Source organism: Cryobacterium sp. GrIS_2_6, from assembly GCF_035984545.1.
Taxonomy (GTDB): domain Bacteria; phylum Actinomycetota; class Actinomycetes; order Actinomycetales; family Microbacteriaceae; genus Cryobacterium.
This window is the reverse complement of the sequence record NZ_JAXCHP010000001.1, coordinates 1010649-1466298: the sequence shown is the minus strand read 5'-3', so window position 1 is coordinate 1466298 and position 455650 is coordinate 1010649. Positions and strand designations below refer to the sequence as shown.

General features: G+C 67.0%; 421 protein-coding genes, 10 tRNA genes, 1 other RNA gene and 6 pseudogenes (2 of these 438 only partly in view). 170 read left to right on the top strand and 268 right to left on the bottom strand.

The window, feature by feature from the left end; all coding sequences use genetic code 11:
- Both RCH22_RS07410 and RCH22_RS07405 read left to right on the top strand, forming a co-directional pair.
- Nucleotides 1–669: the 3' portion of a HAMP domain-containing sensor histidine kinase gene (locus RCH22_RS07410; RefSeq protein ID WP_327013407.1), read on the top strand. The gene continues 342 nt to the left of window position 1, outside the view; 669 of the gene's 1011 nt are visible here — the last part of the coding sequence; its start codon lies off the left edge, out of view; it ends in the stop codon at nucleotides 667–669.
- Between the two features lie 293 nt (nucleotides 670–962).
- A complete protein-coding gene (locus RCH22_RS07405; protein ID WP_327013406.1) occupies nucleotides 963–2234 on the top strand; it encodes a hypothetical protein in 1272 nt (423 codons plus the stop codon).
- Between the two features lie 1854 nt (nucleotides 2235–4088).
- Here the strand turns inward: RCH22_RS07405 and RCH22_RS07400 are convergent.
- Nucleotides 4089–4700, bottom strand: coding sequence for an alpha/beta hydrolase (locus RCH22_RS07400; protein WP_327013405.1), 612 nt, complete (start codon nucleotides 4698–4700; stop codon nucleotides 4089–4091).
- Nucleotides 4701–4962: 262 nt separating this feature from the next.
- On the opposite strand from RCH22_RS07400, the gene istA reads away from it, so the two are divergent.
- The 3 genes from istA to RCH22_RS07385 are packed head-to-tail and all read left to right on the top strand — an operon-like array spanning nucleotide 4963 to nucleotide 7450.
- The gene (gene istA / locus RCH22_RS07395; RefSeq protein ID WP_327015455.1) at nucleotides 4963–6444 is read left to right on the top strand and encodes an IS21 family transposase; all 1482 of its coding nucleotides are present in this window, start codon (nucleotides 4963–4965) and stop codon (nucleotides 6442–6444) included.
- Complete coding sequence (gene istB, locus RCH22_RS07390) at nucleotides 6441–7172, top strand: IS21-like element helper ATPase IstB (protein ID WP_327012999.1); 732 nt, start codon at nucleotides 6441–6443, stop codon at nucleotides 7170–7172. The genes istA and istB overlap by 4 nt, the downstream gene beginning before the upstream one ends.
- Nucleotides 7169–7450 (top strand): hypothetical protein, encoded by a 282-nt coding sequence (locus tag RCH22_RS07385; RefSeq protein ID WP_327013000.1) that lies wholly within the window; start codon nucleotides 7169–7171, stop codon nucleotides 7448–7450. The genes istB and RCH22_RS07385 overlap by 4 nt, the downstream gene beginning before the upstream one ends.
- Nucleotides 7451–7495: 45 nt before the next feature.
- Here the strand turns inward: RCH22_RS07385 and RCH22_RS07380 are convergent, their stop codons facing one another.
- Nucleotides 7496–7717 carry a hypothetical protein gene (locus tag RCH22_RS07380; RefSeq protein WP_327013404.1) on the bottom strand — a complete coding sequence of 74 codons (222 nt, stop codon included), beginning with the start codon at nucleotides 7715–7717 and terminating at the stop codon, nucleotides 7496–7498.
- Between the two features lie 53 nt (nucleotides 7718–7770).
- Here RCH22_RS07380 and RCH22_RS07375 point away from each other — a divergent pair, with 53 nt between their 5' ends.
- Nucleotides 7771–8175: a MarR family transcriptional regulator gene (locus RCH22_RS07375; protein ID WP_327013403.1), complete on the top strand. Its 405-nt coding sequence runs from the start codon at nucleotides 7771–7773 to the stop codon at nucleotides 8173–8175.
- Nucleotides 8176–8295: 120 nt separating this feature from the next.
- Here RCH22_RS07375 and RCH22_RS07370 read toward each other — a convergent pair whose 3' ends face one another.
- Nucleotides 8296–8781 (bottom strand): MarR family winged helix-turn-helix transcriptional regulator, encoded by a 486-nt coding sequence (locus RCH22_RS07370; protein WP_327013402.1) that lies wholly within the window; start codon nucleotides 8779–8781, stop codon nucleotides 8296–8298.
- 22 nt (nucleotides 8782–8803) lie between these two features.
- On the opposite strand from RCH22_RS07370, the gene RCH22_RS07365 reads away from it, so the two are divergent.
- Nucleotides 8804–9223 carry a hypothetical protein gene (locus tag RCH22_RS07365; protein ID WP_327013401.1) on the top strand — a complete coding sequence of 140 codons (420 nt, stop codon included), beginning with the start codon at nucleotides 8804–8806 and terminating at the stop codon, nucleotides 9221–9223.
- Between the two features lie 293 nt (nucleotides 9224–9516).
- Here RCH22_RS07365 and RCH22_RS07360 read toward each other — a convergent pair whose 3' ends face one another.
- Complete coding sequence (locus RCH22_RS07360; RefSeq protein WP_327013400.1) at nucleotides 9517–10392, bottom strand: SDR family oxidoreductase; 876 nt, start codon at nucleotides 10390–10392, stop codon at nucleotides 9517–9519.
- Nucleotides 10393–10440: 48 nt separating this feature from the next.
- Here RCH22_RS07360 and RCH22_RS07355 point away from each other — a divergent pair, with 48 nt between their 5' ends.
- A complete protein-coding gene (locus RCH22_RS07355) occupies nucleotides 10441–11019 on the top strand; it encodes a TetR/AcrR family transcriptional regulator (RefSeq protein ID WP_327013399.1) in 579 nt (192 codons plus the stop codon).
- A gap of 364 nt (nucleotides 11020–11383) precedes the next feature.
- On the opposite strand, the gene RCH22_RS07350 is transcribed toward RCH22_RS07355, so the two are convergent.
- On the bottom strand, nucleotides 11384–11698 hold the full coding sequence (locus RCH22_RS07350; RefSeq protein WP_327013398.1) for a DUF2316 family protein: 315 nt from the start codon (nucleotides 11696–11698) through the stop codon (nucleotides 11384–11386).
- Between the two features lie 97 nt (nucleotides 11699–11795).
- Nucleotides 11796–12719 carry an aldo/keto reductase gene (locus RCH22_RS07345; RefSeq protein ID WP_327013397.1) on the bottom strand — a complete coding sequence of 308 codons (924 nt, stop codon included), beginning with the start codon at nucleotides 12717–12719 and terminating at the stop codon, nucleotides 11796–11798.
- Between the two features lie 87 nt (nucleotides 12720–12806).
- Between RCH22_RS07345 and RCH22_RS07340 the strand changes: the two genes are divergently transcribed.
- Both RCH22_RS07340 and RCH22_RS07335 read left to right on the top strand, forming a co-directional pair.
- Nucleotides 12807–13406 carry a helix-turn-helix domain-containing protein gene (locus RCH22_RS07340; RefSeq protein WP_327013396.1) on the top strand — a complete coding sequence of 200 codons (600 nt, stop codon included), beginning with the start codon at nucleotides 12807–12809 and terminating at the stop codon, nucleotides 13404–13406.
- Nucleotides 13407–13513: 107 nt separating this feature from the next.
- Complete coding sequence (locus tag RCH22_RS07335) at nucleotides 13514–13792, top strand: NAD(P)H-binding protein (protein ID WP_327013395.1); 279 nt, start codon at nucleotides 13514–13516, stop codon at nucleotides 13790–13792.
- Here the strand turns inward: RCH22_RS07335 and RCH22_RS07330 are convergent.
- Nucleotides 13752–15083, bottom strand: a pseudogene (locus RCH22_RS07330) (IS30 family transposase); the annotation flags it as partial. The gene RCH22_RS07335 and the pseudogene RCH22_RS07330 sit on opposite strands and share 41 nt — an antisense overlap.
- Before the next feature lie 71 nt (nucleotides 15084–15154).
- Between RCH22_RS07330 and RCH22_RS07325 the strand changes: the two are divergent.
- Nucleotides 15155–15358 (top strand): hypothetical protein, encoded by a 204-nt coding sequence (locus RCH22_RS07325; protein WP_327015585.1) that lies wholly within the window; start codon nucleotides 15155–15157, stop codon nucleotides 15356–15358.
- A 40-nt stretch (nucleotides 15359–15398) separates the two neighbouring features.
- Here the strand turns inward: RCH22_RS07325 and RCH22_RS07320 are convergent, their stop codons facing one another.
- A complete protein-coding gene (locus RCH22_RS07320; RefSeq protein WP_327013394.1) occupies nucleotides 15399–15917 on the bottom strand; it encodes a hypothetical protein in 519 nt (172 codons plus the stop codon).
- A 546-nt stretch (nucleotides 15918–16463) separates the two neighbouring features.
- Here RCH22_RS07320 and RCH22_RS07315 point away from each other — a divergent pair.
- From RCH22_RS07315 to RCH22_RS07295, 5 genes are all read left to right on the top strand, one after another.
- Nucleotides 16464–17708 (top strand): IS256 family transposase, encoded by a 1245-nt coding sequence (locus RCH22_RS07315; protein WP_323505389.1) that lies wholly within the window; start codon nucleotides 16464–16466, stop codon nucleotides 17706–17708.
- A gap of 558 nt (nucleotides 17709–18266) precedes the next feature.
- Nucleotides 18267–18818, top strand: coding sequence for a hypothetical protein (locus tag RCH22_RS07310; RefSeq protein ID WP_327013393.1), 552 nt, complete (start codon nucleotides 18267–18269; stop codon nucleotides 18816–18818).
- Between the two features lie 119 nt (nucleotides 18819–18937).
- The gene (locus RCH22_RS07305; RefSeq protein ID WP_327013392.1) at nucleotides 18938–19711 is read left to right on the top strand and encodes a hypothetical protein; all 774 of its coding nucleotides are present in this window, start codon (nucleotides 18938–18940) and stop codon (nucleotides 19709–19711) included.
- A 168-nt stretch (nucleotides 19712–19879) separates the two neighbouring features.
- The gene (locus RCH22_RS07300) at nucleotides 19880–20722 is read left to right on the top strand and encodes a PRC and DUF2382 domain-containing protein (RefSeq protein WP_327013391.1); all 843 of its coding nucleotides are present in this window, start codon (nucleotides 19880–19882) and stop codon (nucleotides 20720–20722) included.
- A 353-nt stretch (nucleotides 20723–21075) separates the two neighbouring features.
- Nucleotides 21076–21492 (top strand): hypothetical protein, encoded by a 417-nt coding sequence (locus RCH22_RS07295; protein ID WP_327013390.1) that lies wholly within the window; start codon nucleotides 21076–21078, stop codon nucleotides 21490–21492.
- 165 nt (nucleotides 21493–21657) lie between these two features.
- Here RCH22_RS07295 and RCH22_RS07290 read toward each other — a convergent pair whose 3' ends face one another.
- On the bottom strand, nucleotides 21658–21834 hold the full coding sequence (locus RCH22_RS07290; protein WP_327013389.1) for a cell wall-binding repeat-containing protein: 177 nt from the start codon (nucleotides 21832–21834) through the stop codon (nucleotides 21658–21660).
- Entirely contained in the window at nucleotides 21786–22133 is a 348-nt protein-coding gene (locus tag RCH22_RS07285) for a hypothetical protein (protein ID WP_327013388.1), read from the bottom strand. The genes RCH22_RS07290 and RCH22_RS07285 overlap by 49 nt, the downstream gene beginning before the upstream one ends.
- A gap of 299 nt (nucleotides 22134–22432) precedes the next feature.
- Here RCH22_RS07285 and RCH22_RS07280 point away from each other — a divergent pair, with 299 nt between their 5' ends.
- The 4 genes and pseudogenes from RCH22_RS07280 to RCH22_RS07265 all read left to right on the top strand — a co-directional run bounded on the left by RCH22_RS07280 (nucleotide 22433) and on the right by RCH22_RS07265 (nucleotide 25463).
- Nucleotides 22433–22900 (top strand): DUF4383 domain-containing protein, encoded by a 468-nt coding sequence (locus RCH22_RS07280; protein WP_327013387.1) that lies wholly within the window; start codon nucleotides 22433–22435, stop codon nucleotides 22898–22900.
- A 263-nt stretch (nucleotides 22901–23163) separates the two neighbouring features.
- Entirely contained in the window at nucleotides 23164–24099 is a 936-nt protein-coding gene (locus RCH22_RS07275) for a sigma-70 family RNA polymerase sigma factor (RefSeq protein WP_327013386.1), read from the top strand.
- A 493-nt stretch (nucleotides 24100–24592) separates the two neighbouring features.
- Nucleotides 24593–24808: pseudogene (locus RCH22_RS07270) on the top strand (IS1380 family transposase); the annotation flags it as partial.
- A 514-nt stretch (nucleotides 24809–25322) separates the two neighbouring features.
- Nucleotides 25323–25463, top strand: a complete 141-nt coding sequence (locus tag RCH22_RS07265) for a hypothetical protein (protein WP_327013385.1) — start codon at nucleotides 25323–25325, stop codon at nucleotides 25461–25463.
- Nucleotides 25464–26083: 620 nt separating this feature from the next.
- Here the strand turns inward: RCH22_RS07265 and RCH22_RS07260 are convergent.
- Both RCH22_RS07260 and ppk2 read right to left on the bottom strand, forming a co-directional pair.
- Nucleotides 26084–26332: a hypothetical protein gene (locus tag RCH22_RS07260; protein WP_327013384.1), complete on the bottom strand. Its 249-nt coding sequence runs from the start codon at nucleotides 26330–26332 to the stop codon at nucleotides 26084–26086.
- A gap of 3 nt (nucleotides 26333–26335) precedes the next feature.
- Nucleotides 26336–27169 (bottom strand): polyphosphate kinase 2, encoded by an 834-nt coding sequence (ppk2, locus tag RCH22_RS07255; RefSeq protein WP_327013383.1) that lies wholly within the window; start codon nucleotides 27167–27169, stop codon nucleotides 26336–26338.
- Between the two features lie 731 nt (nucleotides 27170–27900).
- Here ppk2 and RCH22_RS07250 point away from each other — a divergent pair.
- Nucleotides 27901–28893, top strand: a complete 993-nt coding sequence (locus tag RCH22_RS07250) for a diacylglycerol kinase family protein (RefSeq protein WP_327013382.1) — start codon at nucleotides 27901–27903, stop codon at nucleotides 28891–28893.
- A 4-nt stretch (nucleotides 28894–28897) separates the two neighbouring features.
- Here the strand turns inward: RCH22_RS07250 and RCH22_RS07245 are convergent, their stop codons facing one another.
- On the bottom strand, nucleotides 28898–29131 hold the full coding sequence (locus RCH22_RS07245; RefSeq protein WP_327013381.1) for a hypothetical protein: 234 nt from the start codon (nucleotides 29129–29131) through the stop codon (nucleotides 28898–28900).
- Between the two features lie 138 nt (nucleotides 29132–29269).
- Between RCH22_RS07245 and RCH22_RS07240 the strand changes: the two are divergent.
- Nucleotides 29270–29419: pseudogene (locus RCH22_RS07240) on the top strand (NAD(P)-dependent dehydrogenase); the annotation flags it as partial.
- A 182-nt stretch (nucleotides 29420–29601) separates the two neighbouring features.
- On the opposite strand, the gene RCH22_RS07235 reads toward RCH22_RS07240, so the two are convergent.
- Nucleotides 29602–29766: a hypothetical protein gene (locus RCH22_RS07235; protein ID WP_327013380.1), complete on the bottom strand. Its 165-nt coding sequence runs from the start codon at nucleotides 29764–29766 to the stop codon at nucleotides 29602–29604.
- Between the two features lie 126 nt (nucleotides 29767–29892).
- Between RCH22_RS07235 and RCH22_RS07230 the strand changes: the two genes are divergently transcribed.
- The 5 genes from RCH22_RS07230 to RCH22_RS07210 all read left to right on the top strand — a co-directional run bounded on the left by RCH22_RS07230 (nucleotide 29893) and on the right by RCH22_RS07210 (nucleotide 32467).
- Nucleotides 29893–30063, top strand: a complete 171-nt coding sequence (locus RCH22_RS07230) for a CsbD family protein (RefSeq protein WP_327013379.1) — start codon at nucleotides 29893–29895, stop codon at nucleotides 30061–30063.
- Between the two features lie 118 nt (nucleotides 30064–30181).
- Entirely contained in the window at nucleotides 30182–30538 is a 357-nt protein-coding gene (locus RCH22_RS07225) for a hypothetical protein (protein ID WP_327013378.1), read from the top strand.
- Nucleotides 30539–30690: 152 nt separating this feature from the next.
- Nucleotides 30691–30894, top strand: coding sequence for a CDGSH iron-sulfur domain-containing protein (locus tag RCH22_RS07220; protein ID WP_327015470.1), 204 nt, complete (start codon nucleotides 30691–30693; stop codon nucleotides 30892–30894).
- Between the two features lie 188 nt (nucleotides 30895–31082).
- Nucleotides 31083–31319, top strand: a complete 237-nt coding sequence (locus tag RCH22_RS07215; RefSeq protein WP_327013377.1) for a hypothetical protein — start codon at nucleotides 31083–31085, stop codon at nucleotides 31317–31319.
- A gap of 62 nt (nucleotides 31320–31381) precedes the next feature.
- The gene (locus tag RCH22_RS07210) at nucleotides 31382–32467 is read left to right on the top strand and encodes a YbdK family carboxylate-amine ligase (protein ID WP_327013376.1); all 1086 of its coding nucleotides are present in this window, start codon (nucleotides 31382–31384) and stop codon (nucleotides 32465–32467) included.
- A gap of 5 nt (nucleotides 32468–32472) precedes the next feature.
- On the opposite strand, the gene RCH22_RS07205 is transcribed toward RCH22_RS07210, so the two are convergent.
- A complete protein-coding gene (locus RCH22_RS07205; RefSeq protein WP_327013375.1) occupies nucleotides 32473–32739 on the bottom strand; it encodes an SAP domain-containing protein in 267 nt (88 codons plus the stop codon).
- A gap of 259 nt (nucleotides 32740–32998) precedes the next feature.
- Nucleotides 32999–33229: a DUF6458 family protein gene (locus tag RCH22_RS07200; protein WP_327013374.1), complete on the bottom strand. Its 231-nt coding sequence runs from the start codon at nucleotides 33227–33229 to the stop codon at nucleotides 32999–33001.
- Between the two features lie 615 nt (nucleotides 33230–33844).
- Between RCH22_RS07200 and RCH22_RS07195 the strand changes: the two genes are divergently transcribed.
- Together RCH22_RS07195 and RCH22_RS07190 are read left to right on the top strand one after the other, a co-directional pair.
- Nucleotides 33845–34618, top strand: a complete 774-nt coding sequence (locus tag RCH22_RS07195) for a phophatidylserine decarboxylase associated domain-containing protein (RefSeq protein ID WP_327013373.1) — start codon at nucleotides 33845–33847, stop codon at nucleotides 34616–34618.
- A gap of 215 nt (nucleotides 34619–34833) precedes the next feature.
- On the top strand, nucleotides 34834–36489 hold the full coding sequence (locus RCH22_RS07190) for a DUF2127 domain-containing protein (RefSeq protein ID WP_327013372.1): 1656 nt from the start codon (nucleotides 34834–34836) through the stop codon (nucleotides 36487–36489).
- A gap of 351 nt (nucleotides 36490–36840) precedes the next feature.
- Here RCH22_RS07190 and RCH22_RS07185 read toward each other — a convergent pair whose 3' ends face one another.
- Nucleotides 36841–37056 (bottom strand): hypothetical protein, encoded by a 216-nt coding sequence (locus RCH22_RS07185; RefSeq protein WP_327013371.1) that lies wholly within the window; start codon nucleotides 37054–37056, stop codon nucleotides 36841–36843.
- Between the two features lie 80 nt (nucleotides 37057–37136).
- Here RCH22_RS07185 and RCH22_RS07180 point away from each other — a divergent pair, with 80 nt between their 5' ends.
- From RCH22_RS07180 to RCH22_RS07170, 3 genes and pseudogenes are all read left to right on the top strand, one after another.
- Nucleotides 37137–37463 carry a hypothetical protein gene (locus tag RCH22_RS07180; RefSeq protein ID WP_327013370.1) on the top strand — a complete coding sequence of 109 codons (327 nt, stop codon included), beginning with the start codon at nucleotides 37137–37139 and terminating at the stop codon, nucleotides 37461–37463.
- A 36-nt stretch (nucleotides 37464–37499) separates the two neighbouring features.
- A pseudogene (locus tag RCH22_RS07175) lies at nucleotides 37500–37907 on the top strand (hypothetical protein); the annotation flags it as partial.
- An 8-nt stretch (nucleotides 37908–37915) separates the two neighbouring features.
- Nucleotides 37916–38110: a hypothetical protein gene (locus RCH22_RS07170; protein WP_327013369.1), complete on the top strand. Its 195-nt coding sequence runs from the start codon at nucleotides 37916–37918 to the stop codon at nucleotides 38108–38110.
- Nucleotides 38111–38317: 207 nt separating this feature from the next.
- Here the strand turns inward: RCH22_RS07170 and RCH22_RS07165 are convergent, their stop codons facing one another.
- The 3 genes from RCH22_RS07165 to RCH22_RS07155 all read right to left on the bottom strand — a co-directional run bounded on the left by RCH22_RS07165 (nucleotide 38318) and on the right by RCH22_RS07155 (nucleotide 40589).
- Entirely contained in the window at nucleotides 38318–39571 is a 1254-nt protein-coding gene (locus RCH22_RS07165; RefSeq protein WP_327013368.1) for a hypothetical protein, read from the bottom strand.
- A gap of 55 nt (nucleotides 39572–39626) precedes the next feature.
- On the bottom strand, nucleotides 39627–39893 hold the full coding sequence (locus RCH22_RS07160) for a hypothetical protein (protein ID WP_327013367.1): 267 nt from the start codon (nucleotides 39891–39893) through the stop codon (nucleotides 39627–39629).
- 84 nt (nucleotides 39894–39977) lie between these two features.
- Nucleotides 39978–40589, bottom strand: coding sequence for a LysE/ArgO family amino acid transporter (locus RCH22_RS07155; RefSeq protein WP_327013366.1), 612 nt, complete (start codon nucleotides 40587–40589; stop codon nucleotides 39978–39980).
- A gap of 72 nt (nucleotides 40590–40661) precedes the next feature.
- Here RCH22_RS07155 and RCH22_RS07150 point away from each other — a divergent pair, with 72 nt between their 5' ends.
- Nucleotides 40662–41534: a LysR family transcriptional regulator ArgP gene (locus tag RCH22_RS07150; protein ID WP_327013365.1), complete on the top strand. Its 873-nt coding sequence runs from the start codon at nucleotides 40662–40664 to the stop codon at nucleotides 41532–41534.
- A gap of 55 nt (nucleotides 41535–41589) precedes the next feature.
- Here the strand turns inward: RCH22_RS07150 and RCH22_RS07145 are convergent, their stop codons facing one another.
- Entirely contained in the window at nucleotides 41590–42183 is a 594-nt protein-coding gene (locus RCH22_RS07145) for a PadR family transcriptional regulator (protein ID WP_327013364.1), read from the bottom strand.
- A gap of 154 nt (nucleotides 42184–42337) precedes the next feature.
- On the opposite strand from RCH22_RS07145, the gene RCH22_RS07140 reads away from it, so the two are divergent.
- Both RCH22_RS07140 and RCH22_RS07135 read left to right on the top strand, forming a co-directional pair.
- The gene (locus RCH22_RS07140) at nucleotides 42338–43726 is read left to right on the top strand and encodes a glutamate decarboxylase (protein ID WP_327013363.1); all 1389 of its coding nucleotides are present in this window, start codon (nucleotides 42338–42340) and stop codon (nucleotides 43724–43726) included.
- Nucleotides 43727–43820: 94 nt separating this feature from the next.
- Nucleotides 43821–44117 (top strand): antibiotic biosynthesis monooxygenase, encoded by a 297-nt coding sequence (locus RCH22_RS07135; protein WP_327013362.1) that lies wholly within the window; start codon nucleotides 43821–43823, stop codon nucleotides 44115–44117.
- Nucleotides 44118–44132: 15 nt separating this feature from the next.
- On the opposite strand, the gene RCH22_RS07130 is transcribed toward RCH22_RS07135, so the two are convergent.
- Genes RCH22_RS07130 through RCH22_RS07090 form a run of 9 tightly spaced genes read right to left on the bottom strand, consistent with a single transcriptional unit; the run spans nucleotide 44133 to nucleotide 55231 of the window.
- Nucleotides 44133–46130, bottom strand: coding sequence for an amino acid transporter (locus RCH22_RS07130; protein ID WP_327013361.1), 1998 nt, complete (start codon nucleotides 46128–46130; stop codon nucleotides 44133–44135).
- A 2-nt stretch (nucleotides 46131–46132) separates the two neighbouring features.
- Nucleotides 46133–47308, bottom strand: a complete 1176-nt coding sequence (locus RCH22_RS07125; protein WP_327013360.1) for an XdhC/CoxI family protein — start codon at nucleotides 47306–47308, stop codon at nucleotides 46133–46135.
- 9 nt (nucleotides 47309–47317) lie between these two features.
- Nucleotides 47318–48058, bottom strand: a complete 741-nt coding sequence (locus RCH22_RS07120) for an SRPBCC family protein (protein ID WP_327013359.1) — start codon at nucleotides 48056–48058, stop codon at nucleotides 47318–47320.
- Nucleotides 48048–49367 carry a VWA domain-containing protein gene (locus RCH22_RS07115; RefSeq protein ID WP_327013358.1) on the bottom strand — a complete coding sequence of 440 codons (1320 nt, stop codon included), beginning with the start codon at nucleotides 49365–49367 and terminating at the stop codon, nucleotides 48048–48050. The genes RCH22_RS07120 and RCH22_RS07115 overlap by 11 nt, the downstream gene beginning before the upstream one ends.
- 1 nt (nucleotide 49368) lies before the next feature.
- Nucleotides 49369–50307: a MoxR family ATPase gene (locus RCH22_RS07110; protein ID WP_327013357.1), complete on the bottom strand. Its 939-nt coding sequence runs from the start codon at nucleotides 50305–50307 to the stop codon at nucleotides 49369–49371.
- 2 nt (nucleotides 50308–50309) lie between these two features.
- Complete coding sequence (locus RCH22_RS07105; RefSeq protein ID WP_327013356.1) at nucleotides 50310–51311, bottom strand: XdhC family protein; 1002 nt, start codon at nucleotides 51309–51311, stop codon at nucleotides 50310–50312.
- Between the two features lie 11 nt (nucleotides 51312–51322).
- Nucleotides 51323–53716 carry an aerobic carbon-monoxide dehydrogenase large subunit gene (locus tag RCH22_RS07100; protein ID WP_327013355.1) on the bottom strand — a complete coding sequence of 798 codons (2394 nt, stop codon included), beginning with the start codon at nucleotides 53714–53716 and terminating at the stop codon, nucleotides 51323–51325.
- Nucleotides 53713–54318 (bottom strand): (2Fe-2S)-binding protein, encoded by a 606-nt coding sequence (locus RCH22_RS07095; protein ID WP_327013354.1) that lies wholly within the window; start codon nucleotides 54316–54318, stop codon nucleotides 53713–53715. Before RCH22_RS07095 ends, RCH22_RS07100 begins: the two co-directional genes overlap by 4 nt.
- A 4-nt stretch (nucleotides 54319–54322) precedes the next feature.
- A complete protein-coding gene (locus RCH22_RS07090; protein WP_327013353.1) occupies nucleotides 54323–55231 on the bottom strand; it encodes a xanthine dehydrogenase family protein subunit M in 909 nt (302 codons plus the stop codon).
- A 340-nt stretch (nucleotides 55232–55571) separates the two neighbouring features.
- On the opposite strand from RCH22_RS07090, the gene RCH22_RS07085 reads away from it, so the two are divergent.
- Nucleotides 55572–56792, top strand: a complete 1221-nt coding sequence (locus tag RCH22_RS07085) for a ScyD/ScyE family protein (protein WP_327013352.1) — start codon at nucleotides 55572–55574, stop codon at nucleotides 56790–56792.
- Between the two features lie 110 nt (nucleotides 56793–56902).
- On the opposite strand, the gene RCH22_RS07080 is transcribed toward RCH22_RS07085, so the two are convergent.
- The 6 genes from RCH22_RS07080 to RCH22_RS07055 all read right to left on the bottom strand — a co-directional run bounded on the left by RCH22_RS07080 (nucleotide 56903) and on the right by RCH22_RS07055 (nucleotide 64880).
- Entirely contained in the window at nucleotides 56903–57616 is a 714-nt protein-coding gene (locus RCH22_RS07080; protein ID WP_327013351.1) for a response regulator, read from the bottom strand.
- Entirely contained in the window at nucleotides 57617–60163 is a 2547-nt protein-coding gene (locus RCH22_RS07075; protein WP_327013350.1) for a DUF4118 domain-containing protein, read from the bottom strand.
- Nucleotides 60164–60173: 10 nt separating this feature from the next.
- Nucleotides 60174–60788 carry a potassium-transporting ATPase subunit KdpC gene (gene kdpC, locus RCH22_RS07070; RefSeq protein ID WP_327013349.1) on the bottom strand — a complete coding sequence of 205 codons (615 nt, stop codon included), beginning with the start codon at nucleotides 60786–60788 and terminating at the stop codon, nucleotides 60174–60176.
- A gap of 51 nt (nucleotides 60789–60839) precedes the next feature.
- Nucleotides 60840–63026, bottom strand: a complete 2187-nt coding sequence (kdpB, locus tag RCH22_RS07065; RefSeq protein WP_327013348.1) for a potassium-transporting ATPase subunit KdpB — start codon at nucleotides 63024–63026, stop codon at nucleotides 60840–60842.
- A gap of 91 nt (nucleotides 63027–63117) precedes the next feature.
- Nucleotides 63118–64791 carry a potassium-transporting ATPase subunit KdpA gene (kdpA, locus tag RCH22_RS07060; RefSeq protein ID WP_327013347.1) on the bottom strand — a complete coding sequence of 558 codons (1674 nt, stop codon included), beginning with the start codon at nucleotides 64789–64791 and terminating at the stop codon, nucleotides 63118–63120.
- A complete protein-coding gene (locus RCH22_RS07055) occupies nucleotides 64791–64880 on the bottom strand; it encodes a potassium-transporting ATPase subunit F (RefSeq protein WP_134446468.1) in 90 nt (29 codons plus the stop codon). The genes kdpA and RCH22_RS07055 overlap by 1 nt, the downstream gene beginning before the upstream one ends.
- 330 nt (nucleotides 64881–65210) lie before the next feature.
- Here RCH22_RS07055 and RCH22_RS07050 point away from each other — a divergent pair, with 330 nt between their 5' ends.
- Nucleotides 65211–66992 (top strand): bifunctional 3'-5' exonuclease/DNA polymerase, encoded by a 1782-nt coding sequence (locus tag RCH22_RS07050; RefSeq protein ID WP_327013346.1) that lies wholly within the window; start codon nucleotides 65211–65213, stop codon nucleotides 66990–66992.
- Nucleotides 66993–67065: 73 nt separating this feature from the next.
- On the top strand, nucleotides 67066–67935 hold the full coding sequence (locus RCH22_RS07045; protein ID WP_327013345.1) for a DUF1684 domain-containing protein: 870 nt from the start codon (nucleotides 67066–67068) through the stop codon (nucleotides 67933–67935).
- Between the two features lie 119 nt (nucleotides 67936–68054).
- On the opposite strand, the gene RCH22_RS07040 is transcribed toward RCH22_RS07045, so the two are convergent.
- From RCH22_RS07040 to RCH22_RS07030, 3 genes are all read right to left on the bottom strand, one after another.
- Nucleotides 68055–68687, bottom strand: coding sequence for an HNH endonuclease signature motif containing protein (locus RCH22_RS07040; protein WP_327013344.1), 633 nt, complete (start codon nucleotides 68685–68687; stop codon nucleotides 68055–68057).
- Between the two features lie 17 nt (nucleotides 68688–68704).
- On the bottom strand, nucleotides 68705–69517 hold the full coding sequence (locus tag RCH22_RS07035; protein ID WP_327013343.1) for a DUF222 domain-containing protein: 813 nt from the start codon (nucleotides 69515–69517) through the stop codon (nucleotides 68705–68707).
- A gap of 127 nt (nucleotides 69518–69644) precedes the next feature.
- The gene (locus RCH22_RS07030) at nucleotides 69645–70259 is read right to left on the bottom strand and encodes a PadR family transcriptional regulator (protein ID WP_327013342.1); all 615 of its coding nucleotides are present in this window, start codon (nucleotides 70257–70259) and stop codon (nucleotides 69645–69647) included.
- 251 nt (nucleotides 70260–70510) lie between these two features.
- On the opposite strand from RCH22_RS07030, the gene RCH22_RS07025 reads away from it, so the two are divergent.
- A complete protein-coding gene (locus RCH22_RS07025) occupies nucleotides 70511–71032 on the top strand; it encodes a DUF3145 domain-containing protein (RefSeq protein ID WP_327013341.1) in 522 nt (173 codons plus the stop codon).
- Nucleotides 71033–71164: 132 nt separating this feature from the next.
- Here RCH22_RS07025 and RCH22_RS07020 read toward each other — a convergent pair whose 3' ends face one another.
- The 6 genes from RCH22_RS07020 to aceE all read right to left on the bottom strand — a co-directional run bounded on the left by RCH22_RS07020 (nucleotide 71165) and on the right by aceE (nucleotide 78781).
- Nucleotides 71165–72400 carry a beta-ketoacyl-[acyl-carrier-protein] synthase family protein gene (locus RCH22_RS07020; RefSeq protein WP_327013340.1) on the bottom strand — a complete coding sequence of 412 codons (1236 nt, stop codon included), beginning with the start codon at nucleotides 72398–72400 and terminating at the stop codon, nucleotides 71165–71167.
- Nucleotides 72401–72488: 88 nt separating this feature from the next.
- Nucleotides 72489–72737: an acyl carrier protein gene (locus RCH22_RS07015; RefSeq protein WP_134446473.1), complete on the bottom strand. Its 249-nt coding sequence runs from the start codon at nucleotides 72735–72737 to the stop codon at nucleotides 72489–72491.
- Between the two features lie 60 nt (nucleotides 72738–72797).
- Nucleotides 72798–73802: a beta-ketoacyl-ACP synthase III gene (locus tag RCH22_RS07010; RefSeq protein ID WP_327013339.1), complete on the bottom strand. Its 1005-nt coding sequence runs from the start codon at nucleotides 73800–73802 to the stop codon at nucleotides 72798–72800.
- 18 nt (nucleotides 73803–73820) lie between these two features.
- Complete coding sequence (locus RCH22_RS07005; protein ID WP_327013338.1) at nucleotides 73821–74738, bottom strand: ACP S-malonyltransferase; 918 nt, start codon at nucleotides 74736–74738, stop codon at nucleotides 73821–73823.
- 103 nt (nucleotides 74739–74841) lie between these two features.
- Complete coding sequence (locus tag RCH22_RS07000; RefSeq protein WP_134446476.1) at nucleotides 74842–76047, bottom strand: CdaR family transcriptional regulator; 1206 nt, start codon at nucleotides 76045–76047, stop codon at nucleotides 74842–74844.
- Nucleotides 76048–76054: 7 nt separating this feature from the next.
- Nucleotides 76055–78781 carry a pyruvate dehydrogenase (acetyl-transferring), homodimeric type gene (aceE, locus tag RCH22_RS06995; protein ID WP_327013337.1) on the bottom strand — a complete coding sequence of 909 codons (2727 nt, stop codon included), beginning with the start codon at nucleotides 78779–78781 and terminating at the stop codon, nucleotides 76055–76057.
- Nucleotides 78782–79025: 244 nt separating this feature from the next.
- On the opposite strand from aceE, the gene RCH22_RS06990 reads away from it, so the two are divergent.
- From RCH22_RS06990 to RCH22_RS06975, 4 genes are all read left to right on the top strand, one after another.
- The gene (locus tag RCH22_RS06990; protein ID WP_327013336.1) at nucleotides 79026–79493 is read left to right on the top strand and encodes a peroxiredoxin; all 468 of its coding nucleotides are present in this window, start codon (nucleotides 79026–79028) and stop codon (nucleotides 79491–79493) included.
- 63 nt (nucleotides 79494–79556) lie between these two features.
- Nucleotides 79557–79629 (top strand) — tRNA-Val (locus tag RCH22_RS06985).
- A gap of 636 nt (nucleotides 79630–80265) precedes the next feature.
- On the top strand, nucleotides 80266–81018 hold the full coding sequence (locus tag RCH22_RS06980; RefSeq protein ID WP_327013335.1) for an ANTAR domain-containing protein: 753 nt from the start codon (nucleotides 80266–80268) through the stop codon (nucleotides 81016–81018).
- 79 nt (nucleotides 81019–81097) lie between these two features.
- Nucleotides 81098–81436 carry a hypothetical protein gene (locus RCH22_RS06975; protein WP_327013334.1) on the top strand — a complete coding sequence of 113 codons (339 nt, stop codon included), beginning with the start codon at nucleotides 81098–81100 and terminating at the stop codon, nucleotides 81434–81436.
- Here the strand turns inward: RCH22_RS06975 and RCH22_RS06970 are convergent.
- Nucleotides 81430–82335 (bottom strand): universal stress protein, encoded by a 906-nt coding sequence (locus RCH22_RS06970; protein ID WP_327013333.1) that lies wholly within the window; start codon nucleotides 82333–82335, stop codon nucleotides 81430–81432. The two genes, RCH22_RS06975 and RCH22_RS06970, sit on opposite strands and share 7 nt — an antisense overlap.
- 65 nt (nucleotides 82336–82400) lie before the next feature.
- On the opposite strand from RCH22_RS06970, the gene RCH22_RS06965 reads away from it, so the two are divergent.
- From RCH22_RS06965 to rnpB, 5 genes are all read left to right on the top strand, one after another.
- The gene (locus RCH22_RS06965) at nucleotides 82401–82904 is read left to right on the top strand and encodes a DUF427 domain-containing protein (protein WP_327013332.1); all 504 of its coding nucleotides are present in this window, start codon (nucleotides 82401–82403) and stop codon (nucleotides 82902–82904) included.
- Nucleotides 82905–82942: 38 nt separating this feature from the next.
- Nucleotides 82943–84673, top strand: a complete 1731-nt coding sequence (locus RCH22_RS06960; protein ID WP_327013331.1) for a cytosine permease — start codon at nucleotides 82943–82945, stop codon at nucleotides 84671–84673.
- Nucleotides 84674–84766: 93 nt separating this feature from the next.
- Nucleotides 84767–85588: a Nif3-like dinuclear metal center hexameric protein gene (locus RCH22_RS06955; RefSeq protein WP_327013330.1), complete on the top strand. Its 822-nt coding sequence runs from the start codon at nucleotides 84767–84769 to the stop codon at nucleotides 85586–85588.
- Between the two features lie 73 nt (nucleotides 85589–85661).
- Nucleotides 85662–86399 (top strand): C4-type zinc ribbon domain-containing protein, encoded by a 738-nt coding sequence (locus RCH22_RS06950; RefSeq protein WP_327013329.1) that lies wholly within the window; start codon nucleotides 85662–85664, stop codon nucleotides 86397–86399.
- Nucleotides 86400–86421: 22 nt separating this feature from the next.
- Nucleotides 86422–86792: RNase P RNA component class A (rnpB, locus tag RCH22_RS06945), an RNA gene on the top strand.
- A gap of 66 nt (nucleotides 86793–86858) precedes the next feature.
- On the opposite strand, the gene ppgK is transcribed toward rnpB, so the two are convergent.
- Entirely contained in the window at nucleotides 86859–87623 is a 765-nt protein-coding gene (gene ppgK, locus RCH22_RS06940; RefSeq protein WP_327013328.1) for a polyphosphate--glucose phosphotransferase, read from the bottom strand.
- 17 nt (nucleotides 87624–87640) lie between these two features.
- Nucleotides 87641–88507: a type I methionyl aminopeptidase gene (gene map, locus RCH22_RS06935; RefSeq protein ID WP_327013327.1), complete on the bottom strand. Its 867-nt coding sequence runs from the start codon at nucleotides 88505–88507 to the stop codon at nucleotides 87641–87643.
- 12 nt (nucleotides 88508–88519) lie between these two features.
- Here map and RCH22_RS06930 point away from each other — a divergent pair, with 12 nt between their 5' ends.
- Nucleotides 88520–88708 (top strand): SPOR domain-containing protein, encoded by a 189-nt coding sequence (locus RCH22_RS06930; protein ID WP_327013326.1) that lies wholly within the window; start codon nucleotides 88520–88522, stop codon nucleotides 88706–88708.
- Nucleotides 88709–88711: 3 nt separating this feature from the next.
- Here the strand turns inward: RCH22_RS06930 and panB are convergent, their stop codons facing one another.
- Nucleotides 88712–89584: a 3-methyl-2-oxobutanoate hydroxymethyltransferase gene (panB, locus tag RCH22_RS06925; RefSeq protein WP_327013325.1), complete on the bottom strand. Its 873-nt coding sequence runs from the start codon at nucleotides 89582–89584 to the stop codon at nucleotides 88712–88714.
- Nucleotides 89585–89684: 100 nt separating this feature from the next.
- Here panB and glnA (RCH22_RS06920) point away from each other — a divergent pair, with 100 nt between their 5' ends.
- Nucleotides 89685–91022 carry a type I glutamate--ammonia ligase gene (gene glnA, locus RCH22_RS06920; RefSeq protein ID WP_134446491.1) on the top strand — a complete coding sequence of 446 codons (1338 nt, stop codon included), beginning with the start codon at nucleotides 89685–89687 and terminating at the stop codon, nucleotides 91020–91022.
- Nucleotides 91023–91028: 6 nt separating this feature from the next.
- Complete coding sequence (locus RCH22_RS06915; protein ID WP_327013324.1) at nucleotides 91029–94061, top strand: bifunctional [glutamine synthetase] adenylyltransferase/[glutamine synthetase]-adenylyl-L-tyrosine phosphorylase; 3033 nt, start codon at nucleotides 91029–91031, stop codon at nucleotides 94059–94061.
- A gap of 65 nt (nucleotides 94062–94126) precedes the next feature.
- Here the strand turns inward: RCH22_RS06915 and glnA (RCH22_RS06910) are convergent, their stop codons facing one another.
- Complete coding sequence (gene glnA, locus RCH22_RS06910) at nucleotides 94127–95551, bottom strand: type I glutamate--ammonia ligase (protein WP_327013323.1); 1425 nt, start codon at nucleotides 95549–95551, stop codon at nucleotides 94127–94129.
- Between the two features lie 144 nt (nucleotides 95552–95695).
- On the opposite strand from glnA (RCH22_RS06910), the gene RCH22_RS06905 reads away from it, so the two are divergent.
- A complete protein-coding gene (locus RCH22_RS06905) occupies nucleotides 95696–96139 on the top strand; it encodes an RDD family protein (RefSeq protein WP_327013322.1) in 444 nt (147 codons plus the stop codon).
- 84 nt (nucleotides 96140–96223) lie between these two features.
- On the opposite strand, the gene RCH22_RS06900 is transcribed toward RCH22_RS06905, so the two are convergent.
- From RCH22_RS06900 to lipB, 3 genes and pseudogenes are all read right to left on the bottom strand, one after another.
- Nucleotides 96224–96934: a DUF4191 domain-containing protein gene (locus RCH22_RS06900; RefSeq protein WP_327013321.1), complete on the bottom strand. Its 711-nt coding sequence runs from the start codon at nucleotides 96932–96934 to the stop codon at nucleotides 96224–96226.
- Nucleotides 96935–97013: 79 nt separating this feature from the next.
- Nucleotides 97014–97997: pseudogene (lipA, locus tag RCH22_RS06895) on the bottom strand (lipoyl synthase); the annotation flags it as partial.
- On the bottom strand, nucleotides 97994–98629 hold the full coding sequence (gene lipB, locus RCH22_RS06890; RefSeq protein WP_327013320.1) for a lipoyl(octanoyl) transferase LipB: 636 nt from the start codon (nucleotides 98627–98629) through the stop codon (nucleotides 97994–97996). The pseudogene lipA and the gene lipB, both read right to left, overlap by 4 nt.
- 168 nt (nucleotides 98630–98797) lie before the next feature.
- Here lipB and RCH22_RS06885 point away from each other — a divergent pair, with 168 nt between their 5' ends.
- Nucleotides 98798–100441 (top strand): hypothetical protein, encoded by a 1644-nt coding sequence (locus RCH22_RS06885; protein ID WP_327013319.1) that lies wholly within the window; start codon nucleotides 98798–98800, stop codon nucleotides 100439–100441.
- A 22-nt stretch (nucleotides 100442–100463) separates the two neighbouring features.
- Here RCH22_RS06885 and RCH22_RS06880 read toward each other — a convergent pair whose 3' ends face one another.
- The 3 genes from RCH22_RS06880 to RCH22_RS06870 all read right to left on the bottom strand — a co-directional run bounded on the left by RCH22_RS06880 (nucleotide 100464) and on the right by RCH22_RS06870 (nucleotide 104952).
- Nucleotides 100464–101882: a 2-oxo acid dehydrogenase subunit E2 gene (locus RCH22_RS06880; RefSeq protein WP_327013318.1), complete on the bottom strand. Its 1419-nt coding sequence runs from the start codon at nucleotides 101880–101882 to the stop codon at nucleotides 100464–100466.
- A gap of 70 nt (nucleotides 101883–101952) precedes the next feature.
- Entirely contained in the window at nucleotides 101953–103326 is a 1374-nt protein-coding gene (gene lpdA, locus RCH22_RS06875; protein WP_327013317.1) for a dihydrolipoyl dehydrogenase, read from the bottom strand.
- Nucleotides 103327–103464: 138 nt separating this feature from the next.
- Entirely contained in the window at nucleotides 103465–104952 is a 1488-nt protein-coding gene (locus tag RCH22_RS06870) for a leucyl aminopeptidase (protein WP_327013316.1), read from the bottom strand.
- A gap of 133 nt (nucleotides 104953–105085) precedes the next feature.
- On the opposite strand from RCH22_RS06870, the gene RCH22_RS06865 reads away from it, so the two are divergent.
- The 5 genes from RCH22_RS06865 to RCH22_RS06845 all read left to right on the top strand — a co-directional run bounded on the left by RCH22_RS06865 (nucleotide 105086) and on the right by RCH22_RS06845 (nucleotide 111036).
- Complete coding sequence (locus RCH22_RS06865; protein ID WP_327013315.1) at nucleotides 105086–106009, top strand: PAC2 family protein; 924 nt, start codon at nucleotides 105086–105088, stop codon at nucleotides 106007–106009.
- 81 nt (nucleotides 106010–106090) lie between these two features.
- Nucleotides 106091–107422, top strand: coding sequence for an MFS transporter (locus RCH22_RS06860; protein ID WP_327013314.1), 1332 nt, complete (start codon nucleotides 106091–106093; stop codon nucleotides 107420–107422).
- A gap of 245 nt (nucleotides 107423–107667) precedes the next feature.
- Nucleotides 107668–109035: an RNA polymerase sigma factor gene (locus tag RCH22_RS06855; RefSeq protein ID WP_327013313.1), complete on the top strand. Its 1368-nt coding sequence runs from the start codon at nucleotides 107668–107670 to the stop codon at nucleotides 109033–109035.
- 6 nt (nucleotides 109036–109041) lie between these two features.
- On the top strand, nucleotides 109042–110304 hold the full coding sequence (locus RCH22_RS06850; RefSeq protein ID WP_327013312.1) for a MurT ligase domain-containing protein: 1263 nt from the start codon (nucleotides 109042–109044) through the stop codon (nucleotides 110302–110304).
- Between the two features lie 3 nt (nucleotides 110305–110307).
- Nucleotides 110308–111036, top strand: coding sequence for a cobyric acid synthase (locus RCH22_RS06845; protein ID WP_327013311.1), 729 nt, complete (start codon nucleotides 110308–110310; stop codon nucleotides 111034–111036).
- A 78-nt stretch (nucleotides 111037–111114) separates the two neighbouring features.
- Here RCH22_RS06845 and RCH22_RS06840 read toward each other — a convergent pair whose 3' ends face one another.
- Nucleotides 111115–111348 (bottom strand): hypothetical protein, encoded by a 234-nt coding sequence (locus RCH22_RS06840; protein ID WP_134531803.1) that lies wholly within the window; start codon nucleotides 111346–111348, stop codon nucleotides 111115–111117.
- Between the two features lie 100 nt (nucleotides 111349–111448).
- Nucleotides 111449–112225 (bottom strand): phospholipase D-like domain-containing protein, encoded by a 777-nt coding sequence (locus RCH22_RS06835; RefSeq protein ID WP_327013310.1) that lies wholly within the window; start codon nucleotides 112223–112225, stop codon nucleotides 111449–111451.
- Between the two features lie 263 nt (nucleotides 112226–112488).
- Between RCH22_RS06835 and RCH22_RS06830 the strand changes: the two genes are divergently transcribed.
- The 3 genes from RCH22_RS06830 (at nucleotide 112489) to RCH22_RS06820 (ending at nucleotide 115993) form a co-directional block, all read left to right on the top strand.
- On the top strand, nucleotides 112489–112959 hold the full coding sequence (locus tag RCH22_RS06830) for a helix-turn-helix domain-containing protein (protein ID WP_327013309.1): 471 nt from the start codon (nucleotides 112489–112491) through the stop codon (nucleotides 112957–112959).
- Between the two features lie 103 nt (nucleotides 112960–113062).
- Nucleotides 113063–115144 carry a type IIA DNA topoisomerase subunit B gene (locus RCH22_RS06825; RefSeq protein WP_134446524.1) on the top strand — a complete coding sequence of 694 codons (2082 nt, stop codon included), beginning with the start codon at nucleotides 113063–113065 and terminating at the stop codon, nucleotides 115142–115144.
- 72 nt (nucleotides 115145–115216) lie between these two features.
- Nucleotides 115217–115993 (top strand): SDR family oxidoreductase, encoded by a 777-nt coding sequence (locus RCH22_RS06820; RefSeq protein WP_327013308.1) that lies wholly within the window; start codon nucleotides 115217–115219, stop codon nucleotides 115991–115993.
- A 20-nt stretch (nucleotides 115994–116013) separates the two neighbouring features.
- Here RCH22_RS06820 and RCH22_RS06815 read toward each other — a convergent pair whose 3' ends face one another.
- Both RCH22_RS06815 and RCH22_RS06810 read right to left on the bottom strand, forming a co-directional pair.
- A complete protein-coding gene (locus RCH22_RS06815) occupies nucleotides 116014–116718 on the bottom strand; it encodes an SDR family NAD(P)-dependent oxidoreductase (protein ID WP_327013307.1) in 705 nt (234 codons plus the stop codon).
- Nucleotides 116719–116793: 75 nt separating this feature from the next.
- The gene (locus tag RCH22_RS06810; protein ID WP_327013306.1) at nucleotides 116794–119343 is read right to left on the bottom strand and encodes a DNA topoisomerase IV subunit A; all 2550 of its coding nucleotides are present in this window, start codon (nucleotides 119341–119343) and stop codon (nucleotides 116794–116796) included.
- A gap of 107 nt (nucleotides 119344–119450) precedes the next feature.
- Here RCH22_RS06810 and RCH22_RS06805 point away from each other — a divergent pair, with 107 nt between their 5' ends.
- Nucleotides 119451–120614: an alkaline phosphatase family protein gene (locus tag RCH22_RS06805; protein WP_327013305.1), complete on the top strand. Its 1164-nt coding sequence runs from the start codon at nucleotides 119451–119453 to the stop codon at nucleotides 120612–120614.
- Between the two features lie 74 nt (nucleotides 120615–120688).
- On the opposite strand, the gene RCH22_RS06800 is transcribed toward RCH22_RS06805, so the two are convergent.
- Nucleotides 120689–121297, bottom strand: coding sequence for a DUF3043 domain-containing protein (locus RCH22_RS06800; protein WP_327013304.1), 609 nt, complete (start codon nucleotides 121295–121297; stop codon nucleotides 120689–120691).
- Between the two features lie 37 nt (nucleotides 121298–121334).
- Here RCH22_RS06800 and RCH22_RS06795 point away from each other — a divergent pair, with 37 nt between their 5' ends.
- From RCH22_RS06795 to RCH22_RS06775, 5 genes are all read left to right on the top strand, one after another.
- Entirely contained in the window at nucleotides 121335–122771 is a 1437-nt protein-coding gene (locus RCH22_RS06795; RefSeq protein ID WP_327013303.1) for a dipeptidase, read from the top strand.
- Between the two features lie 112 nt (nucleotides 122772–122883).
- A complete protein-coding gene (gene erpA / locus RCH22_RS06790) occupies nucleotides 122884–123240 on the top strand; it encodes an iron-sulfur cluster insertion protein ErpA (protein WP_134446531.1) in 357 nt (118 codons plus the stop codon).
- 198 nt (nucleotides 123241–123438) lie between these two features.
- Nucleotides 123439–124326, top strand: coding sequence for a cytochrome c oxidase subunit II (gene coxB, locus RCH22_RS06785; protein ID WP_327013302.1), 888 nt, complete (start codon nucleotides 123439–123441; stop codon nucleotides 124324–124326).
- A gap of 57 nt (nucleotides 124327–124383) precedes the next feature.
- Nucleotides 124384–126063, top strand: coding sequence for a cytochrome c oxidase subunit I (gene ctaD / locus RCH22_RS06780; protein ID WP_327015469.1), 1680 nt, complete (start codon nucleotides 124384–124386; stop codon nucleotides 126061–126063).
- On the top strand, nucleotides 126064–126486 hold the full coding sequence (locus RCH22_RS06775) for a cytochrome c oxidase subunit 4 (RefSeq protein ID WP_327013301.1): 423 nt from the start codon (nucleotides 126064–126066) through the stop codon (nucleotides 126484–126486). It abuts the gene before it with no gap.
- Between the two features lie 59 nt (nucleotides 126487–126545).
- On the opposite strand, the gene RCH22_RS06770 is transcribed toward RCH22_RS06775, so the two are convergent.
- From RCH22_RS06770 to RCH22_RS06750, 5 genes are all read right to left on the bottom strand, one after another.
- Nucleotides 126546–127463: a methyltransferase gene (locus RCH22_RS06770; protein ID WP_327013300.1), complete on the bottom strand. Its 918-nt coding sequence runs from the start codon at nucleotides 127461–127463 to the stop codon at nucleotides 126546–126548.
- A gap of 49 nt (nucleotides 127464–127512) precedes the next feature.
- The gene (locus RCH22_RS06765) at nucleotides 127513–129120 is read right to left on the bottom strand and encodes a ubiquinol-cytochrome c reductase cytochrome b subunit (RefSeq protein WP_327013299.1); all 1608 of its coding nucleotides are present in this window, start codon (nucleotides 129118–129120) and stop codon (nucleotides 127513–127515) included.
- Between the two features lie 11 nt (nucleotides 129121–129131).
- A complete protein-coding gene (locus RCH22_RS06760; RefSeq protein WP_327013298.1) occupies nucleotides 129132–130202 on the bottom strand; it encodes a Rieske 2Fe-2S domain-containing protein in 1071 nt (356 codons plus the stop codon).
- 93 nt (nucleotides 130203–130295) lie between these two features.
- Nucleotides 130296–131108, bottom strand: a complete 813-nt coding sequence (locus RCH22_RS06755) for a cytochrome c (RefSeq protein WP_327013297.1) — start codon at nucleotides 131106–131108, stop codon at nucleotides 130296–130298.
- A 23-nt stretch (nucleotides 131109–131131) separates the two neighbouring features.
- Complete coding sequence (locus RCH22_RS06750) at nucleotides 131132–131821, bottom strand: heme-copper oxidase subunit III (protein ID WP_327013296.1); 690 nt, start codon at nucleotides 131819–131821, stop codon at nucleotides 131132–131134.
- A gap of 85 nt (nucleotides 131822–131906) precedes the next feature.
- Between RCH22_RS06750 and trpD the strand changes: the two genes are divergently transcribed.
- Complete coding sequence (trpD, locus tag RCH22_RS06745; RefSeq protein ID WP_327013295.1) at nucleotides 131907–132959, top strand: anthranilate phosphoribosyltransferase; 1053 nt, start codon at nucleotides 131907–131909, stop codon at nucleotides 132957–132959.
- 122 nt (nucleotides 132960–133081) lie between these two features.
- Here trpD and glpK read toward each other — a convergent pair whose 3' ends face one another.
- Together glpK and RCH22_RS06735 are read right to left on the bottom strand one after the other, a co-directional pair.
- Entirely contained in the window at nucleotides 133082–134596 is a 1515-nt protein-coding gene (glpK, locus tag RCH22_RS06740; RefSeq protein ID WP_327013294.1) for a glycerol kinase GlpK, read from the bottom strand.
- Between the two features lie 205 nt (nucleotides 134597–134801).
- Nucleotides 134802–135566: an MIP/aquaporin family protein gene (locus RCH22_RS06735; RefSeq protein WP_327013293.1), complete on the bottom strand. Its 765-nt coding sequence runs from the start codon at nucleotides 135564–135566 to the stop codon at nucleotides 134802–134804.
- Nucleotides 135567–135784: 218 nt separating this feature from the next.
- Here RCH22_RS06735 and dhaK point away from each other — a divergent pair, with 218 nt between their 5' ends.
- The 8 genes from dhaK (at nucleotide 135785) to RCH22_RS06695 (ending at nucleotide 143277) form a co-directional block, all read left to right on the top strand.
- Nucleotides 135785–136786 carry a dihydroxyacetone kinase subunit DhaK gene (gene dhaK, locus RCH22_RS06730; RefSeq protein WP_327013292.1) on the top strand — a complete coding sequence of 334 codons (1002 nt, stop codon included), beginning with the start codon at nucleotides 135785–135787 and terminating at the stop codon, nucleotides 136784–136786.
- Nucleotides 136787–136797: 11 nt separating this feature from the next.
- Nucleotides 136798–137445 carry a dihydroxyacetone kinase subunit DhaL gene (gene dhaL, locus RCH22_RS06725; protein ID WP_327013291.1) on the top strand — a complete coding sequence of 216 codons (648 nt, stop codon included), beginning with the start codon at nucleotides 136798–136800 and terminating at the stop codon, nucleotides 137443–137445.
- Entirely contained in the window at nucleotides 137438–138178 is a 741-nt protein-coding gene (dhaM, locus tag RCH22_RS06720; protein WP_327013290.1) for a dihydroxyacetone kinase phosphoryl donor subunit DhaM, read from the top strand. The genes dhaL and dhaM overlap by 8 nt, the downstream gene beginning before the upstream one ends.
- Before the next feature lie 130 nt (nucleotides 138179–138308).
- Nucleotides 138309–138467: a hypothetical protein gene (locus RCH22_RS06715; protein ID WP_327013289.1), complete on the top strand. Its 159-nt coding sequence runs from the start codon at nucleotides 138309–138311 to the stop codon at nucleotides 138465–138467.
- A gap of 132 nt (nucleotides 138468–138599) precedes the next feature.
- On the top strand, nucleotides 138600–139760 hold the full coding sequence (locus RCH22_RS06710; RefSeq protein WP_327013288.1) for a hypothetical protein: 1161 nt from the start codon (nucleotides 138600–138602) through the stop codon (nucleotides 139758–139760).
- A 46-nt stretch (nucleotides 139761–139806) separates the two neighbouring features.
- Complete coding sequence (locus RCH22_RS06705) at nucleotides 139807–141048, top strand: toxic anion resistance protein (protein ID WP_327013287.1); 1242 nt, start codon at nucleotides 139807–139809, stop codon at nucleotides 141046–141048.
- 29 nt (nucleotides 141049–141077) lie between these two features.
- Entirely contained in the window at nucleotides 141078–142652 is a 1575-nt protein-coding gene (locus tag RCH22_RS06700; RefSeq protein WP_327013286.1) for a VWA domain-containing protein, read from the top strand.
- On the top strand, nucleotides 142639–143277 hold the full coding sequence (locus RCH22_RS06695) for a hypothetical protein (protein ID WP_327013285.1): 639 nt from the start codon (nucleotides 142639–142641) through the stop codon (nucleotides 143275–143277). The genes RCH22_RS06700 and RCH22_RS06695 overlap by 14 nt, the downstream gene beginning before the upstream one ends.
- Nucleotide 143278: 1 nt before the next feature.
- Here the strand turns inward: RCH22_RS06695 and RCH22_RS06690 are convergent, their stop codons facing one another.
- Nucleotides 143279–143908, bottom strand: coding sequence for a dihydrofolate reductase family protein (locus RCH22_RS06690; RefSeq protein ID WP_327013284.1), 630 nt, complete (start codon nucleotides 143906–143908; stop codon nucleotides 143279–143281).
- Between the two features lie 135 nt (nucleotides 143909–144043).
- On the opposite strand from RCH22_RS06690, the gene RCH22_RS06685 reads away from it, so the two are divergent.
- The 5 genes from RCH22_RS06685 to RCH22_RS06665 all read left to right on the top strand — a co-directional run bounded on the left by RCH22_RS06685 (nucleotide 144044) and on the right by RCH22_RS06665 (nucleotide 146023).
- Entirely contained in the window at nucleotides 144044–144664 is a 621-nt protein-coding gene (locus tag RCH22_RS06685) for a helix-turn-helix domain-containing protein (RefSeq protein WP_327013283.1), read from the top strand.
- A gap of 1 nt (nucleotide 144665) precedes the next feature.
- Complete coding sequence (locus tag RCH22_RS06680) at nucleotides 144666–144929, top strand: hypothetical protein (RefSeq protein ID WP_327013282.1); 264 nt, start codon at nucleotides 144666–144668, stop codon at nucleotides 144927–144929.
- 42 nt (nucleotides 144930–144971) lie between these two features.
- Complete coding sequence (locus RCH22_RS06675; RefSeq protein WP_327013281.1) at nucleotides 144972–145352, top strand: hypothetical protein; 381 nt, start codon at nucleotides 144972–144974, stop codon at nucleotides 145350–145352.
- Nucleotides 145353–145425: 73 nt separating this feature from the next.
- Nucleotides 145426–145776, top strand: a complete 351-nt coding sequence (locus RCH22_RS06670; RefSeq protein WP_327013280.1) for a hypothetical protein — start codon at nucleotides 145426–145428, stop codon at nucleotides 145774–145776.
- 106 nt (nucleotides 145777–145882) lie between these two features.
- On the top strand, nucleotides 145883–146023 hold the full coding sequence (locus tag RCH22_RS06665; RefSeq protein WP_327013279.1) for a hypothetical protein: 141 nt from the start codon (nucleotides 145883–145885) through the stop codon (nucleotides 146021–146023).
- A gap of 158 nt (nucleotides 146024–146181) precedes the next feature.
- Here the strand turns inward: RCH22_RS06665 and RCH22_RS06660 are convergent, their stop codons facing one another.
- The gene (locus RCH22_RS06660) at nucleotides 146182–148548 is read right to left on the bottom strand and encodes an excinuclease ABC subunit UvrA (RefSeq protein WP_327013278.1); all 2367 of its coding nucleotides are present in this window, start codon (nucleotides 148546–148548) and stop codon (nucleotides 146182–146184) included.
- A 151-nt stretch (nucleotides 148549–148699) separates the two neighbouring features.
- On the opposite strand from RCH22_RS06660, the gene RCH22_RS06655 reads away from it, so the two are divergent.
- A complete protein-coding gene (locus RCH22_RS06655) occupies nucleotides 148700–149293 on the top strand; it encodes a DUF308 domain-containing protein (RefSeq protein ID WP_327013277.1) in 594 nt (197 codons plus the stop codon).
- A gap of 5 nt (nucleotides 149294–149298) precedes the next feature.
- Here RCH22_RS06655 and RCH22_RS06650 read toward each other — a convergent pair whose 3' ends face one another.
- Nucleotides 149299–150063: an SDR family oxidoreductase gene (locus RCH22_RS06650; RefSeq protein WP_327013276.1), complete on the bottom strand. Its 765-nt coding sequence runs from the start codon at nucleotides 150061–150063 to the stop codon at nucleotides 149299–149301.
- Nucleotides 150064–150179: 116 nt separating this feature from the next.
- Between RCH22_RS06650 and RCH22_RS06645 the strand changes: the two genes are divergently transcribed.
- The 4 genes from RCH22_RS06645 to RCH22_RS06630 all read left to right on the top strand — a co-directional run bounded on the left by RCH22_RS06645 (nucleotide 150180) and on the right by RCH22_RS06630 (nucleotide 152955).
- Nucleotides 150180–150650 (top strand): NfeD family protein, encoded by a 471-nt coding sequence (locus RCH22_RS06645; protein WP_327013275.1) that lies wholly within the window; start codon nucleotides 150180–150182, stop codon nucleotides 150648–150650.
- On the top strand, nucleotides 150647–151663 hold the full coding sequence (locus RCH22_RS06640; protein WP_327013274.1) for an SPFH domain-containing protein: 1017 nt from the start codon (nucleotides 150647–150649) through the stop codon (nucleotides 151661–151663). The genes RCH22_RS06645 and RCH22_RS06640 overlap by 4 nt, the downstream gene beginning before the upstream one ends.
- Before the next feature lie 4 nt (nucleotides 151664–151667).
- Nucleotides 151668–152450 (top strand): glycerophosphodiester phosphodiesterase family protein, encoded by a 783-nt coding sequence (locus RCH22_RS06635; protein ID WP_327013273.1) that lies wholly within the window; start codon nucleotides 151668–151670, stop codon nucleotides 152448–152450.
- A gap of 139 nt (nucleotides 152451–152589) precedes the next feature.
- Nucleotides 152590–152955, top strand: a complete 366-nt coding sequence (locus RCH22_RS06630) for an RNA polymerase-binding protein RbpA (RefSeq protein ID WP_134446560.1) — start codon at nucleotides 152590–152592, stop codon at nucleotides 152953–152955.
- Nucleotides 152956–152968: 13 nt separating this feature from the next.
- Here the strand turns inward: RCH22_RS06630 and lnt are convergent, their stop codons facing one another.
- From lnt to RCH22_RS06575, 11 genes are all read right to left on the bottom strand, one after another.
- Nucleotides 152969–154636, bottom strand: a complete 1668-nt coding sequence (gene lnt / locus RCH22_RS06625; RefSeq protein WP_327013272.1) for an apolipoprotein N-acyltransferase — start codon at nucleotides 154634–154636, stop codon at nucleotides 152969–152971.
- 9 nt (nucleotides 154637–154645) lie between these two features.
- Nucleotides 154646–157105 (bottom strand): DEAD/DEAH box helicase, encoded by a 2460-nt coding sequence (locus RCH22_RS06620; protein WP_327013271.1) that lies wholly within the window; start codon nucleotides 157103–157105, stop codon nucleotides 154646–154648.
- Between the two features lie 9 nt (nucleotides 157106–157114).
- Nucleotides 157115–157867, bottom strand: a complete 753-nt coding sequence (gene tatC, locus RCH22_RS06615) for a twin-arginine translocase subunit TatC (RefSeq protein ID WP_327013270.1) — start codon at nucleotides 157865–157867, stop codon at nucleotides 157115–157117.
- Nucleotides 157868–157914: 47 nt separating this feature from the next.
- Nucleotides 157915–158136 (bottom strand): twin-arginine translocase TatA/TatE family subunit, encoded by a 222-nt coding sequence (gene tatA, locus RCH22_RS06610; RefSeq protein WP_134446564.1) that lies wholly within the window; start codon nucleotides 158134–158136, stop codon nucleotides 157915–157917.
- Nucleotides 158129–158491 (bottom strand): hypothetical protein, encoded by a 363-nt coding sequence (locus RCH22_RS06605; RefSeq protein ID WP_327013269.1) that lies wholly within the window; start codon nucleotides 158489–158491, stop codon nucleotides 158129–158131. Before RCH22_RS06605 ends, tatA begins: the two co-directional genes overlap by 8 nt.
- Before the next feature lie 3 nt (nucleotides 158492–158494).
- A complete protein-coding gene (locus RCH22_RS06600) occupies nucleotides 158495–159505 on the bottom strand; it encodes a WYL domain-containing protein (RefSeq protein ID WP_327013268.1) in 1011 nt (336 codons plus the stop codon).
- Nucleotides 159502–160530, bottom strand: coding sequence for a WYL domain-containing protein (locus tag RCH22_RS06595; protein ID WP_327013267.1), 1029 nt, complete (start codon nucleotides 160528–160530; stop codon nucleotides 159502–159504). Before RCH22_RS06595 ends, RCH22_RS06600 begins: the two co-directional genes overlap by 4 nt.
- 81 nt (nucleotides 160531–160611) lie before the next feature.
- Nucleotides 160612–162273, bottom strand: a complete 1662-nt coding sequence (locus RCH22_RS06590) for a DUF222 domain-containing protein (protein WP_327013266.1) — start codon at nucleotides 162271–162273, stop codon at nucleotides 160612–160614.
- 372 nt (nucleotides 162274–162645) lie between these two features.
- Nucleotides 162646–163614 carry an FKBP-type peptidyl-prolyl cis-trans isomerase gene (locus RCH22_RS06585; RefSeq protein ID WP_327013265.1) on the bottom strand — a complete coding sequence of 323 codons (969 nt, stop codon included), beginning with the start codon at nucleotides 163612–163614 and terminating at the stop codon, nucleotides 162646–162648.
- Nucleotides 163615–163699: 85 nt separating this feature from the next.
- Nucleotides 163700–164860, bottom strand: a complete 1161-nt coding sequence (locus tag RCH22_RS06580; RefSeq protein ID WP_327013264.1) for a tRNA (adenine-N1)-methyltransferase — start codon at nucleotides 164858–164860, stop codon at nucleotides 163700–163702.
- Nucleotides 164857–165606, bottom strand: a complete 750-nt coding sequence (locus RCH22_RS06575; protein ID WP_327013263.1) for an HAD family phosphatase — start codon at nucleotides 165604–165606, stop codon at nucleotides 164857–164859. Before RCH22_RS06575 ends, RCH22_RS06580 begins: the two co-directional genes overlap by 4 nt.
- 81 nt (nucleotides 165607–165687) lie before the next feature.
- Between RCH22_RS06575 and RCH22_RS06570 the strand changes: the two genes are divergently transcribed.
- Nucleotides 165688–166638 (top strand): PAC2 family protein, encoded by a 951-nt coding sequence (locus RCH22_RS06570; RefSeq protein WP_327013262.1) that lies wholly within the window; start codon nucleotides 165688–165690, stop codon nucleotides 166636–166638.
- Nucleotides 166639–166650: 12 nt separating this feature from the next.
- Here RCH22_RS06570 and mshC read toward each other — a convergent pair whose 3' ends face one another.
- The 3 genes from mshC to RCH22_RS06555 are packed head-to-tail and all read right to left on the bottom strand — an operon-like array spanning nucleotide 166651 to nucleotide 170203.
- Nucleotides 166651–167997 carry a cysteine--1-D-myo-inosityl 2-amino-2-deoxy-alpha-D-glucopyranoside ligase gene (gene mshC / locus RCH22_RS06565; RefSeq protein ID WP_327013261.1) on the bottom strand — a complete coding sequence of 449 codons (1347 nt, stop codon included), beginning with the start codon at nucleotides 167995–167997 and terminating at the stop codon, nucleotides 166651–166653.
- Nucleotides 167998–168007: 10 nt separating this feature from the next.
- The gene (locus tag RCH22_RS06560) at nucleotides 168008–168862 is read right to left on the bottom strand and encodes an undecaprenyl-diphosphate phosphatase (protein WP_327013260.1); all 855 of its coding nucleotides are present in this window, start codon (nucleotides 168860–168862) and stop codon (nucleotides 168008–168010) included.
- A gap of 15 nt (nucleotides 168863–168877) precedes the next feature.
- The gene (locus RCH22_RS06555; protein WP_327013259.1) at nucleotides 168878–170203 is read right to left on the bottom strand and encodes a M20/M25/M40 family metallo-hydrolase; all 1326 of its coding nucleotides are present in this window, start codon (nucleotides 170201–170203) and stop codon (nucleotides 168878–168880) included.
- 150 nt (nucleotides 170204–170353) lie between these two features.
- Between RCH22_RS06555 and RCH22_RS06550 the strand changes: the two genes are divergently transcribed.
- The 3 genes from RCH22_RS06550 (at nucleotide 170354) to RCH22_RS06540 (ending at nucleotide 172090) form a co-directional block, all read left to right on the top strand.
- Nucleotides 170354–170436 (top strand) — tRNA-Leu (locus RCH22_RS06550).
- Nucleotides 170437–170624: 188 nt separating this feature from the next.
- Complete coding sequence (locus RCH22_RS06545) at nucleotides 170625–171296, top strand: phosphatase PAP2 family protein (RefSeq protein WP_327013258.1); 672 nt, start codon at nucleotides 170625–170627, stop codon at nucleotides 171294–171296.
- Nucleotides 171297–171319: 23 nt separating this feature from the next.
- Nucleotides 171320–172090 (top strand): phosphatase PAP2 family protein, encoded by a 771-nt coding sequence (locus RCH22_RS06540; protein WP_327013257.1) that lies wholly within the window; start codon nucleotides 171320–171322, stop codon nucleotides 172088–172090.
- A 25-nt stretch (nucleotides 172091–172115) separates the two neighbouring features.
- Here the strand turns inward: RCH22_RS06540 and RCH22_RS06535 are convergent, their stop codons facing one another.
- From RCH22_RS06535 to RCH22_RS06520, 4 genes are all read right to left on the bottom strand, one after another.
- Complete coding sequence (locus RCH22_RS06535; protein ID WP_327013256.1) at nucleotides 172116–172925, bottom strand: DUF1206 domain-containing protein; 810 nt, start codon at nucleotides 172923–172925, stop codon at nucleotides 172116–172118.
- A gap of 54 nt (nucleotides 172926–172979) precedes the next feature.
- Nucleotides 172980–174317, bottom strand: a complete 1338-nt coding sequence (locus tag RCH22_RS06530; protein WP_327013255.1) for a class I SAM-dependent methyltransferase — start codon at nucleotides 174315–174317, stop codon at nucleotides 172980–172982.
- Nucleotides 174314–175693, bottom strand: coding sequence for an FAD-binding oxidoreductase (locus tag RCH22_RS06525; protein ID WP_327013254.1), 1380 nt, complete (start codon nucleotides 175691–175693; stop codon nucleotides 174314–174316). The genes RCH22_RS06530 and RCH22_RS06525 overlap by 4 nt, the downstream gene beginning before the upstream one ends.
- Before the next feature lie 148 nt (nucleotides 175694–175841).
- The gene (locus tag RCH22_RS06520; RefSeq protein ID WP_327013253.1) at nucleotides 175842–178313 is read right to left on the bottom strand and encodes a glycosyl transferase; all 2472 of its coding nucleotides are present in this window, start codon (nucleotides 178311–178313) and stop codon (nucleotides 175842–175844) included.
- Nucleotides 178314–178498: 185 nt separating this feature from the next.
- Between RCH22_RS06520 and arfB the strand changes: the two genes are divergently transcribed.
- The 3 genes from arfB to RCH22_RS06505 all read left to right on the top strand — a co-directional run bounded on the left by arfB (nucleotide 178499) and on the right by RCH22_RS06505 (nucleotide 181067).
- On the top strand, nucleotides 178499–178921 hold the full coding sequence (gene arfB / locus RCH22_RS06515) for an alternative ribosome rescue aminoacyl-tRNA hydrolase ArfB (protein ID WP_327013252.1): 423 nt from the start codon (nucleotides 178499–178501) through the stop codon (nucleotides 178919–178921).
- A gap of 34 nt (nucleotides 178922–178955) precedes the next feature.
- Nucleotides 178956–179429, top strand: a complete 474-nt coding sequence (locus tag RCH22_RS06510; RefSeq protein WP_327013251.1) for a GNAT family N-acetyltransferase — start codon at nucleotides 178956–178958, stop codon at nucleotides 179427–179429.
- A gap of 237 nt (nucleotides 179430–179666) precedes the next feature.
- Nucleotides 179667–181067 carry an MFS transporter gene (locus RCH22_RS06505; protein WP_327013250.1) on the top strand — a complete coding sequence of 467 codons (1401 nt, stop codon included), beginning with the start codon at nucleotides 179667–179669 and terminating at the stop codon, nucleotides 181065–181067.
- Nucleotides 181068–181078: 11 nt separating this feature from the next.
- On the opposite strand, the gene RCH22_RS06500 is transcribed toward RCH22_RS06505, so the two are convergent.
- Complete coding sequence (locus RCH22_RS06500; RefSeq protein WP_327013249.1) at nucleotides 181079–181441, bottom strand: hypothetical protein; 363 nt, start codon at nucleotides 181439–181441, stop codon at nucleotides 181079–181081.
- A 352-nt stretch (nucleotides 181442–181793) separates the two neighbouring features.
- Here RCH22_RS06500 and RCH22_RS06495 point away from each other — a divergent pair, with 352 nt between their 5' ends.
- From RCH22_RS06495 to RCH22_RS06485, 3 genes are all read left to right on the top strand, one after another.
- Nucleotides 181794–183605: an amino acid transporter gene (locus RCH22_RS06495; protein WP_327015468.1), complete on the top strand. Its 1812-nt coding sequence runs from the start codon at nucleotides 181794–181796 to the stop codon at nucleotides 183603–183605.
- Nucleotides 183606–183664: 59 nt separating this feature from the next.
- Nucleotides 183665–184540, top strand: a complete 876-nt coding sequence (locus RCH22_RS06490) for a DUF4097 family beta strand repeat-containing protein (protein WP_327013248.1) — start codon at nucleotides 183665–183667, stop codon at nucleotides 184538–184540.
- Between the two features lie 83 nt (nucleotides 184541–184623).
- Complete coding sequence (locus RCH22_RS06485; protein ID WP_327013247.1) at nucleotides 184624–185499, top strand: hypothetical protein; 876 nt, start codon at nucleotides 184624–184626, stop codon at nucleotides 185497–185499.
- Between the two features lie 115 nt (nucleotides 185500–185614).
- Here the strand turns inward: RCH22_RS06485 and RCH22_RS06480 are convergent, their stop codons facing one another.
- Nucleotides 185615–186577 carry a DnaJ domain-containing protein gene (locus RCH22_RS06480; RefSeq protein WP_327013246.1) on the bottom strand — a complete coding sequence of 321 codons (963 nt, stop codon included), beginning with the start codon at nucleotides 186575–186577 and terminating at the stop codon, nucleotides 185615–185617.
- Between the two features lie 154 nt (nucleotides 186578–186731).
- On the opposite strand from RCH22_RS06480, the gene RCH22_RS06475 reads away from it, so the two are divergent.
- The gene (locus tag RCH22_RS06475) at nucleotides 186732–187382 is read left to right on the top strand and encodes a DUF1345 domain-containing protein (RefSeq protein ID WP_327013245.1); all 651 of its coding nucleotides are present in this window, start codon (nucleotides 186732–186734) and stop codon (nucleotides 187380–187382) included.
- 33 nt (nucleotides 187383–187415) lie between these two features.
- Here the strand turns inward: RCH22_RS06475 and RCH22_RS06470 are convergent, their stop codons facing one another.
- From RCH22_RS06470 to RCH22_RS06460, 3 genes are all read right to left on the bottom strand, one after another.
- The gene (locus tag RCH22_RS06470) at nucleotides 187416–188261 is read right to left on the bottom strand and encodes an SMP-30/gluconolactonase/LRE family protein (protein WP_327013244.1); all 846 of its coding nucleotides are present in this window, start codon (nucleotides 188259–188261) and stop codon (nucleotides 187416–187418) included.
- 8 nt (nucleotides 188262–188269) lie between these two features.
- Nucleotides 188270–188434, bottom strand: a complete 165-nt coding sequence (locus RCH22_RS06465) for a hypothetical protein (protein ID WP_166787273.1) — start codon at nucleotides 188432–188434, stop codon at nucleotides 188270–188272.
- 130 nt (nucleotides 188435–188564) lie between these two features.
- A complete protein-coding gene (locus RCH22_RS06460; protein WP_327013243.1) occupies nucleotides 188565–189263 on the bottom strand; it encodes an SOS response-associated peptidase in 699 nt (232 codons plus the stop codon).
- Nucleotides 189264–189373: 110 nt separating this feature from the next.
- On the opposite strand from RCH22_RS06460, the gene RCH22_RS06455 reads away from it, so the two are divergent.
- The 5 genes from RCH22_RS06455 (at nucleotide 189374) to RCH22_RS06435 (ending at nucleotide 196491) form a co-directional block, all read left to right on the top strand.
- Nucleotides 189374–190084, top strand: coding sequence for a hypothetical protein (locus tag RCH22_RS06455; RefSeq protein WP_327013242.1), 711 nt, complete (start codon nucleotides 189374–189376; stop codon nucleotides 190082–190084).
- Nucleotides 190081–191724 carry a DNA polymerase Y family protein gene (locus RCH22_RS06450; RefSeq protein ID WP_327013241.1) on the top strand — a complete coding sequence of 548 codons (1644 nt, stop codon included), beginning with the start codon at nucleotides 190081–190083 and terminating at the stop codon, nucleotides 191722–191724. Before RCH22_RS06455 ends, RCH22_RS06450 begins: the two co-directional genes overlap by 4 nt.
- A gap of 15 nt (nucleotides 191725–191739) precedes the next feature.
- Nucleotides 191740–195150, top strand: a complete 3411-nt coding sequence (locus tag RCH22_RS06445; RefSeq protein ID WP_327013240.1) for an error-prone DNA polymerase — start codon at nucleotides 191740–191742, stop codon at nucleotides 195148–195150.
- Nucleotides 195151–195194: 44 nt separating this feature from the next.
- Nucleotides 195195–196031 (top strand): DUF3097 domain-containing protein, encoded by an 837-nt coding sequence (locus tag RCH22_RS06440; protein WP_327013239.1) that lies wholly within the window; start codon nucleotides 195195–195197, stop codon nucleotides 196029–196031.
- A 256-nt stretch (nucleotides 196032–196287) separates the two neighbouring features.
- Nucleotides 196288–196491, top strand: a complete 204-nt coding sequence (locus RCH22_RS06435; RefSeq protein ID WP_035840308.1) for a cold-shock protein — start codon at nucleotides 196288–196290, stop codon at nucleotides 196489–196491.
- Between the two features lie 97 nt (nucleotides 196492–196588).
- Here the strand turns inward: RCH22_RS06435 and RCH22_RS06430 are convergent, their stop codons facing one another.
- Nucleotides 196589–197212 (bottom strand): TMEM175 family protein, encoded by a 624-nt coding sequence (locus RCH22_RS06430; RefSeq protein ID WP_327013238.1) that lies wholly within the window; start codon nucleotides 197210–197212, stop codon nucleotides 196589–196591.
- A 119-nt stretch (nucleotides 197213–197331) separates the two neighbouring features.
- On the opposite strand from RCH22_RS06430, the gene RCH22_RS06425 reads away from it, so the two are divergent.
- Nucleotides 197332–197841: a histidine phosphatase family protein gene (locus tag RCH22_RS06425; RefSeq protein WP_327013237.1), complete on the top strand. Its 510-nt coding sequence runs from the start codon at nucleotides 197332–197334 to the stop codon at nucleotides 197839–197841.
- 15 nt (nucleotides 197842–197856) lie between these two features.
- On the opposite strand, the gene RCH22_RS06420 is transcribed toward RCH22_RS06425, so the two are convergent.
- Entirely contained in the window at nucleotides 197857–198336 is a 480-nt protein-coding gene (locus RCH22_RS06420; RefSeq protein WP_134446595.1) for an Lrp/AsnC family transcriptional regulator, read from the bottom strand.
- Nucleotides 198337–198446: 110 nt separating this feature from the next.
- On the bottom strand, nucleotides 198447–200264 hold the full coding sequence (locus tag RCH22_RS06415) for a DEAD/DEAH box helicase (protein WP_327013236.1): 1818 nt from the start codon (nucleotides 200262–200264) through the stop codon (nucleotides 198447–198449).
- 58 nt (nucleotides 200265–200322) lie between these two features.
- Here RCH22_RS06415 and RCH22_RS06410 point away from each other — a divergent pair, with 58 nt between their 5' ends.
- A complete protein-coding gene (locus RCH22_RS06410; protein WP_327013235.1) occupies nucleotides 200323–201111 on the top strand; it encodes an SGNH/GDSL hydrolase family protein in 789 nt (262 codons plus the stop codon).
- Nucleotides 201112–201148: 37 nt separating this feature from the next.
- On the opposite strand, the gene RCH22_RS06405 is transcribed toward RCH22_RS06410, so the two are convergent.
- Both RCH22_RS06405 and RCH22_RS06400 read right to left on the bottom strand, forming a co-directional pair.
- On the bottom strand, nucleotides 201149–202384 hold the full coding sequence (locus RCH22_RS06405) for a D-alanyl-D-alanine carboxypeptidase (RefSeq protein WP_327013234.1): 1236 nt from the start codon (nucleotides 202382–202384) through the stop codon (nucleotides 201149–201151).
- Nucleotides 202385–202447: 63 nt separating this feature from the next.
- Nucleotides 202448–203248, bottom strand: a complete 801-nt coding sequence (locus RCH22_RS06400) for an RNA methyltransferase (protein WP_327013233.1) — start codon at nucleotides 203246–203248, stop codon at nucleotides 202448–202450.
- Nucleotides 203249–203403: 155 nt separating this feature from the next.
- On the opposite strand from RCH22_RS06400, the gene RCH22_RS06395 reads away from it, so the two are divergent.
- On the top strand, nucleotides 203404–204255 hold the full coding sequence (locus tag RCH22_RS06395; protein WP_327013232.1) for a Sir2 family NAD-dependent protein deacetylase: 852 nt from the start codon (nucleotides 203404–203406) through the stop codon (nucleotides 204253–204255).
- Between the two features lie 80 nt (nucleotides 204256–204335).
- Complete coding sequence (locus tag RCH22_RS06390; RefSeq protein WP_327013231.1) at nucleotides 204336–205001, top strand: histidine phosphatase family protein; 666 nt, start codon at nucleotides 204336–204338, stop codon at nucleotides 204999–205001.
- Here RCH22_RS06390 and RCH22_RS06385 read toward each other — a convergent pair.
- The gene (locus tag RCH22_RS06385) at nucleotides 204989–206074 is read right to left on the bottom strand and encodes a glycosyltransferase family 1 protein (RefSeq protein ID WP_327013230.1); all 1086 of its coding nucleotides are present in this window, start codon (nucleotides 206072–206074) and stop codon (nucleotides 204989–204991) included. The genes RCH22_RS06390 and RCH22_RS06385 overlap by 13 nt on opposite strands.
- A 28-nt stretch (nucleotides 206075–206102) precedes the next feature.
- Entirely contained in the window at nucleotides 206103–207002 is a 900-nt protein-coding gene (locus tag RCH22_RS06380) for an alpha/beta hydrolase (protein WP_327013229.1), read from the bottom strand.
- Nucleotides 207003–207083: 81 nt separating this feature from the next.
- Between RCH22_RS06380 and RCH22_RS06375 the strand changes: the two genes are divergently transcribed.
- Entirely contained in the window at nucleotides 207084–207770 is a 687-nt protein-coding gene (locus RCH22_RS06375; RefSeq protein WP_327013228.1) for an exonuclease domain-containing protein, read from the top strand.
- A gap of 136 nt (nucleotides 207771–207906) precedes the next feature.
- Here the strand turns inward: RCH22_RS06375 and RCH22_RS06370 are convergent, their stop codons facing one another.
- The 3 genes from RCH22_RS06370 to glgA all read right to left on the bottom strand — a co-directional run bounded on the left by RCH22_RS06370 (nucleotide 207907) and on the right by glgA (nucleotide 210284).
- On the bottom strand, nucleotides 207907–208158 hold the full coding sequence (locus RCH22_RS06370) for a type B 50S ribosomal protein L31 (RefSeq protein WP_327013227.1): 252 nt from the start codon (nucleotides 208156–208158) through the stop codon (nucleotides 207907–207909).
- Nucleotides 208159–208270: 112 nt separating this feature from the next.
- The gene (locus RCH22_RS06365) at nucleotides 208271–209053 is read right to left on the bottom strand and encodes an ABC transporter ATP-binding protein (protein WP_327013226.1); all 783 of its coding nucleotides are present in this window, start codon (nucleotides 209051–209053) and stop codon (nucleotides 208271–208273) included.
- A gap of 49 nt (nucleotides 209054–209102) precedes the next feature.
- The gene (gene glgA / locus RCH22_RS06360; RefSeq protein ID WP_327013225.1) at nucleotides 209103–210284 is read right to left on the bottom strand and encodes a glycogen synthase; all 1182 of its coding nucleotides are present in this window, start codon (nucleotides 210282–210284) and stop codon (nucleotides 209103–209105) included.
- A gap of 81 nt (nucleotides 210285–210365) precedes the next feature.
- Between glgA and RCH22_RS06355 the strand changes: the two genes are divergently transcribed.
- Together RCH22_RS06355 and serB are read left to right on the top strand one after the other, a co-directional pair.
- The gene (locus RCH22_RS06355) at nucleotides 210366–211610 is read left to right on the top strand and encodes a glucose-1-phosphate adenylyltransferase (protein ID WP_327013224.1); all 1245 of its coding nucleotides are present in this window, start codon (nucleotides 210366–210368) and stop codon (nucleotides 211608–211610) included.
- On the top strand, nucleotides 211607–212254 hold the full coding sequence (gene serB, locus RCH22_RS06350) for a phosphoserine phosphatase SerB (protein WP_327013223.1): 648 nt from the start codon (nucleotides 211607–211609) through the stop codon (nucleotides 212252–212254). Before RCH22_RS06355 ends, serB begins: the two co-directional genes overlap by 4 nt.
- A 36-nt stretch (nucleotides 212255–212290) precedes the next feature.
- Here the strand turns inward: serB and RCH22_RS06345 are convergent, their stop codons facing one another.
- The 3 genes from RCH22_RS06345 to RCH22_RS06335 all read right to left on the bottom strand — a co-directional run bounded on the left by RCH22_RS06345 (nucleotide 212291) and on the right by RCH22_RS06335 (nucleotide 215731).
- Nucleotides 212291–213967 carry a DUF222 domain-containing protein gene (locus RCH22_RS06345; protein ID WP_327013222.1) on the bottom strand — a complete coding sequence of 559 codons (1677 nt, stop codon included), beginning with the start codon at nucleotides 213965–213967 and terminating at the stop codon, nucleotides 212291–212293.
- A 286-nt stretch (nucleotides 213968–214253) separates the two neighbouring features.
- A complete protein-coding gene (locus RCH22_RS06340; RefSeq protein ID WP_327013221.1) occupies nucleotides 214254–215012 on the bottom strand; it encodes a zinc-binding dehydrogenase in 759 nt (252 codons plus the stop codon).
- 8 nt (nucleotides 215013–215020) lie between these two features.
- The gene (locus tag RCH22_RS06335) at nucleotides 215021–215731 is read right to left on the bottom strand and encodes a beta-ketoacyl-ACP reductase (protein ID WP_327013220.1); all 711 of its coding nucleotides are present in this window, start codon (nucleotides 215729–215731) and stop codon (nucleotides 215021–215023) included.
- 134 nt (nucleotides 215732–215865) lie between these two features.
- On the opposite strand from RCH22_RS06335, the gene RCH22_RS06330 reads away from it, so the two are divergent.
- From RCH22_RS06330 to RCH22_RS06320, 3 genes are read left to right on the top strand one after another with little or no spacing between them, the layout of a single operon-like run.
- A complete protein-coding gene (locus RCH22_RS06330) occupies nucleotides 215866–216237 on the top strand; it encodes a DUF3099 domain-containing protein (protein ID WP_327013219.1) in 372 nt (123 codons plus the stop codon).
- Nucleotides 216234–216494, top strand: coding sequence for a hypothetical protein (locus RCH22_RS06325; protein ID WP_327013218.1), 261 nt, complete (start codon nucleotides 216234–216236; stop codon nucleotides 216492–216494). Before RCH22_RS06330 ends, RCH22_RS06325 begins: the two co-directional genes overlap by 4 nt.
- Nucleotides 216491–217333: an SURF1 family protein gene (locus tag RCH22_RS06320; protein ID WP_327013217.1), complete on the top strand. Its 843-nt coding sequence runs from the start codon at nucleotides 216491–216493 to the stop codon at nucleotides 217331–217333. Before RCH22_RS06325 ends, RCH22_RS06320 begins: the two co-directional genes overlap by 4 nt.
- A gap of 75 nt (nucleotides 217334–217408) precedes the next feature.
- Here RCH22_RS06320 and RCH22_RS06315 read toward each other — a convergent pair whose 3' ends face one another.
- From RCH22_RS06315 to sufB, 7 genes are all read right to left on the bottom strand, one after another.
- Nucleotides 217409–219007, bottom strand: a complete 1599-nt coding sequence (locus RCH22_RS06315) for an ABC-F family ATP-binding cassette domain-containing protein (RefSeq protein ID WP_134448675.1) — start codon at nucleotides 219005–219007, stop codon at nucleotides 217409–217411.
- A 92-nt stretch (nucleotides 219008–219099) separates the two neighbouring features.
- Nucleotides 219100–219741, bottom strand: a complete 642-nt coding sequence (locus tag RCH22_RS06310; protein WP_327013216.1) for a TetR family transcriptional regulator — start codon at nucleotides 219739–219741, stop codon at nucleotides 219100–219102.
- 152 nt (nucleotides 219742–219893) lie between these two features.
- A complete protein-coding gene (locus RCH22_RS06305; protein ID WP_134448677.1) occupies nucleotides 219894–220223 on the bottom strand; it encodes a metal-sulfur cluster assembly factor in 330 nt (109 codons plus the stop codon).
- Nucleotides 220224–220227: 4 nt separating this feature from the next.
- Entirely contained in the window at nucleotides 220228–220992 is a 765-nt protein-coding gene (gene sufC / locus RCH22_RS06300; RefSeq protein ID WP_134448678.1) for a Fe-S cluster assembly ATPase SufC, read from the bottom strand.
- Nucleotides 220993–221046: 54 nt separating this feature from the next.
- Nucleotides 221047–221376 (bottom strand): non-heme iron oxygenase ferredoxin subunit, encoded by a 330-nt coding sequence (locus RCH22_RS06295; protein ID WP_134448679.1) that lies wholly within the window; start codon nucleotides 221374–221376, stop codon nucleotides 221047–221049.
- A 2-nt stretch (nucleotides 221377–221378) separates the two neighbouring features.
- Complete coding sequence (gene sufD / locus RCH22_RS06290; protein WP_327013215.1) at nucleotides 221379–222608, bottom strand: Fe-S cluster assembly protein SufD; 1230 nt, start codon at nucleotides 222606–222608, stop codon at nucleotides 221379–221381.
- Entirely contained in the window at nucleotides 222609–224027 is a 1419-nt protein-coding gene (gene sufB, locus RCH22_RS06285) for a Fe-S cluster assembly protein SufB (protein ID WP_134531893.1), read from the bottom strand.
- Nucleotides 224028–224290: 263 nt separating this feature from the next.
- Here sufB and RCH22_RS06280 point away from each other — a divergent pair, with 263 nt between their 5' ends.
- The gene (locus RCH22_RS06280; RefSeq protein WP_327013214.1) at nucleotides 224291–225232 is read left to right on the top strand and encodes a COX15/CtaA family protein; all 942 of its coding nucleotides are present in this window, start codon (nucleotides 224291–224293) and stop codon (nucleotides 225230–225232) included.
- Nucleotides 225233–225266: 34 nt separating this feature from the next.
- Here the strand turns inward: RCH22_RS06280 and RCH22_RS06275 are convergent, their stop codons facing one another.
- A complete protein-coding gene (locus RCH22_RS06275; protein ID WP_327013213.1) occupies nucleotides 225267–226208 on the bottom strand; it encodes a heme o synthase in 942 nt (313 codons plus the stop codon).
- A 256-nt stretch (nucleotides 226209–226464) separates the two neighbouring features.
- Between RCH22_RS06275 and tkt the strand changes: the two genes are divergently transcribed.
- The 6 genes from tkt (at nucleotide 226465) to pgl (ending at nucleotide 234725) form a co-directional block, all read left to right on the top strand.
- The gene (gene tkt / locus RCH22_RS06270) at nucleotides 226465–228558 is read left to right on the top strand and encodes a transketolase (protein ID WP_327013212.1); all 2094 of its coding nucleotides are present in this window, start codon (nucleotides 226465–226467) and stop codon (nucleotides 228556–228558) included.
- 94 nt (nucleotides 228559–228652) lie between these two features.
- The gene (gene tal / locus RCH22_RS06265) at nucleotides 228653–229792 is read left to right on the top strand and encodes a transaldolase (RefSeq protein WP_327013211.1); all 1140 of its coding nucleotides are present in this window, start codon (nucleotides 228653–228655) and stop codon (nucleotides 229790–229792) included.
- Nucleotides 229789–231393, top strand: coding sequence for a glucose-6-phosphate isomerase (locus RCH22_RS06260; RefSeq protein WP_327013210.1), 1605 nt, complete (start codon nucleotides 229789–229791; stop codon nucleotides 231391–231393). Before tal ends, RCH22_RS06260 begins: the two co-directional genes overlap by 4 nt.
- 61 nt (nucleotides 231394–231454) lie before the next feature.
- Entirely contained in the window at nucleotides 231455–232996 is a 1542-nt protein-coding gene (gene zwf / locus RCH22_RS06255; protein WP_327013209.1) for a glucose-6-phosphate dehydrogenase, read from the top strand.
- On the top strand, nucleotides 232993–233958 hold the full coding sequence (locus RCH22_RS06250) for a glucose-6-phosphate dehydrogenase assembly protein OpcA (protein WP_327013208.1): 966 nt from the start codon (nucleotides 232993–232995) through the stop codon (nucleotides 233956–233958). The genes zwf and RCH22_RS06250 overlap by 4 nt, the downstream gene beginning before the upstream one ends.
- Entirely contained in the window at nucleotides 233955–234725 is a 771-nt protein-coding gene (gene pgl, locus RCH22_RS06245; protein ID WP_327013207.1) for a 6-phosphogluconolactonase, read from the top strand. The genes RCH22_RS06250 and pgl overlap by 4 nt, the downstream gene beginning before the upstream one ends.
- A gap of 72 nt (nucleotides 234726–234797) precedes the next feature.
- On the opposite strand, the gene RCH22_RS06240 is transcribed toward pgl, so the two are convergent.
- The 15 genes from RCH22_RS06240 to polA all read right to left on the bottom strand — a co-directional run bounded on the left by RCH22_RS06240 (nucleotide 234798) and on the right by polA (nucleotide 255223).
- Entirely contained in the window at nucleotides 234798–235166 is a 369-nt protein-coding gene (locus tag RCH22_RS06240) for an RNA polymerase-binding protein RbpA (RefSeq protein ID WP_327013206.1), read from the bottom strand.
- A 78-nt stretch (nucleotides 235167–235244) separates the two neighbouring features.
- Nucleotides 235245–235496 carry a preprotein translocase subunit SecG gene (gene secG / locus RCH22_RS06235; protein WP_134448691.1) on the bottom strand — a complete coding sequence of 84 codons (252 nt, stop codon included), beginning with the start codon at nucleotides 235494–235496 and terminating at the stop codon, nucleotides 235245–235247.
- A 129-nt stretch (nucleotides 235497–235625) separates the two neighbouring features.
- Entirely contained in the window at nucleotides 235626–236420 is a 795-nt protein-coding gene (tpiA, locus tag RCH22_RS06230) for a triose-phosphate isomerase (RefSeq protein ID WP_134448692.1), read from the bottom strand.
- Entirely contained in the window at nucleotides 236411–237625 is a 1215-nt protein-coding gene (pgk, locus tag RCH22_RS06225; RefSeq protein WP_327013205.1) for a phosphoglycerate kinase, read from the bottom strand. The genes tpiA and pgk overlap by 10 nt, the downstream gene beginning before the upstream one ends.
- 12 nt (nucleotides 237626–237637) lie before the next feature.
- On the bottom strand, nucleotides 237638–238645 hold the full coding sequence (gene gap, locus RCH22_RS06220; protein ID WP_134448694.1) for a type I glyceraldehyde-3-phosphate dehydrogenase: 1008 nt from the start codon (nucleotides 238643–238645) through the stop codon (nucleotides 237638–237640).
- A gap of 93 nt (nucleotides 238646–238738) precedes the next feature.
- Nucleotides 238739–239365, bottom strand: coding sequence for a superoxide dismutase (locus tag RCH22_RS06215; protein ID WP_327013204.1), 627 nt, complete (start codon nucleotides 239363–239365; stop codon nucleotides 238739–238741).
- A gap of 100 nt (nucleotides 239366–239465) precedes the next feature.
- Nucleotides 239466–240446: a DNA-binding protein WhiA gene (gene whiA, locus RCH22_RS06210; RefSeq protein ID WP_134448754.1), complete on the bottom strand. Its 981-nt coding sequence runs from the start codon at nucleotides 240444–240446 to the stop codon at nucleotides 239466–239468.
- Nucleotides 240447–240541: 95 nt separating this feature from the next.
- The gene (gene rapZ, locus RCH22_RS06205) at nucleotides 240542–241414 is read right to left on the bottom strand and encodes an RNase adapter RapZ (protein WP_327013203.1); all 873 of its coding nucleotides are present in this window, start codon (nucleotides 241412–241414) and stop codon (nucleotides 240542–240544) included.
- A gap of 63 nt (nucleotides 241415–241477) precedes the next feature.
- A complete protein-coding gene (gene uvrC, locus RCH22_RS06200) occupies nucleotides 241478–243379 on the bottom strand; it encodes an excinuclease ABC subunit UvrC (protein ID WP_327013202.1) in 1902 nt (633 codons plus the stop codon).
- A 51-nt stretch (nucleotides 243380–243430) separates the two neighbouring features.
- Entirely contained in the window at nucleotides 243431–246298 is a 2868-nt protein-coding gene (uvrA, locus tag RCH22_RS06195; protein ID WP_327013201.1) for an excinuclease ABC subunit UvrA, read from the bottom strand.
- Between the two features lie 101 nt (nucleotides 246299–246399).
- Complete coding sequence (gene uvrB / locus RCH22_RS06190; protein WP_327013200.1) at nucleotides 246400–248460, bottom strand: excinuclease ABC subunit UvrB; 2061 nt, start codon at nucleotides 248458–248460, stop codon at nucleotides 246400–246402.
- A gap of 9 nt (nucleotides 248461–248469) precedes the next feature.
- Entirely contained in the window at nucleotides 248470–249108 is a 639-nt protein-coding gene (coaE, locus tag RCH22_RS06185; RefSeq protein ID WP_327013199.1) for a dephospho-CoA kinase, read from the bottom strand.
- Nucleotides 249109–249193: 85 nt separating this feature from the next.
- Nucleotides 249194–250651 (bottom strand): 30S ribosomal protein S1, encoded by a 1458-nt coding sequence (rpsA, locus tag RCH22_RS06180; RefSeq protein ID WP_327013198.1) that lies wholly within the window; start codon nucleotides 250649–250651, stop codon nucleotides 249194–249196.
- A gap of 169 nt (nucleotides 250652–250820) precedes the next feature.
- On the bottom strand, nucleotides 250821–252497 hold the full coding sequence (locus RCH22_RS06175) for a DUF885 domain-containing protein (RefSeq protein WP_327013197.1): 1677 nt from the start codon (nucleotides 252495–252497) through the stop codon (nucleotides 250821–250823).
- Between the two features lie 53 nt (nucleotides 252498–252550).
- On the bottom strand, nucleotides 252551–255223 hold the full coding sequence (gene polA, locus RCH22_RS06170) for a DNA polymerase I (protein WP_327013196.1): 2673 nt from the start codon (nucleotides 255221–255223) through the stop codon (nucleotides 252551–252553).
- A 53-nt stretch (nucleotides 255224–255276) separates the two neighbouring features.
- Here polA and RCH22_RS06165 point away from each other — a divergent pair, with 53 nt between their 5' ends.
- A complete protein-coding gene (locus RCH22_RS06165; RefSeq protein WP_327013195.1) occupies nucleotides 255277–255702 on the top strand; it encodes a hotdog fold thioesterase in 426 nt (141 codons plus the stop codon).
- A gap of 82 nt (nucleotides 255703–255784) precedes the next feature.
- Here the strand turns inward: RCH22_RS06165 and RCH22_RS06160 are convergent, their stop codons facing one another.
- Nucleotides 255785–256390: an ANTAR domain-containing response regulator gene (locus tag RCH22_RS06160; protein WP_134366651.1), complete on the bottom strand. Its 606-nt coding sequence runs from the start codon at nucleotides 256388–256390 to the stop codon at nucleotides 255785–255787.
- Nucleotides 256391–256428: 38 nt separating this feature from the next.
- On the opposite strand from RCH22_RS06160, the gene RCH22_RS06155 reads away from it, so the two are divergent.
- Nucleotides 256429–256514 (top strand) — tRNA-Leu (locus RCH22_RS06155).
- A gap of 51 nt (nucleotides 256515–256565) precedes the next feature.
- Here RCH22_RS06155 and RCH22_RS06150 read toward each other — a convergent pair.
- From RCH22_RS06150 to RCH22_RS06140, 3 genes are all read right to left on the bottom strand, one after another.
- Nucleotides 256566–256808: a hypothetical protein gene (locus RCH22_RS06150; protein WP_327013194.1), complete on the bottom strand. Its 243-nt coding sequence runs from the start codon at nucleotides 256806–256808 to the stop codon at nucleotides 256566–256568.
- Nucleotides 256809–257418: 610 nt separating this feature from the next.
- The gene (locus tag RCH22_RS06145) at nucleotides 257419–258708 is read right to left on the bottom strand and encodes a glycosyltransferase (RefSeq protein WP_327013193.1); all 1290 of its coding nucleotides are present in this window, start codon (nucleotides 258706–258708) and stop codon (nucleotides 257419–257421) included.
- Nucleotides 258705–260942, bottom strand: a complete 2238-nt coding sequence (locus RCH22_RS06140) for a glycoside hydrolase domain-containing protein (protein WP_327013192.1) — start codon at nucleotides 260940–260942, stop codon at nucleotides 258705–258707. The genes RCH22_RS06145 and RCH22_RS06140 overlap by 4 nt, the downstream gene beginning before the upstream one ends.
- Nucleotides 260943–261053: 111 nt before the next feature.
- Between RCH22_RS06140 and RCH22_RS06135 the strand changes: the two genes are divergently transcribed.
- The 4 genes from RCH22_RS06135 to RCH22_RS06120 all read left to right on the top strand — a co-directional run bounded on the left by RCH22_RS06135 (nucleotide 261054) and on the right by RCH22_RS06120 (nucleotide 265760).
- Nucleotides 261054–262082 carry a glutathione S-transferase C-terminal domain-containing protein gene (locus tag RCH22_RS06135; protein ID WP_327013191.1) on the top strand — a complete coding sequence of 343 codons (1029 nt, stop codon included), beginning with the start codon at nucleotides 261054–261056 and terminating at the stop codon, nucleotides 262080–262082.
- Between the two features lie 99 nt (nucleotides 262083–262181).
- Nucleotides 262182–262721 (top strand): hypothetical protein, encoded by a 540-nt coding sequence (locus RCH22_RS06130; protein WP_327013190.1) that lies wholly within the window; start codon nucleotides 262182–262184, stop codon nucleotides 262719–262721.
- A gap of 13 nt (nucleotides 262722–262734) precedes the next feature.
- Entirely contained in the window at nucleotides 262735–264843 is a 2109-nt protein-coding gene (locus RCH22_RS06125) for an ATP-binding cassette domain-containing protein (protein ID WP_327013189.1), read from the top strand.
- Nucleotides 264840–265760: an ECF transporter S component gene (locus RCH22_RS06120; protein ID WP_327013188.1), complete on the top strand. Its 921-nt coding sequence runs from the start codon at nucleotides 264840–264842 to the stop codon at nucleotides 265758–265760. Before RCH22_RS06125 ends, RCH22_RS06120 begins: the two co-directional genes overlap by 4 nt.
- On the opposite strand, the gene metH is transcribed toward RCH22_RS06120, so the two are convergent.
- The gene (metH, locus tag RCH22_RS06115) at nucleotides 265648–269220 is read right to left on the bottom strand and encodes a methionine synthase (RefSeq protein ID WP_327015467.1); all 3573 of its coding nucleotides are present in this window, start codon (nucleotides 269218–269220) and stop codon (nucleotides 265648–265650) included. The two genes, RCH22_RS06120 and metH, sit on opposite strands and share 113 nt — an antisense overlap.
- Before the next feature lie 142 nt (nucleotides 269221–269362).
- Here metH and RCH22_RS06110 point away from each other — a divergent pair, with 142 nt between their 5' ends.
- Complete coding sequence (locus RCH22_RS06110) at nucleotides 269363–269572, top strand: hypothetical protein (protein ID WP_327013187.1); 210 nt, start codon at nucleotides 269363–269365, stop codon at nucleotides 269570–269572.
- A gap of 78 nt (nucleotides 269573–269650) precedes the next feature.
- Here the strand turns inward: RCH22_RS06110 and pyk are convergent, their stop codons facing one another.
- The 32 genes from pyk to RCH22_RS05950 all read right to left on the bottom strand — a co-directional run bounded on the left by pyk (nucleotide 269651) and on the right by RCH22_RS05950 (nucleotide 306131).
- On the bottom strand, nucleotides 269651–271096 hold the full coding sequence (pyk, locus tag RCH22_RS06105) for a pyruvate kinase (protein WP_327013186.1): 1446 nt from the start codon (nucleotides 271094–271096) through the stop codon (nucleotides 269651–269653).
- A gap of 106 nt (nucleotides 271097–271202) precedes the next feature.
- Nucleotides 271203–272660 carry a glutamate synthase subunit beta gene (locus RCH22_RS06100; RefSeq protein ID WP_327013185.1) on the bottom strand — a complete coding sequence of 486 codons (1458 nt, stop codon included), beginning with the start codon at nucleotides 272658–272660 and terminating at the stop codon, nucleotides 271203–271205.
- Nucleotides 272653–277230, bottom strand: a complete 4578-nt coding sequence (gltB, locus tag RCH22_RS06095; RefSeq protein ID WP_327013184.1) for a glutamate synthase large subunit — start codon at nucleotides 277228–277230, stop codon at nucleotides 272653–272655. The genes RCH22_RS06100 and gltB overlap by 8 nt, the downstream gene beginning before the upstream one ends.
- A 125-nt stretch (nucleotides 277231–277355) precedes the next feature.
- A complete protein-coding gene (gene lgt / locus RCH22_RS06090; protein WP_327013183.1) occupies nucleotides 277356–278339 on the bottom strand; it encodes a prolipoprotein diacylglyceryl transferase in 984 nt (327 codons plus the stop codon).
- 56 nt (nucleotides 278340–278395) lie between these two features.
- On the bottom strand, nucleotides 278396–279208 hold the full coding sequence (gene trpA / locus RCH22_RS06085; RefSeq protein WP_327015466.1) for a tryptophan synthase subunit alpha: 813 nt from the start codon (nucleotides 279206–279208) through the stop codon (nucleotides 278396–278398).
- 26 nt (nucleotides 279209–279234) lie between these two features.
- Nucleotides 279235–280452 carry a tryptophan synthase subunit beta gene (gene trpB, locus RCH22_RS06080; RefSeq protein ID WP_327013182.1) on the bottom strand — a complete coding sequence of 406 codons (1218 nt, stop codon included), beginning with the start codon at nucleotides 280450–280452 and terminating at the stop codon, nucleotides 279235–279237.
- A 69-nt stretch (nucleotides 280453–280521) separates the two neighbouring features.
- Entirely contained in the window at nucleotides 280522–281292 is a 771-nt protein-coding gene (trpC, locus tag RCH22_RS06075; protein ID WP_327013181.1) for an indole-3-glycerol phosphate synthase TrpC, read from the bottom strand.
- Nucleotides 281293–281296: 4 nt separating this feature from the next.
- Nucleotides 281297–281524, bottom strand: a complete 228-nt coding sequence (locus RCH22_RS06070; protein ID WP_327013180.1) for a DUF6704 family protein — start codon at nucleotides 281522–281524, stop codon at nucleotides 281297–281299.
- A 98-nt stretch (nucleotides 281525–281622) separates the two neighbouring features.
- Nucleotides 281623–282270: a Trp biosynthesis-associated membrane protein gene (locus RCH22_RS06065; protein ID WP_327013179.1), complete on the bottom strand. Its 648-nt coding sequence runs from the start codon at nucleotides 282268–282270 to the stop codon at nucleotides 281623–281625.
- Nucleotides 282271–283815 carry an anthranilate synthase component I gene (locus RCH22_RS06060; protein WP_327013178.1) on the bottom strand — a complete coding sequence of 515 codons (1545 nt, stop codon included), beginning with the start codon at nucleotides 283813–283815 and terminating at the stop codon, nucleotides 282271–282273. It lies immediately after the preceding gene.
- Nucleotides 283812–284231 (bottom strand): phosphoribosyl-AMP cyclohydrolase, encoded by a 420-nt coding sequence (gene hisI, locus RCH22_RS06055; protein ID WP_327013177.1) that lies wholly within the window; start codon nucleotides 284229–284231, stop codon nucleotides 283812–283814. The genes RCH22_RS06060 and hisI overlap by 4 nt, the downstream gene beginning before the upstream one ends.
- On the bottom strand, nucleotides 284231–284992 hold the full coding sequence (hisF, locus tag RCH22_RS06050; RefSeq protein ID WP_327013176.1) for an imidazole glycerol phosphate synthase subunit HisF: 762 nt from the start codon (nucleotides 284990–284992) through the stop codon (nucleotides 284231–284233). The genes hisI and hisF overlap by 1 nt, the downstream gene beginning before the upstream one ends.
- Before the next feature lie 68 nt (nucleotides 284993–285060).
- Nucleotides 285061–285900 (bottom strand): ATP phosphoribosyltransferase, encoded by an 840-nt coding sequence (gene hisG / locus RCH22_RS06045; RefSeq protein WP_327013175.1) that lies wholly within the window; start codon nucleotides 285898–285900, stop codon nucleotides 285061–285063.
- 77 nt (nucleotides 285901–285977) lie between these two features.
- A complete protein-coding gene (locus tag RCH22_RS06040; protein ID WP_134448739.1) occupies nucleotides 285978–286241 on the bottom strand; it encodes a phosphoribosyl-ATP diphosphatase in 264 nt (87 codons plus the stop codon).
- A 12-nt stretch (nucleotides 286242–286253) separates the two neighbouring features.
- The gene (gene rpe / locus RCH22_RS06035) at nucleotides 286254–286922 is read right to left on the bottom strand and encodes a ribulose-phosphate 3-epimerase (RefSeq protein ID WP_327013174.1); all 669 of its coding nucleotides are present in this window, start codon (nucleotides 286920–286922) and stop codon (nucleotides 286254–286256) included.
- Nucleotides 286923–286969: 47 nt separating this feature from the next.
- Nucleotides 286970–288361 (bottom strand): transcription antitermination factor NusB, encoded by a 1392-nt coding sequence (locus RCH22_RS06030; RefSeq protein WP_327013173.1) that lies wholly within the window; start codon nucleotides 288359–288361, stop codon nucleotides 286970–286972.
- On the bottom strand, nucleotides 288358–289275 hold the full coding sequence (fmt, locus tag RCH22_RS06025; protein WP_327013172.1) for a methionyl-tRNA formyltransferase: 918 nt from the start codon (nucleotides 289273–289275) through the stop codon (nucleotides 288358–288360). Before fmt ends, RCH22_RS06030 begins: the two co-directional genes overlap by 4 nt.
- Nucleotides 289276–291330 carry a primosomal protein N' gene (locus RCH22_RS06020; RefSeq protein WP_327013171.1) on the bottom strand — a complete coding sequence of 685 codons (2055 nt, stop codon included), beginning with the start codon at nucleotides 291328–291330 and terminating at the stop codon, nucleotides 289276–289278.
- A 2-nt stretch (nucleotides 291331–291332) separates the two neighbouring features.
- On the bottom strand, nucleotides 291333–292526 hold the full coding sequence (gene metK, locus RCH22_RS06015) for a methionine adenosyltransferase (RefSeq protein ID WP_327013170.1): 1194 nt from the start codon (nucleotides 292524–292526) through the stop codon (nucleotides 291333–291335).
- Nucleotides 292527–292574: 48 nt separating this feature from the next.
- Nucleotides 292575–293789 (bottom strand): bifunctional phosphopantothenoylcysteine decarboxylase/phosphopantothenate--cysteine ligase CoaBC, encoded by a 1215-nt coding sequence (gene coaBC / locus RCH22_RS06010; protein ID WP_327013169.1) that lies wholly within the window; start codon nucleotides 293787–293789, stop codon nucleotides 292575–292577.
- 37 nt (nucleotides 293790–293826) lie between these two features.
- The gene (gene rpoZ, locus RCH22_RS06005; RefSeq protein WP_134448746.1) at nucleotides 293827–294084 is read right to left on the bottom strand and encodes a DNA-directed RNA polymerase subunit omega; all 258 of its coding nucleotides are present in this window, start codon (nucleotides 294082–294084) and stop codon (nucleotides 293827–293829) included.
- Between the two features lie 53 nt (nucleotides 294085–294137).
- Nucleotides 294138–295058, bottom strand: coding sequence for a guanylate kinase (gene gmk, locus RCH22_RS06000; protein WP_327013168.1), 921 nt, complete (start codon nucleotides 295056–295058; stop codon nucleotides 294138–294140).
- The gene (gene pyrF / locus RCH22_RS05995; RefSeq protein ID WP_327013167.1) at nucleotides 295051–295920 is read right to left on the bottom strand and encodes an orotidine-5'-phosphate decarboxylase; all 870 of its coding nucleotides are present in this window, start codon (nucleotides 295918–295920) and stop codon (nucleotides 295051–295053) included. Before pyrF ends, gmk begins: the two co-directional genes overlap by 8 nt.
- A complete protein-coding gene (gene carB, locus RCH22_RS05990) occupies nucleotides 295917–299204 on the bottom strand; it encodes a carbamoyl-phosphate synthase large subunit (RefSeq protein ID WP_327013166.1) in 3288 nt (1095 codons plus the stop codon). Before carB ends, pyrF begins: the two co-directional genes overlap by 4 nt.
- Nucleotides 299204–300340, bottom strand: a complete 1137-nt coding sequence (gene carA / locus RCH22_RS05985) for a glutamine-hydrolyzing carbamoyl-phosphate synthase small subunit (RefSeq protein ID WP_327015465.1) — start codon at nucleotides 300338–300340, stop codon at nucleotides 299204–299206. The genes carB and carA overlap by 1 nt, the downstream gene beginning before the upstream one ends.
- An 85-nt stretch (nucleotides 300341–300425) precedes the next feature.
- Nucleotides 300426–300974, bottom strand: a complete 549-nt coding sequence (locus RCH22_RS05980) for a hypothetical protein (protein ID WP_327013165.1) — start codon at nucleotides 300972–300974, stop codon at nucleotides 300426–300428.
- Nucleotides 300967–302307, bottom strand: a complete 1341-nt coding sequence (locus tag RCH22_RS05975; protein ID WP_327013164.1) for a dihydroorotase — start codon at nucleotides 302305–302307, stop codon at nucleotides 300967–300969. Before RCH22_RS05975 ends, RCH22_RS05980 begins: the two co-directional genes overlap by 8 nt.
- Entirely contained in the window at nucleotides 302308–303258 is a 951-nt protein-coding gene (locus RCH22_RS05970; protein ID WP_327013163.1) for an aspartate carbamoyltransferase catalytic subunit, read from the bottom strand. It abuts the gene before it with no gap.
- Complete coding sequence (gene pyrR, locus RCH22_RS05965; protein WP_327013162.1) at nucleotides 303255–303797, bottom strand: bifunctional pyr operon transcriptional regulator/uracil phosphoribosyltransferase PyrR; 543 nt, start codon at nucleotides 303795–303797, stop codon at nucleotides 303255–303257. Before pyrR ends, RCH22_RS05970 begins: the two co-directional genes overlap by 4 nt.
- Nucleotides 303798–303878: 81 nt before the next feature.
- The gene (locus RCH22_RS05960) at nucleotides 303879–305540 is read right to left on the bottom strand and encodes a DUF222 domain-containing protein (RefSeq protein WP_327013161.1); all 1662 of its coding nucleotides are present in this window, start codon (nucleotides 305538–305540) and stop codon (nucleotides 303879–303881) included.
- A gap of 95 nt (nucleotides 305541–305635) precedes the next feature.
- Nucleotides 305636–305899 carry a hypothetical protein gene (locus tag RCH22_RS05955; RefSeq protein ID WP_327013160.1) on the bottom strand — a complete coding sequence of 88 codons (264 nt, stop codon included), beginning with the start codon at nucleotides 305897–305899 and terminating at the stop codon, nucleotides 305636–305638.
- Between the two features lie 49 nt (nucleotides 305900–305948).
- A complete protein-coding gene (locus RCH22_RS05950) occupies nucleotides 305949–306131 on the bottom strand; it encodes a hypothetical protein (protein WP_327013159.1) in 183 nt (60 codons plus the stop codon).
- Between the two features lie 182 nt (nucleotides 306132–306313).
- Here RCH22_RS05950 and RCH22_RS05945 point away from each other — a divergent pair, with 182 nt between their 5' ends.
- Nucleotides 306314–306520 (top strand): hypothetical protein, encoded by a 207-nt coding sequence (locus tag RCH22_RS05945; RefSeq protein ID WP_327013158.1) that lies wholly within the window; start codon nucleotides 306314–306316, stop codon nucleotides 306518–306520.
- A 16-nt stretch (nucleotides 306521–306536) separates the two neighbouring features.
- Here RCH22_RS05945 and RCH22_RS05940 read toward each other — a convergent pair whose 3' ends face one another.
- The 16 genes from RCH22_RS05940 to RCH22_RS05865 form a co-directional block, all read right to left on the bottom strand.
- Nucleotides 306537–307601: a DUF4190 domain-containing protein gene (locus RCH22_RS05940; RefSeq protein WP_327013157.1), complete on the bottom strand. Its 1065-nt coding sequence runs from the start codon at nucleotides 307599–307601 to the stop codon at nucleotides 306537–306539.
- 42 nt (nucleotides 307602–307643) lie between these two features.
- Nucleotides 307644–308084, bottom strand: coding sequence for a transcription antitermination factor NusB (gene nusB, locus RCH22_RS05935; protein ID WP_134559877.1), 441 nt, complete (start codon nucleotides 308082–308084; stop codon nucleotides 307644–307646).
- Nucleotides 308084–308644, bottom strand: coding sequence for an elongation factor P (gene efp, locus RCH22_RS05930; RefSeq protein ID WP_134449467.1), 561 nt, complete (start codon nucleotides 308642–308644; stop codon nucleotides 308084–308086). Before efp ends, nusB begins: the two co-directional genes overlap by 1 nt.
- 182 nt (nucleotides 308645–308826) lie before the next feature.
- Complete coding sequence (locus tag RCH22_RS05925; protein ID WP_327013156.1) at nucleotides 308827–309252, bottom strand: DUF779 domain-containing protein; 426 nt, start codon at nucleotides 309250–309252, stop codon at nucleotides 308827–308829.
- Between the two features lie 132 nt (nucleotides 309253–309384).
- Nucleotides 309385–310908 carry an aldehyde dehydrogenase family protein gene (locus tag RCH22_RS05920; RefSeq protein ID WP_134449465.1) on the bottom strand — a complete coding sequence of 508 codons (1524 nt, stop codon included), beginning with the start codon at nucleotides 310906–310908 and terminating at the stop codon, nucleotides 309385–309387.
- Nucleotides 310909–310988: 80 nt separating this feature from the next.
- Nucleotides 310989–312476 (bottom strand): GAF domain-containing protein, encoded by a 1488-nt coding sequence (locus RCH22_RS05915; protein WP_327013155.1) that lies wholly within the window; start codon nucleotides 312474–312476, stop codon nucleotides 310989–310991.
- Nucleotides 312477–312562: 86 nt separating this feature from the next.
- A complete protein-coding gene (gene aroB / locus RCH22_RS05910; RefSeq protein WP_327013154.1) occupies nucleotides 312563–313675 on the bottom strand; it encodes a 3-dehydroquinate synthase in 1113 nt (370 codons plus the stop codon).
- On the bottom strand, nucleotides 313668–314228 hold the full coding sequence (locus RCH22_RS05905) for a shikimate kinase (RefSeq protein WP_327013153.1): 561 nt from the start codon (nucleotides 314226–314228) through the stop codon (nucleotides 313668–313670). The genes aroB and RCH22_RS05905 overlap by 8 nt, the downstream gene beginning before the upstream one ends.
- Before the next feature lie 13 nt (nucleotides 314229–314241).
- Nucleotides 314242–315462, bottom strand: a complete 1221-nt coding sequence (aroC, locus tag RCH22_RS05900; RefSeq protein ID WP_327013152.1) for a chorismate synthase — start codon at nucleotides 315460–315462, stop codon at nucleotides 314242–314244.
- Nucleotides 315463–315525: 63 nt separating this feature from the next.
- Nucleotides 315526–316896: an endolytic transglycosylase MltG gene (mltG, locus tag RCH22_RS05895; RefSeq protein WP_327013151.1), complete on the bottom strand. Its 1371-nt coding sequence runs from the start codon at nucleotides 316894–316896 to the stop codon at nucleotides 315526–315528.
- A 2-nt stretch (nucleotides 316897–316898) separates the two neighbouring features.
- A complete protein-coding gene (ruvX, locus tag RCH22_RS05890; protein ID WP_327013150.1) occupies nucleotides 316899–317405 on the bottom strand; it encodes a Holliday junction resolvase RuvX in 507 nt (168 codons plus the stop codon).
- A gap of 3 nt (nucleotides 317406–317408) precedes the next feature.
- On the bottom strand, nucleotides 317409–320063 hold the full coding sequence (alaS, locus tag RCH22_RS05885; RefSeq protein ID WP_327013149.1) for an alanine--tRNA ligase: 2655 nt from the start codon (nucleotides 320061–320063) through the stop codon (nucleotides 317409–317411).
- 59 nt (nucleotides 320064–320122) lie between these two features.
- Nucleotides 320123–320356 (bottom strand): hypothetical protein, encoded by a 234-nt coding sequence (locus tag RCH22_RS05880; protein ID WP_134449459.1) that lies wholly within the window; start codon nucleotides 320354–320356, stop codon nucleotides 320123–320125.
- Nucleotides 320357–320468: 112 nt separating this feature from the next.
- Nucleotides 320469–320843, bottom strand: a complete 375-nt coding sequence (locus tag RCH22_RS05875; RefSeq protein ID WP_327013148.1) for a DUF948 domain-containing protein — start codon at nucleotides 320841–320843, stop codon at nucleotides 320469–320471.
- 140 nt (nucleotides 320844–320983) lie between these two features.
- The gene (rpsD, locus tag RCH22_RS05870) at nucleotides 320984–321613 is read right to left on the bottom strand and encodes a 30S ribosomal protein S4 (RefSeq protein WP_134449457.1); all 630 of its coding nucleotides are present in this window, start codon (nucleotides 321611–321613) and stop codon (nucleotides 320984–320986) included.
- 256 nt (nucleotides 321614–321869) lie between these two features.
- A complete protein-coding gene (locus RCH22_RS05865) occupies nucleotides 321870–323228 on the bottom strand; it encodes a replication-associated recombination protein A (RefSeq protein WP_327013147.1) in 1359 nt (452 codons plus the stop codon).
- Between the two features lie 89 nt (nucleotides 323229–323317).
- On the opposite strand from RCH22_RS05865, the gene RCH22_RS05860 reads away from it, so the two are divergent.
- The 3 genes from RCH22_RS05860 to RCH22_RS05850 all read left to right on the top strand — a co-directional run bounded on the left by RCH22_RS05860 (nucleotide 323318) and on the right by RCH22_RS05850 (nucleotide 326189).
- Nucleotides 323318–324151, top strand: coding sequence for a peptidylprolyl isomerase (locus RCH22_RS05860; protein WP_327013146.1), 834 nt, complete (start codon nucleotides 323318–323320; stop codon nucleotides 324149–324151).
- Between the two features lie 85 nt (nucleotides 324152–324236).
- On the top strand, nucleotides 324237–325469 hold the full coding sequence (locus RCH22_RS05855) for a DUF349 domain-containing protein (RefSeq protein ID WP_327013145.1): 1233 nt from the start codon (nucleotides 324237–324239) through the stop codon (nucleotides 325467–325469).
- A gap of 105 nt (nucleotides 325470–325574) precedes the next feature.
- Complete coding sequence (locus RCH22_RS05850) at nucleotides 325575–326189, top strand: hypothetical protein (protein WP_327013144.1); 615 nt, start codon at nucleotides 325575–325577, stop codon at nucleotides 326187–326189.
- On the opposite strand, the gene RCH22_RS05845 is transcribed toward RCH22_RS05850, so the two are convergent.
- The 17 genes from RCH22_RS05845 to RCH22_RS05765 form a co-directional block, all read right to left on the bottom strand.
- Nucleotides 326176–328446: a bifunctional (p)ppGpp synthetase/guanosine-3',5'-bis(diphosphate) 3'-pyrophosphohydrolase gene (locus RCH22_RS05845; protein WP_134449452.1), complete on the bottom strand. Its 2271-nt coding sequence runs from the start codon at nucleotides 328444–328446 to the stop codon at nucleotides 326176–326178. The genes RCH22_RS05850 and RCH22_RS05845 overlap by 14 nt on opposite strands.
- A 129-nt stretch (nucleotides 328447–328575) precedes the next feature.
- Nucleotides 328576–329592 (bottom strand): protein translocase subunit SecF, encoded by a 1017-nt coding sequence (gene secF, locus RCH22_RS05840; RefSeq protein WP_327013143.1) that lies wholly within the window; start codon nucleotides 329590–329592, stop codon nucleotides 328576–328578.
- On the bottom strand, nucleotides 329592–331310 hold the full coding sequence (gene secD / locus RCH22_RS05835) for a protein translocase subunit SecD (RefSeq protein ID WP_327013142.1): 1719 nt from the start codon (nucleotides 331308–331310) through the stop codon (nucleotides 329592–329594). The genes secF and secD overlap by 1 nt, the downstream gene beginning before the upstream one ends.
- A gap of 63 nt (nucleotides 331311–331373) precedes the next feature.
- Nucleotides 331374–331820: a preprotein translocase subunit YajC gene (gene yajC, locus RCH22_RS05830; protein ID WP_327013141.1), complete on the bottom strand. Its 447-nt coding sequence runs from the start codon at nucleotides 331818–331820 to the stop codon at nucleotides 331374–331376.
- 78 nt (nucleotides 331821–331898) lie between these two features.
- Entirely contained in the window at nucleotides 331899–332945 is a 1047-nt protein-coding gene (gene ruvB, locus RCH22_RS05825; protein WP_327015464.1) for a Holliday junction branch migration DNA helicase RuvB, read from the bottom strand.
- A gap of 20 nt (nucleotides 332946–332965) precedes the next feature.
- On the bottom strand, nucleotides 332966–333595 hold the full coding sequence (gene ruvA, locus RCH22_RS05820; protein WP_327013140.1) for a Holliday junction branch migration protein RuvA: 630 nt from the start codon (nucleotides 333593–333595) through the stop codon (nucleotides 332966–332968).
- Entirely contained in the window at nucleotides 333592–334191 is a 600-nt protein-coding gene (gene ruvC, locus RCH22_RS05815) for a crossover junction endodeoxyribonuclease RuvC (protein WP_327015463.1), read from the bottom strand. The genes ruvA and ruvC overlap by 4 nt, the downstream gene beginning before the upstream one ends.
- A 12-nt stretch (nucleotides 334192–334203) precedes the next feature.
- On the bottom strand, nucleotides 334204–334968 hold the full coding sequence (locus tag RCH22_RS05810) for a YebC/PmpR family DNA-binding transcriptional regulator (protein ID WP_134449445.1): 765 nt from the start codon (nucleotides 334966–334968) through the stop codon (nucleotides 334204–334206).
- A 177-nt stretch (nucleotides 334969–335145) separates the two neighbouring features.
- A complete protein-coding gene (locus RCH22_RS05805; RefSeq protein ID WP_327013139.1) occupies nucleotides 335146–335685 on the bottom strand; it encodes a DUF1697 domain-containing protein in 540 nt (179 codons plus the stop codon).
- A gap of 60 nt (nucleotides 335686–335745) precedes the next feature.
- Nucleotides 335746–336339: a pyridoxal 5'-phosphate synthase glutaminase subunit PdxT gene (gene pdxT, locus RCH22_RS05800; RefSeq protein ID WP_327013138.1), complete on the bottom strand. Its 594-nt coding sequence runs from the start codon at nucleotides 336337–336339 to the stop codon at nucleotides 335746–335748.
- Nucleotides 336340–336348: 9 nt separating this feature from the next.
- Complete coding sequence (gene pdxS / locus RCH22_RS05795) at nucleotides 336349–337251, bottom strand: pyridoxal 5'-phosphate synthase lyase subunit PdxS (protein WP_327013137.1); 903 nt, start codon at nucleotides 337249–337251, stop codon at nucleotides 336349–336351.
- Nucleotides 337252–337322: 71 nt separating this feature from the next.
- A complete protein-coding gene (locus tag RCH22_RS05790) occupies nucleotides 337323–337877 on the bottom strand; it encodes an HIT domain-containing protein (RefSeq protein WP_327013136.1) in 555 nt (184 codons plus the stop codon).
- A gap of 1 nt (nucleotide 337878) precedes the next feature.
- Nucleotides 337879–339831: a threonine--tRNA ligase gene (gene thrS / locus RCH22_RS05785; RefSeq protein ID WP_327013135.1), complete on the bottom strand. Its 1953-nt coding sequence runs from the start codon at nucleotides 339829–339831 to the stop codon at nucleotides 337879–337881.
- 92 nt (nucleotides 339832–339923) lie between these two features.
- Nucleotides 339924–340595, bottom strand: a complete 672-nt coding sequence (locus RCH22_RS05780; protein ID WP_327013134.1) for an HIRAN domain-containing protein — start codon at nucleotides 340593–340595, stop codon at nucleotides 339924–339926.
- Between the two features lie 104 nt (nucleotides 340596–340699).
- A tRNA-Val gene (locus RCH22_RS05775) sits at nucleotides 340700–340771 on the bottom strand.
- Nucleotides 340772–340806: 35 nt separating this feature from the next.
- Nucleotides 340807–340880: transfer RNA gene (locus tag RCH22_RS05770), tRNA-Cys, on the bottom strand.
- Nucleotides 340881–340930: 50 nt separating this feature from the next.
- Nucleotides 340931–341002, bottom strand: a tRNA-Gly gene (locus RCH22_RS05765).
- A 158-nt stretch (nucleotides 341003–341160) separates the two neighbouring features.
- On the opposite strand from RCH22_RS05765, the gene RCH22_RS05760 reads away from it, so the two are divergent.
- A tRNA-Val gene (locus tag RCH22_RS05760) sits at nucleotides 341161–341233 on the top strand.
- 72 nt (nucleotides 341234–341305) lie between these two features.
- On the opposite strand, the gene RCH22_RS05755 is transcribed toward RCH22_RS05760, so the two are convergent.
- The gene (locus RCH22_RS05755; RefSeq protein ID WP_327013133.1) at nucleotides 341306–342457 is read right to left on the bottom strand and encodes a tyrosine-type recombinase/integrase; all 1152 of its coding nucleotides are present in this window, start codon (nucleotides 342455–342457) and stop codon (nucleotides 341306–341308) included.
- A gap of 130 nt (nucleotides 342458–342587) precedes the next feature.
- Between RCH22_RS05755 and RCH22_RS05750 the strand changes: the two genes are divergently transcribed.
- Nucleotides 342588–342788 carry a helix-turn-helix domain-containing protein gene (locus RCH22_RS05750; protein ID WP_327013132.1) on the top strand — a complete coding sequence of 67 codons (201 nt, stop codon included), beginning with the start codon at nucleotides 342588–342590 and terminating at the stop codon, nucleotides 342786–342788.
- Nucleotides 342789–343486: 698 nt separating this feature from the next.
- Nucleotides 343487–343633 (top strand): hypothetical protein, encoded by a 147-nt coding sequence (locus RCH22_RS05745; protein WP_327013131.1) that lies wholly within the window; start codon nucleotides 343487–343489, stop codon nucleotides 343631–343633.
- Nucleotides 343634–343930: 297 nt separating this feature from the next.
- On the opposite strand, the gene RCH22_RS21155 is transcribed toward RCH22_RS05745, so the two are convergent.
- Nucleotides 343931–344260: a hypothetical protein gene (locus RCH22_RS21155; protein ID WP_369125298.1), complete on the bottom strand. Its 330-nt coding sequence runs from the start codon at nucleotides 344258–344260 to the stop codon at nucleotides 343931–343933.
- Between the two features lie 227 nt (nucleotides 344261–344487).
- On the opposite strand from RCH22_RS21155, the gene RCH22_RS05735 reads away from it, so the two are divergent.
- Complete coding sequence (locus tag RCH22_RS05735; protein ID WP_327013129.1) at nucleotides 344488–345438, top strand: hypothetical protein; 951 nt, start codon at nucleotides 344488–344490, stop codon at nucleotides 345436–345438.
- Nucleotides 345439–345447: 9 nt separating this feature from the next.
- On the opposite strand, the gene RCH22_RS05730 is transcribed toward RCH22_RS05735, so the two are convergent.
- Entirely contained in the window at nucleotides 345448–345702 is a 255-nt protein-coding gene (locus tag RCH22_RS05730) for a hypothetical protein (RefSeq protein ID WP_327013128.1), read from the bottom strand.
- 1426 nt (nucleotides 345703–347128) lie between these two features.
- Here RCH22_RS05730 and RCH22_RS05725 point away from each other — a divergent pair.
- On the top strand, nucleotides 347129–347998 hold the full coding sequence (locus tag RCH22_RS05725; RefSeq protein WP_327013127.1) for a hypothetical protein: 870 nt from the start codon (nucleotides 347129–347131) through the stop codon (nucleotides 347996–347998).
- 220 nt (nucleotides 347999–348218) lie between these two features.
- Here RCH22_RS05725 and RCH22_RS05720 read toward each other — a convergent pair whose 3' ends face one another.
- Nucleotides 348219–349442, bottom strand: coding sequence for a hypothetical protein (locus tag RCH22_RS05720; protein ID WP_327013126.1), 1224 nt, complete (start codon nucleotides 349440–349442; stop codon nucleotides 348219–348221).
- Between the two features lie 52 nt (nucleotides 349443–349494).
- Nucleotides 349495–350070 carry a TetR/AcrR family transcriptional regulator gene (locus RCH22_RS05715; protein ID WP_327013125.1) on the bottom strand — a complete coding sequence of 192 codons (576 nt, stop codon included), beginning with the start codon at nucleotides 350068–350070 and terminating at the stop codon, nucleotides 349495–349497.
- Nucleotides 350071–350399: 329 nt separating this feature from the next.
- Here RCH22_RS05715 and RCH22_RS05710 point away from each other — a divergent pair, with 329 nt between their 5' ends.
- The 5 genes from RCH22_RS05710 (at nucleotide 350400) to RCH22_RS05690 (ending at nucleotide 358124) form a co-directional block, all read left to right on the top strand.
- The gene (locus RCH22_RS05710; RefSeq protein WP_327013124.1) at nucleotides 350400–351431 is read left to right on the top strand and encodes a hypothetical protein; all 1032 of its coding nucleotides are present in this window, start codon (nucleotides 350400–350402) and stop codon (nucleotides 351429–351431) included.
- A gap of 1175 nt (nucleotides 351432–352606) precedes the next feature.
- Nucleotides 352607–355450, top strand: a complete 2844-nt coding sequence (locus RCH22_RS05705; protein WP_327013123.1) for a hypothetical protein — start codon at nucleotides 352607–352609, stop codon at nucleotides 355448–355450.
- Nucleotides 355451–357274: 1824 nt separating this feature from the next.
- Nucleotides 357275–357571: a hypothetical protein gene (locus tag RCH22_RS05700; RefSeq protein WP_327013122.1), complete on the top strand. Its 297-nt coding sequence runs from the start codon at nucleotides 357275–357277 to the stop codon at nucleotides 357569–357571.
- A 96-nt stretch (nucleotides 357572–357667) separates the two neighbouring features.
- Nucleotides 357668–357964 carry a hypothetical protein gene (locus tag RCH22_RS05695; protein WP_327013121.1) on the top strand — a complete coding sequence of 99 codons (297 nt, stop codon included), beginning with the start codon at nucleotides 357668–357670 and terminating at the stop codon, nucleotides 357962–357964.
- 10 nt (nucleotides 357965–357974) lie between these two features.
- Nucleotides 357975–358124 carry a hypothetical protein gene (locus tag RCH22_RS05690; protein WP_327013120.1) on the top strand — a complete coding sequence of 50 codons (150 nt, stop codon included), beginning with the start codon at nucleotides 357975–357977 and terminating at the stop codon, nucleotides 358122–358124.
- On the opposite strand, the gene RCH22_RS05685 is transcribed toward RCH22_RS05690, so the two are convergent.
- The 5 genes from RCH22_RS05685 to RCH22_RS05665 form a co-directional block, all read right to left on the bottom strand.
- Nucleotides 358091–359056, bottom strand: coding sequence for a site-specific integrase (locus RCH22_RS05685; RefSeq protein WP_327013119.1), 966 nt, complete (start codon nucleotides 359054–359056; stop codon nucleotides 358091–358093). The two genes, RCH22_RS05690 and RCH22_RS05685, sit on opposite strands and share 34 nt — an antisense overlap.
- Nucleotides 359057–359127: 71 nt before the next feature.
- Entirely contained in the window at nucleotides 359128–359961 is an 834-nt protein-coding gene (locus tag RCH22_RS05680; RefSeq protein ID WP_327013118.1) for a XamI family restriction endonuclease, read from the bottom strand.
- Nucleotides 359962–359998: 37 nt separating this feature from the next.
- Complete coding sequence (locus tag RCH22_RS05675) at nucleotides 359999–361633, bottom strand: methyltransferase (RefSeq protein ID WP_327013117.1); 1635 nt, start codon at nucleotides 361631–361633, stop codon at nucleotides 359999–360001.
- 47 nt (nucleotides 361634–361680) lie between these two features.
- Nucleotides 361681–362307, bottom strand: coding sequence for a hypothetical protein (locus RCH22_RS05670; RefSeq protein ID WP_327013116.1), 627 nt, complete (start codon nucleotides 362305–362307; stop codon nucleotides 361681–361683).
- Nucleotides 362308–362315: 8 nt separating this feature from the next.
- A complete protein-coding gene (locus RCH22_RS05665; RefSeq protein ID WP_327013115.1) occupies nucleotides 362316–362624 on the bottom strand; it encodes a hypothetical protein in 309 nt (102 codons plus the stop codon).
- A gap of 572 nt (nucleotides 362625–363196) precedes the next feature.
- Between RCH22_RS05665 and RCH22_RS05660 the strand changes: the two genes are divergently transcribed.
- The 3 genes from RCH22_RS05660 to RCH22_RS05650 all read left to right on the top strand — a co-directional run bounded on the left by RCH22_RS05660 (nucleotide 363197) and on the right by RCH22_RS05650 (nucleotide 364980).
- Nucleotides 363197–363457 (top strand): hypothetical protein, encoded by a 261-nt coding sequence (locus RCH22_RS05660; RefSeq protein ID WP_134448022.1) that lies wholly within the window; start codon nucleotides 363197–363199, stop codon nucleotides 363455–363457.
- A gap of 125 nt (nucleotides 363458–363582) precedes the next feature.
- A complete protein-coding gene (locus tag RCH22_RS05655) occupies nucleotides 363583–364293 on the top strand; it encodes a M50 family metallopeptidase (RefSeq protein WP_327013114.1) in 711 nt (236 codons plus the stop codon).
- A 375-nt stretch (nucleotides 364294–364668) separates the two neighbouring features.
- Nucleotides 364669–364980, top strand: a complete 312-nt coding sequence (locus RCH22_RS05650) for a hypothetical protein (RefSeq protein ID WP_327013113.1) — start codon at nucleotides 364669–364671, stop codon at nucleotides 364978–364980.
- A gap of 103 nt (nucleotides 364981–365083) precedes the next feature.
- Here RCH22_RS05650 and RCH22_RS05645 read toward each other — a convergent pair whose 3' ends face one another.
- The 4 genes from RCH22_RS05645 to zapE all read right to left on the bottom strand — a co-directional run bounded on the left by RCH22_RS05645 (nucleotide 365084) and on the right by zapE (nucleotide 369109).
- A complete protein-coding gene (locus RCH22_RS05645; protein WP_327013112.1) occupies nucleotides 365084–365806 on the bottom strand; it encodes a DUF2071 domain-containing protein in 723 nt (240 codons plus the stop codon).
- A 4-nt stretch (nucleotides 365807–365810) separates the two neighbouring features.
- Nucleotides 365811–366317, bottom strand: coding sequence for a type II toxin-antitoxin system PemK/MazF family toxin (locus RCH22_RS05640; protein WP_327013111.1), 507 nt, complete (start codon nucleotides 366315–366317; stop codon nucleotides 365811–365813).
- A 177-nt stretch (nucleotides 366318–366494) separates the two neighbouring features.
- Nucleotides 366495–367760 (bottom strand): ammonium transporter, encoded by a 1266-nt coding sequence (locus RCH22_RS05635; RefSeq protein WP_327013110.1) that lies wholly within the window; start codon nucleotides 367758–367760, stop codon nucleotides 366495–366497.
- Nucleotides 367761–368050: 290 nt separating this feature from the next.
- A complete protein-coding gene (zapE, locus tag RCH22_RS05630; protein ID WP_327013109.1) occupies nucleotides 368051–369109 on the bottom strand; it encodes a cell division protein ZapE in 1059 nt (352 codons plus the stop codon).
- Between the two features lie 186 nt (nucleotides 369110–369295).
- Here zapE and RCH22_RS05625 point away from each other — a divergent pair, with 186 nt between their 5' ends.
- Complete coding sequence (locus tag RCH22_RS05625) at nucleotides 369296–370198, top strand: sulfurtransferase (RefSeq protein WP_327013108.1); 903 nt, start codon at nucleotides 369296–369298, stop codon at nucleotides 370196–370198.
- Nucleotides 370199–370218: 20 nt separating this feature from the next.
- Nucleotides 370219–370653 carry a SufE family protein gene (locus tag RCH22_RS05620; RefSeq protein WP_327013107.1) on the top strand — a complete coding sequence of 145 codons (435 nt, stop codon included), beginning with the start codon at nucleotides 370219–370221 and terminating at the stop codon, nucleotides 370651–370653.
- Nucleotides 370654–370658: 5 nt separating this feature from the next.
- On the opposite strand, the gene RCH22_RS05615 is transcribed toward RCH22_RS05620, so the two are convergent.
- Nucleotides 370659–371888: an alpha/beta fold hydrolase gene (locus RCH22_RS05615; protein ID WP_327013106.1), complete on the bottom strand. Its 1230-nt coding sequence runs from the start codon at nucleotides 371886–371888 to the stop codon at nucleotides 370659–370661.
- Nucleotides 371889–371951: 63 nt separating this feature from the next.
- Here RCH22_RS05615 and RCH22_RS05610 point away from each other — a divergent pair, with 63 nt between their 5' ends.
- The 4 genes from RCH22_RS05610 to RCH22_RS05595 all read left to right on the top strand — a co-directional run bounded on the left by RCH22_RS05610 (nucleotide 371952) and on the right by RCH22_RS05595 (nucleotide 377201).
- The gene (locus tag RCH22_RS05610; RefSeq protein WP_327013105.1) at nucleotides 371952–372542 is read left to right on the top strand and encodes a DUF3000 domain-containing protein; all 591 of its coding nucleotides are present in this window, start codon (nucleotides 371952–371954) and stop codon (nucleotides 372540–372542) included.
- Nucleotides 372535–373731, top strand: a complete 1197-nt coding sequence (locus tag RCH22_RS05605; RefSeq protein ID WP_327013104.1) for an HRDC domain-containing protein — start codon at nucleotides 372535–372537, stop codon at nucleotides 373729–373731. The genes RCH22_RS05610 and RCH22_RS05605 overlap by 8 nt, the downstream gene beginning before the upstream one ends.
- A gap of 77 nt (nucleotides 373732–373808) precedes the next feature.
- Nucleotides 373809–375008 carry a thiolase family protein gene (locus RCH22_RS05600; protein WP_327013103.1) on the top strand — a complete coding sequence of 400 codons (1200 nt, stop codon included), beginning with the start codon at nucleotides 373809–373811 and terminating at the stop codon, nucleotides 375006–375008.
- A 3-nt stretch (nucleotides 375009–375011) separates the two neighbouring features.
- Complete coding sequence (locus RCH22_RS05595) at nucleotides 375012–377201, top strand: 3-hydroxyacyl-CoA dehydrogenase NAD-binding domain-containing protein (protein ID WP_327013102.1); 2190 nt, start codon at nucleotides 375012–375014, stop codon at nucleotides 377199–377201.
- On the opposite strand, the gene RCH22_RS05590 is transcribed toward RCH22_RS05595, so the two are convergent.
- The 8 genes from RCH22_RS05590 to dut all read right to left on the bottom strand — a co-directional run bounded on the left by RCH22_RS05590 (nucleotide 377191) and on the right by dut (nucleotide 388656).
- The gene (locus RCH22_RS05590) at nucleotides 377191–378168 is read right to left on the bottom strand and encodes an aldo/keto reductase (protein WP_327013101.1); all 978 of its coding nucleotides are present in this window, start codon (nucleotides 378166–378168) and stop codon (nucleotides 377191–377193) included. The genes RCH22_RS05595 and RCH22_RS05590 overlap by 11 nt on opposite strands.
- 114 nt (nucleotides 378169–378282) lie before the next feature.
- A complete protein-coding gene (locus RCH22_RS05585) occupies nucleotides 378283–379200 on the bottom strand; it encodes an NAD-dependent epimerase/dehydratase family protein (protein ID WP_327013100.1) in 918 nt (305 codons plus the stop codon).
- Between the two features lie 55 nt (nucleotides 379201–379255).
- Nucleotides 379256–381211 (bottom strand): 1-deoxy-D-xylulose-5-phosphate synthase, encoded by a 1956-nt coding sequence (gene dxs, locus RCH22_RS05580; protein ID WP_327013099.1) that lies wholly within the window; start codon nucleotides 381209–381211, stop codon nucleotides 379256–379258.
- Between the two features lie 111 nt (nucleotides 381212–381322).
- Nucleotides 381323–384142 carry an aconitate hydratase AcnA gene (acnA, locus tag RCH22_RS05575; RefSeq protein ID WP_327013098.1) on the bottom strand — a complete coding sequence of 940 codons (2820 nt, stop codon included), beginning with the start codon at nucleotides 384140–384142 and terminating at the stop codon, nucleotides 381323–381325.
- Between the two features lie 187 nt (nucleotides 384143–384329).
- Entirely contained in the window at nucleotides 384330–386711 is a 2382-nt protein-coding gene (locus RCH22_RS05570) for an HAD-IC family P-type ATPase (protein ID WP_327013097.1), read from the bottom strand.
- A 37-nt stretch (nucleotides 386712–386748) separates the two neighbouring features.
- The gene (locus RCH22_RS05565; RefSeq protein ID WP_327013096.1) at nucleotides 386749–387507 is read right to left on the bottom strand and encodes a DUF3159 domain-containing protein; all 759 of its coding nucleotides are present in this window, start codon (nucleotides 387505–387507) and stop codon (nucleotides 386749–386751) included.
- A 34-nt stretch (nucleotides 387508–387541) separates the two neighbouring features.
- Nucleotides 387542–388171, bottom strand: a complete 630-nt coding sequence (locus RCH22_RS05560; protein WP_327013095.1) for a DUF3710 domain-containing protein — start codon at nucleotides 388169–388171, stop codon at nucleotides 387542–387544.
- On the bottom strand, nucleotides 388168–388656 hold the full coding sequence (gene dut / locus RCH22_RS05555) for a dUTP diphosphatase (protein WP_327013094.1): 489 nt from the start codon (nucleotides 388654–388656) through the stop codon (nucleotides 388168–388170). The genes RCH22_RS05560 and dut overlap by 4 nt, the downstream gene beginning before the upstream one ends.
- A gap of 38 nt (nucleotides 388657–388694) precedes the next feature.
- Between dut and RCH22_RS05550 the strand changes: the two genes are divergently transcribed.
- Nucleotides 388695–389150 (top strand): DUF3093 domain-containing protein, encoded by a 456-nt coding sequence (locus RCH22_RS05550; protein ID WP_327013093.1) that lies wholly within the window; start codon nucleotides 388695–388697, stop codon nucleotides 389148–389150.
- 9 nt (nucleotides 389151–389159) lie between these two features.
- On the opposite strand, the gene RCH22_RS05545 is transcribed toward RCH22_RS05550, so the two are convergent.
- Nucleotides 389160–389453, bottom strand: coding sequence for a DUF4193 domain-containing protein (locus tag RCH22_RS05545; RefSeq protein WP_134447980.1), 294 nt, complete (start codon nucleotides 389451–389453; stop codon nucleotides 389160–389162).
- A 198-nt stretch (nucleotides 389454–389651) separates the two neighbouring features.
- Between RCH22_RS05545 and sepH the strand changes: the two genes are divergently transcribed.
- The 4 genes from sepH to RCH22_RS05525 all read left to right on the top strand — a co-directional run bounded on the left by sepH (nucleotide 389652) and on the right by RCH22_RS05525 (nucleotide 393484).
- Nucleotides 389652–390767 (top strand): septation protein SepH, encoded by a 1116-nt coding sequence (gene sepH, locus RCH22_RS05540; protein WP_134447978.1) that lies wholly within the window; start codon nucleotides 389652–389654, stop codon nucleotides 390765–390767.
- 154 nt (nucleotides 390768–390921) lie between these two features.
- Nucleotides 390922–391224, top strand: coding sequence for a hypothetical protein (locus RCH22_RS05535; protein ID WP_327013092.1), 303 nt, complete (start codon nucleotides 390922–390924; stop codon nucleotides 391222–391224).
- Nucleotides 391225–391269: 45 nt separating this feature from the next.
- Complete coding sequence (locus RCH22_RS05530; RefSeq protein WP_327013091.1) at nucleotides 391270–392442, top strand: winged helix DNA-binding domain-containing protein; 1173 nt, start codon at nucleotides 391270–391272, stop codon at nucleotides 392440–392442.
- A 4-nt stretch (nucleotides 392443–392446) separates the two neighbouring features.
- The gene (locus RCH22_RS05525) at nucleotides 392447–393484 is read left to right on the top strand and encodes an FUSC family protein (RefSeq protein WP_327013090.1); all 1038 of its coding nucleotides are present in this window, start codon (nucleotides 392447–392449) and stop codon (nucleotides 393482–393484) included.
- A gap of 53 nt (nucleotides 393485–393537) precedes the next feature.
- On the opposite strand, the gene RCH22_RS05520 is transcribed toward RCH22_RS05525, so the two are convergent.
- The gene (locus tag RCH22_RS05520) at nucleotides 393538–394101 is read right to left on the bottom strand and encodes a YceI family protein (protein WP_327013089.1); all 564 of its coding nucleotides are present in this window, start codon (nucleotides 394099–394101) and stop codon (nucleotides 393538–393540) included.
- 144 nt (nucleotides 394102–394245) lie between these two features.
- On the opposite strand from RCH22_RS05520, the gene RCH22_RS05515 reads away from it, so the two are divergent.
- From RCH22_RS05515 to RCH22_RS05505, 3 genes are all read left to right on the top strand, one after another.
- On the top strand, nucleotides 394246–395037 hold the full coding sequence (locus tag RCH22_RS05515) for an oxygenase MpaB family protein (protein WP_327013088.1): 792 nt from the start codon (nucleotides 394246–394248) through the stop codon (nucleotides 395035–395037).
- Nucleotides 395038–395117: 80 nt separating this feature from the next.
- Nucleotides 395118–395576 (top strand): DUF2252 family protein, encoded by a 459-nt coding sequence (locus tag RCH22_RS05510; RefSeq protein WP_327013087.1) that lies wholly within the window; start codon nucleotides 395118–395120, stop codon nucleotides 395574–395576.
- On the top strand, nucleotides 395486–396037 hold the full coding sequence (locus RCH22_RS05505) for a DUF2252 family protein (RefSeq protein WP_327013086.1): 552 nt from the start codon (nucleotides 395486–395488) through the stop codon (nucleotides 396035–396037). The genes RCH22_RS05510 and RCH22_RS05505 overlap by 91 nt, the downstream gene beginning before the upstream one ends.
- Here the strand turns inward: RCH22_RS05505 and RCH22_RS05500 are convergent.
- From RCH22_RS05500 to RCH22_RS05475, 6 genes are all read right to left on the bottom strand, one after another.
- The gene (locus RCH22_RS05500; RefSeq protein WP_327013085.1) at nucleotides 396034–396570 is read right to left on the bottom strand and encodes a hypothetical protein; all 537 of its coding nucleotides are present in this window, start codon (nucleotides 396568–396570) and stop codon (nucleotides 396034–396036) included. The two genes, RCH22_RS05505 and RCH22_RS05500, sit on opposite strands and share 4 nt — an antisense overlap.
- 92 nt (nucleotides 396571–396662) lie before the next feature.
- Nucleotides 396663–397187 carry a hypothetical protein gene (locus tag RCH22_RS05495; protein WP_327013084.1) on the bottom strand — a complete coding sequence of 175 codons (525 nt, stop codon included), beginning with the start codon at nucleotides 397185–397187 and terminating at the stop codon, nucleotides 396663–396665.
- The gene (treZ, locus tag RCH22_RS05490; protein WP_327013083.1) at nucleotides 397184–398995 is read right to left on the bottom strand and encodes a malto-oligosyltrehalose trehalohydrolase; all 1812 of its coding nucleotides are present in this window, start codon (nucleotides 398993–398995) and stop codon (nucleotides 397184–397186) included. The genes RCH22_RS05495 and treZ overlap by 4 nt, the downstream gene beginning before the upstream one ends.
- The gene (gene treY, locus RCH22_RS05485; RefSeq protein ID WP_327013082.1) at nucleotides 398995–401376 is read right to left on the bottom strand and encodes a malto-oligosyltrehalose synthase; all 2382 of its coding nucleotides are present in this window, start codon (nucleotides 401374–401376) and stop codon (nucleotides 398995–398997) included. Before treY ends, treZ begins: the two co-directional genes overlap by 1 nt.
- The gene (glgX, locus tag RCH22_RS05480; RefSeq protein WP_327013081.1) at nucleotides 401373–403583 is read right to left on the bottom strand and encodes a glycogen debranching protein GlgX; all 2211 of its coding nucleotides are present in this window, start codon (nucleotides 403581–403583) and stop codon (nucleotides 401373–401375) included. Before glgX ends, treY begins: the two co-directional genes overlap by 4 nt.
- A gap of 98 nt (nucleotides 403584–403681) precedes the next feature.
- Nucleotides 403682–404716: an LLM class flavin-dependent oxidoreductase gene (locus RCH22_RS05475; protein ID WP_327013080.1), complete on the bottom strand. Its 1035-nt coding sequence runs from the start codon at nucleotides 404714–404716 to the stop codon at nucleotides 403682–403684.
- Between the two features lie 209 nt (nucleotides 404717–404925).
- Here RCH22_RS05475 and RCH22_RS05470 point away from each other — a divergent pair.
- Nucleotides 404926–405183 (top strand): annotated as a pseudogene (locus RCH22_RS05470) (glyoxalase); the annotation flags it as partial.
- A 40-nt stretch (nucleotides 405184–405223) separates the two neighbouring features.
- Here RCH22_RS05470 and RCH22_RS05465 read toward each other — a convergent pair.
- From RCH22_RS05465 to RCH22_RS05445, 5 genes are all read right to left on the bottom strand, one after another.
- Nucleotides 405224–405643, bottom strand: a complete 420-nt coding sequence (locus RCH22_RS05465) for a YchJ family protein (protein WP_327013079.1) — start codon at nucleotides 405641–405643, stop codon at nucleotides 405224–405226.
- A 67-nt stretch (nucleotides 405644–405710) separates the two neighbouring features.
- Entirely contained in the window at nucleotides 405711–407117 is a 1407-nt protein-coding gene (locus RCH22_RS05460) for a phosphoribosyltransferase family protein (protein WP_327013078.1), read from the bottom strand.
- A gap of 174 nt (nucleotides 407118–407291) precedes the next feature.
- Nucleotides 407292–407819, bottom strand: a complete 528-nt coding sequence (locus RCH22_RS05455; RefSeq protein WP_327013077.1) for a NifU family protein — start codon at nucleotides 407817–407819, stop codon at nucleotides 407292–407294.
- 1 nt (nucleotide 407820) lies between these two features.
- On the bottom strand, nucleotides 407821–409791 hold the full coding sequence (locus RCH22_RS05450; protein WP_327013076.1) for a ferrous iron transporter B: 1971 nt from the start codon (nucleotides 409789–409791) through the stop codon (nucleotides 407821–407823).
- On the bottom strand, nucleotides 409788–410084 hold the full coding sequence (locus RCH22_RS05445) for a FeoA family protein (RefSeq protein ID WP_327013075.1): 297 nt from the start codon (nucleotides 410082–410084) through the stop codon (nucleotides 409788–409790). The genes RCH22_RS05450 and RCH22_RS05445 overlap by 4 nt, the downstream gene beginning before the upstream one ends.
- 164 nt (nucleotides 410085–410248) lie before the next feature.
- Between RCH22_RS05445 and RCH22_RS05440 the strand changes: the two genes are divergently transcribed.
- The gene (locus tag RCH22_RS05440) at nucleotides 410249–410500 is read left to right on the top strand and encodes a DUF1653 domain-containing protein (RefSeq protein ID WP_327013074.1); all 252 of its coding nucleotides are present in this window, start codon (nucleotides 410249–410251) and stop codon (nucleotides 410498–410500) included.
- A 90-nt stretch (nucleotides 410501–410590) separates the two neighbouring features.
- Here the strand turns inward: RCH22_RS05440 and RCH22_RS05435 are convergent.
- The 10 genes from RCH22_RS05435 to rplU all read right to left on the bottom strand — a co-directional run bounded on the left by RCH22_RS05435 (nucleotide 410591) and on the right by rplU (nucleotide 417449).
- Nucleotides 410591–410666, bottom strand: a tRNA-Ala gene (locus RCH22_RS05435).
- Nucleotides 410667–410739: 73 nt separating this feature from the next.
- Nucleotides 410740–411117, bottom strand: a complete 378-nt coding sequence (gene rsfS / locus RCH22_RS05430) for a ribosome silencing factor (protein ID WP_134447942.1) — start codon at nucleotides 411115–411117, stop codon at nucleotides 410740–410742.
- A 40-nt stretch (nucleotides 411118–411157) separates the two neighbouring features.
- Nucleotides 411158–412246, bottom strand: a complete 1089-nt coding sequence (locus RCH22_RS05425; RefSeq protein WP_327013073.1) for a hypothetical protein — start codon at nucleotides 412244–412246, stop codon at nucleotides 411158–411160.
- 47 nt (nucleotides 412247–412293) lie between these two features.
- Nucleotides 412294–412887, bottom strand: coding sequence for a nicotinate-nucleotide adenylyltransferase (nadD, locus tag RCH22_RS05420; RefSeq protein WP_255454114.1), 594 nt, complete (start codon nucleotides 412885–412887; stop codon nucleotides 412294–412296).
- A 13-nt stretch (nucleotides 412888–412900) separates the two neighbouring features.
- On the bottom strand, nucleotides 412901–413047 hold the full coding sequence (locus tag RCH22_RS05415) for a hypothetical protein (protein ID WP_241975425.1): 147 nt from the start codon (nucleotides 413045–413047) through the stop codon (nucleotides 412901–412903).
- Nucleotides 413048–413117: 70 nt separating this feature from the next.
- Nucleotides 413118–414386 (bottom strand): glutamate-5-semialdehyde dehydrogenase, encoded by a 1269-nt coding sequence (locus RCH22_RS05410; protein ID WP_327013072.1) that lies wholly within the window; start codon nucleotides 414384–414386, stop codon nucleotides 413118–413120.
- A 52-nt stretch (nucleotides 414387–414438) separates the two neighbouring features.
- A complete protein-coding gene (gene proB / locus RCH22_RS05405) occupies nucleotides 414439–415224 on the bottom strand; it encodes a glutamate 5-kinase (protein WP_327013071.1) in 786 nt (261 codons plus the stop codon).
- A complete protein-coding gene (gene obgE, locus RCH22_RS05400; protein ID WP_134447930.1) occupies nucleotides 415221–416786 on the bottom strand; it encodes a GTPase ObgE in 1566 nt (521 codons plus the stop codon). Before obgE ends, proB begins: the two co-directional genes overlap by 4 nt.
- A gap of 78 nt (nucleotides 416787–416864) precedes the next feature.
- Nucleotides 416865–417122, bottom strand: a complete 258-nt coding sequence (gene rpmA / locus RCH22_RS05395; RefSeq protein ID WP_066595878.1) for a 50S ribosomal protein L27 — start codon at nucleotides 417120–417122, stop codon at nucleotides 416865–416867.
- Nucleotides 417123–417140: 18 nt separating this feature from the next.
- Nucleotides 417141–417449 (bottom strand): 50S ribosomal protein L21, encoded by a 309-nt coding sequence (gene rplU / locus RCH22_RS05390; RefSeq protein WP_134447928.1) that lies wholly within the window; start codon nucleotides 417447–417449, stop codon nucleotides 417141–417143.
- A gap of 242 nt (nucleotides 417450–417691) precedes the next feature.
- Between rplU and RCH22_RS05385 the strand changes: the two genes are divergently transcribed.
- On the top strand, nucleotides 417692–417964 hold the full coding sequence (locus tag RCH22_RS05385) for a DUF4031 domain-containing protein (protein WP_327013070.1): 273 nt from the start codon (nucleotides 417692–417694) through the stop codon (nucleotides 417962–417964).
- Nucleotides 417965–418071: 107 nt separating this feature from the next.
- Here RCH22_RS05385 and RCH22_RS05380 read toward each other — a convergent pair whose 3' ends face one another.
- Nucleotides 418072–420759 carry an Rne/Rng family ribonuclease gene (locus RCH22_RS05380; protein ID WP_327013069.1) on the bottom strand — a complete coding sequence of 896 codons (2688 nt, stop codon included), beginning with the start codon at nucleotides 420757–420759 and terminating at the stop codon, nucleotides 418072–418074.
- Between the two features lie 279 nt (nucleotides 420760–421038).
- Between RCH22_RS05380 and RCH22_RS05375 the strand changes: the two genes are divergently transcribed.
- The gene (locus RCH22_RS05375; protein ID WP_327013068.1) at nucleotides 421039–421638 is read left to right on the top strand and encodes a vitamin K epoxide reductase family protein; all 600 of its coding nucleotides are present in this window, start codon (nucleotides 421039–421041) and stop codon (nucleotides 421636–421638) included.
- 133 nt (nucleotides 421639–421771) lie between these two features.
- On the opposite strand, the gene ndk is transcribed toward RCH22_RS05375, so the two are convergent.
- Genes ndk through ileS form a run of 4 tightly spaced genes read right to left on the bottom strand, consistent with a single transcriptional unit; the run spans nucleotide 421772 to nucleotide 427434 of the window.
- The gene (ndk, locus tag RCH22_RS05370; RefSeq protein ID WP_134447922.1) at nucleotides 421772–422194 is read right to left on the bottom strand and encodes a nucleoside-diphosphate kinase; all 423 of its coding nucleotides are present in this window, start codon (nucleotides 422192–422194) and stop codon (nucleotides 421772–421774) included.
- Nucleotides 422191–422514: a DUF4233 domain-containing protein gene (locus RCH22_RS05365; RefSeq protein ID WP_327013067.1), complete on the bottom strand. Its 324-nt coding sequence runs from the start codon at nucleotides 422512–422514 to the stop codon at nucleotides 422191–422193. Before RCH22_RS05365 ends, ndk begins: the two co-directional genes overlap by 4 nt.
- A 32-nt stretch (nucleotides 422515–422546) precedes the next feature.
- Nucleotides 422547–423932, bottom strand: a complete 1386-nt coding sequence (locus RCH22_RS05360) for a folylpolyglutamate synthase/dihydrofolate synthase family protein (protein WP_327013066.1) — start codon at nucleotides 423930–423932, stop codon at nucleotides 422547–422549.
- A complete protein-coding gene (gene ileS, locus RCH22_RS05355; protein ID WP_327015462.1) occupies nucleotides 423925–427434 on the bottom strand; it encodes an isoleucine--tRNA ligase in 3510 nt (1169 codons plus the stop codon). Before ileS ends, RCH22_RS05360 begins: the two co-directional genes overlap by 8 nt.
- Before the next feature lie 330 nt (nucleotides 427435–427764).
- On the opposite strand from ileS, the gene RCH22_RS05350 reads away from it, so the two are divergent.
- From RCH22_RS05350 to RCH22_RS05320, 7 genes are all read left to right on the top strand, one after another.
- Nucleotides 427765–429417: an ABC transporter substrate-binding protein gene (locus RCH22_RS05350; protein WP_327013065.1), complete on the top strand. Its 1653-nt coding sequence runs from the start codon at nucleotides 427765–427767 to the stop codon at nucleotides 429415–429417.
- 38 nt (nucleotides 429418–429455) lie between these two features.
- Entirely contained in the window at nucleotides 429456–430406 is a 951-nt protein-coding gene (locus tag RCH22_RS05345) for an ABC transporter permease (RefSeq protein WP_327015461.1), read from the top strand.
- The gene (locus tag RCH22_RS05340) at nucleotides 430403–431299 is read left to right on the top strand and encodes an ABC transporter permease (protein ID WP_327013064.1); all 897 of its coding nucleotides are present in this window, start codon (nucleotides 430403–430405) and stop codon (nucleotides 431297–431299) included. Before RCH22_RS05345 ends, RCH22_RS05340 begins: the two co-directional genes overlap by 4 nt.
- Nucleotides 431296–432996: an ABC transporter ATP-binding protein gene (locus tag RCH22_RS05335; RefSeq protein ID WP_327013063.1), complete on the top strand. Its 1701-nt coding sequence runs from the start codon at nucleotides 431296–431298 to the stop codon at nucleotides 432994–432996. Before RCH22_RS05340 ends, RCH22_RS05335 begins: the two co-directional genes overlap by 4 nt.
- Nucleotides 432997–433064: 68 nt before the next feature.
- Nucleotides 433065–435647 (top strand): valine--tRNA ligase, encoded by a 2583-nt coding sequence (valS, locus tag RCH22_RS05330; RefSeq protein WP_327013062.1) that lies wholly within the window; start codon nucleotides 433065–433067, stop codon nucleotides 435645–435647.
- Between the two features lie 10 nt (nucleotides 435648–435657).
- The gene (locus RCH22_RS05325) at nucleotides 435658–436104 is read left to right on the top strand and encodes a GNAT family N-acetyltransferase (RefSeq protein WP_327013061.1); all 447 of its coding nucleotides are present in this window, start codon (nucleotides 435658–435660) and stop codon (nucleotides 436102–436104) included.
- 5 nt (nucleotides 436105–436109) lie between these two features.
- A complete protein-coding gene (locus tag RCH22_RS05320) occupies nucleotides 436110–436379 on the top strand; it encodes a hypothetical protein (protein ID WP_327013060.1) in 270 nt (89 codons plus the stop codon).
- Nucleotides 436380–436446: 67 nt separating this feature from the next.
- Here the strand turns inward: RCH22_RS05320 and RCH22_RS05315 are convergent, their stop codons facing one another.
- From RCH22_RS05315 to RCH22_RS05300, 4 genes are all read right to left on the bottom strand, one after another.
- Nucleotides 436447–437010 (bottom strand): dihydrofolate reductase family protein, encoded by a 564-nt coding sequence (locus tag RCH22_RS05315; protein WP_327013059.1) that lies wholly within the window; start codon nucleotides 437008–437010, stop codon nucleotides 436447–436449.
- An 84-nt stretch (nucleotides 437011–437094) separates the two neighbouring features.
- On the bottom strand, nucleotides 437095–438363 hold the full coding sequence (locus RCH22_RS05310; protein WP_327013058.1) for a thiolase family protein: 1269 nt from the start codon (nucleotides 438361–438363) through the stop codon (nucleotides 437095–437097).
- Entirely contained in the window at nucleotides 438344–439840 is a 1497-nt protein-coding gene (locus tag RCH22_RS05305; RefSeq protein WP_327013057.1) for an AMP-binding protein, read from the bottom strand. The genes RCH22_RS05310 and RCH22_RS05305 overlap by 20 nt, the downstream gene beginning before the upstream one ends.
- A 44-nt stretch (nucleotides 439841–439884) precedes the next feature.
- Nucleotides 439885–440775, bottom strand: a complete 891-nt coding sequence (locus tag RCH22_RS05300) for a methyltransferase domain-containing protein (protein WP_327013056.1) — start codon at nucleotides 440773–440775, stop codon at nucleotides 439885–439887.
- 63 nt (nucleotides 440776–440838) lie between these two features.
- On the opposite strand from RCH22_RS05300, the gene RCH22_RS05295 reads away from it, so the two are divergent.
- Nucleotides 440839–442905 carry a M3 family metallopeptidase gene (locus RCH22_RS05295; protein WP_327013055.1) on the top strand — a complete coding sequence of 689 codons (2067 nt, stop codon included), beginning with the start codon at nucleotides 440839–440841 and terminating at the stop codon, nucleotides 442903–442905.
- Nucleotides 442906–442918: 13 nt separating this feature from the next.
- Here the strand turns inward: RCH22_RS05295 and RCH22_RS05290 are convergent, their stop codons facing one another.
- The 6 genes from RCH22_RS05290 to RCH22_RS05265 form a co-directional block, all read right to left on the bottom strand.
- Nucleotides 442919–444085, bottom strand: coding sequence for a benzoate/H(+) symporter BenE family transporter (locus RCH22_RS05290; protein WP_327013054.1), 1167 nt, complete (start codon nucleotides 444083–444085; stop codon nucleotides 442919–442921).
- A 33-nt stretch (nucleotides 444086–444118) separates the two neighbouring features.
- Nucleotides 444119–445402, bottom strand: coding sequence for an ATP-dependent Clp protease ATP-binding subunit ClpX (gene clpX, locus RCH22_RS05285; protein ID WP_327013053.1), 1284 nt, complete (start codon nucleotides 445400–445402; stop codon nucleotides 444119–444121).
- A gap of 251 nt (nucleotides 445403–445653) precedes the next feature.
- On the bottom strand, nucleotides 445654–446325 hold the full coding sequence (locus RCH22_RS05280; protein WP_134532156.1) for an ATP-dependent Clp protease proteolytic subunit: 672 nt from the start codon (nucleotides 446323–446325) through the stop codon (nucleotides 445654–445656).
- 16 nt (nucleotides 446326–446341) lie between these two features.
- Nucleotides 446342–446941 carry an ATP-dependent Clp protease proteolytic subunit gene (locus RCH22_RS05275; protein WP_134447888.1) on the bottom strand — a complete coding sequence of 200 codons (600 nt, stop codon included), beginning with the start codon at nucleotides 446939–446941 and terminating at the stop codon, nucleotides 446342–446344.
- 193 nt (nucleotides 446942–447134) lie between these two features.
- Nucleotides 447135–448583, bottom strand: coding sequence for a trigger factor (gene tig / locus RCH22_RS05270; protein ID WP_327013052.1), 1449 nt, complete (start codon nucleotides 448581–448583; stop codon nucleotides 447135–447137).
- A 42-nt stretch (nucleotides 448584–448625) separates the two neighbouring features.
- Nucleotides 448626–448702, bottom strand: a tRNA-Pro gene (locus RCH22_RS05265).
- 166 nt (nucleotides 448703–448868) lie between these two features.
- Here RCH22_RS05265 and RCH22_RS05260 point away from each other — a divergent pair.
- Nucleotides 448869–448942 (top strand) — tRNA-Gly (locus RCH22_RS05260).
- Between the two features lie 25 nt (nucleotides 448943–448967).
- Here RCH22_RS05260 and RCH22_RS05255 read toward each other — a convergent pair.
- The 7 genes from RCH22_RS05255 to RCH22_RS05225 form a co-directional block, all read right to left on the bottom strand.
- Complete coding sequence (locus RCH22_RS05255) at nucleotides 448968–449783, bottom strand: sulfite exporter TauE/SafE family protein (RefSeq protein ID WP_327013051.1); 816 nt, start codon at nucleotides 449781–449783, stop codon at nucleotides 448968–448970.
- A gap of 27 nt (nucleotides 449784–449810) precedes the next feature.
- On the bottom strand, nucleotides 449811–450788 hold the full coding sequence (locus RCH22_RS05250; protein WP_327013050.1) for an L-lactate dehydrogenase: 978 nt from the start codon (nucleotides 450786–450788) through the stop codon (nucleotides 449811–449813).
- Nucleotides 450789–450901: 113 nt separating this feature from the next.
- A complete protein-coding gene (locus RCH22_RS05245) occupies nucleotides 450902–451579 on the bottom strand; it encodes a response regulator transcription factor (protein ID WP_327015460.1) in 678 nt (225 codons plus the stop codon).
- A 73-nt stretch (nucleotides 451580–451652) separates the two neighbouring features.
- Entirely contained in the window at nucleotides 451653–453080 is a 1428-nt protein-coding gene (locus RCH22_RS05240; RefSeq protein ID WP_327013049.1) for a sensor domain-containing protein, read from the bottom strand.
- A 107-nt stretch (nucleotides 453081–453187) separates the two neighbouring features.
- The gene (locus RCH22_RS05235; protein WP_327013048.1) at nucleotides 453188–454678 is read right to left on the bottom strand and encodes an amidohydrolase family protein; all 1491 of its coding nucleotides are present in this window, start codon (nucleotides 454676–454678) and stop codon (nucleotides 453188–453190) included.
- A complete protein-coding gene (locus RCH22_RS05230; RefSeq protein ID WP_327013047.1) occupies nucleotides 454675–455355 on the bottom strand; it encodes an FMN-binding negative transcriptional regulator in 681 nt (226 codons plus the stop codon). Before RCH22_RS05230 ends, RCH22_RS05235 begins: the two co-directional genes overlap by 4 nt.
- Nucleotides 455356–455392: 37 nt before the next feature.
- Nucleotides 455393–455650 carry the final stretch of a DNA-formamidopyrimidine glycosylase family protein gene (locus RCH22_RS05225; protein ID WP_327013046.1) on the bottom strand. Its footprint extends 741 nt past the window's final position, so only the last 258 of its 999 coding nucleotides appear in the window; its start codon lies off the right edge, out of view; it ends in the stop codon at nucleotides 455393–455395.

Sequence of the window (455650 nt, the reverse complement as noted above, 5' to 3'; positions counted from 1 at the left end):
GTCGCGGATGCGAGCCACGAGCTACGCACTCCGCTGACCATCCTCGACGCGCGACTCCAGATCCTGCAACGCGGACTACCCGTCGGGGATCCGTCGACCGAGGTCGTCGCAGAGCTGCGCCGGGATACCGAAACCCTCATTCGAGTCGTCAACGATCTGCTGGAGTCGGCGGAGGGGGCCGCCGGCCAGGAGGGGCAGGCTAGCGACGGCAGCGAACTCGGGCCGGCCATCGAGGCGGCCGTAGCGTCCATGGATCTCATCGCAGCCCGGGCGTCTGTGAAGATCCAAGTCACCCAGCCGGCGGGCATCTGGACGTCACTTTCTCAGATGAACGTCCAGCGCTGCCTGGTTATCCTCCTCGACAACGCAATCCGGTACGCACCGGAAGGCTCATCGGTGACCGTGGACGTTACCGTCGAGCGGAAGACGGTCACCGTAACCGTGCGGGATCGCGGCCCCGGCATTCGGGGCATCGAACCCAGCCGGATCTTCGACCGTTTCGCACACGCGGGCAGTGCGGCCGACGGTGGGAGCAGCGGCACAGGCTTCGGCATCGGGCTGTCGCTCGTGAGGGAGATCGTCGTCAGGAAAGGCGGAACGGTGAGCGTCGTGAGCAGCTCACCGACAGGAACGGCGATCGCCTTCACCATGCCCGTCACGCGCCCTTGACGAGCACTCGACGGCTGCGCTGAGCCTTCCCCCGAAGGAGCCCAAAACGACGCCCGGTCCGACCCGATTCCAAGGAAACTGCCCTCTCGCACCGCAATCCTGACAATCGGTCGAGACGACCTTCACCGCACAATGCTGCCCGCAAATCAAGCTTCAACTAACAGCAGGAAGTCATCACTTGAACATAGTCCCGTCAATCACGCCAGACATCCCGGCACCTGGTCTGTGAGGAAATTCAGTGAAAACAGCGTTTGCTCAGACTTGGTTTCACGCCCCCTGCGAGCATCCCTGACATGAACTCATCCACCCAAACGTCAGCGATCAGCGCGCGGCACATGCTCAGCAAAGTCCCCGCGATCACGATCTGGTTTTGGATAATCAAGATCCTATGCACAACAGTGGGAGAGAGTTTTGCCGACTGGATCAACGTCGCCCTCGGCGTGGGTCTCGTCGCAACATCGATCATCTTCACGATCGCCACAGCCGCAGTGCTCGCGGTTCAAATGACCCGCCGTCGCTACCAACCCAGCTACTACTGGCTGACCGTCGTCTTGATGAGCGTCACAGGGACCCTGTACACGGATATCCTCACTGATCAGGCTGGCGTCCCTCTGGGAATCAGCGCCGCAGTGTTCGCCGCCGCGCTCGCGGTCGTCTTCACCGTATGGTTCGTAAAAGAGCGCACGCTCTCCATCCACAGCATCGCCACGGTCCCAAGGGAAGCGTTCTATTGGCTCACCGTTCTGGTCACTTTCGCGCTTGGCACGGCACTGGGGGACTGGACCCTGGAGCTCACCGGGTGGGGTCCTGGCCTCTCGATTCTGCTGCCTCTTGCGCTCATCGCCATCACAGCCCGGCTCTGGCGTTTCGGAGCAAACCCGGTACTAGCTTTCTGGGTTGCGTACATCCTCACCCGTCCGCTCGGTGCCAACATCGGAGACTGGCTCGCGCTGACACCAGCCGAAGGCGGCCTCGGGCTCGGAACCGCAACTACGAGCATCATCTTCCTTGCAGCCATTCTCGCGACAGTCGTGTATCTCACAGTCAGCAAAGCCGACAATGACGACAACGCATCGAGCAGGACGCAACCAGTCGCGACACCTGCGAGGCGCCGAACAACGCTCATTGCCATGGGGGCCGTCGCCGCAGCCACGATCGGGTTGCTCGTGGTGACAAGCAACATGCCCCACGCCAGTGCACTCGCCGATGAAACGGCAAAACCGACGTGCACGACCGGCTCCGCAGCGTTGACCCAATCCGAGGCGCAAACGGCAGTGCAGACAAACTTTCCTGCGGATAACGTCGCGGATTTCCGGTCCATCGCCTCCGACACCCTCGAACTCGTCAGAACGGGGGATCAGGCGGGAGCGGCGACGCGCGTCACAGACCTCGAGACTGTCTGGGACGATAACCAAACCGAGTTGAACGCTGCTGACTGCAAGGCGTGGGCGTTCCTCGATCGCCAGATCGACCCCGTCCTGTCCTCGGTTCGAGCCCCGGCCCCGGACCCGGCGACCGAGCAAAACGCACTGCAAGCATTCCTGACCACACTTCCAGGCGCCTGACTTCCGGCCGAGTCACGCCACAATCGGACCCTCAGATGCCGGACGGCGCGGGGGCGCAGGGCGCTGACGCGATCGACTGGACGCGACAAACGAGACGTGGAAAGGGACCGCTTCGGACGACAGTGCACCGCTGGATCTCGTCCGCATTCGGAAAGGCCGCGACAGCAGTTTGACCAGGGTCCGTGACTACCTGCTGGTTCACCGACCGGTCCAGCATCACGACAAACCGAGATGACTTCTGGGTCATAGCAAGTGGGTGCTCTCTTCAAGCACGATGCGAATCCGGACTGAACTCTCGTCGATCGCGGTACCTGCTGACTCGGGTACAGGATAAACGAAGAAGCCATCCGCGACGCCCCTCCACGCTTCCGGACCGGCGTAGTGGTAATTAACTGTGCAGCGAGGGCAGGGGATACTTGAGTCCGTGACCACCTCACTCCTGACACTCAACATCGTCGACGGACAGATCGTGTTGGTCTTCAGCGCACTGAGTGCACGACCTCCACGGTGACGGGCGACAGTCACTCTCCGTTTGCGCGACGGCGAGGATGGTGAGCGGGTGGCATCGGCGTTTTGTATCTGGCGGACCTACACTTCAGTTTGTAAGTCTTGTGAAGGATTCCCCGAGGCGGCACAAACATCGCTGACCAGTTCTGGGCGCCTTGACCGTGAACCCTATTCTCTAGCTGTTCCTTCCCGAGACGGTCGAACTCGTAGCAGGATGGGTGATGCCTCGTCAATTCGTACTTCAGACCAGGATTTTTTCGGATCGCCGTTGCAGGGGCGTCAGCGCGGCATCGTAACTTCGCGAGATTCGCATAGCTTGATCCGCTGATGGAAACCGACCGCCGGTGAGCGTTACGGCCGTCAGTAAACTATTCGCCGCCGGGTTCAGATTCTCGCTGCCTTCATGCTCTCGTGAGCAGGACGGTCTTGCACCACGGACAAAGCCAAAATGGATGTCGCGCCGTGCCGGCGGCTTCGCACCTCGTCCTGCAGGACGGACAATTTGGCGGATTGGTGTCGGTGAGGTCGTCCATGCCGAGATATCACGCCACGGTCCGCTCCGGCACGGCATCAATCTTTCCCAAGCCACGCTGACAATGGTGGTCTTGGTGAGCGGCGGGGGATTCACCTTGACGGTCAAGATGCTGCCGTTCGTAAACTCCAGGATGAGGAGTCGGCGCGGGGCGCCAAAGAACGCCGGGGGTCAGTCAACCGCTCGCCGCCGATCGGATTGAGCATCATGTCCGTGCTGGCGCTGTTAGTGATGGCACGAAGCATCGCTGAGGAAGTCATGGGGGTCGAATGACGTGATCTGCCCCCGACGTCTCACACCGCGGCAGACAGTTACCCACCAATACGGCTGCGACGACGACGAACACACTATGTCTACTTGAGTCGGACGCGTCGACCGGACGCGTGAACGCTGTTCCCCAGCGGGTAGGACATGAATGACCGGGCCCTGTACCAAGGCCTAGACCACCGGTTTACCTATCCCGGAGCGTCTCGCGAACGGTCGTTGCGGGACGCAGTCATATACCTGGAAAAGGCTGAGCTAGCTGATATCACCGATTCCTTATCTTGGGTCACCTCTGACTGGAATCGCTCGATTCCGCCGTGGCTTCCTAGAAACGTTTTTCTCGATCCCGGTCCTGCGCCGAGGGCGCGACAGGGGTGATTTGTCCACGACGATAAACTCTCCATCGCGGAGGCCTTCCCATTTCTTATCCAGCGCGGTCGAAGCGGGTGCGGCGGTGGATCGCTCGGGTGTTGTGGCGCTAGGCATCCGAGTCATCTTTCACTACCTGCGTCGACCGGCCCGGAGCGAGGCGCCTGCGCCGGCTAGACCGTCTACGCGGTGAAGGCGTCGACCGCCGCGAAGGTGGCAACAGGCTGCTCCAGCTGCGGGAGGTGCCCGGCCTCGTGCACGAGCTCGAAGCGACCGTCGCCGAACGCGGCCGCATACGCGCGCCCGTAGTCCGGCGTGAAGACGCGGTCGCTCTCACCCCAGAGCACGAGCGCGGGCACCGTGACGCCGCCGAGCTTCTCGAGAAGCGCCGGGTCGTGCATGTAGGGATTGCCTGCGAGGACGCCCATAGTCTGCATGTTCGCGGCCTGCGCGGCCCGCTGCGCGGTCGAGAACGTCGAGGGGTCGACGAAGAACCTATCGGCGTCGTGCCAGGAGTGCTCGGCGATCTCGCGGGGCGTCAACGAGAAGAAGTCGACGAATTCCTGTCCCTCGACGGCGATGCCGGCGCCGTCGATGACGACGATGCGGCTGACGGTGTTCGCGGTGTCGCGGACGGCCATGGCACTGGCGATCCACCCGCCGAGCGACGAGCCGACGATGAGTACGTCGGCGAGGTCCAGGTCGGCGAGCAGTGCCAGGTACACGTCGGCGAGATCGGAGACGCTCGTGAGGGCCGCGGGGCGCGGCTCGCCGTTCCAGCTGTGTGTGATCAACTCTTTGTAGGCCGTTTCGGCACAGGAAACCGGCCAAGTTAGCGGCTGGTTTCCTGCCAAAAGAGCGGTAAAAATCAGGCCAGGCAATCCCCCTCCACGACGTTGGATTTGGGGAATGCGCAGAGTTTGAGATCACCCGGTGGCCGGGGCCCTCTCCAGCGTGTTGGAGACAGGGGCCCGCCACCCCCCGATAGGTTCCATTCGACGTGTCTACTGCCAAGCGGTCGCGCCGGAAGGAACTAGGAAGCAGATGACGGTACCCATGTCCGTGCAAGAAAATATCAGATCACTCGACTCCCAAGGAATTGCGGGCCGTGAAATCGCCCGCCGGCTCGGAGTCAGCCGCGACGCGGTAGTGAAATACACCCGGCAACACGACTACTCACCGAAGCCACCAGCTCTCGTTCCCCGGCCCGCCGGGTCGGTGTTGACCGGGTTCGAAGACACGATTGAGCTGTGGTTAGGCGAGGACCAGCGCCGGCCGCGCAAGCAACGCCACACCGCCCAACGGGTCTTTGACCGCCTCGTCGCCGAGGAGACCTACACCGGCAGTTATTCCCCGGTGCAACGCTTCGTCAGGAAGTGGAATGCCCAGCACCGGCACGCCGGGGAAGGTTTCACAGAACTGGTCTGGCCGGCGGGGACCGCGCAGGTCGATTTCGGCCAGGCCGAGGCCATCATCGCCGGGGTCCGGCAAATCCTGCACATCTTCGTCGTCACGTTCCCGTTCTCGAACATGCGTTTCGTGCAGGCCTACCGGGGTGAAACGGCCGAGTGCGTCTGCCATGGCCTGCGCACCGTGTTCGACCACATTGGCGCTGCGCCTCGGCATCTGGTCTTTGATAACGCCACTGGCATCGGGCGGCGGGTCGGCACCAAGGTCGTCGAGACGAAGCTGTTCGGTGCATTCAAGATGCACTACCGGTCCGAATCTCGGTACTGCAATCCGTACTCCGGTCATGAGAAGGGGAACGTGGAAAACGCGGTCGGGTTCCTCCGCCGCAACCTGATGGTCCCCGAGCCCGAAGCGGCCACACTGCAGGGCCTCAACGAGGTGTTGCTGGCCAGGTGCCTCGCGTTGGCTTCGACCGTGCACTACCGCAAGGGCCTGCCCATCGGCGAGCTCTTCGCCCAGGACGTCGCGGCGTCTCTGGTGTTGCCCGGCGTCGGGTTTGACCCGGTGCGTTATGAAAACCGCACGGCCGATAAGAAGGGGAACCTACTCATTGACGGGAACACCTACGCGGCCGGGTCTTCCTTCCACAGCCGCACCCTCACCGTTGGGTTGCGGCACGATGTCGTCGAGATCCTCGACGAGCATTCCACGCCGGTGCGGTCTTTCCCGCGGGCCTTCGGAGTGCAGGCCGAGACCATCTTCGAACCCGCGGCCCTGCTGCCGTTGCTGGTGACTAAACCCGGCGCCTGGGGCCACTCTCAGCTGCGAGCCCTCGTCCCCGAGCCGGTGCGGGACTGGCTCGACACGGCCACGGCCACCAACCGGCGCCGGCTCCTGAGCGCCGTCGATGCTGCCTCAGGATCGGCTGGTTTCAACGCCGCGATTGGCGCTGCCGACATGCTCATCCAGCGCGGAGACGCCCCCGACACCGCCGCACTAGGCATGCTCGCCCGGCGCCTCGCCGACGGCACCACACCGGCAGTCGAGAACGTGGATTTGAGCGTCTATGACATCTTCACCACCGACATCTTCTCGGCCGTCAACACCGCGACGGGAGAAATCGCATGACCCTCGTCACAGTCCAGGACATCATCGAGACCGGCCGACAGTCTTCCTTGACTGGCACGGTGCTGGCCGAATGGGCAGAGAAGGGCACCCCGAAACAACGCGAGTACCTGCACGGGATGCTTCTGGCCGAGCGCGAATCCCGACAGGAATCACGCCGCCAACGGCTGCTGAGCGCCGCCCGACTGCCGGCGCTGAAGTCCTTGACGGGGTTTGACTACACCAACGTCAAATTCCCCGAGGACTACGGCCGGGAAGCGCTGACGTCGCTGGAGTTCATCAACCAGGCCGAGGACCTCGTCCTCTATGGCGACGTCGGAACCGGCAAAACCCACCTTGCCTCTGCGTTGGTCGCGGCCGCCTGCCGCCAAGGTATTCCGGCCCGCTTCTTCACGACGTCGTCGTTGGTCATGCAGCTGCGCCGCGCCAAGGATGAAGGGCGTCTCGATCGGGAACTTGCCTCGATCGCGAGAAACCGGCTCGTCGTCATTGACGAACTGGGGTATTTGCCGATCGATACCGACGGCGCCCGGCTCTTGTTCCAGGTCATCGCCGACGGTTATGAAAAACGAAGCCTGATCATCACGACAAACCTTGAGTTCTCCCGCTGGGGAACCGTGTTCGGCGACGACAACATGGCCGCCGCCGTCATCGACCGCATCGTCCACCACGGCCGGCTCCTGCAGTTCCGCGGCGAGTCCTACCGAGTCAAACACGCCCTCATGAAATGACCCGCCACCAGGCCGGCCACCCCGGAACGCGACCCACGACGGTCCCGCCAACCACCGCACGCACCCTCAGCAGTCAGGACTTCTTCATGAAGGATCACACCCAACCAGAGCGCCCCCACGCGCCAGCCGACCACGAGACAGGCTGGTGGGACGACAACGGCCGACCAGCCCCCTGGCCAGACGACTTCGCCGATCCCGACGCCGGATGGACCACCGAAAACACCGCCGTCCCCGCCGATGACGGCGACGAAACCGACCCCACAAACCAGCCGTTCTGACCACCTGATCAAATGGCCGGAAACCGCGCCACAATGGCAGGTTAATTAGCGCTCAAATGGCCGGTTTAAAGTTGACAAAACACACCAGCCGGGCATCGTCGGGAGGAGCACGCGACGCGTCTCGGCGAGGTGTGCGCCGAGACCGGCGACGGTGAAGGGCCCGCCGCCGCCGTGCAGCACGAGGGTCGCTGGCCCGGAGCCGGAGTCGTCGAAGGCGAGGTTGATCTGGAATGCAGGGAGGGTGAGGAAGCGATGCGTCAAAGTCATGTCAACAACCTTATACCAACCTGTTTATACAAACAAGCTGCTATTCTCCGAGCATGGCAACAGACATCATGGCCCTCGGGCGAGCGGTCAAGCGAGTGCAGTGGCGCCACCATCGCGGCCTCGACCGCCGACTGGCCGCTCTAGGTACAACGATCACGCAATGGGACGCCCTCCGCGCCATCTCAGAGGTTCCCGGCGCATCGGCCCACGACCTGGCTCAGCGCACGTTCATGAGCGATCAGGCCTTCGGCACACTGGCGAACCGGCTCGGGGCGCAGGACCTCATCGCGAGAGTCCCGGGAGTCGGGCGCCGCATCGAGCACCGGCTGACGCCGGCAGGCGAGGGACTGCTCGCCGACGCGAGCGTGATCGCGCGGCAGTTCGTGACGGTGCAATTTGCCGATCTCTCCGAGTCAGAGCGCGAGACCCTGCTCGCCCTGCTTCTTCGCCTGGTCTAGATGTACTGAGTCATCAGGTCGCTTACGCTCGGGTTGCCGGTCGACTTTGGCTGGAGTCGAGCAATTCCACCGTGGCTTCCGAGAGACGTTTTTCTCGATCTCGGTCCTTGGCCGGGGCTTCTAACCCTCTGAAACGGCATCTATTTCGCCCGTGAGGGTGGCATTGATAGAGGTGAGGCCCCAGGGCGTGCCTAGAATATCGAGCGCAGCTCGAAGTCCGTCCTGGTATGGGCGGATCTGCGCGACGAGCTCGCGGTCGAGTTCCTCGAGCAGTGAGCTGCATCGATCCAGGAGCTCGTTGCCTTGTCCCGTCAGGATCAACCGCTGCCGGCGCCGGTCGGCGGGGTCTCGTTCTCGCCCGATCGCGCCTTTAGCTTCTAGGTGATCTGCGAGTGCCACCACGAGTGAGGGGCCTACGCCCATGCGGTCCGCCAGTTCCAGCTGCGATCGGGACGTGACCGAGCGAAGCGATGCAAGGAGAGCTACGTGCTTCGGTTTGACGTCCAGCCCCAGGAGAGCCTCGGCATAACGTTCCTCCCACCGCGCCCCCACCACGCCCAGACGGAGGACAACACTGCTGAATGGGTCAGGAGCTGAGGAAACCATACAACAATGCTACTCTACAGAAATGATTCAAGACACGAATGATTCAGGGATACGCGGGAATTGGCAGCGTCGGACCCTGATTGGGGTGAACATCGTCAGCGCGGCCATCGGCGGCGCCTTCGGGGTGGTCGGCATCATCGCACCCAACCTCGTTACCGGCCATCCGGTGCCCCACACTCCGGACTTGAGCTTTTTTACCGAAATGTATGGGCTGCGTTCCGTCGTCATTGACGCTGCCGTGACAGCGGTCCTTCTCCGTCGTCCCATCGACGCCCGGGCGGCCAGTTCTGTCCTTATTCTCGCGGGCGTTGTGCAGGTGGGCGATGCCGTCGTCGCGGCGGTGAATGGAACGCCCGGGGTTGCGGGTGCAGCCGGGGCGGCCGCCATCCATCTCGGAAGCGCTGCCTTCCTCTATCACTGGTATCGCTTCACCCGGCACTGACACTCGTCGATCCGGTTTCCGCCAGCAGAGAGCGACCCCCGGCCTCCCCGCAGAAAACTGTTGTTGACCGGCGTGTAGGCCGTGGGTCGGACCTTGCAGCGAATCACGCGGGCAATCCCACGGAAGCGCGGTAGAAAAAAGACTCAAGTGAGATTGCGGTGAGGAATTGCGGGCACTATCCAGGCTTTCGGTCTCGGAATTCTTCATGATTACCAGGCGTCGAAAACCATGTTTCCCGCGGTTCTCCTCGCTTACAGGCGGCCCAGTGGCCCACTCGGCAAGGCTAGCCGGGCTCACTCGGTGTCAGTGATTTTCCAGTACGGGCGTAAGTTCGCAGCTATGAGGCGGTCAAGGACCCGGTCGGGAAGGATTCGTGACAATCGGGTGAGCACGGCCGCGTCACGGCCGATCGTGTAACGGGTCCGTGGATTTCGTGTCGTCGTGGCGTTGGCAATAACGAGGGCTGCGTCGCTGGCAGGAACGCCTGTTTTCGTGAATGCGGTCGCTTGGTTAATGATCGCCTGCATCAAAGCCCCATAGCGCTTTCGCTGAATAGGGGTCATCTCTTCGACAAATATTTGTGCTCGATCGATTCCGTGGCCCGTCATCTCTGTCTTCACCCCGCCGGGTTCGATAACCACCACCTGCACGTTGTGGGGTGCGAGTTCACGACGGAGGGCGTCGCTGACCGCTTCTAGGGCAAATTTTGCCCCGGAATACGCCCCGTAGGTGCCCATCGCAACCTTTCCTCCAACGGAACTGATATTCACGATTCGGCCGCGGCTTTCGTGCAGGAACGGGAGCATGGCCTGCATGAGGGCGACGTGTCCGAACAAGTTCACGTCAAACTGTCGACGCCATTGATCAAGAGGAAGCGCTTCCACAGGAGCGTTCACGGCGATGCCCGCGTTGTTAACAAGCGCCCGGAGCCGCCTGCGCTCAGGATCGTTCGTGATGCGCTCGACGAGGGCCTCAATGTTCTCTGGGATGGTGATGTCAAGGATCACCGGTTCGAGGTTCGCTCCCCGGATGGTGTCGGCGTCTTCCTGCCGGCGGACCCCGGCAAGAACGTGATAGCCACGCTTCGCCAATTCATGGGCCGTTGCGGCGCCCATTCCAGAGGAAGCACCGGAAACAACAACCAACTCGTTTTCATGTGACAGTGTCATGGGTCCAGTGTGCTGCCGTCGTGTGACATTGTCAACTAGAATGGGGAGATGGTCAGTCGAGCCGAAAGTGCGGCCGCAACTCGAGTAGCACTGCTGCGTGCTGCGTCCCAGCTTCTGGACGGTGGCGGCCCCGATGCGGTGACGCTTCGTGCGGTGGGTGCGCGCGCCGGTGTCTCCCGTGGTGCGCCGTACGGGCACTTCCAGGACAAAGAGCACCTGCTGACACAACTCGCAATCGATGCGTGGAATGAATTTGCTGAGGAGCTCCACCGCCTACAGCGGGACCCACAACTGAATCCGGCCGCCACTCTCACGTCCGCTCTGCTGACGCTCCTTGAGATCGGCCGTGAACGGCCACACCTCTACGAGTTGATGTGGGCTGCACCCTCCGGAGAGCCGTCGGCCGCCCTGCTGGCCGCGAGCGGATCACAAGACCAGTTCCTCCAAATCGTGGCCCAGGTCGTCGGGCAGCACGATGTGCGGCGATACGGGGCCCTGCTCATGTCCAGCGCGCACGGAATCGCAGGAATGGAACTCAGCGGACACCTTTCCCAAGACAAATGGAACGTCACCGGAAACGAACTCATCAGCATGCTCGTCACATCCATCCGAACTCGGTCTCGATAACGGCCGGTAACGGACGCTGACAAATTGACATTTTGGAAGCTCAAAGACGCGGCCCGTCGATCTGCATCCTCGCAAGGCGGCGTTCGAACAATATCTTGGGGCCGTGCGACCTGGCCATGCGCTGACACGAGAAACGCTCGCCCTCCGCCGCGGTGGGTCAGGGGCTTGAGAGGCACCCGGCAGTTGAGGGCACAGGTGCTGTCCCCGGCTGTTCTCGGAACCGAGTAGAGCGCCCGCGAGGCTGGACCATTGCCAGCATAAGTTTTCGACGAGTCCCTACCGTTCGCGGGAGTGCTTTTCAGGCGCCCCTGTGCCGGCGCGCAGGGTCGTGCGGAAGGTTGTGGGAAGGGTTTGCGGGCCCGGGTTAGGCGGTGGCGAAGTTGTGCCGGGGTGCGGTGCGCAGGTTGAACCACATGCGCGCCGTGATTCGGTTGCGGGAGGTGAGGATCGTGAAGGGTGCGGGCGTGCGGCCGGCGTCGCGGACGGCGTGCTCGAGGTAGTCGCGCAGTTGCCACACGTCGACGGGGTCGGACGGTCTGGTCGAGTGCAGCCCGGTGTTTAGGCGGTCGGCGGACCAGTCGAGGTCCGTGGCGACTTGGGCGGTCGTCAGGCCGGCGAGGTCCAGGTTGGCCCGTAGCTCGGAGCGGGTACGGGCGAGTTCTTCGGTGTTCAGCGACAAAGGGGTGTCCTACATTCTTAGGGAGGTATCGGGGGTGTGGGGCGCGGCTCGGCGGCCGCTGGTACATCGCGGTGCCGCCGTCAGCCGATCGATCCCGTCAGCTGATCGATCCCGTCCGCGGGACGAGGGCGTCTAATGCGTCCATCAGGGCGCCGTCGAGGGCGATATCGCTTACGGCCATGTTCTGTTCGAGGTGGGTGATGCTGGCTGTGCCGGGGATGAGCATGGTGTTCGGGGCGTGGTGCAACAGCCAAGCGAGACCGATCTGCGCCGGGGTGACGCCGAGCGCGGTAGCCGCCTCTTGCACCGCGGGCTCGTCGGTGACCTTCGTCATGGTGGGGACGGCGCTGCCTAGCGGGAAGAACGGGATCCAGGCCATGTTCTCAGCGGTGCAGAGTTCGAGCAAGGCCTCGTCGGCGCGGGCCACGAGGCTGTAGTCGTTCTGCACGCACACCGGCCCGGCGGGCAGGGCGCGCTGGAGCACGTCGAGGGTGACGTTGCTCAGCCCGAACGCGCCGATCAGCCCGTCGCCCCGCATCGCGGTCATAACCGCAAGCTGGTCGTCGAGGTCGACCTGCTGCTCGGGCGGCATGGGGATGCGCACGTGGCCGTCCATGCGGCGCGGGTTAACCACCGGGATCTGCTCGAGACCCAGGGTGCGCAGGTTGGCCTCGACGCTGGCGCGCAGTTCCTCTGGCCGCTGCGCGACCCGCATCGGGAACGGTCCGCCCGGGTCCGGGTCGGCGCCGATCTTGCTGACGACGGTGACGCCGTCCTCGGGCCGCAATGCCTGGGCGATGATCTCGTTGGAGAAGCCGTCGCCGTAGAACTGGGCGGTGTCGATGTGGTCGACGCCGAGCTCGAGGGCGCGACGGACCAGTGCGACGGCGGCGGTCCGGTCGCCGGACAGTCGTTCGAGCTGCAATGCGCCATACCCGATGCGCGAGACCGTGCGGTCACCGAGCTGGCCTACGCCACCGGGGCGAAGTTCTCCGGTTGCGGAGAAAGTGGGAAAGGACAACGTCAAGACCTCGGTCCATGTGAGATGATGAAGAAACGGAGGATGCTCCGCTTCATTGAAGGTAACACAACCGGAGGGTCCTCCGCTATGATTCGGTCAGACTCGGGCGCCGTGACCTCGGGCATTGCGAGCCGCCCGCTACGCGCTGACGCGCGCCGCAACCGCGACAAACTCGTCACCGCCGCACGCGCGGCGCTGGCCGCCGACGGTAGCGCCGCCTCGCTCGATGGCATCGCCCGCGAAGCGGGCGTCGGGATCGGTACCCTGTACCGCCACTTTCCAACGCGCGACGCCCTCGTCGAAGCGGTGTACGGCGCGGAGCTGGATTCGCTCGCCGCCAGTGGACCCGCCCTGCTCGAGGAGCTCGCACCCGAGACGGCGCTTCGTGAGTGGGTCGCACGCTACGCACAGTTCACCGCCGTCAAGCGCGGCATGATGGACACGCTGCGAGCCGGCTTGGCCGAGGGCAAGCTCCCGACTTCCACCACGCGCGAGCGCATCACCGCGGCGATCGCGCCGATCCTCGCCGCGGGGGCGAGGGATGGTTCCCTGCGCTCCGACATCGGGCCCGACGACGTCACCACACTCCTGCTCGGGACGTTCCTCGCCACCGCCGCCAGCACCTCGACCGATACCACGCGCCGGCTGCTCGACCTGGTCGTCGACGCGCTACGCTCAAGCGCCTGATAGCACCTCTCACTCCCACAGTCAGCGACAGGCCACCTGACGCCGACTCCGTGAAAGGTGGGCGGCCGATTCACGATCAGCCCGCCCTTGAACGATCGGATCACCGCATGTCCTGCAGGTCCCGCATCACCGTCATTGGCGGAACCGGCTATGCCGGCAGCAACATTGTCCGCGAAGCGCACGCCCGCGGCCACGACATCACCTCCTTCAGCCGAAGTGAGCCCGAAACACGTCTTGACGGGGTCACTTACCGCCGAGGCTCGGCCTTCGACACCGCCGCGGTGGCAGACGCAGTGGCCGGTGCCGACGGCGGATCCAACCGTTCGTCGCAACACTGGTGCCTGCGGACAACAGTAGCTCGTCCATCGCTTCGGCTGGCGTTTTGAATCCGAGTGTCTTGCGGGGACGTTCGTTTAGGGTCTTGGCGACGCCGTCGAGATCGTCCAGGGCGTAGCGGGTGAAGTCGGTGCCTTTGGGGAAGTACTGGCGCAGCAGCCCGTTGGTGTTCTCGTTACTGGGTCGCTGCCACGGCGAGTGGGGATCGTCGAAGTAGATCGGCAGCCCTGTCTGGATGCGGAGTCTGGCGTGTTGGGCCATCTCGGCGCCCTGGTCCCAAGTCAATGACTTGCGCAGGGTCTCGGGCAGATCGGTGATGGTTCGGGCGATCGCATCACAGACGGCGTCGGCGCCGTGTCCGGCTGTCGCGGGCCCGTTCTTGATCTGTGCGCCGATCATCTTGTGCTCGTCCATCGGGGGCAGGTGCAACAGCATCGTGAACCTCGTGGTGCGTTCGACGAGAGTCCCGATCGCGACCCCGCCTAGTCTGAGGATCAGGTCCCCTTCCCAGTGTCCGGGAACGGCCCTGTCGTTGGCTTCTGCGGGCCGGGCGGCGATCATGACTTCCTTTGACAGGAAGCTCTTGCCTCGTTTTGCGCGGGCCCGCGGCACTCGCAACGCCCGACCAGTGCGTAAGGCCGTGGTCAACTCCCGACGCAGCGCTCCACGACTCTCGATGTAGAGGGCCTGGTAGATCGCCTCATGCGAGATTCTCATGCTCCTATCGTCGGGGAAATCGACCTTAAGCCGACCTGCGATCTGCTCCGGGCTCCACGCTGTGGACCAGCGGCGATCCTGTCGGGGCCCATGTCGACGCCCGTTCCAGGCCCCGATCCCGGGAGCTGCCGCGGGCGTGCCATCAGCGCGCTTCACTGTTCCATCCAACCGGGACTGAACGTAATCGCGCAACAGGGGGCTAACCGCGAGCTTGGCCATCTTGGGCCGGCGGGCACGCCGGTCGGAGTGCCACTGAGCGCTCGTGGCACGGTATTCAGCCTTGCCGCCGCGCGAGGCCGCGTTGCGTCGTAGCTCGCGGGAGATTGTCGACGGGGACCGGCCCACCGCCTGTGCAATCTGTCGAACACCAAGATTCTGTGCTCGCAGGATCGCGATCTCCTCACGCTCGACGAAGGTCAAGAACCTTCCTGACAGCGGTGCCTTGCTGAGGTCTCGCATCCCACCAGCGTGACGGAAGAAACGTGTCCCGACTGGCGCCGACACGCCGGCCCGCTCACCAGCATCCTCGCTCGAGACACCCGGCCCAACGAGGTCCCAGAAAGTCTGCCGGTGTTCCCGGCGCCACCCCGGCGGTCGGCCCGGCGGTCGGCCCGGCGACCGCATCGGCTCCCGCCCGAGTTGCGTGGCCATCCAATCCTTCGGACGTCCCATAAACCACCTCCATAATCGAGGTGTTGCGACGACCGGTTGAATCCGCCCAATACCGCGCCATCCGTTACACCGAACGCCTCGCCGACCTCGAGTTCGCCGTCGCCGAGTACATCGACAGGTTCAACCACCGCCGCCTCCACGGCGAGATCGGACTGATCCCACCCGTCGAAGCCGAAGCAGCGTTCCACACCAACCAGCCCGTCCTCAACTCACGAGAACGGGACTAACCGAGCCTCCACAAAACCCGGGGCTTGACAGAGCACACGTTCAGTCGCCCAGTCCGGCGCGGTCGATCCTCCGGTGATAGCGCATTCCCGCCGCGCCACCCAGCAGCGCACCGGCAAGTCCGGCCGCGGCAACAACGAGCGCCGTGACGATGCTCACAAGGGTGAATTCGCCCGCGGTAAGCGGAATTCGCGGGAAGCTGTTCAGGTTCTCGGAGATGTTGGAATTGGCGCCCCAAATGAGCCCCACTAGTGCGGCAACGATGGCGATGACCAAGGCCCACAGCCATACGGCGAGCCCCTGAAGTAGCCCACTGAACCTGGCCATCCGACCCGCGACATAGCCACCGCAGAAATAGGAGACGAACACGACCACGAGAAGGACGATGGCACCGAGTAAGCCTGCTGTACCCAGATCTAAAGTGCCTGCGGTGACCGCTTGATTGGGGTCGGTATTGCTACCGAAGCCCGTCGCGGTTCCTGCGGCCGCGACAACCCCGGTGAGTAGAACCGCGGTTCCGGTGGCGGTCAGCCACCCGAAGAAGGCCGAACCGACCTTCATTCCGCCGAATCGTTCCTTTTCACGTCGGGAGACTACCTGCCGCAAGGAGTCCGACTGGGCAGCATTCGCCCCGGTGGCGGGCGCGAGGCCCGTGGCCGGCCCCGCGTCCGCATCGACGTCATGACGAGAGTCACTCGCATGCGGTGCTGCCCCCGGCTCCGGTGTTTGTCGTGGGTCGCGGTCGGCGGGGTTGTTCATAGCCGATCCTTTCGTTTGTGTGCCATGTCTTCATTACAAACCGTCCCATGCCGACCTGCAATAGGCATGATTCCGAATCTCCGACACCTTTGTCTCCTGCTGTACACGCGGTCGCGTCGGGAGGATCTGCAAACATGTAGACCCGGGATCCCAGCAGCGTGATTGAATCGGCACACACGATCAGGGCGGTCACTGGGGGCGTGACACGCGGGTGGGGTCGCTGGAAACGGTTACGTCCCGGTGAGTGGTGTGGTTTCCCACTCTTGAGCGTTGCTTCGTCAACGTAAAGAGCCACCGTGGGATGGTCAGTGAGTACCGACTAAAGCAACTCACAAAGGACACCACACGATGGCTCTAAACCAGTCTGCCCTGCTCGACCTCCTCGGAGAACTCAAACTCACCGACGTCACCGACCGAATCCGCGTCGCGACCGAAACTCTCTACCAAGAACTCATCGACGCGGAAGCGACCGCGTTCATCGGCGCCGCCCCATTCGAACGCTCCGGCGACCGCACCACCCACCGCAACGGCACCCGAGCGCGCACCCTCAGCACGACCGCCGGGGACCTCGACCTGAAGATCCCGAAGCTGCGCGCCGGGTCCTTCTTCCCGGCCCTGCTCGAGCGTCGCCGGCGGGTGGACCAAGCCCTGTTCGCGGTCGTGATGGAGGCCTACGTCCACGGCGTCTCGACCCGGAAAGTCGACGACCTGGTCAAGGCCCTCGGCGCGGACACCGGGATCTCCAAGTCGGAAGTGTCCCGGATCTGCGCGGGCCTGGACGCTGAGGTGGCCGAGTTCCGCGACCGCACCCTCGCCGCGCAGGACTTCCCCTACGTGTTCCTCGACGCCACCTACTGCAAGGCCCGCGTCGGCCACCGGATCGTGTCCCAGGCCATCGTCGTCGCGGTCGGGGTGGCCGCTGACGGACGCCGGGAAGTCCTCGGCTTCGACGTCGGTGACAGCGAGAACGAGGGCTTCTGGACGTCGTTCCTGCGATCGCTCAAGACCCGCGGGCTCGACGGGGTCAAGCTAGTCATGTCTGACGCGCACACCGGCCTGAAGAAGGCCATCGGCACCGTGTTCCAGGGCGCCGGCTGGCAGAGATGCCGGGTGCACTTCATGCGCAACGTGCTCGCGGTGATCCCGAAGGGATCCCAGGACATGGTCGCCTCGATCATCCGCACCATCTTCGCCCAGCCCGACCGTGAGCACATCGAGAAGCAGTTCCTCGAGGTCACGACGATGCTCAGCCGCTCGCACCCGAAGGTCGCGGCGATGCTCGTCGACGCGCAACCCGACCTACTCGCCTTCGCCGCGTTCCCGCGGCGGCACTGGCGCCAGATCTGGTCCACGAACCCGCTCGAACGAGTGAACAAGGAGATCAAACGCCGCACCGACGTCGTCGGAGTGTTCCCCAACGCTGCCGCCCTGCTGCGCCTGGCCGGGTCGGTCTTGATCGAGCAGCATGACGAGTGGGAGGCCGGCGAACGACGCTACTTCTCCGAAGCATCCATGCTCGAGCTGGTTACCATGAACAACCCCATCGAGGTCATCGACGAGGCGGTGATCCTCCCCGAACTCGCCGCCGCCTAAGCTAGAACAACTGACCCGCATGGTGTTGAGAAACTCCACCACTCAGCGGGACGTGACCCTGGAAACGGCGAACTCCCAATCACGGTTGGATCCTCGCGCGAGGACTGAGCGGGCATCGACGTTCGCTATCTGCGCGATATGTTGCTCGCATGAGCGGCAAACATTCTCGCCCTAGTCGAGGTGCACGGAAATTCTGGTCTCGCGCCGGACAGGACCGTCGATACGTTCACCGGTCTAGAGGGTGATTTCGAAAGCGAAAGCGAACGCGGCCGCGAAACCGAATCAGTCGGAGCAGAATCTGAACCGTGCACTCGCGGGTCATTCTGCCCGCCTGTAATGCCGTCCATCAGTTCCGCACTGACACACCCGTGAAAGCTGCCCAGCTGCCCGTCCGCCCACAAGATCGACTAGTAGATCGATCTGGAAAATAATGTCGGCCAAACGTGACGTTTCCTCGTTTGTTGACGTCTTACAGATGACGCTCGTTCTAAGACCTGTGTGAGTTCGAGCCTGAGTCGTGTCCATGAACATGTTCCAACGATGGTGTAAGGAGTGCGCATGTCTGAGCGCAATACGTTCGTCCGCAGCTTGCATGATGTGGGATTGGCTGTGTGGTCCGGAGGTGCATTGATGGGCGCGATCGGGCTCAATGGCAGTGCCGCGACCGCGAAGGACCCGAGAGAACGGGTGGCCTTGGCTGCCGAGGGATGGAAGAGGTGGGCTCCTGTTCAGGTTGCCGCGCTGGTTGCGCACGCCGTGGGCGGTGCCGGCCTGATCCTGGGCAACAAGGGTCGGCTGGCGGCTCAGCCTGGAAGTCGGACCAACACAATCGTGAAGCTCGCTCTGAGTGGGGTCGCCGCTGGAACAACCCTGTACTCGGGAATTCTGGGCAGGCAGATGAGCCAGCATGCGGGCGAAGCGACCGTTGGCACCACCGAGTCCGGCGGGACCGGTTCCCCGGCGCTCGCTGCGGCGCAGCGTCAGCAGCGTGTGCTGCAGTGGGTGACGCCCGCTCTGACGATCGTTTTGATTGTGCTTGCCGCTCAGCAGGGCGAGCAGCAGCGACCTGTCGCCGGGTGGATGCAGGAACACTTCCACCGCCACCAGTAGTCCGGCTTTACCAAGCATGGTCACTATCACGGCGCCTGCTGAGGTAGTGCGAATCAGCCGTAGGCACCGCGCCTCGGCGTCGCCACGATGTGTGGCGTAATTCAACCCGGGAGGTTGACATGGAAATCGCATTGGCAAACGGTTTGGCAACGCTGGCGGACTTCGTCCCCCGTTTGTTGCTGTTCGTGGTGATCTTGATCGTGGGACTCGTCGTGGCCCGATTGTTGTCCAAAGCGGTGGGAAAACTGTTGGAGAAAGTCGGTTTCGACCGGGTCGTGGAGCGTGGTGGCGTGAAGCGGGCACTGGCGAGCACGTCGCTGGATGCCTCTGACATTCTCGCTAAAATCGTCTACTACGCGTTGGTACTTTTCGTCCTTCAATTCGCGTTCGGAGTGTTCGGGCCTAACCCCGTCAGTGACCTCCTGGCCGGAATCATCGCATTCCTGCCGAGGATCATCGTGGCCATCATCATCATCGTGATCGCAGCGGCAATCGCGGCCGGGGCTAAGACTCTCATTCAGGGCACTCTCGGGGGCCTGTCGTATGGCAAAGTCCTCGCGAACATTGCCAGCATTTTCATTTTGTTCTTGGGCATCACGGCCGCCCTCAATCAGATCGACGTGGCTACGACGGTCACCACGCCTCTTTTGATCGCAGTTTTGGCGATCATCGCGGGTGTGATCATTGTCGGAGCGGGCGGCGGACTGATCCGGCCCATGCAGGCGCGGTGGGAAGCGTACTTGAGCGCGGCAGAGACGGAGGCGCCGAAAATCGCGGAGGAAGCCCGCCGCGCCCCCAGCGCTAAAGATCGCCTCACCCAGGCCGCCGGCCGCATCCGCAACGCAGCCGACGATCCCATCGCGGCCAGGAAGATGAACGACGACAGTCTGTGACTAACGGACGGACTGACGGACGGGTGTCGCGGCCTTTCCTGGAGCGGTATCGCTGGCGGCTGAGCCCGCAGAGCACCCCACTGCGCCCCTCGAACCTCGACCGCGCTGTAGTTCCCCTAAAAGAACCGCGCTGTAGTTCCCCTGAAAAAATGGAATGGAGCAATGATCATGATCAGCACAGACCAGATCCGCGGCCTCCTCGAGAGCAACGGGAACGTCATCGGTGAGGACGACGCGAAAATCGGTTCGATTGGGCATGTATTCCTGGACGATGAGTCGGGCAACCCCGAATGGGTGACCGTCAAAACCGGGTTGTTCGGCACCGGGGAATCCTTCGTGCCTCTCGACCAGGCCATCCTCTCGGGCGAGAATCTTCGTGTTCCGTTCGATAAGGACATGGTCAATGACGCCCCCCGCGTCGACGACTCCGACGGCCACCTGACCCAGTCCCAGGAGGCCGAGCTCTACAGGTACTACGGCCGTCACTATGACGGTGCCGCGGCCCCTGCTGAATTCGACCAGCCTGTGACCGGTGTTCAGCCCATGACCGGCGAGCAACGGATGACGGGCGCCGGCCAGCCCATGAGCGACGTGGATTCCGCCGAGACACTTATGGAGGACGCGGTAATGACACGTTCCGAGGAGCAGTTGCGGGTGGGAACGGAGAAAGTTGAAACCGGGAAAGCCCGGTTGCGGGAGTATGTAGTGACCGAGAACGTCACAACCACCGTCCCGGTCTCCCATGAAGAAGTCCGCATCGAACGCGAGCCCATCACCGAAGCTAACGGAGCGGACGCGATGACGGGCGCCGACCTCACCGAGGGCGAACACGAAATTGCCCTCACCGAGAAACGTGTCGTCGTCGACAAGGAAACGGTCCCCGTAGAACGAGTCCGCGTGAACACTGACACGGTGACCGAACACGAGAACGTTTCGGAGGACGTGCGCAAAGAGCGCATCGAGGCCGACTCGCCGACCAGAGACTCGGACCGCGACCGGCTGGAAAGGTAACATTCCCGGCCGCGATACTCAACGCTCGTTTGCTGCAGGGCGCACGGGGCGTGCCGAAAATGGGCGGCACAACGCAGGGGTTCTCCACAGATATGGCGAGCTCCTGCGTGTGGAACGAGGCACAGCTACTCCTGCCCCATCAGCAGTTCACTGCCTCCGCGGCTCAAATCAATCCTTGTCGTCGGTTGTCGGCGGACGCAGACTGGAAGCGATGACGCTGTACGAGCCTGCATCCGAGTAGCCAGTCCGCCCGACCAGGCGCCCACGGGACGGGAAAAATCGACGCGCGAGACGCTACAGCGGGGCCGCACCTCAGCTTGGAGCGGCTGCGCTCCCACACCGGAAGGACAGCGATGTATACCTTTTACACATCCGAAGAGACCGACGACATCCTCGTGGTCGACCGGGACGGCGACGTGATTGGTGCTATCGCCCGCCTGTTGGTCGACCCGGCTGGAAAGCCCCGCTGGGTGACCATCCGCAGCGATATCTACGGCCCGAAAGAAACCTTTGTCCCGTATCACGGCGCACGGTGGATGGGGGGCAACTTGCACGTGTCAGTCAGTAAATACTTGACGACGGAGGCGCCGTATATTGCAGTCTCGGACGACGGTCCTCTGACCACGGGTGAGGTCATTGCGCTTTACCGGCATTATGAGTTGCCCGTGCCTGCCGATGTCACCACCGGACCAGGCTCCATAGCGCCAGCTCCGCCATCCGGCCCCGAACACGATCCGGGTGAGGACGGCGTGCATCGGCGGGATCAGTGATGCGTCTTTGGTTCGCGGCGAGACGGCACGTTGCTGCGCACGATCTAGCGTGCAAACGACTCGGCCGAGCTGAGCGCTGCACCGACGAGTCGAGGTCACGCTCGTGGCTGGCACCACCGGGAAACGGCGGTGCCGGCCAGGAACTGTTCAGGCCTGCTGCTGGTTTCAGACGCAGCCGACCAGATTGTAGACGTTGTCGCTGAGGACGGGGGTCCCGCCGAGCAGCACGAGCGAGGTTGCGCCGAGTCGCTGCATTTTGGTGGGCACCCCGGCTCCGAGGCAGGCCGTCGTGCTCAGGTACAGCGGCGCGTTCTTCCAGCCCGCGAGGGCCGCCCCGGCCATCGCGTCGCCGTTGAGCTCGTCGCGAAGGCGTCGAAGTTGATCGCGACCGCCGTGGCGTAGCGGTCGGCGCCGGAATTGCGCTTGACCGTCGTCACCCCGGGCACGACCTTGAGTGCGTTCTCAATGCCCGCACTTACGACATCCGTGCCGCCGGCGATCCGTGCCGTCGTGACCTTGAGGGTGGTCAGCACGCTTGGGTCTCGTTCCTCCAAAAAACGCTTGCTGACGCGCCACTCGGTGGCGGAAATTTGCACCCCTTTCAGGTCGGCGAATCCGCCGGATTCAACACTTTGTCCCATGGCGCGTCCTCCACGCTGAGTCCACTGATGCTCTTCATATCCTGCGCCCTAACGCCGGAAACACGAGACCACTGATTTTGGTCCGCATCCAAAGGACCGACCTAACTGCGCCCACGGGCTGCCGTCGACCTGCACGGCGACCGGAAGGCCAAGCTGACGCCGCCGCCTCTCTAGCGGTCGATGGTGCGTTCCCGGCGAGCGTCGCATTCATTGCCGGAGTAGGGCCTCCCTTTCGAACAGATCTGGGGTACTCTCGCCGCTGAGGGGCTCTCCGCCCCGCCGCTCGAGAGAGGCAGATCATGTCATCGATTCCGGGATCCACTTCGCACGACACACACCTAGCGCCCGTTCGACGCGCCGCGACCGCGGTAGGCACGGTATTCCTTCTGGTCGGAATCCTCGGGTTCATTCCCGGGGTCACCAGCAACATCGCATCGTTAACCGGTGCCGGCCGCGATTCCGGTGCACTTTTGTTGGGTGTCTTCCAAGTTTCGATTCTCCACAACGTGGTGCACCTCCTATTCGGCATCGCCGGACTCGCCTTAGCGCGCACTGTCAGGGGGGCCCGGAACTACCTGATCGGCGGCGGCGTCATCTACCTCGTCTTGTGGCTCTATGGGCTCGTTGCCGACCCTGACTCCTCCGCGAACTTCGTGCCTCTCAATAATGCGGACAACTGGCTGCACCTGGTCCTCGGCATCGGCATGATCGTCCTCGGAGTCGCGCTCGGGAGAACTCGCAGGACCGCGCCAGCCGGGACGCCCTGATTCATCGCCAAGCTCTTGGGGTTGCCTAGGAGCGGGATCATTGTCGAGTTCGTATCGGATCCCAGTGTCCACTGTCAATCCGCTCCGATCGCTTCTTTTCACTATGTGTACTATGTCCTACGAATCTCGAAAAGAGGAGCGCGCATGACCCGAAATGTCCGCATCTTCCTGACAAGGCCGCGTATCGCACACCTGCCCCCGGGCACTGTTTCGGTCGGCGATGCCGACGTCGGCTGTCGGGCTCTCTCATGAGCGTGTTCCCTGTGTCGAAGCTGTCCCGGCGACACCGCATCCGCGGCGAGGACGGTCAGGTGTCGACGGACCTCTTCGGGGCGTATCTGGAACGCATCGGCCGGTACCCGCTGCTCACCGCGCAAGAAGAAGTGAGTCTCGGGCGCCGGATAGAAGTAGGTCTCTTCGCTGGCGAACGCCTCCTTCACGGTGACCCGGACACTGCGGGGGAACTGGCCTGGCTCGCCCGGGATGGAACCCGGGCGAAGGCTCAATTCATCGAGTCCAATCTGCGGCTGGTCGTGAGTATCGCAAAACACTACGCAGGACGAGGCACCATGATCATGGACCTCGTCCAAGACGGCAACATCGGTCTGGTACACGCGGTGGAGAAGTATGACTACGCAACCGGATACAAATTTTCTACCTACGCCACCTGGTGGATCCGGCAGGCCATCCACCGGGGTATCGCCACCAAGGCCAGGCTGATCCGGCTTCCCACGCACACGCTCGAAAAGCTCAACGCCCTCAAACGCCTCCGCCAGGAACTGACTCTGACTTTGCACCGAGATCCCAATCTGGACGAACTGGCCCACCACTCAGCAGTGACCGTTGCCGAGGTTGTGCGAATTCTGGAATTGGACTACGAACCCATATCCTTGCAGACCAGCTGCGGCGACGGCACCATGGAACTTGGCGAACTCCTCGTCGATAGCGACTCCTGCCAACCCGACGAATACGCAGAGCTCGCCTTTCGAACCACGGACATCGCTGACCACTTGGACCGCCTCTCCGAAAGGGACCGGAGAATTCTTATCTCTCGATTCGGTTTGGATGGTCGAGAACCCGCCACCCTCGAACAAGTCGCACTTGCGTTGGGAGTCTCACGGGAACGCATCCGACAGCTCGAAAAACGCGCCCTGACCCAACTGCAAACCCCGCACCTCAAACACCACCTCCACGACTGAACATTTCGACCACGGTGCGGAGGCCCCGTTGAAACAGCCACCTGTCCTACTCGTCCTCGCGCTCGCGATGATGCTGATGGGGATTTTGGTCGCCGTCATCACTACTGTTCGTCGTTGACAGCGCACCCCTGAGGAGCCCGGCGTGCAGGATGGCAACTACCCGAACGGCGCGGCGCGACAGCAGGAGCGCGAAGGACCAGATCGGCTAGTTGCGCTTCGCGGAGGAGGTGAGCTGTCAGTAAGTGAGCAGGTTCTCTGAGCCACGAACATCTGGGTTACGAATCAGGTGTGTGGGAGGAAGCGCTGCCGCACCGACCCCGCCCGCCTGCTCTCGTCACCGGGCGCTGAACAGTCTGCTCCTCCGACGCTCTAAGTCTCGATCCACCGGTGAGACTCGGGTGTTGACGGCGCGTTAAACCGAGAATGCCTTCCAGATCAGGAAAAATAGAACTTACCAGGGCTCATTTTTCACAACAGGAAAGGCATCTCGTAGATGCAAGTTTTCCATAGATCCACGGCTCTGTCCGCGACCTTCGACGATGAGAATCTCGTGTCGCTTGCCGGCCTGGTTCCCGCGATGCTGTTGGCCGCCTCGACGGGTCTGGGCGAGCTCGCGAACCGGTGGCTGACGTTGCCTGGCTACTTCGGTGCAAACGCCGGATTGAAAGTCACCGCTCTGGTCCCGGGCATGGTCGCCGGCGCGGACTCCGGAGTGGCTGCACGGAGCCGTTATCGCCCATGTGCCAGAAGCCATCGCGTGGCATGACGGGGCCGACCGTGCAAAGTGGGAGCCTGGAGCTCTCGGGGCGAAGAATGCTGAGACGCTGCGCCTGGCCGACCTCGTCCCCGTTCCAAGGTCGCGGGGGAGAGGCATCCCGCCCAGTCGTGTGGACGTTCTCGTGCTGGGCCCGCCCAAAGACGTCAGCCCAGGCCGAACCTTCGTGAGCGTGGATTCCGTGCTGGCCGAGCTGCCAGGAGCGGTCACCGAACGCGCGGTCACAACCGCCCAGACGGCGCGCCGTGCTACAGGGCATCCGGGAACCTCAGTGGACAAACCTTTCGGACCCGACCTGACAAGGTTCGATCGCGTTTGGTTAGAGGTGGCTTTCGAGCGCCCGGTTCGCATCTATCCTGGTGCGCTCGCACCGGTGATCACCGCACTCGAAAGCGGGCATTGCGTAGGTGTGCTCGTCCTCAACGCAGTGGGCAGAATCCTTCTCCGCATGAACTCCCGACTGGAGCCGGCGCGGCAGCGCGGTTGGGGCGGAGAGCCCCTCCTGCCCACCCTCGAACTCGTAGAACTTTCGGGCGTTGAGGAACTGGGGATCGAGATCGACCTAGAGGCATACCTCGGCGGCTGGTGAGGGCGCCGCGAAATGAGCCAGGGCGCCTGGACCAGCATCAGTGACTTCCCGTTTTCGCCGAGGCAGATGGAGTCCTTCAGCCTGCTGCGCCCCAGCCACGATTCCTAGCTCGCGAACCGGCTCTGTTCGAATCGCATGGTGGACCCGAGGTTTCCGGTGCCGACAATCGCTGTTGTCGCCGTGCTCGCCGCGATATCCCCGGGTCACAAACGCTGTTCCGCCGCGTTGAAGGTCGAAATCACGGCGAATTGGCATACTCGGAGGAGTTGAAGGTGCTGGCCGTGGACGCGGCGGCGGACACGCCGCGGAAACAGGTGGCGAAGGTCCGGATACATAAAGGCACCCGGCCCGGAACGTGGACACACACGGCGGCTCGGCTAGAGGCGTTCGGGCGTGCAACGCGCTGTTGCGGCGGCGGCGAAAGCGATCCTGCGGAGCGCGCGGGCCTCCTTTACAGAGCTCGACCCGGGCCAGTTTTAAGAATCCAAGTTGGCCGCTCGACAGCGCCGGGCAGCTGCGAGGGCGGCTTTCCTACCCTTCAGCGTATCCGCGCGGAGGTCTGATCGACGCTCGGCGAGCCTGCAGGCTAGAAATTATGGGGTTGGAGTCCTCGGAGGCCGTCAGCGGCGGTTTTCGGCCCAGACGATGGAATGTCGAGTCTGTTCCGGCGTCAGGACCGTTTCTGCTGCGCAGTTCGTGCACCGGTTGGCGTACGTCGTCGAGAACGCGAACAGTGGGATGAAGATCAAGGTGAAACGGTTGGAACGCTGGACCACCTCTTGCGGTGCCCGGACATTGCAGTATCCGCAGACGAAAGACACTACATTCACGGTGCTCTCGGTGATGCGATGACCGTAGACCACAAGCATGAGCTAGCCCTTCTTCTGGATCCGCTCGGCGTGGTCGGGGACGTATCGGAATGATTCTTTTGCGGGGCGTTCGTAGCCGTCGGTATCTGGGCGGGCCGGTATGTCAACTGGTTTGGGTTCGCGCGGTTCATAGGGGACCTGTTCCAGGAGATGGTTGATCGTATTGAGCCTGGCCGCTCGTTTGTCGTCGCTCTCGATCGTCCACCACGGCGCTTCGGCGTGGTCAGTCGCCTCGAACATGGCGTCCTTCGCGCGGGAGTAGTCCTCCCATCTGGCGATCGAGGCGACGTCCGTCTCGGAGAGTTTCCAGCGGCGCATCGGATCATTCCGCCGAGAGTGGAAGCGTTCCTCCTGAACCTCATCGGACACTGAGTACCAGTACTTGATGAGGATGATGCCATCGTCGACGAGCATCCGCTCGAAAGCCGGGGCTTGCTGGAGGAACCGCTGATACTGCTCCGGGGTGCAGTAGTCCATGACGCGTTCGACGCCGGCGCGGTTGTACCAGGAGCGGTCCATCAGCACTATCTCGCCGGCGGCGGGCAAGTGCTGGATGTACCGCTGAAAATACCACTGAGTTCTCTCTCGCTCGTTTGGGGTCGGCAACGCGACGACCCGGGCGAAGCGCGGATTCAGGTACTGCATGACCCGTTTGATCGCGCCGCCCTTACCCGCTGCGTCGCGGCCCTCGAAGATCACCACGACGCGCGCGCCGGTATCGATCACCCACTGCTGCATCCTGACCAGTTCGATCTGCAGACGCTCGAGCTCATCTTCGTACAGACGCTTCCGCATCCGTTTTACAAGCGGCTTCGTGGACTTCTTCGATGTCGACATGCTCGACTTCCCCGCCGCCCGTTCACGGGCCTGAATGGTTGATGGAACAAATCCGAAAAAGATAAGGATGCCGCATGTCGTGTCGTATGACTAGGGGCGCACGCCGCTCGTTGTGGCGATTTATTGTCATGGGCCCCGGCGCCACGTCCCCGGGGTCACCGAGAACTGGTTGCAGCCTACGCAGGAATGGATACTCCGAGGTCAATAGATTGGAAATGGCAACTGGGGCGAACTCAGCAAGCGGGCGAGACCTTCGGAAGAACTCTCGCCGCGCACGGCGCCGCCCTCGTCTTGTTCCGAAGCCAAGTTGGTCCAGAGGCCAGACGGCCGACGGCACTGCACCCGAAACTGTTACTGGGGCACGGCGGGGCGCATGGACAGAAGCACGACCTTTGGTGCCGCACCGGGCCGGTAACATCGTTTTCGCGACTGTGTTCGCCGCGAACGGCGAAACCGCGATCACCGCGATCACCGAGGATTCGCCCTTCTTGTGAACCGGCTCGGTTGTCCCGACCTGATTCGGGCCAGCGGTATGAGAGCGCATTGCCGGTCAAGAATTCACGGTCTCTACGTTGATCCAGAGGCCGGCCGGACGTGCTGCTGTCGGTGGGCGTCTCCGTGCCCTGGGTGAACCCCGGGAAACAACACCGTAAGCACGGCTAGTGTCTGTGGCAGCTCGGGAGTTCCTCCGTCACCTATGGAGGCGACACCTTTAGCTCTACACTGACGCAATGAGTGACGCCACCCGTCCCACCGCCGCAGTCATCTATAACCCCACCAAGGTCGACTTGCCGATTCTCCGTGAGGCAGTCAGCGCGGAGGCCTCGGCCGCTGGCTGGGACGAGACGAAGTGGTTCGAAACGTCCATCGAAGACGTCGGGCAGGGGGTCACAGCCCAAGCGCTTGAGCAGGATGTGGACCTCGTCATCGTCGCCGGCGGGGATGGGACGGTGAGAGCGGTGGTCGAGGCGGTCCGAGGCCGCGATGTTCCTGTTGCCCTGCTGCCGTCGGGAACTGGGAATCTGCTTGCCCGCAACCTGCAGATGGATCTCACAGATGTGACCGGGAATATTCGGATGGCGTTTTCAGGTCGGGATCAGACCATCGACCTGGGGGTCATCCGCATTGAGCGTGAGGACGGAAGTCGAGACGAGCACGCCTTCGTCGTGATGACGGGACTCGGGTTGGATGCGAAGATGATCGCCAACACCGACGAGAATCTGAAGGCCAAAGCAGGTTGGGTGGCCTACGTGAAGGCCCTCATCACGTCCATTCGAGACCCGGGGGAACTGCACATCCGGTTCCGCCTCGACGAGGACGCGCCGAGGCGAGCCACGGTCCACACCCTCATTCTCGGCAATTGCGGTTCCCTCCAAGCGAACATTGTCCTGATGCCCGAGGCGAACCTCGAAGACGGCCTGATGGACCTGATGATGACGCGTCCCCGGGGTGTCGTCGGCTGGGTCCGACTGTGGCTCAAGGTCGCGTGGACCAACGGGATCGTGCGTCGAACGAAGGCGGGTCGAGCCCTCATCGGCGAGCACAAGAACGACGCGAATCTTCACTACGAGACCGCCGCCACGTTCACCGCCCGCTTCTCCAAGCCGGAGGAGATCGAATTGGACGGTGACGGTTTCGGGAAGGCATCCGCCCTCAAAGCCTGGATCGAGCCCCGGGCCCTCCGGGTGCGAACGCCCACGCCGAGCCCGGGGCGCTCCGAATAGTATTTCAGGCGTGCTTTTCGGTATCCGACCCGACCAGGTCGGGATTTGACGGTCCCGCGGCGGGATCGAAGTCCTGGTCGAGGTTTTCGGCCGGTCCGACGGGAGGATCCTCGGGGTCTGGGCGGTACACCGGTGGGTCCTTCCTCGGGTGTGCAGCCGAGCGAGGCGAATCCGGATCCAGCTCCTTGTCCTGGCCTGGGGCGTCCGGCGTGTCATTGTGCTCCGCTGAAGCGGCCATGGAGTCTCCTTCGATCACGCGCTGGATGGGAGGATCGGAAACCCGTTCTCTCCCCTGACGAACTTGAGTTTATCTCACTGGTAGCGGCAACCGGAGGGAAAAGTGCAGGCTGTCAGAGACGCATTCTACGAATGATGTCGTGCCGTCGCGATCGCGTTCGACCGTGAGGGCGCGGACGTCGCCTTCTCCTACCTGCCAGAGGAGCAGGCGGATGCCGAGGACACGGCGGAATCGATCCGAGACGCCGGCCGCAGAGCATTACTGGTACCCGGCGGCATCCGTGAAGAGGGACCAGCTTGTGGAGCCGGCGACCGCCACGGGTGCGCGGTGTGCTCGAGCAGGTGAATTTGATCTAAAGCCGTCGGTTTGATGGCAAGATCGACAACTGTGTAGGCCGTTTTTTGTCGATCGAGCGCAGCAGCGCGGGGACGGTGCGAGACTTCGTCTTGAGGTCGCCGTGCCGGTCAGGCTTAGACGCTCTTGCGTCCGGAGATGGAGCGGACGAGGAAGAGGATTACGGCGATGATTGCCAGAACGATGCCGACCCAGAGCAGAAACTGCAAGGACTGGATGAGGCCGCCGGTGAGGAGCATGACAACGGCGATTATGGCGATGACGATAAGCAGGAGATTCATGGTGTCGTCCCTTTCGTCTGGTGATGATTGAGTGGAATGTTATTCCGTGCGTCCGATCTGCGCAATGCCGGTGGGGTGGGTTTATTATGTCGAAAGCCAATCGCATTGAGTGGAAGGAAACGGATCATGAGTGGTGCGGACAAGATCAAGAACGCGGCCGAGAAGGTCGTCGGGAAGGGCAAAGAAGCTGTGGGGAAGGCAACGGACAACCCCACGCTCGAGGCCGAGGGCAAGGCCGACCACGCCAAGGGCAGCGTCAAGCAGGCTGGCGAGAATGTGAAAGACGCCCTGAAGTAAAGCCTTCGGCAATTTCGGGTCGCCCCGGTAGAGGTGGAGCGCTGTTCGCCTGTACCGGGGCACCACGGAATAATTCCTACAAGGGGTCGACCTCCGCAAAGCACTGTTGGATTGTGAGGTGACGGGCCAATCTGTCACTCCTGTTCAGGGAAGTCGCGAGCAGGGACCTCCTTTCCAGTCGCGGGGTCCGGTTCGTTCTGAGCTTTCGGTCGCTCTGGCGAAGCCGGCTTTTTGTTCACCTCGTTCGTGGGCCGATTTTCCCTCCCTCGTCGATATGGCGCTGAGTCGAACAGCAGACATCGTCGTCGATGAGGGCCTGCAACTGTCTTTGTTCCTTCTTTACGGTCTCTCCTATGGTGGGGTGCTGGATACCGACCCGGGTTGGGAGTGGAACACGATCGCGATCGCCGCCCGAGTTGCCATCGAAGAAGACTTCGAGCGACGACTGCGTGATCCAACCGTGCTGCCCGAGTAACCACCAGCAGTGGCGGGCGCTGTTGCGGCGACGCTGTTCACTTTTGACGAGTCCTGACACGTCGAAGCTGCAGAGGATCGAAGACGCGGAGAAGGACCAACACCGATGTGAAGCCATCCGGTAGCGAGGTGCACGGCACAGTACCTGTGATCATGGCGTGTGCGAATGGACCTGTGCTCGTGCGGGGAAACGTGGTCCTTGTCTCAGCCACAGGGGATCCCATTGCCCCAAACCGAAAGACCGTGGCACTCTGCCGATGCGGAGCGTCCACGACCAAGCCGTTTTGCGACGGTACCCACAAACTCGTTCATTTCGTCACGGACCTAACGCCCGAAAAACCCGCAGGCCCAGGCTGACTGGTTCCCCATGCCCGCACGGATCCCATTGCAATCGCGGAGCAAATCCTTGGGGGTGGAGGCGGCATAGCCGGTCGCTTGCAAACAGGAGCAGGAGAATGACAGGGCTTGTCGGGCCTGGCGGTACCGGTCACAATAAGTGCCAACAGGCCATAACGACCCCCGACACCTAGAGACCGAGGAGCACGATGAACTCCGATTCCGCCGTCCCCGCCGACGACCCGCGCATCAAATTGGAGACACAACCAACGCCTCGCCAGTCTGAAACCGAGCCTGACCATGAGGGCGAGTACACCGATATCGATCTGGATTCCAACCAGGACGGGCACTCTGTTCAGGCCCGGACGGGCGAGCCAGACGTACACCGTCAGGAGCCAGATAATGGGCAAGAGGGGGAGTACACGGACGCAGATCTGTCGGATTAACCGGTGGGCTTCGGACATTCCTCGCCGACCAGTCTCCCTGGTCTGATCGACGGGGCCTCAGCATGCTGACGTTTGGGATCGAGGAGGAGTGCTTCCTTGTTGAGCGGACCACTCTGCAGCCTGCACCCATCGCGGATCTCGTCCGTCGAGGCCTCCCCGCGATGACCGCAGGTGGTCTTGTCACGAGCGAGTTTCTGGCCTCCCAAATCGAACGATTCACCCCGATCCTGACCGAGATGGATTCAGCCACGACCGACCTGTCACGGTTTCGCGCCGAGATGGGAGCGGCGCCCCGACTGCGAGGTGTCATCGCGATCGGCGTAGGTACCCCCTTTGACGCATCCGCATTGCCGATTGTGACCGAGAAGGAACGATACCGAAATGTTGAAAACGGTATCCGCGGCGTGCTGCGCGATCATCAGATTTGCGCCACACACATACACATGGGCGTACCCAGCCGGGATGCCGGAGTACGCGCCCTCAACCGGCTGCGAATCTGGCTGCCCACCCTGATGGCCCTGTCGGGAAACTCCCCATTCTGGCGCGGATCCAGCACAGGGTTCGACTCCTGGCGCGCGGTAATCATGCGGCGATGGACGACAACCGGATGTCCGTCGCACTTCAATGATGCTGCTGACTACGACCGGCGCATCCGTCGTCTGGTCGGGGTCGGTGCGACAACTGATGTCGCGACCGTAGCGTGGTACGGGCGCCTGTCCGAAGTTCACCCCACGCTCGAAGTGCGCGTGGCCGACGCTCAACTTGACGTTGAGTCAAGAACTCTCCTCGCCGCCCTCACGCGCGGACTCGTCGCCACCGCACTGGACGAAGCCGGGCGGGACATCCCTCCGCTCACGGTCGAGCCGGAACTTTTGGATGCAGCACTCTGGCACGCTGCCCGTGACGGCATCCGCGGAAACCTTCTCAATCCCGCCACGACCGAACTCACCCCCGCGCGTGAAGCGATCACAACCATGGTTCGCAGCATCGAGGGATCGCTGGATGATGCGGGTGACCAGCAGCGTGTCGCGGAATCGCTTGAGCATCTGTGGCGGAAAGGGACTGGCGCCCAGCAACAAGAGCGAGCCTTCGCGACCAAGGGTCGGTCGGGGCTCAGCGCGTTCCTGGAGACCTCTTTCACGAGCTGAAGACGCTAATGCTCTCGAAGCGCGGCAATCAGCACCGCCTTCCTGCTCTTTGAGAGCCCCGCAAGGTCTAGCTCGCGTGCTCGCTTACGCAATTCGGGTACGGTCCAATCCTCGTAGGGTTCACGGCGTCCACCTCTCGCGCCGACAACTGACCGGCCTTCTTTCGCGGCGGCATTTGAGATGCGGGCGGCCTTGGCCTGTGAAGCGCCATCGCTGCGCAGCTTCTCATACAGTTCTGGGTCCTTCAGGCTCGCGTTCACTGTGCCCGTCATTCTTTCCTCCCTGTTTGGGTGCTTCCTTGCGAGCGACTCTCAATGGATGCGGCCGTCGAGCCAACCTCATCCACCGGTCTATCGGGCGGGCATCCGATATTCGCCCGGCCTTTTGACGGCCGGGCGCATTACGATGTTGCGCGGCGCGAACTACGCCAAGGTCGGGTCTTCTCGGCTCGTTGGGCGAAATAGGGCAACGACAATCGGGAAGCGCCTTCTTTGGGTCATAGCGGCTCGGAGAGGGGAGTGGACGCCGGGATCAGATATCGGTGGCTCTGCGCGGTGGGTCGTCCTGAGTACCGGAGCGGAGGCGGCGCCGTGCCGCTCGGCGTCCGCCGGCGATTCTGACGAGGGCGTAGACAATTGTCAGCGCCCCGATACTCATGATCACGTAACCGATCATGTGGAGATCGACTCCGTCCGGGGCGGGGAGGACCCAGACGACGATGATTCCGACTACGTACATGATGATGCCCCATACGAAGCTCATGGCGACCTACTTTCGCACACCTCGGACAGGATGACGCGATCAGCATAGATATCCTGCGCCTATGCCGCCAGTGGAAGCACCCGATGTGCAAGGCTTCGGCGGCCGTTTTCCCGTGGGCCTCAGCGACATTCTCGCGTCAGCGTCCGGGACTCGACTGATGCGCACATCGGGGTCGCTGTCAACCCCCGGCGCAATCGCTGGCGAAGCAGGCGATGCGAGGCAGGTTCGGGATACGGTGCGGGGATGAGCGGTAAACATGCACACCCTGCCCCAGGCATGCGACGATTCTGGTCGTTGCTTGCACCGACTGCTGACGCGTTCACGGGTTTGGAGGGAGACTTCGAAAACGAACGACGCCGAGCCGTGGAATCCCTGGGCGCCCAGCCGGAACCATACACTCAGGGGGGAACGCGGGCACCTGTCTTGCCCTCCAACAGTTTCGGATTGACACACCCCTAACGAGCAAAATGCAGGAACACCGCCGCCAATCGGCCCCAGTCACTCCGGGGCGCTGCCGGAGTAAGCCAGCGCGAGCAGGGGCACTTCCCGAATCTGCCAGGGAGTGCGCCTACAGTGCCTTGGGGAATGGCTCGTCGACGGGCTACATTGTCGAACATGAGACAGGGGCCTGACATTGATGGCGACATCAAACGACGAGCAGGATGGCTACCTACAGAGCAGGACGATCTGGAGTCTTGGCTGGCCGGGCACCGAGATCGAGTGGAGGCCCGGGGTGAACAGGTCGTCCTTCATCCTGTCATCGTGGAGTTTCAGAGGCTGATCGGCTCTGACCCGGTCGTGCGGATGTACATGACTCAAATGATCGCCCAGGTGCCCGCGTCCAAACCGTATCGGAAACGCCATCTGGAGAACGTCGAGCAGCTACTTCGGCTGATCAACGAGGTGCTGACAATGGCGCCCGAGTTCAGCGAGGGCTCCTACCACCGTTGGCACCGTCCTGTCGCCGGAACCATAGTTCGAGCGTTCGTTCAGCAGGGAACGTATCCTTCTGAGGCCGACTCCGAGGGCGTGAACGCAGTGGAGCCGACGAACTCGCAGTCCTACCTCGCACATGTTGCGGCGCGGGCGATCATCCTTATCCGCGCCAACAATCCCGTCATCGGACTGATGGCCGTAGTCCCGGTAGGGATGGTCGAGGTTTCCTCTTGCATCATCGACCCGAAAATCACCTTGGGGTACCACGTTGCCAAAGGCGAAGAACTCGGCTATTTCCAGTTCGGTGGTTCAACGGAATGCCTCATTTTTCGTCCGGGGGCCATCGAGGGCTTCAGCCTCGCGGCCATTCCCCAACCACATGACCCCCAGGCCCCGTTGGTGCGCGTCCGATCCCAGCTCGCCACCGCTAGTGCCAGCAAAAAATTGCCATAGACCAACCGGGAGGTTGCGGCGTGACATTTGTTCGGGCGTTGACGTCTAATACATGACGGCCACCGGATGCCTCGGCCGGCAAACGTACGACTGCTCCGGCTCGTCTCACTTCCTGGCGAGGCGCCTCGACCAGTTGGACGAATCAGTGGGCACGTAAAGATTGGATAAAGCTGATGAAACGATTCCGAGGTCCCGGACCCTCACGAGCTACCACGGTGATTGACCGACTTTACGTGGCCGGAGTTATCGTCAAGGGGATCGATGGCGCAATCGAACTCGTCGCGGGACTCTTGCTGTGGTTTGCGCCGCACATCATGGACAGCATCCTGAGGGCCGTCAGCAATGAGGCGCGAGAAGGCACGGGCGCCGCTTCCCAGTACGTGGCGACCGCGGTGGCGCGCTGGGACGATCAACTGGTGCGCAGCTCTTTGGCGTACCTGATCGCGTTCCTGCTCGTCCACGGCGTCGTGAAACTAGTTTTGGTCTATTGCCTCTTGAAACGGTTCCACCGGGTGTACCCCTACGCCTTGGCCGCCCTGACGGGTTTCCTGATCCTTCAGGGATACGCGTTTGTCGAGCATCCCACACTGGGCGTCGGCTTTGTGACCCTGCTCGACGCGGTGATCATCTACCTCGTGTACCGGGAATACCGGGAAATTCGCCCCGGCGCTACCGCAGAACCAGATGCACCCGACACAGTTCTTGACCGGGATCAGACCGGGGTGACCGGCGAACTCCACGAAGATCGGTTCGTAGGCGGACGTGATCTCACCCATTGGTACACACCAGTCGGGAAGGTAATAGCCCGCTTGGCACGTAATCTCAGTGTCCGGCTCGGCCCGCACGCGACCCTCATCCTCACCTTGGCAGTAGGGCTGCTCGTCTCCGTGACGCTCAGCGTAGGCACAGCACTCCTCTACGACTCGGTCACGGAAACGGACGGCATCGCCGGCCTGGACGCCCCGGTGTTGGCATTCATGATCAGCGTCAGGTCCCCGGGCCTGAACAGCTTCGCAACGGGGTACACCGATATCGCTGGGCCCGTTGGAATGCCCATCCTTGCCGTTGCAGCGCTGCTCATCCTAGCTCTGACGCGTCGGTCCTGGACACCCGTCATCGTGATCGCGGCCGCTGGTGCCGGATCCCTGGCGATGACCATCGCAGGCAAAGTCCTCATCGGCCGAAACCGGCCACCCCTGGCTGATGCCGTCGCGCCGTTCGAGTTTTCACCCTCATTTCCCAGCGGGCACACTCTCAACGCCGTCGTCGTGGTCGGCGTCATCGCGTACCTTCTGATCTTGCGGCAGCGCTCATGGCGCTCGAGGGCGTTCACGGTCAGCATCGCAGCCGTGTTTGCATTCACGATCGGACTCAGCAGGGTGTACCTCGGCCACCATTGGTTCACCGACGTCGTCGCCGGGTGGCTGGTCGGAGCAGCGTGGCTCGCTCTGATTATCACAGCCCACCGGCTCTACCTCACCACCCGACACCACGCGTCAATCACTACCAGAACCTCGGCGGACCGACACCGTGAACTAGTCACCCAGTCCGGCACGGTCCATCCGGTGATGGTCGCGTATTCCAGCCAGTGCACCGAGCAGACCGCCAGCGACGCTGACCAACGCCATCAGCATCCCGGTGGTTATGCCCGCCGTGGCGAGCTCGCTCCCAGTGATAGGGACGCACGGGAAGCTGACCAGGGTATCGGAGCAGCGGAAACCGCTGCCCAAGGAAAGTCCAAGGAGAGCGCCAATGACGGCGATGGTGACGGCCCAGAGCCACAACGAGAACCCCTGACGCACTCCGCCGAACCGGGCCATCCGGCCCGCGAAGTTGCCGCCACAAAAACAGCCGAAGCAGACGACCGATGAAAGAACAACGGCCACGACGAGGCTGTGTCGACGAACCCGGCGTCGGTGGGATCGGCATTGGCAGCGAATGCAATTCTGGCCGCCGTATCAGAGACCGAGGAGGTAAGGAGGACTGCTGTGAGCGGGCAGCCACCCAAAGAAGGCCGAATCGATCGTCAGGCCGCCGAATCGTTCCTCTTGCGCTCGGCGACAATGTGACACGATGAGTCGCTTTCTGGAGGGACCATTCCAGCCGCCGGGTCACTGCGTGGAGCGCGACTGAGTCTCTGTCAACGCAGTGAAGAGAATGGACCGCGTTCGGCGACGCTCTCTCCCGTTGTTTATCTCTTGGGCCGCGTCGTGCGGAGCTGCTTATGGCCAATAGTTGAACGAGGTGAGCCCGGCAGGGTCGCCGCAATCCAAATTACCTTGATCCTCTGTCGGCAATGACGTTTGGCCTTGCGTGCCGGCGGCGGTGTGCTCAAAAAAGTCCTGAACCTCTTCCATGCAACGCTCTTCCCACAGAGAACGCAATTTTGGACCGATCGTCTGTGCCAGCGATGCGACGCGATCGGTCGTCAGTCTCACCGATATGGGTTTTGCGCCCCATTCAGTTTGGGTGTATGAGTAGTGGAAAGTTCGGCTTCCCGATAACCGAGGAGTACGTGATGAAAAGTCTCTGGGCGTCAGTGCAGGGTGACCCTGCTTTCATGCGAAAGGTGAATGGGTGGCTCACCATCTTTTGGATCGCGATGATCCCGATTTCGCTGTTCACCCATTGGGTGGACAGTGTCGTTTACGTTTCGGCGTTGTCGTTGTGGGCGCTTGTGTCCGGGCATTGGTCGGCGTGGCAGGCTGCCCGCGTTGAGGTCAAACAGGAAGAAGAAGCTCACTTGCGCGCCAAGGAAGACATCCCCAGCGAAGTCGTGGACGCCATAGTGTCGAAAACGACGATCGAGGCGCTCTCGGCGGAGCAGTCGCCCGTTGAGGCTTGAGAAGTAGACGAACTCAACGGGGCAACCGATGTCGGTATTGCCACTAGCAGGGATACAGCGAGGACCCGAAAGACTCCTCATTTCGACGACGCTGACGAGAAGGGTCTCGAGGTCGGCGACGGGCCGAAGAGCTGGGCGGCCGGTGTTCCCGGCGTTTACCATTCCCTGAAACCAGCCATCGAGCAGATGGGTCTGAACCGCACTCGCACGACGGTCCTGTCCATGAACCAGAAGCATTGCTTCGACTATCCGAGCTGTGGGTGGCCGGACCCGAAGCACCGTAAGACGTTCGAGTTCTGCGAGAACGGGGCCAAGGCGGTCACCTGGGAAGCGACCCCCGTCGTCATCGCGTCCGACTTCTGGTCGGAGCATTCGGTGAGCGAGCTGCGCGGTCGCTCGGAGTATTGGCTGGGTATGCAGGGCAGGCTGACGGAGCCCGTCCACATGAAATCGTGGGCACCAGCAAACTCATCGGCAGCGTCGAGGGCAACGTCGCGGAACCGACACTGGAAGTCGGCAGACGCCTGCGCCTCGGGGATGTCCCGGTGGTCGAGTGGACCTTCAACTACGGCGATGGACGCCTCTACCGCAATGTGACTATCGGCGAACTCGAGAACGGGGAAGCTGTGCGCGTCAGGGACTACTAAGGCGAACCCACCGACACGCCTCTCTGGCGAGTGCCGCTGACCGACCGCCTCGACATGCCCGACGACGGCATCTGGAAGGACAACGACCACCTGAGCCACCACCGACGCGAAAGTGAGCCGACAACCGGTCCGCGGATTCCGAGCACATGACGGTCGGGGTGCCGCCGTACTTGCGGCGCCGCTTTCCGCACCGATGGCGGCACAGCCTCAGCGGCGTCCCAGCCGACCGATGGCGAACCCGACCATGCCGACGAGTCCGCCGAGGGCAACCCAGCCTGCGGCGCGGCCCCCTTTTCCCTCGTCCGGTAGCGGATGCGGCGACGCGGCCTCCCTCGCCCCCGCCCCGACAGCGGCCACGGAAGCCGCCTGGGCCAGCGGCACCGCGGCATCCGATGCCGGGTCGACGACGGACGCGTTTCGCACGAACAGCACGAACCACGCAAAGACGATCAGCACGGCGACGAGTTCGAGGGCGGTGAGGTTGTAGTACCCGATCGGGTACCAGAGCAGCACCGCACCGCCTATCGCGAGTACGAAGACCGTCGTCGTGACGACGAAGCTCCGAGGGAGGTCCTTCAGGACGAGCGGGACCAGCACGATGAGTGCGACGAAGCCGACGACTGCGGAGGTCGCGAAGGTGTTGTGCACGATGAAACTGACGTCGACGGGCACGAGACCGACACCGATGAGCGCCACGCCGACGATGATGATGATGATCCGCACGAGCGGGACGCCGCGGAGGTCGCTGCCTGCGGCGCTTCGCCGCGAGCGCAGGTCGAGGGTCAGGTAGTCCGCGAGCGTCGTCATCACGAGTCCGGCGAGGAGGATCGTCAGGTTGAACGCGTATGCGGAGGTTGCGCCGCCCATCCCGAGTGCGCTGAAGTTCGCCTGCCACCAGCGCGGGTCGGCCGCCGTGAGCATGCTCGAGAACACCCCGGCGGCGAGGAAAAGGCCCAGGAGTGAGGCGAGGCGCGTCGTCGTGATCTCCGCGGCGAGGAGAAAGAGCGCAAAGGTGCTCGCAGCGACCGTCAGCGTGACGAACAGCGCCGCTGCGAACGGGTCGAGCAGCAACTCGCGGAAGGCCAGGTGGAATACCGCGTAGACCGAGCTGATCAGGAGGCCGGCCATTGCGGCACCGGTCAGCGACAGCCCGATGGTGTCGAGGATGCGCCGGATGCGGGCACGCCTGCGCCATCGCGGAGAGTGCCGGGTGAAACGGACATAGGACCATCCGAAGACCGGTAGTCCGATCAACCCGGCGATCTGGGCCGAGAGCCCGCCGACGGAATTCTCACCGGCCAGGCCGACGGCGCGGCCACCGAACACGATCACGGCAGCGAGGAGCCCCGCGAGTGCGCCAGCCGCAGCGGCGATCAGGGCACCGGATTCCACCTCGGATCGGCCGTTACCGGTGCGTTCGTCCTCCACCGGCAGTGCCGGGTCCGCGCGGGAAGGAGTCATCTCCCTATCCTGTCGCGCTTTCGAGGCTGCTGTGGCCGCTGAGCGAGGTGTCGGCCTATGCGGGCGGGGCCTCACTCACGAAGCAGGAGATCGCACTCGCGAGATCCGGCCGGACCATCCGGGCTACCGGGGTGCCGAATTCGATGACCTCGTAACCGTCGCGGTTTCTGGCGATGAAGCCGATCACGCTCAGCGCGTTGTCCTTCGCGATCCGGGAGTCACTGACCCGCCACTCCCGTCTCGAGAGCGCGCGCACCTGGACGTCGCTGGGCGAACGGGACTGACGTGCGGCGGCGATCATGGTGGGTCCTTTCCTCGACATGAACCGACCGTAGGTTCGGTTCCTATCGGTTGCCTTGGGGCCCGATGTGAAGCCGATGAGGCCCGGGACACTCCGATCGCGGACTCAGGTTCCGATCCCGAGCAGCAGGCTCACCGCGATCACGGTCATGATCACCGCGATTCCGATGTCGAGAATCCGCCACGACACCGGCCGGCTGAAGATCGGGCGCAGCAGCCGGGCGCCGAAGCCGAGCGCCGTGAACCAGACGACGCTGCCGAGCACGGCCCCGAGGCCGAAGTACCAGCGCTCGTCGCCATGGGCCGCGGCGACCGAGCCGAGGAACACCACCGTGTCGAGGTACACGTGGGGATTGAGCCAGGTGAGCGCGGCGGTCGTCGCAAGGACCTGCGCAAGAGTCGCGGCCGTGCCGACGACCGAGGTGTCGAGCGGCCGTGGCAGCAGGGCCCGGCGTGTGGCGAGCATCGCGTAGCCGAGCAGGAATGCTGCGCCGACGATCCGAACCACGGCGAGCAGCCACGGTAGCGTGCGGATCAGCGCCCCGAACCCGGCGACGCCGACCAGGATCAGGATCGCGTCGGAGGCCGCGCAGACGATCACCACGGCGAGCACATGTTCCCGGCGCAGTCCCTGCCGAAGCACGTAGGCATTTTGCGCGCCGATCGCCACGATGAGGGACAGGCCGAAGCCGAGGCCGGCGAGGGTGGTGAGGAGCATTCTTCGACCGTACCTCGGCGGCGATGGATGAGTACAACGAAACTTTCTTAGCAGGCATTAGTCTGGCTAATCATGACGATTGACAATGCGCAGCTCAGGGCCCTCGCGGCGACGATCGATCGTGGCTCCTTCGACCTGGCCGCTGCGACCCTGCACATCACGCCGTCCGCGGTCAGCCAGCGGATCAAAGCCCTCGAGACATCCGCGGGCCGGGTGCTGGTGCGGCGAACGAAACCGACAGAGATCACGGATGCCGGACTGCCGTACCTGAGGCTGGCCCGGCAGATCGACGCTCTCGTGCAGGACGTCGTCTCAGGGTCGGAGTCGGAAGCGCGCGCGGGCGTTCCGCTCGCCGTCAACAGCGAGTCGCTCGCGACCTGGGTGCTTCCGGCGCTCGCCGGCCTGCCCGACTCGATCACCTTCGACGTACGCCGTGAGGATGAGGATCACTCGGCCGAACTGCTACGCGCGGGAACGGTGATGGCCGCGATCACGACTGACGTGCGTCCGGTGCACGGCTGCTCCGTCACCCGGCTCGGCAGCATGCGTTACCGGCCGATGGCGCACCCGCGCTTCGCCGCACAATGGTTCGCCGCCGGCGTCACAGCGGATGCCCTGTCCCGCGCGCCGATGGTCGTGTTCGACGCCAAGGACGACCTGCAGGACCGCTTCCTCCGGGGGCGGAGCCGACGGCCGCTCACGCCTCCCCGGCACTCGATCCCGGGGTCCGCGGACTTCGCGGAGGCCGTCCGCCTCGGGCTGGGCTGGGGCATGGTGCCCAACCAGCGGATCCTCAGCGGCGAGGCCGAGGGTGTGCTCGTCGATCTCGCGCCGGGCCGGCACATCGATGTGGTGCTCTACTGGCAGCAGTGGACGCTGCACACGCCCGTGCTCGCGACGATTTACGAGGCGATCCGGGCCGCGGCCGCGGAGCACCTCGACTGAGCCCTGTCGCCACTAACCCCTCTCGCCACTAAGCCCTGCCGGCAGGACCTTGTCGTCAGTCGGCGAGGATTCCGTAGAGGGAACGTCGGAGGTCGTCGATCTGGGTTACGGCCTTCGCACGCTGCTCCGGGGTCGCGGCGAAGCGGAGCTGGTGGATGACGCCCATGAGCTTGGCGACGCTTTCGTGCAGGTTCGCTTCGGCTTCGACGCGTGCCGTCGAGCTGTCCCAGACTCGGGCGAGGGCGTCCGCGTTCTCGGTGACGTAGGCGCGGCCTGGCTCGCTGAGCTGGAATTCGGTGCCGGTGCCGTCACCGGTCGGGGCGATGAGGCCCTCGTCGACGAGCTGTTGCAGCGTCGGGTACACCGATCCGGGGCTCGGGCGCCAGGTGCCTCCCGAGCGCTCGGTGATCTCCTTGATCAGTCCGTAGCCGTTGAAGGGAGCCTCGGAGAGCAACGAGAGAATGGCGAGGCGGACATCGCCCTTGAGCTTGCGCTGGGTACCCGGCGGCATGAAGCCGCGCGGGCCGAAGCCGCCGAAGCCGGGGCCGAAACCGGGGCCGAAACCGGGCCCGGCGCCCCGGCCGAATCCGCGGCGCTCGTGCCGGTCGCCGGAGTCGTGCGTATGGGGTTCGCGAAAATCATTATGCATGGTGGTGTCCAATCGGGAAGTGGGTGGTCGACGGTCGAGAGGATCGGCGATGGCTTAAAGATATATCGGTGAATAGTTGTAAGCAATGACTCTCAGCGAATACGCAGCAGGGAGGTCGAGCGTGATGCACGGTGAGTGCGGCAGCATAGACCCTATGCAGGCCGACCCAGATTTCAATCCGGAGTTCTTCGAGATCAACCCGCTCTTCGCCCGCCCGGGTGAGGACAGCGTTGCGCCGCGGTACGTCCTCGGCGCGGACCCGATGGAGCCGGAGACGGCGTACCAGATCATCCACGACGAGATCATGCTCGATGGAAACGCCCGGCTGAACCTCGCCACCTTCGTCGGCACCTGGATGGACGATCACGCGGGGCGGCTCTACGCGGAGGCGCTCGACAAGAACATCGTCGACAAGGACGAATACCCGCAGACTGCCGCGATCGAGGAGTATTGCTGGCGGATGATCGCCGGCCTCTGGCACGCACCCGAGCCCATGAAGACCGTCGGCACCTCGACGATCGGCTCCTCAGAGGCCTGCATGCTCGGTGGACTCGCCCTGAAACGACGTTGGCAGCAGGCCAGGCGGGCGGCCGGAAAGTCGACCGCGCAGCCCAACCTCGTGATGAGTTCCGCGGTGCAGGTGTGCTGGGAGAAATTCTGCAACTACTGGGACGTCGAGCCTCGATTCGTGCCCATCAGCGAGGAGCACCCGAGCCTGGACGGGCACGACCTAGCGAGCTATGTCGACGAGAACACCATCGGCGTCGTGGCGATCATGGGCGTGACGTACACCGGGGTCTACGAGCCGGTCGCGGCGATCAGTGCCGCCCTCGACGAGATCCAGGAGCGAACCGGAGTGTCCGTTCCCATCCATGTTGACGCGGCCTCCGGGGGAATGATCGCACCCTTCCTGCAGCCGGAGCTCGAGTGGGACTTCCGGTTGGAACGGGTGCACTCGATCAACACCTCCGCGCACAAGTACGGCCTTGTCTACCCGGGACTGGGCTGGATCGTCTGGCGGTCCAAGGATTCACTGCCAGAGGACCTGGTCTTCCATGTCAGCTACCTCGGCGGGAGCATGCCCACGTTCGCGCTCAACTTTTCCCGTCCCGGCGCGCAGGTGCTCCTGCAGTACTATCTCTTCCTTCGGCTCGGATTCGACGGCTACCGTGCCGTGCAGCAGTCCGCCCAGGACGTTGCGCGGTACCTCGCGCGCGGCATCGAGAAGATCGGCGCCTTCACACTGTGGAATGACGGGTCGGACATCCCGGTCTTCGCCTGGCGCCTCACCCCCGGCCACACCCGGAACTGGAACCTCTTCCACCTGTCGGACCGTCTGCGCGCCCACGGCTGGCTCGTTCCCGCGTACGGGATGCCCGACAACCTGTCCGAGATGACTGTCCAGCGGATCGTCGTGCGGAATGGGCTCAGCATGGACCTCGCCGCGCGCCTGCTCACAGTGATCGAGGAGGAGACGGCGTATCTCGACCGGCTCGAAGGTCCGATGCCCGTCGAGGGGCAGCATCCGGGCTTCACGCACTGACTCCCGGCGGGCGCCCCCTTGCCGGCTTGGGCGGCTCTTCCTATGCTCACGACAGGGCCGCCGTCCGGCGGGCCGACGTACAGAGGAGAATGCGATGACGCTTAAATACGGTGTGCTGGCTCTCGTTGAAGCCCGGGCGGGGCAGGAACAGGCCGTCGCGGATTTCCTCGCCGGTGCACAGGCACTGGCCGCCGCCGAGCCGGGCACCCGGACCTGGTACGCCTTCCGGGTCGATGACGACATGTTCGGCATCTTCGACACTTTCGACACCGAAGAGGATCGCCAGGCACACCTCACCGGGGCCGTCCCGGCAGCACTCGCCGAACATGGGCCGACCCTGCTCGTGAGGGACCCCGACATCAGCCGGATCGACATCATGGCCGCTACCTAGTCGGCTTCGAACCCCTCAGCCGCCGCCGACGTGGGTGCCCGGACGGCGGAGCGGGTCGGGTTCGACCTCGCGCATGATCTCCCGTACAACGGGGGCGGTGTCGCCCTGGCCGAGCAGGAGGTAGCGCATCAGGTGGAAGAGCGGGTTGCCCTCCGACCATTCGAAGTACACGTGCGGGCGTACCCCGGAGGCATCCCGCAGGGCGAGCAGGATCGCGGCGATGGCGTTCGGTGCCGCCGGGCTCTGCGCGCGCAGCACCCGGTAGCCTTCGATCTCGACACCCCGGACGTGCACGATCTTGCTGAAGCCGGAGGGGTCGATGACCTCGATCTCGAGGAAGAGCACGTCCGCGGTTCCGGGAACCGGATTCATCCCACGCTGGTCGGCCTCCTTCGCCGCGTACTCGGCGCGGTCGCCGCTCTGGGGCTTGTTCGCGATGATGTTCAGGGCGCCGTCATAGACGAGGGAATCGGCGACGAACTGCCGGGCCGCCCCGTCGAATTCGACGCTGTCCACCCGGAGCTCGGTTGTCCGTGTGACGCGAGAAATCAGGGACACGGCGATGATCGCCGCGATGAAGAACACTGAAATTGTGATCCCGTCCGGTTTCTCGACGATGTTCGCGCCGAGGGCGTAGAGGAGCGCGAGCGACAGGACACTGAAGCCGATGCTCGCGCGGCGTTGCCTGCGGCGGACGGCCGAGATGGTCACGGCGACGGCGCCGGACACCATCATGGCGAGGATCCCGGTCGCGTACGCGCCGGCCTGCGCGTTCACATCCGCCCGGAAACCGATGGTGATCAGCACACTCACCCCGGTGTACACAAGTACGACCGGGCGGATGGCACGGCTCCAGTCCGGCGCCATCCCATACGACGGCAGATACCGCGGCACGATGTTGATCAGTCCGGCCATCGCGGACGCACCCGCGAACCAGAGGATCAGGATGCTGCTCACGTCGTAGACCGTGCCGAAGACCTCGCCGACGCGCTCGTGGGCGAGGAAGGCGAGCGCGCGCCCGCTCGCCGCGCCGCCCGCCTCGAACTCGGCCGGTGGGATGAGAACGGTTGTCACGAAGCTGCTCGAGAGTAGGTAGACGCTCATGATGAGGGCCGCCGTCGTGAGGAGCCTCCGGGTGTTCCGGATCCGCGAGGCGAGTCGTTCCTCGGGGCTCCTGCCGTCCGCGGAGACGAGCGGCATCATGCTGACCCCGGTCTCGAAACCCGAGAGACCGAGGACGAGGAGCGGGAAGGCGATCACGGCGGGCCCGAGGACATCACCGAAACCGCTTCCCCGTGCTGTGAGTGCGTCCGTCCAGCTCGCGATCACCCCGGGTTCGGTGAAGGCGTCGTAGAGTCCGACGCCGATCACGATTCCGTTGAGCAGCAGATACGCCGCGACGAGGGGAATGGCGACGGAGACGGCCTCGCTGAAACCGAGCAGGAAGACTCCGCCGAGGATGAGCAGCAGCACGACCGTGATCGGCACGGCCTGGCCCGCGAGGAAGCTCGGCGTAAACGGGTTCTCAAGGATGTGGACCGTCGCATCCGCCGAGGACAGCGTGATCGTGATGATCCAGCTGGTCGCGACGAAGCCGAGCAGGATGAGCACGAACACCTTGCCGCGCCAGAACGGCAGCAGCCGCTCGAGCATCGCGACGGACCCTTGCCCGTGCGGGCTCTCCTTCGCGACGCGGCGATACATTGGCAGCATGCCGAGGAGGGTGAGCGCGACGATGAGCAGGGTCGCAACGGGTGAGAGCGCGCCGGCGGCGAGCGCCGCGATACCGGGCAGATAGGAGAGGGTCGAGAAGTAGTCGACGCCGGTGAGGCACATCACCTGCCACCACGGGTGAGTGGATGCCGTCCCCTCTTCGCTCTCGAGGCCCACCGGTTGCACCCGGTTGGCCAGGAGCCACCGGCCCAGGGGCCCATATGCTGTTTTCTTGCGGATCGGACTCGGAACACTCGCAGGGATCTCGGGACGAGCGGCATGGCCCGGTGCCTGGTCCATGGTCACACGAGCTTCCGGGCATCATCCTCGTCGGGCACGTCGACGGTGTCCGGGGTAGCCAGGTTGTGGTGGATCGGCGTCCGGCGGTCGCCGAGCGATTCACCGGTGCCACCCCACATCCCGGAGATGACCTCGGCCATGATCGAGACCGCGGTCTCCTCCGGCGTACGGGCGCCGAGATCGAGACCGATCGGGCTGTGCAGCCGCGCCAGTGCGACCTCGGGCACGGATGCCGCCCGCAGCCGGTCCAGGCGGTCGTCGTGGGTGCGCAGGGAACCCATGGCGCCGACGTAGGCGAGGTTCCCGTCGGCCAGGGCCAGCTCGAGGAGAGGGACGTCGAACTTCGGATCGTGGGTGAGCACGCAGACGACGGTGCGCGCGTCGAGGAGGCCGGCGGCACTCTGCTCGGCGAAGTAGCGGTGAGGCCAGGCCACGACGACCTCGTCGGCTCCGGGGAACCGCGCAGGAGTCGCGAACACGGCGCGGGCATCGCACACGGTGACCCGGTACCCGAGGAAGTCGGCCAGCCGGGTCAGGGCCGCGGCGAAGTCGACAGCGCCGAACACGAGCATCCGTGGCCGCGGGGCGAAGCTCGTGACGAAGACGCGCAGTTCAGCGCCGTCGCGTTCTCCGTCCGGCCCGTAGCCGATCGTCGAGGTGCGCCCCGCCGAGAGGAGGCCGCGGGCATCGTCGCCCACGACGTGGGTGAGCCGTTCGGAACCGAGGTCTCCGCTCACCCCGTCGCCGTGGACGATAAGGTGACGGCCGAGGATGCGGGGGTCGGGGTGCTCGATGACGGTCACGATGCCGACCGGAACGGACCTCGCGAGGTCGCGCATGACTGTGTCGAGCTCCGCGAAGGTCTCGCGGGAGACCGGTTCAACGAAGACGTCGAGGATGCCGCCGCAGGTCAGGCCGACCGCGAAGGCGTCGTCGTCGCTGATGCCGTAACGCACGAGGGCCGGCCGTCCGGTGCGGATCACCTCCTGCGCGAGTTCGTAGACGGCGCCCTCGACGCAGCCTCCCGACACCGAGCCGACGACGGCGCCGTCGCTCGTGACGAGCATCGATGCTCCTGCGGGCCGGGGCGCGGAGTGGAACGTGCGTACGACCGTGGCGAGCGCCGCCGTCCGCCCGCGTTCCCAGCCGGGAACCAGTTCTCCGATGACGTCACGCATTGCGGAGTCTCACGGTCTGCGCCCCTGGCGGGTGTCCGCGGCCGGGCGGGCTGCACCGTGCCGGCCGAGCCGGTAGCCGACGAAGCCGACGACGGCGAGCAGGCCGAGGAGCGTGGCCGGGTTGCTGAGGCGCTCCATGATCATCGCCCTGGCGAAGCTGAAGGCGTCGAGGCTCGATCCGGCGGCCGGAGGCGGCGGAGTCCTGGGAACCGTCCGGGCGGGAACATCCGCCGGGTGCACGATGCCGATCGGTGCCGTCGCGTGCGGCTCGGCGTCCGCCGGCACGGTGTCCGCCGGCACGGGAGCCTCGCTCAGCATCGCCTGGAGGTTCTCGGCGAAGAGCGCCATCATCTGGTCTGTGACGCTGCCGATGATGCTCTTGCCCATCACGGCGACCTTCCCGGAGAGGTCGACGTCGGCGTTCACGGTTCCGTGGGTCGTGCCGTCCGCCTCGGTGAGGACGAGCGTTGCGGTCCCCTGCGCGGTGCCCTGGCCGCGCGCCTCCTGGGCGCGCCCCGAGAAGACCGCCCGGTGGGCGTCTGAATCCCGCTCGATCACGTTCATCATTCCTTTGTACTGCATTGCCACCGGTCCGAGCTTCACCTTCATGCCGACCTGAAAGGCGTCGTCGGAGAGACGGTTCAGGATCTGCGCTCCCGGTACGCAACCGGCGACACGTTCGAAGTCCATCAGGGTCGCCCAGACGTCCTCGATCGGCGCGGTGACGGAAAAGGTGCTGTCAAGCTGCATGGTCATGTCCTCTGGTCGGTTGGGGTCGAGTACGGGGATCGGTGCTGGATACGGTGCCGGGACGGCTGCGGGGGTCGAGCCGTTCTGCGCGGATCAGGTCGGCGAGTTCGCCGAGCGCCGAGTAACTGTGGCCGCTCACGATGCCGTCGATGTAGGGCAGTGCGGCCTTCATCCCCCCGACGAGCGGCTGGAATCCGGGCGCGACCGTACGCGGGTTGACCCAGACGATCCGGTACGCGAGGCGGCGCAGACGGGCCATCTGGTCGGCAACGAAAGCGGGGTCGTCGAGGGCCCAACCGTCGGAGAGCACCACGATCACAGCGCCCCTGGCCAGTCCGCGCCGACCGTGGTCGTCGATGAACCGGCGGATGCTGTCGCCGAGCCGGGTGCCGCCGGCCCAGTCCGAGGAGCTCGCCGCGGCGCTCGCGAGCGCGGCGTCCGCATCCCGGACGGCGAGTTGGCGGGTCAGCCGGGTCAGCTCGGTCGAGAAGACGAAGGCCTCCGCGTGCGCGCCCGCAACGGCGCCCTGGAGCAGGCTGAGGAACACCCGGGTGTACGGTTCCATCGACGCCGACACGTCGCAGAGCAGGACGAGCCTGCGCGGTTGTTGCCTGCGGCGGGAGGAGACCAGAAGGATCGGCTCCTCGCCGGTGCGGTGTGCGGCCCGGACGGTGCGCCTCAGGTCGAGCCGGGCGCCGTCCGCTCGGGTCGGCCGAACGCGCCTGCTGCGCCGAAGCGGGGTCGAGAGCGAGATCCGGCGCACGAGGTTCCGAACCTGTTCAGTCTCATCAGCACTCAGGAGCGAAAACGAGGTGTCGTGCAAGCGGCGTTCGAGCGAGGCGAGCATCAGGATCGTCTCGCGTTCGACGGCGCCCGGATCCGAGGGCCCTGATGCGGGAGCAGGCGTCGGTGCCCGGTTCTCGGGTCCTTCGCGCGGTTCCTGCCGCCTCGCGGCGAGGTCGTCGTGCGGCGCCGGGCGCGTCCTGGCCTCCGAGCCGATGGCCGGCGGCGCGTTCGGGTCACCGCGCTGGTCCGCCGGGTCGAGCAGGCCGTCGAAGACGGCAGAGAAGACCGCGTCGAACACCGGCAGCTGTTCCCTCGACGAGAGGAGCACGATGCGGCACGTCCAATAAAGTGCCGAGCGATGGGTCGGCGGCACCACCTGGACCGCGTCGGCGAGCCGTGCAGCCCCGTCGACCGAAACCGGCAGGCCCGCGCGGCGGAGCGCGGTGACGAACCCCGCGGCGAACGCGGCCGCTTCTACCCGCGGGGCGGGATCCGCCGGTGCGCGCTCGGAAATCTTCGCCATGTCAGCTCCCGGCCATCCAGTCGGCCCCGCGCGCGAGCGCGAGATCGAGGTCGTCCCTGTTCTTGATCAGGGACCCCCAGGTCTGGACGACGTACTGCGGATCAAGACGGTCGGCGCCGAGAACGGCGAGCGCAGCCGCCCAGTCGATGGCCTCGGCGATGCCGGGTGGTTTGACGAGGTCGAGGGAGCGCAGCCGGGTGATCGCGGTCGCGGCGTCGAGGGCGAGGCGTTCGGTACTGCCGGGCACCCGGCGGCGCACGATCTCGGCGATCCGTTCCGGGCTCGGGTAGTCGATCCAGTGGTAAAGACACCGCCGGGTGAGGGCGTCGTGCAGGTCGCGGGTGCGGTTCGAGGTCAGGATCACGATCGGCGGCACCGCGGCCCTGATCGTGCCGAGCTCGGGGATCGTCACGGCGGCCTCGGCGAGTAGTTCGAGGGTGAAGGCTTCGAACTCGGCGTCCGCACGATCGATCTCGTCGAGCAGCAGCACGGCCGGCCGGGGACCGGGGTGTTCGATAGCCTGCAGGAGGGGGCGTCGCCGCAGGTACTCCGGCCCGAACAGCGCATCCTCGTCGATCCCTGATCCGCTGGCCTCCGCGAGCCGGATCGCCAGGAGCTGGCGCGGGTAGTTCCACTCGTACAGGGCCTCGCCCGCGTCGATTCCCTCGTAGCACTGGAGCCGGAACAGGGGCGTGTCGAGCGCCCTCGCGAGCGCCTTGGCCGCCTCGGTCTTGCCGACGCCCGGTTCGCCCTCGAGCAGGATCGGCTGCGGCAGGCGCACCGCGAGGAAGAGGGCCGTCGCGAGGCCTTCGTCTGCGAGGTAGTCCTCCGCGGCGAGCGCAGTCTGCAGTGCAGGCACGTCAGGGAACAGCGCCCGGACCGCGGACGTCGCCCCGCCCCTGGCCGGGCTCGAGGGGATTCCCTCAACGCTCGGTGCCATGGTCAGTGCTCCACGGTAGAGGTGTGGACGTGGGTCTTCGTGAGGGCGAAGCGCTCTGGATCTGCGACGAAGGCCGCGCGACATCCGGGGGAGCAGAAGAAGTGTGTTGTCCCCGCGTGCTCGTAGTGCAGGCTCGTGGGCAGGGCGGCAATCGTCATCCCGCAGACAGGATCAGTGGCGCTCGGAGGCTCCGACGTCGCGTCGGCCTCCCCCGGGGACGCCGGGAGCGGCAGGGCCCCGGTAGCTCCGGCGAGCCCCGCCGACCGGAGCCTGAAACGTTCGGCGACGAATTGCGCGAAGACCGACACCGCGATCTCGCCGGGGGTCCGGCCGCCGAGGTCGAGTCCCGCAGGGTTGAACACCCTGGCGCGTTGCTCGGCGTCGACGTTGAGGGAGGCGAGCACTGCGGCGCCCCGGCTGGGGCTCGCGACGAGCGCGACATAGGGCACCCCCGCGCGGAGGGCCGCCTCGAGGGCGGGTTCCTCTTCCCGGCCGTGGGACGCGACGATGAGTGCGGCGTCGTCCCGGCGCGGTGACGTGGCCGTGCCCGGGGCGCCGATCGTCTCGGTGAGCTCGACGTCGAAGCCGAGGTCTACCCCGATCGTGGCGAGGGCCCGCGCGACCGGTGTCGCGCCGAGGACGACGACCCGCGGTGCCGGATGCCATGGCTCGAGAAAGATCTCGACGGCGCCCCCGCTGAGGCACGGGTTCCGCACCTCGACAGCGCCGTCCTCGGCCGCGCCGGACGGGTCCTCGGGCACGACCCTGAGAAGGAGGGGCTCGCGTGCGGCGAGTTGCCTGAGCCCGTAGTACCGAACGGATGCCTCGACGCAGGCGCCGCCGACGAACCCGTCGATCCGGCCGGCGGCATCCACAACGGCGGTGTCACCGGCGTGCGCGCTCGTCGGGCGCTGGGCGCGTACGACGGTGGCGCGGACGAACGGCTCGCGGCGTTCGGTGAGTTCGTGCGCCCTGCGGGCGAGAGCGTCCGGAATCGGTGGCATCGGCCCGGCAATCAGATCGGCGGGCGGGGACGACCCTGGATGGCCGCCCACACCCGTGCCGGCGTGCACGGCATGTCCATGTGCGTGATTCCGAACGGGGAGAGGGCGTCGACGACCGCGTTGACGATCGCGGGGGGCGAACCGACCGTCGCGGACTCTCCGATGCCCTTCGCTCCGATCGGGTGGTGCGGCGAGGGGGTCACGGTGTACCCGGTCTCCCAGTCCGGCACCTCCATCGCGGTCGGGATGAGGTAGTCCATGAAGGAGCCGCCGAGGTTGTTGCCCGACTCGTCGAATTCGATGAACTGCATGAGCGCCATGCCGACGCCATCGGTCAGGCCCCCGTGCACCTGGCCCTCGATGATCATCGGGTTGATCCGGGTACCGCAGTCGTCGACGGCGACGAACCGGCGCACCGTGACGTGCCCGGTGCCGGGGTCGACGTCGACGACGCAGATGTAGGCGCCGAAGGGGAAGGTCAGGTTCGGCGGGTCGTAGGTCACCTCGGCGTCGAGATTGCCGTCGATCCCCTCCGGCAGGGCGACGGTGCCGTATGCGCCCATCGCGATCTCGGCGATGGTCTTGCCGACGCTCGGGTCGCCCTTCACGAACCAGCGGCCCTTCTCCCATTCGAGGTCTTCCGCGCGGGTCTCGAGCATGGCGGCGGCGATGAACCGGGCCTTCTCGCGCACCTTGCGGGCGACGAGGGCTACGGCAGCGCCACTGACCGGGGTCGACCGGCTGCCGTATGTGCCGAGACCGAACGGCGTCTGGTCGGTGTCGCCGTGCACGACGTCGATGTCCTCTGGCGGGATGCCGATCTCCTCAGCGACGATCTGGGCGAAGGTCGTCTCGTGGCCCTGCCCCTGGCTCTGCACCGAGATGCGCACCACCGCCTTGCCGGTGGGGTGCACGCGCAGTTCCGCGCCGTCGTTCATGCCGAGGCCGACGATGTCCATGTGCTTGCGCGGGCCGGCACCGACCGTTTCGGTGAAGAATGAGATACCGATACCCATCAGTTCGCCGCGGTCGCGTTTGGCCTGCTGCTCCCGTCGCAGGTTGTCGTACCCGGCCATCTTCATCGAGAGCCGCAGCGCACGCTCGTAGTCCCCGGAGTCGTACTCCCAGCCGGTCTTGTTCGGATAGGGGAACTGCTCTGGCTTGATCAGGTTCTTCAGGCGCAGTTCCGCCGGGTCCATCTCGAGCTTCGCGGCCAGGATGTCGACAAGCCGCTCCACGAGGTAGACGGCCTCTGTGACCCGGAAGGAGCACGCATATGCGACACCGCCGGGCGCCTTGTTCGTGTACACGCCGGTCACCGAGCAATGCGCCGCCTGGAGGTCGTAGCTTCCGGTGAAGATGTGGAAGAAGCCGGCCGGATACTTCGTCGGCTGCGCCGTGGCGTTGAAGGCACCGTGGTCGGCGAGGACGTTGGTGCGCACGGCGAGGATCCTGCCGTCTTTCGTCGCGGCGATCTCGCCCTGCATGATGTAGTCGCGGGCGAAGGAGGTCGACATCAGGTTCTCCGAGCGGTCCTCCATCCATTTCACCGGTTTGCCGGTCACGATCGAGCCGACGACGGCGAGGATGTAGCCCGGGTAGATGCCGACCTTGTTGCCGAAACCGCCGCCGATGTCGGGGGAGACGATCCGGATCTTGTGCTCCGGGATGCCCGCGACCATGGCGAACAGGGTCCGGTGGGCGTGCGGGGCCTGGCTCGTCTCGTAGAGGGTGAGCTTGCCGGTCACCGCGTCGAAGTCTGCGACGGCGCCGCAGGTCTCCATGGGAGCCGGGTGCGATCGCGGGTAGACGATCTCCTGGCTGACGACGACGTCTGCTGCGGCGAAGACGGCATCCGTCTCGGCTTTGTTGCCTGCCTCCCAGTCGAAGATGTGGTTGTCGGTGCGCCCTTCCATCTCGTCGCGAACGACCGGTGCGTCGGCGTCGAGCGCCTTCCTGGCGTCGACGACAGGCGGCAGCACGTCGTAGTCGACCTCGATGAGTTCGAGTGCGTCCCGGGCGGCGTAGCGGTCCTCCGCGACGACGAACGCGACCTCCTGGCCCTGAAAGCGCACTTTATCGGTCACGAGCACCGCCTGCACGTCGGCGGAGAGGGTCGGCGCCCACGCGAGGCCGAGGCCGAGCAGGTCGGCCCCCGTGATGACGGCGACGACGCCCGGGTGGGCGAGGGCGGCGGTCGTGTCGATCGAGACCAGCCGGGCATGCGCGACCGGTGAGCGCAGGATCGCGCCGTGCAGCATTCCGGGCAGCGCGATGTCGTCGACGTAGTGGCCGCGGCCGCGCACGAAACGGGGGTCTTCCTTGCGTTGCAGCCGACCGTAGCCGATCGGGCGGCCCTCGTCGTCCGCCGCCGGGTTGGGTGCGTGTTCCTGCAGGATGGTCATGCGGTCACCTCTTCCGGTTCAGTCTGCGAGGCCGGGATCGCCCGGGCCGCTTCCGCCGCCGCGGCGCCCGGTTCCGTGGTCGTGCCCGCCGAGTCGTCGAGCGCGGCGGGGTCGCCACCGTCGGCATCCGCTTCGGTCAGGCCCGCCGGGTGGTCTGCTGCCCAGTGCACCGAACGGACGATCGTCGCGTAGCCGGTGCAGCGGCAGATCTGCCCCGAGATCGCCCGGCGGATCTCGGTATCGTCGGGGTGCGGGTTCACGTCGAGGAGAGCGCGGGCGGTGAGCATCATGCCCGGGGTGCAGAATCCGCACTGCAGCCCGTGTTCCTCCATGAAGCCCTGCTGCACGGGGTCGAGGGTGCCACCGGTGGCGAGGCCTTCGACCGTCGTGATCGCATGACCATCGGCCATCGCCGCGAGCACGGTGCACGACTTCACCGGCTGCCCGTCCATGAGCACGACGCAGGTGCCGCAGTTGGAGGTGTCGCAGCCCCAGTGAGTTCCGGTCAGCCTCAGCACGTCGCGGATGTAGTGCACGAGCAGGACGCGTGGTTCGACCTCGTTGGTCACGTCGGTCCCGTTCACCGTCATGGTGATCTGCATGGATTCAGCCTTCCTGCGGTGTGGTGGGGGGCCCGGTCGCGCCGGCGAAGTCCGCGACACGATCTGTCGCGCGGCGCAGGACGCGCCGGGTGAGCTCGTCGGCGAGGTGTCGCTTGTAGTCGATCGGTCCGCGCTGGTCGGCGACCGGGTCGGCCGCGAGTGCTGCGAGGCGGCCGGCCTCGATGAAGAGCTGCTCGCCGGGGCGTTCACCGCGGAGCAGCTCCGTGACCGCGCCGACCGTGCCGTCGAGCCCCACGGCGGTCAGGCCGACGGATGCCTCCGCGATCGTGCCGTCCTCTGCGAACGAGAGCGCGGCTCCTGCCGCGGCGACGGCCCAGTCGCCGACCCTGCGCTCGACCTTTTCGTACGCGCTTCCTGAGCGCGGCCGGATCGGGATGCGCACCTCGCAGAGCAGCTCATCCGCGGCGACCGCCGTCTTGTAGGCGCCGCGATGGAACTCGGTCATTGTCAGCATCCGCTCGCCCAGGGGACCGCGAACGATCGCCTCGGCACCGAGCACATCGCAGACCGTCGCGAGGTCCTCCGCAGGATCGGCCTGGCAGAGCGAACCTCCGATCGTGCCGCGATTGCGGACGATAGGGTCTGCGATCACTCGCTCGGCGTCGCCGACGATCGGGAAGAGCGCGGCGATCTCAGCGGACTCGAGGAGGGTCGTGTGCCGGGTGAGGGCGCCGATCCGCAACCGGTCTCCGTCCCGCAGCACGAAGTCGAGTTCGAACAGGTCGTTGATGTCGATGAGCCATTCCGGCCTGGCGAGGCGGAGCTTCATCATTGGCAAGAGGCTGTGGCCGCCCGCGATTACGCGGGCCTCGGGGCCGTGCCGGGACAGCAGTGCGATGGCGTCGTCGACAGTGTCAGCGCGGGCGTATTCGAACGGTGCCGGAATTTGCACGGACCCTCCCCATTGAGAAATGCCCTGCGGAATGGGGGGCACTGGATGCCACACATAGTGGCCCCGGGCCCCAGCGAAGTCAATGACCCGCCGATCGGGCATTTTCGTTCGGTTCATGGCAAAGACCTAGACAACGCACAGGCTTCGGATTAATCTGCCAGCGTCGGCACCCGTGTGTGTGCCGGCCTCCCTGGGAGACGCTGTGCATCACACGTTCTCTCGGCGGTGCTTGACAACATGCAATCGTCATCTGCTCTCGGCGTATCCGCGCAGCGCTTGTCGTCCGGCGCTTCTTTCTCAGCGGTCGTGGCGAGAGCCGATCGTGAAGAGAACAGAGATCATGACCAGGACACTGCACGGAACAGGACTACGCAGGGGGCTCGTCGCGGGGGTGGCGTGCGCCTCCCTCGCGGTGGCGTTCTTCGGCGCCGCCCCGGCATCGGCCGGACAGGGATCCGAACACGGCGACGGCGCCGGGGACGGAACAGGCACGCCGGTGACGCTCGTGGAGGGCCTACTCGGCCCGCTCAGCCTCGAGGTCGGAAGGCACAACACCGTCTACGTCAGCCAGAACTTCGCCGGCGAACTCACGAGGGTGGCCCGCGACGGAACGACAGCGACCATTGCGAGCGCCCCCGGGGAGGAGATCTCCGCGGTCACCGCGCGGAAGGGCACCGTCTACTACGCCCGGGTGGCCCAGGACCACAGCGCGGCCACGCTCAGGTCCATCGCGCCAGACGGCACCGACGCTGAGCTCGCCGACATCTGGGCCTACGAGAATTCGGCGAACCCGGACCAGGGCAACAGCTACGGGTTCGTCGACCTCGACCCGGCGTGTGCCGCCCAGTTCGATCCGGCCCTGCCGCCCTTCATCCCGGCGACGTACATGGGGGTCGTCGACACGCACCCGTACGCGTCGCTCGCCCTGTGGAACGGGGTGTACGTCGCGGATGCCGGTGGAAACGCGATCCTCCACGTCGACTGGGACGGCACGGTGTCCACCACCTCGGTTCTGCCGCCGAGCGACCCGATCACCATCGACGCGGCGATGATCGCCTACATCGGCTTCCCCGCTTGTGCCGCAGGTCACGACTACCGCTTCGAACCGGTTCCGACGGATGTCGAGCTCGGCCCGGACGGTTGGCTCTATGTCACGTCGCTCCCGGGCGGGCCAGAGGACGCGAGCCTCGGCGCGCGCGGCTCGGTGTACCGGGTCGATCCGGACTCTGGTGACGTCGAACTCGTCGCGACAGGGTTCGTCGGTGCGACGGGCCTCGCGGTCTCGCAGGAAGACGGCACGATCTACGTCGCCGAGCTGTTCGGCGGTTCGGACGGCGCCGGCCAGGTGTCGGTGCTCCAATCCGGTTCGGACACGCCGAGTGCGCTCGTGGCGGTGTCGCAGCCGGCCGCGATCGAGTTGCGCCACGGTGCGCTCTACCTCACGACAGATGCGATCACTCCGGACGCGAACGGAGCGCCGACCCCGGTCGGCAAACTCGTGCGCATCCCGCTGACGGGTGGCCACGCCGCGAGCGACTCCCTCGACGACACGACCGACTGAACCTCGCCCTCACCAATTCGACGGAGAAATTGCCTAAAAACAGGGTCACCCACGTATTTGAAGCTCTTTCCGAGCAAAAAATCCGTCGAATCGGTTGGGGGCGGGCCGGGTCAGGGATCGGGGGTGAAGCGGTAGCCCATTCCAGCCTCAGTGAGCAGATAGCGCGGATGCGCCGGGTCGGGTTCGAGCTTCTTGCGCAGCTGGGCGAGGTAAAGGCGCAGGTAGCCGGAGTCCGTCGTGTGGTGCGGTCCCCAGATGTCCGTCAGCAACGACTGCCGGGAGACGAGCTTCCCCGGGTTGCGCAGCAGGAACTCGAGGATGCGCCACTCGGTCGGGGTGAGCCGGATGGCCTCCGGCTTTCCGGGAGCGCCCCCGGAACCCGTGCCCGTGCGCACGACGCTCCGTGCCGAGAGGTCGACGGCGATCGTGCCGAGCATGATCACCGGTTCGGCTCCGGAGTCGACCGGGCCGAGCCTCCGGGTGAGCGCGCGGATCCTGGCGAGCAGTTCGTCGATGGAGAACGGCTTCGTGACGTAGTCGTCCGCTCCCGCGTCGAGAGCGTCGACCTTGTCGGCGGCGCCGCTGCGCCCTGAGACGACGAGGATCGGAATCTGGGTCCAGCCGCGCAGGCCCGCGATGACCTCGATCCCGTCGAGGTGCGGCATCCCGAGGTCGAGCATCACGAGGTCGGGATGCTCATGCGCTGCCGCGGCGAGGGCCTCAGCGCCGTCCCTGGCGGTCACGACGTCGTAGCCGCGCGCGCCGAGGGTGACCCGCAGCGCACGCAGGATCTGCGGGTCGTCGTCTGCGATCAGGATCTTCACTCAGGTCTCCTCCTCAGTGCCCGCGGCCGCGTCAGTGCCGGCTGTCTGGCCCGCCGGCGCTGCGGGGTCGAATGCAGGCAGAGCGATGACCATGGTCAGGCCGCCGCCCGGGGTGTCCTCTGCCTCGAGCCGACCGCCCATGCCCTCGGTGAAACCCTTCGCGAGCGCGAGGCCGAGGCCGAGGCCGGTCAGGTTGTCGGTGTCGCCGAGGCGTTGGAACGGAAGGAAGACCTCATCGCGCCGGTCGGCGGGAATACCGGGCCCGCGGTCCATGATCCGCAGTTCGACGACGCCGCCGAATTCGCTCGCCGCGACGAGCACGCGCCCACCCTTCGGTGAGAAGCGGATGCCGTTGGCCAGCACATTCACGACGACCCGCTGCAGGAGTCCGGCATCGGCGAGCATCGGCGGCAGCCCGGGAGGGAGTTCGAGTTCAACCGTGTCCGGCCCGACGCCGAGCTCATCGAGTGCGGGGAGCACGACGTCCGCAGCGTCGACGGGGCCCAGGGAGACCGCAAGGGCACCCGCCTGCACCCGGCTGACGTCGAGGAGGTTCGTGACGAGGCCTGCCAGCGACTCGAGACTCTCTTCGGCCGTCTCGAAGAGCTCCTCCCTGTCGGCGGGCGACAGCGTGAGCTCGGCCGAGCGCAACCCGCTGATAGCGGCGGTCGCAGCGGAGAGCGGTCGCCGCAGGTCGTGACCGACGGCGGCGAGAAGGGCGCTGCGCATCCGGTCGGCCTCGGCGAGCGGTCCGATCGCACTGGCCGTTTCTGCGAGGTCGCTGTGTTCGAGCGCGGCGTCGAGCTGGGTCGCGATCACGCCGAGCAGTCGTCGCTCGGACGCTGCGAGGTCGCGTCCGGAGAGCTCGAGGGTGCCCCGGGTTCCGACGGGGACCGTTGCGAGGGGGGTGTCCGGGCCGGCCTGAGCGGGCGAGCCGTCTGAGTACAACAGCTTCCCGCCCGCGAACAGGCGCACCCCGGTGAGGTTGAAGGCCTCGCGGATCCTGGCGACGAGCGCGGGAACGGCGTCCTCGCCGCGGAGCACGCTGCCGGCAACGGTGGCGAGGAGTTCTGACTCACCCGCGGCGCGCTGGGCGCTGCGGCTTCGTCGGGCGGCGAGGTCGACGACGTAGCTGACGACGCCCGCGTTGGCCAGGTACAGGACGAGCGCGAGGGCGTGCGCGGGTTCGGCGATCGTGACGGTGTATAGCGGGTTCACGAAGAAGTAGTCGAGGGTGAGCCCGGAGAGCAGCGCGGCGAACAGGGCAGGCCAGAGTCCTCCGACGAGGGCGACGACGATGACGAGGAGTTGGTAGCTGAGCACCTCGCTCGTGATCGATTCCTCGCTGTGGGTCGCCACGAGGAGCGCGGTGAGCAGCGGTCCGCCGACTACGGCGAAGCCGAGGCCGGCCAGCCGCCTGCGGAGGCTGAGTGCGCCGCCGATCCGAGGAAGGCGCATCCGCTCGCCCGCGGCGGAGTGCGTGACGACGTGCACGTCGATGTCCCCGGACTCCCTGACGACCGTCGTGCCGATTCCCGGCCCGCTGAAGGCCGCCTTGAGCCGGGTACGCCTGCTCACACCGATCACGAGCTGGGTCGCATTCGAGGCCCTGGCGAATTCGACGAGGGCGCTCGGGACGTCGTCGCCGACGAGCTGGTGGTAACTGCCGCCGAGTTTCTCAACGAGGGCCCGTTGGGCGGCGAGCGCGCCGGGGTGTGCGGAGCGGAGTCCGTCCTGGCTGATAACGTGCACGGCGAGGAGCTCGCCCCCGGCCGCCCGCCCGGCGATCCGTGCCCCGCGGCGCAGCAGCGTCTCGCCCTCCGGCCCGCCGGTGAGCGCGACGACGACACGTTCGCGGGCTTCCCACTTGCTGTCGATGCCGTGTTCGGCCCGGTAGCTCTTGAGTGCCGTGTCAACCTCGTCGGCGAGCCAGAGTAAAGCGAGCTCGCGCAGGGCGGTGAGGTTTCCGAGTCGGAAGTAATTCGACAGGGCGGCGTCGATCCGGGCCGCGGGATAGACGTGGCCCTCGGCGAGCCGGTCGCGCAGGGACTGCGGGGCGAGGTCGATCACCTCGACCTGATCCGCGGCCCGCAGCACGCCGTCCGGCAGGGTTTCGCGCTGGGGGACACCCGTGATCTGCTGCACGACGTCGTTGAGCGACTCGATGTGCTGGATGTTGACCGTCGAGATGACGTCGATGCCCGCGTCGAGGATGGACTGGACGTCCTGCCACCGTTTGTCGTGCGAGAGTCCGGGGGCGTTGGTGTGGGCGAGCTCGTCGACGAGTGCGATCGCGGGTGCGCGATCGAGAACAGCGTCCAGGTCGAGGTCGGTGAGTTCGATCCCGCGGTACCGCCGGACCAGGCGCGGCACGACCTCGAGTCCTTCGAGCATCGCGGCCGTCGCAGGGCGGTCGTGGGTTTCCACGACCGCGACGACGACATCCTTGCCCTCTGCGTGCAGCCGCCTGCCCTCTTCGAGCATGGCGTAGGTCTTGCCGACGCCCGGTGCGGCACCGAGCAGCACCCGCAGTCGACCGCGATTCATGTCACGCCTTTCAGCCCTGGCCGGGCAGCGCCTCGAGGGCGAGGTTCAGTTGGAGCACGTTGACGGTGGGTTCGCCGAGGAAACCAAGGTCCCGTCCCTGAATCCTAGACTCGACCAGGGCGCTGACCGTTCCGACCGGAAGGCCGCGGGCCGCGGAGACCCTGTTCACCTGGATCCGGGCGTACTCCGCGCTGATCTGGGGATCAAGACCCGACGCGGATGCCGTGAGCGCGTCAGCGGGGATCTGGGCGGCGGTCACGCCGTCGGATCCCTCGATTGCGGACTTCCGGTCGGCGATCGTGGCGATCAGGTCCGCGTTCTCCGGACCGAGGTTGCTGCCGCCGGAGGCCGCCGCATCATAGCCGTCGCCCGCTGCGGATGGCCGTGACTGGAACCACTCCGGAAGGGCCGCTCCCTGGGCATCCGTGAATGACTGGCCGATCAGCGACGAGCCGACCTCTCCGGAACCCCCGTGGATGAGGGAACCGTTGGCCTGGTTCGGCAGGGCGACCTGCCCGAAGGCCATGATCGCGAGGGGATAGGCGACACCGAGGATGACGGTGAAGACGAGTATGGCGCGAAGGGCGACGCCGTACTGGCGGGCCGAGCTGCGAGGGGAACTCATGGTGACGTTGTCCGTTTCCGTGGAAGTGAGATTTGGGAGAGGTCCGGCGGGTCAGAAACCGGGGAGCAGTGCGACGAAGAGGTCGACGAGCTTGATCCCGAGGAACGGTGCGATCACACCACCCAGGCCGTAGATCAGCAGGTTGCGGCTGAGCACGCTCGCGGCGGCGGCCGGACGATAGGTGACTCCGCGAAGCGCGAGCGGAATCAGTACGACGATGATGGTCGCGTTGAAGATTATGGCGGACAGGATCGCCGAGGCGGGCGAGTGCAGCTGCATCACGTTCAGCACGGCGAGGCCGGGGAAGACCCCTGCGAACATGGCCGGGATGATCGCGAAGTACTTGGCGATGTCGTTGGCGATCGAGAAGGTGGTGAGGGCGCCGCGGGTGATCAGAAGCTGTTTGCCGATTCGGACGATATCGATGAGCTTCGTCGGGTCAGAGTCGAGGTCGACCATGTTACCGGCCTCCTTCGCGGCGCTGGTGCCGGTGTTCATCGCAACCCCGACGTCGGCCTGGGCGAGAGCCGGTGCGTCGTTCGTTCCGTCTCCCGTCATGGCGACGAGATTGCCGCCCTCCTGCTCACGCCGGATGAGGGCGAGCTTGTCCTCGGGGGTGGCCTCGGCGAGGAAGTCGTCGACGCCGGCTTCCGCCGCGATCGTCTTGGCGGTCAGCGGGTTGTCGCCGGTCACCATGATCGTGCGGATGCCCATGCTTCGCAGCTCGGCGAATCGTTCGGCGATTCCCTCCTTGACGATGTCCTTGAGGTACACCACTCCCAGGATCCGCCGCGCCCCGGAGCCAGGGTCCGCCGCGCTGCCCGCGGCAACGACGAGCGGGGTGCCGCCCAGTTCTGAGATCCGTTCGACGGTTGCGTTCAGGTCGTCGAGGATCGTCGGCTCGACGTTCGTCGTTTCGCGCACCCAGGCGAGCACGGCGGAGCCGGCACCCTTGCGCACGAAGGAGCCGTCGGGCAGGTCGATCCCGCTCATCCTGGTCTGCGCCGTGAAGGGCACCACGACGGCGTCGAGGGTACCCGGATTCCCGAACCCGGTTTCGATCGCGAGGTCAACGATCGATTTACCCTCTGGGGTCGGGTCGCTCAGGGAGGACAGTGCGGCTGCGTCGATGAGTTCGTCTCTGTCGACCCCGGGGAGCGGGGTGAACTCCCGTGCCTGCCGGTTGCCATACGTGATCGTGCCGGTCTTGTCGAGGAGCAGGATTGTGACGTCGCCCGCCGCCTCGACTGCGCGTCCCGACATGGCCAGCACATTGCGCTGCACGAGCCGGTCCATTCCGGCGATGCCGATCGCGGAGAGCAGGGCGCCGATCGTGGTCGGGATCAGGCAGACGAGCAGCGCGACGAGGACGGGCAGGCTCACGGCGGCGGCGGAGTATCCCGCGATGGGGTTGAGGGTGAGGGTCACGACGAGGAACACGATCGACAGGCTCGCGAGCAGGATGTTGAGCGCGAGCTCGTTCGGGGTCTTCTGCCGGGAGGCGCCCTCGACGAGGGCGATCATACGGTCGACGAAGGTCTCGCCCGGCCTGCTCGTGATGCGGACGACGATCCGGTCCGAGAGCACCCGGGTGCCGCCGGTGACGGCGCTCCGGTCGCCGCCTGACTCACGAACGACGGGTGCGGATTCACCGGTGATCGCGGACTCGTCGATCGACGCGATGCCCCAGACGATGTCGCCGTCTCCGGGGACGAGCTCTCCGGCGGTCACGATCACGGTATCGCCCAGTGCCAGGTCGGCGGAGGAGACGGCGGAGACGGTGGCCCTTTCGACCGCCGCATCCGTTGCCTCGTCGTAGCCGGCCACGAGGTTGGCAGTCGTGCTGGTTCGGGTCTGGCGGAGGCTGTCGGCCTGCGCCTTGCCGCGGCCCTCGGCGACGGCTTCCGCCAGGTTCGCGAAGATCACGGTGAGCCAGAGCCAGAATGCGATGCCGACGGTGAAGCTCGCCGGTACATCGCCGCCGCCCGAACGGGCCGGTCCGCCGAGGAAGGGTTCGACGATCGCGAGCAGCGTGGTGAGCGCTGCACCGACCTCGACGATGAACATGACGGGGTTCCGCCACATCAGCCGGGGGTCGAGCTTGCGCGCAGCCATCGGGAGTGCAGAGACGAGCTGGGCGAGGTTGATCGCGCTCGATGCGCGTTTCCGCGGATGTTCTCCAGTGGGCGCTCGGCCCTCGCCCCGTGAAGAGGTGGATGCTTCGGTGACTGTCGACATGATTAGTGCTGCCCTTCCGTCGGGGAGTCCGGCGTGAGTGGTGACAAGGAGATGAACGGGGGAGCCTGGGTGCCGGAAGCGGTGGTCATGGCTACTGCAGCCCTTCCGCGAGCGGACCCAGCGCGAGCACCGGGAAGTACGTGAGCGCCGTGATGATGACCGTCACGCCGACGAGCAGCCCGACGAACTGCATGCGGTGGGTCGGCAGGGTGCCGCGCGTTGCCGGAACAGTGTCCTGGGCGGAGAGTGCGCCGGCGAGGGCGAGAACGAGGACGATCGGCAGGAAACGGCCGAGGAGCATGGCAACGCCCAGCGCCGTGTTGAACCACGGCGTGTTGGCGGTCAGTCCGGCGAAGGCGGAACCATTGTTGTTGGCCGCGGACGTGAAGGCGTAGAGAACTTCGGAGAGACCGTGCAGCCCGGGGTTCCAGATGGAGGTGCCCTCGACATCCGCTCGTACGGCGGGGATCGCAAAACTCAGTGCCGTTCCGGCGAGGACGAGGGTCGGGGTCACCAGGATGTAGAGACTGGCGATCTTGATCTCGCGCGGGCCGATCTTCTTGCCGAGGTATTCGGGTGTGCGGCCGACAAGCAGGCCAGCGATGAAGACCGTGATCACGGCGAGGATGAGCATTCCGTAGAGCCCGGACCCCGTGCCGCCCGGGGCGACCTCGCCGAGCATCATGTTGAGCATCGGCATCAGGCCCCCGAGGGCCGTGAAGGAGTCGTGCATCGAGTTCACTGCACCGGTCGAGGTGAGGGTCGACGCCGTCCCGAAGAGGGCGGAACCGAGGATCCCGAAGCGTTGTTCCTTGCCCTCCATGGCGCCACCCGCTGCGAGCGGGGCCGTTCCGGCGCCGCCGAGCTCGAAGAGGGTGAGCGCGGTGAGGGAGACCACGAAGATGGCGGCCATCGCGCCGAGAATGGCATAGCCCTGTCGTTTGTCGCCGACGATCGTGCCGAAGGTGCGGGGCAGGCTGAATGGGATCGCGAGCATGAGAACGATCTGGAACATGCTCGTCCACGCAGTCGGGTTTTCGAACGGATGCGCCGAGTTCGCGTTGAAGAATCCGCCGCCGTTCGTGCCGAGCATCTTGATCGCCTCCTGCGAGGCCACCGGCCCGCCCGGTATGGACTGGGTGGCGCCCGTGATGGTGGTGACGTCCGTGAAGCCGGTGAGGTTCTGGATGACGCCGCCGGCGAGGAGGACGAGCGCTGCGAGGATCGCCACCGGGAGCAGCAGGCGCAGCACCCCGCGGGTCAGGTCGACCCAGAAATTGCCGATCGTGCCGGTCCGGCGCTGGGCGAAACCGCGCACCAGGGCGATCGCCACGGCGATGCCGACCGCGGCGGATACGAAGTTCTGCACGGCGAGGCCGAGCATCTGCACCGAATAGCCCATGGTCACGTCGGGTGAATAGGACTGCCAGTTCGTGTTGGTCACGAACGAGACGGCCGTGTTGAACGACAGGCCCGACGGGATGGCCGGAAATCCCAGGGAATAGGGCAGCACCGCCTGGGCTCGCTGAATGACGTAGACGAAAAGCACGCCGATGAGGGAGAAGGCGAGCACGCTGCGCAGGTAGGACTGCCAGGTCTGCTGCGACCGGGGATTGACCCCGACCAGGCGATAGAAGCCGCGCTCGACCCTGAGGTCACGCGACGACTGGTAGAACGCCGCCATGTAGTCGCCCAGGGGGCGATAGATGAGGGCGAGGACAAGCGCAAGGGTGAGCGTCTGGAGAACGGCGAACCAGAGGTCCATCAGAACCTTTCCGGCTTCACGAGCGCGAGCACGAGGTAGGCCAGGGCCGCGACGGCGAGGAGGGCGCCGAGCAGGTCGAAGACGATCACAGTTTCTCGACTCCCTTGGCCACGAGGCCGATCACGGCGAACACGGCGATCACGCCGAGAACGTAGACGATGTCAAGCACGAGGTCGGGCACAGGAGAACTCCATCCACACGGTGACCGCGCCGGTACAGGCGCGGGTATCCCGGGGTCGGAACCGGGGTACTCCACAGGATTACGTCGGATTCGGGGCGAAGAATGGGGTCCTCACGGTATCCATACGGCGCACCGGCGGAACCTAACAGTTTCTCTGCGCTGCTGCGCGCTTCTCTGCAGTGTGCGCCGTCGCTCGCAGCAGCGAGGGCCGTCGGCGCGCGCTGGCAGAATGGAAAGCGTGTACATACTGGTCGGTCGAAGGGGAAGCGGGGAGTTCCTCGTCGAGGTCCTGAACGCCGGTGGTGTGACGGTCGGTGCCGCGCGCCCGGTGTCGGTGGACGACTTCCCCGGCTATGTGCTCCAGGAGGAACCCGGGTCGCCGCGCTGGGTCTGGGAGGACACCGCGAGCATCTACCCGGTCCTGCTCGAGGCCGGCGTCCGCGTCGAACGTGCCCACGACCTGCGGCTCTGCCACGCGATCCTGCGCCACTCCGTCCTCACCGCCGCGAGCGACCTCGCGACGGCGGAACCGAGCCGGTGGGATGCCGCCCTCGCCATTATCGCGGAGACCCGCGATCCCGGTGCCACGCTTTTCGAACTGCTCGGAGAGGACATCGATCCCGCCGGTGAAGCGGACGCGGGATTCACGGACGCCGGTGCCGAGTTCCGGCGCCAGCTCACGGCCGTCGCGGAGAGCGAGGAGCCGGGACGGCTGCGCCTGCTGCTCGCCGCGGAATCCGCCGGCGCTCTCATCGCCGCCGAGATGCGCTTCGCCGGACTGCCCTGGCGCACCGACGTCCACGACGAGCTGCTGACCAGGGTCCTCGGGCCGAGGGTCGGCCCCGGGATCCGGCCGGCGCTCCTCGAAAAACTGGTCGGACGCATCCGCCTGGCACTCGGCGACCCCCTCGTCAACCCGGACTCCCCGCCCGAGCTCACCCGCGCCCTTCGCCGGGCCGGACTCACCGTGACCTCGACCCGGGCGTGGGAACTCAAGGAGCTCGACCATCCCGTGATCGAGCCCCTACTCGAGTACAAGAAGCTCGCCCGGCTGCTGAGCGCCAACGGATGGTACTGGATGGACACCTGGATCGTCGACGGCCGCTTCCACCCGGAGTACCTGCCGGGCGGGGTCGTGACCGGCCGGTGGGCGACCCGCGGCGGGGGAGCGCTGCAACTGCCCAAGCAGGTGCGCGGTGCGGTTGTCGCGGATTCGGGCTGGAAGCTCGTCGTCGCGGATGCCGCCCAACTGGAACCGCGCATCCTCGCGGCGCTCTCGAGCGACACGGCCATGGCGGATGCCGGCCGCGGCACAGACCTCTACGCCGGCATCGTCGCGAGCGGCGTCGTTGAGACCCGCGCCCACGCCAAGGTGGCCATGCTCGGCGCGATGTACGGCGCGACGACGGGGGAGAGCGGGCGGTTGCTGCCCCGGCTCGCGCGAGCGTATCCGCGGGCACTCGCGTTGACCGAGACCGCCGCGCGCGCAGGCGAACGCGGCGACCAGGTCACGACCAGGCTGGGCCGGTCCTCGCCGCCTCCCGGAGAAGAGTGGTATGCCGCGCAGTCCCTGGCTTCGTCGGAGGGAGCCGGCGAGGCCGATGAGCGGCGGGCGCGCACCCAGGCCAGGGACTGGGGTCGCTTCACGCGCAACTTCGTGGTGCAGGGGAGCGCGGCCGAGTGGGCGTTGTGCTGGATGGCCGAAATCCGGCGGGAACTCCGGAAACTGACGTCTGAAGTCGGCGCAGAGGCTGGATCCGGGTTGGAGCCCCGGTCTCCTTCCGGGTCTCCTTCCAGGTCTCGTTTCGGCCGGGGCGGTGTCGTGTTCGCCGATATTCCGCACCTGGTGTTCTTCCTCCACGACGAGGTCATCGTGCATACCCCCGAGCATCTGGCGGCCAGGGTCGCGACCATTATCGAAGATGCCGCAGCCACGGCGGGGAGGCACCTGTTCGGCACCTTTCCGGTCGACTTCCTGCTGACCGTCGCCACCGTCGACAACTACGGCGACGCGAAATAGCGCCCGCCGCGGCAATAAACCCGGACCCGTGACCGTTGCACTGAAGACACTCACACGACGGGATGACGCAGGCATGACACAGCAGGCAGAGCAGGGCAGCACAGATCAGGACCGGACAGACGCCGCACTCGCACGGCTCGCCGAATTTCGGGACGGACGCACCCGCGCGGTCGTCGGCCCGCGCGGCAACCTCGCCCTCGTGAACACCCAGTGGATCACCGGTGATCCCGCTGTCGGCCAGCCGGTCTGGGGCGTCCCCGGGCTGTGGGCGCCGGTCCCCGCGGGGGTGTCCGGACTCGCACTGACGGTGGCAGCGAGCGAGGGGATCACCGTCGACGGTGACGTGGTCGATGGATCGGTGCTCGTGGCCGGACTCGACGCGATGCAGCCCTCGAGCATCCGCTTCAGCGACACGCTCACGGGAACGGTGATCGCCGGCGAAGACGGCGGGTATGCCCTCCGGGTCTGGGACGCCGCCTCCGAGGGAATCCGCGACTTCGGCCGGATCGATGCGTTCCCCTACGCTCCGAACTGGGTGGTCGAGGCGAGGTTCACGCCGATCCCTGGGCGGCGCGAGGTCAGCATCGCTCACCTGCAGGATGAGGGACGGACCCGCCAGCGCGCCCTGCCCGGCGAGATCACCTTCACCAGGGACGGCATCGACTACAACCTCGTGGCCTTCGAGGACGGGCCGAGCCTGCTCCTCGTGTTCGCCGACGCGACCAACGGGGTCAGCACCTACAGCGTCGGCCGATTCCTGCGCGTCTCACCGGAGGGCGACGGCACGATTCGCCTCGACTTCAACCGGGCCTACCTGCCGCCGTGCGCCTTCAGCTACAACTTCAACTGCCCGATCGCCCCTGCCCAGAACCGACTCACCATCCCGATCGAGGCCGGCGAGCGCATGGTCCTGGCCGCAGACGGCACGCCGCTGCACGACTGAACAGGGGAGACACCGGATGCCGCGGTGCCAGCGATGCGGGAAAGCTCCTGACGTGGTGTCGGACGATTTCGGCTTCGCTCAGCGGGGGTTCGGACATTCGGGTTCGGTGTCGGCTTCGCTCAGAACGGTGTCGGGTCGTCGGGGTCTTCGGGTGTGGGCTCGAGGTTCCAGACATCCACGAACGGGGCCGGCGGTTTCGATTCGGGTTTCGGTTTCCGCGGCGGTCTCATGTCCGCTGAGGGTTCCACGCTGTAGCTGTACCCGGCCGGTGAGGTCCACTCGATGCGACCATCGCCGAGGTGTTTCGGCGACCACCTCGTGTAGCTCTTCACCGCGTGGTGATAGGGGCAGAGATGGGCGAGGTTCATCGCGTCCGTCTCACCGCCGTGCTGCCACTCCACGCTGTGATCCAGGTCTGACCGCTTCGCGGAGCGCCGGCACCCGGGGAAGGTGGAGGTCTCATCCCGCACCTCGAGCCACTTCTTGAGCGCTGCTGGCGGTTTATAGGTGTCGCGTCCCATGGAGAGCACGACCCCGGTTTCCGGGTGGGTGAGGAGCCGGGTGAAGCTCGGCGCCCCGGCCGCGAGACGCCGGGCGGTGTCGGGGTCGATGGGTCCGTACCCGGCCAGGTACCCGGGTTCCTCGCTCGTGCCCAGCAAGGTCAGCACGGGAACGGTGACGTTGACCTGCGCGGCCACCCCGGCACCGAGACCGTCCGGGGTGACCCCGCTGAGCAGCACGTCGGTGAGCACGTCTGCCGCCAGCTGGGTCAGGGTGCGGGTTTCCTCCGGCCCTGCAGGCAGAGCGCCGTGTCGAGGGTGCGGTGGTAGGCGGCCTGCACCTTCTCAGCGTCCCCGGTCACAGACAACGACGCCATCCCGTCGTTGAGGGCCTGGAACACCACGTGCCGGTCTTCGACACTCTTCTGGTGCCTCGCGGTGATGGTTTCCGGGTGGGTGCGTTCCCGCACCCGCCGGGCCCGGTCGGACAGCTTCGCGACGGTGAGCACTTCCGCGTCGGGCACGAGGACGTTCTCGAACACGGCGCGGGCCCGCGCGGCCGCCACCGGGTCATCATCCATTCGGATGCCCCAGGCCTGTTCCATGATCACCTGCGCGTGCCGGTAACTGATCGCCCCGGAGGTCAGGGCTTCGCGTGTTGCGGGGAGGTCTTCGGCGAGGGTGCGGCTGGCTTCGATCAGGGTCTCCGCCGTGCGCCGCGGGAGCCGGAGCAGGGCGCCGACCTCGCAGGTGAACTCCTCCTTCGTGGCTTCTTCCGGCGACCACGGCGGGCGCGGGCCCCCGGCGCGAACCGCGGCTTCCGCGCGGGCCCGGCCGACATCGGCCAGCACCCGCTGCCCGGCATAGATCGCGGCCGCCCGGCGAGCGGCGGCCCGGTTCATCTCCCGGTCCGCCTCCCGGATCGCGTCATACACCTCGGGCAGGGACGGCTCCACCAGGCTGAGGTGCCGGGGGTTGAGGGAGGTCTCAGGAGGGTTGTCGGGCGGGGCCCCGGGCGGGGGTTCCGCCGTGTTTTCCGCCGTGCTTTCCGCGTGAACTTCTGAGGGTTCTTCAGCTGTCATACCGGTCACTCTACGGAGGACCACCGACATTCCAGCGGCATCCGCACGCCAACAGATCACCTGTGGATAACCCGGTCAAAGCAGATTTCTGTGGACAACTTCTCCCCAAGCGGGAGTGTTGATCGAGCTACGCCGCCACCACCGCCGGCCGCCGGCCGCGTCGTGGCTTCTGAAGATTGAGACCGTGCCCGAACTCGCCTGGGGCGGCGGCCAGTGTGCGCTCCGTGCTCTCGAGCCAGGCCAGTGCCGCGGTCGCGAGGGCATGCCGCGCACCCGCGCCGAGCAGGTCCTGCCCGGCACCCGGCCGCAGCTCTCCGCGGTGCACCCCGGCGACTGTGGAGTCGCATCCTGCGGCGGGACCGGAGTCCGCAAGGTCGGACTCCCAGTGCCTGCGATGGCGGGCGATGATGCCGAGAACGTCCGCATCAGGGAGTGACGACGCGAGCAGCACCCGGTCGACGAGGTCGTTCCACTCCTCGCCGACGGCGCTCTCCGTCCCGGTCAGCCAGGCAGATGCTTCACTCAGTCCGGACGAGGTCGCCCGGTACAGGGGGAGTCCGTCATCAGTGGTCCCTGCAGATTCCACAACTCCCTGTTTCACGAGACGCTCGAGAGTGCCGTAGACCTGGCCGGCATTCACGTTCCGGCGACCGGCCGTACGGGAACTGAGTTCAGCGTGAAGCTGGAATCCGTATGCCGGACCGATCGACAGGATCACAAGCAGACAACTGCGTACCGACACCGGGCCTCCGAAGCGAGAGATAACTATACCGAGTATAGCGAACCGCTTCACGGGAAAACGCGCGGGAACCGGTTGAAACGGTGGGATCAAATAACCCGATCTTCCTTGAATACCCACAGGCGGCTGAGGCATAATCCAAGGAGACGGTAGCAATTCCGTCGTAGCGACAAGTTCACACTCGCTTGCATCGTATCGAATCCGCAGTTCTGAGGTCGTTGGGGAAGACGCACCTCACAGAACGGAGAAAATCGATGACAGCAATTCCTGCGCGCCGGCCACCAACTGCGCGAGGGGTGCTTTTGGTGCATTCGTCGCCACGGGCACTCAGCCCGCACGTGGAGTGGGCGGTCGGTCGCGCCCTCGGCCAGGCCGTCAACTTCGACTGGTCCGATCAGCCGGTGCTCACGGGCTCCCAGCGCGCCGAATATCACTGGGAGGGCGCCCCAGGGACCGGCGCGTGCCTCGCATCCGCGCTGCTCGGATGGGACCACTTGCGCTTCGAAGTGACCGAGGACGCCGGGTTCGGCGTCGATGGCGGGCGGTGGCTGCACACGCCGGAGCTCGGCATCTTCTTCGCTCAGACCGACACCGTCGGGAACATCGTGATCCCGGAAGACCGGATTCGCTACGCCATGGAGTCCGCCGGCGCGAACGTCCTCGAACTGCATCGCGAACTGCGCCTCGCCCTCGGTCAGGCCTGGGACGACGAACTCGAACCCTTCAGGCACGCGAGCGACTTCAACTCTGTGGTCTGGCTCCACAAGGTCGGCTGAAAGCCCTGATTCGCACAAGGCCCGGGGAAAGAGACACCTGCGGAAACGAGAACAGGCGGAAACGAGAACAGGCCCGACCCCGAGGGGCCGAGCCTGTTGCTGATCGACGTCCGAAGGGACCGCGCTTGTCGACTAAACCGAGCGGAAGGCCACGACGGCGTTGTGGCCGCCGAATCCGAACGAGTTGCTGATCGCGAGCAGGTTGCCGGCGGGGAGGGTCCGCGGAGAGGTCACGACGTCGAGCGGGATCGCCGGGTCCTGTTCGACGAGGTTGATCGTCGGCGGGGCCGTCCGCGTCGAGAGCGCCATCACGGTGAAGAACGCCTCGATCGCTCCTGCACCACCGAGCAGGTGCCCGGTGGATGCCTTCGTCGCGGAAACGGGGATGCCCTCGAGCAGGTCGCCGAACACACGACGGAGTGCGTTGTACTCAGCGATGTCCCCGACAGGCGTGCTCGTCGCATGCGCATTGATGTGGGCGACATCACTGAGGTCGGCACCCGCGTTGCGGATGGCGGTGACCATGGCTCGGGCGGCCGCTGAGCCCTCCGGGTCGGGAGCCGTGATGTGGTACGCGTCACTCGTGACGGCACCGCCGAGCAGTTCGGCATAAATGCGCGCACCGCGGGCCTTGGCGTGCTCTTCGGTTTCGACGACGAGTGCTGCTGCACCCTCGCCGAGCACGAAGCCGTCGCGTGACACGTCGTACGGGCGTGAGGCATGGGCCGGGTCGTCGTTCCGCTTGGACAACGCCTGCATCGCCGCAAATGACGCGATCGGTAGCGGGTGGATCGCGGCTTCCGAGCCACCGGCGATGACGACGTCCGCGCGGCCGGCCTGCAGCCGGTCATAGGCGTTGACGAGGGATTCCGTGCTCGACGCGCACGCGGAGACGACGGTCGTGATGCCGGCGCGGGCGTGCAGGTCCATGCCGATTGCTGCGGCGGGCCCGTTCGGCATCAGCATCGGGACGGTCATCGGCAGCACGCGGCGTGGGCCGCGTTCGCGCAGGGTGTCCCAGGCGTCGAGGAGGGTCCACACGCCGCCGATGCCGGTGGCCCAGTCGACGGCGAGCCGGTCGGCTTCGACCTCGGGAGATCCGGCATCCGCCCAGGCCTCGCGGCCGGCGATCAGCGCGAACTGGCTCGAGGGGTCGAGACGCTTGATCTCGTGCCTCGCGAGGACCTCGCTGGAGGGGACTCTCGCCTGCGCGGCGAAGGTGATCGGCAGCTGGGTGCGTGCGACCCATTCCTGCTCGAGGGTTGTGGCGCCGGACTCGCCGTTCAACAGCGCAGCCCAGGTCTCGGCGGCAGTGCCTCCGAGAGGGGAGGTCGCACCGATTCCGGTGATAACGATCTTCTTGGTCATATGCAACTCTCCGTGGTACATCAAAACGGCGGGCGGAGCCCACAGACCAGGCCGATCGGCAATGCCGGCCGGCCTGGTCTCGTTAGTTTTAGTCCTGGGCCTTGACGATGAAGTCGACGGCGTCGCCGACGGTCTTAAGGTTCTTGACCTCTTCGTCGGGGATCTTCACGTCGAACTTCTCTTCTGCGTTGACGACAATGGTCATCATCGAGATGGAATCGATGTCGAGGTCGTCGGTGAACGACTTACCCATCTCAACCGTGTCAGCCGCAATGCCGGTCTCATCATTGATGAGCTCAGCGAGGCCGGACAGTACTTCTTCGGTGGACAATGCCATTTTTTTCTCCTTGGGGTGTCTCGTATGACCGAGATTCAGTTTAGAGGCGGTACGGGAAAACTACGGGAGCACGACGACCTGCGCGCCGAACACCAGTCCGGCTCCGAAGCCGATCTGCAGGGCGAGACCGCCACTGAGCTCAGGGTGTTCGGCAAGCAGGGTGTGCGTGGCGAGCGGGATCGATGCCGAGGAGGTGTTCCCCGTTGTGGCGATATCGCGCGCGATGACGACGGACTCCGGGAGCTTGAGCAGCTTCGCGAACTCGTCGATGATGCGCATGTTGGCCTGGTGAGGGATGAAGGCCGCGAGGTCCGCACTGGTCACTCCGGCGGCCTCGAGGGCCTGCTTGGCGACCTTGGCCATGTCCCAGACCGCCCAGCGGAAGACCGTCTGGCCCTCCTGGCGGAGTGTGGGCCACTCGGATTCACCGCGGTGGTATTCCTGCAGGGTGTGATTCATCTGGATCGCGCCGGCCTTGGAACCGTCGGACCCCCAGACGGTGCTCGAGATACCGGGGTAGTCGCTCGGGCCGATCACGACGGCGCCTGCGCCGTCGCCGAGGAGGAACGAGATGCTGCGGTCGGTCGGGTCCACGAGGTCGGAGAGCTTTTCGGCCCCGACGACGAGCGCGTAGTGCGCGACACCGGTGCGGATGAGGGCGTCGGCCTGGGCTACGGCATATGCGTAACCGGCACAGGCGGCGTTGATGTCGTACGCGGCGGCCGGGTTGGCGCCGACCTTGTCGGCGAGGACGGCGGCCATCGACGGGGTCTGGCGGCCGTTGCTGATGGTGGCGACGATGACGGCGTCGATCAGGGTCGGGTCGATGCCGGACTTCTCGATGGCCTCGGTGGCGGCAACGACGGCGAGGTCGACGGCCTCGATGCCCTGGCTGGCCCGGACGCGGCTGATGATGCCGGTACGCTGCTGGATCCACTCGTCGGACGAGTCGATCGGACCGACCAAGTCGTCGTTGGGAACGGTCAGGTCACCGCGGGCGGCACCGACTGACAGGATGCGCGTGAACGCGGGGCCGTGCGACTGCTGGAGTGTCGGCTTGGTCATGGTCTCTTTCCGTCGGGCTTACTGCTGGTCGATCAGTGCGAACGCGGCGGGCAGATCGTCCGGGGTCTTGATCGCGACGCTGGGTACGCCTTTGAGTGCACGCTTCGCAAGGCCGACGAGGGCGCCGGCTGGCGCGATCTCGATGATTCCGGTTACGCCGGCGGCCTCGAAAGACTGCATGCACATGTCCCACCGTACCGGCGAGGAGACCTGGTCGACGAGATATCCGACGAACCGCGCGCCGTCGGCGACCTGGCTGCCGTCCCGGTTCGTCCAGATCGGCAGGGCCGGGTTCGAGGGGGTGAGACGCGCGGCGACCGCGGCGAGCGAGGCGACGGCAGGCTGCATATACCGCGTGTGGAATGCGCCGGCGACCTGAAGGGGGATGACACGCGAACGGGCAGGGGGAGCGGCGGAGAGACGGGCGAGTGCGTCGATCGCACCGGCTACGACGACCTGGCCACCGCCGTTGAAGTTGGCCGGTTCGAGGCCGAGTTCGGTGAGGAGCGTGAGAAGTTCGGCTTCGTCGCCGCCGAGCACGGCGCTCATCCCGGACGGTTCGAGGGCTGCGGCCTCCGCCATCGCCGCGCCTCGTTCGCGCACAAACCCGAGGGCATCGGCATCGTTCAGGATGCCGGCCCCGGCTGCGGCGGTGATCTCGCCGACCGAGTGCCCCGCGATCCCCGCGATGCGGTCGCCGCGGCCGGCGGCGAAGAGCGCCCGCATGGTGAGGATTCCGGCCGCAACGATCAGTGGTTGGGCGACGGCCGTATCACGGATGGTGTCGGCGTCACTGACCGTGCCATGGGTGACAAGGTCGAGTCCGCTCGCGGCGGACATCGCGTCGAGTCCGGCGGCGAAGGCGGGATCTTCAAGCCAGGGAACGAGGAAACCAGGGGTTTGCGAGCCCTGTCCGGGACAGACGACAACAATCATTCCCCTAGTCTCCCAAGCTCAATTCGCCGCGGAGTGTCGATGATCGACCAAGTATCCGGAAAACGTTTGTGTCTTCCCGCAGAAACAGGTCAAACGAGGGGTGTCAGCGTCGGCGGGTGGAGCCGTCATGGTCGCTGATCGAGCCGAGGATGAGCGCGGACTGCAGGATGAGCGCCTCACGGGCGCCCGTCGCGTCGTAGCCGATGACCTCGGAGACACGCTTCAGTCGGTAGCGCACGGTGTTGGGGTGAACAAAGAGTTCCCTGGCTGTCGCTTCGAGCGAGCGGCCGTTGTCGAGGTAGCACCACAGCGTCGTGAGCAGTTCGGTCGAGTGAGCCTGGAGTGGCCGGTAGATGCGGTGGATGAGGGTGGCGCGGGCGAGCGGGTCGCCTGCGAGCGCACGCTCCGGGAGCAGGTCGTCCGCCTGGACAGGGCGCGGCGCGTTCCGCCACGACCGGGCGACGGCGAAGCCGGCCAGGGCCGCCTTCGCGCTCTTGGAGGCGTCGACGAGGTTCGGCACTTCGTGTCCGAGCACGAGGTGCCCTGCACCGAAGCTCGGTTCCAGTTGCACCGCGATCTCCATGAACGTCAGGGCGGATGCCGTCCCTACGGTGTCCTCGGAGTCCGCTGAGGCGGGGTGCGCGCGACCGATCACGAGAACAAGCCGGTTTCCCTGCACCCCGATCAGCACGTCGGCGGCCATGTGCCGCGCTGAGCGGCGCAGCTGGTCGACATCGAGCATCTTCGGGGTGGTGCCGACGAGCACGCAGACCTCGCCGTGGCCGTGCCAGCCGAGTGCGGCGATCCGGCTCGGCAGTTCGTCGTCGTACTCGCCGCTGAGGATCGAGTCGACCACGAGGGCCTCGAGCCGCACGTCCCAGAGCCCGCGTGCCTCGGCGGCGCGCGCGTAGACATCCGCAGCCCCGAAGGCGATCTCGCGGGAGTAGAGCAGGATCGCCTCGCGGAGGATCTCGCCGCCGTCCTTGACGCGTTCCTCGACGACCTCGACGGAGACCCGGATGAGCTGGAGGGTCTGCTGCAGGCTCACCGAGCGCAACAGCTCCCGCGGGGCGGCACCGAAAACGTCCGCCGCGATCCACGGAGTGGATTTCGGGTCGTCGAACCACGCGATGAAGGACGTGATGCCCGCCTGGGCGACCAGCCCGACCGAGGACCGCCGTCCTGGCGGCATATCGCCGTACCAGGGCAGCGTGTCCTCGAGTCGTTTCAGGGTCGCCGTGGACAGCTCCCCTGAGATGGTGCGCAACCAGGCGAGCGTCTGCTCCTTCGTCTTCGGTGCCGGGGCCACAGTCGGGTTAGCTCTCGCCCCCGGCGGAACCCGTTGTGCCAGCGGTCACGTCGTGCAGCTGGTACTTCTCGATGGCCTGCCCGACCACCGCCCTGTCGATCTCGCCGCGACGGGCGAGCATCTCGAGGGTTCGGACGACCATGGACGGTCCGTCGATCTTGAAGAACCGACGGGCGGCAGGGCGGGTGTCCGAGAAGCCGAAGCCGTCCGCGCCGAGGGTGGCGAAATCGCCGGGGATGAACTGGCGGATCTGGTCGGGCACGGCGTGCATGAAGTCGCTGACCGCGATGAACGGGCCGGCCGCTCCGGCGAGCTTCTTCGTGACGTACGGCACCTGCGGGCCCTGGTCGGGGTTGAGGAAGTTATGCTCCTCCGCACGCATGCCGTCGCGGCGCAGTTCGGCCCATGACGTGACGGACCAGACATCGGCCGAGACTCCCCAGTCGGAGGCGAGCAGGGCTTGCGCCTCGAGCGCCCACGGCACGGCGACACCGGAGGCCAGGAGCTGCGCCTTCGGTCCGGTGATCTGGGAGTGGTTGATCCGGTGGATGCCGTGCACGATGCCGTCGACGTCGACCTCGTCGGGCTCGGCCGGCTGCACGGCCGGCTCGTTGTACACGGTGATGTAGTACATGACGTTCGGGTCGTCGTGCAGGCCGCCGTACATCCGCTCGAGACCGGAACGCACGATGTGCGCGATCTCGTAGCCGTACGCCGGGTCGTATGACACGACGGCGGGGTTGGTGGATGCGAGGAGCGGCGAGTGGCCGTCGGCGTGCTGCAGTCCCTCACCGGTCAGGGTGGTGCGACCCGCGGTGGCTCCGATCATGAAGCCGCGGGCCATCTGGTCCCCGGCGGCCCACATGGCGTCGCCGGTGCGCTGGAATCCGAACATCGAGTAGAACACGTAGATCGGGATGAGCGGCTCGCCCTGGGTGGCGTAAGAGGTTCCGACGTTCGTGAACGCGGCCATCGCACCGGCCTCGTTGATGCCGACGTGCAGGATCTGGCCCTGCGGGCTCTCCTTGTACGCGAGCAGCTGGGCGTGGTCGACGGACGTGTACTGCTGGCCGTTCGGGTTGTAAATCTTGGCGTTCGGGAAGAACGCGTCGATTCCGAAGGTGCGGGCCTCGTCGGGGATGATCGGGACGATGCGGTTGCCGAAGTCCTTGGCTCGCAAGAGCTCCTTGAGCAAACGGACGAACGCCATCGTCGTGGCGATCTCCTGGGTGCCGGAGCCCTTCAGGGTAGGCGCATACGTCGAGTCCTGCGGAAGGTTGACCTGGGTGTACTTGCTCCGGCGTTCCGGCACATAGCCGCCGAGAGCGCGGCGGCGCTCGTGCAGGTACTGGATCGCCTCGTCGTTCTCGTCCGGACGGTAGTACGGGGGCAGGTAGGGGTTCTCCTCGAGCTGGGCATCCGTGATCGGCATGTGGGTGCTGTCACGGAAGGTCTTCAGGTTCTCGAGGGTGAACTTCTTCATCTGGTGGGTCGCGTTGCGACCTTCGAAGCTCGGGCCGAGGGCGTAGCCCTTGACGGTCTTCGCGAGGATGACGGTCGGCTGGCCCTTGTGCTCTGACGCGGCCTTGAACGCTGCGTAGACCTTGCGGTAGTCGTGGCCGCCACGCTTGAGGTTCCAGATCTCATCGTCGGTGTAGCCCTCGACGAGCTTCAGGGCGCGCGGGTCGCGGCCGAAGAAGTTCTCGCGCACGTATGCGCCGCTCTCGGCCTTGTACGTCTGGTAATCGCCGTCGGGGGTGACGTTCATCAGGTTGAGCAGGGCGCCGTCGACGTCGCGGGACAGGAGGTCGTCCCACTCGCGGCCCCAGACGACCTTGATGACGTTCCAGCCGGCACCGCGGAAGAAGCTCTCGAGCTCCTGGATGATCTTTCCGTTTCCGCGGACCGGTCCGTCGAGGCGCTGCAGGTTGCAGTTGATGATGAAGTTGAGGTTGTCGAGACCCTCGTTCGCGGCGACCTGGAGCTGGCCGCGGCTTTCGACCTCGTCCATCTCACCGTCGCCGAGGAACGCCCAGACCTGCTGGTCGCTGGCGTCCTTGATTCCGCGGTTGGTGAGGTACCGGTTGGTCTGCGCCTGGTAGATGGCGTTGATCGGGCCGAGGCCCATCGACACGGTCGGGAACTGCCAGAACTCCGGCATCAGGCGCGGGTGCGGGTAGGACGACAATCCCTGCGGCGCGTGCGACTTCTCCTGGCGGAAGCCGTCGAGCTGGTTCGCGCTCAGGCGGCCCTCGAGGAATGCCCGGGCGTAGGTGCCGGGGGAGGCGTGGCCCTGGATGAAGATCTGGTCTCCGCCGCCCGGGTGGTCCTGGCCGCGGAAGAAGTGGTTGAAGCCGACCTCGTAAAGGGCGGCGGAAGAGGCGTATGTCGAGATGTGTCCGCCGACGGAGATCCCGGGTCGCTGTGCGCGGTGCACGAGCACGGCTGCGTTCCAGCGGATCCACGCGCGGTAGCGGCGCTCGATGTCTTCGTCGCCGGGGAAGTCCGGCTCGTTTCCGGCCGCGATCGTGTTGATGTAGTCGGTGGTGGGCACCATGGGGACGCCCAGGTGCAGTTCCTTGGATCGTTTGAGCAGGCTCAGCATGATCTCGCGGCCGCGTTCGTGTCCCTGGGCGGCCACGAGTGCGTCCAGAGATTCGGACCACTCTTTCGTCTCTTCCGGATCCGCATCCGTGCTGTTCACCGAGTATGGGTCCTGGTCGTTGACAGTCACAGTCGACCTCTCTCTATCGGGCAGGTCGTGTGATACGCGACCGTGCCTGGTTAGGCGTGCCGCAAAGCGGTCCCTGTGGACCGCTGGCACCACGCCAGCCTACAGATTCCAGCTGTGTGTCGCGCACGCGCGGCCGGTACGCGACGAACGCTGTCAGCGAAAGAATTGTCTAGGTTTCCCCCATCCCCGGGGCTAGGCTGTTCCGGCGCTTGCCACTGGTGGCTGACGCAGGAAAGGACGCACTATGGCTCTGGAGAATGACACCCAGGCACCCGACTTCGAATTGGTCAACCAGTACGGCGAGCACATCCAGCTCAGCCAGTATCGCGGTGACAAGTCGGTGGCGTTGGTGTTCTTCCCTCTCGCGTTCTCAGGAATCTGCAGTGGCGAGTTGTGCACCCTGCGCGACAACCTGAGCCTGTTCGAGAACAGTGGTGTTGAACTCCTGGGTATTTCGGTGGATTCCCGGCACGCGCTGCGCGCCTGGGGAGAGCAGGAGAACTACGGATTCAACCTCCTCGCCGACTTCTGGCCGCATGGAGCCGTCGCCAAGGAATACGGCGTCTTCCTCGAGGAGAAGGGTTTCTCGAACCGCGCAACCTTCCTGATCGACCCGGACGGCATCATCCGTGCGAGCTTCATCACGGCTCCGGGCGAGGCGCGTTCGCTCGAGGCCTACCGTGCCGCGATCGGCGAACTCCAGCCCGCGTGACCCGATCGCCGCTCCCACCGGTATAGTGGTGTCGGTTCAACCCCGGCGGAAGTCGATGCGCAGGGGCCTTTAGCTCAGTTGGTAGAGCGCCACGTTTACACCGTGGATGTCATCGGTTCGAGCCCGGTAGGGCCCACGAGTAGGTCAGCACACCGGCGTGTCCGAGAGTGATTCTTCGGTCAACCGGGATCTGGTCGCACGGGTTAGGCTTGGGGTAATTCGGTGAGTCCTGCCGGGACTCCCGTGTGAACCGGTCGCTCCTTCGGGAGCCGGAAGGTCGTGTGTGCCAGTGGCTCTCCTGTGGAGTGATCTGCGAGTGGATGTCCCGGTCGGCCAGAACAGGCATGCCCCCGGGCCCAGGACCCGGCCCGTGTCCCCCGTTAGCCGTGCGGCATTCGATACCGCCGCCCGGGAACTCGAAGCGTGGGACGACTCCGGCACGCCCCGTTCCTGAGAGTGCTCCCCATCGTTGGAGCAGCGATCTCCACCCTCGGCGCGCCCTTCGGGACCGAGACGATCAGCGCGAGTGACGCGTTCGCCGCCCGGATCGACGAACTGCAATTCGATCTCGGCGAGGGACCGTGCTGGCGGGCGCTGGCGACCCGGCGCCCTGTCCTCTCGCCGGACATCCGCCTCGAGCAGAATCCGGCCTGGCCGATGTTCCGCACGGCACTCGACGAAGGGGGTATAGGGGGGGCTGTTCGCCTTCCCTCTCGTCATCGGAACGCTCGAGATCGGCGCCGTCGACCTCTGTTCGTCCGTTGCCGGCCCCTTGCCGCCGGAGGCCGTCTCCGACGCAACGGAACTCGCGGATATCGTCGCCCGAGTCGTGTTGCGCCGGGCGCTTCGAGACCACGTTTCCGTCGAACACGATCCGGAGCGACTGGATGCCGTCGGACCGAACCCTGCGGCTCCGACGCAACCGGAAGCCGAGGGATTCTCGCGCCGCGTGATCCACCGTGCCACGGGAATGATCCTCGTCCAGCTGAATCTTTCCGCCACGGATGCAGTGCTGCTCCTCCATGGTTACGCTTTCTCAAACGGACGATCGGTCCTGCAGACTCTCGTCGAGCGGTGCGCGCTCCTCTTTGGAGCGTCCGCGGTGGGGATCATCCTCGCCGCCGGTCACGGCCGCCGGTCACGGGGCTTCGAGGTCGTGGCCTCCACCAATGAGCGCACCCGGCTGGTCGAAATCCTCCAGCTGCGAGCGGGCGCCGGTCCCTGCGTCGAGTGCATGACGACCGGTGCCGCTGTCGCCATTCCCGAGCTCGACGTCGTCGCCCCGAAATGGCCTCTCGTCCGTGCGGGTGCACTCGAACAGGGATTCCTCTCGATCGCTCGCGCACAGCTCCAGCACGCGCTCAACAGCCGTGTCGTTATCGAACAGGCCAAGGGCGTCATCGCGTTCATGCACGACGTCGACATGAACGAGGCGTTCACGATGCTCCGTCACTACGCCAGGAGCCACAGCAGGCCGCTCGCCGAAGTGTCCGCGGCCGTGGTCGATCGCACCCTTCGCCTCTGAACGGGTTCTGCATATACTGGGATTGCGCCCCGGACCCTGGCTGCACATGGACCGTTCACTGAGCCAGTGAGGGAAGACGATGAAGCGCATATTCCAAGCCGGAGGATCCGTCGTAACCGGGAGTGACCTTGCCGATGCGGTCATGCAGTATGCCGAAAGACTCAGTACCCGAGGCCAGGTCGAAGTTGTGGACATTCCCGTCGTCGGCGACAGCGGCCGGGTCGGGAGGGCCCAGTTCCTGATCGGCGCGGAGAGCCAGTTGACGAGCGTCACGTCGCCGACCGGTTTCCGCGAACTCGTCGACACCGCTATCACTGCGGGCCTGCGCACGAAGGCGGTTGCCCCGATGGCGGTGCCCCAGGGTGGTTGGACCGGCGACGGTCTCGATGCTCCCCAGTTCGACGAATTCGACTACTGACGACGTCCCGTCTGACCGCCTGACGACGTCCCGTCGATTCGGTGCGGAATGACCGCGATCGGGCAGGGCAGGTTGAGCAGCACGTCGTGGCTCACTGAGCCCAGGACGAGGCTTCCGACCGAGCCGCGTCCGTGCGTGCCGACCACGAGCAGTTCCGCCTCCCCGGACGCATCGACGAGAACAGGGGCGGCCGGCCCGGTGTCGAGGATCTCGACGACGTCGAGTCCTGGACGGGCGTCCCGCACCCGTTGGGCCGTGATCGCGAGCGCTTCGGCATTCGCTTCACCGAGCGCTTCGAAGGGCACCGTCGCGCCGATGTCGATCGCTACCGTCATCGGGATCGACCAGGAGTGCACGATCCGGAGGCCGCGCCCGAGCCTGACCGCTTCGTCGGCAGCCCAGTCGAGGGCTTCGGTGCCGGCGGGGTCGTCGTCGAACCCGACGACGACAGGGCCGATCCGCGGTCGCCACGTCGCCGGAACGACGACGACCGGGCAGCGCGCGTGCGCCGCGAGGCGGAGGGGGAGCGTCCCGTAGACGGCCCCGGTCAGAAGCCCGGTCTTGTTCGAGCCGATCACCATCAGGTCCGCCGAAGCGGATGCCCTGACGAGCTCGTCGACGGGGACACCGTGTCGGACGTAGCTCGTCCTGCGGCACCCCGGAGCCCGGCGTTCCACCTCATGGGTGGCCGCGGCCAGCGCGCGTTCGTAGACGGGCTGGAAGCTGAGAGCGACGTCGTGCGGCGACCAACCCAGGTCGACGACGGTCGTGAGTTCTAGCTCGATCGGTTGTGCGTCCGGTTCGGCTGACGAGCGGTCGACCGCTCGGGTGATCGCCCAATCGAGCGCTGCAGCACTGGCCGGCCCGCCGTCAATCGCAACGATCACGTTCTCCTTCATGCCCGCAGTGTACCCCCGGGGTGCACTGCCACCCCGCCGCGGGACTGCCGGGCTACTATGGCCCGATGACATCCGCACACAGAGACAGGGTCGTCCCGGGTCCCGGCCAGGAATCGGTGTGGGACTACCCGCGCCCGCCCAGGGTCGAGCCCGTCTCCGAGGAAGTGGTGATCCGCTTCGGTGGGCTCGAGATCGCGCGCACCGAAAACGCGGTTCGCGTGCTCGAGACGAGCCACCCGCCGGCGTATTACCTTCCCCGCGACGCCTTCGTCCCCGGCTCTCTCGTGCCGGCGGACGGCCGATCGGTGTGCGAATACAAGGGAACCGCGTCATACCTGACCGTCGTTTCGGGTACTGCTCGTGCCGTCGGCGCAGCCTGGACCTACCCTGAGCCCGAGCGTGGGTTCGAAGCACTCGCGGGCCGGATCGCACTCTATCCGGGGCGGATGGATCTCTGCACTGTCGACGGAGAAGTCGTCCACGCGCAGGCCGGATCCTTCTATGGCGGTTGGATCACCTCGCGGGTCGTCGGGCCGTTCAAGGGGGAGCCGGGCACCCTCGGCTGGTAGACCTGCCGGGATTTCGGGCATCTGGCTACACTCGGGGCATGTCCGACAAGTACCCGAGGGGGCAGGACGGCCCCGTTCCGCCCGAACCCACCTCCCCGGCTGACGACGCCGCGCTCACAGTGGAGTCACCCGCCGTGATCGAATTGGGCATCACGCCACTGGACGGGAGCGCGCCGAGGACGGCCGCGACCGAGATCGTCGGCTTCGGAGTCGACGACGACCTGCCCGACGACGCCGACGACGTTCCGACGGGGGTGGCGGCGCCCGTAGCGAGTCCGCGGGTCAGCGACGACGAAATTGTCCTCGTCGATGCCGCTCTCGCCGAGGAGCCGCGGCTCGTGATCGAGCGTTACTCGCAGGCGCCGACCCCGGTGGTGAACCGGGTCGGGCGCGGGAGCCGGGTCTTCCGTCTCTGGTTCGCGGTGACGGCATCCGTAGTCAGCGTCGCGGTCGGTGCGCGCCTCGCCTACCTCGGACTCAGCATCCGCCAGGTCGTACTCGTCACCGTGCTCGGCATCGTGCTTTCCCTGATCCCGCTCGGCCTCGGAACCCTGGCCGGCCGGCGAAACGGGCAGTCGATGGTCATGCTGTCGCGGGCAACGTTCGGCGTGATCGGAAACCTCGTTCCCACAGTGTTCGCTCTGCTTGTCCGGATGGCCTGGGGCGCACTGCTCCTCGCCATCCTGGGCCGGGCCGTGACCGCAGCTACGAGCCCGCCGACGCTGGCACGTGGGACCAGGGACGGGTCTGTTCCGCTCCCCGCGCTGGCGGTCCTGATCGTGGCGACCGTGGTCGCGCTCTTCGGCTATGCGCTCATCCGCTCCGTTCAGGCCGTGCTCGCCGTCGCAGGTGCCGCCCTGGTGATCGCGGTGATGGTGCTCTCGGCCGGGCTCGTCGACGTTGGCTCGGCGCTCACTGTTCCGGATGGAAGCGGTTTTACGGTGTTCGGCGGGGTCACCCTCGTGTTCGCCTACCTTGGACTCGCCTGGGCGTCGAGCGGCGCAGACCTTGCACGCTATCAGGGCAGGTCCGGTTCCGGATCGAATGCGGTACTCTGGCTCCTCGCGGGCGTCGGGGTGCCTGCTCTCGTCCTCGCGTGCTGGGGGGCCCTGCTCGTCTCGTCTCAGGGCCAGTGGGGAGCAGACCTCGCCGTCGACCCGGTCGGAACGCTCGCTGCGCTCCTGCCCGCCGGTCTCGAATGGCCCTTGCTTCTGCTCGGAACGGTCACCGTGCTCTCGGCATTGATCCTGACGTTGTACTCGGGCGGCCTTGCGGCCGCGGCGCTGTCCTCGGGGCTCCCGCGGGCCGCGGGTGTCGCTCTCACGGCGATGGGCGCGGCACTACTCCTCCTGCCGTCCGGTGGGCTCGGTGTCCGGGCGGCGTTCCTCACCATGCCACTGACACTCGCGATCCCGGTTGCGGCATGGTCGGGGCTGTTCTCCGCCGAGACGTTCGTGCGGGCCAATCGGTACGACACCCGCAGCCTCCTGAAGCGCGGTGGAGCGTATGCGGACGTGCGCTGGGCCAATCTGGCCGCCTTCGTCGTCTTCAGTGTGATCGGCTGGGGGCTTCTCGTCCCGGGGGAGGGCTTGTCGGCCTGGCAGGGCTACCTCTTTGCACCACTCGGCATCGACCCGGTCGGGGAATTCGCGGCGACGAACCCCGGAGTCCTGATCGTCTTCGCCCTGGGCCTCGCAACACCCCTCCTCGCGGGCATTCCGGCGATCCGCAGGCAGGAGAACGCCAGGACCCCGGCGTCCGCGGGTTGAGTCCACGGGTACGCCGGGTGGGTTCCGTGAGACCGGCGCCTGCGAGTCGGCACTCTGAGTATGGCCGGCGTAGTGCACGGGTAGGCTGACGGGGTGTCCTATTCGCTCGCAGAGATCACCCGGACCGTCCACGAGCTCTGGCCGTTGTCGGGTGCGGAGACGTGGGATGCACCCGGACTCGTGAGCGGCGCCCCGTCGAACCTGGTCGATTCCGTCCTCCTCGCGATCGACGCCGTCTCCGCGACCGTCGATGAGGCGATCGAGGTCGGTGCCGACCTTCTCCTCGTCCACCATCCGCTCCTTCTTCGCGGAGTCACGTCCGTCGCGGAGGACCGGTACAAGGGTGCCCTCCTGGCCAGGCTGATCCGGTCGCGCTGCGCACTCCTAGCCGCACACACGAACGCGGACGTCGTCGTCGATGGTGTCTCCGACGTCCTCGCGTCGCGACTCGGACTCGTGGACGCCCAGCCGATCACCGCGGGGACCGTGCCAGGGACCGGTATCGGGCGGGTCGGGCTGCTCGGGACTCCGACCACACTCGGCCAACTCGCCCGGCGCCTCGCGACGATCCTGCCCGCGACAGCGTCCGGGATCCGAGTCTCGGGGGAGTACGCCGCACCGGTTCGCTCTGTCGCGCTGTGCGGCGGAGCGGGTGACTCCCTGCTCAGGGTTCCTGCCGTGCTGGCCGCGGATGTCTACATCACCGCCGACCTCCGTCATCACCCGGCCTCCGAGGCCAGGGAACAGGCGCTGCTCGAGGGAAACACACCGGCGCTGATCGACGTGTCACACTGGGCGAGCGAGTGGTTGTGGCTTGACACCGCCGCCGGCGCGTTGCGGAACGCTTTTCCGGGACTACGGGTGGACGTGAGCGATCTGCGCACGGACCCGTGGGACTTCGTCATCGTGCAGTAGCCTGCACAACCCCACCGACAGTATCCGGCCACCGGGCCGGTCAAATTCAATACCCGTGAAGGTCAGGACTCAAGTGAAGGCATCCCCCATCGAGCAGAAGGAACTGCTCCGGCTCCAGGCTCTCGACATCAGGCTCCAGCAGGTCGACCACCAGACCAGGGCGCTCGCCCAGCACGTCGAACTCACCGCACTCGCCGGAACCGCGGACAAGACCCGGATGAACCTCACGACTCTCCACGGAGAAGTCGAGGACGTTCGTCTCGAACTGAACCGGATCGAGTCCGACGTCGAGGTCGTCGAGAAGCGCATCAAGCGCGACGACGAACGCCTGCAGACGACGAGTTCGGTCAAGGACGTCCAGGCGCTCGACACCGAACTCGCCGCACTCCGCAAACGGCTGCTCGCCCTCGAAGAGATCGAGATCGCCGTGATGGAGCGCCTCGAGGAACGTGAATCGGCTGTTGCGGTCGTCGAAGCCGAACGGGACGCGCTGGCCGCCCGAGTCGAGGAGACCGAGATCTCACGCGACGCCGACCTCGCCACCCTGTACCGCCAGCTCGAGGAACTCCGCCGCGACCGTGCCGTGATCGCAGGTACGATCGCGCCGGATCTCGCGAGCCTCTACGAGAAGCTCTTCGTGAGCGGCCACGGGAACGCTGCCGCGCTGTTGCGCCAGCGCACCTGCAGCGGATGCACCATCACCCTCACCGGAAGCGACCTCGAGTCCGTGCGGTCGTCTGCGGCCGACGAGGTGCTGTTCTGCCCGGATTGTGGTGCGATCCTGGTGCGGACGGAGGAGTCCGGAATCTGATCCTGTAGACTGGGGACAGGAATGGGTCGGCAAGACGGCCGCGTCAGCCGGTTCCCTTCGGGGGACCGGCTGCCGAGGAACGTCCGGGCTCCACAGAGCAGGGCGGTGGGTAACACCCACCCGGGGTAACCCGCGAGACAGTGCCACAGAAAGTAGACCGCCACCGTTTTTCGGTGGTAAGGGTGAAACGGTGGTGTAAGAGACCACCAGAGGCCAGGGTGACCTGGTCGGCTCGGTAAACCTCGTCCGGAGCAAGGTCACACAGGAAACGTTAAGGCGGCTCGCCGAGTTTCCGGGTAGACCGCTGGAGGGCTGCGGCAACGTAGTCCCGAGATAGATGGCCGTCCCCGGTGAAAACCGGGACAGAACCCGGCGTATCAGCCGGCCCATTCCCCTTTTCCCCGTTGGGCCCCCCGCGGGGGAGCCGTCAACCAGCCACGGGACGAGACCGGTCCTGGTTTAGTCCAGGTCCTTCACGGCGAGGGCCGCAGCCCCGAGAATGCCGGCGTTGTTCTTGTGCACGGCCGGGACGATCGGCGTGTGCAGCGCGAGCAGCGGCAGGAAGTCGTCGTGGTGCTTGGAGACGCCGCCGCCGACGACGAACAGGTCGGGGGAGAAGAGCGCCTCGAGTATGGAGTAGTACTTCTGCAGGCGTGCCGCCCAGGCAGACCAGGAGAGATTCTCCCGTTCCCGCGCGGAGTACGACGCGCGGGTCTCGTAGTCGACGCCGTCGATTTGCAGGTGACCGAGTTCGGTGTTGGGCACGAGCACCCCGTCGTTCAGGAGCGCCGTGCCGATGCCGGTGCCGAGGGTGGTCAGGATCACCACACCCTCCACTCCCTGTGCGGCACCGAACTGGGATTCGGCGTACCCCGCGGCATCCGCGTCGTTCACGAACGTGATGGGTACGCCCAGGCTCCTCGCGAACAGGGCCGCGGCCTCGAGGCCGATCCATTTCTTGGACACGTTGGCGGCCGACATCGTCCGTCCGTGCCTGACGATCGCGGGGAAGCAGATGCCGACGGGGACATCGGTCACGCCGGCAGTGGCACTGACCCTTTCGAGGATGACGCGGGTCGTCTCGACGATGTCGGCAGGGCGCCCGCCTTTGGGCGTGGGGAGCTTGACCCGGTCGGTCAGCAGCGCGCCCGTCGCAAGATCGACGAGTGCCCCCTTGATGCCGGTCCCGCCGATGTCGATGCCGATGGCCGTCTGAGAACTCATAGTAGAAAACCTACCGTCTAGGGGAGGGTCAAGACCTCTGCGCCGCGTTCGGTCACGACAAGGGTGTGCTCGAACTGGGCGGTGATGCTCTTGTCCCTGGTCGTCACGGTCCAGTCATCCGCCCACATGTCCCAGTCTGTGCCGCCGAGGGTGAGCATCGGCTCGATCGTGAAGACCATGCCCACCTCCATCACGGTGTCGTACTGCGGGGCAGAATCGTAGTGGGGGACGATCAGGCCGGAGTGGAAGGCCTCGCCGACGCCGTGGCCGGTGAAGTCGCGAACGACGCCGTAGCCGAACCGCTTGGCATATGACTCGATGGTCCGGCCGATCACGTTGATCTGGCGCCCGGGGGCGACGGCCTTGATGCCGCGGGCGAGCGCCTCCTTCGTGCGTTCGACGAGGAGTGTCACCGCTTCGCTCGCCTCGCCGACGATGAACGTGACGTTGGTGTCTCCGTGGACGCCGTTCTTGAAGGCGGTGATGTCGATGTTGACGATGTCGCCGTCTTCGAGGACCGTCGTGTCGGGGATGCCGTGGCAGATGACCTCGTTGACCGAGCTGCACAGCGACTTGGGATAGCCCCGGTAGCCGAGCGTGGAGGGGTACGCGTCATGCTCGATCAGGAATTGGTGGCCGATCCGGTCGAGTTCTTCCGTGGTCACGCCCGGGCGGATGCCCCGGCCGACGGCCTTGATCGCCTCCGCGGCGATCCGGCCGGCATCACGGATCAGTTCGATCTTCGCGGCGGGGTAGACGTCGGAACCGGTAAACCGCGCAGGGGCGGCGTGGCCGACGTATTCCGGACGGGGGATCCTGGCGGGGACGGAACGGATGGGGGATACCGGGCCTGGCAAGAGGTGACCGGCGGAATCCTTAGGCATAGGATCTAGCTTATGGCCGAAGATACTGAGCACCAGTTCTGGTACAACCTGCGCACGGGCACCGTCGAGGAGGGAATGGTATCTCTCGCCGTCGATCGGGTCGGCCCGTTCCCCACCCGCGACGAGGCAGCCCACGCCCTGGAGAAGCTCCGCGCGAACAGCGCGAAATGGTCGGCGGAGGACGCCGCGGAGGACCGCTGACAGCTATTCGTAGCTGTGTTCCGGCCCGGGGTACACGCCGCTCTCGACGTCCGACTTGAACTGGTGCACGGCATCCGTGAGGACACTGCGCACGTTGGCGTACTGTCGCACGAAACGCGGCACCCGGCCCTCGGTCATGCCGGCGAAGTCAGTCCAGACCAACAGCTGGCCGTCGACGTTCGGTCCTGCCCCCACACCGATCGTTGGGATCTCGAGCTTGCTGGTGACCTCTGCGGCCACGGTCGCCGGAACCATCTCGAGGACGACGGCGAACGCGCCGGCGTCCTGCACGGCGAGGGCGTCTTCGAGGAGCTTCTCCGCGGCGTCGCCGCGGCCCTGGATGATGTGGCCGCCGAGACCGTGTTCGCTCTGCGGTGTGAAACCGATGTGGGCCATCACGGGGATTCCGCTCGTCACGATTCTCTTGATCTGCTTGTGGCTGCGCACCCCGCCCTCGAGCTTGACCGCGTGGGCCTGCGCTTCCTTCATGAACCGCACCGCGGTGTGGAGCGCTTCCGTCTGGCCGGTCTCGTAGGAGCCGAAGGGCATGTCAGCGACGACAAGGGCGCGGGTGACGGCGCGGGCGACGGCACGGGTGAGCGGGATCAGCTCGTCGACGGTGACGGGAAGAGTGGTCTCGTAGCCGAAGACATTGTTGCCCGCCGAGTCTCCGACCAGGAGGAAATCGATCCCGGCCTGGTCGAAAATCTGGGCAGTGAGCATGTCGTAGCTGGTCAGGCCCGAAATCGGGATTCCATGCTTTTTCGCGTTCGAGAAATGGCGGGTGCGCACCCGCTTGGGTCCTGCGGGGGCGGGAACGAATGGATTCAGATCATTGACGGAACGGGGAGCATCTGACGCGGTCGACTCTGGCATGCCTCCAGTGTAGCCAGCGGCCGATTCCGCCCACCGGGGCCGTTTTCGCACGCGAGGTCACGACAGCCAGTAACCTAGTGATCAACAAGAAAGGGCGTGGATGGACAAGCAGCGCGACTTCGTTCTTCGTACCATCGAGGAACGGGGCATCAAGTTCATTCGTCTCTGGTTCACGGACGTCGTCGGCACCCTGAAATCGGTGGCGATCGCACCGGCCGAGGTCGAGGGCGCATTCGCAGAGGGTCTCGGTTTTGACGGTTCGGCCATCGAGGGCCTGACGCGGTCCTTCGAAGCGGATGTCCTCGCGCATCCGGATCCCACAACGTTCCAGATTCTGCCGTGGCGGGGCGAAGTCGACCCGACCGCACGCATGTTCTGCGATATCACGACCCCCGACGGGCAGCCTGCGGTTGCCGACCCGCGCAACGTGCTCAAACGCACGCTTGCGAAAGCGGCGGATCGCGGCTTCACGTTCTACACGCATCCTGAGATCGAGTTCTACCTGCTGAAGTCGTCGAAGTTCGGCAAGGACGGGCCGGTGCCCGTCGACTCCGCCGGATACTTCGACAACGTCCCCGGCGGAACCGCTCACGACTTCCGGCGCCGTTCCGTGCGGATGCTCGAGGAACTCGGCATTTCGGTGGAGTTCAGCCACCACGAGGCCGGCCCCGGCCAGAACGAGATCGACCTCCGGTATGCGGACGCCCTCTCGACGGCCGACAACATCATGACTTTCCGCACGGTCATCAAGGAGGTCGCCATCGAGCAGGGCGTCTACGCGACGTTCATGCCGAAGCCGATGTCCGACCAGCCGGGCTCGGGCATGCACACCCACCTGTCCCTCTTCGAGGGCGAGACGAACGCCTTCTACGAGGCGGGCGCGCAGTACCAGCTGTCCCGCACCGGGCGTCAGTTCATCGCGGGCCTGCTCAAGCACGCACCGGAGATCACCGCAGTCACGAACCAGTTCGTGAACTCGTACAAGCGGCTCTGGGGCGGGGACGAGGCGCCAAGCTTCGTCTGCTGGGGCCACAATAACCGGTCCGCGCTGATCCGCGTGCCGCTGTACAAACCGAACAAGGGCAACAGCTCTCGCATCGAATACCGGGCGATCGACTCCGCGGCGAACCCGTACCTTGCATACTCGCTCATGCTCGCTGCCGGCCTCAAGGGCATCGAAGAGGGCTACGAGCTGCCTCCGGAAGCCGAGGACAACGTCTGGGGGCTCAGCGATACCGAGCGCCGCGCACTCGGTTACCGCCAGTTGCCTGCGAGCCTCGACCACGCCATCCAGTTCATGGAGGAATCCGAACTCGTCGCCGAGACCCTGGGCGAGCACGTGTTCAACTACGTGCTGCTCAACAAACGGCAGGAGTGGAAGGAGTACCGCTCCCAGGTGACTCCGTTCGAGCTGCAAAAGAACCTCGAGATGTTGTAGAGCACGATGGCGCGAGAGGCGTTGACCCTCACCGAACTTGCGAGGGTCGGCTTCGCTGAACTCGGTGAGGTCCGGGCGTGCCTCGACGAGGTCGTCACCCGGGGCGGACCCGATTCGGCAGGACTCTTGCCGTTGCTCGCCCGCACGGCGAGCCCGGACGTAGCACTCTCCGGCCTGATCGCCCTGCTGCGGCAGGCACCGACGGAGCTTCTGGCCCTCCTGGCCTGCCCGGGCGCTCCGTTGCGCCTCCTGCTCGTGCTCGGCGCGTCCCGCGGCCTGACCGATTTCTTCCTGCGGCACCCGGAGGAGCTCGGCGTCCTGGCCACCCGGTCACGGTCCCTTCCCGGCCCCGAGGAACTCACCCGGGATCTGCTCGCCTCGGTCGGGGCCGTCGACGGCTTCGCTGCCCTCGTCGACGACGCGGGCTGGGTTGCGCTGCGAGTGCGGTACCGGCGGAGACTCGCGGAGGTCGCCGCGTTCGATCTCGAACAGACTGACCCCGTCGCCGGCCTTGACGGTGTCGCCAGGGCGCTCTCCGATCTCGCCGCCGCCGCGCTGGAGGGCTCCCTCGCCGTGGCACGCACGATGGTGTCTGCCCCCGTTGCCGCCCCTGGCGTCTTCCCCGTCGACCAGGTGCGCTCCACCCGGCTCGCCGTGATCGGCATGGGGAAGGCCGGGGCCAGGGAACTCAACTACGTCAGCGACGTCGACGTCATCTTCGTCGCGGAAGCAGACCCCGAAACCGGGCTCGAGTCCGGTCGTGCCGTCGACATCGCGACCAGGCTTGCGATCCTGCTGATGCGCGGCCTCAACCAGCCGACGCTCGAACCCGAGCTCTGGGAGGTCGACCCGAACCTGCGTCCAGAGGGAAAGTCGGGGGCGCTCGTGCGTTCCCTCGACTCACACATCGCGTATTACGAGCGGTGGGCGAAGAGCTGGGAATTCCAGGCCCTGCTCAAGGCGAGGCCGCTCGCCGGCCATGCCGGGCTCGGTGAACGGTACCTGGCCGCGGTCGGTCCGAAGGTGTGGACGAGCGCCAGCCGGGAGAACTTCGTCGAGTCGGTGCAGCGGATGCGTGAACGGGTGACCGACAACATCCCCGACGACGAGGTCGATGTCCAGCTCAAGCTCGGCCCTGGCGGGCTGCGCGACATCGAGTTCACCGTGCAGCTCCTCCAGCTCGTCCACGGCCAGGCCGACGAAGACGTGCGACAGGCCGGCACCCTCCCCGCACTCGCGGCCCTCGCAGAGTCCGGCTACGTCGGTCGCGCGGAAGCTGCGGAATTCTCACAGGACTACCGGATCCTCCGGCTGATGGAACACCGCCTGCAGCTCTACCGGCTGCGACGTACCCACCTCGTGCCGCGCGACGAGGCGAGCCTGCGCATCCTCGCCAGGGCGACCGGACTCGCCTCGGGAGCCGCCCAGCTCAGCACGCGCTGGGCGGACACTAAACACAGGGTTCGTGGACTGCACGAGCGCCTCTTCTACCGGCCGTTGCTCTCCGCCGTTGCGGCCCTCCCCGATGGGGAGCTCGTGCTCACGAGCGCGCAGGCCGAGGCCAGGCTCGCGGCGATCGGTTTCCGCGACACCAAGGGCGCCTTCGCCCATATCGCCGCGCTCACCGGGGGCGTCTCCCGTCGGGCGACGATCCAGCGCCACCTGCTTCCGGTCCTCCTGCAGTGGTTCTCCGAGGGTGCCGACCCCGACTACGGCCTGTTGGCCTTCCGGCGCCTCAGCGACAGCCTCGGGTCGACCTACTGGTTCCTGCGGATGCTCCGCGACTCCTCCGGCGCCGCCGAACGGCTGACCCGGGTGCTGTCCTCGTCCCGGTTCGTCGGCGAACTCCTCGAAACCATTCCGGAGTCGGTCGCATGGCTCGAGAACGAGAACGACCTGCGCCCGCGGCCCCTCGCCGTGCTGCGCGCAGAGTCCCGCGCGGTCCTGGCACGCCACCAGACGCCGGAAGCGGCGGCATCCGTCCTCCGCACGGCGAGGCGCCGAGAGATCCTGCGCCTGGCCTTCTCGTCCATCCTCGGCAGGATCAGCATCGACCAGCTCGCGACGGGCCTGACCGACGTCACCGCGACCGTGATCGAGGGCGTCACCGCGGCGATCCGCGGCACCGGCCTCCGGGGCGAGCCGGACGGCGACGCGGACGGCATCGAGTTCGCCGTGATCGGCATGGGCCGGTTCGGGGGAGCGGAGCTGGGCTTCGGTTCCGACGCCGACGTGATGTACGTGTTCAGGGCGGGAGCCGTCACCGGCGAGGCCGCCCACGCCCGGGCGATGGTCATCGCCAGGGAACTCAAACGCCTCACCGAGGACAGCCGCCTTCCGCTCGACCTCGACCTCGGGCTGCGTCCCGAGGGGAAGAACGGTGCCGTCGCCCGGTCCCTCGACTCGTATGCGGCATACTACCGGCGCTGGTCGCTGACCTGGGAGGCGCAGGCGCTGCTGCGGGGCAGGGGCGTCGCCGGCGATGCCGGTCTGCTTGCCGACTTCGAGGCCCTCGCGGACTCGGTTCGCTTCCCGCTCGCGATCGACGACCAGGCGGTCCGGGAGATCAAACGGATGAAGGCGCGCGTCGAAAAGGAACGGTTGCCGCAGGGCGCAGACCCGAACCGGCACCTCAAGCTCGGCCGGGGATCGCTCAGCGATGTCGAGTGGTTCGTCCAGCTGCTGCAGTTGCAGCACGCCGCGGCGATCCCCGAGCTGCGCACGCACTCGACCCTCGGTGCCCTGCATGCCGCCGCCCGGGCCGGGCTCGTGAGCGACTCGGATGCCGAGACCCTCCGGGCGGCGTGGATCTTCGCCTCCCGCTGCCGTTCCGCGATGACCCTGTGGATGAACCGGACCGCGGACACCCTCCCGACCGACCGCATCCAGCTCGAGGGCATCGCCCGGATCCTCGAATATCCGCCGGGCTCCGCCAACCGGCTCGAAGACGACTACCTCGCCGTCACCCGGCGCGCCCGTGCCGTGTTCGAGCGTCGTTTCTACGGCCCCGTCGAACACGCGGGCCCTTTCGCCGGCTGACCGGGGAACGACGAACGGGCCGTACCCCAAGAGGTACGACCCGTCATAGTCAGGCTCCGTGCGGTTTAGACCCCGTAGTACAGTTCGTACTCGAACGGGTGCGGACGCTGCGCGAGCGGCTTGATTTCCTGCTCGCGCTTGAAGCTGACCCAGGTTTCGATCAGTTCGGGCGTGAACACGTTGCCGGCGAGGAGGAAGTCGTGGTCGGCTTCGAGGGCCAGCAGCGCCTCCTCGAGGGAAGCGGGAACCTGCGGGATGTTCTTCGCTTCTTCGGGTGGGAGCTCGTAGAGGTCCTTGTCGACCGGCTCGTGCGGCTCGATCCGGTTCTTGATCCCGTCGAGGCCGGCCATCAGCTGGGCGGCGAAGGCCAGGTACGGGTTGCCGGAGGCGTCGGGCGCGCGGAACTCGATGCGCTTGGCCTTCGGGTTGGTTCCCGTGATCGGGATCCGGATCGAGGCAGAGCGGTTACCGGCAGAGTAGACCAGGTTGACCGGGGCTTCGAAGCCGGGGACGAGGCGGTGGTAAGAGTTCACCGAGGGGTTGGTGAACGCGAGGACGGCCGGGGCGTGCTTGAGCAGGCCGCCGATGTACCAGCGGGCGATGTCGGAGAGTCCGCCGTAGCCGGCCTCGTCGTAGAACAACGGCTTGCCGCCGGACCAGAGGGACTGGTGGGTGTGCATCCCGGAACCGTTGTCGCCGAAGAGCGGCTTGGGCATGAACGTCGCCGTCTTGCCCCACTCGTGCGCCGTGTTCTTCACGATGTACTTGAACTTCAGCAGGTCGTCCGCCGCGTGGACCATGGTATCGAAGCGATAGTTGATCTCGCCCTGTCCGCCGGTGCCGACCTCGTGGTGGCTGCGCTCGAGGATCAGGCCTGCGTCGATGAGCTTGAGGCAGATGTCGTCGCGCATGTCGACGTGCTGGTCGACGGGGCTGACGGGGAAGTAGCCGCCCTTGTACGGGGTCTTGTTGGCGAGGTTGCCGCCCTCTTCCTTCTTGCCGGAGTTCCAGGCGCCTTCGCTGGAGTCCACGGCGTAGAAGCTCGAGTACTGGTTCACTTCATAACGCACGGCGTCGAAGATGTAGAACTCGGCTTCGGGGGCGAAGAACGCGGTGTCGGCGATGCCGGTCGACTCGAGGTACTTCTCGGCCTTCTTCGCAACCTGGCGGGGATCCTTGGAGTAGATCTCACCGTTGCGCGGGTTGTAGATGTCGAAAAGCATAATGAGCGTTCGTTCGGCGCGGAAGGCGTCGACGTATGCCGTCGTCACGTCCGGGATGAGCTGCATGTCCGACTCGTGGATGGACGCGAAGCCGCGGATCGACGAACCGTCGAACATCTGCCCGACCGTGAAGAATTCCTCATCGACGGTCGACGCGGGGATGTTGAAGTGCTGCTGCACACCAGGAAGATCGGTGAAGCGAATGTCAAGAAACTTGACGTCAGTGTCCTTGATGAACTTGAGTACTTCTGACGAATCGCGGAACATGCGGTTTTACTCCAAACGACGAGGGCGTTAATGACAGAAAGTCGCGCGCGGCGGCTACCCAGAGAGTATTACGGCAGCATTACTCAACTGTGACGACTTTGTTTCTCACATGTTACAGGCGGGGCGTTTGGCTAGGATCATCCCGTGTCTCCCTCTGCCTCGCAACCGACCACCTTCGGACAGCTCCCCCCGAGCAGATGGCCGGGGGAGCGGCTCGGGCTTCCGGACGCGGGACCACTGTCCGTCGGCCGTGCCGGGCGACGGATGCTGGGACTCCTGATCGACTATGCCCTCGCGATGGCGCTGGCATTCACGGTGTTCCGCTACACGTTCCTCGACTACAACGGTTTTGTCGTGACGGGGACCTATGTCCTGCTTCAGGTCGTGTTCATCCCGACGATCGGCGGCAGCATCGGCCACCGCCTCGTCGGACTCCGAGTGATCCCCCTCGTGGGCGGCTGGGTCGGGCCGTGGCGGCCGATTGTGCGTTCCGTGCTTCTCGGCCTGGCATTCCCCGCACTCGTCTGGGACTCGGACCAGCGCGGCTTCCACGACAAGGTGGCCGGAACCGTTCTCGTCCGCGGCTGAGCCGCGCGCCGATGGGCAGACGCAAGAACCCCTCGTCGTGACGACGAGGGGTTCTGGACGTGCGGAATGGACGGGTGGACGCGCCTAGTTGCCGCGCTGGGGGCGGGCCTTGGTGGGATCCACACCCTTCGGGATCGGAAGCTTCTTCGTGATCGAGCTCAGCCGGTTGTTGACGGCGAGGACCTCTGCCTTGGTCAGGCTCGGCTTGATCTTGCGCAGACGGCTCGCGAGCTTGTGCAGCGGCACGGCGTCGGAGTCCGGGCCGACGGAGAGGACCGTGACGGGCACGTGGCCACCGAGACGGGTGACCGTGCGGCGTTCCTCCTCGAGCATGCGCGCGGTCCGGGTGCGCGGGCCCTCGCTGATCAGGACGACGCCGCCGCGACCGACCGCACGGTAGACCGCGTCCTGGGTCTTCCCGTTGACGGCGATGGGCATTTCGCTGCCGACCCAGCCGCCCTTGAGGGAGCTGCGCAGCACGGCGCCGACGGCGCCGGGCTGGCCTTCGATCTGCGAATAGGCGGCCTTCTCGGCGCGACGGCCGAGAATGATCAGCACCGCGAGCACCCCGGCGAGGAGCCCGGCGATGATCCAGAGGACCAGGGTGAGAACGTTTCCGTCCGTCGCAACGATAGCGACGATGACCGAGGCCACGAGCGGCACGAAGAAGCCCACGAGGAGGAGCGGAACGATTTTGGAATCGTACCGCCGGGTCATCTGGAACACCTGCCACATCTGCTTGATGCGGCCGGGTTCCTTGTGGGGTTTGGGAGTCTTGTCCTTGCTGCGTGCCATGATGTCGAGTTTACCGAGTCGCCAGAATCTCCGATGACCGATTTTCGTTCGAGTCAGCGACGATGCCGCCCGGGCGGGCGACGGCCTGGGCGAAGCCGAGGGAGGCATCCGCCAGATGGCGGAGCTCGGCGGGCACCTCCCGGTTCGTCGCGAGCATCGACTGCGCCCAGAGGCGTCCTGCCCGGTAGGAGGAGCGCACGAGCGGACCGGAGAGCACCCCGAGGAATCCGATGGCCTCCGCTTCGGCATTCAGTTCGACGAACTCCTCCGGCCTCACCCACCGGGCGACGGGGAGGTGCCGGGCGCTCGGCCGCAGGTACTGGGTGATGGTGATGATGTCGGTTCCGGCATCGTGAAGGTCCTGAAGCGCCTGGCTGACCTCTGCGCGCTCCTCGCCCATGCCGAGGATCAGGTTCGACTTGGTGATGAGGCCGGCGTCGCGGCCCTGGGTGATCACGTCGAGGGACCGGTCGTAACGGAAGGCCGGGCGGATGCGCTTGAAGATGCGCGGGACCGTCTCGACGTTGTGCGCGAAGACCTCCGGCTTCGCGGAGAACACCTCGCCCAGCAGGTCGGGATTGCCCGAGAAGTCGGGGACGAGGATCTCCACGCCCGTACCGGGGCTCTGCGCGTGGATCTGCCGGATCGTCTCGGCGTACAGCCAGGCACCCTCGTCGGGAAGGTCGTCACGGGCGACGCCCGTCACCGTGGCGTACCGAAGGTTCATCGCGACGACGGATTCCGCGACCCGTCTCGGTTCGTCGGTGTCGTATTCCGCAGGCTTGCCCGTGTCGATCTGGCAGAAGTCGCAGCGCCGGGTGCACTGCGAGCCACCGATGAGGAAGGTCGCCTCGCGGTCCTCCCAGCATTCGAAGATGTTCGGGCACCCGGCTTCCTGGCAAACGGTGTGCAGGTTCTCGCCCTTGACGAGGTCCTGGAGCTTCCGGTATTCCGGTCCCATCTTGGCGACCGTCTTGATCCAGGCCGGTTTGCGTTCGATGGGCGATTCCATGTTGCGGATCTCGAGCCGCAGCATCTTGCGGCCTTCTGGCACGGCGCTCACGCGGCGGCCACCAGTTCAGCGGCGAAACGGGCCCGGATCGGTTCCACCAGCTGCTCCGGTGTCACCTCCCGGCCGAGGAAGCGGGAGATCGTGGTGACGCCGGCGTCGCGGATGCCACAGGCGATGATGTGGTCGTAGGGTTCGAGGGAGTTGTTGCAATTGAGCGCGAAGCCGTGCATGGTCACACCTTCGGCGACTCGGATTCCGATGGCGGCGATCTTGTCTTCGAAGCCGGGCCGGCCGACCCAGACCCCTGACCGTCCGGTGACGCGGCAAGCGTCGACTCCGAACCCGGCGAGGACATCGATGAGGATGCCCTCGAGGCGTCGGACGTACCCGACGACGTCGATGGGTTCGGCGAGGCGAAGGATGGGGTAGCCGACGAGCTGGCCGGGACCGTGCCAGGTGATCTTGCCGCCCCTGTCGGTGTCGATGACGGGAGTTCCGTCCGTCGGCCGCTCGTCGGCGGCCGTGCGTCTGCCCGCGGTGTACACGGCGGGGTGTTCGAGGAAGATGACGGTGTCCGGGCGTTCCCCGGAAACAACGGCACGATGGACGGTGCGCTGGAGCTCAAGGCCCACGAGATACGGCACGGAGTTGGCGCTTAGCCCCGCGACGAGAAAGTCGAGCATTGGGCCAGTCTAGGTCAGCCTGTCCTCACCAGCTACCGGATCGGGCGGAGTGTGCACAGCCTGCCCTGAGTCGGCCTGCTCCCGACTCCCGCGGGCGAAGATTGCCGCGTGACGAGACGCGCGGGGGGTCGGAGGGGCAGGAGGCGTGCTGCGGAGTCCCCTGCCGTGGTGGGGGCTTCCGATGCGCAGCCAGCGGATGCCCTCGGAAACGTCGCCGGATACCGGGTGCTGAGGCGCATCGGTTCTGGTGACCGGTCCGACGTCTACCTCGGCGCCTCGGCAGGGGGCGGGATCGACAGACCGAGGGAGGTCGTCGTTCTCAAGGTGTTCCGAGATGTGCACGCGGTGGGCGCAGGCACCGGCGGCGGAGGTGGTGACGGTGGTAGAGGCACCGGCGTCGCGGCGATCGACAGGGAGGTGCGCGCCCTCGAGAGCATCCCGGACGGCGGGGTGGGCCGGTTGCTGGACGTTGCGACGTTGCCGGACGGCCGGGTCTGCCTCGTCCTGGCCGAGGACCGCGGCGGGGCCCTCGGGTCGCTGCTGGCCGGCGAGCGATTGCTGGACCCGGGGGAGGCGGTCACGATCCTGGCGCCGGTGCTCGCGGCCGTGGCGCGGCTCTACGACGGGGGCTGGCTGCATCCGGGGATCGGCCCGGGTCTGATCCGGTTCGACGGTGCGGGCCGACCGGTCGTCGGGGGGCTGGGCGGCTTGAGGGACCTGCCGCCGCCGGGACAGGACCGCGACGAACTGCAGGGCGAGGCCCGGTGCGCCTGCGGTGATCTTGTGCACGCCGTTCTCGATCGGGTCGCCGAGTGCGGGCAGCCGCCGGCCGACGCCCTGTTCGCAGCCTGGCGGTCTGGCACGTACCGGGAGGCGCTTGCCGGACTCGAGCGGGCGCTGTTCGAATGGTCTCCCGCAGCACCGGTCCGGTTCCCCGGGCACGACGTCGCCCCGGGGCACGGGACGTCGACGGACATCCGGAGGCTTTCCCTGGGCCAGGGTCCGCTGACGCGCCTCGAGGCCGCGCTGGACGCGCGCGCCTGGCCGCTTCTGCGGGCCTGGACGGTTCAGGTCGCCGGGACCATCGGAGGACGGCAGACGGGAATCCGGCGCGTTGTGCCTGCGCCGCGGGCTCACCGCGGCCGGGCGGCGCACTCCTTCGGACCTGGGCCGAGACCGGGTTCTGAGCGAAACCCCCGACCATCGACGCGCCGGGGCACGTGGACGGCCGCGGACGACCCGGCCCGTTGGCGGCGCCGAGGCCTGATCCTGGCCGGAGCGTCTGTCGTCGTCATCCTCCTCGTCGGTGCCTGGACCGTGCTCGCCCCACCGCCAGTCAGCTCGGGTGCGGACCCGTCGTCCGTCGGAGCTGTTCCTCCCCGGCCTGCACTCGGGAGCGGGGGAGGGTCCGCCGCGGGTCCGACCGCAGCCGACCAGATCGTCCTGCGGGGCGAGGACCCCGCTGCTGCCACCGTGGTACTGCTCCGCATGCGGGCCCTGTGCCTCGTCGCGGCGGATCGGGAGTGCCTTGCGGAAGTCTCCCAACCGGACTCTCCGGCACTGGCAGGGACCAGCGCCCTGATCGGGCACGCGCCGGACGGTGCGACGGGCAGCGCGACGGGATATCCGCACGACAACAGCGCCCCGACCGTTGACGGTTCTGTACCGACGGTCGTCGACCGGATCGGCAATCTCGCGCTGGTGGCCCTGTCCGTCGGCGGAGCGGCACCCGGAAACGACAAACCGGCCTCCGTCCTTGTGGTCAAGGGCGAGGCCGGTTGGCGATTACGCGAGTTCTTCGGTGCCGGCTAGCAGAACGTGCCGGCTGGCTGACTCAGATGCCGAGGTTGGCTTCGAAATCGCCCGCCTCGAGACGCTGCTTCATCGTGACGAGGAAGCGTGAGGCATCCGCGCCATCGATGATGCGGTGGTCGTAGGACAACGCCAAGTAGACCGAGGAGCGGATCGCGATGGCGTCGAGGCCACCGCTCGTCACGACGAGCGGCTTCTTGTAGACGACGCCCGTTCCGAGGATCGCGCTCTGCGGCAGGAACACGACGGGGGTGTCGAACAGTGCCCCGCGCGAACCGGTGTTGGTCAGCGTGAAGGTGCCACCGGACAGCTCGTCGGGCTTGAGCTTGTTGTCCCTCGTGCGCTGGGCGAGGTCGGCGATCTGGGCCGCGAATCCGGCGAGGTCGAGTTCGCCGGCGTTGCGCACGACCGGGGTCAGCAGACCGCGCTCGGTGTCGACCGCGATGCTGATGTTCTCCTGTGCCGGGTAAACGATCGTGTCGCCGTCGATCGTGGCGTTGATGATCGGGTTCGCCTGGAGTGCTTCTGCGGCGGCGAGGGCGAAGAACGGCAGGAAGGAGAGCTTGTTGCCGGTCTTCTCAAAGAAGGACGCCTTGACCTTGTCGCGGAAGATCGCGACGCGCGTGACGTCGACCTCGACAACGGTCGTCAGCTGGGCCGACGACTGCATCGAGATGACGGCGCGCTCGGCGACGACCTTGCGGAGCCGGGACATCGGCTTGGAGGTTCCGCGCAGCGGCGAGACCTCGAATCCCGGGGCGGATGCCTCGGCGCCGGCGGCCGGGATGGCTGCCGTGATGTCCTGCTTACGGATACGTCCGCCGACACCGGTTCCGGTGACGCTGGACAGGTCGACGCCGGCCTCGTTCGCAAGCTTGCGGACGATCGGGGTCACGTAGCCGGAGGTGCCCGCGTGGGAGCCACGGGAGACGGCGGGCTCTGCCACGACGGGTGCCGGTGCTGCGACCGCTGCCGGAGCCGCAACGGGAACCGGCGCAAAGACCGGTGCCGGAGCTGCGACGGGAACCGGGGCGTAGACCGGCTGGGCGACGGGCGGTGCGACGGGTGCCGCGACCGGCGCGGGTGCGTACACCGGGGCTGCGGCCGGTGCGGGTGCTGCCGGTGCTGCCGGTGCGGGGTCGGCCGGTACGGCCGGGGCCTCGACGACGGGAGCCGCGACAGGGGCGGGAGCCGCGGCGGCCGAACCGTCACCGATCAGGACCAGGGCGGTACCCACCTCGACGGTTTCGTCCTCCTGAACAAGGATCGCTTCGATGATGCCGGCAACGGGGGACGGGATCTCCGTGTCCACCTTGTCGGTCGATACTTCCAACAGGGGCTCGTCGACCTCGACGCGGTCGCCCACGTTCTTCAGCCAGCGGGTAACCGTACCCTCTGTGACACTCTCACCGAGTGCCGGAAGGCTAACGGATTCGCTCATGCGTTTGTCTCCTTCAAAACCATTATGTGATCTGTACTTAGCTTATAGACGGTCGGTAGCCGGGAAACGGCTACATCGCGTGGAGGGGCTTCCCGGCCAGGGCCAGGAATGCCTCGCCGAGCGCTTCGTTCTGGGTCGGGTGCGCGTGCAGGAACGGGGCGATGTCCTCCGGGTACGCCTCCCAGTTCACGACGAGCTGGCCTTCGCCGATGAGCTCGCCGACGCGCGCGCCGATCATGTGGATGCCGACGATCGGGCCGTCGTTGACCCGGACGACCTTGATCGAACCGCTCGTGCCGAGGATCGAGCTCTTGCCGTTGCCGCCGAGGTTGTACTCGTAGGACGAGACCTGGTCGGCGCCGAACTTCGCGGAGGCCTTCGCCTCGGAGTAGCCGACGGACGCGATCTCGGGGTCGCAGTACGTGACCTTCGGGATGTTCAGGTCTTCGACGATGATCGGGTTCAGGCCGGCGATCTCCTCTGCGACGAAGATGCCCTGCTGGAAGCCGCGGTGCGCGAGCTGGAGGCCGGGAACGATGTCGCCGACGGCGTAGACGCCCGGGATGTTCGTGGCAAGGCGCTCGTCGGTGAGGACGAAACCGCGATCCATCGCCACGCCGACCTCGTCGAAGCCGAGACCGGCTGTGACGGGGCCGCGTCCGACCGCGACGAGCAGGATCTCGGCCTCGACGGTCGAGCCGTTCTCGAGGGTGATGACGACGCCGTTCTCGTGCTGGGTCACGCTCTGGAAACGGACCCCGAGTGAGTACTCGATCCCGCGCTTGCGGAAGGCGCGCTCGAGCTGCTTGGAGACCGATTCCTCTTCGTTCGGGACGAGGTGCGGCAGCGCCTCGATGATGGTCACGTCTGCACCGAAGGACTTCCAGACGCTCGCGAATTCGACTCCGATGACGCCGCCACCGAGGACGGCGACCTTGTTCGGGACGAAGTTCAGCTCGAGGGCCTGCTCACTCGTGATGACGCGGCCGCCGATCTCGAGGCCGGGGAGGGACCGCGAGTATGAGCCCGTTGCGAGGACGACGTTCTTGCCGACGATGCGGTCGTCGCCGACCTGGACGGTGTTCGGCGCCACGAGGCGGCCTTCGCCCTGGATGACGGTGATGCCGCGTGCCTTGATCAGGCTCTGGAGGCCTTTGTACTTGGACGCGACGATTCCCTCCCGGAAGGCCGTGACGGACGCCATGTCGATGCCCTCGAACTGGGTCTTCACGCCGTACTTGGCGGCCTCCCTGCTCACGTCGGCGACCTCGGCCGAGTGCAGAAGGGCCTTCGTCGGGATGCACCCGACGTGAAGGCAGGTGCCGCCGAGTTTTCCCTTCTCGATCAGGCCGACGGTCAGGCCGAGCTGGACGGCGCGCAACGCTGCTGCATAGCCACCGCTTCCTCCACCGAGAACGACAAGGTCAAAATTCTGTTCCGACACTCAGGGACTCCCTTTATTCACATACGGGCGCTGGACACAAGCGCGTATTCACAAGCGGAAATGCACAAAAAGTCTGCGGGACGGGAAGTGAATTCGCCTCAAGCCGGGCGCGTTCTTCCCCGTGCCCCCTCGACTGTACTACGGGCGCGAAAAGTCCTCGGCCAGACGCAGCAAAGCGCGTACCGAAATGCCGGTGGGACCCGCGTTGGTGAAGCCCCAGCCGCCTCCGGTGTTGTGCGCAGGGCCGGCGATGTCGAGGTGCGCCCACGGAATGGTCACAGCGTCGTCCCCGGTCCCGCGGGTCCCGATGAACTCGCGCAGGAAGACGGCGGCGAGGAGCATTCCGCCGGCACTCGTACCCATCTTCGCGTTGGCGATGTCGGCGACGTCGGAGTTCAGCGTGGCGCGGAGCTCGTCGGGGAGCGGCATGGCCCAGAGCTGTTCGCCGACACCGGTACCGGCGGCCAGCACGCGGGCGACGAGCGCGTCCTCGCCCATGACACCGTAGTAGCGGTTTCCGAGGGCGACGACGGCCGCTCCCGTGAGGGTGGCGACATCGATGATCGCGTCGGGTTCTTCCTCACCCGCAGCGACAAGCCCGTCGGCGAGGACGAGACGACCCTCGGCATCCGTGTTGAGCACCTCGACCGTGCGACCGCCGCGGATGCGAAGAACGTCGTTCGGGCGGATCGCATTGCCGGACGGCATGTTCTCCGCGATGCAGAGCCACGCCGTGATGCGCACGTCGAGCGACAGGCGGGCCGCGGCGAGCACGACGGCGAGCACCGTCGCGGCGCCGGTCATGTCGTATTTCATGCCGACCATGGAGCCGGCCGGCTTGAGGGAGAGTCCGCCGGTGTCGAATGTGATGCCCTTGCCGACAAGTGCGATGTGACGGCTGGCGGTTTCGGGGGCGTAGCTGACCTTGACCAGGCGCGGCGGCCGGCTGGAACCCTGGCCGACGCCGGCGATGCCGCCGAAACCGTCGGCGGCGAGTTCCGCCTCGTCCCAGACCCTGACCGTGACGGGCAGGTCGGCGGCAGCCGCCACCGCGCGGTCGGCGAGAGCCTCGGGGTAGAGATCGGACGCCGGCATGTTCACGAGGTCCTTGACGAGGGCGACGGCCTCTGACACGACGAGGGCGTGGGCGACGGCGTCCGTTCCCTCCAGCACGCTGTGCACGGTGACGCGGTCGGCGGGAAGCCGGGTGCCCGCGAGGGACGCCTGGCGGTACTCCGTGTACGAATAGGCTCCGAGCGCGGCGCCCTCGACGACGGCGGCGAGTTCGGCGGTGCTCGCGAGCGGGAACGCGAAGGCGACACTCTCGACGCCGGTCAGCTGGCGCACGGCGGAACCGGCGGCCGCGCGCAGGGCGTCGACACCGGCGTCCTTGCCGAGTCCGACGATCGCGATCGTGCGCGCGCCGCCGACGGATGCCGGAACGCGGACCACCTGGTCCCGTGCGCCCGTGACGCCGAGGTCGGCGAGGACGGTGGACAGGGCCGTGAACGCCGGGTCGGCGAAGAGCACCGCGGAGTCTGCGGACTGGAGCGCGCCCACGATGAGGACGTCGGCGGTCGATTCGATGGCGGGTTGTGCGGACACGGAGAGAACGGGAGCGGTCATCCTTCGATGGTACTGGCCGCCCCTGTGCAGCCCGTTCGGCCGGTGATGCCTGCGCGGCCTGTTCGCTTACGGCACTATGCGGGGACCCGCGGATTCCCACCCGGCCGCGAAGACGCAGCCTAGTGTTATTGGTATGCGCGATCCTGGTGACATCTACGAGCTGACGGCTGAAGCGGCATCCGTGCCCGAGGGCCTGAACCTCGTCGCGGGCCTGACCGGGTTTGCAGACGCCGGGGGAGCGGTGGCGCAATCCACCGAATACCTGCTCGGAAACCTCACCCACACGCTGATCGCGTCCTTCGACGCGGATGTCCTCCTCGACTACCGGGCCAGGCGGCCGATCATCTACTTCGATCGCGACCACCTCACCGGCTACCAGCCGCCGGTGCTGCGGCTCTACCTCGCGCACGACGAGATCGGCCAGCCGTTCCTACTGCTGTCCGGTTTCGAACCGGACTTCCGCTGGGAGCAGTTCACCGCCGCCGTTGTCGAGATCGGCAAGCGTTTCCGCGTCGCAGCGACGACATGGGTGCACGCGATCCCGATGCCCGTTCCGCATACCCGCCCGATCGGCGTCACCGTGAGCGGAACCCGCTCAGACCTGATCGAAGGCATGTCCGTCTGGCGTCCCCACACCCAGGTGCCGTCCAATGTCCTGCACCTCGTGGAGTTGCGCCTGCATGAGAGCGGCGCCGCGGTCGTCGGGTTCGTGCTGCTCGTCCCGCACTACCTCGCGGACACCGAATTCCCGGCTGCAGCGCTGTCTGCCCTCGAGAGCACGAGCGCGGCAACCGGCCTGATCTTCCCGACGGACCAGCTCCGCGAGCAGAATCGCGACTTCATCAATCGGATCGACGAACAGGTGAGGGAGAACCCGGAGCTCGCGAAGCTCGTTGGCACCCTCGAGGAACGCTACGACACCTACATGGAGGGCAGCAGCGTGCGGTCGCCCCTGACCGATGAAGACGGTGAACTTCCCAGCGCCGACGAGATCGCAGCAGAACTCGAGAACTTCCTCGCGACCCGTCGCAGCCGCGACGACGGCACGGGCGCCTGACCGCCCGTTCACGACAGCCCGGCCGTGGCGTCGACGGGCCCCTGAGCCGGGGAACGGCCCGAACCGGATAGATTGGGAGCAATGAACTCCCGTCGCTCCTGGCTTATCTTCTCTATCGGGTCGTTCGCGTACCTTTCGGCTGTCCTGCAGCGCACGTCGCTCGGCGTCGCCGGTGTCGCGGCGTCTGAGCGCTTCGGCGGCACCGCCGCGCTGCTCTCCAGCCTCGCCGTCGTGCAGCTCGTGGTCTACGCCGCGGCGCAGGTCCCTGTCGGGGTGCTCATCGACCGGTTCGGACCCCGGATCCTCGTGATCGTCGGGACAACGCTGATGATCGGCGGACAGGTCACCCTCGCGTTTTCCACCGACATCGCCGCCGCCGTCGCCGGTCGGATGCTCGTCGGTGCGGGAGACGCCGCCATCTTCATCTCCATGATCCGCCTGATCGGATCCTGGTTCGACGGCCCGCTCGTACCCCAGCTGTCGCAGTGGCTCGGCAACATCGGCCAGCTCGGCCAGGTCCTCTCCGCCGTTCCGCTCGCCTGGGTGCTGCACACCTTCGGCTGGACGCCCGCGTTCCTGTCCGCGGCATCCGTCGCCGTCGTCGCGCTCGTCGTCGTGATCGTCGTGATCGAGGACCGGCCGGTGGGATCGACGGACGAGGCTCGGCCGACGAGCCTGCGGGAGGCGCTCGTGCTGCTCAGGAAGAGCTTCCGCAGGCCGGGAACGCAGCTCGGATTCTGGTCGCACTACGTGACGCAGTCGCCCGGAACCGTTTTCAGCATGCTCTGGGGTTTCCCCTTCATGGTGTACGGGCTCGGCTACGACCCCGCCCTTGCCGCCTCGATGCTCATGGTGCTCGTCGCGGCCGGCATGGTGTTCGGCCCCATCCTGGGTATCCTCACCGCACGCTACCCCCAGCGCCGCAGTAACATCGTGCTCGCCGTGGTCATCCTGATGGCGGCGGCCTGGACCGTCGTCCTCGCCTGGCCGGGAACGCCGCCGTTCTGGCTCATCGTCGTACTCCTCGTCACCCTCGGAATCGGCGGGCCGGGGTCCCTGATCGGGTTCGACTTCGCTCGCAGCTTCAATCCGAAACGCAGCCACGGCTCGGCCAACGGCGTCGTGAACGTCGGCGGCTTCACCGCGAGTTTCGTGATGGTGTACCTGATCGGGGTCCTGCTCGACCTGCAGAATGGCTGGCGAGTCGCCGGGGGAGCGCCGAGCAACCTGTACTCCCTGGAATCGTTCCGGGTCGCATTCCTCGTGCAGTTCCTGGTCGTCGGGATCGGCGTCGTGTTCCTGCTCCGCGCCCGACGCCGCACCCGGTTCGTGTTGTCCCGCGACGAGGGCGTCGAGGTGGCGCCCCTCTGGATCGCCGTCGCGCGGGCCTGGCGGCGTCCGCGTTCGCGCTGAGCGTGTTCGATGGGCCGTCAACTGGCTCGTTATATACACAAAGCATGCAATAATTGTCAATAGGGCCCGTTCTGGTCCTGGGTGCACCGTTACCAGTTGATTGTGCGCGGCCCGGGACTTGACATGGGTCCTAGTACTGCCCAAAATCCATATCTGTCCGGCTTGGCGGTGAACCGTTTCCCCCGGTTCACGGCACCTGCGGGCAGCGCCGCCGGTGCACACCCGACGGCATGAGAGGTGTTCGAATGGCAACCCGCACAAAGACCGAGCCAACCGAAGAGACCACCGTTGCCCAGACGGATGCCGCGACGAAGGCCCCAGCCAAGGCCCCGGCCCGCAAGGCAGCGGCGAAGGCCCCCGCCATCAAGCGCGCCCCCACCAAGGCCGCCGTCGCGAAGGCAGCCGCAGCGGCAGCTGCCTCCGATGCCGCAGCCGTCGCTGCCGCCGGTTCAGGCAACGACGACGATGACGACGATGATGACGAGCACCGCACGCCGCGCAAGCGGGCCGGCGCGAAGTCCAAGGCCGGCGCGGACGACCACGACGACCTGAACGGTCACGATGAGGTCGAAGACGACCACAACGACGACGACCACGGCAAGAAGACGCCGACGGAGCCCCTCCCGAGCGGCGCGCTCGTCCTGTCCCTCGTCGACGATGAGGACGAGGTCCCCGTCTACTCGAGCGCCATCACCGGCGCAACAGCAGACCCCGTCAAGGACTACCTGAAGCAGATCGGCAAGGTCGCCCTGTTGAACGCGGCCGAAGAAGTCGAGCTCGCCATGCGCATCGAGGCCGGCCTTTTCGCAGAGGACAAAATGTCTCAGATGACCGACGCGGAGAGGAAGGGCGCGCTCGGGCGCGAACTCCTCTGGGTCGCCAAGGACGGCGCGCGCGCCAAGAGTCATCTCCTGGGCGCGAACCTGCGCCTCGTCGTCTCGCTCGCCAAGCGCTACACGGGCCGTGGAATGCAGTTCCTCGACCTGATCCAGGAAGGCAACCTCGGACTGATCCGCGCAGTCGAGAAGTTCGACTACACCAAGGGCTTCAAGTTCTCCACATATGCCACGTGGTGGATCCGCCAGGCGATCACACGCGCCATGGCCGACCAGGCCCGTACCATCCGCATTCCCGTGCACATGGTCGAGGTCATCAACAAGCTCGCCCGCGTGCAGCGCCAGATGCTCCAGGACCTCGGTCGCGAACCCACGCCGGAAGAACTGAGCCGCGAACTCGACATGACCCCGGAAAAGGTCGTCGAGGTGCAGAAGTACGGCCGCGAACCGATCTCCCTGCACACCCCGCTCGGCGAAGACGGCGACAGCGAATTCGGTGACCTCATCGAGGATACCGAGGCCGTCGTCCCCGCGGACGCCGTCGGATTCACCATGCTGCAGAAGCAGCTCGAGAGCCTGCTCGACTCGCTCTCCGAGCGCGAAGCCGGCGTGATCCGGATGCGCTTCGGCCTCGGCGACGGCATGCCCAAGACGCTCGACCAGATCGGTGACACCTTCGGAGTCACCCGCGAGCGCATCCGCCAGATCGAATCCAAGACGATGGCCAAGCTGCGTCACCCGTCGCGGTCGCAGTCACTACGCGACTACCTCGAATAGAATCCCGTGCGCTATGCACCGGCAATTTTGGTCGGCCGAACTGTGCGGGTCCTCGCGCGCTGGCGAAAGCCGGGCGGGGGCTCCGCGGTTCCCGGCCTCGTCGTCAACAAGATCGCTCCGGGGTTCCTCTCGAGCGTTCTGAACGGCTTTCCGGACGGTCTCGTGATCGTGTCCGGCTCGAGCGGCAAGTCCACGACCACCAAGATGCTCGTCGCGGCCCTCCGCGCGCACGGCGTCACGGTGTTCACGAACCAGTCGACCGCGAACATCACCCAGGGACTCACTTCCGCCCTGCTCGAGGAGGTCAGCCTCACCGGTCGGATCCACGGTGACATGGCCGTGCTCGAAATGGATGAGGGGCACGGCGCCCTCATCTCGGCGACGCTCAACCCCCGGGTCGTCGCACTGACGAACGTCATGGTCGACCAGATCGACCGTTTCCACGACTCCGACATGGTCGTGGCCATGCTGACTAGGATCGCGAACCGTGCAAGCGGGACCGTCGTCATCAACGCCGACGACGCGTCCCTCCTCGGCCTCGTCGACCACCTCGACGGCCCAGCGGCCGTGGCCCGCTACGGTGTGACCGCGGAGATCCTCGCGGAGAACCCGCGCGGTCTGGGCTACAGCGTGACCGCGTCCGAGCGGATGCCGACGGCCGACGGCATCCTGCTCACCCGCGTCTCCGGGCGCTCGGCTTCGGTTCTGCTCGACGGTCGGTCCTTCGACCTCGACCTGCCCGCGCGCGGCGTGCACTACGCCGTGGACGCAGTCACGGCGATCGCGGCCGCCCAGGCCGCCCTCGGGGACCGCTTCGACGCGGCAACGGCCTGCGCCGCCGTGTCCGCGATCCCGCCCGTCTTCGGCAGGGGCGAGATCGTCACCGTCCGCGGCCGCCGCGTCGAGTTCGTGCTCGTCCAGAACCCGGCGAGCTTCCAGCTCAACGTCGACAGCCTCGAACCCGGCCTCGACCAGGTCCTGGTCGCCATCGGGTCCGACGTCCGCGATCCGTCATACTTCTGGCCGGTAGACACCTCCGGCCTCGGCCGGGTGCTGATCGCATCGGGCTCGAAGGCCCACGACATCGCGCTGCAACTCGCATACGACGGAGTGATCGTCGACCGGATCGAGCCAGACCTCGGCCGTGCACTCGACGACTTCCTGGCGCTGCCGGATCCGGAGCACGGCATCAAGACCATCATCTTCTCGGCGGATTCGATGCGGCGCACCCGCGCACACCTCGGCCTCGCCTCGAACCGGGAGGGTTGAGCCATGCGCGCACTCACGATCCTGTCCGTGCTTCCCGAACTCCTCGACACCAACGGGGACGCCGCGAACGCACGCGTGCTCGCACAGCGCGCCCGCTGGGCCGGCTTCGAGGCGACCATCGTGCCGGTCAGGTCGCTCGAGGAACTCCCGAGCAAGGTCGACGCGATCGTGATCGGTTCCGGAAACGACTCCGACCTCCTGGCGACGCGTGATCTCCTCGCGCCCCTGGTCAATGCGCTGCGCGCGTGGACAACGGCGGGCGTTCCCGTGCTCGCGGTCGGAACCGGCTGGGAACTCCTGAGCTGGGGCGTCGAACTCGCAGACGGCAGCGTCGTCGAAGGTCTCGGCCTCGTCGCGGGGCGTGCGGTCCCGCTCGCGGAGCGTGCGACGGACGACCTTGTCGTCGAATCAGCGTTCGGCCGGCTCGTGGGCTTCGAGAACCACGCCCGCAGCTACGTCGGAGCGGAGGCATCCGTTCTCGGCCGGGTGCTCAGCGGTGTGGGCAACGGGGCGAAGACGGAGGGCCTCCGAATGGGGAGTTTCCTCGGCACGCACCTGCACGGTCCGGTCCTCGCCCGCAATCCGGGTCTGGCGGACCATATTCTCTCCGCAGCCGTCACGCGGGCAGGCGGCGTCTACGTGCGTTCGGAGCGCGCCGCTGCCGTCGATTCGATCGCGGAGGCCGCGACGGCCGTCGCGGCCTCCGCCCTCAGCCTCGACACGGACTCCTAGAGGGAAAGCAGACAAGAAAACGGCGCCGCCGCGACCTCAGTCGCGTCGACGCCGTTTCCGGTCGTGCTGCCTGTCGCGTTACGAACGCTGGTCTTCGAGGAGCCTGCTGGACTCGTCGTGCCAGCTGTCCGCGATGGCGGAGAGTTTTTCCTGGTGCTTGCGACCGTGGTGGGCGCAGAACATCAGTTCGCTGTTGTTGACGCTGACGCGAATGTACGCCTGCGCGCCACACGCGTCACACCTGTCGGCGGCCGTGAGCTGGTGCGTGGCGCTCTGGTTGTCGATGGCACCATGTGCTGCGATCTGGGACATTTTTTCCTCCTCCAGACTGATACCAAGCGATACCAATTGAACTTGGTCCTATACAAACACGGCCGAGCCTCGATAAGGAGTCGATTCGGTTACATTTCGCTTACCGCGTAGCGGATTGCTCACTGCAGTGAGGAGGTAAGTCGTGCCAGGATGCCATTGATCTTCTGGGTGACCCGCCGGCGAGCCAGTCGGCCAGTTCGCGCCTGACGCTGTTGGCCCGGTAGCCGTCTTCGACGCGGCGCATCCCGGTTGTGAAGTCCCGTCCGTGAACGAGCACCGAAATCTCCCTGTTGAGACTGAATGAGCGGATGTCCCTTTTGCTCGATCCGATCACGGCGATGTCATCATCGATCGTGAAGTGCTTGGTATACAGCACCGTCGGGGCACGGTACAGGTAGATGGAGACGCCTGCGCGCAGCAGTGCCTCGTAATATGACCGCTGGGCGTTGTAGACGAGGGCCTGGTCTCCGACAGCGGAGACGAACAGCTCGACGTCGAGTCCGACGATGTCGAGGCTGACGAGCCCGCAATGGTGGGAGGAAGGCTGTAGCTCGACGTATCGGTAGCAAGCGAGCAGGACCCCTTCTACGACCACCTGGCCGACCGTCGCAGCGTCGAGGGGGAAGGTATCGCCGATCGCGAGTGCGATCCGGGGATAGCGCTGGGCCGCTCGCGCGAAGGTTGCCGCGACGTCGCGCAGGAGATCGGAATCCCGGGCATCCGCGGGTCCGGCACCGACGACGTTGAAGATGAAGATGAAGATCGGACCGGTCGGTTGGGGGAGAAGCAGGCTCTGCCCGATGCTGCCGGTGAGGCCGGCAGAGATCAGGGTGGCCCCCAGGACGGTGAACGGCGCGCTGGGCGTGGCCAGGACCACGCCCCAGGAGTTCAGGCCGCTGAACACCCGCAGCGAGGAACGCGCCGAACCAGCCGATCACGACGGCGGGCTGGGGATACACGACCGTCAACCGGAAACTCAGCAGCAGGTTCACTGCCGCGAGCACCACGATCGGGGCGAAGGAATACCGCCAGCCGATCGTGGACGCGAAGGTCCCCGCGATGAGGACCGCGAGCACCCATGAACGCCGCCATCACGAACGTGCCCGCGGTGATCGCCGTCCCCACACTCGTCGCCGGAGTGTGCAGATCCGTCGTGATGCCTCTCTCGCCGCGCCCATGCTGGTCCTCGCGCTCGCGGTCGTCGAAGCGGCCTGGACGCCGACGACCATCGGAGTGTCTGTCACAGAGAGGACGATCGAGGACCTCGTCGTCGGCCTGTTCCTGCAGGGCGAGGGTGATGCCATGGACAGCGCGGAACTCCGGGCCGGCCTGCGCATGCGCGCCGTCGCCCACATCGCGGCGAGGCACCGGAACCGAGATCTCAGCCCTGCTGTCGTTGCCGCCCAGCTGGGGGCCTCCCTGCGGCATCTGCAGCGCGCGTTCGAGGACGGGGGCAGCACCGTTGCCTCGGAGATCAGCCGGTGTCGTGCGGAGTCGGCCGCCCGGCTGCTGCTCGCACCGCGCACGGCGGGGCTGACGATCGCTGACATCGCGACGCGTTCCGGTCACACGTCCGCTTTCGAGGTCCGCGCCGGGTTCCGCGTACGGTAGGGCGTCCTGCCGTCCCAGTACCGCATCGGCGGCACCGCCCTGCCTGGGACACGAGCATCCGGACGTGCGTAATCCCCGGTCCCCGGCCAGTATTCTTGGGACGGTGAGTTCTTCTGACTATTCCGCCCGCCACCTCTCGGTCCTCGAAGGCCTCGAGGCCGTGCGCAAGCGCCCCGGCATGTACATCGGCTCGACGGACTCCCGGGGGTTGATGCACTGCCTCTGGGAGATCATCGACAACTCCGTCGACGAGGCGCTCGGCGGATTCGGTGCCGGAATCGACATCGTGCTGCACCCGGACGCAAGCGTCGAGGTCAGCGACACCGCCCGCGGTATCCCCGTTGACATCGAACCGAAGACCGGACTGACCGGCGTCGAGGTCGTCTTCACCAAATTGCACGCCGGCGGTAAATTCGGCGGCGGTTCGTATGCGGCTTCGGGTGGACTGCACGGAGTGGGCGCATCCGTCGTCAACGCCCTCTCGGAGCGCCTCGACGTCGAGGTCGACAGGGACGGCAAGACCTGGGCGATGTCCTTCCACCGCGGTGAACCCGGACTGTTCGCGGACACCGGGGAGAAGAGTCCGGACGCCCCCTTCACCCCCTTCGAGCATCAGAGCGAACTCCGTGTGGTCGGCAAGGTCCGTCGCGGCGTCACGGGAACCCGTATCCGCTATTGGGCGGACCGGCAGATCTTCACCAAGGGCGCGACGTTCCAGACCGAGGAACTGCTCGAGCGGGCCAGACAGACGGCGTTCCTCGTTCCCGGGCTCGCCCTGTCGATCGACGACCGTCGTGGCGATGAGCCCGTTGTCGAGGTATTCCGGTTCGAGGGTGGCATCTCCGAGTTCGTCGAGCACCTCTCGACGGATGCCGCCATCACGGACACCTGGCGCCTCACCGGCCACGGCACGTTCACCGAGACCGTTCCGGTGCTGATGCCGACGGGTGCCATGGTTCCGACCGAGCTCGTCAGGGACTGCGCCGTCGATATCGCGCTGCGCTGGGGGACCGGCTACGACACGATCGTCCGCAGTTTCGTGAACATCATAGCGACGCCCAAGGGCGGCACCCACCAGGCCGGATTCGACGCCGGGCTGATCAAGTTCCTGAGGGCACAGGTCGAGCTCAACGCGCGCAGGCTCAAGATGGGTTCTGACAAGCTCGAGAAGGACGACGTGATGGCGGGGCTCACCGCCGTGCTCACCGTGCGCCTGCCCGAGCCGCAGTTCGAAGGACAGACCAAGGAGGTCCTCGGGACGCCCGCCGTGCGCGCGATCGTCGCGAACGTCGTCGCCCAGGCGATGAATGAACGCTTCGTGTCCACCCGGCGCGACGACAAGACGCAGGCGGCCGTGCTGCTCGACAAGATCGTCGCCGAGATGAAGTCGCGCATTTCCGCTCGCGCCCACAAGGAGACGCAGCGGCGCAAGAACGCCCTCGAAAGCTCCTCCCTGCCCGCGAAGCTCGTCGACTGCCGCAGCAACGACGTGCTCAACAGCGAACTGTTCATCGTCGAGGGCGACTCGGCGCTCGGCACCGCCAAGCTCGCGCGCGACAGCGAGCACCAAGCCCTGCTGCCCATCCGCGGCAAGATCCTGAACGTGCAGAAGGCATCCGTCGCCGACATGCTCTCCAACCTCGAGTGCGCCTCAATCATCCAGGTCATAGGCGCAGGCTCCGGCCGCAGCTTCGACCTCTCGGCGGCGCGCTACGGCAAGGTCATCATCATGAGCGATGCGGATGTCGACGGGGCGCACATCCGCACGCTGCTGCTGACCCTGTTCTTCCGGTACATGCGCCCGATGATCACCGAGGGGCGGGTGTTCGCCGCGGTGCCGCCCCTGCACAGAGTGGTCGTGATGAACCCGGGCTCGAAGCCCAATGAGACCATCTACACCTACTCGGAGCCCGAGCTGCACAGCGTGCTTGCGGCCCTGAAGAAGAGCGGCAAGCGGTACCAGGATCCGATCCAGCGGTACAAGGGGCTCGGCGAGATGGACGCGGACCAGCTGGCGACGACGACGATGGAGCGATCGCACCGGATGCTCCGCCGTGTGCGGGTCGCCGATGCCGAGCAGGCCGGCAAGGTCTTCGAACTCCTGATGGGCAACGACGTCGCCCCGCGCAAGGAGTTCATCATCGAAAGCTCGGACAAGCTCAGCAGGGACCGCATCGACGTGTAATGCCTGTTCAGGGTGATATGGTCGCCGCACACTGCCGGCACTGGCGCCGGCACAAGGCGGAGGGCATTCCAGATGAGCACCCAGGCGGACCAGGCAGGATTCCAGCAGGCACGATTCACGGGCCGGACCGTCATCGTGACCGGGGCGGGCAGCGGCATCGGGAGGGCGACGGCGCTCCGGCTCCTCAGTGAGGGCGCCCGCGTCATCGCCGCCGATATCTCAGCGGAGCGTCTCTCGGCGCTGGAGCAAAGCAGCGGCAGCGGGGAGCTCGTCGGCGTGGCCGGCGACGTGAGCCTGCAAGCGGATGTCGACGCGCTCGTCCTGGCCGCGGGACCCACGGTCGACGGGCTGGTCAACAACGCCGGGATCATGGACTCGTTCCTCCCGACTGCGGAGATCACCGACGAGGTCTGGGAGCGGGTCTTCCGGGTGAACGTGACTTCGCAGATGCGGCTGATGCGTGCCGTGCTTCCCGGCATGGTCTCGGCCGGTTTCGGGCGGATCGTGAACATCGCAAGCGAGGCAGGCATCCGCGCGGGGGCATCGGGCACGACGTACAGCGCATCCAAGCACGCCGTGATCGGACTGACCAAGAGCACGGCGTTGTTCTACGGCCCGAAGGGGGTGCGCTGCAATGCGGTGGCGCCCGGCGCGGTGAAGACGAACATCGAGGCTCCGTTTCTGTCCGCATGGGCCGCCGAGCGTCTCGGACCGATCATGCAGACGACCATTCCGGCCCCTGCGGAGCCGGAAGAGCTGGCCGCGTCCATTTGCTGGTTGCTGAGCGAGGACTCGCCCAACGTCAACGGCGCCGTCCTGATGTCCGACGGCGGCTGGTCGACGGTCTAGCGAACGCCGGTCTGCGGGGATCAGGCGGGCGGGGCGAACGCGGAACTGGGCAGGTCGCGCTCCCCGGCGGCGATGGCGGCGACGATCCGCGCGGCGACGGCCTCCGGCTGCAGACCGGCCGGGAAGTTCGGCGCGACGCCTGAGATCGGGCGGTCGGCGAGGCCGGTTTCGGTGTGCCCGGGGCGGGCGTCGATCATGCGGATGCCGCTACGGCGAAGCTCCCGCCCCGCGGCCTGTCCGAATGCTGCGAGGGCGGCCTTGGACGCTGAGTACGCCGCGAGGCCCGCGGTCGGGCTCTCGCTCACGACGCCGCTGAGGGTCACGAAGAAGGGTTCCCTGCCGGCGGCGGCGGATGCCGTGAGGCTGTCCGCTGCGGCGCGGAGCAGGCGGATGGGCGCGAGTGCGTTCACGGCGAAGAGTTCTTCCATGGCCGCGTCGCCGAGCTCACGTGCCGGCCCGAAGGCCACGACACCGGCCGCGTTGACGACCCCGTCGAGTCCTCCGGTGGCCTGGACAGCACGGGCGACCAGGGCGTCGACGGCCGAAGCATCGGTGAGGTCACCCGTGACGAGGGTGCCGGGGATCCCGAGGGCTTCGAGCCTGGCCGTGTCACGTCCGGCGAGGACAAGGGTCGCTCCGGCGGCCGAGAGCTGCCGGGCGATTTCACGGCCAAGGCCGCCGGTCGCGCCGACGACGAGGACAACCGAGCCGGGAAGTGTAGTCATTCGGCCACTGTAGCCGTCTGACCTGTCCGTGTGAGCTGGCCGGCCAGCTCAGACGGATAGCTCAGGTCGGCCGGGTCAGGCGATCCGGGCGCCGATCGCGCCGACCAGCGCTTCGAGCATCGTTCCAGAGGCATCCCGCCTGGCCCCGGTTTCCGGAAGCGTGCGCGGGACTCCGTCTGGACCGACCGCGCGGGCGGGCATCGGACCGACCCAGGCGACAGCGATGGCGTCTTCCCCCTTGAGGAAGCGGTGGGCGCGGACTCCGGACGTCGCCCGGCCCTTCGCGGGGAATTCGGTGAACTCCGAGACCTTGGCAGTGCCGGGGTCCGTTCCTGCGAGGGTGTGGCTTGACGCTGCGACGGTGGCGACGACGGCCGTCTCCGCATCGTCGGCCGCGAGGCTCGTGAAGAACACGGCCCTGGCATCCGCTGTGAGTTTGATCCCGGCCATGCCTCCGGCAAGGCGGCCCTGGGGCCGCACTGACGCCGCCGGGAATCTCAGGAGCTGGGCGTCGGACGTGACGAAGACGAGTTCTTCGTCCTCCGTGCCCTGCACGGCCCCGATGACGGCGTCCTTCGGCTTGAGCTGGATGATCTCGAAGTCAGGCCGGTTCGCCCAGTCGCCCGCGACGACGCGCTTGACGGTGCCGAAGGTCGTTCCGAGCGCGATGGAGTGGTCGGACTCGAGGGACACAAGTGCGAGCACGGTCTCGGACCTGTCGGTCAGGCCCAGGTAGTCGGCCACGCGCACGCCGGCGCCGAGCTGGATGGATGTGGGCGGCATCACGGGCAGGTCGACCGGGGTGAAACGGATCAGCCTGCCGCGGCTCGTGACGGCGCCGACCTCTGCACGGCTCGTCGTGTCCAGGGCGGAGAGCACGGCGTCGTGTTTACTGCGGCGCTGGGTGGGCACTGTCCTGGTCCGGGGCGCGGATGCCGCATCGCCGGTCTCCGTCACGGCGTCGTCAGCCGGGAGGGGATCGGGATCGAAGGGGTTGTCACCGGCGGGCTCGATGGCGGCGAGGTCGACCCTGGCGATGCGACCGGTTGCACTCAGGTAGACCCTGGTCGGCGTGTCGGTGAGTTCGAGCACTGGGGCGTTGCGTTTGGCGACTGCGCCGGCGATGCTCGGCTTGGCCTCGGTGAGGAGGGTGCGGCGCGGGGTGCCGAACTTCTCTGCCACGGCGGCGAGCTCGTCGGAGACGAGCGTGCGGATGGCCTGCTTGCTCCCGAGCAATTCTTCGAGGAGGGCGATCTCGGCGAGGAGCTGGTCGCGTTCGGCCTCGAGTTCGATCTGGGAGAAGCGGGTGAGGCGGCGCAGACGGAGTTCGAGGATGTACTCGGCCTGGATCTGGCTCAGCTCGAAGACGTCGATCAGGCGGGTGCGGGCCTGCTCGGTGTCGTCGCTCGTGCGGATCACCTGGATCACCTCGTCGATGTCGACGATGGCGATGAGGAGGCCCTCGACGAGGTGCAGGCGTTCCTTGCGCCTGGCCAGGCGGTAGGCGCTGCGTCGGGTGACGACCTCGATCCGGTGGCCGACGTAGACGGACAGGAGCTCGCGCAGGCCGAGGGTCTGCGGTCCGCCGTCCACGAGTGCGACCGCGTTGATGTTGAAGGAATCCTCGAGGGGTGTGTAGCGGTAGAGCTGTTCGAGAACGGCCAGGGGACTGAAGCCGGTCTTGATGCCGATCACGAGCCGTAAGCCGTGGGTGCGATCGGTGAGGTCTGTGACGTCGGAGATGCCGCTGAGCTTCTTGGAGGTGACGCCGTCCTTGATCTTCTCGATGACCCGCTCCGGGCCGACGAGATAGGGGAGCTCCGTCACGATGAGGCCCGATTTCCGAGCCGTGATGGCCTCGACGGAGACCTTGGCGCGGGTCTTGAAACTGCCGCGGCCCGTGAGGTAGGCATCCTTGATCCCGGAGAGGCCGACGATCGTCCCCCCTGTCGGCAGGTCGGGACCCGGCACGTATTCCATCAGCTCGTCGAGCGTGGCGTCGGGGTGGGCGAGCAGGTGCCGCGCCGCGCCGACGACCTCGATGAGGTTGTGCGGCGCCATGTTCGTCGCCATGCCGACGGCGATGCCGGCGGCCCCGTTGACGAGCAGGTTCGGGTACGCGGCGGGGAGCACATCCGGCTGGGTCAGCTGGTTGTCGTAGTTCGGGACGAAGTCAACGACGTCCTCGTCGAGGTTTTCGGTCATCGCGAGGGCGGGGGCTGCGAGGCGCGCCTCGGTGTACCGCGGCGCGGCGGGGCCGTCGTCGAGGGACCCGAAGTTGCCGTGGCCATCGATGAGGGGAACGCGGAGGGTGAAGGCCTGGGCCATCCGCACGAGCGCGTCGTAGATCGCGGTGTCACCATGCGGGTGCAGCTTCCCCATCACCTCGCCGACGACGCGGGCCGACTTCACGTGGCCGCGGTCCGGCCTGAGGCCCATCTCGGCCATCTGGTACAGGATTCGGCGCTGCACGGGCTTGAGGCCGTCCCTTGCGTCGGGGAGGGCGCGGGAATAGATCACCGAGTACGCGTATTCCAGGAACGATCCCTGCATCTCCGTCGAGACATCGACGTCCTCGATGCGTTCGGTGAAGGGTGCGGGCGGGGTAGCGGGTGTGCGACTCATTCGTGAATTCTGCTTGGGGTGCTCCGGCGGCAGGACCAGGGGCACGATCGAGTGGGCGCGCAGGCTGCGCGCCAGTGCAGGGCCGTGTCCGTGACAGACTTGACCCAATGCCCCCCATGCTACCGGCCCGCCAATTCAGTGCGCTGCGCCTTGCCGACGTCCTGTCAAGTTGCCACGCTGCGGTCCTCGGCCGGGAGAATGCGCTCGGCCTCACCGCTGTCGACAAGGCCGTCATCGTGCTCGTCGACGGCCTCGGCGTCAGCTCGCTGCGGGCACGGGCAGGCCACGCCCGGTACCTCATGTCGAAACTGACCAGGGCCGGGGTCGTCGATACGGTCTTTCCCGCCACGACCGCCGCCGCGATCACGAGCCTGACCACCGGGGTCGAACCCGGTCGGCACGGGCTCGTCGGCTACCGGGCCCTCGACGCCGCCAACGACAGGGTCGTCAACCAGCTGAGCGGCTGGGACGAACGGATGCCGCCGGAAACGTGGCAAAGGACCCGTACCGTCTTCGAGCGCGCCGCCGATGACGGTGTGCCGAGTTTCACCATCGGCCCGAAGCGCTACGCCCACTCCGGATTCACCCTCGCGTCCCTCCGTGGTGCGCACTACGTGCCGGCTGAGAGTATCTCCGATCGGTTCGCGGCGGCCCGTGCCCTGCTTGACACCGAGCCGCGCGCCCTCGTCTACCTGTATGTGCCCGAACTTGACGTCGCCGCACACGCGCACGGCTGGGAGTCCGCGAAATGGCTCGCGGCCCTTGAGACCCTCGACTCCGCCGCCTGGCGCTTCGCTGCCGGTATGCACCGGGACGAGGGGCTCATCGTCACCGCAGACCACGGCGTCCTCGACGTCCCCGCCACGAAACACGTGCTCTTCGACAGTGTTCCCGAACTCGTCGCGCCGGTGCGGCACATCGGGGGAGACCCGCGCTGCCTCTACCTGTACCTCGACGAGTCCTGCGGCGACGCCGGAGCGTCCAGATCAGAGGCGGCGACCACGCTGGCCGAGACCTGGCGCGAGGTCGAGGGCGACCGGGCGTGGATCTTCACGCGTGCGGAGGCCGTCACGGCCGGACTCTTCGGCAGGGTCGATGACGAGGTGCTGTCCAGGATCGGCGACGTGATCGTCGCCGCACGCAAGGCCGTCGCATATTACGACTCCCGCGAGCCGAACCAGTCTGCCCGGTCGATGATCGGCCAGCACGGGTCGCTCACGGACGAGGAACTGCGCGTCCCCGTGATCCGCGACGGTGCCTTCGGCGCGTAGGCGCGGCATCCGCCGGGGGAACAGCTCAGGCCCGCCCCCGAGGGGAACGGGCCTGAGGGAGAGCCGATGGATGCTCAGGAGGGGTACTGGCCGCGCTTGACCTGGGGCTTCGGAAGCCGCATTGCGCGCAGCTGGAGCGCGCGCATGGCGGCATACCAGCGCACGCGCTCCGCCTTGGCGTCGCCGAACTTCGCCTTAACCTTCCGGGTGAGGGTGAAGCCGAGCACCGTGCAGTCCACGACGGCGATCAGGAAGAAGGCCCAGAGTGCGAGGATCCCGTAGGTCTGCACGTTGCGGTCGGGGAAGAACGTGAGGAGGATGACGAGGAACATCACCGGGATCATGAACTCGCCGATGTTCACCCGGGCGTCCACGTAATCGCGCACGAAGCGCTTCTGCGGACCGCGTTCGCGGACGGGGAGGAACTTGTCCTCACCAGCGGCCATGCCGATCCTGGCCCGGTCGCGGGTCTCCGCGGACTTGGCACGAGCCTGGCGTGCGGCGAGCTTGCGGTCGTCGGGCACGAGGGGGCGCCGGTTGGCGGCCTCCTGTTCCTTACGACTCGGCGTCGGCTGGCCCTTCCCGTCCGGGTGGCCGGCGGGGTGGGCGGCCGCGAGGCGCGCCCTCGTCTCATCGATCGATTCGATCGGCGGTTGTGCGTCTGGGTTCACTGGCTTGGCCACATCAGTTCCTTGCAATTAGTTGGCTTAAGATTACCTGATGACCGTCACCCCAGATACTGCACCCGAAGCCGCACTCGCGGACGCGCCTGTGCGCGCCGCGGTCGAGGCCGCCCTCCCCGCCACGATTGCCGACCTGTGCGCCCTCGTGCGCATCCCGTCCGTGTCCTGGGACGCGTTCGATCCGGCCAGGGTGGCGGAAAGCGCGGAGGCCGTCGCTGCCCTGGTGCGGGGGCTCAACGTCTTCGACGAAGTTGTCGTGACCCGGTCGGGAATTCCCGGCACCGCGGAACCGGGCCAGCCTGCTGTGCTCGCCTACCGGCCGGCCCGCAACGGTCGACCCACCGTCCTGCTCTATGCCCACCACGACGTGCAGCCCCCCGGCCACGACATCGACTGGGAATCCACGCCGTTCGAGCCGACCGTTCGCGGGGATCGGCTCTATGGACGAGGGGCAGCGGACGACAAGGCAGGGGTGATGGCGCACGTAGCGTCGATCCGGGCACTCGCCGAGACGGCCGGTCCAGACTTCGAGCTCGGCATCGCGGTGTTCATCGAGGGTGAGGAGGAGTTCGGCAGTCGCTCGTTCGCAGCATTCCTCGAGGACAACCGGGAGTCGCTCCGCGCCGACGTCATCGTCGTCGCCGACTCCAACAATTGGGACGTGGACACCCCCGCCCTCACGGTCGCCCTGCGGGGCAACGTCACCTTCCGCCTGACCGTGCGCACCCTCGACCACGCCTCCCACTCCGGCATGTACGGGGGAGCGGTGCCGGACGCCATGATGGCGACCGTGCGCCTCCTCGCGAGCCTCTATGCGGAAGACGGCTCCGTGGCCGTCGAGGGACTCACGAGCCGGGACGTCCCTGCACCCGAATACACCGAGGAACAACTGCGCCTGGAAACCGGCCTCCTCGATGCTGCGACGCCCATCGGCCACGGCCCGCTGCTCAGCAGGCTCTGGTCCCAGCCCGCCATCACGATCACGGGCATCGATGCCCCGAGCGTCGCCAACGCCTCGAACACGCTGTCCCCGGTCGTGAGCGTGCGACTCAGCACCCGGATCGCACCAGGACAGCCCGCTGCTGAGGCCTACCACGCCCTCGAGGCGCACCTGCGCGCCCACGTTCCGTATGGGGCGAGAATCACCATCGACGACGTCGACACCGGCGAGGCATTCCTCGTCGACGACAGCGGCTGGGCTGTGCCGCTCGCAATCGGTGCACTGACGGATGCCTGGGGCAAGCCCCCGGTCAGCGTCGGCATCGGCGGCTCCATTCCGTTCATCTCGGACCTCGTGCGGGTGTTCCCGGAGGCCCAGATCCTCGTCACGGGTGTCGAAGACCCCGATTCCCGGGCGCACAGCCCCAACGAGTCCCTCCACCTGGGCGTGTTCAAACGGGCAGTACTCGCCGAGGCGTTCCTGCTCGACCGGCTCAACCGCCGCACCGGGACTCCGGAGGCCCTCACCCGATGAACCCATCCGCCTCCGTCAGAGACGAGAGACCGGCAGCCGGGAATTTCTGCGGCGGACTCACCGTTGCTGCAGGTAGAATTTGTCAGAATTCGAGCACAGCGCAAGGAGCGTCATGACCGACACCATCACAACCAGCACCGCCGCCCACGGAGTGGGCCTGAGCGAGGCCGCAGCGCTGAAGGTGCGAAGCCTGCTCGCCCAGGAGGGCCGCGAGGACCTGCGCCTCCGCGTCGCCGTCCAGCCCGGCGGCTGCTCCGGCCTCATCTACCAGCTCTACTTCGACGAGCGTGTGCTCGACGGTGACGCGCTCGTCGACTTCGACGGCGTCGAGGTCGTCGTCGACAAGATGAGCGTTCCGTACCTGGACGGGGCCTCGATCGACTTCGAGGACACCATCCAGAAGCAGGGCTTCACCATCGACAACCCCAATGCCGGCGGCAGCTGCGCCTGCGGGGACTCGTTCAGCTAGACAATCGAAGGTGATGCCGGGCGGGCCCGCCCGGCATCTTCGCGGTGGATTCTGGCAGACCGGCCCGGCATCTCGAGGCGGATTCGTTACCGGATCAGCGCCTGCGCTGCACCCCGAAGTGCATCCCGCGCAGTAGGCTGTCATTCACACAGAGGCACTTCCGATGAAGTGATGTTGAGACTCCCCGAAAGGTTACTGGTGCGCAAAAACCGCCGTCTCCGATGGGCTGCAATTCCGATCGCAGCGTCGTTGGTCATTGTTCTAGCGGGGTGCACCCAAGCCCAGCTCCACGGCTTCCTGCCCGGCTTCGTCGAGGGCGAACCGGCGGTGACGAACCAGACCGACCGCGTCGCCGGACTCTGGACGACATCCTGGATCGTGCTCCTGATCGTCGGCCTGATCACCTGGGGCCTGACAATCTGGGCCGTGATCGCCTACCGGCGCCGCAAGGGCCAGACCGGACTCCCGGTCCAGCTGCGGTACAACATGCCGATCGAGATCTTCTACACGATCGTTCCCCTCATCCTCGTCATCGGTTTCTTCGCATTCACCGCGAGGGACCAGACCGCAATCGAGGCCCGCTTCGACTCACCGGACGTGAAGATCGAGGTCATCGGCAAGCAGTGGGCCTGGGACTTCAACTACGTCAACGAAAACGTCTACTCCGCCGGCATCCAGGGCCAGCCGAACCTCGACGGGCCCAAGGGCTCTCTCGTCGAATCCGAGTTGCCGACGCTCGTCCTCCCCGTGGGCAAGAAGGTCGAACTGGCGCTCGAATCCCGCGACGTCATCCACTCCTTCTGGGTCATCGATTTCCTCTACAAGAAGGACATGATCCCGGGGAAGACAAACTACATGTCGGTCATCCCGGAGCGGATCGGCACCTACTCCGGCAAGTGCGCCGAGCTGTGCGGTGAGTACCACTCGCTCATGCTCTTCAAAGTCAAGGTCGTGTCAGAGGCCGACTACGAGGCGTACACGGCCTCGCTCAAGGCCGCGGGCAACACCGGGCAGCTCGACAACGGGTACAACCGCAACCAGAATCTTCCGGGCACGTCCGCCCCGGCGGTAGAGGAAGGTAAGTAGGCCATGACCACAACCGCACCCGCAGCACCCGCGACGCCGGCCGCCACCCGTCGTCCCATGGGCGTCGAGCGTAAGGGCAACGTCCTCGTCCGCTGGATCACCTCCACCGACCACAAGGTGATCGGGTACATGTACCTCATCACCTCGTTCGTCTACTTCTGCCTCGCCGGCGTCATGGCGCTCGTCATCCGCGCGCAGCTCTTCGAGCCCGGCCTCGAGGTCGTACAGACCAAGGAGCAGTACAACCAGCTCTTCACCATGCATGGAACGATCATGCTGCTGATGTTCGCGACGCCGTTGTTCTTCGGCTTCGCGAACTCGTTGATGCCCCTGCAGATCGGCGCTCCTGACGTCGCCTTCCCCCGCCTCAACGCCTTCTCGTTCTGGGCATTCTTCTTCGGCAGCCTGATCGCCGTCGGCGGGTTCCTGACGCCGCAGGGAGCAGCATCCTTCGGCTGGTTCGCCTACCAACCCCTCGCGAGCACGACGTTCTCACCCGGCGTCGGCGGAAACCTGTGGATGGTCGGCCTGGGACTGTCCGGGTTCGGCACGATTCTCGGCGCGGTCAACTTCATCACGACCATCATCACGATGCGCGCCCCCGGCATGACCATGTTCCGGATGCCGATCTTCACCTGGAACACGCTCGTCACTTCTCTGCTGGTCCTGATGGCTTTCCCGGTGCTCGCCGCAGCGCTCCTTGCAGCGGCCTCCGACCGCATCTTCCTCTCGCACATCTACGACCCGGCCAACGGCGGTGCGATCCTCTGGCAGCACCTGTTCTGGTTCTTCGGTCACCCGGAGGTGTACATCATCGCGCTGCCGTTCTTCGGCATCGTCTCCGAGGTGTTCCCGGTCTTCAGCCGCAAGCCGATCTTCGGGTACAAGACGCTCATCTACGCGACCATCTCGATCGCCGCCCTGTCGGTGGCGGTCTGGGCCCACCACATGTACGTGACCGGTTCGGTGCTGCTGCCGTTCTTCTCGCTCATGACGATGCTCATCGCGGTTCCGACCGGCGTGAAGATCTTCAACTGGATCGGCACGATGTGGCGGGGGTCCCTGACCTTCGAGACGCCGATGCTGTGGGCGCTCGGCTTCCTCGTCACGTTCACCTTCGGCGGGCTCACCGGTGTCATCCTCGCCTCGCCGCCGCTGGATTTCCACGTCTCGGACACGTACTTCGTCGTCGCGCACTTCCACTACGTCATCTTCGGCACCGTCGTGTTCGCCATGTTCAGCGGCTTCTACTTCTGGTGGCCCAAGTGGACGGGCAAGATGCTCAACGAGAGTCTCGGCAAGTGGCACTTCTGGTTCCTGTTCATCGGATTCCACACCACCTTTCTCGTGCAGCACTGGCTCGGAGTGGTCGGCATGCCGCGTCGCTACGCCTCGTACTCTCCGGAGGACGGCTTCACCTGGATGAACCAGCTGTCCACCATCGGGTCGATGATCCTCGCCGTCTCGATGATCCCGTTCTTCCTGAACGTGTACATCACGGCCCGCAAGGCACCGAAGGTGACGGTCAACGACCCGTGGGGCTTCGGAGCCTCCCTCGAGTGGGCGACGTCGTGCCCGCCGCCGCGACACAACTTCACGTCAATACCGCGCATCCGCTCTGAACGGCCGGCCTTCGACCTCAACCACCCTGAGGTCGCCATGCCAATCGGAATCGGGCCGGGCAAGGACGCCCCCGATTCCCCCGTCTACGACGCCGCAACGAACGAGGTCAAATAAATGAGGGCAAACACCAACCTCTTCTGGCTGCTCGCGGGCTTCTTCGCCCTCGTCACGGTCGCGTACATCATCTGGGGCCTCGTCGACCCGCACCAGCACAGCATCGAATGGGCGGGCACCTTCGCCCTGGCGCTGAGCTCTGTGTTTGTGAGTTTCGTCGCCTTCTACCTCTCCCGGGTGCACGGCGCCCAGGGCGGAGAGCTCCCGGAGGATCGCCTGGACGCCAACGTCGACGACGGCGATCCCGAGGTCGGCTTCTTCAGCCCGTGGAGCTGGTGGCCCATCCTCCTCGCCGCGAGTGCGGCGTTGCTGTTCCTCGGCCTCGCGGTCGGGTTCTGGATCTCGATCATCGCGGTCGGCGTCGGCGTGATCTGCCTCATCGGCTGGGTCTACGAGTACTACCGCGGTAACTTCGCGCGATAGCCGAACCCTGTTCCGCGAAAGCGGGTGAATCGTCGGTCTCAACTTCTGAGAACGACGATTCACCCGCTTTCGCGTGAACGGGGGAGAGCGGGCACGGCGCGGCGGCGGAAGCCGAGGACGTCGAAGGAGAATGTCACCGGGTTCGTGGCCGGCCAGCGGTTCGCGATCGCCTCCGTCCCCGTGTGGTGCGCTGAGGGACCCATGCCGATCAGCGAGGCAACCTCGTCCGCGCCGAGGTCGTGACGGCCGGAGACCCCGATCCGTGCCTCGAGCGCGAACCACGCGCCCAGGGCGACGCGGAGGTCTTCCGCCTTGTTCGGGGGGATGTCGAGGGCCAGTCCCGCGTCACGGAGCTCACGGAGATGGTCGTCGTGGGGCACGACGACGGCGAGGAAGCCGTCGTCCCGGAGCACACGATGGAACTCCGCAGGATTGCGGGGAGCGAAAACGTTCAGGAGTACGTCGGCGATGCCGGTCCGAACCGGAAGGTCGGTCCACACGTCGGCGACGAGCCCGTCCACGAGTGGTGGGTCTGGGAGTGTCTCGTCTGCGACGACAGCGTGTCCCGGTCGTGAGGCAGCGCGGGCGGTGGCCACAGTTCGGGCCACGGCGATGGGCGAAAGGTCCATTCCGAGGTATCCGGCGGTCGGACAGGCTTCGGTCACTCCGCGGAGGTAGTACCCGGTGCCACAGCCGATGTCGAGCACCCGAGCGGGCTGTTCCACTGCGACGAGCGTCGTGACGGCCGTGCGCAGGTCTTCGTACCAGCCTGCTTCGAGGAAGGCCTCACGCGCGTCGAGCATAGCGGCGCTGTCACCGACCACATGGCTGCGCCCGCCCAGAAGCGAAAGATAGCCGCGCCGGTTGGCGTCGAAGGAATGCCCGGACGCACATCGCAGCACGAGGCCGCCGTTCGCCGCGAGGGGCGAGAAGCAGTTCGGGCACCGAAGCCACTCCGACAGGGTCTGGAGGGACATCGATGCCCGATCTGTTCATGTTGTGTTGTGGTGAAGGTGGGACCGCTTGTTAGTGGTGGTCCCCGTGGCTCTGCTCGAGTTCTGTCGTGGTGACCGGAACGATCCGATCCTCGAAGAACCAGCGGGAGAGTCCGCCGCGCACGCGCTGGCCGGCAGTGATCCTGCCCTGGTCGTTCGGGCGGATCATCAGCGGCTTGTAGTCGGAATAGCTCACGAGCTTCCAGCGCTCGTACTCGTCGACGGGCTGGTGCACCTCGATGTACTCGCCACCGGGCAGACGCACGATCCGGCCCGATTCGTAGCCGTGCAGAACGATCTCGCGATCCTTCTTCTGAAGTGCGAGGCAGACCCGCTTGGCGACGAAGAACGCGATGAACGGGCCCACGATGGTGAGGAACTGCATCGTATGGATGACGCCCTCCATCGTCACGTGGAAGTGCGTCGCGATGATGTCCGAAGACGCCGTCGCCCAGAGAGCCGCGTAGAACGTGACGCCCGCCGCACCGATGGCGGTGCGGGTCGGGGCGTTGCGAGGACGGTCGAGGATGTGGTGCTCGCGCTTGTCTCCTGTCACCCAGGCCTCGATGAACGGGTAGATCAGCACCACGAGTATGAAGAGTCCCAGGGTGGTGAGCGGGATCAGGATATTGAACGACCAGGTACGGTCGAGCCAGACGAACTCGAGCCCCGGCGGAATCAGGCGCAGCGCGCCGTCGGCAAAGCCGATGTACCAATCGGGCTGGGTACCGGCCGAGACCGGGGAGGGGTCATAGGGGCCGTAGTTCCAGATCGGGTTGATCGTGAACAGCGAAGCCATCAACATCACTACGCCGAAGACGATGAAGAAGAACCCGCCGGCCTTGGCGGCATAGACCGGGAGGACCGGGTAGCCGACGACGTTCTTGTTCGTGCGTCCGGCACCGGGGTACTGGGTGTGCTTGTGCACGACGACGAAGAGCAGGTGCATCGCGATGAGGGCGATGATGATCGCGGGCAGCAGCAGGATGTGGAGCGAGTAGAGCCGACCCACGATCGCCTCGCCCGGGAATTCGCCGCCGAAGAGCAGGAAGGAGATCCAGGTTCCGATCAGCGGGATGCCCTTGACCATTCCGTCGATGATCCGCAGGCCGTTGCCGGAGAGCAGATCATCGGGGAGGGAATATCCGGTGAAGCCTTCTGCCATCGCGAGGATGAACAGGATGAAGCCGATGACCCAGTTGAGTTCGCGGGGTTTGCGGAACGCACCCGTGAAGTAGATCCGGAGCATGTGCAGGCCGATGGACGCCACGAACAGCAGCGCCGCCCAATGGTGCACCTGGCGCATCAGGAGGCCGCCGCGGATGTCGAAGGAGATGTTGAGCGACGAGGACATCGCCGCCGACATTTCGACACCCTTGAGCGGAACGTACGAGCCTTCGTAGTGGACGGGTGCCATCGAGGCGCTGAAGAAGAACGTCAGGAACGTCCCGGACAGCAGGATGATGACGAAGCTGTAGAGGGCAACCTCACCGAGGAGGAAGGACCAGTGGTCTGGAAAGATCTTCCGGCCGAGTTCCTTCACCGCGGTGGAGATGCTCGTGCGCTCGTCGATGTAGTTCGCCGCCGCGCCCGTGAAGCCGCCGTTGGTCTTCGTCGTCTCGACCACGCCTGTGGTCATTTTGGTGATACTCAATGCCGCTCCCAAAAACTCGGTCCGACGGGTTCAGTGAAATCGCTCTGCGCAATGAGGTAGCCCTCAGAGTCTACGGCGATGGGCAGCTGGGGGAGCGGCCGCTTGGCCGGTCCGAAGATGACCTCGCAGTGGTTCGACACGTCGAACTGTGACTGGTGGCACGGGCAGAGCAGGTGGTGGGTCTGCTGTTCGTAGAGGGCGACGGGGCAGCCGACGTGGGTGCAGATCTTGGAATACGCGACGATGCCGTCGTACGACCAGCCTGCACGCTCGGGGAGCTCGTTGAGGTCCTCGGGCTTGAGGCGCATCAGCAGCACGGCCGCCTTGGCCTTCTCTTCCAGACGACCGCTCGGAAGGTCCTGCAAACCCTCCGGAATTACGTGGAAGGCGGAGCCGAGGGTGACGTCCGAGGCCTTGATCGGTGTGCCGGTCGGGTCGATCGCCAGCCGGGTCCCTTTGGTCCACATCGTGTGGGTGAGCAGCTCGGAAGGGTTCTCGTTCATCGGACCGAGGCCGCGGAAGAGCACGACCGCGGGAAGGGGGAAGGCGATGAGCGCGCCGATCAGGCTGTTCCGGATGAGGCTGCGTCGTCCGATCCCGGATTCCTCGTTGGCTTCGGCGAAGATCTCGACGGCCCTGGCCCTGGTCTCCTCTGAGCCGCGGACGGGGTGCCGGACATCGATGCCTTCGTGGTCGCTCATCAGTGCCTTGCCCCAGTGGACGGCGCCGATGCCGATCGCAAGGAGCGCGAGGGCCAGACCGAGGCCGATGAAGAGGGTGTTCAGCCGAACGGAGCCCGGGTCGGTTTCCACGATCGGGAACGCCATGTACGCGGCGATCGCAAAAACGCTTCCGACGATCGAGACGTAGAAGAGCGTGTAGACCGTGCGCTCGGCACGGCGCTCGGCGCTCGGGTTCAGGTCGGTGACGCGGGGGCGGTGCGGCGGGAATCCGGGGTTGTCCACGGCGTCGCGCACGACAACGGCCGTGCCGGCGTTCGCGGGGTCGTGCCCGGCGCCGGAGTCAGCAGCGGTAAGGTCCTTCCCGCTGTTATCGTCCGTGGCCATTGTGCTCCTTTGTCTGCTGTGTGTCGTGCAGTTGTGTGCTGAGCAGGTGTGTCTGCTGCATGATTCTGATTCCGCGCCCTGTTCGGATGCGGGTCAGTTCGATTTTGCGGTGATCCACACCGTCAACCCGACGATCGCGCCGAGTCCGAAGATCCAGAGGAACAGTCCTTCGGAAACCGGACCGAGCGAGCCGAGGGCGTATCCGCCAGGAGACGGGTTGTTCTCGAGGTACTTGAGGTACGTGATGATGTCGCGTTTGCTCTCCGGTGAGATGTTCATGTCGTTGAAGACCGGCATGCTCTGCGGTCCCGTGATCATGGCCTCGTAGATGTGCTGGGCGGAGACGCCGTCGAGTGCGGGGGCGAACTTGCCCTCCGTGAGGGCGCCTCCGGCGCCTGCGACGTTGTGGCACATCGCGCAGTTGATGCGGAACAGCTCGGCGCCCTTCGCGGAATCGCCCTGAGCGTCGAGGTAGCGCGCATCCGGGACCGCCGGCCCGGGGGCGAGGGAGGCGACATAGGCGGCGAGGGCTGCGATCTGTTCGTCGGTGAACGAGACGGCCTTCTTCTCGGCCTGCGGACCGTCCATCTGCATGGGCATCCGGCCGGTGCCGACCTGGAAGTCGACGGACGCCGCACCGACACCGATGAGGCTGGGTCCTGATCCGGTTCCCGCGGCGCCGAGGCCGTGGCAGGTGGCGCAGTTACTCGCGAAGAGCTTCTTTCCCTCTCCGATGGTCTGCTGGGACGAGGCATCCGTCTGGGCACTCGCGGTGCTCGTGCTGAACAGCGCGTATGCGCCGCCCGTGAAGAGAAGGCCGATGGCGATCAGGGCGACACTGGCCAGTGGGCTGCGGCGGCCGGACGTGCGCACGCGGGCCGGCTTGAGGGTGTTGGTCTTGGTCATTCTGAGGTGTCCGCTCCGGATCTCTATTTGAGGACGTAAATGACGAGGAAGAGGCCGATCCAGACGACATCGACGAAGTGCCAGTAGTACGAGACGACGATGGCGCTCGTCGCCTCCTTGTGACCGAAGTTCTTGACCGCGAACCCGCGACCGATGACGAGGAGGAAGGCGATCAGGCCGGCCGTGACGTGGATGCCGTGGAACCCGGTGGTGAGGTAGAAGGCCGAGCCGTATGCGTTGCTCTGCAGCGACACGCCTTCGGAGACCAGGGTGGCGTACTCCCAGATCTGCCCGGAGACGAAGACGGCGCCGAGGGCGTACGTCAGGAAGAACCATTCCACCATGCCCCACTGGCTGGGCTTCCAGCCCGTTGAGCGGGCCTGGAGACGCTCCGCGGCGAACACGCCGAACTGGCACGTGATCGACGAGGAAACGAGGATCAGGGTGTTCACGAGTGCGTAGGGAAAATTGTGCTTCTCGGCTTCGAATTGCCAGAGTTCCGGCGATGTCGAACGAAGCGTGAAGTAGATGGCGAACAGGCCCGCGAAGAACATGACTTCGCTGCCCAGCCACACAATGGTGCCGACAGCAACGCTGTTGGGCCGATTAACCACGGGCGCTGTGGCTGAATAAGTTATCGAAGGGCTCGTCACTCGTCCATTATGGCCGATTTCGCAGCCGGGGTGCGCACCATGCGGATGCGGGTGCGTCATTTACCCAAAAGGTAACCATATTGGAACGAAAGCGCCGCTGGAGCAGATTCGGAACGCGGCAGCCGATGCGCTTAAGATCGGTTTCATGCTCGAAATCCAGTCCTGGCCCAATGTCCTCAGCGCCCTGCTCAGTGGAGAGGACCTGAGCGTCTCCGATGCGGCGTGGAGCATGGAGCAAGTGATGCAGGGGCACGCGACCCAGGCCCAGATCGCCGGGTTCCTCGTCGCCTTGCGCGCCAAGGGGGAGACTGTCGACGAGATCGTCGGCTTTCGTGACGCCATCCTCGAGCATGCCGTCGCCCTCCCGGTCAACCCGATGGCGCTCGATATCGTCGGCACCGGGGGTGATCGTTTCGGCACCGTCAATATTTCAACGATGGCTTCGATCGTGTGTGCCGGCGCGGGCGTTCCGGTGATCAAGCACGGGAACAGGGCCGCGAGTTCGGCATCGGGTGCCTCGGACGTGCTCTCGGCGCTGGGCATCGACCTGACCCTCTCCGCCGAGAAGGTCGCGGAGATCCTCGACGCGACCGGGATCACCTTCGCCTATGCGGCGGCATTCCACCCAGGATTCCGTCACGCCGGACCGGTCAGGGCAGAGCTGGGCATCCCGACGGTGTTCAACTACCTCGGCCCGCTCTGCAACCCGGCCCGTCCGGAAGCCTCCGCTGTCGGTGTCGCCGGACTCGACCGGGTACCGCTCATCGTCGGCGTTTTCCAGACCCGCGGGGCTGCCGCGCTCGTCTTCCGCGGGGATGACGGTCTCGATGAACTCACGACGACCGGTCACAGTCACGTCTGGGAGGTGTCCCGGGGCCTCGTGACCGAGCATGACATCGACCCGCGCGAGCTCGGCATCCGCCGCGCCTCGATAAGCGAACTCCTCGGCGGCGACCCGGCGCACAACGCCGAGGTCGTGCACCAGACGCTCGCCGGACAGGCGGGTGCCGTGCGGGACATCGTGCTCCTCAACGCAGCGGCCGGTCTTGTCGCCTTCGATCTCGCGAAGAATCCGGTGTCCGCGCAGTCGAGCATTCTCGACAGATTCCGCGACAAGCTGGCCGTGGCAGCGGAATCCATCGATTCAGGGGCCGCCACGGCCAAGCTCGCCGAATGGGTCGCGGCCAGCCGCGCGTAGCCCGCGTGCCCGAACCAATTCGACGGAGATTCTGGTGGGAAAGCCCTTGAGACGCGCTCCCACGTGTGTGAAACCCGGAATCTCCGTCGAATTGGTCCTTGTGCGGCGGCGAGGTGTGCGGCCTAAAGCACGTCCTCGTCGACCCAGCCGAAGGTCTTCGTGACGGCCTTCTTCCAGTTGCGCAGCTGCCGGTCGCGCTCGGCGACCGTCATCTGCGGCGTCCAGCGACTGTCCTCCTGCCAGTTGGCGCGGAGCTCGTCGAGGTCGCTCCAAAAGCCGACCGCGAGGCCGGCCGCGTATGCGGCACCGAGCGCCGTGGTCTCCGCGACGACGGGCCGGACGACGGGCACGCCGAGGATGTCGGCCTGGAACTGCATGAGCGTGTTGTTGGCGATCATGCCGCCGTCGACCTTGATCTCGGTGAGCGGGACCCCGGAGTCGGCGTTGACCGCGTCGATCACCTCCCGGGTCTGGAACGCGGTCGCCTCGAGGGCAGCCCTGGCGATGTGACCCTTGTTCACGAACCGGGTCAGCCCGACGAGGGCGCCCCGGGCGTCCGAACGCCAGTACGGCGCGAACAGCCCGGAGAACGCCGGCACGAAGTAGGCGCCGCCGTTGTCGTCGACGGACTTCGCGAGCGTCTCGACCTCTTCGGATGAACTGATCATGCCGAGGTTGTCGCGCAGCCACTGCACGAGCGCGCCGGTGACGGCGATCGACCCCTCGAGCGCGTAGTGCGTCTCGCCGTCGCCGAGCTTGTAGCCCACGGTGGTGAGGAGGCCGTTCTGGGAGTGCACGATCTCGGTGCCGGTGTTGAAGATCAGGAAGTTACCGGTGCCGTAGGTGTTCTTCGCCTCGCCTTGGTCGAACGCGGCCTGACCGAAGGTCGCTGCCTGCTGGTCGCCCAGGATGCCCGAAATCGGGGTCTCGCGCAGCAGGCTGTGTTCGCTCGCGATGCCGTAGACCTCGGAGGAAGACCGGATCTCGGGCAGCATCGACCGGGGCACGTTGAAGGCGGCGAGGATGTCGTCGTCCCATTGCAGGGTTTCGAGGTCCATGAACATTGTGCGGCTCGCGTTGGTGACGTCAGTCGCGTGCACGCCGCCCTCGAGGCCGCCGGTGAGGTTCCAGAGCACCCAGGAGTCCGTCGTCCCGAACATCAGCTCGCCGGCATCCGCCTTGGCCCGGGCGCCCTCGACGTTCTCGAGGATCCAGACGATCTTCGTGCCCGAGAAATACGTCGCCAGGGGCAGGCCGACCTGCTTCTTGAAGCGCTCGACACCACCGTCGGCGGCGAGCCGGTCGACGATGGGCTGGGTGCGGGTGTCCTGCCAGACGATCGCGTTGTAGACGGGGAGCCCGGTGGTGCGGTCCCAGACCACGGCGGTCTCACGCTGGTTGGTGATGCCGACGGCGTCGATGTCGTGCCGGGTCAGGTTCGCCTTGGACAGTGCCTGCCCGATGACCTCGCGGGTGTTGTTCCAGATCTCCATCGGGTCGTGCTCGACCCAGCCGGCGCGCGGGAAGATCTGTTCGTGCTCGAGCTGGCCGGTCGAGACGATCGACCCCGCCTTGTCGAAGATGATCGCCCGCGAACTCGTGGTGCCCTGGTCGATGGCGATGACGTATTGGGCCATGGAATACCTCCTTGTATTGTTCTGACACGTTGTGCTGAGACTGGCTGACTACTGGATGGCTGACTGACGGCCTACTGGATGACTGACTGACGGACTACTGACTGACGGACTACTGACTGAGGGACTACTGACTGGCGGTCTTCCGCTGGACATGCAGAAGCCGACCGGCCGGCCCCCGTCGGGGTCCGGTCGGTCGGCAGGCGCACTAGGTGAGAATCGGCAGGAGAGCGTACGAGGCCCATCCGGCGAGGACGCCGCCGATGACGGGTCCGACGACCGGCACCCAGGAGTACGCCCAGTCTGACGAGCCCTTGCCCTTGATCGGCAGGATGAAGTGCGCGATGCGCGGTCCCAGGTCACGGGCCGGGTTGATCGCGTACCCGGTCGGCCCACCGAGCGAGGTGCCGATCACGATGACGAGCAGGGCCACTGGCAGGGCGCCCAGGGCGGCGAGGCCGCCGGACGTGCCCTGCCGTCCGCCGCCGAAGGCGATCACGACGAAGACCAGAACGAAGGTGCCGATGATCTCGGTGACGAGGTTCCAGCCGTAGGAGCGGATGGCCGGGCCGGTCGAGAAGACGCCGAGTTTGTTCGCCGGGTTCGGTTCCTGGTCGAAGTGCTGCTTGTACGCGAGCCAGCAGAACACGGCCCCGATGATGGCGCCGAGGAACTGAGCGGCGATGTAGACGACCACCGACAGGAAGTTCACAGGGACCCCGGAGCCGAACTCGGTCGCGCCCGATGCGACGAGGCCGAGCGTCACGGCGGGGTTGAGGTGCGCACCTGAGTTGTACGCCACGATGACGCCGGAGAAGACGGCGAAACCCCACCCGATGGTGACCATCAGGAAGCCGCCGCCGAGACCTTTGTTCTTGGCCAGGGCCACGTTGGCTACGACACCGGTACCGAGGAGGACGAGCATCGCGGTGCCCACGACCTCCGACAAAAATACGACTCCAATATTGTCCACGTTGACCTTCCTAGGTAGGGCTCGAGCGCTGAACAGTCTGGTCGCGGTGAGCGACTGGCAACACCATAGCGCGCTGGAATCCCGAGCGAAATGGGCAGGTCGAGGGGTGGTTCGTCCCTTACTTCCCCGGCCACCTGCGCGTAGGTTAAGGACAGCTCCGTTTCGAATCGCACGATGCGACGCCGACCGATCATCACCATCCGACCGAAGGAAGAGTCATGAAAAAGCTCGTCAATGATCCCAAGAACGTCGTCGATGAGGCCGTGGCCGGGTTTGCAGCCGCGCACGGCGACATCGTGCGCGTATCCAGCGACCCTGCTTTCATCGTCCGCGCCGATGCCCCGGTGTCAGGCAAGGTCGGCCTGGTCAGTGGAGGCGGAAGCGGCCATGAGCCGCTGCACGGCGGATTCGTCGGCGTCGGCATGCTCGACGCCGCCGTGCCCGGAGCGGTCTTCACCTCGCCGACCCCCGATCCCATCCTCGCGGCGACGCAGGCGGTCAACGGCGGCGCAGGGGTGCTGCACATCGTGAAGAACTACACCGGGGACGTACTCAATTTCGAGACGGCCGCCGACCTGGCCCTCGCGGACGGCATCGAGGTCCGCACTGTCATCGTCAATGACGACGTCGCCGTGAAGGATTCGCTGTACACCGCCGGACGTCGCGGAGTCGCCGGGACGGTCCTCGTCGAGAAGATCGCCGGAGCTGCGGCCGAACGCGGCGACGACCTCGCCTCCGTTGCCGCCGTCGCGGAGAAGGTGATCGGGCAGGTTCGCACGATGGGCGTGGCGCTGACGCCGTGTGTCGTCCCGCACGCGGGAGAGCCGAGCTTCACCCTTGCAGAGGACGAGATCGAAATCGGCATCGGTATCCACGGCGAGCCGGGTCGGGAGCGGATCAAGCTCGAACCCGCAGACGCCATCGTCGACCGTCTCCTCGGCCCGATTCTCGAGGACATCCCGTTCGTGAGCGGGGATTCGGTGCTCCTCCTCGTGAACGGCATGGGCGGCACTCCCCAGATCGAGCTCTATATCGTCTTCCGAAGGGCCGCCGAGGTCCTTGCTGCAAAGGGGATCACCGTCACGCGCACGCTGGTCGGGAATTTCACCACGTCCCTCGAAATGCAGGGCATGTCCATCACGGTTCTCAAGCTCGATGACGAGCTCACCAGGCTCTGGGATGCGCCGGTGCAGACTGCGGCGCTACGGTGGGGACGGTAGAAGGAGATTCCGTGAATCTGAGTGTCACCTGGGCTGAAGCCTGGATCCGGCAGTGTGTGGACGTTATCGCCGACCATCGCGTGGAGTTGATCACCCTCGACAGGGACATCGGCGACGGCGACCACGGTGAGAACATGGACCGTGGTTTCCAAGCGGTGCTCGGGAAACTCGATGCGCTCCCGGCCGGCTCCGTCCCCGGCGACGTCTTCAAACTCGTTGCGACGACACTCATCTCCACGGTGGGCGGCGCCGCAGGACCGCTCTACGGAACGGCTTTCCTGAAAGCGGCCGTCGCGGTGGCTGGGAAGCCGGACCTGGACGGTGCCGCGGTCGTCGCATTGCTGGCGGCGGCACGCGACGGAATCGTACTCAGAGGCAAGGCGGAGAGCGGCGACAAGACCATGGTCGACGCCTGGACTCCCGCTGTGAACGCTGCAGCTGCCGCGGAACGCGCCGGAGCGACGCCCGTCGCCATCCTCGTCGAGGCCGCGGATGCTGCGGAGGCCGGCGCGGTTGCGACGGAGCCGCTCATCGCACGCAAGGGACGCGCGAGCTATCTCGGCGAACGCGCCATCGGGCATCGCGATCCGGGTGCCCAGTCCAGTGCCCTGCTTCTGCGTGCTGCCGCCGACACCGCTGAGCAGGTTGCGGATGAGTGAGTCGGCGCTCCCGACCCCCGTCGCACTCGTCGGCCTCGTCTTCGTGTCGCACAGCTCACTGATCGCAAAGGGTCTCGTCGATCTCGCCCGCCAGATGGCGCCGACCGTGCGGATGCTGCCGGCAGGCGGCACCGACGACGACCGGATCGGAACGAGCTTCGCCAAGGTGGCGGCGGGCATCGAGGCCGCAGAGGCAGGCAGGGGAGTCGTCGTGCTCTGCGACCTCGGCTCCGCAATCCTGACCGCGGAGTCAGCGCTCGATTTCCTCGATGACGACACTCGATCCCGGGTCGTCATCGTCGACGCACCTCTTGTCGAGGGAGCCGTCGCCGCCGCCGTCGCCGCGCAGATCGGTGGCGACCTTTCTGCCGTGGAGTCGGCGGCCCGATCGGCCAGGGCGCAGCACTCGGGTCCGCCCTCGGCCCAGGCACCCCTCCCGGCCGCAGATGCCGGGTCCGGTCAGTCGGGGGCCGACACGACGGTGGCGCGGACGGTGACCCTGATCAACGCTGACGGCCTGCACGCCCGGCCCGCCGCAGAGTTCGTGACCCTCGCCGCCACGCTCGGCGTTCCGGTCACGGTCAACGGCCGCGATGCCGCGAGCCTGCTGGCCATCATGGGTCTCGGGTTGACCCGTGGCGCACGGGTTGAACTCTCGGCAAGCGGTGCCGGCGCGGCCGCGGCGGTCGACGCCCTCGCCACGCTCCTCGAATCGGGGTTCGGGGAGGCCTGACCTCCCCGGGGAGCCAGTATCTCGGGCGGAAGTCGCCTCTCAGAAATTCGGGTCCTCAGGACCCAATTGGTTCTATGCTGGCCGCATGATCCAGGACACCACAGCGCCGTGCCCCGTGTGCGGCCATTCCATGAGTGAACACACGATCGTGCACGGCGCGCACGACACGATCCTGAACTGTCCGGTGCCCCATCCGGGCGCATGGGACAGGGACGCATTCGAACCGGTGAACGAGTTCGGCATGGTCACCCACCAGCACCCTGAGGAGGACCCGCCCGTTCCCGGCTGAATTCTCGTGCTCCGCACAAGCAACGGCTGGTCAGCGTGCGAGTTCACCAAGAATTTCTCCGGATGCCCTAGTGTCTGCAGTGCAGATCTCCTGCACAACGTCGTCCCACCTAATCCAGACGGTATCCATCGAATGAGCTCCACAGTCAAGCGTGTGATCGGGCTCGTCCTCGCGGGCGTGCTCGTCGTAGGCGTGGTCATCGTTGTGGTCGGTGGTCGCCTGTTCGGAGGAACGACAGGGATGGCTCCGGTGACCACGGACCTCGCTGTCGTCCACGGGGTCATCGGCTCGGAGAAGAAGCCGTTCTTCGACGATCCGGCCGTCCGGGCGGTCTTCGCCGAGAAGGGTTTCGACGTCGAGGTCATCACGGCGGGATCACGCCAGATCGCCACATCCGTCGACCTCACCGGCGTCGATTTCGTCTTCCCGTCCTCCGCGCCCGCCGCCGAGAAGATCCGGCGCGAAGCCGGGGCGCGCAGCGTGTACCCCCCGTTCTACTCGCCGCTCGCGATCGCGACCTTCACGCCGATCGTGACCCTCCTGCAGTCCGCGGGGATCGCGAACCAGGACGCCGCGGGCACCTGGCACCTGAACGTCGCGGAATACCTCAAGGCCGTCGCCGCGGGAACCCGCTGGAATCAGCTCCCCGGTGCGGCGGCGAGCTACAACAGCTCCCGTTCGATCCTGATCTCCAGCACGGACATCCGCCAGTCGAACTCAGCGGCCATGTACCTTGCGATCGCGTCCTACGTCGCCAACGGGAACAGCGTCATCAGCTCCGCCGACGCGGAGGCCGCCGTCATCGACCCGATGGCCGCGCTCTTCCTCGAGCAGGGCTTTTCGGCATCCTCCTCGGAGGCACCATTCGAGGACTACCTCTCCCAGGGAATCGGCTCGAAACCCCTCGTGATGGTCTACGAGGCACAGTTCCTCGGTAGGCAGATGAGCGTCACCGGCCGCAGCGCCATCACCCCTGACATGGTCCTGATGTATCCGGACCCGACTGTGCTCTCGAAACACACGGTGGTCCGGCTGTCCGAACAGGGAACCCAGGTGGGCGAACTCCTCCAGTCCGACCCCCGCCTCGCCCGGCTCGCCGCGCAGTATGGGTTCCGGCCTGCCGACCCGGCCGTGTTCACGGCAGCCCTCGCCGGCAACGGCCTCGTGGCGCCCGCAAGCCCCGTCAACGTCATCGACCCGCCGAGCTACGAGACGCTCGAGGCGATGATCACGACCATCAGCGGGCGGTACGACACCCCTCTTGCCTCACCAGACGCCAATGTCGACAAATGACCCGACGAACACCCGCCGAACGATCACCCGGAGACCAAGGAGCACCATGGCAGACTCATCCCTCGATCTGAGCACTCCCACACCGGGCGAGAGGCCGGCCGCCGCTGCGACGACAGCACCGCGCGTCGACACCGGACTTGTGCTCGTGCCGCCGAACGCTGTCCCGGACATCGGCGGCACCCAGGCCAGCGCGATGATGCCGATCAACGACGCCCGCACTGAGGAACTCTCCGGACGCGCCAGAGCCTTCGTCGCCGACCTCATCGACCGCGATCCCTCGGCCCCGGAATTCCAGAAGAAGATCTCAGACGTGGCCCAGATGGGCCGGGACGAGATCCGGGCCGCGTCCGAGGCCAGCAACCGGATGCTCCAGCGCCCGGTCGCAGCGCTTGCCGCCGCGCGCGGAAAAGGCGACGAGGCCGACGCGCAACGGCGCGTCGCCAGCACACTCGTCGAACTGCGCGGAACCATCGAAGACCTTGACCCGTCCAATGCCGACGGCGGGGTTGCCCAGTTCCTCCTGAACCTGATCCCGTTCCGGGACAAGCTCCGCAGCTATTTCGCCCGGTACGCCTCTGCACAGAGCCAGCTCAACAAGATCATCCACTCGCTTCAGAACGGCCAGGACGCCCTCCTCAAAGACAATGCGGCGGTCGAGGGGGAAAAGGTACGGCTCTGGGAGACGATGAATCGCCTGCAGGAGTACGCCCTCCTCACGAGCGCACTCGACACCCAACTCGTGGAGCAGATCGACAGAGTCAGGATGACCGACCCGGCCAGGGCCGACGCGCTCATGAGCGATCTCCTCTTCACGATCCGCCAGAAGCACCAGGACCTGCTCACCCAGCTTGCCGTGAGCGCCCAGGGCTACCTCGCCCTCGACGTCGTGCGGAAGAACAATGTCGAACTCATCAAGGGCGTCGAACGGGCAACGACGACGACCATCTCCGCCCTGCGCACGGCCGTGATCGTGGCACAGGCGCTGGCCAACCAGAAGCTCGTCCTCGACCAGATCACCGCCCTCAACACGACGACCTCGAACCTGATCGCCTCGACCTCGCAAATGCTCAAGACCCAGTCTGTTGCCATCAGCGAGCAGTCGGCATCCGCCACCATCAGCCTCGAATCGTTGGAAACGGCCTTCCAGAACATCTACGAGACCATGGATGCCCTGGACAGCTACAAGCTCAAGGCCGTCGCGACGATGGCCCAGACGGTCGACACCCTTCAGACCCGCCTGGCCGAGGCAACCGCATACCTCGAGCGAGCGCGGCCGGAAGCCCACTGAGCATGCGTCGCCTCCTGAGGAGTTGCGGCGTGGTCGCGGTCGCGGCGCTGCTGCTGGCGGGCTGCACCGTTGCGCAGCCGAACGAGCAGGACGGCTTGCCCAACGACGCCACGATTCTTAGGGTCCTTGCGGGCAGCGAGGTCAAGGACATGGCTCCGATCCTGGAGTCCGCGGCAGCGGACAAGGGAATCCGGGTGGTCTTCGACTACACCGGCACCCTCGCCGGCACGGAACTCGTTGCATCCGGTCGTGCGGCCGGCCGCTACGACGCGACGTGGTTCCCGAACAACCGATACCTGTCGCTGCTTCCCGGGGCAGCCAAGGCCGTCTCCTCGAGCGTCAAGATCATGAGCTCCCCGGTAGTCCTCGGGCTTCGGCCCGCAGTGGCGGCGCGGCTCGGCTGGGACTCCGCCCCGCCGACCTGGTCGGACCTCGCCACCGCCGCTGCCGACGGTGAATTCACGTATGGCATGACCAATCCCGCGGCCTCGAACTCTGGGTTCAGTGCCCTCGTGGCGGTCGCAACGGCTCTGTCCGGAACGGGAACCGCGCTCACCGATGCGGACGTCACTGCGGTCGGTCCTGAGCTGACCCGGTTCTTCTCCGGGCAGAAACTGACCGCCGGGTCCTCCGGCTTCCTCGCGGACAAGTTCCTCGCAGACCCCACCCTCGTCGACGGCGTCATCAATTACGAGTCCGTACTCCTCGGTCTCGACAGCACGGCTGCACCGCTCACGATCGTCCGGCCGACCGACGGGGTGGTCACGAGCGACTATCCGCTCACCCTGCTGGCCTCGGCCGACACGGGCAAGCGTCCACTCTTCGACACCCTGACGGCCTGGCTGACCACGGACGCCGTACAGAAACGAATCGTGTCGGAGACCCACCGTCGGCCAGGCGTTCCCGGGACCGACACCGGTTCGGCCTTCCCGGCCGGCATCCTTTTCGAGACTCCATTCCCGAACACACTGGACGTCGCCAATACCCTGATCGAGACCTACCTCGACACGGTGAGGGCACCCGCGCAGACGCTCTTCGTGCTCGATACCTCCGGGTCGATGGCGGGGGAGCGGCTCACCGCGCTCCAAAAGGCGCTCAAGAACCTCGCCGGGGCAGATTCCTCGACGACGGGCGGTTTTGCCGCGTTCCGCAACCGTGAGCGCGTGACCCTGATCCCGTTCAGCACCGCCCCGGATGCCCCGACGATTGTCGACGTGCCACAGGCGGACAAGACCGAGGCCCTGCAACGGATTCGCGATGTGGCGGATGGACTCTCCGCAGACGGCGGCACGGCGATCTATGCCTCGCTGGAACGGGCGTATGCCCTCGCGCGGAAGCAGAAGGCCGAACGGCCGGACACCTTCGTCTCGATCGTGCTCATGACCGATGGCGAGAACACCGACGGTGCAACGGCGAAGGACTTCGCGGACTACTACGCGGCCCAGGATGCGGATACCCGGTCCATCGCGACCTACGTCGTGCTCTTCGGCAATGGCAACGTCGACGAGCTCACGAGCGTGGCGAAGCTCACGGGCGGGCAGGCCTTCGACGCCCTGAACGGCGACCTGTCGAGCGCATTCCAGGACATTCGTGGGTACCAGTAGCGTGTCGCGGTGGCTCGCCTCCACGAAGAACATCGTGGGCTCGGTACTGGGCATCGCGACCCTCGGCGCGCACGTCGCCGTCGGCCTCGGTCCGCTGTGGCCCGTTGTCGTCGTCGCGATGTACGCGGTCGGCGCGCTCGGCGCCCCGCGCGACAGGGTCGACCTGCGGCCGGGACCACTGCATGGAAACGGGGGCGTGGCGTCAGCCGCGGACCTTGCTGCCCAGTTGGCCGTGCTGAGGAGATCGATGACGGCGGAGAACCGCCGCCTGCCGGACGAAGCGACCTCAAGGCTCGCCCGAATCCTGGATGCCCTCGATCAGGTCATCGCCCGCTGGACGGACCTGAACGAAGCGGCCGATCAGGCTCACACGGTCGAGCAGATGATCCTCGACTACCTGCCCACGTCGATCCAGCGGTTCCTGAACCTGCCGCGGAGCTTTGCGATCGCGAGCCGGGTCGGCGGGAAGAAGACGGCTCAGGACGAACTGATCGAGCAGTTGGACATCCTCGAGACGGAGAGCGATAGCATCCGCACCGCGCTGTACGCCAAAGACCTCGCGGCGCTCGAAGACCAGAGTCGTTTCTTGCGCGAGAAATTCGGCCGATCCGAACTGGACCTCTAATTCAGGCGAGCCCGGGCAGGGGGACCGGCGGCGCCGGTGCGACGGGGGCCGCTGGGCGATAGGTCGCGATGATGACACCCGTGCTCGTCGTCGTGCTGTCGATGAGGTCGAGGGATGCCGAGGGGCCACCGTCCGGGAAGAGGCGTCGACCGGTGCCGAGCACCAACGGGTGGATCAGGAGCGTGTACTGGTCGATCAGGCCCCAGCGCATCAGCGCACGCACGAGCTCGCCACTGCCGAGGATCACGATGTCCTTGCCGGGCTGCTGGCGCAGTTCCGCGACGGTCGTCGTCGCTTCACCGCTCAGCAGGATCGAGTTGTTCCAGGTCAGGGGGCCGGGGAGGGTCATTGACGCCACGTACTTCGGGATGTTGTTGATCACCTCGGTATACGGGTTCTCCAGGGTCATCGCCGGCCAGATCGAGGCGAAATCCGCGTACGTCTTGCGTCCGAAGAGCAGGGCGCCGGCATCGCCGATTCCCGCGGCCATGACGCTGCCCATCACCGAGTCGGCATAGGGCTGAGCCCAGCCGCCGAGGTCGAAGCCGTCCCGGCGATCCTCGTTCGCCCGGCCGGGCGCCTGCATCACGCCATCGAGGGTCACACTGTTGGTGACCACGATTCTGCTCATCGAAATCCTTTCCTCCGTCTGCAAACTTACTGCCCGATGCCGAATCTCCTAATTCGCGGGACAACACATGCCGCCTTGATCCAGACCGTCCTCCAATCTCTTGACAAAAAATATTGTCGGTGGAAGGCTGGTCGCATGCTTGAAGTCGCCGTCATCGACACCGCCGGAGCGGCGGCCGCGTCACTCGAGCCCACGCGTAGCCGATTGCTCGCCGCGCTCGGCGAACCCGGTTCGGCTACGACGCTGGCGGCCAGGCTCGGCCTGCCGCGCCAGAAGGTCAACTATCACTTGCGCGAACTGGAACGCCACGGTCTCATCGAACTCGTCGCCGAGCGCCGCAAGGGGAACATGACCGAGCGGGTGATGCGGGCGACGGCACAGTCATTCGTGATCTCGCCATCCGCGCTCGGGGGAGTGGCTCCCGATCCGCGGCGTGGCGTGAATGAATTCTCTGCGCGCTGGATGCTCGCGGTTGCCGCCCGGCTCGTTCAGGAGGTCGGCACCCTGCTCGACCGGGCGGCGCGCGCGCACCGCCCCGTCGCGACGTTCACGATCGACAGCGAACTGCGCTTCGCATCTGCGGCCGATCGCGCCGATTTCAGCGCCGAACTCGCCCTCAGGATCGCAGAGCTCGTCGCGCGTTATGACGCGCCACATGCCCCCGGTGGCCGCGCCCACCGGCTCGTCGTCGCGCTGCACCCGAGCATCACCAGGAACCCGGAAGAACCGCGTACACCTGCAGACAGGGGGAACTGAAATGAGCAAGGACTTCGAGATCGTCGTCGAGGGGGAGTTCCCCGGCGATCCTGAGCAGATGTGGGACGCCATCACCCAGAACACGGCGGCGTGGCTGTTCCCGACGGACGACATGCCCGGGGTCGACCTCGTCTCGGAGCGCCCAACCCATCACGTGAATCGGATGGAGGGACCCGACGGCTGGTTCAACCAGCTCGAACAGGTCATCGAACCGCGTCCGGGTGGGCATTCCTTCCTCCGCTGCGTGCACAGCGGCGTCATCTAGGACGACTGGGACAACCAGTACGACAGCGCGAGCAAGCACACCGTGTTCTACCTGCACACCCTGTCCGAGTACCTCGAGCACTTCGCCGGCCGCAGTGCCGTCTTCGCCGATGTCCAGGGCCCTGAGGCCTCTGGCGGGCCAGAGGGATTCGAGACGCTCCGGGGCGCACTCGGTTTGACTCCCGCGTCGGCCGTGGGGGAGACCGTCACCGTCGCCCTGCCCGGAGTTCCGGCTGGAACGGCAAGCGTCGACTGGAACGCCGAGCACTTCATCGGCCTCCGCACGGCCGACGCTCTCTACCGATTCTTCGGTCGGAACGCCTTCGGTGCTGTCGTCGGGCTGACCGTGCACCGGTTCGGCAACATCGGGAGCGCAGGCCTTCCCGAGGACTGGAAGACCTGGCTCGACGCCCTGTATGGCTGACGCCGGTCGGGAAATCACGTCCTGGGAAGTCGGACCTCTGGAAACCGTGTCCCTCGCGCGCTACCGTGGCAGCATGAGCGCAATGGACCTGGCCACCCTCCGCCGCTTGGCCGCGGAGGGCAATGAAGAGGCCGTGAACCGGCTCGCTGAACTCGCGGCGACGCGCGACGACCTGGCCGAACTGCGCGAGCTGGTGGATTCCGGCAACGAACTCGCCGGCGAGAAGCTCGCGCAGCTCGCAGGGGAGCGCGGCGACATCGACGAGTTGCGCCGCCTGGTCGGCGCCGGAAACGAACTGGCGGCAGACAAGCTGGCCCAGTTCGCCGCGGCGCGGGAGGACATCGACGAACTCAGCCGTCTCGCCGACGAGGGTAACGAGGTCGCCGCGACACTCCTGACGCAGCTCATCCGTGGAACCGGGTAGGGGAGCGAACCATGGCAGTGACGGGTATCGGCGGGCTGTTCCTCCGAAGGCGACTATTTCTCAGAGAAACGATCGTTCATGCTCAACCTTCGTGTGACGGAACTCGATGGGCTCACCGCACGGCTCACGGCAGCGAGGAGCCCACGTCGAGCGTCGAACCGAGTGGGATACCACCGACTACGGCCGCTTCGCCCGCATCCACGATCCCGAGGAACTCCCGATCGAGCTCTGGGAGCCTCCGGCCTGACGTGGCTGCCACAACTCAAAACTGACATAATGTGCATTATCGGTCATTGACGGGTGCCCCATATCGGCGTTCTTTCGTCGGCGTTGTTGCGTCGGCGTTGTTGCGTCGGCGTTGTTGCGTCGAATTCTGTCCGACGGTCCCGGAGCCGGACGGCCCGGTCAGGCGCCGACGTACGCCGCGAGGAACTGGCCGGTGAGCGTCGACCGGGCGGCGACAAGATCGGCGGGTGTTCCTTCGAAGACGATCCGTCCGCCGTCGTGGCCAGCACCGGGGCCGAGGTCGATGATCCAGTCGGCGTGTGCCATGACCGCCTGGTGATGTTCGACGACGATGACGGACTTGCCGGAGTCGACCAGGCGGTCGAGCAGGCCGAGAAGCTGCTCGACGTCGGCGAGGTGGAGGCCGGTGGTCGGTTCGTCCAGGACGTAGATGTCGCCTTTCTCGGACATCTGGCTTGCGAGCTTGAGCCGCTGCCGTTCGCCCCCGGACAGGGTCGTCAGCGGCTGGCCCAGGCCGAGATAGCCGAGTCCGACATCGGCCAGCCGGACGAGGATCGCGTGAGCGGCGGGCGTGCGCGCCTCCCCCGAACCAAAGAAGCTTTCGGCCTCGGTGACCGACATGGCGAGGACCTCGCTGATGTCGCGCCCGCCGAGGTGGTAGTCGAGCACGGATGCCTCAAACCGCTTGCCCTCGCAGACCTCGCAGGTCGTCGCTACGGTGGCCATCACGCCGAGGTCGGTGTAGATGACGCCTGCCCCGTTGCAATTGGCGCAGGCGCCCTCGGAGTTGGAACTGAACAGCGCAGGCTTGACTCCGTTGGCCTTGGCGAAGGCCTTGCGGATCGGCTCGAGCATTCCGGTGTACGTGGCGGGGTTGCTGCGCCGGGAACCCCGGATGCCACCCTGGTCGATCGACACCACCTCCGCCCCTGCCGGGATGCACCCGTGCACGAGCGAACTCTTTCCCGACCCGGCCACCCCGGTCAGCACGACGAGCACGCCGAGCGGGATGTCGACGTCGACGCCCTGCAGGTTGTTCTTCGTCGCGCCGCGGATCTCGAGCGCCCCCGTTGGCGTGCGCACGGTGTCCTTGAGGGCGGAGCGGTCGTCGAAATGACGACCGGTGAGGGTACCGCTGGAGCGGAGTTCCTCGACGGTGCCCTCGAAGCAGACCGTGCCGCCGGCCGTTCCCGCGCCAGGGCCGAGGTCGACGACGTGGTCGGCGATCACGATCGTCTCCGGCTTGTGCTCGACGACGAGCACCGTGTTCCCCTTGTCCCGCAGCTGCAGCAGCAACGTGTTCATCCGTTCGATGTCATGGGGGTGCAACCCGATGGTGGGTTCGTCGAAGACGTAGGTGACGTCGGTCAGCGAGGATCCCAGGTGCCGGATCATCTTGGTGCGCTGGGCTTCACCGCCAGAGAGGGTGCCGGCCGGCCGGTCGAGGGAGAGGTAGCCCAGTCCGATCTCGACGAAGGAATCGAGGAGCTGGCGCAGCGCGGTCAGGAGCGGCAACACGGAGGGTTCGTCGAGAGTGCGAACCCACCCGGCCAGGTCGCTGATCTGAAGGGAGCAGGCCTCCGCGATGCTGAGTCCTGAGATCGTGGAGGACCGGGCTGCCGCACTGAGACGGGTGCCACCGCACTCCGGGCAGGTCGTGAACGTGACAGCGCGGTCCACGAACACGCGGATGTGCGGCTGCATCGCCTCGCGGTCCTTCGAGAGGAACGCCTTCTGGACCTTGGGGACAAGGCCGTCGTAGGTCATGTTGATATCCCCCACTTTCACCTTGGTCGGTTCCCGGTACAGGAAGTCCTCGAGCTCCTGCGCGCTGTAGTCGCGGATCGGCTTGTCCGCGTCGAGGAAGCCCGACCCCGTGAAGATCCGCACACCCCAGCCGTCCGGGGTGTAGCCGGGAATCGTGAGCGCACCTTCGTTGAGCGATTTGGAAGCGTCATAGAGCTGGGTGAGGTCGATGTCGTTGACCGTGCCCATGCCCTCGCACCGGGGGCACATGCCGCCGGTGATCGTGAAACTGCGCCGTTCCTTCACGGTCTTGCCCGCCCGCTCGAGCGTGACCGCGCCCGCCCCGCTGATCGAGGCGACGTTGAAGGAGTACGCCTGCGGCGAGCCGATGTGCGGCTGGCCCAGCCGGCTGAAGAGGATGCGCAGCAGCGCGTTCGCGTCGGTCGCGGTTCCGACCGTTGACCGGGAATTGGCGCCCATTCGCTCCTGGTCGACGATGATCGCGGTCGTGAGCCCCTCGAGCACGTCGACGTCCGGCCGCGCGAGGGTCGGCATGAAGCCCTGCAGGAAGGCGCTGTACGTCTCGTTGATCATCCGCTGAGACTCGGCGGCGATCGTACTGAACACGAGGGAACTCTTTCCCGACCCGGAGACGCCGGTGAACACCGTCAAGCGACGTTTCGGGATGTCGATGGTGACGTTCTTGAGGTTGTTCTCCCTCGCGCCCTGAACCCGAATCAGATCGTGGATGTCGGCGGCGTGCAGAGGAAGGCTCATCATGGCTCCATTCAACCAGCATCGCGCAATGGTCGCCGGGGGTGAACTCCCCCGGCGACCATTGCGCGTCAGGGGCCGTCCTCGCTACAGTCTGGGTGGCCGAACCAGACGCCCACGCGTCCCCAGTAGTTTTTCGAGTCCGAGGAGCGCAATAATGTCTCACCCCGTCACCGAATTCGATCTCACGGTGGACCCGAGCCGCCTGAGCAAGCCCGAACTGACCACGATGCGAACCGCCATGGCCGTGGGCGGGGTCGTCGCCATCGTGCTCGGCGTGATGATCCTGGTCTGGTCTGGCGCGACGCTCAACATCATGGCCGTCCTTTTCGGCCTCTACTTCCTGATCGGCGGAATCGTCCGGATCGTTCGGGGCATCGTCATGGCCGGCGGCGGCGCAGGCGTCCGGGTGCTGAACATCCTGCTCGGTGTGCTGCTGCTCGTCGCCGGCGTCATCGCGATTCGCAATCCGATCGGGACCATCGCCGTGCTCGGCATGGTCATCGGGATCTCGTGGCTGATCGAGGGTGTTGCGGCGCTCGTCGAAACGGCGTCGGACTCGAGCAGGTGGTTCGGCATCCTCTTCGCGGTGATCAGCACCGTGGCCGGAATCGTGGTGCTGCTCTCCCCCGTGAACTCCCTCGGCGTGCTCGTCATCGTCGGCGGGGTGTTCCTGATCGTGTCCGGCCTGGTCCAGCTGATTGTGTCGTTCACGCTCGGACGCGGCGCGCGCACCAGCGTCACAGACTGACCTCGCTAGTCGGTGACCATGTCGGTGGTGTCGCCGACGTACCGGGTGTTGCTGGCGGGAACCGGCTCGACGGCGGCGAGGGCCACCTCTGCGGCGAATTCGCTCACGTTGTACAGGCGCCCGGCGGCGACCTTGCGGGCGCTCATGGTTCCGGGGCTCGAACGCTCGAGGAGCGTCGCCGTGACGGTGCCCTCGATGATGTCTCCGGAGACCACGACAAAACCGATGCCGTCGGAGTCGAGTTCGGGGATGAGCGCGCGCAGCGCGTCCTCACCCGCACGCTTACTCCGTGCGACCGGCACGTACTCGGGCATGGTCGGGGCTGTCTCGAAGAAGTGCGCCTGGTGGCTCGTGACGAACACGACCCTGGCACCGGCGCCCAGCAGGGGGCGAGCGGCCGCGAGCAGGTTGAGCTGGGCATCCCGGTTGAGCTTCATCGCGTAGTCGGGGGCCATCCCGGTTTCCATGCCGCCAGAGGCATTCATCACGAGGATGTCGAGTCCGCCGTATTCCGCGCGGATGGTTTCGATCATGGCTGCGACCGAGGCCTCATCGGTGAGGTCGGCGCCCGCGGTGATGGCCGTGCCGCCGGCCGCGCGGATGGCGTCCGCGACTTTGATCGCCCGCGCCTCCTTGTTGCGGAAGTTGATGACGACACTCGCTCCGGCTTCCGCGAAGATTCCGACGGTCGCGGCTCCCACGCCCCGGGAAGAGCCGGTGACGAGGACACGCTGTCCGTTCAGTGAACCTGCGGCAAGTGGGTTGGTCACACGAACTCCTCAAATAACGAACTGGGTCTAGCAGACGACCTTACCAAGAACCCCGACCCCGCCCGGGTCGGCACACCTGCTAGTTTGAGAAGGGGAACACAATGGGGAGGGTCACTATGGACGTATTCGCTGCGAATTACGCGTGGGTTGTCTGGCTGGTGCTCATACTGATCTTCATCACGATCGAGATGGTCACTCTTGACCTCACGTTCCTGATGATCTCCCTCGGCAGCCTCGGCGGCCTGATTTCCGGCCTGTTCGGTGTGCCGTGGTGGGGCCAGCTCGTGATCGCGGCGCTCCTGTCCATGGTGCTGCTGCTCGGCATCCGCCCGCCCCTGCTCCGGGTGCTCAAACGAGGTGGCGACCCGACCCTCAGCAACGTCGACGCCCTCCTCGGCCAGGACGGTCACATCGTGAGCTCGACCGGGGCCCTCGCCCAGGTGCGCCTCGCGAACGGTGAGACCTGGACTGCGCGCTTCTCTCCCCTCGTCGAGCCGGCCGTTTTTACGGCGGGCGAGCGCGTCATCGTCATCGCCATCGACGGAGCGACCGCAGTGGTCATCCCCGCAGAAAGGAACATTTCATGAATGATCCGACCCAGGTTGTCGTGCAGGTGATCGTTGTGGCCTTCGTCGCGGCCCTTGTCATCTTCGTGATCGTCACCCTCGCGAAATCCATCCGTATCATTCCTCAGGCCAGGGCCGGCGTCGTGGAACGCCTCGGGCGCTATCACAAGACGCTCATGCCTGGCCTCAACATCCTGATCCCGTTCGTCGACCGGCTCCGGCCCCTCATCGATCTTCGTGAGCAGGTCGTCTCCTTTCCCCCGCAGCCCGTGATCACCGAGGACAACCTCGTCGTGTCGATCGACACGGTCGTGTACTTCCAGGTGACGGATGCCCGGGCTGCGACGTATGAGATCGCCAACTACCTGGGCGCGGTCGAACTGCTCACGACAACGACCCTCCGTAACGTCGTCGGCGGGCTGAACCTCGAGGAAGCTCTTACGAGCCGTGACAACATCAACGGCCAGCTCCGCATCGTCCTCGACGAAGCAACGGGCAAGTGGGGCATCCGGGTCGGCAGGGTCGAGCTCAAGGCCATCGATCCGCCGCACTCCATTCAGGACTCGATGGAGAAGCAGATGCGCGCCGAGCGTGACCGTCGCGCGCTGATCCTGACCGCAGAGGGCACCAAGCAGTCCGCCATCCTCACGGCGGAGGGCGCCCGACAGGCAGCCATCCTCTCCGCGGAGGGCGACGCGAAGGCGGCCGTGCTCCGGGCCCAGGGCGAGGCCGAGGCGATCACGACCGTGTTCAGGGCGATCCACGAGGGCGACCCCGACCCGAAACTCCTCGCGTACCAATACCTGATGACCCTGCCGAAGCTCGCGGAGGGCAGCGCGAACAAGCTGTGGATCGTGCCGAGCGAACTCACCGAGGCGATGAAGGGCATCGGCCGCGCTTTCGGCGAGCGGCCCGTCGCCGATTCCACCACCGCCCCAGCCGCCGCTCCCCCGGCTGCCGCACCCGCGTCCGCCGGGCCGTCCGCGGAGATTCCCGCCGACGCACCGGCCGGCTCGCACGCCGCAGAGGGGTAGCCCCGTGGTCTCGGGCGGCTCCCCTGCATTCCTGGCCGGGTCGCCCCCGCGCATTTTCGCCCACCGCGGCCTCGCACTGAACGCCCCCGAGAACACGGTCCTCGCCTTCCGGCACGCGCTCGAGAATGGCGCGACCCACCTGGAGACCGACGTGCACGCCTCCCGCGACGGGGTCGCCGTGCTCAGTCATGACGCGCGTCTGGCCCTGCCCGAGTTGGACATCCCGCTCGAGGAGCTGCGTATCGCCGAACTGCAACGGATCGATCTCGGCTACGGCCAATCCTTCTCCTCACTCACGGAAGCCCTCGACGCCTTCCCGGAGGCGCGGTTCAACCTCGACGTGAAATCCGAGGGCGCTATCGCCGCGACGGCGGCCGCCGTCCTTGCCGCGGGCGCAACCGGGCGGGTCCTGGTGACCTCGTTCTCCGAGGAACGCCGCAGGAAGACGCTCCGGCTCCTTCCCGGCGTCGCGTCGAGCGCTTCCGCACCGGTGGTGGCTCGGTCCGTTGTCGCCGCGCGGCTCGGGAACAGGGCGCTGCTGCGACGCGTTCTCAACGGATGCGTTGCGGTCCAGGTTCCGGAGAAGGCCTCCGTGCTGCCAGTGGTGACACCTCACTTCGTGAGGGCCGTCCACTCGGCGGGCGTCGAGGTCCACGTCTGGACGGTCAACGACCCCACCGCCATGGAACGACTGCTGGACACTGGCGTCGACGGCCTTGTCACCGACCGACCCGACCTCGCCGCCGCGCTGGTCAACCGCAGATCCGACCGTGGAATCGACCGCTGAACAGCCCGCGACACGCCCGGCTGGCCATAAATCATACTTCCGAAACTGAGAGTTATCACCGAGTAGGGGCATAACGGAAAGATAACGCCCAGCTTGACGGTTTATAACTGAGAGTTGCATCGCGAGAGGAGACCACACAATGGCGGATCGCAGTTTGCGTGGCATGAGGTTGGGCGCACAAAGCCTTCAAAGCGAAGAGGGCGTAACCTTTTCACCACGAGTTAGTCACACATACCTGTGTGCAACGTGCTCACGAGAGACGGTGATGATCTTTTCGGCGGAGGCGGAAGCCCCCGACGAGTGGGAATGCCGGTTCTGTTCCCAGACGGCCACCCGGCTCGTCGATTCCAAGCCCGTCATCGTCGATCACTCGGCCGAGAAGGTACCGCGCACACACTGGGACATGCTCCTGGAACGTCGCACCCGTCCGGAGCTCGAGGAACTGCTGCAGGAGCGCCTCGCGTTCCTCCGCGCACGTCGCGGCCAGCAGAAGATCGGCGCCTGACACCGAGCAGACACTACGCACGCACCCGATTCCGTCGGGTGCGTTCTGCGTTAACCGGCCGGATCGATGCCACCGCTGCACGCCGGCGTGCGTCGCTCCGGGCGGACGGTGCGAAGAACAGACAGAAGACAAGCCCCGCGAGGCCGAGCCCGGAGACAAGCCACTCGACGTCCCGCCCGGCAACCATCGCGGGGGTCAGCGTCGTGCTGAGCGGAACGGTCTGCACCATGGCGCCGGGGACCCACGTCGGCAGGCTGTCCATCGTGTGGCCGTCGGGCGCGATGATGGCGCTCGACCCGACCGTCGAAATATTGACGACGGTGCGCCCGGCCTCGATGGCGCGCAGCCGGGCGATCGCGAGCTGCTGGACGCTCTCTTCCGTGTGCCCGAAGTCGGCGTTGTTGGTCTGCGCCAGGATGACCGTGGCCCCGGAGTCGATCATCTGGTGAACGAGCTGGTCGTCTGCGATGTCGAAGCAGATGGCGATGCCGGCCAGGATCCCGTTCACGTCGAAGACGTTCGGCTGGGTGCCGAGCTGGTAGTCCCGCGAGATAAGGTCGATCAGATCCGGGGCAAAGGGGCGCCAAAATGCCCGATCAGGCATGTACTCCGCGAATGGTACCGGGTGGACCTTGTCGTAGAGCGCTGTGACGCCCTCCCCCGCCTTCCAGAGCAGGCTCGTGTTGTAGTACTTGCCGTCCCGGTAAGTGATCGTCCCCGTGATGAGTGGGGCCATCATCGCGCGGCTCACGTAGTTGAGGACGTCGGCGGCGTCCTGCGACCGGGTCGGGTCGATGTCACTGCCGTTCTCCGGCCACACGACGAAGTCGACAGGCTGCCCGACCAGCGGGAGGGTTGCGGAGGTGTGGTCGGCGAGGATCTGCCCCGGCGAATACCGCGCAAAGAGCCCGGCATCGGAAGCGCCCTGGACGGCGGCGATCCTGGCCTCCCCCGACTGGGCGATGGACACCGCCGGCACGACGAGGAGCAGGGCGACGGATGCCGTGAGCACGGTCCACCTGGCCAGCACCCCCGAGCCGACCTCACGCAGCAGCTGCAGCGCGACCGCACTCAGCCAGACCATCAGGAAGCTGAGCCCGGACATCCCGACCCAGGCGACGAGGCCGGCAAACGGACTCTCCGACTGCGAGATCGCCACGCGGCCCCAGGCGAAGCCGCCATACGGCCAGACCGCGGAAATCGCCTCACGCGCCGTCCAGAGGGCGGCCACGACCAGCGGAACCATACCCAGGCGTCCCCATCGGGTCGGCCAGGCCAGAGGTCCGCGGTTGAGGACCACGGCGATGAGCCACAGCCCGACGCCGAAGAAGATCGCCTCGAGTCCGCCGAGCGCGAGCCAGGGCACCGGGCCGAGGTAGAGGGTGATCCAGCTGATGTGGATCAGCCAGAACGACAGTCCGGCGACCATGCCGACCAGTAGCGCCGGTCCCGGTCGGCGGCCGAGCAGGGCGAGAAACATCAGCAGCACGCCGACCGGAGCGAGGATCCACCAGGAGCGGTCGGGGAAGCCGCCATCGAGGATGGCGCCCGCGCCCGCGGCCAGCACCAGGGCGGCCGGGAGCGGCAGGCGGAAGTCCCCGCGGTCCGCGGTCCTCCCGACGCGGTTCACCTCTACGTCGACACGGTTCACCGGGGCGACGCTCACCTGCACGACGCTCACCTGCACGGCCTAGGCAAACGACGAGTATGCGACGATGCCGCGTCGAATGGCGTCGAGCGCGATCCGGGCGGTCGCGCCGACCGGGGCATCGGCGACGACGGACAGCTGGTCAAGGAGGTCGATGGTCTGCTTGGTCCAGCGCACGAAGTCCCCCGCGGCCATTTCGGCCTCGTCGAGGACTTCGATGAGCGAGCCGTCACGGGCCCATTTCCACATGGCGAGGCTGAGCCCGACCGCGAGCGGGTTACTGCCAGGCAGCTGGTGGTCCCGTTCGAGGTCGTCGAGACGGCTCCAGAGCTCCTGGGTGTCGTGCAGGGCTGCGCGGAATGGGCCCCGCGGCAGGTAGCGCTCGTCGATCAGTCCCTCTTCGCGTCTCGGTTCGAAGACGAGGGCGCAGGCCATCGCCGCGAGTCCGGCCGGGTCGAGGTCGTTCCACAAGCCGCGGCGCAGGGACTCGGCGACGAGCAGGTCCCTGTCGGCATAGATCCGCCGGAGGATGAGGCCGCTCTCGCTCAGGGTCACCGCACCGTCCCGGTCTTCGAGGAGGTAGCCGTAACCGAGGAGGACCTCGGTGACGCGGTCGAAGACGCGGGCGACGGCGCCGGTGCGGGTCGTGATCTGCTTGGTGAGGGCATCCGTTTCCCGACGCAGTTTCCACCACCGCTGCGCCCAGCGGGCGTGAGACTCGCGCTCGGGGCAGTTATGGCACGGATGCGCGCGCAGCCGCTTCCTGAGACTCGCGAGTTCACGCTGCCGGCGTTCCTTCGCCGCGCGGGCGCCGGTCTCCCCCGTGAGCGTCTCGCGTTCGACCTCGGTGAGCCGGCGGCGGATCGCCGAGTACTCGGTGAAGTCTCCGAGATGGCACACCATCGAGGCGGCGAAGCCCGTGAGGGATTCCTCCTGCTGGCGGACGGCCCTGGCCATGTCGACGACGGCCCTGTCGGCCTGGAACTGGGCGAATGAGGATTCCAGGACCGTGCGGGTGCGGTCACGGCCGAACTGGTCGATCAGGTTCACGGCCATGTTGTAGGTCGGCTTGAAGCTCGAATTGAGCGGGTACGTGCGCCGGGAGGCGAGCGACGCGACGGTCTGCGGGTCGAGTCCTGAGGCCCACTGGATGACCGAGTGGCCTTCGACGTCGATGCCGCGGCGGCCGGCGCGGCCGGTGAGCTGGGTGTACTCCCCCGGCGTGATCGGAACCCGGGCCTCGCCGTTGAACTTCTCGAGCTTGTCGAGGACGACGGTTCGCGCGGGCATGTTGATCCCGAGGGCGAGGGTCTCCGTCGCGAAGACCGCCTTGACGAGCTTCTTCTGGAAGAGTTCTTCGACGACCTCCTTGAAGGCGGGGAGCATGCCGGCGTGGTGGGCGGCAACGCCGCGTTCGAGACCGTCGAGCCATTCGAAGTAGCCGAGCACGCCGAGATCCTCGTCGAGCAAGGTGCGGCAGCGTTCGTCGACGATCGCACGGATCTCGGCCCGTTCCGCGGCATCGGTCAGGCGGACGCCCGCCCGCAGGACCTGGTTGACCGCCTGGTCGCAGCCGACCCTGCTGAAGATGAAGAAGATCGCTGGGAGCAGGTGCTTGCCGCCGAGGAGCCGGACGATCTCGGCGCGGTCCATCCTGCCCGGTTCGAAGGTCGACCGCGGCGGCTGCGACCGTCCGCGGTTGCCCCCGTGCCTGCCATCCTGGCGGACGGAGACCCCGCGGCCCGCTCCCTGGGCCAGACGGACCAGTTCCGGGTTCACCCGGTGCGTTCCCGCGGCGCCCGCAGCGTCGAACAGGTCGAGCATCTTGCTCTTGACGAGCACATGCTGCTCGAGCGGAACCGGCCGTTCCTCGGAGACGATCACGTCGGTCTCGCCGCGAACGGCCTGCAGCCAGTCGCCGAACTCCTCCGCGTTGGACACGGTCGCGCTCAGCGACACCATCCGCACGTTCTGGGGCAGGTGGACGATGACCTCTTCCCAGACCGCGCCGCGGAACCGGTCGGCGAGGAAGTGCACTTCGTCGAGCACGACGAAGGCGAGGTTGGTGAGCAGGTCGGAGTCCGCATAGAGCATGTTGCGCAGCACCTCTGTCGTCATGACGACGATCCGGGCCTGCGGGTTCACGTTGGTGTCGCCGGTGAGGAGTCCGACTTCGTCTGCCCCATACTCGGCGACAAGTTCCTGGAACTTCTGGTTGCTGAGCGCCTTCATCGGCGCGGTGTAGAAGACCTTCTTGGTCGACTGCTTCATCGCGAGGTAGATCGCGAACTCCGCGATCAGGGTCTTGCCCGCTCCGGTCGGTGCCGCCACGAGAACGCTGTTGCCGTCCTCGAGGGAGGCGCAGGCGGCGATCTGGAACGGGTCGAGGTCGAACCGGAGTCCGGCGCGGAAAGCTGAGAGCCTGGGGCGGCTCGCCCGGTCGCGGGCCGCTGCGAAGCGCTCGGCCGGCGTCGGCTCGGCCGGGTTCTGGAGAGAGGTCATGGTGGACGCCTAGAGCGCCAGCTCCTGTTCGAATGCGAGGACGCGCCTGGCGGCACGCCGGTCGTGCAGCACGGCCACCCCGTACGCGGCGAAGTACAGCACCACCATCGGGATGGCGAGGAGGAACATCGACACGACGTCGGCGGCGGGGGTCGCGATCGCGGTGAAAAGGATGATCACGAGGATGGCGACCCGCCAGGACTTGATGATCGACGTCGCACTGATCACGCCCGCGAAGTTCAGCAGCACGATGAAGACGGGCAGCACGAATGCGATCCCGATCGCGACGACGAGCTTGAGCACGAAATCGAAATAGCTCTGAGCGGTGATGAGCGCGGCGTCCTGCGAAGGCGCGAAGCCCGTCATGAGTTCGACGACGTGTGGCAGGACGTAGAAGCCGGCGGCACAGCCCGCCAGGAACAGCGGTACCGCCGTGAAAAAGAAGCCGAAGGTGTAGCGCTTCTCGGTTCGGGTCAGTCCGGGCATCAGGAAGGCAAAGACCTGGTAGAGCCACATCGGGCTCGAGATGACGATTCCGACGTAGACGGAGATCTTGAGCTTGAGGTCGAAGGCGCTCGTGATGTCCGGGTAGTTCAGCTGCGCGCTGCGCCCCTGTGCCGACGCGATCGTGTAGATCGGCTCCCTGAGGGCGTTCCAGACGAAATCGGACAGGAAATAGCCGATCACGGCGCCGACGAGAATTCCGGCGGCCGCGAGGAAGAGGCGTTTCCGCAGCTCGAGCAGGTGCTGTCCGAGGGACATCTTCCGGTCGGAGTTCGTGCGCCGAGGAGTGCGCCCAGGCACGGAGGTTACGGCTTTGTCGTCGGATCGGGCGCGTCGGCTCCCGGGGCGGAGTCCGTCCCCGGTGCGCTCTTCGTCTCAGCGGGCTCATCGCTGCGGATCTCACTTTTGAAGATCTTCATCGACTGGCCGAGGCTGCGCGCGAGTGCGGGAAGCTTGGGCGCACCGAAGAGCAGCAGAACGATGACAAGGATGATCAGGAAGTGCCATCCGGTCAGGTTGTTAAGCATGAGGGCGTGTCCTCTTCATCGGTGGGTCTGGTCTAACGATCGGGCCGTGTTGCAATAGCTTACCTCTGGCGATCCGACGATCCCGCCGTTCCTGCCTGGAGCGTTCACGCGCGGTGCGTTGCAGGTCGACGGTCAGGGCGAGTTCGTTCACGTTCTCGAAGATCGCAGGACGCCGCGGCGGCCGTGTCTCCTCAGCCGGGTCCGTGTCGAGTTCGCTCACAAGATCACCGAGCGCGCCGACCGCATCCGCGAGCGCCATCAGCTTCCGGAAGAGCGTGACGGCGAACCATGCCAGCATCCCGAGGAGGACCAGCACCAGGCCGGTCCAGATCAGCACCCAACTCCACCACGGCATCGGCTACTCCCCCGGCCCTGCCGGTGCACTGGATGCCGCAGGCTCCGAATATCGCGCCGCACCGGCATCCGCCCACGCGCGCACGATCTCGCGAGCGGCGGCGGGCTCGACGACGATGACGACCCCGGAGAGACCCGCGACGAGGCGTTTGAGTGCGTGGTAGTGCGAGACACGCAGGGTCGCCCTGACCCGGTCACCCCCGAGGTGCTGGACCGGGCGGCCGGAGAGGTAGTCGCCCAGGAGCGGCAGCGCACCGCCAGCGAGCTCGACGACAACATCCAGGTCGGATTCGGAGCCCTGGAACAGGGTGTCCGGCAGGACGAGTTCCTCGGTGCGGCTTGTCACGGGGCGATCGGTGACGGTGAGGGCGCTCATCCGGTCGAGCCGGAACGTCCGGACGGCTCCGCGCAGGTGGCACCAGCCGCGCAGGTACCAGTCCCGGTCGACGGATTCGACGCGGAGCGGGTCGACGTAGCGTTCTTCCTGCCCGCCGCGGGCGTTCAGGTAGTCGAACCTGACCTGGACGCCGGAGCGCAGTGCTGACTGGACGAGGGAGATGGCTTCTCCCGAGGTACGAGCGGATACGGCGAGCTGGCTCGGCGCGGCGGTGGCGCTTCGGCTGAGCTTGGCCATCAGGGATGAGATCGCATCCCGGTCGGCGTTCTCGGGAAGCGAGGAGAGGTACTGCAGTCCGGCGATGAGCGCGGCCGCTTCGCGGGCGGAGAACCGTGGCGAGTCCTCGATCGCCACGAGGTGGGTCAGCACGATCGTGTCGTCGGCCTCGAACTGGCCCCACTCGATGTCGAAGAGATCCCCGGGCAGGTACTGGCTCGTGTCTCCGGGCACCCCGGAAACGGCGATGAGGGTGACCGCGTCGCGCACCCGCTCAGGCGCGACGCCGAAGTGAGCGGCGACGTCCGTGACGCTGATGCCGTCGTGGTCGATGAGATAGGGAACGAGCGAGAGCAGGAACGTGAGCTTGTCAGGGGCGCCGAGCGGTACTCGGGGGCTCATGAGCGCACCTCGAGCGGCTCATGGGCGTCGCGGACGCGGAGCAACCTGTCGAGCACGGCGTCCCGGAGGGCCGGCGGGGAGAGCACGAGGACCTCGGGCCCGAACCCGGAGAGTTCGTCCGCGAGGATGTTGAGGTCCGTGTAGTGCAGGACGAGTGCCGCGGTCGACTGGGCGCCGCCGGAGGCATCCGCCGCCCGTTTGCCGAGACGCACCGCGGCATCGCTGCCCGGGAGGACCTCGATCTCTGCGACGTTGGCCGCGGAGAGCGCGTCGAGTTCGGCGAGGGCGGTCTGGCCGGCGTCCGGCCCGGATTCGGGTGCGACCAGGTCGGGGAGGACAACGACCGGTCCGACGATGCGGGAGAGCAGGAACGTGCGGGTTGCACCAGCGTCGAGGTCGGTACCGAAAAGGTGCCAGCGGCTTTCGTGCTGGACGACGGCGCGCGGCGCCACCTGACGGCGCCGGGGGGCCGCCTCGCCGGGCTTGAGGTAGAGGAAGGAGACCACGTGCGCGCGGTCCATGGCCTTGCTGAGCGGTTCGAAGGACGCGTCGCGGACCCTGAGGGTCGGGGCGTACCCGAGCACGGGGTCGCCGTCCGCTCCGCCGAGCGCGTTGAGCTTGGTCAGGGCGCGCCGGGACTCCGCCGAGAGCGATCCCTCTCGCCACACGGTCGCGGCGAGCTTGAGCAGCATCAGCTCGTCGCCGGAGAAGGACACGTCGGTCGGAAGTTCGTAGAGCCCCTTGGGGATCCGGTAGCGCAGGTACCGGTTGTTGCCGGGATCGTCGGGCTGTTCGACGGTCTCGAGCGGGATTCCGAGTTCGCGGATGTCGTCCTTGTCCCGCTCGAACTGCCGTTCCAGGCTCGCATTGTCGCCGCTGTGCACATAACGCTGCCGGTAGCCCTGAACGGTCGAGAGGATGTCGGCCTTCGTGAGGCCGATTTCCGTCGCTATCAGGGCCAGCACGAGGCTGAACAGGCGTTCTTCAACCGTGACGCGGTTGATCGGTTCGGGGGTGGTCGACACCCCGTGAGTCTAACCGAGCCCCGGTGGCCCGCCCGTGTCGCGCGGTGAGAAGCGGATGCGACTCGTTGCCCGGGTCTCTGTTCAGTCGCGTGTGGGTGGTCCGGTGAGGACCTGGTGGGCGCGGTGTCGGTTCGGTGGCCGCCAGAGCCGGTGCGGGTCGATCAACCCGGGGGCCCGCACTTGCGGTGATCCTTTCACCATGCGGATCTCCCACCCCGAGGTGTCGATGGTGTGGTGGTGGAACCAGCACAGGAGCACCCCGTTGTCCACGTTCGTCGGGCCGCCGGTGGCCCACGGCTTCACATGGTGGACCTCGGCCCAGTGCGCCGGGGCTTTGCACCCGGGGATGATGCAGCCGCCGTCCCGGGCGGTGATCGCCCGGCGTTGGGCCCGGTTGAAGTAGCGCCGTTCCGGACCGAGCTTGAGGACTTGGTTGTTCGCCCCGAACAGGACCCCTTGGAAGCCGCCGTCACAGATGCGCTGATGCACCGTCTTGAGCGACACCGGCGCTTCGACCCCGTCGATCCACCCGACCCCGATCCCGGAGGCGAGGTCGGCCGCGTTCACGTGCACCATCACCGTCGGCGCCGACCCGCCCATGCTGGGCGTGTCCGTGTCCCGGGCGGCGTGTTCGAACAACGCCTGCAGGATGTCAGCGCGTTTCTCCCCGCCCGTGCGGGTGTCCGCGCGCCGCTCCCGCAGCTCCGCCTCGATCACGTCAAGATCCGGGCCCGTGTCGGTCTCGCCGTCCGCTGCCTCGGCGCCGGGGACCAACTGCCCCGAATCCATCAGGGCCTGTTCCTCGGCGGTGGGGAACGCCGGGCGCGCGTGGAAACTCAGGAAAGCGTCGAAGAGGGTGTTCATCACCCCGAACAATTCCGGTGTCACCCCACCCTTCACCGGATACAAGCCGTTCTTGAGTTGTCCGAAGCCGATGTTGGACTTCGCCTCGAACACGTCCTCCTGCGGGAGCACCCCGTCGGGGTCGAGGATGGCCTGCCACTGCGCGACCATGCCCCGGATCAGGTCCGTGGTCACCGGCACTCCTGCCCCGGCCAAATCCTCCGTCTCCGGGGTGATCAGCCCGGCCGCCGTGGCGACCAGGGCACGCTCCGCCGTCAACAAGTCATCCGGCGCCACCCGGTGACTGATCACCTGCAACCCCTCCACGATCAACTCCGCCGTCTCCACACCGATCTCCCCAGCGGTCAGCGCGGCCCCGACCGTCGGGAACAACGGCGGCAACCAGCTACTCCCGCCGCACGGCCGCGGCAACACCGCGTCGCCGAGCTTCGTGCGCCGCTTCACCTCCCGGGCCGAGACCCGCGTCACCCGGGTGAGCACATCCCACGGACCCTTGCAGCCCATCCGCCAGGCCAGACCCTCGCGGCCGAGCACCCGGGCCCGCCGGTCCACATCCGTCGCGGTGTTCACCCGGGCCGCATCCACGGTCCGCCCGATGGCCTCCACTTCCTTCAGAGCAGCGACCGCTTCCGCATCACTGAGCAGCCCGACCGGGATCGCCGCCAGGGCCTCTGTCAGAGCGGCCTGGGCTTCGGCGAGCCGGGCGACAGCATCCGCATGAACCGATGGCACCGACCCGGCCAGACCGTCAGCGCCCTCGAAACCCACGGCAACCGCCACGGGATGGGCCGACTCGACACCCACGATGGGCTGATCACCCGCGGCCCCGGAACGGGGTGTCTGCGGGGTGTGTGACTGGGAATCCGAAGCTCCTGCCATACCCCGATTCTACCCCAAATCGGACAGAAATACGAGACTTACTCACATAATTTTAGGCTGTCCAGCCCAAGTTTCATACCTGAAAACGAGTGCGCCGAGCCCGTGATGGCTAACTCAGGAGATCCGCCTGGGCGACCGTTGCCGGCCCAGGGACCAGTGCGGCCGATCCCACCCAGCCACAAGGATCTCCTGGGTTAGCCACCGCCATGCTGCTCGATGCGCCCGCATCATCCCGGCCAGAGATTCGTTGGGGCATCCGTGCCGACCCTGCCGATCCGGCGAAGGCGCGGCTCAGTCGCCCGAAGGTGCGCTCTTGAGCATCCCCTGCACTCGCGAACGTAGGGTGACGCGTGAGGGCGTGGAGCGGTGGGGCTAGCCGATGCCGAGGATGTCGATGACGAAGACGAGGGTGGAGCCGGCCGGGATCGTTCCCTGCGCTGCGTCTCCGTAGCCCTTCGCGGGCGGGACAACGGTGAGGATCTGCGAACCCACGGTCTGTCCGATGATCGCGGTCGCGAAGCCGGGGACGACGCCGCCGGAGGTCTTGGAGCCGTCGACGGCGAGGAGCTGTGCCGGCGCGCCCTTGGTCCAGCTGGAGTCGAAGACCTTCTTGTCCGCCCAGAGGACGCCGGTGTAGTGCACAGTGACCGTGTCGCCCTCCTTCACGGTGTCGCCGGTGCCCTTCTTCAGGACCGCGACCTGGAGGTCGGCCGGCGGCGTGCCGCCCGGAATCGTGATCCCCGGAGTGCCGTTGGCGTCGAGCACGACGGCGGGAAGACCGTTGACCGGAGCCTGGTCGGCACCATTCGCCCGGAGAAGGTAGGTCTTCACGACGTCGATCACGAAGACCAGGGAGTCCGTTGCGGCGATCCCGAGGGTGGAGTTGCCGCCCTGAGGTCCGAATGCGTCATCCGGTGAGACGACGACGGCGATGCGCGAGCCGGCCTGCGCGCAGGCGAGACCGTCCGTGATGCCCTTGATGGTCTGGTCGTTGAGGGTGAGCACGTTCGTGCTCGAGCTGTCGTACTTGCTGACCTGGATCGGCGAGCCCGTCGTCCCGTTGTAGACGTTCAGTTCGATCTTCGCCTGCTGGCCGGTGACGAGCCTGTCACCGGAGCCGGGGACGATGACCCTGCCCTGGGTCGTCCCCGTCATGAGCGGGGTCGGGAAGTCGACCTTCGGAACTGCGCCGAGGTTGTCGTTGACGGAAACGAGCTTCGAGGCGGCGCCATCGCTGATGGGTGCGACGCAGCTCGACGCGGCATCCGCACTGCTGCTGCACCCGGTGAGGGCGGCAAGCAGCAGGCCGGCAGTCGCAATGAGGGCAGAAGCTCTACGCACAGGATCTCATTTCAGTGTGGGACGTTCAGCGTGCGGCGCCCTCTGGCGCCCACAGTCGGGAGGCCGAACACGGCCGGAGCCTATCCTAACCGGCGTCGGCTGCGGTGTCGGTCGTGGTGTCGGTCGTGGCCTCGGTGGTTCCGGGCACGTCGAGTGGCGCGGCGACGACGGCCGGCCCCCGCCCGTCGAGGCCTCTGGCCTTGGAGGTGGCCGCGCCGGCTTCCGCGATCCGCACCCGCTTACGCATGACCTTTCCGCTCACGCTGCGTTCGCCGAGTGCGCCAGGGGTCCAGGCCTCGACATCAGCGTCGGAGAAGTCGGTCTTGGACGGCCGGCGCTTGAGCTCGGGCAGGATCGTGTCGGGTGCGAGGCGCCGTGCCGTGATCAGGAATCCGGTGTGGCCGATCATCCGGTGGTCCGGGCGTACCGCGAGGCCCTCGACGTGCCAGCCGCGCACCATTGTCTCGTTCGAATCCGGGTTCGTGTAGAACCCGGTTCCGCGGATGGCCTCGGCGACGCGGGAGAGCTGGGTCACGGTCGCGACGTAGCAGAGCAGGACCCCGCCAGGCTTGAGCGCGGCGGAAACAGCCTCGAGGCATTCCCAGGGGGCGAGCATGTCGAGCACGACCCTGTCGGCGGTCTGGTCGGGGACCGCGGACGGCAGTGCGTCCGCAAGGTCCCCGAGGGTGATCGTCCAGTTCGTAGGGTCGGCGCCGAGGAAGGTCGCGACGTTGTCCCTCGCGACGTCGGCGAACTCGGCCCGGCGTTCGAACGAGGCGAGGTGCCCGGCCGGCCCGATCGCGCGGAGGAGCCACAGCGACAGCGCGCCCGAGCCCACTCCGGCCTCGACGACCGTCGCGCCGGGGAAGATGTCGGCCTGGGCGAGGATCTGGGCGGCGTCCTTGGGGTAGATGATCGCAGCTCCCCGCGGCATCGACATCACGAAGTCGTTGAGCAGCGGGCGCAGGGCGAGGTGCTCGACCCCGACATTGTTCACGACGACGGATGCATCGGGCAGGCCGATGATGTCGTCGTGCGCGAGGATTCCCCTGTGGGTGTGGAAGACCTTGCCCGGCTCGAGCGTGATGGTGTTGAGCTTGTTCTTGGGGCCGGTCAGCTGAACGCGGTCGCCGACCCGGAAGGGCCCGCTGCTCTGGATGACCTGGGTGTATGCGCCGTTCGGGGTGATGCCGTTGCCGGCGGCGCTCCTGGTGCCGGTGTCGCTCATGTTGTCGGTGTCGCTCATGCGTGGGTGTCGTCCTCGGTCGGATGCGGGCCGGAACCGGGCCGCGCGGGTACCCCGGCGACGGCAGCGCGCCGCTCGGCAAAGACAGTGTGAACGCCGGCCAGCGTGCGGCCGTGCAGGGTCGGCCACAGTTCGTACCGGGCGCTCGCCTCGATCTCGACCATGTGCGGAACCGCGATGACAACAGCGCCGGAGGCGACGGCCGCTGCAACGCCGGGCAGGGAGTCCTCGACGATGACACAGTCGGCGGGCGTGACGCCCAGCAACCGGGCGGCCGAGAGATACGCCTCAGGGTGCGGTTTGCTCTGGAGGACCATGTCACCGGCGACGATTGCATCGAATGCGGCGAATCCGACCTGGTCGGACACCTGCTTCGCCATCCGGTGTTCCGACATGGTCACGAGGGCCATCGGGATGCCCGCGGCCTTGACCTCCGTCATCAGTTCGAGGGCGCCGGGGCGCCAGGGTGCACCGAATTCGCCGAGGAGACCCTGGACCCGCGTGGTCAGACGGTCGACGATCGCCTCGGCGTCGAGGCGGACACCGCGATCCTGCAGAATTGCCGCGGAGTTCAGCAGGCCGCTTCCGACCAGGAGTATGCAATCGCTGTGCGTCCAGACACCGCCGAAGCTCTCGACGAGCTCGGTTTCGGCACGCATCCAGTACGGTTCCGAGTCGACGATCGTGCCGTCCATATCCCAGAGCACGGCTGCGGGCAGGGGCGAATTGGGAAGGAACGGGTTCACAGGGTCCAAGTGTAAGGGGCACCGCTTATCCTTGACTGACGGTGCTTTTCCGGGCGCCCCGGCAGATCGAGGTTTCACGCAGTGACAGATGGCAATGGATTCCTGGGCGGACGCCTCCTCGTGGTGGCGTTTGCAGGCTGGAACGACGCGGGTGAGGCCGCGACCGGTGCCGTGGGCATCCTGAGGGACCTCCTCGACGTGTCTTCCCTTTTCGAGGTGGACCCCGAGGTCTACTTCGACTACCAGTTCAACCGGCCGACGATATCCACGGATGACGAGGGTCACCGCCAGCTCGAATGGCCCGGCGCGACCCTGTTCGGTCCCGCAGAGCCCGGCGTCGTCGGGGAGCCCCTCGCCGACGACGCGCAGCTGCGCGTGAGCGGCAGCAATGCGGGCAACATCTACCTCCTGCTCGGCACAGAGCCGAGCCGCAGCTGGAAGGGATTCACCGCAGAGGTACTCGACGCGGCCCTCGCTGCGGACATCGGCGGAATCGTCTTCCTCGGCGCCATGCTCGCGGACGTTCCGCACACCCGCCCCATCTCGATCTTCGTCTCGAGCGAGAACCCCGAGGTGCGCAGCGAGCTGCAGATCGAGCGCAGCAGCTACGAGGGTCCCGTCGGGATCCTGAGCGTGCTCTCGCACGCGGCAGAGCTCGTCGGCATCCCGACCCTCTCGATCTGGGCGTCTGTCCCCCACTACGTGCACAACGCGCCGTCGCCGAAGGCGATGCTCGCCCTGATCGACAAGCTCGAGGAGATCATCGACGTGGTGATCCCGCGCGGTGACCTGGTCACCGAGGCCGAGGAATGGCAGACCGGCATCGACACCCTCGCGGCGGACGACGAGGAAATGGCGGCCTACATCAACCAGCTCGAGCAGGCCAGGGACACGGTCGACTCGCCGGAGGCGAGCGGCGAGGCGATCGCCCAGGAGTTCGAGAAGTACCTCCGTAAGCGCGGCGACGGCCGCGACGGCCAGGCCGGGCGCGCGGACGGTCGTCCGGGTCCTGACGTGCCCCGTCAGCCGTAGCCCTCCGCCGGGCTAGAGCGTGATGCCGAGCAGGGCGTCGATGGCCATGGCCACCAGTTCCGGCGCGGCCGTGCCCGCTTCTGCGGCGGCGTCCAGGACCCGCAGCGCGGCCGGGGTGTCGAGGTCGTTGACGAGCGCTGCCCGCAGCGCGACGATGACCTCGTCTGCGCTCGCGACGGCATCCGTGTCGACGTCGTCGACCAGGCCCTCATCACCCGTGCCATCGGCAACGGCGTTGGGGACGCTCGTGTCGGAGGTGGCACGACCGAAGGCCCTCGCCCACGCCTCAAGGCGCGCTTCGGCTGCGGAGAGCGAGTCGGCGGTCCATTCCCAGTCGCTGCGATAGTGCTGCGCGAGCAGGGCCAGGCGGATGGCCCGGGGGTCGGTGCCCCCGGCGCGCAGGGCAGACACGAGCACGAGGTTGCCGAGCGACTTGCTCATCTTCTCGCCCTGGTAAGCGATCATGCCGGTGTGGCTGTACACGCCGGCGAGCGGATGCCCCGAGAGGGTGGCCGCATGGCCGGCGCTCATCTCGTGGTGCGGGAAGATCAGGTCTGAGCCGCCGCCCTGAACGGTGAAGTCCGTGCCGAGTTCGGTGAGGGCGATCACGGAACATTCGATGTGCCAGCCGGGACGGCCGGCGCCGACGCGCGAGTCCCAGGCCGGTTCGCCCACCCGGGCGGCACGCCAGAGCAGCGGGTCGAGGGCGTCGCGCTTTCCCGCACGGTCGGGGTCGCCGCCACGCTGGGCGAACAGGATCAGCATCTGCTCGCGGTCGAGGTTGCTCTCGTCGCCGAGCCGCCAGGGCGCCACCCGCTCTGCAGCGGCGATGTCGAAGTAGATGTCGGAGCCCGCGGCCTCCGCCGGACCTGCGGTGTCCGAGAGCTCGGCGGCGTCGACGGCAACGGCGTAGGCGACGCCGTCGTCCCAGAGCTGGGCGACCGCGTCGGCGACCGCTTCGATGACCTCGGTCACGGCGACGTAGTTGTCCGGAGGGATGATGTCGAGGGCTTCCATGTCCGTGCGGAACAGGTCGACCTGGGACGACGCGAGGTCGCGCCAGTCGACGCCGGTAGCCGTCGCCCGTTCCAGGAGCGGGTCGTCGACATCCGTCACGTTCTGCGCGTAGTGCACGCGGTAGCCGGCGTCGAGCCAGACCCGCTGCAGGGTGTCGAAGGCGAGATAGGTGTTCGCGTGGCCGATATGCGTCGCGTCATACGGCGTGATCCCGCAGACGTAGAGCCGGGCGACGTCGACCGGTTCCGCGAGCACGAGTGCTTCCGTCGCCGTGTCGTACAGGCGCGGTGCTTCGGAGTTTCCGGGGAGGACGGGGATATCGGGGTGTCGCCAGGCGCGCATTCCCGGACCCCTAGGCCGCGATGGTGTTGGTCGCGAGCAAGGCCATCAGTGCGAAGCCGAGCACGATGCGGTAGATGACGAAGGGCAGGAAGCTGCGCTTGGAGATGTAGTTCATGAAGAATCCAATGACGAACAAGGCGACGATGAAGGCGACGACGGTCGCGACCGCGGTCTCGGCCGGGCCGAAGATCTCCGGGGTGCAGTTGGTGGCGCCTTCGAGGCAGGGGTGCGCGACGGCCTTGTACATTTCGTAGAAGCCGCTGCCGAGCACAGCCGGGATGGCAAGCAGGAACGCGTAGCGGGCGGCGGCGCGGCGCTCGTAGCCCATGAACAGGCCGGCCGTGATTGTTCCGCCGGAACGGGAGACGCCAGGGATGAGCGCGAGCGCCTGGGCGAAGCCGTAGATGACGCCGTGCGTGACCGTGATGTCCTTCAGGCGGCGCCGGTGGGCCCCGACCGCATCGGCGACACCGAGCAGCACGCCGAAGACGATGAGAACGGTTGCGGTGATCCAGAGGTTGCGGAGGGTGGACTCGATCTGGTTCTGGAAGACCAGGCCGAGGACGATGATCGGGAGCGATCCGAAGATGATGAGCCAACCCATCCGCGCGTCGGGATCGCTGCGAGGGATCTTGCCGAAAAGTGCCTTGACCCAGTGCGTCACGATGCGCGAGATGTCCCGCCAGAAGAACAGCACGACGGCCGCCTCTGTGCCGATCTGGATGATCGCGGTGAACCGGGCGCCCGGGTCCCCGCCCATGCCGAGGAGTTCGCCGACGATGCGGATGTGAGCACTCGAGGAGACCGGGAGGAACTCGGTCAGACCCTGCACGAGTCCCAGGATGATGGCGTTGAGGAAGTTCACCGGTGGCTCGCTTTGCTAGTAGGTCGACAACAGGTCGGTAAGGACCCGCCTGCCAAAGACTAGCGCGTCGAGCGGAACCCGCTCATCGACCCCGTGGAACATTCCCGGGAAATCCAGCTCGGCGGGAAGACGGAGCGGGGCGAACCCGTACCCGCGGATTCCAAGCTTGGACAGGGCTTTGTTGTCGGTTCCAGCGGACAGAAGGTAGGGCAGCACGGGGGCGCCCGGGTCGTGCCGGTGCAGGCTTCCGACGACGGCGTCGACGAGCGGGCCCCCGAAATCGGTCTCGAGGCCGATGTCCCTGTGCATCACGACGATCTCGATGTCCGGGCCGACGAGGCTCGCGACCTCGGCGAGCACCGCGTCCTCTTCGCCGGGCAGGGTGCGGATGTCGATGAGCGCTTCGGCGAGGTCGGGGATCACGTTGTGCTTGTATCCGGCCTTGAGCAGCGTCGGGTTGGTCGTGGTGCGCAGGCTGGCCTGGATGAAGCCGGACGCTGTTCCCGTCGCGAGGGCGAGTTCGTCGGGCCCGACCCGTTGTGGGTCCACGACGAGGATCCGGGCGATCTCGGCGAGCAGCTGGGTCGTGGTGTCGGTCAGCCGGATCGGCCATTCCCGGCGGCCGATCGCAGCGACGGCCGTTGCGAGCTTGGTGACGGCGTTGTTCCGGATCAGCCTCGAACCGTGGGCGGCGTCGCCGCGGGCGACGAGCTTGATCCAGATCAGGGCCTTCTCCCCGGTCTGCAGCAGGTAGGCGCGCTGGCCGCCGAGGGTGATCGAGTACCCGCCGACCTCGCTGATCGCCTCGGTGGCGCCCGCGAAGAGCTCCGGGCGAGTGTCGACGAGGTAGTGCGAGCCGAGCACTCCCCCGGCCTCCTCGTCGGCGAAGAATGCCACGATGAGGTCACGGGCCGGTGCCTCGCCCGCGCCGAGGATGTCGCCCAGTGCCGCGAGGATCATCGCATCCATGTTCTTCATGTCGACGGCCCCGCGACCCCAGAGCAGGCCGTCCTTGATGACACCGGCGAAGGGGTCGACCGACCAGGTCTCCGGGTCGGCGGGGACGACGTCGAGGTGGCCGTGGACGACCAGGGCGCCCGCGTCGCGGTTCCGGCCGGGCACGCGCACGACGACACTCGTGCGCCCCGGCTCGGAGTCGAAGAGCTCCGGCGTGAGGCCGAGGCCCCTGAGGTGCTCGGCGACGTACTCCGCGGCATCCGTTTCGCCGTTGGAATGGCCCTCACCGTAGTTCGTCGTGTCGAACCGGATGAGGTCGCGGGCGAGTTCCGCGGTCAGATCGAGGGGTGTTGCCGGATCGGTGTCGTCTGCCCTGGAAGCCATGACTTCACGCTATCGGTTGTCGTCATCGACCGGGGTCGTGCGCGGTCAATGACCGCCAGGTGTCGGGCGTGTGGCCGGGGTGTGCCGGAGGGCCTCGAAATCCGTGCTAGATTATTGACTCGTCAGCCGGTCAACGGCTGGCCAGCACCAGCCCGGGTGGCGGAATGGCAGACGCGCTAGCTTGAGGTGCTAGTGCCCTTATGGGCGTGGGGGTTCAAGTCCCCCCTCGGGCACAGAATGAAGATACGGCAACACAGGTTCTTCGCTGTGAAATGAATAGGTCGAGACATCCAACGGATGTCCGGCCTATTTTTTTGCCTGATTGCTGCTCCGACGCGGACAGCCCACCCGCGAGGTAAACTCGCCGTCACAGTCGATCACCGGACCGACAGTCCCGTAGATCGCTCGGAGACGGAGGCGCATGTTGCGTCCTGAGCGTGCGGCTACACCGAACGCACGACGCGTCTCCCGCCGCTGGCCGCTCATCAGCGGCCTCGCAGCCGTCGCCCTTGCCTGTGCGCTGGGCGCTCTGATCGCAACGCGCGACCATGGGCTGCCGTTGTCCATCGATGCGGAATGGATGCGGGAACTGATTGAAAATCGGGAACCCATCTGGCAATTCCTTGCACTTACGATGGACTTCCTCGGAGGCGGCGTTGTGGCGTCCCTCGTCGTGCCGGCGCTCGTCGCCGTCGCGCTGCTTGTGGCACGACGTCCCTGGGCAGCGGCTTACTACCTGGTCGCGACAGTCGTCACCGGAGGCGCCGTCCAACTCCTCAAACAATTCTTCGGACGCGCACGCCCCGAGAATCTCCTGACGAATCTCGATTTCGGATCTTTCCCATCTGGCCACGTTGCCAACGCCGCGACGATGGCCGCAGTCATGGCGATTCTCCTGCCACGCATCTGGGTTGTGGTCGCCGGGACCGTCTACACGGCCCTCATGATGATCAGTCGCACCTATCTCGGTGCACACTGGCTCACCGATACCCTGGGCGCCCTGCTGCTCGGAATCGGCGTCGCGATTGTCACGTGGGCGCCGCTCGCCGCCAGGCTCGACGGTGAACGCGCGCTCGCCAGGGAACGCAGGTAACGATCAGTGAAAGGAATGGCCCCGTGAAACCTCCCCGCACCAACGACCAGCGGCCTTCCCGGCACGGCATGCGCACGAGATTCATCGCAGAGGAACGCGTGCTGGAGCCCGCCTCTCGCCGGCGATTCTATGTGACGTCGATTGTTCTGGTCGGCTTCGGCGTCGTCTGTTTCACGGCAATCCTCGCCTCCGTCCTGCAGCACGACGGACTCACCGAGGTGGACACGCCTGTGCAGGACTGGCTCTTCGGTATGCGCTCGCCAACCCTGACCGCGATCATGATCGGACTGGCGATCGTTTTCGGGCCTGTCGCGCTTCCCATCCTTCTTCTCGTCGTGTGCGTGGTCTGGGGCATCCTAGGCAAGCACGGCCGACGTCCACTGATCCTGGCATCGGGCATGTTGGTCGGAGTCGTGCTGGCGCAGCTAATTGGCCATGCGGTGGACCGCCATCGGCCGCCGACCGATCTCATGCTGTTCGGCCCCGATCCATCCTTCTCCTTTCCGTCCGGACACGTCCTGGGCGCATCAGACTTCGTCCTGTTGACCGCATATCTCGTGTTCTCCCGTCGTGGAAGCATCCGCGGCGCATGGGCAGGCTTCGGCTTCGCGCTCCTGTGCATTGTCGCCGCGGCCGTCAGTCGCGTCTATTTGGGCTACCACTGGGCAACGGATGCCCTGGCGTCCGTCTCGCTGTCCCTGGTGATTGTGGGCGCCGTGATCGCCTTTGACACGTGGCGAAGCCTTCGGGCTTCCGAGGAGCCCCAGATCACGATCCCGCCCTCTTCGGACTGACCTGAACCCGCGTGAACCTGAGATGTCAGAGCCGGGCGCGCCAGGCCCTGACGAAGCAGTACAGGCCATAGGCAATCAGACCGGCGCCCAGAGCAGACAAGATAAACCGGCCGTACGGGAGAGCGACGAGGGACCTCAGCGCCCCATCCAGGCCGGTCGACTGGCTCGGGTCCAGGGTGATGGCCGCAACCAGGATGAGGACCGCCACGACACCCAACACAATTCCCTTGGCGACGTAGCCGATGATTCCCAAGGCGAGGACAACCTTTCCAGCCGACCCGCTCGGCACCGAAATATCTGCCGTGAACTTCTGCAACGCACCCTTGCGCACGAAGTACACCCCGATGGCCATCACGAGGAGACCACCGGCGAGGAGGACGATCACGCCTCCTGGCGCCGCAAGAAGCGATGCGCTGGCATCACGGGTACTGCCAGCGGAACTCGTCGCTCCCCCCTGCGCAAAGGTGAACGCGGTCCCCGCAAGGAGGAAGTAGACAACCGCCTTGGCGACTTCAGCGACGCGCCGGGACCACTTACGTTTGGGGTCTGCGCCGCGCATCAGGAATGCTCCCAGAAGCAGCCAGAGCCCGAGGGCAGCCAGGCCCGCGACCACAACCCACAGAACGAATACTCCGCCCGGGCTCGTCGCGAGCTGCCCGAGAGCACCGGACTGATCTGCACTACCACTTCCGGCACCAACCGCGATGGCGAAGGCTATCGCGGCGATGAGGATGTGCAACAAGCCATTGACGGCGAAGCCCAGGCGGGCAAGTATCTGCAAAGCGCGGCTGTTCTTTGCTGTGCTGGCAACGCTGGCCGCTGAGTTACTGATCACGGCCTCAGCATAGGACGACATCGGTTGTCCGGACTATCATTCTTTCCCAACGAATCAGGACGTCCACCACGGCCGCAGGGGCAGGTCAGCGAGGCCATCAGCGCCCGACGGCTTCACCGCAAGGACCTGGTGCAGCTGAATTCCCCCGGTCTCGAAGGCGAGCCGTGAGCCGGCCATGTACAGGCCCCAGATCTTCGCGGTCTGCAGTCCGACCTCGGCGACGGCCTCATCCCAGTGCTCGACGAGGTTGGTGCACCAGTCGCGCAGGGTCAGGGCGTAATGCTGACGCAGGTTCTCCTCGTGAAGCACCTCCAGGCCGGTGTCCTGTGCGGCGCTGATGATGCGGCCAGAGCCGGTGAGCTCGCCGTCGGGGAAGACATACCGGTCGATGAACCCGCGAGTGGACGCCTCGGAGCGGTTGTCCGGGCGGGTGATGCAGTGGTTGAGCAGGAGCCCGCCGTGGCGCAGGCGGGACTGCAGGAATTCGAAGTACGCGGGATAATTGCGCACGCCGATGTGCTCGAGCAGCCCGATCGATGACACGGCGTCGAACCCGGTCTCGGCGATGTCCCGATAGTCGCTGAAACGCACCTCGGCCAGACCGACCAGGCCCTCCTCGGCGATCGCACGCTGCGCCCACGCGGCCTGCTGTTCCGACAGGGTCACTCCGGTGGCCCTCACGCCGCGGCGGGCGGCGTAGCGCACCATGCCGCCCCAGCCGCAGCCGACGTCGAGCAGGCGGTCGCCCGGCTTCAGCCGCAGCTTCTCGAACACCAGCCGGTACTTGTTCTCCTGGGCCTCGTCGAGGGACGCGTCCCGGCGCGGGTAGCACGCGCACGTGTAGGTCATCGACGGCCCGAGCACCCACTCATAGAAGGCGTTCGACACGTCGTAGTGGTGGTGGATCGCCTCGGCGTCCCTGCTCTTGCTGTGCCGGAGCCCCCCGGCGATCCGGCGCCAGCGCGGCGGTGCCTCCTGTTCCGGCGGTTTGATCGGGCGCAGGTGCCCGACCCCGATCGAACGGATGATGGTGGCCATAACCCGGGGCGACGGGAGCGTGAAGACCAGGTCGCCGGTGAGCGCTCTGAGGAGTTCGTACGGGTCGCCGGGGTGCACCCCGTGGATCTCGAGGTCACCGGCGATGTAGGCGCGGGCCAGGCCCAGGTCGCCGCGGCCGGTCGCCAGGTAGGTCGTGCCCCGCGGCGTTCTCAGCTCCAGCCCGAGGGGTGCGTCTCGCGGGCCGGCCGAACTCCCGTCGTAGGCGGTGAACCGAAGCGGGAGCCGACCGCCGGCCAGGATCTCGAGGATCCCGGCCAGGGCGAGCTTCCCCTCTCGCTCAGGCCGCCCTGCCTGTTCCGCCTCTTCCGGCGTTCGTTGCTGGAACGTGGTCATCGTCGTAACACCGCCTTTGCGTAGAGATCGAGGAGACGCGAATCGGGGTCGTAGCGGTCTTTGACGCTCCGATAGGCGACTCCCCCATAGAGTCCTTCGAACTTCTCCGGAGAGTAGTACGAGTCCGAGTACAGCGACTTGTGCCCGTCGAGCGCGCTGACCGCATCCTCGATCCGACGGTTCATCTCCCCCTCGGTCGACCCCACCGGCACCGTCGACCAGAACCCGACGTTGACATACGTGTGCCGCGGCCGGATCGGGTACAGCGGCCAGCCGCCGTCGTCACGCAGCCTCAGCGGGCAGAGCCAGATCGGTTCGATCGGGACAGTGGACAGGAACCAGTCCAGGAACTCCGCACAGCGCTCGATCGGTATCTCGACGTCCTGCACGACACGTTCCCGGCGTGGACGGTTCTTCAGCAGCTCGAGGCGATCGCCGATGTGGAATCGCTGTTCGTAACGCATCTGCTCTCCGTAGAAGCTGCTGCGCCGAAGCGTTCGGGGCCAGAGCCTGCGGACGAGCGGACGCTGTGCGCCGAATGCCGCCGAGCACCAGAACCAGTCCGTGTCCCACCGCCACAGGTAGTCGTGGATCGTGAGCCGGTCTGCCGTGGTTCCGTCGTCGTGCTGGATGGAGCGGTAGTAGATCTTCCGCCCGGTGTAGTCGCTCACCGGGCCGGGCGCGGCGGTCTGGGTGCCCACGCAGAGGTAGCCTTCGTCGGCGCTGAACACCACGCCGTCGAGGTAGTCGACGCGGTCGCCGTCCAGGTTCCCCGTCGCAACGATGCGGCCCATCGCCGCGACGAGGTCGGGGAGCGAGTGGAACCGCAGGTGCCGGAGCGCGACGAAGGCCTCAACCGGCTCCAGCTCAATGCGCAGGCGCACGGCGTACCCGAGCGTGCCGTAGGAGTTGGGGAAGGCGCGGTAGAGGTCCTCGTGCTCAGTCGGCGACGCCGTGATGACGTCGCCCGTTCCGATGAGGATGTCCAGCTCCAGCACCGACTCGTGCGGAAGGCCGTTGCGGAAGGACGTCGATTCGATACCGAGGCCGGTGACCGCACCGCCGAGGGTGATCGTCTTCAGCTGTGGGACCACGAGCGGAGCCAACCCGTGCGACAAGGTCGCGGCGAGGAGATCCTCATAGGTGCACATACCGGCCACGTCGGCCGTCCGCGCTTCGGTATCGACCGCGATCACGCCCGTCAATCCCGACGTGTCGAGGCCCGGGGCGTCCGACTTCGCGCGTGACCGGAACAGGTTCGAGGTGCGCTTCGCGAGCCGGACGGATGCCGTCGGCGGGACCGCCCGATAGCTCGCGAGGAGCCGCTCGACGCCGGCGGCGTGGGCGGTGCGTGCGTCGATCGCGGGAGTGGACACGCCCCCAAGCTAGTCCTCGGTCGCCGAGCCCGCACGGAAAGAAACCGGCAGGTGCGTTTTCCTCCCCACCGCTCCGCAGGGCGCGGACAGCGGCCGGCGTGCCTGAGACCGTCTCAGGCACGCCGGATGAATGCGGGGTGGGCGGCCGCTACAGGGTGGCGCGCACCTGCACGACGGCGCCGGCGGGGGCGTATGGAACGGTGCGGCCTTGGATCGCCACTCCGTCGACCTCGAGGCTCGCGCGCGACCCTTCGCGGCCGGAGTTGGCCACCGTAATGACGTAGGTCGCACCGCGGGCCTGCCGGGTCACGGTGAATTCCGCGACGTCCGGCCCGATCTGCGGGTCGACGACCAGGCCGTCGTAGTCGGTGCGCACGCCCAGGAGGTACTGGGACACCGTCACGAAGTTCCACGCAGCGGTTCCGGTGAGCCAGGAGTTCTTGGCCTCGCCGTGGCGGGAGGCCTCCTTGCCCGCGATCATCTGCGCGTACACGTACGGCTCGAGGCGGTGCACCTCGGAGATGTCCTCACGGTAGGCGGGCGTGATCTTGCGGTAGTGGTCGAAGGCCTTGGCGCCGCGGCCGAGGACCGTCTCGCCGATGATGACCCACGGGTTGTTGTGGCAGAAGATTCCGCCGTTCTCCTTGTAGCCCGGCGGGTACGTTGAGACCTCGCCGAGTTCGATGCGGTAGCTCTGGTACGCCGGGTACTGCAGCACGAGTCCGTGTGCGGAGCCGAGCAGGCGGTCCACGGAGTCGAGGGCGCGGAACGCGGGGCTCGTGGCGGACGGGGTGCCGTCCGCGTTGTGCTCCACGCCGACGCCGGCGAGGACCGCGAAACCCTGCGGCTCGATCCAGATCTGGCCCTCGGTGTCTTCGTGGGTGCCGACCTTGTTGCCGTAGAAGTCGTAAGCGCGCAGGAACCACTCGCCGTCCCAGCCGTCGGAGAGCAGCACCTGGCTCATGGTCGCAGCGGCCTTGCGGGCGCGGTCGGCCTGGTGGGTGTCGCCGCCGCGCTCGGCGATGGTCGCGTACTGTCCGGCAGCGAGCACGAACTGGGCAGCGATGAACGTCGACTCCGCGACGCCGCCTGCCTGGTTCTCGGTGGTCTGGAAGGACTCGCCCGGCGTCGTCGAGAAGCAGTTCAGGTTCAGGCAGTCGTTCCAGTCGGCGCGCCCGATCAGCGGCAGGCCGTGCGGGCCGAGGTTGTTGAGGGTGAACTCGAAGGAGCGGGTGAGGTGGGTGTACAGCGTCTGCGCGAGCGCGTCGTTGTTGTCGAACGGGACGACCTCGTCGAGGATGCTGAAGTCCCCGGTCTCCTTGAGGTAAGCATCCACGCCGATGATCAGCCAGGCCGGGTCGTCGTTGAAGCCGCTCCCGAGCTCGTTGTTGCCGCGCTTGGTGAGTGGCTGGTACTGGTGGTAGGCCGAGCCGTCCGGAAGCTGGGTGGCGGCGATGTCGAGGATGCGTTCGCGCGCCCGGTCGGGGATCAGGTGCACGAAGCCGAGCAGGTCCTGGGTCGAGTCGCGGAAGCCCATGCCGCGCCCGATGCCCGTCTCGAAGTACGACGCCGATCGGGACATGTTGAATGTGACCATGCACTGGTACTGGTTCCAGATGTTGACCATCCGGTTGAGCTTGTCGTCCGGTGAGGTCACGGTGTACGCGGAGAGCAGGGTGGTCCAGTACTCCCCCAGGGCCTCGAACGCGGCATCCGCTGCCTCGGTCGTGGACAGGCGCGCGAGCAGCTCGTGCGCACGGGTCTTGTTGACGATCTGCTTCGCGTCGTCGGCCCACTTGCCTTGGCCGTTCTCGACGGTGTTCTCGACATAGCCGACCACGAACACGAGCTCGCGGGTCTCGCCGGGCTGCAGTGTCGAGTCGACCTGGTGCGAACCTATCGGGTACCAGCCGGACGCCATCGAGTTCTGCGCCTTCCCGGAGTTCGGAACCCTGGCCTCTGCGAGCGTCTCATAGAGCCCGACGAAGGTCTCCCTATCGGTGTCGAAGCCCGTGATCTCGGCGTTCACCGAGTACACGGCGTAGTGGTCACGCCGTTCGCGGTACTCCGTCTTGTGGTAGATCGTGCTTCCCTCGACCTCGACCTCGGCGAGGGAGAGATTGCGCTGGTAGTTGGTCTGGTCGTCCTGGGCGTTCCAGAGGCAGAACTCGAGGTAGGAGAAGAGAGAGAAGGTCTTGACGTTGTCCGAGGTGTTGGTGATCGTCACCTTCTGCACCTCGGCCGTCTCGCCCAGCGGAACAAAGTACAGGGTGGAGACGCGCAGGCCGCCGCGCTCGCCGGTGATCCGGGTGTACCCCATGCCGTGGCGGGTCTCGAAGAAGTCGAGGTCCTTCTTCATCGGCAGCCAGCTGGGCGTCCAGACGTCGCCGCCGTCGTTGATGAAGAAATAGCGTCCGCCGGAGTCAGTGGGAATGTCGTTGTAGCGATACCGGGTCAGGCGACGCATCTTCGCGTCCTTGTAGAACGTGTACCCGCCGGCCGTGTGAGAAATCAGGGAAAAGAAATCTTCGCTGCCCAGGTAGTTGATCCATGGGTATGGCGTGAGCGGGGTCTCGATCACGTATTCCCTGGCCTCGTCGTCGAAATGACCGAACCTCATGTGTGCACCTTTGCGATATGCGGAGGACCGGATGGCGATGGGATCCGAAATTACGGGCATCCATCGACAGACCAGACCCAAACCTTGTGAGAGCGCTCTCATTGGCGCCCGCGGCTACTCTAGCAAAGGTAGCCCCCGGGGTGCCACACCGCATGTTCTCTGCCGCACTGTGACACGCTGGGACCATGGATTTGGAGGTGTCGCCCACGCTCACGATTCCCGCAGCGGAACTGGGCTGGCGGTTCTCGCGGTCACCGGGACCGGGCGGACAGCACGTGAACACCTCGGACAGTCGCGTCGAACTGTCCTGGCGTGTCGCGACGTCCCTGTCCCTGTCCGACGACCAGCGGGCCAGGCTCCTGGCGCGACTCGACCGGCGACTTGTCGGCGGGGTGATCACCGTCGCCGGGTCGGAACAGCGTTCCCAGCTCCGGAACCGGCAGATCGCACTGGCCAAACTCGCCGAGCTCGTGTCCTCGGCCCTCGCCCCGGATGCCGCTCTCCGCCGGGCGACCAAACCGACCAGGGGTTCGAACCGTCGGCGTCTCGCAGCCAAGGAACAGCGTTCCGCGACCAAACAGCAGCGCCGGAAGCCGTCGGACGAGTAGCACCAGCCAGAACGAGGTCCCGTACGCTGTTCGGATGAAGCCGATCCGTCCCGCCGTGCCCGCCGATGTTCCCGAAATCCTTCGACTGGTTGTCGAACTCGCCGAATACGAACGCGAACCCGACGCGGTCGCGGCGACGGAGAAAGGATTCCTCGCCGCCCTCTTCGGCGACGACCCCGCGGTCCACGCGTTCGTCATCGACGGCGAGGAGGCCGGCACCCTGGCCGGGATGGCCGTGTGGTTCCTCACCTTCTCGACCTGGGAGGGCGTGCACGGCATCCATCTCGAGGACCTGTACGTGCGCCCGGCGTATCGTGGCGGCGGATACGGCACCGCACTGCTCACACGTCTCGCGGCACTCTGCGTCGAGCGCGGGTACGCGCGTCTGGAATGGGACGTCCTCGACTGGAATGCGCCCGCGATCGGTTTCTACGAGTCCCTCGGCGCCCGGCCCCTCGACGGCTGGACGACGTACCGTCTCGACGGCGAGGCGTTGCGGCGGGCATGAGCCCGCGCATCCGCTTCGCCTGCCCTGTCCCCGTCCTCGACTAGACTCGGCACAGACTTCCGTTCGCAGATAACCAAAGCGACCGGACGAGCGCTGGTTGAGACAGTGCAGGAAGGCCCCCGGATCCGTCCGGGGGCCTTCTCTTTTGTCTCAGGTCGGAGTTCTTATTCCGGAATGGGAATGCGGGACCGCCGGCGCCGATTACATCCCTCGTACCGAATTGACGACGGAGGCCGCATGAGCACGACTGAAGTGGGTTTCCGGTCCGCGCGCGGCCCGATCCTGATCGCTCTGATGCTGACGACGGGGCTCGTGGCGATCGACGCGACGATCCTCGCGACGGCGGTGCCGACGATCGTAGGCGACCTCGGCGGATTCGCCCAGTTCCCGTGGCTGTTCTCGATCTACCTGCTCGCGCAGGCCGTCTCCGTGCCGGTCTACGCGAAGCTCTCGGACACGCTCGGCCGGAAACCGATCGTGATGATCGGCATCGGACTGTTTCTGCTCGGGTCCGTACTCTGCGGCCTGGCCTGGAGCATGCCCGCGCTGATCGCGTTCCGGGCCATCCAGGGCCTCGGCGCCGGAGCCGTGCAGCCGATGGCGATCACGATCGCCGGCGACATCTACACCGTCGTCGAGCGGGCCAAGGTTCAGGGCTACCTCGCAAGCGTCTGGGCGATCTCCTCGGTGGTGGGACCGAGCCTCGGCGGGATCTTCTCGCAGTTCCTGTCCTGGCGCTGGATCTTCTTCGTGAACATCCCGCTGTGCCTCATCGCCGCCTGGATGCTGCAACGCACCTTCCACGAGACCGTCACCGTCCGCCGGCACCGCGTCGACTACCTCGGCGCCGTCCTCCTGACGACGGCGCTCACTCTTCTGATCCTCGCGGTCCTCGAGGGTGGTCAGGCCTGGGCCTGGGATTCCGTGCCGAGCATCGTGGCCTTCGCCTCCGGGGCGGTGCTCCTCGTACTGTTCGGGTTGGCGGAGCGTCGTGCCGCAGAACCTGTGCTGCCACTCTGGGCGTTCAGCAGGCGCCTGCTGCTCAGTACCGCGCTGATCTCGGTCGGCGTCGGCTCGATCCTGATCGGGCTGACCTCCTTCGTTCCGACCTACCTCGAAGGCGTGCTCGGCACGCCGCCTCTCGTCGCCGGCCTCGCTCTTGCCGCCCTCACGGTCGGCTGGCCCATCTCTGCGGCACTGTCCGGCCGGTTCTACCTCAGGATCGGATTCCGGAACACGGCGCTGATCGGCGTGTCCATCGTCCTGTTCGGCGCCCTGCTCCTCGCGGGGACGGCCGGCACTCCGATGGTGGGCGTGACCGCGCTGAGCTGCTTCGTCGTGGGCCTCGGCCTCGGCCTCGTCGCGACACCCACGCTCATCGCGGCGCAGTCGAGCGTCGAATGGGACGAGCGCGGCGTCGTGACCGGCGCAAACCTGTTCTCCCGGTCCATCGGCAGCGCCGTCGGTGTTGCGATCTTCGGCGCAGTGGCGAACGGGATCATCGGCTCGTCGGCATCGGGCGTGCGGGATGCCGCGAGCGTCCAGGCGGCATCCGTTGCCGTCTTCGTCGCGGTCGCCATAACCGCTGCTCTGACCGTGGTCGCCGCGGTGTCGATGCCCCGGCGCACCAGGGCCTGAGACCGATCCGGTCAGGGGGTCTCGTCGACGATTCCGATGAAGCGGGTGCCGACACCGTCGACCTCTGTGCGGCTGAGACCGGCAGAAGGCTCCGGCAGTTCGTCGGCACCATGGTCGTCACACGTGAGGTACGTGAAGGTCGGCCACCACTTCTTCGGGCGGGCCGCCTCCGAGAAACCGCAGACGTCGCAGCGGAGCTCGACCCAGACAGGTTTCTTGCCCGTGCGGTTGGCCCGCGACTGCACCAGCCAGTCCGGCGGGTTGTTTTCAATCAAGGCCAGTTCCGCTTCGGTCAGGCGCGCGGGCACGTCGTGTCGTTGCGCCATCTCGAGCGGAATATCCAGTCGCAAGGCGGCCATTCGTCTCGTAATCATCGTGTTCAAGGATAATCGCCGCCGGCCGGGTCTGGTCTCCTGACATCACCCCTGACATCACTCCGGACAGCATCCCTGACAACACCGCGGTATCCGCCGTCAATTCGGTGGTTAGGAACGTGCCCGCAGGCCTTTCGTGCGCGTATGCTGATCCCTGCACTACGCGACCTCCAGACCAGTAAGGGCCCCTCGTATGCCTCACTCCTCGACGGAGGCCGGCTCCACCGCGGTTCCCCGACCCGTTACCACCCGGCGGGACCGTCTTTCGCACTGGCTCCTGCAGGACAGTGAGCGCCCCCACCAGGGCCCGCACGCCCGCACTGCGGAAAAGACGCACAGCTGGTGGCGCGTCATGTGCCTCACGGGCGTCGACTACTTCTCCACCCTCGGCTACCAGCCGGCCATCGCCGCGCTCGCTGCCGGGCTGCTGTCCCCCTTCGCGACCATCGTTCTCGTCCTGCTGACCCTGCTCGGCGCGCTCCCCGTCTATCGCAGGGTCGCCCGCGAGAGCTTCAACGGCTCCGGGTCCATCCACATGCTCGAACACCTCCTGCCCTGGTGGGCGGGCAAGCTCTTCGTCCTGGCCCTGCTCGGCTTTGCGGCGACCGACTTCATGATCACGATCACCCTCTCCGCGGCGGATGCCACGGCACACGCCATCGAGAATCCCTTCGCCCCCGAATGGTTCCACGGAAACGAGATCGGCATCACCCTCGCCCTGATCTCGCTCCTCGCGATCGTGTTCCTCAAGGGCTTCAAGGAAGCGATCGGCATCGCCGTGGTGCTCGTCGGCGTCTACCTCGCGCTCAACCTCGTGGTCGTGTTCGTCTCCCTGGCGCAGATCGCGAGCCGGCCGGTGATGATCACCGACTGGTGGAGCGCGCTCAACGCCCAGCACGGTGATCCGCTGATCATGGTCGGGATCGCCCTCATCGTCTTCCCGAAGCTCGCCCTCGGCCTCTCCGGCTTCGAAACCGGCGTCGCCGTGATGCCGCAGATCACCGGCGACCCGACGGACACCCCCGAGCGTCCCGCAGGGCGCATCCGCGGGGCCGGCCGTCTGCTGACGACGGCCGCCGTGATCATGAGCGGCTTCCTGATCCTGACGAGCTTCATGACGACGTTCCTGATCCCCCAGGCCGAATTCCAGCCGGGCGGGCAGGCCAATGGGCGCGCGCTCGCGTACCTCGCACACGAGTTCCTCGGCCCGGTGTTCGGAACCGTGTACGACGTCAGCACGATCTGCATTCTCTGGTTCGCCGGGGCATCCGCCATGGCCGGACTGCTCAACCTCGTGCCCCGTTACCTGCCCCGCTACGGCATGGCACCGCAGTGGGCTCGCGCCGTGCGGCCGCTCGTTCTCGTCTTCACCGCGATCGCGTTCATCATCACGATCGTCTTCCAGGCCAGCGTCGACGCCCAGGGCGGCGCGTACGCGACAGGCGTTCTCGTGCTCATCACCTCGGCGTCCGCCGCTGTGACCCTGTCCGCCCGCAGGCAGGGCCAGCGCAAGCGGACGATCGGCTTCGGAGTCATTTCCCTCGTCTTCGCGTACACGACCGTCCTCAACGTCATCGAACGCCCTGACGGCCTACGCATCGCCGGGCTGTTCATCGCCGGGATCCTGCTCATCTCGCTGATTTCCCGGGTGCGCCGGTCCTTCCAGCTTCGGGCGACATCCGTTGCCCTCGACCAGACTGCCCTCGCTTTCGTCAAGGCGGATGCCGCTGACGGCGCAGTCCGGGTCATCGCAAACGAACCGGACGACGGCAGCGAACACGAGTACCGGCACAAGGACCGCGACGAGCGTCGGTACTCCCACATTCCCCGCGACTCTCAGACCATCTTCCTCGAGGTGCACGGCACCGACTCCTCCGAGTTCGAGGAGGACCTCCTCGTTCGCGGCGTGGTCAAGCACGGCTACCGGGTCCTCGAGGTCTACAGCGGGAACATCCCCAACACCCTGGCTTCCGTACTCCTGGAAATTCGCGACGTGACCGGCATCGTCCCCACGATCTACTTCGAGTGGACGGAGGGCAGCCCGATCTCCAACATGGCCAGGTTCCTGTTCTTCGGAAACGGCGAGGTCGCCCCGGTGACCCGCGAGGTGCTCCGCGTCGCCGAGCGCGACGTCAAGCGCCGTCCGGCGGTGCACGTCAGCTGACCTGATCGCGCGGGCCTCGCTCCGTCCCGGGAGGGCAGGACGCGGGTATGGTCTGCTGCATGAGCGTGAGCGCGATGCCACCGGCACGTCCACCGGTCCAGCCCCAGCCGTCCCGGCCTCCCCAGCCGTCCCAGTCGGCCGTGCCCCCGCAGCCGGATCGGCGCCGCGGAGGGCTGGCAGGCCTTATCGTCGCCGTCGTTGTGCTCGGCGTCGTCATCATGGCCGGGGCCGCACTGCTCATCCTGCTGCTGACCGGCGGCGCGGTCGGCACGCCCGTCCATCTGGCAGCGGATACCGAAGCCGGCTCGAGCGTGGCTGTCCGGGTTCCGAACTCCGCCATCCGCTTCGAACCCAGCCCCGATCCGCAGGTGCACGTGCGTGCCGACGGCAGCTCGCTCGGCGCCACTCCGACGCTGGCGATCACAACGGCGAACGGCGTGACCGAAGTCACCGGGGGGTGTCCGAGCCAGTGGCTCGGCTTCTGCTCCCTGAACATGACGGTGGCCCTCCCTGCGGCGCTCTCCCTCACTGCGGACGGGGTGAACGGGCAGATCAAGGTGTCGGGACTCACCGGCGCGCTGAGGCTGACGAGCACGAACGGAGCCGTCGAGACGACCGGTACGCTCGGCCGGGTGGAGGTCCACACCACCAACGGCGCGATCAGGGTGCGCGATGCGGGTTCCCGCCGCGTGGTCGCCACGACCACGAACGGAGCCGTCGAGGTCGAATTCCGGGATGCCCCTGAGGCCGTCGAGGCCCGCAGCACCAACGGTTCGGTCACGGTGCGCATGCCCGCGGCCGGACTCTCCTATCTCGTCGACGCGCGGACGACGAACGGGAACGTCGACACCGGCTCCGTCCCGAGTGATCCCTCCGCGCGGCGCACGATCATCGCACAGACCACCAACGGTGATGTGAGAGTCACGACCGGCTGACGCCCATCGACGGCGGGCCGTGCATCAGGTGGGCCGTGCATCAGGCGGGCCGTGCTTCAGGCGGGCCATGAAACAATGGAGCCATGCCAGACAGCCTCCCTCCCCTCGGCCTCCTCCTCGACGTCGACGGGCCGATCGCCAGTCCGGTCACCCGAACGATCCGGCGCGACAGCATCATCGCCGACCTGATCACGCTCGCGGCCGCGAACGTGCCGATCGCCTTCATCACCGGCCGGTCGGCGCTCTTCATTCGCGAGCAGGTCATCACGCCCCTCCTCGCGGCCGGCCTCCCGGAGACCATGCGCATGTACGGTGTCTGCGAGAAGGGCGCCGTCTGGTTCCCGATCACCGCAGCGGGAATGGGCGACGTTGTCGTCGACCCGAGCGTCGCACTGCCTGCGGCCGCCGTCGACGCGATCCGTTCGCTCGTGCACGACCGTTTCACCGACACCATGTTCTTCGATGAGACCAAGCAGGCCATGGTCTCGGTCGAACAACGCACGGATGCCGCCGACTCCGACTACGCCGCGGCCGCTGCCGAATTCAACGAGGCCTCATTCGCGATCCTCAGGGGCCTCGGGCTCGGGGTCCGTTTCGGTGACCGTGTCTCGCCGGACACGTCGGGTGCTGTGCCGTTTCGGATCGATCCCACGATCATTTCGACGGACATCGAATCCGTCACCCTCGACAAGGACCACGGAGCCCAACGCGCCCTCGCCTTCTTTGCCGAGACCGGCCCGCTCCCCCGGGTGTGGCGCTCCGTCGGAGACTCGCGCAGCGACTACCTGATGGCCGACCACCTGCACACCGCCGGGTACGAGGTCGCCCACGTGGATGTGCGCCCGTCCGACGGGGTCCTCGAGCGACCGTACCCCGTGATCGTCGAGGGTGACCTGATCCACGACGCCGCTGGTGCGAGCTTCCTGGCGCACTGGGTCAACACACTCGGCCTGCGCTAGACCCAAGCGCGCCGCAGTGCTGAGTGTCGCCGTTTCCGCCGGCTATCGCCGACAGACGGGGTCGGATCCGCCCGAACGGCAATTCACGGCGGACGACGCCCGCCGGCACGGACCGCTAGTCGGTGACGAAGCGGATGCCGTCCTGCAGGCGGCTGCGCAAGTCGAACACCTTCTCGAAGCTGCCGCGATCCATCCCCGGCAGCCCCTCGCGCAACAGGCCGACGAGCCGCGATCGCGGAACGATGACGACCGTGGGACGCCGGCCGCGACCGGGTACCGCAAGCGGGTCGGACAGGGCGTCGTCGGGGAGCACGACGACGAGGGCTGTGAAGCGCACGCCGAGGGCGCGCGAGAGCGCCCGCGCGGCATCCTCGAATTCGTGCACGGGACGGTCTTCCGGCCGGAGGGTCTCCGCGAGGAGCTCGCCGCGCCGGAGTTCGACGGAAGCGCCCCAGTCCTCCGAGAGGATCGCGAACAGCCCGGCAGGGCCGAGGACGACATGGTCGATCGGGTCGGGGTGGGAGCCCGCGAGCACGTCGTGCCAGGCCGTGTAGCCGATGCCGAGCAGGGACACGAGGTGCGCCGTCGACTCCTGGGCGAGGGCGCGGGCCAGGCAGTGCCGGATCTCGCGGGGCGCAGACCGGACGAGCTGGGGCGCGTACGGATCGTCGATGACGGTGCCGCGGCCGACCCACTCGCGCAGGAGCTCGAGGTACCGTTGCCGGGCGTGGCCCCCCGGGTGTCCGTACATCCGCGCACGCGGACCTGTCGCCGCTGACGAAGCGCGCGCCGGGCCGGCGGACGAACCGGAACCGGACGAACCGGAGGCGGAGCCGGTGTGCACGGTCCCGTGCTCGTTGTCCGGGTACCGGCGCCTGTCGTAGTCGGCCCGGCTCTCGGGATTGCCGATCCGTTCCCACGCCACCTGGACGGCCTGGAAGTCGGCGGCGCGACCCCCGACATCCGGGTGGGTGAGGCGCAGCCTCTTGCGGTAGGCGCGTCGCAATTCCTCGCTGCTCGCCTCAGGGCTCACGCCCAGCACCTCATAGGGTGATGCCGCGGCCGGGCTCTCTGACATCCTCGCGGTCTCTTTCGTTCGATCGTGTGCGGCAAGCCGCCGTCCGGGGTCTGACCTGGGCCAGACGTTCTCTTCACCTTATCGACCGTTTCTGTCATCTCACCCCACCCGAGCCGCTCACGGGATCCTGACGGATCTGTGGGACGATCGGCCCATGAACTTCTGGGAACGCCTGAGGGTGCGTCGCTCGAGCACCCGCCTGATCGTGATGGCCGTGATCGGCCTTGCCGCCGGGGTGGTGGCATCGATCTGGGGCGACTGGGTGCTCGCCCCGATCGTTGGCTGGGCAGCGGCCTGCGTGACCTTCATCGGCTGGGTCTGGATCGTGATCGGGCCGATAGACGCCGCGACGACCGCGACGCATGCGACCCGTGAGGACCCGTCCCGGGGCGTGTCCGACCTGCTCGTGCTCCTGATCAGCCTCGCGAGCCTCGGCGCACTCGGCCTTCTGCTCGTCGAGACGCATTCCACGACGGGAGCAGCGCAGGTCGTGCTTGCCCTGTTGTCCGTGCTGAGCGTAGTGCTGTCCTGGACGCTTCTGCACACGTTGTTCACCCTCCGCTATGCCCGGCTCTACTACGAGGGGGCGGATGGCGGGATCGAATTCAACCAGACAGAGCCGCCGAGCTACGGGGACTTCGCCTATCTCGCATTCACCCTCGGCATGACGTTCCAGGTGTCGGACACCAACTTGAAGACACACATCATCCGGATGACGGCGCTGCGCCACGGCCTGCTGTCCTACCTCTTCGGATCCGTGATCCTTGCGACGATGATCAACCTCGTCGCCGGGCTGCTGCACTGAGCCCGGCTCCGGGACAGGCGCTCGGCCGGTCGTTCAGCCGGCGAACGCGCGCACGGGCAGGCCGGTGACCCCGGCATCCACCCGGAACAACGATCCCGCGAGGGGCTCTTCTCCGTCGTCGAGGCCTTCCCGGGACGTCGTGATGAAGAGCTCGTCCAGGTTCGGTCCGCCGAAGGTGCATGCGGTGACGCGGCTCGCGGCGACCTCGACGACCGCGTCGAGGCGGCCATCCTGCGTGTAGCGACGCACGGCGCTCCCGCCGTACAGTGCCACCCAGACCCCGCCCTCGCTGTCGACGGTGAGACCGTCGGGAAAGCCGGACTCCGCCGGGATCTCGACAAAACTGCGCAGACCCGTCAGGCCCGTGCCTGCGCTGTAATCGAACACCGCGACCCGGCCCGTCGCGGTGTCGTTGTAGTAGGCGAGGGAGCCGTCCGGGCTCCAGTCCAGCCCGTTGGAGATGGTGAGGCCGGTCAGGACGACCTCGACCGAGCCGTCCGGATGGAGGCGGCGAAGGGAACCGGCGCCCGTGTACTGGTCGAACGCCATCGAACCGCAATAGAACCGGCCGTCCGGGTCGCAGCCGCCCTCATTGAGTCTCAGGAGCGGATCGCTCCAGAGGTCCCCGAGTTCGGTGATCGTGCCGTCGGCATCCTCGAGGGCGAAACCGCGCTGCAAGGCCAGGACGGCGCCGCCCGCGCGGCGCGGCCGCACGGTCACGACCATGCTACCGACGTGCCTGCGATGCACGGTGTCGCCGTCAAGCGAGAGGATGTCTCCCGCGAACATGTCGAGCCAGCGCAGCCCGCCCCAGGACGGGGACCATACGGGGCCCTCACCGTGGAATGCGAGGGGATCGGTACGCTGTTCGGCCTGCACGGGGTTGCTCAGTCGCGCAGGATCTGGACGGGAATCGCCACGGCGAGGGCAACGCAGAGGATCCCGCCGAAGAAGATGGGCAACTGGCCCGCGGTGACCGTGAAGGCGAACCCGAAGAGCCACAGTCCGAAGACGAACACGGCCATCGCGACGATGAAGGCGACAATTTTCATAGGGGTCCTTTCGACACCGGCGCGGCCGTTCCGTGCCATGACGAGCGTAGCCGCTCAGACGACCGGCGCGGTGAGCCGCTTCAGGTCGCCAGTGCAGGCCACAGGTCCAGCCAGAGGGCCAGCGACAGCCTCAGGCGACCGGTTCGATGAGTTCGGGCCCGTCGCCGATGAGGGGCGCAACCTCGTGGAAGCGCAGTCCCTCCACGGATTCCGCGGAGGCGGCGACGGCTGCGTCCACGAACTCCTGGTCGCCGACCGTGTGCGGGTCGAGCCACTGGTCCCAGGTCTCCTCCGGGAGCACGACGGGCATCCGCTCGTGAAGGCCCCGGAGACGGCCACTCGACGCCTGGGTGAGGATCGTGGCGCTCAGCACCCATCGCGCCGGGTCGTCTTCCGTGAGGGCAGGGTTGCGCCACCACGCGTAGAGACCGGCGAGGGCCAGGGGCAGCCCATCGTCCGAGTGCACGAAGTACGGGGTCTTGACGGTGCCTTCGGTGTGCCATTCGTAGTAACCGGTGGCGGGAACGAGAGCACGCCGCGATGCGAGGGAGGGCTGGAAGGTGGGCTTCTCCCCCACCATCTCCGACCGGGCGTTGAACGTCGGAAACTTCGACACAAGCGCCGGAGCGAAGGAGGGAACGAGCGACCACCGCGCAGACTCGATCCTGCGCACGACGGCGCCTGATTTCGACGACTCGAGCACGATCGGGATCCGCTCGGTTGGCTTGATGTTCCACGACGGTTCAGGGAGGTCCTCGCCCTCATGCTCGACGTCGAACATCGCGGCGAGGTCCGGCGCCGTGTCCGTGATGATGAATCGACCACACATGGTCTCAGGCTATCGCGGCCCACCGACAACCCTGTCCTCCGCCATCGGCCGTGCATCCGCCCGCCTCGGATCGCCTTGACTTAATCGAATGTCTGTTCGAATATGGTGGGGTGTCCAGTCTCCCCGTCCCCCGCAACGGACCCGGCCCGCGAGAACTCGCGGCCGGGCTGCAGGCGCGCATCCGCGGGATGGAATCCACTCGGGCGGGACTCGAAACCCGCCAGGCGGCGGCGGGATTCGCCGGTCTCCTGCCGGGCGGCGCCCTCAGGCCGGGGTCGGTCTACACCGTGGACGGCTCCGTCTCCCTCATTCTCGCGCTGCTCGCCGGGCCGTCCCTTGCCGGGTACTGGTGCGGGATCATCGGACTGCCCGACCTCGGCCCCGAAGCCGCGGCGAGCCTCGGCATCGATCTCACGCGCCTCGTCCTGGTCCCTGCGCCGGGCGACCAGTGGCTCACGGTCACGGCAGCCCTCGCCGATGTGCTCCCCGTCGTCGCGGTGCGACCTACGCGGCGGGTCTCGGAGGCGGAGGCCTCCCGGCTCGCCGCCCGGCTCCGGCAACGCGGGTGCACGCTCCTCATTGCCGGCGACTGGCCGCAGGCCGAGGCGAGGCTCTCCGTGCGCGCCAGCACCTGGACCGGGCTCGGCGACGGTCACGGCCACCTCACGGGACGCGACGTGCTCGTCGCGGCGTCCGCGCGCTCCGGTGCACCCCGCACCGCACGGATGTCGCTGGCCGGCAAGCCGGCTGAGGCGGAGTCCGTCGACAGGCCCCGCCTCGGTATCCCCCTCGGCGCGCACCCGTACAGCGAGGCGGTATGACGATGACAGCACTCGCCGGTCCGACAGTTGAACACCCGCCCGGACCCGAGCGCACCCTGGTGCTCTGGTGCCCCGACTGGCCCGTGACGGCGGCCAGGGTGCGCGCCGGGCTCCCGGAGGACGTGCCGCTGGCGCTCGTCGACCGCGGCATCGTGTTCGCATGCTCGCCGGCGGCCCGCACGACGGGCGTTCGGAGAGGACTCGCCGCCCGCGAGGCCCAGTTCCGCTGCCCGGAGCTTGTCGTGCTCGGCTACGACCGCGTGCTCGACGACCGGGCCTTCGAACCCGTCATCGAGCGGCTCGAGGGCACGACACCCGGCGTGCAGGTCCTTCGGCCGGGACTCTGCGCCATACGCTCCCGCGGGCCGGCCCGGTTCTACGGTGGCGAAGAGGCGGCCGCGGACGCCCTCATCGCGAGCGTCGCGGGGCTCGGGATCCCCGGCGCCAGGGTCGGCATCGCGGACGGCGCCTTCGCCGCAGAACAGGTCGCCAGGGACCAGGCCACCACCCCGGTCAGGGTGGTTCCACCCGGGGGGTCAGCGGCCTTTCTCGCCGTCCGCCCGGTCACGACGCTCGTCGACGCCGGGCTCATCGACAGCGACCTCGCGACCCTGCTCCGCCGCCTGGGCGTGCACACGCTGAGGGACTTCGCGGCGCTCCCCGCCGACCGGGTCCGGCACCGCTTCGGAGCGGCAGCGACCCGCGCCCACCGGATCGCAGGGGCTGCGGACGACGGCCGAGTCGTTCCCCGGGTCCCTCCCCGCCACCGGGAGGTGGCCTTCGATTGGGAACCTCCCCTTGACCGGGTCGACCAGGTCACCTTCGCCATCCGGGCGGGACTCGACGCCTTCGTCGGCGACCTCGCCGCCTCGCGCCTCGTCTGCACCGAAATCACGATCGAGGTGTGCACCGAGGCCGCAGCGGGGGCAGGAGCCGTGCACACTCGTTCGTGGCGGCATCCGCGTTGGTTCACCGGCGCGGACATCGCCGACCGGGTGCGGTGGCAACTGCAGGGGGCAGGCTCCGGCAGGAGCGAGCTCGAAGCCGCCATCACCCGGGTGCGGATCATCCCCGAACGCGTGGACTCGACAGCCGATCACGAGCAGGGGCTTTGGGACTCCGGGCCCGATGAGCGGATTCACCACGCGCTCACCCGGGTCCAGGGCCTGCTCGGACACGACGGCGTGCTCACCGCGAGCAGTGCAGGCGGCCGGCTGCTCAAGGACCGCCGGGTGCTCGTGCCCTGGGGCGACGCCGTCCCCGTCGTCCCCGCCCAGCCCGCCTCGGCACACGAACGCCCGGCCACGGCGCCCTGGCCTGGCAGCCTCCCCGGACTCTCCCCCGCGACCGTCTTCCTGGAACCGCCGCCGGTCCTGCTGCACGCCCGGGACGGCGCTCCCGTCGGCGTCTGCGAGCGGGGCATCCTCTCCGGGACTCCTGCGGCCTTCTCCCCGACCGGGCGAACCGACGACCTCTCGCCGGTCACGGCCTGGGCCGGACCGTGGCCGCTCGTCGAACACTGGTGGGATCCCGCCAGGGCGCACCACGGCCATCGCCTCCAGCTCGTGGACGGATCGGGCGCGGCCTGGCTGCTCCTGCTCGACTCCGCCCGCTGGGTTGCGGAGGCCCGCTATGACTGAGGACGGAACCGACTGATGGGCTGGAGCAATCCCCCGATCCCGTGGTCCGAACTCGAGCGCGCCCTCTCCGACCGGCGCCGCCCCGGCGGTCCGCCCCCGGGAGCCGACGGCGGCGACAGCCCGGCGTGGTCGGGCAAGCGCAGGCCATACCGCCCGGCGGAGCCCGCCGTTCCGGTCGGCTCAACCACCCGGGATGCTGTCGTGGCGTACGCCGAACTGCACGCGCACTCCAACTTCAGCTTCCTCGACGGCGCGAGCTCGCCGGAGGCCCTGCTCGAGGAGGCCTCGAGGCTCGGACTCTCCGCTCTTGCCCTGGCCGACCACGACGGGCTCTACGGCGCAGTTCGCCTCGCCGAGACGGCCGAGAGCTTTCCCAACCTGGCCACCATCTTCGGAGCCGAGTTGTCCCTCGGCCTCGGCGCGCCGCAGAACGGTGTTGCCGACCCGGCCGGCACCCACCTGCTCGTTCTCGCCCGCGGCCAGGCCGGCTACCATCGCCTCGCCGCCGCCCTCACGAGCGCCCATCTCGCGGGAGGCGAGAAGGGCCGTCCGGTCTACGACATCGAGGAACTCGCGGCCCAGGCCGACGGCACCTGGGCCGTCCTGACCGGATGCCGCAAGGGCGCCGTGCGCCGGGCTCTCGTCACAGGGGGGCCTTCTGCTGCGGCGAGGGAACTGGCCAGGCTCGTGCGCCTCTTCGGCAGGGACAACGTCTTCGTTGAACTGTACGACCACGGCTATCCGGCGGACAGCGCCGGCAACGACGCCCTGGCGGGCCTCGCCGCTGAGGCGGGTCTGCCGGTGCTCGCCACGAACGCCGTGCATTACGCCACGCCGGCAGGTTCCCGGCTCGCCTCCGCGCTCGCCGCTGTGCGAGCCCGGCGCAGCCTCGACCAGATGGACGGCTGGCTCCCCGGCTCCGACGGAGCGCACCTGCGCAGCGGCGCCGAAATGGCCGCCCGTTTCGCGCGCTATCCCGGCGCGGTCGCGAACACCGTTCCGCTCGCCGCCGAACTTGCCTTCTCGCTACGCCGGGCGCGCCCCCGCCTTCCCCGCCAGAATGTCCCTGCTGGGCACACACCGATGACCTGGTTGCGGTCCCTGGTCAGGGACGGCGTCGCCGAGAAGTACCCGGGCGCTTCTCCGTCGGTGCTCGAACGCATCGAGAAGGAACTCGCGGTCATCGAGGCCAAGGACTTCCCCGGCTACTTCTTGATCGTGCATGACATCGTCCGGTTCGCGCGCAGCCGCGGCATCCTCTGCCAGGGCCGCGGCTCGGCGGCGAACTCGGCCGTCTGCTTCGTGCTCGGCATCACCGCGGTCGACTCCATCTTCTACCGGCTCCCCTTCGAACGCTTCCTGTCGAGCCTTCGCGACGAGGAGCCGGACATCGACGTCGACTTCGACTCCGACCGGCGCGAGGAGGTCATCCAATACGTCTACAGCCGCTACGGCAGGCTCAACGCGGCCCAGGTCGCGAACGTCATCACCTACCGGCCGAAGGTCGCCGTGCGCGACATGTCCAAGGCGCTCGGCTTCAGCACGGGCCAGCAGGACGCCTGGTCCAAGCAGGTCGAGCGCTGGGGCGAATCCGTCTCGAGTCCGGAACAGGACATCCCCCCGCTCGTGACCGACCTCGCCGGGCAGCTGCTCGGCTCCCCCCGACACCTCGGCATCCACTCTGGCGGCATGGTCCTGACCGACCGCCCCGTCGGCGAGGTCTGTCCGATCGAGCCGGCCAGGATGGACAACCGTACCGTGCTCCAATGGGACAAGGACGACTGCGCCTGGATGGGCCTCGTGAAGTTCGACCTGCTCGGACTCGGCATGCTCGCGGCCATCCAGTACACCTTCGACCTCACCGCAGAACACCTCGGCGAGACATGGACCCTCGCGACCATCCCCCGCGAGGAAGCCGGCGTCTACGACCAGCTCTGCCGGGCGGACTCCGTCGGAGTCTTCCAGGTCGAGAGCCGCGCCCAGATGGGCACCCTGCCGCGCCTCCAGCCGCGCCGGTTCTATGACCTCGTCGTCGAGATCGCCCTGATCCGGCCAGGGCCCATCCAGGGCGGCGCCGTGCATCCCTACATCCGGCGCAAGCTGGGCCAGGAACCGGTGACGTACCTGCATCCGAAACTCGAGCCCGTGCTCGAACGCACCCTCGGAATCCCTCTCTTCCAGGAGCAGCTCATGCAGATGGCCATGGCCGTCGGCGGGTGCTCCGGCGAGGACGCCGACCTGCTCCGCCGCGCGATGGGATCCAAGCGCGGCATCGAGAAGATCTCCACCCTCCGCGACCGGCTCTACGCCGGGATGGCGTCGAACGGCATCACGGGGGACGTGGCCGACACGATCTACGCCAAGATCGAGGCCTTCGCCAACTTCGGCTTCGCGGAGAGCCATTCGATCAGCTTCGCCCTGCTCGTGTACGCGAGCGCCTGGTTGCGCCTGCACTACCCTGGTGCCTTCCTGGCCGCCCTCCTCCGCGCCCAGCCGATGGGCTTCTACTCTCCGCAGTCCCTCGTCGCGGACGCCCGCCGCCACGGCGTCACCGTGCTCCGCCCGGACATCCTCCGCTCGGGCGCCGACGCCGGCCTCGAAACCACCAACGCTCCCCCGACAGTTCGCCGATCCGCGTGCCTGTGCCCCGAGCAGCCGCCGGTGCCGCCCTTCGACCGAGCTGTTCCGCCGGACTGGGCAGACCACCGCAGGGATGGCGACTTCGCGGTGCGCCTGGGCTTGGCCGAGGTCTCCGGCATCGGCGGCGACCTGGCAGGCCGCATCGTCGCAGAGCGCGACCTCAACGGGCCGTACCAGTCGATGGCAGATGCCGCAGGGCGGGTCGGCCTGAACACGGAGCAGCTCGAGGCGCTCGCCGCCGCCGGCGCCTTCTCCGGTCTCGGGCTCGAACCGCGGACCGCGCTCTGGACGGCGGGAGAGGCTGCGACCGAGCGACCGAACCACCTCAGCGGAACCGCCGTCACCGTGCAGCCGCCTCTGCTCGACCTCCTCAGCCCCGTCGAACAGGTCGTCTACGATCTCTGGGCAACAGGCATCTCGCCGGACGACCATCCGATCAGCCACGCGCGCGCGGGCCTGGCCGCACGCGGCGCCCTGCCGATCGACCGGCTTCCCGCCATCGAGTCCGGATGCCGGATCCAGGTCGGTGGCGTCGTCACCCACCGGCAGCGACCGTCGACCGCCGGCGGGGTGACCTTCCTCAATATCGAGGATGAAACCGGGACTCTCAACGTCATCGCCGGAATCGGCGTCTGGAACCGGTACCGACGAATCGCGAGGGAATCGCCCGCGCTCATGGTGCGCGGCATCCTGGAGCGTTCCCCGGAGGGCGTCACGAATCTCCTTGCCGACAAATTCGAAACCCTCACCCTCGCGGCACCGACGACCTCCCGGGATTTCCGCTGAGGAAGCCGCCCCTCTCCCGTGGGTCTTCGGCTAACGTCGAACGGGTGAATGACGATCGATACGGACAGGACGCCCTGAGGCCGGGCTGGCGCGAGGTGGGACGGAAGGTCATCCCGACCCACGAAGCCCTCCGCGACCTCGTCGTCGAAGAAGTCGCCACGGGGTTCTGCGGTGCCATCGTCCGTCTCGAGAAGCAGATCGTCACCCTCGAGGACCGGCACGGCGCGCTCCGGCTCTTCCCCCTCGGCTCAGCGTTCCTGATCGACGGGGATCCCGTCCGACTCGTCGTGCCCGCCAGGGCACCCCAGCAACGCGCCCGGACGGCATCCGGGTCCCTGGCCATGGCCACGACCCGCGCGCGGGTCGCCCGCGGCAGCCGGATCTTCGTCGAGGGCCGGCACGACGCCGAACTCGTCGAGAAGGTGTGGGGCGCCGACCTCCGGATCGAGGGCGTTGTCGTCGAATACCTCGAGGGAGTCGACAACCTCGAGGAACTTCTCACCGAATTCAAGCCGGGACCCGGCAGGAAGGTCGGCGTGCTCGTCGACCACCTCGTACCAGGGTCCAAGGAGAGCAGGATCGCCGAGAAAGTCGCTCGCGGCCCCCACGGGCGGAGCGTCCTCGTGGTCGGGCACCCCTATGTCGACGTCTGGCAGGCCGTCAAACCCGAGCGACTCGGGATGAAGGACTGGCCGACGATCCCCCGCACCGTCGAGTGGAAACACGGGATCTGCGAGCACCTGGGCTGGCCGCACGAGGACCAGGCCGACATCGCCGGGGCCTGGCAACGCATCCTGGGACGGGTCCGGTCGTATGCCGACCTCGAGGCCGCATTCCTCGGCAGGGTCGAACAGCTCATCGATTTCGCGACCGTTGATTGACAGGTGGGCTGAATACTGCCCCTGTTCGGGCGGGATATTCATAAAACGTAACGGTTGTGACTCGAATCCGCCCCGAATCCGCTTCTTCCCGAGCGAAGTGGTCTAGTCTTGTCCCAGTAGTTGTAGTGCTTGCACGTCTTAAAACGCACGGACTTCGGTCCATGCGGCGTATTCCTTTCGGAAGCGGACGACGAATACCGCGACGAACGGCCCCGACAGTCGGGGTCGGTCTAACACTCCTGGAGGAGTTTCAAAAATGGCAACAGGTACCGTGAAATGGTTCAACGCTGAAAAGGGCTTCGGATTCATTGCTCCCGACGACGGAAGCGCCGACGTGTTCGCGCACTACTCCGCGATCGCTTCCAATGGCTACAAGTCCCTCGACGAGAACCAGAAGGTCGAGTTCGAGGTAACCCAGGGCCCCAAGGGTCCCCAGGCCGAGAACATCCGCGCCCTCTGATTCTGCTCAGTGCTGAATCAGCACACTGCTTGAACTGCGTCTGACCGAGGTCACTCGCCCAGAGAGCTCCAGTAATGCCCCCGCTTCGGCGGGGGCATTACTTCGTTAAGCCGCAGTCGTTCTCGCTGCGGCCCAAGTCTGCGCGGCCGTCTCCGACGAAACGCTCGACCCGCCGGTCCGACACCAGCCAGATCAGTGCGGCGATCGCGAAGACGCCCATGGACGCGAGCGGCTGCAGTAGGGCAAGCAGAATCCCGGCGAGGTAGATGAAGGGCGAGCCCTCGCCCTTCCAGTCCCGCCCGAGAGCCGCGGCGAGGGCTCCGTCGGCGCCCTGGTCGCGGATCAGGGCCCGCTGCAGGATGTAGAACGCCACGGCGGCCAGGAGCAGCGTGAACCCGTAGACCATGACGGGGACCTCGGCGAAGCCGGACTCGTCGCTCCACCTCGTCACGAAGGGGAACAGGGAGAGCCAGAACAAGAGGTGCAGGTTCGCCCAGAGGATGCCGCCGTTCACGCCGGAGGCGAGGCGCAGTAAGTGGTGGTGGTTGTTCCAGTAGATCCCGATGTAGAGGAAACTCAGCAGGTAGCTGAACAGCGTAGGCAGGATGGCCACGAGCCCCTGCCAGGTCGGTTCCTCCGGGACCTGGATCTCGAGCTCCATGATCGTGATGATGATGGCGAGCACGCCATCGCTGAACGCTTCGAGCCTGTTTTTGGTCATGTGCCTCCGAATCCCCGACGTGCGATCAGGTACGCTGAAGGCATCGTCCCAGATTTCGTGCGCCCTGTCAGGAGCCGGATTCGTACAACCTCTCCGGCTGTCGGTGGCAGACTCTGGGTATGAGTGAGCGCACCCTGATCCTGCTGCGGCACGCCAAGTCCGACTGGTCCGGCGAGGTCTCCGACCTCGAGCGCCCGCTCGCCGACCGGGGACTGCGCCAGGCGCCGCTCGCCGGCGCGTGGCTCGCCCGGAATATCGGCCACATCGATCTCGCGGTCGTCTCCCCCGCGCACCGCGCACGCAGCACCTGGGAAATCGCCGAGGGTGAACTGACGGAATCCCCGCCGACCGTGGTCGACAGCCGCGGCTATGCGGCATCCGCCGACGAACTGCTCGACGTCGTCAGGGAGCTTCCCGACGAGGACCACACGGTCGTTCTCGTCGTGCACAATCCCGGGATCACCGGCCTCGCCGAACTCCTCACCGGAACGTGGATACCGATGCCGACCAGCACCCTCGCTGTGCTGGGCCTGACCGGACCGTGGTCTGACGCCGGCCGGCAGCAGGCCGAGATCCTGGCGACAGGGCGCCCGCCGGAAGACTTTCCGCACCGTCACCGCGCTCAGTGACGGGACGGTCGTTGACTAGTTGACGAGGTCCTGCCAGCCGTCACCGTCGACGTACTCGAAGATGAGGTTGGTCTCGGTGTGCGCGACAGCAGGATGCTCGGCGAGATGTTCGAGCACGAAGTCACGCAGCGCGGACGCGTTCGCCGCCGCGACGTGCAGGAGGTAGTCGTCGGCCCCTGCGGTGTGGAAGAGACCGATGACGCCGGGCCAGTGCGGAGCGGCATTGCGAAAGTCGTCGATCTGCACCCGGGCGTGCTTGACGAGCCGCACCGAAATGAGCGCCTGCAGGGAGGCTCCGAGGGCCGCGAGGTCTATGTTCGCCCGGTACCCGCGGATGTGGCCGAGCTGCTGCAGCCGGCGCAACCGGAGCGACACCGTCGACTCGGCGACACCGATCTCGGCAGCCAGTGCGGCGCCGGAGGCCCGCGCGTTGACCGAGAGGGCCTTCAGCAACGCCCGGTCGACCCTGTCGATTTCGGCTTTCTTCGGTTCCATCAGTCACACTCTTTCGTCGCTAAGAGCTTATGCGACGAATTATCCCATGACGCAAGGGTCTGCGTCTGAACCGGGTAACGATCGAGGATCGATCGCACCAAGCGGTGGGTTCAGCTGCGGCCGAGGCGGCGACGCAGCAAGTCGATCCGGTTCTGCAGCTGGGTCACGCTCGCCTGGGCAACCGCGGGTCCCCCGCAGACCCGCCGAAGTTCGGCGTGTACGATCCCGTGCGGCTCATTCGCGAGTTTCGACCACATGCCCACGAGACTCGCGAGCAAAGTCCGCTGTTCCTTCAGGGTGCGGTACAGCGGCGGCGGTTCCTCGGGAGCGATCTCGCCCGTGACCGGGTTCTTTCGCCGGTCGGTCGACCGTTTGGCCTGGCGGGACTGCCGTTGCCGGAGCAGCTCAGAAACCTGTTCCGGTTCGAGGAGTCCGGGGATGCCGATGAAGTCGAATTCCTCGTCCGTTCCCGGTTCGGCGAGTTGGCCGAACTCGTCGCCGTCGAACATGACCATGTCGAAGGTCGCCTGGGAGTCGATGGCCTGCCAGGTGAACTCGTCCTCGCCGAGACCGTCAGACCCCTTCTCGTCCCGGTTCGCCGCGGCGACCATCGCATCTTCGGGGTTGTACATCCCGTCGTCACCGTCGTCCCTGTTGCTCCGGTCGAGCGCATGGTCGCGTTCGAGTTCGAGGGCGTTGGCGAGGCTCAGCAGGCTCGGCACGTTGGGCAGGAAGATCGAAGCCGTCTCGCCGCGCCGCCTGGCGCGCACGAAGCGGCCGATGGCCTGCGCGAAGAACAGGGGTGTCGATGCGCTCGTCGCGTAGACGCCGACGGCGAGCCGGGGGACGTCGACGCCCTCTGACACCATCCGGACGGCGACCATCCACCGCCGGGTGTTCTTCGAGAACTCGTCGATCCGGTCGCTCGACTCCTTCTCGTCCGAGAGCACGACGGTCACCGGTTCCCCGGAGATCTCCTCGAGGATGGTGGCATACGCGCGGGCGGCTGACTGGTCCGTCGCGATGACGAGGCCGCCGGCGTCCGAGATGCCGTGTCGCACCTGGGTGAGGCGCGAGTCAGCGGCACGCAGCACGGCGGGGATCCACTGCCCGGTCGGCTCGAGCGCCGTACGCCAGGCCTGGCTCGTGATGTCCTTGGTGTTGCCCTCGCCGAGTTTGGCTTCCATCTCGTCGCCGGCACGCGTGCGCCACTTCATGTGCCCGGCGTAAACCATGAACATGACCGGTCGCACGACGCCGTCGGCAAGGGCGCGGCCGTAGCCGTAGTTGTAGTCACTCTGCGAGAGACGGATGCCGTGCTCGTCCGGCAGGTAGCTGACGAAGGGGATGGGCGAGGTGTCCGACCGGAACGGGGTCCCGGTCAGGGAGAGTCGGCGGGTCGCCGGTTCGAAGGCCTCCCGGATCGCATCGCCCCAGCTGAGGGCGTCGCCCCCGTGGTGCACCTCGTCGAGGATGACGAGGGTGCGGCTGGACTGGGTGAGCTCGCGGTGCAGGGCGGCCCGGCTGGCGACCTGAGCGTACGTGACGGCGACCCCGTGGAAGTGGTTGCCGTAACGCCCGTCCGCGTTCTTGAACGAGGGGTCGAGGCGGATGCCCGCGCGCGCGGCGGCATCCGCCCACTGGCGCTTGAGGTGTTCAGTCGGGGCGACGACGGTGATCCGGTCGATCAGGTGCCGCGCACGAAGCTCGGCGGCGAGCCGGAGTGCGAAGGTTGTCTTGCCTGCTCCCGGTGTCGCAGCGGTGAGGAAGTCCCTGGGCTGGTGCACGAAGTAGGCGGCGAGGGCCTCTTCCTGCCAGGCGCGCAACTTGGTCGCGGTACCCCAGGCGGCCCGGCCGGGGAACGACGGGGACAGGTGTTCGGCTGCACTCGTTCCCTGGTTCGGTTCGAACGCTGCAGAGGTAGTCACTTCAATAGAACCTAGCAAGGTGTGCAGACAGTTTCGTGCACACGAGGAGAATGGACTGATGACAACGCCATTGCATCCCTGGTCGCGGTACGTCGCCGTCGGCGATTCCTTCACGGAGGGTGTCGGGGATCCCGAGCCGGCGTGCCCCGGCGGGTTCCGCGGCTGGTCAGACCGGGTCGCCGAGGTACTCAGCCAGGGCTCGACGGACCTCGCGTACGCGAATCTCGCCGTGCGCGGCAAACTGATCCGGCAGGTGATGGACGAGCAGCTGGAGCCGGCCCTCGAACTGCACCCCGACCTGATCACGTTCTCCGCGGGTGGCAATGATGTGATCCGGCCGGGGTCAGACCCCGACGAGATCGCCGCCCGGTGTGATGAGGCCGTGCGCCTGCTCAGCCGCGACGGAGCCACGATCGTGCTCTTCACGGGCGCCGACGTCGGGTTCGCCCCGGTCTTCCGCGGGATTCGCGGCAAGATCGCGATCTACAACGAGAACATCCGTGCCGTCGCTGCACGCTACGACTGCGTCGTCGCCGACCTGTGGGCGCTCACCGAGATCCAGGACGCACGGATGTGGGCGCCCGACCGGCTGCACCTGAACGCCCTCGGACATCACACCGTCGCCCGGATGGTGCTTGACGTACTCAACGTGCCCAACAGCCTCGAACCCTCCGAGCCCGAGCCGTTGCCCGCGCAGACCTGGCGCCAGGCGCGCAGCGAAGACATGGTCTGGGCGCGGGAGTATCTCGTGCCGTGGGTGCTGCGCCGCATCCGGCACCAGTCGTCCGGGGACCACGTGCTGCCCAAACGCCCGGAGGCCGGGCCGTTCCGCCAGGCCGTCACGTAGCGCCAGGTCGTCACGGAGCGCAGGGACCCGGACGGCGTCAGCGGGACGCGAGCAGTTCGCCAGGGTGCGTGAAGCGCCAGCCTGGTCCGGGATCGCTGAGTGTGCCGTCCAGCACCAGGGGCACACTGATCTTCTGGGTGCCGACCACGAAGTCGAGAGACCCGACGGCGTCTCCGTCCGAGCCGACCCCGACCGAACGGGCCGTTGCGACGCCCGTGACCGCCGTGTCAGACCAGACGAGGGCGGATGCCTTCTTAGCGGCCACGACCGAACCGTTCTGTCCCCAGACGCTCGCGTACGCCCCGTAGGACGCGCCGGCCTCGGTCAGGGTGACCTCACGGAAGCCCGGTTTGACGCTTTCGATGAGCCGCCCGATGTCGGCGTCGAGGGTGTCGTGGGTGGTCCCGCCGAGCAGGACCCCGACGAGGGTCACGGTCGTGTCGCCGACGGTGAAGTCCGCGGAGAAGAGCAGGCACGCGCCGGCTTCGTCCGTCGTCCCGGTCTTGATGCCGTCGACACCGTGCTCGCCGAGCATCTCGTTGGTGTTGGTCACCGTTCCGATCGTCGGCAGCGTGGCCGTCTTCTCCGAGACGATCGAGGCGAGCGCCGGGTTCTTCAGCACGAGCCTGCCGATCTCGACGAGGTCGGCCGGCGTGCTGGCGCTCAGCGGCGAGAGCCCGCTGGTGTCCGCGATCGTGGTCCCGGTCAGGCCTCGGGCGCTGAGCCATGCCCTGGCGACCTTCAGATAGGCGTCGACAGAACCGAACGCCCAGTTCGCAAGGGTGATGCTGTAGTTGTTCGCGGAGGGCAGCAGCATGCCCTCGAGGGCCTGGCGTTGGCTCAGCACCATCCCGGACACGACGGGGGCGACCGAGCCGTCCTGGGCGAGCACGTCGTAGTAGATCTGCACGTCGGCGTCGGTGAACTTCACGTCGGGGCCGGCCTCGGTGGCCGCGAGCGGCTTCGCGTCGAGCAGCACGAGGGAGGTGATCATCTTGGTGATGCTCGCGATCGGCACGGCGGCCTGGCTGCCGTTGGAGCCGAGCACCCCGTCGTAGCCCACGGCGCCGATCGCGCCCTCCCCGATTCCCGGCCATGCCATCGCCGTCGCCGGCTGGGTGAGCGCGGCAGGCTGGGTGAGCGTCGCCGCCGACGCGGGGAGCGCTGCGGCACTCGTTGTCGCGAAGTAGCCCCCGAGGAGGATCACGACGAGCAGGCCACCGAGGACCGCGAATCGGCGACGAAGGATGGTGGAACGACGCGCAGAAGGCATCCGCTCACTTTACCGATCCACGGATAAGGAAACGCCGGGCACCGCGGCGCGGCGCAGTGTCGGTCAGCGCAGCGCGTACAGTGCGACTGCGCTCGCGGACGCGACGTTGAGCGAGTCGACGCCGTGCAGCATCGGGATCGTGACGACCGTGTCTGCGACAGAGAGCGCCTGCCTGCTGAGCCCGTCACCCTCGGCGCCGAGCACGATCGCGAGCCGCTCCGGCGGGTCGATCGCGAAGTCGTCGAGGCTCACCGCGTTGTCCGCGAGGGCGAGTGCTGCGAGGTGGAAGCCGGCCTCGTGCAGCAGAGGAACGGCTTCGTCCCACTCCGGCAGCCGGGTCCACGGCACCTGCAGCACCGTGCCCATACTCACGCGCACGCTGCGCCGGTACAGCGGATCGGCGCAGCGCGGGGTGATCAGCACGGCGTCGGCGCCGAGGCCGGCGACCGAGCGGAAGATGGCGCCGACGTTGGTGTGGTCGACGATGTTCTCGAGGATCACGATCCGGCGGGCGCCCCGGATCAGGTCGGACACCGGCGCGAGCACCGGCCGGTGCATCGCGGCGAGTGCCCCCCTGTGCAGGTTGTACCCGGTCAGTTCTTCGAGCACGGATGCCGCGCCGACGTAGAGCGGCACGTCAGGCCAGTCGGCGAGCAGTTCGAGGGCGTCGGGCAGCCACTGCTCCTGCAGGAGCACCGATCGGGGGCGATGTCCGGCATCGAGGGCGCGCGCGATGACCTTGGTCGACTCGGCGATGTACAGGCCGCCCGCCGGTTCGGACTTCCGCCGGAGTGCTACATCCGTGAGCTGGGAGTAGTCGGCAAGACCGGGAAGGTCGAGGGAGTCGATGTGGATGATCTGCACGGGGATTTGCCTTTCGAAGGAGAACAGGTCCAGCCTGCCAGTTATCTCACCCTGTCCTGTAACCCGTGTCCTGTAACCCGTGTTCTGTAACCCGTGTTCTGTAACAAGGACGAAAACTGGCCAGCTTAGACTCGGAGTGGACAGGACGGAGCGTTATGACCACCGAGACGATTCCCGTCGCGGGCGAGGTTTCGGCCGACACCCTTGACACGGTCGCCGAACTCCTGCGCGGAAAGCGTGCTGCGGTGCTGACCGGCGCCGGGCTCAGCACGGATTCGGGCATCCCCGACTATCGGGGGAAGGGCGCACCGGTCCGCACCCCGATGAACTATCAGACCTTCATCGACGACCCCAGGGCGCGGGTCAGGTACTGGGCGGGCAGCCACCTCGGCTGGCGTCGGTTCCGCGCCGCTGAGCCGAACCTCGGGCACCGCTCCCTCGTCGCCCTCGAGGCCGGCGGCGTCATCTCCGGCGTGATCACCCAGAACGTCGACGGGCTGCACACCAGGGCGGGCTCCCGTCACGTCGTCGACCTGCATGGCTCGATGGATCTCGTCGTCTGCCTCGGCTGCGGCCAGGCCTTCGACAGGGAGAGCATCGCGGCGCGCCTCGAAGCCGACAACCCGTCCCTCCGGCGGCCGGACTCCGCCCGTCTCGCACCGGACGGTGACGCCGACGTCTCCGACCTCACGGGCTTCGTCATCCCCGCGTGCACGGTCTGCGGCGGGATGCTCAAGCCCAACGTGGTCTTCTTCGGCGAGCTCGTGCCGACGGTCAAGTTTGTCGAGGCCACCGCCCTCGTCGCCGGGGCCCAGGCGCTCATCGTCGCCGGGTCTTCTCTTGCGGTGAATTCGGGCATCCGACTGCTCGAACAGGCCCGCCGCCGCAAACTGCCGATTATCGTCATCAATCGGGGCGTGACCAAGGGAGACGCGCGCGCACTGGTTAAGCTGGAAGCCGGCACCTCCGAGGTGCTGGCCGGGCTCGCCGAACGCCTCACGGGGTAGCGGGGGCCGGGCCGCCAGACGGGACAGCGCAGACAGGACAGCGCCATACAGGACAGCGCAGACAGGAGCCACGCGAGACCATGCACCGGTTGCAGACCAGGCTGTCGATCGTCCGCCACGGCCAGACCGACTGGAACCTCGCCACCCGAATCCAGGGCCGCACCGACATCCCACTGAACTCGACGGGACGTGCCCAGGCCGCCGAGACAGGCCTGCGGCTCCTGAAGCGCAGCCGCGCGGGATTGGCGCCCAGCCTCGACGGCGGCCTGACCGAGAGCTCCGCCGCCTGGGAGAAGATCGTCTCGAGCCCGCTCGATCGGGCCGCGGAAACCGCCCGCATCATCGCGGGGGAACTCGGCCTGCCGCGGCCGGAGATCATCGACGACCTCACCGAGCGTCACCACGGGGACATCGAGGGACTCACGTTCGCCGAACGGCAGCGCCAGTTCCCGAACGGGATGCCGGTGCCCGGCCTCGAGTCGCGCCAGCAGGTCCTCGACAGGGTGCTTCCGGCCCTCGGCCGCGTGGCCGAGGAGTTTCCGGGCGATGCGGTGCTCGTGGTCTGCCACGGCGGCGTGATCGGAACCCTGATCCGCTACCTGACCGCCGGCGTGCGCCCTCACCCCGACGAGATCATCGCCAACGGATCCGTCCACGACTTCCTCTGGACCGACGGCCGTCTCGAGCTCGAGCACTTCGACGCGACGATCCGCGGTTTCGCGGAGAACACGCACTACTCGGGCTGAGCGGTCTCCCGGATCGCGCGGAGCAGGATCTGGGCGGAGTCCGCCCAGTTGTACCGGGCGGCCTGGTCGATGGCGAGCCCTGAGCGCTTCGCCCACTCCCCCGGTTCGTCGAGCTGATGCACGGCAGCGGCGAGCCCCCCGGCGTCGCGCGGCTCGAAGTAGAGTGCGGCCTCCCCGCCGATCTCGCGGAAGATCGGAATGTCGCTCACGACGACCGGGATCCCGAGGCTCATTGCTTCGACGAGGGGGATCCCGAAGCCCTCGTCGAGGGACGCGGTCACCAGGGCCGTCGCCGAATCAAGCAGGGACACGTACTCCGCGTCGGAGACGCCGTCGTGGAAAACGATCCGCGCGCCGGGGACGAGCCCCTGCAGGCGGGCCTTCTCCGTGTCGCCGATTCGGCTGAGCAGGTGCAGGTCATGGCCGGGGAGGTCAGCGAGGGCGCGCACGAGCGTGTCGACGTTCTTGTAGGGCATGAACGAGCCCATGTAGACGAGGCTGCCCGTGGCCGGCCCGGTGCGACGCACGCTCGTCCCGGCGCCTGCCGCCTCGCCGAGGGCACCGGCGGCGTTGGGAACGACCGTGATGGGCTTGCGGGTGAGGCGGTGCTTCAGCATGAGTGCCCGTGTCGTCTCGGAGACCGTGACGACGCCGTCAGCGCGGTTCAGCAGCATCCGCTGGGGCCACCAGGACAGGTGGTAGAACCGCCACAGCAGCCGGATGAAGGCGGGCAGGTCGCGCGGGGGTGTGCGGTTGCGATAGTAGATCAGGTCGTGGACAGTGAGCAGCAGTCTGTAGTTGCGGCCCCACGAACCCATGGTCTGCATCGGGCTGAAGACGACGTCGGGGTGCAGCCGGTTGACTCGGAGGGCGACGAGGGGCTCGCGGATGCTCGTGGGCGCGTTCACGAGCTGCCACGGGAGCGCGGGGAGCATCGCGAGTTGCCTGTGGTCGCTGATGAGCATCGTCACGGCGTGCAGCCGGCTCAGCTCGGTGACGAGTTCGGAGGTGTAACGGCTGATGCCGTCGTGCCGGTCGAACCGGGTGTAACGGCAGTCGAACACGATCCTCATGCTGTCAGGTCGATCATGCTGGGGCCGATCATGCCGGGGCCGCCTCGTCGAGGAAGCGGCGCAGCTGTTCTGCCGCTTCGGCGGGGACTTCGTAGTGGATGAGGTGACCGACGTTGGGGATGACATAGAGACGGGCGTCCGGGAACAGCGCGCGCAGCCGGTACTGGGCCTCGACGGGGGTGATGTCGTCCTTGTCCGCCGCGATCAGCAGGGTGCGTTGCGGAATGCGCGCGGCGAATTCGCTCACGTCGCTTCCGACGGAGGCGCGGAAGGCTTCGAGCACGACCCGGCGATCGGAGAAGGCGGAGAAATACCGGTCGTGCTGGTTGTGGATCCAGCGGCGCAGGGCGGGGTCACGGGTCTTGGCCATCGCGATGCTCATCACCCGCACGATGACGCGGTTGCGGAGCAGGGCGAAGCCGAGCCGCTCGGGCAGGGCGGCCGCTGACCAGTAGTAGAACACCGCGAAGCGGGTGAGGATGCCGCGGGGACCGGACAGGGCCGGCGCGGCGATCGGGTTGACGAGCACGACGACATCCGCGGGCAGTCCGCCCACGACGGCGGCGGCCACGATGATCGAGCCGAACGAGTGCCCGAGGATCACGGTACGTCCGGTCGGGGCGACCGCTGAGACGAAGCTCCTGAGCCACTCCGAGTAGCCGGGCACATCGTGTCCGAGGGTCGTGAGCGCCGCCGATTCACCGAAGCCGGGCAGGTCGGGCGAGAGGATACGATACCCCGCGAGCTGGGCGACGACGGGCTCGAGGCCGTGGTGGTCGCCGCGGAAGCCGTGCACCATCACGATCGTCGTCGTCGCGGCCGGATCCCCGTACTCCCAGTAGCGGGTGTCGGTCCCGAGCACAGGGACGGTGTGGACGCTCACCGGGATCCGGGCGAGCTGGGCGTCGTATGGCGAAGGAACAATCATCCCCTCCAGTTTACGCAGGACGCGCGCGACGGGGCGGCGTCGACGCCCGGGGATGTCGGCGGTCGGCCCTAGGCTGGCCCCATGAGCAACTGGAGTGACACCCTCGCCGTCTTCGACCTAGAAACGACCGGAATCGACGTGGAGACGAGTCGCATCGTCTCGGCGACGGTGGCCGTGATCGATGTCTCAGGGGCCGTCGTCGAGCGCATCGACTGGCTACTCGACCCCGGCATCGAGATCCCCGAGCAGGCGACCAACGTGCACGGCATCACGACGGCACAGGCCGTTGCGAACGGGCGCGTCGCCGGAGAAGGTGTCACCGAGATCGTCGCGACCATCCGGGAACTGCTCGGCAGGGGCCTTCCGATCGTGGCATACAACGCGCCGTACGACCTTTCCCTGCTCAACCGGGAGGCCATCCGCTACGGGGTCGCACCGCTCGTGTCGCCCTCCCCCGTCGTCGACCCGCTGGTCATCGACAAGCAGGTGGACCGCTACCGCAAGGGCAAGCGCACACTCGAGGTCACGAGCGCCTATTACGGGGTGTCCCTCAACGACGCCCATGACGCCGGTGCGGACGCGATCGCCGCGGGCAGGGTCGCCCAGGCCATCGCCAGGTCCCACGTCGCCGTGCTGCCGGGCACCGTCGCCGAGCTGCACGAGCTGCAGGTGCAGTGGTCCATGCAGCAGGCCGAGCGCTTCCAGGACTACATGCGCCGCGAACGCGACCCGAAGTTCGTCGCGAGCGGTGCGTGGCCCGAGCGGTAAGGCGCGCAGCACCGCAGGCATCCACGCAGGGTACAGAACGCGGGGTACAGAACGCGGGGTACAGAACGCGGGGTACAGAAAAGGCGAGCAGCCGTGGCTGCTCGCCTTTCGTGTATCGCGCTTGAGTGCGTCGGGCTTATTTGCCGAAGCCCTTGTAACGGGAGTTGAACTTCTCCACGCGTCCGGCGGAGTCCATGATGCGCTGCTTGCCCGTGTAGAACGGGTGCGACTCAGAGGAGATTTCCACGTCGATGACGGGGTAGGTGGCTCCGTCTTCCCACTCGATCGTCTTGGCGCTCGAGACCGTCGAACGGGTCAGGAAGGTCGCACCCGACGCGAGGTCGCGGAAGACCACGGGGGCATATGTGGGGTGGATGTCAGACTTCATGAAAACTTCCTTATATGAGTTGCGCCGGTCCGGACCGGATGGCCCGGGGAACGGCGGCAGGAAAAAGTTACACGGCCCGAGGACCGACTGTCGAGTCTAGCAGAAGCGATCGTCAGGCCGCACGGGCGGTGAATCGACCGGCGTCCTCGCTCAGGCCGATCGGCAGCCCGAACGTTTCGGTGAGAGTGTCCGCCGTCAGCGACTCCGCGAAGGGGCCGGCCGAGACGACGCGTCCGCCAGAGAGAAGCAGGGCGTGTGTGAAGCCCAGGGGGATCTCTTCGACGTGATGGGTGACCATGATGATGGCCGGTGAACTCGGCTCGAGGGCATAACCGCCGAGCAGGCGCAGGAGTTCTTCGCGGGCGCCGAGGTCGAGGCTCGCCGCCGGTTCGTCGAGCAGGAGCAGTTCGGGGTCGGTCATGATCGATCTGGCGATCTGCACCCGCTTCTGTTCACCGTCGCTCAGGGTTCCGAAGGTGCGATCGGCGAGGTGGTCGAGCCGCCATTCCTGGAGAACTCGCTGGGCGCGGCGCTCGTCGATGGCCTCGTATTCCTCGGTCCAGCGACCGGTCACCGAATACGCGGCGGTCATGACGACGTCGATCACCTTTTCACCCGCCGGAACCTTCCGGGCGAGCGCGGTCGACGCGAAGCCGATGCGCGGACGCAACTCGAATAGGTCGGTGCCGCCGATCGGCTCCTCGAGCACCTCGGCTGTGCCCCTGGTGGGGTGCAGCATCGCGGCGGCGATCTGGAGGAGCGTGGTCTTTCCGGCGCCGTTCGGGCCGAGGATCACCCAGCGCTGATCGTCATCAACACTCCAGTTCACTGAGTCGAGGATGGTTGTGCCAGCCCGGACGACGGAGACGTCGGTGAATTGAAGAACGTTGACCATGCATCCATGTTATCTGCCGTCGCCGAGGCGTCGGCACGCCGGGCGGGGCTCAGAGCAACCCGGCGTAGATCTCCCGGGTGCTCGTGGCGATCTGGCTCCAGCTGAACTTTTCCTCTGCCCTGATCCGGCCGGCCCTGCCCATTTCCGCGGCACGATCGGGGTCTGCGACGACCTCCAGCAGGGTGCGGGCGAGGTCCGCGACGAAACGGTCGGGGTCGATCGGCGTGCCGGTGCCGTCACTGACCTGGTCGAGGGGAACGAGGCGTCCGGTGACCCCGTCGTCGACGACCTCGGGGATGCCGCCGGTCGCCGACCCGACAACGGGGAGGCCGCAGGCCATCGCCTCGAGGTTCACGATGCCCAGCGGCTCGTACACCGAGGGACAGACGAAGACGGTGCCGGCGGTCAGGACGGCGGAGAGGTCGTGCTGGGACAGGTGTTCCGGAATCCACACGACCCCGGTTCGCTCGGCCTGAAGCGCCCTGACTCCAGCGGTCACCTCGGCCATGATTTCTGCGGTGTCCGGTGCCCCGGCGCAGAGCACGAGCTGGACCTCCGGCGGCAGGGACGCTGCGGCACGGAGAAGGTACGGCAGTCCCTTCTGCCGGGTGATCCGGCCGACGAACACGACGGAGGGTCGGGTCGGGTCGATGCCGAGCGAACGAACGATGTCCTCGTCCACAGTCGGCTTCCAGGCCTCGAGGTCGATGCCGTTGTAGACGACGTGCACGCGGGACTCGTCGAGTGCCGGATAACTGCGGAGGATATCCGCCCGCATTCCCCCGCTCACGGCGATGACGGCATCCGCTGCCTCGAAGGCGGTGCGTTCGATCCAGCTCGAGACCCGGTAACCTCCCCCGAGTTGTTCGGCTTTCCACGGTCGGAGCGGCTCCAGGCTGTGTGCTGTGACGACGTGCGGGACGCCGTGCAGGAGCTTGGCGAGGTGCCCGGCGCCGTTGGCGTACCAGGTGTGCGAGTGCACGATGTCGGTGCCCGCGGCGTCCTGGGCCATCAGCAGGTCGACGCCGAGTGTCGACAGTGCGCCGTTCGCCGTCGCAAGCTCGGCGGGAACGCCGTAGGCGAAGGTATTCGGTTCGTCGCGCGGCGAACCGAAGCACCGCACCACGACGTCAATGTCGGTACGGAGGGCCTTGACGAGTTCTGCGACGTGCACGCCGGCCCCGCCGTAAACCTCTGGTGGATATTCCTTGGTCAACAGATCGACTCGCATGAAAGTAAAACTAGCGCAGCATCGCATCCGACACACCGTTTTCGGGTGGCCACGGGCCCCGGATGCCCTTACTGTAAAGACATGGCATCGAAGAAGATCTTTGGAATCGTACTCGCTGGTGGCGAGGGCAAACGACTGATGCCGTTGACGGAGGACCGCGCAAAGCCGGCCGTGCCGTTCGGCGGCAACTACCGGCTCATCGACTTCGCACTGTCCAACCTGATCAATTCCGGGTTGACCCAGATCGTCGTCCTGACGCAGTATAAGTCGCACAGCCTCGACCGTCACGTCTCCCAGACCTGGCACGTCTCCGGCGGCTTGTTCAACTCCTACATCGCGTCCGTGCCCGCGCAGCAGCGCCTCGGCAAGCGCTGGTTCTCTGGCTCCGCGGACGCGATCCTCCAGAGCCTCAACCTGATCCACGACGAGAAGCCCGATATCGTCGTCGTGGTCGGCGCCGACCACGTCTACCGCATGGACTTCAGCCAGATGATCGCCGCCCACATCGCTTCAGGCGCAGAGGCCACGGTTGCTGCGATCCGCCAGCCGATCGGCCTCGCCGACCAGTTCGGCGTCATCGAGGTCGACGGGGCGACTCCGGACCACATCCGGGAGTTCCGCGAGAAGCCGAAGGACGCGATCGGCCTCGCCGACGCGCCGCACGAGGTGTTCGCTTCGATGGGCAACTACGTCTTCAACGCCGACGCCCTGATCGAGGCCGTGCTGCGGGACGGAGAACGCACCGACTCGAGCCACGACATGGGCGGGGACATCATTCCCGACTTCGTGTCCCGCGGCGAAGCCGGTGTCTACGACCTCCAGCGCAACGAGGTACCGGGCTCCACCGATCGCGACCGGTACTACTGGCGCGACGTGGGAACCATCGATTCCTTCTTCGAGGCACACCAGGACCTGATCAGCGCGCTCCCGGTCTTCAACCTCTACAACCAGAAGTGGCCGATCTTCAGCCAGCAGCTCAACTCGCCGCCGGCCAAGTTCGTCCGTGACGGGCGTGGCTCGCTCGGCACGATGATCGACTCGATCGTGTCCCTCGGCTGCGTCATCTCCGGCGCCCACATCGAGCGCAGTGTGCTCGGGCCGTGGGTGGCCATCGATTCCGGCGCCCACATCGCGGACTCGATCCTCTTCGACCGGGTGCAGATCCTGCCCGGCGCGACCGTGCGTCGGGCCATCCTCGACAAGAACGTCGTCGTCGCCGCCGGAGCCTCCGTCGGCGTCGACAGGGACCGCGACCTCGCGCGCGGCTTCAGCGTCACCGAGTCCGGCATCACCGTGGTCGGCAAGGGCGTGCACGTACACCCGTGACCCGTCCCACTCGTTTCCTTGTCGTCCTCGATTCCGATTCCACCCTGATTGAAAACGAAGTCATCGAACTCCTGGCGGATGCCGCTGGTTCGCTCGAACTCGTCGCTGCGGTGACCGAGCAGGCCATGCGCGGTGAGATCGACTTCGCCCAGAGCCTCCGTGCCCGGGTGAAGACGCTCGCCGGCCTGCCGGAGAGCGTCTTCACCGGCGTCGGACTCCTGGTGCGCCCGACTCCGGGTATCCATGAGCTCATCGCCGGGCTGCATGCCCACGGCAGCAGGATCGGGGTCGTCTCCGGCGGGTTCCACGAAGTGCTCGATCCGCTCGCGGAGAGCCTCGGCATCGACCACTGGCGAGCCAACCGGCTCGAAGTCATCGACGGCCACCTCACCGGCAACCTCGTCGGGCCGATCATCGACGCAACCGCGAAGGCGGACACCCTCCAGGAGTGGGCGGCGGAACTCGGCGTCGCGCTCCCCCAGACCGTCGCCGTCGGCGACGGAGCGAACGACCTGAAGATGATGCACGTCGCGGGTCTCGGCATCGCGTTCAACGCGAAGCCTCTCGTGCGGGCACAGGCGGATGTCGCGATCGACATCTGCGACCTCAGCCAGGTCCTGCCCATCCTCGGCCTCCGCGGCTAGCGCTTCCGCTACAGGCGCCGCCGTGTGCGGTGGACTCTAGTCGCGTCTGGGTGGTCCGGTGAGGACCTGGTGGGCGCGGTGCCTGTTCGGTGGGCGCCAGAGCCGTTGCGGGTCGATCAACCCGGGAGCCCGGACCTGGGGTGACCCTTTCACCATCCGGATCTCCCACCCCGAGGTATCGATGGTGTGGTGATGGAACCAGCAGAGTGGTACCCCGTTGTCGACGTTGGTCGGCCCGTCTTTCGCCCAGGGCTTCACGTGGTGCACTTCGGCCCAGTGCGCCGGGGCTTTGCAGCCGGGGATGATGCAGCCGCCGTCCCGGGCGGTAATCGCCCGGCGTTGCGCCCGGTTGAAATACCGCCGCTCCGGACCAAGCTTGAGCACCTCGTTGTTCGCCCCGAACAGGACCCCTTGGAAGCCGCCGTCACAGATCCGCTGATGCACCGTCTTGAGCGACACGGGGGCCTCGACCCCGTCGATCCACCCCACCCCGACCCCCGAGGCGAGGTCGGCCGCGTTCACGTGCACCATCACCGTCGGCGCCGACCCACCCATCGACGGGGTGCCCTCGTCCCGGGCAGCGTGCTCTAACAGCGCCCGGAGAATGTCCGCGCGCTTCTCCCCACCGCTGCGGGTGTCCGCGCGGCGCTCCCGGAGCTCCGCCTCGATCACGTCCAGCTCCGGTCCCGTGTCGGTCTCGGTGCCCGCGCCGGTACCGGCGGATTCGGCGCCGGGGATCATCTGCCCCGAGTCCATCAGGGCTTGTTCTTCGGCCGTCGGGAACGCGGGTCGGGAATGGAAGCTCAGGAAGGCGTCGAAGAGGGTGTTCATCATCCCGTAGAGTTCCGGCGTGACTCCGCCCTTGACCGGGTACAAGCCGTTCTTGAGTTGGCCGAAGCCGATGTTGGACTTCGCCTCGAACACATCCTCGGTCGGGAGCATCCCGTCGGGGTCGAGGATGGCCTGCCACTGCAACACCATGCCGCGGATCAGGTCCGCGGCCGCCGGGACTCCGGCGCCGGCGAGGATCTCGGTCTCCGGGGTGATCCACCCCGCCGCCGTGGCGACCAGGGCCCGTTCGGCGACCTCGACCTCCGCCGGGACCGCCCGGTGACTGACCGCCCCGAGTCCCGTCGTGATCAGCTCCGCCGCTTCGACCCCGATGTCCCCCGCGGTCAGCGCGGCCCCGACGACCGGGAACAGCGGCGGCAACACCGCCAGGCCTGCCCGGCGGGGCAACACCGCGTCGCCGAGCTTGATGCGGCGCTTCACTTCCCGGGCCGATACGCGTGTCACCCGGGTGAGTACATCCCAGGGGCCCCGGCACCCCATCTTCCAGGCCAGGCCTTCCCGACCGAGCACCCGGGCCCGCCGGTCCACATCCGTCGCGGTATTCACCCGGGCGGCGTCGACGGTCCGGCCGATGGCCTCCACTTCCTTGAGCGCCGTGACCGCTTCCGCATCGCTGAGCAACCCGACCGGGATCGCCGCCAGTGCGTCCGCGAAAGCCGAACGCGCTTCGGCGAGCCGGGCGACAGCATCCGCATGCACCGACGGCACCGACGGCACCGACCCGGCCAGCCCCTCCGCGCCCTCAAAGCCCTCGGCAACCACAACCGGATGAGCCGACTCTACAACCGTGGTGGGCTGATCACCCGCGGCCAGATTCTCTGCCTGCGGGGTGTGTGACTGGGGATCCGAAGCTCCTGCCATACCCCGATTCTACCCCGAATCGAACATGAATGCGAGACTTGCTCACATCATTTCAGGCTTCTCATCTCGAGTTTCACATCTGGAACGGCCTTACGATTCCAGTGAGATAGGAATCGTTCGATCATGGCCGAACAGCTTGGGTTCAGGGGCAATTCAGATTTGGTCATCTCACTGAAATCGTAAGGCCGATCTGGAAACGAGAGCACCAACCCCTGGCGGACGCTGTGTATGTGACCGGCGCCGTTCGCCAGCGGTGTGACGATCCATCCGACCGCCGTCGGGGAGTTCAGCGCGGAAGGACGACGAGCTTTCCGCCGGCGGTGCCGGCCTCCATGTCCCGGTGGGCCTGCTCGATCTCATCGAGCCTGTTGCCACGGCCGACCGGGACACGCGCGTGACCGGCTGCGACGGCGTCGAGGAAGGCCTGCAACTCGGCCGATGTCAGGTCTGCCGCCTCTCCGGAGTACGCGGTGAGGCACACGCCGTTGGGGAGCCAGTCCATCGGGTAGTATTCGTCGATCGTCCAGGTGTCGGAGAGCATCCCGGTGAAGCAGACGGTGCCTCCGGCTCGCACCGCTCGGAGGGTGTCGCGCAGGACGTTGACGCCGACGAGCTCGACGGCTCCGTCGACACCGCCCGGCACGATCTCCCGCACCCTGCGCGCGACCTCGCCATCGTCGATGATGACGTGGTCGGCGCCTGCAGCCTCGAGCAGGCCGACGCTCGACGGATTCCGCGTGGTCGACAGCACCCGCATCCCGCGCAGCGCGCCGAGGGTGGCCCGTGCGAGGCCGACAGAGGACGTTCCGCCGCGGATGAGCAGGCTCTGGCCGCCGACGGCCTGCAGCCCGACACGCAGCGACCCCGCCGCCGTCTGCAGCATCTCGGACACGGCACCGAGAACGTCCCAGCCGAGTCCGCTGGTGAAGGGCACGACGATCCCGGCCGGCGTCGGCATCGGCACGTCGCGGACACGCAGAACACCGGGATCACCAGGACCGTCGACGACGACCGCCCGCATTGTCGCGGTCAGTGTCGGTCGCATGGCGAAGGTCAGTGACCCATTCCGAGTCCGCCGTCGACCGGGATCACGGCGCCGGAGATGTAACCGGCGTCCTCGCCCGCGAGCCACGTGACGACCCTGGCGACCTCGGCGGGGGAAGCGAAGCGTCCTGCCGGGATGTTCTTCTTGTATTCGGCCTGGACCGCCTCGGAAAGCTCCGCGGTCATCTCGGTCTCGATGAAGCCGGGTGCGACGACGTTCGCGGTGATGCCGCGGGCGCCGAGCTCGCGCGTGACCGAGCGGGCGAGCCCGATGAGCCCGCTCTTGGAGGCGGAGTAGTTGACCTGCCCGGCGGAACCGTAGAGGCCGACCACGCTCGATATGAGCACGATCCGGCCGAACCTGGCCTTGAGCATGCCTTTGGACGCGCGCTTGACGACGCGGAAGGCGCCGCTCAGGTTCGTGTCGATCACGGAGGTGAAGTCGTCTTCCGTCATCCGCATCAGGAGGGTGTCTCTGGTGATGCCGGCGTTGGCCACGACGACTTCGACCGGTCCGAGGGACGCTTCGATCTCGGTGAACGCGGCATCGATCGATGCGGCATCCGTGACGTCGGCGCGCACCGTGAGGCTGCCCTCTGGGCCGGACCCGGAGCGGGCCGTGACCGCGACCCGATGGCCCTGACGCACGAATTCTTCGGCGATGGCAAAGCCGATCCCACGGTTGCCCCCGGTCACGAGAACGGTCCTGACGGAGGGCATACGGTTCCAATCTATTCCCAGCGAACGACCAGCCGTACGCACGTATATTCCAGTTTACGGTGTCATCCCACACACCGGGCGAGACGTAGTCTTGTCAGGCAAAACCTCCACCGGTTGACCGAAGCGATGAGAGTATGAAACAGCAGTCGATCACGTCCCTGCCTCCGTCTCCGGAGGCCGAGCGACGCGCCCGTATGATCAAATACTCGGTCACCATGGGCATCCGGATGGTGTGCATCATCCTGATGCTTTTCGTGCACGGCTGGTGGCTTCTGGTCTGCGCCGCCGGAGCGATCCTGCTTCCCTATTTCGCGGTCATCGTCGCAAACGTCCACGGAAACGGAGCGGGAACCGCTGTCCTCCGCCCGGGAGCCGTTCAGCTCTACCGCGGTCAGTCCTCGACCGGGCCTGAATCCTCGTCGGCCGCCCAGCCGCCACCCGGGCAGGCCTCCGACGGGCCAGCGACCACTCCCGACCCGTCCCGCGACCCCGGTTCGGACGAATGATCGGTTTCGACGATGACCTCGACGTACCGCGTTGTTCGAGGGCCGGCTGCCGGGAGGACGCGCGGTGGCGCATCGACTGGCGCAACCCGCGTATCCATACCGCTGACCGGGTCAAGACCTGGCTCGCCTGCCCGGATCATGTCGCCTATCTGCGTGAATTCCTGGGTGCCAGGGACTTTCCGGTGGTCGTCGTCGCGCTCGAAGCTGCACCGGGCACGACACCGGGCCGCCAGGACGTAGGGACGGACCCGTCGTGACCGGTTGGAAGTTCGCGTTCACCCGCCGGTGGGCCGGATACCTCGTGCTCACCATCATCTTCGGCGCAGCCTGCGCCGGCCTGGGCATGTGGCAGTTCGCCAGGCGCAACGAGGCCCTCGTCGAGATCAACAAGGTCGACGCGAATTACGACCACACCCCGGTGAGCCTGACGGAAGCACTTCCCACTCGCGATTCCTTCAACGAGTCACAGAAGTGGCTGCCGGTGACGATGACGGGAACGTACCTCGTCGCCGATGAGCTGATCGTGCGGAATCGCCCGCTGAACGTGCACCCGGGCTTCGAGGTGCTCACGCCGCTGCTCCTCGCTGACGGCACGGTCTTCGTCGTCGATCGTGGCTGGGTCCCCACCGGCGAGACGGCGGAGGCCCCCGGCCCGGTTCCCGCAGCGCCGGCGGGTGAAGTCACGGTCATCGCCAGGCTCAAGGCCGGAGAACCGACCCTTCCCGGGCGCACGGCGAGTGGGAACCAGATCGCCACGATCCACCTCGCCGACGTCGCCGACCGTGTCGGCGCACCCACATACACCGCGGCATACGGCCTGATGGCCTCCGAGGATCCCGCGCCGGCCACCCGGCCCGCCGGCGTGACCAGGCCGGTCGCGGACGAAGGCTCGCACCTGTCTTACGCGTTCCAGTGGATGCTGTTCGCCCTGCTCGGCTTCACCGGGCTCGGCTGGGCGGTGCGGCAGGAATTCCGCTCTCTCAACGCGGACGACCCCGAAGAGCGCACGCGCGCGGAGGAACGCGCCCGCCGGGCGGCCGCCAAGCCGCGTACGGACGCAGAGGTCGAAGACGACCTCATCGACAGCACGCACTGACAGACGCACCGACCGGCAGTACGCACTGACAGACAGACGCACTGACAGACAGTACGCGCCGACCGATAGTGGCAGCTAGGCGAGCATGATCAGGTCGAGGTAGTCCTTATTCCAGTGGTCCTCTGTGCCCTCTGGCATGATCAGCACGCGTTCCGGGTTGAGCGCCTCGACGGCGCCCTCGTCGTGGCTGACCAGGACGACGGCACCCTCGTAGTGCGCGAGTGCGTCAAGGATCTCGTCGCGGCTCGCGGGGTCGAGGTTGTTCGTCGGTTCGTCGAGGAGCAACACGTTGGCGCCGGAGACCACGATCATCGCGAGGGCGAGCCTGGTCTTCTCTCCACCGGAGAGAACCCCGGCCGGCTTGTCGGAATCGTCACCGGTGAACAGGAACGAGCCGAGGACCCGGCGGGCTTCCATTTCGGTGATGTTCGGCGACGAGGACACCATGTTCTGCAGAACGCTGCGCTTCACGTCGATGGTCTCGTGTTCCTGCGCGTAGTACCCGATGCGGAGACCGTGGCCGGGGACGATCGTGCCGGTGTCCGGCTTGTCGACGCCCGCGAGCATCCGCAGGAGCGTGGTCTTGCCCGCACCGTTGAGGCCCAGGATGACGACCTTGGACCCGCGGTCGATCGCGAGGTCGACAGCTGCGAAGATCTCGAGGGAACCGTAGCTCTTGGACAGGTCGTTCGCCATCAGCGGGGTGCGGCCGCACGGGGCCGGCACGGGGAAGCGCAGCTTGGCCACGCGGTCGACGGCGCGCACGGCGTCGAGTCCGGAGAGCAGCTTCTCTGCCCGGGCGACCATCTGGTGGGCCGCTGCCGCCTTGCTCGCCTTGGCGCCGAACTTGGCGGCCTGCAGCTGCAGGGTGGACGCCTTCTTCTCGGCGTTGGCGCGTTCCTTCTTACGACGGTCGGCGTCTGCGAGGCGCTGGCGCTGGTAGTTCTTCCAGTTCATGTTGTAGATGTCGATGACCATGCGGTTGGCATCGAGATAGAACACCCGGTTGACGGTCTCGCCGACGAGTTCGATGTCGTGGGAGATGATGATGACGCCGCCACGGTAGTTCTTGACGAACTCGCGCAGCCAGACGACGGAATCGGCGTCGAGGTGGTTGGTCGGTTCGTCGAGGATCATCGTCTCCGCGGCGGAGAACAGGATGCGGGCGAGCTCGATGCGGCGGCGCTGGCCGCCGGAGAGGGTCTGCAGCTCCTGGTCGAGGATCCGGTCCGGAAGGTTCAGGTTGCTCGCGATCGAGGCCGCCTCCGCCTCCGCTGCGTAGCCGCCGAGGGCGTTGAACTGGTCGGTCAGGTTGCCGTAGACCTTCATGGCCTTCGCAGCGACCTTGGGGTCATCGCTGCCCATGTCGAGGCCGGCCTGGTAGAGGCCGAGGGAGATCGTGCCGAGGCCGCGGGCGTCGAGGATACGGGTGCGCGCGAGCATGGTCGGTTCACCGGAGCGCGGGTCCTGGGGAAGATAGCCGATCTGGCCGGAGCGGTCGATCTGGCCGTGGGTTGGCATCGTCTCCCCCGCGAGCGTCTTCGTGAGTGTCGTCTTTCCCGCACCGTTGCGGCCGACGAGGCCGATCTTGTCGCCGGCGGAGACGCGGAAACTGACGTCTTCCATGAGCACGCGCGCCCCGACTCTGATTTCGAGGTTTTGCACACTGAGCACAGCAATAGTCCGTTCGGAAGGTTCGTGGGAGGGGTTCGGCCCGACCGGGCCAGCTATCTAGTATATTCTCGCGCGGCGACGGGGAGGGACGCTCAGAAAAGTGTGGCCCGGAGCGTGTTCCCGAGCCACTCCCGGTAGGCCCCGAGAGACCAGTCCAGATCGAGCACGAGGGAGCGGTAGACCTGCGGGTGGGCGAGCGCCCAGATCGCCGCGGCCGCCTCGTGGTCGCTCAGGCCGCCGCGCAACGCATGGCGGTCGCGCAACGCCGTTGCCGTCTCGCTGAAGTTGTGCAGCAACCGCGCGGACTGGCGCAGCTCGAGACGCGCCACGTCGGCATCGACACCCGCGGCCTGCGCAACGACCCTCCGCAGGGCAGCGGTGCGCACGTTCGTCTCGACGCACCACGTGACGAGGAGGCGGATGATGTCGGTCGCCGAGCGCGTTCCGCTCGCCTCCCGGGGTGACGCAACCGGATCCAGGAGCACGGACTCCCCCGTGCCCGACGGCTCCGTGGCACCACGCTCGAGCACCGCCGCGAGGACGTCCGCCTTGAGGCCCACGGAATTGTAGATGGTCTGCACCGCGACACCGGCCTCCGCGGCTATCGCCGCGATGGATGCCGCGATGTACCCGCGCTCGAGCATGAGGCGCTCGGCCGCGTCGAGGATAACCGTCCTGGTCGCCTCGCTTTGCGTCGATCGACGGTTCGGCCTCGTCTTTCCGGGGGAATCCATCTCATTAGCATAGCGTTCCAGTGAGTGGAGGATCATGCTAATTCAGTTGCGGGCGCGGGGACGCCACCGGCCGACGGCATCCGCCGATGAACGCAGTGTCGCCCCGGATCGGAATCCGGGGCGACACTGGGCGGGTGAAACTGGGGCGACGGTCAGATCGCGAAGCCGAGGGCGCGCATCATGTCACGGCCGTCGTCGGTGATCTTCTCAGGGCCCCACGGCGGCATCCACACCCAGTTGATCCGGAACTGGTCGACGACCCCGTCGAGCGCTTCGGCGGTCTGCTCCTCGAGCACGTCGGTCAGCGGGCAGCCTGCCGAGGTCAGGGTCATGTGGATGATCAGGGCGTCGTTCTCATCGTCCCAGCCCAGGTCGTAGATGAGGCCGAGGTCGACGACGTTGATGCCGAGCTCGGGGTCCATTACGTCTTTGAGCGCCTCTTCGATCTCATCGAATCGCTCGGGTGACAGCGTTGAAACCATGCGGTCAGCCTACGTTCGAATCGACGAGAAAGCGATCGTAACCTTCGTCCTCGAGCCGGTCGGCAAGCTCGGGTCCGCCCTGCTCCGCGATCCGCCCGTTGACGAACACGTGCACGAAATCAGGCTCGATGTAGCGCAGGATGCGGGTGTAGTGCGTGATCAGGAGGATGCCGAGTCCGGTGTTCGCCTTGGCGCGGTTGACACCCTCCGAGACGATCTTGAGCGCGTCGACGTCGAGGCCGGAGTCGGTTTCGTCGAGGATCGCGAACTTGGGCTTGAGCAGTTCGAGCTGCAGGATCTCGTTGCGCTTCTTCTCGCCACCGGAGAAGCCCTCGTTCACGTTGCGCTCCGCAAAGCTCTTGTCCATGCGCAGGTTCGTCATGGACTGGCGGACGTCCTTGATCCAGGAACGGATCGCGGGCGCTTCGCCGTCGATCGCGGTCTTGGCGGTGCGCAGGAAGTTGGTGACGGTGACTCCGGGGATCTCGACCGGGTACTGCATCGCAAGGAAGAGGCCGGCGCGGGCGCGCTGGTCGACGGTCATGGTGAGGACTTCCTCACCGTCGAGCAGGATCGAGCCGCTGTCGGCGTGGTACTTGGGGTGGCCGGCGATCGTGTACGCGAGGGTCGACTTGCCGGAGCCGTTCGGCCCCATGATGGCGTGGATCTCACCCTCATTGATCGTGAGGTTGACACCCTTCAGGATCTGCTTGGTGCCCTGGTCGGTCTCGACGCTGACGTGCAGGTCCTTGATCTCAAGAACTGACATGGATTCTCTGGTCTCTTTCATTCAACGGCGCGTAGGCGCCGGTACGTGTGGGGGTTACGCGGTGACGTAGTGCGGGGTCGGGTCGATGAAGACGTCGCCGTTGATCAGCTCGACCGTGAACACCGGAACGGGTTCGTAGGCGGGCAGGTTGAGCGGGCGACCGCTCTTCAGGGAGAACTTGGAGCCGTGCGCCCAGCATTCGACCGTGTCGTCTTCGACGAATCCCTCGGAGAGGGAGATGTCACCGTGCGTGCAGGTGTCGCCGATCGCGAAGACGTCGCCGGCGCTGTCCCGCACCACGACGATGGGGACTCCGTCGATCTCGACCTTGACGGCCTGATTCTCTTCGAGTTCGTCGAAGGCGCAGATCTTCGTGGACGCCATGGTCAGTTCTCCTCGGTTGTTGCGGGTGCGCGGACCTCGTCGGTGCTGCGCAGTTCGGCTTCGATGGCCGCCTGGAGGCGGTCTTCGAGCGGTTTGGATCCGATGTGCTGAACGATCTCGCTCAGGAAGCCGCGCACGACGAGTCGCCGGGCCTCGTCTTCCGTGATTCCGCGGGACTGCAGATAGAACAGCTGCTCATCGTCGAAGCGGCCGGTCGCACTCGCGTGCCCGGCGCCCTTGATGTCACCCGTCTCGATCTCGAGGTTCGGGATGGAGTCCGCGCGGGTGCCTTCGGTCAGCACGAGGTTGCGGTTCTGTTCGTAGCTGTCGGTTCCGGGGGCGTTACGCCCGATCAGGACGTCGCCGATCCAGACCGTCCGTGCGCCGGCGCCCTGCAGGGCGCCCTTATAGGTCACCCGGCTGCGGCTGTTCGCGGCGTCGTGGTGCACGTACACCTGCTGTTCGAGGTGCTGGCCGGCATCCGCGAAGTAGAGACCGTAGAGGTCGGTGTCGGACCCGGGACCGGCGAGGCGCACCGACGGGTTGACCCGCACGATGCTGCCGCCGAGGGACACGACGACGTGCTTGAGGTAGGCGTCGCGGCCGACGGATGCGAAGTGGTTGGCCAGCTGAACGGCACCGATGTTCCACTCCTGCAGCGTGACGACCGTGAGGTGCGCGGACTCGCCGACGATGACCTCGAGGTTCTCGGTGAGGCGTACGTCGCCGGTGTTCTCGAGGATGATCGTCGCCCGGCTGAACGGCCTGGCCTCGATGATCGTGTGGGCGCCGCGCGGGCCGGTGCCGAGACGGGCCCGGGTGATCGTGATCTCCTTGTCCTCTTCACCGGTGACGGTGATGGCCAGGGCCTTCTCGAAGCTCGTCCAGGCGTTGGCGGCGGCGCGTTCCTCCGGGGCGCCGACGGAACCGATCCGGGCGTCGTCGCGCCCGACCCAGTCGATCGCGACACCGTCGGTCGGGGTCGAGTCGACGTCATAGGCTGCGCCGTCGAGTTCGCCGGCCGTGAGGTCCGTGAACTTGGCGACCGGTGAGAGCTTCCATACGGCCTCGCGCCCCGTGACGGGGGCGAAGTCGCCGACGTCGACGCTTTTGAAGCGGTCGTTCCTGGTCTGCACGGGGACGAAGCCGAAGCGTCCGTCCGAGTGCGCCTTGATGCCGTGCTGTTCGCTGGTGGGCAGTGCTGCTGTTGTTGAAGTCGGGGCGGCGGACATTTAGCCGACGGATCCTTCCATGCCCATTTCGATGAGCTTGTTGAGTTCGAGGGCGTACTCCATCGGGAGCTCCCGTGCGATCGGTTCGATGAATCCTCTGACGATCATGGCCATAGCCTCGTCCTCGGGCATGCCGCGGCTCATCAGGTAGAACAACTGCTCCTCGCTGACGCGGGAGACGGTGGCCTCATGGCCGAGCTGCACGTCGTCGACGCGGATGTCGATGGACGGGTAGGTGTCGGAGCGGGACTGGGTGTCGACGAGCAGCGCGTCGCAGCGCACGGTGTTCGCGGAGTGGTGCGCACCGGCATCCACCCGCACTTCACCGCGGTACCCCGAGCGGCCGCCGCCGCGGGCGATGGACTTGGACACGATCGAGGACTGCGTGTACGGGGCCATGTGGATCATCTTGGCGCCGGCGTCCTGATGCTGGCCGGGGCCGGCGAAGGCCACGGACAGGGTTTCGCCCTTGGCGTGCTCGCCCATCAGGTAGATCGACGGGTATTTCATGGTGACCTTGGAGCCGATGTTGCCGTCGATCCATTCCATGGTCGCGCCCTCTGCGGCTGTTGCCCGCTTCGTGACGAGGTTGTAGACGTTGTTCGACCAGTTCTGGATCGTCGTGTACCGGACGCGGGCGTTCTTCTTCACGATGATCTCGACGACCGCGGAGTGCAGCGAGTCCGACGAGTAGATCGGGGCGGTGCACCCCTCGATGTAGTGCACGTAGCTGCCCTCGTCGGCGATGATGAGCGTGCGCTCGAACTGGCCCATGTTCTCCGTGTTGATCCGGAAGTAGGCCTGGAGGGGAATCTCGACGTGCACGCCGGGCGGAACGTAGACGAACGAGCCGCCAGACCAGACCGAGGTGTTGAGTGCGGCGAACTTGTTGTCACCGGAGGGGATCACGGTGCCGAAGTACTCCTTGAAGACCTCGGGGTATTCCTTGAGCGCGGTGTCGGTGTCGAGAAAGATGACGCCCTGGGCTTCGAGCTCCTCGTTGATCTGGTGGTAGACGACCTCGGACTCGTACTGGGCAGCGACGCCCGAGACCAGGCGCTGGCGCTCCGCCTCGGGGATGCCGAGCTTCTCGTAAGTCTTCTTGATGTCGTCAGGCAGGTCTTCCCAGGTCTGGGCCTGCTTCTCCGTGGAACGCACGAAGTACTTGATGTTGTCGAAGTCGATTCCGGACAGGTCGGCGCCCCACGTGGGCATCGGCTTGCGCTCGAACAGTTCGAGGGCCTTGAGCCGGCGCTGCAGCATCCAGTCCGGCTCGTTCTTGAGCTTCGAGATGTCGGTCACGACCTCTGGCGAGACGCCACGGCGGGCGGATGCGCCGGCCGCGTCGGAATCGGACCAGCCGAATTCGTAAGTTCCCAGGCCCGCGAGTTCGGGCCGGTCGAGCAGGACGTCAGACATATTTACCTCTTCTCCCATCCACGACAACCCGGATATTAGTCCGGTCATTCCCGCACGGCTCCAGGCGAAGACGTGCGATGAACGGGTTGCGTGGGCGGCTACGTTGCGTACCTAAGATGATTAGAGGCGGCGAGGTGTCGAACCGCGGTTTGTACAACCGCGTGATCACCGCCCAGAAACACCTAATTCTACAGGTTCCCGATGCGTTAAGTGGCCGGACCCGGCGATTTCACATGCACCAGGCCCGAGAGGAAGCAGAACCCGTGAAATGGATTTCGGAATGGCTGCCCACGAGCGTTGACCGAAGGGTCCGCCTGATCGCGTGGGTGTACCTCGCCGCGCAGATCCTCCTCGTCGGCACGGGCGGCCTCGTCCGCCTGACGGGCTCAGGGCTCGGTTGCCCGACCTGGCCGAAATGCACGGACGGTTCGCTCGTCAACACGCCGGAGATGGGCATCCACGGGGTCATCGAGTTCGGCAACCGCCTGCTCGGTGCCGTGCTCGGCCTCGTCGCGGTCCTCGCGTTCCTCGCCGTCGTGCGGCTGCGGCGCGAACGCCCCGACCTGTTCCGCCTCGCCCTGTTCGCCGGGCTCGGCATCCCCGCCCAGGCGGTCATCGGTGGCATCAGCGTGCTCACGCTGCTCGACCCCACCGTCGTCGGACTGCACTTCGTCATCTCCGCAGTGCTCGTGGCGCTCTGCACGGCCTTCGTCTACCGGGTCTACACCGGCAACGGCCGGCGGGCCGCCGTCGTGCCCCGCTGGTACGCGATCCTCACGCATGTGACGAGCGCGGTGGTCGCCATCACGATCGTCGTCGGCATCCTGACGACCGGTTCCGGACCGCACGCCGGTGACGAGAATGCCCCGCGAAACGGGCTCGACTCCGAGTTCCTGCAGCACGTGCACAGCTGGCCCGCCTACCTGACCGTCGCGCTCACCATCGCCCTCGTCATCGGCGCCTGGGGCCTCGGCCGGTCGCTCCGCACCTGGACCCTGGCCCTGCTCGGTGTCGAGGCCGTCCAGGTCGCCGTGGGACTCGTCCAGGCGAACACCGGACTACCGGCCGGCCTCGTCGGAATCCACATGGTCCTCGCCTGCGTACTCGCGGCCGCGATGACCGCCGTCGTGCTGCACCTCAAGGAACCGGTGGCGCTGCCCGTCGACGCCGCTCCCCCGGTTCCGCACCAGGCAGCCGCCCGCTGACCCACCCGGCTTGGCTGGGAAGCCCCCGCGCGAGCTAGAAGGGGAGCAGCGGGTCGACGCCCACGGCGACGAAGAGCAGTGTCAGGTACGTGATCGAACCGTGGAACACCCGCATCGGCGAGACCACCTCGTGACGGATCGCGAGGTTGTACAGGCGGTGGGTCTCGAAGATGAACCAGCCGCCGGTGACAAGCGCGACTCCGGTATAGAGCAGGCCCATCGAAGCGACCGGGATCAGGAGCAGTGAGCACGCGACGGTCGCCCATGCGTACAGGATGACCTGGAGGCCGACCTGGGCGCGTCCGCGCACGACGGCGAGCATCGGGACGCCGGCGGCCTGGTACTCGGCGCGGTATTTCATGGAGAGCGGCCAGTAGTGCGGCGGGGTCCACAGGAAGATGATCGCGAACAGGATCAGCGGCGGCCAGGACAGGTCACCGGTGACGGCAGCCCAGCCGATCAGGACGGGCATGCAGCCGGCGATTCCGCCCCAGACGATGTTCTGGGCGGTGCGGCGCTTGAGGATGATCGTGTAGAAAACGACGTAAAGCAGGATCGCCCCGAGCGAGAGAGCCGCGGCGACCCAGTTCGTGAAGACCAGGAGCCACACGATCGACGCGGCACCGAGCACCCACGCGAAGACCAGGGCCTCCCGGTCGCTGAGCTCGCCGGTGACGAGCGGCCGGTTCATCGTGCGCTTCATCACGCGATCGATGTCGCGGTCGATGTAGCAGTTGAACGCGCCGGCGGATCCTGCGCTGAGCGCCCCGCCGATGAGGGTCGCGAGGACGAGCCACAGGCTCGGAATCCCGCGTTCGGCGAGCAGCATGGTCGGCGCTGTCACAACGAGTAACAGTTCGACGACGCGCGGCTTGGTCAGGGAGAGGTAGGCGAGGAACGTTCGACGGAAGCCTCGCGCTCCCCTGCCGCCGGGCGCCTGCACGCCCGCGGGGGTCGCGTCCTGGGAGATCTGCATAGTGGATTGAGTCTAACCAGTCCCGGCCGGGCGGAAGCCCATTCGAGGATCGTTCAGCTTTACGCTGGTCAACCTCACCCGGCCATGCCGACTGCCTATACTTGGGGGTGCTCGCCAATCATGGCGCGTGTCGGTGCGTCCTGGAAAATGGGCATTCGCCTACCGCGGCGGATGACGTCGATGTCCACGGGCGCGCTCAATCCAACGGGTGCGGGTTCCCAAGGCCTGCCCTAGCTTGACGAAGGGTAACTACGAAGTGGCAGCACTGCAGTGGGATTCGATTGACAACAGGGCGGTCGACACGGCTCGCATTCTCGCGGCGGACGCCGTCGAGAAGGTCGGGAACGGCCACCCGGGCACGGCGATGAGCCTCGCCCCCGTCGCCTATCTTCTCTTCCAGAAGGTCATGCGCCGCGATCCCTCTGACAATGAATGGATCGGCCGCGACCGCTTCATTCTCTCCGTCGGCCACAGCTCCCTGACCCAGTACGTCCAGCTCTACCTGGGCGGTTACGGCCTCGAGCTCGACGACCTCAAGGCGCTCCGCACCTGGGGTTCCAAGACCCCCGGTCACCCCGAATACGGCCACACCGACGGTGTCGAGATCACGACGGGCCCGCTAGGCCAGGGCCTCGCATCCGCCGTCGGCTTCGCATATGCGTCCCGCTTCGAACGCGGACTGTTCGACCCGGAGACCGCGGCGGGCGAGAGCCCCTTCGACCACTTCGTGTATGTCATCGCCGGCGACGGCGATATGCAGGAGGGCATCACGAGCGAGGCATCCTCCCTCGCCGGCCACCAGCAGCTCGGCAACCTGATCGCGATCTACGACTCCAACCAGATCTCGATCGAAGACGACACCAACATCGCCTTCACCGAAGACGTCGCCGCCCGGTACGAGGCCTACCACTGGCACGTGCAGACCGTGGACTGGAAGAAGACCGGCGAATACGTCGAAGACCTCCACGCCCTCAACGACGCGATCGACGCGGCGAAGGCCGTCACGGACAAGCCGTCGCTGATCATCCTCAAGACGATCATCGGCTGGCCGAGCCCGAAGAAGCAGAACACCGGCAAGATCCACGGCTCGGCGCTCGGCGCCGCGGAACTCGCCGCCGTTAAGGAGGTCCTCGGCTTCGACCCCGCCGAGAACTTCTTCGTCGCCCCCGATGTCATCGAGCACACCCGCGAGGCGCTCACCCGCGGCTCCGACGAGCATGCCCGGTGGACGGTGCAGTTCGACGCCTGGGCCGCCGCGAACCCGGACGGCAAGGTCCTCCTCGACCGGATCCTGGCCGGCGACCTGCCCGAGGGCGTGGATGCCGCGTTGCCCGTCTTCGATGCCGGCACCGAGGTCTCCACCCGTGCCGCTTCCGGCAAGGTCCTCACCGCGCTCGGTGCTGTGATCCCCGAACTCTGGGGCGGTTCCGCCGACCTCGCCGAGTCGAACAACACGACCATCGGCGGTGCCCGGTCCTTCATTCCGGCCGAGCACTCGACCCACGAGTGGACCGGGAACGAGTACGGCCGCGTCCTGCACTTCGGGATCCGCGAGCACGCGATGGCCGCGATCCTGAACGGAATCGTGCTGCACGGCAACACCCGCCCGTTCGGCGGCACGTTCCTGATCTTCAGCGACTATATGCGCCCGGCCGTTCGCCTCGCTGCGCTGATGAAGGCGCCGTCGATCTTCGTCTGGACCCACGACTCCGTCGCCCTCGGCGAGGACGGCCCGACCCACCAGCCGATCGAGCAGCTCGCGACCCTCCGCGCCATCCCCGGGCTCGACGTCGTGCGCCCCGGCGACGCGAACGAGGTCTCCTGGGCGTGGAAGACGATCCTCGAGCGCCGCGAAGGCCCCGCGGGCATCGTCCTCACCCGCCAGAACATCCCCGTGTTCGAGCGCGGCGACGGCGACGCGAGCGGCGAAGTCTTCGCCTCCGCCCGCAACGTTGCCAAGGGCGCGTATGTCCTCGCCGAAGCGCCGAACGGCACCCCCGACGTCATCCTGATCGCCACGGGTTCCGAGGTCCAGCTGGCCGTCGACGCCCGTGCGGCGCTCGCGTCCGAGGGCATCAACGCCCGCGTCGTGTCGGCGCCGAGCCTCGAGTGGTTCCGGGAGCAGACAGCGGAGTACCGCGAGTCCGTGCTGCCCGCCGGCATCACCGCCCGCGTGTCCGTCGAGGCCGGCATCGCGCTGACCTGGGACCGCTACGTCGGCGACCGCGGCCGCAGCATCTCGATCGAGCACTTCGGCGCCTCCGCAGACTACAAGACGCTGTTCCGTGAATTCGGAATAACCACCGAGGCCGTCGTCGCCGCTGCGAAGGACTCGCTCGCCGCTCACTGAGCCTCCCCGCCGGGCGGGAAGCCTGCGGCAACGCCGGCTCCCCGCCCGACTCCCGCACACGTCACACACCATGTATCACAAGGAGATTGTCCCCATGACCGATACCACCCCCACCGCCGAGCTCTCCGCCGCCGGCGTCAGCATCTGGCTTGACGACCTCTCCCGCCAGCGCATCGCCTCCGGCGGGCTGCAGGACCTCATCGACACCAGGAACGTCGTCGGCGTCACGACGAACCCGACCATCTTCGCCGGCGCGCTCAGCAAGGGCGAAGCCTACGTCGACCAGGTCGCCGCCCTCGCCGCGTCCGGCGCGACCGTACAGGAGGCCGTCTTCGAGATCACGACAGACGACGTCACCGCAGCGAGCGACATCTTCCGTCCCGTCTACGACCGCACCAACGGTGTCGACGGCCGCGTCTCGATCGAGGTCGAGCCCGGCCTCGCCCACGACGCCGCCGGAACCGTCGCCCAGGCCCAGGAGCTGTGGGCCAAGGTCAACCGCCCCAACGCCATGATCAAGATCCCCGCGACCATCGAGGGCCTCGAGGCCATCACCGCGACGATCGCCCTCGGGATCAGCGTGAACGTCACCCTGATCTTCAGCCTGCAGCGTCACCGCGAGGTCATCAACGCGTATCTGTCCGGTCTCGAGAAGGCCAAGGCCGGCGGGATCGACCTGAGCACGATCCACTCCGTCGCATCCTTCTTCGTCTCCCGCGTGGACACGGAGGTCAACCAGCGCCTCGAGGCAATCGGCACCGACACGGCGATCGCCCTCAAGAGCAAGGCCGGCGTCGCGAATGCGCAGCTCGCATACGAGGTCTTCCAGCAAGCGTTCTCCACCGAGCGCGCCCTCGGCCTGCTCGCGGCCGGCGCCAACAAGCAGCGTCCGCTCTGGGCTTCCACGGGCGTCAAGGATGCCGCGCTCCCCGACACCCTCTACGTGACGAACCTCGTCGCACCCGAGGTCGTCAACACCATGCCGGAGAAGACCCTAGACGCGACCTTCGGCCACGGGGTCATCCCGGCGGACTCGATCACGGGCGCTTACGACGAAGCGAACGCTGTTCTCGACGCCCTTGCGAACGAAGGCGTCTCCTACGTCGACGTCACCCAGGTTCTCGAGTCCGAGGGCGTTGCGAAGTTCATCATCTCCTGGAACGAACTCCTCGACACCGTGACGGTTGCCCTGGATGCAGCCAAGAACAACGCGGAAGCCCCGTCGGCCCTGTGAGTTTCCGCATCGCGGTGACCGGGGCGGCGGCCGATGCGGCACGCCGTACCGTTCCCACCCTGGTGTCCGACCTGGTCGCCTCGGGGATCACGGCCCTCGACCCCGCACTGTGGGGCCCCGAGGCCGAGTCCGAGGCGGCCAAGCGTCTCGGCTGGACCGAGTCCGTTTCCGTTTCACTCCCCCTCGTCCCGGAGATCCTCGCTCTCCGGGCGACCCTGGCCTCGGCCGGTGTCACCCGGATCGCGCTCGCCGGCATGGGCGGTTCCTCGCTCGCACCCGAGGTCATCACCCGCACGGCCGGCGTCCCGTTGACCGTGCTCGACTCGACCGACCCCGGCCAGGTCCTCGCGGCCCTCGGCGACCACCTCGCGGAGACGGCGCTGGTCGTCTCCTCGAAGTCCGGGTCGACCGCGGAGACCGACAGCCAGCGTCGCGTTTTCGAGCACGCCTTCCGGGAAGCCGGCATCGACCCCATCGGCCGCATCGTCATCGTGACCGATCCCGGTTCGCCGCTCGACACCTCCGCTCGGGCGGCAGGTTACCGCGTCTTCAATGCGGACCCGACCGTGGGAGGACGTTTCTCCGTGCTCACCGCGTTCGGGCTCGTTCCATCGGGACTCGCCGGCGTCGACATCGGTGAACTGCTCGACGAGGCGGAGGCCGTTTCGCTCGCGCTCGCGGTCGACAGCCCGGAAAACCCCGGGCTCATCCTCGGCGCCGCGATCGCTGCGACGGAGCCACGGCGTGACAAGCTCGCGCTCGTCGCAGACGGCACCCACATCGGCGGGTTCCCCGACTGGGCGGAACAGCTCATCGCGGAGTCGACCGGCAAGAGCGGCACCGGCATCCTCCCCGTTGTCCTTGCGGTCGGCGCCCCCGAACTCACCGAGAACCTCCCGGACCTGCAGGTCCTGCGCCTCGTCGACGACGCGGGCACCACGATCTTTCCCGCGGACGGCACCGATGAGATCCGCGTGAGCGGCACCCTCGGCGCACAGTTCCTGGTCTGGGAATACGCAACCGTGGTCGCGGGACGGCTGCTCGGGATCAACCCCTTCGACCAACCGGACGTGGAGGCCGCCAAGGTCGCCACCCGCGCGCTGCTCGACGGCCGACCTGAGCCGGCGCCCGCGGCGTTCATCTCTGACGGCATCGAGGTGCGCGGCACCGCACACGTCATCGGCGCGGCGAGCGACCTCGCCTCAGCAATCGACGCGCTCCTCGAGGAGCTCGACCCCGACGGGTACGTCTCCGTCCAGGCCTACGTGAACCGCCTCGAGCTGCCACAGCTCGCCGGCATCCGTGACCTGGTCGCGAAGCTCTCGAAACGTCCCGTCACATTCGGCTGGGGCCCCCGGTTCCTGCACTCGACCGGCCAGCTCCACAAGGGCGGTCAGCCGTCCGGCGTGTTCCTGCAGATCCTCGCAACCACACAGGAGGACCTGTCGATTCCGGATCGTCCGTTCACCTTCGGCGACCTGATTCGGGCGCAGGCCAGCGGCGACGCGAGTGTTCTCGCTCAGCACGGCCGTCCGGTGCTCACCCTCACCCTCACCGACCCCGCGGCGAACATCGCCGCCCTGTTCGGCGCCCTCAAGTAGAAGTCGTCCCCTCTAAGGGGGCCTGCTCCGGCGGGCCTCGTTGCCACAGAAAAGGAGTTGCATGTCCCCGGTGGAAATCACCCCGGAGTTCAATCCGCTGCGGTCGTCCTCTGATTACCGTCTGAATCGCATCGCGGGGCCCTCGAGCCTCGTGATCTTCGGCGTAACCGGCGACCTGTCCCGGAAGAAACTCATGCCCGCGGTCTACGACCTCGCCAACCGCGGACTCCTTCCGCCCGGATTCGCCCTCGTCGGCTTCGCGAGGCGCGACTGGGACGACGAGGACTTCTCCCAAGTGGTCCACGACTCGGTCAAGCAGTATGCCCGCACCGAGTTCAACGAGGATGTCTGGGCTCAGCTCTCCGAGGGCATCCGCTTCGTGCAGGGCACCTTCGACGACGACGACTCCTTCGAACGGCTCAAGGACACCATCGCCGAGCTCGACCGCGAGCGAGGCACGATGGGCAACCATGCGTTCTACCTGTCGATCCCGCCGAAGGCGTTCCCGCAGGTCGTCGGTCAGTTGCGCCGGTCCGGCCTCGCCGAGCAGAAGGACGGCCAGTGGCGTCGTGTCGTGATCGAAAAGCCCTTCGGCAGCGACCTGAAAACCGCCCGTGAGCTCAACGACGTCGTCGAATCCGTGTTCCCGCCCGACTCCGTGTTCCGGATAGACCACTATCTGGGCAAGGAGACGGTGCAGAACATTCTCGCGCTGCGCTTCGCAAACCAGCTCTACGAACCGATCTGGAACTCGAACAACGTCGACCACGTGCAGATCACGATGGCCGAGGACATCGGCGTCGGAGGACGCGCGGGCTACTACGACGGAATCGGTGCCGCGAGGGACGTGATCCAGAATCACCTCCTGCAGCTCCTCGCCCTCACGGCGATGGAGGAGCCCATCTCCTTCGACGCGGCCGACCTGCGCGCCGAGAAGGAGAAGGTCCTCGCATCCGTCCGGCTCCCGGACAACCTCGCGACCGGAACCGCCCGCGGCCAGTACGCCGGCGGTTGGCAGGGCGGTGAGAAGGTCCTCGGATTCCTCGTAGAGGACGGAATGGACCCTGAGTCGCTCACGGAAACCTACGCGGCGCTGCGACTCACCATCGAGACGCGCCGGTGGTCCGGCGTGCCGTTCTATCTGCGGGCAGGCAAGCGCCTGGGCCGCAGGGTGACCGAGATCGCCGTCGTGTTCAAGCGCGCCCCCCAGCATCTGTTCGCCAAGGAGAACACGGCGGCCCTCGGATCCAATGCACTCGTGATCCGGGTGCAGCCAGACGAGGGCGTCACGATCCGCTTCGGCTCCAAGGTTCCCGGCGTCGGCATGCAGGTGCGCGACGTCACGATGGACTTCGGCTATGGCCACGCCTTCACCGAGGCGAGCCCGGAGGCGTACGAACGGTTGATCCTCGACGTGCTCCTCGGCGACCCGCCGTTGTTCCCCCGTCACGAAGAGGTCGAACTCTCGTGGAAGATCCTCGACCCGGTCGAGAAGTTCTGGTCCGAGCAGGGCCAGCCCGAACAGTACCGCCCCGGAACCTGGGGCCCCTCGTCCGCGGACGAGCTCTTGGCCAGGGACGGCCGTCAATGGAGGCGCCCATGATCGTCGATCTGCCAGACACGAACACCTCGAAGATCTCGAAGGCCCTCGTCCGCATCCGGGAAGAGGGCGGCGCCGTCGCCCTCGGCCGGGTGCTGACCCTGATCATCGCGTCGACCATGGGACACGAGGAGGAGGCCATCGAGGCCGCCAACGACGCGTCCCGTGAACATCCGATGCGCGTCATCGTGGTCTCCACCCAGGAGGAGACCGAATCGGAGACACCCGTCGATGCGAAGGTCGACGCGGAGATCCGCGTCGGCGGAGACGCCGGGGCGAGCGAAGTCATCCTGCTGCGCGCGTACGGCGACGCCGCGAGCGACCCGGAGAGCCTGGTCACAGGCCTCCTGCTGCCCGATGCCCCCGTCGTCACGTGGTGGCCGGGAGCCGCCCCCGTCATCCCGGCGGACTCTCCGCTCGGCCGCCTCGCCTACCGGCGGATCACGGATTCCTCCGCGCAGCCGGACCCGCAGGCCGCCCTGCACCGGCTGTGCTCCTCGTACCGCCCCGGCGACACCGACTTCGCCTGGACCCGGCTGACGCTCTGGCGGGCACAGCTCGCCGCCGTTCTCGACCAGCCGCCGTACGAGGCCGTCACAGCCGTCCAGGTCTCCGGCGCGGCCGACTCCCCCTCGACGACGCTGCTCGCCGCCTGGCTGCAGCTCCAGCTCGCCGTGGACGTCGACTACGAGTTCACCGGTGGGGCCAAAGCGAGCGGAATCCACGGCGTGCACTTCACCCGGGCATCCGGTGTGATCTCGCTCGAGCGTGAGCTGCCGGGCATCGCAACCCTCACCCAGCCCGGCCAGCCCGTGCAGGACCTCACCCTCAAGCGCCGCAGCCTCCGGGATTGCCTCAGCGACGAGCTCCGCCGGCTCGATCCCGACGAGTTGTATGGTGAAGTGATCACCCGCGGACTGCCGAACCTGGACGCGGTTGCAGACAAAACCGGAGGACGACCGTGACACACGAGCGACGCGTACTAGTGCATGCAGACCGGGCGGCCCTCGCCGCATCGGTCGCGGCACGATTCATCACCACCGCGGTCGACCTCCTCCACGAGGAGGGCGACATCCACGTCGTCCTCACCGGGGGAAGCGTCGCGACAGAGGTGCTCGAAGCTGTCAACGCTTCCGCGGCAAGGGACACCGTCGACTGGGAGCACGTGAACTTCTGGTGGGGCGACGAACGCTGGTTGCCGTACGCTGACCCGGAACGCAACGAACTCCAGGCCCGTAACGCGCTCCTCGACCACCTCGACATCCCCGCGGAGAACATCCACCCGTTTGCGTCCTCCGACGGACCGCTCGACATCGACGCGGCCGGAACAGCATATGCGGAGGAGCTCGAGGCAGCCTCGAACGACGGCACCGTGCTGCCGCGCTTCGATATCACCTTCCTCGGCGTTGGCCCGGACGGGCACATCGCCTCGCTGTTCCCGCACCTGCCGGGAATCCGCGAGGACACCGCGAGCGTGCTCACGGTGCGCAACTCTCCCAAGCCCCCGGCCGACCGGCTCACCCTGAGCCGCCCTGCCCTGAACTCGTCACGCTGCATCTGGCTGGTCCTCGCAGGGCCGGACAAGGCATCCGCCCTCGGGCTCGCACTCGCCGGTGCCAGCAGGGACGAGGTGCCTGTTGCGGGCATCAAGGGCCGCCACTACACGAACTTCTTCGTGGACCGGGAAGCGGCCGCAGAGGTCCCGGAGAACCTGACCGCGTCGTCGTTCTGATACCGTTCGCGCACGAAAAAGCCCCGACCGAGGACGGGGCTTTTTCGTGTCCGATGGACGAAAGGGCCGGAGCTAGTTGGTAGCGGAGAGCTTCCCGCGGCGAATGCGCAGCTGCAGCAGGGCTTCCTCGAGAAGCGAGTCCGCTTCCTCTTCCGTGCGGCGCTCCTTCACATAGGCGAGGTGCGTCTTGTACGGTTCGAGCTTCACGACGGACGGCGGGTTCTCCTTGTCGCGGCCTGCCGGTAGCCCGGAGGACGGGCAGTCGATCGTTTCGGGGATTTCGTCATCGGGGAGGTTCGCCGCGAAGTAGCGAATCGTCTCGTTGCCGAGAGCGTCCCAGTAGGAGACACGGATCCGGTCCGCCTGGAAACCGCGGTCCTGCTCCCCCATGGGGCCGGCTCCGACCCTGGATCCACGAATTGCGCTGCCACCAGATGCCATTGTGTTCCTCCATGAAAGGCGATTGTGCTTGTGGCCGCACGGCCACGGTTGTGGGAAAAGCGAAGGGGTGTGAGGGAGTTAAAGTGCCGTGTCGAACTTGGTGATGAGGCCCAGGACGACGATGCACGCGATCCAGAGGACGGCAAGGATCACGGTGATGCGATTGAGGTTTCGTTCCGCAACGCCGGAGGCGCCGAGGTTCGAGGTGACGCCGCCACCGAACATATCGGAGAGGCCACCACCGCGGCCCTTGTGCAGGAGGATGAGCATGGTGAGCAGGAGGCTCGTCAGTCCGAGGACAACCTGCAACACGACCTGGAGAATCTGCACGCGAAACCTTTCAGAATGGTGGAATTTCTCCACCGGGATCAGTGATCATCATAGCCTGACTGACGAACCAGCCCGCCTCCCCTGGCCGGGGTGGCGGGCTGGAACGGTGATATCAGGTGGAACTTCGGGCTAGACGCCCACGTGCTTCTGGAACCGGACGATGCTCGAGAACTCGTCGATGTCCAGGCTTGCCCCGCCGACGAGCGCTCCGTCGACGTTGGGTTCGCGCATGTAGCCCGCGATGTTGACGCCCTTCACGGAACCGCCGTAGAGGATGCGGGTCTTGTCGGCCACATCCTGTCCGAGGGTCTCGCTGAGGACCAGTCGCAGCTGGGCTGCGACCTGTTCGGCCTGCTCAGGCGTTGCCGCCTGGCCGGAGCCGATGGCCCACACGGGCTCGTATGCGACCACGATGTCCGCCGCGCTGTCGATGCCGGACAGTGCGGTGCGCAGCTGGGCGACAGGGACGGCGCTCGGACCGTGCAGTTCCAGGTCCGCGGCGGTCTCGCCGACGCAGATGATCGGAACGAGTCCGTGCTTGACGGCGGCGGTGACCTTCGCGGCCACCTCCTCGTCGTTCTCCCCGTGCAGCGTGCGACGCTCGGAGTGCCCGATGAGCACGTACGTGCACTCGAGCTGAGCGAGGAACGCGCCGGAGATCTCACCCGTGAAGGCGCCGGAATCGTGCGCCGAGACATCCTGCGCGCCGAAGACGACGGGCAGCTTGTCGGCCGACACGAGCGTCTGCACGGAGCGAAGATCGGTGAACGGCGGGAACACCGCAACCTCGACGGCCGCGAAGTCGTGCTTGGCGTCCTTGAGGTTCCACGCGAGCTTCTGCACGAACGCGATGGCCTGGAGGTGATCCAGGTTCATTTTCCAATTGCCTGCAATCAGCGGGGTGCGCTGAGTGTTTACTGCCATCCGAGGACCTCCAGTCCTGGGAGACGCTTGCCTTCGAGGAACTCGAGGCTCGCGCCGCCACCGGTAGAAATGTGACCGAACTGGTCGTCCGTAAAGCCGAGCGTGCGCACGGCGGCGGCGGAATCGCCACCTCCGACGACGCTCAAGCCGTCAACCTCTGTGAGCGCGGCGGCCACCACACGGGTGCCCTCGGCGAACGGTGCGAGCTCGAAAACGCCCATCGGGCCGTTCCAGAACACCGTCTTCGATGCGCGGATGATCGCGGCGAATGCTGCTGCCGTGTCCGGTCCGATGTCGAGGCCCAGACCGGTGGCACCGAACGCGGTGTCCTCGATCGAGTCCGCAGCGGTGACCACGTGCTCGGCGTCTGCCCCGAACTTCGAGGCGACGACGACGTCCGTCGGCAGGACGATCTTCACGCCCAGGCGCTCAGCCTCGACCAGGTAACCGCGGACGGTTTCGATCTGGTCGGCCTCGAGCAGGCTTGCGCCCACCTTGTGGCCCTGGGCGGCAAGGAACGTGAAGAGCATTCCGCCACCGATGAGCAGCGAGTTGACCCGCGGCAGGAGGTGACCGATCACGCCGAGCTTGTCCGACACCTTCGAGCCGCCGAGGACGACCGTGTACGGCGCCTCCGGCTTCTCGGTGAGGCGGTCGAGCACGTCGAGCTCTGCGGCGATCAGCAGGCCGGCAGCGCTCGGCAGGATTGCTGCCAGGTCGTACACGCTTGCCTGCTTGCGGTGAACGACACCGAAGCCGTCAGACACGAGGACGTCGCCGAGGGCGGCGAGCTCCGTCGCGAAGGCGACCCGCTCTGCGTCGACCTTGCTCGTCTCCCCCGGGTTGAACCGAAGGTTTTCGAGCACGACGACGTCGCCGTTCTTGAGGGCCGCGACAGCGGCCTTGGCCGTGTCACCCACGGTGTCCCCGGCAAAGGCGACGTCGTGGCCGAGCAGCTGCGCCAGACGGACCGCGACGGGAGCCAGGCTGTATTTGTCCTCCGGCACGCCCTTCGGTCGGCCGAGGTGCGAGACGATGACCACGCGGGCGCCCTGTTCGAGCAGCGCCTTGATGGTCGGGAGGGACGCGCGAACGCGACCATCGTCCGTGATCTCGCCGTCTTTCAACGGCACATTCAGGTCACAGCGGACGATGACGCGTTTTCCGGTGAGCAGCCCCAGCGATTCGATCGTACGAAGCGTCACTGCGGGCCCCGGCTACAGGCTCTTGGCGACGAGCGCGGTGAGGTCAACCATGCGGTTGGAGTAGCCCCACTCGTTGTCGTACCAGGACGACAGCTTGACCTGGTCGCCGATGACGCGCAGCAGGCCGGCGTCGAAGATCGAGGAGTGCGGGTCCGTCACGATGTCGCTGGACACGATCTCGTCTTCCGTGTACATCAGGATGCCCTTGAGGGGACCGGACTCCGCAGCAGCCTTGTAGGCAGCCTTGATCGCTTCGATCGTGACGGGACGCTCCGCGATGACGGTGAGGTCGGTGATGGAACCGGTGGGAACCGGAACGCGCAGTGCGAAGCCGTCAAGCTTGCCCTTGAGCTCGGGGAGGACGATGCCGAGGGCCTTGGCCGCACCGGTCGAGGTCGGGATGATGTTGATGGCTGCGGCGCGGGCGCGACGCAGGTCGGAGTGCGGGCCGTCCTGGAGGTTCTGGTCGGCGGTGTACGCGTGGATCGTCGTCATCAGGCCGGACTTGATGCCGAAGTTGTCGTTGAAGACCTTGGCCAGCGGCGCAAGGCAGTTCGTGGTGCAGGACGCGTTGGAGATGATGTCGAACTTGGCCGGGTCGTAGTCCTGCTCGTTGACACCCATGACGATCGTCGCTGCGTCGCCGGAGGCGGGAGCGGAAACGATGACCTTCTTGGCGCCAGCGGTGATGTGCTTGCGCGCATCCTCTGCCTTGGTGAAGCGGCCGGTGGACTCGATGACGATGTCGACGCCCAGGGCACCCCAGGGAAGGTTGGCCGGGTCGCGCTCGGCGAGAACCTTAATCGGCTTGCCGTTGACGAGGATGGAGTCGCCCTCGACGGAAACGGTGGCGTTCAGGCGTCCGGTGATGGAGTCATATTTAAGAAGATGGGCCAACGTCTTCGTGTCGGTCAGGTCGTTGACGGCGACGATCTCGATGTCGCTGCCCTGCGCCAGGGCGGCGCGAAGATAATTGCGGCCAATGCGGCCAAAGCCATTAATACCGATCTTTACAGACACGAATGTCTCCTAATCTTGTGCGCCGAAGCGCGGTTTCTTGTGGGTGAAATACACGGGGGACGGGCCCCTCACGGGGCCCGTCCTGCGGCTGCACTATGAAAGCAGCAGAAGCCCGTTGGTCTTTTCGCGAGCGATCGTGAATCGGTCCTGGACGTTCGCCCAGTTGACGATGTTCCAGAATGCCTTCACGTAGTCCGCACGCACGTTGCGGTAGTCGAGGTAGTACGCGTGCTCCCAGACGTCGAGCATGAGCACCGGAATCGTGCCGGCTGCGAAGTTCGACTGCTGGTCGAAGAACTGCTGGATGATCATGCGCTGCCCGATCGAATCCCAGGCGAGTACCGCCCAGCCGGATCCCTGCACACCGAGGGCTGCCGCCGTGAAGTGCGCCTGGAACTTGTCGAAGGAACCGAAGAAGTCCTCGATGGCACTCGCAAGCTCGCCTGTGGGCTTGTCGCCGCCGTCCGGGGAGAGGTTGGTCCAGAAAATGGAGTGGTTGACGTGACCGCCGAGGTTGAAGGCGAGGTCTTTTTGAAGCTTGTTGACGTTGGCCAGCTGGCCGGACTCGCGAGCTTCCGCAAGCTGCGCGAGGGCGGTGTTCGCGCCGGTCACGTAGGCCTGGTGGTGCTTGCTGTGGTGAAGTTCCATGATGGTGCCGCTGATACTCGGCGCGAGTGCCGAGTAGTCATAGGCGAGAGCGGGCAAAGTGTATTCAGCCATTCATATCTCCTCTGTCGAGTTGGCGCGAAGTACTCCGCCACGAGTGTGTAAGCGACGTTTCAAGTCTACTCAGGTCAGGGTGCCCCGCTGACGAGGGGCCTCAAACATCGTCGAGATCAGCGGGAAGGTTCGCATCGGTTCCGGGGATCCCGAGGTCGACGGCCTTTTTGTCCGCCATGGCGAGCAAACGACGGATGCGTCCCGCGACGGCGTCCTTCGTCATGGGCGGATCGGCGTGGTGGCCCAGTTCGTCGAGGCTGGAGTCGCGGAACGAGAGGCGCAGCTCGCCCGCGTAACGGAGGTGTTCCGGAATATCGCTGCCGAGGATTTCCATCGCGCGCTGCACGCGGGCGCACGCCGCGACGGCGGCCTGCGCGCTGCGGCGGAGGTTGGCGTCGTCGAAGTTGACGAGGCGGTTGGCCGTTGCGCGCACCTCACGGCGCTGCCGGAGCGCTTCCCAGTTGAGCACGGTCTCCGCCGCACCCATGTGCACGAGCATGGCGCCGATGGCGTCGCCGTCGCGGATCACGACCCGGTGCACGCCCCGCACCTCGCGGGCCTTGGCTACGACGCCGAGTCGACCGGCAGTACCGACGAGGGCCATCGCGGCCTCGTTGCCCGGGCAGGTCACTTCGAGGGCCGCCGAGCGACCGGGGTCAGTGAGGGAGCCGTTCGCGAGGAACGCACCGCGCCAGACGGCGGCGATCTCTTCCTTGGACCCTGTGGTCAGCCGGTTCGGCAGACCACGGATGGGGCGGCGCCGTGCGTCGAGCAGGCCGGTCTGCCTGGCCAAGGTCTCTCCCCCGTCGAGCACGCGCACCAGGAAGTGGCTGGTGCGGCGCAGGCCGGAGGCCGAAATCACGGAGACTTCGCTGCGGACGCCGTAAAGCTCGGCGAGGTCCTTCCGCACCCGGCGGGCAAGGAGTGCGGTGTCGAGCTCGGATTCGATCGCGATCCGGCTGTTGATCATGTGCAGGCCGCCGGAGAATCGCAGGATCGTCGCGAGCTCCGCCGCCCGCACCGTTGTCTTCGACACGTCAACCCGTGCAAGTTCATCTTTGACGTCGGCCGTGAGTGCCAATCGTTTGTCCATTCTGTCGTACTGACCCCAAAATGGGTCGGTTTGTGGTCTGTGTGGCCCGGCGCAGCCCGCGGGGCGACGTACCGGGCGGGGTCTTACTCCCGGCCGAGGTCGCGATTCTTGAGGCTTATCGCGACACCGGGCAGATCGCCGATCCGGCGAGCGAGTTCGCGGGCCATCGCCACCGAACGATGCTTGCCGCCCGTACAGCCGATGGCGATGGTGGCGTGGCGTTTGTTCTCGCGCTGGTAGCCCGCCAGCACCGGTGCGAGCGCCAGGGAGTAGTGCTCGATGAAGTCCAGGGCGCCCTCCTGGGCCAGCACGTAGTCCCGCACTTCGGGGTCCTGTCCGGTGTGGGAGCGGAGTTCGGGTACCCAGAACGGATTCGGCAGGAAGCGGACATCGGCGACCATGTCGACATCCGTGGGAAGACCGTACTTGAAGCCGAAACTCATGACCGTGACGTGCACGCCTGCGGCATCTTCGGCGGCGAAGCGTTCGCTGATGGTCGTCGCGAGCTGGTGGATGTTGAGGTCGGACGTGTCGATGACCATGTCGCACGATTCACGAACGGCGCGCAACCGGGTGCGTTCGGCGTCGATGCCATCGAGGATGGTGCCGTCACCCTGCAGCGGATGCGGACGGCGCACGGACTCGAAACGCCGCACGAGGACGTCGTCCCTGGCCTCGAGAAAGATCACGCGCAACTGGGAGCTGTTGCGGAGGGACTGCACGATCTCCTGGAAGTCCGCGAAGAAGTCACGACCACGGATGTCCACGACGGCGGCGATCTTGGGCAGGCTCGTCCCAGCCTTGCCGGCGAGTTCGACGAGCGGACGCAGCATTTGCGGCGGAAGGTTGTCGACGACGTACCAGCCGAGGTCTTCGAGGGCGTTGGCCACTGTCGAACGCCCGGCCCCGGACATTCCCGTGACGATAAGCATTTCCTGCTTGTCGTTCTCCGTCATCCTGAGGGTGCGCCTTCTGTCGGTGGTGGGCCTGTCAGTCCAGCCTACCGACCGAGATCGGTTTCAGGCGCGAAAGTGCTGGTGGATCGTCGCCGCGAGGCCTGGTCCGATGCCGCGGACCTCAGCGATTGCCTCGATGGGGGCCTCTTTGAGCCGGGCGACGGATCCGAAATGCTGCAGTAGCACTTTGACCCGTGCCGGGCCGAGGCCGCCGATCTCGCCGAGGACCGTTGCGATGTCGCGTTTGCGGCGGGCACGCTGGTGGGTGATCGCGAAGCGGTGGGCCTCGTCGCGGATCCGCTGGATGAGGAAGAGGGCGTCGCTGTTGCGCGGCAGGATGACGGGATAGTCCGAGTCCGGCAGCCAGATCTCCTCGAGGCGCTTGGCGATGCCGCACAGCTGGATGCCGGTGACCCCGGATTCGCGAAGCGCCCTGGCCGCCGCCGCGACCTGCGGCTGGCCGCCGTCGACGATCAGGAGGTTCGGCTGGTACCGGAACTTCTTCCGTCTGGCCGGCGCCTCCGCCGACTCACCCGCGGGATCCGTGGGGGGCTCCGTGCCGGCATCCGCTGCAGGGCCGTCGTCGGGTACGAGGTAGGCGAGACGCCTGGTCAGGGTGCGGTAGATCGAGTCGGTGTCGTCTGTGGACTCCGGGATGCTGAAGCGCCGGTATTCGTCCGTGCGGGGAAGCCCGTCTTCGAAGACCACCATCGAGGCGACGATGTTCGTGCCGCTCAGATGAGAGACGTCATAACACTCCATTCGGAGCGGCGCCGAGTCCATACCGAGCGCCTCCTGGATGTCCTCGAGCGCCTTGGAGCGTGCGACGAAGTCGGAGCTGCGGCGGGTCTTGTAGAGCATCAGTGCCTGCCGTGCGTTCTGGGTGGCCGTCGCGAGCAGCGCGGCCTTCTCGCCGCGCTGGGCGGCCACGAGGTGCACCTTGCGCCCGGCGATGCCGCCGAGCCATTCTTCGAGCGCTGCGGAGTCGTCGGGAAGCAAGGGCACGACAACCTCCCGCGGCGGCACGGCGTCCCTGGAGTATGCGGTCTGCAGCAGGGAATCGATGAGCTCCCCTGTGGTTAGGTCGAGCTCCTTGTCGACGACCCAGCCGCGGACACCGCGGATCCGGCCGCCGCGCACGATGAACAGCTGCACAGCCGCAGCGAGCTCGTCCTCCTCGACGGCGAACAGGTCGATGTCGACGTTGTCGCGCAGCACGACCGCACTCTTCTCGAGCACGTTCGTGAGCGCCTTGACCTGATCCCGCCGTTTGGCCGCGAGCTCGTACTGCTGGCCGAGGGCGGCGGCCTTCATCTCGTTGGTCAGCCGGTTGATCATGGTGCGGTCCTGGCTCGCCATGAAGCTCACGAATTCGTCGACGATGACGCGGTGCTCCTCGATCGAGACCTTCTGGGAGCACGGGCCGAAGCAGCGGCCGATCTGGCCGGCGAAACACGGCTTCCCCGATTGCATGGAGCGTTTGTAGTTGGCGTTGTTGCAGGTGCGGATCGGAAAGGCCTTGAGCATCAGGTCGATCGTCTCGTGAACGGCCCAGACCTTGGGGTATGGGCCGAAATAACGCGCGCCGCGGATGCCGGTGGTGCGGGTGACGAGGGCGCGCGGCGCCTCGTCGGCGAGGGTCACGGCAAGATAGGGATAGGACTTGTCGTCCTTGAACTGCACGTTGAACGGCGGGTCGAACTCGTTGATCCAGGTCCACTCGAGTTGGAGGGCCTCGACCTCGGTTCCGACGGTGGTCCACTCGACGGACGCGGCCGTCGTGACCATGCGCCGGGTGCGCTCGTGCAGGCTGCTGAGGGGCGCGAAGTAGTTGCTGAGGCGCGCGCGCAGGTTCTTGGCCTTGCCGACGTAGAGCACCCGCCCGGTCTCGTCGCGAAAGCGGTACACGCCAGGGACCGTGGGGATCTCCCCCGCCTTCGGCCGATAGCTCAACGCGTCCGACATGAACTCTCCTGGTACTTCCCCGTGCCGGACAGAAACCGGCCGAACAGAATTTTAGCGCGCCGCCAGGATCTCTTTGAGGAAGGTGCCCGTGTGGCTCTTCTTGACGGTCGCGATGTGCTCCGGCGTTCCGGTCGCGAGCACGCGCCCGCCGCCGGACCCGCCCTCTGGCCCGAGGTCGATCACCCAGTCGGCCGATTTGATCACGTCGAGGTTGTGCTCGATCACGATCACGGTGTTGCCCTTGTCGACGAGGCTGTTGAGCACCAGCAGGAGCTTGCGCACGTCTTCGAAGTGCAGCCCTGTCGTGGGTTCGTCAAGCACGTAGACGCTGCGGCCGTTCGAGCGCCGCTGGAGTTCGGTGGCGAGCTTGACGCGCTGCGCCTCACCGCCGGAGAGCGTCGTGGCGCTCTGGCCGAGGCGCACATAGCCGAGTCCGACCTCGACGAGGGTCTTCAGGAAGCGGTGGATCGCCGAGATCGGCTCGAAGAATTCCGCAGCCTCGCTGATCGGCATGTCGAGGACCTCTGCGATGTTCTTGCCCTTGTAGTGAACGGTGAGGGTGTCGCGGTTGTACCGCGCTCCCCCGCAGACCTCGCACGCGACATAGACGTCGGGCAGGAAGTTCATCTCGATCTTGATCGTGCCGTCGCCGGAGCAGGCTTCGCAGCGGCCGCCTTTGACGTTGAAGCTGAACCGGCCGGGCAGGTAGCCGCGCGCCTTCGCCTCGATCGTCTCCGAGAACAGGGTGCGGATCTTGTCGAACACGCCCGTGTACGTCGCCGGGTTGGACCGGGGGGTGCGCCCGATCGGGGCCTGGTCGACGTGGATGACCTTGTCCAGCTGCTCGAGCCCGGTGACCCTGGTGTGCTTGCCGGGCAGCTTGCGGGCGCCGTTCAACCGGTTGGCGAGCACCCGGTAGAGGATGTCGTTGACGAGGGAAGACTTGCCGGAGCCGCTCACGCCGGTGACGGCGGTGAAGGTGCCGAGCGGGAACATCACGGACACCTTCTTGAGGTTGTTCGCCTCCGCCCCGATCACGCTGATCTGGCGGTCAGGGTCGATCGGCCGGCGCGTCTCCGGCGTCTCGATCGACTTGCGGCCGGCGAGGTAGTCTCCCGTGAGCGACTCCCGGTTCTCCAGCAGGCTCGCGTAGGAGCCGGAGTGCACGACGTGGCCGCCGTTCACGCCGGCGCCGGGACCGATGTCGACGATCCAATCGGCCATCTTGATGGTGTCCTCATCGTGTTCGACGACGATGAGGGTGTTGCCGAGGTCGCGGAGGGCGACGAGGGTCTCGATGAGTCGCCGGTTGTCCCGCTGGTGCAGGCCGATACTCGGCTCGTCGAGCACGTAGAGCACCCCGGTCAGCCCGGAGCCGATCTGCGTGGCCAGGCGGATGCGCTGGGCCTCTCCGCCGGAGAGGCTCGCGGCTGCGCGGGCCAGGTTCAGATAGTTGAGGCCGACCCGGATCAGGAAGTCCAGCCGCGCCTTGATCTCGCGGAGGACCTGGGCCGCGATCATGGCCTCACGGTCGGTCAGTTCGAGCAGGTCCATGAACGACCTGGCGTCCGCGAGGCTCAGGTTGCAGACATCCGCGATGCTCGAGCCGTGGATCAGCACGGCGAGGACCTCTGGCTTGAGCCGGGTGCCCGAGCAGACCGGGCAGTCGATCTCGCGGAGGTACTCGCCCCAGCGGGCCCGCTGGGTGTCGGACTCCGCCTGCAGGTACTGGCGTTCGATGTACGGCACGACGCCCTCGAAGCCGGAGGTATAGCTCATCTCGCGGCCGTAGCGATTCTTCCACTTCACGCGGACCTCGAAGTTATCGCCACGGAGCACGGCATTCTGCACGTCGGGCGTGAGTTCGCCCCAGGGGGTGTCGAGGGAGAAGTCGAGGTCGTGCGCGAGGCCGTCGAGCAGTTTCTCGTAGTACTGGAAGAGTCCCTTGCCCTGGGTGGTCCAGGGCAGCACGACACCCTCCGCGATGCTGAGCTCAGGGTCGCCGAGAAGGAGATCCTGGTCGACTGACATCCGCGTGCCGAGGCCGGAGCACTCGGGGCAGGCGCCGAAGGGCGCGTTGAAGGAGAAGGTGCGCGGTTCGATCTCGGTGAGCTGCACGGGGTGGTTGTTCGGGCAGGAGAGCTTCTCGGAGTAGCTCTGCCACGCCGCGTCACCCTCCGCGTCGACGTAGTTGATCTGGACGATGCCGTCGGTGAGCTTGAGCGCGGTCTCGAGGGAGTCGGTCAGGCGGCTGAGGAGTTCCGGCGCCGCGACGAGGCGGTCGACGACCACGGAGATGTCGTGCTTGAGCTGCTTCTTGAGCGTCGGCGGTTCGCTGAGCTGGATCTGGGTGCCGTCGACCATGGCGCGAGAGTAGCCGCCGGCGGCGAGTTCCTTGATCAGGTCGACGAACTCGCCCTTCTTCTGGGAGACGACCGGGCTCAGGATCTGGTACCGGGTGCCCTGCGGAAGTTCCATGAGCTGGTCGGCGATCTGCTGAACGGTCTGGGCCTGGATGACCTCGCCGCAGTCTGCGCAGTGCGGCACTCCGATGCGGGCCCAGAGCAGGCGCATGTAGTCGTAGACCTCGGTGATCGTGCCGACCGTCGACCGTGGGTTGCGGTTGGTCGACTTCTGGTCGATCGAGACGGCGGGGCTGAGCCCCTCGATGAAGTCGACGTCCGGCCGGTCGACCTGGCCGAGGAACTGGCGTGCGTAAGCGGAGAGCGACTCGACGTAGCGGCGTTGCCCCTCCGCGAAGATGGTGTCGAACGCGAGTGAGGACTTACCGGAACCGGACAGCCCCGTGAAGACGACCAGGGAATCCCTGGGGATCTCCAAATCGACGTTGTGCAGGTTGTGCACACGCGCACCTCGGACACTGAGCTTGGACCCGGACGTTACCTTGGAAATTGACACCGTTCGAGTCTATTGAGTGCCACCGACACACCTGCGCCCCGGACGCACGCCCTGAGCGAACAAACGTTCGAATTGCGACCGTGACGTTGGTTTGGTGTCCGTCAGATGTGCCCGGCCTTCTCCATCTGGCGGAGTTCGCGCTTGAGTTCGGAGACCTCGTCCCGGAGCCGGGCAGCGAGTTCGAACTTGAGCTCGCCCGCGGCCTCGAGCATCTGGCCGCTGAGGTCGGCGATGATCGATTCGAGGTCGTTGGCGCCGTTCGCGGCGATGCCGGTGCGGAGCGGAGTCGCCGCGACCTTGCGCCGGGCGTCGCGACCGGCGAGGAGCTCGGCCGTGTCGGCCTCTTCCCGCGCGAGGATGTCGGTGATGTCGCCGATCCGTTTGCGGAGCGGAGTGGGGTCGATGCCGTGCAGGGTGTTGTAGGCGACCTGCTTTTCGCGGCGGCGGTCGGTCTCATCGATCGCGCGTTCCATCGAGGCGGTGAGCCGGTCGGCGTACATGTGCACCTCGCCGGAGACGTTCCGGGCGGCCCGGCCGATGGTCTGGATGAGGGAGGTTGCGGAGCGCAGGAACCCTTCCTTGTCGGCGTCGAGGATTGCGACGAGCGACACCTCTGGCAGGTCGAGGCCCTCCCGGAGGAGATTGATGCCGACGAGAACGTCATACACGCCCGCGCGGAGCTCGGTGAGGAGCTCGACCCGGCGCAGGGTGTCGACGTCGGAGTGCAGGTAGCGCACCCGGACGCCGGCCTCGGTGAGGAAGTCCGTGAGTTCCTCGGCCATCTTCTTGGTGAGGGTCGTGACGAGTACCCGCTCGTTGAGTGCGACGCGCTTGTGGATCTCTTCGAGGAGGTCGTCGATCTGCCCCTTGGACGGCTTCACGATGATCTGCGGGTCGATGAGCCCGGTCGGGCGGATGATCTGTTCGACGATGCCGTCGGCGATGCCCATCTCGTATTTTCCGGGCGTGGCGGACAGGTAGACGGTCTGGCCGACCCTGTCCTTGAATTCATTGAACTTGAGCGGCCGGTTGTCGAGCGCGCTCGGGAGCCGGAAGCCGTGCTCGACCAGTGTGCGCTTGCGGGAGGAGTCGCCCTCGTACATCGCGCCGATCTGTGGGACGGTGACGTGGGACTCGTCGATGACCATCAGGAAATCATCGGGGAAATAGTCGAGGAGACAGTGCGGGGCCTCCCCCGGCGACCGCTGGTCGATGTGACGGGAGTAGTTCTCGATGCCGGAGCAGAAGCCGATCTGTTCCATCATTTCGAGGTCGAAGGTCGTGCGCATCCGCAGTCGCTGTGCCTCGAGCAGTTTGCCTTCCCGTTCGAGCTGGCCGAGTCGTTCGGCGAGTTCTTCCTGGATGGTGACGATGGCCCGCTGCATGGTCTCCGTGCTCGCGACGTAGTGCGAGCCGGGGAAGACGGACACAGACTCGAGCTTGCGGACGATGTCACCGGTGAGCGGGTGCAGGCTGTAGAGCGCCTCGATCTCATCACCGAACATCTCGATCCGGATCGCGAGTTCCTCGTACATCGGGATGATCTCGATAGTGTCGCCGCGCACCCGGAAGTGGCCCCTGGAGAAGTCCACGTCGTTTCGCTGGTACTGCATCGCCACGAACTTCCGGATCAGCCAGTCCCGGTCGACCTTCTGCCCGATCTGGAGCGCGATCATCGCTTCCATGTAGCCTTCCGGCGTGCCGAGGCCGTAGATGCAGGACACGGTGGAGACGACGACGACGTCGCGGCGGCTCAGGAGCGAGTTCGTGGTGGAGTGCCTGAGCCGCTCGACCTCGGCGTTGATCGAGGAGTCCTTCTCGATGAAGGTGTCCGTCTGCGGGACGTACGCTTCCGGCTGGTAGTAGTCGTAGTACGACACGAAGTACTCGATGGCGTTGTTCGGCATCAGCTCGCGGAACTCGTTGACGAGCTGGGCTGCGAGGGTCTTGTTGTGGGCGAGCACGAGTGTGGGGCGCTGCACCTGCTCGATCAGCCAGGCGGTCGTCGCGGACTTGCCGGTTCCGGTGGCTCCGAGGAGCACGATGTCGGTTTCACCGGCGTTGATGCGCTCGGCGAGTTCTTTGATCGCGGTCGGCTGGTCGCCGCTGGGCGTGTATTCGCTCACGACCTCAAAGGGATGTACGGATCGCGTGGGTTCCATCCCTCCAGTCTAGATTCGACCACCGACACTCTCGGTGCCCGCAGAGCTTCCGGCGCTCCGCACTCGTTCCCACAGCTCGTCGACCTGTCGCAGGGTGTCTTCGAGGGTGCCGTCGGTGTCGATCACGACGTCCGCGATCGCAAGCCGTTCGGCATCATCGGCCTGGTTGCGGATGCGCTGGGCCGCGTCCTCCTGGCTCATCCGGCGCAGGTCGACCATCCGTTGCATCCGGGTCTCCGGAGTCGCCTGGGTGACGACAACGAGGTCGAACCAATGCTCGACGGCCGCCTCGACCAGAAGGGGTACGTCGTAGACGACCACAGCCGAGGGATTCGCCAGCCCCGCTGCACGGATGCGTTCGTTCGTGAGCGACCGCACGGCGGGGTGCACGATCGCGTTGAGCCGGGCCAGCGCTGCCGGGTCGCCGAAAACGATCGCTCCGAGCGCCTGCCGGTCCAGCGCACCGTCCGGTGCGACAAGAGCGGTGCCGAACTCCGTCGCGATCGCCGCCAGGACGGGGGTGCCGGGTTCGACGACCTCGCGGGCGAGGCGATCCGCATCGACGACGACGGCCCCATATTCCGCGAGGGCGCTCGCAACGGTGCTCTTGCCGGATGCGATCCCGCCGGTCAGTCCAATGAGGTACACCCCGGCAATGCTACCGATGTGGCCAGGGCGCAGAAAACCGGCCGGGCCCCGAAGGGTCCGGCCGGTTCTGGTGGTGCTGGTTCTGCTAGTTGTTGCTGCTGAGCTTCTCGCGCAGCGCGGCGAGTGCCTCGTCGTCAGCAAGCGTTCCGGCTCCGGCCGTCTCGCTCGAGAACGAGTTGCCAGCTGCGGAGGGAACGTCGCCGACAGCGATGATCTCGTCGTTCGCGGACGCGACCTGCTTCTTGTGTGCTTCCCAGCGAGCCTGGGCTGCAGCGTAGTCCTGCTCCCACTTCTCGCGCTGGTTTTCGAAGCCTTCGCGCCACTCGTTGGTCTCCGGGTCGAAGCCCTCGGGGTACTTGTAGTTGCCCTGGTCGTCGTACTCGGTGAGCATTCCGTAGAGCGCCGGGTCGAACTCGGTGCCCTCGGGGTCGACACCCTCGTTGGCCTGCTTGAGGCTCAGCGAGATGCGGCGACGCTCGAGGTCGATGTCGATGACCTTGACGAAGACCTCGTCGCCGACCGAAACGACCTGCTCAGCGAGCTCGACGTGCTTGCCGGAGAGTTCGCTGATGTGGACCAGGCCCTCGATGCCCTCTGCAACGCGAACGAACGCGCCGAAGGGGACGAGCTTGGTGACCTTGCCCGGTGCAACCTGGCCGATGGCGTGGGTGCGGGCGAAGACCTGCCACGGGTCTTCCTGGGTGGCCTTGAGCGACAGCGACACGCGCTCGCGCTCGAGGTCGACCTCGAGGATCTCGACGGTGACTTCCTGGCCGACCTCGACAACCTCGCTGGCGTGCTCGATGTGCTTCCAGCTGAGTTCGGAGACGTGAACCAGGCCGTCAACGCCACCAAGGTCGACGAACGCACCGAAGTTGACGATCGAGGAGACGACGCCCTTGCGGACCTGTCCCTTCTGGAGGTTGTTGAGGAACGTGGTGCGGCTCTCGGACTGCGTCTGCTCGAGCAGGGCACGACGGGACAGCACAACGTTGTTGCGGTTCTTGTCGAGCTCGAGGATCTTCGCTTCGATCTCCTGGCCCAGGTACGGGGTCAGGTCGCGAACGCGGCGAAGCTCGATGAGCGAGGCCGGCAGGAAGCCACGGAGGCCGATGTCGACGATGAGCCCGCCCTTGACGACCTCGATGACCGAACCGGTGACAACGCCATCGGATTCCTTGATCTTCTCGACGTCGCCCCACGCACGTTCGTACTGGGCGCGCTTCTTCGAGAGGATGAGGCGGCCTTCTTTGTCTTCCTTCTGGAGAACAAGGGCCTCGACCAGGTCGCCGACCTTGACAACCTCGGAAGGGTCAACGTCGTGCTTGATGGAAAGTTCGCGGGAGGGAATGACGCCCTCGGTCTTGTAACCCACGTCGAGGAGGACCTCGTCGCGGTCGATCTTCACAACGATGCCCTCGATGAGGTCTCCGTCGTTGAAGAATTTCAGAGTCTTTTCGACCGCGGCAAGAAAGTCTTCAGCAGATCCAATGTCGTTGATGGCGACCTGCTTAGGTGCCCTATCGGTCGTTGCGATTGTCATGTAGTAGTTGCTCCAGGATGGACATAAGTCGGGCCATACGCGAACGGGTGGGGATTGTGGACTCCGCGCATGGCAGCGGATAGTTCGTCACAAACGTGACAGTCAAGCTTAGCTGTTTGCAGGGGCCACCGGCAACATCCGCGTATCACGTCGTGTACCCGGAGAGACGTCAGGACAGCAGCGCCGCGCGGAGGGTGTCGAGGCCGACGCCGCCGAGGTCGAGGGCTCGCCTGTGGAAATCCTTGATCGAGAACGCCGCACCCTCCCTGGCCTTGCTGGCGTCGCGGAGTTCCTCCCAGATGCGCTGGCCGATCTTGTACGAGGGCGCCTGTCCCGGCCAGCCGAGGTACCGGTTGACTTCGAACTGCACCGTGCTCTCGTCGACGTTCGCGTTGCGGCGGAAGAAGTCGAAGGCATGCTCGGCCGTCCAGGCGCCGCTTCCATCCGGCAGGGTCTTGCCGAGGTGCACGCCGATGTCGATCACGACGCGGGCGGCGCGCATCCGCTGGCCGTCGAGCATGCCGAGACGGTCGGCCGGGTCGTCGAGGTAGCCGAGCTCGCTCATCAGGCGTTCGGCGTAGAGCGCCCAGCCCTCTGCGTGCCCTGACGTGCCTGCGAGATGGCGACGCCAGGTGTTCAGGATGCCGCGGTTGTGCACCGCCTGTCCGATCTGCAGGTGGTGACCCGGAACACCCTCGTGATAGACGGTCGACAGTTCGCGCCAGGTGGAGAACTCGGTGACGCCTGCCGGAACCGACCACCACATCCGGCCCGGCCTGGAGAAGTCGTCGCTCGGCCCGGTGTAGTACACGCCGCCGTCCTGCGTCGGGGCGATCAGGCACTCGAGCGCGCGGATCTCCTGGGGGATGTCGAAGTGACTGACCGACAGTTCGGCGACGGCGCGGTCGCTCGTCTCCTGCATCCAGCGTTGCAAGGCCGCCGTGCCGTGCAGGGTGCGGCTCTGGTCGGCGTCGAGGTGGGCGATGGCCTCCTGCACGCTCGCTCCCGGGAGAATCTGCCTGGCGATACCCTCCTGCTCCGCGACCATCCTGGCGAGTTCCTCGATCCCCCACTCGTAAGTTTCGTCGAGGTCGACGGCGGCACCGAGGAACCGGCGGGACTGGAGCGCATAGATCTCCCGGCCGACCGCATCCGCCTCTGGCGCGGACCGTTCGAGCTCGTCGCCGAGGAAGGCGGCCAGCGCGGAGTATGCGGCGGCGGCGGCGCGGGCGCCGGACCCGAGGTCGGTCGCGAGACTCGCGGGCAGGCTGCCCGTCACGGGACTCGCCTCCGCGGCGAGCGTGGCGAAGAAGCCCGTCTTCGCCGCGTGCCGACGTGCCTGAACTGCGACCTCGCGCACCTGGCGCTTCGCGGGCATGATGCCTTCGCGGATGCCGAGGCGCAGGGTCTCGATGTAACCCGCGACGGCCTCGGGCACGGCGCCGAGCCGCGTGGAGATGGTGCGCCAGTCCTCGACGGTTTCCGTCGGCATCAGGTCGAAGGCCGCGCGGATGTCCTGCGCGGGCGAGGCGAGATTGTTCAGGTCCCGAAGCGGCAGGCCCGCATCGGCGCTCTCGACGCCGAGGGCGAGTTCGCTGCGCAGATCCGTGCGGGTGACCTCGTCGACCGCGTCGACGACGACGGCGGCATCGAGGCGCCTGATCGTGGCAAGAGACGCGAGGCGGTGCCGTTCCAGGCCCGCCGGAGAGTAGTCGCCATACCGGTCGGCGCCCACGCTGCGGCCGATGTAGGTGCCGATCGTGGGATCGAGGTCGACGAGGGTATCGACCCAGTCTTCGGCGATCGCATCAATCTCTGTGGGCGTACGCACGGTGTCTTGGCTCATGGAGCGAGCCTAGATCACCGTACCGGCAGCGACACAGGGAGCGAGCCGGGACCTCAGTGCGCCGCAGCGTCCCAGTTCGCGCCCCTGCCGACCTGCACGTCCAGGGGCACGAGCAGCGCAGCGGCGGTCTCCATCCGGTGCGTGACGACGGTGCGGAGAGCGTCCCACTCGCCGGGGGCGACCTCGAAGATCAATTCGTCGTGCACCTGGAGCATCATCTGGGACTCGAGGCCTTCCTCGAGCATGTCCTCCGCGATGTTGTTCATTGCGATCTTCATGATGTCGGCGGCCGAGCCCTGGATCGGCGCGTTGAGCGCAGCCCGCTCCGCGTTCTCCCTGAGCACGCGGTTGGAACTGTGCAGTTCGGGGAACGGGCGGCGGCGCCCGAAGATCGTCGCGGTATACCCGTCGACCTTGGCCTGTTCGACGACGTGCCGCAGGTAGTCGCGCACAGCGCCGAACCGGGCGAAGTAGTCCGTGATGAGCTGACGGGCTTCCTTCTGGTCGATCCGGAGCTGCTTGGAGAGACCGAATGCACTCAGCCCATACGCGAGACCGTAGGACATGGCCTTGACCTTGCTGCGCATCTCGTTCGTGACCTCCTCCGGCGTGACCCCGAAGACGGATGCGCCGACGAAGCGGTGCAGGTCTTCTCCGGCGTTGAAGGCCTCGATCAGCCCGGCGTCCTCGGAGAGGTGCGCCATGATGCGCATCTCGATCTGGGAGTAGTCGGCCGTCAGCAGGCACTCGGCGCCCGGGCGGGAGTGGAAGGCTGCCCGGATCCGCCGGCCTTCCTCGGTGCGCACGGGGATGTTCTGAAGGTTCGGATCGGCCGAGGAGATCCGGCCTGTGGCAGTGCCGATCTGCACGTAGGTGGTGTGGATGCGCCCGGTCGCGTCGATCGCCTTGTCAAGGGTCTCGACGATCTGGCGGAGCTTGGTCGCGTCCCTGTGCTGCAGGAGGAGACCGAGGAAGGGATGCGGGTTGCTCGCCTGAAGATCGGCGAGGGCGCCGGCATCCGTCGTGTATCCGGTCTTGTTCGCGCGGGTCTTCGGCATGCCCAGCTGCTCGAACAGGACCTCCTGGAGTTGCTTGGGCGAGCCGAGGTTGACCTCGCGGCCGATCTCGGCGAACGCTCCCGCCGCGTACTCCGCCGCCCTCTCGCCGAGCTGGGCCGACAGGACGGACAGCTCCTCGTGTGACACGGCGACGCCGGTGAGTTCCATGTCGACGAGCGTCAGCAGGGTCGGCATCTCAATGTCGGTCAGCACGGACTGGGATCCCGGGTCGAGCAAGGCCCCGAGCGCGGCCGAAAGCCGGTATGCGTACCAGGCCTCGGTGGGCACGCCGCCCGACTCCGACTCGTCCGGCACCAGCTGGTTGGGATCCGCGACCGGGAGCGTCTCGTCGAGGTAGCGGGTGACGAGGTCGGCGAGGGTCTTGTCGGGCCCGCCCGGGCGCAGCAGCCAGGCGGCTACGAGGGTGTCGGTGACGAGCCCACCAAAGCCGAGGCCGCTGCGGCGCAGGGCCTTGAGCTGGTGCTTGGCGTCGTGCATGATCTTGGGAGCGTCGCTCGCGAGCCAGTCCTCGAAGGGCAGGTAATCCGTGCGTCCCGGCTGCCACGGAAGATTCACGGACTCCTCGAGCCCGGACACCCCGAAGCCGATCGCCTTGCCGTCCTGCACCTCGACCTGGAGGCCGAGTCCGCCCGGATTGGTCGCGATAACCCGGGTGAGCCAGGCGTCCAGCTCCTCGTGGAGGAGGTCCATGGCGACCGGCGCGGTGGGCACATCATCGCGCTCGACCGGCACCACGGTCGCGCCTGACTCGTCCGCGCCGCCCTCGAGCTTGATCACGCGCTCGAGCAGGTTCTTGAACTCGAGGCGACCGAAGATCTCCCGCACGGCGGCTTCGCTGATCGGGGCGCGGACGAGGTCGGGCAGTTCGACGGGGAGGTCGAGGTCGGTCACGAGCCGGTTGAGGCGGCGATTGCGGATCGCGTTCTCCTTCTGCTCGCGCAGGTTGTTGCCGACGACACCCTTGATCTCGTCCGCGTGTTCGAGGATGCCGTCAAGGCTGCCGTAGAGGCCGAGCCACTTGACGGCGGTCTTCTCGCCGACCTTGCTGATGCCGATCAGGTTGTCGCTCGTCTCGCCGACGAGGGCCGCGACATCGGGATACTGGGCCGGATCGATGCCGTATTTCTCGCGCACACGTGCCGGGTCGTACCGGGTGAGCGCCGAGACGCCCTGGCTCGCCGGGTAGAGCAGGGTCACGTTGTCGTTGACGAGCTGGATCGAATCCCGGTCGCCGGAGACGACGAAGACGTGGTAGCCCTCCGCGGTTCCGCGGACGGACAGGGTCGCGAGGATGTCGTCCGCCTCGAAGTCTTCCTTCGTGATGGTCGTGATGTTCATGGCCGCGAGGGCCTCCTGCAGGAGCGGCACCTGACCTTTGAATTCCGGAGGGGTGCTCGCCCGGGTTCCCTTGTATTCGGGGTATTCGCGGGTGCGGAAGGAGGCTCGCGAGATATCGAAAGCGACGGCGATGTGCGAGGGGTTCTCGGTGCGCAGCAGGCTCAGCAGCATCGAAATGAACCCGTGGATGCCGTTGGTGTGCTGGCCGTCCCGGGTCTGGAAACTGTCGACCGGGAGCGCATGGAACGCCCGGTAGGCCAGTGAATGGCCGTCGATGATCATCAGGGTAGGCTTTTCGGAATCCGACACACAGACAGCCTACAAGCGTCGTCCGACGGCGCAGGGCCCTATCCAAGGTGACCATGACCCAGAAGACCGAAGACACCCTCAGCTGGGTGCAGCAGCGCGGCGGCGGGGCCCTCGCCGACAAGATGGGCATCGAATTCCTCGAGTTCAGCCTCGAGCGGGCGGTGGCACGGATGCCCGTGTTCGGCAATACCCAGCCGGCCATGCTCCTGCACGGGGGCGCCTTCGTGGTGCTCGGCGAGAGCCTCGGGTCGATGTCCGCAAACCTGCACGCAGGACCGGGCAAGCTCGCCGTCGGCATCGAAATCAACGCGACGCACACCCGCTCGGCGACGAGCGGCTGGGTGACCGGGATCTGCACGCCGATCCACCTCGGACGCACCCTGACGACGCACTCGATTGAGATCGAGGACGATCAAGGCAGGCGCTGCTCGACGATCCGGATCACGAACCTGATCACCGACCGCCCCGGCATCGCCTGATCTGTCACGCACGCCGTTCACACGCGACAAAGGCGGGCCCGGTCGTCATTGACCGGACCGGCCTTTCGTCTGTGCAGTGGTGCTATTTCTTGGCGGAGAGCTGCTCGATGATCGCCTGGGCTACGTCGTGCATCGTGAGGCGGCGATCCATCGACGCCTTCTGGATCCAGCGGAACGACTCCGGCTCGGTGAGGCCCATCTTCTCGTTGAGCAGGCCCTTGGCCCGGTCGACGAGCTTGCGGGTTTCGAAGCGCTCGACCAGGTCGGCGACCTCGGCTTCGAGGGTGATGATCTGGCTGTAACGGGACAACGCGATTTCGATCGCGGGCAGCAGGTCGTTCGGGGTGAACGGCTTGACGACGTATGCGAGTGCGCCGGCCTCCGTCGCCCGCTCGACCAGTTCCTTCTGGCTGAACGCGGTGAGGAGGACGACCGGGGCGATGTGCGCCTTGGTGATCCGCTCAGCGGCCGAGATGCCGTCGAGGTGCGGCATCTTGACGTCCATGATCACCAGGTCGGGTCGCAGCTCGGTCGCCAGGGCGACAGCGGTTTCGCCGTCGCCGGCCTCGCCGACCACCTCGAATCCGGCGTCACGAAGGATTTCGACGATGTCGAGACGAATGAGGGACTCATCCTCGGCCACGACAACACGGCGAGGAGGTACTGGGGTTGAATCTTGGTCAGTCACGGGTCAAAGCCTACGGTATTCTGATCCAGGTGTTGTGAGCCGGTGTGGCGGAATGGCAGACGCGGAGCACTCAAAATGCTTTGTTCGAGAGGACGTGTGGGTTCGAGTCCCACCACCGGTACCAACACAGGTCGGCCAGGGCGTCCCCGGCCGGTTCGATTTCCTCGTTCTGCTCCTAGTCGGCGGGGAGCGGTTCGATCATTGTTTTGGACACGATTGCCTCAACGACTTCGCCGGGAATGTCTTCCTGCTGTTTGACCTCGACGCGGGCGGCCTGCCACGCCGACCAATGGCCAGACACGAGTGCCCACAAAGACAATGCCGAAACGTAGACGACGCTGTCCACCCAATGGGTGACCAGCGAAATGGGAATCATCACGATCCATAAGATCGTGAGCCACCCGTTGACCTTCCGCATGAACGCGGGATCTCCTTGCACAGACGCCCAGAGACTTTTCATCATGCACTCCTCGGTTATTTCAATCGGGGTTGGAATCTGCCTTCATGAATACACCAGAATCGATTCGGGTTCAAAAGTATTCTTCTGAATTTGACCGGGCATTTGTCGTCAAAACGCTTTCTGCATGCACTGCGCGACCAGTGCAGTCGATTCGTCTGCGATGCGCCGTGAATAAAGGAAGAGCGCTGAGGAACATCGGACACAACTCGGCGGTCACCCCAGACACGCATCAGAAGACGGAATCACTCCCCGACGGGTCACAGAGTGATGGTTCCGCGCCGACCGACAACGACACTGCCTCCGGCGGTCCCGCCGACTGACCCGGAGCATCCACCCGCCAGACCAACCTCGACGACGGCATCCTGCTCTGGCGGGCCGACCACTTGCGGCTCCACAACGAGCACTGGGGCATCACCCGAGACAACACCGGACAGTACTGGCTCACCCCACCACCCGGAGTCGACCCCGAACAGGAACCCATACTGCTCACCAGCAAAGGCACGAACCTCAGCGACGTTTCAGACTCGGCGGTTTCGCACCGCGGCTGGTCTGACCGCCGGCTTCGCTCCTACGGGTGCGGCACCTCGGCGGTGTCGCGCAGCGGGGCGAACATCCGGTCGAAGACGTTGCGACGGTCGAACTGCATCGCATACTCGCGCGCACGGTCAGCCCAGTCCCTGCGCTCCTCAGCCGTGGTCTCGAGAATTGCGCGGTCGATGGCCTCGGCGATCGCCTGCGGGTCCTCGACGGGGATGATCAGGGCGTGGTCGCCAACGGCTTCGCCGATGCCTCCGGTGACGGTGGTGATCACGGGACCGCCGCCGGCCAGCATCTTCTCAGCCAAAGCGATGCCGAACGTCTCCACGAACTCCGGCCGCGGCTTGCTCGGAAGAACGAAGGCGGCGCATCCCGCCATCAGGTACGGCTTCTCCGCATCGCCGACGTCGTCGAGGAACCGGATGCGATCGGCGAGCGGTGAGGCCGCCGCGATGGCCCGGAGTGCTTCGGACTGCGGGCCGCGGCCCGCGATCACGAGGATCTTGTCCTGGCTGGCCGCGCTGATCGCGTAACCGGCGATGAGATCGTCGACGCCCTTCGCCGCGGTGAGGCGGGAGAGGAACAGGATGTAACCGTCGCGTTCGAGGCCGCGGGTGGTGAGAACGTCGTCCGTCACGCCCTCGTCGAGGTGCAGATAGGAGTCGGCGTCGATCGCCGGGTAGGAGATCGTGATCCGTTCGCGGCACTGGGCCGCGTAGCGGGTGCCGTGGTGCTGGTCGACGAGTTCGGCCTCGGTGATGATGAGCTGCCGGGTGTACTCGGAAACGGCGACGCAATAGTCCTGGCTGAGATAGCTCGACAGGATGTGCGCGGCGGCGCCGAATCGTCCCTCATTGACCGCGGTGCGCACGACATTCGTGACGTCCGAACCCACGGCTTCCGCGATCGTGGTCACGTTGACGGGCAGCCCGGTCCCCCAGGCAGCGCGCACGGCGTCGGAGACCGCGAGTGTGTGCGGCGTGAGGTAGAGCGAGAGGCAGACCGTCGGCACCCCGTCAGTGAACAGCTCGATCAGCCGGCCGGTGACCCCGGCAAGGTGGCGCCCGTCGAGCACTTTGTAGTCCCCGACCGGTGCGGGCCGGTCGACGAAGATCCCGGGGCTGTACGGCAGCACGGAATCGAGCGGCTTGAGCGGCAGCCCGGAGGCCTGGAGTTTGTCGATCGGCCACGTCACGATGCGCACCTCGTCGAAGCCGCGCTCGAGCGCGGTCTCCGCGAGATTACGCGCTTCGACGGAGTGGCCGCAGATGACCGGATCGGCCCTGACGACGATGACGAGCCGGTTCTCAACAGAATTCATGGTGTCTCTCCCGTGGATCGTGACGCTCGTGATGGTGACAAGGATGATGGCGTTGAGGGTGGGAAGTCCGTCGTTCCCCAGCTGCTCGGCTCAGGCCCCAACTCCACGACGAGTTCGCCACCGGCGTGGAATTCATTTCCACTGAGCCAGGTGCGCCCGAGCGGTTCCCCGTTGAATTCCATAGCCTGCACATACTGTACGGGTCCGCCCGGTGTCGGTTCAATGAATCCACGAGTACGGATGGTGAACGAGTGCTTACCGACAGAGAACGTCGACTTCTCGAAGGAGGGCGCATTGACGAGGAAGATGTTCTGGCCGGCAACCGGGAACAGCCCGAGTGAGGCCCAGACGAACCAGGAACTGAGCCCGCCGGAGTCGTCGTTTCCTGGCAGCCCTCCACGACCGGTGCCGAACTGCTGATGCACGATGTTGTGCACGATCTCGGCCGTGCGGTCCGGCCGGCCTACGTAGTGGTACGACCACGGCGCTTCCATGTCGGGCTCGTTGTTGAGTCCCTCGAATCGGCCAAGTCGGTAGCCGGCGATGACTTCCTCCGGGCCGGAGCCCCGGACGAGCTGCTTCACGGGCTCGGCGCCGTAGCCGAAGAACTCGTCGAGCTGGGCGATGAACCGCTCGGCCCCTCCGCTCAGGGCGATGCGGGCAGCCATGTCCTGCACCAGCCGGAACGAGTAGTTGTGCCGGGTGCCCTCGTAGTACGTGGAGTCCTTCAGAAGACCGGTGACCGGGTCGTACGCGTTCACCCAGCGCTCAGCGAGGGCGACGAACTGCTCGACGAGGGCCTTGTCGCCGACGTGCCCGGCGACCTTCGCGGTGCACCAGTATCCGAATGCGAGGTCGAGGGTGTGGCTGATCGGATGCGCCTCCCCGTGGACCAGGAACTCCTCGCCGTAGGTGCGGCGCAGGTCGTCGGACATGTGCACGAGGGCCCAGTCCCAGTCGATGCCGGGGAGGCCGAGCTGGCACAGGTCGGAGAGGAAGGTGTGGGCGAGAGCACTCGCCTGCCGTGAGAAACGGTCGCTTCCGCGGGCCATCCGGTACCCGATGGGGAAGTTGCCCTCCTCCTCCGAGATGGTGATCATTGCGTTCGCCAGCTCGACCGCTCGTTCCGGCATCAGCGCGGTGATCAGGGGAAGCTGGGTGCGGTAGATGTCCCACATCGTACTGATGTCGAAGACGAACGGTCCGTCCGTCGGCCAGAACGGGCTCTCCGACGGAGCCAGGCAGGGCTTGATCAGGGCGTGGTAGAGCGCCGTCGAGAACACCGTCTGGCGAGCGGCGGACGGTGTCCTGACCGTGATGCCCTTGAGCTTTTTGCGCCAGACCTTCTGGGTGCGCTCGCGGCGGGGCGTGAACTGCGCCGGTCCGGTTCCGCAATCCGCCTCGAGGTTGCGCTTGGCCTGGTCGACGCCCCGCAGGGAGAATCCGATCCGCAGCTCGATCGTCTGGCCCTCCTCGCTCGGACCGGCCCACATCAGGCCGAACGGGCGCAAGGTCGTCGGGCGGATGTGGTCGAAGTCGAGCCGGGTCCCGCCGGGCATCAGGCGTCTGTCGTACCAGAGCATCTGACGCCACTGGGGGTTGTCGCACTCGATGTACACCGACAGAGGGGCGCCTTCTACCACGATCTCCCCGCTCGCGACTCCGGGCTCAAGACACTCGAGGTGGGCCCGCACCGGGATCGTGGCGCCGTACGGAATCGACAGGCCACCGTGTGAGAAGTCGATGACCACCCGCGCCTTGGAATGTGCGGGAAAGGTGTACCGGTGCACCGCACTCTTCGGCCCGACGGTGAGCTCTGCGGTGATGCCGGAGTCGAGGGTTCCTGAATACCAGCCCGGCTCGGCCTGTTCGTCGGTCAGCTCCCACGTCCGGCCGAGCACGTCGAGCGGTTCGATCATCGGTGTGACGCGGAAATAGTTGTAGTACTTGCGGATGGCGCCGGTACCGGACTGCTGGAAGTGCGCGAATCCCGAAGCGAGGTGACGCTCGTGCAGGAGGGGCGGGATGCCCTCGAGCGAGAGGTCGTACCGGCCGTACCCCGTCGGATAGGCCCCCGAATACGCGCAGGCCGATACCATCCCGAGCGGGTAGGTGGCGCCAGGGTGCGTGTTCCCGATCTGGGGCTTCGGCCACCACCAGGTGGCGGCGAGGCCGGTCTGGGGAGGAAGGTTCGTAACCTCGGTGCCGATAAACGGGTCAACGCGACCGATCATGCAGTATCTCCTCTGAGTGCCTTCCTCGGAGAGTAGCCGCTGCACCGCGTCGAAGAGGACGCGACTCCGTTACCGCGAGGTAAATTCTCGCGCCGCCGCTACCGTTGGGGGATGACTACCCCAGAGCCCGCGGGCGCAGACCTGACGCCGAGCTACATCGAACCGGGACAGCCCTTCGATCGCGACACCCATTACGTCGAGGACCGCATCACCCGGGAGGCTCGTGATGGCTGGCCTGTCGAGCCCGGCCGGTACCGGCTCGTGGCCGCGCGGGCGTGCCCGTGGGCGAACCGGACGGCGATCGTCCGGCGCCTGCTCGGGCTGGAGGAGGTCATCTCGCTGGGCCTGCCCGGACCGACGCACGACAAGAACAGCTGGACCTTCGACCTCGATCCCGGCGCCGTTGACCCGGTGCTCGGCATTGCACGGCTCCAGCAGGCCTATTTCGCGAGATTCCCGGATTACCCGCGCGGCATCACCGTTCCCGCGATTGTGGACATTCCGAGCGGACGGGTCGTCACCAACAACTATCCGCAGATCACGATCGACTTCGAAACCGAATGGGTGGAGTATCACCGTGAGGGTGCTCCCGATCTGTATCCGGTCGAGCATCGCGCCGAGATCGACGAGGTCGCCGACCTGGTCTTCCATGACGTCAACAACGGCGTCTACAAGTGCGGCTTCGCCGGCAGCCAGAAGTCCTACGAGCGGGCATACGACGCCCTCTTCGCCCGTCTGGACTGGCTCGAGGAGCGCCTCGCGACCCAGCGCTACCTCGTCGGCGACACGATCACCGAAGCCGACATCCGGCTCTTCACCACGCTCGCACGGTTCGACGCCGTGTATCACGGCCACTTCAAGTGCAACCGCGACAAGCTCAGCGAGATGCCCGTCCTGTGGGCATACGCGAGGGACCTCTTCCAGACGCCGGGATTCGGCGACACGATCGACTTCGAGCAGATCAAGCGGCACTATTACGTCACCCACAGCGACATCAATCCGAGCGGCATCGTCCCGAAGGGGCCGGATGCCCGTGGCTGGCTCGAACCGTCCGGTCGCGAGGCCCTGGGCGGGCGTCCGTTCGGCGACGGCACCCCGCCGGGGCCTCCCCTCGGGACCGAGCGGGTGCCGGCGCTGTGACTCTGGCCCGGCGACGGCACCGCGGGCATCCTCCGGCACGATGACCCTGCGCGTCTGACGAATTCCGATTCCGGCTTGCCGCTCAGTATTCTGGGGGGCATGAAGACGCCGATACTCGCCACACTCACCCTGCTCGGAGCGCTTGCGCTCAGCGGGTGCTCCATCGGCGCCACAACGCCATCCGACACACCCGGAACGGCAACCACCCCAGCGGCCACGAGCTCAGCCTCTGATGCCGCCTGCGCCGGGGTGAGGGTCGTCGTCGATTTCGGCACCCTCGCCGCACCGAAGATCACCGACTGTGTTGCGACGACGACCACGATCGCTGCAAGCGCCGTCATGAAGTCCGCGGCGGTCTCGACCGAGGGAACCGTCCAGTACGGCGACCAGGTCGTCTGCCGGGTCAACGGACGCCCGGCCGCCGACGAGACCGTCACGGTGACGGGCCAGGCGCCGTTCGTCGAATCGTGCCAGTCGATGGCGCCCGCTTACGCGTACTGGGCGCTCTGGATCCAGCCGACCCCTGGCGCGGCCTGGGAGTACGCCCAGGAGGGCCTCGGGAGCCTCCAGGTGACGCCCGGCCAGTCCCTCGGCCTCGTGTTCACCACCGGCACCGAGACCCCGACGCCCGGCAACTAGGACTCCGAACCCGGTGTTCCGTTTCCGCCTGGCCCCCCTCCGCGCGGCCGTACTCTTCGCGCTCGGATTCGTGGTGCTTCGGATCGGATACCGGGCGCTCTTCGGCGGCGGCGGGGGCACGGGGCTGGTGCTGCTCGACCTGCCCCGGGTCCCCCTCGCCGGACCGTTCAGTCCCGTCGTGCTGTTCGGACCTGTCACGACCGGCGGCATCGGGAACGCGGCGCTGAGCGCGCTCCCGGTCGCGGCCGTGATCCTCGTGTTCGGGGTGCTCAACGCGCTGATCGACGTGAGCCGCCTGTTCGCCCGCGGCGCAAGGCGCGGGCCGCTGCGCACGGTCTCCCGCGCGCTCGTGATCGCGTGGGCCACGTTTCCCGCGCTCCTGGACTCGGTCAGGCGCGTCCGCCTGGCCGCTGCCCTCCGGGGTGAGCGCACCGTGGCGGCCCTGCTCGTCCCGGTGTTCGAGCAGACCATCGAGCGTGCCCTCGCCCTCGCTGCATCGATGGAGGCGCGAGGGTTCGCGTCCGTCGGGGCCGTCGGGACCGTCGACGTCGCCTGTGACCGGCCCATCGTCATGGCGGATGCCGCGCTCGATTTCGACGGGGACTGGCGCCTCGAGCACCTCGACCTCGCTCTCGCCCCCGGCACCCTCACGGTCGTCGTCGGACCGACCGGTTCGGGCAAGTCCGGCCTGCTCCAGGCGATGAGCGGGCTGTTCCAGCACTTCCACGGCGGCCGCCAGCACGGCCGGATCGAGATCGGCGGCGTCGACAGGGCCGAGACTCCCCCGCGCGACACGGCCGGTTTCGTCGGCATGGTGCCCCAGAACGTGCGGCTGTCCTTCGTCGCGGAGACCGTGGACGAGGAGATCGGCTTCGCCCTCACCGTGCGCGGGGTCGCCGCGGTGATCGTGGAGCAGCGGGTGCGGGAGGTGGCCGCGCAACTCGGCATCACGCCGTTATTGGGTCGCCCCGTCTCGGCACTCTCAGCTGGGGAGGCCACCCTCGTGTCCCTCGGCGGCGCCCTGATCTGCCGGCCGGTCCTGCTGCTCGTCGACGAACCGCTCGCCGAACTCGACACCGAGGTGAGGGAGAGGGTCCTCCGGGTGTTCGACAGGCTGGCCCACGAGGCCGGAGTCTGCGTCGTGGTCGCCGAGCACAACAACCGCGAGTTCGAAATGATCGCGGATGCCTGGCTCGTGCTCGACGGCCACCGCGCGCGCATGCTGCCTCCGGGTGATCAGCCGCCGAACCGGGTCGGCGACCGCAGCTCCCCGAGCGGGAACGCACGGGCCGGTCACCGCCTGAGTCCCGAATCGGAGTCGGAGGCCGGGCTGCGCGCCGCGGTGCCGGACGCCGGAAAGCCGCTCGCCGGCATCCGTCGGCTGACGGTTCGATACGGCGACCGGACCGTCGTCGACGCGGTGTCACTCGAGATTGCAGCCGGCCAGATCGTCGCCCTCGATGGCCGGAACGGCGCGGGCAAGAGCAGCCTCCTGAACGCGCTCGCGCTGCCGTCGACCCACGGCACAGTGATCGTCGCCGGGCAGGATGTTTCGGCCATGCACAGGAGGAACCGGCGCCGGGCGGTCGCGCTCGTTCCGGAGAATTTCGACGACCTGTTCTTCGCAACGACGGTTGCAGACGAATGCCGCCGCAGTGACCGGTCGACGCGGCGACGAGCGGGACGACGCGCGGCGGGAATCGCGGGCCTCGCCCCGGGATCCACCGCCAGGACGTTCGCGCGGCTTCTGGGGCACGACTCCGCCGCAGCAGCCCCCCTTCTCGAGCGTCACCCGCGGGACCTGTCGGCGGGCCAGCGGCTCTGCCTCGCGATCGCGATCCAGCTCGCGGCCACCCCTGCCCTGCTGCTCGTCGACGAGCCGACCCGAGGCCTCGACGCCGCAGCCCGTTGGCTCGTGGGCACGGCGCTGCAACGCGCGTCCAGCCCGGAATCCGCGGTGCTGTTCGCGACGCACGACCACGACTTCTCCCGGTTTTTCGCCACCCGGACCCTGCACCTCGAGGCGGGGTGCCTGGTTGCCCAGGCGCACGTCGGCGCCGGGGCGCCGGGCCCGGCCTCAGCTGTCGGAACTCCGGGCCGGGACATGCGGGTGACGCCGTGAAGCGCCGCAGCGGTCGGTGGACATCCGCTGTATTGTGGGGTGGCAGCGTGCTCGCCGCCGCGGGTTTCGGCTGGCCGCTGTTCGCGACCGCCGTCCCCCGGGACGCGCAGGGCGCCGTTCCGTTCGTCGCGTTCGCCCTCGTGCCCGCCGTGATCGTCGCGCTCGCCCTCGTGGTGGACCGCGAGATGTACACCGCGAAGACGGTGGCCTTGCTCGGGGTGCTCGCGGCAGTGGGAGCGGCGGTCCGGATCGCGGGCACGGGCGTCGGCGGTGTCGAGGCCGTGTTCATCCTGCTGATCCTGGCCGGACGGGTCTACGGTGCCCGGTTCGGGTTGCTGCTCGGGCTGCTGACCATCGCCGTGTCTTCGGTGCTCTGGGGCGGGTTCGGGCCGTGGACCCCGTTCCAGATGTTCGCCTGCGGCTGGGTCGGCGCCGGCGCAGCGCTGCTGCCGCGCGTGCGAGCCGGTGGGCGACTCGGCCCGCGTGCCAGGGCACGCCTCGAGATCGCGCTCCTGGCCGGGTACGGCGTCGTCGCGTCCTACCTGTTCGGGCTCGTGATGAACCTGTGGTTCTGGCCGTTCGCCGTTGGCGCGGGGACCGGCATCTCCTATTCCCCCGGAGCGTCCCTGGGTACGAACCTGGCCTCCTTCGGCCTCTACTCGCTCGTGACGTCGACGCTGACCTGGGACACGGTGCGCGCCGTCACGACCGTGCTCGGCATCTGCCTGGTCGGCCCCGCGGCCCTCGCCGCCCTGCGCCGGGCGAAACTGCCCGGCGGCCGGCGCGCGCCATCGCCGCGCGACGCTAGACCGAGAAGTACTTCGCTTCCGGGTGATGGAACACGAAGGCATCCGTCGACTGCTCCGGATGAAGCTGCAGCTCCTCGGACAGCACGACTCCCATCCGCTCGGGCCTGAGCAGTTCGACGACCTTGCGGCGGTCCTCCATCTCGGGGCAGGCCGGATAGCCGAGCGAGAAGCGGGCGCCGCGGTATTCGAGCTTGAACATGCCGGCCACGTCCGCCGGGTCCTCGGCGCCGAGGCCGAGCTCTGAGCGCACGCGAGCGTGCCAGTACTCGGCGAGGGACTCGGTGAGCTGCATGGTGAGACCGTTCAGCTCCAGGTAGTCGCGGTACTTGTTCGCGGCGAAGAGCTTCGCGGTCACGCTGTCGACGTTGGCGCCGGCCGTGACGAGCTGGAGGGCCACGACGTCGACCTGCCCGGACTCGCGCGGACGGACGAAGTCGGCCAGGCACAGGTGCCGGTCCCGTCTCTGGCGCGGGAAGGAGAATCGCAACCGTTCGGTGCCGACCGCTCCGCCGGAACCGCCGTCGGGCGCGAGCAGGCCGGGCGTGCCGAGGCGTCCGTCCGGGTCGTCGCCGTGGTGCAGCACCACAAGGTCGTTGCCCTCGCTGTATGCGGGGAAGTAGCCGTACGCGACGGAAGCGTCGAGCATGCCCTCCGCGAGGATCCGGTCGAGCCAGTACCGCAGCCGCGGCCTGCCCTCGGTGTCGACGAGTTCCTGGTAACTGGCGCCGTCTTCCGCACGGCTGGGCTTGAGGCCCCACTGGCCCATGAAGGTTGCCCGCTCGTCGAGGAACGCCGAGTACTCGGCGAGGGCGACGCCCTTAACGATCCTGGTCCCCCAGAACGGCGGAACGGGCACCGGGTTGTCTGCGGCCACGTCGCTGCGCACCGGCATGGCGTCCGGCTCGGTGACGGTGAGCAGGCTGCGCTTGTGGATGCGTTGTTTCAGCGGCGGCAGGCCGACGGATGCCGGGTCTGCGCCGCGGGCGATGGCCACGAGCGGCTCCATCAGCTTGAGGCCCTCGAAGGCGTCCCTGGCGTACCGCACCTGCCCTGCGAACAGGCCGGCGAGGTCTTCCTCGACGTAGGCGCGGGTGAGGGCTGCGCCGCCGAGGATCACGGGCCACTTCTTTGCGAGCCCCCGGTTGTTCAGCTCGAGCAGGTTCTCCTTCATCACGACCGTGGACTTGACGAGCAGTCCGCTCATGCCGATCACGTCGGCGTTGTGCTCCTCCGCCACTGCGATGATCTCATTGATCGTCTTCTTGATCCCGATGTTGACGACGTCGTAACCGTTGTTGGTCAGGATGATGTCCACGAGGTTCTTGCCGATGTCGTGCACGTCGCCGCGCACGGTCGCGAGCACCATCGTGCCCTTGCCCGCAGCCTCCGACTTCTCCATGTGCGGCTCGAGGAGCGCGACAGCGGCCTTCATCACCTCGGCGGACTGCAGCACGAACGGCAGCTGCATCTCTCCGCTGCCGAACCGGGCGCCGACGATCTGCATGCCGGCGAGCAGGTGCACGTTGACGATGTCGAGGGCGCTCATCCCTCCGGCGCGGGCGAGGTCGAGGTCGGCCTCGAGCCCCTTGGCCTCTCCGTCGATGATGCGTCGCTCGAGGCGCTCGCCGACCGGCAGGGCTGCGAGCTCGGCCGCGCGCTCGTCCTTCAGCGCGGCAGAGTCGACACCGGCGAACAGGTCGAGGAGCGCGGCCAGTGGGTCGTAGGTCAGGTTGCCGTCGACGTCGTACTCGCGGCGATCCCAGACCAGGTCCAGCGCCACCTTACGGCGGTCGTCCGGCACCGAGGCGAGCGGAACGATCTTGGCCGAGTTGACGATGGCGGAGTCGAGCCCGGCCGCTGTCGCCTCGTGCAGGAACACGGAGTTGAGCACCGACCTGGCCGCGGGGTTCAGCCCGAAGGACACATTCGAGACGCCGAGCGTGGTGTGGATGCCGGGATACTTCGCCTTGATCTGCCGGATCGCGTCGATCGTCTCTATCCCGTCCCTGCGGGTCTCCTCCTGGCCCGTGGCGATCGGGAAGGTCAGGGCGTCCACGATGATGTCTTCGACCCGCATCCCCCAGTCGTTCACGAGGGTCTCGACGAGCCTGGTTGCGATGCGTACCTTGTGCTCTGCGGTGCGGGCCTGGCCCTCCTCGTCGATGGTGAGGGCGATCACGGCGGCCCCGTGTTCCTTGACGAGCGGCATGATCCGGCCGAAGCGACTGGCGGGGCCCTCGCCGTCCTCGAAGTTGACCGAGTTCACGACCGGGCGTCCGCCGATGAGTTCCATGCCCGCCTGCAACACCGCGGGCTCCGTGGAGTCGACGACGAGCGGCAGGGTCGAGGCGCTCGCGAGCCGGGAGACGACCTGCCGGATGTCCGCGACGCCGTCCCGCCCGACGTAGTCGATGCAGACGTCGAGCAGGTGGGCGCCGTCGCGGACCTGGGCGCGTGCGATGTCGACGCAGTCGTCCCAGCGTTCCTCGAGCATGGCGTCGCGGAATGCCCGGGAGCCGTTCGCGTTCGTACGCTCCCCGATCGCGAGGAAGGCACTGTCCTGGTCGAAGCTGACGTGCTGGTACAGGCTCGCGACGCCGGAGTCCTCTTCTATCGTGCGCGTACTGACGAGGGCGCCGCGCAGGCGATCGACGACCGCGCGCATGTGCGCGGGAGTCGTCCCGCAGCATCCGCCGACGAGGCCCAGCCCGAACTCCTTGACGAACTGTTCGTGCGCCGTCGCGAGCTGGTCCGGTGTGAGCGGGTAGCTGGCCCCCGTTGACGTGAGCATCGGCAGGCCGGCGTTCGGCATACACATCACCGGAACGTGCGAGTAGCGGGCGAGATGGCGCAGATGTTCGCTCATCTCTGTCGGACCGGTGGCGCAGTTCAGGCCGATCGCGTCGATGCCGAGGGGTTCGAGCGCCGTGAGTGCCGCCCCGATCTCACTCCCCATCAGCATGGTGCCGGTGGTCTCCACGGTCACCTCGACGAAGATCGGCAGGCGGATGCCGGTCTCCGCGATGGCCTGCTTACAGCCGTTCACCGCGGACTTGGTCTGCAGCAGGTCCTGGGAGGTCTCGATCAGGAAGGCGTCGGCTCCTCCCCGGATCAGACCGACGGCCTGCTCGGCGAATGTCGCCTTGAGGTGGGCGTATGTGGTGTGGCCGAGGCTCGGGAGCTTGGTGCCCGGCCCCATCGAACCGAGCACCCAGCGCACCCGGCCGTCCCTGGCCTCGTAGTTCTCGACGCTCTTCCTGGCGATCGCCGCGCCGAGCCTCGCGAGTTCCTCGATGCGGTCCTCGATGTCGTAGTCGGAGAGGTTCGACCAGTTGGCTCCGAAGGTGTTGCTCTCGACGGCGTCGATGCCGGTGTCGAGGTACGCGCCGTGGATCGCCTCGATCATGTCGGGACGGCTCACGTTCAGGATCTCGTTGCAGCCCTCGAGCTGCTGGTAGTCCTCGAGGGTGGGGTTGTGCTCCTGCAGCATCGTCCCCATGGCGCCGTCGGCGATGACGACCCGTTCCTTCATCGTGTCGAGCAGGGCCTGCGACCGGGCCGGGCGCATGGCATCCGCGAATTCGGGGTGCTGCACGGCATCGGATCTCACTGTCAGTTCACTCACCCGTCTACAGTAGCGGCCCGGGCCAGAGACCTGGCCGCTCCCCGCAGCGCTCGTCCCGGTCGCCGGCCTGGTCAAAGAGTGGACGATGAACACTCGAGCAGCGCCCGCCCACCGCTACGCCTGCTCGACGAGGTCGCCTGCGCGGTCTACTCGCATCCTCGAGGCTTCGCGGGCCCTCGCGGAGGCCACGCCTGCCGGATCGTTCTTCGAGATCCCCGGCCGCAACCACTTCGACGCCCCGACTTCCCGCGCATTCCGCGACGCGGCCATCGCGTTCCTGGGCACGGAAGCCTGACCCACGGGTCGACGGCGCCGACGAACGCAAAAAACCCCGCCGACCAAAACGGTCGACGGGGCTTTCCTTCCAACGGGACTACTGCTTGACGTATGCCGGAGCAACCTCGTTGTGGGCGTCGCCGATGCGGTGCACCCGGATGTCGTTCGTCGAGCCGGCGATTCCGGGAGGGGAACCGCTGATGACGACGACCTTGTCACCGAGCTGGGCCAGGCCCTGGCCGAGCAGGATGTCGTCGACCTGGCCGAACATGGCGTCCGTGTGCGTGACCCGGTCCACGAGGTACGTCTGCACGCCCCAGGTGAGCGCGAGGCGGCGCCGGATGCCGGGCTCAGGCGTGAAGGCGAGCATCGGGATCTTCGAGCGCAGGCGGGACATCCGGCGGGCGGAGTCTCCGGATTCGGTGAAGATGCAGAGGTACTTCGCGTCGACGAACTCGGCTACCTCGATCGCGGCGAGGGTGATCGCCCCGCCCTGGGTGCGCGGCTTGTTCGTCAGCGGAGCAATGCGCTCCAGGCCGTGGTCTTCGGTGGATGCGACGATCCGCGCCATGGTCTGAACCGTGACGACGGGGTATTCGCCGACGCTGGTCTCGCCACTGAGCATGACCGCGTCCGCGCCGTCGAGAACGGCGTTCGCGACGTCGGACGTTTCTGCACGCGTCGGGACCGGGCTGTGAATCATCGATTCGAGCATCTGCGTCGCGACGATGACCGGCTTGGCCATCCGACGAGCGAGCTCGACGGCGTGCTTCTGCACGATCGGCACGGCTTCGAGCGGAAGCTCGACTCCGAGGTCGCCACGGGCGACCATGATCGAGTCGAATGCGTCGATGATCTCTTCGAGGTGCTCCACGGCCTGCGGCTTCTCGATCTTGGCGATGACGGGGACCTTGCGGCCCTCCTCAGCCATGATCTCGTGCACGCGGGTGATGTCGGCCGCGTCGCGCACGAAGGAGAGGGCGATCAGGTCGGTGCCGAGGCGGAGGCCCCAGCGCAGGTCTGCTTCGTCCTTCTCGGACAGCGCGGGAACGTTAACGGCAACGCCGGGCAGGTTGATGCCCTTGTTGTTCGAGACCGGGCCTGCGACGACGACGCGCGTCGTGACGACGATGCCATTTGTCGCGACGACCTCGACCTTGACCTTGCCGTCGTCGATCAAGAGGAAGTCGCCGGGCTTGACGTCGTTGGGCAGGCCCTTGTATGTCGTGCCGGATAGTTCCCTCGTGCCGAGGACATCGTCCGTTGTGATCTTAAAGATGTCGCCGACGGCCAGTTCATAAGGGCCGCCCTCGAATTTGCCGAGCCGGATCTTCGGGCCCTGCAGGTCGACCAGGACGGCGACCGCACGACCGGAATCATTCGCTGCCTTGCGGATGTTCGCGTAGACGGCCTCGTGCACGGTGTAGTCACCATGGCTCAGGTTCATCCGGCAGACATCGACACCCGCATCGATCAGGGCTCGAATTTGATCGTAACTGGCGGCTGCCGGCCCGAGGGTAGCGACAATTTTGGCGCGTCTCATTCTGAAAGTGCTCCGTTTTCCGCGCCGGGTAGGCGCATTCTTGATCTGTGGTTCTGGAGGCCGCTTGGTGGCGTCCTCCGGCTAATCGCTCACTTCACAGGGACCGTTAGATGGCGAAGGCATGGTCGGTCGGTTTGACCGGAGCAGGTAGTTGTGTCTCACCTTCGAGGAATCGATCGACGGCGGCTGCAGCAGCACGACCTTCAGCGATCGCCCAGACGATGAGGGACTGTCCGCGACCGGCATCGCCGGCGACGAACACGCCCTCATGGCTGGTTTGGTAGTTACCGTCTCGAACGACATTACTCCGCCCATCGAGCGGCACGTGCAGCTGGCTGGTGAGCTCCGCCGATTCCGGGCCGGTGAATCCGAGTGCGAGGAGTACGAGGTCCGCGGGGATTTCACGTTCCGTACCGGCCTTGGGCACGCGCCGGCCATCGAGGTACTCGGTTTCCGCGACGCGGATGGCGCGAACCTCGCCGGCCTCGTTGGAGAGGAACTCGATCGTCGAGGCGAGGTATTCGCGGGTGCCGCCCTCTTCGTGGGCGCTCGAAACCTCGAACAGGGTCGCGGACATCGGCCACGGCTGGTGTTCGGGCCGTTCTGTGCCGGGCTGCCTGCCGATCGCGAGGTTCGTGACGGATGCCGCGAGCTGGCGGTGCGAAGTGCCGATGCAGTCGGCGCCGGTGTCACCACCACCGAGGACGACGACATGCTTGCCCTCCGCGGTGATCTGGCTGTCGACCGTGTCCCCTGCGCCCGTGCGGTTCTGCTGCACGAGGTATTCCATCGCGAAGTGCACACCGGGGAGGTCACGGCCAGGGATGGGCAGGTCGCGGGGTACGAGCGCACCGGTCGCGACGACCACGGCGTCGTACCGGGCACGGAGGTCGTCCCAGGTGATGTCGACGCCGATGTTCACGCCGGCGCGGAACCGGGTTCCCTCCGCCGTCATCTGCGCAAGGCGCAGGTCGAGGTGCTTCTTCTCCATCTTGAAGTCCGGGATGCCGTAGCGGAGCAGGCCGCCGATCCTGTCGTCGCGTTCGAACACGGCGACCGTGTGACCTGCACGGGTGAGCTGCTGGGCCGCGGCGAGACCCGCGGGCCCTGATCCGACGACGGCAACCGTCTTACCGGTCAGGCGCCCCGGCGGCTGCGGCTGCACCCAACCGTTGGAGAAGGCCTGGTCGATGATCGAGACCTCGACCTGCTTGATCGTCACGGCAGGCTGGCTGATCGCGAGGACGCACGCCGACTCGCACGGGGCGGGGCAGAGTCGTCCGGTGAACTCAGGGAAGTTGTTCGTGGAGTGCAGGCGCTCGATGGCCTGCCTGCCTTCCTCCCGCCAGGTGAGATCGTTCCACTCGGGGATCAGGTTGCCGAGCGGGCAGCCCTGGTGGCAGAAGGGAACACCGCAGTCCATGCAACGGCCGGCCTGCCGTTTGAGAACGGCGGCGTCTCCCTGTTCGTAGACCTCTTTCCAGTCCATCAGCCGCACGGACACCGGGCGACGCGGCGGCAGTTCGCGCGCCTTCGTCGTGAGGAATCCCTTCGGATCAGCCATTGGTAACCTCCAGGATGCGGTTCCAGACGACGTCGCCGTCGGGGTCGAGACCCTCGGCGACGGCGCTCTGCCTGGTCGCCAGGACCGCGGCGTAGTCCCGCGGCAGCACCTTGACGAATGTGGACATGGTTGTTTCGAGATCCGACAGGAGAGCCGCGGCGAGCACGGAATCCGTCTGGTCCCGGTGTTGCTCGAGGAGATCGCTGACGATCTCCCTGTCGGCGCTTCCGAGCGGGAGGAGCGTGAGCTCCCCTGACTCGAGCGCTTGGCTGTTGACGTCCTCCGTGCGGAGTCCGTACACGTATGCGGTGCCGCCGCTCATGCCCGCACCGAGATTGCGCCCGGTCTGGCCGAGGATCAGGGCGAGCCCGCCCGTCATGTATTCGAGGGCGTGGTCCCCGACGCCTTCGACGACCGCGGTCGCTCCGGAGTTGCGTACCAGGAACCGTTCACCGACGATGCCGCAGATGAACATGGTGCCCTGGGTGGCGCCGTAGCCGATCACGTTGCCGGCAATGACGTTCTCCTCGGCGGAGAAGATGCTCAAGCGGTCGGGGCGAACCACGATCTGACCGCCGGAGAGACCCTTTCCGACGTAGTCGTTCGAGTCGCCTTCCAGCCTGAGGGTGATCCCGCCTGGCAGGAAGGCCCCGAAAGACTGTCCGGCCGAACCGGTCAGCGTCACGTCGATCGAGCCGGCCGGAAGGCCGTTCTCGCCGTGCCGGATCGTCACCTCGTGGCCGAGCATCGTGCCGACGGCCCGTTCGGTGTTGCGGATCGGCAGGGCGATCTCGACCCGGCCGCCGTGCTCGAGCACGCTTCCCGCGCGCCTGATGAGCTCGTTGTCGAAGTGCTTGTCGAGTTCGTGTTCCTGGGGTCGACCGAACTGTCTCGGCTCGGAATCCGGGAAGTCAGGTCCGTCGAGGATCGGCGCGAGGTCGAGGCCCGCTGCCTTCCAGTGTTCGAGCGCGCCATCGACGTCGAGGATCTCGTGGTGGCCTACGGCCTCCCGGAGGCTGCGGAAGCCGAGCTCCGCGAGGTACTCGCGCACCTCCTGGGCGATGAACTCGAAGAAGTTAACGACATGGTCTGCCTTGCCCGTGAAGCGCTTGCGCAGTTCGGGGTTCTGGGTGGCGACGCCGACAGGGCAGGTGTCGAGGTGACAGACCCGCATCATGACGCAGCCCTCGACGATCAGGGGTGCGGTCGCGAAGCCGAACTCCTCCGCTCCGAGCAGCGCGCCAATGATGACGTCCCTGCCGGTCTTGAGCTGGCCGTCGACCTGCAGGACGACGCGGTCACGCAGGCCATTGAGCATCAGGGTCTGCTGGGTTTCCGCGAGTCCGAGTTCCCAGGGCGTCCCCGCGTGCTTGAGCGAGTTGAGCGGGCTCGCCCCGGTGCCGCCGTCATGGCCGGAGACCAGGATCACGTCCGACAGCGCCTTGGCGACGCCGGCAGCGACCGCTCCGATGCCGGACTGGCTGACGAGCTTCGTGTGGATGCGAGCATCCGGGTTCGCCCGTTTGAGGTCGAAGATGAGCTGCTTGAGGTCTTCGATCGAGTAGATGTCGTGGTGCGGCGGCGGTGAGATCAGGCCGACGCCCGCCGTGGCGTGCCGGGTGCGCGCGATCCAGGGGTACACCTTGGTCGGCGGCAGCTGACCGCCCTCACCGGGCTTTGCTCCCTGGGCGAGTTTGATCTGGATGTCGTCGGCGTGGGACAGGTACATGCTCGTCACGCCGAACCGCCCGGAGGCGACCTGCTTGACGGCGCTGCGGCGCTGCGGGTCGATCAGCCGGTCGAGGTCCTCGCCGCCCTCCCCGGTGTTCGACTTGCCGCCGATCCGGTTCATGGCGATCGCAAGGGTTTCGTGGGCCTCCGGGGAGATCGAGCCGTAGCTCATCGCACCGGTTGCGAAGCGCGTGACGATCGACGCGACCGATTCGACCTCGTCGAGGGGCACGGGGTGCCGCTTGTGCGTGTCGAAGGTGAACATGCCGCGGAGCGTCATGAGGCTCTCGGCCTGGTCGTCGACGAGTTTGGTGTACTCGCGGAAGATGTCGTAACGGCCGGTCCTGGTCGCGTGCTGGAGCCGGAAGATCGTCTCCGGGTTGAACAGGTGCGGGGAGCCGTCGCGGCGCCACTGGTACTCGCCGCCGGTGCTGAGGCGTTCGTGCGCCGTGACCGCTGCATCTTCCGGGTAGGCGGAGGCGTGCCGTGCTTCGTTTTCCGCGGCGATGACATCGATGCCGATGCCGCCGAGCTTGCTCGTCGTGCCGGTGAAGTACTGGGCGACGAAGGCCTGGCTCAGGCCGACGGCCTCGAAGGTCTGGGCTCCCGCATAGGACGACACCGTCGAGATGCCCATCTTGGACATGATCTTGAGCACGCCCTTGCCCAGGGCCTTGATGACGTTGCGCACGGCCTTCTCGGGTGAGACGTTCGTGATGTACCCGCTGCGAACCAGGTCCTCGCAGGTCTCCATCGCGAGGTACGGGTTGACCGCTGAGGCTCCGTAGCCGATCAGGAGCGCGACGTGGTGTACCTCGCGCACGTCACCGGCCTCGACGACGATGCCGACCTTCATCCGGTTTTCCGTGCGGATCAGGTGGTGGTGCACGGCGGCGATCATCAGGAGCGACGGGATCGGCGCGAGGTCCTTGTTGGAATCACGGTCGGAGAGCACGATGAAACGCGCTCCGGCCTCGATGGCCTCGTCGACTTGGAGGCACATCGCGTCGATGCGGTTGGCGAGGGCGTCCGGGCCATCGTCGAAACGGTACAGTCCGCGGATGGTGGAGGTCGTCCGGCTGCCGGGGGCGGGGTCGATGTGCTGGATCTTGGCGAGTTCGTCGTTGTCGATGACCGGGAAGTCCAGGACGACCTGGCGCGCGTGCTCCGGCCCGACGGACAGGAGGTTCCGCTCCGGCCCGAGTCCGAGCTTGAGGGAGGTCACGACCTCCTCCCGGATCGAGTCGAGGGGCGGGTTGGTCACCTGGGCGAACTGCTGGGTGAAGTAGTCGAAGATGAGCCGAGGCCGGTCGCTCAGAACGGCGATCGGCGTGTCGCTGCCCATGGCGCCGAGGGGTTCCCCGCCGGTGCGGGCCATCGGGGCGAGCAGGATGCGCACTTCTTCTTCGGTGTAGCCGAAGGTGCGCTGGCGGCGCACGACGGATGCCGGCGGGTGCACGATGTGCTCGCGCTCGGGGAGGTCCTTGAGGTTGATCCGCCCGGAGTCGAGCCAGTCCCCCCACGGTTCCATCGCGGCGAGTTCGGCCTTGATCTCGTCGTCCTCGATCAGCCGGCCCGCGACGGTGTCGACGAGGAACATCTTGCCGGGGCGAAGCCGGCCCTTGCGGACCACTCGGGCGGGGTCGATGTCGAGCACGCCGATCTCGCTCGCGAGCACGACGAGGCCGTCGTCGGTGATCAGGTACCGGCCGGGGCGGAGCCCGTTGCGGTCGAGCGTGGCGCCGACGAGGGAACCGTCGGTGAAGACGATCGCCGCAGGACCGTCCCACGGCTCCATCAGCATCGAGTGGTATTCGTAGAACGCGCGTCGTTCCTCGTCGAGCGCGGTCTGGTTCTCCCAGGCCTCCGGCACCATCATCATGACGGCGTGCGGCAGGGAGCGGCCGGAGAGGCTCAGGAGCTCGACGACCTCGTCGAAGGACGCGGAGTCGCTGCCGCCAGGGGTGACGATCGGCAGCAGCGGGGCGAGGTCTCCGAGCAGGGAGGATTCGAGCTGGGACTGGCGCGCGCGCATCCAGTTGCGGTTGCCCTGCACGGTGTTGATCTCGCCGTTGTGCGCGATCATCCGGAACGGCTGCGCGAGCGGCCAGGACGGGAAGGTGTTCGTCGAGTACCGGGAGTGCACAAGGGCGAGCTTCGAGACGAAGCGCGGATCGGAGAGGTCCGGGTAGAAGGGTTCGAGCTGGAGGGTCGTCACCATGCCCTTGTAGACCAGGGTGCGGCAGGAGAGCGACGCGAAGTACGTCTCGAGTTCCCGCTCCGCGCGCTTCCGCAGCCGGACGGTCTGGCGGTCGAGCGCGATATCCGCGACGCGTTCACCGTCGTCCTCCGTGCGTGAACTCTGGACGAAGAGCTGCTGAATCGCGGGCATGGCCGCCCTGGCCAGGTTTCCGACCTCGTCGGGGCGCACGGGCACTTCGCGCCAGCCGAGGATCTCGAGGCACTCCTCCTGGGCGATCCGGCCGATCTGGCGCTTGACGGCGCTGCGTTCGGTCGGGTCTGTCGGGAGGAACACGTTGCCGACGGCATACCGCCCGGCGGCGGGAAGCTCGAATTCGACGACCTGGCTCAGGAAGTCGTGCGGGATCTGGGTGATGATGCCGGCGCCGTCGCCGGTTCCGGCGTCGGATCCGACCGCGCCCCGGTGTTCGAGGTTCCGGAGGGCGTCGAGGGCGATCGTGATGATGTCGTGCCCGGCGGTTCCGCGCAGTGTCGCGACCATGGCGAGCCCGCAGGCGTCCCGTTCGTCGGCAGGGTTGTACAGCCCCTGGGGCTGGGGAACGGTGCTGAAGCGGGAAAAGAGGGGTGACTGCGGCATGGGACCGTCCTCAGAGATAGCTGGCAAGTGGGGACGACGCTGGCCCGCGGGGGTGGAGATCATCTGCGTACAGTTGCGCGCCGACCCGTCGTGCCGGGAGGGAGGCGGGAGCCGCGTGTACGGTCTCAGGCCTGGAGGCGCGGGTTGCTGGTGCTTGTGGCTGCAACGTCGCCCGATGCGGCGGGTTCGACGGCCTCATCACCGTGGTCCTCGAAATCCGTATCAAACTCTTCAGATTCTACCTCAGGGATGGGGCGCTTCCACTCCCGACCCTGGCGATAGACGCTGACTTCGAGTCCGGGGTGCCTGCGGCCCTGCACCACGATGAGGATGATGCCGAGGACCACTGCGATGATCGCGGCCCAGACGTTGGTGCGGATGCCGAAGAAGATCTCGCTCGGGTCGATGCGGATCGATTCGAAGAACGTGCGGCCGAGGCCATACCAGACCAGGTAGACGCCGAAGGCGCGTCCCCAGCGGAGCGTGATCCGGCGCTCGATGAGGAGGATCAGGATCACACCGATCGTGTTCCAGATCATCTCGTAGAGGAAGGTCGGGTGGAACAGGGTGCCGGCCGGGAGCCCGACGGGGAAAGCCGCGTTGGTCGACGGCACCTCGAGTCCCCAGGGCAGGGTGGTCGGCAGGCCGAACAGTTCGGTGTTGAACCAGTTGCCGAGGCGTCCCATCGCCTGGGCGATGAGCATTCCGGGAGCGAGGGCATCCGCGAAGGACCAGAATTTCACGCCGGAGATCCGGCAGCCGATGTACGCGCCGACGGCACCTCCGATGAGCGCTCCGAAGATGGCGTTTCCGCCGTTCCAGATCGCGAAGACCTCCCAGGGGTTCGCACCGGCGAAGAAGTAGTCGGCTGGGTGAGTGAGCACGTGATACGCCCGGGCGCCGACGATGCCGAGCGGGACGGCCCAGAGGATGATGTCGAGCACGACGCCCGGCTCGGCGCCGCGATTGCTGAGGCGCCTGCTCGTCATGACCGTCGCCGCAATGATGCCGGCCAGGATGCACAACGCGTACGCGTGGACCCGGAACATGCCGAGGTCGAAATAGCTCCACTCGGGGCCGGGGCTCGGAATGCTCAGCAGAAAAGACACCTGGGTATTACCTTTCGTAGCGGGGAAGCGTGGAAGCTCGCCTCGGTCAACTTACCCTAAACGGCGACGCGGATCCCGGTCGCCCCGGCTGCAAGCCGGGCGGCGAGGTCCCCGAGGGCCGGAACTCCCCCGTCGGACAGCGCCTTGACCAGCGCGGAACCGACGATGGCGCCGTCCGCGTAGCCGAGGATCTCGCGCACCTGCTCCGGGGTCGAGATTCCGAGGCCCACGCACGCGCTCGTCGCACCGGCGAGGCGCAGCCGGTCGACCAGGACGCGGGCTGCGGAGTCGACGTCGGAACGCGCCCCGGTGATGCCCATGGTGGAGACGGCGTAAACGAAACCACGGCTGACCTCGACCGCGTGGGCGAGCCGTTCGTCTGACGACGAGGGCGCGGCGAGGAAGACCCGGTCGAGGCCGGTGCGGTCGCTCGCTGCGAACCAGTCCGCTGCATCGTCGGGGATCAGGTCGGGGGTGATCAGGCCTGCGCCGCCCGCGGCGAGCAGGTCGTCGGCGAAGCGGTCGACCCCGTACTGCAGGATCGGGTTCCAGTAGGTCATCACGAGGACCGGAGCGTCGACGCGTGCGGTGATCGCCGCGACGGCTTCGATTCCGTGGCGGAGCCGGAAACCGTTGGCGAGGGCCTGCTGGGTGGCGGCCTGGATCACAGGGCCGTCCATCACGGGGTCGGAGTACGGCAACCCGAGCTCGATGATGTCGACGCCGTTCTTCGCGAGGGCGACGGCGGCCTCGATACTCTCAGCGAGGGTGGGAAAACCGACGGGAAGGTAGCCGATCAGGGCGCCGCCGCCCTCTGACTTGCGCCGGGCGATCGTGGCTTCGACCCTGCTGGTGCGGTTGGGCGTCATCGGTGTGCCGGTCTTCGTCGTTGCGGTCATAGCTGCTGTGCACCCTCGTCGAGCAGGTCGAAGTATCGGCCCGCCGTTTCCATGTCCTTGTCCCCGCGACCGCTGAGGCTGACCAGGATGGTCGCCTCCGGTCCGAGCCGTTTGCCGAGCTCGAGGGTTCCGGCGAGGGCATGGGCCGACTCGATCGCCGGGATGATGCCCTCCGTGCGGCTGAGGAGGCGGAAGGCGTCCATCGCCGCGGCGTCGGTGACCGGCAGGTACGTCGCCCGGCCGATTGTCGAGAGCCAGGAGTGCTCTGGTCCGACCCCCGGGTAGTCGAGTCCGGCCGAGATGGAGTGCGACTCGACGGTCTGGCCGTCCTCGTCCTGCAGCATGAGGCTGCGCGCCCCGTGCAGGATCCCCGGGCGTCCCTTGGTCAGGGTCGCGGCGTGGCGCGGGGTCTCGATGCCCTCACCGCCCGCCTCGTACCCGTAAAGGGCGACGGTGGGGTCGTCCAGGAAGGCGTCGAAGATTCCGATGGCGTTGGAACCGCCGCCGACGCACGCGGTGACGGCGTCGGGGAGGCGCCCGGTGAGCTCGAGCACTTGGGCGCGGGCTTCTTCTCCGATGATCTTCTGGAAGTCGCGCACCATCGCGGGGAAGGGGTGCGGACCTGCGACGGTGCCGAAGATGTAGTTGGTCGTCTCGACGTTCGTGACCCAGTCGCGCATGGCGTCATTGATCGCGTCCTTCAGGGTGCGCGACCCGGTACGGACGGAGACGACCTCTGCACCGAGGAGGCGCATCCGTGCGACGTTGAGTGCCTGCCGTTCGGTGTCGACCTCGCCCATATAGACGACGCATTCGAGCCCGAACAGCGCGGCGACGGTCGCGGTCGCGACGCCGTGCTGGCCGGCGCCAGTCTCGGCGATGACCCGGGTCTTGCCGATGCGCTTGGTGAGAAGCGCCTGGCCGAGAGCGTTGTTGATCTTGTGGGACCCGGTGTGGTTGAGGTCTTCGCGCTTGAGGATCACCCGGGCGCCACCGGCGTGCGCGGCGAACCGCGGCACCTCCGTGATGATCGACGGTCGGCCGGTATAGCTCCTGTGCAGTTCCATCAGCTCAGCGGCGAAGGCCGGGTCGACCTTGGCCAGCGCATATTCGCTCGTGAGCTCGTCGAGGGCTGCGACGAGCGACTCCGGGACGAACCGGCCTCCGAAGTCGCCGAAGTACGGGCCTGTTTCGGTTCGAAGGGACGTGGACATTTATACCGCCAGAAATTCGGTGCAACGGGATGTGAGCATGGGGACCACAGTTCGAAGGAACGTGGACATCTAGACCGCCAGAAATTCGGTGAGGGTGAGGATGGGATCGTTCGTGACAAGCGCTTCGCCGACGAGGACGACGTCGGCGCCGGCGGCACGGTAGTGCGCGACGTCCGCGGCTGTCTTGACCGCTGATTCTGCGACGCGGACGACACCCGAGGGGATCCTGTCGGCGAGGCGGCCGAAGAGCTCCTGGTCCAGCTGGAAGGTCGACAGGTCGCGGGCGTTGACCCCGACGAGGCTTGCACCGATATCCAGTGCACGGTCGACCTCTTCGGCGCTATGGGTCTCGACGAGGGCCGTCATGCCGAGTTCGCGGACGAGGGCCTGGAGGGACCCGAGGGTGGCCTGGTCGAGTGCCGCGACGATGAGCAACACGAGGTCGGCGCCCGCAGCCCTGGCCTCGAGGACCTGGTACGGCTCGCCGATGAAGTCCTTGCGGAGCACGGGGACGGACACAGCGGCCCGCACCTGCTCGAGGTCGGCGAGGGACCCGAGGAAGCGGCGTCCCTCGGTGAGCACGCTGATGGCGCTTGCCCCGCCGAACTCATAGGAGACGGCGAGGGCGGCAGGGTCCGAGATCTCGGCGAGGGTGCCCCGGGACGGACTCGCCCGCTTCACTTCCGCGATGATCTTGACCCTGTCTGCCGGTGTGAGGGCGTGCAGGGCGTCGATGGCGGGGGCGCGATCGAGGGCCGCCGATTCGACGGCGGCGAACGGACGGGTCAGACGCCGTTCAGCGGCGTCTGACAGTGCCCCGGCGAGGAGTTCGGAAAGCACTCGGCTAATGACTCTCGTGCGGCGCGACGTCGGCGACGCCGTAGCCCAGCCGGCTCAGTACGAACCCGGCGATCGGGCCGAGGACGAGGAGGACGGCAGAGGCCCATACCAGCCACGGCACATCGAGGAAGAAGGCGACGGTGCCGATCGTGATCGCGACGAGCATGACGACGACAGCCGTCCAGGCCGCGATCGAGTGGCCTTCGCCTGGGTCTACCGACTCGAAGCTCATGGTTCTCCTTCTGGGCGTCAACTGCGTACGCATGGGCGTCATCTGCGGACGCGGGGGATGTGGATCCTGCTGCGGCTCAAGTCTAGCGGCGGCGCCGATCACCGGTCACCGGCCGTCTCGGTGGGATCGTCGCCGCGGGTCAGCCCGTCCCAGGTGATGACGGCATCCTCTCGCTCGTCTTCACCGGCGGAAGCAGCCGGCTGGCTGCCGGGTGCACCGTCCGCGGGCTCGAAGCGCACGGCCTGGTATCGACTCGTCGCGCCGGGCCAGCGGCGAGTCGTGACGAGGATGGCGACACCGGCCACGGCCATGATGGCACCGGCCGCGAAGCCGGCGAAGGCCCAGGGCGTGAGGGCGGCCGCCGTGACGCCGTCCTGGATCGAGGCATTGCCCGCGATGCCGGTCGCCTTCGTGATCCCGGCCGCGCTCGCGGCGGCGGGGTTGCCGATGGCGAGGGCGGCGCCGAGGGACACCGAGAAGCCGAGGAGCACCTCGAGGGCGCCGAGCACCACCCGGATCACGGGGCCCGCGATCGTGAGTGCGCCGGCGAGGGCGAGCCCGGCGAGGGCGAGGGCGCTCAGCGCGCCCGCTGCTGTCGAACCGCTGATCGGCAGGTCGACGGTCGATGACCCCTGCACGACGCGTACGTCGATCCAGACCTGGCTCCAGGCGAGGAGAGCGAGTCCGCTCGCGGCGATCACGAGGAGCACCAGCCGGAGCTTGAGGGTGCGGCCGGTTCGCGTCACCTAGTGCACCCGCTTCATGGCGTTGGCGATCGCGACGGCGCGCAGCGGTGCCGCGGCCTTGTTGACCGATTCCTGGAACTCGCTCGCGGGATCGGAGTCTGCGACGAGGCCTCCCCCGGCCTGCACCCTGGCCACACCGTTGCTGATCGTGGCGGTGCGGATGGCGATGGCCAGGTCCGCGTCCCCGGCGAACCCGAAGTAGCCGACCACTCCCCCGTAGACACCGCGCTGGGTGGGCTCGAGATCGTCGATGATTTCGAGCGCCCGCGGCTTCGGCGCCCCGGACAGGGTTCCGGCCGGGAAGGTCGCCCGGAACACGTCGATGGCCGTCTTCCCCTGCAGCAGGTTGCCCTCGACGGACGAGACGAGGTGCATGATGTGGCTGAATCGCTCGATGCGCTTGAATTCGGTGACCTCGACGGAGCCGGGTGCGCAGACCTTGAGCAGGTCGTTCCTGGCGAGGTCGACGAGCATCAGGTGTTCCGCACCTTCCTTGGGGTCACCGGCGAGCTCGGTTTCATAGGAGGCGTCCTGCTCCGGGGTGGTACCGCGCGGCTTGGATCCGGCGATCGGGTGGGTGAACACGCGCCCGTTCTGGACCTTGACGAGGGCCTCAGGGGACGATCCGACGATCCAGTACGGTTCCCCTGTCGCGGACTCGAGGCCGAGCAGGTACATGTACGGGCTCGGGTTGAGGCTGCGGAGCACCCGGTAGACGTCGATCGGGTCGGCCGTGCACTCCTGGTCGAAACGCTGGGAGATGACGACCTGGAAGATGTCCCCGTCGACGATGTGCCGCTTGGCGGTGTCGACGGAGGCCAGGAAGTCGTCGCGGCTGGTGCGGGCGCGCATCGTCGCGGGGGCCGACATGTCAACCTCGGCGAGCCAGGCTGCCGCTGGCACGGCGAGCCTGGCCTGCATCGAATCGAGCCTGGCCTGGGCGGTCGCCCAGAGCGTGTCCGCGGCGTCGATCCCGTCGTTCAGGACGTTGGCGATCAGCTGGACAGTGCCGAACTTGTGGTCGATTGCGACGAGGTCTGCCACGAAACTGAAGGCCTGGCCTGGTACGTCATAGTCTGCGGTGGGCTGATTGGGCAGGCGTTCCAACTGGCGAACGGCCTCCCAGCCGATGAAGCCGACGAGACCGCCGGTCAACGGCGGGTGTCCGGGAAGCCGCGGCGTCTGCCAGCGGGCGTACAGGGTGGCGAGGGCCTCGAGCGGCGGCTGGGCCGCTGCAGGGCCGAGGACGCGTGCTGCGTCGACGCCGTAGGGGATCCACCGGGTTTCCGAACCCTGCTGGGTGAGGACGCCGAACGACGACACCCCGACGAAGGAGAACCGCGACCAGATGCCGCCCTGTTCCGCCGACTCGAGCAGGAAGCTGCCCGGTTGGCCGGCCGCGAGTTTGCGGTAGATGCCGACGGGGGTCTCCCCGTCCGCGAAGAGTTCGCGGATCACGGGGATGACGCGGTGCCCGGCAATCAGCGCGTCGAACTGCGCGGCCGTCGTCGTGCCGGCCGTGCTCGTCTGGGCATCCGTCGTCATGCGTGTTCTCCGTCTGTCGCGTCGGGGTCTGGCGCATCGGGGTCTGGCGCATCGGGCCTGGCGCCGTGGGCGACGTCGATGTCCCGCCCGTCGAAGCACGTACGGGTGCCGGTGTGGCAGGCCCCGCCGACCTGGTCGACCTGGACGAGCAGGGTGTCGGCGTCGCAGTCGAACGCGGCGCCGCGCACGTACTGGGCGTGCCCGGACGTGTCGCCCTTGCGCCAGTATTCCTGGCGCGAACGTGACCAGAATGTCACGCGGCCCTCTGAGAAGGTCCGCCGGAGGGCTTCCTCGTTCATCCAGCCGAGCATGAGCACCTCGCGGGTGTCCCACTGCTGGATCACGGCGGGCAGGAGACCGTCCGCATTGAAGGCGGCGCACCCGAGGGCGTCGTCGATGGTCTGCAGGGGTGTCATCAGCGCACCACGAGTCCTTCCCTGGCGAGTTCGTGTTTGACGTCTCCGATACTGAGCTCCCCGTTGTGAAAGACGGATGCCGCGAGGACGGCGTCTGCGCCTGCCAGGATCGCGGGCGGAAAGTCTTCGACCCGTCCAGCGCCGCCGGATGCGATCACAGGTACGGTACTGATTTCGCGCATGAGGCCGATCAGCTCGAGGTCGAAGCCGCTCTTGGTCCCGTCCGCGTCGATGGAGTTGACGAGCAGCTCCCCCGCTCCGAGTTCGATCGCGAGCCTGGCCCAGGCGAGGGCGTCGAGGTCGGTCTCCGTGCGGCCGCCGTGGGTCGTCACGACGAACCCGGACTCCGTGCGGTCGCTGCGCTTCACGTCGAGGGACAGGACGAGCACCTGGGAACCGAAGCGGTCGGCGATCTCGCCGATCAGGGCAGGGCGGAGGATTGCGGCGCTGTTGACGCCGACCTTGTCAGCGCCGCTCGCCTGCAGCCGCGAGACGTCCTCGACTCCCCGGATCCCGCCGCCGACGGTGAGCGGGATGAAGACCTGCTCCGCGGTGGCGCGCACGACGTCGTACGTCGTCGCCCGGTTGTCGACGGTCGCGGTGACGTCGAGGAACGTGAGTTCGTCTGCACCCTGCTCGTAGTACCGGCGCGCCAGTTCGACAGGGTCGCCCGCGTCCCTGAGGTTCTGGAAGTTGACGCCCTTGACGACCCGGCCGTTGGCCACGTCGAGGCACGGAATGACCCGCACGGCAAGACTCACGATTGCACCTCCGGGGCTCTGCTGCCCAGTGTTGTTCCGCCCGTTGCTATTCTGCCCACAATCGGGTTCTACAGGCGGGCGTTGTGGATGGCGCTGATCAGGATGGCCCGGGCGCCGAGCTCGTAGAGGGCGTCCATGACGTGGTTGCTGTCGTGACGCGGGACCATCACGCGCACGGCGACCCAGTCGGGGTCGTGCAGGCTCGACACCGTGGGTGACTCGATTCCGGGGGCGAGCAGGCAGGCCGCGTCGAGTTTGACGAGCGGGATGTCGTAGTCCATCAGCACGTACTGGCGGGCGACGAGCACGCCCTGCAGCCGGCGGAGGAGCGTGTGGATTCCGGCGTTCTCGTTCTCGGAGGTGATCAGGACCGCCGTCGATTCGAGGATGACCGGGCCGAAGATCTCGAGGCCGGCCTTGCGCAGGGTCGTTCCGGTCGAGACGACGTCGGCGACAGCATCCGCGACACCCAGTTGGACGGCGGACTCGACGGCGCCGTCGAGGGTCACGAGGGTCACCGTGACGGAGTGACGGGCCAGGAAGGCTTCGACGAGACCGGGGTAGCTCGTCGCGACGCGGAGCCCTTCGAGGTCGCTCAGCTCGCCGAAGCGTCCGGCGGGGCCCGCGAAGCGGAAGGTCGAGTCGCCGAAGTCGAGGCTCGCGATCTCCCGTGCCGGGGAGCCGGAATCGAGCAGAAGGTCCCGGCCGGTGATTCCGACGTCGAGCGCCCCGCTGCCGACGTATGTGGCGATGTCCCGCGGACGCAGGTAGAAGAACTCGACGCCGTTGCGCGGGTCGGACACGACGAGGTCGCGCGGGTCGCGACGCCCGGTGTACCCGGCCTCGTGCAGCATCTGTGCCGCGGTTTCGGACAGGGAGCCCTTGTTGGGCACGGCAATTCTCAGCATCTCAACACTCTCAGCAGGTCAGTTCTCGGGGTGGCGTCTCGGGGCTATCGGCGGCGGCGGCCGCTGCGGCGGCCGGTTCAGAGGTGCTTGTAGACGTCGGCGAGGGTGAGCCCCTTCGCCAGCATCATGACCTGCACGTGGTAGAGCAGCTGGCTCATCTCTGCGGCGGTTTCCTCGTCGCTCTGAAACTCCGCGGCCATCCAGACTTCGGCAGCTTCTTCGACGATCTTCTTGCCGATGGCATGCACTCCCGCGTCGAGTTCACGGACGGTTCCGGAGCCTTCCGGCCGGTTGAGTGCTTTTTCGCCCAGTTCAGCGAAGAGGTTGTCGAATGTTTTCACTCCCCTAGGTTACTAGTGCGCGTGCGAGTGCGCGGTCGCAGCAGTCCTCAAGAGCGCGATCCGGGCCTCGGGATCCGGGAAACCGAACACGCTCGAGCCGGCGACGAAGGTATCCGCGCCAGCCTCTGCGGCCACGACGATGGTCTCCTCCGTGATGCCGCCGTCGACCTGCAGCCAGATGTCCCTGCCACTGGCCCTGACGGCATCCGCCACCGTATGGAGCTTGCGCATGGTCGACGGCAGGAAGCTCTGGCCGCCGAAACCGGGCTCGACGGTCATCACGAGGACCTGGTCGAATTCGGCGAGGAACTCGAGGTACGGCTCGATGGCGGTGCCCGGCTTCAGGGCGATGCCCGCGCGGGCGCCTGCTGCCCGGAGTTTGCGGGCGAGCGCGACCGGGTTGGTCGTCGCCTCACCGTGGAAGGTCACGGAGAACGCCCCGGCCTCGGCGAATTTCGGTGCCCACCGTTCCGGATCCTCGATCATGAGGTGCGCGTCGACGGGCAGCGCAGAGACCTGCATGATGCGCTCGACGACGGGGAGCCCGAATGTCAGGTTCGGCACGAAATGGTTGTCCATCACGTCGACGTGCACGAGGTCGGCGGTGCGGATGCGGCCGAGGTCGCGTTCCAGGTTCGCGAAGTCTGCGGCGAGAATGCTGGGGCTGATCCTGATCGGCATGACTTCACCCTATCGCCGCAGGCACGCCGCCCAGACCCCTCTGCCGTCTAGGCGCTGCGCTCGAGCAGGGTGATGAACATCGCGTCGGTTCCGTGGCGGTGCGGCCAGAGCTGCACGCTCGTTCCGTCGCCGGGCAGGTCGAGCGGCCTGCCGCTGAGTCCCTGGACGACCGCGGCGGTGTCGACGGCCCGCACCCGGTCTCCCCACTTCCTGAACGCCGTCGCGACGATGCCGCGGCTCTCCGCGATGTGCGGTGAGCACGTGACGTATGCAAGGAGGCCGCCGGGCTTCAGGGCGCCGAGCGCCGCGTCGATGAGGCCGGACTGCAGGTCGGAGAGTTCGGCGACGTCGCGCGGAAGCTTGCGCCAGCGCGCCTCCGGCCGGCGACGCAGTGCGCCAAGGCCCGTGCACGGTGCGTCGAGCAGGATGCGGTCGAATTCCTCGGAGTGGTTGACGGCAATGCGGGTCCCGTCGAGTTCCCAGACCGGAACGGTGCCGGGAACCGCGGAGAGGGCGCGGCGCACGAGCGTGGCCCTGGCCGGCACGAGCTCGTTCGCGACGAGTTCGGCGCCGCCCGCCCGTGCTTCTGCGGCGAGCAGGGCCGCCTTGCCGCCGGGTCCGGCGCAGAGGTCAAGCCAGCGTTCGCCCGGCGTGATGGGGCGGGCCCGGCTCAGGGTGAGTGCTGCGAGCTGCGAACCCTCGTCCTGCACCCGGATGCGGCCGTCGTGATCGGTGACGAGGTGAACGGGGTCTCCGCCCGCGAGCATGAACCCGACCGGGGAGTACTCGTTGGGTCGGCCGAGGCCGGCGGTCTCCTCCGCTGTCGTGATGCCAGGCAGCGCGACCATGTTGACCCTGGGGGCGGCGTTGTCGGCGATAAGCAGGTCTTCGAGTTCGTCCTCACGGCCTTCGAGGCGCAGCGACTGCCGGAATGCGCGCACGACCCACACCGGGTGCGAGTGCTCGGCGGCGAGCCGATCGTCTGCGGAGCCTGCTCCGGCGAGGACCCGTTCGCGCCACTCCTCCGGGGTCGAGCGGGAGATGGTGCGGAGCACGCCGTTGGTGAAGCCCGTCGCAGCACGGGAGCCGACCTGGCGGGCCAGTTCGACGGATTCGTTGACGGCGGCATGGGTCGCGACGCGCGTCGCGAGCAGCTGGTGGGCGCCGAGGCGCAGCACGTCGAGAATGGCCGGGTCGATCGCGGAGACCGGCCGGCCGGCCGCTTCCGCGATAACGAGATCGTAGTAGCCCTGCATGCGCAGGGTGCCGTAGGTCAGTTCGGTGGCGAGGGCGGCATCCGCCGTGCTGAGGGCGGCCCGCTGGATACGGGTCGGCAGCAACAGGTTGGCGTAGGCGTCCGACTCACGGACGGCGGCGATGACCTCGTAGGCGACGCGGCGGGCGGGCTGGACGAAGCCCTGGTGCTGTTGGACGCTCATGAGGCGACCACGTCCGTCGCCGCCATGCCGCGCCACCAGTCGATTGCCTTCATCTGTGTCTTTCCAGCCGGTTGCACCGTGATGAGCTCTAGCGGCTCCGTCCCGGTTCCAACCAGCACTTTCTTGTCGAATTCGCGAATCACGCCCGCCGGAACCGGCTGGACGCCGTGGGTCGGCGCGAGGTCGAGGACCTTGAGGCGCGCTTCGCCGAGCATGGTGAAGGCTCCGGGTTCCGGCGTCACGCCGCGCACCCGGTTGTAGACGACCTCAGCGGATGCGGCCCAGTCGATCCTGGCATCGGCGAGGCCGAGCTTGGCGGCCGTGGTCGGCTCGCCCACCTGGGGCACCGCCTCGATCGTGCCGGCCTCGAGCTGGTCGACGACGTTCCTGAGCAGCGCGGCGCCGCTGTGACTCAGGGACTCGAGGAGCCCGCCTGCGGTCGCGTGCCGGGAGATCGGTTCGGAGAAGCTCGCGAACACGGCGCCGGCGTCGAGCTCGGCGACGAGCTGGAAGACCGCTGCGCCCGTCCGTTCGTCTCCGGCCATGATGGCGCGCTGCACGGGCGCGGCCCCGCGCCAGCGCGGCAGCAGGGAGAAGTGCAGGTTGATCCAGCCGAGGCGGGGAACGGAGAGCAGGGGTTCCCGCACAAGCCCGCCGTAGGCGACGATGACGCCGAGATCGGGTTCGATGGCTTCGATTCGTTCCGTCGCCGCAGCGTCGAGACGGTTGGTCTTGAGCAGCGGAAGTCCGAGCCCGGCAGCGGCCTGCGCGAGGGGCGACGGGGTGAGCACGCGCTTCCGGCCGAGGGGGGCATCCGCGCGGGTGATGACCGCCGCGATGGAGTGCGGCGAGTCGGCAAGGGCCTGGAGACTGGGCACCGCCACCTGGGGCGTGCCCGCGAATACGAGTTTCATTTAGAGCAGCTCCGGGTCGTCGAATCGTACTTTGAGTGTAGGTGCCGGGCGGAAGGCGGCGCCTTTGGCCCGGCGGCGGCGCGCTGCATTGCGCACAATCGCCGCCTTCACGAACCTGGCGACGTCGTCGCCGTCCGCGTAGTTGAACCGCACGACGGCACGGACGAGGGGGTCGACTGTTGTGACCGGACCGAGCACGTCGAGGCCGGGGACGTCGGTGAGGTCCTCGACCGCTGCCGCGACATCGGCGGCGGTTCCCGTCACAGAGGCGACCCGCACGGCGGGCGGGAAGCGCAGCTGCCTGCGGTCCGCGAGTTCTGCCGCTGCGAAGGCACCGGGCTGCCACGCGTTGAGCGCCGTCGCGAGTGCCCCGCCGACGCCGGCGAGCATGACGGACGCGCCGGGGGCGGCGAGGGCTGCTGCGTTGCTCCACCAGCGAAGGCAGTCCTCTGCGACGCCGAGGGATTCGCGGCCGAGCATCTTCTCACCGTCGAGCAGGAGGATCGCGCGGTAGCCTCCTGCGGGGATCGGCTCGGCACCGCGCGTCGCAACGACGAGGGCAGGGGCAGCCCCGATCTGCTGCAGCGGATGCTCCCCGTCGGCGACGAGGACCAGCGCGCCGGGAAAGGCGCGGCCCAGTTCCTCGGCGGTGCGCCCGGTTCCGAGCGACACCACCCGCAGGGACCTGCCCTCACAGTGCAGGCAGCTCCAGCCTGCTGCAAGCTTGCCGCACCAGCGGCAGGACGGCACGGCGTTCGCGCTCGCGAGGGCGAGCGGTCCCTGGCAGTGCGTGCAGCGGGCTGATTTCTTGCAGGTCTGGCAGGCGAGGGTCGGCGCGTACCCGGGGCTCGCGACCTGGACGAGGACAGGTCCGTCCGCGAGGGCGGCCCTGGCCACCTGCCAGGCGGCCGAGGGTATCCGGTTGGTCCGCTCCTGGCGGTCGGGGCTGAGCTGGAATTCGGTGGGGATCACCCGGGGATGCCGAGGGCTCAGGGGATGCGCCTCGCCGAGAAAACCCAGTTCGAGGAGCCGCTGCACCGGCACGCTGCGGGTGTGCCCGAAGAACATCAGTGCGCATCCGCTCAGGGCCTGGCGGACCAGTGCAGCGTCGCGGGCGTGGACGTAGGGGCTGAGCGGTTCGGAGTGCAGGGGGTCCCCGTCGTCCCAGAGCAGGATCGCCCCGAGGTTGTGCGCCGGCGCATAGACCGCAGACCGGTTGCCGAGGATGATCCGCGGGGTGGGTTCCAGGCAGGCGAGGAAGGCACGGTAGCGCTCGGGGTTGGGCTGGCGGGCATCGACCCTGCTCACGGTTCCCGCAGGCGCGCAGGCATCGAGGGCGGCCTCGAGCTGGTCCTGATCGCGGTAGTCGGGAACGCAGAGGATGGCGCTTCGCCCGCTCCGAACGGTTGCTGCGGCGAGTTCGGCCATTGTGGTGGCCCAGTGGCCGACGGTGCGCCCGTCCGGCAGGGCGACGAGGGCGGGTACGGCGGCCACGCTGAGGCGCCTCTGCTCGGCCAGTGCCGCGTCGAGCAGGCCGGCCGGGTAGTCAGCGAAACCGGCGGATGCCGCCGGCTCGGCTTCCGAAGCAGGTTCGGCATCGTCCTGCGCAGCCTCGCCCTGCGCGGCGAGCCAGGCCTTCTCGACCCGCACAGCGCGAGGGGGGATCGCGAGCCGGAGCACGTCGCTCGCGTTGCCGGCCGCGCGGTCGGCGACACGACGTGCCAAACGCCACACCTCCGCCGTGAGCACGGGGGCAGCGGACACGATGGCCTCGACCGGGCTCAGGGCGCCATGGAAGTCGGCGGCTGCGTCCTTCGGGGTCACGATGCCGGACAACGGTGCGTTCAGGGTCGCGAGGATGGCTCCCCCGGCATCGAGTACCTCGATCAGGTATCCGTCGGCGACGCGTCCGGCCGAGCGCAGGGGCACCCGGACCCGTACCCCCGGCCGCGCGGCCGCGGCGAGGTCGTCCGGGATGCCGTAATCGAAGAGATGGTCGAGCTGGGGCAGTGTCGACTCGATCAGGACGCGTGCCACGAGGCCCGTGCGTCCCATGATCAGATCCCGGAGGCGCTTCTCAGCTCGTCGACGCGGTCCAGCCTCTCCCAGGTGAACTCGGGCAGCTCACGACCGAAATGACCGTATGTCGCCGTCTTCCGGTAGATCGGGCGGAGGAGGTCGAGGTGATGGATTATGGCGGCCGGTCGCAGGTCGAAGACCTCGCGGATCGCCGCGGTGATCTCCTTGTCCGGCAGTGCCCCTGTTCCGAAGGTCTCGACGTAGAGCCCGACGGGCGCTGCTTTGCCGATCGCGTAAGCGACCTGGATCTCGAGCCGTTCGGCCAGCCCGGCTGCGACCGCGTTCTTGGCCACCCAGCGCATCGCGTACGCTGCGGAGCGGTCGACCTTGGACGGGTCCTTGCCGCTGAAGGCGCCCCCGCCATGACGGCTGGATCCGCCGTAGGTGTCGATGATGATCTTGCGGCCGGTGAGTCCGGCGTCGCCCTGGGGGCCACCGATCTCGAAGCGGCCCGTCGGGTTGATCAGCATCGTCAGGCTCGAGGAATCGAGTTCGACGCGGGACAGCACCGGGCGGATCACAAGCTCTTCGACCTCGGCACGGAGGCGCGCCGTCGTGACCGAAGGGGCGTGCTGGGTGGACAGGACGACGGTCTCGACGGTGCGCGGGATGATGCCGTCGTAGCCGATCGTGACCTGGGTCTTGCCGTCAGGGCGGAGGTAGTCGAGTTCACCGGACTTGCGGACCTCGGCGAGGCGTTCGGCGAGGCGGTGCGCGATCCAGATCGGGATCGGCATGAGCTCGGGGGTCTCCCGGGTGGCGTAGCCGAACATGATGCCCTGGTCGCCGGCGCCTTGGCGGTCGTAGTCTTCGGCGCTGGCCTGTTCGCGGTGCTCGAAGGCGTCGTCGACGCCCTGGGCGATGTCGGGAGACTGGCCGCCGATGGAGATCTCGACGCCGCAGGAGCGGCCGTCGAACCAGACGTCGGAGGAGTCGTAGCCGATGTCGGTGATGCACTTGCGCACGATCGACGGGATCTCGACGTACGCTTCCGTCGAAACTTCGCCGGCGACGTGGACAAGGCCGGTCGTGACCAGGGTCTCGACGGCGACGCGGCTGTTCGGGTCCTCGGTGAGGAGGGCGTCGAGGATGCTGTCGGAGATCTGGTCGCAGATCTTGTCCGGGTGACCTTCGGTGACGGATTCGGAAGTGAAGAGGCGAAGATCGCTCATCTGGCCTGTCTCTGTGTCGATGGTGGAAAAGAAGTTTGGATGAAGGGATCAGCCGAGTGCGGCGACCACAACGTCAAGGATGCGTCCGGCCACCGACATTTTTGTCCCCGCGGCCTCCGCCACTATAACTCCGGCAGAATCGAGGATCCGAACCTCGTTACGTTCCGCGGCGAACCCTTCGGTCCAGCCGACCCGGTTGAGAACGAGGTAATCACAGCCCTTGCGCGAGAGCTTCTCGCGGCCGAGGGAGAGGAGCCGGTCGGGGTCCGCCTCCGTCTCTGCCGCGAATCCGATCACGAGCTGACCGGTGGCCTTCGCCGCGGCGAGGCCCGCGAGGACGTCCGGGTTCCTGACGAGTTCGAGGGTGAGGGTGTCCCCCTCGTCGTCTTTCTTGATCTTGTCGCCGCGGACCGTGGCAGGGCGGTAGTCCGCGACCGCTGCGGCCATGATGACGGCGTCCGCGCCCGCAGCCGCCTCGGTCACGGCGGACTGAAGTTCGAGTGCAGTGCCGACGAGGCGGGTCTCGATGCCCGCGGGCACCGGGATCTCGAGATTCGCCGCGATGAGAACGACCGACGCTCCCCGCGCGCGGGCGGCTTCGGCGAGGCGCACGCCCTGCTTGCCACTCGATCGATTGCCGAGGAAGCGGACGGGGTCGAGAGGTTCCCTGGTGCCGCCGGCTGTGATGACGACGCGCCTGCCGGAGAGGTCTCTGGCCGGGGTCGCCGGGTGCAGGGCGGCGAGGGCCGCAGCGACGATGACGTCGGGTTCCTCCATCCGGCCGACACCGGAATCCGATCCGGTCAGGCGTCCGACGCCGGGGCCGACGACGATGACGCCGCGGTTTCGGAGGGTCTGCACGTTGTGCACGGTCGCCGGGTTGTTCCACATCTCGGTGTGCATGGCCGGGGCGATCACGAGTGGCGCAGTGCTCGCGAGGATCGTGTTGCCGAGGAGGTCGTCGGCGAGGCCGGCCGCGAGCTTGGCGATCGTGTTCGCCGTCGCAGGGGCCACCACGATCAGGTCCGCCGACTGCCCGATGGCGACGTGGCGCACTTCCGCGACGCCCTCATAGAGGTCGGTGTGCACCGGGTTCCGGGAGATCGCTTCGAGTGTCGGCCTGCCGACGAAGCGCAGCGCAGCGGGCGTCGCGACAACGTGGACGGAGTCCCCGAGCAACACGAAAGCGCGCACGATGTTGACCGCTTTGTACGCGGCGATGCCGCCGGTGATTCCGACGACGACAGTGCGTCCTTGCGACATCCTGCGCGCTTCTGGTGTTCTTCTGGTCTGCTTCGTGTTACTCGACGATCGGTCGGGAAACGAGCTTGTCTTCGTTGATTTCCCGGAGTGCAACGGAGAGCGGCTTGTCGTCGACAGTCGAGTCGACGAGCGGTCCGACGTTGTCGAAGAGGCTGCCTTCGTGCAGGTCCGCGTAGTAGTCGTTGATCTGACGTGCCCGCTTGGACGCGAAGATCACGAGCGCGTACTTGGAGTCGACCTTGGTGAGCAGGTCGTCGATGGGCGGGTCAATGATACCGGTGGGCTTGTTGGCCAAGGTGGCACTCCTTCAGAGCGTTTGCGGCGAGTAGACGGATAAGTCGGAGTGCGTCAAAGCAGCGAGGGTGCTTTACGCAGATTCATCAAGTCTACGACTTCCCGGGCCGCCACATTGACCTCCTGGTTGACCACACGGAAATCGAACTCGTCCTGGGCCGCCAGCTCGAGCTTCGCGGTCTCCAGGCGGCGTGCCTGTTCCGCGGGGCTTTCGGTGCCGCGGCCGATGAGGCGGCGCACCAGTTCGTCCCAGCTCGGCGGAAGCAGGAAGACCATCCGAGCTTCCGGCATGGCCGCGCGCACGGAGCGCGCGCCCTGAAGGTCGATTTCGAGGAGGACGCTGTGTCCGCTCGCCAGTGCCTGTTCCACGGGCTCGCGGGGGGTCCCGTAGCGGAAGGCGTTGTGGACGACGGCCCACTCGAGCAGCTCCCCCGACGCAACCATACGGTCGAATTCGGCGTCTGTGACGAAGAAGTAGCTCTTTCCTTCGACTTCGCCCGGCCGCGGGGCGCGGGTCGTCGCCGACACGGAAAGAAGCACATCGGGGAAGTTCTCCCGGATATAGCCGGCGACGGCACCCTTGCCGACCGCCGTCGGCCCGGCGAGCACGACGAGGTGTGCGTCGGTGGATCCACGACGGGACACCGTCCGGTTCGCGAGGAACTCGCGCAGACGGTCGCGCTGGTGCTTGCCGAGGCCGCCGAGCCGTTTGGACGGCGAGATTTCGAGCTGGGTCATGATCCGGCGCATCTTCGTGACCCCGATGGCCGGGATGCTGACGAGGAACTCTGTCGCGCGCAGGCGTCCTTCGACGCCGTCCGGATGCTCGATGGCGGCAGAGAGCACGGCACGCGGTGTGCGCTTCCCTGCTGCGATCTCGGCCTTGACCGCTGCGCGCGCTCGGCGCGCTGCCACGGCTGCGCGCGATGCGGCAACCCGATCGACGTCTGGTGGGGTAGGGCGATTCTCAGCCACGGGCCGCTCCTGCTTCAAGTACTCGGCGTGCGATCGCCTGTCCGATTCGTTCCGGGCCTGCTGACAACACGCTACGAGATTCACTCACTATTACGGAATGAGCGTACCCCCCAAAGAGGTTTCCCAGATCAGCGACATGCGCACCCTGGTGACCAAATCCGGGAGCGAGGATCGGGGTGGCTCCTCCGACCGGTGCAACCGAGAGGTCGAGGCCGAAATCGGCGAGGTCGAGTGTCGCGCCGAGCACGACTCCGATCGAGCCGAGCCGACCCGTTCCCCCCGCCCTCGCGTTGCGTTCGGCGACGTCGTCGAAGACGGCACGGGCCACTGTGGCACCGGCGTGCGGGCCGTCGGGGACGCGGGCGCGCTGGATGGCGCTCGCCTCCGGATTCGAGGTTGCCGAGAGCACGAAGAGCCCCTTGCCCGCAGCGGCGGCGAGTTCGAAGACGGGCTCGAGCGAACCGACGCCCATGTACGCGTTGACGGTGATCGCATCCACTTCGAGCGGGGAACCTGGGGTGAGCCAGGCCTCACCGTACGCAGCGACGCTCGTTCCGAGATCGCCGCGCTTCACGTCCGCGATCACGAGCAGTCCTGCTGCGTGGGCGTCCGCGAGCACGCGTTCGAAGGCCAGGTACCCCCGCGACCCGAAACGCTCGTAGAAGGCGAGCTGGGGCTTGATGAGGCCGACCCTGCCTGCGCACCCGGCGACGACGAGACGCCCGAAGGTCTCGGCGCCGTCAGCGGTGTCCGGCAGGTTCCAGTCCGACAGCAGCCAGGCGTGGGGGTCGATACCCACGCAGAGCTGGCCCCACCGACCGAACGCGGCCTCGACGCGGTCACCGAACGTGGAGTCGATCACAGGGCGGCTTCCCGCGTGAGTGCATATTCCTGGAGCGATGTCACCTCGAACCCGCCTCGAATCGCGTCGATGGAGGCGACGGCCGCGCTGAGCTCCGCGATCGTCGTGAACAGCGGCAGGTCCGCGGCGACGGCTGCCGCGCGGATCTCATAGCCGTCGGCACGGGCAGTGCGACCGCCGGGGGTGTTGATGACGATCTGAACCTCTTCGCGGCGGATCAACTCGACGATGGAGGTGTCTTCCTCGTCGTGCTTCTCGCTGAACTTCGTGACGACCCTCGCGCGGATTCCGTTGCGCTGCAACACCTCCGCGGTGCCCTCCGTCGCCGCGATCTCGTAGCCGAGCTGCTGCAGGCGCAGCATCGGCAGGATGATCGCACGCTTGTCGCGGTCGGAGACCGAGACGAACACGGTTCCGCTGAGCGGGATTCCGCCATATGCGGCGAGCTGGCTCTTGGCGAAGGCGCGGGGGAAGTCACGGTCGATGCCCATCACCTCGCCGGTCGAGCGCATCTCGGGGCCGAGCACGGAATCGACGACGTGGCCTTCCGGGGTACGGAACCGGTTGAAGGGAAGCACGGCTTCCTTCACGGCGACCGGCGATTCCATCGGGACGCGGGAACCGTCGATGAGCGGGAGCTTTCCACTCGCCTTGAGTTCGGCGATGCTGGTTCCGACCATGATGAGCGCAGCGGCCTTGGCGAGGGTGATCCCGAGCGCCTTGGCGACGAAGGGCACGGTGCGGGAGGCCCGCGGGTTGGCCTCGAGCACGTAGAGCACGCCGGCCCCGATGGCGAACTGCACGTTGAGCAGGCCGCGCACGCCGATGCCCTGCGCGATGCCGAGGGTGGCCTCGCGGACCCGGTTGATCTCGGCGCGGCCGAGGGTCACGGGTGGCAGGGTGCAACTCGAGTCACCGGAGTGGATACCGGCTTCCTCGATGTGCTCCATGACGCCGCCGATGTACAGCTCGGTTCCGTCGTAGATCGCGTCGACGTCGATTTCGATGGCGTCGTCCAGGAACCGGTCCACGAGCACGGGGTGCGAAGGACCGATGATGCCCTGCCCCTGCATCCGCTCGAAGTAGTCGGCGAGGGACAGAGAATCGTAGATGATCTCCATGCCGCGGCCGCCGAGCACGTAGCTGGGGCGGACGAGGACGGGGTAGCCGATCTCCTCCGCGACGACGACGGCACCGGTGAAGTCGGTGGCGACGCCGTTGCGGGGGGCGAGCAGGCCGGCCTCGTCGAGGATCTTCGAGAACAGGCCGCGCTCCTCCGCGAGGTCGATCGCGGCCGGCGAGGTGCCCAGGATCGGGATTCCCTCCGCCTCGAGCCCCTTCGCGAGCCCGAGGGCCGTCTGGCCGCCGAGTTGCACGACGACGCCGACGAGTTCGCCACTCTGGCTCTCCGCGTGGATGACCTCGAGCACGTCCTCGAGGGTGAGCGGCTCGAAGTAGAGCCGGTCGCTCGTGTCGTAGTCCGTCGAGACGGTCTCGGGGTTGCAGTTGATCATGATGGTCTCGTAGCCGGCCTCGGAGAGGGCGAACGAGGCGTGCACGCAGGAGTAGTCGAACTCGACGCCCTGGCCGATGCGGTTAGGTCCGGAACCGAGGATGACGACCTTGCGGCGGTCGCTGGGGACGACCTCCGTCTCCTCGTCGTAGCTCGAGTAGTGGTACGGGGTCAGGGCGGGGAACTCCCCCGCGCAGGTGTCGACGGTCTTGTAGACCGGGCGCACGCCGAGGATGTGCCGGACCTTGCGGACATCCGCTTCGCCGAAGCCGCGGAGCTCGCCGATCTGGACGTCGGAGAAACCGTGGTCCTTCGCGGTGCGGAGGATGTCCATGTCGAGCCGTTCTGCGGCGGCGACGTCTGCGGCGATCTCGTTAATCAGGACGATCTGGTCGATGAACCACGGGTCGATCTTGGTGGCTTCGAAGACCTGGTCGATCGTGGCGCCCTTGCGGAGGGCCTGCTGCACGGTGACGATGCGGCCGTCCGTCGGGATCGACGCAACCTCGAGGAGTTCCTCGAGCGTGCGGGTCTCCTCGCCCCAGTGGAACGACGATCCGCGCTTCTCGAGCGAACGCAAGGCCTTCTGCAGGGCGGATGCGTAGGTGCGGCCGATCGCCATGGCCTCGCCGACGGACTTCATGGTCGTGGTCAGGCGCGGGTCAGCGGCGGGGAATTTCTCGAACGCGAAGCGCGGGACCTTGACCACGACGTAGTCGAGGGTCGGTTCGAAGCTCGCCGGGGTGACCTGGGTGATATCGTTCGGGATCTCGTCGAGCCGGTAGCCGAGGGCGAGCTTGGCCGCAATCTTCGCGATCGGGAAGCCGGTGGCCTTGCTCGCGAGGGCAGACGAACGTGACACGCGCGGGTTCATCTCGATCACGATGATGCGCCCGTTGGCCGGGTCGATCGCGAACTGGATGTTGCAGCCGCCGGTGTCGACGCCGACGGCACGGATGATGTCGATGCCGATGTCGCGGAGCTTCTGGTACTCGCGGTCCGTGAGCGTGAGCGCGGGGGCGACGGTGATCGAGTCGCCCGTGTGCACGCCGACCGGGTCGACGTTCTCGATCGAACAGACGACGACCGTGTTGTCGGCCGTGTCGCGCATCATCTCGAGTTCGTATTCCTTCCAGCCGAGGATGGATTCCTCGAGGAGGACCTCCGTGGTCGGGCTCTGGTGCAGGCCGTCGCCGACGATGCGGCGCAGTTGCTCTTCGGTGTACGCGAATCCGGAGCCGAGGCCGCCCATCGTGAAGGAGGGGCGCACCACGAGCGGGTAGCCGAGGTCTTCTGCGAAGCCGATGGCCTCGTCGACGGTGTGCGCGATGTGCGAACGGGCGACATCTGCGCCGGCGTCGAGTACGAGCTGCTTGAAGATCTGGCGGTCTTCGCCCTTCTGGATGGCCTCGAAGGACGCTCCGATCAGTTCGACGTCGTACTTCTCGAGGATGCCGCGCTCGTGCAACTGGATGGCCGCGTTGAGCGCGGTCTGGCCGCCGAGGGTCGGCAGGATCGCGTCCGGGCGTTCCTTGGCGATGATCGTCTCGAGGATCTCCGGAGTGATCGGCTCGATGTAGGTCGCATCCGCGAAGTCCGGGTCCGTCATGATCGTGGCCGGGTTCGAGTTGACCAGGATGACCCTGACGCCCTCTGCGCGCAGCACGCGGCAGGCCTGGGTTCCTGAGTAGTCGAATTCGCAGGCCTGGCCGATGACGATCGGCCCGCTTCCGATGACCAGGACGCTGTTGATATCGTCGCGCTTGGGCATTACTTGGCGTCTCCTGCTCCGGTGGCCGCCGTGTGTGCGGTCACCATGTCCCTGAACCGATCAAAGAGGTAGTTGGCGTCGTGCGGGCCTGCCGCAGACTCGGGGTGGTACTGCACGGAGAACGCGGGGATGTCGAGGCAGCGGATGCCTTCGACGACCTGGTCGTTCAGGCTGTAGTGGCTGACCTCGACGCGGCCGAAGCCGGTGCGGGAGTCGCTGACGCCCTCAATCGGCATGTCCACGGCGAAGCCGTGGTTCTGCGACGTAATCTCGACGCGGCCGGTGGTCTTGTCGAGCACGGGCTGGTTGATGCCGCGGTGGCCGAAGGGAAGCTTGTAGGTGCGGAAGCCGAGCGCCCTGCCGAGGAGCTGGTTGCCGAAGCAGATGCCGAAGTACGGCACGCCGGCGCGGAGCACCTCTTGCAGCAGGGTTACGTGCGCGTCGGACGCGGCAGGGTCGCCGGGTCCGTTGGAGAAGAACAGAGCGGTCGGGTTGAGCGAGAGCACATGCTCCGCTGTGACCGACTGGGGCAACACGAGCACTTCGAAGCCGCGTTCGGCGAGGTAGTTGAGCGTCGAGGTCTTGACACCGAGGTCGAGCACGGCGACGGAGCCGATCCGCTCGCCCTTCGCCGGAATCTGGAACGGTTCGACCGTCGAGACCTGGTCTGACAGGTTGCGGCCGCGCATCGGGGCGCCGCCGCGGACGAGTTCGAGCTGCTCGCCCGCCGACAGGTCGAAGGCGGGCCCGGAGAAGATACCGCTCTTCATGGCGCCGGCCGAGCGGATGTGCCGAGTGATCGCGCGGGTGTCGATGCCGCTGATCCCGACGACCTCGTTGTTCGTGAGGTCCTCATCGAGGGTGCGCGTCGAGCGGAAGTTCGAGGCGATCCTGGCCGGTTCACGCACGATGAACCCGGCGACCCAGATCCGGGAGGATTCCATGTCCTCGTCGTTGGCCCCGGTATTGCCGATGTGCGGGGCGGTCATCAGGACGATCTGGCCGGCGTACGACGGGTCGGTCAGGGTCTCCTGGTAGCCGGTCATCCCGGTCGCGAAGACGACCTCGCCGAGGGTCTGTCCGCGGCTGCCGTATGCGTGGCCGACGAAGCGCCTGCCGTCCTCCAGGACGAGCACGGCGGGAGCCGTGGTGGGAGTGGTCGGTGTCGTCGGTGTCGTCTCGTCGGGTGCCGCCTGGGCCTGGGCCTCGGTGTCGCTCACGCTACGCCTCGCTTTCGTCGTGCGCGGCCGGGTGCGTGGCACCCGCCGCTTCGGTTCGGATCGACGCGCTCACGCGGGCGCGGTCGGTGGGGTCAAGGATGCGGAAGTAGCTGTCGACGACCTGGCCTGCGGCATCCGCTTGCGGCTGGAGGCGCCAGCGGAGCACGAGCAGGCCGCCGGTCTCGACGGCGCGGTCGATGGTCCAGGTGGCGTCCTCGAGTCCGATGACGGCCGTCATCGGGACGAAGACCGGATTCTCGCCGACGAGGTCGAGCAGAACGCCGGCCTCGGTCACGGTGACCAGGGCGCGGGCCCGGAAGCCGAGGCCGCGGATGTTCAGGCGTTCGAGCTGTCGGCCTTCCCTCGTGGTCGCGACGTAAAACGCTTCGGCCGTTGCGAGCATGGCATCGGCCGGTTCCGGTCCTGGGAACGGGTAGCCTGCGGCCAATGCGGCATCGCGGCGCGTACGTGCACGCCAGCTGCGGAGCATGAGCGCGAGCACGGCGACGAGGACGAGGCCGATCAGGATGGCGGGGATGGTGCTATCCATGCTGGGGTTCCTCTCGTCCGCCGAGTTCAGCGGGGGCCCGGAGGACCCCGTCGAGCACGGTCGCCGTGCCGCGGTGGAAGACAGCGACGACCCTGCCGGGCAGGGTCATCGCGAGGTATGGCGAGTTGGTGCTCTTGCCGGCGAGGTCGTCCCTGCCGAACTCCCGGCTCGCTGCAGGGTCGTAGAGGGTGACGTTTGCGGGAGCGCCGACCTCGAGCGCTCTGCCCTGGCTTGCGAGACGCCCGATCCGTGCCGGGGCGGCCGAGAGTACCCGGGACACGTCCCGCCAGTCGAGAAGTCCGGTGTCGACGACGGATGCCTGCACGACCGAGAGCGCGGATTCGAGTCCGACCATCCCGTTGGCGGCCGCATCCCATTCACAGTCCTTGGACTCGACGGGGTGCGGGGCGTGATCGGTTGCGACGATGTCGATCGTGCCGTCGGCGAGGCCGGCGCGGAGGGCGTCGACGTCTTCGCGGCGGCGCAGCGGCGGATTGACCTTGTAGCGGGCGTCGTAGCCGCGGACCAGGTCCTCGGTGAGGAGCAGGTGGTGCGGGGTGGCCTCCGCGGTCACGTTGATGCCGCGCGCCTTGGCCCAGCGGATCACGTCGACGGCGCCTGCTGTCGAGACGTGGCAGACGTGCAGGCGGCTCCCGACGTGCTCGGCGAGCAGCACGTCGCGCGCGATGATGGATTCCTCAGCGACGGCGGGCCAGCCGGCGAGGCCGAGTTCGCTCGAGAGTGCGCCCTCGTTCATCTGGGCCTTCTCGGTGAGGCGCGGTTCCTGGGAGTGCTGGGCGATGACGCCGTCGAAGGCCTTGACGTATTCGAGGGCGCGACGCATCAGGAGCGGGTCGGAGACGCAGAAGCCGTCGTCGGAGAAGACCCGGACCCGGGCGCGGCTGGTCGCCATGGCGCCGAGCTCGGCGAGCCGCTCCCCCGCGAGCCCGAGGGTGACGGCGCCGATCGGCTGGACCGTGACGTACCCGGCCCGTTGACCGAGGGCGAGTACCTGTTCGACGACGCCGGCGGTGTCCTGCACCGGCGAGGTGTTGGCCATCGCGAAGACGCTCGTGAAGCCGCCGATCGCGGCGGCCTGGCTGCCGGTGAGGATCGTCTCGCTCTGCTCGTAGCCGGGTTCGCGCAAGTGGGTGTGCAGGTCGACAAGTCCGGGAAGGGCGAGGAGGCCGTCGGCGTCGATCACCGTTGCGCCGGCGTGTGAGAGCGCTGTGCCAAGTTCCTGGATGCGACCGTCTGCGAGCAACAGGTCGGTACGGCTGCCGTCGCCGAGGCTCGCGTTTCGGATCAGGTATCGGGTGGCCGTGTTGTTCATTTAGCTTTCCTCCCGGTCGCCCGACATGAGCAGGTACAGTGCCGCCATACGTATCGAAACACCGTTCGCGACCTGCTCGAGCACGGTCGATGCGGCCGAATCTGCAGCGGCTGAGGAAATCTCCAGGCCGCGGTTCATCGGGCCGGGGTGCATGACAATGCTAGTCGGCGCGAGCCGGGCGAAGCGCTCATCGTCGAGTCCCCAGCGCCGTGAGTACTCCCGGCTGTTGGGGAAGAAGGCCGCATTCATGCGTTCCTGCTGGATCCTGAGCATCATGATCACGTCCGGCCCTGCGTCGATCGCGTCGTCGAGATCGAAGCTCACCGCCGCCGGCCAGCCGGTCATGTCCATCGGGAACAGGGTGGGCGGCGCGACCATCGTGACTTCGGCTCCGAGCGTCGTCAGCAGCCACAGGTTGGAGCGCGCGACCCGCGAGTGCAGCACGTCGCCGACGATGGTCACCGTGACGCCGTCGAGGCCTTTGCCGCGCGACGCGGTTTTGTGCAGGCGTCGGCGGATGGTGAACGCGTCGAGGAGCGCCTGGGTCGGGTGTTCGTGGGTGCCGTCTCCGGCGTTGATGATGCCGGCGTCGATCCAGCCGCTCGTCGCGAGCACCTGGGGGGCACCGGATGCCGGATGCCGGATCACGACGCCGTCCGCGCCGATCGCGGCGAGCGTCTGGGCGGTGTCTTTGAGGCTTTCGCCCTTCGAGACGCTCGAGCCCTTGGCGCTGAAGTTGATCACGTCGGCGCTCAGACGTTTCGCGGCGGCTTCGAAGGAGATCCGGGTGCGGGTGCTGTCTTCGAAGAAAAGGTTCACCACGGTCTTGCCGCGGAGTGTCGGGAGCTTGCGAACCTCGCGCGTGGAGACATCCGCCATGTCTTCTGCGATGTCGAGGAGCGTGATGGCGTCGTCGCGGCTGAGGTCCTTGGTAGAGAGCAGGTGCTTCATTCTGCGCTCCCCCCGTCGATGCTCACGAATTCGTCGCCGTCGACCTCGAGGAGGTGCACGTTGATGCGTTCCTCCGTCGAGCTCGGGAGGTTCTTGCCGACGAAGTCCGCACGAATCGGCAGCGCCCGGTGGCCGCGGTCGACGAGGACAGCGAGGCGCACGATCGCGGGACGGCCGTGGTCGCCGAGGGCGTCGAGGGCCGCGCGGATGGTCCGGCCGGAGTAGAGAACGTCGTCGACGAGCACCACCGTCGCGCCGTCGACGCTCGCGGGCACGAGGGTGCGGGACGGCGTGCGGGTGCGGGTGTGGGCGAGGTCGTCGCGGTACATCGTGACGTCGAGAGACCCCGAACGCACGGGTGCTGCGGCGGGTTCGATCCGCTCGATGATGTCGGCGATCCGCCGGGCGAGGGCAACACCCCTGGTCGGGATGCCGAGGATGACGAGATTGTCCGGTCCCCGGTTTGACTCCAGGATCTCGTGGGAGATCCGAGTCAAAGCCCGGGTTATTTCAGCCTGGTTGAGCACGATTCGTGACAAAACGAAGGCCTCCTTCCCCGCCTCACCGGACGGTTGTTAAAGGATGGCTGTTACCGGTGTTCAGCCTAGCAGCAGCCCGGGTCAGTCGCGTCTGGGTGGTCCGGTGAGGACCTGGTGGGCGCGGTGTCGGTTCGGTGGCCGCCAGAGCCGGTGCGGGTCGATCAACCCGGGGGCCCGGACCTGCGGTGATCCTTTCACCATGCGGATCTCCCACCCCGAGGTGTCGATGGTGTGGTGGTGGAACCAACACAGGAGCACCCCGTTGTCCACGTTCGTCGGGCCGCCGGTGGCCCACGGCTTCACATGGTGCACCTCGGCCCAGTGCGCCGGGGCCTTGCACCCGGGGATGATGCAGCCGCCGTCCCGGGCGGTGATCGCCCGGCGTTGGGCCCGGTTGAAGTAGCGCCGTTCCGGACCGAGCTTGAGGACTTGGTTGTTCGCCCCGAACAGGACCCCTTGGAAGCCGCCGTCACAGATGCGCTGATGCACCGTCTTGAGCGACACCGGCGCTTCGACCCCGTCGATCCACCCGACCCCGATCCCGGAGGCGAGGTCGGCCGCGTTCACGTGCACCATCACCGTCGGCGCCGACCCGCCCATGCTGGGCGTGTCCGTGTCCCGGGCGGCGTGTTCGAACAACGCCTGCAGGATGTCAGCGCGTTTCTCCCCGCCCGTGCGGGTGTCCGCGCGCCGCTCCCGCAGCTCCGCCTCGATCACGTCAAGATCCGGGCCCGTGTCGGTCTCGCCGTCCGCTGCCTCGGCGCCGGGGACCAACTGCCCCGAATCCATCAGGGCCTGTTCCTCGGCGGTGGGGAACGCCGGGCGGGCGTGGAAGCTCAGGAAAGCGTCGAAGAGGGTGTTCATCACCCCGAACAATTCCGGTGTCACCCCACCCTTCACCGGATACAAGCCGTTCTTGAGTTGTCCGAAGCCGATGTTGGACTTCGCCTCGAACACGTCCTCCTGCGGGAGCACCCCGTCGGGGTCGAGGATGGCCTGCCACTGCGCGACCATGCCCCGGATCAGGTCCGTGGTCACCGGCACTCCTGCCCCGGCCAAATCCTCCGTCTCCGGGGTGATCAGCCCGGCCGCCGTGGCGACCAGGGCACGCTCCGCCGTCAACAAGTCATCCGGCGCCACCCGGTGACTGATCACCTGCAACCCCTCCACGATCAACTCCGCCGTCTCCACACCGATCTCCCCAGCGGTCAGCGCGGCCCCGACCGTCGGGAACAACGGCGGCAACCAGCTACTCCCGCCGCACGGCCGCGGCAACACCGCGTCGCCGAGCTTCGTGCGCCGCTTCACCTCCCGCCCCGAAACCCGCGTCACCCGGGTGAGCACATCCCACGGACCCTTGCAGCCCATCCGCCAGGCCAGACCCTCGCGGCCGAGCACCCGGGCCCGCCGGTCCACATCCGTCGCGGTGTTCACCCGGGCCGCATCCACCGTCCGCCCGATGGCTTCCACCGTGCTGAGCGCCTTCACCGCTTCTGTGTCGCTGAGCAGCCCGACCGGGATCGCCGCCAGGGCCTCTGTCAGAGCGGCCTGGGCTTCGGCGAGCCGGGCGACAGCATCCGCATGAACCGACGGCACCGACCCAGCCAGACCTTCAGCGCCCTCGAAACCCACGGCAACCGCCACGGGATGGGCCGACTCGACACCCACGATGGGCTGATCACCCGCGGCCCCGGAACGGGGTGTCTGCGGGGTGTGTGACTGGGAATCCGAAGCTCCTGCCATACCCCGATTCTACCCCAAATCGAACACAAATGCGAGATTCACTCATCTCATTAGGCGGTTTCCGTCATGAGCCTCGTACTTCAGACCGAGCTCGGTCAATGGAAGCGGGTTTCCTTGACGAGGCTGCCGTCCGTGGCCCAGGTGCACCAGACGCCGACCTGCCGGCCGCGATCGAATTCTCCCGAACGCATCAGGGTGCCGTCTGTGCGGAACCACTCCCACTCACCGTGCAGCTCGCCATCGAGGGTGCACCCGCTCGCCTTGGTCTGACCATTGGCATAGAGGTCGACCCGCGGGATTGGAGACGACGCCTGCGGACCGTCTGGTGCAGCGGATGACGGGATCGGCTCTGGATTCACCCCGCCAGTCTGCCAGCCGACGGCTCACGCCGACAGTGGCGGAGCGACCTCAACGCTGCCGACGAGTCGGCGACGTGCGGACGGATACGGACTTCTCGAGGCCGGTTCCCTGCGCCTCGTCGCACTCCGGGCGCCCGGCAGCCCCGCGGCGGAAACGATCGTTCTCGCGGACCGGACGACCGCTCGCGGCGTCCCTGAGCACCTCTCCGGCACCAGGACCGATCAGCCGCACTCACGGATCCTGGCCCCGGCCATCGCACTCTGTCCTGCTCCGCCTGACCTGCTCCGCCTGGCCAACACCGTCACCGTCACCGGGTGTTCACCCGACAGCAGTTGCGGTCGCGCCCGGCACACGTCAGGATTATCCCGCGGCAGGCATCCGCTGGCGAAAGCACGCACAGATGAAGGATTTGAATGGAGCGGACGGACCTCGTTCAGTTGTTTTCCGTCGTGGACGCCGGCCCGGCACGCTGGGAGGTCCGTCACGATGTGACCGATGAACTCGCGGGCATCCTTGAGCGCACGCCGCGTGGGTTCCTGCTGGTCAACGAAGACGGGCAGCGGATCGGCAGCTTCGACTCGATCGCGAGCGCCCTCGAAGGCCTCTACTCCGTCCTGTAGCCAGGCCGGATTGCGCTCAGGCGCCCGACGACCCCTCGGTCGTCGACTGGCCGAATCCTGAACCTGAGTCGAGGAATGCCTCGAACTCACGGCTGTCGGTAAGTCCGCCCGGGTACTGGGCCCCGTCGACGAGCACGGTCGGCGTGCCCTGGATCGAGTCGATCTCCGCTCCAGGGATGGGCCCGTTGAGGGCGGCATCGGTGTTGGCCTCCGACCACATCTGGTAGTCGCCCTGGGCGATGCAGGCGGAAATGTCCGTACCGGCCGGCGAAAGCGCGGCGAGTTCAGCGTCAGTGAGACCCTGGGTGTTCTCCTGCGGCTGGTTCGCGAACACGGCCGCGAGGTAGTCGAGGGTCGAGTCCGGAGCGAGTGTTGCGACGCAGGTGAGCGCGGCTGATGCCCTGCTCGAGTAATACGTGCCCTGGGAAGCCTGGTCGAGGAAGGTCAGCGCGTGCAGTCGTAGTGTGATCGAGCCGTCATCGACGCGGCTCGCGAGCAGCGCGCCATTGGTCGCCTCGAACTGGCCGCAGTACGGGCACATCGGGTCGATGTACTCGTCGACGATCTGGCTGCCGGTGCCGACGGACAGGTAACCATCGTCGAAGTGAGCCGCGCCGAGCGTGCCACTGGGCAGGAAGCCCTGCGAGGCGTCAGGTTCGCTCGTCGCCGAGGTGACCGGCCCGCCGAAGCCGCCGTGCTGGGCCATGTTCAGGAAGACCCGTCCGAAGGCCGCCGCGAACAGGATCGAGAGGACGACGAGGACGACGGTGGACGCCAGTCCCACGTAGCCGAGCACAAGACCCGCGATGGCGAGGCCGCGCCCCCGTTCACCGCGGCGTGCGATCTGGCCGAGCGCGATGTGCCCCGTGATTACGGCGACGAGGGACACGACGAACGCGGACACGAGGGACACGATCGCGAGCGTGTTCGTGCGGGGCACCTGGGGGTACTCCTGCTGCGGGTAGTCCTGCTGCGGGTACGGCTGGAGCGAATCCTGGTGCGGGGTTACCGGCTCGGGGGACGCCGGCAGACCGGACTGGTCCGGGTAGGACGGGAACGGCTCTGGAGTGTCGTTGCTCATGATCTTCCCCTGGACGAGCGGTACGGGACGGTGCGGACGAGCCTAGGGTGCTGCGGGAGCAGCCGACGCGGGCGGGGCCGTCTGCGCGATCCTGCCGAGCAATCCGTTGACGAACCCGGCCGAATCATCCGTCGACAGGATCTTCGCGGCCTCGACGGCCTCATCGATCGCGACGGCGTGAGGAACGGCATCGTTGAACAGGATCTCCCAGATCCCGATCCGCAGGATGGCGCGGTCGACGACCGGCATCCGCTTGAGCGTCCAGCCCTGCGAGTAGGTCTCGATGAGTTCGTCGATCTCCTCGCGGTGATCGACGACGCCGTCCACGATCTCGCGCGCGTATAGCCAGGAGGCCATCCGCGCGGGTTCGCTCGCTGCCCGCTGCGCCTCGGCGGCGAGCGATTCGGGGATCGTCGTCTGCCGCACGTCGGCGGCGTACAGGATGTCGAGCGCGCGCTTACGCGCCTTCGTTCGTGCGCTCACTAGTTGACGCGGCCGAGGTAGTCACCGGTGCGGGTGTCGACCTTGACTTTGGTGCCCTGTTCGAGGAACAGCGGGACCTGGATCTGGAACCCGGTCTCCACGGTGGCGGGCTTGGTGCCGCCGGTGGAGCGGTCGCCCTGCAGGCCGGGTTCCGTGTACGTGATTTCGAGCACGACGGATGCCGGCAGCTCGACATACAGCGGGTTGCCGTTGTGGAGTGCGATGGTCACGTTCTGGTTCTCGAGGAGGAAGTTCGAGGCCTCGCCGACGACCACGTTGGAGACGGTGAGCTGGTCGAAGTCGGAGACGTCCATGAAGACGTAGGAGTCGCCGTCCGCGTACAGGTACTGGAAGTCCTGGCGGTCGACGTTCTCGGTCTCGATCTTGGCTCCGGCGTTGAAGGTGCGGTCGACGGTCTTGCCCGTGACGACGTTCTTCAGTTTGGTGCGAACGAAAGCGCCGCCCTTGCCCGGCTTGACGTGCTGGAAGTCGGTGACGGCCCAAAGCTGGCCGTCCATGTTGAGGACGACGCCATTTCGGATATCGGCGGTTGATGCCATGGAAAGCGTTTCCGTTCATTCAGTTCAGTTAGGAAGGTGCGCGGCCGAATCGGCCTCAAACGAGTGTAGTTGCCCGGGGGCTGAGAGCCAAAGGCGGGCCAACGGTCACTCTTCGAGTTCGGCCACCCCCTGTCGTGAGCCGGGAACGACCGGGGATGGGCACGACCTTCCCGAACGAGCCCTCAGCCGAAGCTTTCCATCAGGCGGGACCGGATCAGGAAACGCACGCCGCGCGGAGCCTCGAGGGAGAAGCCGCTGCCCCGGCCGGGAACGACGTCGACCGTCAGGAACGTGTGGCTCCAGTATTCGAACTGTTCCGCCGACATCCAGAAGTCGACAGCCTGGGCCGTTTCACCGGCCGGCGCGATGTCGAGTCGACCCAGCAGCACGTCGCGGTCTGAGGTGATGAACTCCCCTGCCGGAAAGCACATCGGCGAACTGCCGTCGCAGCATCCGCCCGACTGGTGGAACATCAGCGGCCCGAACTCGGCCCAGAGCTCGCGCAGGGTGTCGACGGCGGCCGGCGTGAACTCGACGCGCGGCGTGGTCTCCCCCGGAACCGTGACGGAGGCGATGACCGTGGTTGTTGAGGGCGCTGCTGGCGACATTGCCTGGCCTTTCGTCGTTCGATTCACGCTCGATGGTCATCGGGCGGGATGTGCACCAACGGTAGTCGAGGTGCGGGACGGCCGAAAGGGGCCACCGGTTGATAGCGGCGGCCCCTTTCGGCACCATGTCGTTTAGAAGAAGCCGAGGGGCTTCTCCGAGTAGGACACGAGCAGGTTCTTGGTCTGCTGGTAGTGCCCGAGGGCGAGCTTGTTGTTCTCGCGGCCGATGCCAGAGCTCTTGTACCCACCGAACGCGGCACCGGCAGGATAGTGGTGGTAGTTGTTCACCCACACCCGGCCGGCGTGGATGTCGCGGCCGGCCCGGTACGCCACGTTGCCGTTCCGGGACCAGACGCCCGCGCCGAGCCCGTAGAGGTTGTCGTTGGCGATCGAGATCGCGTCCTCGTAATCGGAGAAGCTCGTGACCGCGAGGACCGGCCCGAAGATCTCCTCCTGGAAGATGCGCATCTTGTTGTTGCCCTCGAAGATGGTCGGCTGCACGTAGTAGCCGCCGCTCAGGTCGCCGCCGAGGTCGACACGCTCACCGCCGAGGGCGAGACGGGCGCCCTCCTGCTTGCCGATGTCGATGTAGGACAGGATCTTCTCGAGCTGGTCGTTGCTCGCCTGCGCCCCGACCTGGGTGTCGGTGTCGAGCGGGTTGCCCTGGATCGCCTTGCGGGTGCGCTCGATTGCACTGCCGAGGAAGCTCTCGTAGATCGGCTTCTGCAGGAGTGCCCTGCTCGGTGCCGTGCAGACCTCGCCCTGGTTGAAGGCGAAGAGCACAAAACCTTCCTGGGCCTTGTCGTAGAAGCTGTCCTGCTCCTGGGCGACGTCGCTGAAGAAGATGTTCGCGCTCTTGCCGCCGAGTTCGACCGTGGCAGGGATGATGTTGGCGCTCGCGTACTGCAGGATGAGGCGGCCCGTCGTGGTCTCGCCCGTGAACGCGATTTTGCGGATCCGCGGTGAAGACGCGAGCGGCTTGCCCGCCTCGAGGCCGAACCCGTTGACGATGTTGAGCACGCCGGGCGGCAGGATATCGCCGATCAGTTCGATCAGCACCATGATCGACACCGGGGTCTGCTCCGCGGGCTTCATCACGATCGCGTTCCCTGCCGCGAGGGCGGGGGCGAGCTTCCAGACGGCCATCAGGATGGGGAAGTTCCACGGGATGATCTGGCCGACCACGCCGAGCGGCTCGTGGAACTGGTAGGAGACGGTGTCGTTGTCGAGTTCAGCGTGGTCGCCGTCCTGCGACCGGATCGCCGCGGCGAAGTAGCGGAAGTGGTCGCTCGCGAGCGGCAGGTCGGCGTTCAGCGGCTCGCGGATCGGCTTTCCGTTGTCCCAGGTCTCTGCGACGGCGAGCAGTTCCTTGTTGGCGTCGATGACGTCGGCGATCTTGTTGAGCACGGCGGCGCGTTCCGTCGCCGTCGTCTTGCCCCAGGCCGGCGCGGCCCGGTGGGCGGCGTCGAGCGCGAGTTCGATGTCCTCCGCCGTTCCGCGGGCGACCTCGGCGAACGGCTTCCCGTTCACCGGCGAGATGTCTTCGAAGTACTGGCCCTTGACGGGCTTGACCCAGCCTCCGTTGATCCAGTTCTCATAGCGGGGCTTGAAGGTGACTTTGGCGCCCGGGGTCCCGGGGTTGGCATAGACGGTCATTTCTCTCCTCGTCGACGGCGTTGTCGGTGGGGTCCGCCTGCTGCGGACCTGGCCCGAGCGTACGCGGAGGGACCGTTGCGTCAGGGTTGCGGGAGGTTGCGCCCGCCACCTGGGGCGCCGGTTTCGGCGAGGTCCGCCTCGATCTTCGCGAGGCGAGCGACGACGGATGCCCGTTTCGGCGACCGGGACGGCAGCAGCTCCAGGCACGCGCGCCAGACCTCCTCGTCCCAGGCCGCCTCGTCGCTTCGGGCGTACCCGAGGAGCAGGTCGGGGCTCGCGTCGCTCAGCAGCGCCTGCCGCAGCCGGGAAGTGATCTCCGAGCGGATCTCGACGATGCCGGGGGCGACGGAGGCAGGCAGCAGCGGCCCGCGGTAGGTGCCGAGCGCCACCCGGTGGGCGCCGCGTTCGAGCAGGGCGAGCACGCGCTGGGCGTCCAGCTCGACCGGCGAACCGAGACGGTACGGCCGGGAGGCGATCGAGATGGGCGGCGTCGTCCCGTCGAGGACCTTCCGCAAGCGCACCATCTCCGCGCGCAGGTTGTCGACGGAGTTCGACTGGTCGCTCAGCAGCTGGGACAGCCGGTCGGCGGTGAGGCCGTCCCGGTACCAGGCGAGCAGGGTCAGGATCTCGGCGTGTCGCGGGCTGAGCTCGTAGGACCCCAGGCCGTTCTCGAGGAACCCGGTGTCGCGCCCGAGCACAGACACCCGCGCATTCGTCGGGCGTCTCTTGGTCGTGGGCGGGGGCGCCTGCGTGAATCCTGCGACACGCACGATCGCGCGATCGCGCGGGCCTCCGTGCCCTGGTCCGTTGTCGTTTCGATCGCGCAGCCGCTGGATCCGCAGTTCGGCCTCCATCGCCCAGGCTGCGGCCTCGATGAGCGGAAGTGTCTGCGGACCAACTGCGTCGTCCCCGCCCGTGACGTCTATGACGCCCAGGATGACGCCGGAATCGGGGTCGTGGATGGGCACGGCCGTGCAGCTCCACGAGTGCGCCAGCCGGTTGAAGTGCTCAGCCCGCTGGATCTGGATTCCGTGGTCGAGCGCGAGCGCCGTCCCAGGGGCGCTCGTCCCGACCCGGCGTTCCGACCAGTCGGCTCCCTCGACGAACAGCATGCCCTCCGCCTGGCGCCGTACGGTGCGGTCGCCGTCGATCCAGAGCAGCCTGCCCGACTCGTCCCCGATGGCGACGATGAGACCGGACTCGAGCGAATGCCGGATCAAGAGGTTCTGGACGACAGGAAGCACCGCGGAGAGCGGATGCTGGTCGCGCAGCTCCCTGAGCGCGTCGGACGACAGTTCCGGCTCGGGTGCCGGGCGGGCGGGATCGATCTGCAGTGACAGTGACCGTTCCCAGGACTCCTGGACAAGCCTGCGGACGCCGCCGCGGGCATCCGCGTGCCTGGTCGAATCGGCGTGGGCGTCCGCACCGAAGGGCGGAAAGAGGCGGGCCGGCCCCGCACCTGTTCCGGCACCGAATGCCGAGCCGAATGCGGACTCGTGCGCCCTGGCCAGTTTCAGCACGACATCCCGAACGGGTTCGCCTGTCGACCCCACGGTCCACTGGTTCACTGCGTGTCCTCCGATCGACTCTGGTCGGCGACCGGGTCCCTGCCCGCTCAGGGCATCATTCTAGGACCCATTCCTCGACGACGTCGCTAGGAGCCGATTTCCTGGTACGCGGCGAAGAGCAGCGACGTGTCCGGGCCCTCGAGCACCGTCGGCTTGCCGATGTCGTCGAGAACGATGAAACGCAGCATGCCGCTGCGGGTCTTCTTGTCGCGTTGCATGGTGGCGAGCAGGGTGTTCCAGCGGCCGACCGGGTAGCTGGTCGGCAGGGTGAGTGATTCGAGAATGCTGCGGTGCCGGTCGGCCGCCTCGTCGGACAGCCGTCCGCTGAGCCGGGCGAGCTCCGCGGCGAACATCATGCCCACAGAGACGGCGGCGCCGTGCCGCCAGCCGTACCGTTCGGCGTGCTCGACGGCGTGGCCGAGGGTGTGCCCGTAGTTGAGGATCTCGCGCAGGCCGGATTCCTTGAAGTCGGCGCCGACGACGCGGGCCTTCATCTCGATCGCGAGTTCGAGCACGCGGCGGAACTGCGGCGTCTTCGGATCGGTCACGGCCGCGACATCCGCTTCGACGATGTCGAGGATCTCGGGCACCTGGATGAAGCCGGCCTTCACGATCTCGGCGAAGCCGGCGAGGATCTCGTTGCGGGGCAGGTCGTCGAGGGTGTCGAGGTCGCAGATCACGGCGGCGGGTGCGTAGAAGGTGCCGACGAGGTTCTTGCCTTCGGCGGTGTTGATGCCGTTCTTGCCGCCGACGGCCGCGTCGACCATGCCGAGCACGCTCGTCGGGAGCTGGACGAGGCGAACGCCGCGCAGCCACGTCGCTGCGACGAAACCGGCTAGGTCGGTCGCGGCTCCGCCGCCGAAGCCGATCACGGCGTCCGTCCGGCTGAAGTCGGCCTGGCCCATCACCTGCCAGCAGAACGCGGCGACCTCGACCCGCTTGGCGGCCTCGGCATCCGGGACCTCGGCGATGAGCACCTCGTAGTGCGCGAGCAGGCCCTCGCGGAGGGCGACGGCGCGCGCGCCGAGCGTGGAGGTGTGCACGATCAGCACCTTGCCGACCTTCGGGCCGAGCTGTTCGGCGACCTCGGAGAGCAGTCCCCTGCCGATGATGACCGGGTAGCTGTCGGTTCCGGACACCGTGATGACGGTCGTCCCGGCGGTCCCGGCGGTCTCGGTGGTGTTGTGAACGTCAGTCATGCGTGTTCTGCCCTCTCTGGGTCCAGGCCACGACATCGTCGGCGATGGAGTCCATCTGGCGATTCGAGGTGTCGATGTGGAGGCCGGCAAGCTCTTCGTAGAGCGGGCGGCGAAGTTCGTAGATGCGGATCCAGTCGGAGAGCCCGCCGGCAAGCAGCGGCCGTTTGCCCCCGTTGATCCGGCCGGCGACGGCCTGCTCCGACACACTCAGGTAGACGACCCGGCACCGGGCGAGGTCGGCGCGGGTACCCGGATCGAGCACCGCTCCCCCACCGAGGGACACGACGGCCCTGGTGGCGAGGGCCTGGCCGACGGCGATCCGTTCCAGCGCCCGGAAGTGTCCTTCGCCGTACCGGCTGAAGAGGTTCGCGATGGACCCGTGTCCGGAGACCACGAGCGCGTCGGTGTCCACGAATGGAACGCCGAGCACCCTCGCCACCCGCTTGCCGACCCTGGTCTTTCCAGCGGCCATCGGCCCGATCAGCACGAGCGGGAAGTCCGGGAGGTCACCGTCCCCTGCCGGTTCCGGCACGGCGGGCAGGTCCGCTGTCACAGTGCCGCCGGGGTCACAGCGAGGCGTCGCTCGACGCGCCCGTCTTGAGGTTGCCGGGGATATGCGCGAGGTAGGACTCCAGGTTCCGCCTGGTCTCGTCGATCGAGTCGCCGCCGAACTTCTCCAGCACCGAGTTGGCGAGAACGAGCGCGACCATAGCCTCGGCGACGACGCCTGCGGCAGGAACGGCACAGACATCCGACCGCTGGTGGTGGGCGGGGGCCGCCTCGCTCGTCGTGACGTCGACGGTGCGCAGTGCCCGGGGGATCGTCGCGATCGGCTTCATGCCTGCACGCACTCGCAGCACGGTTCCCGTGCTCATGCCGCCCTCCGTACCGCCTGCGCGGTCGCTGACCCGCTGGATGCGGCCGTCGGACTGCACGAGCTCATCGTGCGCGTGCGAACCGCGGCGGGTCGTGGTGAGGAAACCGTCCCCGACCTCGACGCCCTTGATCGCCTGGATGCCCATCAGGGCCGCTGCGAGCTGGGAGTCCAGTCGCCGGTCCCAGTGCACGAACGAACCGAGACCGGGCGGCAGGTTGTATGCCAGCACCTCGACGACACCGCCGAGGGTGTCGCCGTCCTTGTGGGCCTGGTCGACCTCGGCCACCATCAGCGCGCTGGTCTCCGCGTCGAAGCAGCGCAGCGGGTCGGCGTCGAGCGTCCCGACGTCGTCCGGGTGGGGCAGCGGGGCGTCTTCGGGCACGCGCACGGGCCCGATCGACAGGGTATGGCTGACCAGGCGGATGCCGAGCTCGGCGAGGAACGACCGTGCGACGGCACCGAGGGCCACCCGTGCGGCGGTCTCGCGAGCACTGGCCCGCTCGAGGACGGGCCTGGCTTCGTCGAAGCCGTACTTCTGCATGCCGACGAGGTCCGCGTGGCCCGGCCTGGGCCGGGTGAGCGGGGCGCCGCGGCCGCGGGTGCTCTGGGCCTCGCCCGGCGCTGTCTCGACGGGATCAGCGCTCATGACCTGTGACCACTTGGGCCACTCGGTGTTGCCGATCCGCAGCGCGACCGGCCCGCCGAGGGTGAATCCGTGCCGGACCCCGCCGGAAATGGTGAGATCGTCCTGCTCGAACGTCATCCGGGCGCCCCGGCCGTAGCCGAGTTTGCGGCGCGCGAGATCGAGGCGGATCGAATCGAGTGTGACCGGGATCCCTGCGGGCAAACCCTCGACAATGGCGATGAGTTCGGGGCCGTGGGACTCTCCTGCGGTGAGCCAACGAAGCATGCCCACTATCCTTCCACAGGCTTTCCGTCGTTCTCGCGCTCGGGAAGCGGAGGTGTCGTGCGCTCAACCATATTCGGGGTGGTCCTTCATCCAGGCCTGCCATTGGGCGACACCGGCTTCGTGTTCGGCTGCGGTCGTCGAAAAGATGGTCTCGCCGGTATCGAGGTTCCAGGTCACGAAGTACAACCAGGTTCCGTCGGCGGGGTGCAGGGCTGCGTTGATCGCGAGGTCTCCCGGGTTCGAGATCGGGCCGACCGGGAGTCCGGGGTGGACATAGGTGTTGTATGCGTTGCCCGCGTCGGCGCGTTCGGCATCCGTCGTCGTGACGACGTTCGTGTGGCCGGTTCCGTATGCCACCGTCGCGTCGGACTGCAGCAGCCCGCTCTCCCACTGGGCCCTGTCGAGCCGGTTGAGGAACACCCGGCCGACCTTGGGGTAGTCGGCGGCGAGGCCGGCCTCCCGCTGGATGAGTGCGGCGAGTACGATGGTCTTCCACCGGTCGGCGGCCGCGACCCCTGCGGAGTCGAGGGCCTGGAACTGGCGGTCGACGAGGGTCTTGAGCGCGTCCTTCGCGGTGATGCCCGGAGCGAAGGTATACGTCGCGGGGAACAGGAAGCCCTCGAGGGTAGTGGCCTCTGCGGGAAGGCCGAAGGCCGCGACATCGGTGGACGCCGCCTGGAGGTCGGCGAGCGGGAGGTTCGTCCCCTCGCTGATCAGTTGGAGGATGTCAGCCTCCGCCGTTCCTTCCGGGATCACGACGGTCTGTTCGAGCTTGCTGGCGGGGTCCTGCAGCACGGTGAGCGCTGCGCTCGCGCTCATCTTCGTCATGAGCTGGTACGCGCCCGGCTGGAAGACCGGAGCGGGGGTGACCTTCAGCAGGAGCTTGTAGAAGGCGTCGTAGCTCTTGACGACGTCCTGGGCCACCAGCGTGTTCGCCACGTCGGATCCGGTCTCACCGTCGTGGATCATGACCACGACCTTCGTCTCGCCAGACCCGGAGTAGTCGGCGGGACCGGCGAGGGTCGCCTGGAGCTGGGAGATCGGGCCCTGCAGGGCGAAGACGGCGCCCGCCACGAGCGCCACCAGCACGACGAGGGCGATCAGGCAGCCCCAGCCGCCCTTGCGACGCCGTTTGGCCGGTCGCGGTGGCTCGGAGCCGAGTTGGGAGCGGCGGCTCGATCGTGACGTCGACGGAACCTGGGCGGTCGTGCGGAGCGACCGGCGGGTCGGGAAGTCACCGCGGTCGGCGGAGGCCCCTGCGTGGTCCGGCTCGCCGGACGCCGTCGTCCCGGCGTGCGGAGTCAGCAGTGATGCCCAGGGATTGACCGGGGTTTCCTCGCCGGGAGCGGGACTCGGAGGAGTACCGTGCGCGTGGGGCGCCGGTGAGCTCTGGCCTGCCGGGTCGTCCCGGGGGTCGAGCGGTGGGTGGGACACGATCAGGACCCTTCGATCGGGGCGGCTGGCGACGGTGGCGTGGCGGGGACGGCCGGCGCAACGGCCGAACCTGGCGGATGTCCGAGACCGCGTTCGGTGTCGAGAGCGTGCTGGAGGATGATGGTGGCCGCAACCTGGTCGATGACCGGGCGCTGCGTCTTCGCCTTCCGGCCTGCCGTGCGGAGGACTCCCTGGGCGGCGACGGTCGAGAGCCGTTCGTCGACGAGGCGCACGGGAACGGGAACGGCCAGGGCGAGCACCTCCGCAAAGCCGACGGCGTCCTGTGTCGACGCGGTGTGTTTTCCGGACAGGGCGAGCGGGAGGCCGACGATGACCTCCATCGCGCCGAGGTCCTGGACGACAGCGATGATGCGGGCGACATCGGTGACGCCGTTCCCGTCCCTGGGAACGGTTTCGACGGGGGTCGCGAGCATGCCGTGCGGGTCACTCATCGCGAGACCGATCCTGGCCGTGCCGACATCGACTCCGACCCGCACGCCATGCCGCATTCTTCAGCCCGCGATCGTGGTGCGGACGGCGACGAGGGCGCTCGCAATCTTGTCGACGTCGGTTCCGCCGCCCTGGGCGAGGTCGTCCTTGCCGCCGCCGCCGCCGCCGAGGATGCCGGCGACGAGCTTCGCGAGCGCTCCGGCGCGCTGGCCCGTCTCCCGCGCCGCAGCGTTGGTGGCCACGATGATGACAGGCTTGTCGTCGACGACGGCCGCAAGCGCGACCACTGCGGGGTCGGAGCCGAGCTGCGCCCGGGTCGCCGTGACCAGCATTCGCACCTCATCGGGAGAGTGCAGGGTGCCGAGGTTCTCGGCGACAAGGCGTACTGCCCCTGCGCGCTGGGCGGTCGCGACGAGCGCCGGGACGCGTTCGGTCAGCGCTTTCGCCTCGAAGGCCGCGATCTTCTTCTCCGCGGCCTTGAGGCTCGTGAGCAGTTCGCCGATGCGTTCGGGCAGTTGTTCCTTGGGAGTCTTGAGGTTCGCGGTCAGCTGGGAGACGATCGCCCGCTCCGCTGCGAGGTCCCGGAAGGCCTCGAGGCCCACGAGGGACTCGACGCGGCGGTTCGTGGACCCGACCGAAGCCTCACTGACGAGGTTGATCATGCCGATCTCAGCGCTCGAACCAACGTGGGTCCCTGCGCAGAGTTCCCTTGACCAGGGTCCGCCGATGTCGACCACGCGAACCCGGTCGCCGTACTTCTCGCTGAAGAGCGCCATGGCCCCGAGTGCCTTCGCCTCCGCGAGGGGAAGCTCACGGGTGACGACGGGCAGGTTGTCGCGGATCGCGTTGTTGGAGATCTCCTCGATCTCGCTGCGGGTCGCGGCAGAGAGCGCCTGGTTCCAGGAGAAGTCGAGACGGAAGAATCCGGCCTTGTTGTACGAGCCGGACTGGTGCGCGTTCGGGCCGAGGACCTGGCGCAGTGCCGCGTGCAGCACATGGGTTCCGGAGTGCGCCTGGCGGGCGCCGCGTCGCCAGTCGGGATCGACGACGCTCGTTGCGGGGTCCCCGACGCCGACCTCACCGCTTGTGACGTGCACCTTGTGGCTGATCAGGCCCTTGACGGGCTTCTGAACGTCGAGGACCTCGAGCTCGTAACCGCGGCCGACGATGAGGCCGGCGTCGGCCTCCTGGCCGCCGGACTCGGCGTAGAGCGCGGTCTCGGCGAGGATCACTTCTGCGATTTCGCCCGCGACCGCCTTCGTGACGGATGCGCCGTCCACGATGATCCCGAGCACGCTGGACTCGGTCTGCAGTTCCTCGTATCCGGTGAACACTGTCTCGCCTGACGCGCGGAAGGCGCTGTAGACGGAGAGGTCGGCGAGGTGGGTCTTCTTGGCCTTCGCGTCCGCCTTCGCCATCGAGCGCTGCTTGGCCATCAGGGCGTCGAATGCCGACCGGTTGACGCTCAGCCCGGCTTCTTCCGCCATCTCGAGCGTGATCTCGATCGGGAACCCGTAGGTGTCGTGCAGCAGGAATGCGGTGTCCCCAGGCAGTTCGGTCTTCTTCGCCTTGACCGTCTTCGCGACCGCGACGTCGAGGACCGTGCTGCCGCTCGCGAGGGTGCGGAGGAAGGTCTCCTCCTCGGCGTACGCGCCCTGGCTGATCCTGGCGTAGTCGCCGTGGACCTCGGGGTACGCGCTCATCATGGCATCCCGCGCGGCGGGGAACAATTCGGGGAAGGTCGCGACGTCCACGCCGAGCAGGCGCATGGCGCGTACCGTGCGGCGCATGAGCCGCCGGAGGATGTAGCCGCGACCCTCGTTGGACGGCGTGACGCCGTCGCTCATCAGCATGAGCGAGGACCGCACGTGGTCTGCGACGATGCGCATGCGTACGTCGTCGTCGTGCACGGCGCCGTAGCGGCGCCCGGAGAGCGCGGCAGCGCGATCGAGGACCGGGCGGACCTGGTCGATCTCGTACATGTTCTCGACGCCCTGCTTGAGGAAGGCGACACGTTCGAGACCCATGCCGGTGTCGATGTTCTTCTTCGGGAGGTCGCCGAGGATGACGAAGTCGTTCTTGCCGGTCCCCTCGCCCCTGAGGTACTGCATGAAGACGAGGTTCCAGATTTCGACGTACCGGTCGTCGTCCGTCGCCGGGCCGCCGTCGGCACCGTACGCGGGGCCGCGGTCGAAGAAGATCTCGGAGCAGGGGCCCGCGGGACCCGGCTGGCCGGTAGACCAGTAGTTGCTGTCCATACCGAGGCGCTGGATGCGGTCCTCCGACAGACCGAGGGCGCGCCAGTAGCGGAACGCCTCATCGTCATCCTGATAGACGGTGACCCAGAGGTCCCTCTCCTGGAATCCGTAGCCGCCGTCCGCCTCCGACTTCGTCAGGAGCTCCCAGGCGTAGCCGATGGCCTGTTCCTTGAAATAATCCCCGAAGGAGAAGTTGCCGTTCATCTGGAAGAACGTACCGTGGCGGGGGGTCTTACCCACTTCTTCGATGTCGTTGGTCCTGATGCATTTCTGCACACTCGTTGCACGGGGATACGGCGCGGGGACCAGGCCGGTCAGATAGGGCACAAAGGGCACCATCCCGGCGACGGTGAACAGGAGGGTGGGGTCGTCGCTGACGAGTGACGCCGACGGTACGACGGTGTGTCCGCGGTCGGCAAAGAAGTCGAGCCAGCGCCCGCGAATTTCAGCAGTCTGCATGGGTTCCGTAGTTCGTTGAAAAATGAATAGGCGAAAAAGTAGCGAGGGCCGAGCGTTGCTCAGGGGCGGGTCGTTCCGCCGAGCGCGTCCGTTCCGGCGTCGGCGACGTCGCCGAGCGCGTCGCGCAGCTCGGCCTCGCGCTTGCGGTAGCCATCGGAGATGGCCTCGCCGAACTCGCGGGCCTTGGTGTCGAGGTCACTGAAGAACAGCTTGCCCTGACGCGTGTTGTTGGCTTCATGCGCGATCAAGAATCCGATGCCGACCCCGATGACCAACCAGATGAAATTCTTCATGACAAATGCTCCCTGAACGGTGTGGAGACCCTGATAAGAAATGCGCGATGGCCGCGCGTATGGTGCGGCCGGCGTATCCCGGACTCGACCAGCCTCTTTCCAGCGTAGCCGACTACCCGCGCCGACGGCCTGCGCGCGTCGGCGATGCCGCGCGGAAACCCGCCCTGACGGCGGCGGAGAAGCCTGCGAGTTTGATGAGCGGTCCGCCGACGGTCGCGGCGAACAGCGCGACGAGTGCCGAGACATTGCCCGTCACGTCCGCGACGTTTCCGGTGATCGTGTCGACCCTGGCCAGCTGTTTGTTTGTTTCCTGCAGGGTCGTGGTGGTTTCGGAGAGGAGCGGCGCGACGTTCTGGCTCAGCTCATGGATGGCCACGGTCGTCTCGTCGAACACCCGGCCGAGCTTCAGCAGCGGGACGGCGAGGAGCCCGACGAGAACGGCAAACACGACGGCGGCAGCGAGGCCCGCGATATCTCCACCTGACACTGGTGACTCCATCCATTCCGAGAGGGGCATGCCTTGGCACCCGGCGTACTGCACCGGTTAACGCACGAAGCGGACCACCCCTTGGGGGTGATCCGCTCTCCAGCGTAGTTCAGATGCCGCCAGACGACGGGCAGCGGAACCTAGCGGGCTGCGTAGTACTCGACGACGAGCTGGACTTCACACGTCACGGGGATTTCGATGCGCTTCGGGCGACGCACGAGGCGGGCCTGCAGCTTGTCGATCTCGACCTCGAGGTACGGCGGCAGCTTCGGGAGCACGTCGACGTGTCCGCCGGCAGCGGCGACCTGGAACGGCTCCATGCCCTCGCTGCGAGCCTTGACGTGGATGAGCTGGCCCGGCTTCACGCGGAAGGAGGGGCGGTCGACGAGCTGGCCGTCGACGAGGATGTGACGGTGCACGACCATCTGGCGGGCCTGCGCTGTCGTGCGGGCGATTGCCGCGCGAACGAGGAGTGCGTCGAGGCGGGTCTCGAGGATCTCGACCAGGTTTTCACCGGTCAGGCCCTGGGCGCGACGGGCTTCTTCGAATGCGATCTTGAGCTGGGCCTCGCGGATGCCGTACTGAGCCCTTAAGCGCTGCTTTTCGCGGAGACGCACGGCATAGTCGGAATCGGTCTTGCGCTTGGTGCGACCGTGCTCGCCCGGAGCGTACGGACGCTTCTCGAGGTAGCGAGCGGCCTTCGGGGTCAGGGCGATGCCCAGGGCCCGCGACAGGCGGGTCTTACTGCGGGTACGTGACTTGGTAGACACGGTGTCCTTTCAATGGAACGAGCAACAGAAAAGGTGGAATCCAGGGCGCCCGCACGTGAGCAGGCGTCATGGGAGATCAGAGGGGTGTGCCACGGGGCGCCCGGCTACAGGGCTTCCTCTCCAACCTGGAATCGGACGCAGCCGCATGCCGATGCCAGTTGTAGGCCTCAAAAGAATACCACACCGGACCCCGACGGCCGTGCCTGTGCGGGACTGGGTGCAGGACTGCATTCGGGCCTGTCGCGCGCGCCCGCCGTTATTCTCCGCGGATGATCCGACGCAGCTTGCCGAGGCGTGCCGAGACTTCGCGTTCGTTGCCGTGTTCGGTGGGTTCGTAGTAGCGGACCGCCTTGAGCTCGTCCGGCGGATACTGCTGCCGCACGACGCCGACGGTGTCGTCGTGCGGGTAACGATAGCCCTTGCCGTGCCCGAGTCGTTTGGCGCCGGCATAGTGTGCATCGCGCAGGTGCTTCGGCACCCGGCCGGCCTTGCCGGCGCGGACGTCAGCGATCGCCGCGTCGAGCGCCATGTACGCGGCGTTGGACTTGGGTGCGGTCGCGAGGTGCACGACGGCCTGGGCGAGCGGGATCCGCCCTTCCGGCATCCCGATCAGCTGCACGGCGTCGGCGGCGGCGACCGCGATTACGAGGGACTGGGGGTCCGCCATGCCGATGTCTTCCGACGCGAGGACGATGATGCGGCGCGCGATGAACCTCGGGTCTTCCCCCGCCTCGATCATCCTCGCGAGGTAGTGCAGGGACGCATCGACGTCCGATCCGCGTACCGACTTGATGAAGGCGCTGATCACGTCGTAGTGCTCGTCGCCGTTGCGGTCGTAGCGCAGCAGCGCCCTGTCGACGGCGAGGGCGACCGTGTCGCTCGTGATGACGGGGCGGGCGTCGGGCTCGCCTCTGGCATCGGCATCGGCATCCGCACCCGACGCGGCAGAGACGGATGCCGCCTCGAGCGCCGTGAGCGCACGGCGGGCGTCGCCGGAGGCAAGCCTGATGATCGTGGCGCGGGCCTCCGGTTCGAGCACGAAACGATCGGCGAGGCCTCGCGCATCCGTCACGGCCCTGTCGATGACGACCCCGAGGTCCTCGTCGCTGAGCGTTTCGAGGGTGAGCAGGAGGGACCGGGACAGCAAGGGCGCGATCACGGAGAAAGAGGGATTCTCGGTCGTCGCGGCGACGAGGATGATGACCCCGTTTTCGACCCCGGGCAGCAACGCATCCTGCTGGGCCTTGCTGAACCGGTGGATCTCGTCGAGGAAGAGCACGGTCGACAGTCCGTACAGGTCGCGGCTCGTGCGCGCCTCCTCCATCACCTGCCGGACGTCGCGCACGCCGGCGGACACGGCGGAGAGTTCAACGAAACGACGGCCGGAACTGTGCGCGATCGCCTGGGCGAGGGTCGTCTTCCCTGTGCCGGGCGGACCCCAGAGAATCACCGAAACCGCGCCGCGCTCCCCCGACTTGTCACTGGCCAGGCTGACCAGGGGCGAGCCGGGAGTGAGAAGGTGCCGCTGGCCGGCGACTTCAGCGAGGGTCGTCGGGCGCATCCGTACCGCGAGGGGTGTTGCGCCGCTGCGCAGTCCGGGTTGTCCATCGACCATGCCTCAAGCGTAGTTCGCACCGCTGACACCGGCGTTCGAGCTGCGGTGCTCGCGTTGTAGAGTTCAAGCTGGTTGCGGAACGAGTCCGCGTGAACTCCTGGAGGACAGCCGTGGGTGCGAACAAGAAGCAGGATCGCGACGAGCGCGAGGCCCGCATCCGGGTTCGCGCATACCAGGCACGCCGGGCTGTTCACGAACACCAGCAGTCCCGTCGCCGCAGGGACAACGTCGTCGCAGGCATCGCCGTCCTCGTCGTCGCCGTGCTCGCCGTCGTCGCCCAGGTCTACTTCTTCAACGGCGGTCCCGGCACCACGGCGCCGAGCTCCTCCGCAACGGCAGCACCCACGGCCACACCGACGGCGACCCCGACCGCTGCGGCCGGCGCGAACACCGGAACCGTCCCTCCGAGCACGCTCGCCGAGGGCCGCACCTGGACGGGAGCCCTCGGCCTCAACGGCATCAACCTCGGGATCGAACTCGACGGCGCCGCGGCCCCGCAGGCGGTCTCGTCCACGATCAGCCTCGTCCAGTCCGACTTCTACTCCGACCTGACCTGCCACCGCCTGACGACCTCGGGGATCTACGTGCTCCAGTGCGGCGACCCGGCAGGCGACGGCTCAGGCGGCCCCGGTTACAGCTATGGGCCCGTCGAGAACGCGCCGGCCGACAACGTCTACCCGGCGGGATCGATCGCTATGGCACGCCAAAGCGCAAATGGGTACAGCCAGGGCAGCCAGTTCTTCATCCTCTATGAAGACTCGACCATCCCGGCGGATGCCGCAGGCGGCTACACGGTGATCGGCCATGTCACGAGCGGACTCGACCAGGTGAAGGCGCAGATCACGGACGCCGGAGTCGCCGACGGTTCGACGGACGGCGCCCCCAAGGTCACCACGTTAATCAGCGCCTTCAGCGTCCAGTAGTTCCAGCAGTCCGGGCCTTGCAATAGGCTTGACCGGGTATTGGCCCAGTGTGGGCACACACACATCGACATCTAAGGTGAGACTCTTGACTACGACAGATCAGCAACCATGGGGTCGCGTAGACGAATCCGGCACGGTTTTCGTGCGCGAAGCGTCGGGCGAACGCGCGGTTGGCCAGTATCCTGACGCGACGCCGGAGGAGGCCCTGGCCTACTTCGAGCGCAAGTACGTCGAACTCAACGGACAGGTCACCCTTCTCGAACAGCGCGCCAAGGGCGGCGCACCGGCTGCGGACATCGCAAAATCGGTCTCGCACCTCGCGAAGACCGTTGCGACGGCCAACGCCGTCGGCAACCTCGCGGCCCTCGTGGAGCGTCTCGGCGCCCTCGGCGGCGCCGTCAGCGAACTCACGGAGCAGCAGGGTGCCGAATCGAAGGCCGCCGCAGTGGCCGCCGTCGCCGAACGCGCCGCGATCGTCGAGGAGGCCGAGGCGCTCGCAGCGGAAGACCCGGCCAAGACGCAGTGGAAGCAGACGAGCGCAGCCCTCGACTCACTGTTCGCCAAGTGGCAGGCGCACCAGCACGATGCTCCTCGCATCCCCAAGGGTGAGGCCAACGAGCTCTGGAAGCGTTTCCGCGCTGCACGCACGACCATCGAGCAGAACCGTAAGGCGTTCTTCGCCGAGCTCGACACGGCGCACAAGGACGTCCGCAACCGCAAGCAACAGCTCATCGAGCAGGCGGAGGCGCTCGCGCCGAAGGGCGCAGACGGGATCCCCGCCTATCGCACGTTGCTCGACGAGTGGAAGCTCGCCGGCCGCAGCGGCAAGAAGCAGGACGACGCCATGTGGGCGAAGTTCAAGGCCGCCGGAGACGTGCTGTACTCCGTCAAGTCTGAGATCGACGCCCAGGACGACGAGGAATTCGCCGGGAACCTCGTCGAGAAGCTCGCGCTCCTCACCGAAGCCGAGTCACTCCTCACCGAAACCGACCGCACCAAGGCCCGCACCGCGCTCAGCTCCGTGCAGCGCCGCTGGGACGCGATCGGCAAGGTTCCCCGCGACTCCGTCAAGGTCGTCGAAGATCGCATGCGCAAGGTCGAAACGGCCGTCCGCAAGCTCGATGACGATCACTGGGTGCGGAACAACCCCGAGACCAAGGCGCGTACGGAGGGCCTCGCCGGCCAGCTGCACGACGCGATCGCCAAGCTCGAGGCCGAACTCGCGGCCGCAGAGGCAGGAACCGACGCCCGCGCGATCACGGACGCCCGCGAAGCGCTCGAGGCCCGTAAGGCGTGGCTGAAGGCCATCGGCCAGTAAGCGGCGACCCGCGGAGTCCGTCCACAAGCGACGGGGCTCCGGTATCTGTCCACAGATGCCGGAGCCCCGTCGCTTTCGTGTACTTCCGGGGCGCACCCTGTCCAAGTGCCCATCCGACTCCCCGACGTCCTTTCCCCGGGCGATCTCCCCCTCGCAGAGCTCTCGAGCCTGTGCCTGGACGGAGAGCTGTTCCGCGTCGGCGATTTCTGGAGCCCGGTGGACCTCGCGGAAGACCGGGACCAACGGGCGCGGTCCCTTGCCCTCCTGGTACCCGTCAAGGCGATCGCGGAACGGCTGACCGCCGCGTGGGTCTATGGTCTCGCTCCCGAGCCGGAGCGCCACCAGTTCTGCGTGCCCATCACGGCGCGGGCGTACTTCCCACCGTCACCGCGTTTCGGCGTCCGCGAGGTCGTCTGCGACCTCGAGGACACGATCCGCGTCGGCGCCCGCACCGCGCACAGGGACGGCATCCAGCCGGGCGGCCTGCTCGTCACCCGGCCGCTGCGCACCGCACTCGACCTCGCGCGCTGGCCGCCCCCAAAGTCTCCCGCCCCGGCGGCGCTGATCGCGACACTGCTCCGCCTGGCCGGCCACCCGGACACCTCGGCGGCGCGGCGTGCCTGCGCCATCGACCGCCTCCCGTACACCCACAGGGCGCTCGTCCAGCTCGACGCCGCGGAAACGGCCATGCAGGCGCTCGGGAAGCCTACCCGTCGTTGACGCGGTAGACGTCGTAGACGGCGTCGATGCGACGCACGGCGTTGAGTACCCGGTCCAGGTGAGTCGTGTCGCCCATCTCGAAGACGAAACGGCTGATCGCCAGCCGATCGCTCGAGGTGTGCACGGTCGCGGAAAGGATGTTGACGTGATGTTCGGAGAGCACCCTGGTCACGTCCGACAGGAGTCCTGAGCGGTCGAGGGCCTCGATCTGGATCTGGACCAGGAACAGGCTCTTCGATGTGGGGGCCCAATCGACCTCGATCATCCGCTCCGGTTCCTTGAGCAGCGACTGCACATTGCGACAGGATGCCTGGTGCACGGAGACTCCGGCGCCGCGCGTGATGAAGCCGACTACCTTGTCTCCCGGAACCGGGGTACAGCAACGGGCGAGTTTGACCAGGATGTCCGGGGCGCCGCGGACGAGGATCCCGGAGTCGCTGTTGCGCAGCGTCTGGGTGCGTCCGTTCGGCGCGAACGGCAGATCGGTCGCATCGCTCTCCTCGACGCTCTGCAGGGTCGCGACGACTTTCTCGAGCACCGACTGCGTGCTGATATGCCCCTCGCCGACCGCGGCGTAGAGCGCGGAGACGTCCTCGTACTTCATCACCGCTGCGACCTCGGCGAAGGAGTCCTGGTTCATCAGCTTCTGCAGGGGAAGGTTCTGCTTGCGCATCGCGCGGGCGATGGCGTCCCTGCCCTGTTCGATGGCCTCGTCGCGGCGTTCCTTGGTGAACCACTGCCGGATCTTGTTGCGGGCCCTCGGGCTCTTGACGAAGTTGAGCCAGTCCTTGCTCGGCCCGGAGTCCGGGTTCTTCGAGGTGAAGACCTCGACGACGTCGCCGGTGACCAATGGGCTCTCGAGGGGCACCAGCCGCCCGTTGACCTTGGCACCCATGGTGCGGTGGCCGACCTCCGTGTGCACGGCGTATGCGAAGTCGACGGGGGTCGCTCCCGTCGGCAGACCGATCACCCGGCCCTTCGGGGTGAAGACGTAAACCTCTTTGGCGCCGATTTCGTAGCGCAGCGAGTCCAGGAACTCGCCGGGGTCCGCGGTCTCGGCCTGCCAGTCGGAGATGTGCGCGAGCCAGGCCATGTCCGTGTCGCTCTGCGGGCCGGGCCCCGAGCTCTTGCCCGTAGTCTGCTCCTTGTACTTCCAGTGCGACGCGACGCCGAACTCGGCACGCTGGTGCATCTCCTGGGTGCGGATCTGGATCTCGACGGCACGACCACTCGGGCCGAGCACCGTCGTGTGCAGGGACTGGTAGAGGTTGAACTTGGGTGTGGCGATGTAGTCCTTGAACCGGCCGGGCAGCGGCGTCCAGCGGGCATGGATCGCTCCGAGAACGGCGTAGCAGTCCCGAACCGAGTTCACGAGGACACGGATGCCGACGAGGTCGTAGATCTCGTCGAATTCGCGTCCCCGTACGACCATCTTCTGGTAGATCGAGTAATACTGCTTGGGGCGTCCGGCGACCTTGCCGCGGATGCGCGCGGCCTTAAGGTCTTCGACGATCGCGTCGATCACGTGCTGCACGAATTCCTCGCGCTGCGGGGTGCGCTGCTTGACGAGGCTTTCGATCTCGGCGTAGAGCTTCGGATACAGGACCGCGAAGGACAGGTCTTCGAGCTCCCACTTGATGGTCTGGATCCCGAGGCGGTGCGCGAGTGGGGCGTAGATCTCGAGCGTCTCCGTCGCCTTGCGCACCGCGGACTCTGCGGGAACGAAACCCCAGGTGCGCGCGTTGTGCAGCCGGTCTGCGAGCTTGATGATCAGTACCCGGATATCCTTGGACATCGCGACGATCATCTTGCGCACGGTCTCGGCCTGGGTGCTGTCGCCGTACTTGACCTTGTCGAGCTTCGTCACGCCGTCGACGAGCATCGCGATCTCGTCGCCGAAGTCGGCGCGCAACTGGTCGAGGGTGTACTCGGTGTCTTCAACGGTGTCGTGCAGCAGGGCTGCTGCGACGGTCTTCGGACCGATGCCGAGGTCTGCGAGAATCTGGGCGACCGCGACCGGATGGGTGATGTACGGTTCTCCGCTGCGGCGCACCTGCCCCTCGTGGGCGCGTTCCGCTGCGGTATACGCGCGCTCGATGATCGACAGGTCGACCTTCGGGTGGTGCATCCGCACGGTCCGGAGCAGGGTGTCCACGGCGCCGACCGGCTGGGCGCGGGAGAAGATCCGCGGAACGAGACGCCGGAGGGAAGCGGCGGGCAGCGGCGCGTTCGGTGGCGGTGTCGTCGTTTCCGTCATCTCACACCTCGTTCGCGAGCGCCCGGCCAGTCCCGGGCATCCAGCAATTATCGCGCCTTTTCCGACCGCTCCGTGCCGCTCCCCTCGAATTGGCCGGGGAGCGGCGGGATTGGCGGGGATCCGGTGCGGCTAGACGGTGACGCGCACGTCCGTCTTCGGCGCGGAGGACGCCTTGGCGCGCAGGGCCAGCGCCTTCTTGTCACGCTTGCGCACTCCGGGTTCCATCGTGCGGAGCTGGGCGTACAGCGGAGATGCGATGAAGATGGTCGAGTACGCGCCGGCGATGATGCCGATCAGGAGCGCGAGCGAGATGTCGCGCAGCGTCCCTGCCCCGAGCACGAACGCGCCGATGAAGAGGATCGAGCCGACCGGAAGGATCGCGACGACGGAGGTGTTGATGGAACGCACGAGCGTCTGGTTCACCGCGAGGTTGACAGAGTCTGCGAAGGTCCTGCGTGATTCCGGTCCGTCTTCGCGGGTGTTCTCACGGATCTTGTCGAACACCACGACGGTGTCGTAGAGCGAGTATCCGAGAATCGTCAGGAACCCGATCACCGCGGCCGGGGTGATCTCGAACCCGGTGATCCCGTAGAACCCGGCCGTGATGATGAGGTCGTGCAGCAGCGCGACCATCGCGGCGAGGGACATCTTCCAGGTCCTGAAGTACAGGGCCATGCCGATCGCGGCGAGGACGAGGAAGATCCCGAGGCCTCTGAGTGCCTGACCGGTGATGTCCGCACCCCACGACGGGCCGATGAACGACGCCGTGACCTGCTCGGCGGGCACGCCGTATGCGTCGGCGAGTGCTGTGCGCATCTGCCGGGTCGCGTCGCTCGACAGCTGGTCCGTCTGAATGCGGATGCCGGTGGTGCTGACATTCGACACCTTCGGAACCGCGGAGGGCTCGATGCTCGTCACGGCCTTGACCGCGAGCGACTGGTTCTGGGTCGCGACGTCGCTCACGACGAATTCGGAGCCGCCGGTGAATTCGATACCGAAGACGAAGCCGCCTCGAAGCTGGGGCACCACGAGCGCGATCAGTATGGCGATACCGGCCAGGGAATACCAGAGTTTACGACGCCCGATGATGTTGAAGGAGCGCTTGCCGGTGTGCAGGTCGTTGCCGAACTGGGAAAAGCTTGCCATTAGGAATCCTTCCCGTCGGTCGACCGGTCCGAGGAGGACCCGACGAGTTCTGATGCTTTCCGCTCGGCGATGGTCTGGCGCTTCGCTGCCTCACGGCTCGCGGACGACAACTTGGCGGAGGCGACCTCGTCTGAGGGTCGGAACTTCGCCCTCCCCCGGTAGGTGGCTCCGAGAGCCCTCGGGTCCAGACCGCTGAACCGGTGGCCCTCGTTGAAGAAGCGCGTCTGGGCGAGCAGCTGCAGGACCGGGTGGGTGAAGAGCGCCACGACGGCGACGTCGACGATCGTCGTGAGTCCTAGCGTCAGGGCGAAGCCCTTCACGTTTCCGACGGCGACGATGAAGAGCACGCCCGCGGCGAGGAAGTTGACCGCGTCGGAGGCGAGGACCGTGCGGATGGCGCGCTTCCAGCCCGCTTCCACGGCCGATTCCAGCCCGCGGCCGTCGCGCAACTCGTCGCGCACTCGTTCGAAGTACACGATGAACGAGTCCGCCGTGATCCCGATGGCGACGATCAACCCTGCGACTCCGGCGAGGGAGAGCCGGTACCCCTCACGCCAGGACAGGATCGTGATCAGCAGGTAGGTGATGACAGCGGCGACAACGAGCGACGCAATCGTGACGAAACCGAGCAGTCGGTACTGCAGGAGCGAGTACAGCACGACCAGGATGAGACCGATCAGGCCGGCGATGAGGCCGCTCACGAGCTGGGTCGAACCGAGGGTCGCCGAGATCGTGTCCTGGCTCTGCACGGTGAAGCTCAGCGGCAAGGCTCCGAACTTCAGCTGGTCCGCGAGCACCTTCGACGATGCCTGCTCGAAACTGCCGCTGATCTGGGCGTTGCCGTCCGTGATCACGGCGAGGGTGCGTGGTGCGGAGATGACCTTGCCGTCGAGCACGATCGCGAACTGGTTCTGAACGCCGGTGAGGCCGCTCAGCCGGGTGCTGACCGTCGCGAAGTCCTTAGTGCCCTGATCGTCGAACTTGATGTTGACGACCCACTCGCCCGTGGTGGCACCGGACTGGGTCGTCTTCTGGCCGTTGGTGGCGTCTGAGACGTTCTCGCCGCTGACCTCCACCGGCCCGAGGACGTACTTGACCGAACCGTCTGTCTCACAGGTCACGAGCGGCTGGTCGGCCGGTGCGACGTTGGAGGTGTCAATGGTCGAGCAGTCGAAGGCGTCGTACTGCGCCTTGAGCGCCGGTGTCACCCAGCTGAGATCGCTGCCGTTCGTCGGTACGGCCGTCGGCGTGCTCGACAGGCTCGGGTCGACCGTGGCTACCGGAGTCGGTGTTGCGGTACCGTCGGCGCCGACAGCTGCCGTCGACGGGGCGGCGGCGACCAGGACCGGGCGGAACTCGAGCTTCGCGGACGATTCGATCCGGTTGATGGTTGCGTCGTCCGGGATTCCCGGGATCGACACGACGATGTTCTGGCCGCTCGTGTTGATCTCCGCCTCGGAGACACCGGAGGAGTCGATGCGCTGCCGGATGATCGACACAGCCTGGTTCAGCTGCTCCGGGGAGACGGACTGACCGGACTCGAGCTTCGGCGCGAGGATGATCTGCGTGCCACCCTCGAGGTCCAGGGCCAGCTTGGGCGCCCAGGACCCTCCGGCGGTGAGGACACCGAAGAGGTTGACTGCGACCAGGCCGATGACGATCACCCCCAGCCACGTCAGGGAACGCCAGGCCTTCTTGGCCGGAGTCGACTTTGCCACCTTGGAACTCAGCTTTCTATACGCGTGCGGGCGCCACAAGGACGCGAGCCGGGCGAGGGTTGGTTACGCGTCGCCCTTGGTGGGGTCGCTCTTGGTCGGATCGGTTGAGGGGGCCTCGTCGGCGATGCGCTCACCGAACTCTGGTTCGCCCAGGACGATCGCGTCGTCTTCGTTGAGCCGGGCCGTGCGGGCGTCGTTGGTCGACGACTCGAGTTCGGCATCGGCTTCGTCGGCGGACTCGTCGGTGACGGCGGGCTCGACGACGCGGGAGATCGCCTGGCGGTGCATCTGGACGACGGTTCCGGGAGCAATCTCGAGCTCGACCTTGTTTGCTTCCTCGTCGATCGACAGAATGGTTCCGTACATACCGAAGTTAGTCATGACGTTCGCTCCCGCGACCATCTGCGACTGCAGCGACGCCTGTTCCTTCTGGCGCTTGCGGCCGTTGCGGAACATAAAGAACACCAGCAGCGCCAGTACGGCGAGCATGACGAGAGTCAACGGATCCATAGTGCAGCAATGCCTTTCAGTTGCGGCGCGGTGGCCGAAGCGTGTGCGTACATGCGGCTCGGAGCGAACCACATCGAATTATAGGTCATCAAGCGGAAGGGCGGGTTGGCGGCCGACGTCGTTCGGATCGGCGAGCCCGAAGTGCCGCCAGGCGGCTGCCGTGGCCATGCGGCCACGCGGGGTGCGCGTGAGGAAGCCTATCCGTACCAGGAACGGCTCCACGACCGACTCGACGGTCTCGGATTCTTCCCCCACCGAGACGGCGAGGGTGTTCAGTCCGACCGGCCCACCCCCAAAACGGGTAAGGATGATGTTCATGACCTCTCGGTCGAGCCTGTCGAGGCCGATCGGGTCGACGTCGTAGAGTTCGAGAGCCGCGTGGACGGCCGCGAGGTCGGCGGCACCGCCATGGACGAGGGCGTAGTCGCGCACCCTGCGCAAGAGCCGGTTCGCGATACGCGGCGTTCCCCTACAGCGACCGGCGATCTCCGCGATGGCCTCCCTGTCGATGTCGAGGTCGAGCATGGTCGCCGCGCGGGCGAGGACCTGTTCCAGCTCCTGGCTGGCATAGAACTCGAGGTGTGCCGTGAACCCGAACCGGTCGCGGAGCGGGTTCGGGAGCATCCCGGACCGTGTCGTCGCTCCGACGAGGGTGAACGGAGCGAGGTCGAGCGGCACGGACGTGGCGCCTGCGCCCTTGCCCACCATGATGTCGATGCGGAAGTCCTCCATCGCGAGGTAGAGCATCTCCTCTGCGGACCTGGCCATCCGGTGGATCTCGTCGATGAAGAGCACTTCGCCTGGCACGAGGGAGGACAGCACCGCCGCCAGGTCACCGGCGTGCTGAATGGCCGGACCGCTCGACATGCGCAGCGGGCGGCTGCCCTCGTAGGCGATGATCATGGCGAGCGTTGTCTTGCCGAGGCCGGGAGGGCCGGCGAGCAGGATGTGGTCTGGCGTGCGATTCTGCATCGTTGCGGCGGTGAGCATGAGCTGCAACTGGCCGCGCACCTTCTGCTGGCCGACGAATTCCGCGAGGCTCCGCGGCCGGAGCGCGCCCTCGAATGCCAGCTCGGCCTCACCCTCGAGCAGCGGGCTCGTGAGCTCGACCCCGGGGTCCGGCATCGCCGCGAACTGTTCCGATGTCACTGCCGGTCCTCCGAAGCCTGGTGCGCCGGTCCGAGCCGGGCGAGGACGAGCCTCAGCAGGGCGGCGACACCGATCAGGTCGGGTTCGGCGGCCTCGGCGAGGGTCTCCCTGACGGCTTCCTCCGCCACGCGCTCGGACCAGCCGAGGCCGATCAGGGCGGCCTGGACGCTTGCTGCGGGACTCGCCACGGCAGGACGCCTGGTGCGGGGCGCCCCGTCGACGGCCGAAACCACGACCTTGCCGGCGAGGGACAGGATGATGAGCTTCGCGGTCTTCGGCCCGATACCGCTGACCTTGCGGAAGACGGCGTCGTCTTCAGCTGCGACGGCCTGGGCCACCTGGTTCGGGGTGAGCACGGCGAGTACGCCGAGCGCGGACTTCGGGCCGACCCCTGTGACGCCCACGAGCAGCTCGAAGACGGACAGCTCGTCAGCGGTCGCGAAGCCGTAGAGGGTGAGCGAGTCCTCCCGGACCAGCAGGGTTGTCAGCAGGCGCGCCTCGCTGCCGTGCCGGAGGCCGAGGGCGGTCGTGGGCGTGACCTGCACGGCGAGCCCGACTCCCCCGACCTCGAGCACCGCCGTCGAGCCAACGGTGGAGAGGACGAGTCCACGTACGGAAGAGATCATCGCTCAAGCCTACGGGGCACCGCCGACGCCGCCGCGTGGCGCTCCGCGGCGCGCCACGCCGCCTGTGCCGGCGTGAGTGCGCCGCCCGGGAGTCCGTCTGTCGTCGGCAGGGTGCCTCCTGATGCCCCGGTTCGCCAGGCGTGGCAGATCGCCAAGGCGAGCGCGTCCGCGGCATCCGCCGGTTTCGGGACCTCGCTGAGGCCGAGCACGCGGGCGACCATGGCGCCGACCTGGGCCTTGTCCGCCGAGCCGTAGCCGGTGATCGCCGCCTTGACCTCACTCGGGGTATGCAGGGTGACCGTGAGGCCGCGCTGGGCGGCGAGCAGGAGGGCGACCCCGCTGATCTGGGCGGTGCCCATCACCGTGCGCACGTTGTGCTGGGCGAAGACGCGCTCGATCGCGACAAAGGCCGGCTTGTGCCGGTCCATCATCTCCTCGAGTCCGCGGCTCAGCACCAGCAGGCGCTGCTCGAGTGGCAGGTCGGGTGAGCTGCGCAACACGGTGACGTCGACGAGGGTCGCCGTGCGGTTCGGCGCGACGTCGACGACACCGACGCCGCAACGGGTGAGCCCGGGGTCGATTCCGAGCACCCGCACGGCCACCGTTGACTACTCGTTCTCGGCTTCGAGCTCAGCGGAGACTGCGGCAGACACGGCGTAGTTGCTGTAGATGTTCTGCACGTCGTCGAGTTCCTCGAGTGCGTCGATGAGCTTGAATACCTTGCGGGCGGTCTCGGCGTCGACGTCGATTGTGAGCTGCGGGACGAAGGCGATGTCGGCCGAGTTGTAGTCGATTCCGGCGGCCTGAAGTGCCGTACGGGTTGCCACGAGGTCCTGGACCTCGCTGAAGACCTCAAAGGTCTCCCCTTCGTCCACGACTTCCTCGGCTCCTGCGTCGAGGACCGCGCCGAGCACGTCGTCTTCGGTGACGCCGTTCGCCTTGGAAACAACGACGATGCCCTTGCGGTGGAAGTTGTATGCAACACTGCCAGGGTCGGCCATGTTGCCGCCGTTGCGGCTGACCGTCGTGCGGACTTCTGCCGCCGCGCGGTTCTTGTTGTCGGTGAGGCACTCGATCATGATGGCGACACCGTTGGCGGCGTAGCCCTCATACATGATCGTTGTATAGTCGACGACGACGCCGGCGAGGCCGGCTCCGCGCTTGACGGCACGGTCGATGTTCTCGTTGGGGACCGAGGTCTTCTTGGCCTTCTGGATCGCATCGACGAGAGTCGGATTACCCGACAGGTCGGCGCCGCCCATACGAGCGGCGACCTCGATGTTCTTGATCAGCTTGGCGAAGGCCTTGGCCCTCCGTGAGTCGGTGACCGCCTTCTGGTGCTTGGTTGTCGCCCACTTGGAATGTCCGGACATGAATCTCCCGTTGTCGTGCTTGGCTGTCTGATTGTGGTGCCGGCCGTCTGCCGCCAGTGGCAGAAAAGCGAAATCGTCGCACCAATGCGGTGCTCGCCAGTCTAACCCGAGGCGCCCGATCCGGGCCGCCGGAGCCGTCAGGCACGCGGGGCGGACGCCCCGACGGTCCTTGGAAGGTCAGAGCGTGACGATCTTCTGCAGGGTGTTCAGGTTGCGGGTCGTGGTCGTGGCGCGGTATTTGACCTTTGCGCTCTTCTTACTGAAGGCACTCTTGATCCCGACGGCACGACGGACCTCCCAGTAGAGAACGCCGTGGCCCAGTTCGATTCGTTCGTCCGCCTGGTCGAGTTCCCTGGCATGACCGGCCAGCTCCGCGAGATGGGAGGGGTCGGAGCCGAACATGACGTAGGAGTGCCAGCCCTCCCGCTCCGGATCGAAGGGGTAGGAAAGCACCTCGCGCGCGAGTTCGGCCTCGTCGACGAGCACGATCCAGGCTTCATAATCGAAACGCTCCGAGAGCGCCGCCTCGATCCGGCTCTTGATCGCGTCCGGGGTGGCCTGGGCCGCCTCGTCGACACTGAAGACGACGTTGCCGCTCGCGGCGACCGTCTTGACGTCGGTGTGGCCGAGGCCCTGGAAGGTCTCCACGAGATCGGTCATTCCGACGGTTATGCCGTTGACATTGATTCCCCTGAGCAGGGCTGCGTAGCGCATCATCGTTGACTCATGTCAAAACCCTAACCCCGCAGCCACCGGGACGGGAATCCCCGACGAGACTCAGCCGAGGAATCGGGCGGCCGCGACCGTTCCGAGGAAGTACGCGTGGAAGCGGTGCTCCCCCGTGATCTCCGGGTGGAACGAGGTGCCGAGCAGGTGCCCCTGTTCGACCGCAACGCAGCGGCCGTCGGCGAGCCGCGCGAGGGCCGTTGCCTTCGGACCGACGGTGTCGACGACCGGGGCGCGGATGAACACCGCGTGCACCGGCGCATCGCCGAGCACCGGTACCTCCAGATCGGTCTCGAAGGACTGCGTCTGGGAGCCGAAGGCATTGCGCCGGACGCTGATGTCGAGGCCGCCGATGCTCTCCTGGCCGCGAATGCCGTCGACGACGGTGTCCGCGAGCATGATCAGTCCCGCGCAGGTCCCGTAGACCGGGAGGCCGGCCCTGACGGCGGCGCGCAAGGGATCGGCGAGGCCGAAGGCCCGCGCGAGCTTGTCCATCACGCTGGATTCGCCGCCCGGAATCACGAGCCCATCGACGCGGGCGAGTTCTTCTGGTCGGCGCACCAGGACGACGTCCGCTCCGAGGGTGTGCAACACCTGCGCATGCTCGCGGAAGTCGCCCTGGAGGGCGAGTACTCCTACCGTCACCTGTTCGAGCTACCAGCCGCGCTCGGAGAGGCGGTGCGGTGCCGCGAGGTCGGACACGTTGATGCCGACCATGGCTTCGCCGAGGCCGCGAGAAACTTCGGCGACGATCTTGGCATCATCGAAGAAGGTGACGGCCTTGACGATCGCGTTGGCGCGCTGCTCCGGGTTGCCGGACTTGAAGATTCCGGAGCCGACGAAGACGCCGTCCGCGCCGAGTTGCATCATCATCGCGGCGTCTGCAGGGGTGGCCACGCCGCCCGCGGTGAAGAGCACGACGGGGAGCTTGCCGGTCGCGGCGATTTCGACGACGAGCTCGTACGGGGCCTGCAGGTCCTTGGCCGCCACGTAGAGCTCGTCCTTGCTGAGTCCGGCGAGGCGCTTGATCTCGGCGTTGATGGTGCGGATGTGCTTGGTCGCCTCCGAGACGTCGCCGGTGCCGGCCTCGCCCTTCGACCGGATCATCGCTGCACCCTCGTTGATGCGGCGGAGCGCCTCACCGAGGTTGGTCGCGCCGCACACGAACGGCACGTCGAACTTCCATTTGTCGATGTGGTTCACATAGTCGGCCGGGCTGAGGACCTCCGACTCGTCGATGTAGTCGACGCCGAGCGCCTGCAGGACCTGCGCCTCGACGAAGTGACCGATGCGGGCCTTCGCCATCACGGGAATGGAGACCTCGGCGATGATGCTGTCGATCAGGTCCGGGTCACTCATCCGCGCGACGCCGCCCTGGGAGCGGATGTCCGCGGGAACGCGCTCGAGCGCCATGACGGCGACGGCTCCGGCATCTTCGGCAATGCGGGCCTGGGCTGCAGTGACGACGTCCATGATGACGCCGCCCTTCATCATGTCGGCGAGCCCGCGCTTGACGCGGCTCGAACCAAACTGCTCGATGGATGTTGTTTCAGTCATAACGTGAATTCTATTCCTTGCGAGTTGGTGAAATCCCACAGCGGAGGGCTGCGCGGACTGGGAGTATGGCGCTAATTTTCGTCGCGCGGCCAGCCGTCCGCGACCATCCGGCGGACGTCGCCGAGCAGCTGAGGAATGGCCTTGGTCTTCGCGATGATCGGGAAGAAGTTCGAGTCTGTAGCCCAGCGCGGGACGATGTGCTGGTGTAGGTGTTCGGCGATGCCCGCTCCGGCGACCCTGCCCTGATTCATCCCGATGTTGAAGCCGTCGCAGTTGGAGGTCACGGCGAGCACGCGCATCGCCACCTGGGTCAGGCTGCCGATCTCGGCGACTTCCTCGGGCGTTGCTTCGTCATAGGTCGCAATGTGGCGGTAGGGGCAGACGAGCAGGTGGCCGCTGTTGTACGGGAACAGGTTGAGCAACACGTAGGCGTGGACGCCGCGGGCGACGATGAGCGCCTTCTCGTCGGTCATCGCCGGGGCGAGGCAGAACGGACAGGCGTCGGCGTGCGGCTGCGTGCCGTCCTGGATGTAGACCATCCGGTGCGGTGTCCACAACCGTTGGAAGGCATCCGGTACGGCCGCGAAGTCGCTGGACGATTCGATCGTCTCGTCTCCGGCTTCCATCTCAGACCTGCGCCTTCGTTGCGATCGCGTCGACGATACGGGCGATCGCATCCGCGACGGGGATGCCGTTCTCCTGGGTACCGTCCCTGAAGCGGAAGCTCACCGATCCGGCTGCACGGTCGTCTTCGCCTGCGATCAGCTGGAACGGCACCTTCGCCTTGGTGTGGGTGCGGATCTTCTTGGGCATCCGGTCGCTCGAGGTGTCGAGTTCGGCGCGCACCCCGAGTGCCTTCAGCTGCCGGATGACATCCCCGAGATAGTCCTCGTACGCTTCGGCGACGGGGATGCCGACGACCTGGATCGGGGACAGCCAGACCGGGAAGGCGCCGGCATAGTGCTCGAGGAGGATCGCGAAGAAGCGCTCGATGGAGCCGAGGAGGGCACGGTGGATCATCACGGGCTGCTGGCGGGTCCCGTCGGAGGCGGTGTACTCCAGCTCGAAGAGTTCCGGCTGGTTGAAGTCGAGCTGGACCGTGGAGAGCTGCCAGGTTCTGCCGATCGCGTCCCTGGCCTGGACGGAGATCTTCGGGCCGTAGAACGCCGCTCCGCCCGGGTCGCTGACCAGTTCGAGCCCGGACTCGACGGCGACCTGCCTGAGGGTCTCGGTTGCCTCGTCCCATTGCTCGTCGGTGCCGACGAACTTGACCGGGTCCTTGGTGGAGAGTTCGAGGTAGAAGTCGGTGAGCCCGTAGCCCCGGAGCGTCTCGAAGACGAACTCGAGCTGGCTGGCGACCTCCGCCTTCACCTGGCTCGCGGTGACGTAGATGTGGGCATCGTCCTGGGTGAGCCCGCGCACCCGGGTGAGGCCGGACAGCGTTCCGCTCTTCTCGTACCGGTAGACGGTGCCGAATTCGGCCAGGCGCAGCGGAAGTTCGCGGTAGCTGCGGCCCCGCGCCTTGAAGATGAGGTTGTGCATCGGGCAGTTCATCGGCTTCAGGTAGTAGTCCTGGCCCTGACGGGTGATGTTCCCCTCCGCGTCGACCTCTTCGTCGAGGTGCATCGGCGGGAACATGCCGTCCTTGTACCACTGCAGGTGCCCGCTGGTCTCGAACAGGTGCGCCTTCGTGATGTGCGGCGTGTTGACGAGGTCGTAGCCGTTCGCGAGCAGCTGCTCGCGCATGTAGTTCTCGATCTCCGCGCGGATGATCCCGCCCTTGGGGTGGAAGACCGCGAGTCCGGAACCGATTTCCTCCGGGAAGGAGAACAGGTCGAGCTCCTGGCCGAGCTTGCGGTGGTCGCGCTTGGCGGCTTCCTCCTGTCGAGCCTGGAAGGCGCGCAGTTCGTCCTTGGTCGGCCAGGCGGTCCCGTAGATTCGCTGCAGCTGCGGGTTCTTCTCCGAGCCGCGCCAGTATGCGGCGGCGAGTCTGGTCAGCGAGTATCCGTTGCCGATCATGCGGGTGTTCGGCAGGTGCGGGCCACGGCAGAGGTCTTTCCAGACCGTCTCGCCCGTCTTCGGGTCGACGTTGTCGTAGATGGTGAGCTCGGCGCCGCCGACCTCGACCGATTCGTTGTCCGCGGTGGCCGCGACGGCGCCGCCCTTGAGCCCGATCAGCTCGAGCTTGTACGGTTCCGCGGCGAATTCGGCCCTGGCGTCGTCATCGGTCACGACGCGCCGCACGAAACGCTGGCCCTGGCGGATGATGCGGTCCATGGCCTTCTCGAGCGCCTTGATGTCTTCTGGCGTGAACGGCACCTCGACATCGAAGTCGTAGTAGAAGCCGTCCGTCACGGGCGGACCGATCCCCAGGCGCGCCGCCGGGTTGACGTTCTGGACCGCCTGGGCGAGCACGTGCGCCGCCGAGTGGCGAAGGATGTTCAGGCCGTCCGCAGACGAAATCGTCACGGGTTCCACGACATCCGTCTGGGTCAGCGTCGCGGCGAGATCCTTGAGCTCACCGTTGACGCGCATTGCGACAACAGACCGGTCGGTGAAAAGCTCAAAGCCGTCAGCCACGTGTAGTACTCCTCAGTATTGTGCGAACCCCTCCAACTTTAGCGGCGCGGTCGCGACAGGGATTCCCCGTGCAGCTGCGGCGGATGCCCGGCTCAGGCCACGAGGACGGTGTCGCGCGCGCGCGGCGGCACGGGTGCCCCCTGCGGCAACCGGCGGAAGAGATGCCCGATGACGTCCGGTGAAGAGGCGATCACCTTGACAAGGCCGGGTCGGTCAGTGGCGGGAGTCGGGTCGGATGCGAGGGTGACCGCCAGGAGTCCGGCTCCGCCGTCGAGGAGCGGGGAGAGCCCGGCGGCGATCCGCGGGCTGACGTGGCCGACCGGGCGCCCGGTCGCCGCGTGCACGGCGATCGCACGATCGCCGGACCCGCTCGCCTGCTCGCGGACGAGCGTGACAACCGAACCGGGCTGGAGGAGTCCCTCCCGTGCGACGATCGTGCGCTGGTCGACATTGCGCAGCCAGAAGCTCCAGATGCCGAGGCCGCGCAGGTGGCGGTTGCCGAGCGCGACGACCCGGCCGGTGCTGGGCTCGGTCAGCCACAATTCACCGGCGTCGGCGGCGAGGTACAGGTTGGGCAGTCCCTGCGCATCGGAGATGAGCAGGCGCTCCCAGTCCTGCGGTGGCAGGTACCTGTTCGCCGGAACCCCGCGCCGGGGTGCCGTGCGGGCGACCGGGCGGTCGGTGACGTCAGCGCACACGACGGCCGGGAAATCCGTCGCCCGCCGGCCGAACCGGATGCCGTGCGGCACCGTGTGCGAATTCATGGCGAACCTCCCCCTTGAGAGTGCTGCACCAGGCCCCGGACCGGTATCCCCATTCCGGTGGACGTTAAACGAAAAAACCCCCGGCTTAACCGGGGGTTTATCTGTGGGCGATACTGGGATCGAACCAGTGACCTCTTCCGTGTCAGGGAAGCGCGCTACCGCTGCGCCAATCGCCCAAATCTAGTGCTTCAAGAACTTCGTTCTCCAAGACTGGAGGTGGATACGGGATTCGAACCCGTGTATACGGCTTTGCAGGCCGCTGCCTCGCCTCTCGGCCAATCCACCGTATTCGGGTTCATACCAAAGAGAATCGGCCTTTCGGCCGATTCAATTCGAGCGGATGACGAGATTCGAACTCGCGACCCTCACCTTGGCAAGGTGATGCGCTACCACTGCGCCACATCCGCAACTGCGCGCATTTCTGCGTGCTTTGAAGACTGTACCGGTACTTTTCCGGATATACAAACCGAGCGGAACTTGAGCGTCGGGTGGCGCGTCGGTGCACGACAGGCGCCCGGTCTGGGCTAGTATCGAGAGTCGCGGTGGAACAGAATTCGCTCGCCGCGGGCGATTGGCGCAGTTGGTAGCGCGCTTCCTTCACACGGAAGAGGTCATCGGTTCGAGTCCGGTATCGCCCACACACCAAACAGCAGGTCAAAGGCCCTTTCCGAATCAAATCGGAAAGGGCCTTCTCTTCTTCCACAAACATTTCACAAACGTTTTGTTTCTGGAGATACCGGTGTTGACCACTGCTCTGCGGCCTTTCCGAGGGCGTCCGCCACACCGTCTAAATCGTCTTCAAATAGGTCCGCGTAGATGTCCAGGGTCACTGCAGCGCTCGCGTGGCCAAGCATTCGCTGCACCGATTTTACGTTTGCCCCCGCGTGGATGGCGAGGCTCGCCGCAGCGTGACGGAGGTCATGCGGGGTTACCTTCGGGAACGGCTCGAACGGCTTTCCGTGGGCCGCCTCGGCGCGCGCAGCGTTCACCGCGGCTATCGCGACATTGAAAGTACGCGGCCTCCAGTTGTTGAGCCGGATGGGGCTCCCCGAATTGCCTGGGAAGACAAGCTCCGCCTTGAGCCGGCCCGCAGTTTGGGTGGCCACGAGGTCGGCGATGAACGCGGGCATGGGGACTGACCGAGATCGTTTACTCTTCGTCGGGCCGGTCTCCATGACTCCGAGAACCTCGGTTACCGATGTGCGCAGGTTGATACGCCGGCGCGGCAAATCCAAGTCGCCGATGGTCAGTGCGGCAGCCTCTCCAAAGCGCAGCCCTGTGTAGGCAAGGAAGAGAACGATGGTGCGGGACTCCGGCCGGATCGCGTCGGCGAGCTCGAACACGTCGCCGTGGGTCAGGTAGAGGTTCTTCCGCTTCTGGGCACGAGGAAGCTCAAGCTCGAGGGCGACGTTTGCCGGCACCAGCCGGGCAGTCACGGCGAGGCGCAGCGCACCACGGAGGACGCCTACCGCCTTCTCGATGGTGGCCGCCCCTGCGCCGGAATCACTCATGTCCTGGACCCAATCCTGAACATCCGCGTTGGCGATGTCCCCTACTGACCAGCCTTCCCATTTCGGCATGGTCCACTTCGAGGCGTGGAACTGTCGGTTGGCAGCGGTACTTGGTGTTTTGGCAGCGGTCCGGGCCAAGTGCTCGGTAATGAGCTCCCCAACCTTCCGCCGCCGGGCGGACTCAGAGATGAATGTTCCGCTGTTCTTGTCGAGTAGGGATGTAGCCGCCCAGGTGGACGCATCTCTCTTGGTCTTGAACCCCCGCTTCTCGGTCGACTTCCCAGTCGGCTTCCGGTATCGGACCATCCAACGGTCGCCGGCCTGAGTGGGATATTTCGCGAAGGATGCCATGCGGCCCAGCCTATGAGCGCATCCGGTGGCGCTTGTACCAACGGGCGTCCCATCTTTTGGGGGCACTCCGTACATGGCGTGCGTGATGACTTCGAGCGCACCGGTAGATTCCCGCCGCAGGGGAATGGGTATGACGCCTTACCCGACTCCCACTCCCCTGCTCACCGCCAAGCAGACCGCCACTTGGCTGGCCACCTCCGAAGCCGCACTCTCGCAGCTGCGATATCGCGGCGAGGGCCCGGCATATGTTCAGCTGGGCAGGGCCGTCCGGTACCGGGTTACCGATGTCGAGGACTTCATCGACGCGGCCGTCGTACGCACCTCGCGATAGGCAGGAACGACACCGCGTTCGCACGACCGTGGCGTCGACACTAAAATCGAAGTCGACACAACGAGGAGGCGGCCATGAAGTCACCAGAACCCGGACAGCGATTACGCCGTCCCCACAACGAATTGAAGACTGCGATACGCGAGTACATGCGAGGCCTCGGAGGCGGTACCGCCGCAACGGTTGAACTCACTGCGATGCTGGAAGAGAAATTCGAGAACGTCGGCAAATCCACGGTCCGAGCGTCGATGCAAGATGAGCGATACTTCGAGCGTGTCTCTCCCGGGATCTTCAGATTGAAGCCAGGCGCCTAACCGCCCGCGCCTGAAGCGATAGCCCAGAAACGACGAATCGCCCCACCCTCCGAGATGGAGAGCGGGGCGATTGTCTTGCGCAGAATGTGGCTAGGCGGCGTGCTTGGGCGCGGCCCTGATTCAGCCGTCCACGGAAATGGTCATCGGGACCAACGACGCCGGCACCTGCTACGTCGGTTTGTTGCGGTCGGCGACTGGGAAAAAGTTCTTCATGACCGATGCCGGGCCGGCTGTGGCGCCATAGGTCGCCGGGGTGACTGTCACCGGGTGTTTGGATCCCAGCGTTGTGGATTGGACATTCCCGCCGTCCGGGGGTGGAGATAGGACACCCCTCGCATTTCCGCTGCCGCGGGCACCGCCAGACAGACTCATCGGCTCGGCAGCGTCGTGCTGACTGCGGCCCTGGTCTCCAGACGGAGCCTCCCCGAGGTCAACGGTCCCGTGGCGTGGCTTCTCACCGCGGTTTTCGTGGTTGTCGAGCTCGCCTGCCTCCGCCTGTACGACGATTCCTGGCACCAGCAGAACGCCGATTGAATCGCCTTCCATGTGCCCACCCCGTACGAGGCACAAGCCATGAGTTGCGCTGCCTTATTGACCTGTGGCGGACCGATACGGTGACGCGAGCAGCTCACACCACAAGCAGCACCGCTGCGTCCTACGAGATTCGCAATAATGCTTGACTGGGGAACGCCCAAGTTCACATATCAGAAAGAAAATCGGTAGATCACCATGCACATTGCACAGACAGCACGCATCGCCATCGTCGTAGCCCTTGCAACCGTCCTGCTCACGGGCTGTTCCGCAGCCGCGCCGAGCACTGAGGCCACCACTTCACCGACCGCAACGGCTGGACAACCGGCACCCAACAGTGCGCACGGTGACTTTACCGAACGGGCCACCAAGGGTCAGATCGGCGTCACCGTGATCAAGGTCCTCAGCCCTCGGTCCTTCGTCGTCGGGCCCAACGCCTTCGAGCAGAAGAAGAACAAGCTCTCTGGCGAACTCACCATCCAGATCCGCGCTGACTCTGGCCTGATCACCCCCGCGCAGGGCGCCTGCGGTTACGACGAAACACTCGCCTTCGTTACTCAGTACTTCACCACGAACCCGGAAAACGCCTATGTTCTTGCCGGGAACTTCGACAGCGACCAGTACTACCAAGACCTCATCCGCGCGGGCTTCGCGTACATCCCTAACAACGAGGGCATCCTCAAGAACGTCCAGGCCGACGCGCAGGACAACAAGACCGGTCTCTGGACCACCTGTCCCGGCTTCGGTGCATAGCCGACAGTAAGGACTGCCGGCGCTCTATCGCGCATGAACGTCAGTGAGCACCTGCACACCCACCATCCATCCAGCACGACAACTCAGAAAGGGGTCTGAAGACCATGACCGACAAGATCACCACCAGTGCCCCGGACGCCGGTGCACCTAAAGGCGGAGCACCCACGCTCAAGGCCCGCGCGCTCAAGGCCCTGAAGCCGCGCAAGAAGCTCATCGCCATCATCGCCGCCGCTGTGCTCGTCGCTGCGGGCATCACCGTCACCTCCGTGAGCGTGGCCAACGCCAACGCCGAAGAGACCGCACGCCAGTGCACGGTGGCCCTGAAGGACGGCGCCGACACTACCAAGCTCGCAGCTGCCTCTCTCGCAGCGACCGACGCGGCCCTCGTGGCCGTCACGAGCACCACGTTGCCGGCTAACGGCGGCACCAGCACTGCCTACGCAGCCCGACCGGGTGTCGCAGCTGTTGCGCCAGTCGCAGCCGTAGCGGCTACAGAGGCTGTTCCGGCTGTTGCCGAGGTCGCGGCCGTCGCTGCTCGCCCGAGCGGCACCGACCTGGTCAGCGCCGCAACCACGGCACGCGCAGCCCTGGCGGAGATCGTGATCCCCACCACCTGCACCGAGCGCGCCCAGGCGGAACGGATCGTTGCGCTCACCGCAGCGGAGAAGAGCGCCACCACGACGCTCGACACGAGCGACACGGCACTGACTGCCGACTTCACTGCGTTCCAGGGCGAGGAAGCAGCGCGCATCGCCGCGGAGATCGAAGCCGCACGAGTCGCCGCTGAGGCCGCTGCGGCCGAGGCCGCGCGAGTCGCCGCTGAGGCAGAGGCAGCCCGTGTCGCCGATGCGCAGGCGGCCGCGAAGAAGTACACCTCGTCCAGCTCTGGCTCCGGTTCCTCCAGCGGCGGCAGCAGCTCGAGTGGTTCCGGTAGCAGTGGTGGTTCCGGTCCCAGCGGCAGTCACCCCGTCGGCGGCGGCATCGGGCTCGGTAGCAACAACGGTGCCTGCCTGACATCCAACGGCATGGGCGGTACCAAACTCTGCGGCTCTTAGGTACCTGCTTCAGCTCGCCGCGAGTTCCGCGAGGTAGCTCTGCCGGCGGCTGTCGGCGAGCTCCTTATTCTCGAACGTTCCGATCCAGGTCTCGAACAGGGGAAGTCCCTCGAGCTTGAGTTCAACGAAGAGGTCCAAACCTTCAAGGGTGACCGCGAGCCGGGGCCGCACCGAGACGACGTGCTCGGGGTTGATCCAGCGGACGGCGCCCGGCGCACTCAGGCCGGTGACGCGGCCGGGCAGCGCTACGATGACACTTCTCAAGTCCTGGAGCGTGAGATGCCAGCGTTAGCGCAGCTGTAACAGAGCTCGTGCTGACGAAGGCAGGAACGGGCAAAAATAGGGCCGTTGCATTCAGCGGATGGTGGAAGCCGACGGATTCCTGCTTTCCTTTGAACGGGCGGTTGGCATTTGGTCGAGAAGCTCCGAGCGCCTGTTGTGACCCTGGCCTGTGAGCACCAGGAAGATGGTCGCATCGAGACGAAACCCTAGGGCCGCCGTCAATGACTTTATGAATGCCGGACTCACCATCATTGGGCCATCGCTGAACCAGCGGGCCTCCGTGCCGTATTGGAAGGAGGCGACGAGGGTCCGGACGCCGACGCACGAAGCGTCGCTCGGGCGGAGGCGGGGCGGGGCGGGGCGGACTAATCTATCTCTGTTACCGCGTCCTGAGAGCGATCAGGGTCTTCCGGAATTGGACAAAACTTGATGCTTCCCTCTTCTGGGCGCAATGAGTATCCAGCATTCTCTGCAGCTCTCTGAACGGCGCGATTGAAGTCGCAGACGGGATCCTCAGTGACAAGCTGTCTGTACAAGCGCCGGGTCGCTTTGTAAGAAATCTTTCCTTGAGTAACGATGACCTCGGACCGCGTTCGTGGAACTGCGACCCACCCCTCAATCGCGTTCCCGGGGGCGACTCGGGATTTGGGGTCCCACGACCCATCACAGGCAATGACCAACAGGCGCGCCGCTCCGAGCTCGGATCCATCCAGTAGCTCAGAGGGGGTCCACCATGGTGCACGGCCGGGGCCGCAGCGGAAACGCCAGGGAGCGGACGTCGAACCATGACCGTCGAGGATGGTCACGAAAGTCTTGCGCATGAGCGCTTCTCTCACGTCGGCCGGGCTGAAACAGTCCGCGATTTCGACATTCTTCATTGAACTGATCAGTTCTCGGGTGCGTCGACCCTGATCAGCTGTGTCCGTCGAGATGAAGAGCGCTGTCGCCATAGCCTGACCGTACCCCACAGCTTGGAACCATCAGTTCGTTCATGCCCTTGGCGAGAGATTCTTGCGGTGTATTCGGGCTCAACGCAGTTCTCGTGATAGTCGTCGCGAACCTGGCCTTGGAGTTGTAGAGCCCGTTGCGCGACTCTTTCATATATTCGTGGATGGACCTTGTCCGTGTCCCTCGGGTCTCGACCCATCTTCCCCAAAGGGTCTGTCGCCAGACTTTCCGCACGTCATTGTCCCGGTCGAACCTAGCAAGTTGGAACGGCGCGGGGTGAGATGCTCGGAGCATTGCAATCCGAATTTCTCTGAACAGTTTGTCCCACGCGTCGAGCACGGGCTCGGGGTGCCACACCTGAAGCGAGTAAAAAAAGGACCAACTCTGGGGTGGAACGGCCCCGATTGCTGCAACGGCCAGCTGCCCCACGATGATGTCTGGGCAACGATAGTGTCGTCTGATGACCGACTTGCGACACTACCTCTACCGGTACGAGCGGACCGGCCCCAAAAGCATTACCTGGAATATCGTTAGGGAACTCACCGCTGACGAGTACTCGGCGGTTGGTAGTGCAATTTCGACGGTGTACGAAGCGATTCGCGGAGTAGCCGGGTTCGCAAAGGTCGCGCACAGCGATCTCGATGACCTCATGACGCGGCTTCACGCGATGGCCGCGGACGAGTCACTCCGGATCCGAGCCGAGACGTGGCCCACCCACCTGCAGTACCGTGTGGTCGCTGTCAGCGCAGCGATCCGGATGCATGAGGAACATGTTCTGGCCGCCATTCGGCGCCGGTACGGTAAGGAGAGCCACGAAGAGCAAGAAGCCAAGCGCATCTTCAACGAAGTCTTCGACGGATCCCTTGCATATCGCGTGATCTATTCCCTCCGAAACGCCGTTGTGCACGGATCTCGCGGTCTGGTTACGTCATTCGGGAAATCCGCTCTGGTAGCTGACGGCGGAGGGGAGCGCATAGACACTGTCATCGAACTCAGACTCCGGCGAGATGGCGTTGCGAAATCAACCTTCAAGGCTGCAGTGCGCAATGAAGTTGTCGCGCTAACCGAAGATCCCGACTTGGTCGTCTTCTGCCAGCTGGCTCTGGCTGCGATTAAGGTCGTCCAGCAGCGACTGGATAGCCTCGTGAATCCTGATTTGCCCGCCGCCGTGAGGTTGCTGCGGAACTACATCGATGAGGTGATGACTCTTCGCGACATACCCCGCTTCCACGAGCACGAGTTCGGTCAGCCGCACATAGGGCTAGTGATACTTGGAATGACCGAGGGAATCGCGCAATACGTACTGGCAGCGACCGTCCCTCGAGCTTGAGCTTAACGAAGCTAAGTCCACACCTTCGAGGCTGACCGAGAGCCGCAGACACACGGAGACGACCTGTTCTGGGTTCATCTATCGGACTGCGCCCGGCGCGCTCAGGCTGGTGACGCGGCCAGGCAGCGCAACGAGTCGAGCCATGGTGAGCCTCCTGAGACCGGCGATGCCAGAACGGATTTTGCCAAGGCGGGCCGGCACTTCGACTGGGAGAGACTGCCTACCAGCCCGTGTCGCACGACCAGGAGGCCCCCCAGCCGTAGCCCGAGACCTCGTAGGTGCTGACGTTGATGGCACCAACCGGGATGTTGAGGGTGCTGCCGTAGCCGACTGACTGGCTCCCGCCAGCCCCGTTGCAAGTGCCCGAATTGCTGTGAATCTGAATTGCACGCCAAGGAGAGGGAGAGCCAACGCCGGACGACGAACCACCCGAGGAGGACGAACCACCCGTGGAGGACGAACCGCCGCTGGATGAGCTGCCACCGCTGGATGAGGAGGAACCACTGCCGCTGGACGACTTGGAGCTGCTGCTCGACTTGGAGCTGCTGCCGGATGAGGAACTGGCCTTCGTGGCGGCATTGGCTGCGGCCTGAGCTGCCGCGGCTTCGGCGGCCTTCTGGGCTTCGACGGCGTCGTGTGACGTCTTGGCTGCGATGCCCGCCTGCGTGTAGGTCCAGAGGGTGTCGAGGACGGTGCCGTCGTCCTTCACCGCGGCGATGGCTGCGGTCAAGGCGTCGCGTTCGGGCGCGCCGGCCGACGGGGTGGCGTCCAGGCGGGCCTGGCCGGATGCCGGGACCGAGTTGACAACAGGGATGAACGCGGCGGTGACGGCCTTGGTGACCTTGTCAACGGTTGCAGCCAGGTGTGCGTTGCCCTTGGCGGAACCGGCGGCGTCGGTGGTGAGCTTGGCGATGGTTGCCGTGGCCGCGGTGATCGTGTCGGTCTCTGCTTTCGCTGAGACACCAGGTACGGTTGTGGCCGCGATGGCGTTCGTGAGGGAGAGGCCGGTCGCCAGGTCGAGGTGACGGTCGGCGGCGATGCTCGCTACCGTGTCAACCAGGCTCTTGCGCGCTGCTTCCAGCGCCGCCAGGGCGCCTGGGTCGGCGAGGCCGGCTGCGGCCCCCACCAGGGCGGTCACCTTGGTGCTCAGGGTCGCGCCGGCAACCAGGTCGTCCACCAGCGTCTTGCTGGCGGTGGCGTCCAGGGTGCGGGCGGCGGCCAGGGCGGTGACAGCTTCGAGGTTAGCCGTGACTGCGTTGGCGTGCGTGGCCGCGTTGGCTGCGGTGACGACGCCGAATCCGCCGGCGGTGGCACCGGTGATGAGCAGGGCGGCGAGGCCGATGCGAGCGGCCTTCGGGAAGGCAGAGAGATGAACTCGCAGCTCCTGCACCATACGTTCAGGACCGCTCGCGCGCTCAAACTCGCTGAAAATCGAATCCCCCATTGCAAGCCCCTTTTGGGGACTCAGCATACTGTACGACCGTACAACAAGGGAGCTAGAGGAAGCGTTTTGGATACACCACGCCAAGCGCGGGGAGGGCGCGTGCGAGCATTTCTTCAATTCGCTCGGGGAGGTCCTCGCGGTCGGCGAGTCGATTGGAGACCTCCTGCACACCGGAAAAGTAGGCCACGAGATGCCAAGCCTCGAGGTCATGGTCAAGCCCGGTCGGTATCTCTCCGGCCGCCTCCGCCTCACGGAGCAGCATCCCGATTCGCGCGACCCAGCCGAGGTACGGAGTCGGCAAGGCGACCGGGATGAGGTGATACTCCCGGACTAGGCGCACTGCGGCTCGAACGCGGACGTCATCCCGAAAGGCACCAGCGACTCCTCGGATTGAAGCGACGATGGCCTCCATCCCGTGAACAGCCTGAGCATCGAGCACGTTGGCGAACGGCGGACGCGAAAACGAAGCGCGCACGAGTTCGAGTGCAATATCGGCCTTGGCGGCGAAGTGATATTGAACCTGCCCCTTTCCGGTTGCTGCCTTCTCAGCGATGAGGCCAATCGAGGTGCCCGCATAACCGCGGTCGGCGAAATCAATTGCCGCGGCAGCCAGGATCCGGTCCCGCATCGCCGCCGACCGGGAATCATTTCGAGCCACCGTGCCTCCTGCGCTTCCCGAGCCTCAGCACGACGCGGCCTATTGCCGGAGCCCTGAACGACGACAGGCGCCGAAGGGAAAATCCGCGTGTAGCTATCTTCCACATTAGCCATCACCCTCGAAAGTCCACGCCACAAAGTGTTGTACGCTCGTACAAGTTCCGGTGAGACTCAAATCTCGACGGACAGTGGGGATTCCGGGGGGGGGTCCGGGACTGTATGGCTGCTCCAGTCAGATTCGACTCTGGCCGGGGCAGCCTTCCTCGAAGGCTTCACGAGCCGGCATGAAGAAAGCCTCAGATGCACGCACCACTGCAGTTGCGCCGCCGGTTCCCCATCGTCGGCGGGGCCCTCATCGTGGCCCTCCTCGCAGGCATTTGGGCAACGGACACCGCAGCCACCGCCTCCACCGCCCAAATGCAAACCGCCGAGTCAGCGTACTCCGAGGCCCTCAGCACCGTGCTCGCGGCGCGCACCACCGCCGTCACCCAGGTGACCGAGGCCCGGGCGGACCGCACGACCGCGACAGGCAGCCTGGCCAGCAGCGCCGGTACAGTCCTGCGCCCCGAAGCTCCCGACGCCCTCAGCGCCGCCGTGGCCTTAGCTGAACCTCTTGTGGTCGGTGCCAAACGGGAACTGGCCGCTGGTGGGAGTGCCCTCACTCTAATTCTCTCCACCCCGAAGGACAGCCCCGCAGCCTACGAGGCTGCGACTGCCTCGCTGGGACAGCTGCACCCCGTTGGCGTGACCGTTGACCTCGCGACCCCCACAGAAGCGGTCACCGCCGCCGTGCTCGCCTGGCAGGACGAAACCGCCAAACAAGCCGCCGCGGCCTCCGCCAAGCTAGCCGCCACCCAGGCGGCAGCCGCCAAGGCAGCGGCGACAAAAGCTGCGAAGGCGGCATCCGCTGTTGCTGCTGCCGCCGCGTCACCTGTGCCCTCCACCATTGTCGGCCCCGGTCCGACCGCAGCGGCGGCTCCCTCCGGTGGAACCAAGGTCGCCCAGACGATCTGGGACGTATGGACAGCAGGCGGGCAACCCGAGATCGACGCCTGCAAGGGCGCAGTAGACCTCACCGCCCAATACAAAGTGCCGGTCATCGTCGAGCACTGGTTCTGCGGCGGCAACGCCTTCCCGACAACAGCCGGAGCCACGGTCACCCTCACTGGCCTGCACGCCGGTCTCTGGCGGGTTGACGGCGTGGTCCTCACCGTCAATGCGACCACGCAGAACACCTCAGTTCTCCCCGTTGACCGCGAGCTGATGTTCCAGACGTGCAACAACAACACGTCCACGACTACCATCTTCATCGCGCTTACGAAAGTCGGATAACTCTCAACAAACGCACGAGCGCAGGAGTCCAGTTGGTCCGGCTCCACAACGGACCTCCGGGACTACTTCGTAATGGCCACGGCCAAGGATGCCCCTGCAACAAGGATCGAGACCAAAGCAATTCCCGCAGAGCTCCAAGCCATCCGACGAGAAAATCGATCCGATTCCGCAGAGGCCTGCACCGATTGGCGAGCAAGGCCAATGTTGGCTTCAGTGAGTTCCACGAGTCGGACCATCGCCGCCTGGGTCTCTTTAGCAACATCGACTTGAGCCTTCGCCAACTGCTAGCAAATCGCGATGAAGTTCCCAATACTGCGTACCAGATTCCTGACCGACGCGGGAACCCGTGGGCGGCTCTGCGGGATTGAATTTGGGATGTTTGGGCATGCCGTACCTCAGTCTCGAAGCTCAGATGCAGGAGCCCCGACGAGCAGTGACTGTCTGAACGCTGCTGCGCTTCATCTGCGGACCAACGTCGAAGTCAGGGCCCTCGGGATCGGCCCGCAGCTTTGACTAGGTAAAGAACGCAGCAAGGACCTTTACCGGAGCTCCACCGGCGATTTTCGCCGTGTGACTGGGGTTCAGGGGTGTTCGCAGATTTGGCAAAGAAGTACCGGGCAAACAGCCCCATGAGTGATTAGGCACATGTTCACTGAATCCATTTTCAACATGTCTCTGTCACTTCCTTCCTGACTGTTTCACCTTCACTCCTCTACTCGCCTTCCCTTACCCCTTACATCTCTTTCCTAGTGCGATAGCGAGCGGTAAAGAAAACGGTAAAGGACGCCTCTACTTGCTCCACTTTCCTGGCTGAGGCGCCAAGCCACACTGGCTCCATCGTCCAGTCGAGTTATTCCCGGCTAGCACTCAGGTAGGGCCTAGTACCCGCCGCAGGGGAATAGGTGAGGCGAACTAGTTCGCGTCAGGCAGGGCTCGACACCCCTTCAGCGGGGAGCCATGAATTCCGGCAGCAGAACTGAGGGTCCCAAAACGGGGATTCCGACAACTCTGCCTGTTTGCCGCGCCTGCGCCTCTTGTCTACGAGCAGAACGAGATCAACAACACACTGAACCGCCAGCATCAACGGCACCCACATACGGCACTCCAATTAGGGAGGCCTTCTCCCTAGTCCAAAGCAGCCGGAATCCGGCTCCCCCGTGATTAGGACCCACATTTTGAACGCAATACCGACCACCCCAGCTGTTGCCCTCAATGTTGCCCATACGACCTACCTGGCCGACCGTCAGGCAATACCTTCACCGTTCGCCCTTGAGGCCGGTGTCCGTTCCTACACCGGTGCCGATGACCTGCCAGAGAGCATCGCCTGGGCAGGGAAGTACGGCCCCGGCATACTATTCCGCCACGAGGGTCCGACCGGCACAATCGTTTACCAGGTGAAGCCCGACACCAAACCGGCAGACTCCGATAGCAAGTACATCCAGGAAGCAGGCGTCCAGGCTCTATCCATCCACCCGTCCCGCAAACACCTCATCGGCAAGGCCACGCGCATCGTGATTGTCGAGGGCACGAAGCAGGCGCTCGCGGTCGCGGCCTGGGCTGCCCCAGATTGGCTCGTCATCGGGGTCCAGGGCTGCAACGGGTGGTCTCATAACGGAGTCCCACTTCCGGAGCTGACGCTCGCCAAGCTTGCCGACCCCTCCGCTGTGTTCACCCACATCGTCACGACTGCAACGGCGACCAAGCTCGCCGTCACCGAAAAGCTCCATGGCCCCGAAGTCGTCGTTCTCTTTGACGGTGATGCCGCCACAAACTACAACGTCCGGCTCGCCGCCGACCGGTTGGCCGAGGTCATGGAACTTGACGGTGCAGCGATGGTCACCTTCGCTGCGGCGCCCACATCCTCAGGCGTCGATGACTACCTCGCCAGCCGCATTGCCGGTGGGGATGACCTGGTCCGCTCGAGTCTGGCGCTCATCCTCGCCAACGGGAAGACGAAGGCCAAACTCGGGCGCATGCCCGCCAAGCCCAAGCGCACCGGCGGCACCGCCGTCACCGCACGAGTCGATGTCGAAGGTGGCCGCATCATCCGCGAGCAGAAGGACATCGAGACGGGAAGGGTCACCGGCGTCGAAGTCCTCCTGGAGGCAGCAATCACAATCACTCGAACCGTCGAAATCCACGACCCGCTCAACGACATTCTGCGCAAGAAGATTCTCCTCGCCCATGATCTGGACATCGTGATGACGGATCCAAAGCAAGAGCGATTCGTCACAGTCTCGATCACTGACGTTCCCGACCGGGAACTCTGCAACGTCCGGCTGCTGCTCAACCGCGCCGGTGTCATCGGCACGACGGTCACCCCTAACCCTGAGGTCAACCGAGTCGACCAGCTCATAGAAGCGGCTATCCGCGACCACGCTGCCGACCGTCGAAAGTACGCGACCGAAATCACGCACGTCGGCTGGACGACCGCTCCTAATAGTCACTTTGCGGTCTACGCTCACGTCGGCGGCGGAATCAGTCAGTTCGGCGAGGACAATTGGACGCGCGCTCACGTCGGGGAAGAGCACCAGCCCTTCGATTTCTCGGGGGCACTCCCCAAGATGAGACCCGAGTTGCGAACGGCCCTGACCAAAACTTTCGAGCTGCTGCGGTCATTCAAACGGCCCGAAGTCTCGTTCGCCATCCTCGGTCATACGTTCGCTGCTTTCGCGGGGCTGGATCCCAAGGGTGGGTACGCCTTCATTGGCCCGCAGGGGTCGGGCAAGTCCGCGGCAATGCTTGCAGCCGGTGCGTTTGTCTCACCCGAATTCGTACGGAAACCCATGTTCTCAGTTGCTTCAACGCCAAAATCGCTGCCCGACGCAGGCAGAGGAATCTGCAATGCTCCGTACATCCTGGACGACTACAAGCGCCTTCTTGGCAACCAATTCGACTCAATCACCAACGCCCTGGACACAGCCATCCGGGTCGGCTACGGCGACCCCCGTCCCTCACGCCTCAAAGTTGACCGCAACACCAACGACGTCGTCTCGGCGCCCGGCGACCGTTCACAGCCGCACTTTGTTATGGCAGGCGAAATACCACTGGTGAACGCTTCAGCTCTGGAACGGCAGCTCATCATTCGCTTCAAGGGCGACCACTCGAACCTCTCCGACAATACCGACAGCCTGCTGGACTCGGTTGGACTCGGCGGGTACCCTCAGATGGTCAGCGCCGCCTTCATCTCGTGGTGCGCAAAACAAATCGATACGTCTGGTGAGCCTTGGAAGCCGGGCTTCAAGGACTGGGTAAAGGAGCTTCGCCAACGCCGAGACAACCATGCGTCGGACCTACTCCTGATTCACGAAGCCGGAGTCCTCACCCCGCGCACGGCCAAGCTGGTCGGGCATCTCCTCGTGGGCGTTGAGCTGTTCGCGGAGTTCGTCGAGGACGCCACGCCGGGCCTTGGCATTCTCGGCATCCCTGACCTGCCGTTCCTCAACGTGGCACAGCAGGTATTCGTGGCAGCGGCGGTGTCGCACCACCAGTCGCACCTCGCCCATGTGAGCCCGCAGGCTTCAGCGATTGAGAAGCTCGCAACAATGCTCATCACCGGTGACGCCCGTATGGTCGGTAGCGAACCCCTACCGATGGCGGTGCAGCAGATGAAGCTGTCTGCACCGGAAGTCGCTGTGAAGACCTTGGTTGCTGGCGAGCCCGCCATGGCCTTCATCCCGGCGACCTCTGCCAAAGCTCTACGCTCAATCGACCCGCACGCCGGGTGGACCGAGCAGACTCTTAAGGCCGCCCTCGCCGACGTCGCCATCAAGTCCACCTCCGGTGCCACGCTGCGCCTCGTTGGCATCGCCGGGGCTAAGGTCCAGTGCCTTGTCATCCCTATGGACACGTGGCTGAAGCTCACCGGCCGCCGCGATGATGACCCAGTCACCGAGTCGTTCGAGGATATGCCGATGTATCACCTGGACTCTTTCGCACGCGCCGGCAGCTGGGATGCCCTGGACGCTCATGTCAAGGCGTCTCGCGTGCAGGGAATCTCAACGGCCGCTTCCAAGTAGCACCTTCGGGCGGTCGATTTGTTGTCGGCCGCCCAAGCCCGGCCCTCGCCGAGAGGACACCAAATGTTCGGCATTTGCGCCTCGCGCAGCATCGCCGCTCCAACCCCAACGCCGAAGTCGTCCTCTGCGCGAATAGTTCGACCCACGCCGTATTCGACCTGGAACAGGTCTTGACCGACGACCTGGCCGGGCCCTCGCTGCAGTTGGCAGGGCCAGCCCGGCCGCCGCACTCACCGATGTCCTTTAGGCCAGAGACGGGCCGAACCGGCGTGGTCGAAAGCCCGGCCGGAAGGACGACTCCGTTCACCTCCTGATCGACGTCGAGGGCCAAGAAGGAGACGCAGCCGCCGTCGCCGCGGCTACAGCCGTCATCGAACGCGGCGGCGTCTCCCACGTCCACGGGCCCGGGGCCTCCAGCTCCACCAGGCTGGCGGAACCCTCGCCGGTAGCCTTCACCCTGCACCACCACCACAGCTTCCCCCGAGGACACACCGATCATTTATAGCAACGCGTCGAGACACCGGCAATCGAAGCCCAGCACGCCTGCATCGCAGCGCGACAGGAGCCTCCGGTCCTCCGCTCTCGTTGCCGGCGGTAGCCGCTATCGAAAGTGACTTCAAGAGGCAAGAAATATCCCATATGAAGAGTGTCCCAGCGCCGCGGGCACCAGTCCCGCTCGCTGCAATTAGGTGGGCCGTCGGGCTGTGCGAAGGCCTGAAGCCTCCGGAGGTTGCCGATGCAATCGGTGCCCGGGGTCGAGTGGATGCACGAGCGCTTGTTGAGTTTCGCCGCCGCACACAAGTCGGAATACATTGGCTCCTCGATCTACAGGCCGATGAGATCCACTCGGGCCTTGGCTAGGTCAAGCTTTGCCTCCCGGGCACCACCCCCGACCTCTATTCCGCGATGCACCACGTTGCGTGCGGAACGGCCGGATAGAGATCTGGGAGCCCTCTCCGATACGCCCGCGACGAACGCCTCCGCAACGGCAGGGACCCGTCAGCCACCTGGACACTCACCTCGGCCAAGTGGGCGCGAGGGCCAAATCCAGGATCGGACACGGGTTTGCAGCCATCATGCTGTGCCTGGCCCGGAGCCCAAGATTGAGGACCCAGACCTGCGGCCTCCTCGCAAAATGCCACCGACGGGGACCCGAATTCGAAGAGTCGCTTCGCGGCAGCGCCAAAAAGCATCAGGGTGGAGTGCAAGCTTGGGCCGTCGCAGGATGGGCGGTAATGGGGTCATTTTGAATCTCAAAATCGCGTGAAATTCGTCGAATACTGATGGGTTTATTTCGATGCCGTTGAGGTGTCATTTTCCAGTACATCCGCGTGCTTTCACCGCAAGAACGAGGCCCAAATTCGCGTCGATGACTCCTCATACCCGTCGTCTGAGCAAGCCAGCGGCTGGCCGACAACCACCCCACGGAACACCGCGGCGACGGAGCACTCACCGCGTTTCGGGTGCAGCCCTTCGGTCAATCGCATCCCGTTCACAATCTCGCGAAGCTGTCCAACCAATGGCCGAAACGACCACGCTCCGGCAATCCCAACCGCCCGGGAATCGCACATAATGTTGGAGAGCTGCGCCTTGTAGGGATCGCTCGGCTCGCCCCAGCTACTACCGCCACTGCCACGACCGTGAGAGCTGTATCGGAGCGAAATAGCACCTCGACGGCCGCCAAGAGCACACGCGTTTCGTCGCGCCGTTTCGCTCGCCGTGCACGCCGGGGATGAGACTCTCGGCAAGCCGTGCCGGCCCTGGGAATTCCCCACCATGCCGGCGGCTGAGGACGCTACCTGGGGCGACGACGCCCTCGCCTGCTTGCACGCCGTAGTCGCCCAGCAGGCCGAACTCCTCGGGCTGGAAGCCACCATTGCTTCGAGCCGGGGCGGCCGGCTGGCGACCGTGTGGCTGGAAGCCACCGACGAGCCGGAGGACGACGGAGTGCTTGACCTCGGGATGGACTTCTCGGGGGACGCGACGCCCGCAGCGCCTCTCAGCTTGACCGCGCACATCCAAGCTTTCCTCGCCGGCCTGAGCGCCGACCTCGAGGCGCTGCGGGCCAGCCTGCCCCGTCATGACGATGAGGGCGAGCGGCGGCAAGCGCTGCACGACTGAGGGTGGAGCAAGGCCCGGTGGTCGATAACTACCGGGCCTTTTTGCGCGCACCGCGCATAGAGAAGGGCGAGGGCCGTCGGCCCAGAGGAGACGACTATGGACAGCACTGAAGAGGTCACTAAGCTAACCGGCACCGAGGGCGGCAGGTGGCGCGTTTGGACCCAGGGAAGCTCGCACCTCCTCGACTTGGATGCGATGACCGTCGAGCGCGTCCCGGGCCCAGGCCGACCCGCCAGTTTCAACGACCGGCCGCGCCCCATCCGCACCATCGAGGAGTGCAATGTCGGCGCTTCGGGTCGCTGGACGATGGTCTCCGATGACCCCGAGGTTGAGTTCTTCTGGCACGTCACCTCGACGGTTCGCCGCATCGAACGAGTTGCCGAGCCGGAGTAAGCTCGCCGCCATGAGGCCCATCGCGAGCTTGCCCGGCCCCGAAGGCGACCAGCCCGTGGCCCTCACCGGCGAGGAGCCATGGCTCACCACAGAGGACCGCTTCCACTACCTCGGCGCGGCCGCTGCTCAGAGCCCCAACGAGCCGGCCGAAGAGTCCTGAATCGCTGTGGCCCCACGGATATAGCCCAGGGCCACGGCTACACTCGCGTGGCGCGATGTCCTCATGATCTGCTCTATCGGGACCCCGGCCTTTGAGGCTTGAGTGATATGCGATGCGCGCGTGGAGTGGGCCGACAAACCATCCAGCTCAACCCCCGCCGCGGCCGACCGGCTCTGCAATATCGCGTTGACGCTTTGCCCCGTCAGGCCACCTGCCAGCACAACTCCGGTACGGCTAACCCTGGCGAAGACGAGGTCACTTTTGGACTCACCGCGGACACCGAGCCACTGCCTCAACGCGCGCAGCGGATCCGTCGCGGCGTGACGCCCAGCCGGCACGCCGATGACCGCACCGGCTCCGTCCTGGTCGGCTTTCGAGCGACGGATGCTGATGCGGATGCCCTCGGGCGAGAGGTGCAGGTCGGCGCGGGTCAGGGCCACCAGCTCACTCCGGCGCATCGCCGAAGCGAAGGCGAGGAGAATCAGCGCCGCGTCCCGCTTGCCGGCAACGGTCTCACGGTCGATGGGCGCGAGGATCCTCTTGAGCTCGGGTACGTCGAAGGCCCGCGCCTGATGGAGCGGTGCGGTCCCGAGTCTGCGTCGCAAGCCGGCCATTGTCGTCTTCACGCCGCGCGAGTCGGTTGGGTCCCGGTGGCCGCCGGACAGGTGGGCGTCCCGGATTGCCGCGACCGTAACCGTGATGGTGGACATAGATTTGGACTCGGCGAGCTCGACAAGAAACGCTGCACACACGGCGGGGTTAGTCGGCAAGCTCGGCTGACCGTTCGCCTGGCACCAGACGACGAAACCACGCATCGCCGAGCGATAGGTCCGCCGCGTGTTGGGTGCCTGGGATTCGATGAGCGCGGCTTCGATGAGCGCCACCTGTACGAGCGTGAGAGGTGAGCCGAGCGGCAAGATTTCGTTGGTCATGACCACCTCTATGCGCGGTCAGATCCCGATAATGCTCGAGGCCCGTGGAGCAGTGCTAAGCGTGGTTATCGCTATGGCACGCGAGTTCCCTCAATCCACTCCGTAAGCGTTTCTAGGTCATGTGCCCACCAAATTGAGAGGCCAGCGGCCTGGGCATCCACGAGATTCTTCAACTTGAACACGCCGCCGAGCATGGCGCCGGGAACCACCTGGCGAGTTCCGAATTCATTGATCCAAGCCGTCGCCTTCGCGGCGGCGTCGTTATTGAGGCGTTTGACGGAATTGGTACTCGAGTTACTGACCTTGCATTCAAGAGCAAGAACCCTGTCATCCCAAAGGCGCACGATGATGTCCGCCTTACGGGAGCCGAACTCGGACTCGCCGCAAAACTCCCCGCGGTTCGGAGCCTGGACCAAGGTTGGAATTCGGCGGGTGTGGACCTCCGTGAATTTCGCGGCGAGCAGTGCGTCTTTTACCATCTGTTCCTGAGCACCCTTGGACTCATTGGCTCGCGCGGTGAGCACTTTGCGTGCAGCCATGAGCGCTGAGGTAGATATGACCGCGGCTGCCCGTTCTGCTTCTGTCGGCTCTCGACCCTCAGAGACCCATGGAAACCGATTGCTATCCAATCCAAGCCGGATGATGTCTATCGCGCGGGTTGACGCCTCCGGGTCATTGCGAAATGCGGTCGCCGAGAGCCGGACCTCGGCAACTGTCTTTAGGTCAGCCTCTGAAATTGGCGGGCCGGTGAGATAGCGAACGGCGGTACGCACATCTGCATCGAGGAGATACGTCGTTGCATTGGTCTCGAGCGAAACGAGGTCAATTGACGACTCCAGCAGATCTTCGACGATTTCCCTGGCTTCTTGGAAGTGCCTGGAATACTCCTCAAGCGGCTCTTGCATCCGCTCCTCTCGAAAAAGGAGAGTCGAGGCCGTCAAATCAGTCGATAGTTGCGTTGGATCCCATTGCGGAGGTAAAAGCGTCATAGTTTCTGAGCGTAGCGAGGTTCGGGATCGGCAGCCGCTCCATCTCCCGCGGTTCGAATTTCGTTAGACCCCCCGAGTAGGTGCGGCCCTGGCCCAAAACAACGGAGGAGTTCAACGCCAAAGCCAGGTTGCGCAGCACGGTCTCGCCGAGTTCCTGGCGCGGGTAGAGCCCGTGGGCAATATTTATGTGCCGAGCCCCGACCTCATTGAGGACAAAGGCCGGCGGCCTGCGCGCCATGTAAGTGGCGAGCACCGGCGCAGGAGCGCGCAGACCGACCGCCCACCAGGCTTTCCGATTTCGGGCGACGTACCCAGAGTGCGCTGAGAGCTTCCGAGCTCCCCTCAAGAACTTGTCGATAGTCTTGCGCTCGGCTTCGTCGAGAAGGTCCAAGTCGGTCGGGATATCTATAACGTCCCGAAGACCGTCGGAAGTCGTGAGCGTACTGCCAGCAGCGAAGAGCTCCCGCGCCTTCGTGATGGACGGAAAGAGTACCGACTCGGGCAACCCAGATCCACCGCGGGATACCCAGACGGCGTTCGCACCAGTTACAGCGCCCCGATGCACTCTGACGAGCTCGCCCAATTCGATGGAGCCCTCAGGTACGAGTGTTCGAGTGCGGATGAAGGTTGACCAGCGGCTGGCCTCGACCAGACGCGCATAGGCGACCGGGTTTCCGGTATCGCTGAGCGCCCCAAGGGCGGCGAGAGTCGGCACGGTGCGAAAGCCGATTGATTCGACCGGCGAACCGATGCGGAAGGTCGTCACGGCAGCCGTCGTTTGCGTGCCTTCGAAGGGCTCGGCCTCCGGATCAATCACATGGATCTGCTCGCCGCCGAGGGTCTCTGTCAGAAGGCTTCGGACGACGGACCCGTAGTTCACGTCAAGCCACTCGGCGGAGGTCACATAGCAGCCGACATCCCCCTTCTTGCCCAGCAGGCCAGTGGCCAAGAAAAAGTACACGTGCAGCCCGGCCAGCCCACTGACTTTGTGCCCGAGGATGGCCGCAGCCTTCTGCGCCCAAGCCTTCGATACCGCCGGCAGCTGGTGGTGACGAAGGTAAGGAGGGTTGCCGACGAACGCCGTCCGGCCGCCAAATTTGGGGAGTTGAGCGCGCGTGAAATCGCCCTGGACAACGAGGCAGTCGGCCTTCGCGAGCACCGCCACCGTTGCGCGCGTCATGATGGTCGCGAGGGGGTCCAAATCAATCGCGATGACCGGCATCGCTGGGTTGTGGCGGAGGAGGGAAGCGGTGTAACGGCCGGAACCACAACCTGCATCCACCACGCGGTCGGGCTTCTGGCGCAAAGTCCATTCGACCATCGGCTCGACAATTTCATCGGGGGTGTAGACGGTCCCACTCCCCCGTCGCTCTGCGGCATCGCGGAGCGCATAGAAGAGTTTCCCGAGCGGGTCGCCACCGGCAAGGAGCTGGTCGCGCGCCTCGAATGCGACCTCGGCAGAGGGTGCAGGTGACTCGGAAGCCTCCGCGATTAGCTCGCTCTCCGCCTTCGTCAGCGGGCCACCAGCGTCGGCGGCGCCCAGAGAAATGGCGAGCTGCACGATGCTGTGGGAGAGGGGAATTGTCACTCCCCCATCATGCGGCAAACCGGCGACAGAGGTGGCATCGACGCGGATCAAAAGAGCACCTCGCCTTCGTCGGCCTGGGCTCGTGGGTTGGGCGCTGGAGAGTCAATCCTGATTGCGCGGCAGGCTTGCGAGCAGCTACCCAGGGTGAGCCCCCAGGGGCCCGGGTCAACAACGACGACGTCAATGATGCGGTGCTCGACCAGCTCACGGAGGGCACCAATGACGAGCTCACGACCGGCCGTGCCCCTCACTCCGGAGTCGAGAACAACGACACGCTCGAGCTGGCTCAATGAAGGTTGCGCGGCGAGGAATGCGTGCAGTGCCCGGATGCGCCGGCTGAACTCCTCGGCCTCTCCGTCGCGTTCGCCGGGGAGCACCACGCTTGTCAGCGAGACGTCCACTAGCGGGCCAACGTCGACACCTGCCGCGCTCCGCAAGTCGAGCTCGACTTCCTGGGCTTCCGTCTGACCCGGCCAACCGTCACTGATGGTTGCGATTCGGATGCCTGCGGCCGCCGCCCGGGCGATGAGCTCGATGGCGTTTTCCCGGCCAGCCATCGCCACCGGGGCATCGAGCAAGTCGCCCGAAGCACGCGCAAAGAGCTCGCGCTGCTGCGCGCCGTGGCTTGACGGATCTGGGTTGATGGCGCTGGGGCCGAGTACGAGGAGTTGCATGCCCATATCTATGCGCGGTGACGCGGAGCGCTGGGCTCAGGCACCGGCCATTGGTTGTAGGCGAATACCCCCGCACGATGGTCGTCGGTCTCCGTGAATTCCCAGGAGTAGGTCATGCGGGCGTCCCTGGCACGGTCCTCACGCCGAGGCGCGAGCTTCCGCATCTCCTGAATGTCGAGCACTTTGTAGACCCGCAGTGGAGCGTCCAGCTCTTCGATGAGCTCCCACTGGCGCGCCTGCAGTCCGCACCGCGCGGCAAAGCGCGAGGCCTCAGTGAGGGTGCCGGTCATGAGCAACTCTGGATTGAAAATGTCCATGACTGCTTCTATGCGCGGTGCGCGCAAACCACGGCAAGCACAAACATTTCACAAACACTCTCCTTTCAGAGAAGTGATTTCCAGTGATGTGGAGTGACCTCCCAACCGCGTAATTGCGCGGTTCTCTAGGCAGCCACCGGGGCCCGCGCTTCCTTCACACGGAAGAGGTCATCGGTTCGAGTCCGGTATCGCCCACTTCCACACACGACAAAAACCCCGCCGAAGCGGGGTTTTTTTGTACCCTCGTACTGGGGGGTCCAATCCCGCCAACCTGAGTGCGTCCTGTGCCAAGCTCTTCTTCAAGCCGAAGGACCATCCCATTGGATCCCCGGCCCAGCGAACCCTCCTTCGTCTTCATCACGAAAGAGCGCTGTACTCCCGTCCTGTTCCGTGAAGTGAACCGAGTCCCATCGTTCGCTTCCCGGGACTCGTGAACGCCGCACGGTGACGGCTGCGTTCGACCTGCCGCATGCACGTCTCGCGTCAGACCTCTGCGCGTCCGTCGTCGACCGTTCCAGACACCTCCCGGTAATCCCCCCAGCAGTAGTACAACAGCCAGAAAGGCTCCTCACATGACTTCCGTCGAAACCACAACGGCCACCCCCGGCAAGATCCTCGGCATTGTCGGGTTCATCCTCGCCTTCATTCCCTACCTCCAGCTGCCCGGCCTCATCGTGAGCATCATCGGCTTCAACCAGGCCAAGAAGGCCGGCGCGCCCAACGGCCTCGCCAAGGCCGGCATCATCCTGAGCGCCATCTTCCTCGTCCTGTTCGTGGTCATCCTTGTCGTCATCTTTTCTGTGGCAGCCGCCAACCCGACGCCCAGCGCCTAAGCACCCGGTTCAGCGCGTCCCGCTCCCCCTCAGGCCCCTGCCTTCAGGGGGAGCGGGACGTTTTCCATGTCCGGCGCGCAGGCTCTGGCAACGTCCGGATGGCCTCGCCGACCTAGTCTGTGAACATGGATCTACTGCTCGGCTTCTGGGAACGTGTCACGGCCAGGAATGATGTACTCCCCCTCATCCCCGCCTGGCTCGCCATCGCCGCCGCGGCCGCCATCGTGCTCGTCCCCGTGCTGTGGCGGGCCTGCAGGAATGTGGTCACCATCGCGCACGAGGGCGGCCACGCGCTCGTCGCGACCCTCGGCGGCCGGCAGCTCGACGGCATCCGGCTACACTCTGACACGTCGGGGCTCACCGTCAGCCGGGGCAAACCCCGCGGACTCGGAATGGTACTGACCCTGCTCGCCGGCTACTCCTCGCCCGCACTGCTCGGACTCGGTGCGGCCTGGCTCCTGAGCCTGGGGTATTCGGTCGGACTGCTCTGGCTCCTGCTCGCGGCCCTCGCCCTGCTTCTCATCCAGGTGCGCAACTGGTTCGGACTCTGGTCCGTGCTCGCGACGGCCACGGTGATCTTCGCGGTCACCTGGTTCGGTTCCGCGTTCATGCAGAGCGTCTTCGCCCTGCTCGTGACGGCATTCCTCCTGCTCGGCGCCGTACGCACGGTGCTTGAGCTTCAAGGATCACGCTCCCGCCGCGGCGGCACGGCCTCGGATGCCGACCAGCTCGCCCGCCTCACGCACGTCCCCGGCCTGCTCTGGGTGGGCGTCTTCCTCATCATCACGATCGCGTGTGCGGTGCTCGGCGCCGGTCTTGTCGGAATGGCCGGCTGAGCCGAAAACCACGTCGCGGCTTCGTCGACCGCAGGCCGCCGTGAGCGTCAAGAATCCTCCTTGCACTCTGAGCTTCAGCTGTGCCATGCTCGACCCAAGCCAGACAAGAACTACAGTTCCCGACGACTGACCCAGCGAGCCCTCCGGCGCATGAGTGCGACAGAGCGCATTTTCTTGTCCAGCATCGACCTCTCGGCTCAGCGCACACGACGCCTCCTGCTGCCGCTCGTTCTTCCTGCTGTCGCACGTCACCCGAGCAGTGTTCAGCCGGATCGGCACCCGACCGCCGTCCGGTTCCATCAGCCGCCGGGATCTCCTTGTACCCATTCGCCGCGCGCCCGTCCGGGTTCCGGCGCCCACAGAAAGGCCGTCCCCATGACGACTCCCGTAGCCTCCGCAGCCAACCCCGGCAAGACCCTCGGAATTGTCGGTCTCGTGCTCTCCATCGTCTCGTTGCAGCCGTTCGGGCTCATCGTCAGCATCGTCGGCCTCGTCAAGTCGAAGAAGTCCGGGCTCGGCAACGGCTTCGCCCTCGCGGGAATCATCATCAGTGTCGTCGGCATCATCGTCGTCGGCATCGTGATCGCTGTCGCGGTCAGCGCGGGCGTCAACCTTGCGGCATTCTGCACGGAGCACGGCGCAGGCGTTTTCGACAACAACGGAGTCACCGTCACCTGCGGGGCCTAGTCCCCCGGCTTCCCGACCGTCCAGCAGGACGCCCCTCGACCGTCAGCGGCGAGGGGCGTCCTGCTGGCTCCCCGCTCGGCCGCCGGACCGCCAGGGATACGGGTCAGCCCGTTCCGAAACGGGTCGTGACGCCCGGCGAATAGAGAACCGAATCCGGTACGCGCCCGCCGAGCGCCGGGAAGCCCGCCTCGGCCAGCAAAGTGTCGTCCAGGTGCACGAGCTCGGCCTGGACGAGCTCCCAGGGCTCGTGGTGGTTACGGAGGTAGACCGTGCGCCCCCTGGCGCGGGTGAATAGCGCCCAGCGCGCCGTGAGGAAGTCCGCGAGCGGGTCACCGGTCACCGGTTCCACCCCCGGCCTGACGACGATATCGGTCCTGGCCCGGCCTGCGAAGTACCGCAGGGAGGAATAGCGGTACTCGCCGGCCACGACGGCAAGCCGCGTCCGCGACCACATGTACGGAAGTGCGAACACGGCACGGGCCGCGAGCACCGCCGCGAGCCGCGACGCCTCGAGGGAAACGAAGACGACCCCGTGTCGCCCCCGTGCGTCGACGGCGTAGAGCCGGACGTTCACCTCCACGAAATTCCCGAAGTACGGAACGGGTGGGCTGCCCCAGATCGTGGCCCGATCCAGCACGAACGGGATGAGGCCCACCCAACTGCTGCCGTCGAATTCGTCGGGAACCAGACCGACGGGCAGGAGCGGTGCGACCTCGGCGGCCGGCACCCGCCAATGCACGAAGCAGAGGTGCGACCAGCGCTGGCTTGCAACAGCACGGCCGGCGAGGGGCGGCGCAATCGACGAGGACGGCTCACGGCTCGGCACGGTCCTAGTTCCAGCCGTAGCGGCCGCGCAGGACCGTCGCGATACGCCCGTAGCGCGCGGCATCGACCCGGGCTGCCTCACGACGCATGCCCGCTGGGTTCACCATGAAGACCCGGTCCACGTTGACCCAGCTAGGACGACCGCGCCTGTCCCAGTCGCCGACGCCGAGTGCCACGTAGTCGGGGTGCCCGGTTCGGTCCTTGCTCGTCAACTGGACGGCCAGCACGGCCCCCTTGCCCGCTTCGGCCACGACCACGACCGGGCGGTCTTTTCCTCGTCCGTCGCGCTCCTCGAAGGGAACCCAGGTCCAGACGATTTCTCCAGGGTCCGGACTCGTATTCCGGGTCGGCCGGTAGGCCAGTCGTACGTGACGGAGACTCCGCGGGTCGACTTCGACGGTCGCGCCCGCGCCGGTGCGACCAGGGCTCGGGATCGTCGAGCGGTCGCCGCGCGGCCTTGTCGGCGCGAAGAGTCGCCGCAGGGCGCTGAAGAAACCGTGGATGCCTGACACAGGCACACTGTATCGCACCCGATTCGTCAGACGCTGACGGGCGACTTCGCGGTCGGCATCCGCTCGGGCGCACGCACCGGATCGGACGAAAGAAGGGGCGCATCCGCGTGCCGCGGATGCGCCCCTTCTTGTTTCGGCTGGCTCTGGTTTCAGCTGCCCGTGTAGAGAAAATGCTGGTTAGACGGCGTCGAGCGCGTAGCCCTCTTCGCCGTGCACGATGGTGTCGACGCCGGCTACTTCGTCTTCGTTCGTGATGCGGAAACCGATCGTCTTCTGGATGACCCAGCCGATGGCGTATGCCAGGACGAAGGAGTAGATGCCGATACCGAAGGCTGCGAGGGCCTGGACGCCGAGCTGGTTGAAGCTGCCCGTCTGGAGGAGGCCGACGTTGTTGCCGACGACGCCGACGTAGAGCGTACCGATGATGCCGCCGACGAGGTGGATGCCCACGACGTCAAGGGAGTCGTCGAAGCCGAGCTTGAACTTCAGGTCGATCGCGACGGCACAGACGGCGCCGACGATGAGACCGAGCAGGATGCCCCACATCGGAGTCAGGATGTTACAGGCGGGGGTGATCGCGACGAGGCCTGCGACGGCGCCCGATGCCGCACCGATCATGGTCGGCTTGCCGTCCTTGATCTTCTCCACGATCAGCCAGCCGAGAATACCGGCGGCGGGTGCGGCGAGGGTGTTGATCCAGGCGAGGGCGGCGATGCCGTCAACGGCGGCTTCTGAACCCGCGTTGAAGCCGAACCAGCCGAACCACAGCAGCGCGGCACCGAGGAGGGTCAGCGGAACGTTGTGCGGCTTGGAGATGCCCTTCTTGAAGCCGACGCGCTTGCCGAGCACCAGGGCGAGGGCGAGGCCGGCCGCACCGGCGTTGATGTGCACCGCGGTGCCACCGGCGAAGTCATTGACCTTGAGGCCGGCAGGAGCCCAGCCGTCAGCGAGGTTGAACACCCAGTACGCGACCGGGAAGTAGACCACGGTGGCCCAGATGCCGGCGAAGATCATCCAGGCGCCGAACTTGGCGCGGTCGGCGATCGCGCCGGAGATGAGGGCGACGGTGATGATCGCGAAGGTGGCCTGGAATCCGGCGAACGCGAGGGCGTTCAGGTCGGGTCCGCCGTCGGCGCCGCTCGTGAGGAGTCCGTTCAGGCCGATCAGCTCGGACGGGTTTCCGAGCCAGCCGCCGATGAGCGGCGGTCCGAAGGACAGTCCGTAACCGTAGAGGACCCACAGCACACCGATCAGGCCCATGGCGCCGAAGCTCATCATCATCATGGAGATGACGCTCTTCGCCTTGACCATGCCGCCGTAGAAGAAGGCCACGCCCGGAGTCATCAGGAGGACGAGGGCTGCCGCGACGAGGAGCCACAGGGAATTGATGTTTGTGGTAAGTGCATCAGTCGTATCGTCCAGCAGGACCGACAGTTCAACCATGGATATGGTTACCTCTCTCTAACTAACAGGGATGACCGCCGACGTGCACAGGGTGAGCGTGAAGCGTGTATCGGCAGGTACAGAGACAGTGTGGAGTGCACACGTTTCCGCACACGCTCAGGGATGTTTCGACCGCGTTACGCGATTGCTGACCGTGTTAACATCGTGTTTCCTGACGCCCGGTATCTCCCGACTCCGCGTTTCCCGGCTTGACTCTGCCGCCGATTCGACCGGTCCGCGCCGGTAAACAGGCACGTCAGAGCCGTATTCGGCCGCGATGGATCCCGGGTTCAGTCGTGCGGCGGGAGCTCACCCGTTGTCAGTGCGACCATCCGCGACTGGGAGCGCTGGTACTTCTTCCGGTAGCCGCCCGCGAGCATCTCATCGTCGAACACCTCCGCGAGGGGCAAACCACTCGCGACGATCGGTATTTCGGCGTCGTAGACGCGATCGATGAAGGCGACCAGGCGCAGGGCATCCGTCTGGTCGGTCAACAGGTAGCTGTCGGTCAGGGCGATGACCTCGACGCCGGCGATCAGTTTGATGTACTTCGACGGATGCACCGTGCTGAGATGCCGGATCAGGGAACCGAAGTCGTCTTCCGTCACGTTCGCCCCCCTGGCCACGAGCGCCGCGACGAGCCGGTCGAGTTCGGGCACCTCGACGGCGACGGAGTGGCCTTCGATGTCGCGCCTGCGGTAGTCGAGCCCGTCGATGCGGAGGATTTCGAAGTTCGCGGACATGGCGCGAATCTCGCGAAGGAAGTCGATGGCCGCGAACCGGCCCTCACCGAGCGAATTCGGCGGCGTGTTGGAGGTCGCTGCGACCCGGGTGCCCGAGGCCACGAGCTCGCCGAGCAACCGCGTCATCAACATGGTGTCGCCCGGGTCGTCGAGTTCGAACTCGTCGATGCAGATGAGCTTCGCCCCGGAGAGCTGCCGGACCGCCGCAGCATAGCCGAGCGCCCCGACGAGGGCGGTGTATTCGATGAAGGTGCCGAAGTACTTGGGGCCCGGCGCGGAGTGCCACAGTGCAGCGAGAAGGTGGGTCTTCCCGACGCCGAACCCGCCGTCGAGGTAGATCCCCGGGAGTTGCGCAGGAGCCTTACGGGTACGTGAGAAGAATCCGCCGGGTCGCTGCGGTCGCGAGGCCTCGGCGAAGGCCGTGAGCCGGTCGACGGCCTCGAGCTGGGAGGGAAAGTTCACATCGGGCCGGTAGGACTCGAATGAGGCGTGCTCGAACTGGGGAGGCGGCACGAGTTCGGCGACGATTTCGGCCCCCGTGATCTCGGGAGAGCGTTCCGCGAGCCGATGCAGCCGACTGGGAGCCCGTGGCGCCTCTGGAACCATCGTGGAATACCCGTGTTTCTGTCTCGGTTGACCATATGGACTGCTTTTCGGACATTCGTGTTGAAGTATTTCACCACGAATGCGCGACCCGGCCGGACCGCGTACATTCGAAGCGCGGGCCGAAAGACCAGCCTAAACCGCGTTCAAATGATCCCGGGGCACAGCCCGGCCCCACTGGAGGTTCCCATGCCCGTCGATCTCGATCCGGATGCCAAGTTCGCCGCGTACGCTCATCCCGAACGGCTCGTCAGCACGGCCTGGCTGCGCGAACACCAGGGTGATGCCGGACTCACGGTCCTCGAGTCCGACGAGGACGTACTCCTGTATGAGAGCGGCCACATCCCCGGCGCCGTCAAGATCGACTGGCACACGGAACTCAATGACCCGATCCAGCGGGACTTCGTCGACAGCGCGGCCTTCGCGGCCGTCCTGGGTTCGAAGGGCATCGCGCGTGATTCCACCGTCGTGATCTACGGCGACAAGAACAACTGGTGGGCCGCGTACGCGCTCTGGGTGTTCTCTCTCTTCGGGCACGCCGACGTGCGCCTGCTCGACGGCGGCAGAGACAAGTGGATCGCAGAGGGCGGAGCCCTGACCCGCGAGGCCACGGAGGTCGCTGCCGCGGAGTACCCCCTCGTACCCCGCAACGACGCGCCGATCCGCGCCTTCAAGGACGACGTGCTCGCACACTTCGGCCGCCCGCTCATCGACGTCCGCTCCCCAGAGGAGTACACCGGGGAGCGCACCACGATGCCCGCATACCCGGAGGAAGGCGCCCTGCGCGGCGGTCACATCCCCTCTGCGGCTTCCCTGCCGTGGGCGCGCGCCGCGGCACCGGATGCGACCTTCAAGTCCCGCGCGGACCTCGAGGCGATCTACCGGGGCGAGGCGGGGCTCCGCGAGAACGATGCCGTGATCGCATACTGCCGGATCGGCGAGCGGTCGAGCCACACCTGGTTCGTGCTCACCCACCTGCTCGGATTCGAGGACGTGCGCAACTACGACGGTTCCTGGACGGAATGGGGCAACGCCGTGCGGGTCCCGATCCTCACGGGAGCCGCTGCCGGTACGGCCCCCGAACCCCGCTGAACCAGGACAGGATCTGATTGATGACCACCACCGAACTCCCCGCGAAACTGGCCGAGATCCAGGAAGACTTCCTCGAACTCGAACAGAAGGACCGTTTGCTCCTGCTGCTGGAGTTCGCCGATGATCTCCCCGAGCTTCCGAGCCGCTACCAGGAGCATCCCGACCTGCTCGAACGCGTCGTCGAGTGCCAGTCACCCGTGTTCATCTTCGTCGACGTCGACGACCAGGACGCGGTGCACCTGCACGCGACGGCGCCCAGGGAGTCCCCGACGACACGGGGATTCGCGTCGATCCTCGCGCAGGGCCTCGACGGCCTGTCTGTCGCCGAGGTGCTCGCCGTGCCGGACGACTACCCGCAGACCATCGGACTCACGCAGGCGGTCTCGCCGCTCCGCATCCGTGGCATGTCTGCGATGCTCGCCCGCACCAAGCGCACGCTGCGCGAGCGTCCCTGAGACCGCTATCCGGCCGGGTGGAGCGGATCATCAGGCTCGGCCGGTTCCGCCGGCGATTCGAGTTCGCCGAGCCAGGTCCCGATCGCCGCGTTCCATCCTTCCCTGTCGTAGTTCCAGAGTTTGGTGTGCCGCGCGACGGTGAACGGCAGAAAGGTCACGATGTCGGGGCGGCGAACCGCGAGGGCGCGCGACGGGCTCGAGGGCACGTAGCCGTCGTCATCGCTGTGCATCAGGAGCACGGGGAATTCGAGGTCGTCGGCGCGGGTCACGAAGTCGAGCCTGCGGAAGTCGATCGGGCTCGCCTGGCCGGTGAGGCGGCCGCCCCACCGCCGGCCGAGCACCTGCATGGCGCCCGTGGCAACGAGGCCGGGCAGGCGAAGCGTGCTGCCCTGGAACGCGACGACGTCTGCCCAGTCGATCACAGGCGAATCGAGAACGATGCCGGAGAGCAGGTGCGGGTACGCCGTGCGCGTCGCGGTCTGCAGCACGATCGCGCCGCCCATCGACCACCCCATCAGCACGATGCTCGTCGCGCCGCGAGCGGCCGCGAAACCGATCGCAGCATCGATATCGTGCCATTCGGTGTCCCCGAGTCCGTACCGGCCGTCGTCGCTTCCCGGCGCGTCGCCGTCGTTGCGATAGGAGACCAGGAGGCAGCTGTAGCCCCTGTCGTGGAACACAGGGACGGCCCGCAGGGTTTCCTGCCGTCGCACCCCCCGCCCGTGCACCTGGATCACCCAGCGACCGTCCGGCCGCTCGGCGGCGACCAGCCAGGCCGGGGCCTCGCCGACCTCCGTGTGCACCTGCACCTGCTCGAACGGGAGGCCGAGATCCCAGGGACCCAGATAGGAATACCCGCCGAGGCGGCCTCGGCGGGCCTCGCTCAGGTCCCCGTAGTCGATACGGGCGATCCGGCGGGTGACCGCCGTCTTCGTCACGCGGAGGATCTCACCGAGCTGGGCGTGCCCGGACTCGCGCTCGAACCAGAAGCTGTAGTCACCGGGCAACACGGAGTCCGGTGTCACCGCGAGGGTGATAGTCGAGGCCTCGAGATCGACGCCGAGAACGTCGGTGTCATCGGCGCGTGCGTCTGACGGCGTCACGATACGACGCGCCATCACGGCGGCCAGCACGCTCACTCCCGCCGCCACGACCGTGGCCGCGCCGGCAACCACGAGAGCCGTGACCGCGACGACCAGTCCGCCCGACGTCCCTGACCTCGATTTTTCCCGCACGCGTACCTCCGGCCGCCCGGCGTGCCTCACCGACCCGCCCGGAAAAAACTCTAGTCTGCAGACGTGCCCGAAACACAAGAACCACTCCCCCCGGAGTTCGCCGCTGCGCTCGCGGCCATCCGCAGAACGCACACCCGCACCGACCTGGTCCTCAGCGAAATCCCGGCACCCGGGAAGCTCGCCCCGCACGCCGTTGCCCTCTCCGCGGATATCGCCCCCTCACGCCACGGAGGCAACTCCGACCTCGGAACCGGCCGTTTCATCCTCCTCTATGACTCTGAGGAGCCGGAGGCCTGGGGCGGAGCATTCCGGGTGGTCTGCTTCGCGCAGGCTCCCCTCGAGACGGAGATCGGTATCGACCCTTTCCTCGCCGAAGTGGCCTGGGCCTGGCTGATCGATGCCCTCGACTCCCACGGAGCCCGATATACCGCGGCATCCGGAACCGCGACTAAGATTATTTCGTCGGGCTTCGGCGAACTTGCGAAGCAAGGCGACGGTGCGCAGATAGAGCTGCGTGCTTCGTGGACACCTGTGGACCACAATCTCACCGCTCACGTCGAAGGCTGGGGCGAATTGATCTGCATGCTCGCAGGTCTTCCCCCGATTGGCGAAGGAGTCAGCATGTTGTCCGCACGCCGAACTGGTCGTGGTTGATCACCGCGTGATCGATACGCGGGACGCCTATCTGGCGGCCACAGCTGCCCTCAGCGAGGGAACGGGACCGATCGGCATCGACGCCGAACGGGCATCCGGTTTCACATACTCGCAGCGCGCGTACCTGATCCAAATGTACCGGCGCGGTGCGGGAACCTTCCTGTTCGATCCGCCGGCGATCGGGGACTTCTCCGAGCTCAACGCGGCGATCGCGGGAGACGAATGGATCTTCCACGCCGCCAGTCAGGACCTCGCGTGCCTCAGGGAGGTCGGCCTCGACCCGCACATCATCTTCGACACCGAACTGGCCGCACGCCTTCTCGGCTTACCGCGGGTCGGCCTCGGCACGGTCGTAGAGGAACTCCTCGGCATCCATCTCGCCAAGGAGCATTCCGCGGCGAACTGGTCGACCAGGCCGCTCCCGGAGAGCTGGCTCGTCTACGGCGCCCTCGACGTCGAACTCCTCCCCGACCTGCGCGACCGCATGGTCGAGATGCTCGCCGCCGACGAGAAGACCCAGATCGCCGCCCAGGAATTCCAGGCGACGCTCGACCACGAGCCCAAGCCGATCAGCGCAGAGCCCTGGCGCAGGCTGTCCGGGGTGCATTCGATTCGTTCCCAGCGCAACCTCGCCGTCGCAAGGTCCCTCTGGCTCGCGCGCGACGACCTCGCCAGGCACCTCGACGTGTCGCCGGGGCGCCTCGTCCCCGACGCGTCGCTCGTCGCCGCAGCACGGGTGTTGCCGGCCAGCAGGCAGGCGCTCGCCGACCTCCGCGAGTTCAGCGGCCGCGCGAGCCGCAGCGAACTCGACAGGTGGTGGACCGCGATCCAGGACGGCATCCGCGCGACGGACCTTCCTTCCCTGCGCGGAACCGGGGACGCGCTCCCCCCGCCGCGGGCGTGGTCTGACCGGAATCCAGAGGCCGACCTGCGGTACAAGGCAGCGCGGCTGGCTCTCGGCCAGATCTCCGAGGCCTTCGCGATCCCAATCGAGAACCTCGTCACGCCGGACTTCGTGCGCCGGATCGCCTGGACGCCACCGGAGCCGATCGAAGTGGAATCCATCAGCGAGGCTCTCGCCGCCCTCGGCGCCCGGGACTGGCAAATTGAACTCACTGCACAACAGATCACGGCTGCCTTTGTCGAAGCCAACCAAAACATCGCCGTAACCGTCGAGGTCGATTCGTAGGATCCGTCCAAGGATTCGACCCGTCAATCGTGCCACCCTAGGATCAACCGACACCTGATCTGATTGATGGAGGCACCGTGGCCGAAAGAGCAGAAGTCGTGTTTGTGGATGGGGTTCGTACCCCGTTCGGACGCGCCGGCGAAAAGGGCATGTACTGGAACACCCGGGCGGATGATCTCGTGGTGAAGGCAATGATCGGCCTGCTGGAACGGAACCCGAAGGTTCCGGGGGAACGTATCGACGAGGTGGCAATCGCCGCGACGACGCAGTCGGGAGACCAGGGGCTCACCCTCGGTCGCACCGCGGCGCTGCTGGCCGGACTGCCGAAATCGGTGCCCGGATACGCGATCGACCGGATGTGCGCCGGTGCGATGACCGCCGTGACCACGGTCGGCGCTGCGATCGGCTTCGGGGCATACGACCTCGCCATCGCCGGCGGCGTCGAGCACATGGGGCGGCACCCGATGGGCTCCGGCGTCGACCCGAACCCGCGGTTCCTCTCCGAGCGGCTCGTCAGCGAGGACGCCCTGAACATGGGCTCGACCGCAGAGCGCATCCACGACCGCTTTCCCGAGTACACCAAGGACCGGTCGGACCGGTACGCACTGCGCAGCCAGCAGAAGGTGGCAGCGGCGTACTCGGCAGGCAAGATCCAGCCGGACCTGGTCTCCGTCGCCATTCGCAGCGAACAGGGCTGGGGGCTCGCGACCCGCGACGAGGCACCGCGCCCCGAGACTACCCTCGAAGGCCTCGCCACGCTGAAGACCCCGTTCCGGCCCTTCGGCCGGATCACGGCAGGCAACGCATCCGGGCTCAACGACGGCGCGAGCGCCTGCCTGCTCGCGAGCGGCGCCGCCGCCAAGGAGCTCGGCCTCGGCGTCAAGATGAAGCTCGTGAGCTTCGCCTTCGCGGGCGTCGAGCCTGAGGTCATGGGTCTCGGCCCGGTGCCGTCCACCGAGAAGGCTCTCCGCAAGGCCGGCCTCGGCATCACCGACATCGGACTCTTCGAGCTCAACGAGGCCTTCGCGGTCCAGGTCATCTCCTTCCTCGATCACTTCGGCATCGACGACGATGACCCCCGCGTCAACGAGTACGGCGGTGCGATCGCGATCGGCCACCCGCTCGCCTCCTCTGGCGTGCGCCTGATGAACCAGCTCGCGCACCAGTTCGCCGAACACCCCGAGGTCCGCTACGGCCTGACCGCCATGTGCATCGGCCTCGGGCAGGGCGGCACCGTCATCTGGGAAAACCCGCACTTCAATCGGAAGGCAAAGTAAGCGATGACCGAATACTCCGCACTCGATTTCTCCGAACTCGTCGCCCTCTCCGGTGACGAGGTCGTCACGCATTCCTTCGTGCGTGACGTCCCCCTGTCCGGGGCACGCACTCTCGCCCTGGTCACCCTGGACAACGGCAGGGACCACACCCGTCCGAATACCCTGGGTCCGGTCACCCTCCTCGAGTTCGCGGCCACCCTCGACGGTCTCGCCGAGCGGGCGGCACGCGGTGAGATCCACGGCGTCGCCGTCACGGGCAAGCCGTTCATCCTCGCCGCAGGCGCCGACCTCGGCAAGGTCAGCGAGATTCCCTCGCTCGCGACGGGCAAGCTGCTCGGTCAGCTCGGCCACCACGCCCTCGGGAAGCTCTCCACGCTCGGTGTGCCCTCGTTCGTCTTCATCAACGGGCTCGCACTCGGGGGCGGTCTTGAGATCGCCCTCAACGCCGATTACCGCACGGTCGACGCATCCGTCGCCGCCGTCGCCCTCCCCGAAGTGTCCCTCGGTTTGATTGCCGGCTGGGGAGGCTCCTACCTGCTGCCGAACCTGATCGGCATCGAGAACGCCCTCACCGTGATCATCTCGAACCCGCTCAAGAACCGGGTGCTCAAGGCCACCGACACCGTCGAGCTCGGCATCGCCGATGTGCTCTTCGGGTCCGCGGCATTCCTCGAGCATTCCATCGCCTGGGCAGACGGCGTCATCGCCGGCACGACGACGGTCACCCGGCCGAACAAGCCAGGCAAGATCGAGCGCCTCGTGAAGTGGGACGCCGCGATCGGAATCGCCAGGCGGATGCTCGAAAGCCGGATCGGGACTGTCGCGCTCTCACCGTATATCGCACTCGACCTGCTCAAGGCCGCCAAGAGCGGCACACGCGAGGAGGGCTTCGAGCGCGAGGACGATTCCCTCGCCGCGCTCATCGCCGGCGACCAGCTCCAGGCCAGCATCTATGCGTTCAACCTCGTGCAGAAGCGGGCCAAGCGCCCGGCCGGAGCGCCGGACAAGAAGCTCGCCCGCCCGATCACGAAGGTCGGCGTCATCGGTGCCGGCTTGATGGCGAGCCAGTTCGCGCTGTTGTTCGTTCGCCGCCTGCAGGTGCCCGTCGTCATCACGGACCTCGACCAGGCCCGCGTCGACAAGGGCGTCGCGTACATCCACGGCGAGATCGCGACCCTGCAGTCCAAGGGCCGCATCACCGCAGACGAGGGCAACCGACTCAGGGCGCTCGTGACGGGCACGACGGACAAGGCGAGCTTCTCCGACGCCGACTGGGTGATCGAGGCCGTGTTCGAAGAGCTCGGCGTCAAGCAGGATGTCTTCGCCGAGATCGAGAAGTACGTGTCGCCGGAGGCGATCCTCGCGACGAACACCTCGTCTCTCTCCGTCGAGCAGATCGGTGCGAAGCTCGCCCACCCCGAGCGCCTGGTCGGCTTCCACTTCTTCAATCCGGTCGCTGTGATGCCGCTCATCGAGGTCGTGAACACCCCGCAGACGAACGACACGACTCTCTCGACCGCGATGGTGATCGCAGGCAAGCTGAGGAAGAACGCCGTGATCACGCGCGACACCCCCGGCTTCGTGGTCAACCGCATCCTCGCGAAGCTCCTCGGCGAGGCCATGCACGCTGTCGACACCGGCACCCCGTTCGAGGTGGTCGACGGCGCGATCGCACCGTTCGGACTCCCGATGACGCCGTTCGAGCTCCTCGAACTCGTCGGGCTCAAGGTCGGAGCGCACGTCCTCGACACGCACCATGCCGCATTCCCCGACCGGTTCTTCGAGAGCGACAACCTGCACCGGCTCGCCGAGCACGGCAAGATCCTCGAGCGCGATGCCAAGGGCAAGGTCACAGGCTTCGACAAGACCGCGAAGAAGATCGTCGCCGGCGGCACGACGCCGATGACGGGCGAGGAGATCCTGCGACGCATTGAGGACGGACTCGCCGACGAGATCAAACGGATGCTTGACGACGACGTCGTGCACGCGGCGGAGGACATCGACTTGTGCGTGATCCTCGGGGCGGGCTGGCCGTTCCAGATGGGCGGGGCCACCCCGTACCTTGACAGGGTCGGCGCGAGCGAGCGCGTCTTCGGCGGCACGTTCCACACGCCGATGATCCGCGGAGTCTCCTCGGAGGTTCCCGTCGCCCTCGAGCGCCCGCTGCCCGCGGCGCCCCTGGTTACCGGTTGACCCCTGACATGTCGGCGTAGCGGTCGCCCGCGGGGGCGTCGAGCGCGCCGAGGGTGGCGAGCTGCGCTTCCGTGAGGATGAGGTCGCCGGCGGCGACGTTCTCCTCGACCCTGGCGACCCGCTTGGTCCCGGGGATCGGGGCGATGTCGTCGCCCTGGGCCAGCAGCCAGGCGAGCGCCACCTGGGCCGGAGTCGCGTCGAGTTCGGCGGCGACGGCATCCACCTGTTCGACGATGCGGATGTTGGCGGCCAGGTTCTCACCCTCGAACCGAGGGTTCGAGCGGCGGAAATCGCTCGCGTCAAGCTGGTCGAGTGAGCGGATGGTCCCGGTCAGGAAGCCGCGACCGAGCGGCGAGTATGGCACGAAGCCGATGCCGAGCTCGCGCAGGAGTGGGAGAAGCTCCTTCTCCGGGTCACGGCTCCACAGCGAGTATTCGGTCTGCAGGGCCGTCACGGGGTGTACGGCGTGCGCGCGGCGGATCGTGTCCGGTGCGGCCTCCGAGAGCCCGTAGTGGCCGATGACGCCCTCCTCGATGAGTTCGGCGAGGGCGCCGACGGTCTCCTCGACCGGGACGCCCGGGTCCATCCGGTGCTGGTAGTACAGGTCGATGTGGTCGGTTCCGAGTCGGGCCAGCGAGCCATGCACCGAAAGGCGCACGTTCTCGGGGCTGCCGTCGAGGCCCCTGCTTCCGTCGCCGCGGTGCAGGATGGTGCCGAACTTGGTCGCGACGACGACCTCGTCGCGCCGGTCGGCAAGAGCTTTTCCGAGGAGTTCTTCGTTGAGGTACGGTCCGTAGATCTCCGCGGTGTCGAAGAGCGTGACGCCGAGGTCGATCGCGCGGTGGATGGTGCGAATGGACTCCGCTTCGTCCATTCCGGCACCGGAGTAGAACGCGGACATGCCCATGCAGCCGAGTCCGAGCCGGGAGACGATGAGGCCGGTGCTGCCGAGAGTGATGTTCTTCATGCTGGGGAGAGCCTTTCCGATTCTGAATGGAGGGAGGTCACGTCGTCGACCTCGGGGATCGAGACCGTGCTGGGCGGGGTGGGCATGCTGCAACCCTAAAACCTCGAGGGCGGTTCAGGGATGACGGATGCCGACGCCGGCGAGGAGGGAACGGTACCCCTCCCGATAACTCGGGTAGGCGAAGCGGAAGCCGCTCGCGAGCAGCAGGGCGTTGCGACAGCGCTTGTCGCCGCCGCGAGGTCCGGGGGACGCCCGGCCCGCCCGCCCGACGGGACTCGCGGGACTGTCGGCCGATTCCCCCACCACTGTCGACGGGCGGCTCGCGACACCGACCGGATCGGGAACGCCGAGTTCTGCGGCGAGGAAGGCGAGGACGTCACGGCGCCGCGCGGGAAGGCTGTCCGCGCCGAGGTAGAGCGACGCGGGCTCCGCGGCGCCGGTCACGAGGTGCACGATGGCCGCGGCCGCGTCGTCCCTATGGATGCGGTTGGTGTGGCTGGACAGGCCCTCCGCAGAGCTCGTCCCTGCACGGACCTGGCCGATCAGGCGTTCCCGGCCGGGCCCGTAGATCCCGGCTAGCCGCAGCACGGTGGCGCCGGGCAGGCGGCCGCGCAGCAGGTCCTCGGCTTCGAGGAGCACGGCACCGGTCTCGGACGAAGGCACAGCGGGAGATCCCTCGTCGATCCAGCTCCCGTCGTCCACGCCGTACACGGCGGTCGAGGACACGAGCAGGAAACGGCTCGGTTCGACGCCCGCCGCATCGAGGGCGTCGAGGAGGTTCCGCAGGCCGTCGACGTAGGCGGTGCGGTAGGCATCCGCCGTCGGGCCGGCCGCGGCGATCGCGACGATCACGATGTCTGTATCGGCGGGGACCACGGGCCGCTCACGAGTGAGGTCGACGGCCTGGCCCTCGATCGCGACGGGGAGAACGCCCGACGACCTGCGCAGCCCGACGACGCGGTGTCCGAGTGCCGCAAGCCGCAGCCCGACCTCGGTGCCGAGATCGCCGCAGCCCGCGATCAGGACCGTCATCGGCATGCCCCGTCGCGCATGCGCAGTGCGGACGAGCCGGTCCAGGGTCGCCTGGTCACTCCGCGCGTCCGCCGCGCATCGTGATCGATCCCGTGTCCGTTCGATCGGCGGGGAGCGGCCGCGCGTGCGGGAGCTTGCTGCCGAGCACCATCGCCACGACGTCGCGCGCGATGTGCTGCGGCGTGAGGCCGACCCGTTCAAGGATCTCGGCTCGGGTGCCGTGGGCGAGGAATTCGTCGGGCAGTCCGAGTTCGGTGACGGCCGTGTCGACGCCGGCCTCGCGCAGGTCCTGGCGGATGCGCGTGCCGATTCCCCCGACCCGGATCCCGTCTTCGATGCTCACGACGAGACGGTGCTCCGCGGCGAGCCCGATCAGGCTCCGGGGCACAGGGACGACCCAGCGCGGGTCGATGACGGTCGCGCCGATCCCCTGAGCCGACAGGCGCCTGGCGACGTCGAGGCCCATGGCCGCCATCGGTCCGACCGTGACGATGAGCACGTCTTTCTGGGTCGATTCGAGCAGAACGTCGACGCCGTCGTCGAGGCGGGCCACGGCGTCGAACTCGACCCCGGTGCTGCCCTTCGGGAAACGCAGCACGGTCGGTCCGTCCTCGACGGCGATGGCCTCTCCGAGCTCCTCGCGGAGCCTGGTCGAGTCGCGCGGCGCAGCGAGACGGATGCCAGGGACGACCTGCAGGATGGCAAGGTCCCAGATCCCGTGGTGGCTCGGCCCGTCCGGGCCGGTCACGCCCGCCCGGTCGAGGACGAAGGTCACCCCGGCCTTGTGCAGGGCGACGTCCATCAGGACCTGGTCGAAGGCGCGGTTGATGAAGGTCGCGTACAGGGCGACGACGGGGTGCAACCCGCCGAACGCGAGGCCGGCGGCGCTCGTCACGGCGTGCTGTTCGGCGATGCCGACGTCGTGGACCCGGTTCGGAAACCGTTCCGCCATCCGGTGCAGTCCGGTCGGACGCAGCATGGCCGCCGTGATCCCGACGATCCGCGGGTTCTCCGTCGCGAGGTTCAGGAGTTCGTCGGCGAAGACAGAGGTCCAGGACGGCGCGCCGGGGGTCTCGGTCGACTCCCCCGTCTCCGGGTCGATCTGGCCGACCGCGTGGAACTGGTCTGCGGTATCCTGCATGGCAGGGTTGTAGCCCTTACCCTTCTGGGTGATCGTGTGCACAATCACCGGCGCACCGTAGTTCTTGGCCTGCTGGAGCGCCTCGAGCATCGCCTCCATATCGTGCCCGTCGACCGGGCCGATGTACTTGATGTCGAGGTTCGAGTACAGCGCCTCGTTGTTGGAGAATCGGGCGAGGAAGCCGTGCATCCCGCCGCGGACACCGCGGAAGAACGCACGGGCCGGTGCGCCCATGTTGTCGAAGGCGCGGCGGCTGCTCAGGTAGGCCGCGTGGTAGCTGCTGCGGGTGCGCACGGTGTTGAGGAACCTGGCCATGCCGCCGATCGTCGGCGCATAGGAGCGGCCGTTGTCGTTCACGACGATGATCAGGCGCCGGGTGTTGTCGTCGCTGATGTTGTTGAGCGCTTCCCAGGTCATCCCCCCGGTGAGCGCACCGTCCCCGACGACGGCGATCACGTGCCGGTCGCTCTGCCCGGTCATCTCGAAGGCGCGGGAGATGCCGTCAGCCCAGGACAGCGAGCTCGAGGCGTGCGAGCTCTCGACGATGTCGTGCACGGACTCCGAGCGCTGCGGGTACCCGGCAAGCCCATCCTGCTGGCGGAGGCCGCTGAAGTCCTGGCGGCCCGTCAGGAGCTTGTGCACATAGGACTGGTGCCCGGTGTCGAAGACGATCGCGTCCCGCGGCGACTCGAAGACGCGGTGGATGGCGATGGTCATCTCCACCACGCCGAGGTTCGGCCCGAGGTGCCCGCCGGTCTTGGAGACCTCGCTGACCAGGAAGCCGCGGATTTCCGCCGCGAGCTGGACCAGTTCGTCGAGCGAGAGGCGGTCGAGGTCACGCGGACCAGTTATGGTCTCCAGCAGGCTCATCGGCAATACCTTTCGAGTACGACGTCGCGGGCAGAAAGGAACCGGCGCGTAGCTTCAACAGGAGTTGAGTCTACGCGCCGGTCCCGAACGGTTACCCGGTAATCGTGCCGGTTACGCGACCAGTGAACGAAGAACGTACTGCAGGATGCCGCCGTTCCGGTAGTAGTCGGCCTCACCGGGCGTGTCGATGCGGACCACGGCGTCGAATTCGACGGTCGCCTTGCCCGCTGCCGAGTTCTCGCTCGGGGTCGCGGTCACGTGCACCGTCTTCGGGGTGACGCCGGCGTTGAGTTCCGTCAGGCCCGCGATCGAGACGATCTCGGTGCCGTCCAGTCCCAGGGACGCCCAGCTCTCGCCGGCCGGGAACTGCAGCGGGACGACGCCCATGCCGATCAGGTTCGAGCGGTGGATCCGCTCGAAGCTCTCGGTGATGACGGCCTTGACGCCCAGGAGGCTGGTTCCCTTGGCCGCCCAGTCCCTGGAGGAACCGGAGCCGTACTCCTTGCCGCCGAAGATCACGAGCGGGATGCCCGCGGCCTGGTAGTTCTGGCTCGCGTCGTAGATGAACGACTGCGGCGCGCCCGCGACGGTGAAGTCGCGGGTGTAGCCGCCCTCGACGTCGTCGAGGAGCTGGTTGCGCAGCCGAATATTAGCGAAGGTGCCGCGGATCATGACCTCGTGGTTGCCCCGGCGCGATCCGTAGGAGTTGAAGTCGCCGCGGGCGACCCCGTGCTCGACGAGGTACGCTCCGGCGGGGCTGTCGGCCTTGATGTTGCCGGCCGGGCTGATGTGGTCGGTCGTGACAGAGTCGCCGAGCTTCGCGAGCACCCGGGCGCCGACGATGTCGCTCACCGGCGTGGTCTCCAGCGTCATGCCGTCGAAGTACGGGGGCTTCCGCACGTAAGTGGACTCGCTGTCCCACTCGAAGACCTCGCTGTCGGGCGTCGGCAGGGAGCGCCAGCGCTCGTCGCCCTCGAAGACGGCGCCGTATTCCTTCGTGAACATCTCGGTGTCGATCGAACTGTCGATCGTCGACTGCACCTCGGCGGAGTCCGGCCAGATGTCCCTGAGGAACACCGGGTTGCCCTCGGTGTCGTCACCGAGCGCATCCGTCTCGAAGTCGAAGTTCATCGAACCGGCGAGGGCGTATGCGATCACGAGCGGCGGGCTCGCCAGGTAGTTCATCTTGACGTCCGGGCTGATCCTGCCCTCGAAGTTGCGATTGCCCGAGAGTACGGCCGTGACGGCGAGGTCGTTCTCGTTGATCGCGGCGGACACCTCGTCGATGAGCGGACCGGTATTGCCGATGCACACGGTGCAGCCGTAGCCGACGGTGTAGAAGCCGAGGGCTTCGAGGTCACCGGTGAGGCCGGCCTTCTCGTAGTAGTCCGTGACGACCTTGGAGCCCGGCGCGAGGGTCGTCTTGACCCACGGCTTGCTCGTGAGGCCCTTCCTGACGGCGTTGCGGGCGAGGAGTCCGGCCGCGAGCATGACGCTCGGGTTGGATGTGTTCGTGCACGATGTGATCGCGGCGACGGCGACGGCCCCGTGGTCGAGGGTGTAGCTCGCTCCCGCGGCGGTGTCGATCGCGACCGGGGTGGAGATGGTCCGGGGCGGGTGGCTCACGTGGGTGTGCGAGATCGCGTGGGCGCTTCTCTCGTCCTGAGCGGTGAACCCGATCGGGTCGGAGGCGGGGAAGGTAGCTTCGACGGCGGCATCGACCCGGGACAGGTCCTGGGTCGCGTAGCTCTGCAGGTCGGTCTCGAACTGGTCCTTGGCGCGGCTGAGCTCGACCCGGTCCTGCGGGCGCTTGGGCCCGGCGATCGAGGGGACGACGGTGCCGAGGTCGATCTCGAGGTACTCGCTGAAGACGGGCTCCCGGGCCGGGTCGTGCCAGAGACCCTGCAGCTTCGCGTATGCCTCGACGAGGGCGACCTGTTCCTCGCTGCGGCCGGTGAGGCGCAGGTAGCCGAGGGTGACATCGTCGATCGGGAACATGGCGGCGGTCGAGCCGAACTCGGGGCTCATGTTGCCGATGGTCGCCCGGTTGGCGAGGGGAACCTCCGCGACGCCCTCTCCGTAGAATTCGACGAATTTGCCGACCACGCCGTGCTTGCGGAGCATCTGCGTGATGGTGAGGACGACATCAGTCGCGGTGACGCCGGTCGGGATGGAGCCGGTGAGCTTGAAGCCGACGACCTTGGGGATGAGCATGGAGACGGGCTGGCCGAGCATGGCCGCCTCTGCCTCGATGCCGCCGACGCCCCAGCCGAGCACGCCGAGGCCGTTGACCATGGTCGTGTGCGAGTCGGTGCCGACGCAGGTGTCCGGGTAGGCCTGCAGCACGCCGTTGACGACGCGGGTCATCGTGACGCGAGCGAGGTATTCGATGTTGACCTGGTGCACGATGCCGGTTCCCGGCGGGACGACCTTGAAATCGTCGAAAGCGGTCTGGCCCCAGCGCAGGAACTGGTAGCGCTCGCCGTTGCGCTCGTATTCGATGTCGACGTTGCGCTCGAGGGCGTTCTCGCTACCGAAGAGGTCGGCGATGACCGAGTGGTCGATGACCAGTTCGGCGGGGGCGAGCGGGTTGATCTTGTTCGGGTCGCCGCCCAGCTCTGCGACGGCCTCGCGCATCGTTGCGAGGTCGACGATACAGGGCACGCCCGTGAAGTCCTGCATGATCACGCGGGCGGGCGTGAACTGGATCTCGGTGTCCGGTTCGCTCGTGGGAACCCAGGCGCCGAGGGCGCGGATGTGATCGGCCGTGATGTTGGCGCCGTCTTCGGTGCGGAGGAGGTTCTCCAGCAGCACCTTGAGACTGAACGGCAGCAATTTGTAACCCTGCACCGAGTCCAGGCGAAAGACCTCATAGTCTGTCGCTCCGACGCGGAGGGTGTCCTTGGCTCCAAAACTGTTTAACGCAGACACGATGCCCTCTCCTTTGTGGAAACTGACGGGAATCCGTCCGCAGTCCCCAATCCTGACGAACGGACCAGCGCAAGGCCAGCAAGGGTAACCTAACCGGCGGCGTCACCGAACGATATCACCGTCAAACTATCTTGACGTAGAGATAACTCTAGCAGGGAGCGACTGCCCGGTCTTCCCCTGGCCCGCCCTATTCGCGGTCGAAAACGAGACCGGTGCGCCGCGCATGCCGGTACATGAGTTCGATGGTCGCCGCTCCGAGCGCCCCGACGCCGATCCCGAAAAGCAATGGGAGGTCGAGGCGCACGTCGATGACAAAGAACGCCCGGGTGAACGGGATCGTGCACGCGAGCACCATCGCAGCGGCCATTCCCGTGACGAGGGCGAGGCGGGGACCGGTGAGTGGACGGGCGAGCACGCAGAGAATCCAGAGCGAGACGACGAAGAGGGCGATGGTCGTGACGCTCCGTGCCTCGTGGAGCGGGATCCTGCCGTAGACGAAGAGGAACGTCACGAGGGCCGTCGCTGCGGCGATGGCGCCTGTCGGCACGGCGTAGCGGACGATGCGGCGCAGGACCCCCGGTGTGTAGATCCGCCGGTTGGGCGCGAGCGCGAGCACGAAGGAGGGGATACCGATCGCGAGGCCGGAGACCAGCGTGAGCTGCCGGGGCAGGAACGGAAACGGCAAGGCGAGCAGGGAGGTCGTCAGGGCGATCAGGATGCCGTAGACCGTCTTGGACAGGAACAGGTTGGCGACGCGTTCGACGTTGGCGATGACCCTGCGACCGAGGCCGAGCACCTCGGGGAGGCGGTCGAAGCGGTTGTCGAGCAGGACGAGGCGCGAGGCCGCCTTCGTCGCAGGGGTCGCAGACCCCATCGCGATGCCGAGGTCGGCGTCCTTGATCGCCATCGCGTCGTTGACGCCGTCCCCCGTCATCGCGACCGTCCGCCCCTGTCCCTGCAGCAGGGCGACGGCCGTTCGCTTCTGCTCGGGGCTGACGCGTCCGAACAGGCTCGTCGTTTCCAGCGCGGCCGCGAGTGCTTCGTCATCGTCGAGATCTGCCGCGTTGACCGTCTCGCCGGCCACGCCGAGCCGGCGCGCGATCGCGGCGACAGTCACGGGGCTGTCCCCCGACATGACGATCACCCGCACCCCCTGCGTCGCGAAGTACCGCAGGGTCTCTGCCGCGTGTGGGCGCACCGATTCGCGGAACACCACGAGGCACACCGGTTCGAGGCTGGAATGCTCCGGATCGATCGCCGTGTCGAGGGGCGTCGTCCCGTCCAGGAGCACGAGCGCGAGGGTGCGGTGTCCCTCCGCGGCAATGAAGGATGCCGCGGCCAGCGATTCGGGGTGCCCCGCGAGCAGCCGCTCGGGGGCCCCGAAGAGCCACGACGAGCTGCCGCGCCCGGGAAGGTCGAGGGTGAGGCCGCTGAACTTGCGGGCGGAGCTGAACGGGAGCCGGGCGCCCACGACGGCCGGCCCCGGTTCGAAGTGCGGCCCGAGCACCCGCGCGGTGAGGTTCGCCGCGTCGTCCGTGCCGATCAGGCCGAGCACGAGCCGGGCATCCGCTTCGTGCGCCGCCGACTGCACGACGAGCCTGTCGAAGTCGAGCGTGCCGCTCGTGAGGGTGCCGGTCTTGTCGAGGCAGAGCACGTCCACCCGCGCGAGAACCTCGACGGCGGCGAGTTCCTCGATGAGGACCTTGTGCCTGGCCAGCTGGATGGCGGCGAGGCCGAAGGCGAGGCTGATCAGCAGGACGAGGCCCTCCGGGATCATGCCGACGACGCCGGCCACCGAGTCGCGGAGTGCGCTGCGCCACGGAGCGTCCGGCCCGGTGAAGAGGGCGTCGAGCCCGCCGTATGCCGCGATGCGCCCGATCAGGGTGAGGAGGATCACCGGGCCGAGCAGCCAGGACAGCAGTACGAGGATGCGGTTGGTCGCCGCCCGGAGCTCGGAGTGGACGAGGGAGTGCCGTTTGATCTCGGCGGTGAGCCGGTTCGCATACGAGGCAGCACCCACGAAGGTGAGCCGCGCGTAGCCGGAGCCGCCCGAGATGTACGAGCCGGACAGGAGTTCGTCGCCGACCACCTTGACGACCGGATCGGACTCCCCGGTGAGGAGGGACTCGTCCGCGACGAGGTCGTCTCCGTCGAGGACGACGGCGTCAGCGGGCACCTGATCGCCCGGCCGGAGGACGAGCACGTCGTCCTGGACGACCATGCCGAGCGGGACGATGCGCGCGAACCCATCGCGCTTGACCGCGACTTCGGGAACCGCGAGGAGCGCGAGCCGGTCGAGCACGAGCTTCGCACGGACCTCCTGAACGATCCCGATCAGCGCGTTCGCGACGACGACCAGGTAGAAGAGGCCGTCCCGGTAGTCGCCGAGCACGGCGACGGCAATGAAGCACACGGTCAGGATCGCGTTGAACAGGGTGAAGACGTTCTCCCGCAGGATGTCCGCCACCGTGCGCGACGTCGACTGCCGGACATCGTTGCCTCGACCGTCCGCGAGCCGCTCGGCGACCTCGGCGCCGCTCAGCCCATCGTGAACCCCCGCGCCGGTCATGAAGCTGCGCCGGTCACGACGCTGCTGTGATCATGGATCAGTTCCCGGATTCACCGTCGGCGGGCGGGCTCGGACGGTAGACGGACCGCACCATCAGCCACGACACGATGAGGAGCGGCGCATACAGCGGGATGCCCATCAGGAGCTTGGTCGCGCCGAGCCAGGCGACGTTGCCTGCGTAGTAGAGCGGGAGTTCCACGGCGAGGCGCAGGAGGAACAGCCCCGCCCACAGGGCGGTCAGCAGGGTGAGCACCCGGCGCTTGGACGGGTCGGACCGCCAGTTCACGCCGTCGCCGACCAGGAAGCCGACGGCGAGGCCGATGAGCGGCCACCCCACGATGATCGAGATCACGAGGGCTCCTCCGTAAACGCCGTTGATCCAGAACCCGGAGAGGTAGAAGTCCTCTGCCTTTCCGGAGAGCAGGGCGAGCACGGCGCTGATGCCGATGCCGACGAGTCCGCCGACAGCCTGCGTCACGGTCTGCCTCGCCGCGACACGCAGGCCCGCCATCACGATGCCGATCACGATCGGGGCGACGAGGGAGGGAATAAGGGCCCGGGTCAGGGTGTATGTGACGAGGAAGACGAGCCCGGGCACCACGGCCTCGACCAGGCCGCGGATGCCGCCCATCGCTGCGAGCAGGGCGTGGCCGCTGATCGGCTCTCCCTCTGCCGCGGGCGAGAAGCCGGCACGTCGCGCCGCAGCGGCCATGCTGTCGGCGAATACGGCCTTCGGGGCCGGCTCCGCAGGGTCGGGGGTCTCCGGCTCGTCGCGGGATGCTGGGGTGTCCGTCATGTCGGGGCGATCTTCCTGGCGGGAACGGGTGGGGTCAGGCGTCGGACGGTTCTGCGGGGCCGGCGGGCGTGACCGGCATGCGCAGCGGGATCAGGTCGCGCGGCGGCATGGGTGCGGACCCCCGTACGACGACGATGCTGCGGAAGAGGTCCTCGATCTGCGCGGCTGCGTCCGGGTTGATGGCGCCTTCGCCCGCGATCACTCCGCGGAGGAACCAACGGGGGCCGTCGACGCCGATGAAGCGGGCCAGCCTGCTGGTTTCGGAGGCGTCCTGGCCAGTGGCGACGGGGATTTCCGCGACGAGCTCCGGACCGAACGGTCCCTCTCGCAGGGTCGTCGTGCCGCCCTGCTTGCCGATCTGGTCCGCGATCTGGTCGCGGATCTCGTGCCACAGCCCACTCGACCGCGGTGCGGCGAACGGCTGGACCTGCAGGGTCGAACCGGCATAGTCCAGGCCGATGGCCACGACACGCTTGCTGCCCTCTTCGATCTCGAGGCGCAGGTGCAGGCCCTCGCGAGGCAGGACCTTGACGCCGCCGAGGTCGACGTACGGTCGCACCGGGTTCGCCTCGCTCTCGTCGAGGGGCCCCTCTGTCTCACGGTCCTCCGGCGCCGACTTGGGCAGTGGTTCCGGGAATTGGTCCGCAGTCGCGACGTCGGTCACGGGGTGTCTCCTGACATTGGTGAGCCGGCGGTCTGCCGGCCGTTTCCCGGTCCACGCACACCCGTTGATCCGAAGCCGCCCTCGCCGCGCTGGCTGTCTGGCAGCCGGTCGACGGGAATGAAAGCGGCCCGGGAGACGGGCGTGATGATGATCTGGGCAATGCGATCGCCAACGGCGATCGCAAAAGATTCGGTCTGGTCGGTGTTGAGCAGCGAGACTTTGATTTCGCCCCGGTAGCCGGCGTCGACGGTACCCGGCGAGTTCACGATCGTGATGCCGTGCTTAGCCGCGAGGCCGCTGCGGGGCACGATGAACGCCGCATAACCGTCCGGGAGGGCGATCGACACGCCGGTCCCGACCAGGGCACGCTCACCGGGGGCAAGAACACGCTCCTCAGCCGAGTGCAGATCTGCTCCGGCGTCGCCCGGATGCGCGTACCGCGGAACGATGGATGCGGTAATCAACACTTCGACGCTTTCTGCCACGTGTCGAGGGTAGTGCAGAAGTCTGATCGAATAGAGCCATGCCTGAATATCGTGAAAAACTCTGGGCCTCACCAGCCCCATTCCTCGCGACCGCACTGCTGATGCCGGCGAGCATCCTCGTTTTCGCACCGATCTCGATGCTCTGGGGAATCATCATCGCCGTCGTGCTCTACGGTGCTGCGGTCCTCACTCTGCTGCTGACTGCTCCGGTCGTCTCCGTCGAGGACGGTGTCTTCACGGCGGGTCGCGCGCGAATAGGAACGGAGCTGATCGGGGAGGCCGTGCCGTTCGAGGCCGCAGAAGCGACTCTCGAGCGGGGACGCAGGCTCGACGCGCGGGCCTGGCTGTTGATCAGGGGCTGGATCGGTCCCGTCGTGCGGGTTCCGATCGAGGATCCCGAGGATCCGGCACCGTACTGGCTCGTCTCGACACGCCACCCAACGACGTTGGCCGCCGCGATCAATGGATCACGACGGCCGGCATCAAGTAACTAAAACGCGCTTTTAGGAGTCGCACTCCAGGCAGACCGGGCCGAGCTTGGTCTCGTGCGACATCTGCGAGCGGTGCTTCACGAGGAAGCACTCTACGCAGGTGAATTCATCGGCCTGCGGGGGCAGGACGACGACATCGAGGTCGAGGTCGGACAGATCGGCACCGGGTAAATCGAACCCACCGGGGTTGTCTGAGTCGTCTACATCCACGACGCCAGACATCTTGTCCGGTACGCGCTCCTTGAGGGCCTCAATCGACTCAGAGTCGTCTTCGGACTTTCGGGGTGCGTCGTAATCGGTTGCCATGCCCATCCATTCATTCATTTAATGCCGATTAACGAAATCAGCGGGCACAGTTTGCAACAATCCCGAAGGAATAGCAAACTCTCGCCGCTGATAACTTCGGCTGAGTGGTCAACTTACGGCACGCCCGGCGTATTCCCCGGAATGAGGGGCGTTTCATGACAGTGTTGGCGAATCAGTGATCGCGAGAGGGCTTTCGCCATGCAGGATTTGAAGGTAATCGGAGTAGAGAACGGCGCGCTGCTTGCAGCGAGCGAGGATGGTGACCGTTTTCGGATCCCCATCGACGAGGTTCTCCAGTCCCGGCTTCGCCAAACCCAGATAGAACACACCCCGAAAACAAAGCTGTCCCCGCGGGATGTGCAGGCGCACATCCGTTCCGGCATGTCGGCTGAGGACGTCGCCGCCGTGACGGGAGCCCCGATCGACTTCGTCCGTCGCTTCGAGGGTCCGGTTGTCGCCGAACGCGAGTACATCGTCTCGTGCGCCCTCGGGGTGCCCGTCCACACCGCGATCGAGCCCGATCCCGGAGAGGGGTCCGCAACTTTCGGCGGCGTGATCCGCGAGCGCCTCGCCTCCCTCGGGGCGACGGACGAACGTTGGGCCAGCTGGAAAGAACCCGGCGCCGGCTGGATCGTCAAGCTTGCCTTCACCGCGGACGACATCGACCACGATGCCCGCTGGTCCTTCGAACCGAAGAAGAACGCTCTCTCCCCCCTGGGCAACGAGGCCATCGCACTCTCCCAGCAGGGCGAGCTCAAGGGCGCGCTCATCCCCCGCCTCCGCGCGGTCGGCGCGGAGACGAGCCCCGCCGACGTGTCCCGCTTCGACAGCGGCGCATTCACGTTCAAGGAGTCGCTTCCGGACGAGCTCATGAACGACACGGCGCCCCAGTTGGATCCGATCCCCTATTCCCGATCCGCCGGAACGACGGAAGCCGTGTCCAAGGCGGCGATCAAGCGTGCCGCAGAACCGCCCAAGAGTTTGAGCGAGACCGCGGACCTGCTCGAGTCCCTGCGCCGCCGCCGCGGCGAGCGTGAAGCCGCCGTCCTCGGCTCCGGCACCCCCGTGCCGGACTCCCGTGGCGAAGCGCCGGCACCGGGTGGACCTCGGCTCATCGACGACCCGGCCCAGGCCTCCGTCGCCGACACCCCGGTCGAGGCCCCGCGTACGGACCCGACCCGCAACGCCTGGGCCTCCCAGGCGGCCACCGGGCAGCCGCGCAACACCGGCAACCTCGGAAAGCGTGGACGCGCCTCGATGCCGAGCTGGGACGAAATCGTCTTCGGCGCCCGCACCGACGACGACCTCGCCTGAGCGCTCACCCCCTCCGGCTCCTCCCGCTTCCGTTCCCCGCGGGCGGGGACCCGGCCTGGCCGCGATCCGACTTCGTCGCCGTGGCTGGTATTGGGCGAGCCTCGTTGTTATAGTTTTATCGAACATACGTTCGATACGACAGGCGAGGTGATCAGTGGTCCCGATCGACGAGCAACGCCCTGAACCCGTCACGGTCCAGACGAACAGCACGGGAGAACCCCGACGGATCGTCTGGCGCTCCCGACGATTCCGGGTGACGGACACGCCGACCGCCCTAGTCGGCACGGCGGACTGGTGGCGCCCCTTCGCACCGAACACCTTCGGTGTCGGGCATCCGCCACTGTGCATCGCCGGCTGGCGGTTCCAGGCGACGTCGGAGGACGGCGAAACGCACGTCTTCGACGTGCGGCATGCGACGGAAGACGACGACTGGTTGCTGCTGCGGACCTTCGACTGACCTGGCCGGTTCGAAAGTGTCCCCGCCCGGCGTCATACTGGCCGCATGCCCACGCGTTCCTCTCGCTCCGACGTCCTGCGCCTCCGACTGGTGAGCCACGGGCTCTCCGCGCCCGCAGGAGAGGCCGGTGGGCTGGACGGCCCGCTCGCCGTGGTCGAACGGATGCTCGCGGTGCAGGCCCAGGACCTTTCCGCGGCGAGCTGGGCGCTCGGGGTGCGCTCCCCCGGCACCGTCGCCGCCGATGTCCTGTCCGCGCTCGATACCGGATCGATCGTGCGCTCGTATCCGATGCGCGGAACGCTGCACCTGGTCCCCGCGACCGACGTCCGGTGGATGCTGGACCTCACCGCCGCGAGGGTGCTCGCATCGATGGCGACCAGGCAGAGACAACTCGGGCTCGACGACACCATCATCGCCGCGGCCGCGGAGGCGGCCACCGGCCTCCTCTCCGGCGGCAGGAACCTCAGCCGCACCCCGTTCCTCGCCGGGCTGCGTTCGGCGGGAATCAACCCCGACGGCCAGCGCGGCTATCACCTGATCGCCGCCCTCGCGCTCGCGGGGCTCGTGGTGTGGGGGCCCAACCAGGACGGCCAGCCTGCGCTCGCCCTGCTCGACGAGTGGGCACCCGCGCAGCGCCGCCTCGATCGGCGCGAGGGACTCGCCGAGTTCCTGGTGCGCTACCTCGACGGCCACGGCCCCGCCACCCTGCGCGACTTCGCCGCGTGGACCCAGCTCACGGTCGCTGACGCCCGGGTCGCTCTCGCAGAGGCAGGCGACCGGCTGGAGGAGCTCGAGGTGGACGGCGAGACCCTGCTCCTCCCCGCGGCGACGGAACGCGGCACCCTCGGCTCGCGACCGGCACAGCGCACACCCGTGCTCGCGCTGCCCGGCTTCGACGAGTACCTGCTCGGCTACCGTGACCGGTCGTACGTCATGGACGACGCCGAGTTCCCGCGGGTCGTCCCCGGTCTCAACGGGATCTTCCTGCCGCTCTTCGTCGCGGACGGGCGCGTGATCGGCACCTGGCGGAAGGAAACGACGCGCACCAGGGCGGCCGGACCGACCGTCGCGGTCGAGGCTGCGCCGTTCGGCAGCCTCACCGCGCGGCGATCGCCCGGCTTCGCCAGGGCGATCCGCGACTATTCCCGCTTCACCGGGATTCCCACGACGATCACTCCCCCGACTGCTCCTTCCGGCGGAGCGGGCACGATATCCTGAACGAGTGAGAATATCGGCCCGCGTTCGGTCCTCGAGCCGGATTCCGTTGCTCCAGGCCGTGAAGACCTCACTCGCCGTCATGCTCGGCTGGGTGCTGTCGCAGGGACTCCTGCACACAGAGCTCCCGATCTTCGCCGCGATCGCGGCGCTTCTCGTCGTGCAGCCGAACATCAACCAGACCCTCGGCCGGGCGATCGAGCGCAGCCTCGGCGTCGTCGGCGGGGTGCTCGTCGCCTATGGCGTCGGCGTCGCATTCGGCAAGTCGAGCTGGATCGTGCTCCTCGCGATCGTATTCTGCATCCTGCTCGCCTGGGCGCTTCGCCTGGCCCCGAGCTCGGCGAGCCAGATCCCGATCAGCGCCATGATGGTGCTCTCCATCGGAGCCACGACGCCGGAATACGCCAGGGATCGCATCATCGAGACGATGATCGGCGCCGCGGCCGCACTGCTCGTCAACGCGCTCATCGTGCCGCCGGTGCTGCTCGCGCCCGCGCACGACACGGTCATCCGCCTCGCCCGCGAGGTCGCGGACACCCTGGACCGCATCGTCGACGCGTTGCGCTTCCCGCAGACGCAGACGCAGATCGAGGAAATGATGATCAAAGCGCGGCTGCTCAGGCCGATGCTGAACAAGGCGGAGAAGGCCCTCAAATCAGCGGAGGAGAGCCTGACCCTGAACCCGCGCCACACCACGAACCGACGCCTGCTCGACGTCGACGAGGAGTTCTACAACCGGCTGACCTCGCTCGTGACCCGCGCGATCGGCATGACCAGGTCGCTCAGGGACCACTACGACCACTCCCTGCACCTCGAGCCGACCGTGCTGGCGATCACCGTCGAGCTCAGCCGGTCAGCGCACGACCTCCGGCTCCTCGCCGCAGAGGCCGACTATCCCGATCGTGATCACCTGCCCGTCGCGGTGGAACCGCCCGCCCTCACCGAACCACTTCTGATCATGACGCCGCATCCGCAGCACTGGATCCTGATCGGTTCGCTCATGGAGGACCTGCGCAGGGTGCGCGAAGAGATCAAGGGCGAGTAGCCGCAAAAAAGGGGCCCCACCGAAGTGGGGCCCCTTCTCACGAACCGGGAAGACTACGCCTGGTTGAGGACGGCCTGCAGTTCGATGGTGATGGTGACCTTCTCGCCGAGGAGGACGCCGCCGGTCTCAAGCGCTGCGTTGTAGTTGAGGCCGAAGTCGGCGCGGGTGATCTCGGCCTTGGCCGTTGCACCGGCCTTGTAGTTGCCGTAGGGGTCGGTGCCGAAGCCGCCGAACTCGAAGTCGAAGGTGACGGGCTTGGTGACGCCCTTGATCGTGAGGTTGCCGTCGACGAGGAACTCGCCCTTGACTTCACGAACACCGGTGGAGACGAAGTCGATCGTCGGGTAGGTCTCGGCGTCGAAGAAGTCGCCGGTGCGGAGGTGGCCGTCGCGGCTGGCTTCGTTGGTGTTGATCGAAGCGACCTCTGCTGAGGCGGTGACGACGGAGTCGAGGGGGTTCTCGCCGGTGACAAAAGTCGCTGCGAAGCGTTCGAACGTGCCCTTGACCTTGCTGATCATGAGGTGGCGGATGCTGAAGCCGACCTCGGAGTGGGTCGGGTCGATGGTCCAGGTTCCGGCCTTGTAGCCCGGGATGGTCGTGGCGGTGGTTTCGGTCATGATGCTCCTCAAGTCTGCGTGACGGATGGATCGCCGCCCTCGAATACATGCAAGCGCATAGAGAGCGGGTTTATTCCGGATCGGGGAGAAACTCCCGAAATACTTTTGACGGACTACACTCGGCCATCACAGGGGAGGCCGGTCATGCTGCAGCTTCGGGACATAGCGGGCGAGGCCGTCATGCTGCTCGCGGGCGGTCGCTCCATCCTGCTCCAGCTCGCGGATCCGGCGATCGGGCACGGTGTCGCCCACCACAGCGATTTCGAGAACCGGCCCCTCGACCGGCTGGCCGGCACCCTGAGCTACGCCTATGCCGTGACCTGCGGCACTGCGGATCAGGCCAGGGCTGCCGTTCGGCGGGTGAACCGGGCCCACGTTCCCGTCGTCGGCGCGGCAGCCGGCGGGGCGCCCGCATACAACGCCTTCACGCCCGAGCTGCAGCTCTGGGTGGCGGCGACGCTCTACGACTCGGCCGTCGGCATGTACGGGCGGGTGTTCGGAGCGTTCGACGACACCACCGCCGAGTCCCTGTATCGGGAATACGCGGTGCTCGGCACAGCCCTTCAGGTCCCCGGTGAGCTGTGGCCGCGCGATCGGGCGGCCTTCGCGACCTACTGGCAGCAGAGGCTCGACGGGCTGCGGACGGATGGCACCACCCGGGAGGTCGCCAAGCGGCTCCTGTACCCCCGCAGCGGGCCGCTGCTGTTGCGCCTTGTCATGCCCCTCGCCCGCCTGGTCACCGTCGGACTGCTGCCACCCTCCGTGCGCGACCTGTTCGACCTGAGCTGGTCTCCCCGCCGGCAACGCCGTTTCGACCGGATACTGCGCATCACGATCCGCGTCTACCCGCTGCTCCCGAGACGCGTGCGGCACTGGCCGCGGGACCACTACCTCGGCTCCCCCGCTCCGTCAGCCCCACGGGTTCGTGTTCGCTGATCCGTTTCGCTGATCCGTTTCGCTGATCCGTTTCGCTGATCCGTGGGACGCCGCGTTTGCCGGGGCGATACACTCTCGCCATGGACAGCACGACGGACACCGTTCGCCCTACGACGACGCAGCATGAAGAGCTGGGCCGTGCCGCGCGGATGCGGCCGCCGCGATCCTCGCTCTGCGCCTGGGAGGCCCCGGCGAATCGCGCCGATCCTGTCGACCTGCTCCTCGGCCAGGCGAGCACGAGTGACCCGTCCCCGATCCCGTTGCGGCATGCCCGGATGGGCGTGTCACCGTTAACGTTCTTCCGCGGAACCGCCCTCGTGATGGCGCGGGACCTCGCCGCGCTTCCGGACACGGGCCTCGATACCCAGCTCTGCAGTGACGCGCACCTGTCCAATTTCGGCCTGTTCGCGAGCGAGGACCGCCGCACAAGGTCGTCGGGGTCGGCAGCGTGGGCCTGTACTCCTGGGTCGTCCTGCTCGAAGGGATCGGACCGGAAGACGTGCTCGTGCTCCAGCTCAAGGAGGCACAGCGATCGGTGATCGACCGGAGTGACACGGCGACGGGGTCGCCCGCTGGGCCGGCCCATGCCGGCCAGCGCGTCGTCGAGGGCCAGCGCCTGATGCAGGCCTCGGGAGACGTATTCCTCGGTTGGGCGACGACCCCGCTGGGCGGGCAGTATTACGGGCGTCAGCTGCGCGACATGAAGTGGTCGCCCGATCCTGCGACGTTCACCGCGGCAGGGCTGCTCGCCTATGCCCGGCTGACCGGCACGACGCTCGCGCGCGCTCACGCCCGCTCCGGAGACCCGGTGCCGATCGCCGCTTACCTGGGCCTGGGTGGTAAGGCCGACAGGGCGTTCGCCGACTTCGCGGTCGCATATGCAGACCAGGCCACGGCGGACTCTGCCGGTTTCGTCGAACCGATCAGGTCAGGGCGCCTCGTCTCTGCTGAGAAGGACCGCTGCTTAGAAAGACCGCGCCAGGGAGAAACCGTCGCCTAGAAGAAACCGTCCGGCGTGCCCGCCGCCTTGGTGACCTCATCGGTGCCGATGTGGGCGGCGGTGAGCTTGGCCATCGCCACGCGGAGTCCCGATTCCATCTGGGCAGCCCAGACCTCGGTCTCCCGGCTCGATGCGTCCGCGACGTCAGCCCGCTTGATCGCGGTCTCCTTTTCTGCGCGCTCGTTCTTGACCTGCTGGATGCTCAGGGTGATTCCGTAGTACGCCGCAACCATCGACGCGATCGGAGTCGCGAAGACGGCGAGGGCGTTGATGCTCTCGCTCGAGACGCCGACGAGAATCATCACGACGAACGCGAGTCCGAGCATCCCGATGGCGGCCAGCACGACGAGCGCCGTGCGCGACGCGCCGCTCCCGCTGGCAGAAACCGCGGATGCCGGCCTCGGCTGCTTCTCCGGCGGCGCCGAGATCGCCCGGGACCCGGTCTCCGTTCCGACGACCGGGGTCACGGCCGTGTGGTCACCCGTGTTGTACGGGGTGGTGCGGTTGAAGTTCTCTGTCGGAAAATCAGTCATGGTGGTACTCCGTCATCCCTGTGGTTTCGGCACGCCTGTGGTTTCGGCACGTGTGTGTGGGTCTGAAGCTGCGGGCATCCGCCCGATCCGGTTCACGTGGTCTGGCCGGCCGGGCCGAACGCGACCGGCGGGCTTGGCACGTCGTCCGCTGCGTCGAGGAAGACCCGTTTGTACGAGCGGCCGTCCGGCAGCTCGATGGTCTGGCTGGCCAGTTTACCCCGGCTCACCCGGAGATAGACGGCCTGGACGGTGAGACCGAGCCTCGTCGCCGCCTCCGCGACCGAGTATCCGGGCAGTTCGGTCGGCACGGAACTCGGACGGGCCGATCTCTTCCGGCCTGCCTCGAGGCGGGCGGCGATCTCGGAGTCCGAACCGCTCCACCGCCACCTGGCCGCCGGTGGTTTCAGCCCCGCCGCCGCCGCGATGGCCTCCCAGCCCGTACCGCCGGCGAGGGCGTCCCGCACCGCGGTGAGGGTCGCCGGGTCGGCGTCGAGGGCGAGCAGCAGCCGGCGGATGCCGCGCACGCGGTCGAGCGGGTCCGCTGCGGCATCGAGGGCCGCGAGTGCGGCAAGGGCCGTTCCGGTCTCCGCGGACAGGAAGCCTCGCTGACCGCTCACGAGGCCGCCTCGGCGAGGACGAGCACGGAGTGCGGCGCCAGCACGACGGACCCGTCGTCCGCACGGGAGAGCAGCGCAGGCCCGTCCGTCCCGAAGTCGAGCAGCTCGGGGCCGGTCCCGGCAGGCATGCGCCGGGCATCCGCTGCGAAGTTCACCAGGATCTCCGCGGAACCACGGACCAGGCGCAGCCAGGACCCCGCGGGGTCGTACTCGACGCCGACCCGGTCGAGGCGCGGTTCGGTGAAGTCCGGCACCTCGCGGCGCAGTTCTGCGAGCCGTCGATAGAGGCCGAGCAGCCGTGCGGGGCCTGGACGCTCGGATTCGTCCCAGTCGAGCCGGGACCTCGTGAACGTCGCCGGATCCTGCGGGTCCGGCACGAGTGCGGGATCCCAGCCCATCCGTGTGAATTCGCTGATCCGCCCGGTCGCGGTCGCAGCGCCGAGTTCCGGCTCCGGGTGCGAGGTGAAGAACTGCCACGGCGTGGTCGCACCCCATTCCTCCCCCATGAAGAGCATCGGGGTGAAGGGGCCGAGGAGGGTCAGGGTCGCGGCGATGGCGAGCTGGCCGGCGTCGAGCGTGCCGGTCAGGCGATCGCCGGTGGCGCGGTTTCCGATCTGGTCATGGTTCTGGCTACCGACGACGAGGCGCCACGCCGGCATCCGTTGCCTATCGATCGGACGGCCGTGCCTGCGGCCGCGGAAGCTCGAGAACGTGCCGTCGTGGAAGTAGCCGTGGGTGAGGACCTTGGCGAGTGCGCTGAGCGGGGCGAAGTCTGCGTAGTAGCCGGTGGTCTCCCCGGTCAGGGCGACGTGCACGGCATGGTGAAAGTCGTCGCTCCACTGTGCGTCGAGGCCGTAGCCTCCGGCCTCCGCCGGGGCCATCAGGCGAGGATCGTTGAGGTCGGACTCGGCGATCAGGGTCAGCGGGCGACCGGCGAAGGCACTGAGCGCGGCTACCTCCCCGGCCATTTCCTCGAGCAGGTGGGTTGCCCGATCGTCGCGGAGGGCGTGCACCGCGTCGAGGCGCAGCCCGTCGACGTGGTACTCATCGAGCCACATCAATGCGTTGTCGATGATGTGCCGCCTGACCGGATCGGAGTCCGGTCCGTCGAGGTTCAGCGAGGAACCCCAGGTGTTCCCGGCCGCCTCACTGAGGTACGGCCCGAATTCCGGCAGGTAGTTCCCACTCGGCCCGAGATGGTTGTAGACGACGTCCTGGATCACTCCGATGCCGGCCTGGTGGCAGGCGTCGACGAAGCGCTGGTAGGCGGCGGGTCCCCCGTAGCCCTCGTGCACGGCGTACCAGAGAACGCCGTCGTAGCCCCAGTTGTGGGTTCCGTTGAAGGCGTTGACCGGCAGGAGCTCGACGAAGTCGATCCCGAGGGACACCAGATGGCCGAGGCGTGCGGCCGCGGCATCGAGGGTGCCCTCCGGGGTGAAGGTACCCAGATGCAGCTCATAGATCGTTCCGCCCGCGAGCTGGCGGCCGGTCCAGCGCGAGTCCTGCCAGGCATGCGTGCCGGGGTCGAAGGTGCGGGACAGGGCATGCACGCCGTCGGGCTGGCGGCGGGAACGCGGGTCGGGGAACGGGCCTGCGCCGTCGATCACGAATCCGTAGTCGCGAGGCTCTGCCCGGCCGTCGGACATCCGCAGGCGCCACCAGCCGCCCTCCGCCCGGGCCATGGACCGGGTGACCGGTTCCCCGGCAGAGCCGGGGGCGGTGTTGCGCAGGAACAGGTCGACCGCCTGCGCGTGCGGCGCCCAGACCTCGACGTCCCAGGCCTCGTTGGTGGGCTCTGCTGAGCTCATCAGTCGTCCTTCTCGGTGACGATCGGTGATTCGGTTCCCTGGTCCGTGCCCCGATCCGGCACGAGGAGGGCGACCGGGTAGCGGCGCAGCAGGTCGCGCACGAGGAGGGTACCGCCGGCGAACCGTTCCCCGGTGAGGACGTCGGTCACCGGGATACCGGCGAGCACGATCGTGGTGTCCCGCCAGCCACCCTGTGCTGCGAGGCCGAGCGGAAGCCGGGTGACGACCGTGACGGCGTCGCCGCGGTCGAAGGCGAGCAGGTGTGCAGCGGCGGCGCCGTATGCCGGAACTGCTGCGTGGCGGAAGAACCGTTCGGGGGCGTCGCGGCGCTGGCGCAGCGCGCGGCTCGTGACGAGCAGCTTCGCGGCGCCGGTCTCGTCGACGGGCGGCAGCCATCCGTCGTCGATGCGGGCGAGGATGCCGCGACGGACGGTGTAGTCGACGGGGCGCCGGTTGTCCGGGTCGACGAGGGAGGTCTCCCAAAGTTCGCTGCCCTGGTAGACGTCCGGTGCTCCCGGCATGGTGAGCTGCACGAGCTTGGCCGAGAGGGAGTTGCTCCAGCCCGCCTGCCGCACCCGTTCCACGAAGTCGGTGAGGGCGGTTGTGACGGTGGGGTCGTCGAAGGCCGCGGCGACCAGGGTCTCGAGCTTCGCCTCGAAGACGGTGTCCGGGGCGTTCCAGGTCGTCGACGTTCCGGATTCGCGGGCGGCCTTGAGCGCGTAGGCGCCCAGGCGTTCGCGGCTGGCCGGCCAGGACCCGACGACCGCTTGCCAGAGCAGGTTCTCGAGCGGGCCGTCGCCGAGTGGCACGTTCGTGCGGAGCGTGTCCAGGGTCGCCTCCCACTCCGCGGGGATCTCGGCGATGACGGTGATGCGGGCGCGGACGTCCTCTCCCCGTTTCGTGTCGTGGGTGGAGAGCGTCGTCATCGAGTCAGGGAAGGTCGCCGCCCTGGACTGCTGTCGCGCGTGGAAGGTCTCCGCATCAATGGAGAATTCCGAGGGGTCTGCTCCGACCTCGTTGAGCGAGGTGAGCCGGCTGTAGCGGTAGTACGCGGTGTCCTCGACGCCCTTGGCCATCACCATGCCGGAGGTCTGCTGGAACCGGACCGCGGCGGGGGTCCGCGGGTCGGCCAGCACGGCCAGCAGCCGGCCGATCTTTCCGGCGAGGTCCGGCCTGCGGGCGGATGCGCGCCGTGCGGCCTCGTCGAGCAGCTCGAAGCCGAGCGGAAGGTAGGAGCGGTACACCGGCATGGCGGCGAGCAGCTCTGCGAGGGCGTCGACCGCCTCCGTCACGGGGATCCCGGGGATGAGGCGCGCGATCCTGCGCACCTCTGAGCCCAGGATGCCGTCGGCGATGCCGCGTTTCCGCTCGGAGACGAGCTCGGCCCAGGTCTGAGGGCGGCCGTTCTCCCCCGGTTCCGGGGAATCGTCCTGCAGGCGTTTCTCGAGCGCGTCGAGGGCAGCCTGTCCCGCCGGGTCGACGAAGATCCGGTCGACGTCGGCGAGGGCGTCGTAGCCCGTCGTGCCCCTGGTCGACCAGCTCGTTGGCAGAGTCTCGTCGCCCTCGAGGATCTTCTCGACGAGCACGTACGTTCCGTCAGTCGCGTGGCGCAACCGGTCGAGGTAACCGCCCGGGTCGGCGAGGCCGTCGGGGTGGTCGATCCTGATGCCCTGCACGAGGCCGTCCCGCACCCAGCCCACGATCTCGCGATGCGACTCGTCGAAGACCCAGGGAACCTCGACGCGGATGCCCGCAAGGCTGTTCACGGCGAAGAAGCGCCGGTAGTTGAGTTCCCGGTCGGCACGGCGCCAGTTGACCAGCGTGTAGTGCTGCCTCGAGTGCACGGTCCGGGCATCGGCGCCGTCGTCGGCCGTGCCGGGGAGGATCGGGAACCGGTGGTCGTAGTAGTGCAGCTCGTCGCCGACGATCTCGAGCCGGTCGAGTTCGCTGCCCTCTCCCGGGGTGTCGTCGCCGAGGGCCGGCAGCAGGATCTTTCCGTCGCCCGCCGCCCAGTCGACGTCGAACGCCTCCGCATAACGGGAGTCCTGCCCGAATCGGAGCAGGTCCCACCACCAGGCGTTGCGGTGCGGGTCGTCGACGCCCATGTGATTGGGCACGATATCCACGAGGATGCCGCGCCCGGCATCCGCCACCGCTGCCGCGAGCAGACGGAGCCCCTCCGGCCCGCCCCAGACGGGATCGATGGCCGCGTGGTCGACGACGTCGTAACCGTGGTTGGAGCCGTCGGCGGAGGTGAGAAGCGGCGAGAGGTAGATCCAGTCCGCGCCGAGGCCGACGACGTAGTCGAGGATCCCTTCAGCGGCGGCGAGGTCGAAGGCCGCCGTGATCTGCAACCGGTAGGTCGAGTGTGGGATCCTCATGGTTCGACCGGGTGGTCCGGGTTGAGCGCGAGCGCCGTCGGCGTTCCGGCGAGGCCGGCCAGGGAGGCGGCGACGGAATGGTCCGGCGCGACCTCGGGCGCCTGGTAGGCACGCAGCACCACGACGGACCGGGACCTGACGGTCTGGATCGCGCCGGCCGGGCGCGGGATCGCGTCGGCGCCTTCGCCGGCCGTGTCGACCACAATCTCCCACTGCGGAGCGTAGATCGCAGGGGGCAGCCGGAATTCGACGTCCTCGGCGTCCGTGTTGAAGCACACGAGGAAGTTGACGTCGACGACGGGCTGGCCGCGATAGTCGCGTTCACGGATGCCGTCGCCGTTGAGGTACATGGCGACCGTGCCTGCCCTGCCCTCGTCCCAGTCCTCCGTGCGCATCTCCTCGCCGTCGCTGTTCAGCCAGACGATGTCGCTCAGGGTGTCTTCGGCGGCGGCGCGTACGTTGGGATGTCCGTCGAAGAAGCGGCTGCGGCGGAAGGTGGGGTGGTCCTTGCGCAGCCGGGAGATCGCGGCGGTGAATTCGATGAGCGGCTGGTCTGCCGTGTCCCAGTGGATCCAGCTGAGCTCGGAGTCCTGGGCGTAGGTGTTGTTGTTGCCCTGCTGGGTGCGGCCGAGCTCGTCGCCGTGCAGGAGCATCGGCACGCCCTGGGACAGGAGGAGTGTGGTCAGGAAGTTGCGGTGCTGCCTGGCGCGCAGGGCGAGGACTTCCGCGTCGTCCGTCGGACCCTCCGCACCGGAATTCCAGGAACGGTTGTGCGACTCACCGTCGTTGTTGCCCTCGCCGTTGGCGTCGTTGTGCTTCTCGTTGTAGGAGACGACGTCGGAGAGGGTGAAGCCGTCGTGCGCCGTGACGAAGTTGATCGAGGCCACCGGACGCCGCCCGGAGTGCTCGTAGAGATCCGCGGAGCCGGTGATCCGCGAGGCGAACTCACCGAGGGTCGACGGCTCACCCCGCCAGAAGTCGCGGACGGTGTCCCGGTACTTCCCGTTCCATTCCGTCCACTGGGCGGGGAAGTTGCCGACCTGGTATCCGCCGGGGCCGACGTCCCACGGCTCGGCGATGAGCTTCACCTGGGACACGATCGGATCCTGCTGGACGAGTTCGAAGAAAGTGGAGAGCTTGTCGACGTCGTAGAGGTCCCGTGCCAGGGCAGAGGCCAGGTCGAACCGGAAGCCGTCGACGTGCATCTCGATCGCCCAGTACCGCAGGGAATCCATGATGAGCTGGAGGACATGGGGGTGGCGCACGTTGAGGGTGTTTCCCGTGCCCGTGTAGTCCATGTAGTACCGCTTGTCGTCGTCCATCAGACGGTAGTACGCCTCGTTGTCGATGCCCTTGAACGAGATGGTCGGGCCGAGGTGGTTGCCCTCTGCGGTGTGGTTGTACACGACGTCGAGGATGACCTCGATGCCGGCGTCGTGCAGGCTGCGCACCATTCCCTTGAACTCCTGCACCTGCTGGCCGCGATCCCCCGTTGAGGAGTACGCGTTGTGCGGGGCGAAGAAGCCGATCGTGTTGTAGCCCCAGTAGTTGCGGAGCCCCTTCTCCTCGAGCGTCCCGTCATTGACGAACTGATGCACCGGCATCAGTTCGATAGCCGTGACTCCGAGTTTCTGCAGGTGGTCGATGACCGCGGGATGCGCGACCCCCGCATATGTGCCGCGCTGCGACTCTGGGACGAGCTCCATGAGCTCGGTCAGGCCCTTCACGTGGGCCTCGTAGATGAACGATTCGCTGTACGGCGTGCGCGGCGGGCGGTCGCCGAGCCAGTCGAAGAACGGGTTCACCACGACACCGAGCATCATGTGCGACGCAGAGTCGTCGTCGTTCCGGGAATCCGGGTCGCCGAAATTGTAGGAGAAAAGCGACGGATCCCAGTCGATCGTCCCGGAGGTGGCCTTGGCGTACGGGTCGAGCAGGAGCTTGTTCTCGTTCAGACGGTGTCCCGCTGCGGGGTTATAGGCGCCGTGCACCCGGTAGCCGTAGCGCTGCCCCGGCTGCACGAGCGGGAGATAGCAGTGCCAGATGAACGCACTCGACTCGATGACCTCCACCCGGGTCTCGGTGCCGTCATCGTCGAAGAGACACAGTTCGACGCGTTCCGCCGCCTCGCTGAAGATGGCGAAATTCGTTCCGGTTCCGTCGAACGTCGCTCCGAGGGGGTAAGCGGTGCCTGGCCAGGTTTCCAAGGGACTCCTTCTGCTGTTTTCCGGTGGATGCGCTCACCCGAGCGGGCAGGCGGCACCCCTTGTACGCTACCGCGTCACGAACCTCGCCAGCTGGAAGATCAACCCAGCGCGTCCCGCACCAGCGGAGCCACCCGGGTGCCATACAGCTCGATGCTCGACATCAGTTTCTCGTGGCTGAGGGTGCCGAGGCTGTACTTCAGATCGAAACGCGACAGGCCGAGGCCCTGCGCCGTTGCGACGATCTTGGCCGCTACGGTCTCCGGCGAGCCCACGAACAGGGCGCCGTCCGGTCCGGCATCGTGTTCGAACTGGTCGCGGCTCACGGGACCCCAACCCCGTTCCCGCCCGATGCGCTCCTGCATCGCGGCATAGTGCGGCCACATCTCCTCGCGCGCCTGCGTATCCGTTTCGGCGACGTACCCCGGGGAGTGTTCACCGATCGGTTGGGTCGGACGCTTGAATTCGCCGAGGGCACGATGGTAGAGCTCGACGAGGGGCGCGAAGGCGAGGGGTGAGCCGCCGATGATCGCGAGCATGAGCGGGAGACCGTAATGGGCGGCGCGGACAACGGACTGCGGGCTGCCGCCGACACCGATCCAGGTGCGAATGGACCCGGACTCTGTCGGCGGGTAGACGCTCTGGTCGGTGAGCCCCGCGCGGGTCGCTCCCGTCCAGGTCACCGGTTCTTCCTTGAGGAGTTCGGCGAAGAGGTTGAGTTTTTCTTCGAAGAGCCGTTCGTAGTCACCGAGGTCGAGACCGAAGAGCGGGAAGGATTCGGTGAAGGAGCCACGGCCGAGGATGACCTCCGCGCGACCGTTCGACACGCCGTCCAGGGTCGCGAAGCGCTCGAACACCCTGACCGGGTCGTCGGAACTCAGCACCGTCACTGCAGATCCGAGCCGGATGCGCGTGGTCCGCCCTGCGATCGCCGCAAGCACGACCTCGGGCGCCGAGACCGCGAAGTCCGTGCGGTGGTGCTCCCCGATGCCGAAGAAGTCGAGGCCGACCTGCTCGGCGAGGACCCCTTCCGCCACGACGTTGCGGAGCACCTGCGCCTGGTGCAGGGGCGCGCCGTCTGAATCCCAGGTCACGTCTCCGAAGGTGTCGAGTCCGAGTTCAAGCTCCTGTGCCATGCCATGCTCCTCTGTTGCCGGTCGTGGTGTTGCCGGTCGTGGTGTTGCCGGGTCTGGTCCTGCCGCGCATCCCTGCACATGTCTATGCAAATGCATCCACTACCCGAACCTCCGGAACCACGCTGGTATTCCGCCCGGATCGCATTATCGTGTCAGCATCCGTCGTTCATCGCCACGTCGCGTCGCACGCCCCCACGAATGGAGAATGCATGGACCGGAAGATCGAGCTCATTCTTGTTCCCGTGACCGATGTCGACCGGGCGAGATCCTTCTACGTCGATCAAGTCGGGTTCCATGCCGACTACGATTCCCAGGTCAGCGACACGCTTCGTTTCGTGCAACTGACCCCGCCCGCTTCCGCGTGCTCGATCGCATTCGGCACCGGGATCACCGATATGGCACCGGGCTCCCAGAGTGGGGTGCAGGTCGTCGTGCCGGACGCGGACGAGGCCTGGCGGCATGTGCGCGGCCCTCCCGCGCCCGGTCGAGGCATGGGACGGGCTCGGGTCAGACCTCGGCGTCGACGTAGTACCAGCGCTGGGCGACGCGGGTGAAGCGGCTCACCTCATGTTGGGCGCTCCGCACACCGCCCTGGCGGCAGTATGCGGTGAATTCGACCACACCGGTCGAGTCGAATGGTCCGCCCTTTTCGGTGCGTTCGATATCGAGACGTGTCCAGCGGAGGGTGTCGTCGAGTTCGAAGTGCGCGGGCCGGGTGCTCGGATGCCACGAGACGAGCAGGTAATCCACGTCACCGACGGCGAAGGCGGAGTAGCGCGATCGCATCAGGCGCTCAGCCGTCGGTGCGGAACTGACCCCGGCGTGCAGCGGGCCGCAGCACGCCGAGTAGCGCTCGCCGCTCAGGCACGGGCAGTGTTCCGGGCGTTGCGAGACCGGATCGGCGCGGGGGTCACGGGGGTTCGGCACAGCACCATTATCGCCGCCGCCGGAAGACCGGGGCGAATTCCGGGTAACGGGATCAGGGGCGAGGAGGTCAGTACTGGATGTCCCACTCCGGTTGGGCGCGCACCTCGGTGGCGTCGTCACCCTCCGCGACGCCGACCAGCCCGGCCACCTCACCGGTTTCTCCGGTCTCAGCCGCGGCCAACAAGTAGGACCCGAACCAGTCGCACGCGAGGTTCGCCGCGGTGGCCAGGGCTCCGGGTTCCTCGAAGAGGTGGGTCGCACCCTCGACGACCGCGAGCCGGTTGCGACAGCGCATCCGGGTCCTGGCCCGTCGATTGAGGTCGAGCACGCCCGGGTCTGCGCCGCCGACGATCAGGAGCGTCGGGGCCGTGACCTCGGGGAGCCGGTCCCCCGCGAGGTCGGGACGGCCGCCGCGGCTGACGATGGCCGCGAGCCGTTCGTCGGCGTCCGCAGCGGCCCAGAGCGCGGCGCCGGCGCCTGTGCTCGCACCGAAGTAGCCGATTCGGCAGGACCGGGTGTCCGGCCGACCGACGAGCCACTCGGTCGCCGCGGCCAGGCGCCCGGCGAGGAGCCCGACGTCGAACACGTTGGCCCGGTCGGATTCTTCCCCCGGCGTGAGCAGGTCGAGGAGCAAGGTGCCGAGGCCGGCGCGGTGCAGGACGTCGGCGACGAACTGGTTGCGCGGGCTGTGGCGGCTGCTTCCGCTACCATGGGCGAACACGACGACCGCAGGGGCATTCTCAGGAAGGTACAGGTGTCCCTCGAGGACGACCGCGCCGACCGGGATCTCCACGTCACGGTCGAGCCCGGACCCGTCGGCATGGCGTCCGGAACGGATCCGCCTGGCGGCGGCGTCCAGCAGCGCGGTCACTTCGTCGTCGGTCGTGACCGCGAAGTCGATGTAGTGGTTGCCGACGGCGACGAGGCGGCGCGGCACGTTCACGCAGACCAGTTCGTCGAAGCTCGTCAGGTCGAGCAGCGCTTCCGCCGAAGCCACCGGAACGGCCAGAATCACCCGCGTTGCGCCGTGCAGCCGGGCGACGTCCCCGGCGGCGCGCGCCGTCGCCCCCGTCGCGACGCCGTCGTCGACGATGACGACGGTGTGACCGCGCACGTCGCCCCGTTCCCTGCCCGTGCGCAGTTCCGCGACGCGGGCGTCGAGAATGGCCCGTTCGTGGCGTTCGACCGTCGCGAGCTCGTCTGCGCTGATGCTGGCCATCGAGAGGATGTCCGGGTTGAGTTCCCTGACGCCGTCCTCGCCGATCGCTCCCATCGCGAGTTCCGGCTGGAAGGGAACGCCGAGTTTGCGGACCACGATGACGTCGAGCGGCGCGCCGAGAACCCTCGCGACCTCAGCAGCGACGGGCACCCCTCCCCTGGGCAGGCCGAGCACGATCGTGTCGGTACCCCGCAGGTACTCGAGCCGCTCGGCAAGCTGCCGGCCGGCATCCACCCGGTCACTGAACAAGACCATCGCCCCTACCTCCTCTGGACTGCAGAATCGTTCACCATCATGGTCCGGTGCGGCGAATCGCAATAGGGCGCGTTCGAGTCGGGCACGGCCGAAAACCGATTCATTCGGCGGTCGGAATGAATCCGGGGCGACGGATCGCCGAAAGTCGCACCGGCGACAGGGAGGACGAGCGATTCAAACCGCCACGAGCGAGCGAAGTCCGGGGTGGAGGTCGCGCAGGGCGCGCTCGACGCGGGCGTGCAGGGTGAACCCGACGGCGGGACATCCGCTGCAGGAGCCGGTCAGGCGTACCGTGACGACCTCGTCGTGTGCAGAAACGAGCTCGACAGCGCCGCCGTGGGAGCGGATGAAGTCGCCGACCCGCCCGGCCAGCACGGTGCGGGCCGCCACGGCGAGGTCGGCGTCGCGCGTGCCGGGCGTCCCCGCAACGGCAGGAACCCACTCCGCTGGATTCTCGAGGGCGGCGTGCAGCGCGCTCCGCACCGCCGCACCGTCCGAGGCCCAGCTGCAGGTCGCGGACAGGCATGTCGTGACGGAGCCGGCACCGACCGTGAGTCCGGTGAGCACGCCGGTGTCGAGCAGGCGACCGAGGTCACCCGGTGCCGATCGGACGGCACCGGTGAATCCGAGCGAACCGGGCGGCATCACCCAGCGGATCGCCTCTGGGCGGTCGTCCACGCCTTCCGGGTGCAGCGGGATCATCTCAGGCCGTCCCGGTCGCGAGTGCGACGATGCCGTGGACGATCCACGCCGAGCTCCAGGCCAGCACGAACATGTACCCGAACGCGATGGCCGGCCACTTCCAGGTGCCGGTCTCCCGCTTCATCACGCTTACCGTGGACATGCACTGCAGCGCATACACGAAGAAGACCAGAAGCGCGGCGATCGTCGGGGCCGTGAAGACGCGGTCGCCGGCATGGGCGCCGTCCGTGTACGTCATGGCGGAGAGTGCCGCGGAGGGGTTGTCCGGGTCGTCGGCTGCTGCGATCTGGCCAAGCGTGGCCACGAAGGTCTCCCGCGCGGAGAGGGAGGCGACGACGCCGATGTTGACACGCCAGTCGAAGCCGAGCGGCGCGAAGACCGGTTCGACGGCACGGCCGATCGATGCCGCCGCACTGTGGTCCATCACGAAGGACGTCACCGCGCCCTCGTCCGTGACGTCGACACCGGATGCCGTCAGCTCTGCGGTCGAGTGCAGCGGGAAGTTCAGGAGGAGCCACAGCACGATCGTCGTGAGCATGACGATCGTTCCGCACTTGCGCAGGAAAGCCCGGGACGAATCCCACATCTGGAGGCAGATGGAACGCAGCGTCGGGACGCGATACGGCGGCATCTCCATGTAGAACGGCATCAGGAGGCCGTTCCGGTCCTGCACGGTCTTCACGATCCAGGCCGCGAGCATGGCAGACACCGCCCCGAGAAAGTAGAGGCAGAACATGATGACGCCCTGGGTCTGCAGCGGACCGATGCGGGACTCCGGGCTGACGAGCATCCCGATCAGGAGGATGTAGACCGGCAGCCGTGCCGAGCAGGTCATCAGGGGCGCGCCCATCATCGTCGCGATGCGGTCCTTTGCCGACGGCAGCGTGCGGGTGGCCATGATCCCGGGGACCGCGCAGGCGAAGGAACTCATCAGCGCGACGAACGCCCGGCCCTCGAGCCCCGCCCTCGACATGATGCGGTCCATCAGGAACGCCGCCCGGCACATGTAGCCGACGCCCTCGAGCAGGGAGATCAGCAGGAACATCAGCATGATCTGCGGGATGAAGACGACGACGGCGCCCACCCCGCCGATGATCGCGTTACCGAGCAGGCCCGCGAGCCAGGGCACCGGCACGAAGACGTCGACCAGTCCGGCGAGCCAGCCGAAGAACGTCTCAACGAGTCCCTGCAGGGGTGCCGCGAAGGAGAAGATGATCTGGAAGAAGGTGACCATGACCGCGATGAAAATCGCCGTGCCCCACACCGGATGCAGCAGCACCGCGTCGATCCGCTGGGTGGTCTTGTCGGGCTGCGCCGGGCGGTACTCGCTCGTCAGGAGGATCGATTCGGTCCAGGCCTCGAGCTCGGCCGGGTCTGTCGGGGGATCGAGCACGGGCACGGACCAGCTCCGCCAGCCGGCGATTTTCGTGCGGAGTTCGGGGATGCCGATGCGCCGGTTACCGATCACCCTAACGACCGGCACGCCGAGGGCCCGTTCGAGCCCGGGGATGTCGAGGCGCCCGCCGCGGGTGATGAGTTCGTCGGTGAGGGTCACGGCGATGCACACCGGTCGGTGCAGGCGCAGCACCTGCGACACGAGTCGCAGTGACCGCCAGACCGTCGTCGCGTCGATCACGACGACCAGGGCGTCGGGCGATTCGACCCCGGTGAGTCGGCCCTGGAGCAGGTCGGTGACGATCTGCTCGTCCGGACTCACCGGCTCGAGGCCATAGGTGCCGGGCAGGTCCTCGACGACGAAATCCTGGCCGCCGGAGCGGAAGACGCCGACGGACCGGCCGACGGTGACGCCAGGATAGTTTCCGGTCTTCGCCCGGAGTCCTGTGAGGGCGTTGAAGATGCTCGTCTTGCCGGCGTTCGGGCTGCCGACGAGCGCCGTGCGCGGGGCGCCGGTGACGACGGTGCCGCCGGTCGGTCCTCCGTGGCAGTCCGGCCCGCTCGATGCGCCCGTCACAGCGTCGTCGTCACGCGGATGCCGCGGGCCTGCGCCAGTCGGAGGCAGATGTCGTAGCCGCGTACCCGGTACACGGCAGGGTCTCCGAGCGGCGCCCGACGGAGGAGCTCGATCCTGGCGCCGGCGACGAAGCCGAGGTCACCGAGGCGACCGGCGTATGGGGCCTTACCGTGGTCTCCCACGTCGACGATGCGGGCAGGCACCCCGATCGGCAGCGCCTCCAGGCCGCAGGGATTCGGCAACGGAGGTGTCGCAGCCGCAGGCGATCCGTCAACCCGGCGGGACACTCTCATTGCAGGTTCTCCTCGGCGTCGTCGGGTTCCCCGCCGACTGCGGAGCGCTCACCCTCAGCCTAGCTGGAGTTAGGGCAGGCTAACCTACTCCGGTTCCCTGCAACGTTGGTTCGCTCGCTCGCTGCGGTTATGCCGGATACTGGGTGCGGAAAGCGGGAGCGAACATGACAGGAATAACGCCCGGGCGATACCGGCACTACAAGGGCAATCTGTACGACGTGATCGGCGTCGCCCGGCACTCAGAGACGGACGAGGAACTGGTCGTCTACACGGCGCTTTACGGCGATCCCGGGTTGTGGGTGCGTCCCCTGGCGATGTTCCTGGAGTCCGTCAACTTCGACGGACAGGCGATTCCCCGGTTCGCCCCGATCGACACCGACGGCGGAGCGCACTCCGTGCTGGATATCCGGGACTGAATATTCCGTGCTGAGATCGTGCTAAAAGCGGCGCTGAAAGCGGCGCTGAAACAGGAAAAGCCCCGACCGAAGTCGGGGCCTTTCCTGTCTTGGTGGATCCGAGGGGATTCGAACCCCTGACCCCCTGCATGCCATGCAGGTGCGCTACCAGCTGCGCCACGGACCCGGATTGTGTTTCAGGTTTTCCCCCGAAACAACTTCTCTAGGCTACTACATGCGGAAGCCTGTTGTGACCACGGTCAATCCTGGACCTTGTGGACGGGTAGTTCGATCGGGATGACGGGGCAGTCCTTCCAGAGTCGCTCGAGGGAATAGTACACGCGCTCCTCCTCGTGGAAGACGTGCACGACGAGGTCGCCGAAGTCGACGAGCACCCAGCGACCCTCAGCGCGGCCTTCGCGGCGCAGCGGCTTGTGACCGGCTGCGGTGAGCTGGTCTTCGATCTCACCAGCGATGGCGACGACGTTGCGCTCGGAGCGGCCGGTGACGATGAGGAAGATGTCGGTCAGTGGGAGAGGGCTGGAAACGTCGATGGCGACGAGGTCCTCCCCCGCTTTCGAGTCTGCGGCGGCGGCGGCCAGCTTGAGGAGCTCGAGAGCGTGGGCAGAAGCGGTCATCGAATGAATCCCTGTGTTAGTGAAAGCGAGTGAAATGGCATTAGAAGATGTGGAGGAAGTAGCCGACCGCGAACAGGGCCAGCACGCCCACGGCGAGAACGCCGACGGTGACGGTGAGAACGGTGGGAAGCGTGAGTCCGCGCTGTTTCGGCGGGGCCATGACGCCTCGGGTCGACGCGTGGGTGCTGACGGCGCGACTGGCGCTCACCGGGACGATCCCGTTACGGTGGCCGCCCTCGTCGAGCTGGTCGAGCATGCGGTCCATCTCGGAGGAGTCGTAGACGTTGGGGTGCACCCCGGTTTCGCCGAGGCTGCGTGGCAGGTCGATCGAGCCCGTGATCATGATTTCACCGGTACTCGTGAGCGGCCCAGAGGAGTTGCCCTGGTGCGGGATCGAGGGAAGGATCAGCGCGTTCGTCGTGGTGGGGATGCCGCCGGCGCTCACGCCCTGGTTCACCAGCTGGTCGAACGGGGCGAGCGTCTCGAACCCGGGCAGCAGGTCGTTCTCTTCGCCGCGGTCGAGCGACCAGTGTCCGACCGGAGGGTGCAGGGAGCCGGGACGGGTCTCGCCGAGGGGGCTCGGCGCGACGTCGACCATGAAGGCGATGGGTTCCGGCTCGACGGGGCGACCCTGCGGGCGGACAACGTCCTGCTCCTCGGCGGGGGCCGCTGGCGTAGTGAGGGGTCGGGATGCGGTGAGCGTCGCGACGGCCGCGAGCAGGGAATCCTCGGCCGGAGGCGCTTCGGCGGCTTGCAGGGCGCGGAGTTCGCGCCGGGTCAGGGTGTGCTCGCGGACCGGAACGTCGGCGGCAGTCCCGGCGCTGGTTTCACCGGGAGTCTCGACGGCGGCGGTCGTTGCGCCTGATTCGGGCGCCGCCGGGGTTGCAGCTTCGGTTTCAGTTTCAGCTGCAGCTTCAGCTTCGGCCTCGGGAACGAGTTCAGCGAGGATGACGGGTCCGGACTCGGCCGCGGGTCCACCGGTTGACGGCAGGACCAGAAGGGACTCGGGCTCGACAGTGGGGACATCCGCTGACGGGGCCGCAGGGGTGACCGGTTGCGCGGGCTGAGTGTGGTGCGGGGAGTGTTTTTGCGCAGCGGATGGCGCGTCGGGCTCGTGCCCGTTTGCCAACTCGCGCGCTTGACGACGCGTCAGTGGCGGTGGGTTGATACCCAACGTCATGCCACACTCCGATACAGATGATGCTTTGAGATGTACTGGACGACCCCGTCGGGAACCAGATACCAGACCGGGAAACCCCGGTTCACGCGTGCACGGCAGTCGGTGGACGATATCGACAATGCCGGAACTTCCAGCAAGCTTACGTCCTGGTTCGGCAATCCCGAAATGGTGAGCTCATGTCCCGGTCGACTCACAGCGACGAAATGGGCGAGGTCCCAGAGTTCCTGGACGTCCTTCCAGCTCAGGATCTGGCGGATCGCGTCGGCACCTGTGATGAAGAACAGTTCGGCGTCCGGGCGCTGGGCGTGCAGGTCGCGCAGGGTGTCGATCGTGTACGTCGGGCCGACCCTGTCGATGTCGACGCGGCTCACGGTGAAGCGAGGGTTCGACGCCGTCGCGATCACGGTCATCAGGTAGCGGTGTTCGGTTTCGGTCACGTCGCTCTTCTGCCATGGCTGCCCGGTCGGCACGAAGACGACCTCGTCGAGGTGGAAGCTCTGCGCCACCTCACTCGCGGCGACGAGGTGGCCGTGGTGGATGGGATCGAAGGTGCCGCCCATGACGCCGATGCGGGGGCGGCGCTCAGTCACGGAGACGGCGTCCCTAGTGCTCGTCGACTCGGCCGTGGGCTGCGGCGTATGCGCGGGCCTTTTCGGCGTGGCGGTTGGCGACATCGCGGTAGGACCAGACGACCCCGCCGAGGGCGCCGAAGGTGACCAGGGCAATCAGGCCGTAGACGAACGTCGGCATATACACTCCTTTTCTGCGGGACGGCACGCGTGACGTGCAGTACCGCACCATTCTAGTGGGGCCGTTCGGACTAGGCCCGCACCTGTCCGCTGCCGCGCACGATCCACTTCGTGCTGGTGAGTTCCTGGAGTCCCATCGGGCCTCGGGCATGCAGTTTCTGGGTGGAGATGCCCACCTCGGCACCGAAGCCGAATTCGCCGCCATCGGTGAACCGGGTCGATGCATTGACCATGACGGCCGCGGAATCCACTTCGTTCAGGAACCGTTCGGAGTTGACGATGTCGTTGGTGATGATCGACTCGGTGTGGCCCGTCGAATAACGGCGGATGTGCGCGAGCGCCCCATCGAGGCCGGGAACGACCGCGACCGCGAGGTCGAGGCTCATGTATTCCGTCTCCCAGTCGAATTCGGTGGCGGGGACGGCGTCCGGGAAGAGCGCCTGGACGCGGGCGTCGCCGTGGATGGTGACCCCGGAGGCGGCGAGACGACTGAGGACGGCAGGCAGCAGACGGTCCGCGGCGCCCTCGTGGACGAGGAGGGTCTCGACGGCGTTGCAGACGCTCGGGCGCTGCACCTTCGAGTTGTGCACGATCTCGACGGCCCAGTCCCGGTTGGCGCTCTCGTCGAGGAAAATGTGCACGACGCCGGCACCGGTCTCGATGACCGGGACATTCGACTGGGTGACGACGGCATTGATCAGGCCGGCGCTTCCACGCGGAATGAGCACGTCGACCTGGCCGCGGGCCTGCATGAGTTCGGTCGCGCCCTCGCGCCCGAAGGGATCGATGGTCTGCACCACGTCCCCCGGCAGACCGACGGAGTCGACGGCCGACTGGAGGAGGGCGACCAGGACCCGGTTGGTGTTCTCGGCGGCGGATCCGCCGCGGAGGACGACGGCGTTGCCGCTCTTGAGCGCGAGCGCCGCGATATCGACGGTCACGTTGGGCCGCGCCTCGTAGATGACGCCGACGACGCCGAAGGGCACCCGCACCTGGCTGATCTTCACGCCGTTGGGCAGGCTGCTGCCACGGACGACCTCGCCGACGGGGTCGGTCAGGAGCGCGATCTGGAGCACGGCGTCCGCGAGGCCGGCCACGCGGGCCGCATCGAGGGTGAGCCGGTCGAGGAGACCGGTACTGAGTCCGTTCGCGGCGCCGGCGGCGAGGTCGTCACGGTTCGCCGCGAGGATGTCCGCCGTGTTCCTGCGCAGGGAGTCCGCGATCGCGGTGAGCGCCCTGTTCTTCTGCGACGTCGGAGTGGACGCGAGGACGATCGAGGCCCTGCGCGCCGAATCGAGGGTCAGGGTGAGCCGGAGGGAGTCGACGGGTGACTGCAGCATGCCGGTAGTTTACGGCACGTTTCCCACCCCCGCGGGGCCAGGACCGGACCGGTTAGAGCCGGGGCGTCGGTTCGAACCAGGTGCCGACGTAATCGCCGCGCAGGGCCTGGGCGACGAGCCCTGTCGAGGTGACCAGCACGGCCGTTCCAGCTTCCGCTGCAATCCGGGCCGCTGACACCTTCGTACCGGCCCCACCGGTGCCGACACCGGAGGAGCTCGCGCCGAATTCCACGCCGGGAAGCCGGTCCCCTGCCGCGATGTGCGGGATGCGTTCCGCCCCTGGGAGATGCGGCGGGCGGGTATAGAGGGCGTCGACGTCGCTCAGCAGCACGAGGAGGTCGGCTCCGATCAGGGTCGCGACGAGGGCCGCGAGCCTGTCGTTGTCGCCGAAGCGGATCTCGTGGGTGGCGACGGTGTCGTTCTCGTTCACGATCGGGAGGATCCGCAGCCCGAGCAGCCGGTTCATCGCGCGTCGCGCATTGGACCGGTGTGACCGGTTCTCGAGGTCGCCGGCGGTGAGCAACACCTGCCCGGCGATGATCGAGTAGCGACGGAGACTGTCCTGGTAGCGGAAGATCAGGAGGTTCTGGCCGACGGAGGCCGCGGCCTGCTGGGTTGCGAGGTCGGTGGGCCGTTCCTCGAGGTTGAGGTACGGCATCCCGGTCGCGATCGCACCGGAGGAGACCAGGACGATCTCGGCGCCGCGGGCGTGCGCGTCGGCGAGGGCGTCGACGAGCGGGGAGATCTGCGACACATTCGCGCCGCTGATCGAGGATGACCCGACCTTCACGACGATGCGTGCCGCCGTCTTGATGTCGTCCCGCCCGAGGACGCTCACTCGGAGTCTTCCTGGCTGCTTTCCGAGCCCGCTGGGGCGCTCTCGCCGTTGTACTCGACCTCGCCAGAGGTCCACATTCCGGCGTCGCGCTCGCGGATGAGCTCGGCACGGGCGGCCGCCTTGGCGTCCATCCGGCCGAAGTACTCTTCCCGGCGCTCGCTGCTGGTGCGGCGCTTCGAGTCGTCGAGGCGCGTGTCGGTGCCGCGGGGGGCCGTGATGAGCTCCGCCGTCGACGTGAGAGTGGGCTCCCAGTCGAAGACGACACCGTTGCCTGCGCCGATGATCACGGTCGAGCCGGCGACGGCTCCCGCTTTGAAGAGTTCGTTCTCGATGCCGAGCTTGGCCAGGCGGTCGGCAAGGAAGCCGACGGCCTCATCGTTGGTGAAGTCGGTCTGCTGCACCCAGCGCTCGGGCTTGGTGCCGATGATGCGGTAGATGTTGCCGAACGAGCCGCCCTCGACCTTGACGACGAAACCGCTGTCGTCGACGGCCTTGGGACGGATGATGATGCGCGGCTTGGCCGCGAGTGCTGCGGCGGACTCGATGCGGCCCGCTTCGACGAGTTCGGCGAGGGCATAGTTCAGCTGGCGGAGGCCCTCATGGCTGACGGTGGAGATCTCGAAGACGCGGTAGCCGCGGGCTTCGAGGTCTGCCTTGACGAAGTCCGCGAGTTCGCGGGCCTCTGGAACGTCGATCTTGTTGAGCGCGACCAGCTGGGGACGGTCGAGGAGGGGTTTCTGGCCTTCCGGAACCGGGTAAGCGCCGAGTTCTCCGAGGATCACGTCGAGGTCGCTGAGCGGGTCGCGGTCGGGATCGAGGGTCGCGCAGTCGAGGATGTGCAGGAGAGCTGTGCAGCGTTCGACGTGGCGCAGGAATTCGAGGCCGAGGCCCTTGCCCTCGCTCGCGCCCTCGATCAGGCCGGGAACGTCTGCCACCGTGTAGCGCACCTCTCCGGCGTCGACGACGCCCAGGTTCGGGAACAGGGTCGTGAAGGGGTAGTCGGCGATCTTGGGCCTCGCGGCGGACATGGCCGCGATCAGGCTGGACTTGCCTGCGGAGGGGTAACCGACGAAGGCGACGTCGGCGACGGTCTTGAGCTCGAGCTGGACATCGCCTTCCCAGCCGTAGGTGCCGAGGAGTGCGAAGCCGGGGGCCTTGCGCTTCGAGGAGGCGAGTGCGGCGTTGCCGAGCCCGCCCTGGCCGCCGGGGGCCACGACGATCCGGAAACCCGGTTCGGTCATGTCGGCGAGTTCGTTGCCGTCGACGTCCTTGACGACGGTGCCGAGGGGTACGGAGAGTTCCATGATCTCGCTGCTGAAACCGGCGCGGTGGTCGCCCATGCCGGGGCCGCCATTGACGGAGCTGCGGTGCGGGGACCGGTGGAAGCCGAGGAGCGTGGTCACCTGGGGATCGGCGACGAGCACGATGTCGCCGCCGTTTCCGCCGTTGCCGCCGTCGGGGCCGGCCAGGGGCTTGAACTTCTCCCGCTTGACGGACACACAGCCGTTGCCGCCGTTGCCCGCGCGCAGGTGCAGCGTGACCTGGTCAACGAATGTGGCCATGGGGTGCCCCTTTCAGGTGGCGTAAAACAAGCAGAGGGCGAGCCGAAGCCCGCCCTCACGCTTACAGATTGTGGATGCCTACGCGGCAGCCACCACGATGTTGACGACCTTGCGGCCACCCTTCGCGCCGAACTCGACCGAGCCGGCCTCGAGGGCGAACAGCGTGTCGTCGCCACCGCGGCCGACGTTCACGCCGGGGTGGAAGTGGGTGCCGCGCTGGCGGACGATGATCTCGCCCGCTCCGACAACCTGACCACCGAAGCGCTTCACGCCGAGGCGCTGGGCGTTGGAGTCGCGACCGTTGCGAGTGGAACTCGCACCTTTTTTGTGTGCCATTTGTTCTGCTCCTCGGGCCTAGGCGATGCCGGTGACCTGAACGCGAGTGAGCTCCTGACGGTGCCCCTGACGCTTCTTGTAACCGGTCTTGTTCTTGAACTTCTGGATGACGATCTTCGGGCCGCGGAGGTCGTTGAGGACCTCGGCGGTCACGGTGACTTTGGCCAAAGACTTCGAGTCAGAGGTGATCTTGTCGCCATCGACGAGGAGCACTGCGGCCAGCTCGACGTTGCCGTCCTTGTCAGCCTTGATTCGGTCCATCGTTACGATGGTCCCGACCTCTACCTTCTCCTGCCGCCCACCGGCGCGCACAACTGCGTAAACCACGTTACGTACCTATCTCTGGGGAGCCGTGAGGCCCCGATTCCTATGATGGAAAGTTACTGCGTAAACGGCCCAAGTCGGCCCGCCTCTGTCAGAAAACCTTAGGTGTCAGCGCGGGCTCAGGCCCAACGCACACCAACAGTCGAGTTTAGCTGATCAACCTGCCCCGGTCAAACTGGGGCTGGGATCGACCGGGGATCGCCTGCTCCCCCGGCACAACGCTGCGGGGAACATACAATCTTGGGATGACCGTGTTGATAGATCAGCCTACATGGCCCGCGCACGATACGGTCTGGTCGCACCTCGTCAGCGACGTGTCGCTCGAAGAATTGCACGGTTTCGCCGCGGCGAACGGCATTCCCCGGCGGGGTTTCGACCTGGACCACTATGACGTGCCCGCGCACCGCTACGAGGCCCTCGTGGCGGCCGGGGCGCTTCCGGTGGGCAACAGGGAACTCGTGCTGCGCTTGCGCGCGAGCGGGCTCCGCGTCTCCGGACGCGAACGCTCTGGACGCTGAACCCACCGAGGTCCGGCGGCGCGTCGCGGCGTGTCGCGGGTACGGAAAACGGCGGCCGACCGAAGTCGACCGCCGTTCGGCCCCGATCTCCCTGGGCTCGTGCTGAACTAGTTCTGCGTCTCCCGTGCCGGCAGCACGATGGGCTGCGCGTTCGACGTCGAGCCGCCGGCCGTCGTGACCCTGCGGCTGCGCGAGCGGCCCTGACCGGGCTGCTTGGGCTCAGGGAGCGACTCGAGCACCGAGTCGAGCAGCTGGTCGGTGACCTGCTTGCTCACGGTACGACGGGTGCGGGACGACTTCCGCACCGGGATATCGAGGATCTCGACGGAACCGGTGTTGGCCTCCGTCAGGTCCGCTGCAACGGCCTGGGTGACGCTCGGCGCCTCCACGGGGGCGGATGCCTCGGCGACGGGCGAGACCGTGGGCGCGACCGGGGATGTGGACTCGTTCGCGTGCACCTCCGGCTCTGCGGACACGGGGACGGACGCGGGGGCATCCGGCACGTGGATGATCGGGATGGACCCGGTCAGGGCGCGCGGGATGGTCCTCGCCGCGATCAGGGCGAGTGCGTGCTTGGCGTCCTCGGTGATCCCGTGCGTGCCCGATGTGGCCTTCGCCTGCTCGGACACGGAGCCGTTGGTGCCGGAGTTACCGCCGCGGTGGCCGTTGTTGCCGCCGTTGCCGTTGCCGTTGCCGTTGCCGTTGTCGTTGCCTGAGTTGCCCGACTTGCTGCGCGGGCGGCGCTCCTGGGGCGGCTGGGCGGTCTGGCGGTGCTTGGTGACGGGGTCGTGGTGGATGACGACTCCGCGGCCCGCACAGGCCTCGCAGTTCTCGCTGAACGACTCGAGGAGTCCCAGTCCGAGCTTCTTGCGGGTCATCTGCACAAGCCCGAGCGAGGTGACCTCGGCGACCTGGTGCTTGGTGCGGTCCCGGCTCAGGCATTCGAGCAGGCGGCGCAGCACGAGGTCGCGGTTGGTCTCGAGGACCATGTCGATGAAGTCGACGACGATGATGCCGCCGATGTCGCGCAGCCGGAGCTGACGCACGATCTCCTCTGCGGCCTCGAGGTTGTTCTTCGTGACGGTTTCCTCGAGGTTGCCGCCGGAACCGACGAACTTGCCGGTGTTGACGTCGACGACGGTCATCGCCTCTGTGCGGTCGATCACGAGGGAACCGCCGGAGGGCAGCCAGACCTTGCGGTCGAGGGCCTTCTCGATCTGCTCGGAGATGCGGTACTCGTCGAAGGCGTCGTTTTCGCCCTCGTAACGCTCGACGCGGTCGACGAGGTCGGGGGCGACCTGGCCGAGGTAGGTCTGGATCGTCTCGCGGGCTTCATCCCCGGAGATGACCATCTTCTGGAAGTCCTCATTGAAGACGTCGCGCACGATCTTGATCAGCAGGTCGGGCTCACCGTGCAGCAGCGCGGGGGCCTGGACAGTGTCGACGAGCTTGGAGATGGATGCCCACTGCTCGGTGAGGCGGTTGACGTCGAGCGTCAGCTGCTCGTCGGTGGCGCCTTCCGCGGCGGTACGCACGATCACGCCGGTGTTGTCCGGCAGGACCTCCTTGAGGATCTTCTTGAGGCGGGCACGCTCGGTGTCCGGAAGCTTGCGGCTGATGCCGTTCATCGAGCCGTTCGGCACGTAGACGAGGTACCGGCCGGGAAGCGAGACCTGGCTGGTGAGCCGGGCGCCCTTGTGGCCGATCGGGTCCTTCGTCACCTGGACGAGCACCTTGTCGCCTGGCTTGAGCGCGAGCTCGATCCGACGCGCCTGGTTGCTGTTGGCGGCATGTTCCGCCGCGGCTTCCCAGTCGACCTCACCGGAGTACAACACGGCGTTGCGGCCGCGTCCGATGTCGACGAAGGCGGCTTCCATGCTCGGGAGCACGTTCTGTACCCGGCCGAGGTACACATTCCCGATCAGGGATGCGTCCTGGTTCTTGGCGACGTAGTGCTCGACGAGCACGCCGTCCTCGAGGACGCCGATCTGGATCTTGTTGTGCTTGGCCCGAACGACCATGACACGGTCGACCGATTCGCGGCGGGCGAGGAACTCGGCCTCCGTGATGACCGGACGGCGACGCCCGGCGTCGCGGCCGTCGCGGCGGCGCTGCTTCTTGGCCTCGAGGCGGGTCGAGCCCTTGATCCGCTGCGGCTCGGTGATGAGCTCGGGTTCGCGCGGAACGCGGACCCTGACGACGGTGTTGGCGGGGTCGTCGGCACCGGAGCGGTTCTCGTCGCCTGGCCGGCGGCGGGCGCGGCGGCGGACGGTCGACGTCTCGTCCGGGTACTCATCGCGGTCGGAGCGGCTGCCGGGACGGTTGTCCGAGCGGCTGTCCGAGCGGTTGCGGTCGTGATGGTTCTCCGCGCCGTTGTCCTGGCGGTTGCCCGAGCGGCCGTCCTGACGATCCCCGTCTGGGCGGTTGCCGTCCTGACGATCGTCGAAGGCACGCGAATCGTCCCGCCGGGCTCCGGCACGTGCCGGAAGCGGCACGATGTTCGGTGCCTGGAAGAGAAGAGAGGTCGAGGGCCTGCGAACCGGCTGTGCGGGTTCGACGGGCGGAGTCGGCTGGTCCACGGTGGTGTCCTGTTCGGCTGGGGTCGTCGCGGTGGACGCCCAGGGTGCGGGCTCCCCCTCGAGGAATGGTGCTGTCGGTGCCTCCGCGGCGTCTGTCGCGGCGCCGGGTACCGTGGCCGGTGCTTCCGTTGGCGCGATCGCAGCGGCGGCTACACGCCGACGGCGGGATCCGAACAGACCTTTGCGTTTTTTGGTGTTTTCGTTGTCTTCCACCATTACTGGTGCGCTCCTTGACCGTTTTGGGCGACCGCGCCACCCATCCGGCTACTCTCTCGTGCGAGAAAAACGCTTGCGCGTTCACCTCGGGAATCCTCTTCGTTCGCAACCGGCTCTTGGCTCTGGCTGCTAATACCCTTGGTCGTGGGACCAATGAATCTGGGCTGTTACGGCCCATTAAGCCTTCTCTGGCTGTGCTTGAGCGCGGCCCAAGCATCCGTGTTGATTATCGCATGTATTGTTCAGGATCGAGTGCGAGGCGCATGACATAATCCTGAGGTGCAACAGACCGAGGAATCCAGGCGCCCCACCGGGCTCGCCATCTTCATGATCGTCGGAGGTGCGATCGCCCTCGCGGCGGCCTTCGCGCTGACCCTGGACAAGATCGCCATCCTCGAGGATCCGCAGGCGCAGCTCTCCTGCAACTTCAGCGTGCTCGTCGGCTGCAGCACCAACCTCGGTTCCTGGCAGGGTGCGCTGTTCGGTTTCCCGAATCCGTTGATCGGACTCATCGCCTGGACGGTCGTCATCACCATCGGCGCCGGGATCCTCGCTGGCGCCCGGTTCGCCCGCTGGTTCTGGATCGGACTGAACGCCGGCGTGGCGCTCGCGCTCGTCTTCGTGATCTGGCTGATGGGCCAGAGCTTCTTCGTGCTCGACGTGCTCTGCCCGTGGTGCATGGTGACCTGGGTCGTCACGATCCCGATGTTCCTGGCCGTGACCCTCTACAACCTCAGGACGGGCACCCTCCCCGTTCCGGCCGGGGTGCGGCGCTTCGCCGCCGGCGCCTCCTCGTGGATCGTCGTCATCACGATCGGCTGCTACCTCGTGGCTGCAACGGTCGCCCAGCTCAAGATGGACTTCCTGCACCGCCTCTAGCGCTGCACCACCTCTAGCGCTGTACCGCCTCCAGCCGGGCGGATGCCGACCGTCGCCTTAACGGCCGAGTGTCGCCGTTCCGCCGCCTGGTTTCGGCGGGGACGGCGACACTCGGCGCGACGGGGCTGCGGTTCTAGTCGAACCAGAGCGCCAGTTCGCGGGACGCGGACTCGGGCGAGTCTGAACCGTGCACGAGGTTCTGCTGAACCTTGGAACCCCAGTCGCGGCCGAGGTCGCCGCGGATCGTGCCGGGTGCTGCGGTCGTGGGATCGGTCGTGCCTGCGAGGGAACGGAAGCCCTCGATGACGCGTTCGCCGGCGATGCGGATCGCGAGGATCGGCCCGCTCTCCATGAACTCGACCAGGGGCTCGAAGAAGGGCTTGCCCGCATGCTCCGCGTAGTGCTCGGCGAGAAGCGAACGATCGGCCTGCACGAGCTTGATGTCGACGAGGGAGTATCCCTTCTGCTCGATGCGTCGCAGGATCTCTCCGGAGAGGTTGCGGGCGACGCCGTCAGGCTTCACCAGGACGAGGGTTTCTTGGACCGGGGTACTCATGAGTTCTCCTTGTTATTGTCTAGTCTCGAGCCGGTGACCATGCAGTATGCCCACATGCCGGTGAACAGTGCGCCGACGATGAACATGGCCGGGTTGACGAACCCGGTCAGGACGATGACGGCCTGGACGATCCAGCCGATCGCGTATGACCAGTTGTAGCGGAGCAGGCCGATCGTCGCGACCATGACGAGGCAGAGCAGCGCTCCCCCGCCGAGGGCGAGCCAGGCCGGCAGCGACCCGAGCCCGAAGAGCAGCAGCGCGGCGAGGAACACGATGATCGTCTCGAAGCCGAGCACGATCGACGCGAGCGACTCGCGCACAGACCGGTTCCGCCGTGGGCGCGGGGCGCCGGTCACTTCTTGAGCCACTCCCTGGCTGCGGCGAGGGACAGGGCCTCGCCGACCAGGGTGATCGAGCCCGTGACGATCACGCCGCGGCGTGGGGCGTCTGCTGCCCAGGTCCTCGCGGCGTCGAGGGCGTCTGCGATGTCGTCGAAGCGGCTGACAGCATCCTCGTCCGTTCCGGCCGCGACGATGTCGGCGAGGTCGTCGACGGGGATCGCCCGGTCGGACTGGGACTGGGTGACGTGGAACCGGGTCACGACGGGAGCGAGCTCCGCGACGATTCCGGCAGCGTCCTTGTCTGCGAGGATCCCGATCACGGCGACGACCTCATCGAAGTGGAAGTAGGTGCCGAGTGCCTCGGCGAGGGCGCCGGCCCCGTGCGGGTTGTGCGCGGCATCCACGAGCACGGTCGGTTCGATGCCGATCAGCTGCAGCCGCCCGGGTGAGGTCGCGGTCGCGAGCCCCTCCGTGAGGATGTCCTGGTCGAGGGGGCGGGTGCCCGCGCCGAGGAAGGACTCGACGGCGGCGATCGCGACGGCAGCGTTGTGGGCCTGGTGGGTGCCGTACATCGGCAGGAACAGGTCGGAGTATGTCGCGGCGAGGCCGCGCACCGTGATGAGCTGCCCGCCGACGCCGACCTGGCTGTCGAGCAGGGCGAACTCCTCCCCCTCGCTCGCGAGAGTCGATTCGGTCAGTTCGACGGCGCGTTCCAGTTCGGCCTGCACGGTCTCGGCCTGCCGGGCGCTGATGACGGATGCCGCAGGCTTGATGATTCCGGCCTTGGTGCGGGCGATCTCCGCGACGGTGCTTCCGAGCCGCTTGGTGTGGTCGAGAGCGACAGGGGTGACGACGGCGACGAGGCCGTCGGCCACGTTCGTGGAGTCCCATTCGCCGCCCATGCCGACCTCGATCACGGCGACATCGACGGGAGCGTCGGCGAAGCAGGCGAAGGCGAGCACGGTGAGGGCTTCGAAGAAGGTGAGCGGTTCCTCGTTCTTGGCACCGAGCTCGGTGTCCACCATCGCAAGGTACGGCTGGATGTCCTCCCAGTTCGCGGCGAGGGCGCGGTCACTGATCGGTTCGCCGTCGATCACGATCCGTTCGTTGAGGCGGACCAGGTGCGGGCTCGTCATCATGCCGGTGCGCAGTCCGTACGCGCGCAGGATGCTCTCGGTGATCCGGCTCGTGCTGGTCTTCCCGTTGGTGCCGGTGATGTGGATCACCGGGTAGGTGGCCTGCGGGTCGCCGAGCAGTTCGACGACGCGCCGGGTCGGGGCGAGGCGCGGTCGTGGAGCGGCTTCGCCGACCCGGTCGAGCAGTGCCGCGAAGACGGCCTCGCCCGCGTCGCGGTACTCATCGTCTTCCGGCAGCTTCTGGTCCATCGAATCAGACATTCACGATTCCGTTCTCTCGGGCGACGGCGACGAGCACCGGCCCGCGGTTGGCGTAGTGGCCGGCCTCGAAGCGCACGTAGTGCTCGACGGGGGCTCCCGCGAGCTGTTCGAGCCACTCGGACGGCACGGCGCCCGCGAGGATGGCCGGGTCGACCTCGGTCGGGGCGTGCGCGGCGAAGCGCACGGTGAGCGTTTCGGCGGCCACGTCGACGCCCGGCGCGAGGCGCAGGGTGTCGAGGTCGGCCTGGTCGAAGAAGACGAGGTCGAGGCGGATCCGGTCCGCAACGAAGAATCCTGCCGACTTGCGGGTGTCCTGCACGGCGCGGATCAGGTCGCGGGCGAAACCCTCCGCCTCGAGCTCCGTCGTGGTCACGGTGTCGAGCAGCACGAAGCCGCCGCCCTGGAGCAGGGCGAGGGCGGGTCCGGTCTGCGCGACTCCCGCGGATGCCGCGTCGGTGTTGTCCGCGCCGGTGTTGCCCGCCCCGGTGCCCGCCTGCAGCACGAGTTCGTACTCGCCGGCCTCGAGCGCGATGCCGCCCGCGGTCACGATCCCGTCGGTCTCGCTCCAGTCGCCGCTGCGCGCGGCCTTGATCGCGGCCTGCACCTGCTTGCCGAGCCGGGGCCCGGCCGCGCGGGCGTTGACGGTGAGCCGGGAGGTGATGCCGTAGTTCGCTGCGCTGTCCCCGGCGAGCTCGACGAGGTTCACGCTCTTCACGTTGAGCTCGTCGCGCAGGATCGCCTCGAAGGGGGCGAGTGCCGCCGTTCCGGTCGTGACGACGGTGAGCTGCGCGAGCGGCAGCCGCACGCGCAGGCCCGCCTGCTTGCGCAGCGAGAGCACGGTGGAGCTGATCGTGCGGATCTGGTCCATCGCGGTGACGAGCCCGTGGTCCGATGGGAAGAGGCCGGCGTCCGGCCAGTCCGTCAGGTGCACGCTGCGGCCAGCTGTCAATCCTTGCCAGATCCGCTCGGTGACGAGCGGCAGAAGCGGGGCGGCGATCCGGCAGACGGTCTCGAGCACGGTGTACAGCGTGTCGAAGGCCTCCGTAGCCGTGCCGCCTGCGACGGCTCCGGTCCAGAAGCGGTCCCGGGAGCGCCGCACGTACCAGTTGGTCAGCACGTCGGCGAAGTCGCGGAGCCGGGCGGTCGCCTGGGTCGAGTCGAGCGCCTCGAGGTCGCTCGTGACGTCGACGATGAGGTCGCGGGTCTTCGCGAGCAGGTACCGGTCGAGCACGTCGGTCGAGTCGGTGCGCCAGACGGCGTCGTAGCCGTGCTCACCCGAGGCGTTGGCGTAGAGCGAGAAGAAGTACCAGGTGCTCCAGAGCGGCAGCATCACCTGGCGGGTGGCCTCCCGGATGCCCTCCTCCGTGACGATGAGGTTGCCGCCGCGCAGCACGGAGGAGCTCATCAGGAACCAGCGCATCGCGTCGCTTCCATCGCGGTCGAAGACCTCGAAGACGTCGGGGTAGTTGCGCAGCGACTTCGACATCTTCTGGCCGTCGTTGCCGAGCACGATGCCGTGGCTCACGACGTTGGTGAACGCCGGCCGGTCGAAGAGCGCGGTCGAGAGCACGTGCAGCAGGTAGAACCAGCCGCGGGTCTGGCCGATGTACTCGACGATGAAGTCGGCGGGGTTGTGGGTATCGAACCAGTCCCGGTTCTCGAAGGGGTAGTGCACGGCCGCGAACGGCATCGACCCGGAGTCGAACCAGACGTCGAGCACGTCGGTGATCCGGCGCATCGTGGACGCCCCGGTGGGGTCGTCCGGGTTCGGCCGCGTGAGCTCGTCGATGTACGGGCGGTGCAGGTCGGTCGGGCGCACCCCGAAGTCGGCCTCGAGCTCGTCGAGCGAGCCGTAGACATCCGTGCGGGGGTAGTTCGGGTCGTCGCTCTTCCAGACCGGGATCGGCGATCCCCAGTACCGGTTGCGGCTGATCGACCAGTCGCGGGCGTTGCCGATCCACTTGCCGAACTGGCCGTCCTTGACGTTCTCCGGCACCCAGGTGACGTCCTGGTTGAGTTCGACCATGCGGTCGCGGAACTCCGTGACGCGCACGAACCAGCTCGACACCGCCTTGTAGATCAGCGGGTTGCGGCAGCGCCAGCAGTGCGGGTAGGAGTGCTCGTAGCTGGCCTGGCGCAGCAGCCGGCCCTCGGCCTTGAGCATCTGGGTGAGCGGCTTGTTCGCGTCGGACCACAGCAGGCCGGCGACCTCCGGCACGTCGGCGAGGAACTTGCCGCCCTCGTCGAGGGAGATGATCACGGGGATGCCCGCGGCCTCGCAGGCCTTCTGGTCCTCTTCGCCGTACGCGGGCGCCTGGTGAACGATACCGGTGCCGTCTGAGGTCGTGACGTAGTCGGCGAGCAGGATCGTCCAGGCCTTCTGGGTGTTCCAGACGGATGCGTCGGCGTAGTAGTCGAACAGACGGTCGTATGCGACACCCTCGAGTTCGCGTCCCGTGACCGTGCGGGCAACGGCCGCGGAGGCCTCCTCCGGCGTGTCGTAGCCGAGGTCCTTGGCGTAGTTGCCGACGAGGTCGATCGCGATCAGGTACTCGGCGCCGAGGACGGACACGTCCACGCGGGCGTTGTCGCTGCCGGAGACTGACTCCTCGCGGAGCACGGTCGCGTCGGGGGTGCCGTTCGGGCCGGCCGGGACGACGGCGTAGACGATGTCCGGCCCGACGGCGAGGGCGAGGTTGGTCGGCAGGGTCCAGGGGGTCGTCGTCCACGCGAGGGCGCGCACCGCGGTGAGGCCGAGGGCTTCCGCCCTCGTGCCCACGAGCGGGAACGTCACGGTGACGGTCTGGTCCTGGCGCATCTTGTAGACGTCGGCGTCCATGCCGAGCTCGTGGTTGGAGAGCGGCGTCTGGTCGCGCCAGCAGTACGGAAGCACCCGGTACCCCTCGTAGGCGAGGCCCTTGTCGTGCAGGGTCTTGAACGCCCAGATCACGGATTCCATGAAGGTGATGTCGAGGGTCTTGTAGTCGTTCTCGAAGTCGACCCAGCGGGCCTGGCGGTTGACGTAGCGCTGCCAGTCGTCGGTGTACTTGAGCACGGAGTCGCGGGCGACCTTGTTGAAGGCGGCGATGCCGAGCTTCTCGATGTCGGCCTTGTCGGTGATGCCGAGCTGCCGTTCGGCCTCGAGCTCGGCGGGGAGGCCGTGGGTGTCCCAGCCGAACCGGCGGTGCACGAGATTGCCGCGCATGGTCTGGAAGCGCGGGAACAGGTCCTTCGCGTAACCGGTGAGCAGGTGGCCGTAGTGCGGCACGCCGTTCGCGAAGGGCGGGCCGTCGTAGAAGACCCACTCCGGCGCATCCGCCCGGTTGTCGATCGACGCCTGGAAGGTGCCGTCGGCCTCCCAGTATGCGAGCACCTCGGTCTCGATCGCCGGGAAGTTCGGCGAGGGCACGATGGGGGCGGATGCGGCGAGCGCGGCCTGGTCGTGTGCTGGGGCCTGGTCGTCTGCTGCGGGGAAGGGCGGGGCTTTGGGGTACACGTGCATCTCCTGGACAAAAGGGGCCGACAGGCCCTGTTCCACGAGGACGCCTACTCCGGGAAGATTCGACGCGGTACCACCTCGCTTGCCGTCTTCGTGCTGTGACGACCGCTTGTTCAGAGGCTGTGACGGGCCCGACCCGTTCGGTTCTACCAGGGGTCCGCCTTGCGACGGTTCCCGTTCTTCCGAAGACTCACCGGTGATGGCCGGATCACTGTCATGCATGTGCAATTCTATCCCGTCGGGAGCGATACTCATGGGAATTTCGGGCCCGACCGTGATGTTTTACGATGGGACCCGGCCCGGCCCCGCTACGCCGAGAGAGATTCCTTTCCCATGCCCCCTCTGGTTCACCACTCCCACGTGCCGCGTTCGCTCGCCGTCGTCTCCGCTATCGCCCTGCTCCTGACCGGGTGTTCCGCATCCCCAAAGGCCACGGAGAACACAGCTCCCGTCTCCGGCGGCACGCTCAACTACGCCTCCGGCGACGCCGAACCGACGTGCCTCGACCCGCACGTCGGCGGCAACTATCCGCAGGCCCTCGTCGGCACCCAGTTCCTCGAGTCGCTCGTCTCCCGCGACAGAGCGGGCACGATCATCCCCTGGCTCGCGTCGAGCTGGTCGCAGAGCGCCGACGGCCTCGCCTGGGACTTCACCCTCCGCGAGCACGTGACCTTCACCGACGGGACGCCCTTCGACGCGGCGGCCGTGCAGGCGAACATCGCGCACGTGCAGGACCCGAAGACGGGATCGTCGACCGGGTACCTCGCCGTGCGGAAGGTGGTGTCGACATCCGTCGTCTCCCCCACCGTCGTGCGCCTGGCCCTCAGTGAACCCGACAGCGCCCTGCTCGAGTCGCTCAGCCAGCCGTGGCTCGCGATGGAGTCGCCGACGGCGCTCGCCCGCAGTCAGGACGAGAACTGCGCGGCCCCGGTCGGGACGGGTCCGTTCACAGTCGCCTCCTGGGTCAAGCAGGACGCGATCACCCTGGTCAGGAACGACGCGTACACCTCCCCGCCGGCCGACGCCGCCCACACCGGGCCCGCCTACCTCGACTCCATCGTCTGGCGGTTCATCCCCGACTCGGCCTCCCGCTACGCCGCCCTGCAGTCCGGCGCCGTCGACGTGATCGACAACGCCCAGCCGGACACCATCGTGCAGGCAGGGAAGAGCAGTACCATCCGCCACCTCGACGCGCCCCGGCCTGGCGCATCCAACCGGATCGAGCTGAACTCGGGCAGGGCCCCGTTCAACGACCCGCTCGTGCGCGAGGCCTTCATCCGTGCCTCCGACGTCGACTCCGCGGTTTCGAGCCTGTTCCAGGGCACGGCGACCCGCTCGTTCTCGGCGCTCTCGAGCATCGAGCCGCTCGGGGTGTCCCGGCCGGACCTGTTCGGCTACGACCCTGCGGCCGCCGCCACTCTCCTCGACGAGGCCGGCTGGACCGGTCGGGACTCCGACGGGTACCGCACGAAGGGCGGCGTGCGCCTGTCCATCGTCTTCCCGGTGAGCAGCAACCAGTCGATCCCGGCGGAGCAGTCCCTGTTCGAGCAGCTGCAGGCGACCGCGAAGGCCGTGGGCTTCGACGTGCTGCTCTCGCCGCTCGACCTGTCGGCCTGGTACACCGCCCTCGGTTCGAACGAATACGACGCGGTGAGCGCGCCGTACACGAAGGTCGGCCCAGACGTGCTCCGCACCCTCTTCGACTCGGCCGGCATCGTTCCGGCGCCGAGCGGGTACTTCGCCAACCACGCCCAGGTCAACGACCCCGAGGTCGACGCCTGGCTGACCGAGGCCTCCCAGACGGCGGATGCACCCAAGCGCGCCGCACTGTACGCGCAGGCCCAGAACCGTGTCCTCGAGGGCTTCTACGTGCTGCCGCTGTACGACCAGCAGAACCACTACCTGCTCTCTTCCGTCGTCTCGGGCACCCGGGCGATGCCGACGGTCTCGACGCCCACGTTCTACGACGCGTGGCTGAACCGGTAACCGGAGCCCTCCCGGCCGGCCGCTCCCGGCCGGCCGTATTGCGGCGCGCCCTGCCGCATCGAGCCCTGCTGCGAGCGACGGCCCGGCTCGGCGGGGCCGTCCTCGTGCTCTGGCTCGTCGCGACCGTCACGTTCTTCGCGATGCGGCTCGTCCCCGGCGACCCGGCGGAGGCCGTGCTCGGCGGACCGGGATCGCAGACCTCGCCGGAGGCGCTCGCGGCGGTGCGCGCCCAGTACGGCCTCGACCAGCCGCTCCCCGTGCAGTACGTCGCCGAGCTCGGCCGCCTCGTCACGGGCGACCTCGGCCGTTCGTACGCGCTCCGCGTCCCCGTCGCGCCGCTCCTGCTCGGGCAGCTCGGCGGCACCCTGCTTCTCGCCGCGCTCTCCCTGCTGCTCGCGTGGCTGTTCGCGATCGGCCTCGCCCTGCTCTCCACCCGCGCAGGCCGCTGGGAGCGGATGCTCGGTTCCGGCCTCGAGATCGGCGCGGCCGCCCTGCCGCACTTCTGGCTCGCGAGCGCGCTCATCGTGGTGTTCAGCAGCTGGCTCGGCGTGCTGCCGCCGGTCAGCACCCCAGGCCCTGCCGGACTCGTGCTGCCCGTGCTGACCCTCGCCATCCCGCTCGCCGGTTTCCTCGGCCAGGTCATGCGGGAGTCGATGCTGACGGCGCTCGAAGCCCCGTTCGTCGTCTCCGCGCGGGCCAGGGGGGAAAGTGAGGGCGGCATCCGCCGGGTGCACGTGCTGCGGCACGCGAGCCTGCCCGGGATCAGCCTCTCCGGCTGGGCGTTCGGGTCGCTGATCAGCGGGGCCGTCGTCGTCGAGACGATCTTCGCCAGGCCGGGACTCGGCCGCACCTTGCTGAACGCCGTCACGGTGCGGGACGTGCCGGTCGTGATCGGCGTCGTGCTGGTCGTCGCCGCCGCATACATCGTGATGACCCTTCTGACCGATGTCGCCCAGCGGATCGCCGACCCGAGGCTGAGGCGCGCATGAGCGACCTCGAGATCCAGGCCGGCCTCGCCGGGGCTGCGGCGCGGCGCCCGACGGGAAGGGGTTTCGGCACGCGGTTCGGCACGCGGTTCGGCGGTCGGGTCGGCCTCACCGAGGTCCTCGCCGCCGGTTTTGTGCTGTTCCTGCTCGTCGCCGCCTTCTCCCCCGGCCTCGTGGCGCCAGGCGACCCGCTCGCGATCGACCCGCGCTCGGCGTTCCAGGCCCCCTCGTCGGCGCACTGGTTCGGTACGGACGAATCCGGGCGCGACGTCTACACCCGGGTCAGCCACGGCACCGGGGGCTCGCTCCAGATCGGCGTGGCCGCGACCCTGATCGGCCTCGGCCTCGGGGCCGTGCTCGGGGTGATCGCCGGCATGCTCGGTTCGATCGTGGACTTCACCGTGAACCGCCTGCTCGAGGTCATGTTCGCGTTCCCCGGCCTGTTGCTCGCCCTGCTGTTCATCATGATCTTCGGGCCGGGCCCGGCGACGGCGACCCTCGCCGTTGGTCTCGCGACCGCGCCCGGCTACGCCCGCATCATCCGCGCCCAGCTCGTTTCCGTGCGCTCCTCTGCCTTCGTCGAGGCCGCGACCGTTCTCGGTCGCAGCCGCACCCGGATCCTCGTGCGGCACATCCTCCCGAACACGCTCGCGCCGCTCCTCGTGCTCGGCACCCTGGGCATCGGCCAGGCCATCATCTGGGCGGCGGCGCTCAGCTACCTCGGCCTCGGCGCCAAACCGCCCGCCGCGGAATGGGGCGCGATGCTCTCGGCCGGGCGCACCTACCTGAGCACCGCCGCCTGGATGAGTTTCTTCCCCGGACTCTTCGTCGTGCTCACCGCGATCTCCGCGACCGTCCTCGGGCGCGCGATCGAACGACGGCTGAGGCACGCGTGACGGGGGCGCGGGCGGATGCCGCCGCTGCGGCCGGCGCGCCGGCCCTGCTGGTCCGCGGGCTGAGCGTCGGTTTCGGAAGCACACCCGGACGGGATCCCCTCGTCGACGACGTGTCCTTTGAGGTCGCTCCCGGGAAATGCCTCGCGATCGTCGGCGAATCCGGTTCGGGGAAGAGCCTCACGGCGCGCAGCCTGCTCGGCCTGGCCGGGACCGGATCGTGGCTGCACGCCGACGAGCTGAGCCTCGGCGGGACATCCGTGCTCGGTCTGACCGAGAACGCCTGGCGGCGGAGGCGCGGCAGGGACGTGGGACTCGTGCTCCAGGACGCGCTCGTGTCGCTCGACCCGCTGCGACCGATCGGGCGCGAGATCGGCGACACCCTGCGCCTGCACACGAACCTCTCGGCGGCCGCCCGGGCGCGCCGGGTGCTCGAGCTCCTCGCAGAGGTCGGGCTTCCCGACGGCGAGCTCCGGGCCGGCCAGCGTTCCGGTGAACTCTCCGGCGGCCAGCGCCAACGCGCCCTGATCGCCGCAGGCGTGGCGCTGCGGCCGCCCCTGCTCATCGCCGACGAGCCCACGACGGCCCTCGACGTGACCGTGCAGGCCAGGATCCTCGACCTGTTCGAGGAGCTGCTGCACGCCGGGACGGCCCTCGTGCTGATCAGCCACGACCTCGCCGTCGTCAGCCGGATCGCCGACCGCGTCGCGGTGATGAGCCACGGCCGGATCGTCGAGACCGGCGCGGCCCGCGCGCTCCTCGACGACCCTCGGCACGACGAGACCCGGCGGATGATCGCCGCGGTCCCGGCCGGGCAGCCCCGCGGGGTCCGGCTCTCGGCGCATGACCGGCCGAACCGGCCGGCACCCGGCGTCGTTCCTGCGGCCGTTCCCGAGGCCCTTCCCGCGGCCGCCGACCGGGTCGTGCTCGAGGCTTCCGGGCTCGTCAAGAGCTTCAGGATGCCCGACCGGAGCCGGCTGCTCGCCGTCAACGACGTCTCCTTCACTCTCGACCGCGGCACGACGCTCGGCATCGTCGGCGAGTCCGGTTCGGGCAAGACCACGCTGGCCCGGCTGCTGCTCGCGCTCGAGTCCCCGGACGCCGGCGAGGTACGGGTGCTCGGCGAGGCCTGGACCGGGATCACTGAACGCGCCCGCCGCCCGATGCGGTCGGCGCTCGGCGCCGTCTACCAGGACGCCCTGGCCTCCTTCGACCCGCGGCTCACCGTCGGCGCCGTCCTCCGCGACGCCGCCGGTTCCGCGGACCGGTCGCTCGAACTCCTCGACCGGGTCGGGCTCGGCGCGGCCGTGCTCGGCCGCCGCCCGCTCGAGCTCTCCGGCGGGCAACGACAGCGGGTCGGCATCGCGCGCGCCCTCGCGAACCGGCCGCAGGTCCTGATCTGCGACGAACCGGTGTCCGCGCTCGACATGACCGTGCAGGCCCAGGTTCTCGACCTCCTCGACGAGCTGCAGCGCGACCTCGGCCTGAGTCTCGTGTTCATCTCGCACGACCTCGGCGTCGTGCAGCACGTCAGCGACCGGATCGTCGTCATCGAGAACGGATCGGTCGTCGAGACCGGCCCGACGGAGCAGGTCTTCGCCGCGCCGGCGCATCCGTACACCCGGCGCCTGCTCGACGCCGTGCCGCGCCTGCCCGCCCGCGGAACCCCCCGAATCGCCGGTGAACGGGGCATCGGGTAGGTTGGATAAGGCCAATACTCAGGCACCTCACCGCAGACACGGTGCCGCAGACAGTGAATCGGAGAACCATGACGATCCCGAACGTTCCGGACAAGCCAGCCCTCGAGGGCCTCGAGAACAAATGGGGCGGCACCTGGGACACCGAGGGCACGTACCGCTTCGACCGCGACTCCGCGACCAGGGCGAACATCTTCTCCATCGACACTCCCCCGCCGACCGCGTCCGGCTCGCTGCACATCGGCCACGTGTTCTCATACACGCACACCGACGTCGTCGCCCGCTTCCAGCGGATGCGCGGCCGCGACGTTTTCTACCCGATGGGCTGGGACGACAACGGCCTGCCCACGGAACGCCGGGTGCAGAACTACTACGGCGTGCGCTGCGACCCGTCGCTGCCGTACGCCCCCGACTTCACCGCGCCCTTCGAGGGCGGCGACGGCAAGAGCACCAAGGCCGCCGACCAGATCCCGATCAGCCGCCGCAACTTCATCGAACTTTGTGAACGCCTCACCCTCGAAGACGAGAAGCAGTTCGAAGCGCTCTGGCGCGACCTCGGCCTGAGCGTCGACTGGACCCAGACCTACCGCACGATCGGTTCGCACTCGATCGCATCCTCCCAGCTCGCCTTCCTCGGCAACGTCGCCCGCGGCGAGGCCTACCAGGCCATGGCGCCGACCCTCTGGGACGTCACCTTCCGCACGGCCGTCGCTCAGGCCGAGCTCGAGGACAAGGACATGCCCGCCGCGTACCACCGGGTCTCCTTCCGCAAGCCCGACGGTTCCACGATCGAGATCGAGACCACCCGGCCCGAGCTGCTGCCGGCCTGCGTGGCGCTCGTCGCGCATCCGGACGACGAGCGCTACAAGCACCTCTTCGGCACGACCGTGCGCACCCCGCTCTTCGACGTCGAAGTTCCCGTCCTCGCCCACCACCTCGCGCAGAAGGACAAGGGCAGCGGCATCGCGATGATCTGTACCTTCGGCGACGTGACCGACGTGGTCTGGTGGCGGGAACTCGACCTGCCGAACCGCGCGATCATGGGCTTCGACGGCCGCATCATCGCCGAGGCGCCTGAGGCAATCGAGAGCGAAGCCGGAATCGCAGCGTACGCCGAGCTCGCCGGAAAGACCGTGTTCTCGGCCAAGCAGGCCGTCGTCGCCCTCCTCACGGCGAGCGGCGACATGATCGGCGAACCGAAGCCGATCGTGCATCCGGTCAAGTTCTTCGAGAAGGGCGACAAGCCCCTCGAGATCGTGTCGACCCGCCAGTGGTACATCCGTAACGGAGCGCGCGACGAGGCACTCCGGGCCCGCCTGCTCTCGCACGGCGCCGACCTGCAGTGGCACCCCGAATTCATGAAGGTCCGCTACGACAACTGGGTCAACGGCCTCACCGGCGACTGGCTCGTCTCACGCCAGCGCTTCTTCGGAGTTCCGCTTCCGGTCTGGTACCCGCTGGATGCCGACGCGAACCCGGTCTTCGACCAGCCGATCGTCGCCACCCGCGACCAGCTCCCGGTCGACCCCTCGTCCGACACCGCGCCGGGGTACGCAAGCACCCAGCGCGGACAGGCCGGCGGTTTCGTCGGCGAGGTCGACGTGATGGACACCTGGGCGACGTCCTCGCTCACCCCGCAGCTCGCCGGCGGCTGGGAGCGCGACCCACAGCTCTTCGATCTCGTCTACCCATACTCGCTCCGCCCGCAAGGCCAGGACATCATCCGCACCTGGCTGTTCTCCACCCTGCTCCGCGCCGAACTCGAGGACGGCCGGTCCCCGTGGAAGCACGCGGCCCTGTCCGGGTTCATCGTCGACCCCGACCGCAAGAAGATGTCCAAGTCCAAGGGCAACGTCGTCACCCCCGCCGACATGCTCGTGCAGCACGGTTCGGATGCCGTGCGCTACTGGGCCGCCTCCTCGCGCCTCGGCACCGACGCGGCCTTCGACCCCAAGAATCCGACGCAGATCAAGATCGGCCGTCGCCTCGCGATCAAGATCCTGAACGCGTCGAAGTTCATCCTCGGCTTCGACGGGGCAGCGGACGCCGCGATCACCGAGCCCCTCGACCGCAGCATGATCGCCCGCCTCACGAGTGTCGTCACCCAGGCGACGACCGCGTTCGACAGCTACGACCACGCCCGCGCCCTCGAGGTCACCGAGAGCTTCTTCTGGACGTTCTGCGATGACTACCTCGAGCTCGTCAAGGAACGCGCGTACGGCGAAGCCGGCGCCGGGCAGGCCTCGGCCGTCGCGGCGCTCCGCACCGCACTGTCGACCCTGCTCCGTCTGTTCGCCCCGTTCGTGCCCTTCGCGACCGAAGAGGCGTGGTCCTGGTCCAACGAGGGGTCCGTGCACCGGGCCGCCTGGCCCGTCGCGGCAGACCTCGCCGCAGGTTCAGGGGGGAACCCCGCACTGCTCGAGCTGTCCAGCCGCGCGCTCACCGGCATCCGGCGCGGAAAGACGGATGCGAAAGCGTCCCAGAAAACCGACGTCGCATCTGCTGTAATTAGCGGTACGGCTGCAGAGGTTGCCCTGCTCGCGCAGGCTGCCGCTGATCTGCAGGCGGTCGGCCGGATCTCGGAATTGGTTTTTGTCGAAGGCGGCGACCTGGCAGTCACGGAAATCGTGCTCGCCACGGTGTCGGAGAGTTAGGGAGAACCAGATGGCTATTCACGTACGAGCATTGGGCGACAAGGACTTTTTCGCCTGGCTGGGCCTCTTCGAGGGCTACAGCGAGTTCTACAAGAGCGAACTGACCGATGAGAAGGCCCTCCGCGTCTGGAGCTGGATCATCGATGGGAACCACGTGCTGAACGGCGCGGTCGCAGTCAGTGACGACGGCGACTTCGTGGGCTTCGCGCACTACCGGGAGGTGCCGAACACGCTCAGCGCCACCCGCGGTCTCTTCATCGACGACCTGTTCGTCGTGCCGGAGCACCGTACAGGCGGCGTCGGCCGTTCGCTCATCGAGTTCGCCAAGGACTACGCGGCCACGCGAAAGCTCACGACCGTGCAGTCGATCACCGCCGCGGACAACGAGACCGCCCAGCGTCTCTACGACGACGTCGGCACCCGCACCGACTGGGTCACCTACGAGATCGAGCTCTGAGCCCGATGCAGGTGGGAACCCGCTGGTCGTTCGGCGGCACGGCGCCGTCCGGGCTGCCCGAGGTCGTCCTCCTCGCGGTCAGCACTGTCGAGCGGGACCTCACGGTCGCCCCGAAGGACGGCACGGATTCGTGGCGTTGGACGCTGACCTGGCTCGAGGCCAAGCCGGTGATCGAGCTCGATGACGGCACCGTCATCCGCTACAACGCGGTCGACGACAGCGCAACGATTACGCAGCCCTCGATCGAGGTCGAGGACGACGAGGACTGGATCTAGACCGGGTCACGACCGGTCGCCTGCCCCCGGATCCCGGCGGCAGGGGCCGGGCCGCCGGGCCCGCGGATCAGGCCTGCGGCACGACATACCGCAGGTACACCATTCCGTTTCGGAACCGTCGTTCACCCCGGAGCTCAAGCGGCATTCTCAGGTGCTCCGGCAGGAACCGGGTGCCGCCGCCGACGATGATCGGCGTCACGAAACGGTGGATCTCATCGACAACGCCCGCCGTGAGCGCGTGCGCGGCGAGCCCCGGACCGCCGATGGACACGCTCAGCTTGCTGTCCGCGACGAGGCTGCGTACCTCGGCGGCGTCGAAGGAGCGCTCGATGCGCGTCCGCGTCGTCGTGACCGCCGCGAGGTTGTGCGAGTAGACGACCTTTTCGGCGGCCTGCCAGATATCGGTGTACTCCCGCACCACGTCGGGCGGATCGACGAGTTCTCTCGCGGTCTCCCAGAACGCCATCGTCTCGTACATCCTGCGTCCGTACAGGTAGGTGCCGATCTTGCGTTCGAGGGCGTTGATGAAGGCGTGCACCTCCTCGTCGGGCGTCGCCCAGTCGAAGTCACCGGCGGCATCCGCTGTGTACCCGTCGAGCGACGTGATGCCCGAGTAGATCAGCCTGGCCATGTGTCCTCCCGTCGCCCCTGCGTCTGCAGCTTCATACTGGCCTGCCCTGTCGCCCAGCGGAAGAGCCCTCAGACGAACGAACCCTCAGCCGGGCGCGCCCTCCCAGCGGAAGAGCGCCGCGAGCCCGAGACCGCCGGCGATGCTGACCATGGCGAGGGCGTGCGCCCCCTTCGGGGCATCCGCCCCCTCGACACCGTCGGCGCGGGACTGTGCCAGAAGCCGCAGCACGATCAGGGCACCGGATGCGCCGAATGGGTGCCCGAGGGCGAGCGCGCCGCCCTGCCGGTTGGCTCTGTCCTCCGGCACGTCGATCAGGTCGAGGGAGGCGAGCACCTGGGCTGCGAAGGCTTCGACGATCTCGACGCGAGCGAGGGCCTCGGCAGGGACGCCCGTGCGCGCGAGCAGGGACCTGCCTGCCTCGCCGCCGCCGGCACCGAGCAGGTTCGGGTCGGTTCCGGCCGGGACGGCGTCGACGAAGGTGAGGAAGCCGGGGCTGCCCGTGCCGGTCTGGATTGCGCCGCTCGCCAGGAGGTCCCTCGCGCGGGCCCTGCTCGTGACGAGCACGACAACGGCGCCGTCGGCGTCTGCGCAGGAATTGCCTGCCGTGACCGTTCCGCCCGGGCGGAAGGCCGCTGGGAAGCGGCGGAGCAGGGCAGCGTCGAGCTTCGGGCGGGGACCTTCGTCGGCCATGACGCGTGCGCCCATCCCGTCGATGCCGGCGATCCCGACGATCTCTGCCTCGAACGCTCCCGCACCCGTGGCGGCGACGGCGAGACGGTGGCTGCGGGCGGCGAAGGCGTCCTGGCGTTCCCTGCCGATTCCGAAGTGCGCGGCCACGTTCTCGGCGGCGACGCCCATGTCGGGGTCGCCGACCGAATCCGGCGCGAACCGGACGCGATCGAAGAAGTCCGGCTCCCCCGGCGCCGAACTCACGCGGTGCGCGCGGAGGGGCGCGGTGCTGCAGCTCTCGACGCCGCCGGCCAGGTAGAGGTTGCCGGCGCCCGCGGCGACGAGGCGGCAGGCGAGCACGATCGCCTCCAGCCCGGACCCGCACTGCCGGTCGACGGTCAGGCCCGGCACGCTCACCGGGAATCCGGCCTCGAGCAGCGCGAGGCGGGCGAGGTTCCCGCCGCCGCCCGTGGCGTTCCCGATGATCACGTCGTCGATGTGCGCGGGATCGAGGCCGAGGTCGGCGACGACCGCGGAGAGCACGGGGGCGAGCAGCCGGTCGGCGGTGATCAGGGACAGGGCTCCGCCGCTTCGCCCGAAGGCCGTGCGACGGCCCCAGAGAATGACGGGCTCGCGGTCGGCGGCATGAGTCGCGGCGGTGTGCTCAGTCGAGGCGCTCGACACGGGGGTCTCCTTCGGTGATCCAGTCGGCAAGCAGGCGCCGGCTGACCTTGCCCGCCCGGGTGACGGGCAGGTCCGTGATCCGGTAGTAGGCGCGCGGGCGTTTCTGCGGGGCGAGGCCGGTCGCGGCCGTCCGCAGGTCGGCGAGGGTGAACGCCCCAGCGCCGGCGCCGGGTGCTTCGAGGAGCGCGGCGACGAGCAGCGTACCGCGCCGGGCATCCGCGAGGCCGGTCACGACTACCTGTGCGGCTGCCCCGCCTGCAGCGGAGCCGCCGAGGCCAGTGAGGAGGGTCGCCTCGACCTCCTGCGGGTAGACGTTGTGGCCGGACGTGACGATCATGTCGGCCCGGCGGCCCTCGAAGTGCAGTTCGCCGGCGTCGTCGAGATGGCCCTGGTCGCCGACCGTGCACCACTGGCCGGTCTGGTCAGCAGCGACGCGGGCGAACGCTGTGCCGTCGTCGCCCCAGGCGTAGCCGGCGCTGACCAGACGGCTGCGCACGACGATGGTCCCGGTGATTCCGGGGGCGGATGCCCGGCCTGCGTCATCGAGGACACGGACGTCGACGCCGGGGAACGGCCGGCCGACGCCCGTCGGAGACTCGGTCCGGTGCTCACCGGGGCGGAGTCGCCTGGCGGTGACGAAGCTCAGTTCCGCGGCGCCGTAGTAGTCGAAGACCGTAGCTCGGGGCGCCCAGTTCCGGACGCTCGCGAGAGTGGCGGCGTCGAGCCGGGCGCCCGCGCTGACGATCGCGGTGAGCGCGCCTCCGTCCACGCCGGCGATCAAGCCCCGCTCGCCGAGCATTCGGAGCGCTGTCGGGACGGCGACGATGCGGGTCACGCCGGCATGTGCGACGGAGTCGAGGGCATCGCCGACGTCGAAGTGCGGCAGGGTGTGGAACGCAGCCCCCGCGTAGAGGGTCTCGGCGAGGGCGTACAGCGTCAGGCTCGCCGACAGCGGTCCGGGGGCGAGGACCCGGTCATCGGCGCGGAGGTCGAACAAGGCGGAACTCGCTGCGAAGGCCCGCTGCCAGGAGTCCCTGCTGCGGGTGAAAGCCTTGGGCAGCGCGGTGGTGCCCGAGGTGAAGCCGTAGAGGAAGACCGAATCCGCTGGCCCGTCGCGGAAGCCGGCTGGCGCCGGTGGCGTCGTCGGCGCCGGCGATGAAGACGCCGATAGCGGCGGCGAGCAGGCATCGCGCAGCATCCGCTCGACGGCAGAACGCTGCAGGGCCGGCCAGTCCGGGTCGACCACGGCGACGGTGCCCGCGCCCGCGACCGCGGCGACGAAGTCCACGACGAAGTCGAGACCATTGGGCAGGCAGAGCACGGTCTGGCCACTGGACGACTCCCCCGCCAGTTCGCGGGCGCGGAGGCTCGACCGGCCCTGGAGTTCGGCGTAGCTGAGCCGGTCCGCACCGATCGTGACGGCGTTCGCGTCCGGCTGCAGGGCGGCCCAGTGCTGGAGGCGGTCGAGGAAGGGCACGCTCGAGTCTACTTTTCCTGAGGTCCGCGGCTCGGTGACAAAAGCTACTTGACCGCGATGATCTCGCCGTGCGGCATGCCGAACCAGCCATCGGGGTCGCCTGCCCACTGTCGCCAGGCTGCGGCCATGGCGCGCAGGGCGGCGAGGTCGGCGGCCCCGGATTCGATCGCGTGCGCGGCGAAATCGGATTCGGTCGCGCGCAGGGCCCAGGATTCCCCCCACCAGTCGCGCTCCGCGTCCGTGGCGAAGCACCAGATGGACGCACTGCTCGTCACGGCGTCGAAGCCCGCGAGCCTGGCCCACGCCTTGAGTGCGCGGCCGGCGTCTGGATCACCGCCGTTCCAGTAGTGCACCGCACGGTATGCGGTCATCCAGGACTGGAGGCCGGGGAGCTTGGGGTACCAGGCCACGCCGCCGTAGTCAACGTCGCGGGCGGCGAGGATGCCGCCGGGCTTCAGGACGCGGCGGAGTTCCTGCAGGGCGGCGACCGGGTTCGCGAGGTGCTGGAGAACCTGGTGCGCGTGCACGAGGTCGAAGCTGTCGTCTGCGACGTCGAGAGCGTAGACGTCGCCGACCTGGAAGGCGACGTTGGGTACCCCCTCGTCGACGGCGAGCCCGGCCGCCTGGGCGACGATCGCAGCGGAGGCGTCGATGCCGGCCACCGTGCCCGGAGAGACGCGGCGGGCGAGGTCGACCGTGATCGTGCCAGGGCCGCAGCCGACGTCGAGGACCCGCAGCGCCGGCGTGAGGTGCGGGATCAGGTACGCGGCCGAGTTCGCGACGGTACGCCAGGTGTGCGAGCGGAGCACGCTCTCGTGGTGCCCGTGCGTATAGGTGTCGCGGATCGCCTCGCCGGGCGGGGCGATTTCGACGCGGTCGGCGTCCCTGTCGTCCGGCTGGGAGTGTGCGGGCTCGCGTGCTTGCTCGGCGGTCATGCTGACAGCCTAGGACGTGTGCCGAATTCAGGAGCCGGGCTCATCCGGAACTAAGTTTGAGGCATGGACCAGCACAACCCATTCGCCCGGCCGAGCACGCTCCCGTTCCAACTCCCGGCGTATGCCGCCATTCGCGACGAGCACTACCGGCCCGCGTTCCTCGTCGGCATGACGGAACAGCTCGCCGAGGTCGAGACGATCTGTTCCGACCCCGCGGAGCCGTCCGTCGGGAACACCCTGCTGGCGCTTGAACGGAGCGGCCAGTTGCTCGACCGGGTCGCCGCGGTGTTCTTCAACCGGAGCTCCTCGGATTCGAGCCCGTTCACGATCGCCCTGGAGGAGGAGCTCGCTCCCCTGCTCGCGGCGCACTCCGACGCGATCCGACTGCGCCCAGAGCTCTTCGCGCGCATCGCGGCCCTGCACGCGCGCGCAGACGAGCTCGGGCTCGACCCGGAGACCCGGTACCTCCTCGAGCGGTATTTCACCCAGTTCACCCTCGCCGGGGCCGGGCTGTCCGACGCCGACAAGGCGCTGCTCCGCGACTTCAACACGCGGCTCTCCGTCGCCACCACCCGGTTCGAGAAGAACCTTCTCGCCGACACCAACGACCTCGCCCTCGTCGTCGACGACGCTTCGGAGCTCGACGGTCTCTCCGCCGGCCAGCTCTCCGCCGCGGCCCAGGCCGCAACCGACCGTGGCATGCCCGGCCGTTTCGTGATCACCCTCGTGCTCTTCACCGGCCACCCCTACCTCGCGCTGCTCACCGACCGGGGCGTGCGCGAACGGTTGCTCGCCGCCTCCCGCGCCAGGGGCATCCGTGGCGGAGAGCACGACAACCGCGCCCTCGTGCTGTCGATCACCCGCCTCCGCGCCGAACGCGCCCGCCTGCTCGGCTTCGCGACCCACGCGGCCGCGGTCACGGCCGACGAGACCGCCAGGACGCCCGCCGCCGTCGGGGACCTGCTGCACCGGCTCGCGGTTCCGGCCGCACGCAACGCGCGCGCCGAGCAGTCCGAACTGCAGGCCCTCGTCGAGGCCGACGTCGACGCGGGGATCCTCGCCGAGGGCTTCGACATCGCCGCCTGGGACTGGGCGTTCTACTCCGAGCGGATGCGCCGGGCCAGGTACGACGTCGACACGGCCGCCCTGCGCCCCTGGTTCGAGCTCGAGAGCGTGTTGCGCGACGGCGTCTTCTACGCCGCCCAGCGCCTCTACGGGGTGACCTTCACCGAACGTGCTTCGCTCGCCGCGTGGCACCCCGATGCGCGGGTATTCGAAGTGTGCGAGGAGGACGGCTCCCCCGTCGGCCTGTACATCCTCGACGTGTACACCCGGGATTCCAAGCGCGGCGGGGCGTGGATGAACGCCCTCGTCTCGCAATCGGATCTTCTCGGCACGCCCGTGATCGTCTGCAACAACCTCAATGTGCCGCAGCCGTCCGCCGGGGAGGCCACGTTGCTGAGCCTCGACGAGGTCACCACGCTCTTCCACGAGTTCGGGCACGCACTGCACGGGCTTTTCGCGCGGGTCACCTACCCGAAATTCGCCGGGACGAACGTGTACCGGGACTTCGTCGAGTTCCCGAGCCAGGTCAACGAGATGTGGCGCTTCGACCCGGAGGTGCTCGCGAACTATGCCCGCAACCGGGAGACCGGCGAGCCGCTGCCCCCGGAGATCGTCGCGGGTATCCACGCGTCTGCCCCCTTCAACGAGGGCTTCGCGACGAGCGAATACCTCGCCGCCGCACTGCTCGACCAGGCCTGGCACGGCATCGAAGCGGATGCCGGCACCGAGATCACCGATGTCGCCGCCTTCGAGGCCGCCTGTCTCACCGCCGCCGGCCTCGACAACCCCGCCGTGCCGACCCGGTACGCGAGCACCTATTTCGCGCACACCTTCTCCGGCGGGTACGACGCGAGCTACTACTCGTACATCTGGAGCGAGGTGCAGGACGCCGACACCGGCGCATGGTTCGCCGAGCACGGCGGCCTGACCAGGGAGAACGGTGAGCGGTTCCGGGAACGCCTGCTCGCTCGCGGGGGCAGCATCGACCCGCTCGAGGCGTACCGGGACTTCCGGGGGCGCGATGCGATCATCCAGCCGCTGCTCGACCGGCGCGGCCTGAACTGACCGGCGGCCGGTTTCAGGCGGAAAGGGTCAGACCTGAGCGCCGCCAGCCCAGCCAGGCCAGGAACACGGCTCCGACGACGAGACCCCAGAAGGCCGAGCCGATGCCCAGGATGACGACGCCGGACGCGGTCACGATGAACGTGGCCGCCGCGGTGATCACGTGGGTGGCGTCCTCGAGCGCGCCGGTGATGCTCGTTACGAAGGCGCCCAGGAGGGCGAGCCCGGCCACCGCCTCGATCAGGATCGGCGGGGAGGCGGAGACCAGGGCCGCGGCGAACCCGGCAGCGAGCCCGAGCACAAGATAGGTCACGCCGCTCGTGACCGTGGCCACCCACCGTCTCGACCGGTCAGGGTGGGCGTCTGGGCTGGCCATCAGGGCCGCCGTGATCGCGGCGAGGTTCACCCCGTGGGCGCCGAACACGGAACCTGCCGCCGTGGCCAGTCCGGAGGCGACCAGGATGGGACGCGGTGGCGCACGGTAGCCGAAGGTCGACAGCACGACGAAGCCCGGCACGTTCTGGCCGGCCATCGTGACGATGAAGAGCGGCAGGCCGAGGCTCACGATGACGACCGGGTCGAAGACCGGCGGAACGAACACGAGCTGCGGGGCCGAGCTCGCGGCGGTGAGCCAGCCGGTTCCCGCGGTGAGCACGATGCCGATGATCGCGACGAGCATCGCAGCGGGGACGGCCCAGCGCCGCGCGAGCCGGAAGAGCAGGAGCCAGACCAGCACGACGGGGACGGCGAGCAGGGGCTGCTGCACGGTCGCAGTGACCGGCGCGATGCAGATCGGGAACAGGATGCCGGCGAGCATGGCGCTCGCGATGGGCTTCGGGATCCTCGTGATCAGTCGTCCGAGCGCGGGCCAGAGTCCGCTGAGCACGATCAGGACGCCGCAGACGAGGAACGCCCCCGCTGCAGCGCCGAAGTCCTTCGTGGTCTGGCCCGCGGCGACGAGCAGGGCCGCGCCCGGCGTCGACCATGCGAAGGAGATCGGCATCCGGAAGTACCAGGGCAGCCCGATGCACGTCACGCCGACGAGCAGGCAGAGGGCGAACAGGCCGGAGGCGGCTTCCGCGTCGCTCGCCCCGACCGCGCGGAGCCCGGCGATCACGAGCACGAAGGAGCTCGCGAACCCGGTGATCGACGCGACGATGCCCGCAAAGGCAGACTGGAACATGGCGACCCCTCGTCGGTGGGCGGGAGGCTGGGGCTAGGCGGACTTCTCGACGCGGCGGGCGGCCTTGTGCAGCACGATGGTCGGGGCGGCGTTGTCGAGCACGGCAGCCCTGGTCACAATGACCCTGGCGACCTCGCTGGAGGACGGCACCTCGAACATGATCGGCCCGAGAACCTCTTCCATGATCGCGCGGAGGCCCCGGGCGCCGGTCTTGCGCAGCACGGCGAGGTCGGCGATGGCCTCGAGGGCGGGCTGCTCGAAGTCGAGTTCGACGCCGTCGAGCTCGAACATCCGCTGGTACTGGCGTACCAGGGCGTTCTTCGGAACCGTGAGGATCTGCATGAGGGCGACCTGGTCGAGCTGGGTGACCGTCGTGACGACGGGCAGCCGGCCGATGAATTCGGGGATGAGTCCGAACTTGTGCAGGTCTTCGGGGAGGACCTCGCTGAAGAGGTTCACATCGTCACCCTTGCTGTGCAGCGGGGCGCCGAAGCCGATCCCCTTCTTGCCGGCACGGGTGGAGATGATGTCGTCGAGTCCGGCGAACGCGCCGGCCACGATGAACAGCACATTGGTCGTGTCGATCTGGATGAATTCCTGGTGCGGATGCTTGCGGCCGCCCTGCGGGGGTACCGAGGCGACGGTCCCTTCCAGGATCTTCAGCAAAGCCTGCTGCACGCCCTCGCCGGACACGTCCCTGGTGATCGAGGGGTTCTCGGCCTTGCGGGCGATCTTGTCGATCTCGTCGATGTAGATGATGCCCGTCTCGGCACGCTTGACGTCGTAGTCTGCGGCCTGGATAAGCTTGAGCAGGATGTTCTCGACGTCTTCGCCGACGTATCCGGCCTCGGTGAGTGCGGTCGCGTCCGCGACGGCGAACGGCACGTTGAGGCGCTTGGCGAGCGTCTGGGCGAGATAGGTCTTGCCGCAGCCGGTCGGGCCGATCAGGAGGATGTTGGACTTGGCGATTTCCACGTCGTCGTGGATCGCATCCGCGGCGGTGAGCGTGGCACGGGAGCGCACGCGCTTGTAGTGGTTGTAGACGGCGACGGCCAGTGCGCGCTTGGCGGCTTCCTGGCCGATGACGTATTCCTCAAGGAACCCGAAGATCTCCTTGGGCTTGGGCAGTTCGAACTCGCTCGTGGTCTCTCCGGCGCCGGCCTCGGCCAGACGTTCTTCGATGATCTCGTTGCACAACTCGACGCATTCATCGCAGATGTAGACACCGGGACCGGCGATCAGCTGCTGGACCTGCTTCTGACTCTTCCCACAGAAGGAACACTTCAGCAGGTCGGCGCTTTCGCCTATTCGGGCCATCCGTCAGCCTCCTCCATCGGTCGTGCTGGTAACGCTTGTATCGCTGAACCGAGCCTAGCCTCTGGTGGTGACACTGGGGCGCAAGCGACGCGGATCGGTGGAAACCCGTAACAATCCCCGGCGGGTGGGGTGTCGCGCGGCGCCCGACCGGCGGAAACCGGAACGCGGCGGCCTGCAGGTGCTTGCGCATCCGACCGGCCGCCGCGCGGGCGACAGGAGAACGGGGACCTGCCCCTCGCGAAAGAGGACAGCTACTTGACGAGGACCGGAACGTTCTTGCGGCTCGTCAGGATCTGGTCGATCAGGCCGTATTCGAGGGCCTCGGGGGCGCCGAGGATCTTGTCGCGGTCGATGTCCTTGTGGACCTGCGCCGAGGTGCGGTTGGAATGGTGCGCGATGGTCTCTTCGAGCCATTCGCGCATCCGCTGGATCTCCGCTGCCTGGATCTCGATGTCGGAAGCCTGGCCGCCGCCCTGTCCACCGGCTGAGGGCTGGTGGATGAGGATGCGCGCGTTCGGCAGCGCGAGGCGCTTGCCGGGCGTTCCGCCGGCCAGCAGCACGGCGGCGGCGGACGCCGCCTGGCCGAGGCAGACCGTCTGGATGTGCGGACGGATGTACTGCATCGTGTCGTAGATCGCCGTCATCGCGGTGAAGGAGCCACCCGGTGAGTTGATGTACATCACGATGTCGCGGTCCGGGTCCTGGCTCTCGAGCACGAGGAGCTGGGCCATGACGTCGTCAGCGGACGCGTCGTCGACCTGAACGCCGAGGAAGATGATGCGGTCCTCGAAGAGCTTCGCGTAGGGGTCCTGGCGCTTGTAGCCGTATGCCGTGCGTTCTTCGAAGGTGGGGAGGATGTACCGAGACTCGGGAGCCTGCGGTGCGCGGCCACCGGCCTGGTGACCAAAATTCGTGAATTCCATGTCGTGTACGCCCGTCCTAGATCTTGTTCACTGAGTCGTCGGTGCCGCCGCCGCCGATTACTTCCGACGCGGAGCCGCGCAGGTGGTCGACGAAGCCGTAGGTCACGGCCTCCTGGGCGGTGAACCAGTTGTCGCGGTCGTTGTCGATCAGGATCTGCTCGACCGACTTGCCGGTCTGCTCCGCCGTGAGTTCCGCCATCCGCTTCTTCATGTCGAGGATGACCTTCGCCTGCGTCTGGATGTCTGCCGCCGTGCCGCCGAAGCCGCCGGACGGCTGGTGCAGCAGAACCCGGGCGTTCGGCGTGATGTACCGCTTGCCCTTGGTGCCGGAGGACAGCAGGAACTGGCCCATGGAGGCCGCCAGCCCGATGCCGACGGTGACGATGTCGTTCGGTACGAACTTCATCGTGTCGTAGATGGCCATGCCGGCCGTGATCGAGCCGCCGGGCGAGTTGATGTACAGGAAGATGTCCCGCTCAGAGTCCTCTGCGGCGAGCAGCAGGATCTTGGCGCAGATCTCGTTGGCGTTCTCGTCCCGGACCTCCGAACCGAGCCAGATGATGCGGTCTTTCAGCAGTCGGTCAAAAACGCCGGGTGTAGGGGTCATATCGGCCATGTCGCGCTCCGTTTCACTTGTCGCTTGAGATTGAATCTATAGGAGCCTGAGAGCCAGAACGGCCGTGTTCGCCCTCGGCAGATTGCGCGGCTCCCTCGCGCCAGGGAACGCGGAAGGGCCGGACGTCCTGAGACGCCCGGCCCTCGTTCGCTGGAGTACAGCGGGTGCTGGCAGCGGATGCTGCCCGCGGGTGTTACTTCTTGGCTGCGGCCTTCTTCTTCGGCTTCGCGGGGACCTCGGCGGCCTCGTCGTCAGCGTCGTCCGACGCGGCGGCTGCTGCGGCGTCCGCGGCCGGGTCGACCGTGACGGCGTCGATGTCGACGTCGACGGACGTGGTCCCGTCTGCGGCGGCCTCTGGCTCGTCGCCCGCGATCGCGGTGAATTCGGCGAGGTCGACGACGGCGCCGTTGCCATCAACGACCTCCGCCTTGCCGAGGGCGATCGCGAGGGCCTTGTTGCGGGCGACCTCTGCGACCATCGACGGGATCTGGCCGTTGCCGCTGAGCGCCTGGACGAACTCGCTCGGGTCCATGCCGTACTGGGCCGCACCCTGGATCAGGTACTGGGTGAGCTCGTCCTGGCTGACCTGGACCTTCTCGGCCTCGGCGATCGTGTCGAGCAGGATCTGCTGGCGGAAGGTCTTCTCGCTCGACTCGGTGACCTCGGCGCGGTGCACGTCGTCTTCGAGGCGGTTCTCGCCCTCGAGGTGACGGCGCACCTCGTCCTCGATGATCGCGGTCGGGATCGGGACCTCGACGGAGGCGAGGAGCTGCTCGATGAGCAGTTCGCGGGCCTGGGTGCCCTGGCCGAAGACCTTGGAGCGCAGTGCCTGCGCCTTGAGGTCTTCCGTCAGCTCGGCGACGGTGTCGAATTCGCTGGCGATCTGGGCGAAGTCGTCGTCGACGGGGGGAAGCTCGCGCTCCTTGACGGCGAGGACCGTCACGGTGATCTCTGCGGTTTCGCCTTCGTGGTCGCCGCCCATGAGAGTGGAGTTGAAGGTCGTGGTCTCGCTCGCGCTCAAGGAGTCGAGTGCCTCGTCGATGCCGTCGATCAAGTCGCCGGTGCCGACCTCGTAGGAGATGCCGGTCGCGTTGTCGACCTCGACGTCGCCGATGGAGGCGACGAGGTCGATCTGCACGAAGTCACCGGTCTTGGCGGGGCGGTCGACCGTGATGAGAGTGCCGAAGCGGCTGCGCAGCTTGTCGAGCTCCTCGGTGACGTCCTCGTCGGTGACCTCGGCCGTGTCGACGACGAGCTTGAGGCCGGAGTATGCGGGAAGGTCGATCTCGGGGCGAACGTCAACCTCGATGGAAAGCTTGAGATCCCCGGAGAAGTCCTTGTCGGACGGCCATTCGACGATGTCGGCCTCGGGGCGGCCGAGCGGGCGCAGCTTGTGCTCGTCGACGGCGGCACGATAGAAACCGTCGAGGCCTTCGTTGACGGCGTGCTCGAGGACGGCCGACTTACCGACACGCTGGTCGATGATGGGCGGCGGAACCTTGCCCTTGCGGAAGCCGGGGATGTTGATGTCTTCGGCAATGTGACCATATGCGTGGGTGATGCTGGGCTTCAGCTCCTCCGGGGTCACCGAAATGGTGACCTTGGCGCGCGTGGGGCTCAGCTTTTCGACCGTGGACTTCACGTGGGTTATCTCCTGTGTTCGATCTGGTTCAGAGGGGGGTGATGGTCGGGGCGACAGGATTCGAACCTGCGACCTCTCGGCCCCAAACCGAGCGCTCTACCAAGCTGAGCTACGCCCCGGATATTGTCTCAACCCGTTGGAGTCAGCCTGACGCCACGCAGGTGCACGCGACAGCGGATTGACCTCGGTAAGTCTACTGCATCGACCGGATGCCCACGGCCGGTTCGCGTACGCGAGGTCGCCGTTGCTGTACTAGGGTATTTGAGTGCGCAGTTCGGCACACATGGGGATGTAGCTCAATGGTAGAGCCTCAGTTTTCCAAACTGATGGCGCGGGTTCGATTCCCGTCATCCCCTCCATATCACGATGGCCGCTTCTGCAGCGTCAGGAGTGGAGCAGCAGGTTGACCAGCGCGACGACGCCGACGGTCACGATGATCACGCGCAGGAGAGTGGGCGGCAGGCGCCGCCCGACCCGCGCGCCGAGGAGGCCGCCGAGGCCCGCGCCGACGGTGATGAGACCGACTACGGCCCAGTCGATGGAGTCGCGAGCGAACAGGATGAAGATGATCGAGGCCATCAGGTTCACGCCGGTGACGAGGAGATTCTTCACGGCGTTGAGTGACCCGAGCGAGACCGTGGTGAGGATGCCGAGGGCGCCCACCACCAGGATCCCCTGGGCCGCGCCGAAGTAACCGCCGTAGACGCCGAGGATGAAGATGCTCACCATGATGCCGACGCGCCGGCCAGGACCGCCGGGAATGCCGGCCGCCTCGGCAGCCGGCGCCGCCACCGCATCCACCTCGCCGGCTGGCGCGGTACGTGCGGCGATCCGGCGCTGAATCCACGGCCCGACGGCGACGAGGACGATCCCGACGAGGATGAGGACAGGGACGATTGCCTTGAAGGCACTGCCGGGGAGCACGAGCAGCAGGGTGGCACCGGCGAGGCCGCCGGCCAGGGCGACAGGGAGCAGGGCGAAAGCGAAACCGCGATGCGCGGCGATCTCGCGCCGGTAGCCGATGGTCCCCGCGACGCCGCCGGCCACGAGTCCGAGGTTGTTGGATACGTTGGCGACGAGCGGCGGGTATCCCAGAAGCACGAGGATCGGAAACGTGATGAGGGTCCCCGACCCGACGACGACGTTGATCATGCCCGCGGCGAAACCGGCCGCGGCGATTGCTAATGCCTCTGGCCACATGCCTCCCACCGTAGTGGGGGCCGCGCCCTACTTCAGGCCGAGGGTGTCGAGCGTCGCCCGCAGGGTGTCAGCGGAGTGCTGGAACAGGGCCTGTTCCGACTCGGAGAAGGGCACCTCGATCACCCGGGACACCCCCTCTGCGTTGACGATGGTCGGGACGGAGAGGGCGACGTTGTTCACGCCGCGGTAGTCGGTCAGCACCGAACTGATCGGCAGCACGGCGCCCTCGTCGCGCAGCACGGCCTCGACGATCCTCGCGCCGGAGAGCCCGATCGCGTAGTTCGTGGCACCTTTGCCCGCGATCACCCGGTACGCGGCGGTCTTGACGTCCTCGGTGATGGCCGCGAACTCGGCCTCGGAGAACTTCTCGCGTCCGTTGGTCACCGGGGAGATGTCATCGGCGACCCATTGATCGAGCGAGATCGGACCGACCCTGGCCTGGGACCAGAGCGGGAACTCGGAGTCACCGTGCTCGCCGACGATTGTGGCGTGCACGTTCGCGATCGCAACACCGACCCGGTGCGCGAGCAACCAGCGCAGCCGGGAGGAGTCGAGAACGGTGCCGGAGCCGAACACCCGGCTGGAGGGGAGTCCGCTGAAGTGCAGGGCGGCGTACGTGAGGATGTCGCAGGGGTTCGTCACGATCATGTAGACCGCGTCGGGGGCGCGCTTGATCAGCTTGGGCATCAGTTCGCGGAGGATTCCGACGTTGACGCCGGACATTTCGAGGCGGGACTGGCCGGGGTGCTGCCGGGCGCCTGCGGTGATCACGACCATGTTGGCGTCCGAGATCATGTCGAGGTCGGCACCGCCGGACACGCAGGATGCGCCGGTGAACTGGGTGCCGTGCGCGAGGTCGAGCACCTCGGCCTCGACCTTGGGCTCGTTGATGTCGTAGAGCACCACCTCGCGGGCCGACTGCCGGATCAGGGAGGCATACGCGAGGGAGGTGCCGACGGCGCCCGCTCCGATGATGGCCAGCTTGGAATTCTCGATTGCGCTCATGGTTCCAGTCTGCCCGCACCCGGACGCGTTCGCACCTGTTTCGTCCGATTAAACCGAATAATCTACGTTCAATTCGCCTCTTAGAAGCGGAATACTCAGCGCCAGCGGAATACTCAGTGGCGGAGGAAGGCGAGGACGGCGAGCACCCTGCGGTGGTCCGTTCCCGAATCGTCGAGGCCGAGTTTCTGGAAAATGGCGGTGACGTTCTTCTCGACGGCGCCGACGCCGATCACGAGCCGGGAGGCGATGCTGACGTTGGTGCGCCCCTCCGCCATCAGCCCGAGCACGTCCCGCTCCCGGGGAGTGAGTCTCTCGAGCGGGTCGGTGCGGCGGCCCAGGAGCTCGCGGACGACCTGCGGGTCGAGCACCGTTCCGCCGGCGTGGATCCGCAGGACGGCATCCTGCAGTTCGTCGAGGGAGGCGACCCGGTCCTTGAGCAGGTAGCCGAGCCCTCCGTCGCCGGCCGCGAGGAGTTCGTGAGCGTAGGTGGCCTCGACGTACTGGCTGAGGAGCAGGATCCCGACTCCGGGGAGCCGGCGCCGCAGCTCGAGTGCGGCACGCACCCCTTCGTCCCGGAATGTCGGCGGCATCCGCACGTCGAGCACGGCGATGTCCGGCCGGAGGCGATCGACGTCGGCGAGCAGGCCGTCCGCGTCCCCGTACGCGGCCACGCAGTCGAATCCGGCCTCGTCGAAGAGCCGCACGAGCCCCTCGCGAAGCAGGAGCGAGTCCTCGGCGAGAACGAGCCGGAGCGGCGCCGTCCCGGCTGCGAGGGACTGGGCTGCGCCTATCGGTGCCGGTGCCCGCCTCGGTGACAGCGAAGCCGCGGATGCTGCGCTGGTCTGCTCTGGCGAGGTCACCCGTTCAGGATACGACGATCGAACCGGGCAGGGTTTCGGCCAGCGGGATGTGCGCACCGACAATAGTGGGACCTCCGGCCGGACTGTCGATCGAGAGCAGGCCGCGCAGCCCCCGCAGGCGCTCGTCGAGGCCGCACAACCCGTGCGATTCGGTGAGTAAGGCCCCACCGAAGCCGTTGTCGATCACCCAGAGGTCGAGCCAGCTGGAGTCGTCGTCCGGCACCCGGCGCAGGGCGAGGTGCAGGCGGATGCCGCTCGCGCGGGAGTGCTTCGCGGCGTTCGTGAGGAGCTCGGCCGCGATGAAATACACGCTCCGTTCGATCTCGGAGGGCAGCCGCAGCCCCGGCTCGAGCTGGAATTCGAGAGCGACGGGAATGGTGCTCCTGGCAGAGAGGGACTCGAGGGCGACGGTGAGGCCGCGGTCCTGCAGGATCGGCGGGACGAGCCCGCGGGACAGCGCCCTGAGCTCCTCGAGGGTGTCGTGGGCCTGCTCCCGCGCCTCGGCGAGCAGCGCCCTGGCGGCGGCAGGGTCCGTGTCGAGTTTGCGTTCGGCGCTCGCGAGGTCCATCTGCAGGCGCACGAGGCGCTGTTGGGGTCCGTCGTGGATATCGCGTTCGAGGCGGCGGAGGCCGCGGTCTTCTGCGAGGACGGCCGCGCCGCGGGAGGCGCTCAGGTCGGCGACCTCGCGGCTGAGCGCCTCGGAGCGCCAGGCCCCGAGCATGCCCTGGCCGATGAACCGGTGCACGAGCACGAGGCCCCGGGTGACGTAGGGCAGCGTGGCGAGGAAGGCGAGGCCGAGCGCGAGTTCGAGCAGGCTCTCGACGAGGTACGGGTTGCCGACGCCCTGGGTGCCCGGCAGGATCAGCTCGCCGAGGCCCAGCAGCCCGGTTGCCCCCTCCGGGCCCTGCGGGATCGACCAGCCCCACAGCCAGAAGGTGACCCCGCCGAGGGCGATCGAGAGCCAGACGACGGTGACGGTCCAGCTCACGAGCGAGATCACGAAGTTCACGACCATGCCGTGCAGGAGGTAGAGCCAGTAGTGGCCGCCGACAAGCGGGCCCAGCAGGGTTCGAAGCGGGGTGACCGGCTGGCCGTCACGTTCCCACCGGGGAGGCCGGATGGCCGGTTGGCCGGCCCAGCGCAGGCGGGTCAGCTCCACGAGGCCGAAGCCACGCGCGGCATAGAGCGCGGCGACGATCACGAACAGCCCCACGAAGATCGCGACCATGCCGACGCCCGTGAAGAAGACGGTGCTCAGCACGCTCAGGGCGATGACCGCGACGGGAAGGGCGAGCAGGAGGAAGCCGAGTTCCCGTGGTACCGACCGCCAGAGGCCTCGATAGCCGGGATTGTCGCTCAGAGGGGTCTGCACGGTCTCCAGACTGCCAGATTCCCCGGAGTGCGGGACGGTTGCGGGTGTCGTCGTTGTCATGGTGTCCTCCTTGGTGGATGACTCCAGCCTCGCCGTGAATGCCCGGCGCGCCCATCGGGCCTGCGTCCCAATCGCTGCGGGGGAAAACCCCCGCGGCCCGCATCGGGTCAGAGCGCGCGGTGGGTGAACCGGCCGCCGAGCAGGGTCGCTGCGACGTTCATCCGCCGCAGGTCGTCGAGGGACGCGACGAACGGGTCGGTCTCGCAGACGGCGAGGTCGGCCGGGTCGCCGACCGCGACCCGGTGCCTGCCGCGGGCGGATGCGGCGAGCGCGGCCTGGCGGGACACGCCCTGCTCGGGGTGCCAGGCTTCGCGGCCGTCCCTGGTGCGCCCGACCGCGGCGGCGATGCCGACCCAGGGGTCGAGCGGCGCGACGGGCGCGTCGGAGCCGAGCGCGAGTCGGGCCCCGGCGCGGAGCAGACTCGCGAGCATGAAGGCGCGGTCGGTACGGCCGGCCCAGTAGCGGTCCGCGACGTCGCGGTCGTCGACGGCGTGCTCTGGCTGCACGCTCGCGACGACGCCGAGGGCGGCGAACCGGTCGACGTCGGCGTAGCTGAGCAACTGGGCATGTTCGATGCTTCCCGCACAGCCGAGGGTCTCGAAGGCGTCGAGGGCGATCCGGTTGGCCCGGTCGCCGATCGCGTGAACGGCGGGGCGGATGCCGGACTTGCTCGCGAGGCGCATCCAGCGGAGCAGGTCGTCCGGTGTCACGCTCAGCACGCCGTTGGCGTCGGCGCCGGTCAGCCCCGGGTAATCGTCGAAGCAGTATGCGGTGCGGGTGTTGAGCGAACCGTCGGTGATGACCTTGTACGGGCCGACGCTGAGCAAACCGCCGGTTTCGGCGATGACGGCGCCGGAGCGGAGGCCCTCGGCGACGGCGCGCTCGAGGTGTTCGGTGTAGATGCCGAACTCCACCCGGAGCGAATCGGTGCCTGCGGCGATGCGGCGGCGCCAGACGTCGAGGTTCCAGACCATTTCGAGGTCGACGATGCCGACGACGCCACGGGCGGCGGCGACCCGGGCCGCTTCGTCAGCCCAGGTGTCGCTGATCGCGTCCGGAACGGCGTCAAGTGCCCGTTCCACCGCGAAGGCCTCCTCTTCGCGGAGCAGGCCGGTGGGGTGGTCGCCGAGTCCGCGGGCGTCGAGGGCGGCGGAGTTGAGCCAGACGCTGTGCAGGTCGCCGCTGACGAGGACGACGGGGACCGTTCCGGAAACGGCGTCGAGGACGGCGCGGCCGGGGGTATCCGGCCAGAGCCCGTCACGGAAGCCGAAGCCGATCAGGGTCTCCCCTGTCGTGAGCAGCGGGATGCGCCCCGCGACGATCCGGGCGGCCTCCGCGGCGCTGCCCGCTGTCGACACGTCGAGTCGGCGGGCGATCTGCGCCCACTGGGTGAAGTGCACGTGGTTGTCCCACAGTCCGGGGATCAGCCAGCGCTCGCCGAGGTCGATCGACTCGACCGCAGGACCGTCGCCGCCCTCGCCGCCCTCTCCGCCGAGGAAGCCGAGCTTCCTGACCGTGCCGTCGACGATTTCGACATCGGTGAGTTCATCGCTCCCGGGCAGTCGGGCGTTCCGGAGGACGAGAGGACCCGGGCTCATGAGTCGTCTCCGGCCCGGGCGGCGCGGGAGAGCCTCCCGTGCGCGCGACGCATCTCGGCTGCGAGGGTGGGGCTCGCGTACGGACCGGTCCCCTCGAGTTCGGAGATGATGCGGTCGACGGTCTCGGGAGGCTTGTTCTGGCTGAGCTTGCTCTTGGCGACCACCCGGGTGACCCGGAGGCGGAATCCGACGGTACCGGCCGAGATCCGGTCGGCGTACGCCGAGTTCGCGGCCGTCCCGTGCAGGCGGCGCGGTTCGGGCAGGCGCTCCTCGAAGTGGTCGACGAGCCGGTCGAGCACGAGCAGGTTCTCCTCGGCGCTGAGGATCTCCGGCGTGCCGTAGAGGTGCGCGGTGATGAAGTTCCAGGTCGGCACGGCCGGGTTGGAATCGTACCACCCCGGGGACACGTACCCGTGCGGGCCCTGGATGATCACGATCATCTCGTGCTGCCCGAGTTCGTGCAGCTGCTCGTCTGGACGACCCACGTGGGTGACCAGCACGAGCTCGCCGGAAACGGCATCCGTTCCTGCAACGGACTCGTCGAGAAGCATCGGGTAGTGCGAGGCGACGAGATCGCCCGTGCTCGTGTGACTGACCAGGGTCGCCCACGGGTTCTCCCGGATCAGCCGCCGGATTTCGGCGGGATCGGTGAGCACGAAGCTGGGGGTGTTGCGCATGTTGCGTCCTGTCTGTCTCGCTGGCGGAGGGTGATCTTCAGGCCTGGCAGGTCGGGCACCAGTAGAGCTTGCGGGCGCCCATCTCCTCGAGCAGGATGTGGGTGCCGCAGACCCGGCAGGGCAGGCCCTCGCGTTTGTAGGCCCAGTGCCGGTCCGCGCGATTCTTCATCGCGAGCACCCAGTCGGCCCCGGCGAGGTCGTCCATGGTCATCATCTGGCCGGTTTCGACGCCGATCGTCAGCAGGTGCGCCCAGTCCCGCCAGAGACCGCGCACGGTGTCCTCGGTGAGGCTCTT

What these genes read in the sequence shown, in the direction of transcription:
- RCH22_RS06395 (WP_327013232.1), top strand. Translation starts at nt 203,404, where the DNA reads ATGACCACCGAGACGATTCCCGTCGCGGGCGAGGTTTCGGCCGACACC.
- RCH22_RS05790 (WP_327013136.1), bottom strand. Translation starts at nt 337,877, where the DNA reads ATGGAAGCCGGAGACGAGACGATCGAATCGTCCAGCGACTTCGCGGCC.
- RCH22_RS06855 (WP_327013313.1), top strand. Translation starts at nt 107,668, where the DNA reads ATGGCAACCCGCACAAAGACCGAGCCAACCGAAGAGACCACCGTTGCC.
- RCH22_RS05240 (WP_327013049.1), bottom strand. Translation starts at nt 453,080, where the DNA reads ATGACAACGACGACACCCGCAACCGTCCCGCACTCCGGGGAATCTGGC.
- RCH22_RS07205 (WP_327013375.1), bottom strand. Translation starts at nt 32,739, where the DNA reads ATGACGGGCACAGTGAACGCGAGCCTGAAGGACCCAGAACTGTATGAG.
- RCH22_RS05255 (WP_327013051.1), bottom strand. Translation starts at nt 449,783, where the DNA reads ATGTGGCCAGAGGCATTAGCAATCGCCGCGGCCGGTTTCGCCGCGGGC.
- RCH22_RS06275 (WP_327013213.1), bottom strand. Translation starts at nt 226,208, where the DNA reads ATGCAGATCTCCCAGGACGCGACCCCCGCGGGCGTGCAGGCGCCCGGC.
- RCH22_RS06710 (WP_327013288.1), top strand. Translation starts at nt 138,600, where the DNA reads ATGAGCTCCACAGTCAAGCGTGTGATCGGGCTCGTCCTCGCGGGCGTG.
- RCH22_RS05625 (WP_327013108.1), top strand. Translation starts at nt 369,296, where the DNA reads ATGCCCGTCGATCTCGATCCGGATGCCAAGTTCGCCGCGTACGCTCAT.
- gltB (WP_327013184.1), bottom strand. Translation starts at nt 277,230, where the DNA reads ATGCCGCAGTCACCCCTCTTTTCCCGCTTCAGCACCGTTCCCCAGCCC.
- RCH22_RS05315 (WP_327013059.1), bottom strand. Translation starts at nt 437,010, where the DNA reads ATGGCCAGGCTGATCTACTCGGGCATCACGTCGCTCGACGGGTACACA.
- zwf (WP_327013209.1), top strand. Translation starts at nt 231,455, where the DNA reads ATGTCCCCGGTGGAAATCACCCCGGAGTTCAATCCGCTGCGGTCGTCC.
- tatA (WP_134446564.1), bottom strand. Translation starts at nt 158,136, where the DNA reads ATGCTTAACAACCTGACCGGATGGCACTTCCTGATCATCCTTGTCATC.
- RCH22_RS07365 (WP_327013401.1), top strand. Translation starts at nt 8,804, where the DNA reads ATGATTCAAGACACGAATGATTCAGGGATACGCGGGAATTGGCAGCGT.
- RCH22_RS05970 (WP_327013163.1), bottom strand. Translation starts at nt 303,258, where the DNA reads ATGAAGCACCTGCTCTCTACCAAGGACCTCAGCCGCGACGACGCCATC.
- RCH22_RS06030 (WP_327013173.1), bottom strand. Translation starts at nt 288,361, where the DNA reads ATGAGCGTCCAACAGCACCAGGGCTTCGTCCAGCCCGCCCGCCGCGTC.
- RCH22_RS06335 (WP_327013220.1), bottom strand. Translation starts at nt 215,731, where the DNA reads ATGCCCTCCGTCAGGACCGTTCTCGTGACCGGGGGCAACCGTGGGATC.
- RCH22_RS05230 (WP_327013047.1), bottom strand. Translation starts at nt 455,355, where the DNA reads ATGCGCAACACCCCCAGCTTCGTGCTCACCGATCCCGCCGAAATCCGG.
- RCH22_RS06495 (WP_327015468.1), top strand. Translation starts at nt 181,794, where the DNA reads ATGTGCCTCACGGGCGTCGACTACTTCTCCACCCTCGGCTACCAGCCG.
- RCH22_RS05570 (WP_327013097.1), bottom strand. Translation starts at nt 386,711, where the DNA reads ATGACCGGCGCGGGGGTTCACGATGGGCTGAGCGGCGCCGAGGTCGCC.
- RCH22_RS06685 (WP_327013283.1), top strand. Translation starts at nt 144,044, where the DNA reads ATGCTTGAAGTCGCCGTCATCGACACCGCCGGAGCGGCGGCCGCGTCA.
- RCH22_RS06645 (WP_327013275.1), top strand. Translation starts at nt 150,180, where the DNA reads ATGGACGTATTCGCTGCGAATTACGCGTGGGTTGTCTGGCTGGTGCTC.
- ndk (WP_134447922.1), bottom strand. Translation starts at nt 422,194, where the DNA reads ATGAGTACCCCGGTCCAAGAAACCCTCGTCCTGGTGAAGCCTGACGGC.
- RCH22_RS05455 (WP_327013077.1), bottom strand. Translation starts at nt 407,819, where the DNA reads ATGATCCCGCTGCACCCGGAAGGCGTGGACGACCGCCCAGAGGCGATC.
- RCH22_RS05380 (WP_327013069.1), bottom strand. Translation starts at nt 420,759, where the DNA reads ATGGTGGAAGACAACGAAAACACCAAAAAACGCAAAGGTCTGTTCGGA.
- RCH22_RS05975 (WP_327013164.1), bottom strand. Translation starts at nt 302,307, where the DNA reads ATGAACAACACGGCCACCCGATACCTGATCCGAAACGCGAGCCTCGGC.
- fmt (WP_327013172.1), bottom strand. Translation starts at nt 289,275, where the DNA reads ATGAAACTCGTATTCGCGGGCACGCCCCAGGTGGCGGTGCCCAGTCTC.
- RCH22_RS06480 (WP_327013246.1), bottom strand. Translation starts at nt 186,577, where the DNA reads ATGTCAGAGAGCCCGGCCGCGGCATCACCCTATGAGGTGCTGGGCGTG.
- valS (WP_327013062.1), top strand. Translation starts at nt 433,065, where the DNA reads ATGACGATCCCGAACGTTCCGGACAAGCCAGCCCTCGAGGGCCTCGAG.
- RCH22_RS06410 (WP_327013235.1), top strand. Translation starts at nt 200,323, where the DNA reads ATGACAACGCCATTGCATCCCTGGTCGCGGTACGTCGCCGTCGGCGAT.
- RCH22_RS07310 (WP_327013393.1), top strand. Translation starts at nt 18,267, where the DNA reads ATGTCTGAGCGCAATACGTTCGTCCGCAGCTTGCATGATGTGGGATTG.
- RCH22_RS05750 (WP_327013132.1), top strand. Translation starts at nt 342,588, where the DNA reads ATGACGCCTTACCCGACTCCCACTCCCCTGCTCACCGCCAAGCAGACC.
- RCH22_RS05725 (WP_327013127.1), top strand. Translation starts at nt 347,129, where the DNA reads ATGACCGACTTGCGACACTACCTCTACCGGTACGAGCGGACCGGCCCC.
- RCH22_RS07110 (WP_327013357.1), bottom strand. Translation starts at nt 50,307, where the DNA reads ATGGCACCGAGCGTTGAGGGAATCCCCTCGAGCCCGGCCAGGGGCGGG.
- arfB (WP_327013252.1), top strand. Translation starts at nt 178,499, where the DNA reads ATGGATTTGGAGGTGTCGCCCACGCTCACGATTCCCGCAGCGGAACTG.
- RCH22_RS05680 (WP_327013118.1), bottom strand. Translation starts at nt 359,961, where the DNA reads ATGCAAGAGCCGCTTGAGGAGTATTCCAGGCACTTCCAAGAAGCCAGG.
- RCH22_RS06355 (WP_327013224.1), top strand. Translation starts at nt 210,366, where the DNA reads ATGGCATCGAAGAAGATCTTTGGAATCGTACTCGCTGGTGGCGAGGGC.
- RCH22_RS07095 (WP_327013354.1), bottom strand. Translation starts at nt 54,318, where the DNA reads ATGCAGATCACCATGACGGTGAACGGGACCGACGTGACCAACGAGGTC.
- RCH22_RS07075 (WP_327013350.1), bottom strand. Translation starts at nt 60,163, where the DNA reads ATGAATCGCGGTCGACTGCGGGTGCTGCTCGGTGCCGCACCGGGCGTC.
- RCH22_RS07355 (WP_327013399.1), top strand. Translation starts at nt 10,441, where the DNA reads ATGGTCAGTCGAGCCGAAAGTGCGGCCGCAACTCGAGTAGCACTGCTG.
- RCH22_RS06640 (WP_327013274.1), top strand. Translation starts at nt 150,647, where the DNA reads ATGAATGATCCGACCCAGGTTGTCGTGCAGGTGATCGTTGTGGCCTTC.
- RCH22_RS06450 (WP_327013241.1), top strand. Translation starts at nt 190,081, where the DNA reads ATGACGATGACAGCACTCGCCGGTCCGACAGTTGAACACCCGCCCGGA.
- RCH22_RS06660 (WP_327013278.1), bottom strand. Translation starts at nt 148,548, where the DNA reads ATGATGAGCCTTCCTCTGCACGCCGCCGACATCCACGATCTGATTCGG.
- RCH22_RS07105 (WP_327013356.1), bottom strand. Translation starts at nt 51,311, where the DNA reads ATGCCACCGATTCCGGACGCTCTCGCCCGCAGGGCGCACGAACTCACC.
- RCH22_RS05280 (WP_134532156.1), bottom strand. Translation starts at nt 446,325, where the DNA reads ATGGAATTCACGAATTTTGGTCACCAGGCCGGTGGCCGCGCACCGCAG.
- trpA (WP_327015466.1), bottom strand. Translation starts at nt 279,208, where the DNA reads ATGACGCCCAACCGCACCAGCAGGGTCGAAGCCACGATCGCCCGGCGC.
- RCH22_RS07135 (WP_327013362.1), top strand. Translation starts at nt 43,821, where the DNA reads ATGACGCTTAAATACGGTGTGCTGGCTCTCGTTGAAGCCCGGGCGGGG.
- RCH22_RS05300 (WP_327013056.1), bottom strand. Translation starts at nt 440,775, where the DNA reads ATGACCGCCGAGCAAGCACGCGAGCCCGCACACTCCCAGCCGGACGAC.
- RCH22_RS05510 (WP_327013087.1), top strand. Translation starts at nt 395,118, where the DNA reads ATGGACAGCACGACGGACACCGTTCGCCCTACGACGACGCAGCATGAA.
- kdpC (WP_327013349.1), bottom strand. Translation starts at nt 60,788, where the DNA reads ATGAGTTCCCCTCGCAGCTCGGCCCGCCAGTACGGCGTCGCCCTTCGC.
- RCH22_RS07405 (WP_327013406.1), top strand. Translation starts at nt 963, where the DNA reads ATGAACTCATCCACCCAAACGTCAGCGATCAGCGCGCGGCACATGCTC.
- RCH22_RS06375 (WP_327013228.1), top strand. Translation starts at nt 207,084, where the DNA reads ATGAGCAACTGGAGTGACACCCTCGCCGTCTTCGACCTAGAAACGACC.
- RCH22_RS06380 (WP_327013229.1), bottom strand. Translation starts at nt 207,002, where the DNA reads ATGATTGTTCCTTCGCCATACGACGCCCAGCTCGCCCGGATCCCGGTG.
- RCH22_RS06975 (WP_327013334.1), top strand. Translation starts at nt 81,098, where the DNA reads ATGAAGCGCATATTCCAAGCCGGAGGATCCGTCGTAACCGGGAGTGAC.
- RCH22_RS07145 (WP_327013364.1), bottom strand. Translation starts at nt 42,183, where the DNA reads ATGCATAATGATTTTCGCGAACCCCATACGCACGACTCCGGCGACCGG.
- hisI (WP_327013177.1), bottom strand. Translation starts at nt 284,231, where the DNA reads ATGACACCCCTGCAGACCATCGACGACGCCCTCGGGTGCGCCGCCTTC.
- RCH22_RS06505 (WP_327013250.1), top strand. Translation starts at nt 179,667, where the DNA reads ATGAGCACGACTGAAGTGGGTTTCCGGTCCGCGCGCGGCCCGATCCTG.
- RCH22_RS06805 (WP_327013305.1), top strand. Translation starts at nt 119,451, where the DNA reads ATGCCCCCCATGCTACCGGCCCGCCAATTCAGTGCGCTGCGCCTTGCC.
- RCH22_RS05925 (WP_327013156.1), bottom strand. Translation starts at nt 309,252, where the DNA reads ATGTCGCCAGCAGCGCCCTCAACAACCACGGTCATCGCCTCCGTCACG.
- secF (WP_327013143.1), bottom strand. Translation starts at nt 329,592, where the DNA reads ATGGCAAGCTTTTCCCAGTTCGGCAACGACCTGCACACCGGCAAGCGC.
- RCH22_RS06340 (WP_327013221.1), bottom strand. Translation starts at nt 215,012, where the DNA reads ATGCGACCGACACTGACCGCGACAATGCGGGCGGTCGTCGTCGACGGT.
- ctaD (WP_327015469.1), top strand. Translation starts at nt 124,384, where the DNA reads ATGGGCGTCGAGCGTAAGGGCAACGTCCTCGTCCGCTGGATCACCTCC.
- sufD (WP_327013215.1), bottom strand. Translation starts at nt 222,608, where the DNA reads ATGTCCGCCGCCCCGACTTCAACAACAGCAGCACTGCCCACCAGCGAA.
- RCH22_RS06510 (WP_327013251.1), top strand. Translation starts at nt 178,956, where the DNA reads ATGAAGCCGATCCGTCCCGCCGTGCCCGCCGATGTTCCCGAAATCCTT.
- RCH22_RS07125 (WP_327013360.1), bottom strand. Translation starts at nt 47,308, where the DNA reads ATGCGTGACGTCATCGGAGAACTGGTTCCCGGCTGGGAACGCGGGCGG.
- RCH22_RS07200 (WP_327013374.1), bottom strand. Translation starts at nt 33,229, where the DNA reads ATGAGCTTCGTATGGGGCATCATCATGTACGTAGTCGGAATCATCGTC.
- hisG (WP_327013175.1), bottom strand. Translation starts at nt 285,900, where the DNA reads ATGCTGAGAATTGCCGTGCCCAACAAGGGCTCCCTGTCCGAAACCGCG.
- RCH22_RS07045 (WP_327013345.1), top strand. Translation starts at nt 67,066, where the DNA reads ATGACACAGCAGGCAGAGCAGGGCAGCACAGATCAGGACCGGACAGAC.
- RCH22_RS05940 (WP_327013157.1), bottom strand. Translation starts at nt 307,601, where the DNA reads ATGAGCAACGACACTCCAGAGCCGTTCCCGTCCTACCCGGACCAGTCC.
- RCH22_RS07020 (WP_327013340.1), bottom strand. Translation starts at nt 72,400, where the DNA reads ATGACCAAGAAGATCGTTATCACCGGAATCGGTGCGACCTCCCCTCTC.
- RCH22_RS07180 (WP_327013370.1), top strand. Translation starts at nt 37,137, where the DNA reads ATGAAAAGTCTCTGGGCGTCAGTGCAGGGTGACCCTGCTTTCATGCGA.
- RCH22_RS07140 (WP_327013363.1), top strand. Translation starts at nt 42,338, where the DNA reads ATGCAGGCCGACCCAGATTTCAATCCGGAGTTCTTCGAGATCAACCCG.
- tal (WP_327013211.1), top strand. Translation starts at nt 228,653, where the DNA reads ATGACCGATACCACCCCCACCGCCGAGCTCTCCGCCGCCGGCGTCAGC.
- pdxS (WP_327013137.1), bottom strand. Translation starts at nt 337,251, where the DNA reads ATGACTGAAACAACATCCATCGAGCAGTTTGGTTCGAGCCGCGTCAAG.
- RCH22_RS06135 (WP_327013191.1), top strand. Translation starts at nt 261,054, where the DNA reads ATGACTACCCCAGAGCCCGCGGGCGCAGACCTGACGCCGAGCTACATC.
- RCH22_RS06970 (WP_327013333.1), bottom strand. Translation starts at nt 82,335, where the DNA reads ATGAAGGAGAACGTGATCGTTGCGATTGACGGCGGGCCGGCCAGTGCT.
- obgE (WP_134447930.1), bottom strand. Translation starts at nt 416,786, where the DNA reads ATGGCCACATTCGTTGACCAGGTCACGCTGCACCTGCGCGCGGGCAAC.
- RCH22_RS06390 (WP_327013231.1), top strand. Translation starts at nt 204,336, where the DNA reads ATGCACCGGTTGCAGACCAGGCTGTCGATCGTCCGCCACGGCCAGACC.
- RCH22_RS06130 (WP_327013190.1), top strand. Translation starts at nt 262,182, where the DNA reads ATGAAGACGCCGATACTCGCCACACTCACCCTGCTCGGAGCGCTTGCG.
- RCH22_RS07340 (WP_327013396.1), top strand. Translation starts at nt 12,807, where the DNA reads ATGATTCGGTCAGACTCGGGCGCCGTGACCTCGGGCATTGCGAGCCGC.
- RCH22_RS06840 (WP_134531803.1), bottom strand. Translation starts at nt 111,348, where the DNA reads ATGTCCCAGATCGCAGCACATGGTGCCATCGACAACCAGAGCGCCACG.
- uvrB (WP_327013200.1), bottom strand. Translation starts at nt 248,460, where the DNA reads ATGGAACCCACGCGATCCGTACATCCCTTTGAGGTCGTGAGCGAATAC.
- RCH22_RS05660 (WP_134448022.1), top strand. Translation starts at nt 363,197, where the DNA reads ATGACTTCCGTCGAAACCACAACGGCCACCCCCGGCAAGATCCTCGGC.
- tpiA (WP_134448692.1), bottom strand. Translation starts at nt 236,420, where the DNA reads ATGGCAGTAAACACTCAGCGCACCCCGCTGATTGCAGGCAATTGGAAA.
- RCH22_RS06680 (WP_327013282.1), top strand. Translation starts at nt 144,666, where the DNA reads ATGAGCAAGGACTTCGAGATCGTCGTCGAGGGGGAGTTCCCCGGCGAT.
- RCH22_RS07015 (WP_134446473.1), bottom strand. Translation starts at nt 72,737, where the DNA reads ATGGCATTGTCCACCGAAGAAGTACTGTCCGGCCTCGCTGAGCTCATC.
- coaBC (WP_327013169.1), bottom strand. Translation starts at nt 293,789, where the DNA reads ATGTCGCAAGGACGCACTGTCGTCGTCGGAATCACCGGCGGCATCGCC.
- RCH22_RS07150 (WP_327013365.1), top strand. Translation starts at nt 40,662, where the DNA reads ATGACGATTGACAATGCGCAGCTCAGGGCCCTCGCGGCGACGATCGAT.
- RCH22_RS07315 (WP_323505389.1), top strand. Translation starts at nt 16,464, where the DNA reads ATGGCTCTAAACCAGTCTGCCCTGCTCGACCTCCTCGGAGAACTCAAA.
- tatC (WP_327013270.1), bottom strand. Translation starts at nt 157,867, where the DNA reads ATGTCCCTCGGACAGCACCTGCTCGAGCTGCGGAAACGCCTCTTCCTC.
- sufB (WP_134531893.1), bottom strand. Translation starts at nt 224,027, where the DNA reads ATGTCTGACGTCCTGCTCGACCGGCCCGAACTCGCGGGCCTGGGAACT.
- RCH22_RS05710 (WP_327013124.1), top strand. Translation starts at nt 350,400, where the DNA reads ATGCACGCACCACTGCAGTTGCGCCGCCGGTTCCCCATCGTCGGCGGG.
- aroB (WP_327013154.1), bottom strand. Translation starts at nt 313,675, where the DNA reads ATGACTGACGTTCACAACACCACCGAGACCGCCGGGACCGCCGGGACG.
- RCH22_RS06365 (WP_327013226.1), bottom strand. Translation starts at nt 209,053, where the DNA reads ATGGTCAACGTTCTTCAATTCACCGACGTCTCCGTCGTCCGGGCTGGC.
- RCH22_RS06765 (WP_327013299.1), bottom strand. Translation starts at nt 129,120, where the DNA reads ATGACCACAGGCGTGGTCGAGACGACGAAGACCAACGGCGGCTTCACG.
- RCH22_RS06305 (WP_134448677.1), bottom strand. Translation starts at nt 220,223, where the DNA reads ATGGTTTCAACGCTGTCACCCGAGCGATTCGATGAGATCGAAGAGGCG.
- RCH22_RS05515 (WP_327013088.1), top strand. Translation starts at nt 394,246, where the DNA reads ATGCTGCAGCTTCGGGACATAGCGGGCGAGGCCGTCATGCTGCTCGCG.
- RCH22_RS07260 (WP_327013384.1), bottom strand. Translation starts at nt 26,332, where the DNA reads ATGCTTGTGGTCTACGGTCATCGCATCACCGAGAGCACCGTGAATGTA.
- RCH22_RS06490 (WP_327013248.1), top strand. Translation starts at nt 183,665, where the DNA reads ATGAGCGTGAGCGCGATGCCACCGGCACGTCCACCGGTCCAGCCCCAG.
- RCH22_RS05670 (WP_327013116.1), bottom strand. Translation starts at nt 362,307, where the DNA reads ATGCAACTCCTCGTACTCGGCCCCAGCGCCATCAACCCAGATCCGTCA.
- ruvB (WP_327015464.1), bottom strand. Translation starts at nt 332,945, where the DNA reads ATGCCGGACCCCGGGGTCGAGCTCACGAGCCCGCTGCTCGAGGGTGAG.
- RCH22_RS05585 (WP_327013100.1), bottom strand. Translation starts at nt 379,200, where the DNA reads ATGACGGTCCTGATCGCGGGCTGCGGCGATCTCGGCACCGAGGTCGGG.
- RCH22_RS07025 (WP_327013341.1), top strand. Translation starts at nt 70,511, where the DNA reads ATGACAGCAATTCCTGCGCGCCGGCCACCAACTGCGCGAGGGGTGCTT.
- zapE (WP_327013109.1), bottom strand. Translation starts at nt 369,109, where the DNA reads ATGGTTCCAGAGGCGCCACGGGCTCCCAGTCGGCTGCATCGGCTCGCG.
- RCH22_RS06460 (WP_327013243.1), bottom strand. Translation starts at nt 189,263, where the DNA reads ATGTGTGGTCGATTCATCATCACGGACACGGCGCCGGACCTCGCCGCG.
- RCH22_RS06590 (WP_327013266.1), bottom strand. Translation starts at nt 162,273, where the DNA reads ATGGCAGGAGCTTCGGATTCCCAGTCACACACCCCGCAGACACCCCGT.
- RCH22_RS05735 (WP_327013129.1), top strand. Translation starts at nt 344,488, where the DNA reads ATGACCGACAAGATCACCACCAGTGCCCCGGACGCCGGTGCACCTAAA.
- RCH22_RS05635 (WP_327013110.1), bottom strand. Translation starts at nt 367,760, where the DNA reads ATGGTTGAACTGTCGGTCCTGCTGGACGATACGACTGATGCACTTACC.
- map (WP_327013327.1), bottom strand. Translation starts at nt 88,507, where the DNA reads ATGCCTAAGGATTCCGCCGGTCACCTCTTGCCAGGCCCGGTATCCCCC.
- RCH22_RS07250 (WP_327013382.1), top strand. Translation starts at nt 27,901, where the DNA reads ATGAGTGACGCCACCCGTCCCACCGCCGCAGTCATCTATAACCCCACC.
- sufC (WP_134448678.1), bottom strand. Translation starts at nt 220,992, where the DNA reads ATGTCAGTTCTTGAGATCAAGGACCTGCACGTCAGCGTCGAGACCGAC.
- RCH22_RS07035 (WP_327013343.1), bottom strand. Translation starts at nt 69,517, where the DNA reads ATGACAGCTGAAGAACCCTCAGAAGTTCACGCGGAAAGCACGGCGGAA.
- RCH22_RS06750 (WP_327013296.1), bottom strand. Translation starts at nt 131,821, where the DNA reads ATGACGCACCCGCATCCGCATGGTGCGCACCCCGGCTGCGAAATCGGC.
- RCH22_RS07130 (WP_327013361.1), bottom strand. Translation starts at nt 46,130, where the DNA reads ATGGACCAGGCACCGGGCCATGCCGCTCGTCCCGAGATCCCTGCGAGT.
- RCH22_RS06930 (WP_327013326.1), top strand. Translation starts at nt 88,520, where the DNA reads ATGGCCGAAGATACTGAGCACCAGTTCTGGTACAACCTGCGCACGGGC.
- RCH22_RS07230 (WP_327013379.1), top strand. Translation starts at nt 29,893, where the DNA reads ATGAGTGGTGCGGACAAGATCAAGAACGCGGCCGAGAAGGTCGTCGGG.
- RCH22_RS05865 (WP_327013147.1), bottom strand. Translation starts at nt 323,228, where the DNA reads ATGGTCGATGGACAACCCGGACTGCGCAGCGGCGCAACACCCCTCGCG.
- RCH22_RS06580 (WP_327013264.1), bottom strand. Translation starts at nt 164,860, where the DNA reads ATGAGCGACACCGACAACATGAGCGACACCGGCACCAGGAGCGCCGCC.
- RCH22_RS06140 (WP_327013192.1), bottom strand. Translation starts at nt 260,942, where the DNA reads ATGATCGGTCGCGTTGACCCGTTTATCGGCACCGAGGTTACGAACCTT.
- RCH22_RS07220 (WP_327015470.1), top strand. Translation starts at nt 30,691, where the DNA reads ATGGCGTGTGCGAATGGACCTGTGCTCGTGCGGGGAAACGTGGTCCTT.
- RCH22_RS07010 (WP_327013339.1), bottom strand. Translation starts at nt 73,802, where the DNA reads ATGACCAAGCCGACACTCCAGCAGTCGCACGGCCCCGCGTTCACGCGC.
- RCH22_RS06310 (WP_327013216.1), bottom strand. Translation starts at nt 219,741, where the DNA reads ATGGATTCCCCCGGAAAGACGAGGCCGAACCGTCGATCGACGCAAAGC.
- RCH22_RS06755 (WP_327013297.1), bottom strand. Translation starts at nt 131,108, where the DNA reads ATGACCAAGACCAACACCCTCAAGCCGGCCCGCGTGCGCACGTCCGGC.
- RCH22_RS06420 (WP_134446595.1), bottom strand. Translation starts at nt 198,336, where the DNA reads ATGGAACCGAAGAAAGCCGAAATCGACAGGGTCGACCGGGCGTTGCTG.
- rpsA (WP_327013198.1), bottom strand. Translation starts at nt 250,651, where the DNA reads ATGACAATCGCAACGACCGATAGGGCACCTAAGCAGGTCGCCATCAAC.
- RCH22_RS05780 (WP_327013134.1), bottom strand. Translation starts at nt 340,595, where the DNA reads ATGAATTCGCACACGGTGCCGCACGGCATCCGGTTCGGCCGGCGGGCG.
- RCH22_RS06665 (WP_327013279.1), top strand. Translation starts at nt 145,883, where the DNA reads ATGGGCTCACCGCACGGCTCACGGCAGCGAGGAGCCCACGTCGAGCGT.
- RCH22_RS05665 (WP_327013115.1), bottom strand. Translation starts at nt 362,624, where the DNA reads ATGGACATTTTCAATCCAGAGTTGCTCATGACCGGCACCCTCACTGAG.
- RCH22_RS05415 (WP_241975425.1), bottom strand. Translation starts at nt 413,047, where the DNA reads ATGCCGACGTTCGTCTACGGCCTGATTGCCCTGGTCACCTTCGGCGCC.
- RCH22_RS06145 (WP_327013193.1), bottom strand. Translation starts at nt 258,708, where the DNA reads ATGAATTCTGTTGAGAACCGGCTCGTCATCGTCGTCAGGGCCGATCCG.
- kdpB (WP_327013348.1), bottom strand. Translation starts at nt 63,026, where the DNA reads ATGTCGACAGTCACCGAAGCATCCACCTCTTCACGGGGCGAGGGCCGA.
- RCH22_RS06485 (WP_327013247.1), top strand. Translation starts at nt 184,624, where the DNA reads ATGCCAGACAGCCTCCCTCCCCTCGGCCTCCTCCTCGACGTCGACGGG.
- RCH22_RS06165 (WP_327013195.1), top strand. Translation starts at nt 255,277, where the DNA reads ATGACCCAGAAGACCGAAGACACCCTCAGCTGGGTGCAGCAGCGCGGC.
- RCH22_RS07290 (WP_327013389.1), bottom strand. Translation starts at nt 21,834, where the DNA reads ATGGCCGGGGCGGCCCTCGCGGGCTGGAAGAACGCGCCGCTGTACCTG.
- RCH22_RS05620 (WP_327013107.1), top strand. Translation starts at nt 370,219, where the DNA reads ATGACCACCACCGAACTCCCCGCGAAACTGGCCGAGATCCAGGAAGAC.
- RCH22_RS06770 (WP_327013300.1), bottom strand. Translation starts at nt 127,463, where the DNA reads ATGTCCCTCCAGACCCTGTCGGAGTGGCTTCGGTGCCCGAACTGCTTC.
- RCH22_RS07335 (WP_327013395.1), top strand. Translation starts at nt 13,514, where the DNA reads ATGTCCTGCAGGTCCCGCATCACCGTCATTGGCGGAACCGGCTATGCC.
- RCH22_RS06820 (WP_327013308.1), top strand. Translation starts at nt 115,217, where the DNA reads ATGAGCACCCAGGCGGACCAGGCAGGATTCCAGCAGGCACGATTCACG.
- RCH22_RS05460 (WP_327013078.1), bottom strand. Translation starts at nt 407,117, where the DNA reads ATGGTCTTGTTCAGTGACCGGGTGGATGCCGGCCGGCAGCTTGCCGAG.
- RCH22_RS05290 (WP_327013054.1), bottom strand. Translation starts at nt 444,085, where the DNA reads ATGTTCCAGTCTGCCTTTGCGGGCATCGTCGCGTCGATCACCGGGTTC.
- dhaM (WP_327013290.1), top strand. Translation starts at nt 137,438, where the DNA reads ATGAGTGAGTCGGCGCTCCCGACCCCCGTCGCACTCGTCGGCCTCGTC.
- RCH22_RS06865 (WP_327013315.1), top strand. Translation starts at nt 105,086, where the DNA reads ATGCGCGATCCTGGTGACATCTACGAGCTGACGGCTGAAGCGGCATCC.
- RCH22_RS06530 (WP_327013255.1), bottom strand. Translation starts at nt 174,317, where the DNA reads ATGACCACGTTCCAGCAACGAACGCCGGAAGAGGCGGAACAGGCAGGG.
- RCH22_RS06465 (WP_166787273.1), bottom strand. Translation starts at nt 188,434, where the DNA reads ATGAAAATTGTCGCCTTCATCGTCGCGATGGCCGTGTTCGTCTTCGGA.
- ruvX (WP_327013150.1), bottom strand. Translation starts at nt 317,405, where the DNA reads ATGCGGCATGGCGTGCGGGTCGGAGTCGATGTCGGCACGGCCAGGATC.
- RCH22_RS06555 (WP_327013259.1), bottom strand. Translation starts at nt 170,203, where the DNA reads ATGGCTTCCAGGGCAGACGACACCGATCCGGCAACACCCCTCGATCTG.
- RCH22_RS06475 (WP_327013245.1), top strand. Translation starts at nt 186,732, where the DNA reads ATGAACTTCTGGGAACGCCTGAGGGTGCGTCGCTCGAGCACCCGCCTG.
- RCH22_RS06620 (WP_327013271.1), bottom strand. Translation starts at nt 157,105, where the DNA reads ATGACCTCTCTCCAGAACCCGGCCGAGCCGACGCCGGCCGAGCGCTTC.
- RCH22_RS05980 (WP_327013165.1), bottom strand. Translation starts at nt 300,974, where the DNA reads ATGGATAGCACCATCCCCGCCATCCTGATCGGCCTCGTCCTCGTCGCC.
- RCH22_RS05350 (WP_327013065.1), top strand. Translation starts at nt 427,765, where the DNA reads ATGCCCCCTCTGGTTCACCACTCCCACGTGCCGCGTTCGCTCGCCGTC.
- RCH22_RS07385 (WP_327013000.1), top strand. Translation starts at nt 7,169, where the DNA reads ATGACCCGCCACCAGGCCGGCCACCCCGGAACGCGACCCACGACGGTC.
- RCH22_RS05340 (WP_327013064.1), top strand. Translation starts at nt 430,403, where the DNA reads ATGAGCGACCTCGAGATCCAGGCCGGCCTCGCCGGGGCTGCGGCGCGG.
- RCH22_RS06900 (WP_327013321.1), bottom strand. Translation starts at nt 96,934, where the DNA reads ATGGCACGCAGCAAGGACAAGACTCCCAAACCCCACAAGGAACCCGGC.
- RCH22_RS05690 (WP_327013120.1), top strand. Translation starts at nt 357,975, where the DNA reads ATGAGGCCCATCGCGAGCTTGCCCGGCCCCGAAGGCGACCAGCCCGTG.
- RCH22_RS05720 (WP_327013126.1), bottom strand. Translation starts at nt 349,442, where the DNA reads ATGGGGGATTCGATTTTCAGCGAGTTTGAGCGCGCGAGCGGTCCTGAA.
- clpX (WP_327013053.1), bottom strand. Translation starts at nt 445,402, where the DNA reads ATGGCCCGAATAGGCGAAAGCGCCGACCTGCTGAAGTGTTCCTTCTGT.
- RCH22_RS05410 (WP_327013072.1), bottom strand. Translation starts at nt 414,386, where the DNA reads ATGCTGCAGTCACCCGTCGACTCCCTCCGGCTCACCCTGACCCTCGAT.
- RCH22_RS07120 (WP_327013359.1), bottom strand. Translation starts at nt 48,058, where the DNA reads ATGCAGCTTGACAGCACCTTTTCCGTCACCGCGCCGATCGAGGACGTC.
- glpK (WP_327013294.1), bottom strand. Translation starts at nt 134,596, where the DNA reads ATGGCCCAATACGTCATCGCCATCGACCAGGGCACCACGAGTTCGCGG.
- RCH22_RS07295 (WP_327013390.1), top strand. Translation starts at nt 21,076, where the DNA reads ATGTATACCTTTTACACATCCGAAGAGACCGACGACATCCTCGTGGTC.
- RCH22_RS06500 (WP_327013249.1), bottom strand. Translation starts at nt 181,441, where the DNA reads ATGATTACGAGACGAATGGCCGCCTTGCGACTGGATATTCCGCTCGAG.
- metH (WP_327015467.1), bottom strand. Translation starts at nt 269,220, where the DNA reads ATGCGCCCGGCCCGGTCGCAGGCCCTGCTCGACACGATGAAGGAACGG.
- glnA (WP_327013323.1), bottom strand. Translation starts at nt 95,551, where the DNA reads ATGTTCCGCGATTCGTCAGAAGTACTCAAGTTCATCAAGGACACTGAC.
- RCH22_RS06915 (WP_327013324.1), top strand. Translation starts at nt 91,029, where the DNA reads ATGGCGCGAGAGGCGTTGACCCTCACCGAACTTGCGAGGGTCGGCTTC.
- dxs (WP_327013099.1), bottom strand. Translation starts at nt 381,211, where the DNA reads ATGAGCCTGCTGGAGACCATAACTGGTCCGCGTGACCTCGACCGCCTC.
- RCH22_RS06020 (WP_327013171.1), bottom strand. Translation starts at nt 291,330, where the DNA reads ATGGGACGCACGGGCCTCGTGGCACGCGTCCTGATCGAGTCGACACTG.
- RCH22_RS07300 (WP_327013391.1), top strand. Translation starts at nt 19,880, where the DNA reads ATGATCAGCACAGACCAGATCCGCGGCCTCCTCGAGAGCAACGGGAAC.
- rsfS (WP_134447942.1), bottom strand. Translation starts at nt 411,117, where the DNA reads ATGACCGCTTCTGCCCACGCTCTCGAGCTCCTCAAGCTGGCCGCCGCC.
- RCH22_RS07195 (WP_327013373.1), top strand. Translation starts at nt 33,845, where the DNA reads ATGAGACAGGGGCCTGACATTGATGGCGACATCAAACGACGAGCAGGA.
- RCH22_RS06110 (WP_327013187.1), top strand. Translation starts at nt 269,363, where the DNA reads ATGAACACTCGAGCAGCGCCCGCCCACCGCTACGCCTGCTCGACGAGG.
- RCH22_RS06330 (WP_327013219.1), top strand. Translation starts at nt 215,866, where the DNA reads ATGAAACAGCAGTCGATCACGTCCCTGCCTCCGTCTCCGGAGGCCGAG.
- RCH22_RS06705 (WP_327013287.1), top strand. Translation starts at nt 139,807, where the DNA reads ATGGCAGACTCATCCCTCGATCTGAGCACTCCCACACCGGGCGAGAGG.
- RCH22_RS07370 (WP_327013402.1), bottom strand. Translation starts at nt 8,781, where the DNA reads ATGGTTTCCTCAGCTCCTGACCCATTCAGCAGTGTTGTCCTCCGTCTG.
- RCH22_RS05520 (WP_327013089.1), bottom strand. Translation starts at nt 394,101, where the DNA reads ATGACCGAAACCACCGCCACGACCATCCCGGGCTACAAGGCCGGAACC.
- RCH22_RS06295 (WP_134448679.1), bottom strand. Translation starts at nt 221,376, where the DNA reads ATGGCGTCCACGAAGATCTGCGCCTTCGACGAACTCGAAGAGAATCAG.
- RCH22_RS05235 (WP_327013048.1), bottom strand. Translation starts at nt 454,678, where the DNA reads ATGAGCCCGGGTCCTCTCGTCCTCCGGAACGCCCGACTGCCCGGGAGC.
- RCH22_RS06325 (WP_327013218.1), top strand. Translation starts at nt 216,234, where the DNA reads ATGATCGGTTTCGACGATGACCTCGACGTACCGCGTTGTTCGAGGGCC.
- RCH22_RS05250 (WP_327013050.1), bottom strand. Translation starts at nt 450,788, where the DNA reads ATGAGCGCAATCGAGAATTCCAAGCTGGCCATCATCGGAGCGGGCGCC.
- RCH22_RS06960 (WP_327013331.1), top strand. Translation starts at nt 82,943, where the DNA reads ATGTCCGACAAGTACCCGAGGGGGCAGGACGGCCCCGTTCCGCCCGAA.
- dhaK (WP_327013292.1), top strand. Translation starts at nt 135,785, where the DNA reads ATGAAAAAGCTCGTCAATGATCCCAAGAACGTCGTCGATGAGGCCGTG.
- RCH22_RS07210 (WP_327013376.1), top strand. Translation starts at nt 31,382, where the DNA reads ATGCTGACGTTTGGGATCGAGGAGGAGTGCTTCCTTGTTGAGCGGACC.
- RCH22_RS07280 (WP_327013387.1), top strand. Translation starts at nt 22,433, where the DNA reads ATGTCATCGATTCCGGGATCCACTTCGCACGACACACACCTAGCGCCC.
- RCH22_RS06370 (WP_327013227.1), bottom strand. Translation starts at nt 208,158, where the DNA reads ATGAAGTCTGACATCCACCCCACATATGCCCCCGTGGTCTTCCGCGAC.
- lipB (WP_327013320.1), bottom strand. Translation starts at nt 98,629, where the DNA reads ATGCTCGACTTTCTCGTCGCGGGGCTAAGCGCCAACTCCGTGCCGTAT.
- RCH22_RS06870 (WP_327013316.1), bottom strand. Translation starts at nt 104,952, where the DNA reads ATGACCGCTCCCGTTCTCTCCGTGTCCGCACAACCCGCCATCGAATCG.
- RCH22_RS05565 (WP_327013096.1), bottom strand. Translation starts at nt 387,507, where the DNA reads ATGACGGACACCCCAGCATCCCGCGACGAGCCGGAGACCCCCGACCCT.
- yajC (WP_327013141.1), bottom strand. Translation starts at nt 331,820, where the DNA reads ATGGATCCGTTGACTCTCGTCATGCTCGCCGTACTGGCGCTGCTGGTG.
- RCH22_RS05475 (WP_327013080.1), bottom strand. Translation starts at nt 404,716, where the DNA reads ATGGCACAGGAGCTTGAACTCGGACTCGACACCTTCGGAGACGTGACC.
- glgA (WP_327013225.1), bottom strand. Translation starts at nt 210,284, where the DNA reads ATGCGAGTCGATCTGTTGACCAAGGAATATCCACCAGAGGTTTACGGC.
- ppgK (WP_327013328.1), bottom strand. Translation starts at nt 87,623, where the DNA reads ATGAGTTCTCAGACGGCCATCGGCATCGACATCGGCGGGACCGGCATC.
- treY (WP_327013082.1), bottom strand. Translation starts at nt 401,376, where the DNA reads ATGAGGATCCCACACTCGACCTACCGGTTGCAGATCACGGCGGCCTTC.
- pyk (WP_327013186.1), bottom strand. Translation starts at nt 271,096, where the DNA reads ATGAGACGCGCCAAAATTGTCGCTACCCTCGGGCCGGCAGCCGCCAGT.
- RCH22_RS05275 (WP_134447888.1), bottom strand. Translation starts at nt 446,941, where the DNA reads ATGGCCGATATGACCCCTACACCCGGCGTTTTTGACCGACTGCTGAAA.
- istA (WP_327015455.1), top strand. Translation starts at nt 4,963, where the DNA reads ATGTCCGTGCAAGAAAATATCAGATCACTCGACTCCCAAGGAATTGCG.
- RCH22_RS05320 (WP_327013060.1), top strand. Translation starts at nt 436,110, where the DNA reads ATGCAGGTGGGAACCCGCTGGTCGTTCGGCGGCACGGCGCCGTCCGGG.
- RCH22_RS07165 (WP_327013368.1), bottom strand. Translation starts at nt 39,571, where the DNA reads ATGACTCCTTCCCGCGCGGACCCGGCACTGCCGGTGGAGGACGAACGC.
- RCH22_RS07155 (WP_327013366.1), bottom strand. Translation starts at nt 40,589, where the DNA reads ATGCTCCTCACCACCCTCGCCGGCCTCGGCTTCGGCCTGTCCCTCATC.
- RCH22_RS06240 (WP_327013206.1), bottom strand. Translation starts at nt 235,166, where the DNA reads ATGGCATCTGGTGGCAGCGCAATTCGTGGATCCAGGGTCGGAGCCGGC.
- RCH22_RS05595 (WP_327013102.1), top strand. Translation starts at nt 375,012, where the DNA reads ATGACCGAATACTCCGCACTCGATTTCTCCGAACTCGTCGCCCTCTCC.
- RCH22_RS06690 (WP_327013284.1), bottom strand. Translation starts at nt 143,908, where the DNA reads ATGAGCAGAATCGTGGTCACCAACAGTGTGACCCTCGATGGCGTGATG.
- carB (WP_327013166.1), bottom strand. Translation starts at nt 299,204, where the DNA reads ATGCCCAAGCGCGACGATATCAACAGCGTCCTGGTCATCGGAAGCGGG.
- RCH22_RS05550 (WP_327013093.1), top strand. Translation starts at nt 388,695, where the DNA reads ATGCCTGAATATCGTGAAAAACTCTGGGCCTCACCAGCCCCATTCCTC.
- RCH22_RS05385 (WP_327013070.1), top strand. Translation starts at nt 417,692, where the DNA reads ATGACCGTGTTGATAGATCAGCCTACATGGCCCGCGCACGATACGGTC.
- RCH22_RS06435 (WP_035840308.1), top strand. Translation starts at nt 196,288, where the DNA reads ATGGCAACAGGTACCGTGAAATGGTTCAACGCTGAAAAGGGCTTCGGA.
- RCH22_RS07160 (WP_327013367.1), bottom strand. Translation starts at nt 39,893, where the DNA reads ATGTCGAGGAAAGGACCCACCATGATCGCCGCCGCACGTCAGTCCCGT.
- ruvA (WP_327013140.1), bottom strand. Translation starts at nt 333,595, where the DNA reads ATGATCTCTTCCGTACGTGGACTCGTCCTCTCCACCGTTGGCTCGACG.
- RCH22_RS06445 (WP_327013240.1), top strand. Translation starts at nt 191,740, where the DNA reads ATGGGCTGGAGCAATCCCCCGATCCCGTGGTCCGAACTCGAGCGCGCC.
- RCH22_RS06345 (WP_327013222.1), bottom strand. Translation starts at nt 213,967, where the DNA reads ATGGCAGGAGCTTCGGATCCCCAGTCACACACCCCGCAGGCAGAGAAT.
- RCH22_RS05960 (WP_327013161.1), bottom strand. Translation starts at nt 305,540, where the DNA reads ATGGCAGGAGCTTCGGATTCCCAGTCACACACCCCGCAGACACCCCGT.
- RCH22_RS05715 (WP_327013125.1), bottom strand. Translation starts at nt 350,070, where the DNA reads ATGCGGGACCGGATCCTGGCTGCCGCGGCAATTGATTTCGCCGACCGC.
- RCH22_RS07215 (WP_327013377.1), top strand. Translation starts at nt 31,083, where the DNA reads ATGAACTCCGATTCCGCCGTCCCCGCCGACGACCCGCGCATCAAATTG.
- RCH22_RS07100 (WP_327013355.1), bottom strand. Translation starts at nt 53,716, where the DNA reads ATGACCATCCTGCAGGAACACGCACCCAACCCGGCGGCGGACGACGAG.
- RCH22_RS06815 (WP_327013307.1), bottom strand. Translation starts at nt 116,718, where the DNA reads ATGACTACACTTCCCGGCTCGGTTGTCCTCGTCGTCGGCGCGACCGGC.
- RCH22_RS05755 (WP_327013133.1), bottom strand. Translation starts at nt 342,457, where the DNA reads ATGGCATCCTTCGCGAAATATCCCACTCAGGCCGGCGACCGTTGGATG.
- metK (WP_327013170.1), bottom strand. Translation starts at nt 292,526, where the DNA reads ATGAGCGATCTTCGCCTCTTCACTTCCGAATCCGTCACCGAAGGTCAC.
- RCH22_RS06100 (WP_327013185.1), bottom strand. Translation starts at nt 272,660, where the DNA reads ATGGCTGATCCGAAGGGATTCCTCACGACGAAGGCGCGCGAACTGCCG.
- RCH22_RS06880 (WP_327013318.1), bottom strand. Translation starts at nt 101,882, where the DNA reads ATGAGCGAATCCGTTAGCCTTCCGGCACTCGGTGAGAGTGTCACAGAG.
- RCH22_RS06810 (WP_327013306.1), bottom strand. Translation starts at nt 119,343, where the DNA reads ATGAGTCGCACACCCGCTACCCCGCCCGCACCCTTCACCGAACGCATC.
- RCH22_RS05945 (WP_327013158.1), top strand. Translation starts at nt 306,314, where the DNA reads ATGGAGCGGACGGACCTCGTTCAGTTGTTTTCCGTCGTGGACGCCGGC.
- kdpA (WP_327013347.1), bottom strand. Translation starts at nt 64,791, where the DNA reads ATGGACCTCTGGTTCGCCGTTCTCCAGACGCTCACCCTTGCGCTTGTC.
- RCH22_RS06605 (WP_327013269.1), bottom strand. Translation starts at nt 158,491, where the DNA reads ATGCCGTGGTGGAGTTGGGTGCTGATCTGGACCGGCCTGGTGCTGGTC.
- RCH22_RS05440 (WP_327013074.1), top strand. Translation starts at nt 410,249, where the DNA reads ATGACAGGAATAACGCCCGGGCGATACCGGCACTACAAGGGCAATCTG.
- RCH22_RS05650 (WP_327013113.1), top strand. Translation starts at nt 364,669, where the DNA reads ATGACGACTCCCGTAGCCTCCGCAGCCAACCCCGGCAAGACCCTCGGA.
- RCH22_RS05810 (WP_134449445.1), bottom strand. Translation starts at nt 334,968, where the DNA reads ATGTCCGGACATTCCAAGTGGGCGACAACCAAGCACCAGAAGGCGGTC.
- RCH22_RS06060 (WP_327013178.1), bottom strand. Translation starts at nt 283,815, where the DNA reads ATGACGACGGATGCCCAGACGAGCACGGCCGGCACGACGACGGCCGCG.
- RCH22_RS06600 (WP_327013268.1), bottom strand. Translation starts at nt 159,505, where the DNA reads ATGAGCCCCCGAGTACCGCTCGGCGCCCCTGACAAGCTCACGTTCCTG.
- RCH22_RS06520 (WP_327013253.1), bottom strand. Translation starts at nt 178,313, where the DNA reads ATGAGGTTCGGTCATTTCGACGACGAGGCCAGGGAATACGTGATCGAG.
- RCH22_RS06990 (WP_327013336.1), top strand. Translation starts at nt 79,026, where the DNA reads ATGGCTCTGGAGAATGACACCCAGGCACCCGACTTCGAATTGGTCAAC.
- trpD (WP_327013295.1), top strand. Translation starts at nt 131,907, where the DNA reads ATGCTCGAAATCCAGTCCTGGCCCAATGTCCTCAGCGCCCTGCTCAGT.
- RCH22_RS06385 (WP_327013230.1), bottom strand. Translation starts at nt 206,074, where the DNA reads ATGAGGATCGTGTTCGACTGCCGTTACACCCGGTTCGACCGGCACGAC.
- RCH22_RS05845 (WP_134449452.1), bottom strand. Translation starts at nt 328,446, where the DNA reads ATGACGGAAACGACGACACCGCCACCGAACGCGCCGCTGCCCGCCGCT.
- RCH22_RS06655 (WP_327013277.1), top strand. Translation starts at nt 148,700, where the DNA reads ATGTCTCACCCCGTCACCGAATTCGATCTCACGGTGGACCCGAGCCGC.
- RCH22_RS06175 (WP_327013197.1), bottom strand. Translation starts at nt 252,497, where the DNA reads ATGAGCCAAGACACCGTGCGTACGCCCACAGAGATTGATGCGATCGCC.
- RCH22_RS06845 (WP_327013311.1), top strand. Translation starts at nt 110,308, where the DNA reads ATGCGCGCACTCACGATCCTGTCCGTGCTTCCCGAACTCCTCGACACC.
- efp (WP_134449467.1), bottom strand. Translation starts at nt 308,644, where the DNA reads ATGGCATCAACCGCCGATATCCGAAATGGCGTCGTCCTCAACATGGAC.
- RCH22_RS06965 (WP_327013332.1), top strand. Translation starts at nt 82,401, where the DNA reads ATGACATCCGCACACAGAGACAGGGTCGTCCCGGGTCCCGGCCAGGAA.
- RCH22_RS07115 (WP_327013358.1), bottom strand. Translation starts at nt 49,367, where the DNA reads ATGGCGAAGATTTCCGAGCGCGCACCGGCGGATCCCGCCCCGCGGGTA.
- RCH22_RS05530 (WP_327013091.1), top strand. Translation starts at nt 391,270, where the DNA reads ATGCCCACGCGTTCCTCTCGCTCCGACGTCCTGCGCCTCCGACTGGTG.
- rpmA (WP_066595878.1), bottom strand. Translation starts at nt 417,122, where the DNA reads ATGGCACACAAAAAAGGTGCGAGTTCCACTCGCAACGGTCGCGACTCC.
- RCH22_RS07085 (WP_327013352.1), top strand. Translation starts at nt 55,572, where the DNA reads ATGACCAGGACACTGCACGGAACAGGACTACGCAGGGGGCTCGTCGCG.
- aroC (WP_327013152.1), bottom strand. Translation starts at nt 315,462, where the DNA reads ATGCTTCGTTGGCTCACCGCAGGAGAGTCCCACGGCCCCGAACTCATC.
- istB (WP_327012999.1), top strand. Translation starts at nt 6,441, where the DNA reads ATGACCCTCGTCACAGTCCAGGACATCATCGAGACCGGCCGACAGTCT.
- RCH22_RS06070 (WP_327013180.1), bottom strand. Translation starts at nt 281,524, where the DNA reads ATGAGCTTCGAGTCGGTAGACCCAGGCGAAGGCCACTCGATCGCGGCC.
- treZ (WP_327013083.1), bottom strand. Translation starts at nt 398,995, where the DNA reads ATGAGCTCAGCAGAGCCCACCAACGAGGCCTGGGACGTCGAGGTCTGG.
- RCH22_RS05685 (WP_327013119.1), bottom strand. Translation starts at nt 359,056, where the DNA reads ATGACCAACGAAATCTTGCCGCTCGGCTCACCTCTCACGCTCGTACAG.
- RCH22_RS05655 (WP_327013114.1), top strand. Translation starts at nt 363,583, where the DNA reads ATGGATCTACTGCTCGGCTTCTGGGAACGTGTCACGGCCAGGAATGAT.
- RCH22_RS05545 (WP_134447980.1), bottom strand. Translation starts at nt 389,453, where the DNA reads ATGGCAACCGATTACGACGCACCCCGAAAGTCCGAAGACGACTCTGAG.
- panB (WP_327013325.1), bottom strand. Translation starts at nt 89,584, where the DNA reads ATGCCAGAGTCGACCGCGTCAGATGCTCCCCGTTCCGTCAATGATCTG.
- RCH22_RS07285 (WP_327013388.1), bottom strand. Translation starts at nt 22,133, where the DNA reads ATGGGACAAAGTGTTGAATCCGGCGGATTCGCCGACCTGAAAGGGGTG.
- RCH22_RS06545 (WP_327013258.1), top strand. Translation starts at nt 170,625, where the DNA reads ATGTTGCGTCCTGAGCGTGCGGCTACACCGAACGCACGACGCGTCTCC.
- RCH22_RS05920 (WP_134449465.1), bottom strand. Translation starts at nt 310,908, where the DNA reads ATGACCGTCTATGCCAACCCCGGGACCCCGGGCGCCAAAGTCACCTTC.
- RCH22_RS07380 (WP_327013404.1), bottom strand. Translation starts at nt 7,717, where the DNA reads ATGACTTTGACGCATCGCTTCCTCACCCTCCCTGCATTCCAGATCAAC.
- RCH22_RS06775 (WP_327013301.1), top strand. Translation starts at nt 126,064, where the DNA reads ATGAGGGCAAACACCAACCTCTTCTGGCTGCTCGCGGGCTTCTTCGCC.
- rpe (WP_327013174.1), bottom strand. Translation starts at nt 286,922, where the DNA reads ATGCCGATCAGGATCAGCCCCAGCATTCTCGCCGCAGACTTCGCGAAC.
- RCH22_RS07235 (WP_327013380.1), bottom strand. Translation starts at nt 29,766, where the DNA reads ATGAATCTCCTGCTTATCGTCATCGCCATAATCGCCGTTGTCATGCTC.
- RCH22_RS05880 (WP_134449459.1), bottom strand. Translation starts at nt 320,356, where the DNA reads ATGAAGAATTTCATCTGGTTGGTCATCGGGGTCGGCATCGGATTCTTG.
- RCH22_RS07005 (WP_327013338.1), bottom strand. Translation starts at nt 74,738, where the DNA reads ATGATTGTTGTCGTCTGTCCCGGACAGGGCTCGCAAACCCCTGGTTTC.
- trpB (WP_327013182.1), bottom strand. Translation starts at nt 280,452, where the DNA reads ATGTCCACGTCCCTTCGAACCGAAACAGGCCCGTACTTCGGCGACTTC.
- RCH22_RS05360 (WP_327013066.1), bottom strand. Translation starts at nt 423,932, where the DNA reads ATGTCTGATTCGATGGACCAGAAGCTGCCGGAAGACGATGAGTACCGC.
- mshC (WP_327013261.1), bottom strand. Translation starts at nt 167,997, where the DNA reads ATGCGCGCCTGGCGACACCCCGATATCCCCGTCCTCCCCGGAAACTCC.
- RCH22_RS07360 (WP_327013400.1), bottom strand. Translation starts at nt 10,392, where the DNA reads ATGACACTGTCACATGAAAACGAGTTGGTTGTTGTTTCCGGTGCTTCC.
- RCH22_RS07320 (WP_327013394.1), bottom strand. Translation starts at nt 15,917, where the DNA reads ATGAAGGTCGGTTCGGCCTTCTTCGGGTGGCTGACCGCCACCGGAACC.
- RCH22_RS05805 (WP_327013139.1), bottom strand. Translation starts at nt 335,685, where the DNA reads ATGATGCGCTACGCAGCCCTGCTCAGGGGAATCAATGTCAACGGCATA.
- RCH22_RS06795 (WP_327013303.1), top strand. Translation starts at nt 121,335, where the DNA reads ATGACCGTCACCCCAGATACTGCACCCGAAGCCGCACTCGCGGACGCG.
- RCH22_RS07375 (WP_327013403.1), top strand. Translation starts at nt 7,771, where the DNA reads ATGGCAACAGACATCATGGCCCTCGGGCGAGCGGTCAAGCGAGTGCAG.
- RCH22_RS06860 (WP_327013314.1), top strand. Translation starts at nt 106,091, where the DNA reads ATGAACTCCCGTCGCTCCTGGCTTATCTTCTCTATCGGGTCGTTCGCG.
- RCH22_RS07265 (WP_327013385.1), top strand. Translation starts at nt 25,323, where the DNA reads ATGAACTCCCGACTGGAGCCGGCGCGGCAGCGCGGTTGGGGCGGAGAG.
- uvrC (WP_327013202.1), bottom strand. Translation starts at nt 243,379, where the DNA reads ATGTCGGACGCGTTGAGCTATCGGCCGAAGGCGGGGGAGATCCCCACG.
- RCH22_RS06670 (WP_327013280.1), top strand. Translation starts at nt 145,426, where the DNA reads ATGAGCGCAATGGACCTGGCCACCCTCCGCCGCTTGGCCGCGGAGGGC.
- RCH22_RS05295 (WP_327013055.1), top strand. Translation starts at nt 440,839, where the DNA reads ATGGACCAGCACAACCCATTCGCCCGGCCGAGCACGCTCCCGTTCCAA.
- RCH22_RS06630 (WP_134446560.1), top strand. Translation starts at nt 152,590, where the DNA reads ATGGCGGATCGCAGTTTGCGTGGCATGAGGTTGGGCGCACAAAGCCTT.
- sepH (WP_134447978.1), top strand. Translation starts at nt 389,652, where the DNA reads ATGCAGGATTTGAAGGTAATCGGAGTAGAGAACGGCGCGCTGCTTGCA.
- RCH22_RS05590 (WP_327013101.1), bottom strand. Translation starts at nt 378,168, where the DNA reads ATGAAGAACATCACTCTCGGCAGCACCGGCCTCATCGTCTCCCGGCTC.
- rapZ (WP_327013203.1), bottom strand. Translation starts at nt 241,414, where the DNA reads ATGACGGAGAACGACAAGCAGGAAATGCTTATCGTCACGGGAATGTCC.
- alaS (WP_327013149.1), bottom strand. Translation starts at nt 320,063, where the DNA reads ATGCAGACTGCTGAAATTCGCGGGCGCTGGCTCGACTTCTTTGCCGAC.
- RCH22_RS05695 (WP_327013121.1), top strand. Translation starts at nt 357,668, where the DNA reads ATGGACAGCACTGAAGAGGTCACTAAGCTAACCGGCACCGAGGGCGGC.
- RCH22_RS05500 (WP_327013085.1), bottom strand. Translation starts at nt 396,570, where the DNA reads ATGACTGATTTTCCGACAGAGAACTTCAACCGCACCACCCCGTACAAC.
- RCH22_RS06430 (WP_327013238.1), bottom strand. Translation starts at nt 197,212, where the DNA reads ATGACCAAAAACAGGCTCGAAGCGTTCAGCGATGGCGTGCTCGCCATC.
- ppk2 (WP_327013383.1), bottom strand. Translation starts at nt 27,169, where the DNA reads ATGTCGACATCGAAGAAGTCCACGAAGCCGCTTGTAAAACGGATGCGG.
- RCH22_RS06715 (WP_327013289.1), top strand. Translation starts at nt 138,309, where the DNA reads ATGAGTGAACACACGATCGTGCACGGCGCGCACGACACGATCCTGAAC.
- RCH22_RS05325 (WP_327013061.1), top strand. Translation starts at nt 435,658, where the DNA reads ATGGCTATTCACGTACGAGCATTGGGCGACAAGGACTTTTTCGCCTGG.
- glnA (WP_134446491.1), top strand. Translation starts at nt 89,685, where the DNA reads ATGGACAAGCAGCGCGACTTCGTTCTTCGTACCATCGAGGAACGGGGC.
- RCH22_RS05445 (WP_327013075.1), bottom strand. Translation starts at nt 410,084, where the DNA reads ATGAGAGTGTCCCGCCGGGTTGACGGATCGCCTGCGGCTGCGACACCT.
- ileS (WP_327015462.1), bottom strand. Translation starts at nt 427,434, where the DNA reads ATGCACGTGTACCCCAAAGCCCCGCCCTTCCCCGCAGCAGACGACCAG.
- RCH22_RS06760 (WP_327013298.1), bottom strand. Translation starts at nt 130,202, where the DNA reads ATGGCCACGGACGATAACAGCGGGAAGGACCTTACCGCTGCTGACTCC.
- RCH22_RS06405 (WP_327013234.1), bottom strand. Translation starts at nt 202,384, where the DNA reads ATGCCTTCTGCGCGTCGTTCCACCATCCTTCGTCGCCGATTCGCGGTC.
- RCH22_RS06150 (WP_327013194.1), bottom strand. Translation starts at nt 256,808, where the DNA reads ATGCGGAAGGTCAACGGGTGGCTCACGATCTTATGGATCGTGATGATT.
- RCH22_RS06250 (WP_327013208.1), top strand. Translation starts at nt 232,993, where the DNA reads ATGATCGTCGATCTGCCAGACACGAACACCTCGAAGATCTCGAAGGCC.
- erpA (WP_134446531.1), top strand. Translation starts at nt 122,884, where the DNA reads ATGACCGACACCATCACAACCAGCACCGCCGCCCACGGAGTGGGCCTG.
- RCH22_RS06215 (WP_327013204.1), bottom strand. Translation starts at nt 239,365, where the DNA reads ATGGCTGAATACACTTTGCCCGCTCTCGCCTATGACTACTCGGCACTC.
- RCH22_RS07305 (WP_327013392.1), top strand. Translation starts at nt 18,938, where the DNA reads ATGGAAATCGCATTGGCAAACGGTTTGGCAACGCTGGCGGACTTCGTC.
- RCH22_RS06425 (WP_327013237.1), top strand. Translation starts at nt 197,332, where the DNA reads ATGAGTGAGCGCACCCTGATCCTGCTGCGGCACGCCAAGTCCGACTGG.
- RCH22_RS07245 (WP_327013381.1), bottom strand. Translation starts at nt 29,131, where the DNA reads ATGGCCGCTTCAGCGGAGCACAATGACACGCCGGACGCCCCAGGCCAG.